Origin of the sequence: Lysinibacillus sp. NPDC097214, from assembly GCF_050277945.1 — a bacterium.
Classification (GTDB): Bacteria; Bacillota; Bacilli; order Bacillales_A; family Planococcaceae; genus Lysinibacillus; species Lysinibacillus xylanilyticus_B.
Map to the genome: position 1 here is coordinate 57,672 of NZ_JBNNSS010000001.1, position 461,373 is coordinate 519,044.

General features: G+C 37.1%; 433 protein-coding genes, 1 other RNA gene, 10 pseudogenes, 4 riboswitches and 6 other annotated features. Of the genes and pseudogenes, 88 read left to right on the plus strand and 356 right to left on the minus strand.

The features are described 5' to 3' along the window. Positions 1 to 293: 293 nt before the first annotated feature. The 15 genes from ACQKMI_RS00280 to ACQKMI_RS00350 all read right to left on the minus strand — a co-directional run bounded on the left by ACQKMI_RS00280 (position 294) and on the right by ACQKMI_RS00350 (position 9,746). The gene (locus tag ACQKMI_RS00280) at positions 294 to 878 is read right to left on the minus strand and encodes a tyrosine-type recombinase/integrase (protein ID WP_427486650.1); all 585 of its coding nucleotides are present in this window, start codon (positions 876 to 878) and stop codon (positions 294 to 296) included. Positions 879 to 1,204: 326 nt separating this feature from the next. Continuing rightward, entirely contained in the window at positions 1,205 to 1,639 is a 435-nt protein-coding gene (locus ACQKMI_RS00285) for a phBC6A51 family helix-turn-helix protein (RefSeq protein ID WP_427486651.1), read from the minus strand. Further along, complete coding sequence (locus ACQKMI_RS00290) at positions 1,636 to 2,106, minus strand: hypothetical protein (RefSeq protein WP_427486652.1); 471 nt, start codon at positions 2,104 to 2,106, stop codon at positions 1,636 to 1,638. Before ACQKMI_RS00290 ends, ACQKMI_RS00285 begins: the two co-directional genes overlap by 4 nt. 508 nt (positions 2,107 to 2,614) lie before the next feature. Further along, a complete protein-coding gene (locus ACQKMI_RS00295) occupies positions 2,615 to 4,348 on the minus strand; it encodes a hypothetical protein (RefSeq protein WP_427486653.1) in 1,734 nt (577 codons plus the stop codon). 548 nt (positions 4,349 to 4,896) lie between these two features. Further along, the gene (locus ACQKMI_RS00300) at positions 4,897 to 5,232 is read right to left on the minus strand and encodes a hypothetical protein (protein ID WP_427486654.1); all 336 of its coding nucleotides are present in this window, start codon (positions 5,230 to 5,232) and stop codon (positions 4,897 to 4,899) included. An 85-nt stretch (positions 5,233 to 5,317) separates the two neighbouring features. After that, positions 5,318 to 5,506: a hypothetical protein gene (locus ACQKMI_RS00305; protein ID WP_427486655.1), complete on the minus strand. Its 189-nt coding sequence runs from the start codon at positions 5,504 to 5,506 to the stop codon at positions 5,318 to 5,320. A 2-nt stretch (positions 5,507 to 5,508) separates the two neighbouring features. Continuing rightward, positions 5,509 to 6,186: a hypothetical protein gene (locus ACQKMI_RS00310; RefSeq protein ID WP_427486656.1), complete on the minus strand. Its 678-nt coding sequence runs from the start codon at positions 6,184 to 6,186 to the stop codon at positions 5,509 to 5,511. Beyond that, complete coding sequence (locus ACQKMI_RS00315) at positions 6,176 to 6,601, minus strand: hypothetical protein (protein WP_427486657.1); 426 nt, start codon at positions 6,599 to 6,601, stop codon at positions 6,176 to 6,178. Before ACQKMI_RS00315 ends, ACQKMI_RS00310 begins: the two co-directional genes overlap by 11 nt. After that, positions 6,602 to 6,775 (minus strand): hypothetical protein, encoded by a 174-nt coding sequence (locus ACQKMI_RS00320; protein WP_427486658.1) that lies wholly within the window; start codon positions 6,773 to 6,775, stop codon positions 6,602 to 6,604. Beyond that, a complete protein-coding gene (locus ACQKMI_RS00325; RefSeq protein ID WP_427486659.1) occupies positions 6,775 to 6,927 on the minus strand; it encodes a hypothetical protein in 153 nt (50 codons plus the stop codon). The genes ACQKMI_RS00320 and ACQKMI_RS00325 overlap by 1 nt, the downstream gene beginning before the upstream one ends. Before the next feature lie 101 nt (positions 6,928 to 7,028). Next, a complete protein-coding gene (locus ACQKMI_RS00330) occupies positions 7,029 to 7,235 on the minus strand; it encodes a hypothetical protein (protein WP_427486660.1) in 207 nt (68 codons plus the stop codon). Between the two features lie 116 nt (positions 7,236 to 7,351). Beyond that, positions 7,352 to 7,594, minus strand: a complete 243-nt coding sequence (locus ACQKMI_RS00335) for a helix-turn-helix domain-containing protein (RefSeq protein WP_427486661.1) — start codon at positions 7,592 to 7,594, stop codon at positions 7,352 to 7,354. Positions 7,595 to 7,651: 57 nt separating this feature from the next. After that, positions 7,652 to 8,614 carry a hypothetical protein gene (locus ACQKMI_RS00340; protein WP_427486662.1) on the minus strand — a complete coding sequence of 321 codons (963 nt, stop codon included), beginning with the start codon at positions 8,612 to 8,614 and terminating at the stop codon, positions 7,652 to 7,654. 219 nt (positions 8,615 to 8,833) lie between these two features. After that, positions 8,834 to 9,319 (minus strand): helix-turn-helix domain-containing protein, encoded by a 486-nt coding sequence (locus ACQKMI_RS00345; RefSeq protein ID WP_427486663.1) that lies wholly within the window; start codon positions 9,317 to 9,319, stop codon positions 8,834 to 8,836. A gap of 229 nt (positions 9,320 to 9,548) precedes the next feature. Then, positions 9,549 to 9,746, minus strand: a complete 198-nt coding sequence (locus ACQKMI_RS00350; RefSeq protein ID WP_427486664.1) for a hypothetical protein — start codon at positions 9,744 to 9,746, stop codon at positions 9,549 to 9,551. An 832-nt stretch (positions 9,747 to 10,578) separates the two neighbouring features. Here ACQKMI_RS00350 and ACQKMI_RS00355 point away from each other — a divergent pair. Next, positions 10,579 to 11,817 carry a potassium channel family protein gene (locus ACQKMI_RS00355; protein WP_427486665.1) on the plus strand — a complete coding sequence of 413 codons (1,239 nt, stop codon included), beginning with the start codon at positions 10,579 to 10,581 and terminating at the stop codon, positions 11,815 to 11,817. A gap of 182 nt (positions 11,818 to 11,999) precedes the next feature. Here ACQKMI_RS00355 and ACQKMI_RS00360 read toward each other — a convergent pair whose 3' ends face one another. Together ACQKMI_RS00360 and ACQKMI_RS00365 are read right to left on the minus strand one after the other, a co-directional pair. Then, a complete protein-coding gene (locus ACQKMI_RS00360; RefSeq protein WP_427486666.1) occupies positions 12,000 to 12,221 on the minus strand; it encodes a hypothetical protein in 222 nt (73 codons plus the stop codon). Further along, the gene (locus ACQKMI_RS00365; RefSeq protein WP_427486667.1) at positions 12,218 to 12,691 is read right to left on the minus strand and encodes a hypothetical protein; all 474 of its coding nucleotides are present in this window, start codon (positions 12,689 to 12,691) and stop codon (positions 12,218 to 12,220) included. The genes ACQKMI_RS00360 and ACQKMI_RS00365 overlap by 4 nt, the downstream gene beginning before the upstream one ends. A gap of 150 nt (positions 12,692 to 12,841) precedes the next feature. Here ACQKMI_RS00365 and ACQKMI_RS00370 point away from each other — a divergent pair, with 150 nt between their 5' ends. Beyond that, positions 12,842 to 13,063, plus strand: coding sequence for a helix-turn-helix domain-containing protein (locus ACQKMI_RS00370; RefSeq protein WP_427486668.1), 222 nt, complete (start codon positions 12,842 to 12,844; stop codon positions 13,061 to 13,063). Positions 13,064 to 13,087: 24 nt separating this feature from the next. On the opposite strand, the gene ACQKMI_RS00375 is transcribed toward ACQKMI_RS00370, so the two are convergent. The 15 genes from ACQKMI_RS00375 to nusB all read right to left on the minus strand — a co-directional run bounded on the left by ACQKMI_RS00375 (position 13,088) and on the right by nusB (position 28,724). Further along, entirely contained in the window at positions 13,088 to 13,501 is a 414-nt protein-coding gene (locus tag ACQKMI_RS00375) for a hypothetical protein (RefSeq protein WP_427486669.1), read from the minus strand. 217 nt (positions 13,502 to 13,718) lie between these two features. Next, positions 13,719 to 14,009 carry a hypothetical protein gene (locus tag ACQKMI_RS00380; protein WP_427486670.1) on the minus strand — a complete coding sequence of 97 codons (291 nt, stop codon included), beginning with the start codon at positions 14,007 to 14,009 and terminating at the stop codon, positions 13,719 to 13,721. Positions 14,010 to 14,818: 809 nt separating this feature from the next. Continuing rightward, on the minus strand, positions 14,819 to 15,790 hold the full coding sequence (locus ACQKMI_RS00385) for a tyrosine-type recombinase/integrase (RefSeq protein WP_427486672.1): 972 nt from the start codon (positions 15,788 to 15,790) through the stop codon (positions 14,819 to 14,821). A gap of 138 nt (positions 15,791 to 15,928) precedes the next feature. Further along, positions 15,929 to 16,720, minus strand: coding sequence for a sporulation transcription factor Spo0A (spo0A, locus tag ACQKMI_RS00390; protein ID WP_323647058.1), 792 nt, complete (start codon positions 16,718 to 16,720; stop codon positions 15,929 to 15,931). A 345-nt stretch (positions 16,721 to 17,065) separates the two neighbouring features. Beyond that, entirely contained in the window at positions 17,066 to 18,013 is a 948-nt protein-coding gene (locus tag ACQKMI_RS00395) for a SpoIVB peptidase S55 domain-containing protein (protein WP_427486673.1), read from the minus strand. A gap of 120 nt (positions 18,014 to 18,133) precedes the next feature. After that, positions 18,134 to 19,825 carry a DNA repair protein RecN gene (recN, locus tag ACQKMI_RS00400; RefSeq protein ID WP_427486674.1) on the minus strand — a complete coding sequence of 564 codons (1,692 nt, stop codon included), beginning with the start codon at positions 19,823 to 19,825 and terminating at the stop codon, positions 18,134 to 18,136. A 35-nt stretch (positions 19,826 to 19,860) separates the two neighbouring features. Continuing rightward, positions 19,861 to 20,310, minus strand: coding sequence for a transcriptional regulator AhrC/ArgR (gene ahrC / locus ACQKMI_RS00405; RefSeq protein WP_427486676.1), 450 nt, complete (start codon positions 20,308 to 20,310; stop codon positions 19,861 to 19,863). Between the two features lie 100 nt (positions 20,311 to 20,410). Continuing rightward, positions 20,411 to 21,229 carry a TlyA family RNA methyltransferase gene (locus tag ACQKMI_RS00410; protein WP_427486678.1) on the minus strand — a complete coding sequence of 273 codons (819 nt, stop codon included), beginning with the start codon at positions 21,227 to 21,229 and terminating at the stop codon, positions 20,411 to 20,413. Beyond that, positions 21,229 to 23,130, minus strand: a complete 1,902-nt coding sequence (gene dxs, locus ACQKMI_RS00415) for a 1-deoxy-D-xylulose-5-phosphate synthase (RefSeq protein WP_427486679.1) — start codon at positions 23,128 to 23,130, stop codon at positions 21,229 to 21,231. The genes ACQKMI_RS00410 and dxs overlap by 1 nt, the downstream gene beginning before the upstream one ends. Before the next feature lie 164 nt (positions 23,131 to 23,294). Beyond that, positions 23,295 to 24,176 carry a polyprenyl synthetase family protein gene (locus ACQKMI_RS00420; protein WP_427486680.1) on the minus strand — a complete coding sequence of 294 codons (882 nt, stop codon included), beginning with the start codon at positions 24,174 to 24,176 and terminating at the stop codon, positions 23,295 to 23,297. A 3-nt stretch (positions 24,177 to 24,179) separates the two neighbouring features. Continuing rightward, entirely contained in the window at positions 24,180 to 24,413 is a 234-nt protein-coding gene (xseB, locus tag ACQKMI_RS00425; protein WP_427486681.1) for an exodeoxyribonuclease VII small subunit, read from the minus strand. Positions 24,414 to 24,415: 2 nt separating this feature from the next. After that, positions 24,416 to 25,768 (minus strand): exodeoxyribonuclease VII large subunit, encoded by a 1,353-nt coding sequence (gene xseA / locus ACQKMI_RS00430; RefSeq protein ID WP_427486682.1) that lies wholly within the window; start codon positions 25,766 to 25,768, stop codon positions 24,416 to 24,418. 711 nt (positions 25,769 to 26,479) lie between these two features. Next, the gene (locus ACQKMI_RS00435; RefSeq protein ID WP_427486683.1) at positions 26,480 to 27,295 is read right to left on the minus strand and encodes an undecaprenyl-diphosphate phosphatase; all 816 of its coding nucleotides are present in this window, start codon (positions 27,293 to 27,295) and stop codon (positions 26,480 to 26,482) included. 148 nt (positions 27,296 to 27,443) lie between these two features. Continuing rightward, a complete protein-coding gene (gene folD / locus ACQKMI_RS00440) occupies positions 27,444 to 28,310 on the minus strand; it encodes a bifunctional methylenetetrahydrofolate dehydrogenase/methenyltetrahydrofolate cyclohydrolase FolD (RefSeq protein ID WP_323647073.1) in 867 nt (288 codons plus the stop codon). Positions 28,311 to 28,343: 33 nt separating this feature from the next. After that, positions 28,344 to 28,724, minus strand: a complete 381-nt coding sequence (gene nusB / locus ACQKMI_RS00445) for a transcription antitermination factor NusB (protein ID WP_053483714.1) — start codon at positions 28,722 to 28,724, stop codon at positions 28,344 to 28,346. A gap of 783 nt (positions 28,725 to 29,507) precedes the next feature. On the opposite strand from nusB, the gene ACQKMI_RS00450 reads away from it, so the two are divergent. Continuing rightward, positions 29,508 to 30,677, plus strand: coding sequence for an MFS transporter (locus tag ACQKMI_RS00450; protein WP_427486684.1), 1,170 nt, complete (start codon positions 29,508 to 29,510; stop codon positions 30,675 to 30,677). A gap of 84 nt (positions 30,678 to 30,761) precedes the next feature. Here the strand turns inward: ACQKMI_RS00450 and ACQKMI_RS00455 are convergent, their stop codons facing one another. Then, positions 30,762 to 31,172 (minus strand): Asp23/Gls24 family envelope stress response protein, encoded by a 411-nt coding sequence (locus ACQKMI_RS00455; RefSeq protein ID WP_323647078.1) that lies wholly within the window; start codon positions 31,170 to 31,172, stop codon positions 30,762 to 30,764. A gap of 103 nt (positions 31,173 to 31,275) precedes the next feature. Here ACQKMI_RS00455 and ACQKMI_RS00460 point away from each other — a divergent pair, with 103 nt between their 5' ends. Continuing rightward, complete coding sequence (locus tag ACQKMI_RS00460; RefSeq protein WP_427486685.1) at positions 31,276 to 31,611, plus strand: hypothetical protein; 336 nt, start codon at positions 31,276 to 31,278, stop codon at positions 31,609 to 31,611. A 287-nt stretch (positions 31,612 to 31,898) separates the two neighbouring features. On the opposite strand, the gene ACQKMI_RS00465 is transcribed toward ACQKMI_RS00460, so the two are convergent. The 27 genes and pseudogenes from ACQKMI_RS00465 to ACQKMI_RS00595 form a co-directional block, all read right to left on the minus strand. Continuing rightward, a complete protein-coding gene (locus ACQKMI_RS00465) occupies positions 31,899 to 32,099 on the minus strand; it encodes a hypothetical protein (protein WP_427486686.1) in 201 nt (66 codons plus the stop codon). Positions 32,100 to 32,185: 86 nt separating this feature from the next. Next, positions 32,186 to 32,533 (minus strand): hypothetical protein, encoded by a 348-nt coding sequence (locus tag ACQKMI_RS00470; protein ID WP_427486687.1) that lies wholly within the window; start codon positions 32,531 to 32,533, stop codon positions 32,186 to 32,188. Positions 32,534 to 32,993: 460 nt separating this feature from the next. Further along, the gene (locus ACQKMI_RS00475; protein ID WP_427486688.1) at positions 32,994 to 34,154 is read right to left on the minus strand and encodes a retropepsin-like aspartic protease; all 1,161 of its coding nucleotides are present in this window, start codon (positions 34,152 to 34,154) and stop codon (positions 32,994 to 32,996) included. A 371-nt stretch (positions 34,155 to 34,525) separates the two neighbouring features. Continuing rightward, the gene (locus tag ACQKMI_RS00480) at positions 34,526 to 34,684 is read right to left on the minus strand and encodes a hypothetical protein (RefSeq protein WP_427486689.1); all 159 of its coding nucleotides are present in this window, start codon (positions 34,682 to 34,684) and stop codon (positions 34,526 to 34,528) included. Between the two features lie 203 nt (positions 34,685 to 34,887). Continuing rightward, entirely contained in the window at positions 34,888 to 35,823 is a 936-nt protein-coding gene (locus ACQKMI_RS00485) for a hypothetical protein (RefSeq protein ID WP_427486690.1), read from the minus strand. Positions 35,824 to 36,152: 329 nt separating this feature from the next. Beyond that, entirely contained in the window at positions 36,153 to 36,392 is a 240-nt protein-coding gene (locus tag ACQKMI_RS00490) for a hypothetical protein (protein ID WP_427486691.1), read from the minus strand. Positions 36,393 to 36,883: 491 nt separating this feature from the next. Continuing rightward, a complete protein-coding gene (locus tag ACQKMI_RS00495) occupies positions 36,884 to 37,042 on the minus strand; it encodes a hypothetical protein (RefSeq protein ID WP_427487347.1) in 159 nt (52 codons plus the stop codon). A gap of 123 nt (positions 37,043 to 37,165) precedes the next feature. Next, positions 37,166 to 37,231, minus strand: a pseudogene (locus ACQKMI_RS00500) (hypothetical protein); the annotation flags it as partial. A gap of 311 nt (positions 37,232 to 37,542) precedes the next feature. After that, positions 37,543 to 37,734, minus strand: a complete 192-nt coding sequence (locus tag ACQKMI_RS00505; RefSeq protein ID WP_427486692.1) for a hypothetical protein — start codon at positions 37,732 to 37,734, stop codon at positions 37,543 to 37,545. A 319-nt stretch (positions 37,735 to 38,053) separates the two neighbouring features. Then, the gene (locus ACQKMI_RS00510) at positions 38,054 to 38,386 is read right to left on the minus strand and encodes a hypothetical protein (protein WP_427486693.1); all 333 of its coding nucleotides are present in this window, start codon (positions 38,384 to 38,386) and stop codon (positions 38,054 to 38,056) included. A gap of 326 nt (positions 38,387 to 38,712) precedes the next feature. Beyond that, the gene (locus ACQKMI_RS00515) at positions 38,713 to 39,009 is read right to left on the minus strand and encodes a hypothetical protein (protein ID WP_427486694.1); all 297 of its coding nucleotides are present in this window, start codon (positions 39,007 to 39,009) and stop codon (positions 38,713 to 38,715) included. Further along, positions 39,009 to 39,329 (minus strand): YbjQ family protein, encoded by a 321-nt coding sequence (locus ACQKMI_RS00520; protein ID WP_402758604.1) that lies wholly within the window; start codon positions 39,327 to 39,329, stop codon positions 39,009 to 39,011. Before ACQKMI_RS00520 ends, ACQKMI_RS00515 begins: the two co-directional genes overlap by 1 nt. 762 nt (positions 39,330 to 40,091) lie before the next feature. Further along, entirely contained in the window at positions 40,092 to 40,271 is a 180-nt protein-coding gene (locus tag ACQKMI_RS00525; RefSeq protein WP_427487320.1) for a DUF5345 family protein, read from the minus strand. A gap of 11 nt (positions 40,272 to 40,282) precedes the next feature. Next, entirely contained in the window at positions 40,283 to 40,591 is a 309-nt protein-coding gene (locus ACQKMI_RS00530) for a hypothetical protein (protein ID WP_427486696.1), read from the minus strand. A gap of 99 nt (positions 40,592 to 40,690) precedes the next feature. Further along, the gene (gene accC, locus ACQKMI_RS00535) at positions 40,691 to 42,049 is read right to left on the minus strand and encodes an acetyl-CoA carboxylase biotin carboxylase subunit (protein WP_323647086.1); all 1,359 of its coding nucleotides are present in this window, start codon (positions 42,047 to 42,049) and stop codon (positions 40,691 to 40,693) included. A gap of 13 nt (positions 42,050 to 42,062) precedes the next feature. Further along, the gene (gene accB, locus ACQKMI_RS00540) at positions 42,063 to 42,563 is read right to left on the minus strand and encodes an acetyl-CoA carboxylase biotin carboxyl carrier protein (protein ID WP_427486697.1); all 501 of its coding nucleotides are present in this window, start codon (positions 42,561 to 42,563) and stop codon (positions 42,063 to 42,065) included. Positions 42,564 to 42,764: 201 nt separating this feature from the next. Further along, positions 42,765 to 43,325: a SpoIIIAH-like family protein gene (locus ACQKMI_RS00545; RefSeq protein WP_427415216.1), complete on the minus strand. Its 561-nt coding sequence runs from the start codon at positions 43,323 to 43,325 to the stop codon at positions 42,765 to 42,767. Further along, positions 43,326 to 43,787 (minus strand): hypothetical protein, encoded by a 462-nt coding sequence (locus ACQKMI_RS00550; protein ID WP_427486698.1) that lies wholly within the window; start codon positions 43,785 to 43,787, stop codon positions 43,326 to 43,328. A gap of 22 nt (positions 43,788 to 43,809) precedes the next feature. Continuing rightward, entirely contained in the window at positions 43,810 to 43,953 is a 144-nt protein-coding gene (locus ACQKMI_RS00555) for a hypothetical protein (RefSeq protein ID WP_323647094.1), read from the minus strand. A 1-nt stretch (position 43,954) separates the two neighbouring features. Beyond that, on the minus strand, positions 43,955 to 44,866 hold the full coding sequence (locus tag ACQKMI_RS00560; protein ID WP_427486699.1) for a stage III sporulation protein AE: 912 nt from the start codon (positions 44,864 to 44,866) through the stop codon (positions 43,955 to 43,957). 12 nt (positions 44,867 to 44,878) lie between these two features. Continuing rightward, positions 44,879 to 45,256, minus strand: coding sequence for a hypothetical protein (locus ACQKMI_RS00565; RefSeq protein ID WP_079561815.1), 378 nt, complete (start codon positions 45,254 to 45,256; stop codon positions 44,879 to 44,881). Positions 45,257 to 45,260: 4 nt separating this feature from the next. Continuing rightward, positions 45,261 to 45,470 (minus strand): hypothetical protein, encoded by a 210-nt coding sequence (locus ACQKMI_RS00570; RefSeq protein ID WP_012295089.1) that lies wholly within the window; start codon positions 45,468 to 45,470, stop codon positions 45,261 to 45,263. Between the two features lie 224 nt (positions 45,471 to 45,694). Beyond that, a complete protein-coding gene (locus tag ACQKMI_RS00575) occupies positions 45,695 to 46,702 on the minus strand; it encodes an NAD(P)H-dependent flavin oxidoreductase (RefSeq protein WP_427486700.1) in 1,008 nt (335 codons plus the stop codon). 167 nt (positions 46,703 to 46,869) lie between these two features. Continuing rightward, entirely contained in the window at positions 46,870 to 47,427 is a 558-nt protein-coding gene (efp, locus tag ACQKMI_RS00580; protein ID WP_323647100.1) for an elongation factor P, read from the minus strand. 17 nt (positions 47,428 to 47,444) lie between these two features. Further along, positions 47,445 to 48,506 (minus strand): M24 family metallopeptidase, encoded by a 1,062-nt coding sequence (locus ACQKMI_RS00585; RefSeq protein WP_427486701.1) that lies wholly within the window; start codon positions 48,504 to 48,506, stop codon positions 47,445 to 47,447. Positions 48,507 to 48,508: 2 nt separating this feature from the next. Then, positions 48,509 to 48,943, minus strand: a complete 435-nt coding sequence (gene aroQ / locus ACQKMI_RS00590; RefSeq protein ID WP_323647102.1) for a type II 3-dehydroquinate dehydratase — start codon at positions 48,941 to 48,943, stop codon at positions 48,509 to 48,511. 60 nt (positions 48,944 to 49,003) lie between these two features. After that, positions 49,004 to 49,429, minus strand: coding sequence for a hypothetical protein (locus tag ACQKMI_RS00595; protein ID WP_427486702.1), 426 nt, complete (start codon positions 49,427 to 49,429; stop codon positions 49,004 to 49,006). A 131-nt stretch (positions 49,430 to 49,560) separates the two neighbouring features. Between ACQKMI_RS00595 and ACQKMI_RS00600 the strand changes: the two genes are divergently transcribed. Further along, positions 49,561 to 50,532 (plus strand): DUF1385 domain-containing protein, encoded by a 972-nt coding sequence (locus ACQKMI_RS00600; RefSeq protein WP_419150385.1) that lies wholly within the window; start codon positions 49,561 to 49,563, stop codon positions 50,530 to 50,532. A gap of 322 nt (positions 50,533 to 50,854) precedes the next feature. Here ACQKMI_RS00600 and ACQKMI_RS00605 read toward each other — a convergent pair whose 3' ends face one another. The 5 genes from ACQKMI_RS00605 to ACQKMI_RS00625 all read right to left on the minus strand — a co-directional run bounded on the left by ACQKMI_RS00605 (position 50,855) and on the right by ACQKMI_RS00625 (position 54,198). Continuing rightward, positions 50,855 to 51,766, minus strand: a complete 912-nt coding sequence (locus ACQKMI_RS00605) for an NAD(P)H-dependent flavin oxidoreductase (RefSeq protein WP_427486703.1) — start codon at positions 51,764 to 51,766, stop codon at positions 50,855 to 50,857. Between the two features lie 70 nt (positions 51,767 to 51,836). Next, positions 51,837 to 52,568: an ABC transporter permease gene (locus tag ACQKMI_RS00610; protein ID WP_427486704.1), complete on the minus strand. Its 732-nt coding sequence runs from the start codon at positions 52,566 to 52,568 to the stop codon at positions 51,837 to 51,839. Further along, on the minus strand, positions 52,565 to 53,290 hold the full coding sequence (locus ACQKMI_RS00615; RefSeq protein ID WP_427486705.1) for an ABC transporter ATP-binding protein: 726 nt from the start codon (positions 53,288 to 53,290) through the stop codon (positions 52,565 to 52,567). The genes ACQKMI_RS00610 and ACQKMI_RS00615 overlap by 4 nt, the downstream gene beginning before the upstream one ends. Beyond that, positions 53,280 to 53,747 (minus strand): DUF3021 domain-containing protein, encoded by a 468-nt coding sequence (locus ACQKMI_RS00620; RefSeq protein WP_427486706.1) that lies wholly within the window; start codon positions 53,745 to 53,747, stop codon positions 53,280 to 53,282. Before ACQKMI_RS00620 ends, ACQKMI_RS00615 begins: the two co-directional genes overlap by 11 nt. A 10-nt stretch (positions 53,748 to 53,757) precedes the next feature. Continuing rightward, positions 53,758 to 54,198 carry a LytTR family DNA-binding domain-containing protein gene (locus tag ACQKMI_RS00625; protein WP_427486707.1) on the minus strand — a complete coding sequence of 147 codons (441 nt, stop codon included), beginning with the start codon at positions 54,196 to 54,198 and terminating at the stop codon, positions 53,758 to 53,760. 540 nt (positions 54,199 to 54,738) lie between these two features. Between ACQKMI_RS00625 and ACQKMI_RS00630 the strand changes: the two are divergent. Both ACQKMI_RS00630 and ppsA read left to right on the plus strand, forming a co-directional pair. Further along, positions 54,739 to 55,119: pseudogene (locus ACQKMI_RS00630) on the plus strand (recombinase family protein); the annotation flags it as partial. Between the two features lie 240 nt (positions 55,120 to 55,359). Beyond that, entirely contained in the window at positions 55,360 to 57,960 is a 2,601-nt protein-coding gene (ppsA, locus tag ACQKMI_RS00635; protein WP_427486708.1) for a phosphoenolpyruvate synthase, read from the plus strand. A 459-nt stretch (positions 57,961 to 58,419) separates the two neighbouring features. Here the strand turns inward: ppsA and ACQKMI_RS00640 are convergent, their stop codons facing one another. The 7 genes and pseudogenes from ACQKMI_RS00640 to ACQKMI_RS00670 form a co-directional block, all read right to left on the minus strand. Beyond that, the gene (locus tag ACQKMI_RS00640) at positions 58,420 to 59,163 is read right to left on the minus strand and encodes a LytR/AlgR family response regulator transcription factor (RefSeq protein WP_427486709.1); all 744 of its coding nucleotides are present in this window, start codon (positions 59,161 to 59,163) and stop codon (positions 58,420 to 58,422) included. Between the two features lie 9 nt (positions 59,164 to 59,172). After that, positions 59,173 to 60,291 carry a sensor histidine kinase gene (locus ACQKMI_RS00645; RefSeq protein WP_427486710.1) on the minus strand — a complete coding sequence of 373 codons (1,119 nt, stop codon included), beginning with the start codon at positions 60,289 to 60,291 and terminating at the stop codon, positions 59,173 to 59,175. Between the two features lie 448 nt (positions 60,292 to 60,739). Further along, on the minus strand, positions 60,740 to 61,480 hold the full coding sequence (locus ACQKMI_RS00650; RefSeq protein ID WP_427486711.1) for an ABC transporter permease: 741 nt from the start codon (positions 61,478 to 61,480) through the stop codon (positions 60,740 to 60,742). A 12-nt stretch (positions 61,481 to 61,492) separates the two neighbouring features. After that, positions 61,493 to 62,218 carry an ABC transporter ATP-binding protein gene (locus ACQKMI_RS00655; RefSeq protein ID WP_427486712.1) on the minus strand — a complete coding sequence of 242 codons (726 nt, stop codon included), beginning with the start codon at positions 62,216 to 62,218 and terminating at the stop codon, positions 61,493 to 61,495. Between the two features lie 833 nt (positions 62,219 to 63,051). Continuing rightward, a complete protein-coding gene (locus tag ACQKMI_RS00660) occupies positions 63,052 to 64,887 on the minus strand; it encodes a vitamin B12-dependent ribonucleotide reductase (RefSeq protein ID WP_427486713.1) in 1,836 nt (611 codons plus the stop codon). A 298-nt stretch (positions 64,888 to 65,185) separates the two neighbouring features. Next, positions 65,186 to 65,974 (minus strand): annotated as a pseudogene (locus tag ACQKMI_RS00665) (ribonucleotide reductase N-terminal alpha domain-containing protein); the annotation flags it as partial. A gap of 201 nt (positions 65,975 to 66,175) precedes the next feature. Further along, positions 66,176 to 67,006 carry a lipoate--protein ligase family protein gene (locus tag ACQKMI_RS00670; RefSeq protein ID WP_323647118.1) on the minus strand — a complete coding sequence of 277 codons (831 nt, stop codon included), beginning with the start codon at positions 67,004 to 67,006 and terminating at the stop codon, positions 66,176 to 66,178. A gap of 285 nt (positions 67,007 to 67,291) precedes the next feature. Between ACQKMI_RS00670 and ACQKMI_RS00675 the strand changes: the two genes are divergently transcribed. Then, complete coding sequence (locus tag ACQKMI_RS00675) at positions 67,292 to 67,675, plus strand: rhodanese-like domain-containing protein (RefSeq protein WP_323647197.1); 384 nt, start codon at positions 67,292 to 67,294, stop codon at positions 67,673 to 67,675. Positions 67,676 to 68,237: 562 nt separating this feature from the next. Further along, a riboswitch (glycine riboswitch) is annotated at positions 68,238 to 68,314 on the plus strand. 162 nt (positions 68,315 to 68,476) lie between these two features. Continuing rightward, positions 68,477 to 69,829, plus strand: a complete 1,353-nt coding sequence (locus tag ACQKMI_RS00680; protein ID WP_427486717.1) for an amino acid permease — start codon at positions 68,477 to 68,479, stop codon at positions 69,827 to 69,829. Positions 69,830 to 69,987: 158 nt separating this feature from the next. Here the strand turns inward: ACQKMI_RS00680 and ACQKMI_RS00685 are convergent, their stop codons facing one another. The 5 genes from ACQKMI_RS00685 to ACQKMI_RS00705 all read right to left on the minus strand — a co-directional run bounded on the left by ACQKMI_RS00685 (position 69,988) and on the right by ACQKMI_RS00705 (position 79,090). Then, positions 69,988 to 70,959, minus strand: a complete 972-nt coding sequence (locus ACQKMI_RS00685; protein WP_427486719.1) for a glutaminase — start codon at positions 70,957 to 70,959, stop codon at positions 69,988 to 69,990. A 139-nt stretch (positions 70,960 to 71,098) separates the two neighbouring features. Next, the gene (locus ACQKMI_RS00690) at positions 71,099 to 72,514 is read right to left on the minus strand and encodes a M20 family metallopeptidase (RefSeq protein WP_427486720.1); all 1,416 of its coding nucleotides are present in this window, start codon (positions 72,512 to 72,514) and stop codon (positions 71,099 to 71,101) included. Positions 72,515 to 72,530: 16 nt separating this feature from the next. Beyond that, entirely contained in the window at positions 72,531 to 73,757 is a 1,227-nt protein-coding gene (locus tag ACQKMI_RS00695) for an MFS transporter (protein WP_427486721.1), read from the minus strand. A gap of 438 nt (positions 73,758 to 74,195) precedes the next feature. After that, the gene (locus tag ACQKMI_RS00700; protein WP_427486722.1) at positions 74,196 to 75,500 is read right to left on the minus strand and encodes a hypothetical protein; all 1,305 of its coding nucleotides are present in this window, start codon (positions 75,498 to 75,500) and stop codon (positions 74,196 to 74,198) included. A 725-nt stretch (positions 75,501 to 76,225) separates the two neighbouring features. Further along, positions 76,226 to 79,090 carry a hypothetical protein gene (locus tag ACQKMI_RS00705; RefSeq protein WP_427486723.1) on the minus strand — a complete coding sequence of 955 codons (2,865 nt, stop codon included), beginning with the start codon at positions 79,088 to 79,090 and terminating at the stop codon, positions 76,226 to 76,228. A 304-nt stretch (positions 79,091 to 79,394) separates the two neighbouring features. On the opposite strand from ACQKMI_RS00705, the gene ACQKMI_RS00710 reads away from it, so the two are divergent. Continuing rightward, a complete protein-coding gene (locus tag ACQKMI_RS00710; RefSeq protein WP_427486724.1) occupies positions 79,395 to 79,616 on the plus strand; it encodes a hypothetical protein in 222 nt (73 codons plus the stop codon). A 329-nt stretch (positions 79,617 to 79,945) separates the two neighbouring features. On the opposite strand, the gene ACQKMI_RS00715 is transcribed toward ACQKMI_RS00710, so the two are convergent. Both ACQKMI_RS00715 and comX read right to left on the minus strand, forming a co-directional pair. Beyond that, positions 79,946 to 82,180 carry an ATP-binding protein gene (locus ACQKMI_RS00715; protein WP_427486726.1) on the minus strand — a complete coding sequence of 745 codons (2,235 nt, stop codon included), beginning with the start codon at positions 82,178 to 82,180 and terminating at the stop codon, positions 79,946 to 79,948. Between the two features lie 92 nt (positions 82,181 to 82,272). Further along, entirely contained in the window at positions 82,273 to 82,434 is a 162-nt protein-coding gene (gene comX, locus ACQKMI_RS00720) for a competence pheromone ComX (protein ID WP_323647134.1), read from the minus strand. Between the two features lie 446 nt (positions 82,435 to 82,880). Here comX and ACQKMI_RS00725 point away from each other — a divergent pair, with 446 nt between their 5' ends. Next, positions 82,881 to 84,110 (plus strand): DUF418 domain-containing protein, encoded by a 1,230-nt coding sequence (locus ACQKMI_RS00725; protein WP_427486727.1) that lies wholly within the window; start codon positions 82,881 to 82,883, stop codon positions 84,108 to 84,110. Between the two features lie 135 nt (positions 84,111 to 84,245). On the opposite strand, the gene gcvPB is transcribed toward ACQKMI_RS00725, so the two are convergent. From gcvPB to ACQKMI_RS00805, 16 genes are all read right to left on the minus strand, one after another. After that, the gene (gene gcvPB, locus ACQKMI_RS00730; RefSeq protein ID WP_427486729.1) at positions 84,246 to 85,709 is read right to left on the minus strand and encodes an aminomethyl-transferring glycine dehydrogenase subunit GcvPB; all 1,464 of its coding nucleotides are present in this window, start codon (positions 85,707 to 85,709) and stop codon (positions 84,246 to 84,248) included. Further along, positions 85,702 to 87,048 (minus strand): aminomethyl-transferring glycine dehydrogenase subunit GcvPA, encoded by a 1,347-nt coding sequence (gene gcvPA / locus ACQKMI_RS00735; protein ID WP_427486730.1) that lies wholly within the window; start codon positions 87,046 to 87,048, stop codon positions 85,702 to 85,704. The genes gcvPB and gcvPA overlap by 8 nt, the downstream gene beginning before the upstream one ends. A gap of 24 nt (positions 87,049 to 87,072) precedes the next feature. Further along, positions 87,073 to 88,176, minus strand: coding sequence for a glycine cleavage system aminomethyltransferase GcvT (gene gcvT / locus ACQKMI_RS00740; RefSeq protein ID WP_427486731.1), 1,104 nt, complete (start codon positions 88,174 to 88,176; stop codon positions 87,073 to 87,075). Between the two features lie 278 nt (positions 88,177 to 88,454). Then, positions 88,455 to 88,547, minus strand: a riboswitch (glycine riboswitch). 144 nt (positions 88,548 to 88,691) lie between these two features. Next, positions 88,692 to 89,207: a shikimate kinase gene (locus tag ACQKMI_RS00745; RefSeq protein WP_427486732.1), complete on the minus strand. Its 516-nt coding sequence runs from the start codon at positions 89,205 to 89,207 to the stop codon at positions 88,692 to 88,694. 19 nt (positions 89,208 to 89,226) lie between these two features. Beyond that, the gene (locus tag ACQKMI_RS00750; protein WP_427486733.1) at positions 89,227 to 89,427 is read right to left on the minus strand and encodes a hypothetical protein; all 201 of its coding nucleotides are present in this window, start codon (positions 89,425 to 89,427) and stop codon (positions 89,227 to 89,229) included. Continuing rightward, positions 89,405 to 89,830 carry a competence type IV pilus minor pilin ComGF gene (comGF, locus tag ACQKMI_RS00755; protein ID WP_427486735.1) on the minus strand — a complete coding sequence of 142 codons (426 nt, stop codon included), beginning with the start codon at positions 89,828 to 89,830 and terminating at the stop codon, positions 89,405 to 89,407. The genes ACQKMI_RS00750 and comGF overlap by 23 nt, the downstream gene beginning before the upstream one ends. Beyond that, on the minus strand, positions 89,823 to 90,140 hold the full coding sequence (locus tag ACQKMI_RS00760) for a hypothetical protein (protein ID WP_427486736.1): 318 nt from the start codon (positions 90,138 to 90,140) through the stop codon (positions 89,823 to 89,825). Before ACQKMI_RS00760 ends, comGF begins: the two co-directional genes overlap by 8 nt. Continuing rightward, complete coding sequence (gene comGD, locus ACQKMI_RS00765) at positions 90,133 to 90,573, minus strand: competence type IV pilus minor pilin ComGD (protein WP_427486737.1); 441 nt, start codon at positions 90,571 to 90,573, stop codon at positions 90,133 to 90,135. Before comGD ends, ACQKMI_RS00760 begins: the two co-directional genes overlap by 8 nt. After that, positions 90,573 to 90,911 carry a competence type IV pilus major pilin ComGC gene (comGC, locus tag ACQKMI_RS00770; RefSeq protein ID WP_427486738.1) on the minus strand — a complete coding sequence of 113 codons (339 nt, stop codon included), beginning with the start codon at positions 90,909 to 90,911 and terminating at the stop codon, positions 90,573 to 90,575. Before comGC ends, comGD begins: the two co-directional genes overlap by 1 nt. Positions 90,912 to 90,921: 10 nt before the next feature. Then, positions 90,922 to 91,995: a competence type IV pilus assembly protein ComGB gene (comGB, locus tag ACQKMI_RS00775; RefSeq protein WP_427486739.1), complete on the minus strand. Its 1,074-nt coding sequence runs from the start codon at positions 91,993 to 91,995 to the stop codon at positions 90,922 to 90,924. Next, positions 91,973 to 92,992: a competence type IV pilus ATPase ComGA gene (gene comGA, locus ACQKMI_RS00780; protein ID WP_427486741.1), complete on the minus strand. Its 1,020-nt coding sequence runs from the start codon at positions 92,990 to 92,992 to the stop codon at positions 91,973 to 91,975. The genes comGB and comGA overlap by 23 nt, the downstream gene beginning before the upstream one ends. A gap of 459 nt (positions 92,993 to 93,451) precedes the next feature. Beyond that, positions 93,452 to 93,895 carry a hypothetical protein gene (locus ACQKMI_RS00785; protein ID WP_427486742.1) on the minus strand — a complete coding sequence of 148 codons (444 nt, stop codon included), beginning with the start codon at positions 93,893 to 93,895 and terminating at the stop codon, positions 93,452 to 93,454. A gap of 442 nt (positions 93,896 to 94,337) precedes the next feature. Continuing rightward, entirely contained in the window at positions 94,338 to 94,922 is a 585-nt protein-coding gene (locus ACQKMI_RS00790) for an ABC-2 transporter permease (RefSeq protein ID WP_427486743.1), read from the minus strand. Then, entirely contained in the window at positions 94,915 to 95,781 is an 867-nt protein-coding gene (locus tag ACQKMI_RS00795) for an ABC transporter ATP-binding protein (protein ID WP_427486744.1), read from the minus strand. Before ACQKMI_RS00795 ends, ACQKMI_RS00790 begins: the two co-directional genes overlap by 8 nt. Positions 95,782 to 95,785: 4 nt before the next feature. Continuing rightward, positions 95,786 to 96,157 (minus strand): GntR family transcriptional regulator, encoded by a 372-nt coding sequence (locus ACQKMI_RS00800; protein ID WP_323651503.1) that lies wholly within the window; start codon positions 96,155 to 96,157, stop codon positions 95,786 to 95,788. A 409-nt stretch (positions 96,158 to 96,566) separates the two neighbouring features. Continuing rightward, positions 96,567 to 96,779 carry a hypothetical protein gene (locus ACQKMI_RS00805; RefSeq protein ID WP_427486745.1) on the minus strand — a complete coding sequence of 71 codons (213 nt, stop codon included), beginning with the start codon at positions 96,777 to 96,779 and terminating at the stop codon, positions 96,567 to 96,569. Between the two features lie 432 nt (positions 96,780 to 97,211). Here ACQKMI_RS00805 and ACQKMI_RS00810 point away from each other — a divergent pair, with 432 nt between their 5' ends. Together ACQKMI_RS00810 and ACQKMI_RS00815 are read left to right on the plus strand one after the other, a co-directional pair. After that, positions 97,212 to 97,922 carry a helix-turn-helix transcriptional regulator gene (locus ACQKMI_RS00810; RefSeq protein ID WP_427415810.1) on the plus strand — a complete coding sequence of 237 codons (711 nt, stop codon included), beginning with the start codon at positions 97,212 to 97,214 and terminating at the stop codon, positions 97,920 to 97,922. 119 nt (positions 97,923 to 98,041) lie between these two features. Next, a complete protein-coding gene (locus tag ACQKMI_RS00815; protein ID WP_024361272.1) occupies positions 98,042 to 98,284 on the plus strand; it encodes a DUF2626 family protein in 243 nt (80 codons plus the stop codon). Positions 98,285 to 98,477: 193 nt separating this feature from the next. Here ACQKMI_RS00815 and ACQKMI_RS00820 read toward each other — a convergent pair whose 3' ends face one another. Continuing rightward, a complete protein-coding gene (locus tag ACQKMI_RS00820) occupies positions 98,478 to 99,122 on the minus strand; it encodes an MBL fold metallo-hydrolase (RefSeq protein ID WP_323651505.1) in 645 nt (214 codons plus the stop codon). 168 nt (positions 99,123 to 99,290) lie between these two features. Between ACQKMI_RS00820 and ACQKMI_RS00825 the strand changes: the two genes are divergently transcribed. Continuing rightward, complete coding sequence (locus tag ACQKMI_RS00825; RefSeq protein ID WP_427486746.1) at positions 99,291 to 99,470, plus strand: DUF2759 domain-containing protein; 180 nt, start codon at positions 99,291 to 99,293, stop codon at positions 99,468 to 99,470. A 290-nt stretch (positions 99,471 to 99,760) separates the two neighbouring features. On the opposite strand, the gene ACQKMI_RS00830 is transcribed toward ACQKMI_RS00825, so the two are convergent. The 4 genes from ACQKMI_RS00830 to rpmG form a co-directional block, all read right to left on the minus strand. Next, on the minus strand, positions 99,761 to 101,656 hold the full coding sequence (locus ACQKMI_RS00830) for an LTA synthase family protein (protein WP_427486747.1): 1,896 nt from the start codon (positions 101,654 to 101,656) through the stop codon (positions 99,761 to 99,763). Between the two features lie 271 nt (positions 101,657 to 101,927). Further along, positions 101,928 to 102,137: a YqgQ family protein gene (locus ACQKMI_RS00835; RefSeq protein WP_427486748.1), complete on the minus strand. Its 210-nt coding sequence runs from the start codon at positions 102,135 to 102,137 to the stop codon at positions 101,928 to 101,930. Between the two features lies 1 nt (position 102,138). Then, the gene (locus ACQKMI_RS00840) at positions 102,139 to 102,723 is read right to left on the minus strand and encodes a 5-formyltetrahydrofolate cyclo-ligase (RefSeq protein ID WP_427486749.1); all 585 of its coding nucleotides are present in this window, start codon (positions 102,721 to 102,723) and stop codon (positions 102,139 to 102,141) included. A gap of 411 nt (positions 102,724 to 103,134) precedes the next feature. Beyond that, positions 103,135 to 103,284 carry a 50S ribosomal protein L33 gene (gene rpmG, locus ACQKMI_RS00845; RefSeq protein WP_008408521.1) on the minus strand — a complete coding sequence of 50 codons (150 nt, stop codon included), beginning with the start codon at positions 103,282 to 103,284 and terminating at the stop codon, positions 103,135 to 103,137. A gap of 159 nt (positions 103,285 to 103,443) precedes the next feature. Between rpmG and ACQKMI_RS00850 the strand changes: the two genes are divergently transcribed. Then, positions 103,444 to 103,887, plus strand: coding sequence for a hypothetical protein (locus ACQKMI_RS00850; protein ID WP_427486750.1), 444 nt, complete (start codon positions 103,444 to 103,446; stop codon positions 103,885 to 103,887). Between the two features lie 3 nt (positions 103,888 to 103,890). Next, positions 103,891 to 104,385 (plus strand): hypothetical protein, encoded by a 495-nt coding sequence (locus ACQKMI_RS00855; protein ID WP_427486751.1) that lies wholly within the window; start codon positions 103,891 to 103,893, stop codon positions 104,383 to 104,385. An 80-nt stretch (positions 104,386 to 104,465) separates the two neighbouring features. Here the strand turns inward: ACQKMI_RS00855 and ACQKMI_RS00860 are convergent, their stop codons facing one another. The 9 genes from ACQKMI_RS00860 to ACQKMI_RS00900 all read right to left on the minus strand — a co-directional run bounded on the left by ACQKMI_RS00860 (position 104,466) and on the right by ACQKMI_RS00900 (position 113,786). Beyond that, positions 104,466 to 105,038: an anthranilate synthase component II gene (locus tag ACQKMI_RS00860; protein ID WP_427486752.1), complete on the minus strand. Its 573-nt coding sequence runs from the start codon at positions 105,036 to 105,038 to the stop codon at positions 104,466 to 104,468. Beyond that, complete coding sequence (gene trpE, locus ACQKMI_RS00865) at positions 105,035 to 106,420, minus strand: anthranilate synthase component I (RefSeq protein WP_427486754.1); 1,386 nt, start codon at positions 106,418 to 106,420, stop codon at positions 105,035 to 105,037. The genes ACQKMI_RS00860 and trpE overlap by 4 nt, the downstream gene beginning before the upstream one ends. A 164-nt stretch (positions 106,421 to 106,584) precedes the next feature. After that, positions 106,585 to 106,849 (minus strand) — a binding site (T-box leader). Positions 106,850 to 106,888: 39 nt separating this feature from the next. Further along, entirely contained in the window at positions 106,889 to 107,959 is a 1,071-nt protein-coding gene (locus ACQKMI_RS00870; RefSeq protein WP_427486755.1) for a mechanosensitive ion channel family protein, read from the minus strand. Between the two features lie 70 nt (positions 107,960 to 108,029). Next, positions 108,030 to 108,902, minus strand: a complete 873-nt coding sequence (locus ACQKMI_RS00875; protein ID WP_427486756.1) for a hypothetical protein — start codon at positions 108,900 to 108,902, stop codon at positions 108,030 to 108,032. 498 nt (positions 108,903 to 109,400) lie between these two features. Beyond that, positions 109,401 to 110,060 (minus strand): phosphate signaling complex protein PhoU, encoded by a 660-nt coding sequence (gene phoU / locus ACQKMI_RS00880; protein ID WP_427486757.1) that lies wholly within the window; start codon positions 110,058 to 110,060, stop codon positions 109,401 to 109,403. A gap of 13 nt (positions 110,061 to 110,073) precedes the next feature. Continuing rightward, positions 110,074 to 110,907: a phosphate ABC transporter ATP-binding protein PstB gene (gene pstB, locus ACQKMI_RS00885; protein WP_427486758.1), complete on the minus strand. Its 834-nt coding sequence runs from the start codon at positions 110,905 to 110,907 to the stop codon at positions 110,074 to 110,076. A gap of 12 nt (positions 110,908 to 110,919) precedes the next feature. Beyond that, entirely contained in the window at positions 110,920 to 111,798 is an 879-nt protein-coding gene (gene pstA / locus ACQKMI_RS00890; RefSeq protein WP_427486759.1) for a phosphate ABC transporter permease PstA, read from the minus strand. A 1-nt stretch (position 111,799) separates the two neighbouring features. Beyond that, positions 111,800 to 112,747 (minus strand): phosphate ABC transporter permease subunit PstC, encoded by a 948-nt coding sequence (gene pstC / locus ACQKMI_RS00895; protein ID WP_427486760.1) that lies wholly within the window; start codon positions 112,745 to 112,747, stop codon positions 111,800 to 111,802. 64 nt (positions 112,748 to 112,811) lie between these two features. Next, positions 112,812 to 113,786: a PstS family phosphate ABC transporter substrate-binding protein gene (locus tag ACQKMI_RS00900; RefSeq protein ID WP_427486761.1), complete on the minus strand. Its 975-nt coding sequence runs from the start codon at positions 113,784 to 113,786 to the stop codon at positions 112,812 to 112,814. Positions 113,787 to 114,169: 383 nt separating this feature from the next. On the opposite strand from ACQKMI_RS00900, the gene ACQKMI_RS00905 reads away from it, so the two are divergent. Then, on the plus strand, positions 114,170 to 114,367 hold the full coding sequence (locus ACQKMI_RS00905; RefSeq protein WP_427415825.1) for a hypothetical protein: 198 nt from the start codon (positions 114,170 to 114,172) through the stop codon (positions 114,365 to 114,367). 153 nt (positions 114,368 to 114,520) lie between these two features. Here ACQKMI_RS00905 and ACQKMI_RS00910 read toward each other — a convergent pair whose 3' ends face one another. The 6 genes from ACQKMI_RS00910 to ACQKMI_RS00935 form a co-directional block, all read right to left on the minus strand. Further along, complete coding sequence (locus ACQKMI_RS00910) at positions 114,521 to 116,725, minus strand: peptidoglycan D,D-transpeptidase FtsI family protein (protein WP_427486763.1); 2,205 nt, start codon at positions 116,723 to 116,725, stop codon at positions 114,521 to 114,523. Positions 116,726 to 117,730: 1,005 nt separating this feature from the next. Further along, positions 117,731 to 118,918 (minus strand): endonuclease NucS domain-containing protein, encoded by a 1,188-nt coding sequence (locus ACQKMI_RS00915; RefSeq protein ID WP_427486764.1) that lies wholly within the window; start codon positions 118,916 to 118,918, stop codon positions 117,731 to 117,733. A 12-nt stretch (positions 118,919 to 118,930) separates the two neighbouring features. After that, a complete protein-coding gene (locus ACQKMI_RS00920) occupies positions 118,931 to 119,794 on the minus strand; it encodes a hypothetical protein (protein WP_427486766.1) in 864 nt (287 codons plus the stop codon). A gap of 1,029 nt (positions 119,795 to 120,823) precedes the next feature. Next, the gene (locus tag ACQKMI_RS00925) at positions 120,824 to 121,429 is read right to left on the minus strand and encodes a superoxide dismutase (protein WP_427415827.1); all 606 of its coding nucleotides are present in this window, start codon (positions 121,427 to 121,429) and stop codon (positions 120,824 to 120,826) included. A gap of 168 nt (positions 121,430 to 121,597) precedes the next feature. Then, positions 121,598 to 122,077 (minus strand): DUF456 domain-containing protein, encoded by a 480-nt coding sequence (locus ACQKMI_RS00930; RefSeq protein WP_427486768.1) that lies wholly within the window; start codon positions 122,075 to 122,077, stop codon positions 121,598 to 121,600. A 202-nt stretch (positions 122,078 to 122,279) separates the two neighbouring features. Then, the gene (locus ACQKMI_RS00935; protein WP_427486770.1) at positions 122,280 to 123,911 is read right to left on the minus strand and encodes a Na/Pi cotransporter family protein; all 1,632 of its coding nucleotides are present in this window, start codon (positions 123,909 to 123,911) and stop codon (positions 122,280 to 122,282) included. A gap of 568 nt (positions 123,912 to 124,479) precedes the next feature. On the opposite strand from ACQKMI_RS00935, the gene ACQKMI_RS00940 reads away from it, so the two are divergent. The 4 genes from ACQKMI_RS00940 to ACQKMI_RS00955 all read left to right on the plus strand — a co-directional run bounded on the left by ACQKMI_RS00940 (position 124,480) and on the right by ACQKMI_RS00955 (position 127,191). After that, positions 124,480 to 124,998 carry a DUF1189 family protein gene (locus tag ACQKMI_RS00940; RefSeq protein WP_427486772.1) on the plus strand — a complete coding sequence of 173 codons (519 nt, stop codon included), beginning with the start codon at positions 124,480 to 124,482 and terminating at the stop codon, positions 124,996 to 124,998. A gap of 52 nt (positions 124,999 to 125,050) precedes the next feature. Then, entirely contained in the window at positions 125,051 to 125,395 is a 345-nt protein-coding gene (locus ACQKMI_RS00945) for a hypothetical protein (RefSeq protein ID WP_427486773.1), read from the plus strand. Positions 125,396 to 125,490: 95 nt separating this feature from the next. Further along, entirely contained in the window at positions 125,491 to 126,606 is a 1,116-nt protein-coding gene (ispG, locus tag ACQKMI_RS00950) for a flavodoxin-dependent (E)-4-hydroxy-3-methylbut-2-enyl-diphosphate synthase (protein ID WP_427486775.1), read from the plus strand. A gap of 12 nt (positions 126,607 to 126,618) precedes the next feature. After that, a complete protein-coding gene (locus ACQKMI_RS00955; RefSeq protein ID WP_323651530.1) occupies positions 126,619 to 127,191 on the plus strand; it encodes a 5' nucleotidase, NT5C type in 573 nt (190 codons plus the stop codon). A gap of 43 nt (positions 127,192 to 127,234) precedes the next feature. Here ACQKMI_RS00955 and ACQKMI_RS00960 read toward each other — a convergent pair whose 3' ends face one another. Then, positions 127,235 to 127,366, minus strand: a complete 132-nt coding sequence (locus ACQKMI_RS00960; RefSeq protein WP_323651540.1) for a hypothetical protein — start codon at positions 127,364 to 127,366, stop codon at positions 127,235 to 127,237. A 195-nt stretch (positions 127,367 to 127,561) separates the two neighbouring features. Between ACQKMI_RS00960 and ACQKMI_RS00965 the strand changes: the two genes are divergently transcribed. The 8 genes from ACQKMI_RS00965 (at position 127,562) to ACQKMI_RS01000 (ending at position 133,007) form a co-directional block, all read left to right on the plus strand. Beyond that, a complete protein-coding gene (locus tag ACQKMI_RS00965; RefSeq protein ID WP_427487322.1) occupies positions 127,562 to 128,047 on the plus strand; it encodes a hypothetical protein in 486 nt (161 codons plus the stop codon). Positions 128,048 to 128,148: 101 nt separating this feature from the next. Beyond that, positions 128,149 to 128,559 (plus strand): hypothetical protein, encoded by a 411-nt coding sequence (locus ACQKMI_RS00970; RefSeq protein ID WP_427486776.1) that lies wholly within the window; start codon positions 128,149 to 128,151, stop codon positions 128,557 to 128,559. 44 nt (positions 128,560 to 128,603) lie between these two features. Continuing rightward, on the plus strand, positions 128,604 to 128,945 hold the full coding sequence (locus tag ACQKMI_RS00975; RefSeq protein WP_427487324.1) for a MerR family transcriptional regulator: 342 nt from the start codon (positions 128,604 to 128,606) through the stop codon (positions 128,943 to 128,945). Between the two features lie 32 nt (positions 128,946 to 128,977). Beyond that, positions 128,978 to 130,306, plus strand: a complete 1,329-nt coding sequence (locus ACQKMI_RS00980) for a hemolysin family protein (protein ID WP_427486777.1) — start codon at positions 128,978 to 128,980, stop codon at positions 130,304 to 130,306. A 153-nt stretch (positions 130,307 to 130,459) separates the two neighbouring features. Beyond that, a complete protein-coding gene (locus tag ACQKMI_RS00985) occupies positions 130,460 to 130,864 on the plus strand; it encodes a hypothetical protein (RefSeq protein ID WP_427486778.1) in 405 nt (134 codons plus the stop codon). 155 nt (positions 130,865 to 131,019) lie between these two features. Further along, positions 131,020 to 131,469, plus strand: a complete 450-nt coding sequence (locus tag ACQKMI_RS00990; protein WP_427486779.1) for a helix-turn-helix transcriptional regulator — start codon at positions 131,020 to 131,022, stop codon at positions 131,467 to 131,469. Positions 131,470 to 131,607: 138 nt separating this feature from the next. Beyond that, a complete protein-coding gene (locus tag ACQKMI_RS00995) occupies positions 131,608 to 131,736 on the plus strand; it encodes a hypothetical protein (protein WP_427486780.1) in 129 nt (42 codons plus the stop codon). A gap of 563 nt (positions 131,737 to 132,299) precedes the next feature. Continuing rightward, positions 132,300 to 133,007: a metallophosphoesterase gene (locus ACQKMI_RS01000; RefSeq protein WP_427486781.1), complete on the plus strand. Its 708-nt coding sequence runs from the start codon at positions 132,300 to 132,302 to the stop codon at positions 133,005 to 133,007. A gap of 56 nt (positions 133,008 to 133,063) precedes the next feature. Here the strand turns inward: ACQKMI_RS01000 and cyoE are convergent, their stop codons facing one another. Continuing rightward, positions 133,064 to 134,014: a heme o synthase gene (cyoE, locus tag ACQKMI_RS01005; RefSeq protein WP_427487325.1), complete on the minus strand. Its 951-nt coding sequence runs from the start codon at positions 134,012 to 134,014 to the stop codon at positions 133,064 to 133,066. Positions 134,015 to 134,592: 578 nt separating this feature from the next. Between cyoE and proC the strand changes: the two genes are divergently transcribed. Next, positions 134,593 to 135,393: a pyrroline-5-carboxylate reductase gene (gene proC, locus ACQKMI_RS01010; protein ID WP_427486782.1), complete on the plus strand. Its 801-nt coding sequence runs from the start codon at positions 134,593 to 134,595 to the stop codon at positions 135,391 to 135,393. 622 nt (positions 135,394 to 136,015) lie between these two features. On the opposite strand, the gene ACQKMI_RS01015 is transcribed toward proC, so the two are convergent. The 5 genes from ACQKMI_RS01015 to ACQKMI_RS01035 all read right to left on the minus strand — a co-directional run bounded on the left by ACQKMI_RS01015 (position 136,016) and on the right by ACQKMI_RS01035 (position 141,610). Beyond that, on the minus strand, positions 136,016 to 136,669 hold the full coding sequence (locus tag ACQKMI_RS01015) for an alpha/beta hydrolase (protein WP_427486783.1): 654 nt from the start codon (positions 136,667 to 136,669) through the stop codon (positions 136,016 to 136,018). A gap of 233 nt (positions 136,670 to 136,902) precedes the next feature. Then, positions 136,903 to 137,457: a hypothetical protein gene (locus tag ACQKMI_RS01020; RefSeq protein WP_427486784.1), complete on the minus strand. Its 555-nt coding sequence runs from the start codon at positions 137,455 to 137,457 to the stop codon at positions 136,903 to 136,905. A gap of 105 nt (positions 137,458 to 137,562) precedes the next feature. Continuing rightward, complete coding sequence (locus tag ACQKMI_RS01025) at positions 137,563 to 139,740, minus strand: bifunctional diguanylate cyclase/phosphodiesterase (protein ID WP_427486786.1); 2,178 nt, start codon at positions 139,738 to 139,740, stop codon at positions 137,563 to 137,565. Between the two features lie 465 nt (positions 139,741 to 140,205). Beyond that, positions 140,206 to 140,907 (minus strand): tetratricopeptide repeat protein, encoded by a 702-nt coding sequence (locus ACQKMI_RS01030; protein ID WP_427486787.1) that lies wholly within the window; start codon positions 140,905 to 140,907, stop codon positions 140,206 to 140,208. A 223-nt stretch (positions 140,908 to 141,130) separates the two neighbouring features. Next, entirely contained in the window at positions 141,131 to 141,610 is a 480-nt protein-coding gene (locus ACQKMI_RS01035; RefSeq protein WP_427486788.1) for a thioredoxin family protein, read from the minus strand. A 196-nt stretch (positions 141,611 to 141,806) separates the two neighbouring features. Between ACQKMI_RS01035 and ACQKMI_RS01040 the strand changes: the two genes are divergently transcribed. After that, positions 141,807 to 144,119 carry a YhgE/Pip family protein gene (locus ACQKMI_RS01040; protein ID WP_427486789.1) on the plus strand — a complete coding sequence of 771 codons (2,313 nt, stop codon included), beginning with the start codon at positions 141,807 to 141,809 and terminating at the stop codon, positions 144,117 to 144,119. A 79-nt stretch (positions 144,120 to 144,198) separates the two neighbouring features. After that, positions 144,199 to 144,708, plus strand: a complete 510-nt coding sequence (locus tag ACQKMI_RS01045) for a PCYCGC motif-containing (lipo)protein (RefSeq protein WP_427486790.1) — start codon at positions 144,199 to 144,201, stop codon at positions 144,706 to 144,708. A 55-nt stretch (positions 144,709 to 144,763) separates the two neighbouring features. On the opposite strand, the pseudogene ACQKMI_RS01050 reads toward ACQKMI_RS01045, so the two are convergent. Both ACQKMI_RS01050 and ACQKMI_RS01055 read right to left on the minus strand, forming a co-directional pair. Then, positions 144,764 to 146,119: pseudogene (locus tag ACQKMI_RS01050) on the minus strand (IS3 family transposase). A 70-nt stretch (positions 146,120 to 146,189) separates the two neighbouring features. Beyond that, a complete protein-coding gene (locus ACQKMI_RS01055) occupies positions 146,190 to 146,729 on the minus strand; it encodes a hydrolase (RefSeq protein ID WP_427486791.1) in 540 nt (179 codons plus the stop codon). A 612-nt stretch (positions 146,730 to 147,341) separates the two neighbouring features. Between ACQKMI_RS01055 and serC the strand changes: the two genes are divergently transcribed. Beyond that, a complete protein-coding gene (gene serC, locus ACQKMI_RS01060; RefSeq protein WP_427486792.1) occupies positions 147,342 to 148,430 on the plus strand; it encodes a 3-phosphoserine/phosphohydroxythreonine transaminase in 1,089 nt (362 codons plus the stop codon). Positions 148,431 to 148,698: 268 nt separating this feature from the next. Here serC and ACQKMI_RS01065 read toward each other — a convergent pair whose 3' ends face one another. The 3 genes from ACQKMI_RS01065 to ACQKMI_RS01075 are packed head-to-tail and all read right to left on the minus strand — an operon-like array spanning position 148,699 to position 150,741. After that, a complete protein-coding gene (locus ACQKMI_RS01065) occupies positions 148,699 to 149,121 on the minus strand; it encodes a Fur family transcriptional regulator (protein ID WP_427486793.1) in 423 nt (140 codons plus the stop codon). Further along, entirely contained in the window at positions 149,118 to 149,981 is an 864-nt protein-coding gene (locus ACQKMI_RS01070; protein WP_427417238.1) for a metal ABC transporter permease, read from the minus strand. The genes ACQKMI_RS01065 and ACQKMI_RS01070 overlap by 4 nt, the downstream gene beginning before the upstream one ends. A 13-nt stretch (positions 149,982 to 149,994) precedes the next feature. After that, positions 149,995 to 150,741, minus strand: a complete 747-nt coding sequence (locus ACQKMI_RS01075; RefSeq protein ID WP_427486794.1) for a metal ABC transporter ATP-binding protein — start codon at positions 150,739 to 150,741, stop codon at positions 149,995 to 149,997. Between the two features lie 210 nt (positions 150,742 to 150,951). Between ACQKMI_RS01075 and ACQKMI_RS01080 the strand changes: the two genes are divergently transcribed. After that, positions 150,952 to 151,188 carry a Nif11 family protein gene (locus ACQKMI_RS01080; RefSeq protein WP_323651624.1) on the plus strand — a complete coding sequence of 79 codons (237 nt, stop codon included), beginning with the start codon at positions 150,952 to 150,954 and terminating at the stop codon, positions 151,186 to 151,188. A 121-nt stretch (positions 151,189 to 151,309) separates the two neighbouring features. Here the strand turns inward: ACQKMI_RS01080 and ACQKMI_RS01085 are convergent, their stop codons facing one another. Together ACQKMI_RS01085 and ACQKMI_RS01090 are read right to left on the minus strand one after the other, a co-directional pair. Then, positions 151,310 to 152,203, minus strand: coding sequence for a deoxyribonuclease IV (locus tag ACQKMI_RS01085; RefSeq protein WP_427417236.1), 894 nt, complete (start codon positions 152,201 to 152,203; stop codon positions 151,310 to 151,312). Positions 152,204 to 152,215: 12 nt separating this feature from the next. Continuing rightward, positions 152,216 to 153,517: a DEAD/DEAH box helicase gene (locus ACQKMI_RS01090; protein WP_427486795.1), complete on the minus strand. Its 1,302-nt coding sequence runs from the start codon at positions 153,515 to 153,517 to the stop codon at positions 152,216 to 152,218. 629 nt (positions 153,518 to 154,146) lie between these two features. Here ACQKMI_RS01090 and ACQKMI_RS01095 point away from each other — a divergent pair. After that, the gene (locus ACQKMI_RS01095; RefSeq protein ID WP_427486796.1) at positions 154,147 to 155,202 is read left to right on the plus strand and encodes a 2,3-butanediol dehydrogenase; all 1,056 of its coding nucleotides are present in this window, start codon (positions 154,147 to 154,149) and stop codon (positions 155,200 to 155,202) included. Between the two features lie 353 nt (positions 155,203 to 155,555). Here ACQKMI_RS01095 and kdpC read toward each other — a convergent pair whose 3' ends face one another. Genes kdpC through kdpA form a run of 3 tightly spaced genes read right to left on the minus strand, consistent with a single transcriptional unit; the run spans position 155,556 to position 159,993 of the window. Further along, positions 155,556 to 156,206 carry a K(+)-transporting ATPase subunit C gene (gene kdpC, locus ACQKMI_RS01100; RefSeq protein ID WP_427486797.1) on the minus strand — a complete coding sequence of 217 codons (651 nt, stop codon included), beginning with the start codon at positions 156,204 to 156,206 and terminating at the stop codon, positions 155,556 to 155,558. 12 nt (positions 156,207 to 156,218) lie between these two features. Further along, complete coding sequence (kdpB, locus tag ACQKMI_RS01105) at positions 156,219 to 158,282, minus strand: potassium-transporting ATPase subunit KdpB (protein ID WP_427486798.1); 2,064 nt, start codon at positions 158,280 to 158,282, stop codon at positions 156,219 to 156,221. 16 nt (positions 158,283 to 158,298) lie between these two features. Next, positions 158,299 to 159,993, minus strand: coding sequence for a potassium-transporting ATPase subunit KdpA (kdpA, locus tag ACQKMI_RS01110; RefSeq protein WP_427486799.1), 1,695 nt, complete (start codon positions 159,991 to 159,993; stop codon positions 158,299 to 158,301). 375 nt (positions 159,994 to 160,368) lie between these two features. Here kdpA and ACQKMI_RS01115 point away from each other — a divergent pair, with 375 nt between their 5' ends. The 7 genes from ACQKMI_RS01115 to ACQKMI_RS01145 all read left to right on the plus strand — a co-directional run bounded on the left by ACQKMI_RS01115 (position 160,369) and on the right by ACQKMI_RS01145 (position 168,802). Next, positions 160,369 to 163,086 carry a DUF4118 domain-containing protein gene (locus ACQKMI_RS01115; protein WP_427486801.1) on the plus strand — a complete coding sequence of 906 codons (2,718 nt, stop codon included), beginning with the start codon at positions 160,369 to 160,371 and terminating at the stop codon, positions 163,084 to 163,086. Positions 163,087 to 163,218: 132 nt separating this feature from the next. Next, positions 163,219 to 163,920, plus strand: coding sequence for a response regulator transcription factor (locus ACQKMI_RS01120; protein ID WP_427486802.1), 702 nt, complete (start codon positions 163,219 to 163,221; stop codon positions 163,918 to 163,920). Between the two features lie 121 nt (positions 163,921 to 164,041). Beyond that, on the plus strand, positions 164,042 to 164,269 hold the full coding sequence (locus ACQKMI_RS01125; protein ID WP_079563825.1) for a FeoA family protein: 228 nt from the start codon (positions 164,042 to 164,044) through the stop codon (positions 164,267 to 164,269). After that, complete coding sequence (gene feoB, locus ACQKMI_RS01130; protein WP_427486803.1) at positions 164,266 to 166,245, plus strand: ferrous iron transport protein B; 1,980 nt, start codon at positions 164,266 to 164,268, stop codon at positions 166,243 to 166,245. The genes ACQKMI_RS01125 and feoB overlap by 4 nt, the downstream gene beginning before the upstream one ends. A gap of 10 nt (positions 166,246 to 166,255) precedes the next feature. Continuing rightward, positions 166,256 to 166,435: a FeoB-associated Cys-rich membrane protein gene (locus ACQKMI_RS01135; RefSeq protein WP_427417155.1), complete on the plus strand. Its 180-nt coding sequence runs from the start codon at positions 166,256 to 166,258 to the stop codon at positions 166,433 to 166,435. Positions 166,436 to 167,217: 782 nt separating this feature from the next. After that, positions 167,218 to 167,760 carry a VrrA/YqfQ family protein gene (gene vrrA / locus ACQKMI_RS01140; protein ID WP_427486805.1) on the plus strand — a complete coding sequence of 181 codons (543 nt, stop codon included), beginning with the start codon at positions 167,218 to 167,220 and terminating at the stop codon, positions 167,758 to 167,760. Between the two features lie 73 nt (positions 167,761 to 167,833). Further along, positions 167,834 to 168,802, plus strand: a complete 969-nt coding sequence (locus tag ACQKMI_RS01145) for a 4-hydroxy-3-methylbut-2-enyl diphosphate reductase (RefSeq protein WP_323647209.1) — start codon at positions 167,834 to 167,836, stop codon at positions 168,800 to 168,802. 41 nt (positions 168,803 to 168,843) lie between these two features. Here ACQKMI_RS01145 and ACQKMI_RS01150 read toward each other — a convergent pair whose 3' ends face one another. Next, entirely contained in the window at positions 168,844 to 169,545 is a 702-nt protein-coding gene (locus tag ACQKMI_RS01150) for a response regulator (protein ID WP_427486806.1), read from the minus strand. A gap of 236 nt (positions 169,546 to 169,781) precedes the next feature. Beyond that, complete coding sequence (locus tag ACQKMI_RS01155; protein ID WP_427487327.1) at positions 169,782 to 171,362, minus strand: ATP-binding protein; 1,581 nt, start codon at positions 171,360 to 171,362, stop codon at positions 169,782 to 169,784. Positions 171,363 to 171,474: 112 nt separating this feature from the next. Between ACQKMI_RS01155 and ACQKMI_RS01160 the strand changes: the two genes are divergently transcribed. The 3 genes from ACQKMI_RS01160 (at position 171,475) to ACQKMI_RS01170 (ending at position 174,897) form a co-directional block, all read left to right on the plus strand. After that, a complete protein-coding gene (locus ACQKMI_RS01160; RefSeq protein ID WP_427486808.1) occupies positions 171,475 to 172,524 on the plus strand; it encodes a TRAP transporter substrate-binding protein in 1,050 nt (349 codons plus the stop codon). Between the two features lie 341 nt (positions 172,525 to 172,865). Then, a complete protein-coding gene (locus tag ACQKMI_RS01165) occupies positions 172,866 to 174,131 on the plus strand; it encodes a dicarboxylate/amino acid:cation symporter (RefSeq protein WP_427486809.1) in 1,266 nt (421 codons plus the stop codon). 229 nt (positions 174,132 to 174,360) lie between these two features. Beyond that, a complete protein-coding gene (locus tag ACQKMI_RS01170; protein ID WP_427486811.1) occupies positions 174,361 to 174,897 on the plus strand; it encodes a tubby C-terminal domain-like protein in 537 nt (178 codons plus the stop codon). Between the two features lie 204 nt (positions 174,898 to 175,101). Here ACQKMI_RS01170 and ACQKMI_RS01175 read toward each other — a convergent pair whose 3' ends face one another. After that, positions 175,102 to 175,794, minus strand: a complete 693-nt coding sequence (locus ACQKMI_RS01175; protein ID WP_427486812.1) for a stalk domain-containing protein — start codon at positions 175,792 to 175,794, stop codon at positions 175,102 to 175,104. A gap of 381 nt (positions 175,795 to 176,175) precedes the next feature. On the opposite strand from ACQKMI_RS01175, the gene ACQKMI_RS01180 reads away from it, so the two are divergent. Continuing rightward, positions 176,176 to 176,355, plus strand: a complete 180-nt coding sequence (locus ACQKMI_RS01180; RefSeq protein WP_049663817.1) for a hypothetical protein — start codon at positions 176,176 to 176,178, stop codon at positions 176,353 to 176,355. A gap of 65 nt (positions 176,356 to 176,420) precedes the next feature. Here ACQKMI_RS01180 and ACQKMI_RS01185 read toward each other — a convergent pair whose 3' ends face one another. Beyond that, positions 176,421 to 177,314 (minus strand): PhzF family phenazine biosynthesis isomerase, encoded by an 894-nt coding sequence (locus tag ACQKMI_RS01185; RefSeq protein WP_427486813.1) that lies wholly within the window; start codon positions 177,312 to 177,314, stop codon positions 176,421 to 176,423. A 659-nt stretch (positions 177,315 to 177,973) separates the two neighbouring features. Here ACQKMI_RS01185 and ACQKMI_RS01190 point away from each other — a divergent pair. Then, positions 177,974 to 178,165 carry a hypothetical protein gene (locus ACQKMI_RS01190; RefSeq protein WP_427486814.1) on the plus strand — a complete coding sequence of 64 codons (192 nt, stop codon included), beginning with the start codon at positions 177,974 to 177,976 and terminating at the stop codon, positions 178,163 to 178,165. Between the two features lie 155 nt (positions 178,166 to 178,320). Here ACQKMI_RS01190 and ACQKMI_RS01195 read toward each other — a convergent pair whose 3' ends face one another. Both ACQKMI_RS01195 and ACQKMI_RS01200 read right to left on the minus strand, forming a co-directional pair. Beyond that, positions 178,321 to 178,854: an NADPH-dependent FMN reductase gene (locus ACQKMI_RS01195; RefSeq protein WP_427486815.1), complete on the minus strand. Its 534-nt coding sequence runs from the start codon at positions 178,852 to 178,854 to the stop codon at positions 178,321 to 178,323. A 209-nt stretch (positions 178,855 to 179,063) separates the two neighbouring features. Continuing rightward, on the minus strand, positions 179,064 to 179,312 hold the full coding sequence (locus tag ACQKMI_RS01200) for a DUF2164 domain-containing protein (protein WP_427486816.1): 249 nt from the start codon (positions 179,310 to 179,312) through the stop codon (positions 179,064 to 179,066). Positions 179,313 to 180,205: 893 nt separating this feature from the next. Between ACQKMI_RS01200 and ACQKMI_RS01205 the strand changes: the two genes are divergently transcribed. Next, entirely contained in the window at positions 180,206 to 181,195 is a 990-nt protein-coding gene (locus tag ACQKMI_RS01205) for a ThiF family adenylyltransferase (RefSeq protein WP_427486817.1), read from the plus strand. Then, a complete protein-coding gene (locus ACQKMI_RS01210; RefSeq protein WP_427486819.1) occupies positions 181,176 to 182,387 on the plus strand; it encodes an MFS transporter in 1,212 nt (403 codons plus the stop codon). Before ACQKMI_RS01205 ends, ACQKMI_RS01210 begins: the two co-directional genes overlap by 20 nt. Before the next feature lie 320 nt (positions 182,388 to 182,707). Here the strand turns inward: ACQKMI_RS01210 and ACQKMI_RS01215 are convergent, their stop codons facing one another. The 9 genes from ACQKMI_RS01215 to ACQKMI_RS01255 all read right to left on the minus strand — a co-directional run bounded on the left by ACQKMI_RS01215 (position 182,708) and on the right by ACQKMI_RS01255 (position 191,206). Next, positions 182,708 to 182,932 (minus strand): hypothetical protein, encoded by a 225-nt coding sequence (locus ACQKMI_RS01215; RefSeq protein ID WP_427486820.1) that lies wholly within the window; start codon positions 182,930 to 182,932, stop codon positions 182,708 to 182,710. Positions 182,933 to 182,947: 15 nt separating this feature from the next. Further along, positions 182,948 to 184,069: a Nif3-like dinuclear metal center hexameric protein gene (locus ACQKMI_RS01220; protein ID WP_427486821.1), complete on the minus strand. Its 1,122-nt coding sequence runs from the start codon at positions 184,067 to 184,069 to the stop codon at positions 182,948 to 182,950. 1 nt (position 184,070) lies between these two features. Then, positions 184,071 to 184,763, minus strand: coding sequence for a tRNA (adenine(22)-N(1))-methyltransferase (locus ACQKMI_RS01225; RefSeq protein WP_427486822.1), 693 nt, complete (start codon positions 184,761 to 184,763; stop codon positions 184,071 to 184,073). Positions 184,764 to 184,944: 181 nt separating this feature from the next. Next, on the minus strand, positions 184,945 to 185,295 hold the full coding sequence (locus tag ACQKMI_RS01230; RefSeq protein WP_323647236.1) for a cytochrome c: 351 nt from the start codon (positions 185,293 to 185,295) through the stop codon (positions 184,945 to 184,947). A gap of 432 nt (positions 185,296 to 185,727) precedes the next feature. Then, positions 185,728 to 186,291 (minus strand): hypothetical protein, encoded by a 564-nt coding sequence (locus tag ACQKMI_RS01235; protein ID WP_427486823.1) that lies wholly within the window; start codon positions 186,289 to 186,291, stop codon positions 185,728 to 185,730. A gap of 250 nt (positions 186,292 to 186,541) precedes the next feature. Beyond that, positions 186,542 to 187,669, minus strand: a complete 1,128-nt coding sequence (gene rpoD / locus ACQKMI_RS01240; protein WP_053484645.1) for an RNA polymerase sigma factor RpoD — start codon at positions 187,667 to 187,669, stop codon at positions 186,542 to 186,544. A gap of 32 nt (positions 187,670 to 187,701) precedes the next feature. Beyond that, entirely contained in the window at positions 187,702 to 189,534 is a 1,833-nt protein-coding gene (dnaG, locus tag ACQKMI_RS01245) for a DNA primase (protein WP_427487328.1), read from the minus strand. 207 nt (positions 189,535 to 189,741) lie between these two features. Continuing rightward, positions 189,742 to 190,554 (minus strand): pyruvate, water dikinase regulatory protein, encoded by an 813-nt coding sequence (locus ACQKMI_RS01250; RefSeq protein WP_427486824.1) that lies wholly within the window; start codon positions 190,552 to 190,554, stop codon positions 189,742 to 189,744. Positions 190,555 to 190,573: 19 nt separating this feature from the next. Continuing rightward, on the minus strand, positions 190,574 to 191,206 hold the full coding sequence (locus tag ACQKMI_RS01255) for a helix-turn-helix transcriptional regulator (RefSeq protein ID WP_323647243.1): 633 nt from the start codon (positions 191,204 to 191,206) through the stop codon (positions 190,574 to 190,576). A 455-nt stretch (positions 191,207 to 191,661) separates the two neighbouring features. Here ACQKMI_RS01255 and ACQKMI_RS01260 point away from each other — a divergent pair, with 455 nt between their 5' ends. Then, positions 191,662 to 193,047 carry a glycine--tRNA ligase gene (locus ACQKMI_RS01260; RefSeq protein ID WP_427486825.1) on the plus strand — a complete coding sequence of 462 codons (1,386 nt, stop codon included), beginning with the start codon at positions 191,662 to 191,664 and terminating at the stop codon, positions 193,045 to 193,047. A 305-nt stretch (positions 193,048 to 193,352) separates the two neighbouring features. On the opposite strand, the gene ACQKMI_RS01265 is transcribed toward ACQKMI_RS01260, so the two are convergent. Beyond that, on the minus strand, positions 193,353 to 195,071 hold the full coding sequence (locus ACQKMI_RS01265; RefSeq protein ID WP_427486827.1) for an HD-GYP domain-containing protein: 1,719 nt from the start codon (positions 195,069 to 195,071) through the stop codon (positions 193,353 to 193,355). A 179-nt stretch (positions 195,072 to 195,250) separates the two neighbouring features. Here ACQKMI_RS01265 and ACQKMI_RS01270 point away from each other — a divergent pair, with 179 nt between their 5' ends. Beyond that, positions 195,251 to 195,472, plus strand: coding sequence for a hypothetical protein (locus tag ACQKMI_RS01270; protein ID WP_427486828.1), 222 nt, complete (start codon positions 195,251 to 195,253; stop codon positions 195,470 to 195,472). A 583-nt stretch (positions 195,473 to 196,055) separates the two neighbouring features. Here ACQKMI_RS01270 and recO read toward each other — a convergent pair. The 13 genes from recO to rpsU form a co-directional block, all read right to left on the minus strand. Continuing rightward, entirely contained in the window at positions 196,056 to 196,850 is a 795-nt protein-coding gene (recO, locus tag ACQKMI_RS01275; RefSeq protein ID WP_427486830.1) for a DNA repair protein RecO, read from the minus strand. Positions 196,851 to 197,065: 215 nt separating this feature from the next. After that, entirely contained in the window at positions 197,066 to 197,983 is a 918-nt protein-coding gene (gene era / locus ACQKMI_RS01280) for a GTPase Era (protein ID WP_323647252.1), read from the minus strand. After that, positions 197,970 to 198,383, minus strand: coding sequence for a cytidine deaminase (locus ACQKMI_RS01285; protein ID WP_142509859.1), 414 nt, complete (start codon positions 198,381 to 198,383; stop codon positions 197,970 to 197,972). Before ACQKMI_RS01285 ends, era begins: the two co-directional genes overlap by 14 nt. 76 nt (positions 198,384 to 198,459) lie before the next feature. Then, on the minus strand, positions 198,460 to 198,816 hold the full coding sequence (locus ACQKMI_RS01290) for a diacylglycerol kinase family protein (RefSeq protein WP_427486832.1): 357 nt from the start codon (positions 198,814 to 198,816) through the stop codon (positions 198,460 to 198,462). Continuing rightward, positions 198,817 to 199,290 (minus strand): rRNA maturation RNase YbeY, encoded by a 474-nt coding sequence (ybeY, locus tag ACQKMI_RS01295; RefSeq protein WP_427414989.1) that lies wholly within the window; start codon positions 199,288 to 199,290, stop codon positions 198,817 to 198,819. 8 nt (positions 199,291 to 199,298) lie between these two features. Next, positions 199,299 to 201,419 (minus strand): HD family phosphohydrolase, encoded by a 2,121-nt coding sequence (locus tag ACQKMI_RS01300; protein ID WP_427486833.1) that lies wholly within the window; start codon positions 201,417 to 201,419, stop codon positions 199,299 to 199,301. Positions 201,420 to 201,947: 528 nt separating this feature from the next. After that, positions 201,948 to 202,904 carry a PhoH family protein gene (locus ACQKMI_RS01305; RefSeq protein ID WP_427414991.1) on the minus strand — a complete coding sequence of 319 codons (957 nt, stop codon included), beginning with the start codon at positions 202,902 to 202,904 and terminating at the stop codon, positions 201,948 to 201,950. A 2-nt stretch (positions 202,905 to 202,906) separates the two neighbouring features. Further along, entirely contained in the window at positions 202,907 to 204,025 is a 1,119-nt protein-coding gene (locus tag ACQKMI_RS01310) for a sporulation protein YqfD (RefSeq protein ID WP_427486835.1), read from the minus strand. After that, positions 204,015 to 204,275, minus strand: a complete 261-nt coding sequence (locus tag ACQKMI_RS01315; protein ID WP_427486837.1) for a hypothetical protein — start codon at positions 204,273 to 204,275, stop codon at positions 204,015 to 204,017. The genes ACQKMI_RS01310 and ACQKMI_RS01315 overlap by 11 nt, the downstream gene beginning before the upstream one ends. Positions 204,276 to 204,330: 55 nt before the next feature. Continuing rightward, on the minus strand, positions 204,331 to 204,819 hold the full coding sequence (locus ACQKMI_RS01320; protein ID WP_427486838.1) for a hypothetical protein: 489 nt from the start codon (positions 204,817 to 204,819) through the stop codon (positions 204,331 to 204,333). A gap of 28 nt (positions 204,820 to 204,847) precedes the next feature. Then, positions 204,848 to 205,849 (minus strand): flotillin-like protein FloA, encoded by a 1,002-nt coding sequence (gene floA, locus ACQKMI_RS01325; protein WP_427486839.1) that lies wholly within the window; start codon positions 205,847 to 205,849, stop codon positions 204,848 to 204,850. Between the two features lie 3 nt (positions 205,850 to 205,852). Further along, positions 205,853 to 207,181 (minus strand): NfeD family protein, encoded by a 1,329-nt coding sequence (locus tag ACQKMI_RS01330; protein WP_427486840.1) that lies wholly within the window; start codon positions 207,179 to 207,181, stop codon positions 205,853 to 205,855. 331 nt (positions 207,182 to 207,512) lie between these two features. Further along, positions 207,513 to 207,686: a 30S ribosomal protein S21 gene (rpsU, locus tag ACQKMI_RS01335; protein WP_004227078.1), complete on the minus strand. Its 174-nt coding sequence runs from the start codon at positions 207,684 to 207,686 to the stop codon at positions 207,513 to 207,515. A gap of 222 nt (positions 207,687 to 207,908) precedes the next feature. Between rpsU and ACQKMI_RS01340 the strand changes: the two genes are divergently transcribed. Continuing rightward, the gene (locus tag ACQKMI_RS01340) at positions 207,909 to 209,246 is read left to right on the plus strand and encodes a TrkH family potassium uptake protein (protein WP_427486841.1); all 1,338 of its coding nucleotides are present in this window, start codon (positions 207,909 to 207,911) and stop codon (positions 209,244 to 209,246) included. 25 nt (positions 209,247 to 209,271) lie between these two features. Next, the gene (locus tag ACQKMI_RS01345) at positions 209,272 to 209,928 is read left to right on the plus strand and encodes a potassium channel family protein (protein WP_427486842.1); all 657 of its coding nucleotides are present in this window, start codon (positions 209,272 to 209,274) and stop codon (positions 209,926 to 209,928) included. 310 nt (positions 209,929 to 210,238) lie between these two features. Here the strand turns inward: ACQKMI_RS01345 and ACQKMI_RS01350 are convergent, their stop codons facing one another. The 4 genes from ACQKMI_RS01350 to ACQKMI_RS01365 all read right to left on the minus strand — a co-directional run bounded on the left by ACQKMI_RS01350 (position 210,239) and on the right by ACQKMI_RS01365 (position 212,219). Then, entirely contained in the window at positions 210,239 to 210,808 is a 570-nt protein-coding gene (locus ACQKMI_RS01350) for a manganese catalase family protein (protein WP_323647324.1), read from the minus strand. Between the two features lie 140 nt (positions 210,809 to 210,948). Continuing rightward, positions 210,949 to 211,212 carry a spore coat protein CotJB gene (locus ACQKMI_RS01355; RefSeq protein WP_427486843.1) on the minus strand — a complete coding sequence of 88 codons (264 nt, stop codon included), beginning with the start codon at positions 211,210 to 211,212 and terminating at the stop codon, positions 210,949 to 210,951. Then, positions 211,205 to 211,456, minus strand: coding sequence for a spore coat associated protein CotJA (locus ACQKMI_RS01360; RefSeq protein WP_427487329.1), 252 nt, complete (start codon positions 211,454 to 211,456; stop codon positions 211,205 to 211,207). Before ACQKMI_RS01360 ends, ACQKMI_RS01355 begins: the two co-directional genes overlap by 8 nt. Positions 211,457 to 211,733: 277 nt before the next feature. Continuing rightward, a complete protein-coding gene (locus ACQKMI_RS01365) occupies positions 211,734 to 212,219 on the minus strand; it encodes a DedA family protein (protein WP_427486844.1) in 486 nt (161 codons plus the stop codon). 377 nt (positions 212,220 to 212,596) lie between these two features. Here ACQKMI_RS01365 and ACQKMI_RS01370 point away from each other — a divergent pair, with 377 nt between their 5' ends. Next, positions 212,597 to 212,833 carry a hypothetical protein gene (locus ACQKMI_RS01370; RefSeq protein WP_427486845.1) on the plus strand — a complete coding sequence of 79 codons (237 nt, stop codon included), beginning with the start codon at positions 212,597 to 212,599 and terminating at the stop codon, positions 212,831 to 212,833. Here the strand turns inward: ACQKMI_RS01370 and deoC are convergent. The 10 genes from deoC to ACQKMI_RS01420 all read right to left on the minus strand — a co-directional run bounded on the left by deoC (position 212,823) and on the right by ACQKMI_RS01420 (position 226,587). Further along, a complete protein-coding gene (deoC, locus tag ACQKMI_RS01375) occupies positions 212,823 to 213,494 on the minus strand; it encodes a deoxyribose-phosphate aldolase (RefSeq protein ID WP_427486846.1) in 672 nt (223 codons plus the stop codon). The genes ACQKMI_RS01370 and deoC overlap by 11 nt on opposite strands. A 268-nt stretch (positions 213,495 to 213,762) precedes the next feature. Then, positions 213,763 to 214,956: a hypothetical protein gene (locus ACQKMI_RS01380; protein WP_427486847.1), complete on the minus strand. Its 1,194-nt coding sequence runs from the start codon at positions 214,954 to 214,956 to the stop codon at positions 213,763 to 213,765. Positions 214,957 to 214,984: 28 nt separating this feature from the next. Further along, positions 214,985 to 216,199 carry a M20 family metallopeptidase gene (locus ACQKMI_RS01385; RefSeq protein ID WP_427487330.1) on the minus strand — a complete coding sequence of 405 codons (1,215 nt, stop codon included), beginning with the start codon at positions 216,197 to 216,199 and terminating at the stop codon, positions 214,985 to 214,987. A gap of 176 nt (positions 216,200 to 216,375) precedes the next feature. Next, positions 216,376 to 217,674, minus strand: coding sequence for a hypothetical protein (locus ACQKMI_RS01390; protein ID WP_427486848.1), 1,299 nt, complete (start codon positions 217,672 to 217,674; stop codon positions 216,376 to 216,378). Between the two features lie 374 nt (positions 217,675 to 218,048). Beyond that, complete coding sequence (gene mtaB / locus ACQKMI_RS01395) at positions 218,049 to 219,398, minus strand: tRNA (N(6)-L-threonylcarbamoyladenosine(37)-C(2))-methylthiotransferase MtaB (protein WP_427486849.1); 1,350 nt, start codon at positions 219,396 to 219,398, stop codon at positions 218,049 to 218,051. A gap of 627 nt (positions 219,399 to 220,025) precedes the next feature. Continuing rightward, positions 220,026 to 220,814, minus strand: a complete 789-nt coding sequence (locus ACQKMI_RS01400) for a CsxC family protein (protein WP_427486850.1) — start codon at positions 220,812 to 220,814, stop codon at positions 220,026 to 220,028. Between the two features lie 442 nt (positions 220,815 to 221,256). Continuing rightward, a complete protein-coding gene (locus ACQKMI_RS01405; protein ID WP_427486851.1) occupies positions 221,257 to 223,002 on the minus strand; it encodes a BC_2427 family protein in 1,746 nt (581 codons plus the stop codon). Positions 223,003 to 223,739: 737 nt separating this feature from the next. Beyond that, the gene (locus ACQKMI_RS01410) at positions 223,740 to 224,543 is read right to left on the minus strand and encodes a CsxC family protein (RefSeq protein WP_427486852.1); all 804 of its coding nucleotides are present in this window, start codon (positions 224,541 to 224,543) and stop codon (positions 223,740 to 223,742) included. Between the two features lie 272 nt (positions 224,544 to 224,815). After that, positions 224,816 to 225,562, minus strand: coding sequence for a CsxC family protein (locus ACQKMI_RS01415; RefSeq protein WP_427486853.1), 747 nt, complete (start codon positions 225,560 to 225,562; stop codon positions 224,816 to 224,818). A gap of 278 nt (positions 225,563 to 225,840) precedes the next feature. Next, positions 225,841 to 226,587: a CsxC family protein gene (locus tag ACQKMI_RS01420; RefSeq protein WP_427486854.1), complete on the minus strand. Its 747-nt coding sequence runs from the start codon at positions 226,585 to 226,587 to the stop codon at positions 225,841 to 225,843. Positions 226,588 to 226,884: 297 nt separating this feature from the next. Here ACQKMI_RS01420 and ACQKMI_RS01425 point away from each other — a divergent pair, with 297 nt between their 5' ends. Then, on the plus strand, positions 226,885 to 227,016 hold the full coding sequence (locus tag ACQKMI_RS01425) for a hypothetical protein (protein WP_427486855.1): 132 nt from the start codon (positions 226,885 to 226,887) through the stop codon (positions 227,014 to 227,016). A 346-nt stretch (positions 227,017 to 227,362) separates the two neighbouring features. Here ACQKMI_RS01425 and ACQKMI_RS01430 read toward each other — a convergent pair whose 3' ends face one another. The 10 genes from ACQKMI_RS01430 to ACQKMI_RS01475 form a co-directional block, all read right to left on the minus strand. Beyond that, positions 227,363 to 228,100: a 16S rRNA (uracil(1498)-N(3))-methyltransferase gene (locus ACQKMI_RS01430; RefSeq protein WP_427486856.1), complete on the minus strand. Its 738-nt coding sequence runs from the start codon at positions 228,098 to 228,100 to the stop codon at positions 227,363 to 227,365. An 82-nt stretch (positions 228,101 to 228,182) separates the two neighbouring features. Next, positions 228,183 to 229,124 (minus strand): 50S ribosomal protein L11 methyltransferase, encoded by a 942-nt coding sequence (gene prmA, locus ACQKMI_RS01435; protein ID WP_427486858.1) that lies wholly within the window; start codon positions 229,122 to 229,124, stop codon positions 228,183 to 228,185. A 21-nt stretch (positions 229,125 to 229,145) separates the two neighbouring features. Next, positions 229,146 to 230,264 (minus strand): molecular chaperone DnaJ, encoded by a 1,119-nt coding sequence (gene dnaJ / locus ACQKMI_RS01440; RefSeq protein WP_427486859.1) that lies wholly within the window; start codon positions 230,262 to 230,264, stop codon positions 229,146 to 229,148. A 591-nt stretch (positions 230,265 to 230,855) separates the two neighbouring features. Next, positions 230,856 to 232,694, minus strand: coding sequence for a molecular chaperone DnaK (gene dnaK / locus ACQKMI_RS01445; RefSeq protein WP_376076501.1), 1,839 nt, complete (start codon positions 232,692 to 232,694; stop codon positions 230,856 to 230,858). 74 nt (positions 232,695 to 232,768) lie between these two features. Then, positions 232,769 to 233,341 carry a nucleotide exchange factor GrpE gene (gene grpE / locus ACQKMI_RS01450; protein ID WP_427486860.1) on the minus strand — a complete coding sequence of 191 codons (573 nt, stop codon included), beginning with the start codon at positions 233,339 to 233,341 and terminating at the stop codon, positions 232,769 to 232,771. A gap of 18 nt (positions 233,342 to 233,359) precedes the next feature. Further along, the gene (gene hrcA / locus ACQKMI_RS01455) at positions 233,360 to 234,388 is read right to left on the minus strand and encodes a heat-inducible transcriptional repressor HrcA (protein ID WP_427415014.1); all 1,029 of its coding nucleotides are present in this window, start codon (positions 234,386 to 234,388) and stop codon (positions 233,360 to 233,362) included. An 89-nt stretch (positions 234,389 to 234,477) separates the two neighbouring features. Beyond that, complete coding sequence (gene hemW / locus ACQKMI_RS01460; RefSeq protein ID WP_427487331.1) at positions 234,478 to 235,623, minus strand: radical SAM family heme chaperone HemW; 1,146 nt, start codon at positions 235,621 to 235,623, stop codon at positions 234,478 to 234,480. A 524-nt stretch (positions 235,624 to 236,147) separates the two neighbouring features. Further along, positions 236,148 to 237,317, minus strand: coding sequence for a chromate efflux transporter (chrA, locus tag ACQKMI_RS01465; protein ID WP_427486861.1), 1,170 nt, complete (start codon positions 237,315 to 237,317; stop codon positions 236,148 to 236,150). A 94-nt stretch (positions 237,318 to 237,411) separates the two neighbouring features. After that, positions 237,412 to 238,254 carry a DUF5643 domain-containing protein gene (locus tag ACQKMI_RS01470; protein WP_427486862.1) on the minus strand — a complete coding sequence of 281 codons (843 nt, stop codon included), beginning with the start codon at positions 238,252 to 238,254 and terminating at the stop codon, positions 237,412 to 237,414. Positions 238,255 to 238,947: 693 nt separating this feature from the next. Further along, complete coding sequence (locus ACQKMI_RS01475; protein ID WP_427486864.1) at positions 238,948 to 240,138, minus strand: DHH family phosphoesterase; 1,191 nt, start codon at positions 240,136 to 240,138, stop codon at positions 238,948 to 238,950. Positions 240,139 to 240,641: 503 nt separating this feature from the next. Here ACQKMI_RS01475 and ACQKMI_RS01480 point away from each other — a divergent pair. Continuing rightward, positions 240,642 to 242,291, plus strand: a complete 1,650-nt coding sequence (locus tag ACQKMI_RS01480; RefSeq protein WP_427486865.1) for a pyridoxal phosphate-dependent decarboxylase family protein — start codon at positions 240,642 to 240,644, stop codon at positions 242,289 to 242,291. Further along, positions 242,269 to 243,966 (plus strand): methyl-accepting chemotaxis protein, encoded by a 1,698-nt coding sequence (locus tag ACQKMI_RS01485; protein ID WP_427486867.1) that lies wholly within the window; start codon positions 242,269 to 242,271, stop codon positions 243,964 to 243,966. The genes ACQKMI_RS01480 and ACQKMI_RS01485 overlap by 23 nt, the downstream gene beginning before the upstream one ends. A gap of 83 nt (positions 243,967 to 244,049) precedes the next feature. Here the strand turns inward: ACQKMI_RS01485 and ACQKMI_RS01490 are convergent, their stop codons facing one another. The 5 genes from ACQKMI_RS01490 to ACQKMI_RS01510 all read right to left on the minus strand — a co-directional run bounded on the left by ACQKMI_RS01490 (position 244,050) and on the right by ACQKMI_RS01510 (position 247,675). Continuing rightward, positions 244,050 to 244,997, minus strand: coding sequence for an SDR family NAD(P)-dependent oxidoreductase (locus ACQKMI_RS01490; RefSeq protein WP_427486868.1), 948 nt, complete (start codon positions 244,995 to 244,997; stop codon positions 244,050 to 244,052). Positions 244,998 to 245,071: 74 nt separating this feature from the next. Continuing rightward, positions 245,072 to 245,650, minus strand: coding sequence for a TetR/AcrR family transcriptional regulator (locus ACQKMI_RS01495; protein ID WP_427486869.1), 579 nt, complete (start codon positions 245,648 to 245,650; stop codon positions 245,072 to 245,074). Positions 245,651 to 245,799: 149 nt separating this feature from the next. Next, positions 245,800 to 246,225, minus strand: coding sequence for a GatB/YqeY domain-containing protein (locus ACQKMI_RS01500; protein ID WP_427486871.1), 426 nt, complete (start codon positions 246,223 to 246,225; stop codon positions 245,800 to 245,802). Positions 246,226 to 246,328: 103 nt separating this feature from the next. Beyond that, positions 246,329 to 246,712 carry a hypothetical protein gene (locus tag ACQKMI_RS01505; RefSeq protein ID WP_427486872.1) on the minus strand — a complete coding sequence of 128 codons (384 nt, stop codon included), beginning with the start codon at positions 246,710 to 246,712 and terminating at the stop codon, positions 246,329 to 246,331. A 204-nt stretch (positions 246,713 to 246,916) separates the two neighbouring features. Continuing rightward, positions 246,917 to 247,675: a formate/nitrite transporter family protein gene (locus ACQKMI_RS01510; protein ID WP_427415026.1), complete on the minus strand. Its 759-nt coding sequence runs from the start codon at positions 247,673 to 247,675 to the stop codon at positions 246,917 to 246,919. A gap of 717 nt (positions 247,676 to 248,392) precedes the next feature. Here ACQKMI_RS01510 and ACQKMI_RS01515 point away from each other — a divergent pair. Continuing rightward, entirely contained in the window at positions 248,393 to 249,388 is a 996-nt protein-coding gene (locus ACQKMI_RS01515; RefSeq protein ID WP_427486873.1) for a PLP-dependent cysteine synthase family protein, read from the plus strand. A 251-nt stretch (positions 249,389 to 249,639) separates the two neighbouring features. Here ACQKMI_RS01515 and ACQKMI_RS01520 read toward each other — a convergent pair whose 3' ends face one another. The 3 genes and pseudogenes from ACQKMI_RS01520 to ACQKMI_RS01530 form a co-directional block, all read right to left on the minus strand. Further along, positions 249,640 to 250,656 (minus strand): zinc-dependent alcohol dehydrogenase family protein, encoded by a 1,017-nt coding sequence (locus ACQKMI_RS01520; RefSeq protein ID WP_427486874.1) that lies wholly within the window; start codon positions 250,654 to 250,656, stop codon positions 249,640 to 249,642. Between the two features lie 206 nt (positions 250,657 to 250,862). Continuing rightward, positions 250,863 to 251,546, minus strand: coding sequence for a VOC family protein (locus ACQKMI_RS01525; protein WP_427486875.1), 684 nt, complete (start codon positions 251,544 to 251,546; stop codon positions 250,863 to 250,865). 86 nt (positions 251,547 to 251,632) lie between these two features. Continuing rightward, a pseudogene (locus ACQKMI_RS01530) lies at positions 251,633 to 251,977 on the minus strand (cupin domain-containing protein). A 112-nt stretch (positions 251,978 to 252,089) separates the two neighbouring features. On the opposite strand from ACQKMI_RS01530, the gene ACQKMI_RS01535 reads away from it, so the two are divergent. Beyond that, positions 252,090 to 252,251 carry a hypothetical protein gene (locus tag ACQKMI_RS01535; protein WP_323647698.1) on the plus strand — a complete coding sequence of 54 codons (162 nt, stop codon included), beginning with the start codon at positions 252,090 to 252,092 and terminating at the stop codon, positions 252,249 to 252,251. Positions 252,252 to 252,260: 9 nt separating this feature from the next. Here ACQKMI_RS01535 and ACQKMI_RS01540 read toward each other — a convergent pair. Then, positions 252,261 to 253,018 (minus strand): annotated as a pseudogene (locus ACQKMI_RS01540) (GNAT family N-acetyltransferase). 462 nt (positions 253,019 to 253,480) lie between these two features. Between ACQKMI_RS01540 and ACQKMI_RS01545 the strand changes: the two are divergent. The 3 genes from ACQKMI_RS01545 (at position 253,481) to ACQKMI_RS01555 (ending at position 255,456) form a co-directional block, all read left to right on the plus strand. Beyond that, entirely contained in the window at positions 253,481 to 254,350 is an 870-nt protein-coding gene (locus tag ACQKMI_RS01545; protein WP_427486876.1) for a cation diffusion facilitator family transporter, read from the plus strand. A 98-nt stretch (positions 254,351 to 254,448) separates the two neighbouring features. Beyond that, positions 254,449 to 254,991: a GNAT family N-acetyltransferase gene (locus ACQKMI_RS01550; RefSeq protein ID WP_427486877.1), complete on the plus strand. Its 543-nt coding sequence runs from the start codon at positions 254,449 to 254,451 to the stop codon at positions 254,989 to 254,991. Between the two features lie 18 nt (positions 254,992 to 255,009). Continuing rightward, the gene (locus ACQKMI_RS01555) at positions 255,010 to 255,456 is read left to right on the plus strand and encodes a GNAT family N-acetyltransferase (RefSeq protein WP_427486878.1); all 447 of its coding nucleotides are present in this window, start codon (positions 255,010 to 255,012) and stop codon (positions 255,454 to 255,456) included. Between the two features lie 115 nt (positions 255,457 to 255,571). Here ACQKMI_RS01555 and ACQKMI_RS01560 read toward each other — a convergent pair whose 3' ends face one another. After that, entirely contained in the window at positions 255,572 to 256,060 is a 489-nt protein-coding gene (locus ACQKMI_RS01560; RefSeq protein ID WP_427487332.1) for a GNAT family N-acetyltransferase, read from the minus strand. 312 nt (positions 256,061 to 256,372) lie between these two features. Between ACQKMI_RS01560 and ACQKMI_RS01565 the strand changes: the two genes are divergently transcribed. After that, complete coding sequence (locus ACQKMI_RS01565; protein ID WP_427486879.1) at positions 256,373 to 256,897, plus strand: SpoIIIAH-like family protein; 525 nt, start codon at positions 256,373 to 256,375, stop codon at positions 256,895 to 256,897. A gap of 273 nt (positions 256,898 to 257,170) precedes the next feature. On the opposite strand, the gene ACQKMI_RS01570 is transcribed toward ACQKMI_RS01565, so the two are convergent. The 18 genes from ACQKMI_RS01570 to hpaI form a co-directional block, all read right to left on the minus strand. After that, positions 257,171 to 258,004: a class I SAM-dependent methyltransferase gene (locus ACQKMI_RS01570; RefSeq protein ID WP_427486880.1), complete on the minus strand. Its 834-nt coding sequence runs from the start codon at positions 258,002 to 258,004 to the stop codon at positions 257,171 to 257,173. An 869-nt stretch (positions 258,005 to 258,873) separates the two neighbouring features. After that, the gene (locus ACQKMI_RS01575) at positions 258,874 to 260,253 is read right to left on the minus strand and encodes an aspartate aminotransferase family protein (RefSeq protein WP_427486881.1); all 1,380 of its coding nucleotides are present in this window, start codon (positions 260,251 to 260,253) and stop codon (positions 258,874 to 258,876) included. A 50-nt stretch (positions 260,254 to 260,303) separates the two neighbouring features. Further along, on the minus strand, positions 260,304 to 261,695 hold the full coding sequence (locus ACQKMI_RS01580) for an APC family permease (protein WP_427486883.1): 1,392 nt from the start codon (positions 261,693 to 261,695) through the stop codon (positions 260,304 to 260,306). Positions 261,696 to 262,115: 420 nt separating this feature from the next. Beyond that, a complete protein-coding gene (locus tag ACQKMI_RS01585; protein WP_427486884.1) occupies positions 262,116 to 262,934 on the minus strand; it encodes a helix-turn-helix domain-containing protein in 819 nt (272 codons plus the stop codon). Positions 262,935 to 263,309: 375 nt separating this feature from the next. Next, entirely contained in the window at positions 263,310 to 263,573 is a 264-nt protein-coding gene (locus tag ACQKMI_RS01590; RefSeq protein WP_427486885.1) for a hypothetical protein, read from the minus strand. A gap of 298 nt (positions 263,574 to 263,871) precedes the next feature. Continuing rightward, positions 263,872 to 265,365 (minus strand): aldehyde dehydrogenase family protein, encoded by a 1,494-nt coding sequence (locus ACQKMI_RS01595; protein WP_427486886.1) that lies wholly within the window; start codon positions 265,363 to 265,365, stop codon positions 263,872 to 263,874. Between the two features lie 212 nt (positions 265,366 to 265,577). Continuing rightward, positions 265,578 to 265,964: a 5-carboxymethyl-2-hydroxymuconate Delta-isomerase gene (locus ACQKMI_RS01600; RefSeq protein WP_376073703.1), complete on the minus strand. Its 387-nt coding sequence runs from the start codon at positions 265,962 to 265,964 to the stop codon at positions 265,578 to 265,580. A 13-nt stretch (positions 265,965 to 265,977) separates the two neighbouring features. Further along, positions 265,978 to 266,766 (minus strand): fumarylacetoacetate hydrolase family protein, encoded by a 789-nt coding sequence (locus ACQKMI_RS01605; protein ID WP_427486887.1) that lies wholly within the window; start codon positions 266,764 to 266,766, stop codon positions 265,978 to 265,980. A gap of 34 nt (positions 266,767 to 266,800) precedes the next feature. Next, positions 266,801 to 267,559 (minus strand): fumarylacetoacetate hydrolase family protein, encoded by a 759-nt coding sequence (locus ACQKMI_RS01610; protein WP_427486888.1) that lies wholly within the window; start codon positions 267,557 to 267,559, stop codon positions 266,801 to 266,803. 75 nt (positions 267,560 to 267,634) lie between these two features. Further along, positions 267,635 to 269,191, minus strand: coding sequence for a solute symporter family protein (locus ACQKMI_RS01615; protein WP_427486889.1), 1,557 nt, complete (start codon positions 269,189 to 269,191; stop codon positions 267,635 to 267,637). Positions 269,192 to 269,195: 4 nt separating this feature from the next. Continuing rightward, positions 269,196 to 269,549, minus strand: coding sequence for a DUF485 domain-containing protein (locus tag ACQKMI_RS01620; protein ID WP_427486891.1), 354 nt, complete (start codon positions 269,547 to 269,549; stop codon positions 269,196 to 269,198). A 63-nt stretch (positions 269,550 to 269,612) separates the two neighbouring features. Then, on the minus strand, positions 269,613 to 271,055 hold the full coding sequence (locus ACQKMI_RS01625) for an aldehyde dehydrogenase family protein (protein WP_427486892.1): 1,443 nt from the start codon (positions 271,053 to 271,055) through the stop codon (positions 269,613 to 269,615). A gap of 33 nt (positions 271,056 to 271,088) precedes the next feature. Continuing rightward, positions 271,089 to 271,985, minus strand: coding sequence for a cytidyltransferase (locus tag ACQKMI_RS01630; protein WP_427486893.1), 897 nt, complete (start codon positions 271,983 to 271,985; stop codon positions 271,089 to 271,091). A 21-nt stretch (positions 271,986 to 272,006) separates the two neighbouring features. Continuing rightward, positions 272,007 to 272,480, minus strand: coding sequence for a flavin reductase family protein (locus tag ACQKMI_RS01635; protein ID WP_427486894.1), 474 nt, complete (start codon positions 272,478 to 272,480; stop codon positions 272,007 to 272,009). A 23-nt stretch (positions 272,481 to 272,503) separates the two neighbouring features. Continuing rightward, entirely contained in the window at positions 272,504 to 273,487 is a 984-nt protein-coding gene (gene hpaD, locus ACQKMI_RS01640; protein ID WP_323647390.1) for a 3,4-dihydroxyphenylacetate 2,3-dioxygenase, read from the minus strand. A 22-nt stretch (positions 273,488 to 273,509) separates the two neighbouring features. Continuing rightward, positions 273,510 to 274,982: a 4-hydroxyphenylacetate 3-monooxygenase, oxygenase component gene (gene hpaB, locus ACQKMI_RS01645; protein ID WP_323647391.1), complete on the minus strand. Its 1,473-nt coding sequence runs from the start codon at positions 274,980 to 274,982 to the stop codon at positions 273,510 to 273,512. A gap of 27 nt (positions 274,983 to 275,009) precedes the next feature. Next, positions 275,010 to 276,527, minus strand: coding sequence for a 5-carboxymethyl-2-hydroxymuconate semialdehyde dehydrogenase (gene hpaE, locus ACQKMI_RS01650; protein ID WP_427486895.1), 1,518 nt, complete (start codon positions 276,525 to 276,527; stop codon positions 275,010 to 275,012). A 70-nt stretch (positions 276,528 to 276,597) separates the two neighbouring features. Continuing rightward, positions 276,598 to 277,524, minus strand: coding sequence for a 2,4-dihydroxyhept-2-ene-1,7-dioic acid aldolase (hpaI, locus tag ACQKMI_RS01655; RefSeq protein WP_427486897.1), 927 nt, complete (start codon positions 277,522 to 277,524; stop codon positions 276,598 to 276,600). A gap of 132 nt (positions 277,525 to 277,656) precedes the next feature. On the opposite strand from hpaI, the gene ACQKMI_RS01660 reads away from it, so the two are divergent. Then, a complete protein-coding gene (locus ACQKMI_RS01660) occupies positions 277,657 to 278,562 on the plus strand; it encodes a LysR family transcriptional regulator (RefSeq protein ID WP_427486899.1) in 906 nt (301 codons plus the stop codon). Positions 278,563 to 278,852: 290 nt separating this feature from the next. Here ACQKMI_RS01660 and ACQKMI_RS01665 read toward each other — a convergent pair whose 3' ends face one another. Together ACQKMI_RS01665 and ACQKMI_RS01670 are read right to left on the minus strand one after the other, a co-directional pair. Further along, complete coding sequence (locus ACQKMI_RS01665) at positions 278,853 to 278,990, minus strand: hypothetical protein (protein ID WP_427486901.1); 138 nt, start codon at positions 278,988 to 278,990, stop codon at positions 278,853 to 278,855. Between the two features lie 17 nt (positions 278,991 to 279,007). Then, positions 279,008 to 279,154, minus strand: a complete 147-nt coding sequence (locus tag ACQKMI_RS01670) for a hypothetical protein (protein ID WP_427486902.1) — start codon at positions 279,152 to 279,154, stop codon at positions 279,008 to 279,010. Between the two features lie 585 nt (positions 279,155 to 279,739). Between ACQKMI_RS01670 and ACQKMI_RS01675 the strand changes: the two genes are divergently transcribed. Next, positions 279,740 to 280,543: a hypothetical protein gene (locus ACQKMI_RS01675; RefSeq protein WP_427486904.1), complete on the plus strand. Its 804-nt coding sequence runs from the start codon at positions 279,740 to 279,742 to the stop codon at positions 280,541 to 280,543. Positions 280,544 to 280,592: 49 nt separating this feature from the next. Here the strand turns inward: ACQKMI_RS01675 and ACQKMI_RS01680 are convergent, their stop codons facing one another. The 4 genes from ACQKMI_RS01680 to lepA all read right to left on the minus strand — a co-directional run bounded on the left by ACQKMI_RS01680 (position 280,593) and on the right by lepA (position 284,068). After that, complete coding sequence (locus tag ACQKMI_RS01680) at positions 280,593 to 280,943, minus strand: aconitate hydratase (protein ID WP_427486905.1); 351 nt, start codon at positions 280,941 to 280,943, stop codon at positions 280,593 to 280,595. Position 280,944: 1 nt separating this feature from the next. Beyond that, positions 280,945 to 281,163, minus strand: coding sequence for a transcriptional regulator (locus ACQKMI_RS01685; protein WP_427486906.1), 219 nt, complete (start codon positions 281,161 to 281,163; stop codon positions 280,945 to 280,947). A gap of 170 nt (positions 281,164 to 281,333) precedes the next feature. Further along, positions 281,334 to 281,906: a hypothetical protein gene (locus ACQKMI_RS01690; protein ID WP_427486908.1), complete on the minus strand. Its 573-nt coding sequence runs from the start codon at positions 281,904 to 281,906 to the stop codon at positions 281,334 to 281,336. Between the two features lie 335 nt (positions 281,907 to 282,241). Then, a complete protein-coding gene (gene lepA / locus ACQKMI_RS01695; protein WP_427486909.1) occupies positions 282,242 to 284,068 on the minus strand; it encodes a translation elongation factor 4 in 1,827 nt (608 codons plus the stop codon). 328 nt (positions 284,069 to 284,396) lie between these two features. On the opposite strand from lepA, the pseudogene ACQKMI_RS01700 reads away from it, so the two are divergent. Further along, positions 284,397 to 284,671, plus strand: a pseudogene (locus ACQKMI_RS01700) (GNAT family N-acetyltransferase); the annotation flags it as partial. A gap of 388 nt (positions 284,672 to 285,059) precedes the next feature. Here ACQKMI_RS01700 and ACQKMI_RS01705 read toward each other — a convergent pair. From ACQKMI_RS01705 to gpr, 5 genes are all read right to left on the minus strand, one after another. Further along, the gene (locus tag ACQKMI_RS01705; protein WP_427486910.1) at positions 285,060 to 285,329 is read right to left on the minus strand and encodes an FmdB family zinc ribbon protein; all 270 of its coding nucleotides are present in this window, start codon (positions 285,327 to 285,329) and stop codon (positions 285,060 to 285,062) included. 20 nt (positions 285,330 to 285,349) lie between these two features. Next, positions 285,350 to 286,528: a formamidase gene (fmdA, locus tag ACQKMI_RS01710; RefSeq protein WP_427486911.1), complete on the minus strand. Its 1,179-nt coding sequence runs from the start codon at positions 286,526 to 286,528 to the stop codon at positions 285,350 to 285,352. Between the two features lie 464 nt (positions 286,529 to 286,992). After that, the gene (locus ACQKMI_RS01715; protein ID WP_427486912.1) at positions 286,993 to 288,888 is read right to left on the minus strand and encodes an acyltransferase family protein; all 1,896 of its coding nucleotides are present in this window, start codon (positions 288,886 to 288,888) and stop codon (positions 286,993 to 286,995) included. Positions 288,889 to 289,394: 506 nt separating this feature from the next. Then, entirely contained in the window at positions 289,395 to 290,258 is an 864-nt protein-coding gene (spoIIP, locus tag ACQKMI_RS01720; protein ID WP_427486913.1) for a stage II sporulation protein P, read from the minus strand. Positions 290,259 to 290,310: 52 nt separating this feature from the next. After that, a complete protein-coding gene (gpr, locus tag ACQKMI_RS01725; protein WP_427486914.1) occupies positions 290,311 to 291,327 on the minus strand; it encodes a GPR endopeptidase in 1,017 nt (338 codons plus the stop codon). A gap of 163 nt (positions 291,328 to 291,490) precedes the next feature. Here gpr and rpsT point away from each other — a divergent pair, with 163 nt between their 5' ends. After that, the gene (rpsT, locus tag ACQKMI_RS01730) at positions 291,491 to 291,739 is read left to right on the plus strand and encodes a 30S ribosomal protein S20 (RefSeq protein ID WP_079562884.1); all 249 of its coding nucleotides are present in this window, start codon (positions 291,491 to 291,493) and stop codon (positions 291,737 to 291,739) included. A gap of 630 nt (positions 291,740 to 292,369) precedes the next feature. Here the strand turns inward: rpsT and holA are convergent. After that, the gene (holA, locus tag ACQKMI_RS01735) at positions 292,370 to 293,380 is read right to left on the minus strand and encodes a DNA polymerase III subunit delta (RefSeq protein ID WP_427486916.1); all 1,011 of its coding nucleotides are present in this window, start codon (positions 293,378 to 293,380) and stop codon (positions 292,370 to 292,372) included. A 165-nt stretch (positions 293,381 to 293,545) separates the two neighbouring features. Here holA and ACQKMI_RS01740 point away from each other — a divergent pair, with 165 nt between their 5' ends. After that, the gene (locus ACQKMI_RS01740; RefSeq protein ID WP_323647422.1) at positions 293,546 to 293,683 is read left to right on the plus strand and encodes a YqzM family protein; all 138 of its coding nucleotides are present in this window, start codon (positions 293,546 to 293,548) and stop codon (positions 293,681 to 293,683) included. Between the two features lie 31 nt (positions 293,684 to 293,714). Here ACQKMI_RS01740 and ACQKMI_RS01745 read toward each other — a convergent pair whose 3' ends face one another. From ACQKMI_RS01745 to ACQKMI_RS01810, 14 genes are all read right to left on the minus strand, one after another. Further along, positions 293,715 to 295,910, minus strand: a complete 2,196-nt coding sequence (locus ACQKMI_RS01745; RefSeq protein WP_427486917.1) for a DNA internalization-related competence protein ComEC/Rec2 — start codon at positions 295,908 to 295,910, stop codon at positions 293,715 to 293,717. Between the two features lie 92 nt (positions 295,911 to 296,002). Then, a complete protein-coding gene (locus ACQKMI_RS01750) occupies positions 296,003 to 296,572 on the minus strand; it encodes a ComE operon protein 2 (RefSeq protein WP_427486918.1) in 570 nt (189 codons plus the stop codon). Between the two features lie 512 nt (positions 296,573 to 297,084). After that, positions 297,085 to 297,732 carry a helix-hairpin-helix domain-containing protein gene (locus ACQKMI_RS01755; protein ID WP_427486919.1) on the minus strand — a complete coding sequence of 216 codons (648 nt, stop codon included), beginning with the start codon at positions 297,730 to 297,732 and terminating at the stop codon, positions 297,085 to 297,087. Between the two features lie 505 nt (positions 297,733 to 298,237). Then, on the minus strand, positions 298,238 to 299,413 hold the full coding sequence (locus ACQKMI_RS01760) for a DUF4085 family protein (RefSeq protein WP_427486921.1): 1,176 nt from the start codon (positions 299,411 to 299,413) through the stop codon (positions 298,238 to 298,240). Between the two features lie 237 nt (positions 299,414 to 299,650). Next, the gene (locus ACQKMI_RS01765; protein WP_427486922.1) at positions 299,651 to 299,833 is read right to left on the minus strand and encodes a hypothetical protein; all 183 of its coding nucleotides are present in this window, start codon (positions 299,831 to 299,833) and stop codon (positions 299,651 to 299,653) included. A 123-nt stretch (positions 299,834 to 299,956) separates the two neighbouring features. Continuing rightward, positions 299,957 to 300,697 carry a class I SAM-dependent DNA methyltransferase gene (locus tag ACQKMI_RS01770; RefSeq protein WP_427486923.1) on the minus strand — a complete coding sequence of 247 codons (741 nt, stop codon included), beginning with the start codon at positions 300,695 to 300,697 and terminating at the stop codon, positions 299,957 to 299,959. A gap of 2 nt (positions 300,698 to 300,699) precedes the next feature. Further along, positions 300,700 to 301,044 (minus strand): ribosome silencing factor, encoded by a 345-nt coding sequence (rsfS, locus tag ACQKMI_RS01775; RefSeq protein WP_197144980.1) that lies wholly within the window; start codon positions 301,042 to 301,044, stop codon positions 300,700 to 300,702. Further along, positions 301,041 to 301,613: a bis(5'-nucleosyl)-tetraphosphatase (symmetrical) YqeK gene (gene yqeK, locus ACQKMI_RS01780; RefSeq protein ID WP_427486924.1), complete on the minus strand. Its 573-nt coding sequence runs from the start codon at positions 301,611 to 301,613 to the stop codon at positions 301,041 to 301,043. The genes rsfS and yqeK overlap by 4 nt, the downstream gene beginning before the upstream one ends. Then, a complete protein-coding gene (locus ACQKMI_RS01785; RefSeq protein WP_323647437.1) occupies positions 301,582 to 302,172 on the minus strand; it encodes a nicotinate-nucleotide adenylyltransferase in 591 nt (196 codons plus the stop codon). The genes yqeK and ACQKMI_RS01785 overlap by 32 nt, the downstream gene beginning before the upstream one ends. A gap of 9 nt (positions 302,173 to 302,181) precedes the next feature. Beyond that, complete coding sequence (gene yhbY, locus ACQKMI_RS01790; protein WP_323647438.1) at positions 302,182 to 302,484, minus strand: ribosome assembly RNA-binding protein YhbY; 303 nt, start codon at positions 302,482 to 302,484, stop codon at positions 302,182 to 302,184. A gap of 5 nt (positions 302,485 to 302,489) precedes the next feature. Then, positions 302,490 to 303,320 carry a shikimate dehydrogenase gene (gene aroE / locus ACQKMI_RS01795; RefSeq protein ID WP_427486925.1) on the minus strand — a complete coding sequence of 277 codons (831 nt, stop codon included), beginning with the start codon at positions 303,318 to 303,320 and terminating at the stop codon, positions 302,490 to 302,492. Between the two features lie 30 nt (positions 303,321 to 303,350). After that, positions 303,351 to 304,454, minus strand: coding sequence for a ribosome biogenesis GTPase YqeH (gene yqeH, locus ACQKMI_RS01800; protein ID WP_427486926.1), 1,104 nt, complete (start codon positions 304,452 to 304,454; stop codon positions 303,351 to 303,353). Continuing rightward, on the minus strand, positions 304,451 to 304,972 hold the full coding sequence (locus ACQKMI_RS01805) for a YqeG family HAD IIIA-type phosphatase (RefSeq protein WP_323647442.1): 522 nt from the start codon (positions 304,970 to 304,972) through the stop codon (positions 304,451 to 304,453). Before ACQKMI_RS01805 ends, yqeH begins: the two co-directional genes overlap by 4 nt. Before the next feature lie 36 nt (positions 304,973 to 305,008). Further along, positions 305,009 to 305,791 (minus strand): phosphatidylserine decarboxylase, encoded by a 783-nt coding sequence (locus ACQKMI_RS01810; RefSeq protein WP_323647443.1) that lies wholly within the window; start codon positions 305,789 to 305,791, stop codon positions 305,009 to 305,011. 136 nt (positions 305,792 to 305,927) lie between these two features. Here ACQKMI_RS01810 and pssA point away from each other — a divergent pair, with 136 nt between their 5' ends. Together pssA and sigK are read left to right on the plus strand one after the other, a co-directional pair. Beyond that, positions 305,928 to 306,428: a CDP-diacylglycerol--serine O-phosphatidyltransferase gene (gene pssA, locus ACQKMI_RS01815; RefSeq protein ID WP_323647695.1), complete on the plus strand. Its 501-nt coding sequence runs from the start codon at positions 305,928 to 305,930 to the stop codon at positions 306,426 to 306,428. Between the two features lie 88 nt (positions 306,429 to 306,516). After that, positions 306,517 to 307,224 carry an RNA polymerase sporulation sigma factor SigK gene (gene sigK / locus ACQKMI_RS01820; protein WP_323647445.1) on the plus strand — a complete coding sequence of 236 codons (708 nt, stop codon included), beginning with the start codon at positions 306,517 to 306,519 and terminating at the stop codon, positions 307,222 to 307,224. 821 nt (positions 307,225 to 308,045) lie between these two features. Here the strand turns inward: sigK and mtnN are convergent. From mtnN to ACQKMI_RS01930, 22 genes are all read right to left on the minus strand, one after another. Next, positions 308,046 to 308,738, minus strand: coding sequence for a 5'-methylthioadenosine/S-adenosylhomocysteine nucleosidase (gene mtnN, locus ACQKMI_RS01825; protein ID WP_427486927.1), 693 nt, complete (start codon positions 308,736 to 308,738; stop codon positions 308,046 to 308,048). 177 nt (positions 308,739 to 308,915) lie between these two features. Beyond that, complete coding sequence (locus tag ACQKMI_RS01830; protein ID WP_427486929.1) at positions 308,916 to 309,563, minus strand: YrrS family protein; 648 nt, start codon at positions 309,561 to 309,563, stop codon at positions 308,916 to 308,918. Positions 309,564 to 310,103: 540 nt separating this feature from the next. Next, the gene (gene greA / locus ACQKMI_RS01835; RefSeq protein WP_427416982.1) at positions 310,104 to 310,592 is read right to left on the minus strand and encodes a transcription elongation factor GreA; all 489 of its coding nucleotides are present in this window, start codon (positions 310,590 to 310,592) and stop codon (positions 310,104 to 310,106) included. Between the two features lie 187 nt (positions 310,593 to 310,779). Next, the gene (udk, locus tag ACQKMI_RS01840; RefSeq protein WP_427486930.1) at positions 310,780 to 311,418 is read right to left on the minus strand and encodes a uridine kinase; all 639 of its coding nucleotides are present in this window, start codon (positions 311,416 to 311,418) and stop codon (positions 310,780 to 310,782) included. Continuing rightward, the gene (locus ACQKMI_RS01845) at positions 311,418 to 312,698 is read right to left on the minus strand and encodes a peptidase U32 family protein (protein WP_427486932.1); all 1,281 of its coding nucleotides are present in this window, start codon (positions 312,696 to 312,698) and stop codon (positions 311,418 to 311,420) included. The genes udk and ACQKMI_RS01845 overlap by 1 nt, the downstream gene beginning before the upstream one ends. 14 nt (positions 312,699 to 312,712) lie before the next feature. Further along, entirely contained in the window at positions 312,713 to 313,645 is a 933-nt protein-coding gene (locus tag ACQKMI_RS01850; protein WP_427486934.1) for a peptidase U32 family protein, read from the minus strand. A 5-nt stretch (positions 313,646 to 313,650) separates the two neighbouring features. Continuing rightward, positions 313,651 to 314,283 carry an O-methyltransferase gene (locus ACQKMI_RS01855; protein WP_323647455.1) on the minus strand — a complete coding sequence of 211 codons (633 nt, stop codon included), beginning with the start codon at positions 314,281 to 314,283 and terminating at the stop codon, positions 313,651 to 313,653. A gap of 650 nt (positions 314,284 to 314,933) precedes the next feature. Next, entirely contained in the window at positions 314,934 to 316,061 is a 1,128-nt protein-coding gene (mltG, locus tag ACQKMI_RS01860; protein ID WP_427486936.1) for an endolytic transglycosylase MltG, read from the minus strand. A 667-nt stretch (positions 316,062 to 316,728) separates the two neighbouring features. After that, a complete protein-coding gene (locus ACQKMI_RS01865) occupies positions 316,729 to 317,916 on the minus strand; it encodes an acyl-CoA dehydrogenase family protein (protein WP_427486937.1) in 1,188 nt (395 codons plus the stop codon). After that, positions 317,916 to 319,259: an LLM class flavin-dependent oxidoreductase gene (locus tag ACQKMI_RS01870; protein WP_427486939.1), complete on the minus strand. Its 1,344-nt coding sequence runs from the start codon at positions 319,257 to 319,259 to the stop codon at positions 317,916 to 317,918. Before ACQKMI_RS01870 ends, ACQKMI_RS01865 begins: the two co-directional genes overlap by 1 nt. A 79-nt stretch (positions 319,260 to 319,338) precedes the next feature. Next, the gene (locus ACQKMI_RS01875) at positions 319,339 to 320,175 is read right to left on the minus strand and encodes a MetQ/NlpA family ABC transporter substrate-binding protein (RefSeq protein WP_427486941.1); all 837 of its coding nucleotides are present in this window, start codon (positions 320,173 to 320,175) and stop codon (positions 319,339 to 319,341) included. A gap of 14 nt (positions 320,176 to 320,189) precedes the next feature. Beyond that, complete coding sequence (locus ACQKMI_RS01880) at positions 320,190 to 320,843, minus strand: methionine ABC transporter permease (RefSeq protein WP_323647464.1); 654 nt, start codon at positions 320,841 to 320,843, stop codon at positions 320,190 to 320,192. After that, a complete protein-coding gene (locus ACQKMI_RS01885; RefSeq protein WP_427486943.1) occupies positions 320,785 to 321,864 on the minus strand; it encodes a methionine ABC transporter ATP-binding protein in 1,080 nt (359 codons plus the stop codon). Before ACQKMI_RS01885 ends, ACQKMI_RS01880 begins: the two co-directional genes overlap by 59 nt. Positions 321,865 to 321,908: 44 nt before the next feature. Then, the gene (locus tag ACQKMI_RS01890) at positions 321,909 to 322,718 is read right to left on the minus strand and encodes a MetQ/NlpA family ABC transporter substrate-binding protein (RefSeq protein WP_427486944.1); all 810 of its coding nucleotides are present in this window, start codon (positions 322,716 to 322,718) and stop codon (positions 321,909 to 321,911) included. A 312-nt stretch (positions 322,719 to 323,030) separates the two neighbouring features. Next, positions 323,031 to 323,558, minus strand: coding sequence for a DUF1292 domain-containing protein (locus ACQKMI_RS01895; protein ID WP_427486945.1), 528 nt, complete (start codon positions 323,556 to 323,558; stop codon positions 323,031 to 323,033). Between the two features lie 511 nt (positions 323,559 to 324,069). Then, positions 324,070 to 324,378 (minus strand): DUF1292 domain-containing protein, encoded by a 309-nt coding sequence (locus tag ACQKMI_RS01900; protein ID WP_049667728.1) that lies wholly within the window; start codon positions 324,376 to 324,378, stop codon positions 324,070 to 324,072. A gap of 18 nt (positions 324,379 to 324,396) precedes the next feature. Further along, on the minus strand, positions 324,397 to 324,813 hold the full coding sequence (gene ruvX / locus ACQKMI_RS01905) for a Holliday junction resolvase RuvX (RefSeq protein WP_079562849.1): 417 nt from the start codon (positions 324,811 to 324,813) through the stop codon (positions 324,397 to 324,399). A 2-nt stretch (positions 324,814 to 324,815) separates the two neighbouring features. Further along, positions 324,816 to 325,082, minus strand: coding sequence for an IreB family regulatory phosphoprotein (locus ACQKMI_RS01910; RefSeq protein WP_004226839.1), 267 nt, complete (start codon positions 325,080 to 325,082; stop codon positions 324,816 to 324,818). Positions 325,083 to 325,347: 265 nt separating this feature from the next. Beyond that, on the minus strand, positions 325,348 to 328,008 hold the full coding sequence (gene alaS / locus ACQKMI_RS01915) for an alanine--tRNA ligase (protein WP_427486947.1): 2,661 nt from the start codon (positions 328,006 to 328,008) through the stop codon (positions 325,348 to 325,350). A gap of 126 nt (positions 328,009 to 328,134) precedes the next feature. Further along, positions 328,135 to 328,349, minus strand: a binding site (T-box leader). Positions 328,350 to 328,824: 475 nt separating this feature from the next. Then, positions 328,825 to 329,778 carry a magnesium transporter CorA family protein gene (locus ACQKMI_RS01920; RefSeq protein ID WP_427486949.1) on the minus strand — a complete coding sequence of 318 codons (954 nt, stop codon included), beginning with the start codon at positions 329,776 to 329,778 and terminating at the stop codon, positions 328,825 to 328,827. 39 nt (positions 329,779 to 329,817) lie between these two features. Then, entirely contained in the window at positions 329,818 to 330,768 is a 951-nt protein-coding gene (locus ACQKMI_RS01925; protein WP_427486951.1) for a magnesium transporter CorA family protein, read from the minus strand. A gap of 21 nt (positions 330,769 to 330,789) precedes the next feature. Further along, positions 330,790 to 331,719 carry a magnesium transporter CorA family protein gene (locus ACQKMI_RS01930; RefSeq protein WP_427486952.1) on the minus strand — a complete coding sequence of 310 codons (930 nt, stop codon included), beginning with the start codon at positions 331,717 to 331,719 and terminating at the stop codon, positions 330,790 to 330,792. Positions 331,720 to 331,970: 251 nt separating this feature from the next. Further along, a riboswitch (M-box (ykoK) riboswitch) is annotated at positions 331,971 to 332,146 on the minus strand. Between the two features lie 659 nt (positions 332,147 to 332,805). Further along, positions 332,806 to 332,979: riboswitch (M-box (ykoK) riboswitch) on the plus strand. A 359-nt stretch (positions 332,980 to 333,338) separates the two neighbouring features. On the opposite strand from ACQKMI_RS01930, the gene ACQKMI_RS01935 reads away from it, so the two are divergent. Both ACQKMI_RS01935 and ACQKMI_RS01940 read left to right on the plus strand, forming a co-directional pair. After that, positions 333,339 to 334,049, plus strand: coding sequence for an MgtC/SapB family protein (locus ACQKMI_RS01935; RefSeq protein WP_427487334.1), 711 nt, complete (start codon positions 333,339 to 333,341; stop codon positions 334,047 to 334,049). 18 nt (positions 334,050 to 334,067) lie between these two features. After that, a complete protein-coding gene (locus tag ACQKMI_RS01940; protein ID WP_427486954.1) occupies positions 334,068 to 334,841 on the plus strand; it encodes a magnesium transporter in 774 nt (257 codons plus the stop codon). Between the two features lie 88 nt (positions 334,842 to 334,929). Here ACQKMI_RS01940 and hpaB (ACQKMI_RS01945) read toward each other — a convergent pair whose 3' ends face one another. Continuing rightward, positions 334,930 to 336,366, minus strand: coding sequence for a 4-hydroxyphenylacetate 3-monooxygenase, oxygenase component (gene hpaB, locus ACQKMI_RS01945; protein ID WP_427486955.1), 1,437 nt, complete (start codon positions 336,364 to 336,366; stop codon positions 334,930 to 334,932). A gap of 343 nt (positions 336,367 to 336,709) precedes the next feature. On the opposite strand from hpaB (ACQKMI_RS01945), the gene ACQKMI_RS01950 reads away from it, so the two are divergent. Beyond that, the gene (locus ACQKMI_RS01950; RefSeq protein ID WP_323647495.1) at positions 336,710 to 336,898 is read left to right on the plus strand and encodes a hypothetical protein; all 189 of its coding nucleotides are present in this window, start codon (positions 336,710 to 336,712) and stop codon (positions 336,896 to 336,898) included. Positions 336,899 to 337,066: 168 nt separating this feature from the next. On the opposite strand, the gene recD2 is transcribed toward ACQKMI_RS01950, so the two are convergent. Next, complete coding sequence (recD2, locus tag ACQKMI_RS01955) at positions 337,067 to 339,499, minus strand: SF1B family DNA helicase RecD2 (RefSeq protein WP_427486956.1); 2,433 nt, start codon at positions 339,497 to 339,499, stop codon at positions 337,067 to 337,069. A gap of 488 nt (positions 339,500 to 339,987) precedes the next feature. Here recD2 and hisA point away from each other — a divergent pair, with 488 nt between their 5' ends. Beyond that, on the plus strand, positions 339,988 to 340,755 hold the full coding sequence (gene hisA / locus ACQKMI_RS01960) for a phosphoribosylformimino-5-aminoimidazole carboxamide ribotide isomerase (protein WP_427486957.1): 768 nt from the start codon (positions 339,988 to 339,990) through the stop codon (positions 340,753 to 340,755). A 238-nt stretch (positions 340,756 to 340,993) separates the two neighbouring features. After that, a complete protein-coding gene (locus tag ACQKMI_RS01965) occupies positions 340,994 to 341,737 on the plus strand; it encodes a GTP pyrophosphokinase (protein WP_427486958.1) in 744 nt (247 codons plus the stop codon). A gap of 133 nt (positions 341,738 to 341,870) precedes the next feature. On the opposite strand, the gene ACQKMI_RS01970 is transcribed toward ACQKMI_RS01965, so the two are convergent. The 4 genes from ACQKMI_RS01970 to cymR all read right to left on the minus strand — a co-directional run bounded on the left by ACQKMI_RS01970 (position 341,871) and on the right by cymR (position 345,481). Further along, positions 341,871 to 342,530: a tetratricopeptide repeat protein gene (locus ACQKMI_RS01970; protein WP_427486959.1), complete on the minus strand. Its 660-nt coding sequence runs from the start codon at positions 342,528 to 342,530 to the stop codon at positions 341,871 to 341,873. Positions 342,531 to 342,611: 81 nt separating this feature from the next. Next, entirely contained in the window at positions 342,612 to 343,736 is a 1,125-nt protein-coding gene (gene mnmA, locus ACQKMI_RS01975) for a tRNA 2-thiouridine(34) synthase MnmA (protein WP_427486960.1), read from the minus strand. 94 nt (positions 343,737 to 343,830) lie between these two features. Continuing rightward, on the minus strand, positions 343,831 to 344,979 hold the full coding sequence (locus tag ACQKMI_RS01980) for a cysteine desulfurase family protein (RefSeq protein ID WP_427486961.1): 1,149 nt from the start codon (positions 344,977 to 344,979) through the stop codon (positions 343,831 to 343,833). 82 nt (positions 344,980 to 345,061) lie between these two features. After that, positions 345,062 to 345,481: a cysteine metabolism transcriptional regulator CymR gene (cymR, locus tag ACQKMI_RS01985; protein ID WP_053484768.1), complete on the minus strand. Its 420-nt coding sequence runs from the start codon at positions 345,479 to 345,481 to the stop codon at positions 345,062 to 345,064. Between the two features lie 336 nt (positions 345,482 to 345,817). Here cymR and ACQKMI_RS01990 point away from each other — a divergent pair, with 336 nt between their 5' ends. Then, entirely contained in the window at positions 345,818 to 347,107 is a 1,290-nt protein-coding gene (locus tag ACQKMI_RS01990; RefSeq protein ID WP_427486962.1) for a replication-associated recombination protein A, read from the plus strand. 133 nt (positions 347,108 to 347,240) lie between these two features. On the opposite strand, the gene ACQKMI_RS01995 is transcribed toward ACQKMI_RS01990, so the two are convergent. From ACQKMI_RS01995 to hisS, 17 genes are all read right to left on the minus strand, one after another. Beyond that, the gene (locus ACQKMI_RS01995; protein WP_427486963.1) at positions 347,241 to 347,957 is read right to left on the minus strand and encodes a hypothetical protein; all 717 of its coding nucleotides are present in this window, start codon (positions 347,955 to 347,957) and stop codon (positions 347,241 to 347,243) included. 481 nt (positions 347,958 to 348,438) lie between these two features. Then, on the minus strand, positions 348,439 to 348,957 hold the full coding sequence (locus ACQKMI_RS02000) for a hypothetical protein (RefSeq protein ID WP_427486965.1): 519 nt from the start codon (positions 348,955 to 348,957) through the stop codon (positions 348,439 to 348,441). Positions 348,958 to 349,171: 214 nt separating this feature from the next. After that, positions 349,172 to 349,561: a hypothetical protein gene (locus ACQKMI_RS02005; RefSeq protein ID WP_323647512.1), complete on the minus strand. Its 390-nt coding sequence runs from the start codon at positions 349,559 to 349,561 to the stop codon at positions 349,172 to 349,174. Positions 349,562 to 349,931: 370 nt separating this feature from the next. After that, positions 349,932 to 350,693 (minus strand): tRNA threonylcarbamoyladenosine dehydratase, encoded by a 762-nt coding sequence (locus tag ACQKMI_RS02010; RefSeq protein WP_323647514.1) that lies wholly within the window; start codon positions 350,691 to 350,693, stop codon positions 349,932 to 349,934. Between the two features lie 374 nt (positions 350,694 to 351,067). Continuing rightward, positions 351,068 to 352,042, minus strand: a complete 975-nt coding sequence (locus ACQKMI_RS02015; RefSeq protein ID WP_427486966.1) for an N-acetylglucosamine kinase — start codon at positions 352,040 to 352,042, stop codon at positions 351,068 to 351,070. A gap of 506 nt (positions 352,043 to 352,548) precedes the next feature. Beyond that, positions 352,549 to 353,631 carry a DUF871 domain-containing protein gene (locus ACQKMI_RS02020; RefSeq protein ID WP_427486967.1) on the minus strand — a complete coding sequence of 361 codons (1,083 nt, stop codon included), beginning with the start codon at positions 353,629 to 353,631 and terminating at the stop codon, positions 352,549 to 352,551. Between the two features lie 27 nt (positions 353,632 to 353,658). After that, on the minus strand, positions 353,659 to 354,987 hold the full coding sequence (locus ACQKMI_RS02025) for a PTS sugar transporter subunit IIC (RefSeq protein ID WP_427486969.1): 1,329 nt from the start codon (positions 354,985 to 354,987) through the stop codon (positions 353,659 to 353,661). A 45-nt stretch (positions 354,988 to 355,032) separates the two neighbouring features. Continuing rightward, positions 355,033 to 355,353, minus strand: coding sequence for a PTS lactose/cellobiose transporter subunit IIA (locus tag ACQKMI_RS02030; protein ID WP_323647520.1), 321 nt, complete (start codon positions 355,351 to 355,353; stop codon positions 355,033 to 355,035). A gap of 13 nt (positions 355,354 to 355,366) precedes the next feature. Continuing rightward, the gene (locus ACQKMI_RS02035) at positions 355,367 to 355,675 is read right to left on the minus strand and encodes a PTS sugar transporter subunit IIB (RefSeq protein WP_323647521.1); all 309 of its coding nucleotides are present in this window, start codon (positions 355,673 to 355,675) and stop codon (positions 355,367 to 355,369) included. A 503-nt stretch (positions 355,676 to 356,178) separates the two neighbouring features. Further along, positions 356,179 to 357,354 carry a GNAT family N-acetyltransferase gene (locus ACQKMI_RS02040; RefSeq protein WP_427486970.1) on the minus strand — a complete coding sequence of 392 codons (1,176 nt, stop codon included), beginning with the start codon at positions 357,352 to 357,354 and terminating at the stop codon, positions 356,179 to 356,181. A gap of 110 nt (positions 357,355 to 357,464) precedes the next feature. Then, complete coding sequence (locus ACQKMI_RS02045; protein WP_323647523.1) at positions 357,465 to 357,734, minus strand: HPr family phosphocarrier protein; 270 nt, start codon at positions 357,732 to 357,734, stop codon at positions 357,465 to 357,467. A 17-nt stretch (positions 357,735 to 357,751) separates the two neighbouring features. Continuing rightward, positions 357,752 to 358,471 (minus strand): sugar isomerase domain-containing protein, encoded by a 720-nt coding sequence (locus ACQKMI_RS02050; RefSeq protein WP_427487335.1) that lies wholly within the window; start codon positions 358,469 to 358,471, stop codon positions 357,752 to 357,754. Positions 358,472 to 358,475: 4 nt separating this feature from the next. After that, positions 358,476 to 359,198, minus strand: coding sequence for a GntR family transcriptional regulator (locus ACQKMI_RS02055; protein ID WP_427414465.1), 723 nt, complete (start codon positions 359,196 to 359,198; stop codon positions 358,476 to 358,478). Between the two features lie 31 nt (positions 359,199 to 359,229). Then, positions 359,230 to 360,387, minus strand: coding sequence for an N-acetylglucosamine-6-phosphate deacetylase (gene nagA, locus ACQKMI_RS02060; protein WP_427486972.1), 1,158 nt, complete (start codon positions 360,385 to 360,387; stop codon positions 359,230 to 359,232). A 383-nt stretch (positions 360,388 to 360,770) separates the two neighbouring features. Beyond that, positions 360,771 to 360,970: non-coding RNA, 6S RNA (gene ssrS, locus ACQKMI_RS02065), on the minus strand. A 139-nt stretch (positions 360,971 to 361,109) separates the two neighbouring features. Next, on the minus strand, positions 361,110 to 362,879 hold the full coding sequence (aspS, locus tag ACQKMI_RS02070) for an aspartate--tRNA ligase (protein WP_427486974.1): 1,770 nt from the start codon (positions 362,877 to 362,879) through the stop codon (positions 361,110 to 361,112). 200 nt (positions 362,880 to 363,079) lie between these two features. Further along, positions 363,080 to 364,345, minus strand: coding sequence for a histidine--tRNA ligase (gene hisS / locus ACQKMI_RS02075; protein WP_427486975.1), 1,266 nt, complete (start codon positions 364,343 to 364,345; stop codon positions 363,080 to 363,082). Positions 364,346 to 364,461: 116 nt separating this feature from the next. After that, positions 364,462 to 364,703 (minus strand) — a binding site (T-box leader). Positions 364,704 to 364,866: 163 nt separating this feature from the next. Between hisS and ACQKMI_RS02080 the strand changes: the two genes are divergently transcribed. Then, positions 364,867 to 366,450, plus strand: a complete 1,584-nt coding sequence (locus ACQKMI_RS02080) for an SH3 domain-containing protein (protein WP_427486976.1) — start codon at positions 364,867 to 364,869, stop codon at positions 366,448 to 366,450. A gap of 72 nt (positions 366,451 to 366,522) precedes the next feature. Here ACQKMI_RS02080 and ACQKMI_RS02085 read toward each other — a convergent pair whose 3' ends face one another. From ACQKMI_RS02085 to ACQKMI_RS02115, 7 genes are all read right to left on the minus strand, one after another. Then, positions 366,523 to 367,929 (minus strand): YfcC family protein, encoded by a 1,407-nt coding sequence (locus ACQKMI_RS02085; protein ID WP_427487336.1) that lies wholly within the window; start codon positions 367,927 to 367,929, stop codon positions 366,523 to 366,525. A gap of 233 nt (positions 367,930 to 368,162) precedes the next feature. Next, entirely contained in the window at positions 368,163 to 369,470 is a 1,308-nt protein-coding gene (locus ACQKMI_RS02090) for a MarR family transcriptional regulator (RefSeq protein ID WP_427486977.1), read from the minus strand. Between the two features lie 255 nt (positions 369,471 to 369,725). Further along, positions 369,726 to 369,944 (minus strand): DUF2642 domain-containing protein, encoded by a 219-nt coding sequence (locus ACQKMI_RS02095; protein ID WP_427486978.1) that lies wholly within the window; start codon positions 369,942 to 369,944, stop codon positions 369,726 to 369,728. A gap of 70 nt (positions 369,945 to 370,014) precedes the next feature. Further along, positions 370,015 to 370,455: a D-aminoacyl-tRNA deacylase gene (gene dtd / locus ACQKMI_RS02100; RefSeq protein ID WP_079562820.1), complete on the minus strand. Its 441-nt coding sequence runs from the start codon at positions 370,453 to 370,455 to the stop codon at positions 370,015 to 370,017. Positions 370,456 to 370,556: 101 nt separating this feature from the next. After that, positions 370,557 to 372,752, minus strand: coding sequence for a RelA/SpoT family protein (locus tag ACQKMI_RS02105; protein ID WP_427486979.1), 2,196 nt, complete (start codon positions 372,750 to 372,752; stop codon positions 370,557 to 370,559). A gap of 211 nt (positions 372,753 to 372,963) precedes the next feature. Beyond that, complete coding sequence (locus ACQKMI_RS02110) at positions 372,964 to 373,878, minus strand: pseudouridine-5'-phosphate glycosidase (RefSeq protein ID WP_427486980.1); 915 nt, start codon at positions 373,876 to 373,878, stop codon at positions 372,964 to 372,966. A 4-nt stretch (positions 373,879 to 373,882) separates the two neighbouring features. Continuing rightward, positions 373,883 to 374,974, minus strand: coding sequence for a carbohydrate kinase (locus ACQKMI_RS02115; RefSeq protein WP_427486981.1), 1,092 nt, complete (start codon positions 374,972 to 374,974; stop codon positions 373,883 to 373,885). A 269-nt stretch (positions 374,975 to 375,243) separates the two neighbouring features. Here ACQKMI_RS02115 and ACQKMI_RS02120 point away from each other — a divergent pair. Then, positions 375,244 to 375,870 (plus strand): annotated as a pseudogene (locus tag ACQKMI_RS02120) (DUF3885 domain-containing protein). 213 nt (positions 375,871 to 376,083) lie between these two features. On the opposite strand, the gene ACQKMI_RS02125 reads toward ACQKMI_RS02120, so the two are convergent. Together ACQKMI_RS02125 and ACQKMI_RS02130 are read right to left on the minus strand one after the other, a co-directional pair. Next, entirely contained in the window at positions 376,084 to 376,785 is a 702-nt protein-coding gene (locus tag ACQKMI_RS02125) for a M23 family metallopeptidase (RefSeq protein ID WP_427486982.1), read from the minus strand. 145 nt (positions 376,786 to 376,930) lie between these two features. Then, positions 376,931 to 378,187, minus strand: a complete 1,257-nt coding sequence (locus ACQKMI_RS02130; RefSeq protein WP_427486983.1) for an MFS transporter — start codon at positions 378,185 to 378,187, stop codon at positions 376,931 to 376,933. Between the two features lie 241 nt (positions 378,188 to 378,428). On the opposite strand from ACQKMI_RS02130, the gene ACQKMI_RS02135 reads away from it, so the two are divergent. Beyond that, entirely contained in the window at positions 378,429 to 378,875 is a 447-nt protein-coding gene (locus tag ACQKMI_RS02135; RefSeq protein ID WP_427486984.1) for a MarR family winged helix-turn-helix transcriptional regulator, read from the plus strand. 342 nt (positions 378,876 to 379,217) lie between these two features. Here the strand turns inward: ACQKMI_RS02135 and fdhA are convergent, their stop codons facing one another. Continuing rightward, positions 379,218 to 380,432, minus strand: coding sequence for a formaldehyde dehydrogenase, glutathione-independent (fdhA, locus tag ACQKMI_RS02140; protein ID WP_427486985.1), 1,215 nt, complete (start codon positions 380,430 to 380,432; stop codon positions 379,218 to 379,220). A gap of 537 nt (positions 380,433 to 380,969) precedes the next feature. On the opposite strand from fdhA, the gene ACQKMI_RS02145 reads away from it, so the two are divergent. Further along, positions 380,970 to 381,155, plus strand: a complete 186-nt coding sequence (locus ACQKMI_RS02145; protein WP_427486986.1) for a hypothetical protein — start codon at positions 380,970 to 380,972, stop codon at positions 381,153 to 381,155. 79 nt (positions 381,156 to 381,234) lie between these two features. On the opposite strand, the gene ACQKMI_RS02150 is transcribed toward ACQKMI_RS02145, so the two are convergent. The 11 genes from ACQKMI_RS02150 to ACQKMI_RS02200 all read right to left on the minus strand — a co-directional run bounded on the left by ACQKMI_RS02150 (position 381,235) and on the right by ACQKMI_RS02200 (position 393,217). Continuing rightward, positions 381,235 to 382,224: an alpha/beta fold hydrolase gene (locus ACQKMI_RS02150; protein ID WP_427486987.1), complete on the minus strand. Its 990-nt coding sequence runs from the start codon at positions 382,222 to 382,224 to the stop codon at positions 381,235 to 381,237. Positions 382,225 to 382,893: 669 nt separating this feature from the next. After that, positions 382,894 to 383,238, minus strand: coding sequence for a YxlC family protein (locus ACQKMI_RS02155; RefSeq protein ID WP_427486988.1), 345 nt, complete (start codon positions 383,236 to 383,238; stop codon positions 382,894 to 382,896). Then, complete coding sequence (sigY, locus tag ACQKMI_RS02160; protein WP_427487337.1) at positions 383,225 to 383,755, minus strand: RNA polymerase sigma factor SigY; 531 nt, start codon at positions 383,753 to 383,755, stop codon at positions 383,225 to 383,227. Before sigY ends, ACQKMI_RS02155 begins: the two co-directional genes overlap by 14 nt. Positions 383,756 to 384,210: 455 nt before the next feature. Then, positions 384,211 to 384,723: an adenine phosphoribosyltransferase gene (locus ACQKMI_RS02165; protein WP_427486989.1), complete on the minus strand. Its 513-nt coding sequence runs from the start codon at positions 384,721 to 384,723 to the stop codon at positions 384,211 to 384,213. Between the two features lie 33 nt (positions 384,724 to 384,756). After that, positions 384,757 to 387,075, minus strand: a complete 2,319-nt coding sequence (recJ, locus tag ACQKMI_RS02170) for a single-stranded-DNA-specific exonuclease RecJ (RefSeq protein WP_427486990.1) — start codon at positions 387,073 to 387,075, stop codon at positions 384,757 to 384,759. A gap of 336 nt (positions 387,076 to 387,411) precedes the next feature. Then, positions 387,412 to 388,206, minus strand: coding sequence for a tryptophan synthase subunit alpha (gene trpA, locus ACQKMI_RS02175; RefSeq protein WP_427486991.1), 795 nt, complete (start codon positions 388,204 to 388,206; stop codon positions 387,412 to 387,414). Further along, positions 388,206 to 389,414 carry a tryptophan synthase subunit beta gene (gene trpB, locus ACQKMI_RS02180; protein ID WP_427486994.1) on the minus strand — a complete coding sequence of 403 codons (1,209 nt, stop codon included), beginning with the start codon at positions 389,412 to 389,414 and terminating at the stop codon, positions 388,206 to 388,208. The genes trpA and trpB overlap by 1 nt, the downstream gene beginning before the upstream one ends. Beyond that, positions 389,414 to 390,028 carry a phosphoribosylanthranilate isomerase gene (locus ACQKMI_RS02185; RefSeq protein WP_427486995.1) on the minus strand — a complete coding sequence of 205 codons (615 nt, stop codon included), beginning with the start codon at positions 390,026 to 390,028 and terminating at the stop codon, positions 389,414 to 389,416. Before ACQKMI_RS02185 ends, trpB begins: the two co-directional genes overlap by 1 nt. Beyond that, complete coding sequence (gene trpC / locus ACQKMI_RS02190; protein WP_427486996.1) at positions 390,025 to 390,816, minus strand: indole-3-glycerol phosphate synthase TrpC; 792 nt, start codon at positions 390,814 to 390,816, stop codon at positions 390,025 to 390,027. Before trpC ends, ACQKMI_RS02185 begins: the two co-directional genes overlap by 4 nt. Further along, a complete protein-coding gene (trpD, locus tag ACQKMI_RS02195) occupies positions 390,816 to 391,844 on the minus strand; it encodes an anthranilate phosphoribosyltransferase (RefSeq protein WP_427486997.1) in 1,029 nt (342 codons plus the stop codon). Before trpD ends, trpC begins: the two co-directional genes overlap by 1 nt. Next, positions 391,844 to 393,217 (minus strand): chorismate-binding protein, encoded by a 1,374-nt coding sequence (locus ACQKMI_RS02200; RefSeq protein WP_427486998.1) that lies wholly within the window; start codon positions 393,215 to 393,217, stop codon positions 391,844 to 391,846. Before ACQKMI_RS02200 ends, trpD begins: the two co-directional genes overlap by 1 nt. A 635-nt stretch (positions 393,218 to 393,852) precedes the next feature. After that, positions 393,853 to 394,214 (minus strand) — a binding site (T-box leader). 320 nt (positions 394,215 to 394,534) lie between these two features. Between ACQKMI_RS02200 and ACQKMI_RS02205 the strand changes: the two genes are divergently transcribed. Further along, a complete protein-coding gene (locus ACQKMI_RS02205) occupies positions 394,535 to 396,223 on the plus strand; it encodes a methyl-accepting chemotaxis protein (protein ID WP_427486999.1) in 1,689 nt (562 codons plus the stop codon). 61 nt (positions 396,224 to 396,284) lie between these two features. On the opposite strand, the gene secDF is transcribed toward ACQKMI_RS02205, so the two are convergent. Beyond that, positions 396,285 to 398,552: a protein translocase subunit SecDF gene (secDF, locus tag ACQKMI_RS02210; protein ID WP_427487000.1), complete on the minus strand. Its 2,268-nt coding sequence runs from the start codon at positions 398,550 to 398,552 to the stop codon at positions 396,285 to 396,287. A 349-nt stretch (positions 398,553 to 398,901) separates the two neighbouring features. Next, positions 398,902 to 399,210: a post-transcriptional regulator gene (locus ACQKMI_RS02215; RefSeq protein ID WP_427487001.1), complete on the minus strand. Its 309-nt coding sequence runs from the start codon at positions 399,208 to 399,210 to the stop codon at positions 398,902 to 398,904. 93 nt (positions 399,211 to 399,303) lie between these two features. Between ACQKMI_RS02215 and ACQKMI_RS02220 the strand changes: the two genes are divergently transcribed. Next, complete coding sequence (locus tag ACQKMI_RS02220) at positions 399,304 to 400,821, plus strand: putative polysaccharide biosynthesis protein (protein ID WP_427487002.1); 1,518 nt, start codon at positions 399,304 to 399,306, stop codon at positions 400,819 to 400,821. Here the strand turns inward: ACQKMI_RS02220 and ACQKMI_RS02225 are convergent. Further along, entirely contained in the window at positions 400,818 to 401,453 is a 636-nt protein-coding gene (locus ACQKMI_RS02225) for a DUF421 domain-containing protein (RefSeq protein ID WP_427487003.1), read from the minus strand. The genes ACQKMI_RS02220 and ACQKMI_RS02225 overlap by 4 nt on opposite strands. A gap of 665 nt (positions 401,454 to 402,118) precedes the next feature. Here ACQKMI_RS02225 and ACQKMI_RS02230 point away from each other — a divergent pair. Both ACQKMI_RS02230 and ACQKMI_RS02235 read left to right on the plus strand, forming a co-directional pair. Next, entirely contained in the window at positions 402,119 to 402,286 is a 168-nt protein-coding gene (locus ACQKMI_RS02230) for a hypothetical protein (RefSeq protein ID WP_427487004.1), read from the plus strand. Between the two features lie 90 nt (positions 402,287 to 402,376). Next, a complete protein-coding gene (locus ACQKMI_RS02235) occupies positions 402,377 to 403,231 on the plus strand; it encodes a polysaccharide deacetylase family protein (RefSeq protein WP_427487005.1) in 855 nt (284 codons plus the stop codon). Between the two features lie 49 nt (positions 403,232 to 403,280). On the opposite strand, the gene yajC is transcribed toward ACQKMI_RS02235, so the two are convergent. The 7 genes from yajC to ACQKMI_RS02270 form a co-directional block, all read right to left on the minus strand. Continuing rightward, positions 403,281 to 403,544, minus strand: a complete 264-nt coding sequence (yajC, locus tag ACQKMI_RS02240; protein ID WP_427487006.1) for a preprotein translocase subunit YajC — start codon at positions 403,542 to 403,544, stop codon at positions 403,281 to 403,283. A gap of 169 nt (positions 403,545 to 403,713) precedes the next feature. Then, positions 403,714 to 404,859, minus strand: a complete 1,146-nt coding sequence (tgt, locus tag ACQKMI_RS02245) for a tRNA guanosine(34) transglycosylase Tgt (protein WP_323647571.1) — start codon at positions 404,857 to 404,859, stop codon at positions 403,714 to 403,716. Positions 404,860 to 404,912: 53 nt separating this feature from the next. Continuing rightward, complete coding sequence (gene queA / locus ACQKMI_RS02250) at positions 404,913 to 405,956, minus strand: tRNA preQ1(34) S-adenosylmethionine ribosyltransferase-isomerase QueA (RefSeq protein WP_386845414.1); 1,044 nt, start codon at positions 405,954 to 405,956, stop codon at positions 404,913 to 404,915. Positions 405,957 to 405,973: 17 nt separating this feature from the next. Further along, positions 405,974 to 406,978, minus strand: a complete 1,005-nt coding sequence (gene ruvB / locus ACQKMI_RS02255; RefSeq protein ID WP_427487008.1) for a Holliday junction branch migration DNA helicase RuvB — start codon at positions 406,976 to 406,978, stop codon at positions 405,974 to 405,976. 18 nt (positions 406,979 to 406,996) lie between these two features. After that, positions 406,997 to 407,617, minus strand: coding sequence for a Holliday junction branch migration protein RuvA (gene ruvA, locus ACQKMI_RS02260; protein ID WP_323647576.1), 621 nt, complete (start codon positions 407,615 to 407,617; stop codon positions 406,997 to 406,999). 295 nt (positions 407,618 to 407,912) lie between these two features. Beyond that, positions 407,913 to 408,791, minus strand: a complete 879-nt coding sequence (locus ACQKMI_RS02265) for a phosphotransferase (protein WP_427487338.1) — start codon at positions 408,789 to 408,791, stop codon at positions 407,913 to 407,915. Continuing rightward, positions 408,781 to 409,749 (minus strand): LysM peptidoglycan-binding domain-containing protein, encoded by a 969-nt coding sequence (locus ACQKMI_RS02270; RefSeq protein ID WP_427487009.1) that lies wholly within the window; start codon positions 409,747 to 409,749, stop codon positions 408,781 to 408,783. Before ACQKMI_RS02270 ends, ACQKMI_RS02265 begins: the two co-directional genes overlap by 11 nt. A 142-nt stretch (positions 409,750 to 409,891) precedes the next feature. Between ACQKMI_RS02270 and ACQKMI_RS02275 the strand changes: the two genes are divergently transcribed. Next, complete coding sequence (locus ACQKMI_RS02275) at positions 409,892 to 410,425, plus strand: transcription repressor NadR (protein ID WP_427487011.1); 534 nt, start codon at positions 409,892 to 409,894, stop codon at positions 410,423 to 410,425. A gap of 353 nt (positions 410,426 to 410,778) precedes the next feature. Here the strand turns inward: ACQKMI_RS02275 and ACQKMI_RS02280 are convergent, their stop codons facing one another. The 31 genes and pseudogenes from ACQKMI_RS02280 to hemA form a co-directional block, all read right to left on the minus strand. Further along, on the minus strand, positions 410,779 to 411,168 hold the full coding sequence (locus ACQKMI_RS02280; protein ID WP_427487012.1) for a thiol-disulfide oxidoreductase DCC family protein: 390 nt from the start codon (positions 411,166 to 411,168) through the stop codon (positions 410,779 to 410,781). A gap of 30 nt (positions 411,169 to 411,198) precedes the next feature. Beyond that, entirely contained in the window at positions 411,199 to 412,074 is an 876-nt protein-coding gene (gene pheA / locus ACQKMI_RS02285; RefSeq protein WP_323647583.1) for a prephenate dehydratase, read from the minus strand. 557 nt (positions 412,075 to 412,631) lie between these two features. Next, entirely contained in the window at positions 412,632 to 413,087 is a 456-nt protein-coding gene (locus ACQKMI_RS02290; RefSeq protein WP_053484814.1) for an ACT domain-containing protein, read from the minus strand. A 24-nt stretch (positions 413,088 to 413,111) separates the two neighbouring features. Continuing rightward, the gene (gene obgE, locus ACQKMI_RS02295; RefSeq protein WP_427414369.1) at positions 413,112 to 414,401 is read right to left on the minus strand and encodes a GTPase ObgE; all 1,290 of its coding nucleotides are present in this window, start codon (positions 414,399 to 414,401) and stop codon (positions 413,112 to 413,114) included. Positions 414,402 to 414,406: 5 nt separating this feature from the next. Further along, positions 414,407 to 414,934, minus strand: a complete 528-nt coding sequence (locus ACQKMI_RS02300; RefSeq protein WP_323647586.1) for a Spo0B domain-containing protein — start codon at positions 414,932 to 414,934, stop codon at positions 414,407 to 414,409. Between the two features lie 659 nt (positions 414,935 to 415,593). After that, positions 415,594 to 415,893, minus strand: coding sequence for a 50S ribosomal protein L27 (rpmA, locus tag ACQKMI_RS02305; RefSeq protein WP_016991892.1), 300 nt, complete (start codon positions 415,891 to 415,893; stop codon positions 415,594 to 415,596). Next, the gene (locus tag ACQKMI_RS02310; protein ID WP_427487013.1) at positions 415,890 to 416,246 is read right to left on the minus strand and encodes a ribosomal-processing cysteine protease Prp; all 357 of its coding nucleotides are present in this window, start codon (positions 416,244 to 416,246) and stop codon (positions 415,890 to 415,892) included. Before ACQKMI_RS02310 ends, rpmA begins: the two co-directional genes overlap by 4 nt. 16 nt (positions 416,247 to 416,262) lie before the next feature. Next, complete coding sequence (gene rplU, locus ACQKMI_RS02315; RefSeq protein WP_323647589.1) at positions 416,263 to 416,571, minus strand: 50S ribosomal protein L21; 309 nt, start codon at positions 416,569 to 416,571, stop codon at positions 416,263 to 416,265. 14 nt (positions 416,572 to 416,585) lie between these two features. Beyond that, positions 416,586 to 416,661: a sequence feature (ribosomal protein L21 leader region), on the minus strand. A gap of 45 nt (positions 416,662 to 416,706) precedes the next feature. Continuing rightward, positions 416,707 to 417,318, minus strand: a complete 612-nt coding sequence (locus ACQKMI_RS02320) for a stage IV sporulation protein FB (RefSeq protein WP_427487014.1) — start codon at positions 417,316 to 417,318, stop codon at positions 416,707 to 416,709. After that, positions 417,308 to 417,862, minus strand: coding sequence for a peptidoglycan DD-metalloendopeptidase family protein (locus ACQKMI_RS02325; RefSeq protein ID WP_427414371.1), 555 nt, complete (start codon positions 417,860 to 417,862; stop codon positions 417,308 to 417,310). Before ACQKMI_RS02325 ends, ACQKMI_RS02320 begins: the two co-directional genes overlap by 11 nt. Before the next feature lie 94 nt (positions 417,863 to 417,956). After that, positions 417,957 to 418,754 (minus strand): septum site-determining protein MinD, encoded by a 798-nt coding sequence (gene minD / locus ACQKMI_RS02330; protein ID WP_323647594.1) that lies wholly within the window; start codon positions 418,752 to 418,754, stop codon positions 417,957 to 417,959. 1 nt (position 418,755) lies between these two features. Continuing rightward, positions 418,756 to 419,424, minus strand: coding sequence for a septum site-determining protein MinC (gene minC / locus ACQKMI_RS02335; protein WP_323647595.1), 669 nt, complete (start codon positions 419,422 to 419,424; stop codon positions 418,756 to 418,758). Between the two features lie 27 nt (positions 419,425 to 419,451). Next, the gene (gene mreD / locus ACQKMI_RS02340; RefSeq protein WP_427487015.1) at positions 419,452 to 419,976 is read right to left on the minus strand and encodes a rod shape-determining protein MreD; all 525 of its coding nucleotides are present in this window, start codon (positions 419,974 to 419,976) and stop codon (positions 419,452 to 419,454) included. Then, positions 419,976 to 420,887 carry a rod shape-determining protein MreC gene (gene mreC / locus ACQKMI_RS02345; RefSeq protein ID WP_427487016.1) on the minus strand — a complete coding sequence of 304 codons (912 nt, stop codon included), beginning with the start codon at positions 420,885 to 420,887 and terminating at the stop codon, positions 419,976 to 419,978. The genes mreD and mreC overlap by 1 nt, the downstream gene beginning before the upstream one ends. A 13-nt stretch (positions 420,888 to 420,900) precedes the next feature. Further along, on the minus strand, positions 420,901 to 421,920 hold the full coding sequence (locus ACQKMI_RS02350; protein ID WP_323647602.1) for a rod shape-determining protein: 1,020 nt from the start codon (positions 421,918 to 421,920) through the stop codon (positions 420,901 to 420,903). 626 nt (positions 421,921 to 422,546) lie between these two features. After that, positions 422,547 to 422,693 (minus strand): annotated as a pseudogene (locus tag ACQKMI_RS02355) (JAB domain-containing protein); the annotation flags it as partial. A 148-nt stretch (positions 422,694 to 422,841) separates the two neighbouring features. Then, on the minus strand, positions 422,842 to 424,725 hold the full coding sequence (gene ltrA, locus ACQKMI_RS02360) for a group II intron reverse transcriptase/maturase (protein WP_427487017.1): 1,884 nt from the start codon (positions 424,723 to 424,725) through the stop codon (positions 422,842 to 422,844). Positions 424,726 to 425,491: 766 nt separating this feature from the next. Beyond that, a pseudogene (gene radC / locus ACQKMI_RS02365) lies at positions 425,492 to 426,013 on the minus strand (RadC family protein); the annotation flags it as partial. Between the two features lie 34 nt (positions 426,014 to 426,047). After that, positions 426,048 to 426,641, minus strand: a complete 594-nt coding sequence (locus ACQKMI_RS02370) for a Maf family protein (protein WP_427487018.1) — start codon at positions 426,639 to 426,641, stop codon at positions 426,048 to 426,050. Between the two features lie 99 nt (positions 426,642 to 426,740). Continuing rightward, on the minus strand, positions 426,741 to 427,385 hold the full coding sequence (locus tag ACQKMI_RS02375; RefSeq protein ID WP_427487019.1) for a hypothetical protein: 645 nt from the start codon (positions 427,383 to 427,385) through the stop codon (positions 426,741 to 426,743). A gap of 549 nt (positions 427,386 to 427,934) precedes the next feature. Next, positions 427,935 to 429,188: a bifunctional folylpolyglutamate synthase/dihydrofolate synthase gene (locus tag ACQKMI_RS02380; protein ID WP_427487020.1), complete on the minus strand. Its 1,254-nt coding sequence runs from the start codon at positions 429,186 to 429,188 to the stop codon at positions 427,935 to 427,937. Beyond that, entirely contained in the window at positions 429,185 to 430,477 is a 1,293-nt protein-coding gene (locus ACQKMI_RS02385; RefSeq protein WP_427487021.1) for a bifunctional folylpolyglutamate synthase/dihydrofolate synthase, read from the minus strand. The genes ACQKMI_RS02380 and ACQKMI_RS02385 overlap by 4 nt, the downstream gene beginning before the upstream one ends. A gap of 146 nt (positions 430,478 to 430,623) precedes the next feature. After that, the gene (locus tag ACQKMI_RS02390) at positions 430,624 to 433,269 is read right to left on the minus strand and encodes a valine--tRNA ligase (protein WP_427487022.1); all 2,646 of its coding nucleotides are present in this window, start codon (positions 433,267 to 433,269) and stop codon (positions 430,624 to 430,626) included. 125 nt (positions 433,270 to 433,394) lie between these two features. Next, positions 433,395 to 433,682, minus strand: a binding site (T-box leader). Between the two features lie 269 nt (positions 433,683 to 433,951). Continuing rightward, positions 433,952 to 434,767, minus strand: a complete 816-nt coding sequence (locus tag ACQKMI_RS02395) for a valyl-tRNA synthetase (RefSeq protein ID WP_427487023.1) — start codon at positions 434,765 to 434,767, stop codon at positions 433,952 to 433,954. Positions 434,768 to 435,055: 288 nt separating this feature from the next. After that, entirely contained in the window at positions 435,056 to 435,502 is a 447-nt protein-coding gene (locus ACQKMI_RS02400) for a CoxG family protein (protein ID WP_427487024.1), read from the minus strand. Between the two features lie 241 nt (positions 435,503 to 435,743). Next, positions 435,744 to 437,036 carry a glutamate-1-semialdehyde 2,1-aminomutase gene (gene hemL / locus ACQKMI_RS02405; protein ID WP_427487025.1) on the minus strand — a complete coding sequence of 431 codons (1,293 nt, stop codon included), beginning with the start codon at positions 437,034 to 437,036 and terminating at the stop codon, positions 435,744 to 435,746. Continuing rightward, entirely contained in the window at positions 437,037 to 438,017 is a 981-nt protein-coding gene (gene hemB, locus ACQKMI_RS02410; RefSeq protein ID WP_323647622.1) for a porphobilinogen synthase, read from the minus strand. Beyond that, positions 438,014 to 438,775: a uroporphyrinogen-III synthase gene (locus ACQKMI_RS02415; RefSeq protein ID WP_427487027.1), complete on the minus strand. Its 762-nt coding sequence runs from the start codon at positions 438,773 to 438,775 to the stop codon at positions 438,014 to 438,016. Before ACQKMI_RS02415 ends, hemB begins: the two co-directional genes overlap by 4 nt. Next, the gene (hemC, locus tag ACQKMI_RS02420; protein WP_427487028.1) at positions 438,765 to 439,697 is read right to left on the minus strand and encodes a hydroxymethylbilane synthase; all 933 of its coding nucleotides are present in this window, start codon (positions 439,695 to 439,697) and stop codon (positions 438,765 to 438,767) included. Before hemC ends, ACQKMI_RS02415 begins: the two co-directional genes overlap by 11 nt. 18 nt (positions 439,698 to 439,715) lie before the next feature. After that, the gene (ccsA, locus tag ACQKMI_RS02425) at positions 439,716 to 440,543 is read right to left on the minus strand and encodes a cytochrome c biogenesis protein CcsA (RefSeq protein ID WP_427487029.1); all 828 of its coding nucleotides are present in this window, start codon (positions 440,541 to 440,543) and stop codon (positions 439,716 to 439,718) included. A gap of 191 nt (positions 440,544 to 440,734) precedes the next feature. Further along, positions 440,735 to 442,099 carry a glutamyl-tRNA reductase gene (hemA, locus tag ACQKMI_RS02430; RefSeq protein WP_427487031.1) on the minus strand — a complete coding sequence of 455 codons (1,365 nt, stop codon included), beginning with the start codon at positions 442,097 to 442,099 and terminating at the stop codon, positions 440,735 to 440,737. A 286-nt stretch (positions 442,100 to 442,385) separates the two neighbouring features. On the opposite strand from hemA, the gene ACQKMI_RS02435 reads away from it, so the two are divergent. Beyond that, entirely contained in the window at positions 442,386 to 442,652 is a 267-nt protein-coding gene (locus ACQKMI_RS02435) for a hypothetical protein (protein ID WP_427487032.1), read from the plus strand. Positions 442,653 to 442,927: 275 nt separating this feature from the next. Here ACQKMI_RS02435 and ACQKMI_RS02440 read toward each other — a convergent pair whose 3' ends face one another. From ACQKMI_RS02440 to ACQKMI_RS02485, 10 genes are all read right to left on the minus strand, one after another. Then, a complete protein-coding gene (locus ACQKMI_RS02440) occupies positions 442,928 to 443,461 on the minus strand; it encodes a hypothetical protein (RefSeq protein WP_427487033.1) in 534 nt (177 codons plus the stop codon). Between the two features lie 663 nt (positions 443,462 to 444,124). Continuing rightward, positions 444,125 to 447,028 (minus strand): vWA domain-containing protein, encoded by a 2,904-nt coding sequence (locus ACQKMI_RS02445; protein WP_427487034.1) that lies wholly within the window; start codon positions 447,026 to 447,028, stop codon positions 444,125 to 444,127. A gap of 19 nt (positions 447,029 to 447,047) precedes the next feature. Continuing rightward, positions 447,048 to 448,499: an S-layer homology domain-containing protein gene (locus ACQKMI_RS02450; protein WP_427487035.1), complete on the minus strand. Its 1,452-nt coding sequence runs from the start codon at positions 448,497 to 448,499 to the stop codon at positions 447,048 to 447,050. A gap of 803 nt (positions 448,500 to 449,302) precedes the next feature. Continuing rightward, entirely contained in the window at positions 449,303 to 450,961 is a 1,659-nt protein-coding gene (locus ACQKMI_RS02455; protein ID WP_427487036.1) for a hypothetical protein, read from the minus strand. Between the two features lie 163 nt (positions 450,962 to 451,124). Then, the gene (locus ACQKMI_RS02460) at positions 451,125 to 451,298 is read right to left on the minus strand and encodes a YjfB family protein (protein WP_427487037.1); all 174 of its coding nucleotides are present in this window, start codon (positions 451,296 to 451,298) and stop codon (positions 451,125 to 451,127) included. Between the two features lie 118 nt (positions 451,299 to 451,416). After that, positions 451,417 to 451,998, minus strand: a complete 582-nt coding sequence (gene yihA, locus ACQKMI_RS02465; RefSeq protein WP_249072773.1) for a ribosome biogenesis GTP-binding protein YihA/YsxC — start codon at positions 451,996 to 451,998, stop codon at positions 451,417 to 451,419. A gap of 4 nt (positions 451,999 to 452,002) precedes the next feature. Beyond that, positions 452,003 to 454,327 (minus strand): endopeptidase La, encoded by a 2,325-nt coding sequence (gene lon / locus ACQKMI_RS02470; protein WP_427487038.1) that lies wholly within the window; start codon positions 454,325 to 454,327, stop codon positions 452,003 to 452,005. A gap of 229 nt (positions 454,328 to 454,556) precedes the next feature. Then, positions 454,557 to 455,828, minus strand: coding sequence for an ATP-dependent protease ATP-binding subunit ClpX (gene clpX, locus ACQKMI_RS02475; RefSeq protein ID WP_323647644.1), 1,272 nt, complete (start codon positions 455,826 to 455,828; stop codon positions 454,557 to 454,559). Between the two features lie 824 nt (positions 455,829 to 456,652). Beyond that, positions 456,653 to 457,942, minus strand: a complete 1,290-nt coding sequence (gene tig, locus ACQKMI_RS02480) for a trigger factor (RefSeq protein ID WP_427487039.1) — start codon at positions 457,940 to 457,942, stop codon at positions 456,653 to 456,655. A 111-nt stretch (positions 457,943 to 458,053) separates the two neighbouring features. Then, complete coding sequence (locus ACQKMI_RS02485) at positions 458,054 to 459,043, minus strand: hypothetical protein (protein WP_427487040.1); 990 nt, start codon at positions 459,041 to 459,043, stop codon at positions 458,054 to 458,056. A gap of 525 nt (positions 459,044 to 459,568) precedes the next feature. Between ACQKMI_RS02485 and ACQKMI_RS02490 the strand changes: the two genes are divergently transcribed. Together ACQKMI_RS02490 and ACQKMI_RS02495 are read left to right on the plus strand one after the other, a co-directional pair. Beyond that, complete coding sequence (locus ACQKMI_RS02490) at positions 459,569 to 460,036, plus strand: hypothetical protein (RefSeq protein ID WP_427487041.1); 468 nt, start codon at positions 459,569 to 459,571, stop codon at positions 460,034 to 460,036. Between the two features lie 312 nt (positions 460,037 to 460,348). Beyond that, positions 460,349 to 461,191 (plus strand): DUF2785 domain-containing protein, encoded by an 843-nt coding sequence (locus ACQKMI_RS02495; RefSeq protein WP_427487042.1) that lies wholly within the window; start codon positions 460,349 to 460,351, stop codon positions 461,189 to 461,191. The last annotated feature ends 182 nt before the right edge of the window (positions 461,192 to 461,373 follow it).

Sequence of the window (461,373 nt, forward strand, 5' to 3'; positions counted from 1 at the left end):
AAACTATACATGACCGGTAAATATTAAGCAACCCTAAAAATCGCTTCGAACCCTTGATATGACTGCGTTAGAAGCGCGTCACCCTACTTTTAATATACTCATAATTCTATTGCGTCAGTTTTGCGTTATATGCCTTTTATATAGGAAGAAACTCGATTTTATTTTTACCCTGAGAAATAAAAAATATTGCGTACAAGTCGCGATCGTCAGATGAGCGGATTCCAGCGGACGGGCTTGGGCAAAAAAAGAACGACCAACATACGAATTGAATCGCTGTTGATCGCGTTGATTAATCAAAAGAATGAAACGTTTTTAATACTTTGTTTAATTCGTTCGTCAGTCATGCCGATGTAACGAAGCGTTGTCTTTTGCGAACTATGATTAAAGATTTCCATTAGCGTTGCTATGTCGTTAGTAGCGTTGTAATAAGTGTAACCGAACGTCTTGCGCATTGTGTGGGAACCAACGGAATGGTTACCGATTTGATCACCAGCAGCAATAATAATGCGATAAGCTTGCGTCGTGCTAATATGTGCGTCGCCTATACGTGATGGGAATAAGTACGTTGTGCCTGTTGGCAGAGTATCGATATAGTCTGCGATAGCTGCCATTAGCTGATCGAGGTGGACAGTGCGTTCCTTCTTCGTCTTGCCTTCTCGAATCTTAAACGACGACTTCCCTTTTACCTGTTCGACTCTAAGCGCAACTAAATCTCCGCAACGTAAGCCGGTAGATATGCCGAGCTTGAATAGTAGCTGATTGCGTAGACCAAATTCCTTCGTCCTGCCTAACGCTTCTAACATCTCGCTTATTTCTTCTTTCGACTTTAACGGCTGCACATCGATTAACATGCCTTTTTTCTCGTTATGATTAGCCATAATTACGCCCCTTTTGAATGTATCCTTTTATTCGGTATATCTAAAATAGCATACATTCGTTAGATACGCAATTATCAAACGTCTATTTATCAACGTTTTATATGTATCCTTTTCATAAAAAGCATACATTCGTAGATTCACGACTGTAAGCAATAACCCGAAGTACCTTTTACGTCGAAACAGCGTCATATTGAACCGTGGAGATTTCAGACACCCTCACGCGCCAGCCCTGTGTGCCCGATGTTTTCGTGATTATTCGTGATATTACGAACATAAAAAAAGACGGACACACCCAAAGGCATGCCCGTTAATATTGCGTCATTTATTTATACTGTACCGCGTAGTCGCTCAATTTCCGCTTTAATAGCATCTACGTCATGTACTTGCGTCTCTTGCGAAGTTTGTACGATTTCTCGTTTCTCCGTTAGCTTACCGATTAATTTATAGTACAACTCTAGCGCTTTAATCGAAGCGTTACCGTTGTTGGAAGTACCTTTCACTAGGTTCATTAGCTGTGCGTCTGCTGCGGCTCTAGCGCTGTCTAACTTTGTATCGCTGACTGTAGCTAAGTATCGTACGAAGTCGGCATTTTGGCGCCAATGATAAAGTGTACTCGTATCAATTCCGAGTTCTTCTGCAATTTCTGCGTAAGTTTTTTTCTCTCCTTTTGGCGCATATTCTTTTTCTAGTAGTAATTCCGCAGCTCTTAATTGATTCGCTGTTAGTTTCGCCTTTAATCCGTCTAGTGTTATTTTAGTCATTTTTTATATTCCTCCATTTTTTGCGTTAAATATGCGTCATAGTTACCATCGTAATCGAGACGCTCCATTTCATTTTCATGCGGACGATATGTTTCTTTTACGATTGATAAAATCGTAGCAGCGCTCGCAATAGCGGACCCTGTTCCGCCTTGAATCGCTTCCTTTAAGTAGTACGCAGTCATAACACATGTACAACCTAGTAATACGTCGTTACAATTTCCTGCTACCTCAAATGCGTCTATCCACTCACGTAGTTTATGTGTCTCCTCTACGTCAAAATAGCGTCCTGTTTTAACGAGAATGTTAGCGTAACCTAAAAGAAACTGATTCGCTTCACTCGCATATCTTTCGTATACCTCGTAAGCAAAGTAATCGCTAGTAGGTGGAGGAGGTTCGTATTCATCACCTAGTAATGCATCAAGTGCTGTAAGTTCTTCCGTCAATTGTGCGTCAGTTCTAAAAGCCATCTTATCCCTACTTTCCGTTTAATTAGAAAAGGCAAGCACCGATGTAATTTCGATGCCCGCCCATTGCCTGTCCTAACCTGTTTGAAGTCTTTCCTTTTCAATTAATTTCGCTAGACTAAACGCAATCTTATCGATGTCAGCTTCTTCACGAACGGTAAAGTTATTGCCAGAAATAACGACTCCTCTGCCTGAACTGTTACCGCCTTTATCCTTCGAATAGTTTCTATTCTCACGCGCAGTTAGAACGCGCTCTCCTTTGTGCAGTCGTGCCGAATACAGTTTGTTATCGTAAAGGCTTTTTATCCTCTACTTCTTACGGTTTCCCGCAAGCTCGGCGTACATTTTCACCTATACGGTGTCGGGCACTCTTGGAAGGATTATTGCTCTCATAACGCTCACCTTCTACGCTCTACGGTGGCGAGTGATGTTCTCGCTTACCTCGGTGTTAACGTAGCCTAGACCTTAGTCTCCACCGATTTTGCCCGATTTTCATTGACGAATTTCTCCGTCAAGCGGCTATACAATAACCGTCATATGGCACTGAATCTAATCCGCTATAGTGCGATTTCTTGCCGCCTTTGTCTCCTCCACCAAAGATATTTCCAACAAAGTTTACCCCTGCACTAATTCCGTTCGTAATCCAATCTGGTAATTTAGCTTTGCCGATAAATCCGATAAAGTCTTTTACATGACCGTAAGCAGTCGATACCCATCCGCTCAATGTTTCGAACCAACCTTGCACGATCTTTAAAGCTCCCGCGAAGTTATCGAACGCATTTTTTGCAGCTGTTGTGATGAAGTCGATGAACGGTACCAGGACGTTATCCCATAGACGCTTGACTATTGTCGAGAATAATTCGAATAATAGTCCCATACCCGTTAAAATCGGCTGTGCAATCGACCATAAAGTCGAGAATAGCTGAACTAAGAACGAAATGGCCGGCATAATCACGTTATTAAATACGATCATCGCAATGTCGCCGAGAACTTGCAGCATGTTCCAGAATCCGCTCAGATAAGGCTCGATAATCGAACATGCGTTTGTTAGTACGCTAACTATCGTGGACCATACTGTAGAGAAGATTTCTTTCAATCGATCGAATGTCGGAGAAAGTTGCGTTATCTTTTCGGCAATATACGCTTTTACTTCACTGAATTTAGATTTAACGTTAGTTATAAACTCGGATATTTTCGATACAATTCCGTTAATCTGGCCGTCTACTTTTGCTGCCGTTTCTGGCGAGAATCCTAGCGCAGTTAGTAGGTCTACTGTGCCGCCGCCCGTAATAATCGTACCTATGCCAGAAAATACGCCTTTTACCATATCGAACGCTGACTTTAGGCTGTATCCGAATTTGCGGATAAGAGCTACTTGTTCCTCCGAGAACCCTGCACTTTTTAGCACGTCTAAAGACGCTTTATGTTCGCCACCAAAAATGCTAGCTGTACTTTTAAAGACGGCTTTAACCTTGTCGTACGCATCTTTCAGCGAGTATCCGAACGTCATAATAGCTCTTATTTGCCCTTCACTAAAACCGGCATCTTCGAGTAAATTTCGGGCTGTTCCGTATCCCTTGAGTCCGTTTTTAAATATTTCCGATACGGATTTGAACGCGCTGCCAATACCGTTTATGGTGTTTCTGAGTGGTTCACTATTATCGTAAAGGGCTTTGAATCCTACTACTACTGCAGATATTCCAGCGGCTACTAGTGAGATCGGATTTGCCAACATTGATATAGCTCCTACAGCAATTAATGCGCCAGCAAATGTAGCGATTGCGCCTGCAGCATACATTATCGGCTCACGCCACTTCCAAACGAACTTGCCGAACGCGATTGCCTTATCAACGAGACTAGCAAGTTTCTCGTCTATTTTGGCAGCCAATGAATTTAAAGCACCCTCAGAATTGTCAAACATTTTAACGATGCTACCTAATGCAGCCCCTAACTTAGAGTTACCCATATTTCCGATTTGCCGCATGAACTTTCCGACTCGTTCGCCTATTTGTGCCCAATAACCGAGTGTTGTTTTACCCATTGCGTCTACCGTTTTCTGCGTGATTCCCATGCCGTCTAGCATTTTATTAATCTCTGCAATTTGTTGTGGGATAGCCATCTTCTTAATATCATTAAGTTTTTGCCTATCAAGCCCAAATCGCTCTACCATCGATTGAGCATCTCCCTGCCAAAGCTCCTTCAAACTAAAAGCTGCTCCGTCTGTGCCTTGCGTTGGGTCCAGCACCATGAGTCGTTCGATGATCGACCAGGCTTTTCCTAAGTCATCAACGTTTTTAGTCATTGAAACAAGCGATTTAGACGAGGCAAGCATGTCGGTAGAATTAAGCAACGGTGAATCTATCGCCATCTTATCAACCATCTTCATGTACGCACTGGACTTTTTGTCGTCGTTAAATATTGCTTTTACTGCGACTTCTGACTGTTGATACCTAGCTGCAGCGCCAATTGTCGCATCGAATGCTTTTGCTGCGCCTTGAGCACCTAGGTATGCCCCAGCTATTCCTACTAAACTACTTTGCATTCCCCGCAATGACGCACTAAGCCCGTTTGAACTTACGTGCAGTCGACTAACTTGTGTTGAAAATCCACCCATTCGGTTCGATGCGGATGATACTGCGCCCCCGAGCTTACTAGTTGCAGATTGCGCTCTTGACATACTATCGCTAGTGAGCCGACTAGTTCGGTTCATTTTATCCATCATCTGCGTGACTTTACGTATCTGCGAGGAACCTTCGTCCCTCATCTTAAAGACCGCTGTAAGATTTATCGCCATTAGATGCGATCAACTCTCTTTATCGCTATTTCCGCTAAACGATCGGCTTGTTCACTTGCTGTAATATATCGTTTGCGTGCGCTCATATCACCATTTGCATATTCGATTGCAGCCTTTAATGCCTCTAATCGTTTCCGAGCATGATTCGCTTGTACACGGTCACTCATTGCAATAGCTAAAAGCGGTACTTTTAAATCGTTTGCTTTTCTGATTTTTATTTTCGCAACTTTACCGTGAAGTCGCTCTACTTCAACTACAAACGTAGCAGCCGCTAGTATTACTTCGTTATCATCTAATATTTGCGCTACTTCCTGTATACGTTGTTTTATTTCCATTTCTCGCATCCCCCTTTGTTTTTGTGTATAAAAAAAGCACAACGTCGGTTAAAAACGTCATGCTTTTGCGTTAATATTGCGTTATTCAGTTTGTCGTTGATTCTTTTTCTTCATTTGCCTCAACTTGTCGTTTAATTTGTACATAAAGAACGCGAGCACTTTCGGAACCTAATGCACAAGCCATTTGCATTGCTGAAGAAATGTCATCACGATTAACCGTTCCTTCCGCCAATTTTTTTGTTAGTTCTGATCGCACGATATTGTAATTTGTCATAATTATTTCGCTCCTTTTGTCTTTGTTGGTACTTCTGCGATATATTCAAAATCATTCGGCTTATGTCCGTGGGTAAACAGACTAACCTGACTCATCACCTCACGAACTCCTTGTACTGCCCCTTGTCTCCGCATAACTTTCGCCACACTTGTCGGGTGATCTATTACCTCAATCCAGTCCGTTTTACCTTCTGAACGATTAGCTCTAGAGATTTCAGCCATTTCCTCACGTAAATGTCCGTAGGCATCTTCGCCTTCGCGGTGGTCAATGATACAACTTAATAATAAGTCTCTCGCCATTTTTAATTTTGCTTGTACAATCGGTTCATACTCTGCTCGAACATGAGGCACAAACACATTTTTATACTCGTTTACTACGTCGACGGATGAAATCGTCCCCTCCGGCATAGCTGCGTATGCCAACGTTAAATCACGCTCACGTCGTGCAATAACCTCTTTCTGTAATGCGATATCTCCATCAAGTTTATCAAGTTGAGTAGTTGCATCCGTACCATGCTTAACACTTTCCGTAAAGGTGTGCTCATATTCTGTCTGCAACTCGCTTAAACGTGCGCGCGCACTTTCTGCATCTTTTTGATACTGCGAGAGTCTTGCTGCTCGCTCAGCGCCTTCTTTTCTGTAATCTTGTAATAATTGAAATTCATGTACCTTAAATGTCATCTGATTTTATCCCCTTTGTTTTTAGTATTTGAATAAATTTTTCTAACTTGCCGATACACCATAATCGCCACTTCGGAATAACAGGCGTTGGCTGTTCGTCTTGCTTGTCCAACTCGAATAATTCAACTAACAGTTCCTCGTTACGAGTGATCTGCTCGCGTGTACCCGTTACTTCACGCCGGTAAATCACCGGAAACTGAGCGCTCATTAAGTCTCGATACAATTCCTGGCTATCCGTCTGCAGCTCGACCACTTCATACGCGTATAAATCGTCTAGCAAGCCGGTTACATCCTCGTAAGGCTTTGAGATTTCGCCAATTAAATTGGATATGCCTTGTTCGTCCGTTTGGTAGATTAATAGTGAAATGAACGAAACCTCTCGCAAATTGACGAGTGATAGTAAAGCAAAGCGCATTTAATCTTCGCCTTTCAACAGTTGCTGAATTACGTAATTAGCCGCATCTGATTGCACAAAATATCGCGCATCTAACGGAGCAACATCTTCCGGCAAGAATATCCGATGCTGGCGTTCCTCTTCGTCAATGTAAATACAATGTTCTCCGCGATCATTGCTATAATAAATCTGCATTAATAAAACACCGTCCCGTTTATAATTTTTGGTTTCGGATATCGCTGTCCGATGATTTCGATACCGTTTTTGTTGTACTGCTTTTTACGACGCTTCGGCTTAGCTCGATTGCCTTCGCCACGGTAGTTTGATGAATATTTTTTATGCTCCATATCGTTACTGACACCCCTTAAAATTTGATACGTATATTGACATAAAACCTTTAGAACGCCTTTAAATTAGGCGTTTAAATTTAAATCTAATAGTATTTATCCTAGCCACTTTCTTCGCGCCAAATTGAAGGCTCTATCGCAGAATCGTGTACACTATTGTTGATGCGTTTTTCAATGCGCTTCGCGCATCGATAGTCCGATTCTGGTACGCGCCACTGTAAGCCGACTACTTGTCCGCCTTTTTGATATGTCGCTGTAATATCCCAATCGCGTGATCGTTTAATGTTGCGGATTTCACGTTCATGCACCGCGTCTACATAGAGTGCGAACGTTGAATCTGTTTGTCTCCAAAGTTCTGCTGTGATAGCAATCGTTCCCCTTTGCTGTTTAGTTGCTGATTTTCAAAATGCTTTAATTTTGACTTTTAATGTGGTACAGTGAGATTATGGATTAATCTATTTAATTTTTGAGATTTTTCAACAAAAATAAATAAACCTTCGTCTAGCTGAATTTTTTGCACTATTTTAGCGCGAGTTAATAAACTCATTGTCCGGGCTCCACTCTCAATATTAGAGATTGTACTATAGCTCACACCTACCATCTCCGCAAACTCTCTCTGTGACACTACTAAGGCTTCGCGTAACTCTCGTAACTGTTCGCCTGTCATACCGTTCCCCTCCTTTTGTTATTGTTTGCTCACATAATACCTAAAAATAAATGCGGGCTATTGCCCTTCACTAATATAGGGGTTCGTCCGACGGATAATCTGACGATAAACGGCTATTTTATCAACTTTTTCAGCAATTATTTGGGCTTGTTTAGCTTCGGCCAACGTTTTATATTTGACCATTTCTCCATGCTTATAACTTTCATTTTTCAGTTTTGCTTTGAACATAGGCTTCTTCTTCATTATCTCCGTTTCAACCTTATAGGATGGCTGCGTTTCCTCACGAAGTCTAAACCGATCATCTATCGACTCACTATATAAAGGCAAATAATACTCAATCGGTAAATACGAGCCTGTTTTATCGAATCGTTTTTTCACATCATGTGAAGCCTTACGACATGTATCGCAACAAAATCGGCTATCGACTCGCTTTGATTTCGCATCACGTAAGTTATCGCCTTCAATAGCGAACATGTTCAGACAAAACATATACTTACATCTTCGAAACTTCTTACGCTGTTTAACGTAATACGAGTAATCCAGCACGGTAGAATAATACGATAGCGCATCGAATCCAAAAGTGTTAATCAACGCAATATACCGAAACAACGACCATTCAATCTTTGACATTAAATCGTTGTATAAATCCGTAATTGTAAATTCAGATCGTTCAACGTAAGCACGATCGTTAACAGGCGGATTTGCTTGAATACTCTTACGATCTAGGTGCTCCGATAATTTGCCGAACTCCCTGGCCATCCCCTCCAACGTTGTAACCTTCGCAGTTTTCAGTGGTACATCATCTACATTTGCAAACCGCTCAAGTATTGACGGACTTTTAGATTTCGGCATATCTTCGTTAGTCTTGACGTAATGGTACGCCTTGGTAATTTTATGCGTGTATATAGAACCGGGATAGACGTTCTCATACGTTACAGTGATTCCGTCAGCTTTTGCATATTCAATTAGTGCGAACGTCGTTTTACTGGCTCTCATTTTAGCTGCGACTGCTTTAGTCATTGGCTGAATCCCCCTTGTTTATTCTCATAGTCTAAAAATTAGACTGCGAGCCTTCTTTTGCTCTATCTCTCTTTTATATACAATCAATAATATAATTAGCGATATTACTAGCCCGTCTATTTGCGTCTTTTTGCAAATAGCGGAATATCTTTAAATCTTTATACATTAGGTCTTTATCGTTAAGTCTTTATATATACTAATAAACGAGATAGTCGAGGTCTAAAAATCAGACTGCGACAATTCAATGTCTTGACCACGTACCGGAATCAACTTATCAAAAGCAGCTTTTTTCGCACCGATACGCTCGACCTTAGCTAACTTCTTCTCGTAATTCGGAATCGCATCCGGGAATCGTGTGATAAACTCTACCTCGTCATCAATCAACGCATTGAATGTATAAGCATGGCTACCACGCGAACCACGCTTAAAAATATTAATCATACCTAAATCACATAACGTTTGAATGGCTGCAGATATAGTACCCCGACTTACATTTAAATCGATTTCCATCGAGTCAAACGAAGGCCAACTGTATCGTCGACCGATGTTATAGTTCTTTAACAAATACGCATAAACTAACAAAGTCGTTGTTTTAAAATCTGGGTGTAATGTGTAAACGGTTAAAACAGCATTTTGAACAGCTACCCAACCACCCTCATAATCGTAAGGTAAAGCCTTTTGTACATCTTTTTTAGCATCCGTCATAGAATCGTCTCCTTTAGCAGTTTAGTAGATTGGCTGCGGATCATTATCGTCTGCGCGCGTGTGTCAATATCGCTTGTAATGCCGGTGTATCCTCGAAGATAAACACTTGATAGCCAGGTAACTCCCGGCAAGGTTCTGTGCGTAATATGCGATGACCACTCGTGGCAAGCTCGTTGGCAAGCCGTAGTGATCGGATAGCTTTCGTTTTCATGCGTGTACCTCCGTTTTACTATAACTTTTCTCGCAATTCTTTTCTGCGCTCCTCTAATTCGAAATGACGCTCGATATGTTTAACTTTCTCGTCAGCATCTAACGTTTCTGAATTAATAGTTTTATAAGTCTGTATCGCTTCCTCAATTGTTTCGTTAAAATTCTCTGCCACTTGTAATGTTGTTACCTCGTTTGTCTTTGCTGTTTTTGTTGTCAATAAAATCTCTCCCTCTTTATAATTGTTGTTTGTGTTATATGTGAACGCCGATTGATCGACGGAATTGTCTCCTACTATGTAGTGCGCGGTAAAAACTGAATTTGATATCACTTTTCATAAAATAATTTTCTACTTTACATAGCAGAGTAAAACATCAAATTTGATATCACTTACTGTAAAATTCTCGCTCTACTATATACCGCACACTAAAACGTCCTATTTAGGGACAACTTTTCGTAAACTTTCTGAAAAACTTTCACCTACCATATACTGGTCTGTAAAATGTCATTCCGTTAACACTTTTAAAGAAAAACTTCTTCCTACTGACTTATATCCATAAAAATTCCGTTTGTCGCACTTTCGTTAAAAATAAATCTAGCAATGTTTATTAAACTCCTTACTAACCTCCTTACAGAACTTATATACACGAAAATGCAGATTCGCACACTTTCTTCGCAAAACGACCATAAATACCTACGAGCTATATCGTTACAATAAAAAAATAACGGTCCTCACGTTGCAGCATGAAGACCGTCATATATATAAGAAGCTAGTTCATCAATTCTCCTTTGTTTTAGGCGTTTCAGCCTTCGTATGATAATTACGTCGACTTGCGATTTAAAGCCGCTATTAGCCACGTTTATAAAGATGAAATGAAGGCACTAAACTCTACTACTATCTATACCCGAACGATATTCGGTTTTCGGACAAGGTATCCTCAATAGCTTTTAAAATATTTCCTTTGATGTCAAAAAAAATCTTAAACCGATAACTTCATTCTAAATATTTTGTATAATAAATAAAAATAAAAGTAGAAATCGAGTTGATTAAATTGCCAGCCTTAATTGAATTTGAATTATTATTTGAGAACGAGGAAAAAAAATATACTCCATTTGAAGGTAAATTCCAATTACCAACTACAGAAAATTCTTTAACTTTAACACCTGAGTTTTTACAACAAAAATTTTCAAACTACTTAGAAAGTGATAAAAAAATTATTGGGTTTAATGCACATATTGACTGCGATAAATTAATTTTAGTTATAAAAGATTTTTCATATTTCACTTTACAAAAATTTGGGTTATCAAGTGCTAATGTCTCTTTGTTAAAAGTTTTAGATATAAGTGATTTTTTTCGAATAAATGGATTTAGTGTTGAACGATTTGATATCGAACGTTCTAGTAACCTTATTGTAAATTGCGATATTCAAGAATTAAATCTTGGTATTGAAACTAACTATAATAATCTTAGAAATAGTTCACCCGAAAGTTTACAAGAGACTTGGACAGACATACGAGAAAGTAAAATAAATAAAGCACGTTTATTTGTTCCACAGACTAGGATAAATATACAGAACTCTACTTGTAAAAGATTTGTTTTTGAAGGCTCCGCAAAATCTATTGATGATTTACATATATGGGAAAATACTTTATTAGATACGCTTACGCTTTCAGGTCACTTCAAAAAAATAAAAATAAAACACTCTACTATAAATAAGGTTTTATTTTCCAATAATACGCAAATTAATGATATAGATATTGATTCTACAATAATTGAAAATATCCATAATGCTAATGAAAATACTTTTATTAATAAGACAATAGATAACTGGTCCCTCATTGCAGAATCAGCAAAAAGTAGTAATAATTCATCACTTTATTCAATGGCAAATTTTGAGTATCTAAAATTAGAGAGAAAATCGAATCCGAAAATCTTCCAAAAGCTATTAAATCTATCAATGGAGCTAACCAGCGGATACGGTTATAAGCCCTCAAGAACTGTAGGTACTTCACTATTAATTTGGGTATTATTCACAGGTTTATATTGGTTAATATCAAAATATACATATGGAGGTTTGAGGCTTCTTAATGGAGAAATAATTTCCGGATTAAAAGGATTAGGATATTCCGCTTACTTCTCCCTAATCACATTTACTACTACTTCTTTTGGAGATATAACTCCTGTCGGATTATGGGCAAAATTAACTGCCGGAATACAAACTCTTCTTGGTATATCATTTATGTCTTTATTTATATTTGCATTAACAAAAAGATATGGTAGTTTTAAATAATTTTGAATATAGGCATTCTATCTTTAAAAAACATTACTAAGAAAAACTAGGTGTTGGCGCACCTAGTTTTCATTGACCATTGTTGGCGCAAAACGGACGACTCGACTCATTGGCGCGAGTGAGTATTTATATTAAATGCGTAACAATTTGATGGATGAGTGTCTAATTCGGAATGTCGTTAATTACATCATTACATATATAAACAAAGCTATTGCGACAGAAAACGCTGTTGTACCGTAGTACCATACTCTAAGTTCACCGTCTTCGCCTTCTTCACCGAAAAAATATGCGTCTACCTGCTTCGCTGTATCGGCGACTGCTTTCGTTAGTAACTTAATGTACGCCTTCTTATATTCACGCTCAAACGACTGTACTGACGCTTTACGTGCAACTCCTTGTTTCATGCTGGAATCCCTCCAATTACTAACTCCTGACCGTCAACTATCAAGGCGCGATAGAAATCTGAACAAACTACATATATATGCTCTAGTATCGGTATTGTTTTAAGCGCTTTATTTGATAAACGCATTACAATCGTTCGCCAAGCACCTTTCTCCGTGGAAACTGCCTCGTAATTATTTAAGTAATCACTACTATCTGCGATAACAACTTCCGTTGCTTGATCGGCTACTTTTTTCGTATACTCTGCTACTAAACGCTTGCACTTACGAATAGTGTCATCAATCATTTCCTGTACGTATAGCGGAACTGGTGTCGTAGGAACTGTATAATCCCACCTACAGTTGCGTCGCTTTACAAACACTTGATAAGACGTTGAGAATACGCCTTCTTTTTCAAACGAAACAATCTGATACTCCACTGACCAAACTTCGTTGTCTGTTAACCATTTGCCTTCGTCTAACGTTGTAAACATTTCACATTCCGCCTTTCGTAGTGTCATTTTTGCACATCGTAGTGTGCTTTGTAGTTAATATGATATACACTACAGTGTGCATTGTCAACATTAAATTGAAGTTATATACACTACAGTGTAAAATGAAATTAAAAAGGATTGTGATTACATATGATTAAAGTACATTTATCTCGTTTATTAGGTGAGAAAAGAATGAAGATTTCTGAATTAGCGAAAGAAACTGGTTTACATAGAAATGGTCTTTCACGTTTGTATAACGAGGAAACTGATGGAATAAAGTTCGATACATTAGAGAAGGTTTGTAAAGCTTTAAATTGTGAAATTAGCGATCTCATTGAGATAGTAGACGAAGAAAAAGCGCATGCCGACTAAGTGGCTGCGCTCCTTTTCAAAACTTTATTTCAAAACTTGCATCCCCGATTTTTTACCTAATCCCTTGAATGCTTTTTCTAGTAGATTATTTAGTAATTCATCACTAAAGGATTCTCTCTTAGTTCCCCCGGAATATGTAAATATCATATCAGGGACGTATAATTGACCTAAAGAATCCATATAATCTTGCTCGGCATTGTAGAATTTAAATTGAATACTTGGGCTGCTACCATTTTTAACTACTATTTGATGGTTATATACTTTAAAAGTTATTTTATTATCTGATTTTTCCAGTTCAATATATTCATCCGCATTGTCTACTGCAAAAAAGTTTTCAAAGTATTTGTAGACGTAATCCATAACCTCATCTTCATTATCAAAGCTAGCAATAAATACATCTTGTTTTATTTTTTCTTCGATTAATTGTTTCCATTTCATTGTTTTATCACCTCCATATTTATACATAATTCTATAAAAAAGTATATTATCCTTTAAATTTATTAATATTTTATATTGACAATACTCCAAAGTTCGCCAATCATGAAGCCGAGATAAGGAAAACGGCTTGGCGCAGATTTATCAGCAGCATTTAAGTAGATAAAAAGCAATCGTTCCCAGTAATCACAACATAACGATTTGACAATGTTGCACTTTGTTAACTTTTTTTGTGTTTTTGATCATCTTGCAAAAGAGTAATCCACAACGCTAACACCCCACCAAAAAGCATCGGGCCAATGTTATTTGCGGATGTAGTTACGAGTGCCGTTATGTATAACCAAAGCAGTATAGAAGATACACCTGCTATACTTTTGTATTCTTTATACCCTTTCTCTTTAAAGCGCTTCATAAATATTTCAATAGAAAGAGCCAAAAATATTGCTGCAGATGCGATTAGAAAAACTGTTAATACCACTAAAGGATTATGATGTAAATAATATGCCTTCACAATGCTTCCACAAGCTTTATAGAAGGTATTACTTAGGTCGAAATATTCAAACATTTTCATTAAACATACTATATAAATAAAGCCCGATACTCCCAAAAAGAATTTCCTTATATATATAATAACCATCTCCCAAATATCATTTTTTCAATTATAATATATTTAAATCCATCTGCATAAATAGAGTTTGACAACCATACCCATTTGCTAGCAGAATGGCTGCTTGTTTAGGAAATCGGCGCAAAAGTCGTTACCTACTATCGCAAGAAACGTTAGAAACGAATCGAGCAACAATATGTAACGATCGCATTTGCTAGCGTCATGGTGACGTCCGAGGTTTCTCGTATGCTCCTGTTAAATCGGGATATTTCTATCCGTATGTACTCGTCTATTTATCGTCCTAGACGTGCGGTAGTCCTTAATTGAGCGTATTTGTACGCTGATTGTCCGCTTGTACATGCTTACCCTAGCCGTAACTAGCCGATAAACCATGCCGCGCCCTTAATGGTGGCGCTCACCAATTCATCGCAACCGTAACAGGAAACGGCTTGACCTGCGATATAGTCGAATTTACTGCGTTGGCTCGACGTAACCTGACGTGTTTTTTAATGACGCTTAACGGCTTCTCGTCAGTGAACGTTCCTAAAAAAGACAATAGGAAAGCAGACCTTTGCATTTTACGATTTTTCGAGGTAAAATGAAGGCATATCATCGCTCATATTAAGTTGTGAGTGAACACTATCGCTGGCAGGCAATTAGTGTAATCGTTTTAAGAGTCGTTAGTGCTGCGAACACTAGCGGCTTTTTTGTGTTTAAATATTTAAGTTCTCTAACGGACTATGTTGTCGATACTTCTTCATCACTTCCTTATCAGCAAAATCTAAATAAATTTGAGCAGTAATATCAACGCTGGCATGTCCTAGCAAACGAGATAACGTTGCTAAATCACCGCCATTTATTAAATATCTTTTGGCAAAATTATTTCTAAGTAGATGAGGAGTAATTTGCAAACCAACATCTTTACTACGCAGTCTAAATGAACGTTCGACTCCCTCAATCCGTAATTTAGTTCCTCTATTCGTCGGAAAGACATAAGAGCTATCTGAATATCGATCCTTGTATGCTATCCAAGCCCTAAGATGTTTGCGCGTCTTTTCTGAGTAGTAAACGAAACGTTGCTTGCTGTTTTTCGTCTTTCGCAATAACAACGCATTGCCTCGCAAATCTATATCAGATACTACAACTTCCAACAATTCTCCTATTCTAGCCCCAGTATCAAAGATTAATCGCGCAATTACCCAATCGCGATACTGATCGAATTTCGTAACGTCGAAAGAACGGAAAAACTGCTTTAGTTCATTATCTTCGAGCATAACTTTGACTTTTCGCTCCGGTTTAACATTCTTTAAATCCTTCAAAGGATTGCTGCGAATAAGTTGTTCCGAATATAAATGCGAATAAAACGCTTTTATGTTACGTACATAATTCGCAATTGTCGTTTTACTTACAGGCTTTCCAAAATCGCTTCGTCGTTCTGGGTAGTTTACAGGCGTTTCTGCAGCACTTATCTCGAACTTACCCCTTTCTTCTATAGAACGAATATAAGAGCGTATATGCTCTGCTTTGACGCTTTTAACGTCATCTACTTCAAAGTTATCCATGAGATACCTTGCGAATAGTCTAAGCGTTTGTTCATACGATTTTAGCGTTTTAGGCGAAAGACCTTTTGCGGAACAATCCAACATATAACGGTCAACTTCGATTAAAAACGGACTTATAGACATAAAAAATACGCCCCCTCAAACAGTCGGCGTAAACTGTCTAAAAAGGCGTTATAATTTTCGCTATATAAGCGTTATCTAATTTAGATTTACCGGTCATTCTCCGCTAAGCCAACCGTCACAAACCTTGATATACCGAGACTAACTAGCCATCATATCGATACGAATCTTGTCTGCAATCATAGCAATGAATTCACTATTTGTCGGCTTCGACTTCAAATGATGCACTGTGTACCCAAACATCGACGAAATCGATTCATAATTGCCACGATTCCATGCGACTTCAATGGCATGACGAATCGCACGTTCAACTCGTGATGGCGTTGTATTGAATTTTTTGGCAATTTCTGGATATAAAATTTTCGTCACAGAGCCCAATAACTCGATATCTTCGAATACCATTTGAATAGCTTCTCTCAAATAAGAGTAACCTTTAATATGAGCAGGAACGCCGATTTCTTTAATAATGGCTGTAATCGTGCTATCTAATTGATGTTGATTTAATTTTTGAGGTGCCGCCGGTTGTAAAACACTTGTCTTCTTAGGAAGTGTTGCCTTCTGTCCAGCACAATGTAAGATTTTTTGAACCAATTGATCAAATTCAAATGGCTTTAGCATAAAATAGGATGCTCCTAAGTCTACAGCCTGTTTCATCACATCTTCTTGACCAAATGCAGTTAACATTATAACTTGAATGGATGACATTTTTTCATTTTGATACATCGACTCTAAAACAGCTAACCCATCAAGATGTGGCATTATAATATCTAGCAATAAAATATCTGGTGTGAATTCCTCAAGCATTTGTAAACAAACTTTCCCATTTGAAGCAGTTGCAATGATTTCAATTTCAGGATGCCCTTGGAAATACTGCTCCATTGTTTTTAATAACTCACGATTATCATCTGCAATCGCTACTTTAACCTTTGTCATTTAAATTCCTCCTTCTGAACTGTGCTTCGAATATCACCTCAAAGCTTCCTACCCCAATGCTTTTTTTGCACACTGTGGAATTTTCGACATTTTTGTTTTAAAAACCTTTTCTATTTCCAAAAATGAGTATGTAGTCCGATACTTTCTTTCAATATCGACAAGTTATGATAAATAACTGACAAAGCTTCGAATGCTTATACCATTTATTTTAGTGAAAAAATGGAGATAAAACTACAGTTTTTTTTAAGTATCGCTAATCGCTTCATAAATAAAGGAAATACTTGGTGAACAATATATTTTCATGAAGGAATGAAGAAAGGAGCTACCTATTGGCAGCTCCTTCATTTAAGATGATTTTTTTAACATTTCCGCTACAGTAATAGCTGCTCCTTTTTTAGGCTCCTCCACAAACATATGCGTAACCGCACCTACAAAACGACCGTCTTGAATGATAGGACTGCCACTCATTCCCTGCAAAATACCACCTGTTTTTTCAATGAGCTTTTTGTCAGTAACTATAAATTCAAGGCGTTCATTTTCAACCTTTGTAATTTCAATTGAAAAAGTTTCCACCTTACTGCCCTCGATTGCCGTAGAGATTTCCGCTTTCCCTGCTTTTATATCCTTTTCATGCATAATTTCAATTGCTTTAGGTAAACTTTGTTGATAACCGTTTTCCCAACGGCCAAAAATTCCATAAACTGTATTTTTATCTATACTCCCTAATCGATCCTGATGTTTTTCAATGGAGGATATTTTATAGCCAGGTTGACCAGGTATACTTTTACGAATTTGTTGAATCGAAGCTAAAAAAATGGAGCCAGCATGGAAAATAGGGGCTTCTTGTAAGGTTGAATCAACGATTTGGTGGCCTAACGCACCGTAACTTTTTGTCTCTGGATCAATGTATGTCAATGTTCCTACTCCATCTGTTTCATCTTTTAGAAAGGAAATAACATGTTCAGCTTCTTGCTCCTGTAACTCAAGTGTCACTTCTTTTCCTTCATTTTTTATCGTCCATTTTTGTTGTCCTTGTCGAGCAACAGCTTTTTTGGCATCTGCAAGCGTTTTTACAGAAATATCATTTATTTTTTCAATAACAGCGCCTCCTTTCATCCATTGATTGGAAGCTAATAGTACATCATGCGCTACAAACACATGTGATAACTGAAGTTGAATTCCAATTGCTTCGCCCATCGGAATAAGCTTTTTTGCGGCAAAAACCTTTACGGGCATGAATAATAAAACAATGAGCATAGGCAAAATGACAAATTGACGCCAACGACGATACATACGACACCTCCTTTTTGTTTTTGTCTTTTTACTATGTGTTGTTGTGGCATTCTTATAAGCGGTAAATATTTGCGCAAAAAGAAAAAACCCAGAAACAACAATCTGTTTCTGGATTCTTTGCTATCTCATTTGTTTTTTTCGTTCATTCGCCATTTTTAAGAGCTCTGTCGCGTGCTGCAATGTTAAATCTGTAATTTCCGCTCCAGATATCATGCGACTGACTTCTTCGATACGAGCATTTGTATCTATTTCCAGCAATGACGTAAATGTTCGATCATGCTCGACTTCTTTTTTAATAAAATAATGATGATCGGCCATCGCAGCCACTTGTGGTAAATGCGAAATACATAATACTTGAGAGTTAATGGATACTGCTGCAATTTTTTCTGCGATTGCTTGCGCTACGCGACCACTTACACCTGTGTCGACCTCATCAAAAATAATAGATGTAATGCCATTTGAGGATGAGAAAATCGTCTTTAACGCAAGCATCATACGCGATAATTCTCCACCAGAAGCAATTTTCGGCAAAGATTTTGGCGGCTCGCCTACATTCGTAGAAATATAAAAAATTACTTGGTCTTTTCCGTTCGCATCAAAGAAAGGTAATTCATCAAAATTAACAATAAATTTTGCTTTTTCCATATGTAATTCACGCAGTTCAGCCATAATAGCTTCACTTAAATTATGTGCAGCTTCCTTTCGAACAGTAGAAAGTTCTGCAGCAAGCTCATCAAGTACCACTTCCATTTCCAGCACTTTTCGTTCTTTCACTTGCAAAATTTCGTCTCGATTTAAAAGCTCATTTAGCTCTGTTTTAATTTTATCGTAATACGCTAAAATCTCTTCAACTGTTGAGCCATATTTGCGCTTCAAATTTTGTAACAAAGCTAAACGTTGCTCAACCTCATTTAAACGAGCGGGATCAAATTCTAATTCGTCCAACACATTTTTGACCTGGTACGCTGCATCTTGTAACGCATAAAATGCAGTAGTGACAGATTCGGATGCCTCTTTAAATTGTTCGTCAACAGTGGCAGCATCCTCTAAGGCTCCCATGGCATTGCCAATCCAGTCAAGACCCTTTGATTCACCTTGAATTGCTTCATAAGCTGCACTGGAGCGTTCGAAAATCTTATTGAAATTCATTAGACGGCGACGTTCATCAAGAAGCTCATCTTCCTCGCCAAGCTTTAAATTGGCATCCTCCAGTTCTTTCATTTGGAATTGGTACAAATCAATACGTTGCGCCATTAACTGCTCATCAATCGAAATTGAAGCTAATTCTTTTTTTAGTGAACGATATTCATCATATTGAGAACTGTACGCCTCTTGAATTGGTGTAAGTTGTTCCTCGGCAAAATGATCAAGTAAATTGATATGCTGTTTCTCATCCATTAATTCTTGATTTTCATGCTGACCATGAATATCGATAAGGCTAGCACCAATATCACGTAAAACAGATAATGGCACAAGTTTACCGTTTACTCGACAAACACTTTTTCCAGAATCATTTAAATCACGGCGTAAAATAATGGTATCTTCTTCAATTTCAATGCCTGCCTCTTCAAGTTTCTTATGAACAGGATGCCCAGAACTTGAAATTTGGAATAAACCACCTAATTCAGCCTTCTTAGCTCCATGACGAATAAATTCGGTATTTCCTCGTCCGCCAGCAAGTAAATGCACTGCATCGATAATAATGGATTTTCCTGCCCCTGTTTCACCTGTTAAAACAGTTAAACCACCTGAAAAACTTACCGTTAAATCCTCAATGATGGCAAAGTTTCGTATACTAAGCTCTCTTAACACAAAATGTCACCTCTGTATCAAATTACCCTGCTATTTTATAGCATTTCTAATAAGCGATTTTTAGTATTTTCACGCTCATCTGCATCACGACAAATAATTAAAATAGTATCGTCTCCAGAAATAGTCCCTAAAATTTCAGGCCAATCTAAATGGTCAAGTAATGATGCAATAGCATTGGCATTACCAGGAAGAGCCTTCATAACTAAAAAGTGTGATGCACCGTCAATGCTGACAAAAGCATCAGCTAACGCACGATGTAATTTTTGTATAGGATTGAATCGTTGGTCTGCGGGTAAGCTATATTTATAGCGTCCATCCTGTAAAGGTACTTTAACAAGATGAAGTTCTTTAATATCACGTGATACTGTTGCTTGTGTCACATTATAGCCTGCATCTTTTAAAAAATCGACTAAATCATCTTGCGTTTCGATTTCATGATTGGCAATAATGTCCCGAATTCGTATATGTCGTTGTCCTTTATTCATCTCAGTCACCTCTTATAAATAGTTGAATATTTGTATATTTACACTACCATTTTAAACATAAAAGCACAAGAAAAAACACGGCTCTATAAACGAGCACGTGTTATTTTAGTGCACTATGCGCTTCTTCAACGAGTGTATTAAAAGCTGTATATGCAGAGACATCTTCATCACCAATAGGATTCACTAAATGGAATAAAAATTCAATATTCCCCTCGCCTCCTGTAATTGGCGAAAACGAAGCATCCTTAACGACAAAGCCAACCTCTGTCGCCATTGCAGCTGTCTTTTCTAAAACTTCTAAATGTACTTTTTTGTCGCGAACAATGCCTTTTTTACCGACATTCTCTTTCCCAGCTTCAAACTGAGGCTTTACCAGTGCCATTACATCGCCACCTGGCATTAACAACGTTTTTAAGACAGGTAAAATAAGTGATAATGAAATAAAGCTGACATCAATTGTTGCAAAGTCTGGTAAGCCCTCTGTTAAATCTGCTGCTGTCGTATAACGGAAATTTGTTTTTTCCATGACAGTTACACGTTCATCAGATCGGATCTTCCATGCTAGTTGGTTGGAACCAACATCCAATGCATAGCCATGTCTTGCACCGTGCTGTAATGCACAATCGGTAAATCCTCCTGTAGAGGAGCCAATATCTAGCATTAGCTTCCCCTCTACAGACATATCAAAAATTTGTAGCGCTTTTTCTAACTTCAAGCCGCCACGGCTAACATATTTTATATCCGAGCCTTTTACTTGTAGTGGTGCATCTATAGCGATTTTTTCCCCCGCCTTATCGATGCGTATTTCATTAGAAAAAACTAGCCCTGCCATAATAGAGCGCTTTGCTTTTTCTCGGGTTTCGCATAGCCCACGCTCTACAAGTAAAATGTCTACACGTTCTTTTGGAATTTTTGTCATTATTTATTCAAACCTACTTGCTGTTTTTGTTGAAGTAACACATGCAAACGTGCCACTGTATCTTCAGCCGTCATGTGAATTTCAGCGAGAAGCTGATCTACATTACCATGCTCAATAAAATGATCTGGTATACCCATACGATCGATCAGTGCACTTAAATAGCCATGGTCATGGGCAAATTCTAATACACCACTACCAAAACCACCTTGTAGAACTGCCTCTTCAATCGTTAAGATTGGTTTACCGCTTGATAATATACGATGAAGCATATCCTCATCCATTGGTTTAATGAAACGAGCATTGACTACTTCTATCTCTACACCTTGCTGTGCTAAAATACCGGCTGCTTCCATTGCCATTGGAATTGTCGTACCAAAGGTTAAGATCGTAGCATCCTTACCTTCTCGTAACACTTCCCAGCTACCAATTGGTAACGTCTTAAGCTCATCATCTAAAGGAACGCCTATACCGTTACCTCGTGGATAACGTAATGCAATTGGACCGCCATCATATTCAATGGCTGTTTTCACCATATGTTGACCTTCATTTTCATCTTTGGGCATCATAATTGTCATATTTGGGATATGACGAAGGAACGCAATATCAAATACCCCTTGATGTGTTTCACCGTCTGCGCCAACTAAGCCTGCACGGTCAATTCCTATAAAGACATTTAAGTTTGGACGTGCAATATCATGTAGTACTTGGTCATAAGCACGTTGAAGGAATGTTGAATATATGGCTAAAAATGGTTTCATTTTTTGTGTTGCTAGACCCGCTGCCATCGTGGCTGCATGTTGTTCAGCAATTCCCACATCAAAGAAACGCTCTGGGAAATCCTTTTGGATGCCTTGTAGTTTCGAGCCCACTGGCATTGCAGGAGTAATTGTGACAATTCGTTTATCCTCATGCGCAATTTTACGAACAGTCTCGGCAACCAAACTACTCCAAGCTGGACCTTTCGCCTCTGATTTTACAAAGGCACCGTTTTCAATTTTATAAGGACCTGTCCCATGCCAATTACCGATTGTATCATCTTCAGCAGGTTTATAACCTTTGCCTTTTTTCGTAATCACATGAACAAGCACTGGCCCTTTTACTTTTTTAGCTTGTGATAAAGTTGCCTCAAGAGCTTCGAAATCATGTCCATCAATTGGTCCTAGATATTTAAAGCCTAGCTCCTCAAAGAACACACCTGATACCACTAAATATTTTAAGCTATCTTTGACACGCTCAGCAGTTGAAGCAAGTTTACCGCCTAGCACAGGAATCTTATTCATGAGGGATTCCAGTTCTTCTTTTGCTTTTGAATATTCCTTGGCTGTACGAAGACGTCCCAATACATTGTGTAACGCTCCGACGTTTGGAGCGATTGACATTTCATTATCGTTTAAAATGACAATCATATTAGTTTCAGCATGACCGATATGGTTTAATGCCTCTAGTGCCATACCACCAGTTAAAGCTCCATCTCCAATAATTGGTATCACGAAGTTCTTTTCTTTTTTGATATCACGTGCTGCTGCCATACCCATAGCTGCTGACAAAGATGTCGAGCTATGACCTGTCTCCCACTCATCATGTTCACTCTCCACACGCTTTGGAAAACCACAAAGCCCTTTGAACTGACGTAATGTGTCAAATTGATTCGCACGACCTGTCAAAATTTTGTGCACGTAAGCTTGGTGGCCAACATCCCATAAAAACTTATCTTGTGGACTGTCAAACATTTTATGGAGCATAATCGTTAGCTCCACAACACCAAGGTTCGGTCCGATATGACCACCCGTGACAGAACATTTTTCGATTAAGAAGGCACGAATTTCTTGCGCAAGTCGCTCAAGCCCCTTCTTATCTAAGCTTTTTAAAAAGGCTGGACTAGCTATCTTATTTAAATCCACCTTTCTCACACACCTTTTCAATAAATTATTCACCGTAATTGTGTTTCCACCATTATAACAGTGTTATCAATATGCTAAAAGTACGAACTCTTTATTGTTTGCACATTGGCAAACGCCCTCACCTATTCTAGCATACTCTATGCCTTTAGCGCCTCGTTTTTCTCCTAGTTTTTACGATGAACAATATAGGCTGCAAAATCACGTAATAAGCTGGCATCTACTTGCAATTTATCTAATACGTTATTAGCATGTTGATAATGCTCTGCAAGCTTTTCTTTTGCCCCATCTAAAGTTAACAGAGCTGGGTATGTGCTTTTATCACTTGCTACATCTTTACCAGCAGTTTTTCCCAGTTCTTCTGTAGTTCCCTCAATATCTAAAATATCGTCTTGAATTTGGAAGGCGAGGCCGATATGATGCGCATATTCCTTTAAAGTTTCGCGATTTTCTTGCGTTACATCAGCTAACACCGCTCCCGCTTCAATACTAAATCGTAATAAAGCGCCCGTTTTATTGATATGGACATGCTCAAGCTCAGCTATGTTCAGCTGACGCTTTTCACCTTCTATATCGAGTACTTGCCCCCCAACCATACCTTCTGCACCAGCTGCTTCACTTAACAGATTGACAAGCTCAATACGTTTTTCAGCTGATACATCCATGCGTGCTAAAATGCCAAACGCAAGTGTATTCAATGCATCACCTGCAAGTGTCGCTAATGCCTCGCCATAAACTTTATGGTTTGTTGGCTTACCTCGACGGAAATCGTCATTATCCATACTTGGTAAATCATCATGGATTAACGAATACGTATGGATGATTTCAACGACTGATCCTACAGTTAAACCATCTTTTAAATTCTGATTGTATAGTTCAAGAACAGCTAATACAAAAAGAGGGCGAATACGTTTACCTCCAGCTTTTAATGAATAAAGCATTGATTCTTTTAAATTGGCTGGTGCGTCAATTTTCTCAACTAGCGCAAACATTTCAGCTTCAACTTGTGGTATGTTGCTTTCAATAAAATGCTTTAATTGCTCGTTCATTTCTTAGTTCTCTCCCTTTAGTGGATCAAATGCTGTAGTTTCACCTGTCTCTTGGACAATAGAAATTAACTGCTCTTCAGCATTTTGTAGCTTGCTATGGCAAAAATGTGAAAGCTCCATTCCTTGTTTATATAAATCAATCGCATTTTCTAGCGGCACATCACCTTGCTCTAGCTGACGGACAATCTCCTCAAGTGCCGTCATAGCATCTGCGAAAGTTTGTTGTTTCTCTGCCACAATTATTCCCCCTCATTTTTTGGCAAGATCTTTACCACATCAGCAATAACCTTTCCATCATGGAAGGAAAGTGTTAATTGATCCTGTGGCTTTACATCAGCTGATGATTTTAACATTTGATGATCTTTATAAGCTACCGTAAAGCCCCTTGTTAAAATGGCAAGCGGATTCAATGCTTCTAAAGTTCTGACGGTTGCCTCAAATTGTTGTTTTTGCTTCGTTACATAATGCGTTGTAGCACGATTTAATTGTTGGACATGTGCTTCTAGCTCTCGTTGATGGAAAGCTAAAGCCTTTTTCGGTGAGTGCTGCTCTACCGCACTACGTAATTGTTGAAACTGCGCTGTTTTCTTCATCAAATCGACCTGCATTGCTTTTTGCAATCCCGACTCAAGCTGTGCTAGCCTTTCCGTAAAAGGTCGATATAGACGTTCTGGCATTGACAACGGATAAGATTGTTGGAGCTTATTTAGACGTTGTCGTTCTGCCATAAGTTGCGCTCTTACTATTTGATGGAGTTGTGATTTTTGTGTAAGTACCCGCTGAAATAAATCCTGTTGATCAGGTACAGCCATTTCAGCCGCTGCCGTTGGTGTTGGTGCACGCAAATCAGCTACATAATCCGCTATAGTCGTATCCGTTTCATGACCTACCGCACTAATAATAGGGATACGGCTTCCAAAAATCGCTCTTGCGACAACTTCCTCATTAAATGCCCATAAATCCTCAATCGATCCACCGCCTCGCCCAACAATCAATACATCGCAACTTGCATCGATATTTGCGCGCTCAATATTGTGAACAATATTTGGCGCTGCTTGTGCTCCCTGTACAAGGGTAGGATAAATGAAAATTTCAGCAAGTGGATAGCGTCTCTTTAATGTTGTACAGATATCTCGAATGGCTGCTCCTGTTGTCGACGTTAAAACACCAATTTTCTCCGGAAACCTCGGAATTGGTTGTTTCCACTCAGGTTTAAAAAGCCCTTCTTTTTGTAACTGCTCTTTCAGCTGGTTAAAGGCAACAAACAAGCTACCGATTCCATCTGGTTGCATTTCCTGTACATATAATTGATATGTACCGTAGCCTTCGTACACGTTTACATCCCCACGGATAAATACTTGCATACCGTCCTTAGGTTCAAACGCCAACTTTCCGGCTGCTGATTTAAACATTGTAGCCGCAATTCGTGCTCCATCATCCTTTAATGTAAAGTAAATATGTCCTGATTGATGAATCTTGACATTGGATAACTCTCCCTTTACATAGACTTCACGTAAATGCGGATCAGCATCAAATTTCCGTTTAATATATTTTGTTAACGCTTTTACAGTTAAATAAGAAGCAGATGTCATTTTTCCGGCTCCTTTACTAAAATCAAGTTTTTCACAAAACTACACTTATCATACCATTTTTTATTGTGCCTGACGTGCCAAAATGCAGTTTTGCTTGAAAAAACGACTGTCTTTTATAGAAATGAAAACCTTTCTATAACATATCTTAAGATCTCGTATTAGGTAAAGTATGTCTTTTCGACAAAACGAGGGGTTGATTTCCGTTCCGACTGAGCGCTTTCTTGGGGGCGGATTGAACTGCCAAAGCGACGGATAGATTTGTCAAAGTGACGGTATGAAGACGAAGTGACGGATAGTGCAGCCTGAGCGACGGTAAGAAGACGAAGTGACGGATAGTGCAGCCTGAGCGACGGTAAGAACTGCCTGAACGACGGATTGAACTGCCAAAGCGACGGTATGAAGACGAAGTAACGGATAGTGCAGCCGAGGCGACGGATAAAACAGTCGAAGTGACGGATTGAACTGCCCAAGTGACGGATAGAATCAAACGCGACGGTAAGAGCAGCAACATATATGAAACGTAGCGGTAGAAACAGTAAAGGTACAATCATATCACTGTTATAAGTCTATTCTTTTCGATTATGGTGAGTAGCCTAGAACGGTAATCCTCCGCATCTAAACGCTACGACATTTACGAAGAATACCTACCATTCCAATTTTTCAACACATAAGAAAACCTCACAACTTAATAAAGTTACGAGGCTTTTAAAATTAATAAAATATTAATAAGAGCGTACCCACAAGGAAGCAATAATATGTAAAGTAGCTAAGCTTGCCACTTTTCATGATTCCCATAAACCAACGCATTGCAAAATAAGTCATAAATAATGTCGCAACAAATGTCGCAGCATAAGGAATTGCTAATGCACCTTTATTTGGCTCATCTAAAAAATCTGAAACCCCAAGGACAACCCCGCCAAGACTTACAGGAATATAAAGCATGAAGGAAAATCGCAAAGCAGTTTCCTGTTTCATACCTACAGCAATGGCCGAAATAATAGTTGCTCCTGAACGGCTAATACCAGGTGTTAATGCTACAGCTTGACCAAGACCTACGATGATGGCGTCTTTGGCAGTCAAATCCGCATCCTTTTTTGTACCACGCATATTACGGATTAGCCATAGGGCAATACCTGTCACAAATAGCATAAGCGCAATCGTTGTCATACTAACATTATCCGCAATAACATCGCTTAATAAAACACCTAAAATGCCCGCCGGAATAGAACCAATCACAATGAATATGGAAAAACGGAAATCCGCTTTATAACGATTCTCTCCTGTTTTAAGATAAAGGAAAAAATTTGTGATGAGTCGGACAATATCCTCTCGATAAATATAAACAATAGCCAATAAAGAAGCTGTGTTCGTTAAAATAGCAAAGGTAAAACCTTGCTCACCAAGACCAAGAATTTCACTTGCAATCATAACATGTCCGCTCGATGATACAGGAATTGGCTCTGTAAATCCTTGCACAAGACCGATAATAATATGTTTGATGATAAGTATTAAATCTATGTTTTCCATAAAAACCTCCCTCTTCATATGTATGACCCAAACGTTATATTAGACGTTATAAACAGCGCGAAAGTTCTCGAAATACTAAGAAAGTAAATCATAAAAAAAGCTACCTCAATAAAAATTGAGATAGCTTTTTATAAAGAGTCATTCAAAATTATAGCTTAACTATATGTGCAAGCTTATTTTCTGCTGCTTGAACTGTGTTGAATAGTAACATAGTAATTGTCATTGGTCCTACACCGCCTGGTACAGGTGTAATATGAGACGCAATTCCATCAACCTCATTGAAGTTTACGTCACCGCAAAGCTTGTTGTTTTCATCACGATTAATACCAACATCTATCACAACTGCGCCTTCTTTAACATGCTCCTTCGTAATAAAGTTTGCACGTCCAACGGCTGCAATTAATATATCTGCTTGTTTAGTGAATGAAGGTAAATTTGGTGTTTTGGAATGCGTATATGTAACGGTTGCATCCTTTTGTAATAGAAGTTGTCCCATTGGTTTCCCAACTATATGACTACGCCCCACGATGACCGCATGCTTTCCTGCTATTTCGATTCCTGAATATTCAAGAAGCTTCATTACGCCAAACGGTGTACAAGGCAAAAATGTTTCTTGGCCAAGCATCATTTTCCCAACACTTACCGGTGAGAAGCCATCAACGTCTTTTTCAACAGCAATTGTGGCAATAACAATATCCTCATCAATATGTTTTGGGAGTGGTAATTGTACTAAAATACCATGAATATCTTCACGATTATTTAATAATTCAATTTGTGCTAATAATGATTCTTGCGTAGTTTCTTCTGGTAGTTTAATTAGCTCAGAAAACATACCGATGGCTTCACAAGATTTTTGCTTATTTCTCACATATGTAGCCGAGGCTTGGTTGTCTCCTACTAAAACAACCGCTAAGCCTGGTGTTAATCCTTGCTCTTTTAAACGCGTTACTCGCTCTGCTACTGAATTACGAATTTCTTGACCAATTTCTTTACCATTAATAATTGCACTTGACATAGACCTTAGTTACTCCTTCCAATTCAACACATGTTATTGTTCTGTAAATTTAGAAAGTACGCCATTAACAAATTTCGACGAACCATCGTCTCCAAATGTTTTGCATAACTCGATTGCTTCATTAAGTACTACTCTTTTTGGTGTTTCTGGCATGTATAAAATCTCGTATACAGCTAGACGTAAAACCGTTCTTTCAATTTTAGGTAAACGGGCAAGCGACCACTTTTCAAGATGCTGTTCTAAAGCAGCATCGATTTCCTCCAAATGTTCAACTGTTCCAGTAACAATCTTTTCATAGAAGACATTTGTTGGTTGGCCTTTAATATGACCCATTGCTTCCTCTACTGTTAGATCGGTATTGTCTAGCTGAAACAAAACTTGCAACGCTTTTTCGCGTGCTTCATGTCGTTTCATGTAAAGCTCTCCTTCTTAAGTGGCATTAAGGTTTATAATAGCATAAATTCGTGAGAGAAACACGAATTCAGGCAAGTTTTAAATAATCTGATACCTTTTTCAAGCAACTTTTTGCTTATTTTAACACCCTGCAATTAACTTTACTAAGAAATATATTGAAATTAAAAATCAACCTTTATTGTTTAAATACCAAGAATGTAATAATTAAGGAAATTAAATATCATCTTTTGAGGTGTTCATTATGCAATATGAAGTTACATGTACAAGTTGTAAAAGAACTTTCAAGTTATATGAAGGCGAGGAACAATGTAAAGAACGCAAATCCTGCCTATTTTACTGCGATGATTGTAAACATAAAATTTCGTTTTGATGCGATACGAAACTTCTTTAGCTCTTACTAGCAAGGGCATTTTATGAATGAACGTAGCTGCTCCATTGACATCAAAGCATGAAAGAAATATATAACACTTTGTATAACCGCGAACGAATACTTCCACACTTATAAAAAGTAGAAAAAAAATCCGCCGGAGGCTTGCGCAATGTGAAACTGGTCACTCAGTCGTTCGTTGTTCTTGCTGTCGCTTCGCTTGCGCACAAATAAATTGCTACAGGGCGTTGAGCCCTTAGACTGAATTCCTCTATTTCAGCGGGTGTTTGAACACCCGCTGAAATAAGTTAAAACAAATCTTTTGACCCTATAGTTACTATAGGGTTTATTGTATTACTTGGAAATATTCTAGTAGATTTTGATTTATGTATCGTGAATGATTGAAGGAGAACAACATGAATAAGAAACAACTTTTAACCTTAAGTATTTTATTATCGAATTTATTCATTGCCTTTTTAGGTATTGGTTTAGTTATACCTGTGCTACCAACACTTATGAATGAGCTGAAAATTTCAGGCTCTGTCGTTGGTTATATGGTGGCCGCATTTGCTATCACTCAACTTATCGTCTCACCGATTTCTGGTAAAATGGTAGATACCATTGGCCGTAAAATCATGATCGTTGCGGGGCTTTTTATATTCGGTTTTTCAGAGCTATTATTCGGGCTTGGACGCACAGTTGAAATACTCTTTGTCTCACGTATGTTAGGTGGTATCAGTGCTGCTTTCATCATGCCTGCGGTAACTGCATATATCGCTGATATTACAACCTTGTCACAACGTCCAAAGGCATTGGGTTATATGAGTGCCGCGATTAGTACCGGCTTTATTATCGGACCTGGTATCGGTGGATTTTTGGCAGAATTCGGAACGCGCATACCGTTTTATGCTGCTGGTATACTTGGATTTTTAGCAGCGATCTTGTCATTTATTTTACTAAAAGAACCGACACGTGCTTCTAATGATGAACAGTCTGCATCATCAATTTCAGGCAGTGTGAAGCGTATTTTTAGCCCACTATACCTTATTCCATTCGTGCTTATTTTCGTACTATCATTTGGTTTAGCTGCATTTGAATCGTTATTTAGCCTATTTGTGGATCATAAATTCGCATTTACACCTTCAGATATCGCAATTATTATTACGGGAAGTGGAGTAGTCGGGGCTCTCGCTCAGCTAGTATTATTCGATTGGCTGACAAAGAAAATGGGCGAGATTAATCTTATCCGTTATTCACTCGTCCTATCTGCTGTTTTAACATTTGCTATGACATTTGTAAGCCATTATTTTGCAATATTATTTGTCACATTCTTTATTTTCGTCGGCTTCGATTTAATACGTCCTGCCGTTACCTCTTATTTATCAAAAATTGCTGGTAATGAACAAGGGTTCGTTGGTGGCATGAACTCCATGTTTACAAGTCTTGGTAATATATTTGGTCCTATTTTAGGTGGGGTATTGTTCGATATCAATTTGAACTATCCGTATTACTTTGCGACAATTGTTTTAACACTCGGCGTTATCCTTGCCTTATTCTGGAGAAAGCCAAAGCATATTGAAATATAATAAAGTAGCCATACTAATCACTGCTGAACAATTTCCGTGAACAACGTTAAAAAAGAAGGATTGCCCTGTAGGCAACCCTTCTTTTTATTCTTGTACAGCTACTTCTTCTTTTTCAAAGAGAATGCCAGTAATGTGAACATTCACTTCAGCTGTTTCAAGTGCTGTCATATTTAAAATTGCTTGGCGGATTTGAGTTTGTACTTCTTTCGCCACTTTCGGGATTGTATAGCCGTATTTTACAGAGCAAAATACATCAATGGCAATCTCACCAGTTTCAGTAACACCCGATTTAATGCCCTTATTATGAACTTTTTTACCGAAGCGTTCTACTACGCCTGTAGCTATATTACCGCGAGTTGCAGCAACCCCTTCTACCTCGTTCACTGCGATCCCAGCAACAACCTCGATTACTTCCGCTGCTACTTCAATTCTCCCAAGTTCTTCTTTACCAGAAGGCGTTGGTTGTACGAAAGATTGTCCTACTTTCTCTGCCATACAAATATCATCCTTTCCCTTACACATCACAAACAAATGCTGTACTTACGCTTATTATACTATAAAAAGGAAAGTTTGGCTTCGTAAAGTCGCTTTAATTTATTTGGATCAGGTTTATGTCGATAAATTTAAGAAATTGGGTGATAAATATAAAAAGTTGGGCGATAAATCCAAAACTTTATTCGATAAATCAACAATGCTTATCGATAAAAATGAAAAGCGAGGAAAAGGATTAAGTCCGTACAACTATGAACTCAATCCTTACAAGAAACTTTACAATTCTTTATTTTATTCCCCTATTGCTTTCAATTTCAAAATAAGAGCATTATATTTACTTAAGCTGAGTCTTTTTACCACAATTAATAAAAATAATGAAGTCAAACAAACTCCAACAGAAGTAAACATTATTAGTTTAAAAATATTTTGGTATGTTAAATAATCCGGAGTTAATAATAATACACCACTACTTGATACCATTATTAAAATCCACCCCGGTAAAATTTGTACCATGAAATCAGAACTTTTTTGTTTCATTAATTTCGTTAAAAGCCCAAAAATATAATTCATAAATCCAACATAAGCAATAACTATTAGAACACTAAGAAGAATATCCAAGTTAAATCATCCTAATAAATTTTTTTAATTCTTATCAATTAAGGTATGGCATTATATTTTGCTTTTGCATCTGAATAAATGCGAATATAAGTTTCTTCGTCATCTTAAACTTTATTTACGTTTCTTTTTAGAATAAATCACAAACCAGACAAAGTATAAGATAGTAACTAGTGATAAACCTAATGAAACATATCTTCTTTGCTCATAAGGCAAAACAATATCCAGGACAATAGTTAAAATAATTGCAGGTAATACCGTACAAAACCAAACACGTACTGCTTTGTTTTTAAATGAAAGTTCAAATCTTTCCATACAATCACCCTATTCATTATTTGTAAACTGCTCTGTTTTTGTGTGATGGCTTTGTTTTGAGTGTTGAAAAGTCATTAATAGCCTTCTTATATCCCTGTTACATTATCAATAGTTGTAGATTTACCATTGATGTGAATATCAATCGTATCCAGGTCTGGGTCTAAAGTTAATTTATAGACATGCTGTTCTGTTGCATTCTCTTGTTCATTCGTAACGTCTAACTTTATTATTAATGTATCACCTTGCGTTTCAAGGTCTGTTGTAACTGTACCTTTTGACCGAAAAACGACATAAGAAATATCTTTATGTACTACATTGATTATTTGAAGTGTATTTTTTTCATCAATTACCTTTTGCACTTTATCTGGAACCATCTCAATTTCATTAAAACTTAACGTTGATGAATTACATGCTGTTAAAATAAATATTGTCAAAAGCACTAAAAATATCTTTTTCACTGTCTTTTCACCCACCTCTCAAATGACTGAAAATTCTATCTATAAGATATTGTAACATAGAAAATCGTGAATTGGTGAAGGAATGAGAATTGCTCAACAAATGAGCTTGACTGTACCTACAGGTAACACGATAAGGTTAATCACTTTAACTTTGGGTTAGCTTATAACAACCGTAGCAAGCTCTTAGAAAAGACATTCTCTGTTCTCTTCTTATTTTTAGACATAAAAATACCTCCTAACAAATAAAAGTTAGAAGGTGATAAAATTGCGAACTTTGATAGGTTATCTATTCCCTAAATCCACAAGCTTGTCCCTAGAACATCACTCTCGACCTGTGACAGCACACTGAATACCATAGTTTGCAATTGAGCCCCCGAGTTTTTAAAATTTTTCAACATAAATTTTCGAAGGTTAAAGTAATTCTGATAAAAAAATATTAGGAAGCATCATTTGTAAACACAAGCTCGAACTTTCTATTCGTATAATCAATCACCATACGCCCATCTTTAGCAATATCACTACCAAAAACACCATCTAGCTTAAAAAAAGTAGCAAGATCTGTCAACATTTCTCTGACGTTGTGTAAGCTGATGGATTGGTGTTCATTCAGATAAACAATTAAATTTTCTACGCTGTCTAATTCTCTTTCTTTTACATCACCGAAGCCACCAGAAAGGATCATTCTTTTCTCTATTTTAAGATCATCGATTTTTGATAGGAGAGGTCGTCCAAAATGGCTCTTATTTGCACCAGTGTCTAAACCGAAATACAAAGGAACTTGATTCTTTCCTTTCACTTTCAAAATCGGATACCCACAGAAGAAAAGGTTGTTCTCCACACTATCTTTTTGTTTCGGTTTTTGAATTATGACCCGTTTTCGTCCATAGTCGATTTCCAGACAAATATGTTGTATGATATCCCATCCAATGATACCGTCTACCTTCATTATTTCTTCCGTTTTAGGATTTTGAATCATTAATAAATCATTCGCTAACACCAATGTAGGCTGGTGAAGAATCGTCAGATCCTGTATGACAATTGAATCGATGATAGCGAAATCAGTATTGAAATTTTGGTTTGTTGAATTTCCAACCTTTAATTCTTCATCTTTCACTATGTTAATATCACAGTCTTTCACTAAAGAATTTGAGATGACCGTCATCCCTGCTCCAGTATCTAACCAAAAGCATTTCTTATTTCCATTAATCATTACATCGATTTTTGGAGAGCCAGAGATACTTAGTTTCATCGGCATACATATTTGATCGTTTAAGAAGGAGAATGTTGTTTGTTCAGACTGGCTACAAGCTCTCGCAATTATACGATTGCTTTGATCAATGCTTTGATCATCAAGTAAGCCTAGCACCTCTAATTGTTTCCATTCGGATTTAGTAAAAAAAAGCTCAAATAAAATCTTGGCACAGCCACTTCGTAATGAAAGATCATGAGACTTACAATACAAATCCTTTAAAATTTCTGCACCCAAACATTCTTTACCTTCTGTAATTAACTTTAAAGCAGAGACAAACTCTTTTTGTTCATCATCCATTTCGAACGTTACAAAATCAAACTTCTCCATTTCTTCTATACCTTTCAATTTATCCCCTCCCACAAATAATTTATTTTTTTTTCGGTTACTCAGTCCCAATTGAATAACACGCTAGATAATTATTACTTCTATATACCCTTAACAATTCCTTCTTATTCCACTAAATCGCACCATTAGTAAAGTAGAAGCAATTTCACGCACAAAAAGCCATCAACTATGCCGTAACGCTAATTAATTTTAGACAAATAAAAAACCTCCTGACTAGTAAAGTCAGAAGGTATAAGTTATGACGCTATTACATAAGCCGATCTATAATCGACTTACAATTATTAAACACCCAAATAGTTGAATAAGCGAGAGTCTACATTACCACGCTTCTCGCTTTATTAACTTATATCAATTATTGTAAAAATGTAGTGTTACTGTCTCTTTTCAACAAATAACAAAATTAGTGTTGCAAATGGGCCTAATACAAGAGAAAGTAAAAACCAATTTAACCCTGTTCTATTCTTCCCTTGTGCAATGGCAGCATTTATCAACGCCAATGTACCCCAACCTACGAAATATTGGTTATCCATCATCCGCCCCCTTACATGCATCGTTAGTGTACATTTCTTCACAAATTTTATTATAACACATCCAAAAAACATGCTTCAGAAAGGTGTCTATACTGTTAAATTAAATAAGCCTGAAAAAAGCCCTAAATATACGGTAAATTCGGAAGCCCAAAAAATGACGAAAAAAACATACAATACTCTATAACATTAGTTCAAAAGGAAAATTACATATTTTCAATAAAGGCTATTAGCATTGCCTCCTCATCAAGAAACCATTTTTTCTTTAATTGCGGAGAATGATAAGGATTATCGCTATGGAGATGCGGTTGTGAAATAATGCTTTTAGCAACTGGTGCCACATAAATTTGATTGAGGATTTCCAAAGGCTCCGGATATTCAAAGTATAAATTTAATATAGGGTGTGGATTTTCATTTCTCCATTTTGCGAATCCTTGAGAAAAATTCTTGTGTTCTGGTATTTTTATCTGTTGAAATATCTCTGCGGGCAATAAGTTTTGTGCCAAGCAATAAAGACCATGTGCAGGCACACATAGCTGTTTCATCGCTTTACTGAAATCTGCACGCATATATCCCGAACACAAATTTTGTAAATGTTTCCCCATTGCCTCGACATCTTCTTTGTGTAATGAAAGCAGAAATGCAGCTCCCGAGCGCTCCCATTGTGGTCTCTTTGTGCCAACAAATTTTTCGGCAGCATAGAGCGCTTTTTGCAACAGTATTTCATCTCTATACCACATTGCCCTCAAGAGATTGCTCATCACAATATAAAACGGGTAACCATTTTTAGTTAAACCCAGTTCGGATGGAAGAATGCGCTCCATTGTTTCGTTATCCCCGCAAGCGAATGCCTCTAAAATATGTAAGGTATTTTGACTATGGTCATACCCTCCGCCACATCCCGGAAGTAATTGATAACGCATTTGCTGGAAAATTAAATTGTTCCACTTTTGCCAGTCTTGATGTAAAAAGCACTCATCTAACCATATATCGTAGTTAGTCTTTAACAGTCCAAATGACATCGATTTAGTAATTTCCTTTAATATTTCATTATCTTGTGCAGTTCCTTCTTTTGCGTTATTTATAATTTCCTCATAATTTATAATACAATGCTCAATGTATTGACTTTTATCTGTATCCATTAAACTTCACAACCCCATTTTTTTATTTTTTCGTTTCAAAGCAAGAATTATATAAACTTTCTTCTAATTCTATGAGTTCTCCCAAAGGTAATTACCATATTTTTCTCGTTTTCCTATTTCGTCTCATTATCTATATAAGGTCTACCACATGTCAACTTCGTACTTTTCTCACCCTATCAACTCCCCCCTAATAATGGAATGCCTATCTGTCAAAATGATGATAATTTAAAAAATGAGCATTATAAAGGAGATTAGAAATATGAATAGTAATCTAAAACTATATGGTGGAACTTCCCCGTGCTTATTATCTTCATAGCCTCCATTTCTTGCTATAACGATAGCATTAGCTCCATTTTAAAAGTATAAATATATTCGCTGATTGTCGCCTTACGAACGCCCGACAGACGCATTTGCTCTTTCACAATTAACAAAGCACTATTAATTTCTACACCTTTCTTACCCACATGTAATTCAGCTACATCAACCATTAGCTTTGCTGGAGTAATCAGTATCGTATCTTCCTCTTTAAACGTACCCTCAAAACTTGGTAGCTGTATAGCTTCTGCCACATCCTCTAAATCAAAAATCCCTGTACGCTGACCTTTTCTAGTTACATAAAAAACCTCCTAACAATTGAATGTTAGAAGGTAATTTTATTGCGATATATGGAATGCATTCTATTCCCAAAATCCATGAATTCAATTACTTGCTTGTCCCACGTTTTCTTCTAGGAACTTCGTATTGAATTGCGCTGATTTGAAAACGTCATTGTTCATTAGTGCTTGGTGGAACTGTTTCGTCATTAGCTGGCGCTCCTTTCTTTTTGTATCTCCGCTAATATGTTCAAATAATTCGATAGATATATACGAGTATTATCGTTATCTCTTATTTATTTGTATTACCGATATTCTTTTATATCGATATATCGTTATTTCAATAATGATAGACATTGGATTTTCGTTAGAAAATACAATAGAAGATTTAAGCGTTAGGATAAAGACACGTTAATTATTATGTCTATGACTTTTTAGAATTAAGTCTTTATACATCCTAAATAATCTTAGCCACAAGAGAAAAATACGGGTGTCATCCATTCAATTAGTTCTGCTTCTTCGCCTTGTCTCTTTTCCTCATCTGCTTTTCTCTGCGCCTCTTTACGCTTCTCCAATTTAACCTGGGTATCCAGAAAACGCCTTACGAACTCATCTTCGTCGGTCAACAACGGATTAAACGTATAGTAAAAACTGTAACGCCACGGGCCACCTAAACAATGAACGTTTATCATACCGAGCTTGCCCAGTGTTTTGATACACCTTCCGATTGTATCTTCATGTATTCCGAGCGTTCGCGACATATTCGCATATGATGGGAAACTGCGTCCTTCATGATGATTGTAGTTTTTCAGCAAGTATAGATAGAGGGTGTAATGTATAAATCGTTAGCGCTTCGTTTTGTACTGCTACCCATCCGTTACCCAAATCGTAAGGTAACGGTCTTTGTTTTTCTGTGTTTCCGTCATATCATCATCTCCTTTAGCTGTTTAATAGTTTTTTAGATTATATGTTAACGCCAATTGATCGACGGAATTGCCTGCTACTATTAAGTACCAATAAAAAGCTAAATTTGATATCACTTTTGATAAAATTTTCACTCTATTATATATAGCGCACTAAAACGTCCTATTTGGGGACAATTTTAGGAGAAATTTATTCCTTCTCATTAAATTGCGTTCATCATTAATTCCATTTCGGATACTGCGTAAATAACGTTATTCGCCGTTAAGACGTCTCCCATGAATACGAACAAAGCGCCTTGCCCTTCGCTGTAATATACGTCAGTTTTACGTCCAGTCTGCTCGAGCATCTTCCGTTGAATATTTACGATGCAAGCTTCAACATTCATTCCGTTCAATCCTCCTTATAATTCCGTTTGAATTAGCTTCTAAGCGCTTTTGATGATAATTACACCAACTTATGATTTAAAACCGTTTTTAGCAACGGCTATAAAGGCGAAATGAAGGCGCTATGCTTAACTCTTCCGAAATCCGGACGAGAACTTGTGATAAGGATATAATAGAAAAACGGCTACTCGGCAAAGTAACCATCTCCAATTGCAGTTGGCGCTACGATCAGTTATGATACTAGTCGCTTGTTGGCGCAAGCTCTAGCGTATATGCCGATTCTTTTTATCACACGTAATTTACTTTGCTTTGTAACGTCTTTTACATCACCTAACGATGAAATAAATCCGAAAATAACTGCGCTGTTATTTCGTCTAAATATTCCACATTCATAATCGTTAATAACCGCCTAAAAACGTAGTCGTATTCTTTAATCGTTTGTTTGCGTATGCCCGATAAGCGCATTTGTTCTTTAACGATGATTAGCGCCGAATACGCACTAATACGATTACCTTTTAAACGAACTGAATTAACGTCAATCATAATTGTTGGCGCTGTTATTAGTGGCTCATTATTTTCGTTTTTAGGATTAATCATTTTTAGTTCGATTGGATTCATATTTTCTAAATCGAAAATAAAGGCACGCTGACTATTTTTACGCACAAAAAAAGACCCCCTAACGAATCAGTTTCGTTAAAGGGTCTATAAATCGGATATTCCGTTTTGTTTTATTCCTAATTCTATTCCGCCAACTATTCTGCTGACAAATATTGCACAACTGTTGCGCAAGCTTCCCGACTATTAGCCGAGACGGTTAAACCGTTGATACGTCTTACTTGCTTGTCCCTAAAACATCGTTCTCTTCTAGGAACTTCGTATTGAATTGTGCTGATTTGAAAACATCATTGTAAAGCGCTCATATGGTAACGGGTTCTGTTTTGAAGTACAAAAAGCAAAATCGCAGGTTAAAAAGACAATTAATTAGCATATTAAAAGGTACTGCAATTCGCAGTACCTTTTTTGTACAACTTGGTTTGATATTTCGTGAAACTACTTTTCTTTTCTATAAAATCGTTCACCTGTTTCTGCATTATAATATACTCTTTTTTTTCACCCGTAACAGGGTCAAGATTCACCTCATTCGTTACCTCAAAACCTTTAGGAACTTCCTTTCCATGATTGCGTTTATATCGTTTGTCATATATAAAGTAACCAAGTAAGATACAAACGAGAGCAATACTAATTTGAAATATCAAATATATACCTATCCCCAAAAATGTCGTCATTATAGCTTTTCCACAACAACTGCCGTTCCGTATGCAACAATTTCACTCATGTTTTTACCCATTTCACCAGAATCATATCGCATCATGATAATAGCATTCGCTCCCATTTCGTTGGCATTCATAATCATACGGTCTATAGCTTCTTTTCTAGAATCTTCAAGCATGGCAGTATATTGCTTGATTTCCCCTCCTACTAATCCTTTTAAGCCCGCCATAATATCCCCGCCTAGCCCCCTACTTCTTACAATCAGACCAAATACAGAACCTTTTACTTCGACAACTTTATACCCTTCAATGTGTTCTGTTGTTACTACTAGCACATTCATCATCTCCTATGTTCTATTTATTATGTTAGACTCCGAAATCAATTATCATCTTTCATCTGAATTATAAACAACCATACAAATTATTCTACCGTCTATTTAAATAAGTTATTTGGAAATCAATTGTTTTCCGGAATTATCAAATTGAAAAATAGTCATTTGTCCATCAAATGTTTCCCTATTTATGGATATAATCCCCTAATTGTAAGACAAGAATTGGCGCAACCGCTCCCCATAGGATTCCATTTAACAGTTCATTCATTTTTCTCCCCCAAATTGTTTATTTACCCTTAATACGATTACGTTCGTCTAATCGTTCACTCACGAAAAAAAAAATCAATTACGCCTTGGCGTAATTGCGTCCGGATTTTGAATTGTGCCAGCACAATTCATCCCTTTGAAAATCCGTGACATCCGCCGGAGGCTTTTATCTTTATTCAGTAGTTGTTTGGACACCCACTGAAAAGGTACCAAAATCGCATTCATCTCACCACCTATAGAGGTGGGAGTCTTCTGCTGAATAAAGATAAAAAAAATCTCAGGAATTTGAACCTGAGACCTTTCTTTTAAATATTTTTCTTGCAAAAACAAGATAGATAATAAGATACGTTGGAAATTGAATAAGGCCTAAAATGCCCCATAGCCAAGCATTATATCCCCTCTTCCGTGCATCCCAAAACATCCATGAGCTCTGGCAAATCAGAATGAATGCAATCACGACGCATAACCAAAGCGGTGTGCTACTTAGTTCGTTTGAGATCATTCATTACTGACCTTCTTTCTAGTTTTGTTAAGAGCTAAGGGCAGTAAGATAATCCCCACAAGCTGAAAATAAAGAAAAAGAATTGGCTGACGATAAACGACAGCAATTCCAACCGAAAGCACAAATACTGCAACAGACATAAACGTGAGGAGGTCTTTCCATTGTTTTTTTCGTATTCTTTTTTTCTCTAATTCAACATTCTGTTGAAACCATTGTAAGTTGCATCTACTAAACGTTTAAAAGTATAAATATATTCACTGATTGTCGCTTTACGAACGCCCGACAGACGCATTTGCTCTTTCACAATTAACAAGGCACTATTAATTTCTACACTTTTCTTACCCTGATGTAATTCAGCTACATCAATCATTAGCTTTGGTGGAGTAATCAGTATCGTATCTTCCTCTTTAAATGTACCCTCAAAACTCGGTAGCTGTATAGCTTCTGTCACATCCTCTAAATCAAAAATCCCTGTACGCTGACCTTTTCTAGTCAAATAAAAAACCTCCTAACAATTGAATGTTAGAAGGTAATTTTATTGCGATATATGGAATGCATTCTATTCCCTATTCTATTCCCTAAATCCACAAATCAATTACTTGCTTGTCCCTAAAACATCGTTCTCTTCTAGGAACTTCGTATTGAATTGTGCTGATTTGAAAACATCATTGTTCATTAATGCTTGGTGGAATGGAATTGTTGTATTGATACCAGGACCAGATACTTCAAATTCGCTAAGCGCACGATTCATTTTCGCAATCGCTTCTTCACGAGTGTTTGCATGAACAATTAGTTTTGCAACCATAGAATCATAGTATGGTGGGATTGTATAACCAGCATACACTGCAGAGTCAATACGTACACCGTAGCCACCTGGAGTTACATAAGTATCTACAGTACCAGCTGATGGCATGAAGTTTTTATAAGCATTTTCTGCGTTAATACGGCATTCAATTGCCCATCCATTTAATTGAATATCATCTTGAGTGAAAGGAAGTTTTTCACCAGATGCAATTTTTAATTGTTGTTGTACAAGATCTACACCAGAAATCATTTCAGTTACTGGATGCTCTACTTGGATACGAGTATTCATTTCCATGAAGTAGAATTTATCTTCTTGATAGTCATAAATAAACTCGATTGTTCCAGCACCTTCATAGTTACAAGCTTGTGCAGCTTTAACGGCAGCCGCACCCATCTCTGCACGACGCTCTGAAGATAGCGCTGGAGATGGAGCTTCCTCTACTAATTTCTGCATACGACGTTGAACTGTACAGTCACGTTCACCTAAATGTACAACGTTACCATAGCCATCCGCTAATACTTGGATTTCACAATGACGGAAGTACTCGATGAATTTTTCTAAATATACGCCAGGGTTACCGAATGCTGCAGCAGCCTCTTTTTGCGTAATGTCAATACCTTTTACAAGGTCTTCTTCTGTACGAGCTACACGGATACCTTTACCGCCACCACCAGCAGTTGCTTTGATGATAACTGGGTACCCAATTTTAGCAGCCCATTCTTTACCTGTTTCGATATCTGGAACAATACCAGTACCCGGAACAAGTGGAACATTTGCTGCTTCCATTGTTGTACGTGCAACGTCTTTAATACCCATAATTTTAATTGAATCTGATGAAGGTCCAATGAACTTAATGCCTGCGTTTTCACAAGCTTCAGCGAAGTCAGCGTTTTCAGATACAAATCCGTAACCTGGGTGGATACCGTCCGCACCCGTTTTTTCTGCTACGCTAAGTAAAGCTGGGAAGCTAAGATATGAATCTTTTGATAGCTTTGGCCCGATGCAATATGCTTCGTCTGCTAATTTCACATGTAATGCGTCTGCGTCTGCTTCTGAATATACGGCAACAGATTGAATGCCTAACTCTTTACAAGCACGAATGATACGCACAGCGATTTCGCCGCGGTTTGCAATTAAAACTTTTTTCATAGTTGTGCACTCCCTACTCAGCTTTTACAAGGAATAATGGCTGTCCGTATTCTACTAATTCACCGTCTTTAACAAGTACTTCAACGATTTCCCCTTGAACTTCTGCTTCAATTTCGTTGAATAGTTTCATAGCTTCTACGATACATACAATTGTTTCATTACCAACTTTGTCCCCCACTTTAGCGTACGCTGGTGAATCTGGGTTTGGAGATTGATAAAAAGTACCGACCATCGGAGATACAATTTTATGTAACGATGGGTCGTTATTTACTGGTGCTGCAGCAGGTGCTTCTTCAGCTTTTGCTGGAGCAGCTGGTGCTACAGGAGCTGCTGCTGGTGCAGATTGTTGTACAACAGGTGCCGCTACTTCTTTTTTAGGTGCTACAGTTTCAGTAACAACAACACCATTCTTTTTTAATTTAACTTTTGCCCCATCTACTTCATAAACGAACTCGTCAATTGAAGAAGAATCTACCAATTTAATGATTTCACGAATTTCTTGAATTTTGAACATTTTCCTAACTCTCCTTATGAAAAAAAATCTACTACAAGCACTATTCTATATTTTTTTCGAACAATTTGAAATACTTTAATGAAAATTAAGTAAATATGAACAAAACAAAAGGCTTTCTTTTACTAAACGAAAGCCTTTTCATGATACTGATATATAACAACATTATCAAGTAAACAGAATATTAATATTTTTCCCTATTTTTTAATAGTTATTATTTGCACTAAATTTTACTTGGACGTCATTTGCGCCTTCCATCTCTGTTCTTACCAAATAAATAATTTCATTTGCTTGAGCTTTTGATAGCTCCTCCGCCATAACATCTACCTGTACTTTATCACCGTCTGCTCGTACAAATGCATCGGAGTAGCCTAAAGATTTAATTAGCATTTCTAACATTGCTTCTGCAGATTCTTGTTTTATGAGGCTATCCATCTCATTATAAGCCTTACTTTTATCTTCTGCTGAGTAATCTTGTGAACCGATTTTCTGCTCTAATTGCGAACGAAGCTGGCTTCTTTCATCACTAACTTGCATGCGCATTTCTTCAAATAAATGACTTGGAGAAGATACTTCCTTCGTCTCTCCCCCTTTCGTTGCTTCTTGATCAGTTACACCAGTTACCGCAGTTTGCTGTAATGCGTCATCTGTGAAAATAGTTAGTCCATTAAATTGTTTTGCTGGATCAACCAAATAATACACTGAAATAACCGCTACTAGACTTAATAATGTCATAAACCAAACTGTTCTTCTACGTACGCGCATTTACTTTTCCTCCTTATTTTCCATTGGAACAATAATAATTCGATGAATCGGTAATTGCATTACTTGACTAACAACCGCACGAATTTCATTTTTAACAAAGATATCTGATGCTCCTTCTGAAACAATTAGCATCCCTGTCACTTCTTTCGTTCCTTGTTCAGTTCCTCGAAAATATTGACTGAATAGTTGATTGTCATCCTTCTTATCTGTCATATCTCCGTAATAAAAATAGACCTTTACCTCCCCAACACCTTTCATAGCCTTCAATGTCTGCTCAAGTTTTTCTTCATTGGTTATCGGTGCTACTTGCCCATTCGTTGTATTCGTTTGATACATTGGTAAAATGATGAAAATTCCCACGGAGGCAGCGATAAGCATTAAGACTATAAATGACGTTGTTTTTTTTCGTTTCTTTTCCACATCACTTGTACATTGCCTCCTTTCATCTCTTCTCTTTTTCAAGTGTATGTACGCTTGTTTCCTCCTATGAATTGATAAATGGAATCTTTAATAGCAATTGCAAAAATACTAACGTAATGACAAGCTTTGTAAGTGAAATTATCTCTTTATCTTCTGTTAGAAATACAAATATCTGACAGATAAAGAGAATTGCTAATAAAAGAATCAATTTATCTCCCCCCAGCCATAACTTGCACAAAAACGATGAGGAATAAACAAGAAAACATAAATGAAAAAGCAATTAGAAATGATACAGCACATAATGTAAATAGAGATTTACTAACATGATCTAGTAATCTACAAATATCATCAAAGGCGATTGGCTCTAAAATAGCAGCTAACATTTTCAACGAATAGGCACTGACAACAAGCTGCACTGTAGGAATGAACGACACGGTAATAACCGCTATAAACGCAGTAATACTACTTATAGAAGATGCAAATTGTGACATGTGCTGGAACATTGAAAAACTATCTACTATAAAGGAACCAACAACTGGGATATTTTCCTCTATTAATTTTTTCACAGGCTCTGCAACAGCTGCATTTACACTAAAAGCCGCAACACCACTCGCCGACATTAAAATGATGTAACAAATAACTGATGCAGAGACGATGCTCATAATGGTAAAACGAATCAATTCTGCAATTCTTGTAAACGAAATCTCTTTAACAATGACACTGCAAACATCAAAAACAATGGCAAAAAGCACTCCCGGAATAAGCCATTTACTACTAATAATCGTTAATACTTGTACAAAAAAAAGTAAAAAAGGCTGCCAAGAAGTAATCGCTGTAATACTGCTTGATAAAAGAAAGCTTGAAGTAAGAATGGGATAAAATGCAGTAAATATATGAGCAAGTCCCTGTGCGATTTCGTCTATTAATTTAAATGAATTCACAACGACAGGTCCTATTGTTGCAAGGACTATAAGAAAAAAAAGTATCCTTGTCCCTTTTTCAAATTCTGGTATTATCATATTGACAATCAAAATAATAATGACGTAGCCACATAAAATAAGCGTCATCTTCAGCAATAGAAAGAATGGATCCGTTAAAAACGAAAATATTTGCTCTAGCAATGTCTTCGCCCCTTAGTTTAGCCGTTGTAAAATGGCCGACACCTCCTGTAAAACAGCCAAAAATTCCTTAAACCAGTACAACAAAATTACAATTTTAACCCCATCATAGACGATGTGTCCGAGTACTTTATAATTTTGTTCTACCAGTAACATCGACACCCATTGCCCGATATAAAAAAGGCTAGCACTTACTACAATGGCTTTTGCATAAGGCAAAAAAGCTAACGTCTCAAGTAATTGCTTGATGAATGGCAATAAGAGTGTCGAAAACAACATACCGAATAGCAAAAACGAAAACATTACACTAATTAGCGCATGGAGTGGCTGTATGACTTCTTTTATAAGCAATAATAAAAGCAGCATGACAACAGCAACGATGACAATTTCCATTTACCTACCCTGATGAGGTCAGCCATTGAAAGAATGTAAGGATCTCATTAAAAAAGAGACGTAAAAATCGCAGTAATTCCGCTGTCATATATAAATAGGCAATGAAAAATAGGAAAAATGAAAATTCTTTTTTTCCTGTTTGATCAAAGAAGACATGAAGAAGCGCAACTACTAGTCCCACTCCCGCGACTCTTAATACGTCTTGTAATTCCATTTCATACGCCCCCTCGTGTACAGCAATATATGTTGCTTCCACAAAAAAAAGACCTCCATACATACACGTATAGAGATCTTCGTATTTTTATGAAATTAATGATGCCTCAGCATAATTGCATCCGGATGCTTAACTTCTTTCAGCAAATGTTAGACACCTTTGAAAAGTAACTTAAACCCACATTCTCTCTCCACATATAGAGGGAGGAGATTTGCCGAAAGAAGTTACAGTAACTTTTCAATGATGCTTTTGACGGTACCTGGTTGTTTCACTAAATAGCTCTTTTCGCCCATCCACATCGATAAATATTCGGCTTTGCCTTGTTTTGCGCCTTCTTTGCGAATAGTTGTAGTTAGATCATTTTGCAATGGATAAGGGGCTACAATAGCATCCTTCATACGTTCCGTAAAACCATTTGCTAAGCCTCTTGCTGGTTTACCAGAAAAAGCACGAGTAATCGTTGTCTGTTGTGCTTCCGATTGAAGCAAGGCATTTTTATAAAGAGGTGAAATTTCACACTCATCGGCTACTAGTAAAGCTGTACCAATTTGAACCGCTTGTGCACCCATTGCTAGTGCTTTACTTACATCTTCCTTTGTGACAATGCCTCCAGCAGCAATAATCGGTATGGGAATTTGCCCCACCACTTGCTGAAGTAAATCATGCAAATCAATTAATTGCATCGGTTCAGTAAAGGATCCACGATGACCACCAGCTTCACCACCCTGAAGAACAACAGCTTGCATCCCCGCTTGTTCTACACGCTTTGCTTCCTCTAATGTAGTTGCTGTACCAATAACATACACATTTTTGTCCTTTAAACGATGAATGACATCTGCTGAAGGTATACCAAATGTAAAGGAACAAATGGCTACATTTTCATCAAGAACAGCTTGTACTTGTTCTTCAAATACTTCCTTGGACATGACACTTTGTACAGGTGATAGTCCAAGTTCATCATAAAACGGTTGTAAAGCCATTCGAGCCTTTTGAAGAACATCGACATCAATACGTGGTTCTTCTTGTACAAATAAATTAATCGCAAATGGCTTTTTCGTTAGCTTTTTAACTTCCTGAATAAAGCTTTTTGTTTGCTCCCCATCTAAATAGCCCGCTCCAATCGAGCCTAAAATACCTTGCTCTGAACAGGCAGCCACAAATTTTGGCGTAGTTACACCAGCCATTGGTGCCTGTATGATTGGATATGGTATGTCAAAATTTGTTTGTAGCATAGCATTCACTCCTTACTATTATTGTAAACAAATCTTCCAATTATGACCACATATTAAATGATAGAAACTAATTTTTCTAATAGTAAAAAAGGAGCTATCTCTACTTTATATGTATAAATAAAAACCTACCCTTTTGTAAAAAAGAGTAGGTCGGATATTTTTATTCATTACCCACGAGAAACGTAAGAACCTTCTTCAGTATTGATAATTAACTTGTCACCTTGGTTTACGAAGAATGGCACTTGTACAATAAGACCTGTTTCAAGAGTTGCAGGTTTTGTACCACCTGAAGCTGTATCACCTTTAATGCCAGGCTCTGTTTCTGTTACTTCTAGCGTTACAGTGTTTGGTAATTCAACACCTAACATTTCACTTTGGTATGATTGAATATGAACTTCCATGTTTTCTTTTAGGAATTTTAATTCATATTCAATGGCAGCTGAAGCAAGTTCAGTTTGCTCATATGATTCTAAGTCCATGAAAACATGCTCGTCACCTTGTGCATAAAGGTATTGCATTTTACGGTTATCGATTTGTGCTTTTTCAACTTTCTCACCAGCACGGAAAGTTTTTTCATTTACTGAACCGTTACGTAGGTTACGTAATTTAGAACGTACGAACGCAGCACCTTTACCTGGTTTAACGTGTTGGAAATCTAACACGCGATATAATTGGCCATCTACAATAATTGTTAGACCTGTACGGAAATCGTTTACTGAAATCATTTGTGTTCCTCCATAGTTTACAAAATAATAAGTTCTTTTGACGAATGAGTTAGCAGTTCATTACCTGTCTCTGTGATTAAAATATCGTCCTCGATACGAACACCACCGATTCCTGGTAAATACACTCCTGGTTCAATCGTTACGGCCATACCTGGCTCTAAAATCGCTTCTGAACGCATCGATAAGCCAGGGCCTTCATGTACTTCAAGACCAATCCCATGTCCTAATGAATGACCAAATGCCTCGCCATAGCCTTTTTCTGTTAAGTAGTTACGTGCAATCGCATCTGCTTGGATCCCTGTTAAGCCAGGGCCAACCTTTTCAAGTGCTAAAAGCTGGGAAGCAAGTACTGCGTTGTACATATCCACTAATTTTTCAGATGGCTCGCCAACTGCCACAGTACGTGTAATATCCGAGATATAGCCATTGTACAGTGCTCCATAATCTAAAGTAACAAAGTCGCCTTTTTCAATCACTTTATTCGTTGCAACGCCATGTGGTAACGCTGAGCGAATACCAGACGCAACAATTGTATCAAACGAGGACTGAGTTGCTCCTTGTTTACGCATGAAAAATTCTAATTCATTCGAAACTTCAAGCTCTGTTTTACCTGGCTTGATGAAGTTTAAGATATGTGTATATGCGTGATCAGCAATTTCACACGCAACCTTAATAATATTAATCTCTTGTTGCGTCTTAATCAAGCGAATTTTTTCAATTAGCCCAGAAATCGGTACTAAATCAGCTTGAATTTTATTTTTATATAGCTCATATGTGCCATAGCTAACAGTATCTTTCTCAAAGCCCAATAATTTGATACCCATGTTTTTTACTTGCGTTGCAATTTCTTCAATGATCGTCGCCTCATGCTTGACAATTCTGAAATCTTGAACTTGAGCAGCTGCTTGCTCTGTGTAACGAAAATCCGTGATAAACACAGCATCATTTTGAGACACGATTGCTACGCCCGCTGTCCCTGTAAAACCAGTCATATAACGACGGTTGTATCCGTTCGTAATTAAAATGCCATCGAGATTTTGTTCCTGAAGTGTCTTACGTAGCTTTTGTAATTTCAACATAATCAATTCTCCCTCTCAATAAATGTGCGTAGTGCCAGTTCATAGCCTTTCGTACCTAGTCCAGAGATTTGACCAAGGCATGCCGGAGCGAGATAAGAATGATGACGGAAAGCCTCACGTTTATGGATATTTGAAATATGTACTTCTATAACCGGCACAGAAATCCCTGCAATTGCATCATGTAAAGCTATGCTTGTATGGGTATATGCACCGGGATTAAAGATAATACCATCATATTTTTCGTCCTCTGCCTCATGTACCCAATCAACAAGAACCCCTTCATGATTAGATTGACGAAACTCGACAGTGGCACCGAAAGACGCCGCAAGATTCTGAACATTGTTTTTCACATCTTCTAATGTCTCATAACCATAAATATGTGGCTCTCGTTTACCTAGTCGATTTAAGTTTGGTCCATTCAAACATAATAACTTCACGCATATTCGCCTCTTTCTATGTACTTGCCATTATTTTATCATACAAGGAGCATACAGCAACTAATTTCCTTTTTGCGCTGTATGCTCCTTTTGATGAAAATTTGCAGTTTCAAGCAAGAAACGTAATAGACAAATAACTATGACCATAAAAGGAATCGACAGTTTTTTAAAAGAAGAAGATTGTAAAGGCAAATCAAGAACAAACCATTCTAATGTGATTGACACAAAAAGGCCAAGTAAAAAAGAAGATAGCACAGCTGGGATAATATAAACATATCTCAACGTAATGTATAACAAAAACCCAATCATGAATAAGACTAGGATGAAAAAGCTCCATTGAAATAGTTTTGAGCTGCCTTCGAATATATCCCACTTCTTATAAAAACCTATTGGATTCCATTTAATGAGATGAAAGTAATGAAGCCCCTTTAAACATAATGCAAAAACAAGTGCACCGACGAGCGATGTTATACTAGCTACTCTCAAGTAAAATCCTCCTAACTTGTACCACGAGTTTATTTTCAAACGTTAATCATTTCCTAAACTGTACGATTAGTGTAACCATATAGAAATTTTACTATGCGTAACTCTAGAGGTTTTTCACTAAATTTAGTACAATGGTACAGTTGAAATATATAAAGAGAGTGGTGTTAGCCTTGAGCAATTCACCTGTATACGGGGGACAAGCACAATTAGAAGGTGTAATGTTCGGAGGAAAGGAACATACGATTACTGCCATTCGCCGTAACGATGATTCCATCGATTATTATCATTTTAAAAAAGTTCAAAACCCTATTTTACAAAAGCTTAAAAAAATTCCATTGGTACGAGGCGTAGTAGCGCTGATTGAATCAGCTGGTTTAGGCTCTCGCCATATGCAATTTTCAGGGGACCGTTACGACGTTACACCTGGTGAAGAAGAAGAACATAAAGAGGAAGGCTCAAGACTGCAAATGATTTTAGGGGTTGCAGTTGTAGGTATCCTTTCCTTTTTATTTGGTAAGTTTGCCTTTACATTAATTCCAGTATTTATTGCGGATTTTTTCTCTAAATGGATTGAGGGCAAAACTGGCCAAATTTTACTTGAAAGTGGCATTAAACTATTTTTACTACTTACCTATTTATATTTTATATCTTTAACACCACTTATTAAACGAGTATTCCAATATCATGGTGCAGAACATAAAGTTATCAATTGCTATGAAGCTGGTATGGATATAACAGTGGAAAATGTACAAGCACAATCACGCTTACACTATCGTTGCGGTAGTAGTTTTATGCTGTTCACTGTGTTTGTCGGCATGTTTTTATATTTCTTCGTGCCAACTGATCCGCTTTGGTTACGCATTGTGGACCGTATTTTATTAATTCCAGTTGTTCTTGGGATATCATTTGAAGTACTACAAGCTACTAATGCATGCCGTAATATGCCAGTGTTACGCTTCCTTGGCTATCCAGGCTTATGGCTACAATTACTAACAACACGTGAGCCGAAAGACGATCAAGTAGAAGTAGCTATTGCATCCTTCAATATGCTGCTTCAAGTTGAGCAACAACCAGAAATCGCAGCTACTTTGAATCATGATTAACAAATCAATTATGCCTCGGCATAATTGCGTCTGGAATCAGCTTTGTGCTTAGGCCTGCAGGATGCAGGTCAGTTAGCCGTTATCGCATGGATGCGATGATTTTAGGCTAACATCCTATGTGAACTCCTTCCCGATTCCGTGACATCCGCCGGAGGCTTTGGGCCAACGTGATGTTGGTCACTCAGTCGTTGCCACAGGACGTGGCGTTCTTAGACTGAGTTCCTCTATTTCAGCGGATGTTTGAACAACCGCTGAAATAAGTTAAAGGGCGAGTCCAACAGATACTTTTGGTTGGACTTGCCCTTTTTATGTTAGAGATTAGTTATGATAATGGCTGTACAGAAATTATTTGTTGCTTTGCTTTCTCGTACTCTGTTTCCAATGTTATGAGTATTTCACGAACGGACTCTCGTTTATCAATATTGGTGATGCCATGTCCGGCTGACCAAATATCTCGCCATGCCTTGACATTAACAAGATGTGTTAAATCAATATCTTCTCTTGGCTTCAATGTCGCTGGATCAATACCCTCCTTTAATAAGGATGGAATTAACACATTAACATGGACACCGCTAAAAGCATCGGTATATAAAATATCAGAAGTACAACTTTCAATTACCATATTTTTGTACTCATCAGGTGCATTTCCTTCATCACAAGCTAAAAATCGAGTACCCATATAGGCATAGTCTGCTCCCATTATTTGAGCAGCTAGTACGTCTGCACCGCTAGAGATGGAACCTGATAAAATGATCGTCCCCGTAAAGAATTTCTTAACAGCAGATACAAAGCCAAATGGATTCAGTTGCCCGCCATGCCCACCAGCACCTGCACAAACAAGAATCAATCCGTCTACACCAGTTGCAGCAGATTTTTCGGCATGCTTAACGTTCGCAACATCTGCATAGACCTTCCCTCCATAGCCTTGTACAATGTCCAAAACTCTCTTTGGATTGCCTAGTGAAGTAATAACAATTGGTGGCTGAAATTGTTCGATTAACTGTAAATCTTCTTCAAAACGTGTATTCGCTACAGGATGACAAATAAAGTTAACTGCCCATTGCTCAGAAGGTAGCGCCCTTTTTATTTCTCCAAGCCACTCAGCACAAGCTGAAGCCGGTCTGGCATTTAATAACGGAAATGAACCAATAGCCCCTGCTCTACTAGCCTCAATAACCATCTTAGGATTAGAAACTAAAAACATCGGAGCAACTATAATTGGTAAACTAGACATACTCTCTCCCCCTTTATACTTATAACATTTCGAGAGATTTTCTGAAAATCCTACTAAATAAATTCAAATTTTAATTCTGCCCCCGCATCTTCCATTGAAATAACAGGGTAGCGATCATAAAAATAAAGACCGTGTACCCTAAAACGATAGCGAGTGGAACGAAAACATCTGAATAAGCTCCACTTAGAACTGCACGTGCCGCATGAACAGCATGGACAAATGGCAAAAATTGTGTGATAGATTGAAATGTACCACCTATCATGTCAGGTTCAAACCATATACTACTAAACCAAGTTGATAAATTGACAAATATCGCGAAGATACCCCCTACCTGTTTGTCCGTAAAAATTGTGCCAAGTAATAAACCAAAACCAATATATAATAAGGAAATTACAATAAGTACACCTACCATTAAAAGGACAGTTATATTGAAGGTTAATCCTAAAAATACAGCTGTGAGTAAACAGAAAATAATTTGCAATAATGCAATTGGTAGTAGAGGTAGGACATAGCCCAAAATATAATCGCGTGCTAACATAGGAGAAGCAAAAATTCGCATTAAAAAGGAAGAGCTCTTATCCTTGCTGAGTAACATACCGGAAAAAAGAGTAAGAAATGAGAAGCTAAAAACAATAACACCTGGTGTGAGATTACTAATTTCATATAATGCAAATGGCATATTTTTTTGCATGACAGAAAATAGCCACATAAGAAGCATTGGTAAGCCCATGCCAAAAATGAGTGTTAAGGGATCGCGTACTATTTCCTTATGATTTCTTGTTGCAAATACACTTGCTTTCATAGTGACTCCTCCTCTGTAAGCTCTAAAAATACATCTTCTAAAGAACCCTTTTTTGTTTCTTGCATTAATTCCTGAATTGTACCAAGAGCACGTAATTTCCCTCGATGCATAATGCCTACACGATCCGCCAGCATCTCGACCTCTTCTAAATAGTGAGTCGTTAAGACAATCGTTACCTGACCTTTTAACTGATTAAGTATTTTCCATAAATCGCGACGTGCACGTACATCCATACCTAATGTTGGTTCATCTAAGAAAAGTATTGTTGGATTAGACATCATAGCCATCGCAACACTTAAGCGACGCATATAGCCGCCCGATAACGTTTTAGCCTTACTGGACTGATGAGGAGTCAAGCCAAATACCTTCATTTGTGTGCTTGCTCTTTTCTGCGCCTCTGTTTTTGAGCATCCATAAATTCGGCCCATTAATAGCAGATTCTCTACTACTGTTAAATTCGGTGCAACTGCTGTTTCCTGCGGGGAAATATTTAATTTCTTTTTAGCAGCGACTTGATGATGAACAATACTTTCACCATCTAAAAGAGCATCTCCAGCTGTTGGTGATAAAAGTCCACAAAGCATTTTAATCGTTGTCGTCTTCCCAGCTGCATTTTGCCCGAGAAGTGCAAAGAATTCCCCACTTTTTATAGTTAAAGATAACTGATCCACTACTACATGTTCCTTATACTGCTTTGTTAAGCTCTTAATTTCAATTGTCATGAGACTCACCTCTCTCTATTAGCATGGCATTAATTTTTTCTATATCACGCTTTGACAGCTTATATTGAAATAACCATGTCACGACATATGTTCCTAAGAAACTTACTAATAAGGAACAAACATTGGCCATCGTTTTCGGCATCCATAAAATCATCACAATGGGTATCCAAATAATTGCCGTTACAAAAAAATGTACAATAAATTGCTTCAGCATTCCCCATCTAGCCATTTCAAAAAATAGTGCAGCTAAAGCGAAAGTTATCCCAATCAAACCAGTCAACAAAACTTGAGTGATTATTGCGATTATTCCATTTGTAAATAATGCTCGAAATTCGGGAACTACCCAAGCGTAACTTCCTTGCGCGATCCCAATTGATATAAAGAATTGCACCACCTGCCCTAGTACAGCACCAATGACAAATCCACCTATAATACGAATTAGTAAGTCTTTTCGCACGTTTTTCACCTCATAGTCCTAATTGCTTCTTAATTTTCGTTACATAGCGCCTTGAAGCGTATGTATTAATCCCACCTTTTAGCTCAACTCCGATTGTTCCAGTTTTGCTAATGTCCATATGTATAATCATATTTCGATTGACAATTTCAGCATTTGAAATTCGTAAAAATAGCTGTGTATTAAGCTTTTCTTCAAGTTCATACAAGCGAAAACGTACATTGTAAATACTAACCATCGTTTGAACGAAAACTTTCTTTTGTTCCGTATAAATGCGCACAATGTCCTCACAGTTAATAAATTCAACACCTCTATGTGATAAAACCGATAACGTATTCATTTCAGCGGAAGCGATACACTGCATGAGATTTTCTATTTCATCGGTCATCTTATCTGTGTGAATAGTCACTTTAGGTTCTTTGCATGCCGGGTCAATCGACACTTCTACCTTCATATCATCACAGTCCTTTCATTCGTTTTCACTATAAAATGTTTATGTAGTTATGTAAATGGATTTTCGACGACTGGTCGTTTTTACGGGATAAGTGGTTTTGACACCCATCTCCCCCTCTCAAAGGAGGCTGGAGTTTGTCTAAATGACGATAAAAAAGTGCCTATCCGTTTTATTGACAAGATAGATGTGCTTTGAAATAAAGTTTTGATCAAAATACCCCACAACCAGTATTTTACAATAAATAAAAAGAATCCATTTTGAAAAAAAGATTGATCAAAATGGATTTTTATCCAGAAGATTTAAATATCGGTTTTATAAAAAAGTTTGATTTATCTACTCTTGTCCTTCACAATCGCGCCATTTAATGGAATATCACATCATTTTTATTATGTGGTTTTGTTGAAGATTATTGCTTAAATCTAATTCAAATTAAGCACCCGTTTACGGAACGAGATAATCATATTTCTTTTTGTGACTGTTTAGCATAATTCAGGATTATCAGTAGTCATTCTCTGATTGTTTATAAAGACAAGATTCTAGGACATTATCTTTGAAGAGAAACTGTCTGGAGCGACGCAAGATCGACCAGAGTTGCAAAAAAATGATAGAAACCCTTCAACAAAGGGACATCATTTTTGTTACGGACCTTACTCGAATCACTCACAGCACAAGAGATCTATTTGAATTAGTAGATTACATTAAACAAAAGAAGGCAAGCTTAAAGTCCTTGAAAAACACATGGATAGACCAATTGGAAGATAATCCCTATAACCAATTTTTAACGACGGTCATGGGTGGAGTAAATTCGTTAAAGCGTGATCTAATTCGCATGCGTCAAAGCGAAAGAATTGATTTAGCGAAAAAGGAAGGGAGATACCTCGAAAGAGTCACCATAAGCATGCCCGGATTAACTATGCAGTGACGGAGTCGGCTTAAATCAGGATTTTGATGTGATTAGCGGTAGTGGAAAAACAAGAAAAAACCTGGATAGTTTTACCAGGTTCTTTAATATTGCACAAAGACAGACACGAAGATATAATTATATTACAACTAATATCGGTCTAGTTCGCAAAGTTATCCTATTTTATATTTTAATAATATCATACCGGTATGCACTTGTCAAATTTTTTTGCTCAATATTATGGTTAGGAGAGATGTAGAATGAGTTCTTTGGTTCTTGGCTTTCAGGAAATGAATAAAACACAGCTTTTGCTCGTTGGTGGAAAAGGGTTAAATTTAGGGGAATTATCAAAAATTGAAGGACTACAAGTACCAGAAGGATTTTGTGTTACAACAGTGGGTTATCAAAAAGCTATCGAACAAGACAAAACGATTCAAGCATTGTTGGACCAACTATCAACGCTAAAAGTAGAGGATCGAGATCAAATTGGTGAAATCAGCAGGAAGATTCGACAAATCATTACGGAAGTAGAAATTCCTTCCGATGTTGTAAAAGCAGTTGCTCACAAACTCTCTCAGCTTGGTGGTGGCCACGCTTACGCAGTGCGTTCTAGTGCGACTGCTGAAGATTTACCTCATGCCTCTTTTGCTGGTCAACAAGACACCTATTTAAATATCATCGGCAAAGAAGCCATCTTGCAGCATATTCGCAAATGTTGGGCTTCCCTATTTACAGATCGCGCGGTAATCTACCGTATGCAAAATGGATTTGACCACAGTCAAGTGTATATATCCGTTATCATACAACGGATGGTTTTCCCACAGGCATCAGGGATTTTATTTACCGCTGATCCGATTACTTCTAACCGAAAGCTGCTATCAATCAATGCCAGTTTCGGACTCGGAGAAGCACTGGTCTCTGGCTTGGTCTCTGCCGATTGTTATAAAGTACAGGAAGATAAAATCGTCGAAAAGATGATAGCGAACAAGAAATTGGCTATCTATGGACTAAAAGGAGGAGGAACAGAGACACAACAGATCAATCCGGATCAGCAAAAAACACAAACACTTACTGATCAACAGATTATACAACTAGCACGCATTGGAAGACAGATCGAAGCTTATTTTGGTTGCCCACAAGATATCGAATGGTGTTTGGTTGATGATACATTTTATATTGTCCAGAGTCGCCCAATCACGACTCTTTTCCCCATCCCTAAAGCGAATGATCAAGAAAACCACGTCTATCTATCTGTTGGTCATCAACAAATGATGACCGATGCCATGAAACCATTGGGATTGTCTTTTTTCCTGTTAACCACTTCTGCACCCATGCGTAAAGCAGGTGGAAGGTTGTTTGTTGATGTTACACATCAACTGGAATCACTTGCTAGTAGAAACAATCTATTAAATACTATGGGACAACACGATCCGCTTAGCAAAGATGCACTTATGACCATCATTGAGCGTGGAGATTTTATAAAATCGTTACCAAATGATAATAAAGCACCAAGTCCCAACAGAGGCAATACAGATATGCTAGCACAAATCGAAATCAATCCATCCATCGTTTCTGAATTGATTAAACGTAATCAAACATCCATAGAAGAGTTAAAACAAAACATCCAAACGAAATCAGGAATAGATTTATTTGATTTTATTCTAGAAGATCTTCAGGAATTAAAGAAAATTTTATTTGACCCACAAAGTTCAAATGTATTTATGACTGCAATAAATGCTTCAATATGGATCAATGAAAAAATGAGCGAGTGGTTAGGTGAAAAAAACGTAGCAGACACGCTTTCTCAATCTGTACCAAACAATATTACATCGGAAATGGGTCTAGCATTATTGGATGTCGCAGATGTGATTCGCCCTTATCCAGAAGCAATTGAATATTTACAACATACAAAAGATAATAACTTTTTAGATGAACTGGTTAAGTTTGATGGTGGACAGAAAGCTAGAGACGCTTTCTATGTTTTTCTCAACAAATACGGAATGCGATGTGCCGGAGAAATTGATATTACGAAAACTCGTTGGAGTGAAAAACCAATTACACTCGTTCCCACGATTCTAAATAATATCAAAAACTTGCAGCCTAATGCCAGCAATCGAAAATTTGAGCAAGGGCGACGGAAAGCTTTGGAAAAAGAACAAGAGTTATTAGAGCGCTTGAAGCAATTACCGGATGGTGAACAAAAAGCCAAAGAAACAAAACGAATGATCGATCTAATCCGAAATTTCATCGGTTATCGTGAATATCCAAAATACGGCATGATTAATCGCTACTTCGTTTATAAGCAGGCTTTACTGAACGAAGCAGAACAACTTGTACAAACCAACGTTATTCATGAAAAAGAAGATATATACTATCTCTCTTTTGAAGAACTTCGCGAAATCGTACAAACAAATAAACTAGATTACCAGATTATCAACAAACGGAAAGACGAGTACAAATTATATAAAAAACTTACTCCCCCACGTGTTATCACGTCTGATGGTGAAATCATTGTAGGTGAATACAAACGGGAAAATACCCCAGCCGAAGCTCTTATAGGGCTACCTGTTTCTTCCGGAGTTATAGAGGGGCGGGCTCGTGTCATCTTAAACATGGAAGATGCTGATTTAGAAGATGGAGATATACTAGTAACCTCCTTTACTGACCCTAGCTGGACATCACTGTTTGTATCCATCAAAGGTCTAGTCACTGAAGTTGGCGGATTGATGACCCATGGAGCAGTTATCGCACGTGAATATGGCTTACCCGCAGTTGTTGGGGTGGAAAATGCCATCAAACTGATAAAAGACGGGCAACGAATTCGCGTTCACGGAACAGAAGGTTATATTGAAATATTGTAATAACTGAATACGTCAAGAAAGAGCCTCTGTTATAATGAACGGCATTAAATGTAACCTATCATAGATAAAAGTCAGATGCGCTTACAAAAAACCTTGAGGAAATATTTGAGATTATCAATGGGTTTTAATATTGAGCTTATCTCGAATAAGATTTAGGCTTTGACCTTCAACAACAAGACCCTTTTATGTAGTAACGAAAAGAGGCCAATTTCTCGATTTTAACGCCGAGGAATTGGCCTTTTTATATTAGAATTTCCTTAACGTTGTAAATCCTCATTTCTCTGACGCTACCCCTCATCGCAAAACAGATTGATCAAAGTTAAATACAAAATGTTGATATAACAGTATTTCCTTGATTTTGATACGCTCAAAACGGTGCGACTTTATTTCAAACAGTACAACTTTACTTCCTTTTTCGATACATTTTAAACACTTGGAAATACAAGGGAGAGCATACTCTTATTCGATTAGATTCATTTCTAATTTTTTCTGTACAGCTTTAATCATTCGAGCAGATCCATAGCAAGTTTCGCCATTTTCCATTAGAATTTCTTTCTTTTTTAAGTCCATTTCCTGAATATTGTCGATATTCACTACGAAAGAATTATGGCAACGAATGAAGCCTTCATACTCTTTTTCTATGTCTTTCAGCTTCCCATAAAACTCCACTTGACGATTATCCAAATGTAAAACAACTTTATGTAATGGGGAGGATTCAAAAAACATGATATCATCATAGTTGACACTAATAATTTTATCTGCAATTCTTTGAACGAATTTTTTATTGGATGTTTTGTTCATTACTTGCTTTCTTTCATTTGTCACCTTCAAGCAGCTAACAATCTTGCTCTGTACAGAATCGACATCATCTTTAATAATAAAATCCATCGCGGCTACTTTATAAATGAAATTTAAATAAGTAAGTTCTGAGTGGGTTGTGATAAAAACAATATCACCTATTGGATCAATTTTTCTGATTTCCGCGCCAAGTGTGATACCATTCATCTCATGACTCAAGTCGATATCAAGAAAATATAAACCAGGTCGATTACTCTCCTTTATGTAGGCTAATATTTCTTCTGGATCTGCGGTTGTTAGTACCAGTTGCATATCAAGGTTTTCAATCATTATGTAATTTGAAACATACCTGGCTATCTTTTCTCTTTGTTCCTTTTGATCTTCACAAATAAAAACATCAATCATCTCAATCCCTCACTTTAAAATTACAATTTCCTGCTTAAAAAATTCATCCTCTATAAATGTATCCAACTGTGTGTTATTTTCTTGATCAACCATTTTCTTCAGGCTAGTCAGCCCCAATCCTCGATTTTCTCCTTTTGTTGAGAAACCTTTTTCGAAATATTGAAAGAGCTTATGTCCAGTATCTTTGAACGTATTCCAAACTACAAAGGACACGGATTGTTCAAACTCCACAAACCCCACTCGAACCGTACCCTTTTCTACTTCTTCTGCTGCTTCAATGGCATTGTCTAAAATAATTCCGATACAGCGGCACAACAGTACACTATCCATATTCAGATGATGAATTTCGTTAGGACATTCAAAAACTACATCTATCCCCTTTTCCTGTGCTGTAATCAGTTTGGAAGATATCAAACCTTTAACTTCTGGGATTTTAATTTGAGACAATCCCCTCATTTTAAAATCATTATCACGAATCTTTTGACTGACGCGCATAATATTGTCATTAAAATAGCTTTCTAAAGCAGTCATATCTCGATTGGTGATGTATTCTGACATAGAAGACAGGATATTGATGTAATCATGGCGGAAAGTTCGCATTTCATTATAGTTTTTTTCCAGCTGTTCAGTGTACATTTGTAGACTGTTTAGCTCAATTTCCTTTTCCCTCATCTCAAACTGCTTTCTAAAGGTATATACTAGAAACGACAAACTAACAGCAAAAATAACAAAATAGATAAATAAGTACATCGTATTCATCAATACCAGCTTATTTTGATTTCCTGTTAATCGTACATAAACAATCATTGTAAAATAAATTGCATATGTAAAAAGACCCAAGAAAGCTGCAATTCGCGTTAAATTCCTATCATCTGCATCTTTCTCAAAAATTCGGACGGTAATTTTTTTCCAAAAGACTATAAATATAAAGCCAATACTCATTGTAATAAATTGATGAAGTAATGTCGCTGAAAAAATGATTTCATTTGTTTCTAAAAAGGTAGTACTAATCCCAAAGATTTTTACCATAATGAAAGTTGTTATATGATCAATTAGAATCATAGCAATCATTATTGTTGATGTGTAGTACAATGCAGGTATCCACTTTAGATATGTATATTTAAACATAGCAAGAACAAACGCAAATATTAATAACGAACCAAAAATATCTAAATACGAATATAGCCCAGCCATAATTAAACTAAACAATATGGCCGCAATAATATTTTCCTTTCGAAAAAAACGTTTGCCTATAATGAAACTTACCAAAATACAATAAAATAAAACCTGAATGAATGCTAATATAGCCACTCACTGACCCTCATTTCTATATAGTAAACTCCACTATATAGTATACTATATATATAAATAAAAGGAATCAGGGAAGGCGTGTTAGCGGAGGTTAGGAAATTAAAAGAAAGACAAAACCTGACCAGAATTCAAGCTTATATTCCAGCTCTTAAAGCCATCACTTTTACAAAGCTCTTTCAAAAAATTCATTTAAAACAACAGCTCATTATCAAATGGCGTAGAAGACAATGTCTACTTATAACAATTCTCACCAAATCGTTGGAACTCATTTAAATCTTTTTTTGAGCTTAATAACAACTAATGAAATAATTAGAAGAAACGATGTGTACCCGATTGAAATCAACATATCTTGATCGAATTCAAATGTCTGATTCCAAATTGAAATATACATTTTATTTAAATGATAGAACGGATTCACATAAGATACATATTTCACAAAATTCGGAAGACTCTCCACAGGAACAGAAAAGCCGCCAGTGAACATAACAATTTGAAACAAAACAATAGACATAATTAGTGCTGTTTTTACTTCCTTGAAGTTTGAATAAATCGCATGAGAATAGACCAACATTATCGCATTAATAAGCAACAAACTTAGATATGAAACTATGAAATTAACAATAGAAAGTTGCAAATCATAAATAAGTATGCCAATCAATGTTATTAAGACAAATCCTGCAGTTGCAATAATAAATGACTTGGCAATACTGGACATCAGAAGAATTTTATCCGTTATAGGCGTAATGAAAAGTCTTTTTTCAATTCCTTCTGCTCGATTCATTACCTGATCAAAACCAAAGGCAAAAAATACTACTGAAAAACTAATTAGGACAATAAACGATGGTGTATACATTTGAACATAGTTCATTCCTCCGCTATAGGTTGCATTACTGAACATTTGTCCCATTAAAATATATGTTACTGGCGGTACAACAACTGTGAAGACTAAATAAAATAACTCTCTAAAAAACATGATTAAGTCATATTTAATTTGTGTTAATAACATCTTCCCTCCCCCTTATTTGGAAATTTTATCAAGATAAAAGCTATTAATAGACTTATAACCTGATTTCAGTATATTTTCTGGAGTATCATATACTTCGGTTACACCGTCGTTAATGAATAGAACTTTATCACAATAGAGTTCGATTTCGTCCATGTAATGAGTCGATAAAATCACTGTACTATCATTTTTTTTTATATATCCTGTGATGCTTTCCCATAATATGTTCCGCATATGAGGATCCAGACCGGTAGTCGGTTCATCCAAAATAATCAAACGCGGTTTTGAAGAAAAAGCAATTGCCAGGCTAACCTTTTGCTTCCAGCCTCCAGATAAATTATCAAAAAACGTATTTAGATGCTCCTGCAATTCAAACTCTTCGATAATTTCATTTAAATCTACTTTGCTACCATAATAGGCACGAAAAAGATCTAGTAATTCTTTTACTTTTAATTTTTTATAAAACTGTGTAGGCTGAAGTACAGCAGATATATTACTTTTGATTTCTTCCAGCTGAGCTTGATCAATTTCCTTTAAGTTATTACCCAAAACAGCTACCTTACCGTCATTATAATCTTTAATCGTCATTAAAATTTCCAAGAATGTCGATTTCCCAGCACCATTTTTACCGATAACACCAATAATTTCACCTTTTTTAGCAGTAAAGTCTATTCCTTTCAGAACAGCTTTTTTCCCATAGTTCTTTGTTAAATTTTCTACCTTTACATTGTAATCCTGCATGGTTCACCCTCCTAATTTACATACATACTATAACTCGAGAATTCTACTGTTTTTCATTCCATGCATACAAGCTGCTCCTCTATACTTAGATGTCCAAAGTATCTGATTTAGGTGTTCTATTTTCATTCATAACTGTCAACAAGGTTCCCTGTGACAACACTTATTTTACAAGTTCAGCTGATTTGAACAGACAGACTGCTTCATGATTAGCACAAATTACCTTCTCCTTTAGATGTTCTATGAAACTCTAATAGACCACCTACTGTTCACCAAGTAGGTTATAAAGGGATACTTCACGTTTCTGTCAGACCTCCCCAGCTAAGCACATACACTTTCACACCATCTATCCACCTTATTTACTCGATATGGTCTTCGAAAGAAAGCGCTTTGTTTTATTGAGCAAACTCAATCGGATCTAGCCTTATATGTAGTTGTGTTCCTCGGGCAGGTGTGTTGCTTTCTTCGGAGATTGGGACTTGCACCCTAGAGTTCATGAGCAAGCTGAGTACACCACAAAAAAAAGCACCAGCAAGATGCTGATACTTTAGGTCTGTTAAATAGATAATCAAATGGTTTTTTATTAAATTGATAGAAATTCATGCTGTCTATTTATTTTAATACCTTTTATCTTCCTAACGATGAAACATCCAGAAAGTTTAACTACGCCATATAATCCGCAGCCACTCCAGAGCCACGACCTTCTTTAATCCATTTTTACACTTGCGATGTTCTGGTTCTTTTGGACAAAAAAACCCTCCTTTAGATAATCATATCCAAAGGAGGGAAACAGTTAAACTTTATTTAAAATCTACAATAGACACTTTTTCAATATTTTATAGGCCACATTTTAACTGTGCAGCACAGTTTGTACATGTATTACAGCCACCGATTTCTTCTACAGTTCCTTTGCGGCATACTGGACAAGTATTCCCTACATCCGAACCAATAACTGTTGTCGATTCTAATGCTTGAATCGTATCTATTAATACAACAGGACGCTTCGTTGGTACTTCTACTAATTCTTCTTCAAATGATAGTTGATCCATATCATTTTCTTCAGCCTTAAGTGTCAGTACTTGTGAATCACGGCTACCATCTACATAAACCGTACCACCTTTAGCGCCACCTTTATATAAGCGCTCGTATACTTTTTCAACTTGTTGTACTGAATAACCTTTTGGTGCGTTTACAGTTTTTGAAATAGATGAATCAATCCATTTTTGGATGATACATTGTACATCAGCATGTGCCTCTGGTTTTAACTCCATCGCCGTAACGAACCACTCAGGAAGGTTATTCTCATCTACTTCCGGATGACGTTCTAAATATTCTTGAACGATTTCTGCTTTTACCTCGATGAATTTACCCAGGCGACCAGAACGGTAGTATGTGAATGAGAAGTATGGCTCAAGACCAGTTGCCACACCAACCATCGTACCAGTTGAACCAGTTGGAGCTACTGTTAGTAAATGCGAGTTGCGAATACCTGTTGCTAAAATTTGCTCTTTAATGTGTGCAGGCATTTTTTGCATAAAGCCTGTTTCAGTAAATGCTTTACGTAAACGTGCTGTTTCTTCCTCTGTTGCTCCTACAAGGAATGGGAAGCTGCCGCGTTCTTTTGCAAGCTCTGTTGACGCCTCATAAGCTGTCTCAGCAATCGTTTTAAAGATTTCATCAACTAGCTCATTACCCGCTTCTGAGCCATATTCTTTCTCACAATAAATTAATAAGTCCGCTAAGCCCATTACACCTAAGCCAACACGACGCTCTCCAAGAGCTTGTACACGGTTTTCTTCTAGGAAGTATGGTGTAGCATCAATAACATTATCTTGCATACGAACACCAACACGAACTGTTTCACGTAGTGCTTCGTAATCAATTGTTTGATCTTCTTTATTCGCAAACTGTGCTAAGTTCACAGCTGCTAAGTTACACACAGAATATGGTGCAAGTGGTTGTTCCCCACATGGGTTTGTCGCTACAACGCTTTGACCATAAGCTTTTGCGTTTGTCATGTCATTGGCGTTGTCGATGAAGAAAATACCTGGCTCTGCAGAGTACGTTGCACAAACGTTGATTAAATTCCATAATTCCTGCGCTTTAATCGTACGGTATGTACGTACTTTATAGCCCATTTTCTCCCATTCGCGCACGTCGCCAACTTTATGCCACTCACTGTTGTAAATAGCCATTTCTTCTTTTGTATATTCTTCAACAGCTGGGAAACGAAGCTCGAATTCAGCGTCATTTTCAACTGCTTCCATAAATTCTTTTGTTAATGTTACAGAAATATTTGCACCAGTTAAAAATTCTGAATTGTGAACAGTATAAGTACCGCCATCGCGTAGTTTGTTTTCCGCTTCACGAATAATAGCCGTATCAAAACCGCCTAAGCCTTCGATACCTTTATAGTTAACAATACCTTGGTACATAGCTTCCTCTTGAGATGAAAGAGGTTTAAAGTTTAATTTTTCTTTTGCTAGACGAATAATTGTTTTATCCGTTGTATTTTCGATTAGGTATCGTAGAATACGTGGATTTTGCATTTTTGAAATAATAAATTCCACGATATCAGGATGCCAATCTGCCAGCATAATCATTTGTGCCCCACGCTTCTTGTTACAAAAAAGTATTTTAAAACACTTTTTAGATGTGGTCATTTCTGCCACATTCTTATGCTTTCACATAAGATCAGACTATATCATCAAAGAATACTGTTCTTTGTCTCGCGCCTCATAAGAGCGTCACCGCCTCATATGATTTACTTCTTTCATACTTTGTCAAGCTTAGAAAGGTTCAATAGTCGTTGAACGTTCATCTACGTTTCCATAGATGCTTCGCTGCTGATTGCCCAATCTTTTCTTTTTTTAAGCATTCACGCCTAACTTCACAGTTTACGTTGTAGCAAGAAAAGCTCTCAGGGTGTTCCAGCAATTCACGAGATTTTAATCCCGCCGTTTTCGGTTAACGGGAACCACCTTGTTCAACAAGATGAGTCAGTTTCGCAATATCATCTAACCATGATACAGAACCAGATGATTTACCATTTACACCACGTGCTAAAGTGTTACGCGGACGCAATGTTGAACCATTTGTCCCTACACCACCACCGCGGCTCATAATTTCCATCACTTGCTTACGGTGATCACTTATTCCTTCACGTGAATCTGCTACAAATGGCATTACGTAACAGTTGAAGAAAGTTACATCTGTTTCAGATCCAGCTCCGTAAATAACTCGTCCAGCTGGAATGAATTTTAATGAAACTAGCTGCTCATAAAACTTCTCAAACCATTCTTGGCGCTTCTCTTGTGTTTTTTCAACAGCAGCAAGCCCTGTTGCATTTCGTTTTGCGATTTGTTCATAAAATATTTCAAGAGGCTTTTCTAGCACGTCAATTGAACGCGTAATCACACCCGTTTCTTGCTCTTTCGGATCATCTATAGCACTACGGTAATCTTCCTCAATCAAAATTTCCGCTGTTTTAGTAGACATATCAAGCTTTTGGATTGTCCCTAGACCACGTGCAGGGAATTTTGGATCTGCCTTCACTGTTAAGACGACGAAATCACCGGCTTTTAACGTTTTCTTCTCCGTATCCTTAAACGAGTAGCGATCGATCATCACAAGTCTTGATACACCTTTATGCGTAATGTGCATATCAGGTGTTACAGGATGAACCTGTGGAAATTGTTCAATATCTTTGTTTAACTGTTCAAATTTGTTTACTTCGGGTTGATGATTTGTGAGTACCATCGTTTTGCCTCCCTTATTTTCTTCATAAAAAATATAAATACACAATATCATGTGCGTTAAACACTACATATTGTGTATATGTCTTAAAAAAAGATACTATATATAGTTTTTTAATTCAACTCTTGCAATTTCGAACAGAATGCGAACTGCTTGTTATCACAAGGGTTGAACGATAAAAAAATATTTTTCTTATACCATTTTTTATTTTTTGAAGTTCCAATCATCACATGCATATTTTTTTTCTTCTAGTGCATGTACATATTCTAATTGCTCCTCAGAAAGTGTAAATGGTTTTAAATCAATTTGCAACGATTTTGCAAAACCATCTCTAAAAGCTGTCACACATTGTTCAATAGTCACGGGTTCTTTAACAAGGTTATTGATAGCAACCGCTTTCTCAGGCATCTTTCTACGCATACGTGCCTTCGCCTCTTCACTTGAAAAATTGAAGACAGACAATAATTTTTCTTGATCTAAATCAAGTAAAATAGCTCCGTGCTGTAAAATAACACCTTTCTGACGAGTTTGTGCACTACCTGCTACTTTTTTACCTTCTACTACAAGCTCATACCAACTTGGCGCATCAAAGCAAACTGCACTTTTAGGTTTCTTTAAGTCCGCTCTTTGTTCTTCGGTATTAGGCACACTAAAATACGCATCCATACCTAGATTATGAAAACCTTGCAATATCCCTTCGCTTAACACTCTATATGCCTCTGTCACTGATTCAGGCATATCTGGATAGCTTTCTGAAACAATGACGCTATATGTCAACTCATGTTCATGTAAAACGGCTCTACCACCTGTTGGTCGACGAACAAAGCCTAAACCTTGTTCTTGTACAGCTTCGAAATTAATATCTCTTTTCGCCTGCTGAAAATAGCCAATCGAAAGTGTTGCTGGCTCCCACTCATAAAAACGAATAACCGGTGGAATTAAACCTTCACTATGCCAATCGAGTAATGCTTCGTCTAATGCCATATTGAAAGATGGGCTACATTTCCCTGAATTTAGAAAATACCAAGTTGTCATATTTTCATCTCCTACGAATATTAAATTAACCTTTCCGAACGTGACAAAAAATAATGCTTCACAAAATTTTGACACCCTAGGTTTAGTTCTATTCTTTATTGAAGTAATCACCCACCCAATTCTAAGAATGGAGTGGAATGATTCTGTGACCTTTCACTAATAACATCCATACATATAGATAGATTAATTCTAGCCACAATCTAATTAATTTTATCAAACTCATTGGACTATCGCTAGCGCATCTTTTATAATAATAAAGAAGATAGAAAGGGGTAAGAAATTTTGTTGAACATACTTATCACAATCGGTGTTATTTTAGTAGTTGTAATTGCATATATCGGCATCAATGCACTACGACTAAAAAAAGCCGTAACAAACCTAACACAAGAACAATTTATTGAAGGCTATCGTAGAGCACAGCTTATCGATGTACGTGAGCAAAAAGAATTTGATGCAGGTCACATTCTTGGTGCACGAAATGTTCCTTCAACAACTCTACGTCAACGTCACAAAGAAATTCGCCCAGATTTACCAGTATATTTATACTGTCAAAATACAGGCCGTAGCGCACGTGCTGCTCTATTTCTTAAAAAACGTGGCTACAACCAAATTTACCAACTTCAAGGCGGCTTCCGTACTTGGACAGGTAAAATAAAGTCCAAAAAATAATTTTTAAAAATCGTTAAGGCATTAGTGACTGCTATAAATAAGTTTACTCACGGAAACTAAGTAAATTTATTTATATATACCTATCTCACTTTGTTTTAAACAAAAAAACCATCTCAAATGACTATGAGATGGTTTCTTTTTTGCAAAAAATTCTGAGTTTCTACTATATTATATTTATTGTTTAACGTCTGACAACTTATTTCTTGCTCACCAAGTTCTTGATCGTACTTAGGCCAGAAAAAAGTAGAGCAACAACGTGAGGCAATATAATACTCACATTCAACTTCCTGTACCCAAATTCTAGCTGCTTCCCTCACACGTTCCTCGCCTCTTTTAACCCTTCATACCAAACACTAACTATTATCCATATTTTAACGTATGTCTAAAAATACTATTTTTCGTAAAATATTTACCTAGACGAACTCCAATCTTCTTTTTTTCAGAAAATGACTGAAATTTACCCTTGAATAATTATGGTAGCACTGATAGGATGTATAATATCTTAAAATAATGTCATAAGACATACAATACAAGCTATGAATGCTATGGATAAAACTATAGCAGGAGCAGTTCTGGAGAGAGCGCATTTTGCGTCGCCGAAGGGTTCACTATCTCAGGCAAAAGGACAGAGGAGTAATATCAACTTTCATCATGAAAGCTATACCACACGAATGTTTTCTTTTTTTGCATACAACATTCGCAATTGGTATTTGTTATTCTGTCGTTTACGAGACTAGTGTCACTACTAGTCTCTTTTTTATTTCCAGTCATAGTTTTTACGTATCTTTGAGGGGGAGCAACGTGGAACAACAACAACAATTAAAACGTGATTTAAAAAATCGCCATGTGCAGCTCATTGCGATTGGCGGAACAATCGGTACTGGTTTATTTTTAGGCTCTGGTAAAGCCATTGCTTTAGCAGGACCTTCCATCATCTTTGCCTATCTAATTGTAGGAACCGCCTTATTTTTCGTCATGCGGGCGTTAGGTGAACTTTTATTATCAAATGCTGGCTATACATCATTTACTGATTTCGCATCCGAATACATAGGTCCTTGGGCAGGTTACATCACCGGCTGGACATACTGGTTCTGCTGGATTATGACCGCTATGGCAGATATTATTGCTGTCGGCGTTTATGTACAATATTGGTTTGATATACCACAATGGGTGCCTGCAATTGGCTGTTTAGTACTGTTATTAATGTTGAATTTATTAACTGTAAAACTATTTGGCGAACTAGAATTTTGGTTTGCACTTATAAAAATCATTACAATTGTTGCACTGATTGTGATTGGACTATTCATGTTATTTACAGGTTTTCAAACAAGCTCTGGTACAGTTTCTGTTGAAAATCTTTGGGCACATGGCGGGTTATTCCCGAATGGCCTACACGGATTCCTAATGGCATTCCAAATGGTTGTTTTCGCTTTTGTTGGCGTCGAGTTAGTAGGGGTTTCTGCTGCTGAAACGGCCAATCCAAAAAAAAATATTCCTTCTGCCATTAACAAAATTCCATTACGCATTTTATTATTCTACGTAGGGGCGTTATTTGTTATTTTATGCATTAATCCTTGGAATGAAATGTCTGCCTCTAGTAGTCCATTTGTACAAGTATTTACACTAGTTGGTATCCCAATTGCTGCAGGCATTATAAATTTTGTCGTTCTAACATCTGCTGCTTCGGCTGGTAATAGTGGTTTATTTTCTACAAGCCGCATGCTTTTTAATCTTGGAAACAACAAGCAAGCTTCGCCAACGTTTGCAAAGCTCAATAAAAACAGTGTACCGAGTAACGCACTTGTTGTGTCTACAATTGTTGTATCCGCTGGTGCATTACTAAGTAAATTAATGCCTGAAAACGCCTTTAGTGTTGTGACAACAATTAGTGCCATTTGCTTTATCTGGGTGTGGAGTATTATTTTAATCTCTCATATCATCTATAAACGTAAAAATCGTGCACTTCATGAAGCATCAATTTTCAAGGCACCTTTCACTCCGTTCGTGAACTATTTAGTACTTGCCTTCTTTGCATTTCTATTAGTAGTGATGTTCATTTCAGAGGCAACACGTACAGCATTACTATTGACACCAATTTGGTTTATTTTGCTGCTGATTATTTATAAGATGAAAAGAAAGAAAGCAATACGCTAAGTTGTATTGCCCTGGATAGTGACACTTTAAGCAATGTGAAGCTATTCAGGGCTTTTTTATTGCAAATTAACGGTATAATATTGGCGGATGTTTAAAAATCCGCTGAAAGAAGTAAAAAAAGATGACTCCATATACTGAAGTCATCTTTCTTTCATTGGTTAAAAAATATTCATATTCCACTCGGTAGCGATATGCTTAAGTAAATTCACTCCTGCTACGCTGTTCCCGATGTCATCAATTGCTGGTCCATAGATGCCAATACCGCACCCAGCAGGAAAAGGTGAATCTAAGCCTGCATGACTTGGCACAGCCGCCAAAATCGCTCCAGAAACGCCACTTTTAGCGGGTAACCCGATAAATGCAGCAAATTTACCAGAAGCATTATACATACCGCAAGTAACCATCAATGCCTTTGCTAATTTTGCTACTTGCTTAGGAAAAAGCTGTGTTTTTGATAGAGGATGATAGCCATCATTGGCGATTACTAATCCAATCATCGCTAAATCCGAAACATTTACTTCAATCGCACATTGTTTCAAATAAACCTCCAATGCCTCCTCTACAGGACAGTCTAAAAAGCCAGAATCCATTAAATAATAGGCTAATGAACGATTTCGATTTGCAGTTTGCCACTCAGATTGATAAACCTCTTCATTAACCTTTAATTCCTTGCCAACCATTTGTTCTAAAAATTGGAGAATTTTCGAAACCTTCTCTTGCGGTGAATTTCCGGAAAGCATAGAGGATACTGTAATAGCCCCTGCATTAATCATTGGATTAAAAGGTTTTCCAGGCTGATGGCTTTCAAGACGAATGATGGAATTAAAGGTATCTCCTGTAGGTTCAACATCTACTCGCTCTAAAACGTACGGTAACCCCCGATCCATACACGCTAAAATAAATGTAACGACCTTTGAAACACTTTGCAGCGTAAATAGTTCCGTTGTCTCTCCGGCTTTCATTTCGTCATTATTAGTACCGATAATCGAAATCGCTAATTGATTCGGATCTTTTTCAGCTAAAGCAGGAATATAACTTGCGCATTGTCCCTCTTTAGCAAAAGAACGAAACTGTTCCACCCATTCTGCCGCAAGGTGATTATTATTGTGATTGATATGTTCTGTCGGCATTTTGTGATCTCCTTTCAAAAAACGGCATATTACGCCATAACTACTCAATAAGTACACTTAACTAAGAAAAAACTTAATAATAGGCAAAAACAGAGTCTCCATAGTTTACCCTACGAAGACTCTTTTTGGTATAACTTTTTTAAAGTTTTGGAGGCTTAGTATCTTCTGGAATTAGCGAAATATAAGTCTCCCCATCTAGACGTTCTTTCCATTCTTTTTTAGCCTCTTCAATAAGTGATGGATTATCAATTAGATCCACAGCAGTGCAAGCCATAATTTTTGCTGCTTGTAACATCCCTTTATGTGCTATTGGCATAACACCCTGTGAGACAACCTGCCAAGTATGAAGTGGTGTACCTAGTGCCATACATACAGTTGTACATTGAACAGTTGGGACATTCCAGCTTACATCTCCAACGTCCGTTGATCCACCCAATATAAATTCTGGTAGGACACTTGGGATGTGATTCGCAATAACTTTACCTTGTAGTTGAACAACATCTTCTTTTTTTAGACCCACTAACGATGATGCCTGAATTTCAGGCGTAAATGTATTAAAAATAGCTTGGGCATGTTGTTCATCTTCACTTGTATATGTGGGCATTCCTAAATCCATTATTTGTTTTTGCATCGCATCATATAGTGTTTTATTTGGAATAAGGTTTGACGCAGCTCCCTCAAAGGCGATTTCTAACGATGTTTCAGTCATTAACGTTGCACCTTTAGCAATATTTTCAACACGTTGATAAATCTCTTGTACTTGATGCTTTTTAGGCGCTCTTATTAAGTATGTCACCTCTGCATATGGTTGAACGACATTTGGAGATGTTCCTCCTGTGTTTGTAACCGCATAATGCACGCGCGCTTCTGGAATGATATGTTCACGTAAATAGTTTACCCCAACATTCATGAGTTCAACTGCATCTAATGCACTCCGTCCCAAATGTGGCGCTGCTGCTGCATGTGCACTTTTTCCCGTAAACTTAAACGTAACAGCGTAGTTTGCTAGAGAGCTGCAAGTCATCACAGTTGTAAATGTACCAGGATGCCAAGATATTGCAATATCGACATCATCAAAAATACCAGCCTTCGCCATATAAGCTTTACCTGATCCATTCTCCTCTGCTGGACAACCGTAGAAACGAATTGTCGCTGATTGATTGTTTTGCTCTAAGTAATCTTTCACCGCAACAGCAGCAGAGAATGCTCCTGTACCTAATAAGTTATGCCCACAACCATGGCCACTTTTTCCGTCCTCTAATGGTTCGAAATGAGTAGCCCCTCCTTTTTGACTCAAACCAGGGAGTGCATCATATTCACCGAGAAAGGCAATAACCGGCTTTCCAGATCCATACGTTCCTACTAGTGCTGTATCAAGACCTGCAATTCCAAGTTCTGTTGCAAAGCCCTCTTTTTCTAAAGCTGCCTTCATATATTGAACAGATTTCTTTTCTTGAAAATGAAGTTCGGGTACTGCCCAGATAGCATCACTTAATTGAATACTAGCATCCCTTTTTGACTCGACTAATGACGAAATTTTTTCATGTACACTCATATTTTTATACCCCCTATTATGAATTCAAAAGACTTCCTTTTTGATCATTTAACGTTAAAAGTGAAATAATACAAATGCCTGCAAATCCAATTAACATCCAAAATGCTGCATCGAAGGAACCGTTAAAAGCATCTACCATAAAGCCGATTGCCATCGGCGTTACAAATCCAGCTAATTGCCCGCCTGTATTAGCAACCCCCATTGCGGAACCTGTAATAGAAGAAGGTAGTTTCTTTAACACAATGGCAGGTAGTAATGTAATGACAAATGCAATAAATAAAGTAACGACCGTTTGATAACCAATAAACATCGTTACCGACTTCGCTGTAAACATGAAGTACAATAAAATACCAATAACTCCACATGAAATCGAGCCTAAAATCTTGTCCATTCCTCGTGGCAGCTTATCAATGAGATAACCGCTACCATAAATACCGATAATAGTAGTGATGGCTGGAATTGTTTGCGCCCAACCAATCGACATTAAATCGAGTCCACGATTTTTTTGGAGGTACGTTGGAATCCATGAAACTAACCCCCAGTTCACCGCATAAATACAGAAATAAGCAATCATTAAATTCCACATTAGCGGTGTCTTAAAGAGTTCCTTAAAGTTAACTTTCGCAGAAGCGTTTTCTTTACTATTACCACTTTCCACTACTTCCTCATGTGGAAGTTTGATATATTTCCAATATAAAAATGCAATAATGGCACCAATCGCACCAATTACAACAAACATCGTACGCCAACCAATTGTTCCTAACAAATAAGCTGCGAGTAAAGGTACGATTAACGAAACGATGCCTCCAGAGGAAAGCATAATTGACATCGCTCGTCCTCGTTCTTCTCTCGGGAAAATCGTCGCAATAATTTTAGCGCTAGATGGTTGGAACCCACCTTCCCCAATACCAAATAAAAATCGAATGATAACCATTGCAACTAAAGACCAAGCTAGTGCTGTTAAACCTGTAAATATCGACCACATAATTACTGAAAAAAGTAAGATTTTTTTAGCACCAAACTTATCAGCCAGCCAGCCACCAGGGATTTGCATAATTGCATAGCCTAAAAAGAAAGCACTTAAAATAATTCCAGTAGAAGAAGCATCTAAATTTAAATCACCAGTAATCGATACTACTGCATAGTTCATGATGTAACGATCTAGATTTCCTAATGACCATCCTAAAAATAAGAGTACAAGGATTAGATTTCTGGATTTTTTTGTTATTTCATTCGTTGTCATTACTATCCCTCCCATTGTTTAAACTGCGTCGCTGCAATTTATAAAAGCTCTCTAGTTACCGAATATTGCGACAACCAAAACTCTTATTCTTCCATTCCGATATCCTTTGCGACCTTTATATACTATTTCTCATCTCTCCCTATTTAAGAAAATTTGCCCCATTTATATAGCGACATTTTCGTTATATATTCGTATAATAATCGACTTTTTATAAATTGACAATATTATTTTGAAAATTTTTAATAGATAGTCGCATAAAAAATGGTGTCTATCCTACGTTATAAAAACTGGGAAACCGTTGATTTATCTACACTTTTTAAACATTCGTCGAAAACGAACAATAACTAAAAATTTTCTGTAACTTTCTATTTCCTCCAAACAAAAAATGCCCTAAAAACCATTCATTGGTTTAGGACATTTTATATTCCAAGTGCTTGACTACATCACAAGCTGATATATTTTTATTGGTCTACCACGTGTATGCTGTAATTCTTCTCCACAAATTTCCGCTAAACCTACACTACATAAATCAACCACGATGCGCTGTGCATTTCGTTCACTCATTTGAAGCTGTGCGGCTAAATCCTTTGTCGTAAAATGCTTCCAGCTCATTTTTTGAACTAGCGCTTGTATTCTTGTAAAGTTTTTAATGCTAACACTGCCCTTTTTTAATTTTTCAAGGATAGTGGGATCCTCAGCTCGATAAGAATACGTTAGCTCCTCGCTATTACCGACAGATTCAATCATTGTGCCATCATCTTGAATCATGACAATATCAATCGATTCATGTTCCTTCGTTTGACGCAAAGCTCTATGCGCATTTAATTCGGCATTAAATACCGTTTGCGCAAAACCTATTCCTGCTGTGACCTTTGCCTCCATTTCAATGGACAGCTGGTACATTTTTTCCTTGATGAATTGAATCTGCCCTTCAATTGCACCCCTAGTACTGAAAATTGTATATCTCCCATTTCCTTCTTCGATTAAGGAGCCATCAATCTGTTCGCATACTTGCAGTAAGTTTTCCTTCACGCGCAATTCTAAATATTGAATACGATATCCTTGCTTCATTCTTTCCTTCAATGAATCGAATTCTTTTATTTCGAGCATGACAGCACCAATTTGCGTTTCTTTATAATACGACGTTTTAATTTTTTCGGTAAATAGCTGTACAGTATGGTAAATTTCTGTTCTTGTAGGCGATACCCAATAGGAGGGAACGCCCCTCTTTTTCAGCTCTTCATCGACTGACGGGTAACATGTTATCGCAAAATCGATTTTCCCTTTCAGCCATAGGTCATAATGGAAATCAAATAATTCTTTCGGATCAATGGCCACATCAAATTCCTTTAAATACATGTTCCTTACATTTTTCTCTATCTCCGCCAACCCTTCTGACGCCTTTTGTGCAGGTGATGAGATAATATCAATACTGACATTCTCAATAACTTTCCCCATTTTATAGGATTGCTCAAAAAAGCCTTTGTAAATGGCCGCTTCAGAAAAGATAATATGTGCTAGCTTATCCTGTGATACGCTTGTCTGACTAGCAATTTTATAAGGTATGTATCCCGAAAATAGCCAAAAATCAACATCTTGATTATAGGTTTCCACAAGATGTTTCGTTTCTGTAGCAATCGAATAAATATATGGAATAAACTCCATATCCTGTTCGATTTCATGTGCTAACTCGATAATTTTTTCTACGGATTTTATTGGGCCAACAACACCTATTTTATACATCTTTAGTTCCTACCTTCTATGTCAAACTACTTTTGTTTTGACAAACAATTCTCAATTATTATACAGATTAACTATAAATAGTATATCGAAGAATTGATATTCTACACAAATAAAAAAAGATAAATTTAACAAAAGGGCTTTTTCTACTGAAAAATAATGGCATCAATGAAATTAAGGGTGTCATATTAAATAAAGTATAGCTTTTGCGCAAAACGAGTAGGTTGATTTCCGTTCCGACTGGGCGCTTTGTTGCTGACGCTTCGCTTTCGCACAGATAAAACATTTGCCGCTGACGCTTCGCTTTCGCGCAGAGCAGAGCTTCCTGGGGGCGTCCGATGAGCCGCTTTTGTTGTTGCTGTCGCTTCGCTTTCGCACAGTTAAAACATTTGCTGCCGCTACGTTAACACTACGCTTTCGCACAGAAAACATCCGCTGCGCTCCAGGGTCTCGGGCCAACACGATGTTGGTCACGAAGGCGTTATCACAGGATGTGATGGTTTTAGCCTTCGTTCCTCTATTGCTGATCCCCAAGGAGTCGCCCAGTCTCCACTCCAATCAACTTATCCAAATAATTTTTAACATAATGTCATCCAACTTTAGAATTTTATCGATAAACTTTCACGTTTTATCACCCAACTTTTAATTTTTATCGACATCCTCATACCAGGCGCGCACATTAAAACCCCGAATAATTTCGTTATCCGGGGTTTGGGCTTTAAACAATTTTATAAATCGTTTACATACATTTTCTTATATAAAATTTCTAATTTTTTTGAGAGCTTACCATAGGCAGTTTGCCAAGCTTTACGAGCTGCTGCATTATCGTCTGTCAAAGGTACATAAAGAGCATGTACATCAGCTACCTTTTTTAAATCACTCTCGGCCTGTGTTAGCTTAGAATAATTTTTTACGACGCTCTTTTCTGAAGCACTAAGGCCATCATATGTTGTACGGATTTCTTTTACTTTAGTTTCCAAATCATCAATATATTCACCATTTACTTGCAGTGAATTAATTGATTCAACTAATTTCAAAGCACTTTCATTAGACTGTTGTTGACCTTTATCCTTATCGATAATGGATTGTCGTATTTCTGGACTGACTAAACTCATTTGTTTTGATGTTAGCTTATTAAAAGCTTTAATGACAGTTGTTGGGTTACTCGTAAATGATTTTTCATACGTCTTCATAAATGATTCTACTTTTTTCACATCAGAAACCGCTGTTGTTAAGATCGACGCATTCGTAATACGTTTTTTATCACTAGAGCTCAGCTTATTATAGTAGGTTGAAAGCTCTTTAATTTTTTCTATTGAAACTGTATACGTATCATTTGAGACAATATTTGCAATTTCATTATTTAATGTTGTGATATCTGGTGTATTCCCATCTCCAGGGCGATTATTAAGCAAATCTTCATATTGCTGTTTTGCTAAATACTGTTGATTTGCAGGTAGCTTAGCATATGCAGTTTGTACTGTTTGAATTTTTTTCGCTTGTTTCGCTGCATCGGTTTCTTCTCTGGCAGTTTGCACTTTTTTATGGAATGACTTAACACCAGAAAGATCTTTACTCGCAGCTGTTAATAAATAATAGTTTGTTACGTATTTGCGTCCACCTGAAGATAGGTTTTTATATTTTGTTGTTGCTGCATTTACAGCACTTTCGAATTGCGCAAATGTATATTTCGTTACATTAGCAAGCTTCTCAACTTCGGTTTTTAAAGCCAATGCAGCCGCTTTATCAGCAGGTTCCTTACCATTTACGTTAACTGTAATAGTCGGTGTATTTAATAAAAAATCGTTTGCATTATAAACAAGTGATTGTTGTAAACTAGTTAACTTATTATAAGCTTTCAGTACATTCGTATAGTTCGTTTTTAACTTACTTTCAGCTACCCCTGGCGTTTCTGAAAGCTTTTGATAAGCGTCCATGTCCTTAATCATTTTTTCAGCTGTTTTAAAATCCTTTTGTAAAGTTACCAAGCTATCATAACCGACAATTTTCGCCGCTGAATTTTTCGTTAAACCCTTATATTCATTAATAATACGGTTTACATTATTGACATGTCCTTGCCAAGAATCTTTTGATGGATCTATAGGGTAACTGTCATCCACATCTCCGACATAACTGTCAATCTCTCTATTTAAGTTGTCTATTTGATTGTTTTCTGCGTTTTCACCTTGAAGTAATGTATTCATATAATTTGTTGGTACTAGTTGTAGTTGTTTATATGTTAGTTTTTCATAAGCCGTACGTATTGATTTTGCTGTAGTCACCTGTTTGCTAGGTGTATCTTTAGGTGACAGCTTATCGAAAAGTTTAATAAATTGTTCAATTTTTTTGATGTCCGACTTAGCATCACTTAAAATTGCTTGATTTTGAACAGTTGCTCGGTAATTTTGAGATAATTTTGCTATATCCTTTTCAATTGTTTCTACTGCTGATTTTAAAGATTCGATGCTAGTAGGTACATACGTAACAAAAGAATTTTTATAGTCTAATAATGCAACAATTGCCTGATTTAGTCTTCTAACTTCTTTAAAGTCTTCGATATCTGACGTATCTTTCAAAATGTTTTTAATGCTATTGTATAAGGCATCGTTTAGGTCTAAGCTACGTTGTAATAAATCCAACTTATCATAGGCCTCTTCAATTTCTTTTAAATATTTTGACAGATCTTTTTCATTCACTTCATTAACCTTATCTACTTTCTCATTTAACTTGCTTATTAAATCTACATCTACAACCGCTCTCTTTAATACATCATAATTTTTCACATTCGCTTTTGCTGCAGCCGATAGTGCTTGATATTTACTTTCTAATGCCGTTACTTCCGCCTTAAAAGATTCTAGACTTGTTACATTATATTTGTTGTCATTTACTAATAAAGTTTTAATTTCTTCAATCATTGAATCAGATGGTTCATTAGATACTGTTACCACATCAGAAACAACAGATTCTACCAAAGATGTTCCTACCTTTGCCTGTACTTTAACCATAATATCTGTGATGCCATCAGTTAAAGCATTAGTAGGAATTCTGTATGTGTCGTTAGTAGCTCCATCAATTATTGTGAAGGATTCACCAACTTTATAAAACCATTGATAGCTGTATTTAATTTGATTGCTTTGTAACTTTGCCCCAGCATCATCGGTTACAATTGCCCCTCCTACTTGTACCAATTCACCAGGTACTGCATAGTTTGAACTACTTTCAATTCTTGGCGCAGTTATTGAAAGTTTTAATTCATTAATCGAACGGGGTTCACTCTTATACTTATCGCCATTTGTTGTAGTCGCTTCCACGAAAACTGCTTTGCCTGCCGCTTCTACTGGTATTATAAATGACGCTGCTGTGGCACCAGAGATTGGTTTATTCTTTGAATCATTGGAACCATCTACATAGTACCATTGATAACCTTTAACAATTGAGTTTGCTGGTAAGTTTTCGATAGAAGCTTTTAACGTTTCATTTACTGTATTTTTCCCTGTGACTGTAACTGTATCAGCTCCCACAGCCCCTGCGACTGTTGGTACAAATAGAGCTGCTGGAATAGCTGCTGCTGTGAAAAGTAACTTTTTATTCAAATTTCCATACCTCCTCTATCATCTATTGAATTATATCGGCTACTTTCTTAAGAATTCTCTTCATTTTATAGAAAAGTTCTAAAAAGCATACTTCCTCCCTATTCCAAAACATAAAATAATACTATTTTGATTTCACTCGGATTTTCATACTATTTATTCCCCCTCTATGTTTTTACATAAAATGATGCTCACTTGAATTAATGAGCTCCAAAACGACTAAAGAAAAAGACATCATCGAATATTGATGAGGATTAAGGAGCCTAATAGCATAGACGTGTTTCTAGTTTTAAGAAATATATGTATAATGCAACTATTAATAGGAAACAAGAAGCTTGGTGGAATTATGGAAAATCTTTACGAACCTAGTTTAACAAGCAAAGATGTAGATTGGACAAGAAGCTACGAGATTAGTCATCTATTTTTCGTTGCTTTGTTTGGTGGTATTTTAGCCATTGCCGCATTATGTATACAAAACGCGAAATGGCTCAAAATCAAAAAAACACATACAGTTATTAACGATTATTAGTATTGTACTTATTATTGCGAAGCTTGCAGTCGTTAACGCAATCGGGCAACAAATACTAGACATAGATAAAAAGTATATCAAATTTGTTGGCCGACGGTTCGGGGCCGTTTGTTTTTTCATCTTCTTACCCCACTACTTCTTCTGTTGGATCAGTATTAAAACGAAGCTAATCGCCTTCACTATTTTCAGCAATTGGAATCCATTTTTCATGCAAAAGCGTATTAGAACACAAAGTAACCTCCCAATCCATACATGTACTATACATTCTGCACAGTACAAAAAGATTAGGAGGTGTGAACATGGTTCATCTCTTTCTTTCTATTCATCGATTATCCTCTACTATGAGCTGGTCTTCTATTATAAGTATCGTAGTCGTAGGCATAGGCATGGGTATGATTCCTTTCATTTACTTTAATTCGAATGGACATTCCTTCTCCTACATGGGTGTTGATAGAAAACTGTCCATGAAAGGCCTGTACCCTATCTTGCATTCCTCTGATCCCCATTGAATCAGCAAGAATGATTTCATCTATTTTACATCCTACACCATCATCAGAATAATTAATTTCAAAACCATCTTCTGTTTCTAATAGATGAATTTCGACAGTATTGGCGTGTGAATGCTTCAAGGCATTGTTCATTAACTCTTGGAACAGCCGATAAATCATCAAGTTTAAACGCTCATCCTCTAAATATAGCCGATCAATTGTGTAAATTAAAACAAAATCAGCACGCTTATGCACTTTTTGTATAAGCTTCTCAAGCGCAGCATTTAATCCTAATGTATCTAATAATGGCGGCTTCAAATTTTCACAGTAACCTCTTAAATCCTTTAAAGATGTAATCATGTGTTCATGAATCTTTGGAAGACCCGATTGAATATCCGTCTTTTTCTTTGCATGGATAAATACATTCATTTCCCTAGCAATATGGAGTTGCTCCTGTAATATCGTATCATGAAGCTCTTGAGCTAATTGATATTTTTCTTGTTCAAATCGAAGCCAAAGCAACTTATTGAGCCATGGTAGCTGACTTTTATCAGCCTCTTTCATATGCTTTAACTGCTCTAATAAATCTTCCACCATTTTCGTATTTTCTATAAAATTATTTACATATAAAAGCAATAATTCAAGCCATAATAATTCCTCATCCTTTAGATGAATAGATTTATTATGGTCTATGATTAGTAGTCTTTTATAATTTACATCTTGGTGAATAAAGGCAATATAAAAATGCTCTGTCTTCTTTATATCTCCCAAGCGGAGTTGCTCAAGCTGTATTTCGTTCAATTGATTTTGAGTATATTCTTTGGATGTGACTGTGGAAGTAATTTGATGTGTTTGCAAATCGTAGGTTAATACGTAAACATGTTTAATCTCAAGATGTAACGCAATTTCTAGAACAAATCTCTCAAGCAAGTCTTCAATCTTTACGACCCTTCCAATACTATCAACAGTCGTATACAATCGATGGATATAATCCCCTTTAGTTGAAAAAAGAATTTTTCGCTTATGATAATCTATTTTCTCTTTAATGTAGAAAAGTGCTATTAATGAAAAGAACGTAAACAAGAAAATTTCTGTCATACTTGAAATAGATAAATCAGTAAGCCAATAAAGGCCCAATAACAGCCAACTAGTAAAAACAAATGAAAAATTAAAATAATGGCGTAAACGAGTAATAAAGTATTCCATATCAAATATACGTTCAGTGAGCTGTGTGCATATAAAGCCGTATGGGATAAGAATCAAGAATAAAGAGCATACTTCACCGGAGAGTAGGTGCATTCGGAAAATAATTTCTGGTATAGCAAATAAAAAAAGAAATGGTAAGAAAGGGATAATAATGCTTAATAAAAACACTTTCAATTGAGGGGTTTTATATTTTAAATACCCTATCCCTAAAACACTAAAAATTATTATTAATAAAATAAAAAATAACCATAGAGTAAAATTAGAAAATAAAGGATTCATAGACGGATAGACAATACTAAAAAAGCTAAGAACAGCTATCACTAAAGGTACTACATATATTATTTTAATGTTGTAAATTAATAGCCATTTTAAATGGAAAAATAAAAAATAATTTCTTAAAAAGTGAATCAATAGAACAAGACAAAGAATCATGCTACTTCGATTTACGACAGTTCCAACACTATCTAACCTTCCAGATGCACCAATACTAACATAAGCCAAAGATACTGTAAGAATAAACAAAATAAGTAAATTTATCAAACTCGAATTCTTTTGCTTATAATATAAGAAGATAGAAATAATTAGACTTAATAAGTAAAAACATGCCGGTAGAATCAATATATACAAAAGTTGTTCAGGAATGGCCAATGCGTCTATTTGTATATGAATTAACTGTCTATCTTCCTTCACCAACGTTAACTCTTTAGCGACCCTAATAATAGGATCATATTTTATATTTTCATTAATATTTTCGCCATCAACTTCTAATATAATATCTCCTGTTGAAATTCCATGCGAATCTGCCCATCCCTTAGAATATGGTTCAATTACTAACCATTGTCCATTCTCTTCTTTTAACTTAATTCCCAAAAAAGGCGTGCTATAAGTAACATAAAGTAAATAGCATCCCAATATGAGATAAGTACTTATAGCAAGCCAAAGCCAGTTTTTTTTAAAAGCTTTTAGAACCAAAAGCCTGTACTTTCTAATCGTACCTCTTCATCAAAGGATGTAATGATCGCATTTAGTTCAAGTTCTGTAACACCAAGTAGAGAAGCCTTTTTTTCTTTTAACAAAGTTATCAACGACGGATTTTGCTCTAAATATTGAATCATGTTAATCATAATATCTCCTCATTTCATTAATTTTTTTATAGTTACACTTCCCGAAATATAATTAACAATTATTTACAAGGAATTAATAACCATAAATGTAACTACACCTCCATTATACTACCGTTTTACTTTTAATCAACAATATTTTCTACATTTCGCTAAATAAATAATAGATTAAGTAGCAATTCTACATATTGTACTAATTTTCAAAATGTTTAGCTTTGATACTATTATAAACTTCCATAACTTTTATATAAAAAAACATATTCTATCTTCTTATTTTATTTATTGATAAATCCCTCTTCCCATCTAACTCTTCGTTTCACAAATTACAATCCTTCAATTTCCTTATAAAATCTTGATAATTATCATTTAAAGTTTCATTAACAAAGGTTTTTTCAACAGGAACCACTTGTTAAATGAACAAAATATTAATCAAAAGGATGGATGATTATATGAAGCAAAAGCTTTTACCTATATCTTCCAAAGAGCGGATTGAAACACTCGATGTTTTAAGGGGGTTCGCATTATTAGGAATCATATTAGCCAATATTGTTTGGTTCCTTTACCCTGCCTACATGCAGGAAGATTTAAGTTTTAAAAATGAATGGACTTCTTTTTGGATTCAAGCCGATTATACCGTTCATACTATTCTTACTATGTTTGTCGATGGAAAATTTGTCATGTTGTTTTCTATGTTGTTCGGTTTTGGAATGGTTATTATGCAGGAAAGAGCCGCCGCAAAGCAACTAAACTTTTGGGGAATTTATTCTAGACGACTTATTGCGTTATTTATTTTTGGTTGTATCCATGCTTATTTCATTTGGTTCGGAGATATTTTAACAGACTATGCAATCTTGGGGTTATTACTCCTTTTCATGCATAAGTTAAAACCTAATGCTATGTTAATCATTAGCGTAACTTTATATAGCTTATATTTTGGATTATATACGTTAGGAGCTCTATCCTCCGATTCTACGATGATGTCAATGACAATGTCAGTGGAAAGTCGTCAGCTTATGCAATTTACGATAGATGCCCATCAAAATGGAAGTATTCAAGAATTAATGAATGCTAATTTTATGGAAAGAACTTATTATACAATGCGTAATGGATTATATGTTCTTTCTCTAGGCAACCCTATACTTTATTTATTTACAAATCTTCCGTACTTACTAATGTTCTTATTCGGAGCAGCTGTTGCGAAGAAAAAATGGCTTCACCGTTTTGAAGAATATCGAAAAGGCTATTTCATTACGTGGTTGCTTACATTTATTTTTGGTGGAACATTGTGCTGGATCTTGCCTTTCCTTTTAGAAAATTTTTCAGGTGTTCAATATATTAGCTCACCACTCCTAACAATCTTTTATGCCATTAGTTTAATCTTTATTTATCACACCGTGAAAGGGAAGAAAGTTTTACAGTGGTTAGCGTTCCCTGGAAGAATGGCATTCACAAACTATATCGGCCAATCTATTATATGTACATTTTTATTTGGACCATTTGCATTCGGCGTATACGGAAAACTCCACTTAACGACAGCTATCATCATTGCCATTGTCATTTTTGTGTTCCAAGTGATTTTTAGTAAGCTATGGTTATCCAAATTCCGCTTCGGGCCGTTAGAATATGTTTGGAGGTCATTCACTTATTTAAGTATTAAAAAGGAATCTAAAGATGTATAGCTTATGTGAAGATCAACTGTAAGTTTTCGATATTCCCATTCTGTCTCATTGATCTGGCTATTTTGCCTTTAAAATTCCTAAAAAAAAGCGTCCAACAAGTATCTAAATACTTATTGGACGCCTTATGGCAGTTAATTATGCTTTTTGATAGCGAAGCACAGGTGTACGAGCAGCGCGTGTTTCGTCTAAACGAGATACGACTGTTGTATGTGGTGCTTCTTGTACGATTGATGGGTTTTCTTCTGTTTCTTTTGCAATTTGGATCATTATATCGCAGAATGCATCTAATGTTTCTTTAGATTCTGTTTCTGTTGGCTCAATCATTAATGCCTCTTCCACATTTAATGGGAAGTAAGTTGTTGGTGGATGGTAGCCAAAGTCTAACAGACGTTTTGCGATATCTAAAGTACGAACGCCAAGTTTCTTTTGACGACGACCTGATAATACAAATTCATGCTTACAATGACGGTTATATGGTAGATCGTAGAATGGCTCTAAGCGACGCATCATATAGTTTGCGTTTAGTACTGCATATTCTGTTACAGCTTTTAAGCCATCTGGACCCATTGTACGGATATAAGTGTATGCACGTACGTTGATACCAAAGTTACCGTAGTAAGGTTTAACACGTCCGATTGATTGTGGACGGTCGTAATCGTAGTGATACGTTCCTTCCTCTGTTCTTACTAAAACTGGTTTTGGAAGGAATGGAATTAAATCTGCTTTTACACCTACTGGACCTGAACCAGGACCACCGCCACCGTGAGGACCTGTAAATGTTTTGTGTAAATTTAAGTGTACACAGTCAAAGCCCATATCACCAGGACGCGCTTTACTCATAACTGCGTTTAAGTTTGCACCATCATAGTATACTTTACCGCCAACAGAGTGAATAAGCTCTGCCATTTCGATAATGTTTTCTTCAAATAGACCAAGTGTATTTGGGTTTGTTAGCATTAATGCAGCTGTATCAGAACCAACTACTTTGCGCAAATCTTCAATATCTACTAAGCCATTTTCATCTGATTTTACAGTGATAGTTTCAAAGCCTGCAACAGTTGCCGATGCTGGGTTAGTACCGTGAGCAGAGTCAGGAACGATAACTTTATTACGATGGCCTTCACCGTTTGCTTCGTGGAAGGCACGAATCATCATTAATGCTGTCCATTCACCATGTGCACCCGCCGCTGGTTGTAATGTCACTTCATCCATACCTGTAATTTCTACTAATGAAGTTTGTAGATCGTAAAGAAGCTCCATTGCACCTTGAGCTGTTGATTCATCCTGTAATGGGTGCACATTAGCAAAGCCAGAAATTCGTGCAACAGCCTCATTAATTTTAGGATTATATTTCATCGTACAAGAACCAAGAGGATAGAAGCCAGAGTCTACACCGTGGTTTCGACGAGATAGTGCTGTATAGTGACGCATAATATCAAGTTCAGATACTTCTGGTAATTCCGCTGCTTCCGCACGTACTAAGTTTGCAGGAAGTAAATCTGCAAGATCAACCTCTGGTACATCAAGTGCTTCTAAGCTGTAGCCTACGCGACCTTCTTTGGAAATTTCAAAAATGAGTGATTGTTTTTCGTTATGCATTAAGAGCCCCCATTTCTGCAACAAGTGCATCAATTTCTTCCTTCGTGCGTAATTCTGTTACAGCGATTAGCACGTGATTTTTAAGAGAGTCATATGTTTGACCTAAAGGATAACCACCGATGATACCTTTTTCAATTAAGCCTTTATTAATTTCTTTCACACATTTATTTGACTTCACAACTATTTCGTTAAAGTGTGCACCTTGGAATGCTACTGTGAAGCCTGCCGCTTCAAAGGCATTTTTAGCATAGCGAGTTTTCGCGATATTTTGCATAGCCATTTCACGAACGCCTTCTTTACCTAGAGCAGTCATTGCTACAGAAGCAGCAAGTGCAAGAAGCGCTTGGTTCGAACAAATATTAGACGTTGCTTTATCACGACGGATATGTTGTTCACGTGCTTGTAATGTTAAAACATAACCACGACGGCCTTCACCATCTACTGTTTCACCAACAAGACGACCAGGAACTTTACGCATTAGCTTCGTTGTTACTGCAAAGAAACCACAGTGTGGGCCACCGAATGCTTCAGAAATACCGAAGACCTGTGCATCCCCTACACAAATATCAGCACCTAGCTTACCAGGTGGTGTTAAAATTCCTAGTGCAAGCGGATTTGAAGAGACAACAAATAAACTTTTTGCCTCATGCGCAATATCGCCAATTACTTGTAAGTCCTCTATTTGACCAAAGAAGTTAGGATATTGTGAAATAACAGCTGCCGTATTATCATCAATTAATTCCTTTAAAGCTTCTACATCTGTCACACCATCTTTTTGTGGAACCGTAACAATTTCAATGGATTGACCGTATGCATATGTAGCAACGACATCACGATACTCGGGATGAACCGTTTCAGATACTAAAATTTTCTTACGGCGTGTATGGCCAGCTGCAAGCATACCAGCTTCAGCTAATGCCGTTCCTCCATCATACATAGAAGAGTTTGCTAGATCCATACCTGTAAGCTCTGCAATCATCGTTTGGAATTCAAAAATTGCTTGTAATTCCCCTTGAGAAATTTCTGGCTGATAAGGAGTATACGCTGTGTAAAACTCTGAACGAGAAATAACATGGTCCACGATAACCGGTTTATAGTGGTTGTATACGCCTGCACCTAAAAACGATACGTTAGCATTTGTATCTTTATTTTTCGCAGCCATTGCCGTTAATTCTTTTAATAAAGCTGATTCAGATTTTGCTTCTTTAATATCATATAGGCCTTTAAAACGTACTTTTTCTGGGATATCCTCAAATAACTCATCAACTGAGGATACACCGATTACGTCTAACATTTCTTGTTTATCTTGCTCCGTCATTGGTAAATAACGATGTTTCATAAATGTAGGTCCCTCTTTTCAATATTATTTTGAACGCTTGTAAAACGGTGTTTCAACTGTTACTACTTTTAAGTGCTTACCACGAATTTCGATTTCTAATTCAGTTCCGATAGTTGCGAATTGACTGTCAATTAATGCGTGACCAACATTACGTTTAGAAGAAGGAAGCTGTGTACCTGTTGTCACTTCACCGATTTCCTTACCATCCTTAAACACTTTGTAGCCATGACGAGGAATTCCTTTATCAATCATTTCAATGCCCACAATTTTACGTGACAGCCCATTTTCTTTTTGCGCCACTAATGCATCATGACCATTAAAGTCCTCTTTATTTAACTTCACAGCAAAACCAATACCAGCCTCAAGAGGTGAAATTGTTGCTGATAGCTCTTGCCCGTATAATGGAAGACCTGCTTCAAAACGAAGTGTATCACGGCAGCCTAAACCTGCAGGAACTACACCTTTGTCTTTTCCAGCCTCTAAGATTTTACTCCATAATGCTTTAATATCTTCTGGAGAGCCGTATAGTTCAAAACCATCTTCTCCTGTGTAACCGCTACGAGATACTAATGCTTGATGACCAGCAACTTCAACATCTGCTTGGAAACGGAAATATTTAATCGTTTGTAAATCAGTCTCTGTTAATGTTTGAAGAAGCTCTTCTGCTAATGGACCTTGAAGGGCAATTTGTGCATAAGCCTCTGATTGGTTGTCGATCGTCACATCATATTGATGTTGATTTTCCATCATCCAATCATAATCTTTTTCAATATTTGATGCGTTCACGCATAATAAATAATGATTGTCTGCTAATTTATACGTTAATAAATCATCGACAACACCACCATCTTCATAGCACATTGCATTATATTGCGCTTGACCTACTGCAATTTTGGAAATATCATTTGTCAAAAGATTTTGTAAAAAATCTAGTGAATTAGGTCCAGTTACTAAAATCTCACCCATATGTGATACATCAAATAAGCCAGCACGATTACGTACTGCATCATGCTCTTCTTTAATAGAAGAGAATTGCACTGGTAATTCCCATCCACCGAAGTCAATTGTTTTACCGCCATGTTTTGCATATTCTTCAAATAGAGGTGTACGTTTTAATTCGTTCGTCATTGTTTTTGCCCCCTTATTGTTCGTTACATTTTTACTTGTAGTAGTTCGTCTGTTTTTTTAGTTGTACAGTCATGCTTTCCCTGTTTGTTCATCCAAATAAAGAGGAACTAACAACATTAGGTAAAACATTTAGACATAAAAAAAGACAGACGAACCCCTTTTCGGGATTCTCTGTCCTTGCACCTGAAAGTTACACCAGACTGGCTCGCATTGCTACAATGCCAATCAGCCGGCTTTCCCCTTTGGTGGCTGTTGTAATACAGCTCTCTCCAGAGTTGCGTCTTATACGAGTCCTTTTACCTGAGAGATTCATAACACTTTGTTACTTGCTCCTTCGGTGACGTCTACACGTGCTCTCCCCGTATAATCATCCGCCCAAGTTTCAACTTGGTACTATTTAGTATTCAATGAACATTAAGTAACTTATTTGTCTATATCCTAACATTAATTGCATTGAAAAGGCAATCATTTTTTAATTTATATTAAAACACGAACATTAAAATAAACATAATGTATCATAGTTCGCTTTTTAGCCTTTTAACTTGGAATACTAAATACTCAAGAATTTGGCGGATTGTTCTCCCCTCCGTTAACACTTGTATATGCCCTACTTCACGATAGAACTTTCTTCTGTAATGATACAGCTGCTCTAAATCCTCTTTCGTCGAGCTCTGTACAATCGGTCTGTTCGGATCATGCTGTATTCGTTTGTAAATATCTTCGAATGTCGCATCTAAAAAAAATACGAGTCCACTACGTCTCATTATTTTTCGATTTTCAGCATTGATTGCCACTCCACCGCCTGTTGAAATAATACAAGCTTCGTCTCGGAAGTTTTTCAAAAATTCTGTTTCTATTTCTCGAAAACGCGCTTCTCCGTATTTTTCAAATATCTGCGGAATTGTCATACCCTGCTGTCTAACAATCTCACGATCCATATCGTAATAAGGCATCTTTAACAAATAGCTTAAACGTCTTCCTAACGCACTTTTTCCGGAGCCCATAAAGCCAACTAAATATATTTTTCGCATTCGAATCACCTTCTTATAACTACGATTCTACACTGTCTGACAAAATTTGTCCTAATAAATTTATCGTAGCTCGAACATTCAGCTTTTCTAGGCCTTCATATGTTCGAAACTGAATCTCATAAGACGTACAATACGTAAGGACAAAAGTAGTTACAAAAAATAATAATGCAATCGCAATTAAAAAAATAGCCCCTTTGTCATTTTTCAATAACTGGAACATAGAAAGTTCGCTCCTTTTTACTACCACTTGGAAGTTCAACAGCTACTGTTAACATATTTTCTTCATATTTGAACTGGCATTTATTAATACCAATCAGCATCGGTACATGACCACCATTTACTTGATCACGAATAATATTGTTGTAACAATCAATATTATGAATGGTATCTGCTACTTGGAAGGTTATTCTCTTTTGATCTTTTCGAATCGTAAATGAAGAAATATCATTTATATACATATTCAAATCATAAACAAAAAGCTCCCACTTTGATTGTTCATCAGATAGCACCGTTGTTTTCATTTCAGCAAACCAAAGCATAATGAACACAACAAGATGCGCAATAAGCACAAATACAACTAATTGAAACAATGCTTCTAATAATGTATAGCCTCTCTCATTCATCGACTTCACCTGTCAGTTGTATACATTTTTTACGTAATTCTCGCGTATTTTGAAAGCTTACGCATATCCCTTGCCCATTCATAAACCACTGAAATTCTATATTTTCAACTGTTTTAGTGCCTTCCGTTTGCTTTAGATAGCGATAATGCTTTAAGCCTTCGTAGGCCGTTTCAGCTGCGATAACCTCCAACTTCTTATTATAAAGAGTCGTTTTCATCGTATAGCTAACTGGTATTAATGTCGTGCATATTAACATGACAATGACTACTGATAATATTGTTTCCACAAATGAATAACCAGATTCATTCAACCCTTGATCTCCCTCGTCCTAATGTAATCACAACCTTTTTATTGCCTTGAGGCGTTTTAAAATAAACAGTCCCCGGCGTCATAACGTTCCCATTATAGTTGTATATAATCGTGTAAATTGAACTCGATGCAGGCATAAACTCAACCCCTTCCGGAAAAGGACGTTCATATAATTCTGTAAAAATATTCTTTTTAATAATGTATCTCTTTGATGAATTCTCAAACTTCATCGAGATATATTCCCTTTGATGCATACTATAAGTTTGTATATATTGGATATCTAATTGAATTTGTGTAAAAAATTGCTCAAGCTCCCTAGTCTCCGCTGCTTTTAGCGAATACTTGACGACAATCGCCGACAAACACATAACGATAAACAATACAATTAGCATTTCAACAAACGTATAGCCACGCTCGCCTTTAATAACATCCATCAGTTACTAGAACCAGTATCGGTAGAGGTTTTCGCCAATCGTACCTCCCCATCCTTAGTTATCATAATCTCTTCTTTATTAGGGCAGGTCGTTTCATTCTTCTTCAAATAGCCTTTCGCTACCAAATCTTGAATTGTTGGATAAGCCATAAAATCTACTCGATAGGCCTCTACCTGCCCTTGTACCATGCTCACATACGCTTTACAGCCCTTCTCATCGACGGTAGCAAAATGTTTTGTAACATTAGGGATTGTAATTAAAATTAATATGGAAATAATTAGAAGAACAATTAACATTTCAATCAAGGTAAAACCTGCTTGCTGCTTTATACGTTTCATTATTATCCTCCTATACTAGTTCAATCATGTGATATATTGGCAATAATAAACTTACATATGCGGCAACTATACACATCGCAATAATGATAAAGAAGGTTGGCTGCACAAACGCAAGGATTTTATGCAATAGTTGCTCTTGCTTTTCTGTCAATAATTCGCTGTACAGTACTAGCTCTTTTCCTAAATAGCCACTTTGCTCTCCATGTTCGACAAATGTCGAGAAATCCTTCTGCCATATCGTCATCAAATTAACTGCTTGTGTTAGCGTATCACCTAAAATAACACGATCCTTTATACATCGCGCTAGATATTGTAGAAACGGTTGAAGTCGCTGCTCCTCTAAAATTCGTAGGCTTGCCTGTAAAGAAAACCCACTTTGTAGCAGACTCCCTAAATAAGCAGCGAATTGTCTCGTCAAAGACATTCGTATATAAATCCGAATCAAAGGAGTTTTAAGGTTAATATTTAATTGGCGAGCAATCGGACGTCGTTTGAGATAAAGATAAAAAATCAAAACGCTACAAAATACTGCTATGCCCGCGAACATTAATACATCAGGAAAATGCAATAGTGCTTTTGACAAAGCAATGCTTGTCTCCTCAGTGCCGGACGTTCGACTAGTCACCATTTTTTCGATATTAGGAAAGAATATGGTGCGAAACACTATAAACAACAGCAACATAAATAAAATAAGTACTACTGGATATAGGAGTAGCTTCATTAATTTTTTCTTCATCGTTTCACTCAAAGTCATTTGCTTCGCCACGCCTTTTAACGTCTCTACCATATGTCCATTGTTTTCTGCAACTGTAATGGCTACTAAATGGTGTTTTGGAAGTTGTAATGCTTCAAACACTCCTGAAACACCGACTCCTTGTCTTAGCTTTTCATTGATTAGCTTTTGTATGTCTTCATGTGCTTCAATATGATGAGGTAAAAGAATAGAAATAGCCTGCGGAAATAAATAACCTTCCTGCATTAACACGCTTAATCGACTAAAAAAATGGGCTTGCTCCTTTACGCGCCATTTTGTTGCCTTATTGTAAGCCAAGTGAATTCTTTCAATAAACTTTCGTATTCGCATAGTGATGACTCTCTATCATTTCTTTTTGACCTGCAAGTGTTAAATCATGTGGTAGCTCATAGCTAGTTTTTTGCATAATTGCTTGGATGGCCATTTGAAGATGAACATCGCTTAATATTTCAAACAATGCACGGCGTTCTTCTTGCATTATGGGAGATTGAAAAAGTGTTTGAGCTACTATACCTACCACAGTTTGACGGAGTTCTTCAACTGAAATACCTAAGTCAATAAATCGATAAAGGCAGTTTACCGAATCCTTAGCATGAATGGTCGAGACCACTAAATGGCCTGTTAACGAAGCTTCGACCGCGATTTTTGCAGTCTCTTTATCACGTATTTCACCAATCATAATAACGTCCGGTGAGTGGCGTAAAATTGCCTTTAAGCCTGCAGCATATGTAACGCCAGCTCGTTCGTTTACTTGAATCTGCAAAAGATTAGCTTGATTATTTTCTACAGGGTCTTCTAAAGAAATGACATGACGATTTAACTCTGTCGAACAGTAATGGATAAGAGAATACAAGGATGTTGATTTACCAGAGCCTGTTGCACCTGTGAAACATAAAAGTCCTTGTTGATGTTTCACTAGTTCCATCAACATGTTTGCTGCATATTTGGAATAAGATAAGGAAGTAAGTGGGAATGTATGATTTTGTAGAAGTAGACGGATAATTAGGCTTTCTTTTAAAAATACGGAGGGAAGTGTCGAGACACGACAGGCATATTGATCTTGTTCCATAGCTTTTTGGAAGGAGCCGCTTTGGGGTTTTCGCCGCTCGCTAATATCTAATGCCGCTGAAAATTTATAAAAGGAAATCATTCGTTCCGCAAGATCGTTTGGTAACTCACCTGCTTGGAGTAGCTTATCATATTTGCGAAAATAAATACGATATCGCTCACTTTCCGGAACTAATAGTAAATCTGATGCACCGAAATGATAGGCTTTTAGTAAAAGTTGCTCACATTTTCGTTCAACAACCGTTTCAAAATTCTGCATATTCGCACCCCTCTTCTGGTTTATTCGAATCTGACCGCTCTATTCGTTATGTCATAGTATAGATAGGAACCTGTAGCAAGAAAAGCCCTTTTCTTAAAATAAAAATTTGCTTTAAAATTTCCTATCAAACATGTTTTTTGCTATAAAAATGTGGATAACGTGCTAATTTCCACTAAATGTACTACGGTTCGTTCAAGGTTGTTAGCATTATGCTCATATTTGAAATTATACAATTCTGCTGTATTCGATAAATGAAAGAGGCTACCAAAAATAATATGGCAGCCTCTTTATTCTTCTAATCACTTATTTAAATCTCTTTTATTAAGGTAAATATGATAATAGACAATTCCCCTACTAGAAAGATAACCGTTTTTTCATATTAACTATTATTTTGCAGCCAATCATCAATGGATTTTTCCAAGGTTTTTTCTTGGTTCATCTGAAGGATCTAACTCCAATTTATATATACAGTAATTTCCCCCCCTCTACAGTACCAGTATTTTTTGGCACATCTAAAATACCACCGTAATAAAATTCCCACACGTTTTCACTTACATGATAAGCTGTTACTGCATGAATGATATCATTATTATCATTATATCTAGTAAAATGACAATGATTGTGTAGAAACATAGTATATTCAGATAGTTCATAATCAAATTGATTCAAAACTTTTGATGCTAACTCTTCATAAATATCCGTTTCCATATGGACAAGGTAACTAATTTCACCTTCAGTAATCTGAGTAGACACATCCTTAATGGACTTCATCTTTAGATATTCTTCAATATATTCTTGAATTCGTATAATGTTTACAGAGGAAAATCTCTCTACCAAATAAATATTATAATGTAACTTCAATACTAATATTTCCCCTCCTAATTCTTGTGATTTTTGAAACATTATCTATTATAGTCAGGCAATCACTGGTAGGACGGTGCTAAATTGTTCATTTTTTATAGCACTTTTTGGATATAATCAATCGAAAAGACTTAAGATACCCACTACAAATAATATAGTCTTTTTAATATAAATACATTTCTAACATATTAAGTATTGAGACCTATATAACGAAGCGAACACTATACTAATATAAAAACCATTAAGGAAAGTAACTCCTTAATGGTCCTAAAATCTAACTATTCATTTGAACGCGTCCATTCTACCTTTAGTTATACAAGTTTCGAATGGGCTAGATATGGTTCATATTCTTTATTCTTTTCAAAATCATAAATAACAGAAACAAAGGCAAAAAAATTCATTTTAGGTTATTTTAGGTTTCCCTTTCATTACGAAAACACCCGCTGAAAGGAGTTAAAAAAATGTTTAATAGTAAAAACTACATTTAGAATATTTTTCGCTGATAAATAACTGTAGTAATTCCCCATGAAATAGCATAGATTGTGATTATAGTAATTACCGCGCTCATATATAAAATTTGTAAAGGTATATTAACAATAAAATCACTTATAAATGGCACAATAGGTTCTGTTACTTTAGTTAGAATAATAAAGCTAATGAGAACTACTAATGTAAGGTAGCCTGACTTGAATATTTGGAATAACGGAAAAGTAAAAGCAACAAACAATAAAAATAATCCGCTACTGATTACAATATCAGTAATTGTAAAAGGTTTATCAAAAACAAACAGGGTTAAACTTGTTACTACAATAGTTAAAAACATATATACAATAGCACCTATGTAACGTGATGAGATAATTTCTTTACGAGTGTACGGTAAGGAGTTTAATAGAATATTCGTTTCTGCTTTCTCATCGTAAGCACACGTATTAAAGGGGATATAAATACTAGCAACGAGAAATACCAAAACTGGTGATGTGTCAAAAATAACAAAGACTAAAATAAAGGGGATAAAAACCACCAAATACTTTTTCTGCAATATAACATCACGTCTGATCAAATTAAGCATGGTTCAACTCCTCCTTAAAGTAGTACATTATATCTTCTAAAGAGGCACGTTCAATTACAACACTGTCTCCGAAAACTTCATTTACAGAACTTCTATCTTTCGTTAAAGCTTCAAATCCCGTTGATGCACGATGAACATGCACAAATGCTTTTTCAGTGTCTCTATCTAGAAGATCTAGCCCTCCTTTCACTAGTGCATAATTTTCAGCTAACTCATGACCCGAATGATTAAATGTTAATTTCCCATTCTGCATAAAAGCTATATAATCTGCAATACGGTCTAAATCAGTTGTAATATGTGTAGAGATAAAGATAGTACGACTACCATCAAGCATTAACTCTTGTAATAAATTTATGAACTCTCGTCTAAAGATTGGATCTAAACCTGCTGTTGGCTCATCCATAATAATTAACTCTGCATGGTGTGACAAAGCTATCGCTAATGATACCTTCATTTGCATGCCTTTTGAGAAAGTTTTTATAGGTTTATTTAATGGTAAATCGAATTTTTTTACATATTGATAAAACAATGTATCATCCCAGCTTTTATAGGCCGGACCAACAATTAACCTTATATCCTTTAAGTTCAACCCTTCAAAAAATACATTTTCATCATATACAAACCCAATACGCTCTTTAATCTCTTTTTCATGTGTTTTGTAGTCCAACCCAAAAAGTTTAACCTCCCCAGTATCTGGCTTCAATAAATTCATTATCATTTTTATTGTTGTCGTTTTTCCGGCACCATTTGCCCCGACAAATCCTGTTATGTAACCTTTCTTCACTTGTAAGTTAAGATTCTCAATAGAAAAACCTTTGAATTTTTTGCTTATATTACTTATTTCAATGACATTTTCCATTGCTTCACTCCTCATTTAAAATGCTCAATAATTCTTGCAATTCATTAAGTGACATCCCTATTTCTCTGCTGTTTTTGATGACTGCACTCAACTGCTCTTCAATAACTTTTAGTTTTTTCTCTTTGATTACCTCTAAATTTTGCTCCGCGACAAAAGAGCCCTTACCTACAATGGAATAAATAAAACCAGCCTTCTCTAATTCTTCATAAGCACGCTTGGTTGTGATCACGCTAATCTGTAAATCCTTTGCTAATTGACGCATAGAGGGTAATGCTGTCCCTTCCAAGAGGTCACCTGTTAAAATCAACGACTTAATTTGATTTGTAATTTGTTCATAGATTGGTTCCTTTGAACTATTTGAAATAATGATTTGCATGCTAATCCCTCTTCTTCATTTGTTGATTGAGAAATAATAGAAAACCCCTCAATATAACACAATATATATACACTTTATACACATTTTACACATTGCTAAATACATTGCAACTATTTTATTTAATAAGAGTAGTTGAGCTAATTATTTTCAAGATCAAGGAGTAAAGGGCAGTGCAATTGTTAGTTTTTTTCAATCGATATAACTGAATCAAAATGATTATTTACATTTCAAATCTGTACAGGGTCCTCTAATGAAATGGCATGTCGATTTAGCTCTGTCGAACAAAGTTGAATAAAAGTATATTTCTATTTAAACTATAAGTAAAAAACCTTACATCGTATTAGGTGCTATTGCAGATCCAAGTCCAAATAAAGGTAAAAGCTCTTATAGTTTCTATTAGCTTTTAAGTTTATTTTTTTGAGTTTTTGAATGTAAAGTAATATCTTGAGACTGTATAGATAAATACTATTTCAATTATCAACCACCACTGAAAACCAAACCCAGTATTTTCCTCATCAAAAACATCAAAAATTCCCCAAATTAATAAAGTTGCGAGTACAAAAGCGAGCGTACATCTTGAAGCTTCTGGAATGTTATCATTGTTTTTATCTTTATTATTCATATCTAGCCCCATCCCCCATAATTCAAATATATTTCTATATCCCTTGAAAGACTGGAACAATGGCAAAAGTTGATCGTATTTTTTATTTTTATCTCAAAATTCAGTAAATTAAATCCCCTCTTCTAGTTCATTCGAATTTGACCGCTCTATTCGTTATTTCCTAGTAAAGATAGGAACCAATCACGAAAAAAGCCCTTTTCTTAAAATAAAAATTTGCTATAAAATTTCCTATCAAACATGTTTTTTGCTATAAAAATTTGAATAAAGTGCAAATTTCCACTAAAAATGAACAATATCTTAGGAAAAAGTTAATATTTATGCCTAAAGGAACTGTATCTTTTTCAATAATACAATATAATAGAATCAACATGGTTTTTTTTCTAAGACTTGGTAAAAGAAATAACATTCAAAAATTACATAGAGGTGAAGTAAATGATCCATCCATTAAAAATTACTGGTACATTAGCCGATGAAACTAGATACTCTATTTATGAGTACATCCTAAAAGAGAAGAAAACTGTAACGGTCCAAAACATCGCTGATAAATTCGGCATACATCCAAACGTTGCACGTCTACACTTAACAAAGCTATCAGAAATCAATATCATCACAGCTGATTTTGCTAAAACTGGGAAAGGCGGCAGACCTGGTCGTGTTTATAAGGCCTCAGATAAAGGTGTATCATTAACGTTCCCGAGACGTGATGAGGATCGACTATTAAAATGGGCAATCCAATTAATTCAAGAATTCGGACCATCTGCACTAGAAAGATGCAAGGACATTAGCTACCAAGACGGTTATCAACAAATGAAGAATTATGTAAATGCTGAATTACAATTAAATAATACCCTTTCCTTCGAACAAAAGCTTCAACTATTAACTGACAATGCTGCATTAATTGGCTATATTCCGCAAGTTCAACAAACAGAACACGCCAAAAAAGTAACGTTCTCCATTTTTAATTGTCCATTCCAGGGGCAGCTTACTACTCATTCAGAAATTGTTTGTTCTTTACATGAATCTTATTTAAAGGGACAGGTAGATGCGCTATTTTCGGGCAATGATTTTCTACAAATTGATAGCATGATACATAATTGCGATTTATGTAAATATGAAATAAACGTGACAGAAATCGATAACTAACTTTTAAAATCCAATGGTTTGTCACAAAGAAGAAGAAGTTCCAGTTTACAGATACCTTTCATATCATTTATAATGAGTAAGAGATTATTGTGTCGTGGGCAAAAGGAGGGGAAATCTTCATGGATAATATGTATAAAGTTATGGCATTCTGGACAGGTATTTTTGCAGTTATGTTCTACCTTGGTGGTATGAACGAAGTATCGCTATTATTCGTAGGTAATACAGGTTTATTCTTATTATTAGGCTTCTTAAACCTTTCAGAACGTATGTACATGTACATTTTCGGAGCATATTTAACTGTATTCTTTGCTGGCTTCACGTACTATACAACATTCATTCACGTACCTGGTGGCGGTCATTAATACAAAGAAAAACGCGTGTCTCATCTAATATGAGACATGCTTTTTTTATGTAAATTTATTCACCAGATACAGAAAATATAGATGATTATAGATCAAAGCATAGTAAAATCCCCCTTTGCAATATGAAATGCCAGGGGGATTTTATAGTATAAATTCTCCAAGTTCATCACCAAAAGTTTTGGGATGTCATTTATTAAAAACCATTCAAAAAAGGATTTGTCTCCATTTCTGCACCGACTGTTGTATAACTACCATGACCGGGGTAGATAATAGTATCTTCAGGTAAAGTCAATAGCTTATCATGAATGGAAGCAAGTAATGTTTTTGTTGAGCCTCCAAGTAAATCCGTACGACCTACACCTTGCTCAAAGAGTGTATCTCCAACAATAGCAAAGCCATCATTTTCAAATATATATGAAATACTACCTGGTGAATGTCCTGGCGTAAAAATTGCTTTAAAGCCAAAATCGCTGATTTCAAATAGTTGTTCTTTTTTAATTATATTTTCTTCAGCTGGAGCGCCGACAATATAATCTGGTAATGCTGCGTATTTACTAGAGCCATTTTTTGTTGGATCTCCTAACCAGCTTACTTCTTTTTCATGAATCCATAATGGCACATTAAAAGCTTCGCGGACAGCATCTACGGCTCCGATATGATCGAAATGCGCATGTGTTAAAAAAATGGCCAATGGTTTTAAGCCGTTACTACGTATTGCCTTGATAATTCGATCGGCTTCTTCTCCTGGATCAAAAATTATGCATTCCTTATTTTTATTCGATACGATATAACAATTCGTTTGGACAGGTCCAAGTGAATAACTTCGTACGTTCATCATTGCTATCACCTCATTTTCAATTATACAGCCTTTACCACAATTTGACGATAAATGTTCATAGTTTAAGCTATTTTAGTTCTCGACAAAAACAGGTAGAACGTTTACAATTAAGGAGGAATATTGTTGACGACATTCATTTTCTGATGTCGAAAGGAGTGTCAATTTTTAATGAACTTATTAATGGTTATTTTTGGTCTAGTAGCAATTTTAGCTGTAGTTGGTACATTCCAAGCACTTAAAGAAAAAAACCTTTTAAGCGTTGGTTTCAACTTATTAAGTGCGGTAGTATTCGGTTGGTTCGTAATTATGACTGTAATTCATAGCGGATACCCACCAACATTACACTAAAATTCAGACAAAAAAAAGAGCAGTCTCTATCATGAGACTGCTCTTTTTTCTATCCTTTTTATAGTTATTTCCTATTTGAGCTGTTCTTTTTGACCTTTCGAACAGTCACAATTAATTCTCCACCTTTTCTAACACGATACCTTAAGCTGTTTATTTGGCTTCCCATACGCTCTCATTTAAGTGTTAAAAGATATATGTAATATGTACGTCACTTCTGCTGAAAACAGGCTAATGAACGCTGATTGAACAACAAAAAAGAGATCTCACTAAACATGAGATCTCTTTTTTATTTACTTAACTGCCCCTTGCTTCAAATTACCTGTCTTTTGGTCATAGAAGCGGAGTAAATCACCGTTAATGATGGCATCAGAACTTTCTAGTTCTTTCGTAGCTCGATCAGCGTATGGCTGACATGGCTCACCTTCAATTTCTTCACCAGTTGCTTTGTCATAGCAAGCTTCACCAGCATATACATATTTATCTGTTACAAAACGACCGTCACGGAAAACAACGAAATCTTCATGCTCTGGAGAGAATAGGTCTGCACCAAGTTGCATATCCTTTGAAGTTTCAACGCCAAGAAGGTGTAAAATTGTTGGACGTAAATCCATTTGTCCAGCAACTTCTGTCATTTCTTTACCATCACCTGATCCAGGGATATGGATGAATAATGGTACTTCTTGTAACATTGCATTATTAAATGGTGTAATGCTTTCTTTTCCTAAATATTGAGCCATCGCTTTGTTATGATTTTCTGAAATACCATAATGGTCACCATACATTACAATAATAGAGTTATCATATACACCTTGATCTTTTAAGCTTTGGAAGAAGTCTTTAAGTGCTTCATCCATATAACGAACTGTTTGGAAATAACGATTTAATGTACCTGAGTTTGACGTATATTCAGGAATCATTACATCATCTGGGTCCAATGTGAATGGATAGTGGTTCGTTAAAGTAATTAGTCGAGAATAGAATGGCTGTGGCATATCTTTCATTAATGCTGCAGATTGCTCTAAGAATGGGACATCTTTCATACCCCAGTTAACAGCTTGCCCTTCGCCAATCTTATATGAATCTATGTCATAAAATTTATTAATGTGTAATGATTGATACATCATGTCACGATTCCAGAATGATTTATTATTCGGGTGCATGACATTTGTAAAATAGCCATTATCTCCAAGGCGCTCAGCCATTGAGTTATACGTATTTCCACCATGCGTGAAGAATACTGCACCACGGCCTAAGCCGAACAATGAGTTTTCTGTAATAAACTCTGAGTCAGAAGTTTTTCCTAATCCAGTTTGGTGATAGAAGTTACTGAAATAATACGTATCTTTATCTTTTGATAAAGAGTTTAAGAATGGTGTAATTTCATGACCATCCATTTGATTATTAATCACAAAGTTTTGTAAAGACTCCATCGAAACAAGGATCAAATTACGCCCCTTGTATTTACCAAACATTTCAGGGTTGATCGCTGCTTGATTAGAACGAATATAGTTGTTCACTTCTACTAATTCACTGCCATCTGCTAATGCGCGTTGAGCAGAAGATTTTGATTGAATATAAATATCATACAAATGGTAGTTATACGTACCAATGTTTTTCACAAGTAATTCACGGTCAAAGCTACGTGTTAACAATTGTGGACGCTCTGTTTCAGCTAACCCTAAGTTTAAGAACGATACAGCAATCGCTAATACGAAGTACGCGCGACGGAATTCCACATTGACTTTTACTGCGTCTTTCATTTTAGGTAAATATTTATTCGCTAATATTAGAATAAGTACGTCTACGAAATATAATAAATCCCAAGGGCTGACAATCGCTGCTACTGAAGTTCCTAGATCACCAAAGTTACTCGTTTGGAATAATACCGGTATCGTAATAAAGTCGTTGTAGAAACGATAGAACGCCACATTTCCGTATAAGACAATCGATAAAATAACACTAATCGTAATTATATAACGACTTTTAACTTTTGGCGATTTAAAGAATAACGATATACCATAAGCAAATAGCACGAAGCTCAATGGATTAATAAACAAAATAAATTGTTGCATCGCATTCTCGAGTTTCATCTCAAAGCTTGTGTGATAAACAATGACCGTTTTTATCCAAGTTGCTACAATTGCTAGTATCATAAACGAATGTTTAGGCCACTTTATTGATTTCATTCCTAACATCCTCCTTACTTTCTTACAAAAAAAATAATAATTTTTTACAATTTGTTACTGAAACAAAATATATCTTAATCCTTTTTTTACAGATAATCAATAGATATATTTATGGAAAACTGTTCTCCTTGTTCGCGCAGGACAATAATATATACGTTTTTATTTGTAAAAAGTTTCACAAATCACAAAAACAGTGGAAAACCACTGTTTTAGAATATTACATACATGTTACATTATTTTTACAATACCCCAAATGAATTATTTTAAAACATTACTGGCTATTTTCTTTCATACGAAGTTTTGTTGTTTCTTGTCGAATTAGTAACAATGCCATTTGGTAATCTTTAATATCTAGTACATTCGCTTTATACAACTCGCGAACTTCATCCTCCATTAACATCAATTCACCAATCGGATCACGTGTGTAAATATAAGTGCCATATGTTTTTAGTAATTCATAAATATCTAACATTTTGTCCATTTTAGTTCGCTCCTCGTTGTGTTACACAGTCAAGACGTTTTGTCGGTGTCACAATGATATCTACTGGGCAATCGTGCGCTTCTCTAGGTACATGTTCATATAGTTGTTCGTTAAATAACAGAGACATGAGCTTACCCTTTTTATAGTTTAATACATAGCGATCATAATAACCACCGCCGTAGCCTATTCGATAGCCGAACTGATCAAAAACAACTCCTGGGACAAGGATCACATCCATTTCATTTGCGTCAACAAACTCACACTTTTCTGGAATTGGCTCACGCAAATGCATATATACAGTTTCAAGCTGGTCAAACGATTCGATGGCATAAAATGACATTTCTCTTGTTTTTGGATTACATTTAGGTACAGCCACTTTTTTATCAAGTTGCCACAGTTCTTCTATTAATTGAATTGTGTCGACTTCTGGCTTATTGGAAATGGTGATGCCGATTGTAGTTGCTTCTATTATATATGGTTCCTGTATCACTTTTTTTAATACAGCAAATGATTGATCGTGGTAAGATACTTCGCTCATTTCGGCAAGAGCTTCCCTTACCTCGTTCCGTAAAGTTGTTTTATCCATGTTAAGCTATCTCCTAATCAATTTCGCCTTGGCGTAATTGCGTCCGGATTTTGAATTGTGCTCAGGCCTGCACGAGGGCCGACACGATGTCGGTCATTTCGGTAATGCCACAGGACGTGGCGTTTTTACCGATGCAGGTCAGTTAGCCGATTTCGCAGGATGCGAAGGTTTTAGGCTAACATCCTTTATTCATTCCTTTGAAATTCCGTGACATCCGCCGGAGGCTTTATCTTCATTCAGTTGGTGGTATGGATACCCATTGAAAAGAAACTTTATCTTCATTCATCTCTCCACCTTCAGAGGTGGCAGTCTACTGTAGCTGACGCTTTGCTTTCGCTACAGAAAACATTTGCTGAATGAAGATAAAATGTAGAAAGCCAAAACCACATGTGGTTTTGGCTTAATGAGCGATTACTTAGTTTCACGGTGAAGAGTGTATTTCTTCTCGCGAGAGCAATATTTTTTAAGTTCAAGACGCTCTGGATTGTTACGCTTGTTCTTTTTAGAAATGTAGTTACGTTCGCCGCAATCTGTGCAAGCTAAAGTAATGTTTACGCGCATTATTAACCCTCCCACTCTATATCAAGAATTTAAATTTTGAGCATGATTTATACGACTAACCTATTATAACATAAACTGAAAAAAAATCTACCTTCATTTCATATTAAGTTTGCATATGGTAAAATACCTTATAATTACATACTTAATGAGGTGAAACTAGTGGATTTATCCATCATACTTATGATTGTGGGAATTCTCTTAATTATTGCGTCGTTCTTTTTCAAAAATAACGCGAAAAAAGTCGAACAAGATGTAGAGGAATTATCCATCTCTATTTTTCAAGAAACAAATAATTTAAAACGTCGTCTGAAAATTGTTGAGGAGGAGCTGTTATTAGAGCCAGAGTTTCAGGTTAAATCACCGTCAGCACAAAATAACACGGTACCAAATCCGAACATCCAACAGGTCATGCAAACTGTTCAGCAGGCTGCCCAAACATCGAAAACAGGACAAGCTGCTCCAAAAACGAAACCTATACATCAAATTATTATAAGTCAGGTACTTGAACTAAATAAGCAAGGTCTTTCTGTAGCCGATATAAGTATTCGTTCCAATTTAACAGAAGAGCAAGTCCGCCAAGTGATTGCAAACGGAGGTCGGTAATCTATGAATAAGTCCGCTATCCGCGCATTTGGCATTGCACTTTTTCTTGTCGGAGCTTTGCTAGCTTTAGCAGTTCGTTTTGATTTCAATATCGGTCTTCCAACTAAAGCTTCCAAAAACGCCGAACATGTAGAGGAGCTGCAAGAAAAACTCGATCAGGCAAATAAAGAAATTGCATTGTTAAAGGAGCAAGTTAAGCAAGCGCCGAAGGAAAACACGCAGAAGACAGATGTACCTAAAACAACGGCTAAAGACAAAGATGAATCGCCATCCCAAGGAAACCTTGCGACTATGACACTCCAAATTTATAGTGGTATGGAACCATATACTGTTGCGAAAAAGCTTGAAGATGGTGGCGTCATCGAAAATAGTGTTGAAATGGAACTTTTACTTGCTAATCCTAAATACGCTCGAAGCTTACAAATTGGTGCCTACGAGCTCAATTCTTCAATGTCCTTAGAGGACATTGCAAAATTGATTACAGGGAAAAAGCAATAATATTACTCTCCTATTTGTAAAAACGGCTGTCATCCAAAATCACAACTACTGATTTTGGATGACAGCCTATTTTGTTTCGTTTATGAAATTTGTTCTATGAAAGTTCGCATCATTACGCTGCCCTCTTGTGTCCCAATAGATTCTGGATGAAATTGTAGCCCAAAAAGTGGGTACTCCTTATGTTGAATCGCCATTATTTCCCCATCATCATTGGACTTTGCTAAAATATTAAACTCCTCATGTAACGTGCTTGGCTCAATGACGAGGGAATGATAGCGCATAACTTCAATTTTACCGTCTAACTGAGCAAATAAGCCTGTTTTTTCGTATTGAATCGTAGATAATTTTCCATGCATTATATGTTTAGCTTGAACGATGTTCCCCCCAAAAGCTTGCCCTATCGATTGATGCCCAAGACAAATGCCCAAAATCGGAAATTCCGTATAAAGCTCTTTGACAACATCCACTGTTATTCCAGCATCAATTGGCGTACCTGGACCGGGCGATAAAATAATCGCTTCTGGTTGCATTTGCTTAATTTCATCGATTGTCATTTCGTCATTACGTATTACTTTTACATCTTTTCCAAGCATACATATTTGCTGAAATAAATTATATGTGAATGAATCATAGTTATCGATCAATAAAATCATTGTTTTACCTCCAATAACGCGCGAGCTTTATTTAGTGTTTCCTCGTATTCTGACAAAGGTACTGAATCGTACACAATACCGGCCCCTGCCTGAACATGGGCACGATAATCCTTGATGATCATTGTCCGAATGGCTAGAGCTAAATCCATATCTCCTGTAGTAGAAATATAGCCTACTGCGCCAGCGTAGACACCACGCTTCACAGGCTCTAGCTCATTGATTAGCTGCATAGCGCGAATTTTCGGCGCACCCGAAACAGTACCGGCAGGCAAGCAAGCTCGGAGAACATCCAAAACATGTACATCCTCATGTAATTCACCGATAACCTCCGATACAATATGCATAACATGTTTATAACGCTCAATATTCATATATTTTATAAGCTTCACTGAACCCACTTTAGCAATGCGACCAAGATCATTTCGACCTAAATCCACGAGCATACGATGTTCCGCGATTTCTTTTTCATCATTTAATAGTTCTTCCGCAGTCGCATTATCCTGCTCCGTGGTTTTACCTCTAGGCTTCGTTCCTGCTATCGGATTTGTCGTGACCTTTCGATCCTTCACCTTGACGAGGCTTTCAGGAGATGTTCCTAAAATCGTATACGTACCAAAATCCATATAGAACATATATGGTGAGGGATTAGAAGTACGTAACTGACGATATAAAGCAAAAGGATTACCTGTATATGGTGAAGTGAAACGTTGTGATAAGACTATCTGGAAAATATCACCCTTACGAATATGCTGCTTCGCGCGATCGACCATTGCTACAAAATTTTCCTTAGAAATCATTGGTCTGAAATTTAGCTCTCCAAACGTCATGGCGTCAAATGTAGTTCCAGCATGAAGCTGCTTCTTCATCGTAGAAATAGCCAATTCCATTGCTTCAAGAGAACGCCCTTCATGAAATAAATCAATCGCCGCTAAAGTAATCTCTTGCTTTAAATGATCAAAAACAATAAATGTATCATAGAAAAAGATATGGACATCCGGCATTTCTAAATCATCCTGCAAGTATTCACCTATTTTTTCTGTATAAAACGCTGTTTCGTAACCAAAGAACCCGATTGCTCCTCCAAAAAAGGCGAAAGGATACTGTGTCTTATGAAATGGCATAACTTGCTGTAATTTTGTTAATACATTGTCATTCGATTTTTCTGTTTCTCCATCTTTGATAAAAGAATAACCATTCCTATCCCCAATTAGTTCTGCAATTGGGTTAACGGCAATAAACGAGTAACGCCCACTTTCTTCATGCTTGGCAGACGATTCGAAAAGCATTTTATGCTTCCCTTCCAGTGATTGATAAACGGAAATTGGTGTCATCATATCACCCTGTAATACCTTCATGGCAAACTTTCTAAGCTCAACTGTCATACTCTTTCTCTCCTTCTCTATGCTCTGCTCTTCTACACCAAAATCTATCAATTATGCAATGGCATTTTTGACGCTCTGTCATTTGTATAAACATTGCGTCCGGATTTTGAACTGTTAAACATTGTTCAGTCCAGCCAAAAACATATAAAAAGGCCTTTCCATCACAAAAGGACGGAAAAGCCGTGGTGCCACCTTCATTGGTCTTTATTAATTATGCCCAGCATAATTGCATTCAGCTAATGTTTGGATATCCGCTGAAAGAGTTAAAAGACCCTCTCTATGCCCTATAACGTGGGCAGACGCTAATCCATACTTTATTCAAGATTAGAGCTCCGAAGTCCATTCGCCATGTTTTTGTACTAGTTCCCACCAGCCACTAGCTCTCTAAAACAAATAATAATGGCTACTACTCTTCATCAAAGCTGATTGCATGTATTCATTGTAAAACAAGGAAACTAACAATTCAAATTATTTTTTAGTACTAACCCATTCATCTTCAGCCGGATTGGCTACTATAATATTTAGTTCTTGAAAGATTTGACGAATAGCAAACAAAATATCCTGTCGCACATTTAGCATCACTGCCGTATCATTTGTTGCCACAAAGAAACGTACAAGGACTCGATAGGAGGTTGGATAAAACTCATCTATACATACATGAATCATTTCTTTTTCTGTTTGAGCATGCAAATAAATTTCCTTATGAATGGCACTTAAAGCACTGCGTAATGTTTCTTCTTCATTTTCAGCAGCAACAAATAAAAAATGCTCACATTTTCGTTTTTCTCTTTTGGATAAATTATAAATTGGTCGATTTACCAAATATGAGTTAGGTACATAAACAAGCCCTTTATCCCCCGTTTGAATTAATGTACTTCGAAGATTAATATCTTCAATGGTTCCTTCAATTTTTTGGTCCTCTGTTGCTATCCAATCGCCAATTTGAAACGGGTTATCTAATGCGACTGACATCCCACCAAAAACATGCGCTAGTGTATCTCGAATACCGAAGGCAATCGCCACACCCGTTAAACCAATCCCCGTTAAAAAGCCATTCAAGTTAAAATCCCAGAATGAAGCAATCGTAAACATTGCCAATAACATGATTAGCACTTTTCCTATACGAAGAAAAAACGGTAAGAGGACGTTTGGTTCTTCTTCACTATTCAGCTGCAAAGGCTGTTTCGTATAAAAATGTAAAACATCATATACACCTTTAAAGGGGAAAAAAACAATAATGGACAAAACAAAATTCTTTGTCACTGCATTTGTAAATAAGTTTTCTTTTAATAAAATGGTTAAGCTGAGTACAATCACCGCAAACATGAATGCATAGCGTATCGCTTTATTAAATTGTGCGAGCACTGTTGACTGAAAGTTGCGCTGATGGTTTGTCAAAAATGTAACCGTACGATTAATTATTTTCTTTATAACAAAATGCTGAAAAAGCCAACCAACGACAAAAAGAGCGATGGCAATAATAACGTCCATCCATGTCGGTGCTGACATATTTGGTAATAACCATTTTAATGAATTCATATCATTCTCCTCTAACTACTATGTATATTCACAAAAAAGGAGCCAATCAACAATAAGATCAGCTTCCTTTTTATTGAATAGCGTCATCCGCAAAAAAAGCCTTATTAGCGAACCAAAATTGCTGCTCATTAAAATTATGTTCATGCATAGCGATAACCGAAAATTCAGCATGATACTTACGCTTCATTTCCTCAAGTACTGCCTTCGCTTGCTTTCCAACGAGATGCTGTCCATCAATCGGAGCACCTTCTGTAAAAATGATAATATCCGCTTCTGTACAATGCTGATTTTCTTGGAGCAAGCCTTTTACAAAATGAAGTACAGGCAGAATTGCAGCTTCTCCCTTTGCCTTATATTCAATAAAACCCTTAAAATCAGATAAATTTAAATGACCATTTTCGAATCGATAATGCACATGAATTTGACAGTCATATGGAACGATATATAAATCTCGACGTTCACGGTGCGCGTTCATAAATAACGGTAAAATTATGCTTTTACAAAGTTCAGAATATGCAGCCATACCAGTTGTTTGTTCAAGACAGATAATAATTGGACCTGTTTCTTTTTTATATTCATCAAACGGAACATATAGGATATTTCCTTTTTTTATTGTTTGACGACTTAGCTTTTGACGCCTAGCTATCTGCCACTTTCGCTCATTATACAAGCGCTGTTCTTTTCCATTGGTCAATCTTTCGGCTTGCTCGATAGCTGGTATAAGTTCGCGAATTTCACGCATGATGTCTGCCAATTCAAGTGCAAATGCTGCCATATTTCGTAATGTTTCACTCTTGTAAAAATAGTCAATAAAAAAATGTTGTTCCTTGTCACTTAATTCCTCAAGATGTAAGTTTTCATATAGAAAACGTAAAAAGTCTCGTTGTTCTGGCGTGAATTCCAGATCAAATTTCTCTATGAGTGATTCTACAGCGTCTTTCACGAAGCAGCACCCCCTCAGCGCATTTTTTCGGATAATGTCTATAGTATAACCAAAATAATTTTTTGACAATACAATAACACTTGCAGTATTTTGACGCTATTTTTATTAATAATGTTGCTGTTATTTAGCATTAACAAAATATGGCTCTTTGGCAGAACGTGTGGTTGATTTCCATTCCGGCTGGGCGCTTTCCTGGGGGCGTCCAGCCGGAACGGAAATCGACTATCTCACTTAGTATGTATCTTCTTCCATGACACTAATTTATAGTGATAAAACAAAACTTCAGCAATGTTTTTATGTGCGAAAATGAAGCGTCAAAAGCATTGATTACTTGTGCAAAAACGGAGTGTTAACAAAGTGGCTCGACACTTGCCCACAGGAAAGTTAGTAGTATGGAATCACCCTTATTTATATCGACCACCATATTCACAAAAATCCCTTTAACTGTTTGTATTCCACCACCATGAAAAAAAGAGCCTATACTTGGCTCTTCCATTACTAATTATTTAATTCATAATGTTTACCTTTAACTAAGTAGAATAAATGTTCAGCAATATTTGTTGCATGGTCAGCAGAGCGCTCTAAATAGCGGCAAACAAATGTTAAGTGTGTGATTTGAGAAATATGTGCTGGATTTTCAGCTCCGGCGCGTAGCAATAGCGTTACTGTCGCTCCATATAAATCATCGACGTAATCATCTAGCTCAGCAATTTCCTTGGCATGAGTAGTATCTTCCTCTGTAAAAGCTTTAATAATACTTTCTAGCATTTCTACAGTCTTATTACACATCGTTTGCAAATTTGTTGTAGGAAAGACTAGTGGCTCTTTGCCAATACGAATCGTTTCTTTCGCAATATTAACCGCATAGTCCCCTACTCTTTCCATATCAGATGCCGCTTTGACAAGCACCATGAGACGGCGTAAATCTGTAGCTACAGGCTGCTGCTTCGCAATCATTAAAATAACATGATCATTGATTTCTTCTTCAAGACGATTGATGATTAAATCGTCCTCAAGAATTTTTAATGATGTCTCTAAATCCTGATTTAACAATGCTTCAAATGCTAATTTAAGTGCGTTAACACTTTTATTAGCAATTTCAATAAATTGTTCTTGGACTTCTTTTAATTCCTGTTCAAAACGTTCACGTACTACCATTTACTGCTCCTCCTTAGCCGAATCGACCTGAAATATAATCTTCAGTACGTTGATCCGCTGGTGTTTGGAAGATAACGTCTGTTTTATCGTATTCAACAACCTCTCCACTTAGGAAAAATGCTGTACGATCGGAAATACGCGCCGCTTGTTGCATATTATGTGTCACAATAATAATGGAATAATCTTTTTTCAGCTCTTGTACAAGCTCCTCGACTTTTAATGTAGAAATCGGATCAAGTGCGGATGTTGGCTCATCCATTAAAATAACATCTGGTTCAATTGCTAAACAACGGGCAATACAAATTCGTTGTTGCTGACCACCTGATAGGCCATATGCATTTTGATTTAAGCGGTCCTTTACTTCATCCCAAATGGCCGCACCTCGTAAAGACTTTTCGACAATCTCATCAAGAATCTTCTTATTTTTAATGCCATGAATACGCGGACCATATGCAATATTATCGTAGATAGACTTCGGGAATGGGTTTGGCTTCTGGAATACCATACCTACTCGAGTGCGTAATTCCTCGACAGTATAGTTTTTATCTAAAATATTGCGCTCACGATAGACTATTTCTCCTGATGTTCGAACACTCGGTACAAGCTCTACCATTCGATTTAGAGTTTTTAAATAAGTGGATTTCCCACAACCAGAAGGACCAATTATAGCTGTGACTTCATTTTCATAGATGCTTAAATTAATATCTTTTAAACCGTGATGATCGCCGTACCATAAATTTAAATTACGTGTATCATATACTACTTTTTTGGCAACGTCAGCAGAAGACTTTGTAGCCGTATGAATCGGTTTGACAATAGATTTTTCCTCTTTAATACCTAGTACCATAAGGTCACCCCATTAATATCGTTTTTGGAATTTATTTCGAATAAAGATGGCTATAGAGTTCATCAGTAAAAGCACTGTCATAAGTACTAAAATACCGGCTGCCGCTACATATTGAAATGCCTCTTGCGGACGTTTTGCCCAATCGTATATTTGCATTGGTAGAGCTGTAAATTGACTTAATAATCCGTTAGGTAAAAACTGTAAAATAACTGGAATACCTATAACAACTAGTGGTGCTGTTTCACCAATCGCACGAGACATCGCTAATATGCTTCCTGTTAAAATCCCAGGAATGGCTGCTGGTAGAACAACATGCAATATCGTTTGCCATTTTGTCGCACCCATACCATAAGAAGCTTCCCGTTGTTCATTCGGTACTGCACGAATAGCCTCCTGCGCCGCTACAATGATCACTGGTAAAATTAATAAACTCATTGTTAATCCTGCTGCTAGAACACTTTTTCCTAGTCCCATCATTCGAACAAAAATTGTTAACCCAAGTAAACCAAAAACAATGGAAGGAACACCTGCTAAGTTCGAGATATTCATACGAATAAAATCATTTAATCTATTTTTCTTTGCATACTCCTCTAAATAAATTGCAGTCCCTACACCTAATAAAATCGATACTGGAGCAACAACTGCCATCAGCCAAAGTGAGCCTATTAAAGCTGCCTTAATACCCGCTTTATCTGCAAAACGTGAAGCAAAATTTGTTAAAAAATCAATTGTTAAATAATCGGCACCTTGTGTTACTATACGGTAAAGCAATATAGCGAGTGACACTAATGCAAAGGTTGTTGCTATGAAGAAAAATGACTTCCAAACTTTATTGAATGTAATACGCTTTGTCATTCGTTTCATGACGACCGTGTCATTCATATAGCGCATGCTAGTAAACCTCCCTGAAGCGTTTCGAAATATAGTGGGCTAGTAAATTCATCACTAAAGTAAAGATAAATAATGTGAATCCTACTGAATAAATCGAATAGTAAATTGTCGTACCATAACCAGCGTCGCCTGTTGCAACTTGTACAATATACGCAGTCATCGTTTGAATCGAGTCTGTCACATCTAAATCGAATTTAGGCGTAGATCCGCCTGCAAGCGATACGATCATAGTTTCACCTATTGCCCGGGAAATGGCGAGAACAACTGAAGCGACAATACCAGATAAGGCAGCTGGTAATACTACTTTTATAGCTACTTCAAACTTTGTTGCTCCAAGAGCTAAAGCTCCTTCCCGCATACTATTTGGGACCGATGACATCGCATCCTCAGAAAGTGACGTAATCATTGGTAAAATCATAACCCCAATAACAATCCCTGGACTAAGTGCATTAAAAAGTTTTAACCCTGGAACAATTTGCTGTAACATCGGCGTTACAAATGTTAATGCAAAGAAGCCATAAACGATTGTTGGTACACCCGCTAATACTTCTAAAATAGGCTTAACTGTACGTCTTATTTTTTCACTTGCATATTCACTTAAATAAATGGCTGAAGCTATGCCAAACGGAACTGCTACGACAACTGCAATTAGCGTAACTTTCAATGTGCCAGCTATTAAAGGTAAAATCCCAAATAACGGTTCCTTCCCTGAAAACGGTAGCCACTGTGTACCAAATAGGAAATCCGTAATCGAAACACGTTTAAAGAATTCAAACGTTTCAAAAATAAGGGTGAAAACAATGCCAAATGTCGTCAATATTGAGATAAGAGCTGCAGAAAATAATAGTGCTGGCATTGCTTTTTCCACTATTTTCTTCGTTTTTTGATTGCGCGAATTTGCAATTAATTGCTGCACAGATGATGTCTTGTTTTCTTTTTGAGAAACCATTGGATGCTCCTTTCAAATAAGAGAGGGAAAGAGCATACATCTCTTTCCCTCTATGCATGTCTACTTATTTTAAGCCTTCTAATGTTTTTAAAGCTTCGCTATATTTATCTTCAGGTAGACTGACATAACCTACTGCTTCTGCCATATCTCCTGCGTTTTCAAGTGTAAATTTGATGAAATCATATGCTGCTTCGTTATCTTTCATTGCACTATTTTTCACATATGTGAATAATGGACGTGAAAGTGGCGAATATTCACCAGCTTCGATTGTTTCATTAGTTGGCTCAACGCCATTTACTTTTACAATGCTTAATTTATCTTTATTTTCTAAGTAATAAGCGTAGCCGAAGAAGCCGATTGCGTTTTTGTCACCTGCTACACCTTGAACTAGCATATTATCATCCTCTGATAATGTTGCTGAGCTTGCTAGATCAGCGCCGTCTAAGATAACTTCATCAAAGTAATCATACGTACCTGAGTCAGTACCTGGAGAGTAGTAGACAATTTTTTCGTCTGGCCACGATGGATCGATATCAGACCATTTTTTCTCTTTACCATCCTCAACCCAAATTTTCTTTAATTGTTCTACTGTTAAATCCTTTGCCCAATCATTTTCAGGATTCACGACTACTGATAAACCATCATATGCTATAGGAAGCTCTGTAAAAGCAATTCCAGCTTGATCTAATTTTTCTTTCTCTTCATCTTTTATATTACGAGATGCATTAGAAAAGTCTGTCTCACCTGCGATGAATTTTTCAAAGCCACCACCAGTACCTGAAACACCTACCGATACTTTGACATTCGGTTGAGTCCCTGCATACTCTTCAACTACTGCTTCAATAATTGGTGCGACTGTTGATGAACCATCTCCAGCTACAGCTCCTTGCAGTTTTTTGTCAGCAGCATCTTGTCCTGAGCTAGATGGTTCATTTGTTTCTGCATTGTTACCTTTTTGTGCAGAGTCGCTACCACATGCTCCAAGCATTAATGCTGACCCCATTACCGCTGTCATCGTTAAGTACTTCCACTTTTTCATCTCATTTGCCTCCGTCACTAACATTTTATAGTTGTTTGTCTTACAATCTTTACTATAATGACTAATTGTTGAAGTCGTATAAACGGTTCGTAAAAGAGACGTAAAGGAATGTAATGCTTTGTAAACGATTGTAAAGATGGATTTACAATTGACGTATTAATACTGTCGCTAAAGATAAATTGCCACAGGACTGACGTACTAGACAGAATCCCTCTATTTCAGTAGGTGTTTTAGGAAACCCACTGAAAAGGACCACATCTGTATGGAATCACTACCTTCAGAGGTAGGAACCTTCTTATGAGTGAGGATACACTTGCTTCCTAATGGAAAGATGCTATAATTAGCAATTGTGCCAGGAAATAATATAAGAGGAGTTTGACTTTGTGATTAAACATGCAAAAGTACAAAATGCCAATTACTTTAAAACATATTTAACACTTATTATGGATCATCGGGAATATACTCTACAGGAAGCCGTTGATTATATGGTAGAGTCTTATTTTTGTAATAATATAGAGCTTTATGGGATAAAACCGAAACAACAATTTGAAATAGCTATTCAACAATTATCTGTACAATAAGTCTTCTATTGGAGAATAAATAAACCACGGTATGAAAATTATGATTTTTTCATACCGTGGTTTTTTCGCGCCGTAGTTTTTTCGCGGGTATTCAATAATACTCTGAAACTGTAAAAAAACCGCTAGGCATTAAAATGCACTAGCGGTTTTCTATTATTTTTGCTCATCTTCACCAATTTTGTCTTGTGTAATAGCTGGTAAAATTGGTTGTTTTACATTACTATCTGTCACTTTTTCGGCATTATATTTTGCTTTTAACTCAAAATATTTGTCTACAGCTTCGCGAGCAATAACGTTATTATTTGACAAATGCTGATTTAAATTTGTTGTTGCCCATGGAATCACAACTGCATAGGCAATTTCAGGATTATCATACGGTGCAAAGCCAACATGAGTTAAGTTAATCGTATTTGTACCATTAAATTGTTTTAAAGGCCCGTAGTAAACTACCTCGGCAGTCCCTGTTTTCCCTGCCGCTGTATACGGTGTATTTCCAAATTGTCTTTTTGCTGTACCTTGCGAACCTGTATAAACTCGTTGTAACCCTTTTTTTACATAATCAATTTCTTCTACAGGATTATCAATACGATTTAAAATTGTTGGTCCTATTTCAGTCACTAATTGACCTAATTGTTGTCCATCAGTTGATGGATCATGTACCTCTTTCACAACATGTGGCTGAATACGATAGCCGCCATTTGCGATTGTCGAGATATACTGTGTCAATTGTAAAGGCGTATACGTATCATATTGTCCAATTGCTAAGTCGAGTGTTTTACCACCCATCGTTGGACCAGATGGACCCTCGACACCACTAAATTCATTTGGCAAGTCAATTCCTGTTTTTACACCTAAGCCAAATTGCGCAAAATTACTACGCATTTTAGAGAATGTATCTTCCTTTAAGCGAAGTGGCATCCCATAGCTATACGGTGTGCTATTAATAAGCATAGCAATTTTAAACATATAAACATTTGACGAACGTTCTAAAGCCGTTAAGTCATTCAGCGTAATGTAACCACTTCGATTAAAAATTGAAGACTTTGTAGGTGTCCCAGCTAATACAATAGGTTCATCTCCCATTGAAGTACCCATTGAAATAACTCCTTGATTATAACCAGTAAGAACAGTAGCAGCCTTAACTGAAGAGCCAGATTCATAAGCTGTTGTAAAGGTACCATACGAATAATCGACGACTTCATCTTTCCCTGTTTCAGGATTTTTCTCAATCTTCATACCAACATTTGCTAAAATATCGCCTGTATTTGGGTCCATCATGACTAAAAAGGCACGATCAAGTAAATGTGAACCCCCTTGTGATTTTAATTGAAGCAATTCGCGCTTGACAATTTTTTCTGTTTCTAATTGTAACTCACTATCAAGTGTAAGTTTTAAATCTTTACCAGGCTCACCTTCATAGGTCGTAACGGTATCGACTACCTGCCCTTTTTTATTCGTAATATTTTTAACAACTGTTTTTTGTCCTTGCAGTAAATCTTCATATTGCGCTTCAATATAACTTTCACCAACACGGTCATTTCGTGAATAATCACGAGCTAAATAATAATTCAGCTTTTCTTTCGGAATCCCTTTTGCTGGTACGGTTGTGCGTCCTAAAATAGCAAGTGATGATAATTTCAAACGCTTCCAGTCCGTTGTTGTGTTAACGCCTGGTAGTTCAGTTAAACGCTCAGAGACAAGTGCAAATTCATTAGCTGATACATTTTCACTCTTAATAATTTGTGGTGATAAATTGTAGCCTGATACCATCTCTCGGTAGATTGCTAATATTTCCATGTCCTTGTCTTTCAATTGCAATAATTCTTCGTTTGTAATTCGTTCACGAACAAGTTTATCTATCTGTCCATTGATTTGACTTGTCGTCATATTTTCTTGGGTACTAATTTTCTTTTTTTCTGCCTCTGTTACTTTTGCATAGGCAGCGTCTTGATTTTTAATAATCCAAAAATCCTGCTTATCACGTAAAGTGACACGGTTTGTTGGCTGTTCAATCAATTGTGCCAGCTTTTCCGCTATTTCCAGCATTTCTTCTCTTGTCGTCGTTGGCATTTTCGTATACGTAATAGCATTTTCTGGTTGGTTATCCACTAAAATACGTCCGTATCGATCATACATACGTCCCCTTGGCACACTTGTATTGACAGGTACCTCTTCTTTACGCTCTAAATCGCGTACATAATCTTCCCCTTTTACAATCTGCATATAGCCAAGCCTAAAAATTAGCATCGAAAATACGATAAATATAGCAAAGAAAAGGACATTCATACGAAATGTTAAATTAGAGTGATGTTTTGCTTTAACATTCGTCGCGCGGTTTTTTCCCGGTACTTTGCGCATATGTATTCCCCTCCTCATCTAATTACAATTTAAATACACGATACTTAGTATACCATTCGAAGGTACGTCAGGAAAGCATGTACTTGTGAATTTATGTTTGAAAACATCATTTATTTGACGGCACTTTAAGATGAAAAGTTTCTGTTTTTAACGATTACTTGAAAATTATTTTTATATCCGCGGGAGGCTTTATGGCAACAAATATTTTTTGTGTGAAAGCGTAGTGCAACGTAGCGGCAGCAACAAATGTTTTTTTGCGAAAACGAAGCATTAGCAGTAAGAAGTTAATATTGGAGGGTGAGGCGCACTATAAAACTTCTCCAAACAGTCCGGCGAGCGCCTCTTTCTATTCACCGACTGACTGTAATTTTTTGCAGGTGTGTTGGAACATTCACCTCTACCTTGTATTGCTTCGAAGAGTTAAGACCTAAAAAAGTCAGCAAAAAAGGCTATGCTTCGGTGATTAATCACCTTTGACATAGCCTTCAAATCCACCGGAGGCTTCCCCCCACTTTCTACGTTTCACATCCAAAGTACTTTTGCTAAGCCTAAGCCTTATCACCATTTACTTACTATGGATATTATATATTTTTAATATGACGATTAAGAAAAACACTTGAAAAAGTAAATGTGATCTGATTTTGTGTTAACTATTCTATTAAGATATTTTTCAACTCTGTTTTACTAATGTTTATTATTTCATTTAAATTATTAAATGAAATACCATTAAAATCCGATGATTTAGAATAAGACACGAAAATTTCAAGTGAAATATTTCCCAAAAACACTTCTCTTTCCAGTTACCTCACTCCATTAGACTTTTAAATACAGATTCCTAACCTATTCTAATTACTCCGCTTAAAATTTACTTACCAAACAATTAATTATTAGATAAGGATGAAAAAATTATTCTTTACTCGTTGATAGATTGGAATAATAAATTGTTTGGTGCCTTGAAGAAACTTTAGAAAATTGTTTCTGACCTTTCAATACTTTATCCCCCCTCTATTTTTCAAATAGACTTGAAAGAAAGTCAAAAGATATACCTTTATCCTCTTTTTTATAATGTGCTTTTACAATGGTAGTTGCAAATAATGATTCAATAAGATTTCCAACTTGCAAATCCGAGTCCTCTTTTCCAAGTTCAATATCACCAATCCAAAGCAATTTTGATCTATTATCCTCCGAATCACGAATGAAGTAACCAAAATATTCAAGTGAATAAAATATTTTCTCCCAATTTATTTTTGGAATACCGACAGCATTAAACTTTAATTCATAAAATGGATAAAGAGCTTTAACCTCTGTTCTTAAATGCTTGTGAAATCCGTATTGAGTGGATGCCTTCTGCTTTCCTTTCCCAATATCTAAGACTATGAATCTTGATTTGCCATCTTTAAATGTTGGTTTATTTCCTCTATAACCAATTGTACCCAAGTATAACTCACAAGGAATAGGTTGTTGATCATCTTTTATATATAATAAATAATCCAATATATACCCTTGCCAAGCACCGTCTTTAGTTTTAACACACCACCTAGCTTCAGAATCTGGTCTCCGAATAACCCTAACATTTCCATCAAACATCGTTCTATCAAATTGTAACTTTAATATCATATCCTTAAACTGATCCGCAACTAGTTGATTGGCTTCGTTATCATTGCTTAGTTCAGGACTTGCATCAATCGGCTTGAAAAATTGGTAAGATGTATACGGAACTCCAAATGGGGAGGTTTCATTTAGATAATCTTGAAAGTCCATTGCTTTAACTTCTTTTGCTTTTTTATGTAACTTTTCATAAAAGAAAACTTGATTCTGTAAGTCACTATTATTCTTTTGCAAATATAAATATATATCTTCGACCACTATTTCTTTCCATTCAATATTCTTTTGGATACAGAGTAATTGTATTGAGGGTGATATTACTTGTCCAATCAACATTCCCCTTAATTCACCAACAAACGATTTTTTCAACTTATGAATATAATCTTCTATTTGATCCACATGCTCTTCCAAAACAATATTTTTCTTCAATTCGACTAATAAAAGTCTGCCCATATTGTCTTTAAAAGTTATATCAGTTCTACGATTCTCTAATTGTTCTTGTCTCCCTAAAAGAGTAAGACCGTTTTCTATCAATTCTGGATGAAGCACTAAAATATCTTCAATCTCCTTTTCAGATAAAATCTGCAATTCATTCCCTCCTTAAAAAGTTATAGGTTTTAAATCATCAAAACTTTCATTTCCAAAATCGCTCCAATTTGAAACAACTTTATCATTCGCCAGATCGGAATGAAACCAGAATAAATCATTGCATCTTCCTGGCGTGAACAAACTCTGCATTCCTGTAAAATTATCACGAACAATAAATTTGGATTCTGTTCCATATTCGCCATTCCATTTAAGTAATGTATATCTTTTTTGGTCTTCAAGATTAGCGACAAACTTCTTTGTATAAATTGCAACCAGATCTTCAACCATCAAAGGTCTTTGGGTTGGAATCAAAGGACATGGGTGATAATAATCATTTTTCTTTGCATGCCTTTTTCCGAATGTAGGAATCTTTGATTCTAATATCAACTCACTCCATTTATCCTTAATATATTGAAGGTTTTTCCATCGTTTTTCCTGTTTGACTCCCCATCCCAGCAGAATCCATGGATGTGATACTAAATCATTTGTAGTCACTAACGACTCGCTAATGTCGTACTCACCAGATGAAAAAAGCTCTTCAAATTGGTCAATTGCATTTACAGACTTAGTATTTTGAAGATTGAATAAATTATAGATATGTAATCTTCCTGAAATTAGCTGATTCTTTTCATGAATTTTTTCAATGAAAGAGATTAATTGCTCCATCGTCGGATCTTCTGTTTTTATCCAACCACTGGCTGAACCTAACGTATCAAGTGAATAAATTAACTCATTATCAAGTGTTGCTGAACCTGGATTAAGTAGGAGGCAAGCACCGATAGATTTCTCTGAGTCTCCCCACTGAATGTAAGCTGATGTTCGATAAATGTTGCTCCCTCTTTTTATGAAAGTCCCATAAGCCTTTGGTTTACTCATTTTTCAACAGTCACTCCTCAACATATTCATAGTAAATTACTTAAATATCTAATTAGATTTAATCATCATAATCATACTGACAAGACATTTCCATTCAAATTTCCCCATAGAGCTTCTAATATCTTTTAAGGTTTCTGATTCTCCTCTATAGGAAACCTTAAAGGATTCTTTATAATCCTTTCTAAAAAATGAGCCATCAAAGCTGTACTCTGGAAAACCAAATTGTCCCAATCAGTAATTTCAATAGTAAACTTTTTCCCTATTTCGTCTTCAATTAATTTTGTCCACGTACAAACATACCAATCATTGTGGCTTTTCGATTCCTTCACCTCTCTGATATTTTATTTCTTTTTAGTGAACTCTCAGTTACTCTCATAACATCCTCCTGACTCCTTTCTCTGAATGTTTTTCCCATGATATTATAAGGATCAATTTTATTCTTTAGCTTTGAAACAAGTAATGACATAATCCCTCTGCTAATTACCATCATACTATGAATATGATCATGTCTATTAGTTCTCCAATTTAAGTAAATTTTACCATATTATAAAACTCCAATCATTTAGTTTCAATATATTTACCATTCTCAATCATCCATTTTGATGATTTAAAGGATAAGGACACCTAAAACCTACTACATTAACCTCTACTATGTATTTCTGTTTTTAAGTTCTTCCCATTTTGCCCCTTTCAGGCTCTTTTTCAGGCTTTTAATCGAACTTAAAATGTAATGAAGTTGGAATAATGGGGATAAGGTTTAAGGGGAAAGAGATAGTTCTCAGGCGTTTTCCCAGGCTCTTCTTCCCGCTTTTTTCTCAGGCTTGAAAGGCGGACAAGCTATCGTGTTATCAGCTTCTTTAGGCATATAAAAAGAACCAGAGTGGCGTACTAACGGTACGCTTCTCTGATTCCATTTCGAGCTATTTTATTCTTCTGCTCCTTCTTTTCTTCCTACTCTAAGTACCAACTTAATATCAGCAAGTACGAACTATGTTACATAAGGAAGAACTTAAAAACTGGAAGACATCATTATTTTGCAGCTTGGAATTTAGCTTCCACTACATCCCAGTTTACTACGTTCCAGAATGCGCCGATGTAATCTGGACGACGGTTTTGGTAGTTTAAGTAGTAAGCATGCTCCCAAACGTCTAAACCTAGGACTGGCTTTTTACCTTCCATAACTGGAGAGTCTTGGTTTGGAGTAGATGTAACAGCAACTGAGTCACCATCAACGATTAACCAAGCCCAACCTGAACCGAAGCGAGTTGTAGCAGCTTTAGCAAATTCTTCTTTGAATGCATCGAAAGAACCGAATTTAGCATCGATTGCTTTTGCTACTTCGCCAACTGGAGTGTTTGAACCGCCTGGAGCGATTACTTCCCAGAATAATGTATGGTTAGCATGTCCGCCACCGTTGTTACGAACAGCAGTTTGTTTGTCAGCTGGAAGAGCATCAATGTTTGCGATAAGATCATTAATATCTTTTTCAGCAAATTCAGTGCCTTCTACTGCTGCGTTTAAGTTTGTTACATAAGTATTGTGGTGTTTTGAATGGTGAATTTCCATTGTTTTTGCATCGATATGTGGTTCTAATGCGTCATAAGCGTAAGTTAATTGTGGTAATACATAAGCCATTGTTAAGTTCCTCCTAAAGTAAAGAAATAATTAGTACATTCTTAGATTATCAAAATTGGTCAAACCATTCAACGAAAAATACTTCAAATGAAAGATTTCAGCCTTTTGACTGAACAGCCAATACGATTACTATCCTAACCTGTTTCTTTAATTGTTAAACGTGAAAAATCATATTGCTATAAAGAACACAACAATCATCACGATTTGAATCACTGCTTTCGCAAGTGTTGATGTTAAGAAACCAACAAGAGAGCCAACACCGCTTTTCACAGCCTCTCCAAATGTACGACGCTCTACAATTAGCTCTGCAATTACCGCTCCTAAAAATGGACCTGCTATTATTCCTACAACCGGAATGACGAACGGGCCAATTAATAATCCAATGGTACTGCCCCACATGCCTGCATTGGAACCACCGAATTTTTTTATACCAAAGGCATTTGCTACAGAATCAGCAACAAATAATATGACAACAAATATTATTTCACTCGCCCAGAACAACCAGCTTAACTCTGCAAATGAAAAAAATAATCCATATACTAAAAAACCACCAAGTAAAAAAAGCACACCTGGAATGATCGGGTATACCAATCCAACAAATGAAATGATAAAGCAGGCAATCACTAAGATCCAGCCAACAACTTCCATAAAAATCCTCTCCTTTTGTCGTGCATCAGGTTAGTTAATTAGAAGTTCTAATTTCCTTTATTGACGAGAGTTGAGCTGTTTCAACCTAGCTAAAAGGTATAGATAGCTCATTCTCAACAAAGAAATCCCAATAACCCTATTTAACCTGTCTGATCGCGCAGTGCCTTTCATACGGATTTACAAAGCTGAAGGTTTCATTTCCTTAATTTCTAATTCCTAAAATAGAGTCAGCTATATTTACAGCATGATCTCCTATACGCTCTAAATTGCTAACGATATCCGTGTAGACAATTCCCGCCGCTCCATTACATTCATTTGTATTTAAGCGCGCAATATGCTTTTGTCTAAGCTTATCTTCCATATCATCTATCAAGCTTTCGAGTTCAGTTACTTCCTGCGCCAAGCTCAAACTAGCTGTATCAAGAGCCGCAATGCTCTTTCGTACAGCTTCAATCGCTAAGCTAAACATGCCTATTAAATCTTGTCGTGCTGACTTACTTAAACTTACTTCATGATGATCTTTATATTGTAAAAGCTCTAAAATATTTTCAAAATGATCACCAATACGCTCTATGTCTCGTACATTTGTTAGAAGTGTATGGTGTCTTACTGAGTCTGCGCGAGAAAGCGGCTGCTTAGACACCATTACTAAATAATTCGTGATTTCCTTGTCTAAATGATTGAGCGCAGCTTCTAATTGTAAAACTGTAGGAATATGGGCAGCCTCACCTGTTTTCATATATAAAAATGTTTCTTCTAAACCATGAAGCGCATGTTCTCCCATTCGTAGCACTTCCTCCTTTGCTTGCCCAAGTGCAATCGCTGGAGAGGAATCTATGAATGATGGATCTAAATGTTTCGTTGTCACATCAATATTTCCATCACGCCCAGGCACTAGCTTCGTAACAAGTGCTGCCAATCCTCCGATAAATGGCAGCTGAATCATCATATTAATGATGTTAAATGAGCCATGCGCTATCGCTATTTGCATTTTCGGTTCTAAATGGAATAGCCCGCTAATCCATAGAACATACTGCATAAATGGTGTAAAGAACACCATAAAAATAATCGTACCTATAATATTAAATAACACATGTGCCGCTGCCGCACGTTTAGCATATATAGAAGCTCCGAGCGAGGCCAATACTGCTGTAAGAGTCGTTCCTATATTTTCACCAAATAAAATAGGTAGAGCACTATCTAAGCCAATTAAATGCTCGGCGTATAAGCCTTGGAGTACACCAACAGTCGCTGTTGAGCTTTGAACAAGCAATGTAAAAACTGCCCCTAGAAAAATTCCTACAACGGGCAGATTGCTCAGATGAAGCGTTAATGATTCAAAATCAGCTAATTGATGTAGTGACTGCATGCTTGCACTCATTAACTCTAATCCTAAAAATAATCCCCCGAAGCCGAATACTATTTGTCCGATATACTGATAGGTCGCTTTCTTAAAGAAAAATAACAACCCTGCACCAATCGCTAGTAACGGATAAAAATAAATGCCGATATTTATACCAATAATAAATGCGGTTATTGTCGTTCCAATATTCGCTCCCATGATGACACCGATTGCTTGTCGTAATGTTAAAAACCCTGCACTCACTAGCCCAACCGTAATCACTGTCGTTGCAGAGCTCGACTGGATACAAATCGTTACAACTATACCCACTAACACGCCCATTAAAGGATTTGTTGTAAAACGATTCAACCATTCGCGCAGTCGATCATCTGCCGATTTTTGGAGCCCATCCCCCATAAATTTAATGGAAAATAAAAAGACTCCTAAACCGCCTAAAAATTGAAACAGTATGCTTTGCCAATCTATTGTCAATTGTATTCGCTCCAATTCCTACGTCTCTACTACTCTATTCCTAATCTTTAAATGATAATAATGAAAAAGTAAAGATAACCTTTAACTTCTTTACACAATATTAACATTTCATTGGATCATCACCAAAACGTGTGGTTGATTTCCGTTCCGACTGGGCGCTTTGTAGCTGCCGCTTTGCTTTCGCTACAGAAAAACATTTGTTGCTGACGCTTCGCTTTCGCACAGATAAAACATTTGTTGCTGACGCTTCGCTTTCGCACAGATAAAACATTTGCCGCTGACGCTTCGCTTTCGCGCAGAGCAGAGCTTCCTGGGGGCGTCGGGGCTGGTCACGAAGGCGTTATCACAGGATGTGATGCTTTTAGCCTTCGTTCCTCTATCGCTGATCCCCAATGAGTCGCCCAGTCGTAACGAAGATCAACTTATTCACATAATATACGTTTTAACAAAAGTCATCCACAACATTTGGCGATGAACCATTTCATTATCGTATTCTCAGTTATTATTTCTTATTTCATATCTTGTCAAAGTTGAACATGGTAAAATAACGATTGGAGGAGATATGTTTATGAAACACTCACAACTATTTATCGATAGCTTAATTCATCCAAAAAAACTTGCTGCCTATCGTTTGTTACCTATCGGGAAAGTCATTCAATATACCTTTCTGCTAATTACTGTTGTTACAGTTTTCTCTTTTGGTCGTTTTACGGCTGGCATGTCTGTTGATACATTTGATATGAATAGTTTAAATGGAATAACTGAATACATAGAAGGCGTTAAATGGCTTTTGTATCCCGTGACATTCATTATGCTTTTTGTTTTTACAACGATGCTTATTTTTGCACAAATTGCTCTCTACGCCCTTGCTGGTCTGCTTATTTTAAACGTCATGAAGCGTCGCGGAGAATACCGTCACATTTGGCGTACTACAACATTTGCCATGACTTGGGCAATTCTAATAAGTATGCTATCAGATTATCTACCGATTAGCAGTACAGTTATCTCTGTTTTTTCTGCACTTTTAACAGTGACTCTACTAATCGTAGCCATCACAAAATATCCAATTCAACCAATTACAAAATAATGTGCATGATTCCCCTCTCTTCTAAATATAGTGTAGAAAAGGAGGGGATTTTTTGCGTGCTTTAGTGTTAACAGCTATCATTATTATTTTTGCTTTTGTTATAAAAGTAGATTTAACAGAAGGATCATTACATCTTGCTGCCTTTTATCCGAAAAATACAGAAAACACCCTATGTGAGAAGGAGCGAGAGCCAAATTATATCACTGTTCAGACTATTCAAGGCGATACCATTCACAGTTTATTTGCACTTCATCCCGCAAAAGTACCCATGACCTTTCCTGAACGTTTACAGCTTTTTTATGAATTGAATCCGCACTTACAATTACAGGCTCTAGTTCCTAGTGAAAATATTAAGCTTCCGCTGTCATTTGACTTTGAAAACAAATGCGGAAAATGAAAAGTTAGCGTTTCTTCCTTGTCCTTATTTTCTTACACTGCTAAAATAAATGTCAGTGACGGTCGAAAGTATGACCCGAAAAGGAGAGAAAGTTAATGAGTGAGATTTGTCACCGTACAAATACACGTCCTGTGCGTGTCGGTAACTTAACAATAGGTGGTAGTAATGAATTATTCATTCAAAGTATGTGTACAACAAAAACACATGATGTTGAAGCAACAGTAGCGGAAATTCTTCGTCTTGAGGAAGCAGGCTGTCAAATTGTTCGTGTCGCAGTACCAGATGAGCGTGCAGCTGATGCGATTGCAGAAATTAAAAAACGTATCCATATTCCATTAGTAGCTGATATTCACTTTGACTATAAATTAGCATTAAAAGCAATTGAAAATGGTATCGATAAAGTTCGTATTAACCCAGGTAATATTGGGCGTAAGGAAAAGGTAGAGGCTGTTGTTAATGCAGCAAAGGCAAAAGGTATTCCAATCCGCATTGGGGTAAACGCTGGTTCATTAGAGCGTCATATTTTAGAAAAATACGGTTACCCTACTGCAGACGGTATGGTAGAATCTGCCCTTCACCATATTAAAATTTTGGAAGACTTGGACTTCCACGATATTATCGTATCTATGAAGGCATCAGACGTAAATCTAGCGATTGAAGCCTACGAGAAAGCGTCTAAAGCCTTTGATTATCCTTTACACTTAGGAATTACTGAATCAGGTACATTATTTGCTGGTACAGTAAAATCAGCAGCTGGCCTTGGTGCAATTCTATCAAAGGGTATTGGTAATACATTACGTATTTCACTATCTGCAGACCCTGTTGAAGAAATAAAAGTAGCACGTGAGCTATTAAAATCATTTGGTCTTGCTTCTAATATGGCAACCCTTATTTCTTGTCCAACATGTGGTCGTATCGAAATTGATTTAATTTCAATTGCCAATGAAGTAGAAGACTATATTTCTAAACTTAGTGTACCGTTAAAAGTAGCGGTGCTTGGTTGTGCGGTAAACGGTCCTGGTGAAGCACGCGAAGCCGACATCGGTATTGCTGGTGCTCGTGGTGAAGGTTTACTATTTATGAAGGGTAAAACAGTTCGTAAAGTGCCTGAAGAAACAATGGTAGAAGAGTTGAAAAAAGAAATCGATAAATTAGCCGCTGAAATGGCAGAAAAACGCGCGGCTGAAGAAGCAGCTAAAGCGAACGCCTAAGGAGGTGCTAGCATGAAAAAGCCACGCTTTGGGATTGATATCGATGGAACAGTGACATGTCCTAGTACACTCATCCCACATATCAATAAACAATACAATGTAAATATTACGCTTGACGATGTGTGCGAGTATGATTTTTTATCAGCATTTCCCCACCCTGTTGATCGCGTAGCATTTAATACATGGTTTAAAGAAAATGAGCCGTATATGTACGAAGTATCTGAAGCAGCTAAAGATGCAAAAGATATTTTAAATACGTGGATAGAAAACTACGAACTTTATTACATCTCTGCTCGTGGTGAGAATGTATCAGATGTGACTGTAAATTGGTTTAAATCACAGTCTATTCCATACGATCATATCGAACTCATCGGTAGTCACGATAAAATTTCCGCAGCAAAAAAGTATGGTGTTCAGGCATTTTTTGAGGATAAGCATGATAATGCGGTCATGCTTGCGGAAGAATTAAAAATACCGGTCGTATTATTTGACACTCCATATAACCGTCTTGCTGTTCCGGACAATGTCGTACGAGTTTATAATTGGCAAGAAGCCAACCAATTTATCACTAACTATTTTAAGTAAACAGAAGAGTCGTGTTCCATGCATGAACACGACTCTTCTTCTTTTATATTTCAAGTATCCCCCGTAACCAACGCTCTACAAAATTTTCAAAGGTAATGCCATAATTTTCATAAACAGCATGGTACACGAAATAAGTTCCTAATCGCTCAAGTAATTCATCATTAATCTTCATCACAAACCGCTCCCCTTCTTTGATTTATTAACCGAATTTTCAGATATTTAAACTTCCAATTTCTCGCACATTCTAGTGGCGGTTGCATCGTTGCAAAACCGTCACAATCTGCCGCTTTCATGCCCTTTTTTCATAGTTTTCTTTTCGTTAATATAGTAGTATCAACTTGCAATACTGGAGGGACTACATGTGAGATGGATGACAAAGGTAACTTGTATAACATGTCTTTGCGCGCTGCTAGCTGGCTGTGGTGATCGATTATCTGCAATGAAAGAAGCGGTTTCAGGCATAAATTCAGCGGCAGAAACTGCAGCCAGTGCAGTTGGTCGTGATGTACATGCTATACGAGCAAGTGCCATTGACTATAAAGATACATCCTTTACGGTTAATGACCTATTTAAAACTATTTTACGTGACGTGCGCTGGGATTATGACGCTGAAAAAAGTGAGCTTCATGTGAGAGGCACATGGCAAGCACCACTATTTTCTGAGCAACCGTGGGATGATACGATGAAAAAACAACTAGCAGAAACAGGTGTAGTAAAGGTTACGTGCACTATTAAGAACGATAAAATTGATAGCGCTCTCACAAATGTAACACTTATTTTCAATGACAAAATAATTTTAGAAACGACTGGTGAAGATGCACTTCATCACCTATATGATACATATTTACAGAAATAAACTTCGTAGCTTTTCTATTATTAAAATTTATATAGTATGCCTCTTCTGCAAAACGAGGGGTTGATTTCCGTTCCGACTAGGTGCTTTCCTGGGGGCGTCCGATGAGCCGCTTCGCGGCGGAAGCGGAGGAAGCGGCTCGGCGCTCGCCCACAGGAAGCCTTGCTCTGTGCGAAAGCGAAGCGTCAGCAATTGTTTTATCTGTGCGAAAGCGAAGCGACAGCAACAGCAAAGCGAGTAGCCTGGAACGGAAATCAACCCTCGCACTGCCGAAGAGCCGTATTTTGTTTAACATGACAACTTCATTAAGTTTTTCAAAAATATATAGCTTTTCTAACATTCAGTTGTTAGAAAAGCTATTTTTATGTTCATTCAGCATATTAGCCCCTCCATTAAAAGGAATCTTACAATTTAGAAATGTTAGGCTCTTCTATTTGAAAACAACTAAACCATCAAGTTATAATAAAGTATCACGTGATGGTTTGGAGGTGTTTGCATTGGGACAGAGAAATTAAAAATTGGCGAGTTTGCAGAAAAAACAGGCATTACAAAAAGAACAATCGATTATTATACAAACATTGGCTTATTGGAGGCAGAACGTTCTGCATCCAATTATCGCTACTATGCCCCTGCAATGATTGAACGACTTCAATATATTGAACAACGCAAACAGCAAGGTCTTTCACTCATAGAAATACAACATGAACTAAACATCACTCCGTACGAAGAGATCGATGTACAAATGCTACGTGTAAAAATGCAGGACTTAGAGCAGGATGTTGCTACTCTGCTTGAACAAATAAACAAACAAGACAATAAAGATATCGAAAAGATTAAAAAAAATGTTTCACCCGAAAGCGTTGCACTCATGCAATCTTTGCTTTTACTTATTCATAATTAGGAGGTGACGTTCTGTTCATTCAGAACGACTATTTGGAGACCATACTCAACTTATCGATTTTTATCATTTTATTAGCTTTAACTGGCTTTTTCGTGGCAACAGAATTTGCCATTGTAAAAGTTCGTTCCTCAAGACTTGACCAATTGATTGTAGAGGGCAATAAAAGAGCCGTTTCTGCAAAGCATGTTGTTAATCATCTAGACGAATACCTATCTGCCTGTCAGCTTGGTATTACTGTTACAGCACTTGGTATCGGGATGGTTGGTGAAAAAACTTTTGAATTTATGCTTCACCCACTGTTTGATTTCATCAGCATTCCAGATAAATATATGACGTTTTTCACAATTGGTGGCGCTTTTGCCATTGCAACATTTTTACACGTTGTTGTAGGTGAGTTAGCTCCCAAAACTGCTGCGATTCAAAAGGCTGAAACAATTACACTTCGTTTTGCCAAACCTATTATGTTGTTCTATAAAGCAATGTATCCATTTATCTGGTTCTTGAACGGCTCTGCTCGAGTATTAGTTGGTATATTCGGTATGAAACCCGCTTCTGAGCATGAGTTATCACATACAGAGGAAGAATTACGATTACTGCTATCAGAAAGCTTTAAAAGTGGTGAAATCAATAAAACTGAGCTAAAGTTTGTGAATAATGTCTTTGAATTTGATGAACGTATTGCTCGAGAAATTATGGTTCCTCGAACAGAAATTGTTGGTATTGAAATAAATGAATCTTTTACAAAAATGATTCATTTTATCGCTGCTGAAAAATATACTCGTTATCCTGTTTATAATGGTGATCGTGATAATATTTTAGGCTTCATCAACGCCAAGGAATTGTTTACACACGGTTTGCTTGAGCAACTCACAGACGATTCTTTAGTCCTTGAAGATTTTATTAATCCTGTCATTCGAGTAATTGAAACGATTCCAATTCAAGAATTACTTGTGCGTATGCAAAAAGAGCGCATTCATATGGCCATTTTAATGGATGAATATGGTGGGACATCAGGGCTAGTAACAGTCGAGGATATTTTAGAAGAAATCGTAGGTGAGATTCGCGATGAATTTGACGATGATGAAATTGCAGAAATCCGAAAAGTAAGTGACGATCATTATATTTTAAATGCAAAAATACTCATTGAAGATGTTGAAAATCTATTAAATATAACACTTGATGTAGAGGAAGTCGAAACACTAGGCGGTTGGTTCCTATCAGTGAATAATGGCATTAAAGCAACAAAAAACATTGAGCTAGCGCCATATGTATTTAGCATCCATGAGCAGCACGGCCATCAGATTCATTACATCGAGGTTCGCCCTCTTCGCCAAACTATACCTGCTGTAGCAGAAGCATAATACAACCAGTACAATTTTCGTACTTTTAGCTTAATAATTATCATTCAAATAACATTTTCTAGTTTTTCAAATACTTTCGCCTTATTCCATTAATAGGTATATCAATATATAATGAAATTATGTATATGATTCTATTTTCAGGGGGCATCTCAAATGAAATTGTTTAAGCTATATCATTCGGACGGTATTCATATCATTACCGACGTCAAAAAACACAAAACAAACATTGAATTAAAAACAATTACAGGTGAAGTATTATATATTATCGTAGTAACAGATGAAAACTACACAGTGTATGATGATCGCTTTGCAGGTGCTTCAAAGCAATTAAATTCTGTGGAGGCATTTGATATTGACGGAAACTTCCGTAGCCTAGATTTTGATAATATGCGTGCACTCTTCAAAGAGGCATTTACGAAGCTATTACAAGAGATTGCAGAATGTGTCAATGATAATGATGAGTTAGTAGATATTGATACACTCCGTCATAAAGTAAGTGCTCAAATTAAAGGTATCCATTTCCGCGTTATTTCTGACACGAAAAAATACGAGATTTAAATATTTTACAGACTGTCCAATTAGATTACGGGACAGTCTGTTTTTTTATATTTCTATTATTATTTATTACTTAACTCACCAGCAAACAAAAAACATCTCTTACTACTTTCATGTATAATAGTATTTAACTATCTGAAAGAAAGGGTGTTTTGGATTTGAATCGTGAACAATTAATCACACTTATTTCAGAAAAACTGAAATTAATCCGTACCGAAAAAGATTTAACACAGGATCAGATGAGTGATTTACTTGGACTTTCCAAAAAAACGCTTGTTCAAATTGAAAAAGGCCGTATTCAAACTGGCTGGACTACAGCGATTGCGGTTTGTGCATTATGCCGAGATAGCACGATCTTACAGCATGAGCTTGGCGGAGATCCACTTGAAGTTGTCGATTTAATCGCTAATAACGGAACCTTACAACCTAAGGAAAAAACGATGGGGGGATACATATGGTGGAAAAATCTTAGCGAGTACAATGGTTATTGTCTACAACAAAACGTCATTAGTCAGCATTTTCGAATTTTAAATACAGACAACTATCGACTACTATCAACATTCGACGAGTCGATAGCCAAACAAGCATGGGAAAATCTTCAAGAATAAATCAATTATGCTTCGGCATAATTGCGTCCGGAATCGGCTTTGTGCTTAGGCCAGCAGATGTTTTTTGTGCGAAAGCGCAGTGCTAACGTAGCGTCAGCAAAAGGTTTTGTCTGTGCGAAAGCGTAGCGGCAGCAACAGATGTTTTTTGCGCGAAAGCGTAGTGCTAACGTAGCGTCAGCAAAAGGTTTTATTTGTGCGAAAGCGAAGCGTCAGCAACAGCATGATGTTGGTCACTCAGTCGTTGCCACAGGAACGTGGCGTTCTTAGACTGAGTTCCTCTATTTCAGCAAATGTTTTATGTAGCGAAAGCAAAGCGTCAGCTACAAAAAACACTTGCTGAAATAAGTTAAATATTGTACTCGCGCATACATTCCAAATACACCTACGTTATGCGCGAGGAGTATAAAGGTTGCAGAACGAGTGTTTATGCTGCTGTACTTGCGCTACTAACCTTCTCGATTCGCTCTTTTTCTTCATTTGTATATTCCCCTTGCATTTGTTATATCACTTTCTTTAATGACTTCCCACTCACCTCTTCTAGCGCTGTTGATACAAAATAAATGCACGTGAAAATGACAGCCCTATATTTTTTCATATACGTATTGAACTGACTATAGCTAACACTCTCCCCTCGCTATTCCTACACTATAGACGAATGAATAAGATAATGGAATCACTTCGTCATATGATAAAAGGAAACTAGAAAACGATCATGCAAAGTGATATCTTTACAATCAATCTTTTGGTTAAAAGTTACATTAGTCGAAATTTGTAAAACTATTCTCTATACTTTAAAATAGCTTCTCTAATACTGGAAAGGATGCTTTTTAATGGAACGAATACTAGCAATTAGTGATATACATGGGGAATTAGAACTTTTGGAAGAATTATTAATGAAAGCTAATTATGATACAATGGAAGATCGGTTATTTTTACTTGGTGACTATATTGACCGAGGACCTGCCTCTTGTGGTGTTTTAAACTTAGTGGCGGAATTACAGGCAAAAGGTGCACGTGTTCTTTTAGGAAATCATGAAGCCATTATGCTAAAAGCCTGTCGCTCTGGCCATCCTAAGCCGTGGAATCATTGGGTGGGACTTTGCGGTGGCGATGCAACACTCGCAAGCTACGGTTATCAATTAGACGATTTTAAGGAAGCCCTTGAAAACGATACATTACCTAGCTTTATTCAAACCTTACCAAAGCTCGAAGAACATTTACAACTTATTGAAACCTTTGATATTTACATCGAATTAGAGGACACCATTTTTGTACATGGCGGTGTAGTACCTGGAGTAGCTATGGCAGAGACAGATCCTATGGAGTTTTTATGGATACGTGAAGAATTTCATAGAGGTTATCAAGGCGAAAAAACGGTGATTTTTGGTCATACACCTACCTATAGACTTCACCAAAATCCAACAGATTATAGTGTCTATTTTGGTGAAAATAATATAATTGGTATTGATGGCGGAGCTGTTTTTGGGGGGCAATTACATGCATTAGAATGGCCAAGTCGTCAAATAATTTCGGTGTAAAAGGAAAAGCCAACAAGATAGAAAAATCTGTTGGCTTTTCGTGCTAAAGTAAAGCTTTAATATAATTTAAAAATAACACCTACTAAAGAGTACACAATAACAGTTGTAAATAAAATTGTCATATGGATAAGTGAGAAAACAAACATTTTTGTCGCCCACTTTGTTTGATCTTTATTACTACGATAACCGTAAATACTCATAACAAGCCATGCAATGCTTAGCAATAGTGCAACAAGCATAATGCCCACACTTAAAGTGCCGAATAAGAAGCTTGATAAAATCAATAAGATTAAATAAAAGTTCGTTTGATAATAAGTACGTCGCATACCTTTTGCAACAGGAAGCATTGGAACGTTGGCCGCTTCGTAATCAGCATGCTTACGAATAGCGATGGCATAGAAATGAGGCATCTGCCAAATGACCATCACTAAAAACAGGCCAAGGATCGCAGGGTGTGTAATATCAGTAGAAACAGCAGCCCAACCAATAAATGGCGGAATCGCCCCTCCTATACTCCCAATTTCCGTATTATAAATCGTACGTCGTTTTGTCCACATTGTATAGGGTACTACATATAAAAATACCCCTAAGAGACCGAAGGCTGCAGCTAGTGGTGAAGCAAGTGCCAAAACAGCTGCCCCGATAATGAGCATGGCAAAAGCTAACGCTAATGCTGATTTAGCTGACATTTCACCCGTTACAGTCGGTCGACTTTGTGTACGAGGCATGATTGCGTCAATGTCGCGATCATACACATTATTAAATGCTCCTGCAGCACCAATCACAAGTGCAGAGCCAATCGTCGAGAAAATAATTTCAGGTATATTTTCTACGAAAGTCATTTTATTTTTGTACATACCTAGCGTTAATCCAGCCCACATAGGAATTAAATTAGATTTAATGATTCCCGTTTTCACTGTCTGCGCTAAAATAGTAGAACGTGTGGACTTCTCCAATGACTTCTTGGAAGATTGTAGTTTAGGCTCCGTTTTTAGATTATGTTCCATTGATCTTAATTCCTTTTCTCTCTTAATTTCTACACGCTTTACCATAGAAAGCAACAAATTATTAAATCAATTATGCCTCGGCATAATTGCTCCGAAGGCTTTAAGCCAATTGATGTTGGTCACTTAGGCGTTTCCATAGGATCTGAAGTTCTTAGCCTAAGTTCCTCTATTTCAGCCGATGCCTAACATCCAATGCAAAGAAACTTAAAACCGCATTCATCTCACCACCTCGAGGTAGGAGATTTCTAGCAGGCGCTTTGCTTTCGCTACAAAAAACATTTGTAACTGCCGTTGCACTTTCGTTACGAAAACATTGCTGAAAGAAGTAAGCATATCAAAATATTATTCTACCTCTTTTAGATAAAGTCTGTCTCAATGTTCACATAAAGTACATGATTTTCTTTACTCTTTATATTCTACATAGAGATATACGTTCATTCACAGCATCTTCTATGATACCACCGACTGACGTGAATTTGAACCTAATCGGCTTGATTCATTGCATATTACTATTCAAGCAAAACAATCTACTCTATACTAAGGTGTATGTTTTAACTATATGAAGGAGTGTCTAACACGTGAAATACGGATTTATCGGCCTTGGAAATATGACTACAGCTATTATTAAAGGAATGTGTAAAAGCGGAGATTTTGATCCTACTTTAATTTATGGCTATAATCGTACCAAAGCAAAAACAACAAAATTAACAACCACTTACGGTATTCAAGCCGCAAGCTCTATTGAAGATATTATGTCAAAATGTGACGTCATTATCCTCGGTGTCAAACCCCAAATGTTACCAGATGTTTTACCAGAGATGAAAAAGCATTTACAAAATAACCATGTTATTGTTTCCATCGCTGCAGGTAAAAATATAACATATTTACAAGGTTACCTATCTGAAGTTACCCCTATTATTCGTGTAATGCCAAATATTAATGCACTTATCGGTGCTTCAACAAGCTGCTTTACAGCGAGTGAACAAGTATCGGATGTGCAGCTTCAGCTTGTCAATTCCCTATTTGAAACAGTTGGCACGATTATCGAGGTGCCTGAACATTTATTTTCTATATTTACAACGATTGGTGGTGCTTCACCAGCATTCACCTATATGTATATTGACGCTTTAGCACGCGCTGCTGTACGTGAAGGGATGCCCAAAAACATGGCCCTTGATATTGCGGCAAATGCAGTACTCGGCAGTGCCAAAATGATTTTACAATCACAAGAACATCCTTGGGCACTTGTAGATCAAGTATGTTCTCCAGGTGGGACAACTATCCAAGGTGTATCTTCATTACAAAGCAATCATTTTGAAACAACGATTCACGATGCAGTAACTGCCGTGACTGACAAAGATCGAAGCTTATCAAAATAATATTGGGCTATTATACAAAATGAAACCGAGACATCATACACTGTCTCGGTTTTTAAGTAGTTGTAAACAATATTATCTAGAAAATTTTGTAATCTCGTGACTTTTCAAGAAGGTGTGTACCGTTCCAGATATCCTGTGAGTAAACATCGAACCGCTACGTTGCTACTCTTGTAACTGAATTTTTGTTTTATCACTATTAATTAGAATAAAACACTAGAAATCACTTGTTGTCCAAAGAGGTTGATTGGAGTGGAGACTGAGCGACTCCTTTTGGATCAGCAATAGAGGAACGAAGGCTAAAAGCATCACATCCTGTGATAGCGCCTTCGTGACCAACATCGGTGCTGCTGCCGCTTCGTTGCACTACGCTTTCGCGCAGAAAACATCTGTTGGCCCGAGACCCTGGAACGAGCAACGCAGTGAAGCGGCTCATCGGACGCCCCCAGGAAGCTCTGCTCTGTGCGAAAGCGAAGCGGCAGCGACAAAGCGCTCAGTCGGAACGGAAATCACCCCCTCGCTTTGCCGAAGAGCTATATTTTTTTATATAACAACTTAAATTCATTGACAAAATAGGTTTCGATAACATGAAAGCCGAGACATCCTTCGTGTCTCGGCTTCAGTATTATTGAATATTATCTTGTAATTCCTGTGCTAAAAATGCAGTTAGATCACGTAAATTTTCTGGTGTCACACCGTGACCATCTGGATATTGTTTAAATGTCACAGTAGCACCAAATTGCTCAAACTTTTCTTTACTTTCTACGCCCCATTGTGACGGGATGACATAATCATAATCACCGTGGGAAATAAATGCATGTAAATGATTGACTGGACGAATTGCATATTCCTCTGTTACGAATTTTGGCGTGTAGCCACTTAATGCTACTATTCCTGTAATTAAATTCCCCATTGCAAAAGCAAGTGTCTGTGCCAAAACTGCCCCTTGACTGAATCCAAGAACATACACTTTATGTGGATCAATTTGATATTCATCAATAGCCTCTAGAACAAATCGTTGTAGAGCCACTAATACTTTATCGAAAATTTCGCGGTCTGGTTTACCGACCTCCTGGATTGTGAAAAAAGCATAGCCAGGCTTTTGCGCAATAGGTCCACGTAAGCTAAAAACATGGCATTGCTCTTTAAAACCCTGTACTAATTGTGGTAAATCGTCTTCATTGCTCCCCATTCCATGTAATAAAAAAATCGCTGGATATTTTTTATTTGGGTCCATATTCGTTGGTTGTGTATGTTTAAATGTAAATGGTGTATTCATTATAAAATTCCTTTCAGGTGAACTTAGTGTCACCATATTATACTGCAAAATATATCTAGACAATAACAGAATTGCTCCGTTATCCTAAATAGCTTTTTCTATAGACTTATCACCATAACGATTGATTGATCTCTTTCCAATCCGGCGCTTTCCCAAGTAATACGGTAAGTCACTTGGAACACGATGTTTTTATGTACGAAAACTCAACGCAAGATGATGGTCACGAATGCATTTTAAAGTTTCACTTTATTAATAATCCCATCCGTGTGATAAGCAATATAGCCGTTAATTATGCGAATCGTTTCTTGTGGATCTGCGTTAAATAGCACTTTTGATTGCTCTGGTGTTGAGACAAGTACTGTTAATAAATCTACGCGCATGGAATGTCCAGCAGAGCTATACGCATAATCGTAAACAATATCTTCCTCTGTCACATTTTCTGTCACATACTGTTGATGAAACAATTCTTTAGCGGCATCCATTTGTTCCGCGACCTGCTGACGAATACGCATTTGATGCATCAATAGCTCTTCCTCAAGTACAGTGGTCTTTAACCACTCTTTCTTTTCGAGCATCTTCAAAAATTCTTTTTCCCAAACTTGCTCATTTTCAGTAAAATACAGCATATTCATCATTAACATATCCCAAAAATCAACTTGAGATTGTGCTGATTTACGCTGCAGCTCTATTGCCGCTTTAAAGTGCTCCTCAACCTTCGTAATATTCATATTGCGCACTAAATGATTACATACATTTTCAATAAATTTATTTGCCGCTTCTTGTGCCATCAAAAAACCCGTCCTTTATATCTACAAATCATTTCAACACTATCATACCATGATTGTAGAATATAAAGAAACGGGTAACGTTTAGGTCTGCAATGTATGCTCACCTTATACTTTAGATGCAATAATTGAATCCAAAATATACTTTGCTTCATTATGAAGCGTTTGATAGTTCTCCTGTAATGTTCTTGGAGATACTGGTTTACTAAATAAGAAGCCCTGTACGGTATCACATTGGCTTGCTACTAGATATGATAACTGTTCTATCTCTTCTATTCCTTCTGCGACTACCTTTAACTGTAGATGCTTTGCCATAGAGAGAATCATATCTACCAATGCTTTATCTGTAGAGTTCGATTGTATTTTCTGAACGAAAGACCGATCAATTTTTAAGCAATCTATAGGGAAATCCTTTAAATATGACAATGATGAATAGCCCGTCCCAAAATCATCTACCGCAATCGTAACCCCAAGTGCCTTCAATTTGTGTAAGATCGTCGTCATATGATCGATATTGATCGTCATACTTTCTGTTATTTCTAGTTGCAAATATTTAGGCTCTAATTGTGCTTTCTCAAGAACATTATGAATTATTTCAACTAAATTTTGCTGGAAAAGTTGACCTAATGACAGATTGACCGCTACTTTAATTGGTGGCAATCCAGCCGCTTCCCATCTCTTTACTTGTTGACAGGCTGTTTCTAGTACCCATTGTCCGATAGGAATAATTAATCCCGATTCCTCTGCAATTGGAATAAAGACTCCCGGCGAAATCCAACCCTTCTTTGGATGCTGCCATCTGACTAAGGCCTCTACCGACTTAATTTGACCCGTATGTAAATCAAGTTGCGGTTGATATTCTAAAAAAAGCTCTTGATTAGCTAAAGCATCATGTAAATCATTTTCTAATAAAAGTCGTTCAGTCGTTTCTTTAGATATTGAAGACTCATAAAACCGTATACGTGTTGGCGTTTTCTGTGCTTCATGCATAGCATAAAGTGCAAATCTAATGAGTTCCTCTTCCCTATAAGAATCTGTTGGAAATAAAGCAATACCAATATTTAATTGACTATTTAAAGAAAAATGTTGTATTTGGAATGATTCTTCCATGACCAATTGAAGCTGTTGACTTAGCTGGGTCAATTGATGGGTATTGCTCACCTCATCAATATACACGACAAAATAGTCTTCTCTCAGCATGCATAGTAAATGCTTCTCCGATAAAACATTTTTCAATCTTTGCGCGATTAGGCCTATCATTTGGTCTGCATATGTACTACCTAAAGACGCTTTAATAGCAGAAATTCTCTCTATACCGATAGCAAGTATTGCCTTTTGTGATTTAGATATGTATAAATCTTTTTTTAAAGTTTCCATTAAAAAACGTTCATTTGGCAAATTTGTAATCTCATTATGGTAAGCCATGTAATGCATCTTTTCACGAGATTTTTCTAAATGCTCTTGTGTATCAATTAACTGCTTAAACGGTTTTTCAATCGATGAAAAATAAATAGCTCTAAATAAAAAATAATATGCACCTAACTCAAAAATATGTCCAATGAAGTTTTTAATATCATAAACATCTTGATAAATTGTAAAAAGATAATCGCTCATTATTAAATAAATCGAACTACCTACTAGTAAAAATATTATTTTTGGTGCTTTCTTAAAATTTTTACACAGTAGGCCTATAATTACCAATTGAAGTGCTACAGCCGTATATTGTAGAGTATTTTTTAAAACAGTAGGACCTTCACCTTCTATCATAAGGGATGGCAAAATAGGTGTTTGGGCATAGAGGACGCAAAAACAACCAATGATTACGACAAATGGCAAACTATAAATGAACCAGCGATAAATTAATTTAATTTCCTTCTCCTTGATAAAAAATATTAAAAGAGAACCCATCGATAATAGTAATCGACCAAGTATATAAAACCAAGTTGCCACATACGGTGTATTATCAGTTATAAAGAACGGCATTCCTTTATAGCTGAGTGTATGCGCCATTTCTATGAAACTAATTGTTAAAAACAATGCGCCAACATAGAGGCCTCTATTAGATAAAATATACGGTGATATTAACCATGTCTGAATTGAGATAGACATCGTCACTACAATGATGAAAATTTCCATCATCAAATGAATCGTAACATAGTTCTCCTTACCAAATACTCCATAAAATTCATCACCACCTAATCCGATTGCGGTTACGAAAATCATTGAGAATATGATGAATTGAATACCGTGTCTCACATATGAAAAATCCTCATTATATTTCCACATTCAACTACCCTCCTTTGACCTGATAAATTTTCACAAATATACTGTTAACTCTATTTACTACCAAATCGAAAACTGATTTCACTCAGCTATTAGTTCTTCTAATCATAAATAACAAAAATTTCCGGAATAATTATACCATAGTATTACCACGAAATATAAACTTTTCCATTAAAACTCAAAGCCGAATGAAAATAGGCATAAATAACAAAGAAACAGGCTTTTTATTTTAAAATTTGTTTAATTACGTTTGACTGAGCGTTATCATGTAGACATCTAATGAGCCACTTGAAGTAACAACTGCACAGCGGAGCGACAGTGCGCATGCGCAGTGTAACGGAGCGACAGCAACAACAGGTGATGGATTTAAGATATTTTTTACAGGACATGATACTTTTTGCCTCGTTCCTCAGGTCAGATTTCAGCACAAAAAAAGATGCCTCAACTCATTGAGACATCTAATATATATTATGAAAATACATAACTATCCATATTATCTATTGTATTTTGAATAGCATCTTTCAATGACCGCTGGTGCTCGCCACAAACTGCTAGTGACTCTTCCAATGTCATCGCAGCATTTGCCATAAACGGTGCCATCTGCAAATCCTTCGCTAATTGTATAAGAACAAGTGCTTTATTCCATTTCCAACGTGCATTATTTGGATCTAAGTTAATAGCTTGCTCTAAGTAGCCAAGCGCATCGAATGGCATCCATCCAAAACGGTGCATCGTTTGACCTGTGATCCCCCAATATAACGCCTTGTTAGGGTTTTCTTTTACTGCTTGTCTAAAACAATGAACACTCTCGTTGTAATGATGTGCAAACAAAAACAGTTCACCCTGTGTAAAAAATGCAAGTGCCTTTTCATTTGGAGTGCCTGTTATTGCTACTTCCTCGAGTTCTTTAATACGATTGAAAAACTCTGCTTCATCTTTTATCGCACGAATTTCGACGACGGCATCCGATTCAGGATAACTTTCATCTGCTCGTTCTGCATGTTGGGTTTCCACAGTCAGCGTAGGTTTTGGATAACTCGAAAAATCATACTCTTCTAATAATTTAATATATTTAGTAGCTACCACTTTCTCATTTTCATCTGTAACTTGCTTAGCCGCCTCATAGCATTTCATTAGCTCTCCATTATAAAAATAATCATCCATTGTCATTCAATATTCCCCCAATGTATAACTCTTCAGTATATTTAGTATACACTACAAAAATCAATTATGCCTCGGCATAGTTGCGTCCGGGATTGGCAGAGGCTTTAACTTCTTTCAGCTATAGAATTGGAAGACTTTTGTCGCTACGCTTTCGGTACGAAAAACATCTGTTTAAAGAAGTTAAAAAAAGACTGATCAAAAATAATTTTTGATACAGTCTCAACTTTGCTTATTTTTTTAATACTTCTTTATTAAAAAATGCACGTAAATCTTTTTCCGGTAATGCACCTACAAAACGACTAACTTCTTTACCACCTTCAAAGCGAATAAAAGTTGGTGTCTGTTTAAAATTGTATTTATTCCATAATTCATCGTACTCATATACATTTAATTGTGCAATTTCAACACCAAGCTCCTTAGCAATTGGCATTAACTCCGGTGTAAAAGCTTGACAGTGCACACAAATTGGACTGAAGAAATAAGCATTTACATCTTCACCAGCTTTTAATTTTTTTTCAAGCTCGTCTGGTAGCATAATATTTTGGTAATTTTCATCATCCAATTGATCAATTGTTTCTTGTTTTAGTTCTTTGTCGCCATAAAGTTTCTCTGCGTTTGCTAATTTGCTATTGTTCGAGACCTTTGTTAGCACAATAATTGCTGCAAATAACAAAACAATTACTGATCCAATAATTAGTAGTTTTTTCACGAGAATGTATTCCTCCCTTTCCACACTAAAAAACCCTATTTTTAGTGTATTCGCGATTGATTATAAATGGTTTTTAAATCCTAGTAAACTAATTAGTCTTTAAATATGAGTTTTTTCATAATTCAAACATAATTCGGCCCATATTTGGAAACATACATATACAATGCTCAATACGAATGTGGAGTGGTTAAATGAAATGAAACACACTATCCGAAATATTTTTCAAATCTATAAAGGTGATATCCATAATATCTTAACAAACTGGGTAGTTGCTGTCATTATTGGTGGGCTCATTTTTTTACCTTCTCTTTATGCGTGGCTTAATATCTACGCCTCTATGGATCCCTATGCCCATACTGCCAACATGAAAATTGCTGTTGTCAATGAAGACACAGGCGCGAATGTTAGGGGCGAGGATATTAATGTTGGTAACGAGGTAGTAGACAATTTAAGTACCAATCAAAGCTTTACTTGGGAATTTACTTCTCATGAACAAGCTATAAATAGTTTAAAAAATGGGAACTATTTTGCGGTTATTATTGTCCCTAGTGATTTTTCACAAAAATTGACCTCCATACTGTCAAATGTGCCTACAAAAGCGCATATCGATTATTTTGTAAATGAAAAAATCAATCCAATCGCACCCAAAATCACAAGTAAAGGTGCAAGCGGCCTGACGCAACAAGTCTCTAATGAGTTTATCTCAACTGTCAACGGAACACTTTTCTCTATTTTTAATACGGTCGGTGTTGAGATGGAGCGGGAAATTCCCGACTTTAGAAAATTTGAAAATTATATTTTCACAATCGAACATCATCTCCCAGATATCGAAACATATTTGGCGCAAACTGCTAAAGGTGGAAAAGAAGCTGAGACATTACTGAACCACACAATTACCCAAGTTCCCGAAGTTGAAAAATTAACGAATGATGGTCTAACAACGATCAATCAAGGTTTAAAATTGATCAATGAAGCTGATACATTGTTCACTCAGCTATCCCCTATCATCAAAAAGGATCTAGAAGCAGTACAAAATATTGCTCAACGATTTACCGATATAATAGGGAAGCTTCAAAATGCGAATGTGGATTCAGCTACCATTGCACAAATAAAAGATACAATTAAAAACCAGTTAGATGCATCTCGTGAGAAAGTAACTACTAGCATCCAAACAATTGAAGCGCTTCAAAAATTAACACAAGCTGATGCTTCGACTCGTAAACAGCTTGAAAACAAGATTCAAAACATCCAGACGTTACTACAGCAAAGCAATTCTGAAGAAGTGAATACTTTACTAACTAACAATAAAATAATTGAACAACTTGAAGCTATACGTGGAGATTTACAGGCAAATCCTAGTTTTACTGATTATGCTTTTAGCTCTCTAACCGCTTTAAATCAACTGAATACATTACTAACGGACATCTCAAGTAAAGTACAGCAGTTAAATACGATAGATGTCGAAACGATAAAAAAAGACCTTGCTGATGTTCAAAGCGTTGCGCAAAATGTTTCTACCAATCTCCAGCAATTCCTTACTCATTATAACGATCAGTTAGAGCCACAAATTCATACGACGTTAGCTTCTGCCAAAAACACATTAACAAATGCATCAACTATGCTTACGAATGTAAAAGGTTTTCTGCCTCAAGCAACAGATCGTTTAACAAATGCTAAAAATATGTTAGCCACAGCTAATAAGACAATTGGTACAGTACAAACAAATTTCCCTGCTTTAAGTACAAAAATTAAAGCCCTTGCAGACAAACTGAGAACATTAGAAAGTGAAGCTGATATTTCTGAAATCGTTCAATTATTGAAAAACGACGTCAACGCTGAGCGGGATTTCTTTGAGGAGCCTATAAAGCTTCAGGAACATAGAATGTTTCCAATTGCTAATTATGGAACAGCTATGACACCATTTTACACTGTACTTTCCATCTGGGTTGGTTGTTTATTATTAATTTCTCTTTTATCTGTAAATATTCACAATAATGATCAATACAGTATTCGCCAAGTATACTTTGGACGTTTATTAACATTTGCAACTTTTTCATTTATTCAAACGCTCATTATTACAATAGGAGATATTGTTATTTTAGATGGGTCCATTAGTGCTCCTTCCTTCTTTATTCCATTTGGGCTATTTATTAGCTTAGTGTTCGTTACGATTGTCTATACGCTCGTATCCGTATTCGGAAATGTTGGCAAGGCGTTAGCCATTGTCATGTTAGTGCTACAAATTGCAGGTTCTGGTGGCACATATCCAGTAGAATTACTACCTCGATTTTTCCAAATGATAAATCCATTTCTTCCTTTCACTTATGCAATTGGAATGATGCGCGAAGCAGTTGGTGGTATTATTTGGTCAAAGGTATGGGTTGATCTAGCCTTTTTATCTTTCTTCTGGCTCATTTTCATTTTATTTGGTTTCTTCTTGAAAAAATTACTGAGTGAGAAAATGGAACATTTCATGAACAAAACACGCGGATCAGATATATTTCATTGATTTTCACTTGCCTCCTTGTAAGGTTTTTAGCGAACAATGTTATAATGGAAGTATTGTAAACATGTAGGAGGCGCTTTTGATGAAAAAAATTCTATCTATTTTTGCCTTGTCGTTATTAGTGTTAAGTGCTTGTGGTGTAGATAAACAAGTTGTTGAAAAAAATCAGCATGAAACACAAAAAGAAGCTTCACATGAAGAACATGCACATGCTTCTGGAGATATTCAGGAGGAGACTGCATCAGCTGATGTTTTACCATCATTTTTAAATAATAAATCAGAAGATATTCGCTTAGTGTATCAAATCGCTGGACAATCTACAGAAATTTTAGAGTGGATGCCCTGCTATTGTGGATGTGGCGAATCAGTTGGACATAAAAGCAATTTAAACTGCTTTATTGAAGAAAAACGAGAGGATGGAACAATTGTCTGGGATGATCACGGTACCCGTTGTCTCGTTTGCCTAGAAATTGCTGTACAGTCTGCAAAAATGCATAAAGACGGTATGGACCTCAAAGAAATTCGTCAAAAAATTGATGACACATATAAAGAAGGCTACGCAAAACCAACACCAACTGAAATGCCTGCTTAATAAAAAAAACTCATCATTTTGAAGTGACCCCTAAAAGTTAGACACGGTTATTTCATTAGGCAGCTTGGGTAAAATGAGTTCGGTATTGCACCGGACTCGTTTTTAGTTTTGCCTTGATCCGTTTCGTATTATAGTAATTGATATATCTTTCTAACTCTATTTTAAAATGCTCTTTACTTTCAAATTCCCTTTATGTAAAGGAATTCAGATTTCATAATTCCAAAGAAATTCTCCATGACTGAGTTGTCGTAACAGTTTCCTTTACGAGACATACTTTGAACAATCCCTCTTTTTTCTAGGGCGCGACGATATTTTTCCATTTGATAATGCCAACCTTGATCGGAATGTATGAGTAACTGGTTGTGCTCAGGTAAACGTTCGAACGCTTTGTCCAACATGTCTGAAACAAGTGAATAGGTTGGTCTAGAGCCAATTGTATACGTGATAATTTCCCCGTTAAATAAATCTAACACTGGCGATAAATAAAGCTTCTCACCGAATAGTTTAAATTCCGTAATATCTGTTACCCACTTTTCATTTGGGGCAGCTGCTTTAAAATTGCGGTCTAAAATATTTGGCGCAATTTTACCAACTTTGCCTTTATACGATTTATACTTTTTCATACGTACTAAACATTTTAAACCTAACTCTTTCATGATACGCTGCACTTTTTTATGATTTACTTTTTGCCCACGATTCGCAAGCTCGTCACGAATACGGCGATAGCCATAACGCCCTTCATGTTCTTCATATATCGCCTTTATTCCTGCTTTTAAATCGGCATCTGGATCTGGTCGATTCATACGTTTTACTAAATCATAGTACGTACTTCTTGGAATGCCAGCGAGTTTTACAAGTGCTCTCACCGAATATTTATGCCTTAACTCATAGACTACTTGTGCTTTGTCCTGTTTGGTGATTTTTCCTTGTTTTGAACTAAGACATTCAACTTTTTTAAATACTCATTTTCCATTTCTAGTTGTTTAATACGTGCTTCAAGTGCTTCGGTAGAGCCTTCAACTGGTGCTTGTTTCGGCTGTTTATTGAATTCTTTTTTCATGGATGGACGCCCCTTTTTCTTTGATTGAAAGGCACCTAATCCTTGTGTTTCATATTGCTTTCTCCAAACACTAATTGTTGAAGGGGCAGGTATCTTAAAAATCGCTGCCGTTTCGTTTAAGGACGTACCATTTTCAATCATAAAATTTAGTACATCCATTTTAAACGTTGGTGTGTAATTTGTATATGGTTGAATAAAAGCTTCAACACCATTGTATTCATATTGTTTAACCCATTTAAAAATTGCCATTTTATCAGTCCCGAAAGATTTAGCTATTTTATTAGCACTTTCATTTCCATTTAAGTAACGCTCAACTGCTTGTAATTTTTCTTCTACAGTATATTTAGCCATAGAAAAACTGCACCTCCAATTGTTAGATGTGTCTAACAATTGGGGCGCAGTTCAATTTGATGAGTTTTTTTTATTTAACGAGTTGTAACACTGTTTTAAAATGTGGATGATCTGCACGTTGTAGTAACTCGTATAAAATCATTTCCACGCTTGTTGGTAAAATTCCAAGTGCTTTCATCTTCTCAAGCCCAACCTCTTTATTGACCTTTGTACGAGACGACACTGCATCTGCAACCACTTCAACCTCAAATCCTTGCTCTTTTAGCTGTCGAGCAGTTTGGTAGACACAAATATGTGTTTCGATACCCGTCACAATAAATTGCGAACGACCACTTGCCTTCAATGCATCTACAAAATCTTGTTCTTGGCACGCACTAAAAGATATTTTAGCGATTGGTTGTTGCCCCTTAAAATGCTGAGCAATCTCTAACGCTGTCCCACCTAAACGACTAGGATTTTGTTCAAGCCATAAAATTGGTATCTCCAATGCTTCCATAGCTTGTACCAGCTTGGCCACATTTTCAATCACCGCTTCACTTTCATCAACAATTGTCGCTAACTTCCCTTGTACATCAACTACAACTAAACATACCTCTTCTATTGTAAACATTAAAACACCCCTTAAATCCGTATTCACAGTTCATTATACCGAAAGTTAATTGGTTTTGTGAAAGGTTAGAAAAATATCGTCCAATATATAATCTTCCCTTCACGATATTTAATACGCACCCTCTCCGGGCACAGACCTACCCACGGAATGTGTCCTTCTGAAGAGGAATATGTAGGCGAGTACATATTTGGGAAGAAGTCATTCCACATATAAACAAACACGAACATTTTATAATACCATCGGTTAAGCACTGTATTAAATCACGAAGTATTAACCCGCATAAACACATCTATGCATCTATTTGTTCGTGTTTAAACTTCAACAGCTATTATAAATTTAACTCAATTGTGTACATTTTGTTGCTAGCCTGTCACTATTCTGCTCGAATAGTGAGAATTTTATTTTTTCTCTTGAAAATTGAGTTATAATCCAGTAAAGTGCTTTTATCCCCTTTTACGGTCAGTAAATACTTCTCAATCTTAAATGAAAAAGTTTGCTAGATGATTTTGAACTGACAGTAATAGCATGATAGATTCAATAACTAATTAGTAGGAAATAAATAACCTATGAATAAGGTTTAACCTTATAAAAACAAACAAGGAGTGTACCACTTTGACACAACGAGCATACAATTTTAACGCAGGCCCATCTGCACTACCACTAGAAGTATTAGAAAAAGCCCAACAACAATTAGTAAATTTCCGTGACTCAGGCATGTCTATTATGGAAATGAGCCACCGTAGTGCCATTTTCGATGAAGTACATAATGAAGCAATTGCATTATTGAAAAAGCTTTATGCTATCCCAGAAAACTATGAAGTCCTTTTCCTACAAGGTGGAGCTAGTCTTCAATTTACGATGATTCCAATGAACTTCCTACAGGCAGATCAAAAAGCAAGTTACGTATTATCAGGCTCATGGTCTGAAAAAGCAATCAAAGAGGCTAAATTATTTGGTACGCCTGTAGAAGCTGCGAGTACAAAAGAAAACCAATACCGTAATATCCCAGCTTTAGGAGATATTCAATTCACTGAAGAGGATGCATATGTGCATATCACTTCAAACAATACGATTTACGGTACACAGTGGAAAGAGTTCCCTGAAACAGGAAATGTACCGTTAATTGCAGATATGTCTAGTGATATTCTTTCTAAACCAGTTGATGTAAGTAAATTCGGTCTTATTTATGCAGGGGCTCAAAAAAATCTTGGTCCATCTGGTGTAACAGTAGTCATTATTCGCAAAGATTTGTTAGAGAAAGCGAATAAAAACATTCCTACAATATTAAAATATTCAACGCATGCTGATAGCAACTCTTTATACAATACACCACCAACTTTCGGTATCTATATGTTAGGTGAAGTATTAAAATGGGTAGAATCAAAAGGCGGCGTTGCAGAAATTGAGAAGCATAATGAGTTAAAGGCAAAAGTCATTTATGATGCCATTGACAATAGCAACGGATTTTATAAAGGTCATGCAACACCAGAAAGCCGTTCTTTAATGAACATCACTTTCCGTGTTGCTGATGAGGAACTTGAAAAACAATTCCTTGCTGAAGCAAAAACAGCAGGATTCGTTGGACTTAATGGACACCGTTCTGTAGGAGGCTGCCGTGCTTCTACTTATAATGCTGTACCGTTAGAGGCTTGTGAAGCATTACGTGACTTTATGGTAGAATTCCAACAAAAACATCAATAATATAAAGAAGACGAATGATTTTTAGTAATCATTCGTCTTTTTTATTATTTGCGAAAGAAGGCAAATTCCCATGATAAATCTTTTCAAATGACTAGCGGATATACTACCATCTCCTTTCACACAACAATCATAGATTATTAGGATAAGAACAATAATAGTCGGTGAATTGAAGCTTCTAGTAGAACAACATAATTACGATAAAAGGGGTAATCCTTTAGTGAAACCTCACTTGGAATTACCCCTTTCTTTAAATATAACATCATAAATTTTAAAAAGTTTCAGGCCTACACTCTGGACATTTACCGTAGATCTCAAATTTATGATTTTCAATTTCATAGTCTGGCAGCTTTTCTCCAAGCATCTCCATAGGGCAGAGGTTTAGCTCCTTAACATTGCCACAATCCATACAAATAAAATGATGGTGATGATGTTCAGACTCACAATGCATACGGAAATTACGCTCCCCAGATAACTCAGTTTCATCCAGTATTCCTAGCTTCACAAACGTTGCAAGGTTGCGATAAATCGTATCGAAACTCATACCTGGAAAATCTTTTTTCAAAACACCTAATAAATCTCGAGCAGTTAAATATTTGTCTGTTGCTGCAAACATATCTAATATTAACTCCCGCTTATCTGTTTTTTTATAGCCGTTTTCTTTTAAAATTTCCCACGCTTTAGAAACGTTCACTGCGCTACCTCCTCCCGTTTTGTAGCCATTTTAAATACTATTTTCTTCACTAGTATAACAAGTAACAAAATTAAGATAGAAGTAACGACAATTGTACCACCAGGTGCTAAATCTAAATAAAATGCACTAACTAAGCCGATTAACACAGCCGCTTCGCCAAAGACAATTGCATAGATAATTGTTTGCTTAAAGCCCTTTGCAAGTCGCATTGCAGCAGCCACTGGTAATGTCATAAGTGATGATACAAGTAAAATGCCGACGATGCGCATACTTGCAGCAATAACAAGCGCTGTAACAATCATAAATAAGAGATGAATCCAACGTGCAGGTAGACCACTTGCTTTTGCATATTCTTCGTCAAAAGATAAAACAAAAAGTTCTTTAAAAAATATAAACAAAAAGACAATGACAACAACAGCAATCCCTACTACTACCCATAAATCCTGTCGTGATACAGCTGACACCGAACCAAATAAATAGCTCATTAAATCAGTGCTAAAGCCGCTTGCAAGCGAGATAAAGATAGCACTAATACCAATCCCACCTGACATAATAATAGGAATAGCAAGCTCTTCATAGTGCTTATATAAACGTCTAAGACGCTCAATTAAAATCGAACCGCTGACAGAGGCCAATATGCCTAAGTAAATTGGATTTAGCATTGCCAACGCTGTAACAGATTGACTGATATATAAGCTTCCCGCTATACCTGCCAGTGTCACATGTGACAAGGCATCAGCAATAAGCGAGAGCCTTCGAACGACAATAAAAACACCTAGCAGCGGCGCCAATATGCCAATTAATAGCCCAGAGAAAAAGGCATTTTGTAAAAATTCATAGTTAAATATTGCTTCAATCATTTGCCTTCTCCTTCTAGTGAATCTTTCTCACAGAATGGCCATACCAAGCATTAAGCGCATCGTGAGAAATTGTATCAAATTCATTTTTGTAACCGTGGAAATGTATGGTTTGATTTAAACATGCCACATGACTGATACGATTCGACACTGTATCAACATCGTGTGTAACAAGAATCATTGTAATTCCCTGTTCCCGATTCAATTCCGCCAGCATATCATAAAAGGACTGCACATTCTCATGATCAATGCCGACAGTTGGTTCATCTAATATTAATAACCTCGGTTCACTAACTAATGCCCTTGCAATAAAGACACGTTGCTGTTGCCCACCAGATAACTCACCAATATTACGATTCATAAATGCTTCCATGCCAACAGCTTTTAATGCTTCTAACACTTTTTCCTTTGCATCTCGTCCAGGTCTTTTAAATAATCCTAATTTTTTGGATAATCCACTCTTCACGACTTCTTGTACGGTTGCTGGAAACCCTGAATTGAAGGCATTCGATTTTTGGGACACATACCCTATCCATTCACGATGCTTAAAAGTTGAACTTGGTTCACCAAATAGCTTTATTTCTCCAGACATTGGTTTTAGTAACCCTAAAATAATTTTTAATAATGTAGATTTCCCTGAACCATTCGGACCAAGAAGTGCTAAAAAATCGCCCTCTTCCACACGGAAAGAGATATTTTTTAATACTTGCGTATAGTCATATTGAAATGACACGTTTTCAATGTCAATTAATGGTTTTTTCATGTATGTTCTCTTCTTTCTAATTCAAAATCATTACGATTTAACAAGTTGTAAGTATAAATGAAAGTACAGTATTTGTAAAGAAAATAAGATTGCTATTCTACTGTTTTCATTGATTTTGATCTTTAATGTGAAGGATTTTTATAGCTGTCATGACTTTCACAAGATTGATTTTGTTCAAAAGATTAAACAACTTTAAAAGGAGGATTAGCTTTGAGTATTCAATTTTTACAGCAATTAACACAAAGTAATGATAAGGAAATTGTTGCGATTGCACGTTCTGAAGGATTTGAAATTACTACTTCTGAAGTAAAAAAACTCCGGCCTTATTTGGAGCAATTCTCATTTTCATGGCTCTTTTTAGGTATTCCAAAAGATATTCTTGTAGAGGTTGAAGCTGTTTTAGGTAGAAAGCGTTCCAGACAACTAATTGCATTGTTTACGAAATAATCAATTTCGCCTTAGCTAAATTGTAGCTGTCGCTGCTCTTTCGCTACAATTACATTTACTGAATGAAGATAAAAGAAGCCCGAAAATCAGTCTTATGCAGCTGATTTCGGGCTGTTTTATTTTATCCTCTTAGAGCGTCGATTAACTCTGGTTTAAACTCTCCATTATGAAGCATTTCAATTTCATGTTTATAAGGAGCCGATTTTGATTTGGCATCACTATTTAATGCGACAAATGGTGTTTCTAGGATTTTAGGAATCTCCATTAATTGTGGATGATGGACAACATACTTTAATGCATCAAAGCCAATATGACCAAAGCCAATATTTTCGTGACGGTCTTTTCCTGCACCACGAACATTTTTTGAATCATTAATATGCAGGACTTTGATACGATCAACACCTATTAATTTATCAAACTCATTTAAGACACCGTCAAAATCTTCTACAATATTATAACCAGCGTCATGCGTATGGCACGTATCAAAGCATACTGAAAGACGTTCATTATGTGTTACGCCATCTATAATTTTAGCAAGTTCTTCAAAAGAACGACCACATTCAGTTCCCTTTCCCGCCATTGTCTCTAATGCGATTTGTACAGGGTAATCCTGTGACAGTACTTCATTCAAACCTTCAATAATCTTGGCAATCCCTGCGTCTGCTCCCGCACCGACATGGGCACCAGGATGCAACACAATTTGTGTTGCTTCCAACGCCGCTGTTCGTTCGATTTCAGTCTGTAAAAAATCTACACCTAGACGGAAAGTTTCAGGTTTTTCTGTGTTCGCAATATTAATAATGTATGGAGCATGGACAACAATATTTGTCATGCCATGCTCTTTCATGTGTAGTAAACCATTCATAATATTAAGATCAGCAATTGCCTTACGACGAGTGTTTTGCGGTGCTCCTGTATAAATCATAAAGGTATTTGCCCCATAAGAAAGTGCCTCTTTACTTGATCCGAGCAGCATTTCTTTTCCACTCATTGAAACATGAGATCCAAGTAGCATTTGAATGCCTCCTTATTTTTTACCGCGAGCTTTTATACGACGTTCACGTTTTTTAATTTTATCCATTTCCCATTTCATATTACGCTTGTAGCCTGGTTTTACTTTTTTCGGTTTACGCACTAATGCTTTAGCCTTCGCATCGATTTCATTTTCATGCTTCACACGATTTTTACGTGCATGGCGATCTTTTAGTTCAGACCATTCGCCATCTTTTACGTCTTTTTGAACAAATGGAATGCCCATCTTCTCAACACGTACTACTGCATCCTCATCTGATGGCTCAAACAAAGTGATAGCAGTTCCTTTATTACCTGCACGCGCTGTACGTCCCACACGATGAACAAAGAATTCTAAGTCCTCTGGAATTTCGTAGTTAATGACATGTGAAATTCCTTGAATATCGATACCACGCGCTGCAAGATCTGTTGCAACGATATATTGATAGTCCAATTCTCGAATTTGCTTCATCATCTTCTTACGATCACGTGGACTTAAATCACCATGTATTTGACCACAGCGAATCCCATTTTCATTTAAGTAGCCAGCAACGTGCTCTGCTGTTTTACGAGTGTTGGTGAAAATTACCGCTAAAAATGGATTGATTCCTTCAATAACTTCCAACAAACGTTTATTACGTGATTTAGATCGCACTGGTACAAGCACAAAGTCAATTCCTTCTGCGACCGGGCGTTTATCGTTCATATGGATATGAACAGGAGCTTCCATATATTTCTTTAAGAAAGGCTGAAGCTTTTCTGGAATTGTTGCTGAGAATACAAACATTTCAAGCTTTTCTGGCATTTGGGAAGCAAAACCATCGATTTCCTCTATAAAGCCCATATCGAAGGCTAAATCTGCCTCGTCGACAACTAACATTTGTGCCGTATGCACAAATAACGCTTGCGCTGCAACTAGATCACGAATACGTCCTGGCGTCCCGACAACAATTTGTGGTTGCGTTTTTAATTTATCAATGGAGCGTTGTTTGTCCGTACCTCCAATAAATAGTTTCGCTTGAATCGTTGTTCCTTCTATTAATTGATTTAACGCATCAAAAATTTGTTGTGCAAGCTCACGTGTAGGTGACGTAATAACAGCTTGTACTTCCTGATTGTCAGCATTAATTCGTTGCACAATCGGAATTAAAAAACTATGTGTTTTTCCCGTCCCTGTATGCGCTTGTCCGATTGCACTCTTTCCTTTTAATATGAGCGGAATGATTTCCTTTTGAATCGGCGTTGGTTCTGTAAAGCCAAGTTTTGCAATTGCGTCCTGCAAAAATGGCTGAAAATTATAATCAGTATATTTTGACATAATTCGTTCCTCCTAACATCTTTCACATTGTATCATGATTCGAACTCCAGGTATATTAACGTCCTATTATCTCAAGCATGAACATAATTTTATATTTTTATCATGGCTGTAGCGAAGCCCTTATCAAAGTTACTCGAAATACTGTGAATATGCAATAAAAAAAAGCCTCAGACCTGTAGAGAAAAGCCCTATTTTGTGGGGAGTTTCGAAACTGTCTCTCTATGGTGAGCTTCTATCATAATTTAGTCTGAATTTTTTCAGTAGTTAAACATAATTTTAATACTATTTTGATTCGAGCTAATTTTATTAACGGTGAGGGACCATTAATTTCCATTATCATTTAATATTTCCTTATTTTTCCGTACGAAAGCGAAGCGTCACCAACAAAGCGAGTAGCCCGTAGCGGAAGTCAGCCTCCTCGAATTAATTGAATGTATAAAAATGGTTAGTCAGCACACCTGACATTTTATTTGATGTTTATTATTTTTCCGACAAGTAAAATACTATAATGTTGTTGGGAAGAAGCTAAGAATTAGTATTTTTTATGTCAATTCATTGCAAACTAATGAATTGAAGAATTACCATATGTTACGATAAAAATGTAAGAAACTAGAGGAGGTTGACTTATTATGAAAGCAGCAAGATGGTATAAAGCAAAAGACATCCGTGTAGAAAACATTGAAGAACCAGTAATTTCATCTGGGAAAGTAAAAATCAAAGTACATTGGACAGGGATTTGCGGTAGTGATTTACATGAATACGCAGCTGGCCCAATATTCATTCCAGTGGAACAACCTCACTATGTAAGTAAAGATATTGCGCCAATCGTTATGGGACATGAGTTCTCTGGTGAAGTAGTAGAAATTGGCGAAGGTGTTACTAAGGTACAAGTTGGAGATCCTGTCGTTGTAGAACCTATTCTTGCGTGTGGCGAATGTGCCGCTTGTAAAAAAGGGAAATACAATATTTGTAAGCATTTAGGATTCCACGGTCTTTCTGGCGGTGGCGGAGGTTTCTCTGAATATACAATGGTAGATGAAAAAATGGTACATAAAATGCCAGAGGGTCTTTCCTTTGAACAAGGTGCACTTGTTGAACCAGCAGCAGTAGCATTACATGCAGTTCGTCAAAGCAAACTAAAAGCTGGCGATACAGCTGCTGTCTTTGGTACTGGGCCAATCGGTCTTCTTGTTATCGAGGCATTGCGTGCAGCTGGAGCAGCCGAAATTTATGCGGTAGAACTTTCGGCAGAGCGTGCTGCTAAAGCATTAGAGCTAGGCGCTACAGCAGTTATAAATCCTAAAGATGAGGATGCAGTAGCTCGTCTACATGAATTAACAAATGGTGGCGTAGATGTTGCATTCGAAGTAACAGGTGTTCCTGTAGTATTACAGCAAGCGATTGATTCAACAACATTTGAAGGTGAAACAATTATCGTTTCAATTTGGGAAAATGCAGCTTCTATTCTTCCTAACAATATCGTACTAACAGAGCGTTCTGTAAAAGGTATTATTGCTTATCGCGATATTTTCCCAGCAGTTATGGAATTAATGAAACAAGGCTACTTCCCTGCTGAAAAACTTGTGACAAAACGAATTGCTCTTGAGGAAGTCGTAACAGAAGGCTTCGAAGCATTAATGAAAGAGCGAAACCATATTAAAATCCTTGTAAATTCACAAGCATAATTTATTTATATAGAGACAGGTAGAGAAAATAGTTTCTCTACCTGTTTTTGATTTGTTAAATTGTTTCCCTCTCTATTGCTCATTCTCATAACGTAGGGCTGATTTCCTGGGGGCGTCCGATGAACCGCTTGGGGCAACGAATGTTTTCTGTGCGAAAGCGTAGTGCTAACGTAGTGGCAGCGACAGGATGTTGGTCACGATGGCGTTATCACAGGACGTGATGCTCTTAGCCTTTGTTCCCCTTCTTGCTCGCTCCAGGGACTCATCTGTAACACTGAACTCCGAGGAGTCGCTCAGTCTCCACTCCAATCAACTTTTCATGGCATACGTTTTAACATAAGTCATCCCAAATTTTATTGATGAGCCTCTTTTCCCTCCATTCTTTTCATAATATCTAGATTGGCCATAAGGAAGTTCACCTTATTTTCCCCAAAAATCCCTAACGTACGTTTTTCCGTATTTGCTTCTATAATTTTTTCAATCTCATCCTCTGAAAGCCCATTTGCTTGAGCAATTCGTTTAACTTGTATTTCTGCAGCCTTCACACTGATGTGTGGATCCAATCCTGAACCTGAAGCAGTCATTAAATCTGCAGGTATATCTTGTCTTTTTACGGATGGGTTTGCCAGCAAAAACTTCTCGATATCTGCTTCTATCCGTTTCTTCAATTCTGGATTTGATGGTGCATAGTTAAACGTTCCAGAGCTAACACCGCCATAGTTCACCCGACCCTTTTCGTCTGGTATCGTATCCTCTTTCATATAAACATTATAGTTAACAGATGAAACACGACCCCAAAAATATTCTGGAGCAGTAAAAGCTTGACCGATTAATTCTGAGCCAACTGCTTCACCATCCGTCTCTATTAAACTGCCATTTGCTTTGTGATGAAACAACCCTTGAGCTAATGCAGTCACTGTAAACGGATATATAAAACCACATAAAACGAACATTGACATTGTAATAAGTAATGCCTGTTTTGAGTTCTCAAAAAATTTTCGCATGTAGCTTCCTCCTTATAACCCAAACGTATGGAATAGTGGCCCAACTAATAAATCAATCAACTTAATACCAATAAAGGGAGCAATAATACCGCCTACGCCATAAACTAGTAAATTTTTATTTAATAATTTTTCAGCACTCATCGGCTTATACTGTACCCCCTTCATTGCAATAGGTATTAATAGTGGTATGATCACTGCGTTAAAAATTAAAGCAGAAATAATCGCACTTGAAGGAGAATTGAGATTCATAATGTTTAATGCACCCATCTCTGGTACAGCGACCATCAACATAGCTGGGATAATTGCAAAATATTTTGCAATATCATTCGCAATACTGAATGTTGTTAACGCACCTCGCGTCATCAGTAGCTGCTTCCCTATTTCTACAACTTCAATAATTTTAGTTGGATTTGAATCTAAATCGACCATATTAGCAGCTTCCTTCGCTGCATTCGTTCCTGAATTCATGGCAAGACCTACATTCGCCTGTGCCAGTGCTGGCGCATCATTCGTACCGTCACCAGTCATAGCTACAACTTTCCCTTGTGCCTGCTCATCTTTAATAACTTGAATTTTATCTTCTGGCTTGCTTTCTGCAATAAAGCTATCTACTCCAGCTTCCTTTGCGATAGCTGCTGCAGTTAGTGGATTATCTCCTGTACACATGATCGTTTTAATGCCCATTGCACGAAGCTGATCAAAGCGTTCCTTGAGTCCAGTCTTTACGACATCCTTTAAGTAAATAACACCTAAAATTTTATCGTTTAACGCTACTACAAGTGGTGTCCCCCCGACAGAAGATACTTGCTGAATCAGCTGTTCTAAATTTTTAGGAATGCTATGACCTTCTTTAATGCTTTCTTTTTTTATCGTATCATAGGCTCCTTTTCGAATTTTTGTGCCATCCTTCATATCCAAACCACTCACGCGTGTCTGTGCGGTAAATGGAATATGCTCACTTGACTTGATAATGTTTGCTTCATCGTCTTTATTTACACCTAATTCGCAAGCAAGTGTCAAAATTGATTTTCCTTCAGGCGTATCATCTGTTAAAGAACTAAGCCATGCAGCTTGCATCAAATCTTTACTTTCCACCCCTTTTACTGGGAGAAATTCAGCTGCCATACGATTGCCATAAGTAATAGTTCCTGTTTTATCTAAGATTAATGTATCTACATCTCCACACGCCTCTACGGCTCTTCCAGACATCGCAATAACATTAAACTGAGTCACTCTATCCATTCCTGCAATACCGATTGCCGATAATAACCCCCCAATGGTTGTGGGAATTAAACACACTGTAAGTGCAATCAATGTAGCGATAGAAATCGGTACATGTAAATAAGTTGTCATTGGATAGAGTGTCACAACAACTAATAAGAAAATAATCGTTAAGCTTACTAAAAGTGTATTGAGTGCTATCTCATTTGGCGTTTTTTTACGACTGGCTCCTTCGATGAGCATAATCATTTTATCTAAAAATGATTCCCCAGGCATGGAGGTAATTTCGATCATTAGCCAATCACTCGTAACTGTTGTACCACCTGTCACTGATGAAAAATCACCACCTCGTTCCTTTACAACAGGAGCAGATTCACCCGTTATTGCCGATTCATCTACGGTAGCAATCCCATCAATGACTTCCCCGTCATTCGGAATAACCTCCCCTGCCTGAACTAAAACGATGTCGCCTTTTTTTAACTCATGTGCCTGTTTAAGTATTTCAGAACCATCACTCAGCAAAACACGAGCCTGTGTCACTGTTTTCGTCTTTTTTAAAGTTTGAACCTGCGCCTTCCCTCGTCCTTCCGCAATTGACTCAGCAAAATTAGCAAATAGAATAGTAACAAAAAGAATGACAGCGACGATTGCATTATACAATCGGTCATGTTCTCCTACTCCGCTACCAAACATATTCGGAAAGAGGGTTAATAGCAGCACAAACATAAACCCTACTTCTACTACAAACATAACTGGATTTTTCAGCATATATAGTGGACTAAATTTCTTTAAAGCGTCTATAATTGAGCTTTTTAGCATATTGCCCGTAAGCAAACCTTTTCTTGCTGTTTCCATACGTGTCTCTCCTTATTTATAAATAAAGTTGTAAGTGCTCTGTAATTGGCCCAAGAGCTAATGCTGGTAAAAATGTAAGGGCACCAATCATTAAAACGATAGCAACAAGCAAAAATGTAAAAATAGTATTATCCGTTTTCAATGTTCCCAACGAATCGCTATGAAACATTTTTTTAGCAAGTAGAGACGCTATAGCTAGTTGAATAATGATCGTCAAATAACGTCCGAAGAACATGGCAAGCCCTGTCGTCACATTCCAAAATGTTGAGTTGTCGGCTAATCCTTCAAAACCTGAGCCGTTGTTTGCAGAGGCAGATGCAAATTCATATAAAACTTGCGATAAACCATGTGCACCTGGATTTGTTATGCCCGCTACCCCTGCTGTTGTTGTAACTGCAAGTGCTGAAAATAGTAGAATAATAGCAGGGTGGATTAAGATACAAAGAGCAATTAATTTCATTTCCTTTTCCTCAATTTTCTTACCTAAAAACTGAGGTGTTCGACCAATCATTAAGCAGGCGATGAAAATCGTCAGTAGCACATACATCATCATGTTCATCAGGCCGACTCCTTTGCCTCCGAACACAACATTCAGCATCATATTAAACATTGGGATAAGACCACCAAGCGGTGTTAATGTATCATGCATATTGTTAACAGATCCCGTTGTAAAAGCAGTAGTCACTGTTGTAAACAACGCTGATTGCGCTACCCCAAAGCGCATCTCTTTTCCTTCCATACTTCCAAGCTCCTGCGAAATTCCGAGCTCACTAATGATTGGATTACCCGCTCTCTCAGCCACATACACAGTCAACAATCCGACTAGAAACAGCACACTCATCGCCACAAAAATGGATAGACCTTGTTTGCCAAATATCGTTTTCTCTTTTCTATGTGCGACCATTAAACTAAATGCAACTACACAAGCACCAGGTAATAACATCATAGATAGCATTTCCACAATATTAGAAATGACCGTTGGATTTTCAAAAGGCGTCGTTGAATTCGCTCCATTAAAACCACCACCGTTAGTGCCTATATGCTTAATGGATTCAAGAGAAGCTACAGGCCCAAGTGCAATATCTTGAACTTTACCTTCTATTGTTTGAACAGTTTGATTCGCACTTAAGGTTTGCGGAGAACCTTGAGATACTAAAATAATGGCAACAACAATAGATAAAGGCATTAACACACGTGTAATAACACGAACAAAATCTACAAAGAAATTCCCTATAGTATCAGTTTTAGCAACAAGGCGACGGCAGAACGCCATACAAGCGGCATATCCAGTAGCTGCAGATGTAAACATCATAAAGATAATGATTAACATTTGTGATAAATAGCTAAGTCCTGATTCGCCACTATAATGTTGAAGATTCGTATTCGTCATAAATGAAATAATAGTATTAAACGAAAGTGTTGCTTCCATATTGTCAATATTATTCGGATTTAAAAACAGCATCGCTTGAATGCGTAATAGAATATATCCAATAAACACCATAAAGGCATTCGACAAAATTAATGAAAGTACATACTGCTTTCCAGTCATATCCACTTGCTTAATGCCACTTAATTTATAAATAACGGCATCCAATCTATCCATTATTGGATCAAGCCATGTTTTTTGTTGCATTGTCACCCGAAATAGATAGTGCCCAGTTAAAATAACGATCGGTAAATAAATAATTAATACGATGGCAATTTGCCACATACCGCAATACCTCCTACAAGCCTATTAATAGTTTTCAGGATAAAGTAATGCATACCCTAGATAACCGAAAAGGAACACAAGTACAATCCCCATAATAATCCACATTTTTATTCCCCCTTACTTCTCTTCGACTAGCTTAAAGCACCATGCGGTTAACGCATAAAGACATACAAAGCTTATGATGAGTAAGCCAGTCATATAAAAGTCCATCAATTCGAAACACCCCTTCTCTCTTTTGGATGCTCTCATCATACTGACTTTCAAATTAATGTAGTGTTAGGAAATCGTTTTTTCTATTAAGAAACTATAAAGAGGGAAAATCTTAATACTTTCTTAATGGAAGATAGCGCTATAATACAATTGAGGTGAAAGAGGATGGAAAATACACGTCCAACTCCAGAGACGTTTTTAGCGAGGCTTCAACAGGAAGAACAATTTGTAGGGAAGTTAAAAATCTTTCTTGGTTATGCTGCTGGAGTAGGTAAAACTTATGCAATGCTAGATGCAGCACATCAAGCACAAAAACTTGGTAAAGATGTGGTAGTTGGCTATGTAGAACCACATCCTCGTCCAGATACGTTAGCTTTACTTGAGGGACTTGAGCAAATCCCTACGAAAAAAATAATTTATAAGGGTAAACCTTTTCAGGAATTAGATATTGATGAAGTACTGAAGCGTAAACCGGAAATTGTCCTTATTGATGAATTGGCACACACTAATGTTCCAACGATGCGTCACAAGAAACGTTTTGGAGATGTAGAGGAATTACTTGCAAAGGGCATTCATGTCTATACAACAGTAAACATTCAACATATTGAAAGTCTACACGATATTGTAGAGGAAATAACCGGAATAAAAGTACGGGAGCGTATTCCAGATTATTTAATTGATCAAGCTGCACAAATAAAAATTGTCGATATTGAACCAGATGAGTTAATTCAGCGCCTACAAGAAGGTAAAATTTATGTAAAACAACAAGCTGAAAAAGCATTGCAATCTTTTTTTCGTAAACAGAATTTAGTATCACTTCGAGAAATTGCACTACGAAGAGCAGCAGATACGATTAACTATAAGCAGGTAAACAGCAGTGAATCTATGAAAAATCCTGTACAAATCGAAGAGCATTTACTTGTTGGTATTAGTAGCTCTCCCACTAATGCTAAGGTTATTCGAACTGCTGCTCGACTTGCACAGGCATTACATGGAAAATTCACCGCTCTTTATGTACAAAACGTACAGGAGCATAATAAAAATAACGCAAATTCAGAACGACTTCAGCAGCATCTGAAACTTGTTGAACAGCTTGGCGGCCATGTCGTAATAGTTCAAGAAGATGATGTAGCTGCTGCCCTTGCCAACTATGCACAAATTAGTGGTGTCACCAAATTAGTCATCGGTAGAACTAGTATGAGAAAAAAATGGTGGCGACCAAGTACAAAAATTAGTGATCGACTCAATGAATTTGTACCGAATTTAGCAATTCACATAGTGCCTGATCAGGAAAACGAACAATTCTACTTCCCTACTGTAAAAAATAAGTTGTCATTTGAATGGCTTGACTTATTAAAAATGGCTATAGTATTTGGCATCGTATCAGTTGTTGGGCTATATTTTTACAAAATTGGTGTAAGCGACTCGAACATCATCACTATCTACATTTTAGGTGTCTTAATTCTTGCCATTTGGTCATCAGGATGGATGATGAGCATTATTAGCTCCATCATAGCCGTACTGCTTTTTAATTACTTTTTTACAGAACCACGTTTTTCATTTAACGCCTATCATCGCGACTATCCGATGACCTTTGTTATCATGTTCCTTTCAGGGGTGATTACAAGTAGCTTAACAAAAAAAATAAAGGAGCAAACCATTGTAGCTGTTCGTAAATCTTACCGAATGGAAGTGCTCCTTGATACGAATCGCAGGCTTCAACATGCTAAATCGATAGAAGAAATTATTACGGAAGGCATGTCACAAATCGTTAAGTTAGTAGAAAGACCCGTACAATTTTTTGAAATAGAAAATAATTTAATTGAGAACTCAATTTTTTTCCGAACTGAGAGCATATCTAGTATTGAAAATAATAAAATAGCTTCCTTCTTTGAGAATCCGAATGAACATGGTGTAGTAAGCTGGGTTATAAATAATAAGCATGTAGCAGGTGTGTCCACTGATATATTTCCTGAAGTGAATGCCTACTATGTACCGGTTATTTCAAACGGGCGTGTTAAGGGCGTGATTGGTATTGCACTGTCAAAGCAATCACCGTTACCTGCATTTGAACGAAATATTTTGCATGCCATTATCAATGATTTTTCATTCGCACTTGATAAATGGTATTTACAAAAACTCAATGAAGAAGTAGCTAGAGAAGCTGAGATGGAACAAATTCGAGCAAACCTTTTGCGTGCAGTTTCTCATGATTTAAGAACACCGCTAACTGCTATTTCTGGTAATGCAGATATATTACTATCAAATGCATCCCAAATTCGAGAGGATGAAAAAAGCAGAATATATGAGGATATTTATAAAAATTCCAAATGGCTTGTACAAATGGTTGAAAACTTACTTGCTGTGTCTAAGTTAGAAGATGGACAATTTGCTTTAGAGTTACAAATGGAACTAGTAGAAGAAATTATTCAAGAGGCACTAACACATGTCGTTCGTCTAAATAATACCCATGAAATAACCTATCAAATTGAACCTGAATTTGTATTTGCTTTAATGGATGCGCGACTGATTATTCAAGTTCTCATTAATATTATTGATAATGCATTGACCTATACACCATCAGGTAGTGTTATTACTATACAGGTAAAAGAATCTGAACATTTAGTACACTTCCGCATTTCTGATGATGGACCTGGCATTGATGATGCTATAAAAGGAAGCCTTTTTGAGCCATTTACAACTGGAAAAGTACAGCGTAGTGATAGTCGAAGAGGCCTGGGTTTAGGCTTGGCTCTATGTCAAACTATTTTAAAATTACATGGGAGCGAAATAACAGTTTCAGATAATAAACCAAACGGAACGATTTTTAATTTTTCACTGAAAAAAAGCTCTTTACCAAAAGTTAAGGATGACATTTATTAAATTGGGCGACTTCTTGGGATCAACGTCATAGGCGGGATTCTGATCAGCCCTTCTTTGTAATCGCCCATTAGGAACAGAAATAACTCCCATCCGCGTTATGGGAAAGAGCCGAAAAAGGAGTAATGAAATTCGATGAATAAACGAATTCTAGTAGTAGAAGACGATGTAGCCATTGGCAATTTAATTAAAATGACATTAGCTACTCAGCAGTATGAATTCGATATTGCACGAGATGGTAATAGTGCTCTACAAAAGGCTCTTGCCATGAACCCAGACGTATTTATATTGGATTTAGGACTACCGGACATAGACGGTGTAGAGCTCATAACGAAAATTAGAAGCTGGACTCAAACACCTATTATCGTAGTTAGTGCACGTGGCGAAGAGCACGATAAAATCAATGCTTTAGATGCTGGAGCAGACGATTATGTTACAAAGCCTTTCAGCGTTGAAGAGCTTTTAGCCCGAATTCGAGTAGCTTTGAGAAGAATGTCGTTCGAGCATCAGCTAGAAAACGAACCCTCTGTCTTTGTAAATGGTCATTTACAAATAAACTACGCGGCAAATACTGTGTTTGTAAATGGTAAAGAAGTGCATTTGACGCCTATTGAGTATAAGCTCTTGGTTGTTTTATCAAAGCATGTCGGCAAAGTATTAACACATAATTTTATTTTAAAGGAAATTTGGCACAATGCACTTCAATCGGACGTTCCCAGTCTAAGAGTTTTTATGGCCACTCTTCGAAAGAAAATAGAGGACAATCCAGCTAACCCGAAGTTAATCCAGACACATGTCCGCGTTGGGTACAGAATGCTGCGTTGTCATGAAGAATAAAAGTCTTTAACTTTGCTAAATAGTATTGTTTTATATAGTAAACTTATTATTGATAGACTCGCCAAAAAGTGATAAGATTTTTCCGATAATGATTATCACTACAAGAAAGTAGGTAGATCTCATGAACCTTCATGCGGTTCAATTGGGTGAAAAAGTTAAAGTGAAAGATCTTCAGCAAATTGACACTCTTTTATGTAAACGATTAAATGCATTCGGTATAAAGGAAGGCTGTCAAGTTTGTATGGTCCAAAAAGGATGGTTTTCTGGCGCTTGTATTTTAGAATGTCAAGGACAGAAAATCGGGCTTAGAAAAAAAGATTTAATGGATATAAAGGTCGAACAATTATGAGTAGATTAGCTTTAATAGGAAACCCCAATATCGGTAAAACATCATTGTTCAATACGATGACAAATTCATATGAATATGTCGGCAATTGGAGTGGTGTAACCGTTGAAAAAAAAGTAGGACAAGTAAAAAAACTACAAAAGGAAATTATTGATTTACCTGGTGTCTATACGCTTAACCCGATTTCAAAAGATGAAAGTGTTGTGACTTCATTTTTACTTGAAGATCAAGTAGATGGAATTTTAAATATTATTGATGCCTCTAATTTCGAACGAAATATGCAATTAACTGTAGATATACTTGAACTTAGAAAGCCTGTTTACATTTGTTTAAATATGATAGACGTTGCGAAAAAGAAAGGCATTTCAATTGATGTCGAGAAATTACAGCGTTCTTTAGGAGTACCTGTTATTCCAATAAGCGCTCGAACTGGTAAAGGTGTCGAAGGTATTTATACTGCTATTCAAGCCTCCGAACATACTCAACAACGTTTTACATTAACCTATGATGACCTAATTGAAGAAGGCATCTCAAAAATTGAAGCATTGTTACAGCATATTCCTGAAGAGCAAAGAAGATGGTGTACTATTCAATTTTTAATAGGAAATGACGCTGTTGACGCTTATTTGAAAGTCAAGGAATACTTTGAACAGCTAGTTGCAGTGCGTGATGCTTTAGAGAAGCAAATAGGTGAACCATTAAATAAAGCTATTGCTAAAAAACGTGATTTATATATTTCCAACATCTATAGCGAAGTAATTATACAAGAGAAAAGTGAAACACAATGGACAGAGAAAGTTGATAAAATTCTAACACATCCGATTTTAGGTATTCCGATTTTCTTAGCGCTTATGTTTTTAATGTTTCAAGCAACGTTTGCATGGATTGGTACCCCGCTATCTGATTATTTGGATGGCATTGTAGGCGGCCCTCTAACAGATACTGTTACGCAAGGCTTAGAAGCTATTGGTGCGGCCCCTTTTATTATTAATTTAATATGTGATGGGATCATTGCAGGGGTTGGTGGCGTCTTAGTTTTCATTCCACAAATCTTTGTACTGTTTTTCTTTATTTCACTATTAGAAGATTCCGGGTATATGGCGAGAATTGCTGTTGTTATGGATCGCCTTATGGAATTTTTCGGCTTAAACGGCAAGGCCTTCATTCCGATGATTGTAAGCTTTGGATGTAATGTTCCTGGTGTAATGGCTGCAAGAACAATTGAACAGCCAAGAGAACGACTATTAACTATTCTTGTTGCTCCATTTATGAGCTGTTCAGCAAGGTTACCTGTATATGCTTTATTTGGTGCCGCATTCTTTACTGCACATCAATCTTTAGTGGTATTCTCCCTGTATATAATGGGTATAGTGATGGCTCTTATTGTGACAAAAATATTATCAATGACGCTTTTGAAAAATGAAACATCCGTTTTTATTGTTGAATTACCAGCTTATCATGTACCGCAGCTAAAAACACTTTGGCGTTCCACTTGGGAAAAAGGAAAAGGATTTTTCCGCAAAGCTGGTACTATAATATTTGCAGGCTCCGTGATTATTTGGCTTCTTTCTTATTTAGGACCACATGGCGCTAATGTCAATATGGATGATAGCTTTTTGGCAATTATTGGAGGCGCTTTTGGTGTGTTGTTTATCCCACTTGGCTTTGGAACATGGCAAGCCGGAGCATCCCTTATTGCTGGTTTCCTGGCAAAAGAAGTGATTGTTTCAACAATGGCGATTATTTATGGAGTAAGTGAAGGTGTCTTATCGTCTACAATGACAACTCATTTTACAGCTTTAAGTGCTTATACATTCTTGGCCTTTGTTTTACTGTACATGCCTTGTTTAGCTACAGTAGGTGCAATAAAAAGAGAAACACAGTCTGTGAAATGGACATTATTCGCAACCATTTATCCATTTGTTGTAGCGTATCTTATTGCACTTATGATTTATGGTATTGGGAATTTATTGATGTGAGGTGTATAGAATGTCTTTATTGATTAATATCTTAATCGGTAGTATTATATTTGGCTATGCTGGTATTACCTTATATAAGAGCATTAAGAAGCAAAAGAAGGGCAAATGCGCATCGTGCTCATTACAGAAAAGTTGCTCCTCTAACGCTTGTGTCCCCCCTTCTCAACTGAAAGATTTTACTACTAAATAAATAGAGCGAGGTATTTCCAAACTGTTAATTTGTTGGAGATTACCTCGCTTTTTTGTGCACTTTTAGAGATGGAGGGCAGGAATTTTGAAATGACATTTTGCTAAAACGTATACCATGTGAATAAGTTGATTGGAATGGAGGCTAAAAGCATCACATCCTGTGATAACGCCTTCGTGACCAACATCATGTTGGCCCGAGACCCTGGAGCGAGCACATAGGGGAACGAAGGCTAAAAGCATCACGTCCTGTAATAACGCCTTCGTGACCAACATCGTGTTGGCCCAAGCGGCTCATCGGACGCCCCCAAGAAGCTTTGCTCTGTGCGAAAGCGTAGCGACAGCAACAACAAATGTTTTATCTGCGCGAAAGCGTAGCGGCAGCGACAAAGCGCCCAGCCGGAACGGAAATCAACCACTCACTTTGCCTATGCGCCTCTTAAATTTTAAATTTATTCATTTCTCCTTCACGGACACCGCTTCTTCACTTAATGCCTTTGCAACAGCGTTAATTTCTAGAATAGTCGCAGATTGTTTTGCATGATTTACCAACAAAACATTATACCTTTCTTATCGACCGAAAAAGTGAAAAAATGTGTAGTTTTCAAGAATTTTTTACCACTTATTGACTATGAAATAAGAAAACCTGACAGGATATAGTGAGACACATTTACAATCGCCCTAGTTATTTATTTAAGCGTGTCGAACGCTAACTTACCCATCTGCATATCATATTTATAATCAGGTATGTCATCAATGATAAATCACTATCGAAAGGAGATCGTTATGGTATTTAGACCACAGTTCCCAATGTATCCTGGTGGCATGAGAATGCCCATGCAAATGCCGATGCAAATGCCAATGCAAATGCCAATGCAAATGCCAACACCTCCGCAGATGTCACCGCAGTCCTTTTTCCCGCCTGGAGGCTTCCCAACTCCACGAATGCCGGGTGGCTTTCCAATGTCTAGTGGAATAGGATCATTTGGAGGACAAATGCCAATGCCTTCCATGCAGGAACCTTCAAAAATCGGTTCATTTTTGCAGCAGGCGAATAACTTATTTAACTCAGCGAAAACATATACGCCTTACATTCAGCAAGCAATGCCAATGGTGAAAAATATTCCGTCACTTTTAAAATTGTATAAAGGATTTCAAGGTCTTCCTGCTGCAGGAGCTGCCGCGGGGGCTGGAGCAGTAGCAGCTGAAGCAGCGGCTAGCGGAGGAGCAGGTTCTACTAAAAGTCGAAAAGCGTCTCGACAAAATGCATCATTAACTCCTGCTGACCCACTTCCATCTAAGCCCCGTATATTCCAGCCGCCTATGTAGATGAAGGTTTCTTTGTATTCGCCGTTCCTGTCCGTTATAATGTAGATAGGTAAGCTTGAAAGGAGTCACAACCATGCAAGTATTAAAAATTAATCCACGTGGCTATTGCTACGGTGTAGTTGATGCGATGGTCATCGCTCGAAACGCCGCACTCGATAAAACATTACCAAGACCTATCTACATTTTAGGTATGATTGTGCATAATAAACATGTCACGGATGCCTTTGAAGCAGATGGCATCATCACATTAGATGGCGAGAATCGTTTAGAAATTATTGAACAAGTTGAAACTGGCACTGTTATTTTCACAGCGCATGGTGTTTCACCTGAAATTCGTGAAATTGCGAAGCGAAAAGGCTTAGTATCCATTGATGCTACATGTCCTGACGTAACAGTTACACACGATTTAATTCGTGAAAAATCATCAAATGGCTATGATATTATTTATATTGGTAAAAAAGGCCATCCCGAGCCAGAGGGAGCAATTGGCGTTGCACCAGATCATGTGCATTTAGTGCAATCATCCACTGATATTGATGCATTAAATTTAACGAATGATAAATTACTAGTAACGAATCAAACGACGATGAGTCAATGGGATGTCGCTCATTTAATTGATAGTTTAAAAGAGAAATTCCCACATATTGAGGTGCATAAGGAGATTTGTTTGGCAACCCAGGTTCGTCAAGAGGCAGTTGCACAGCAAGCGGGGGTAGCAGATTTACTTATTGTTGTTGGTGACCCAAAATCCAATAACTCAAATCGTTTAACACAAGTGTCTGTTGAAATAGCAGATACGCCATCATATCGAATTGCAGACGTTTCTGAGCTAAAAATTGAATGGTTAAAAGGAATTAATTCCGTCGCTGTCACTGCAGGGGCTTCAACGCCAACACCAATTGTAAAAGAGGTTATTTCATTCCTTGAACAATTCGATGAAAATGATGAATCAACACACAGCATTAAGCGTACAATTACATTAGATAAAATTCTACCTAAAATTAAAACGCCAAAGCCTGTTGATAAAATTATGCCTTACTAACTGAAAAACCCTGATTGTCTGTTTTGACAATCAGGATTTTTTTATTTACTAAAATAATAGTTAACCGGACGACCAATGCCACCATAATGCACATCCATCGTAATTTCCTCTTGCTTCTCTAAATAATCTAAGTAACGTCTTGCTGTTACACGTGCAATACCTATACCACTGGCAACTTCTTCGGCCGATGCCCCTTCTACAGATTGCAAATAGTGCACAACTTTCTCAAGTGTTGCACGATTAAAACCCTTAGGTAGACTTTTTTCCGACCTTACGAAATTTGTTTGCTGAACCTCATTATGCCCATCATGATAATGGAATAATTGATCGAGCTCCCCCTGTGTTAACTCACGCTCTGTTTGTATTTGCTTTTTGAAGCGCAAATAATTTTCAAGGGTGCCTTGCACTCGTTCAAATGAAAAAGGTTTCATAATATAATCAAAGACGCCAAGATGCAGGACCTGTTTGACAGTTTCCATATCATTAGCAGCGGTTACCGTAATTACATCTACCGGTAATTCAAGTTCACGAATTTTTCGTAAGCTTGTCACTCCATCCTGTTCTGGCATGAAAATATCCATAAATACTAATTCTGGTTTAAGTGTTCGAATTTGAGCAATCCCCTCTACTCCGTTTGAGGCTTGCCCAATTACTTCAAATCCAGCTATCTTTTCTATAAATTGGCGATTAACTTCTCGCACCATTGGATCGTCCTCTATTAATAAAACCTTTGTTTGTATCACTGTTAGCCCTCCATACACTCTGTTCTATCTCTATATGTGTAAATTTTCACTTAAGGAAGCTATCTAAGAGAGCGTCACATTGTTCCCATAGAATTTCTCGCTTCTACTTCAACTATAAATACTTAAATCCCTTAAATTTCCACTACCTAGAATGGCAAATGAACTCCAAGTAGTCGCCCAGTCTTTACTCTAATCAAAAAAACAAATGTTACCCTCAGCCTTTGGTGATACGCCTATTAAGTATGGTAAAAAGTTATTAAAAAGCTTGTTCCCTTATTCGCTTCACTTATGACTTCAATTTCTCCCTTTCCTTTCTGTACAATTTCTTTTATTAAATAAAGTCCAATGCCTCGACCTTTTTTCTCTTTTGTTGAATAACCGTTATCAAAAATATGTGATTTCACTTCATTTGTCATGCCTATACCATTATCTGTTACTAAGATTGCCAGCACATCCTCATCTTCATCAACAGAAACATGGATCATTTTTTCTGCAATTTGTACATCCCTTAGTGCATCAAAAGCATTTTCGATTAAGTTTCCAAATAAAATAACGAAATCATGATGGTCTAAATTGTTGGGAAATGTTGTCAAACGGCTTTCTCTGTCAATCTCCAGTATGATCCCCTGTTCTTTCGCATAAGAAATTTTACTAAGCAATAGCCCTGAAATATTTTCATTTTTAATTCGTTCATTTAAAAAGTTTGTAATTTCATCGTGTTCTTCTTTTACTTGCGTTAAGTATGATAGTGCTTGTTTATGATGTCCAAGTTGCAAAAGACCCGCAATTGTGTGCAATTTATTTTTATGCTCATGTGTTTGTACGCGTAATGCTTGTACAAATGCCTTCACACCGGTTAATTCCTCTGCAAGCTTTTTCACTTCTGTACGATCCTTAAACATAGCCACAGCGCCAACCGTTTTTCCATTAACTTGTATAGGAATACGATTACTCATAATACTGTGATCATTAATATAGAGCTCACGATTGAAAATAGGTTGATCTAACTCCAAAATTTCCGGTAATCGTGTATCAGGTAATACATCAAAAATCTTCTTCCCAATTAATGTTGATGGTTGTTTATGTACACCTAATATTTCAGATGCTTTTTCATTAAATATTGTGATGGTCAATTCATTATCTATTGCAATAATTCCTTCATGCATCGCGTTAAAGGTTTCTGTTCGTTCTACATACATTTTAGCAATTTCATGAGGCTCAAGACCAAACATTTGCTTTTTCATATGAAGGCCTAACGTATGAGCCCCCCATGCACTAAAGAAAAGAGACAATAAAATAGTAATCATTAATTCTGTTTGAATCGATTGTAGTAACTCTGCAACAGTTAAAACACTATAGCCTGCTACTACTACACCTATTTGCCTTCCTTCCTTACTCATAATCGGGACGAATGCCCGTAGCATATCTCCATGTTGACCATGTGCGATGGATGTATAATAATGCTCTGAGAACGCTGCGTTTAGATCACCTGATTGCGAGACTTGCCCAATCTCTTCTGCATTTGGATGTGAGTACTTGCGCCTTTGCATATCAAGGACAACAATATATTCTGCACCATTTATATCACGTATTTCTTCCACTACAGGATTAATGTGTTTCGTAGCCTTATTAAAATTATTATTTGCAATGTACGTTTTCAGCTCAGGAAGCTGTGATACGGTTTTTGCCACGAGTACAGCCTGATTTCCAAGCTTGTCCTTTTGTTCATTCATGACATACCCTAGCAAAAATGTACCACCTATACTAAAAGAGAGCATGAGAATAAAAAAAGTCAAAGACATAATTTTTCTCTTCATCGATAATTTTTGAAATTTCAAGATGTCCGCCTCCCTCTTACTATATTTTAGCTTACTCCATATGTTAGAATAACAAAAACATCAGAAAATACGAAAAAATTGGGTGTAATAGATGAAAAAATTTATTATTGGAACAATAGTAACCGTTTTACTATTAACGATAGCGATTGGTGTTCAACAGGGCTTACTATTCTCCAAACCTCTTCCCTATGACGATGAGCAAAAAGGCTTGGATACACAAATTACGATTCATTTAAGTCATGTGGTAGCTGAGAATACTCCAAAAGGACAAGCGGCAAGTAAATTCGCCGAGCTTGTTGAGAAAAAAACAAATGGTGAAGTGAAGGTACACGTCTACCCAAACTCTTCCTTGTTTAATGATGAAAATGAGTTTCAGGCTTTGCAAAATGGAGAAGTAGAAATGATTATCCCTACTTTTTCAAAGATGACATCCTATGTACCAAATTGGCAGGTTCTTGATTTACCTTACCTTTTTAATACGGATGATGAAGTCCACGAAGTTCTTACAGGTTCGATTGGTGAACAGTTGTTAAATGAGCTTGAACCTTTTCATATAAAAGGACTGGGCTTTTGGCATAATGGCTTTAAGCATTTAACCACTGTCAATCACCCTATTCATACATTTGAAGACTTAAAAGGCTTACGAGTCCGTACAATGCCAAGTAAAACTCTTGAAAAGCAATTCGAGGCTGTTGGGGCTACACCAACTCCAATTTCCTTTAGTGAGGTTTTTACTGATTTAGAATCGAATACCATTGATGCTCAGGAAAACACAGCGTCAAATATTTATTCTAAAGGTTTCTATAAAGTGCAGAAGCATATGACTTTAACTAAGCATGGCATTTTAGGATACGCTGTTTTAATTAATGATAAGTTTTGGGAATCTCTACCTCCGAAAATTCAAAAACAAATTATGGAGGCTATGAAAGAAACAACAGACTGGCAATTTAAACAGGCTGTAGAAATGAACGAAGAAGATCTGCAAAAACTTGAGCAGCAAGATAACTTTGAGATTTATACGATGAGCGATAAGGAACGGCAACGCTTTAAAGAAAAACTAGCACCTGTTTATGATTTTTATAGAAACAATGTACAAAATAACGATGCTTTATCGGAAATTGAAAAAATTGTTTCCCCTTAGAGTAAAACTTTAACTTCTATATGCCGAGGCATACTTGATTCAGAAGCGTTTTCTTCACTACCCGTTTAATGCGGGAATACTTTTGTTCATTAATGATGAAATCCTCACTTACGTGGGGATTTTTTTCTTTTGTATTATAATAGATTCTAAAATTACAAAACTACTATAAAACAGCTTCAAACCCTTACTATCACTAGTTTTATCGACTCCCCAACTAAAAATGAACAAAATGAACAATAGAAACATTACGGTCATAAAAGCTATTGTCGGAAAATTTCAGCTATGATAACCACATGAAAGCGTTCACATAATATTCATAAGTAGTGTAAGGGGAGAACTTTATGCGTATAAATTTTAAAAACTTAACTGTACAAGTACTAATTGCCATTGTGCTAGGTATTATTGTAGGTGCTACGTTTCCAGAGTTCGGAGCGCAGTTAAAAATATTAGCAGATATTTTTATTAAATTAATTAAGATGTTAATAGCTCCTATCATTTTCTTAACAGTTGTTATTGGAATAGGTAGTATGGGCGATGTAAAAAAAGTTGGTAAAATTGGCGGGAAAGCATTAATTTATTTTGAGATTGTCTCTACTTTCGCACTAGCGATCGGCTTAATCGTTGTCAATATTGTACAACCTGGTAAAGGATTTAATACTGAAGCTGCCAACGGTGCAGATGTTTCTCAATATACAGAGGCGGCAGCCGCTACAGAACATGGTATTGGTGCATTTATTATGCAAATTATACCTGATAATGTTGTCGGCGCACTTGCAAATGGAGAGTTATTACCTGTTTTATTCTCAGCTGTATTATTTGGTATAGCTGCAGCTGCTATTGGTGAACAAGCTAAACCAGTTATTACATTTTTCGAACGAGTAGCAGATATCTTCTTTAAAATTGTTAATATGGTCATGAAGGTTTCCCCGATTGGCGCATTTGGCGCTATGAGCTACACAATCGGAAACTTCGGTCTTAAATCACTTGGAAACTTAGGATTTTTAATGTTATCCGTGTATATTACAATGTTTATTTTTATCGTAGTGATCATTGGTCTTATTTCACGTTACTTCGGGTTTAGTATTTTTAAGTTTATAAAATATATTAAAGATGAAATTTTTATCGTTATTGGGACATCATCCTCAGAATCTGCACTGCCTTCGATGATGCGCAAATTAGAAAACTATGGTTGCTCGAAACAGGTCGTTGGTCTTGTCATTCCAACGGGGTACTCCTTTAACCTTGATGGTACGTCCATTTACTTATCCATGGCGGCTATTTTTATCGCACAGGCTTATGGAGTTGATTTAGATGTTTGGCATCAAATTACATTGCTTGCTATTTTAATGCTAACATCTAAAGGTGCAGCCGGTGTAACAGGCTCAGGCTTTATTACGCTCGCAGCAACATTAGCAGCATTCCCTATGATTCCAGTAGAAGGGATTGCACTTTTAATCGGGGTCGACCGCTTTATGTCAGAGGCTCGCGCCGTAACAAACTTAATTGGTAACGGTGTAGCAACTGTTGTCGTTTCAAAAATGGAAAAAGAATTCGATCCAGAACAAGAAAAACGTGCTCTTGCAGGAGAAGTCACAACTCAATCATAAAAATGAAGGCTGACCGAACGTGAAAAATTTCACATGTTCGGTCAGCCTTTTTTATTGTTAAACTGCCTATCTTATTGATTCCTTTTCAATTACTATATATATTTTTGAGTTTTACGGGGATTTTTTTGATTCATTGTGATTCCCCTCTCTCACTGTCTATCAAAATTTTGTTGAAGGTGAAACCTGGCGTTAAGCTTCCCCGTATAGTAAGTAGATTGGAGGCTTTTTTATGACTACATTTACCCTTACCTACCCAAAAGCTTTCGAAAGCTTTGCAAATATCCCTATTGTGAATGAACAAAATGAAACTGTTTGTGTGCTACAAAAGGTTGAACGTTCATCTGTTGGAAAAGTAATCAACGCTGTCATGCTCGTTGCTGCACAACAAACATCGCCACATCGCTATGCAACATGTACTACTTTAGGGGCACCACTTTTTCAAGTGCAATTTACACCATTAACAAAGGGTGTTAGCCATCAACTTATTATGCCAGATGGATTCATTTTACCGATACAACGGAAGACGGTTCAATTACTTGAATCCTCCTACTCCTTTACAATGGATGGACTCGCTTTTCGCTTTGAAAAGGATTTTACTTCAACCGCCTATTTATATTGTAATGATGAAAAGATCGCAAGCGCTAGTACTATTGAAACTGAACTTGTGCGAACTGGAATATCTTTTAAACTTTTTAACTCTGACGATACGCTCTTTGTTGCTTTGCTAGCAACTCTGTATCAGGCTTTATTCTCAATGAGTAATTAGTAGGCTCGCACTTTACTACAATAAATGTTGAGGAAAAGGTCATTGTCTTGTTAGGTTGAAATGACGTTCGATTAAAATAAACCACTATAACTTGATCTGCGAGAAAAGAAGAATCTGTTTTTGAAAAAAGTTCAATCGTATAAAGGAACTCCCTTATAAAAACTTCTTTTAAGTTTCAGATTCTTCTATATTTACTTTGTTAAATTATTGAATAAATTTAGGATTTAATATACCTAAACCACTGCCCTCAATTTCAAACTTCACTTTTGAAGCTCCTTCTAAATTAACATTAACCTTTACCTTGTCTTTTATCGATCCACTATCATAGATCAATTTATTATCTGCGTAAATTTTCATAGACCCTATGCCGAAAGAGCCCGCCACTAACTTTTTAACTGGTGCTAAATACGTTTCAAATCCTTTATATTTTCCATTAGCTAAGTATTCAACTGTATGATCTTGTACAGCCCCTCCACCATGATATCCACCAAGTTGATAGGATTGTTCAAACTTTTCTCCGGTACTAATCACAATAGAGCTTGGGTTATGGAAGAAGTGGTCTTCATCACTCCCAATAGGTTTTACATCTTTTAAAGAGATGAATTTTGGAACATCACCAATATAAACGGATTTTGATTTTCCATCCCATGTCACTTTTTTCCCTAAAGATTCAGCAACAAAACGCATTGGAACATAAGTAGTACCTTCATATATAAAGCCAGATTGACCCTCTTTTGGTTTTTTTTCAACCTTGTCTACATAGTAATTGATTGTATCTTGAAATACGCTAATCTTTTTCAGATTGCTTGCTGCTTCCGTTGTTGAGAGGTACGTAAAGGTTAAACCTCCTAATATAAAAAAGCCTAAATAACTTGTTACTATAAGTAGTTTTTTCATATAATCACTCCTTAATATATATAGTTATATGTAATTATACCAAAAATTACATACTATCTTTCAAATTATTAATCAACTATTGACTATAGTGGTATAAGTAGAAATTCTGCTTATCCTCACAGGATTATTAAGTAATCTATATTCTACATATTAGATTTCAAAGACTATTCAACAGTATGATGTATGACTTCGAACCCTTTTCAATGACGATTGATATGATTCATAAAGCTAGTGATTATATGTCTTCCATTACTGCTAGAATCATTCAATATATTCCGGGACACGAAATAAATTCGCTTTGTTTTGACCATTTTATGCCGTCCTTCTAAAAAAGGAGTACACTAAAGAGGTAGAAATACTATATTTTCGGAGGCATTCAAAATGGATACAAAAGCAGCAGACATTAAAAATTTAATGACGCTAGATCTACTTGTTCAAATTCTAGAGGAACGCGGTATTATGACAGATAGGGAATTAAAAGAACGTCTCACTAATAACGTTAAACTTTCCTCTATGGATGCAGATTTAAAAGAAAAAGTCATTGAAGAAATAAAACATTAATGGCATGGATGCATATCAAAAAGGGCCGCTTCCTCAGCAATAAAAATACTATAAGCGGTACCTTTTTAAATATGCACTTGTAGTTCCCTCACATGTACAGCCGTTCCTGTAATCGAAATATTCAATTTCCCCGCATCTTTTTTTACATGTACATGTACACGCCCATCCTTCCCAAGTTCCTGACCCTGTTCTACAGTAAGTGTTTTTGGCAATTGGGTTTCCCGATCGATATAATTTGCAAAATATGCCCCCATAACACCTGAGGCAGTACCTGTAGTTATATCTTCAATTGTTCCAGAATAAGGCGATGAAAAGTGTCTTGCGTGCATATCAACATTCTTATCAATTGCCTCTAAACAAAAAGGATGCAAGGATGCTTTTGGCATTTCATCTAGAATAGCTGGAAAATCTGCAGATTGCGGCTTCATTTTGTCAAAGTATGATAAATTTTTAATAGGGATTAGCAATGTCCAAATCCCTGTGCTTCCATAAACTATCGGTAATTCAGGATGTATCGCTTCCTCTGTTAGTCCAATTGATTGGGCAAGTTTAGATTTTGAACCGTTAAAGGCTTCAAACTGAGGTGTTGCATGTTGCATGGTGATGTAAATTCGTCCTGCTTTTTGTTCTTTTATCTCAATTGCGAGAATTCCTGCCTTCGTCTCAATAGTTAGCTTTGATTTATCTTCTAGTAATCCTTTTGTTTTTAGTGCATATATCGTTGCCATTGTTGCATGTCCACATAAATTCATCTCATGCCCTGGTGTGAAATAACGTATACGTAAATCAGCTTTATCCGATTTTAGCGCAAAAGCAGTTTCGTTAAAGCCTACTTGCTTAGCAATAGCCTGCATTTCTATTTCACTATACTGATCTCCCTCAACGACGACACCTGCTGGATTCCCCATATTAGGGATCGTGCTAAACGCATCATAATGATGGACAGTAACCATTTTCATATACTTTTCCTTCCTTTATTTAAGTTTTGGCAGTCTTAGTTTGTTTTTGTGTCACACTACACTCCAACCCTTCTTCTTTAATATCCAATTCACTTACATTAATGGATACGAATTCCCCGTAGAAAAGTTCCATTATTCTTAAAATGATAAAGCGATTCTAAAATATCCCCTTTAAAATGGATTAGCACAGAGGCATTTATCGCAAAGCTAAACTGCCATAAAACTGCATAAAAAACGAAACAAACGCAACAATACCATTAAGAAAAATGGTAGCACAATAAAGTTTTGGGAATATTTATAGAATGATAATATATAATGAAAGAACAGTATTACTAAAAAGTTGGGGAATACATTTGAAAAAAATTTTATTAATATTAAGTTTGTTATTATTGGTTATGTTCAATTGATGAAGTTAAATATGATGGAGCACCTTTAAAAATTGCTGTCGTTGGTGATATTCCTGAATTAAATAATGAAAAAGTTCAGTTCGAACCAATTTCATTAGATGAATTTAGTGAAGATACATTGACTATTTCAACAAATTTTGATGCTGTAATGATAACACCAGTGATGTTTGAAGAAGCATCAGGTGATAAAGTTGTTAAAGTTTATAAAAATTCTAAAATGCCTATTATTTTTTTGATTCACCAAAACGTAATTTGCCATTTACAAACGAAGGGATTACCTATGAAACAGCTGATTGGGAAACATTAAATAATGGTTCTCATACGACAATTTATTTATCTAATATCGATGCAAATCGCGAAGATGCTTGGTACTTCTATTTAAAAGGTGAAAAAGAGTTAAATATCCTTTACAAAGAGATTTTTCAAAAGATTGAAACATTATAAAGGTAGGTAGCTTTATATGTATTTGCTACTCGAAAACCTGCGTATTCGAAAATTCTTGAATACGCTTTTTTATTTGAGAAAAACAACAATCGATTTAAACAGAGCCAAATAAAAAAAGCAATATGCACTCCTTACTGTACATATTGCTTTAGCCTTTATCGAATTGTTTTTAATGCTGTTGCCCAAGGGATAAGTTGATCCAGCATTTGATTGACTGAATCTACTTGCATATCCTTTGGTTTAAATACTGTACCATTTTCGAAATCTGTAAATAAAGATAAAGCAGGATGTACGCGAACATCCGCTACTAATAATTCACCAAGAATTCCACGCAAATGTTCAGCTGCTCTTGCACCACCAACAGAGCCGTAAGAAACAATACCTGCGGCCTTATTATTCCATTCCACGCGTAAGTAATCTAATGCATTTTTTAGTGCACCCGTAATGGAATGGTTATATTCTGCAACGATAAAAACAAAACCATCACATGCAGCGACTTTTTGTGACCATGTAGCTACACCTGAAGCATCTCCACCAGGCTCGCCTAGAAGAGGTAATTTAAAATCCGCGATATCAATAATTTCATACTCTGCATCACCACGTTTTCCAGCTACTTCCTTAACCCATTCGCCCACTTGTGGACTTAAACGACCTTCACGCGTACTCCCTAAAATAACCCCAATTTTCATCACATTATTCCTCCTTCATTCATCCCTCAAATTGTGACCGAATCATTCATTTGAACTAAAAACGGTTCTCTTAGCCATGTTGTACAGGAATGCATTTCTTTATTCAATACAAAGATGGTTAATTAAACTATTGTTTTTTACTTCGAATTAAATTATCTTCAATCCAAGATAAAAGTATCATATATTTATGGAAATTTCCAATTATTTGATTAATTTATTTTAATAGGTCTTTCTAATGCCGCAAGCTCATCCTCAATCGATGCATATTGTCTTTCTACAACATATTTTGTATCCGATATAGCTGCATTATAAATATGTGGAGCAATATTCTCCTTTATAAAATCAAATACTCTTTCTGCTTCAAATTCTGAAATATCCTCATCTCGATTATTGTAGAAAAATCGTTGAATATCAGCTATTATTGTTTCCTGTTGTTCTTTTGTTAAACGAATAAACATTTAATAACTCTCCTCTCATTACAATTTATACTCACCTATCATAACACTCTAAAATTAATCCATGCATATACAAAAAGGCTGAATTATCTTTAATACTTTAATTCAGTCTTCATATTCTCTTTTACGTCAATTAATTAAAGAATCACAATAAATTATGTTAGGCTCTTCGGCAAAACGAGGGGTTGATTTCCGTTCCGGCTTGGCGCTTTGTTGTTGCTGTCGCTACGCTTTCGCACAGATAAAACAATTGCTGCCGCTTCGCTTTCGCACAGTTAAAACATTTGCCGCTGACGCTTCGCTTTCGCGCAGAGCAGAGCCTCCTGGGGGCGTCCGATAGATATGTTTGTCAAAAGAGAAAATTAATATAATTTTAAAAGCCATCGCTAAATATTGAACTTTATCAAGTTTTGTTCAATTAATAACAAAACTTGATAATAGACCGGTGGCATAGGATTCTCTAAAGAATTTATGAGTACTTAATTGTTCAAAACATTTTAAGTTTGTTCTAGCAACAGTTCTTTATTGCGATTTCGAAGTGAAAACAGTGAATAATTTTCTGAATTTTATCATTTTTTTGTTCATTTAATGACAAAAGTTGATTTTTAAATATTTATAGCTAATGATATGCTATTTATCATACCCGGGTAAAAGTAAGAGGTTGAATGATGCGCACAATACTCAGAAAATTCATACTATTTCAAAGAACAGCGTTAATCAGTAATGGAGGTGATTTAAATGAAACCACATTTCCGTAATGGCGATCGCTAATATAGCGTGCTAGAACACTAAAAATATTGCAAAAATCCCTTATATAAAAACAAAACAGAAGGAATCTACATTCTTTCTGTTTTGTTTCAATTCAAAAATTAGGTTTTAATTGGAGGAATATTTCTATGACCGAATTAAAGATAAAAAAGACTTTGCAGCCTTTGATTGTAGGAGAAAAAATAATCTTTGGATTAGGCCAAGATGGAATCGAAAGATCAATAGAAAAAAGTGAAATGAACATTGATATTTTAAAAGTATTAAATGGTGAGAATGAACGTTCAGAATTAAAAATAAGCGAAGAAAAATTTAATAATAAAATTAATGTTCTAAAGAATTTAGGTCTACTTACTACAAATGAATATGATAAAAAATATAAATATTCACGTAATATAAACTTTTTCGAATGGATGGATGTCTCGAATAATACAAACCCTTCCATTTATCAACAAAAATTAAATGAAGCACATGTTTTAATAGTTGGTTTAGGCGGAATTGGTTCGAATGTATGCGAAATCTTAACTAGATTGGGTATTAAAACATTCACTATCATTGACAATGATGTTATAGACGAATCAAATTTAACTAGACAGGGTACATATTTCAAAGAAGATTTAGGAAAAAATAAAGCTGATATAGTTGATAAATATATAAAAAAAATAGATCCAAATGTAAATGTAAATAAAATTAATAAATACATATCTACCAAAGATGACTTAAAAGATATTTTCAAAGAATATAATTTTGATATTTCAATATGTTGTGCCGATACTCCAAAGTACAAAATTGACGTTTGGTTTGATGAATTGTCTATAGAATTTAATAAACCTTTTATTTCAGGATCATATGCTTCTACAGTTATAAATACATTTTGTATGAACCCAAATATAACAATTACAAGCTCTGAACTATATGGAGAACAAGGTGCTTCAAGAGAACAGCTCTTGGAAAACATATCATTCCCGACAAGTGTTATAGCTCCGATTACTTATATGGCTGCAGGATTAATTTCTTATCAAGCTCAAAGTGTCATTACACAACTAAATTATAAACCAGAGGCAATTCAAATCGACTTATTTGACTGGAACATATATAAATATGACCTTAGCAAAAAATAAAAACTTCATTTATTTAATTTCTGGAAGGATAGCAACAAATTTCGGAGATAGCTTATATACAGTTGTTTTAACCTATATAACAATATCTATTTACAACTTTGGTGCCAGTGCTTTAGCTATCTTCGGATTAATAGCTTTTTTACCATCCTTAATGAATTTTGCCTTTGGAACTTTAATAGACAACTTTAAAAACAAAAAAAAATTATTAATTAGTTTCGAAATTATACAATTAATATCTATAACTGGGATATTATTAACTGTGTACTTTAGATCAGATATAATATTAATTTTTTTATTGCATTTCATATTTTCATTTGCAAATACAATGATTTATCCAGCTCAATCAAGTTTTGTTCCAGAAATATTACAAAACAAAAAGAAAGATATTGAAAATTCCGTTTATATAATGAATGTCACTAATAATACAGTTGATATAATATCAAACTTCCTCTCAGCAATTATTCTTATATATATGTCCGTAATAAGTATACTTGTACTTGATATATTTACTTTTGTATTATGTATAGCATTATTCTTAAAAATTTCGTATAAAAACATTGATAATACATCAATTAATGACAATCACTCTCAACAAAATCTTAATTACAAAGATAGCATTTTGTACTCATTTAAATATTTTTGGAAAGAAAAAACACCTTCAAGAATTGTTGTAATGGAAGGTATTTTAAGTGGCCTTACAACCATGGTTATGCGAATTGTTGGTGTTTATCTAGTAATAATAAATATTGGAGTTGAATATTTAGGTATTCTTTTAGCTATCCAAAGGGGATCTGAGTTAATTGGAGTATTTCTCTCAAACCATATTAAGATGCCTTTTAAAAACTTTTTCATGATAGATTATTTGATTTCTGGTACAGCTATAACATTGATTGTCTTTACAGATAACATAGCCATAAAAACAGTTCTCTTTTCTTTAACATTTTTTTTAATTGGTATGTCAGGAACAGTTTATGGAAAAATGATCTATCATTTTTATGATTATAAACATATAGGTAAAGTTTCATCTGTAATAAATACAGTTTCTTCATCTGCCATTGTTGCATGTATGCTTATCCCTATGATCTATGACGATGTAGAAAAATTAATATTTATCACAGGAGTTATCACTATAGTATTTGGTTTATATCTTTTATTTTTTAACAAATCTAAAGATTCATTAGAAGACGTTTAAACAATGGCTCTAGTCTAGAAAAAGTTAGAAAGAGCATAAGGAAAAACTAATAGCACTTTAACGCCAGGCAAAGCCTCGTTAAAGTGCTATCACAATTTTAAAAAAAGACACACAATGGCCCCCTTGCAGCATCAGCTCGCCCACAGGAAGCCTTGCTCTGCGCGAAAGCGAAGCGACAGCAACAACAAAGCGAGTAGCCTGGAACGGAAATTACCCTCATTTTTAGAGCACAACATTCACAAAGTTTCCTTTAGCATTTTGTTCTCAACAACACAAAAAGGCTGAATTATATTACATACTATAATTCAGCCTTTTTATTATTACTGGTTACATTTAAACGAATAGTTTGTTGATAGAAACTTCTTTTCTTTTGAGACGATGGCTTCGCCGCCATCTTTTTCACATTGCTCGGTCATTGCATCAATTTTTTTGGCATTCATCGTATTTGTCATAAATGTCATGCCTACACCAAACACAGCAATTAGCAAACCAATCATGATCCATAACTTGCCGCCTTTATTGCCAGCAGGTCTTTCATTCGCCACTGATATTCCCCTCTCTTACACGAATAAAAACGGTTCTGTATGAATAGTAGATTGTACAAATTCAACAGAATATTTTTTATCCTCACACATTCTTGCCATCTTTTTAGCTACTCCGGCAATCATCACCTTCTCCACATGATGACCTGGATCTACAATTTGCAGTCCAATTGCTTGAGCGTCCTGGGCAGTATGGAAATACATATCTCCTGTTAAAAATACATCTGCTCCAGCACGTTTCGCAGAATAGATATATTTATTGCCGTCGCCGCCGACAAGCGCAACTTTTTTCACCGTTGACTGTAAATCGCCAACAACTCGTACAGCAGGCACGTCTAGCTGCTTCTTGACAAATTGTGTGAATTCGTGAAGAGTCATTTCTTGTGGTAAATAACCAACCCGCCCTAAGCCCATTACATTTGTTTGCTTGTCTAGACGAATAAGATCATAAGCAGGTTCTTCATATGGATGTGCGTTTAACATGGCCTTTAGCACACGATTTTTTACGGATTCCGGAAATACTACTTCTACCTTCACTTCTTCTTCAACGTGTAATTCACCAATAGAACCTACATGTGGATTTGCACCTTCTAGCGCACGGAAACGCCCTTCTCCCATTGTCGTATAGCTACACGCTTCATAATCTCCAATACGACCCGCTCCTGCCTTTGCTAATGCCTCACGTAAATCAGTGGCATTGTTAGTCGGTATAAAAACTGCCAACTTCAACATATTTTCCGCATAAGTTTCTTCTAGAATAAAACGGTTTTCAAGCTGTAGCGCATCTGCTAGTAAATCGTTGACACCACCTTCAGCCACATCTAAATTCGTATGTGCTGCATAAACAGCAATATCATTTTTAATAAGTTTTTCATATAAACGCCCAGTTGGATTGTCAGTACGAATATTCGAAAGTCGTCTAAAAATCGGTGGATGATGTGCAATTATTAGTTCGCATCCTTGAGCAATAGCCTCATCGGCTACTTCTTCATTCACATCTAATGTGACTAATACTTTACTTACAGGTTTGTTTAATGTGCCAATCGCAAGACCAATTGGGTCATTTTCCATACAGGCTAGCTTTTTAGGCGACCATGATTCAAACAATTGAATAATTTCCTGACCGTTTACTGTTTTCATGTCACAGAACCCCTTCCACTAAATTGAGTAGAGCCACTAACTCTGCACGTTTTTCTTCAATTTCAGGTGTTTGATCTGCCCCTTCAATAGACTGTAATACACGCTGCCAATTTTCTTTTTCACGCGACCATTTTTTAATAAATGCTGGTGATTTTCGTTGCATTAATCTCGGACCAAATATAATTTCCGGTTCCGATAACGTCATTGAGCTTCTTTGCAATACAAGAATTTCATAAATTTTTTCGTCTTCCTCTAAAATCTCTTCGTCCTGGATTGCCCAATTATGTGCTAATGCCCATTCGCGAATCACTTTAGCATGAATATTTGGCTGCAAAATAAGCCTTGTTACCCCATTTAACTTTTCAGGATGCTTCTCTAAAATGGAGACAATCAAAGGACCGCCCATTCCAGCAATAGTAACCGTATCAACATGGTCCGCTTCTTCCACTGCCGCTAAACCACTCGCAAGTCGTACTGTAATTTTTTCTGTTAAGCCTTCCTTTTGCACTTGTCCAACTGCTGATTCAAATGGCCCTTTCACTACTTCTCCTGCTATTGCATAAGAAGCAATACCTTTATGAATTAAGTAGCATGGTAAATATGCATGGTCGCTCCCAATATCAGCTACAACCGCACCTGAGGGAACAAAGCTTGCTACTGTTTCTAATCGTTTTGATAATTTTTGTGCATTCATTTTTTTTACCGCCTGTCTTCAATAGTGTCCATTCTTAGTATGTATGATGTCGAGAAAAAAAACAAATGGAGTTGCCTCAAATTTTTGAGCAACTCCATTTTCCATTAAACAATGAAAATAAATAAATTATAGCTGTACTAATAACGATTAAACGCTTTTTAGTACAGCTACTTTTTTAGAACTATTTTAGAGTTGAAATGTACTTAGCGATTTCTTTTGCTTCCGCTTCAGTTTTCATTCCAGGTTGCATTGGAGTTCCTTCGATACCCTTAGTTAAGACTTCAACGATACGAGCCTCATCTAAGCCATGTAAGTTTGGACCTACAGAACCAGTTAAGTCAGCAGCGTGACAGCCGATACAAGATTGTACTAAAGCTGAGCCGTCATCAGTAGCTTCTGTCTTTTCGCCACCGCCCTCTTTTTCAGCAGCAATTTCTTTTTTGTTCTCTGCACCTGTTAAAGACATGAAGAAAATAAGACCAATACCAAATGCAAGAATTAAGATGTAAGGAACGACTGGATTGTTTTTCATATGTTTCCCCTCCTCATTGTAAATCTACTTCTATTATAATATAGAATCAGTCAACATCTAATATTGTACTTCATTAACCATAAAACGAAAAGACCATTCGCTAAGTTTTCCTTTGTTTGTAACAAATTCGACATTTCTGTATCTATTGGATAAAATATGTCTTGAAATCACCAATATTTGGACTATCTATACTCTATTTAGCATTAAACTTTTGCTTCATTACATGTTGTTATCTTTCCTCTCTTTACGCATCATATACCAAGAAAATCAAAATATTTTATTAACATTTGCTAACAATAAAATGGTTTTTATTGTTAATCTTCCCCAATAAGGCTTTTACGTAGGATCATGACGCAAAAAAAGAATCCGTATGCTAATGAAAGCAAACAGATTCTTGTGGTTTGTCAGCGAACTAATTTACAAAATGAGTTCTTACAATAAGTTTATGATATAATAGCTAATCAGTGCTAGTAACCCTAGGACACCTGATACCGTGAAATAAAGTAGCTTCATTTTTAAACCTGACCAAAGCCAAACCCCACAGTTCGCTGCAATCAAGCAAAACAATGCCATATTATTTCCGTTAAAATATGTAGTGTAAATTCGAATAGACATACTAAACAATAAAACAGCGGCCAACAAATGGAAAACAGGCGCTAATAAATCATTTTTTTGTGCCATTCGAAATGCCGTCAGAAATAATGCTAAAGCAGCTATTCCAACGACAACCGTTAAAATGATCATGTAGGAGGTTATTGTAAAATAAATAGATAACAGAGCAATCATCGCAATACATATACCTGCAATTATAAGTAACAGCCTTCTCTTTTCTGAAGGCAATATAGCTTGTTTATGATGTACTGGTTCTAACTCCTCTAAATCTTCCCCCTCTGCATAAAGAGCCGTTAAAAAGTCACAGTAATGCTCTGGTAATAGCTTATTTTGCTTCCAAAACAAAATCTCATTCAAAATTATTTTTTTTCGAGGATTGGTCATAGTTTTTGCTCCAAACATTGCTTTATATGGTTGTTATTCCAATTTTATCTCAAAACATTGCAAAACACATCTATATAAAGTAGCAAAAATATTAAGTTTGTCACATTCTAGTACATAATATAAACTTTTTCGAAACAATATTTTCTTTTGATAGACTTCACTTATACGAGTATTCTCCTGATTCAATAGTAGCATAAAAAGGGCTATCCAATTAGTCATCACTAATTGGATAGCCCTAACCTGTATAGCTCTATTCTAAGAAATCTTTTAAACGTTTACTACGAGAAGGGTGGCGTAGCTTTCTAAGCGCCTTCGCCTCAATTTGACGAATACGTTCACGTGTTACACCAAATACTTTCCCTACCTCTTCTAATGTACGTGTGCGACCATCATCTAGACCGAAACGTAAGCGAAGGACATTTTCTTCACGGTCAGTTAATGTATCTAACACGTCCTCTAATTGTTCTTTTAACAATTCATATGCTGCATGGTCAGATGGAGATTGAGCTTCAGAATCCTCAATAAAGTCCCCTAAATGTGAATCATCTTCTTCTCCAATTGGTGTTTCAAGAGATACTGGTTCTTGCGCAATTTTTAAAATTTCACGTACTTTTTCAGGTGTTAAATCCATTTCTTCCCCAATTTCTTCTGGAGATGGTTCGCGACCTAAGTCTTGTAGTAATTGGCGTTGTACACGAATTAATTTATTAATTGTTTCGACCATATGCACTGGAATACGAATTGTACGTGCTTGGTCCGCAATAGCACGTGTAATCGCTTGGCGAATCCACCATGTTGCATAAGTGGAGAATTTAAAGCCTTTACGGTAGTCAAATTTCTCAACAGCCTTGATAAGCCCCATATTCCCCTCTTGAATTAAATCAAGGAATAGCATTCCACGGCCAACATAACGCTTAGCAATCGATACAACAAGACGTAAGTTCGCTTCTGCTAGACGTTTACGCGCTTCTTCGTCACCTTGCTCAATACGCTCAGCTAGAGCGATTTCTTGCTCGGCAGAAAGTAAATCAACTCGACCAATTTCTTTTAAATACATACGTACAGGGTCATTTATTTTAACACCCGGTGGTACACTCAAATCATTTAAATCGAAAGTCTCTTCGCTCGCTTCTTCTTTCATTAAGCTTTCTTCTTCAAACTCTTCTTTTCCAATGATTTGAATGTCTTTTGCCTTTTCAAGATCCTCAGCAAAGTGGAAAATCTCTTCGTTCTCCAATTCATAAGGCGCAAGTTTCTCTGAAATTTCTTTCATTGAAATTTCACCTTCTGTTTTTGCTTTTTCTTGTAGTATCTTTTTTGCTTCATCTAATGTAATTTCTACTTCTACCTCTTTTGAACGTTCTGACTTGTCCGCCATAAACCTTCCTCCTTCTAAACAACCGAATCGGGTTAAATCGCCGATAACGATTTTCTTAAATGAATAATCTGTTGGGCGATTTCAAGTGCACGCGCATACTCGTGCATCTTCTCCGCTTCCTTTGACTCATGCATCTTTTGTTGAATTTCTTGCTCAATTCTATATTTTTGCAGCTGACGTATTGAGTCTGTGACCTCTGCCTCTGCTTGGTCGGGATCCCGCTCCGTTAAAGCCGCTTCCATTACTATCTTGCGTAATTCAGAGTCATCTAATATCTCAACAAAACGCTGATAATCAGGATGACCATATTCCTCATAAAATCCTACTAAGCGAACAAAAACTGCCAAATAGGCATCTCGTACAAACGGTTCTTTTTGCTCACTACGTAATACCCTGTCCACTACATCTATATTATGAAGCATATGAGCCAGTAATAAACGTTCGGCACGTTCAGCTGCGTCCATAGGCTTATGTTGCTGCGTGACCGGCATCGAAGGCGTTTGAACAGGCATCTCTACTTTTGTAGAACGTACCTGATTTGCCTCTAGCTTTCGGAATTGAGCATAAATCGCTTCTTCCGAGATATTTGTCTCATTCGATAGCTGTCTTATATACAAATCTCGCTCAACCGGTGACGATCTACCTACCAGTTGCTCAAGAACTTCTTGAATATATTGAAGCGTATCATTTTCAAACTGAAAGTTCTTATTTCGTCTAGCATGCATCATCATAAAAGCAATATACGCATGAGGGTTTTCCAAAATTTGTTCTTTAAATGCTTGTCCACCTAAACTACGAATGTATTCATCGGGATCTAGCTTATCTGGTAACACCGCAATATTGACTTTCATACGTTCCGTTTGAAGTAACTGTGCCGCTCTTTTTGCCGCATCAAAACCTGCATTATCACCATCATAGCAAACCGTAACCTGCTCTACTAAGCGCTTTAGCTTTGTGATATGCTGATTCGTAAGCGAAGTGCCCATTGTTGCTACAGCATTCGTTACACCAACAGAAGTTGCTGCTAAAACATCCATAAACCCTTCCATCAATACTACTTGACGATTTTTTCTAATGGAGGTTCGTGCTTTATCTAGGTTATATAGCACTTCACTCTTTTGAAAAATCGGTGATTCTGGACTATTTAAATATTTTGCCTCTTCACCAGTCGATGCAAGAATTCGTCCAGAAAATGCTATAATCTTACCGTTCTCATCACGGATGGGAAACATAATACGCCCTCTAAAACGATCAAAATAGCGTTCTTCCCCTTCACGCTTAATTACTAAACCACTTTCCGCGATTTCTTGTAAGTTATAACCTTTTCTTTCAAGCAATATCGTTAATGCATCAAAGCTTGGAAGAGACCATCCAATGCTATTAGATTCTATAAGTTCCCTTGTAAATCCTCTTTCTAGCAAATAATTTAAAGGTTCTTCTCCATCTTCTGTATTTAACAGTAAATGTTGAAAAAAATCTGCTGCAAAAGCGTGGGCTTCTTTCATCCTTTCTTCTGCTTTAGATACCTTTTTCGTTACTTCAGGTAAACTAGGCCCTACATCTAAATGTATGCCAACACGTTCACCAAGTTTCACAACAGCGTCAGGAAAAGAAATACCTTCTATATCCATGACAAAAGTAATAGCATTACCACCTGCACCACAACCAAAGCAACGGAAAATTTGTTTGTCTGATGACACAGAAAAAGATGGCGTTTGTTCTCCATGAAAAGGACAGAGGCCAAACCAATTGCGCCCACGCTTAGTAAGCTGCATGTATTCGCTTATGACATCAATAATATCCGATTGTGTGCGAATCTGTTCAATCACTTCTTCAGGAATCTTCCCTGCCAAATCAATCACCATCTTTAAATTACGTTCTAAAACACAATTCGCTATCCGATTTAAAAATCCTTTATTTCTCGACAAAAAAATAGGATTTTTCTCTTAATAAATATTTTTACCACAATTTTATTATTATAAAACAAAAATTAGTTTTTATCTATACTATTTTCAAACCCGACTCAAAAAAACCGCCTCTTATAATCGAGGTGGTTTATCATCATTCGTTTCTTATTTACTGTTCAAAATATGCTCAATAATGACGTTTGCTGTTTCTTCAACAGCTTTGTTTGTCACATCAATAACCTTACAGCCAATTTTAGCAACAATTTTTTCAAAATGCTGGATTTCTTCTAATATTCGATTATGCTTTGCATAGATAGCATCATCATTCAATCCTAGAGACATTAATCTCTCTTTTCTAATTGAATTTAATTTATCAGGAGAAATAATTAAACCAAAACATTTTTTGGGATCAATTTTTAAAAGTTCTTCAGGTGGCTCCACTTCTGGTACTAAGGGTACGTTCGCCACCTTATAGCGTTTATGTGCTAAATATTGTGATAGCGGTGTTTTAGAAGTACGGGAAACACCAACTAGCACAATATCAGCCTGTAATAGACCACGTGGATCTCTACCATCATCATATTTTACAGCAAATTCAATAGCCTCAATTTTTTTAAAATAATCATCATCTAGCTGGTGAACAATTCCTGGTGCTTCTAATGGGAATTCTTCCACAAAGGTTGCCATTGTTTTTAAAGCAGGCCCTAAAATATCGACGGCATATACCTTTTCTTGCTCACACAGGTCATGCAATAACGATCGCATCTCCTGTCGAACAAGCGTATACACAATAAATGCCTTCTGTTTTGCTGCAAGGCATACAATTTTTCGAATGAGCTCCTCAGATTGTATATGAGGAAAACGACGAATTATCGTGTTTTCCAAACCAGGTCGAAACTGGCTAATAACCGCTTTCGCTACTTGGTCACCAGTTTCACCGACTGAATCAGATACAACAAAAACTCGTAGTCTTTTCATGCTGCTCTCCTTCAACTATTTAGTCATTCTGTGCAAGTGATAAGAAAGCTCGTGTTATCGTCGTTTTTGTAAGACGACCAACGATTGTCAATCCACCTTCTTGTGGCTCAACTACTGGTAGCGAATCCACTTCTCGTTCAATTAGTTTATTCGCTGCGACAACTAAAGAATCTGATCTCTCGCAGTACGAAATATTTGGCATGCGTGTCATAATTATATGTACAGGAATTTTGTTTAAATCCTGCGTGCCAATACTTGTTCGTAGTAAATCCTTACGAGAAAGCACTCCTGTCAAAAATTCATTCTTATCTACGACAAAGAGTGTTCCAACATCCTCTGAAAACATGAAGCAAATCGCATCATAAACAGTCATTGTTTCTGGCACAACAACAGGGCCTGAATGAAAATCTTTCACCTTTAAATTGTTAATACTATCCGTCAATGTAACGGATGTTTTTTTACCTGAATAGAAATAGCCAACACGAGGTCTAGCATCTAAAAAGCCTGCCATTGTGAGTATTGCTAAATCTGGTCTTAAAGTTGCTCTTGTCAGATTGAGACGTTCTGCAATATGTTCGCCTGTGATTGGGCCGTTTTCTTTCACAATTTGTAAAATGTCTTCCTGACGTTTATTGAGTTCGATTGGACTCACCGCCTCAAATCTAATAGTGTTATACTTATGCTCAATTATTATATACTATTTTAATAATTATTGCGAAGAAAAGAACTACATGCTACAATATTGACACATACGCTTGCTCTCGATGTATTTTCGAGTGATTTGCGTTATATAAGCGATGACGGGAAAAAAGTATCTGTTCCATTTTAAAGCGAGTAGAAGATGGTGAAAGTCTACACAGTAACAGAGAAAAGGCACTCCTTGAGCTACCTTTTTAAAAAGAGGTTTTAAACATCTCGTTTAAAACAATCAGGGTGGAACCGCGGGTTTTAGCACTCGTCCCTGGGCATTTATTGTGCCCGGAGACGGGTGCTATTTTTAATTTAGTCCTACCTAAATTAAAAATATCTAGCGAATTTATCAATCGTATAAATGCGCTAACCAAAATCAAAGTTCACTCTTTGAAAACTATAAAGGAGGCTATTTTTATGGCTAACAAATCAATGGAAACAATTGTATCATTAGCGAAGCATCGCGGCTTTGTCTTCCCAGGTTCTGAAATCTACGGGGGCTTAGCAAACACTTGGGATTACGGTCCACTAGGTGTTGAATTAAAAAACAATGTAAAAAAAGCATGGTGGCAAAAATTTGTCCAAGAATCAGAGCACAATGTTGGGATAGATGCTGCAATTTTAATGAATCCAAAAGCTTGGGTTGCTTCTGGTCACGTTGGTAACTTTAATGATCCAATGGTCGATTGTAAGGCATGTAAAGCACGCCATCGTGCTGATAAAATCATCGAGGATGCTGCGCTAGCTAAAGGCGATGAAATCATTGTCGATGGTATGACATTTGACCAAATGAAAGAAACGATGATTAAGTATGACGTAGTGTGCCCGGATTGCGGTAAAGCTGATTTTACAGATATTCGTCAATTTAATTTAATGTTTAAAACATTCCAAGGTGTAACAGAATCTTCTACTAACGAAATTTATTTACGCCCAGAAACAGCACAAGGTATTTTCGTGAACTTTAAAAATGTACAACGTTCTATGCGTAAACGTACACCATTCGGTATTGCACAAATTGGTAAGTCATTCCGTAACGAAATTACTCCAGGTAACTTCACTTTCCGTACACGTGAATTTGAACAAATGGAACTTGAATTTTTCTGTAAGCCAGGAGAAGACCTTGAATGGCACGCATACTGGAAAGAATTTTGTAAAAATTGGTTATTAAATTTAGGCATGAACGAAGAGTCTATGCGTCTTCGCGACCACGAAGACGACGAATTGTCTCACTACTCAAACGCTACAACTGATATTGAATTTAAATTCCCATTCGGTTGGGGCGAGCTTTGGGGCGTAGCGGATCGTACAGATTACGATTTAAAACAGCATATGGAGCATTCTGGTGAAGATTTTACTTACATTGATCCAGTATCAAACGAACGTTACGTTCCATATTGCATCGAGCCATCTTTAGGTGCAGACCGTGTGACATTAGCATTCCTTTGCGATGCTTATGACGAGGAAGAGCTTGAAGGCGATGATAAACGTACAGTTTTACGCTTCCACCCTGCTCTAGCGCCATTTAAAGCTGCAGTTCTACCACTTTCTAAAAAGCTTTCAGATGAGGCTACTAATGTATGGGCAGAGCTTCGCAAAGCATTCCCAGTTGACTTTGACGAGTCACAATCAATCGGTAAACGTTACCGTCGTCAAGATGAAATTGGTACACCATTCTGTATCACTTACGACTTTGACTCAAAAGAAGATGGTCAAGTAACAGTGCGTCATCGCGATTCAATGTCTCAAGTTCGTATGCCAATTACGGATGTTAAAGCATACATCGAAAAACATCTTCAATTCTAAATTCATAAGTATATAAAGAGGGAGTCGCATTTTAAGCGACTCCCTTTAGACTATAAACAAACGCTACTCCTGATCGCTGTATGGTGATTTAATCGTTAGAGCCCGACGTTCCCATTTAGTGCGGAGCCTTGAAACCGTCTCGTATGGTGCGGCTTTCTTAGATAAAAAATGCCTACTCAGACTTATGATGAGGAACCGTTGATTTTCCACTGAGCATGGTGATTCCCGCGGGATGAACTTGCGCGGAAAGCGCCCACTCGGAGTGAAAATCAACCTTGTTTTAGGATACACAATTTATTCTTTTGTTAGGTCTTTAATGATGAAAACAAGCGCTCTTGCATCTTCTCCTCAAATGAAAACCTTTTCATACTCATACCTACTAAGCTTATTAGGATTTCCTCGATATCTACAAGCGTATAATATAGAAATGTTCCTTCTCGCATTGGACGAACCCTTTTCTCAATTGTTAGTTGATCCTCAATAAAGTAAGCTACATTTACATTACAATGTTCCATCAATTGTGAAATGCGTTGGTCATCATCTGGATTAATAAAAAACGGCACAATTTTGTCAATATACAAAATACTTTGCACAAGTTTTATGAAGAAATTTTCACGAAGGGAAGTTTCCACAACAAATACAGCTGTTTTCTCATGCTGATAATCCATATACAATATATTTATTTGTTCTTCTAATAACTTTTTTAGAATATTAATAGAATTTCTATACTTTGTCATATCCGTTTGGATTTCTCTTGTTAATAAACGTAGAATTCGAAAGGCAGGTAAAAATATTTTTAAAACAATTTCTTTAGGATGTAAATGATCTATTAATTTTTTAAAGTAGACTCTTAAGCTGTTTTCGTCACAGCGAATTAATTGTTCTATAAATAGGTTAAAAATTTCTTCAAAGCTGTTAGCACGATAATCTATCATTTTCGAAATTTTCACACTATAATTCAAAGGTAAAATCATAGACTTTTGCTCATCTAATAACTTAACTTTAGGTAATGTCGGGAATAAATCATAGACAAGTTCAACTTGCGCACTTCGATTATCAGATAATTGCACGACTGAGTTGACAGGATAAATCCCTAAACACTCTACAAATTTATGCATAAATTTCTCGTTATATAAATGTCGATCACGATATAAAACAGCTAATGCATCTGTTGCAGCATATCCCGAATGATATACACGCTTCGATGTCATCGCTGAATAAACATCAATAATCTGCAGCATTTGAACTCCCTCACACATATCATCCTCACAAAGCTGATTCGGATAACCTTGACCAGCAATGCGCTCATGATGATCACGTGCTAAATAGGCGATATCCTCTTCCCCATTTTCAATGAGTAGCTCATAACCTTTAGTCGTATGAGTTTTGACAATATCAAACTCATCTTCCGATAATTTTCGTTTTAAATTTAATATTTCTTGCGGAATAAATACCTTCCCAATATCGTGGAACAAATAGCCTCTTGCTAACGTTTCAATATCCATTAAACCTAAATAACGAGCAAAGATTGTACCTAAAACAAAAACATCAAATGAATGAACAAAAGAATATTCATCCCATTCTTTTAATCGCATGAGTAATTCATAGCGATGTTTTTTTTCTAAAACTCTTTCAAAAACATCTCGTACATAAGCAGTGTCTTGGATGCTTTTTAAAATTTTACCATAGCGTAATTCATGCACAACATTCTCTAATGTAGTCATAAAAAGTTGCTTTACTGTTTCTTTATACTCATCTGCCTCATCCTTTTTATCCATTAGCGGCGCAAATACATCCTCGTAATCCTTGGAACGCTGAACACTTAAATCATGAACAATTCGGACTGAATCAGTTGGTAGATAAACAGATAATTCATCAACTTTTCTAAGTTTAAGTAAAGCAATAATTCGTTCCGTTAACACTAGATCTTTTTTAGCTAATAAACGATAATCAGAAAAAATATCTTCAGCTAAAACATCATTTGCTTCAACTTCATCAATACTTAACGTCACTTTTCTTAGCATATTTTCTGCCACATACGCAATGTTTAAGCATTATGTGACTCCCTCCTTCTTCCGTAAGACTGCGTTGTGCGTTGTTCATCAATTATGCCTCGGCATAATTGATCCAGAATCGGCTTTGTGCTGAAGCCTGCAGATGTTTTTTGTGCGAAAGCGCAGTGCTAACGTAGCGACAGCAACAGATGTATTTTGTGCGAAAGCGCAGTGCTAACGTAGCGACAGCACATGTTTTTGTCTGTGCGAAAGCGAAGCGACAGCAACACAGTTTTATCTGTGCGAAAGCGAAGCGACAGCAACACAGTTTTATCTGTGCGAAAGCGAAGCGACAGCAACAACAACAACATGAGGGCCGACACGATGTCGGTATTTCGATAATCGCACAGATAAATTACCACAGGACGTAGCGATCTTAGACTGAGTTCCTTTATTCCAAGGGGGTTGGACCCCCGCTGAAAAGTAGCTTAAATCCGCATTCATCTCACCTTCTTTAGAGGTGGGACGCTTCTGTGCCTGACACTTTGCTTCCGCTACAGAGAATAATTGTTGAAAGAAGGTAAATATCATCATCTATATTAATTACAATATCATAGAGTAAAATGCCTTTTCAACTATTATATGGAATTAGAATGAATAGTTTCTACTATGTTTATATTAAAAACTATACCAAAATTAATATTTTAGACCTAAAACAATTATTTCATAACAGCTATTAAGTCGAATCAAAAAGTACATAAAGTCCTATAAAACAGAAAATAAAAGTTTGTTTTTATAAGTTATAATTAAATTTCTCTCATAAACAAAATTTCTGTAAATGATACAGGATTAATCAATTTGACCTAATGCGATTTGCAAAAAAATCGATGCCACTATAAAAATAACATTTTGACAAAATAACCGCCTAGCATTCGGATGGGAAACATTAGGAGTCCGCCTTTTCCTTGTATTTTCAAGACGAATTAAAAAAGAAAAAACGCCAGAAGATCATTGTTAATGGTCTTCTGGCGTTTTTTCTTGTTCTGTATTTGTTCTTAACTGAAATTCAGGCGTTCGCTCTAGCTGTTCAATAAATTTTTTAGTCTTAAAACGAATTCCTGTTTGTTCCTCGTAAATGGTTGTAATTATTTTTTTTATAAAATATTTTGTTTCCTTTTTCAAATCTAGTTTCCCAATCTGGTCAATGGGTACAGTATAGAACATCCGAATAAGCTTAAGCTGGGTCGGTGTTAATCGAATGATATAAGGATCATGCTGATAACAACGATGACACAAAAAACCTCCCTGCGCAAAAGAAAATGCAAATTCACCGTCTACGGCACCACAAGCAGCACAAGCATGTAATATAGGCTGCACACCTGTATAGGGTAGCATTTTCCATTCTACAAACAATGTAATGGCCTCCGGGTCATAACCTTCCTCAATTGCTTGTAATGCTTGAAGGAGCACATCAAATGCATATGGCTCAGGTTTCCCCTCTTCTACTACTCGCTCGACAAGTTCCATTATATAACTTGCATATGCTGTTGCCATAATATCCTCACGAATATGGCGCATTGAATTGAGATGCTCACCTTGTTGCAATGTCCCCATACCAGTATGATGCTGCACCATAAACATGCCATAGGTAAACGGCTGTGTCACAGATGCTAATCTGCTAGAAGGCTTCTTCGCTCCTCGAGCCATCGTTGCAACCTTTCCCGCTTCTCTAGTTAGTAATATTACAATTTTATTTGATTCTCCATAGGCACGTACCTTTAGGACAATCCCTTCCCATTTATGAAGCATCGATCCCCCTCCTTTCTACAAGCCACGCATGAAAATGGAGCTGTCCAATAAATTTATTGGACAGCTCCATATCAATTATGCCTCGGCATAATTGCGTCCGGAATCGGCTTTGGGCCAACGTGATGTTGGTCACTCAGTCATTGCCACTGGACGTGGCGTTCTAAGACGGAGTTCCTCTATTTCAGCGGATGTTTGGACACCCGTTGAGATAGAAGTTAATATTCATCATCACGGAAACCGAAGTCACGTAAATGTGTTGATTTATTTCGCCAATCCTTTTGCACCTTTACCCACAGCTCTAAATACACTTTTGAACCAAGAAGCATCTCAATATCTTTTCTTGCACGTATCCCTACTTCTTTTAGTAGCGCGCCACGTTTACCAATGACAATCCCTTTTTGCGAATCTCTTTCCACGATAATCGTAGCTGCTACACGAATTTTATCTTCATTTTCTTCATCACGGCGAATTTTATCAATTACAACAGCAATGGAATGAGGTATTTCTTCACGCGTTAAATGTAACACTTTTTCACGAATTAACTCTGAAATAATAAAACGCTCAGGATGATCTGTTACTTGATCTGCTGGATAATATTGTGGACCCTCTGGTAAATATTTCGATAATGTCGCTAATAAATCTTCTACATTATTCCCTTGTAATGCGGAAATCGGTACTATTTCCGCAAAGTCATAACGCTCTTTGTAGCTTTCAATAATCCCTATTAATTCATCAGGATGAATTTGATCGATTTTATTTATTACCAGGAAGACAGGCGTTGGATTACCTGCCAGCATTTCAAGGATGAATTCGTCACCCTTTCCAAGTTTCTGTTCTGCATTAACCATGAACATAATAACATCCACTTCACGCAAAGTATTTTTAGAAACCTTTAGCATAAAATCCCCTAGCTTATGTTTCGGCTTGTGGATTCCTGGTGTATCTATAAAAATCATTTGGCTATCATTTGATGTTAGTACACCTTGTACTTTATTTCGTGTTGTTTGTGGTTTATCACTCATAATCGCAATTTTTTGACCAATAACACGGTTTAAAAACGTTGATTTCCCAACATTTGGTCGACCGATTATGGAGATAAAACCTGACTTATAGCCATTATTATTTTCCAGCATTCTCTAAATCCTCCGTTGTAAATGCAAACGGTAGTAATTCGCCTACAGACGTTACCGTGACATCACCTTTTAAATTTGTTAAATATACAGGCATAGACGGCTTGCAAAACTCCATCATCACTTGACGACAAGCTCCGCATGGCGCACATGGTCCATCCGTATCAGCTACAATAGCAATCGCCTCAAAATCATAAATACCTTCTGACACAGCTTTGAAAAATGCTGTACGCTCAGCACAATTCGTCATACTATAGCCTGCATTTTCAATATTGCAGCCATGAATGACCTCTCCATTTTTCGTTAAAATCGCCGCGCCAACTTTAAATTTTGAATAAGGTACATAAGCCTTTTCACGCGCTTTTTTTGATTCTTCTAGTAATGCATGCATATCAATTGTCATCATGTTCTCCTCTACATCATCAATTTCGCCTTGGCGTAATTGCCTCGGTCGCTTTCTCCAGCAAACTTGCTACTACTTAATGACCGAACCATTTCGGTATAAATATGAGTAATCCGATTATAGCACTGAATATCGCAAATACAAGTACTGCACCTGCTGCAAGATCTTTAGCCTGCTTAGCAAGCGGATGGATAGTAGGTGAAGCTAAATCCACTACTCGTTCAATTGCTGTATTAATCATTTCAAGTGCAAACATTAGAGCAATTAATAACAATACAATATACCATTCTATACGTGATAAATCCGTAAAATAGCCAGCAATCAAAACAATTCCTGCACTTAGTAAGTGGGATTTAAAATTTTGCTCCGCACAGGCTGTAATAATACCTTTAAAGGCATACCCAAAAGAGCGTACAAATTTGCGAACATTCATCTATTCTCGTCCTAAGCCGAAAGATTGTAAAATCTCATCCTGCTTACTGAACATCACCTTTTCATCTTCTGGTACCATATGATCATAGCCAAGTAAATGTAAGAAACCGTGGACCGCTAAAAAGCCTAATTCTCGCTCAAATGTATGTCCATATTCCTCTGCTTGCTCTTTTGTACGATCCGTTGAAATAATAATATCTCCTAAGATACGAGGCATCCCTTCAAATGTTACTTCCATTTCTCCCTCACCTAATTCCTCCAGGGCAAACGAGATCACATCTGTCGGTTGATCCTTGTCACGATATTCTCGGTTTATTTCTTGAATCGCTTCATTTGTAACGAATGTCACCGACACTTCCGTTTCCGGCTCAATATTCTCAAGTTTAGCTGCCTGCTGCAAAAGCTTTTCAACAAGCTCCATATGTTCAGTAGCCACTTCATTTGTTTCATCTGTAAAATCAATTGTTAAAATCATAGATCCTCCTACTTATCTGCCTTTGGATATTCAATTCGCGAGTGGAAAATTCCATTCAACGTTTCACAAAGTACTCTCTCTATACATTTTAACTCTTTTATTGAAATATCGCATTCATCAAACTGACTGTCTTGTACTCGATCGTCAATAATTGCTCGTACCAACTTTTGAATTTTCTCTGCATTCGGCTCCTTCATGGATCGAACCGCTGCCTCAACGCTATCTGCAACGCTAATAACTGCCGCTTCCTTCGTTTGTGGTTTCGGACCTGGATATCTGTATGTTGTATCATCTAAGCACTTTCCTTCTTCCTTCGCTTTAAAGTAGAAGTATTTTAACAGACTAGATCCGTGATGCTGCAAGGCAATATCAATAATTTCCTGTGGCATCTTATATCGTTTTAGCATTTCAGCCCCATCAGTAGTATGCGCAATTATAATTTCCGCGCTTTTTTCCGGAGACAATGAATCATGTGGATTAATACCAGACATTTGATTCTCGATGAAAAAGGCAGGACGCTTCGTTTTGCCAATATCATGATAATAGCAGCCTACACGAGCTAGTAATCCATCTGCTCCAATTTCCTCACATGCAGCCTCCGCTAAGTTCGCCACCATAACACTATGATGATATGTTCCCGGAGCCTCCATTAGTAATTTTTTCAGCAATGGATGGTTTGGGTTCGACAATTCAATTAAACGCAACGACGACAATAAACTAAAAGCTGATTCAAAGAATGGTAAGAGACCCATTGTAAGGGCCCCTGATAGTAGAGCCGATATCATTGCCGCGATAAAGTAAAACACTAACTCTGACAAACCGTATGAAGATTGTGTCATCAGTAAATAAAATGCAATAAATAACATATTTACTAGCCCTATGACACCTACAGTATGTAAAATATGCGAACGTTTTTCCATACTTTGTAAAAAGAATAAGCTCGCAAATCCTCCAAAAATTATATACAGTGTAATTTCCATCTGCATGACAGATGAATAACCCTCTTGGAAAATAACACCCGCAGATGCTGCTGTCATAACCGTAATAAGAACTGCAGCACGGTCATCCGCTAATAACCGTACTAGCATTGTTGCCAATGCCGTTGGGAAAAGGAAGGCAACAGTAACATCAAAGCCACCTGAGACTAGGCTAATAAATTTCATCAGCAGGATCGATAAACTATACACAATTACTGTTACCAACAGGGCATTACGTTTCTTGCGCTCATCTATATCCCAGCGTTCGAATAAAACAAACATGAACATCATTTCAAGAAGTATTAAAATAATCAGCCCTGCAATCGGTTTCATCGATGCCTTATTACTTACCATACCTAGAAGCTCTAATTGACGGAACGCCTCATTATCAATAATTTGACCTTCCTGTACAATGATTTGACCTTGAAGAATTCGAGTTGGTTCAACTGATTCCTTCACTTGTTCCTTTCGAATTTTCGTTTGTTCCTCGTTTATCGTCTCGTTTTCGATAATACTTGTACGTCCAATTAAAACTACCGTATTAAATATTTTATCAGGATAGCCTCGTTGTCCACGAATTTTTGCCTCAAAATCATTTTGAGACGCAAACACATTTTCAGATCGAATGGATTTTTGTAAATAGTCCTGCACGAGTTTTGATAGTTGCGTACTTGTTCTTTTTAAATCTGCTTCACTTTGTACTAACAAACCTTCTAGCTGTGAATCAGTGAAGATAATTGGCATTTGATCTGAATCTATAGATTCAAGTTTTTTACGAAGCTGCGCCACTTGGTCGACTACAGGAATAGGCTCTTTGTTACTCTCAACATCCGCCTTTACGTCAAGAACATAGTCGAATAAAGACGTTACAATCGCAGCTCGCTGTTTAGCAACATCGGCAGAAAATTGATAGACTGGTGCAACCGAATCTGTTGCTTTTTCTCGTTCCTGTTGCGTTTTATAAGTATCTTCTATCGTTTTAGTAGATCGTACTGTTTCAGGCGCTAGCTGTAATGGTTTAAAATCATATGTAACACCTTTAACATTGCCATACATAAAAGTAAATTGTAGGGCTCCTGTTAAGATGAGAACGACAATTAAAAAGTAGCGAAAGCCAATAAGTTCTGTAATTTTTTTTAATTGTTTCTCCATCTTGCACCTCCTCTATCTACCTACTATCATACCAATTCAAAAAACATTTTTCCTGAAAAATGTATAAGAAAGTAAAAAAACAGCTATACACATCGTATAGCTGTCACAATTTTTTCCATTTTCATGGTTATTAGTTTTGAATCATCACCAAAACGTGTGGTTGATTTCCGTTCCGACTGGGCGCTTTGCCGCTGACGCTTCGCTTTCGCGCAGAGCAGAGCTTCCTGGGGGCGTCCGATGAGCCACTTCACTCGCGTTGCTCGCTCCAGGTCTCGGGCCAACACGATGTTGGTCACGAAGGCGTTATCACAGGATGTGATGATTTTAGCCTTCGTTCCCCTATCGCTAATCCCCAAGGAGTCGCCCAGTCTCCACTCCAATCAACTTATTTACATAGTAGACGTTTAACAAAAAGTCATCCACAACTTTTGATGATGAACCTAAGTTTTGTATATCGTGTTACTTCGGTCTTTTAAACCTGCCGTTACACTTTCGGTGCAGACTTTAATATGACCGCTAGCGGTCATATTAAAGTTGCTGTTCTTCGTATGCTTGGATGATTTTTGCTACGATTGGGTGGCGTACTACATCGCCTTGCTCCAAAATTTGGAAATGTATAGATTTTACATACTTTAATGTTCGTTCTGCTACGATTAATCCAGAATCCGTATTTTTTGGTAGGTCAATTTGTGTTTTGTCGCCGGTAATGACCATTTTTGAGCCAAATCCTAGTCGCGTTAAAAACATTTTCATCTGCTGATGTGTCGTATTTTGAGCTTCATCTAAAATAACAAAGGCATCGTCTAATGTACGTCCACGCATATACGCTAAAGGTGCAATTTCGATTGTGCCTCGTTCAATCAGTCTTTGGGTTTGTTCAGTCCCATAAATATCGTTTAGAGCGTCATACAGGGGGCGTAAGTACGGATCTACCTTTTCCTTCAAATCCCCCGGAAGAAAGCCTAGAGACTCGCCTGCCTCTACTGCAGGGCGTGTTAAAATAATACGCTTAACGTGCCCATTTTTTAGCGCCTGTGTTGCCATGACTACCGCTAAATACGTTTTCCCAGTACCGGCTGGTCCGATACCAAAAACAACGTCCTTATGACGGATTGCTTGTATGTATTCTCGTTGACCTATTGTTTTTGCACGAATAGGCTTCCCTTTCGTCGTGCGAGCTATTTCTTCATCATAAAGTTCTGCAAAGTATTCAATCGTTCCTTTTTGTGTCATTTCAATAGCTGTTGCTACATCACGCTGATCAATATTAATTCCTTTACGAATGACCTTTAAAAGAGCATGTAAAAGGAATCTTGCTTGTTCTTTTGCATCCTCTTCACCAGCAAGCTGAATTTGTTCACCACGTGTAATAATGTGAACTTTTAGAGCCTCTTCGATTAATTTCATATTGGCATCGGATATTCCGAGTAGCATAACCGCTTCGTTTGGATTATCCACTTGTAATACAGTTAAATGTTCTGACATAATCATTCTCCTTGTAGGCCTTGTATTGGACTGGCAATGTTTTCATTGATTAAAAATAGAACTTTCCCTTCAACTGTACCATCCCCCCACTTTACCTGTAAAAGGTTTTCTTTTTTAATAACCGTTTTCGCAGGTAATGAACGTAGTACTTTTTCATGAAGCAATGGTATGAGCAATGAATCTATTTTGGACTCATTAAGCTCTACTTGAATTTTTTTTGTGTACTGCTCCTCAACAATTGAAACATATGGATTGAGCCAATTAGGTAAATCTTTCTTTTGAACATAGTCAACTTTTTCTTTTTCTTCATGAATGCCTTTCACTAATACACGCCACTGCTTTTGTTGTAGCGTTTCCATCGTTAGTTTTGTTGGAATTTTAAATGAGCATTCAAGCCAATAATCAGCGTATACCTCTCCCTTTGCTCCAACAAACACTTGATCTTCACCACTTTCAATTACGCCACTTACGAGAACATCACCTTCGTAGGCAGTATCGTTAACTGAAATTTTTCGTTCTCCATTTTGAATATTAAAGTGAGTAATAACACCACTTTTTGTTGCTACTAAATGCGTCGCTAGCTTTTCATTCGTTTGTTTAGTTTGTTTCGGGGACTCCTGAGGTCGTAAAATTACACGTCCACCATGCTTTTCAATATGCACCCATGAAAGATCTCGATGCCCTTCTAATAGCTTCTGACGAATGACAGCATCTGAGGGTAAGACTTTTTTAGAAATGGGTGTTTCTAATTGAAAGGTATCTTGAAATGTCTCTCCTAGACGTTCCTCTAACTCAGGTGTTGCCGCTTTAATATCGATCCGCCAAATAACCTGTGCACATAGTAATGGTATTAATATCATCAACGCTAGGCCAAGCAAAGTCCAAAGCTGTGCTCGAAAAACTTGAAGTTCATCTGCATAATAGATAGCCGTTTTAAGTCGGTAACGCCTACGCACACGGCGAATCTTTGGTAGATAATGCATAGTTGTTTCAAAGGCAACCTCTTGCTCACGAAACACAACACGCTTTAATGGCACATGTTGTGCATGCAATGCTTGAATAAAAGGATGAACATTTTCATGGCGCTTTATACGTATGATAATTGGCCGATTATTCCACATTATCGCTCACACCCATATCCTTTGTCATTTCCAAATGAAGCTCCTGCAAATCCTCTACAGAAAGATGTAGCATTTCTTCTTTAAGAGCATTAATTTCCACTGATTTTCCACGCACAGTAATATGATAATCTGCATAGATAAATGAGCACGATGTAGCATCAGCATGTAGAAAACGATATGGGCCAATGATTTTTAATGTTTCATATTGTAATAATTCAAGTAGTGGCGTTAATTGAAATAGTTTTCTCATAAAAAAATGCCTCCTTCTTCGGCAATATATGCATCGAAAAAGGAGGACATGCTAGTTATTTTCTTTTTGCTTTTGGAGGGCCTAAAACTTCTGCCATTACAACAGCTTGCATAAGTGATTTTTTTGATGTCGGTAATTGAAAAGCCGATTGTGATTCAGCTACTCTCTCGACTTTTTTCCCAGCAGCTAAACGCTCCATACTTTCTCTATTCGTAGGACGACTCACTTTCTCAGTCGGGATTAAGGATGGTGCTACATAGCTTGGTACTTTCTCATTTACTGTTTCTTCGACAATTTTTTTCGGCTCTTCAAATTTAGGCTGTTCATTTTCCCATTCACCTAAAAATCCACGTGCAAAATCCTCAAAGCTCTGTGGTTTAGAACGTTGCTGTGGATTCACCTCTGCTTTTTTTATAACAGGAGGCTCAACATGTGAATCCTTATTATTAAAAGTTGGCATTGGTTTTTGTTCTTTTTTATTTTTTGATTTACCGAAAATAGAGCTGACTATGGCAATTATCACAAATATAATTAATTGTTCCATTTATTAGTACCGCTCCTTTCAGTTTTTATTAGTTAGGTTCATTTGTTTCTGATTTATCTGAGCTTACTTTAGAAATGGAGTCTCGCATCGCTGTATCTGCTTGAATGTTGCGGTAGTTCATGTAATCCATAATACCAAGATTACCCGAACGTAGAGCTTCTGCCATTGCCTGTGGTACTTCAGCTTCTGCTTCTACTACTTTCGCTTTCATCTCTTGTACGCGTGCAATCATTTCTTGCTCGTTCGCTACAGCCATCGCACGACGTTCTTCAGCCTTCGCTTGGGCAATGTTTTTATCTGCCTGTGCTTGTTCAATTTGTAATTCAGCACCGATGTTTTTGCCGATATCAACATCAGCAATATCGATCGATAAGATTTCAAATGCTGTACCAGAATCTAAGCCCTTTGCTAATACAGTTTGAGAAATCATATCAGGATTTTCAAGAACTGTCGTATGACTAGAAGCGCTACCAATTGTAGAAACGATCCCCTCACCTACACGGGCAATAACCGTTTCTTCACCAGCACCACCGACTAAACGTTCAATGTTTGCGCGCACTGTAATACGTGCCTTCGCTTTTACTTCAATCCCGTTCATCGCAACACCTGCAATAAATGGTGTTTCAATGACTTTCGGGTTAACAGACATTTGTACAGCTTCTAATACATCACGACCCGCTAAATCAATTGCCGCACAACGTTCAAATGTTAACTCGATATTTGCACGATGAGCCGCGATTAGCGCATTTACTACACGGTCAACATTACCACCTGCTAAATAGTGACTTTCAAGTTGATTGATTGTAACAGGTAATCCTGCTTTATGTGCTTTAATTAATGGGTTCACAATTCGTGATGGGATTACACGACGTAATCGCATACCGATTAATGTAAATATACTAACGCGGACACCTGCAGCAAGTGCAGAAATCCACAGCGCCACTGGTACAAAGGTAAAGAATACCGCGACAACAATGAATAATAAAACTAGCCCTACAATTGGACCTATTAAAGCTAAATCAAAACCCATTTGCTATTCCTCCATCTCTTTTTCTGTTTGTCTCACAACAATACGTGAGCCCTCTACCTTAATAACTTCTACATGTTCCCCAACATCAACATAGCCACCTTCCGATACTACGTCAATGCGCTCACTTCCAAATAATATTGTACCCGCCGGACGAAGTGGTGTAATCGCTTTACCCACTTTTCCAAGCAGCTCTGTGCGATTCACGTTAGATACATAACCCTCTTCCGTCGTTGTCGCATCCATCAAGACTAGCTTGTTTAAAACATGCAATTTTTTACCAAAAAATTTCATCAGAATCACCATTCCTATTATCGCTACAAGAAGCGCAATGAAAATCGCTATAATCATTTGCATCATGTTTGCACCTGCCAGTATTAGACTTAGTAATATTAGCGCACCACCTAAAATACCAACAATACCTCCGGGGACAAAAAACTCCGCTATAATAAGCGCTAAGCCTACAATAAATAAAAGTAAGGTTTCATAACCTGCCAAGCCCGCCACCATATGACCGAAGAAAAACAATCCAAGTGCTGACAATCCCATTATACCTGGAACACCAAAACCTGGCGAATAAAGCTCAACTACAAGTCCCAAGCTTGCAATCGACAATAAAATCGGAACTATAATTGGATTCGTAATAAAACGAGCAAGCTTTTCAGCAAAAGTAGGTTCAATTGAAACGATATCACGCTCATCTAATTGCGTTGCTTTTAAAAGGTCCTGGAAATTTGAAACCGTTTCATTTGAATAACCAACTTTTTTTGCCTCCGAAGCCGATAAAGTTAATAAATTCCCTTTTCCTGCTCGAAATTCCGGTAAATCAACAGATACATCAGCCATTGCTCGTGCATATATTGGATTGCGATTTTTTGATTCTGCAGCTGCCTCCATTTGAGCAACCCATGCACTATGAGCCTTTAAATCTGCTGCATTTCCTGCTGAATCAATAACTGCAGCCGCCCCGATCGTTCCATTTGGCACCATATAGATTTCATCCGCATGTAAGGCTAAAAAGGCACCTGCAGAATGAGCGTCTTTGTTAATATACGCAATCGTACGTATATCCGTAGCATCCATAAGCATAGCTATATCACCTGCTGCATTCACAAAACCGCCGGGCGTATGAATGTCTAAAATAATCGCCTCTGCATTGTTTTCTTCCGCCTCTTTAAAAGCTCGTTCTAAAAATGCGTGAAGTCCTCTTTCTACTTCATTATGAATTGGTATATGGTAGACCTTATTACTTGCAAAAGCAGACGTTAATGGAAACGCTAACAAAAATGTCATCCAAATAACTATTAAATAGCTGAGGATTCTTCGTCTTCGCATCTTTTTCCCTCCCTTCTAACATGCTTCTCTCCTGTATATACGACTGACTATGCAAAAAGTTTCATAAATCTTAATAATTTTATTATATAGTGAATCATTAACTTAACTGGCCTTAATAACCGTAAATAATTTATACAATAAGTATATAACATAAAAGCCGAATGAATCACAGGGATCACATTCGGCTTCTCCAATATGTACGTAAATTTGAGCTTAATGTAAAATACCTGAAATTAATCGACATGCGATTAATTTCAGGTATATTTTTGTCTGCTCAGTGAATCATACAATTGCGTGTTATGAACGTAGGGATTTTTAATGGGAAATTAAATTACCACTTACGTTTACGTGCAGCTTCTGATTTCTTTTTACGTTTAACGCTAGGTTTTTCGTAGAACTCGCGCTTTCTAACTTCTTGAATTGTACCACTTTTTGATACAGTACGTTTGAAGCGGCGAAGAGCATCTTCAAGCGATTCGTTTTTGCGAACGACAGTTTTTGACATCTCTCTTTCCCTCCCTCCGAACACACGTCAATACACAAATAGGCTAATAACCATCTGCTGTGTACTAAAGAATTATAACGTATTGTCTAAAAATGGTCAATAGAAAGTGTACGAATTAATCTGGTGAATTTTTTGTTTTATTTCCATAAGAATTTTCAACTTACTTTTGGACAACAATAAACGTACATATTTATTAATTAAAGGTTCAATGAGGAGAATAAAATGAAAACATTTATAAATAAATTAAATCCTCCAAAAGTGCTAGTTCTGGGCTTCGCCATCATCATTTTAATTGGAGCATTTTTCTTAACGCTCCCCATCGCAACGGTTGATGCTAATGGTCTTTCATTTTTAGATGCTCTATTTACCGCTACCTCTGCTACCTGTGTAACAGGCTTGGTTGTTGTAGATACTGGTGATACATTTTCTATATTTGGAGAATTAGTTATTCTTTTTCTTATTCAAATTGGCGGATTAGGCTTTATGACATTCGCGACGTTTTTATTTTTGTTATTAGGAAAAAAGATTTCTTTAAAAGAACGACTTTTGTTAAAAGAGGCATTTAATAACGTAACAATTGCTGGTCTAGTTAAATTAGTTAAAAGGATTCTGTTATTTACGGCACTAATTGAATTAATAGGTGGTTTCATTTTATCTATTCGTTTTTCGTTCGATATGCCTGTAGGAAAAGCCTTCTATTTTGGATTTTTTCACGCCATTTCAAATTTTAATAATGCTGGATTTGATTTAATGGGTGACTTTAAGAGCTTAACAGCGTACGTAGATGATCCTTTCGTCGTAATCACTATTTGTGCACTTATTACGATTGGGGGCTTAGGATTTATTGTTATCAATGAACTATATGAATACCGCGGAACGAAACGACTTTCAGTGCATAGCAAAATTGTTTTAACTACAACATTTATTTTAACCGTCGGCTCGACGCTTTTAATTTTCTTATTTGAATACGGAAATAGTAAAACTCTTGGACCACTATCTGAATGGGGCAAAATTCTTGGTTCTTTATACCAAGCAGTTACACCAAGAACTGCTGGCTCTAATACCCTTCCTATTGGTGATTTAACACATTCAACATTATTTTTAATCATTTGGTTAATGTTCATCGGAGGAGGTTCTGGATCAACTGCTGGAGGTATTAAAATAACGACTTTCGCAGTTTTAGTTGCTACGATGTGGTGTCAAATAAAAGGGAAAGAAGATGTAGTACTTTTCAGACGTAGAATTGTTAATGAAACGATTTTAAAAGCTCTAACAGTCACAATGTGTGGGATGATGATTGTCGTACTTGTAACCATTGTATTAAGTCTTATTGAACAACGCCATAGTTTTATGATGTATTTATTTGAAGCTACCTCTGCATTTGGAACAGCTGGACTTACAATGGGGTTAACTCCCGAACTATCAACTGGCGGTCGTCTTCTTATCATATTAACAATGTTTGCAGGAAGATTAGGCCCCTTAACAATTGCTTTTGCCATTACAAATCGTCGGAAAAGGGAGGCTTTCCGTCATCCAAAAGGAAAGATTATGATCGGATAACCATGATAAAGGAGCGATGCATACAATGACGATCAAACAATATGCTGTAATAGGTCTTGGTAGGTTTGGTGTAAGCGTAGCCCGCAAATTATATGAAGCTGGGAATGAAGTTTTAGGAATTGATATTAATGAGGAAAGAGTCGAAGATGCAGAATCTTATGTTACACATGCAGTAGTTGCTGATACGACAGAAGAAAAAGCACTTACCTCCATAGGGATCAGAAATTTCGATTGTGTCATTGTCGCTATTGGAATAGATATGCAATCAAGTATTTTAACGGTCTCATTGTTAAAGGAGATAGGAATTAAAAAAATAATTGCAAAGGCTCTTGGAAAAAGACATGGACAGGTTTTAGAAAAGGTTGGTGCAGATTGGATTATTTACCCTGAACGGGATATGGGAGAGCGCGTAGCCAATCAGCTTCTTTCACCAAATATGCTAAATTATATTGAATTATCAAAGGAATACAGTATAGAGGAAATTATGATTCCTTCTAAAATGGCCGGACAAAATTTACGGAATTTAGACATTCGAGCGAAATATAATGTCAGTGTTATTGCCATAGTTCGGGACGGCAATATTACTATTTTACCTTCTCCTGATCAGATTATTGAAGAAAACGATATATTAGTTATGATTGGCCATAGAAAGGATCTTACTTTATTTTCAAATGTTGAATAGAAAAAAAGCTAAAATCAATTATGCCTCGGCATAATTGCGTCAGGAATCGGCTTTGTGTTTAGGCCTGCACGATGTTGGTCACTCAGGCGTTTTCACAGGATGTGAAGGTCTTAGCCTGAGTTCCTCTTTTTCAGCGGATGTTTGAACACCCACTGAAAATAGCTTAATTCCGCATTTATCTCAACGCCTATTGAGGTGGGAGCCTACTGTAACTGCCGTTTCAATTTCGCTACGAAAACACTTGCTGAAAGAAGTTAAAATAGGCTGTGTTCAAAGGTGATTTCCCCCTTGAAACAGCCTTCGATATTTTTCAAAAGATTTTCTTGCTATCCCTATCGTCTTTTAAAATCTCTACAGCTTCTCTGAAACGTAGAGAATGGACAATTTCTCGTTCACGTAAAAACTTCAAACTATCATTCAAATCAGTGTCATCTGATAAATCAATAATCCACTGATAAGTCGCTCGTGCTTTTTCTTCGGCTGCGATATCCTCATACAAATCAGCGATTGGATCCCCTTTAGCCTGAATATAAGTTGCCGTGAACGGTGATCCAGCTGCATTCTGATAAAATAATGCCCTGTCATGGTTGGCATAGTGTTCTCCAAGACCAGCTTCTTTTAGCATCTCTGGAGTAGCATCCTTCGTTAGTTTATAAATCATCGTGGCAATCATTTCTAAGTGCGAAAATTCCTCTGTTGCTATATCGGTTAACAATCCGACCACTTTGTCGGGAATCGTATACCGCTGATTCATATACCGAAGTGCTGCTGCTAATTCCCCGTCTGCACCACCATATTGCTCAATTAAATACTTAGCGAGCATAGGGTTACATGTACTCACCCTCACTGGATACTGGAGCTTCTTTTCATAATACCACAAAAAAAATTCCTCCTAATTACTTATTAATCACTTATACCTCGGCATAATTGCGTCCAGAATCGGCTTTGTGCTTGCACAAAAAAACTAAACATCTGTAGCTGACGTTTCACTTTCGCCACTAAAATATTTGATAAAAAAAGTTAGACTTGCCATGGCCAAGGTGTATCTATCCAAGTAAAAGGATAATTTGAATAACTTCTCCCAAAATTCATAAGTGGACCAAATTTCTGTTCAAATTCAACCTTAAGTCGCATACTGATTTCAGTGTTTTCGTTAAATTGCTGAATAGCATCAAAATCGTGAGGATGAGTATCTAAATAAAGATTCAATTCCACTATGACAAAATCAATGGCTTGGATTTCTTCAAGTAGCTTATAAAATTCGGGTGGCATCTCTTTACTCATTCTTCATCCCTCCTTTTTGGGGATTTGGATAGGGACTAAATAATTGAGGCCATAACGTGCCAGATCTGAGAGCTTCTCTAGGAGTTGGATATTGCGGTAGCCCGGGCGGTTGAAAACCCATATATAATTGAGGCGGTGTAGAAAAACTTTTAACCCTTATAGGTGGACATGGATCGTATTGGCTAATAAAAGGCTTCCAGTATTTATATTGTGAAAACATTGTATCCTCCCTTCTATAATCCATTTCATCAGTGGAGTATATGAGGTAGATAAAATTATTATTCTGACTAGAGTTGCTGCTATCTGATGGAAAATCACCTAACCAGAGTGCCAATAAACTTGTTTTCGAATGAGTTGTAAAACCTCATTACTTAGACGATTGTATATCGTAGGGAATAACTCCCGCACTAAGCATCTATCGTATACATAAAACAGCTCGCATTTCGAAAAACGCGAGCTGTATTTCTATTAAGCATTTTTAGTTCCATTGAAGCTTTATATAAAAAGTGCATTGTATATCCTTATAAAGTTATACCAAGAAAATATCCTATAGAAATAAAAATAATTACCCATACCATAGCCCCAAAACAAGCAAAAGCCAGATAAGTACTAAACTTCATTTGTGTTATTCCAGACATGTAACTTGTAACATGTCTAATACCCGGAACAAAATATCCGATAATTATTGTCCACGGTCCAAAACGATGAAACCACCGTTCAACTTTAGTAAACCGCCTATTATTGAGTCCAAACCACTTTCCATATTTTAATATTAATGGTTTCCCTAATTTATTTCCAATTGCATAGCTAAATACCATACCAATGGATGCGCCTAAAAGGCTTAAGCAAATACTCAATAGAAAGTTTAAATGCCCCTCTTGACACAAAAATCCCACAAACGTCATCAAGATCTCATCGGGAATGGGTAAGCCAATTATTCCTAAAGATAAGATTAAAAATATAGCTAGATATCCATATTGACTTATAAAACTGCTTATGAATTCCACGAATAGTTTCTCCTTTTTTAATACAAATCGTTACCTATATCATCAAACATCATATATTCCCCCATTTTTTCACTTAAACACTGGAAGGATTATTAAAAACCGAGAGGCAATTAAGATTAAATAATAGTAGTTGATTGACCTGTTAATTCTACACATTCAAACTTAAATACCCTATGTTTCGATGTTACTAAGTTATGTAAGAATTCAGTGCATAACTATACAAAGTTCTTGTAAAATGATCCAATCATCAAGATTTTTATATTTATAAAATTATTGATGATAACCCAATAAAAATGATAATATTCCTCTCTGTACATTTTTACAAGTACTCTTCATAATACATCATCTACTATGAGTTAAAAAGAGGCGGATTGTGGATGAAACAACTACAATCAATCAATAGGTTAAATTTTGATAATAACCATATAAATATTAAGGGAATTTTTCAACTTGCACAAATTGGAATTTCACTCATTTCAGGAAATGAATATTTTCCATTGATTAGACTACCAGAAAAGGCATTTATAAAATTTCCAATAAAAACGGGGCTAGTTCATAAAGAACAGCCCCGTAACACTTACTATATAAGGATTTTCATTACTATTAATAATTAGAATCTGCAATTAATCCGTTCATAATAGCAACACCAGAGCTTGCTCCAATACGAGTGGCTCCAGCCTCAACCATCTTTTTCATATCCTCTAAGCTTCGTACACCGCCAGATGCTTTTACACCTAAATCTGGACCTACTGTTTTACGCATTAAAGCAATATCTTCTGCAGTTGCGCCTCCAGTAGAAAAACCTGTTGATGTTTTTACGTAGTCAGTACCTGCTGCCACAGCTAGCTCACATGCTTTTACTTTTTCTTCATCAGTTAGAAGGCAAGATTCAATAATTACTTTTACAAGTGCGCTACCTTTTGCCGCTTCAACAACTGCAGCAATATCTGCTTGCACAAGGTCATAGTTTTTATCCTTTAATGCACCGATATTGATAACCATATCTACCTCTTTTGCACCGTTAGCAATCGCATCTTTCGCTTCGAACGCTTTAACAGCTGGCGTGTTAGCACCTAGAGGGAAGCCAATTACAGTACAAACTAAAACTTCCGAGCCTTGTAAAAGCTCGCTGCTATATTTCACCCAAGTTGGATTTACACAAACAGAAGCGAAGTTAAATTGTTTTGCCTCTGCACAGAGTTTTTCGATTTGCTCTTTTGTAGCTTCAGCCTTTAATAATGTGTGATCAATCATTCGTGCGAAATTTTGTTCCATTTTTATTAGACTCTCCTTCTATCAACAAGTTGTACGTACCTCTCTGGAATCATAACATTTTTTAACGTTTCCGTCTAATTTTGAATGAAATTAGATGATTTCTAATTATTTTTGAAACCAGTAAACTTGTATCTAATGATAAAGGAAAATCAACTATAGTTGCAATTATTTACAATCTGATTGCGTATGCTCACAAATTGGCCGAGATATAAACAATTATTTCTAACTAAACGTTTACATTAGAGCTTCATTTATTAATATAACGTGTCTACAATGTTTTGATTAAGATACTAGCAATAACGACTGATCCAATTGTTACAGTTGTAAATCCGCCTATTAACATTGGCGTTAATATTTCATTTAATATTTTTTCTTCTTCCTCTTTATTTCTACCTACACTTCGACTAATTTCCTCACAAACAAGATAATCACCTGGGAATCCCACTGTGGCTGTTAGTGCTACAGGAAGAGCTTTTAAAGGATCCCATTTAAATAGTTTTGATCCTAAAAATCCTCCTATCAAAATACCAAAAATTCCGACAATCATAACTAGAAAAGTTTCTGGAAGTCGACTAATAAACATACTAAATGTTACGTCATTCATTGTGGCAAGAATCAAAAATACGAGTCCAGCCATCCCAACTATAAAGGCATTAGCTCGCTCCATTGCACGATCTGGATATAGACCAATTAATCTTCCACCAATGCCAAGCGCCAAAGCCCACAAACTATACGGAATGCCAGTTACTCGATCTAAAGCCATAGCAATAGCACCACCGACAAATAGTAAGAAAAGAAGAATCAGATTTGTTTGATATTTCTCAGGAATCCAAGTCCTCTTTCGCACCTCTACTTTTTCTTCATCAATAACATCTACTACCCTCACATCCATTGTAGCAGCTACATACGTTCCGGAATCTATCGTATCCCTAAACTTTAATGCATATCGACGTAATAAATTTGCTGAAAGTGGCATACCAATCAGTGATTGTAATGATAATATTAAAGCTGAAATTGTCACAAGGCTTGTCAAACCCATCTCTTTTAGCCCCTGCGAGGTTACAAGAAAAGCAATTACTCCACCAGTTAATGGACCTGTTCCTGCAACAGCTGTTTCATAGTCGAACAGCATTGGAATCAAGAGAAGGATTAAACCAGCACCAACAATAATACCCATCAAAGAAATAGCTACTGCCTTCCATTGACTGCGAATAGTATTAAGAGGTATTAGCGTTCCCATATGAATGATTATCGGAGCAGTTCCTAATACAACACCAATTTCAATAAATTTAGAATCACCGATAAGACTCTTCGGTATAATTCCTGTCCAAATTAACACAAGATAACCAACTATAGCGACTAGAAACATAGAAACCCTAGCCCTTGTAAAAATAGAAATAATTTCTCCCAATGCGACTAGCGAGAAGATAATCATAGTTGCAATAACAGGTTCATGTATCATTTTTCCATCCCCTTTGTTTATCTATTTTTCAATGAAAGTAGATTGATTTTTCATTCATCTTTTTTGTACTCTCTATCCCTAATAATTTAAAAGATGATTGAACAAACAGTTCCACACCAATCTTTAGTGCATCTTCATCAAATGTAAAGCGTGGATGATGGTGCGGATGAATAATCCCCTTATTTTGATTTCCTGCACCAACAAAGATGAAGCAACCTGGTCGTTCATCTGAAAATGCTGAAAAATCTTCACCGCTCATCAATGCGGGTAGTCTTAGTAAATAATCCATTCCCCATACCTCATCTATCGTTTCTTCTATCAACTCTCTTACCCTATCGTTATTGATTACTGAACTGTAGCCAAAATGATAATCAACCTCAAATGACGCATTATGTGCTTCTGTAACTCCCTTAGCGACTTTTTTTATTAAACATGGAACTTGTTGACGGATGTCAGGATTAAGGCTTCGCACCGATCCGCCAATAATAGCAGTGTCAGGAATGACATTGTAAGCACTTCCGCTATGAAACTTCGTTACAGATACTACCAATTTTTCAAGTGGATTAAGATTTCTTGAGACAATATGTTGCAGATTGTTGATTACTTGTGCCCCAATTGCAATTGGATCAACCGTTAAATGAGGTTCTGAAGAATGACCTCCTCTTCCTTTAATTTTTAAATCAAAGGTATCGCTTCCTGATGTAGCTGGCCCATCACAAATCCCAATTTTACCAATCTCAACAGTGGACGCAAGATGAATTCCGATTACTTCATCCACCCCCTCTAACACACCTACTTTTACCATTTCTTGTGCGCCGCCTGGGAATAACTCTTCAGCATGTTGAAATAAAAAGCGTACCTCGCCCTCAATTAGATCTTTTAACTGTGTAAGAATCTTTGCTGCACCGAGTAGCATAGCTGTATGTCCGTCATGTCCACAAGCATGCATCACGCCTGGATGCTTTGATACAAAGTCAAAGTCGTTTTCTTCTTCAATTGGAAGCGCATCCATATCTGCCCGTAGTGCAATAACTTTTCCTGGTTTTGAACCAATTAAACGGGCCATAACACTTGTTTTAGTTGGACGTGAAATTTCCAAATTTCCAAATGTCTGTAGTGTTTCATAAACAAATTGTGCTGTTTTATCTTCTTGAAAAGATAACTCGGGATATTTATGTAAATACCTTCGCCATTCAATTACCTCATCCTTAGTAATTTCAACTAATTCTTGAATCAACGTCATTAAAGTCAAATTTCCCAGCCCCTTTTAAATTTTTCTTTTAAGGATTATTTAAAGAAAAAATTCCTTAAATGGAGTATAAGAGTTTAATTGTTTAATTTCAAGACTTTTCTGAAAAATACAAATCAAATTTCCGGTATACTAAAGTGGAACAAAATAAAAAGCACCCCAATAGGTGCTTATAACAATCGATAAATTTTAGTTGGTCTTCCACGAGTAGCATACGTCTCCTGACCAATGCATCGTGCCAAATCAACTTTGCACATATCTGTAACTATACGTCTAACATTACGCTCTGTCATCTCAAGGTGTGTCGCTAAGTCCTTTGTTGTAAAATCCGACCACCCCATCTTTTGTATGAGTGCTACTATTTTTTTATATGTTTTCACACTGATGTTACCTTGTTTTAACTTTTCAATAAGAAGTTCATTTTGTGTACGGCTTGAATAATGTAGTTCCCCTTTTTTCCCTGGAGACTCTACGATTAGTCCATCTTCTTGAACAATGACAATTTCACGCTTCTTCATTGCTTTTGAATGTTGAATAGCACGAAAAGCGTTTATTTCTGCCGAATAAGCCGTTTCTCCAAATCCAATACCAACCGCAACAGTAGTATCTGCTTCAAACGCTAATCTTTGAACTGTATCTTCAAGTGTTCCGATTTCCCGCTCAATAGCACCACGGGAACTAAAAATCATATATCTCCCGTTTCCCTTATCAGAAAAAGAGCCATTTATTTTCTCACCAAGTTGAATTAACATTTCTTTTAGTCGAAGTTCTAAATACTGTAGATTATAGGGTGTTTTCATTTCCTCCGCTACTTTGTTAAAATATTCAACTTCAATGATCTCAACTCCTATTTGAGTATCTTTAAAATAGGAGGTCTTTACTTTTTCTGACAGCGCCCGAAGCGATTGTTGTATTTCCATCGTACTCATTGACATTTTGTATGCTGGAATTCCCTGTTCTCTTAGTGCCACACACACAGATGGAAAACAAGTGAGAGCACCTTCTGTCTTTCCCTCACCCCATAAGTTCAAGTGGAAATTTAACAATTCATTTGTATCTACATCTAAATCAAACATTTTCGTATAAATTTTCGGGATATTCATCGTTAACTTTGACATAGCTTCTTTACTAATATTATTTGCAGTCATCGTATCTATACTTAGCTTCTCAATAATTTGACCCTGTTCATAAATCATCTCTAAGATAGCTTTATAAAGACCTGATTCTGTAGCAGGAACATGCACCATTATTTTATCTGTACCTAATTTTCTTTTGGCAATTTCATACGGAATGGGACCAGAAAAAAACCAAGCGTGCACATGCCATTCATGTTCCACTATAATTTTCTCAATTTCATTAATTTCTTCATAAGGAAGAGATATAAATTCTAACTCATGTTTATATTCATCTGCTAAGTCCACTATTTGATCGATAGAAGCTTTTAGTCCAACTAATCCAATTTTATACATGCTATTTACCAACTTTCTTTATCAGTTGACATATGTTCAGGCATTATACCTCAGCATAATTGCGTCCAGAGGCTTTAGCTTCTTTTAACGGGTGTTTAGACACCTGCTGAAAGAAGTTAAATAAACATTTATAGTAATCTAATTACACTTATATACTATTTTAGCATGATATTTGTAGGAAAAATACGTGATAACTTTTAATCAATGATGCCTCGGCATAATTGCATCCGGAATCGATTTTGTGTTTGCACATTCGACTCCGCTTCCGCGGGTATTCGCACCACTTCCGTGGGTATTTAGACAGAAATAGATTAAAATATAGCAAAACACCGTTCAAAGTTTGAACGGTGTTTCTATTCATAGGTACTCTATTGTTATTTTACAGTTTCTAATACACGAACAAATTGTCCTTTAGAATGAGGATATCCAGCTTGCGTAATTTTCACTTTCACAAGCTGACCGATTAGGCTTTCAGGACCTTCAAAGACTACTTTTAAGTAATTATCAGTATATCCTGTTAAAAGCCCTGTCTCATCGCTTCCATCATGTACGAATTCTTCAGGGATTACCTCTAGCACTTGATCTTCAAAGCGAGAAGCATATTCCTTCGCTAATTGGTCATTTAAAGCGATTAAACGGTGAACACGTTCGTTTTTAATGTTCTCGTCAATTTGGTCCTCCATACGCGCGGCTGGTGTACCTGTACGTGGAGAGAATGGGAATACGTGTAATTCAGAAAACTTATGATCACGAATAAAGTTATATGTTTCCATGAACTCTTCCTCAGTTTCTCCTGGGAAACCTACGATTACGTCAGAAGTGACAGCCAAGTCTGGTAAAGCTTCATGTAGTTTTGTTAAGCGTTCACCGAAGAACTCCATTGTATACTTACGACGCATACGTTTTAAAACTGTATCAGAGCCCGATTGGATTGGAATGTGTAAGTGGTTAACAACAATTTTTGATTCACGTAAAACTTCAATCACTTCATCTGTTAATTGACTTGCCTCAATTGAAGAAATACGAAGACGTTTTAAGCCTTTCACATTTGCCTCTAAATCACGTAGTAGCTGGGCTAAATTGTAATCTTTTAAGTCTTGTCCATAGCCACCTGTATGAATACCCGTTAGAACAATTTCAAGATACCCCGCATCCACTAGTTGTTGGGCTTGGCTCAATACTTCTTGAGGATCTCGAGAGCGCATTAACCCACGTGCCCATGGAATAATACAAAACGTACAGAAGTTATTACAGCCTTCTTGTATTTTTAAAGATGCGCGTGTACGGTCTGTAAATGCAGGCACGTCTAATTCCTCATACACACGATTTTTCATAATGTTGCGTACAGCATTAATTGGTTGGCGTTCAGTAAGATATTGGTCTATGTAGCCAAGTAATTTTGTACGGTCTTGTGTTCCTACAACAATGTCAACACCAGGAATCGCCATAATTTCAGCTGGAGATGTTTGAGCGTAACATCCTGTAACACAAATGACAGCGTCTGGATTTTGACGAATAGCTCGACGGATAACTTGACGTGATTTTTTATCCCCTGTATTTGTTACTGTACAAGTATTAATGACATAGACGTCTGCTTGACGATCAAACTCCGTACGATCATAGCCTTCTTCTTTAAATAACTGCCAAATTGCTTCTGTTTCATAATGATTTACTTTACAACCTAGAGTATGGAAACTCACGATTTTTGGTCGCTCGTTACTCATAATATATATCATCCTTTCAAGAGTACACTACAATAAATTAATTTATCAACGTGTCTTATAATAGCACAAATAAAGATAATGAGCCTAGCTTTTTGGCTAGTCTTATTTTTTAGCATAATAAAACAGGCACCATAATATTGAGTACCTGCTTGTTATTAGCTGTTCCACTAAAACCAAAAACGGCCATTTTATCATTCTTGCTCCATTTATAGCAATTATACCTCGGCATGTTTGCGTCTGGCATCAGCTTTGTGCTTAGGACTGATGAGGGATTTTGGGCCAACGTGGGTGCTATTAAAATATGTAGAGTCAATTGCTATGAACATATCTTAATGAATAATTCGTTTTTTAATTGCACTTTCTCTAGATGTAATTTGATCGAAATATTTTTTATTAACTGTTAAAAAAACCTTCGCAACCCCCTAGCTCCTCCGAATACCCCTGGGAAGAAATCTATTCCGTTAGTTATTAAATTGCAAAAAGGCAGTTAAAAATTAGATTCAACTGCCTACTCAAATGTAGGATTTTTATCAGTGCCCATTAAATATTACATGTGTATTTTCAGTTTACATTTTTTTGCAAAGAAATGCTTTTTTATTTGTTTTGCTCCTCTAAAAACTAGAGTTATTATTGACTCATAGGAGGAGTAAGCCCGAAAAGATTAGGAGTTATTACATTAGTACCCGATCCAAGGCGGATTTGTTGAACTTGCAGTACTTTTACAGTAAGCTCTAGCACAATTTTTTCACGTAATGTGCTGAAAGTACCTTCTGGTGCTGCCATAATTGGTGAAAAATCAAGTTCAAAGAAGTTTGCAGCTACTAATTCACCAAATGGTTGTTCATTGTATTTAACGAGATTTTGGAAGAAAGCCTTATCCAATCGAGCATCCATTTGCGTTTTATCATTAAGGAAGTTCGCTTCAGCAAACTCGGATATTCCTAAAATCGGAGTAGGACCTCCAGGTGTTTGTGGGAAAGTAAGGTCTGTAAAACCCGAAAACTGAACATCAGCAATTCTATCTCTGAGTGCCCCATTACATGCTGATGAAGCATATTCTATATTTTTGCGAATATGTCCCGCTACAAATAATTTTGCTCTTGTCACCTTAAAAAAGTCAGTGCCATCAATACGTATAAAAGCAACTGGTACCAGTTTCACTTGATTTAGGAATACATTTTTTTTCACTCTTTTGATTTCAGTTGCTGCAGGAGTAAGCGTAATATCTGACTCCACAACTATTTGAAGTGTTGGTTCTGAAAGTACAACTGGAACTTTAATTGTTGGAGTCACAAGCGGTGAAGCAACTACTGGAGTAGTCTCACTATTTAATGGCATTTGTTCAGTTGATGCTACTGGACAAGGTTCCTTATGACCGCCATGACTAACTAATTGATTATCTAATTGTTCACTCAAAAAAATCCCTCTTTTCATTTTTTTTAACTTTCATATCGCTAGAATATGTAGCCATTTAACCTATACATGGACGTATATACTAGTTTTTATGTTTTTTGTGCGAAAGCGTAGTGGCTAACGCAGTGACAGCAACAGATGTTTTTTCCGCGAAAGAGAAGCGTTAGCGGCAGATGCTTTTTGTGTGAAAGCACAGTGCTAACGTAGCGACAGCAACATGATGTCGCTTTCGCACAGATAAATTGCACAGGACGTGGCGTTCTTAGACTGAGTTCTTCTATTTCAGCGGATGTTTGTACACCCGCTGAAAAGTAACTTAAACTCGCATTCATCACACCACCTTTAGAGAGAATTCTGTACATGTCGTTACGCATCCAATACAAAAACTTTTCTAAAAAGGTGAAAAAAGGGATTTTTAAGAAAAGGGATAAGTTTCAAGTATCCTCTAGATCCTTGGCACTCGAATTTTCTGTGCTTGTAGCATATGAATGATTAATTCTAATACTATGTTCTGACACATTTGATTTGAATGATTAAATGACTCATTTTGTGCAGGTACTGCATTATCAGTGTGAGGTGCAGTATACTCAATACTCTGATAAATATAACCTTCAATATATAATTTCCCCTTAAATGCCGAACATGTCCCATTACCTAATGATTGAGAAAACTTAGGAACAAATCTGCAATCGGTTAATACTACCTCATTCGAGATATCTTTAACTCCCACAATTCCTTTTTCAAACACGATATTCTCTTCAAGGCATATTTCTATTTTATATTCCCCTACTACAACTGGAGCTCTAATGTGTATAAAGTCATCGGAACTGTAAGAGTGATTATTCGTTTCTCCTTGTTTAATTGATCGTTTGTTATGTAAGGGAATTCCAACTGATTTAGATGGATAACTCTTCTGATTATTCTTATCATAAGTATTAGTTCTCTTTAAAAATATAATTTCATTAAATTTTGAGCGGACCAAACGACATTCAGGCAGTTCAGGATAATCTGTTGTAGTATTAAATAATTTCGTTTCAAATTGAGGAGTAAGGTGATTGTCTAGATCAAGAAAATCAAATGTATTTTTAACAATCTCACCACATATAGGAGCATGAAGAAAATCATCAATTTCCACGTGAGTAGAAATTAGAATTTTTTTCGTTTTAGAACATACTGTTCCTTGCATTGACCCAGCAGATGCACTTTCATGACCTGTAGGATTGGTTTTCTCCAACTCTTCAGTATCAATAGGACTCATAATTTTATCATCCCCGTTGTATTTAGAAGGACTTAAAAATTCACGATTAGAGTCTAGTTGAAATGCAAAATCCTGTTCTTCCACAAGATTGGTTCCTTCTACCTCGTCTATATCAAGCGGGTCATTCATTTTATCCTCACCATCAATTTCAGATGGGATAAGTAGCTCACAATTGGAACCTAGATGCGCTGCAAGCTCCTGTTCCTCTACAGGATTGATTTCTTCATCTTCTGTATCACAGAGATTATTCATCCCTTTCTCTACATAAGTTTCGGAATTAATGAGTAGTTCACGATTAGGATCTAGATGAGCTGTAGAATCCTGTTCTTCTACAGGATTGGTTTCATCCGCCTCTTCTATATCAAGGAGATTATTCTTTTCATCCTCAATATCAAATTCAGATGGGATCAGTAGCCCACAATCGGAGTCTAGATGTGCTACAAACTCCTGTTCCTCTACAAAATTAGTTTCATCCGCCTCTTCTTTATCAAGGAGATTATTCTTTTCATTCTCAACATCAATTTCAGAAGGGATCAGTAGCCCACAATCGGAGTCTAAATGCGCTACGAGTTCCTGTTCCTCTACAGAATTGGTTTCATCCGCCTCTTCTTTATCAAGGAGATTATTCTTTTCATCCTCAACATCAATTTCAGAAGGGATCAGTAGCCCACAATCGGAGTCTAGATGCGCTACATGTTCCTTCTCCTCTACAGAATTGGTTTCATCCGCTTCTTCTATATCAAGGAGATCATTCATTTCATCCTCAGCATCAACTTCAGAAGGAATGAGTAACTCACGATTGGGATCTAGATGTGCTGTAGGGCTAGTTTCATCTTCTTTTTCTATAGTAAGGAGGTTATTACAATAGACAAATACTTTTTGCTTGGAACTTATTTCTTTCATCTCTCTATAATTAATCCATGGAGTTTTCATTAGTTCACTCCCAAATAATGTTTTGACAAATAAAGTGCAACAGTTAATCAGTAAAAATTCTTACGCATTTTTCCAGCCAAGAAGTCTTTTTGGTGATTTATTTTTTGATAAAATTTTATGAATTCTTTTAGAGAGACTTGTTCAAAATCCGTTTTCTTCAGGGAAAACTCACGAAGTAACCCGTTTTTCATTTTTTATTACTTCCACTTACCTTAATGAATAGATTGGTTAAAAAACAGCGATTTCCTTTTCCTTTTCCTTTTCCTTTTCCTTTTCCTTTTCCTTTTCCTTTTCTAATATCTGATAACAGCTAAAATACTTTTGCTTTTGATGGATGTGTATAACTTAAAATGAATACCTTTTTTTATAAATAAAATTCAAACGATATCATTTTGAGTTACTTTTATTTTGATCTAGGTGTTGCACCTATAATTACAATCCATTTTATGCATTACTTTTACTTTTGTCACAGAGTACTTTCAAAAATCTCAGTAGCAATTAAGATACTAATGCGCTTGAGAGACGATTGTTTAGTCAAAACTAAAATTTTATCTTTACATTATTTTTTTCAATTCGATTATTTTGATCGCATCTATTAGTGCATTTACGATCGATATTATTATAGAAAAAATGCAGTTGAAAATTCGATTCAATCGAACTTTCAACTGCAAGCTTAAATATTGGATTTTTTCAGTACCCTCAAATGTTCTTTTATATCTTATTTCCTCCTCTAAAAATTAGCAAGATTCAGATTCAGTAGGATGAATAACAGGAGGATCTACAGGACCAACTGGAGGAGTAAGCCCCGTTAGATTAGGAGTTATTACATTAGTGCCTGTTCCAAGACGGATTTGTTGAACTTGCAGTACTTTTACAGTAAGCTCTAGTACGATTTTTTCACGTATTGTGTCGAAAGTGCCTTCTGGATCTGCCATAACTGGTGAAAAATCAAGTTCAAAGAAGTTCGCAGCTACTAATTCGCCAAATGGTTGTTCATTGTATTTAACGAGATTTTGGAAGAAAGCCTTATCCAATCGAGCATCCATTTGCGTAGTTTCATTAAGGAAGTTCGCTTCGGCAAACTCAGAAATTCCTAAAATCGGAGTAGGACCTCCAAGTATTTGTGGGAAAGTAAGGTCTGTAAAGCCAGAAAACGGAACATCGGCAATTCTATCTTGGAGCGCACCGTTACATTCTGCTGAAGCATATTCTATATTTTTGCGAATGTGTCCTGCTACAAATAATTTTGCTCTTGTTACCCTAAAAAAGTCAGTGCCATCAATACGTGCAAAAGCAACCGGTACCAATTTCACTTGATTTAGGAATACATGTTTTTTCACTCTTTTGATTTCAGTTGCTGCAGGAGCAAGAGGAATATCTGCCTCCACAACTATTTGAAGTGTTGGTTCTGCAAGTACAACTGGAACTTTAATAGTTGGAGTTACCGGTGTAGCGACTAGTGGAGTAGGTTCAGTAGTTAATGGTATTTGTTCTGTTGATGTTACTGGACAAGATTGGATTGGATCTAATTGATTACTCAAAAAATTTCCCTCGTTTCATTTTGTAGTATTTGAGAGCTCTACATATAGAATATGTAGCAACTAAATCTATGAATGGACGTGTATACTAGTTTTTTTACTAATTATTTTAGAAAAATGGCAGTTGAAAATTGATTTATCAACTGCCAACTCAAATATTAGATTTTTTTCAGTACCCTCAAATGTCCTTTTATAGCTAATTTCCTTCTCTAAAAATTAGAGATTAACAAGATTTAAGATTTAGTAGGATTTATAACAGAAGGATCTATTTTGGACTAAAACCCGAAAAGATTAGGAGTTATTACATTAGTGCCTGTTCCAAGACGGATTTGTTGAACTTGCAGTACTTTTACAGTAAGCTCTAGTACGATTTTTTCACGTATTGTGTCGAAAGTACCTTCTGGATCTGCCATAACTGGTGAAAAATCAAGTTCAAAGAAGTTCGCAGCTACTAATTCGCCAAATGGTTGTTCATTGTATTTAACGAGATTTTGGAAGAAAGCCTTATCCAATCGAGCATCCATTTGCGTAGTTTCATTAAGGAAGTTCGCTTCGGCAAACTCAGAAATTCCTAAAATCGGGGAAGGACCTCCTGTTGTTTGTGGGAAAGCAAGGTCTGTAAAACCAGAAAACGGAACATCGGCAATTCTATCTTGGAGCGCACCGTTACATTCTGCTGAAGCATATTCTATATTTTTGCGAATGTGTCCTGCTACAAATAATTTTGCTCTTGTTACCCTAAAAAAGTCAGTGCCATCAATACGTGCAAAAGCAACCGGTACCAGTTTCACTTGATTTAGGAATACATGTTTTTTCACTCTTTTGATTTCAGTTGCTGCAGGAGCAAGAGGAATATCTGCCTCGACAACTATTTGAAGTGTTGGTTCTGCAAGTACAACTGGAACTTTAATAGTTGGAGCCGTTACCGGTGTAGCGACTAGTGGAGTAGTATCAGTAGTTAATGGTATTTGTTCTGTTGATGTTACTGGACAAGATTGGATTGGATCTAATTGATTACTCAAAAAATTTCCCTCGTTTCATTTTGTAGTATTTGAGAGCTCTCCATATAGAATATGTAGCAATTAAATCTATGAATGGACGTGTATACTAGTTTTTTTACTGATTATTATTTATAGAAAAAATGGCAGTTGAAAATTCGATTTTTCAACTGCCATTTCAAATATTAGATTTTTTTCAGTACCCTCAAATGTCCTTTTATAGCTAATTTCTTCCTCTAAAAATTAGAGATTAACAAGATTTAAGATTTAGTAGGATTTATAACAGGAGGATCTATTTTGGACTAAAACCCGAAAAGATTAGGAGTTATTACATTAGTGCCTGTTCCAAGACGGATTTGTTGAACTTGCAGTACTTTTACAGTAAGCTCTAGTACGATTTTTTCACGTATTGTGTCGAAAGTGCCTTCTGGATCTGCCATAACTGGTGAAAAATCAAGTTCAAAGAAGTTCGCAGCTACTAATTCGCCAAATGGTTGTTCATTGTATTTAACGAGATTTTGGAAGAAAGCCTTATCCAATCGAGCATCCATTTGCGTAGTTTCATTAAGGAAGTTCGCTTCGGCAAACTCAGAAATTCCTAAAATTGGGGAAGGACCTCCTGTTGTTTGTGGGAAAGCAAGGTCTGTAAAACCAGAAAACGGAATATCAGCAATTCTATCTTGGAGCGCCCCGTTACATTCTGCTGAAGCATATTCTAAATTTTTGCGAATATGTCCTGCTACAAATAATTTTGCTCTTGTTACCCTAAAAAAGTCAGTGCCATCAATACGCGCAAAAGCAACCGGTACCAGTTTCACTTGATTTAGGAATACATGTTTTTTCACTCTTTTGATTTCAGTTGCTGCAGGAGCAAGAGGAATATCTGCCTCGACAACTATTTGAAGTGTTGGTTCTGCAAGTACAACTGGAACTTTAATAGTTGGAGCCGTTACCGGTGTAGCGACTAGTGGAGTAGTTTCAGTAGTTAATGGTATTTGTTCTGTTGATGTTACTGGACAAGATTGGATTGGATCTAATTGATTACTCAAAAAATTTCCCTCGTTTCATTTTGTAGTATTTGAGAGCTCTCCATATAGAATATGTAGTAATTAAATCTATGAATAGACGTGTATACTAGTTTTTTTACTGATATTAAAAAATGGGATTTTGAGCTGAGCGAGAGTAAAAATGAACACAAAATGTCAGGTACTCTTTTTACCTTTGTTTTATTTTTCAAAGCTTTCCAATACTTGATTCTTGCTTGAATGCTGGGATAATTAGATAACTGAATTACTCGCTTATCTTTTCCCAATTTACGTTTTTACTTATTTTCCCGTAAGTGTAAAATGCCGAATCCGGCCACAATACTAAAAGCTAATATTGAAATTGGTATTTTACCTATTTCAAGTAAACGAATATTAAATAATTTAGGAAATGAAACAGTATATAAACCTGTTGCTATTAAAGTAGCACAATAGATCATCAGCAATTACAAAAAAGTTAATGAGAAAATTAATTTATTCATTTGCTTCCCCGTCCAAAATTTAATTATTCTGTTTTCCACAATCTGAATTATATAAAAGGAAGCTTAGAATAACATATTTTCACAGTTGGGCTGTCATATCACGGCACGTTATGGGGATGAGCATGTAGTAAAGCCGATTCAAAATTTTTTGAATCGGCTTCTTTTTTTGATAGGATTAATAATAACAACAGTCATTAAGCGTAGTTTTTGCCTACTCTCTCAAACCTTGCCACGACTGCATTAAACACACGAACTTCAGGTGTATGAAAAACCTCTTTTGACAAGTCTAAACGCCTATTTCATTCAAATTCATAAGATATTGCAGATAGTGCATAGAGTGGCGCTGTTTCTGCTCGTAAAATTCGGGGGCCTAGAGACATCGTTTGTGCACCTGCTTGAAGCAATGCATCCGCTTCTTTTCGTGCAATGCCGCCTTCAGGGCCAAAGATAATAAGAATGGATTTCGACTTCTTGTCATACACGCTTTTTAGCTTCTCTGCAAATCTTGTGCGTTTTTCTGCTTTTGCATCCTCTTCATCGGCTATAAAAACGGCGTCGAAATGGCCTACTTGTTCTACTAGCTGTTTAAAAGAGATTGGTTCATAAATTTCTGGGATATGTGTACGATGGGATTGCTCAGCTGCTTCTTTTGCAATTTTTTGTAGACGCTCTTGCTTTTTGGCACCCTTCTTTTTATCCCATTTAACGATGGAACGCTCCGCTTCAAATGGCAACAAGGCATACATTCCAAGCTCTGTCGCCTTTTGTGTAATCAGTTCCAACTTATCGCCCTTCGGCAAACCACATGCTACTGTTACATGAACAGCTAACTCTGGTGAAGGAACGATTTCACCCGTAGTTTGAACGTGTACCTCATCTCCTTCAAAAGCTGCAATTTCGCAAATATGAGCAGTGTTTTGTGCGACAACTACGATTTTGTCGCCCTCTTTCATACGCATTACTCGTTCAATATGTCGGGCATCTTCCCCGCTAATACGCGCTTCCTCTATGGCTGTCTCAATAAAATATCGTTGCATTTGACCGTACTCCTTTCTAGCAAGAAGAGAAAACGCCAAATCACAAGCACTCGGCTCCCGATTTGGCGCTTCCTCAGTCCAATTATTGTGGTCGACGGGCAATGATAGCTACCCAATCTTCCATTAGTAATACTTCTTCGATTTCAAAGCCCGAAGCTTCTAGTGCTGCTTTTACATCATCACGTTTTGCGGCAATGATGCCTGAAGTGACATATAATCCACCCGGTTTAACAATTGAAAATGCATCGTCAGTAAAGGACATAATAATTTCTGCTAAAATATTAGCAACAACGACATCAGCTGGTTCCTTTACAGTATCCAATAAGTTACCATGGAATACTGATACTTTATCATCCACTTTATTTAACACAACATTTTCTTGTGCTGAACGTACAGCTACTTCGTCTAAATCAAGTGCATGTACGCTCTTAGCTCCTAGTAAGGCTGCACCAATTGATAGAACGCCTGAACCCGTTCCGATATCGATAACCATATCTTCCTCTTTTACAACCTTCTCAAGCCCCTGTAAACACATAACAGTTGTAGGGTGTGTTCCTGTACCAAAAGCCATACCGGGATCTAATTCAATAATTAGCTCATCTGTTGATACTGGTACATATTCTTCCCATGTTGGTACGATTGTAAAGCGTTCAGAAATTTTTACAGGATGATAGTATTGCTTCCATGCTGTTGCCCAATCTTCCTCGTTAACTTCCACAATCGAAACAACATTTTCACCAATATCGATGTTGAAGTTCGTTAGATTTGTTATAGCCGCCTTAATTTCTTCGACTGTTTCATTTAAAAAACTAGACTCCGATAAGTAAGCCTTAACAATCACACCATCTTTCGGAAAATCTGCTTCATTTAGCGCATAAATTTCCCCATACTGATCTTCTCGTGGCTTCGCAAATTCTGCAGAATCCTCAATAACCACACCACTTGCCCCTGCTTCATGCAAAATATTCGAAATTGCTTCTACCGCTTCATTTTTTGTATGAATGGATAATTCTGACCACTTCACGTAGCTCTTCAGCTCCTCTAATTATTCACCTTGGAATTTTTTCTTAATTTTATCGAATAGTGTACTTCCTTGCTCTTCAGGAATATCACCACTGATTTCCGCAAATTCACGTAGTAATTGCTTTTGTTTTTCTGTTAATTTTTCTGGCGTTACAACTTTTACTGTTACATATTGGTTCCCTGTGCCATAGCCATGTACGTTTTTGACACCTTTGTCTTTTAGACGGAATTGTGCACCTGACTGTGTTCCCGCTGGAATACGTAGTTTTACTTTCCCATGAACAGTCGGAACCTCAATTTCATCACCAAGAGCTGCTTGTGGGAATGTCAGTTTAAGTTCGAAATAAATGTCATCGCCATCACGCTCAAATTCTTTATGTCCTTGAACGCGGAACATAATATATAAATCCCCCGCAGGTCCTCCATTTATACCTGGCTCACCTTGACCAGACACACGAATTTGCTGACCATCGTCAACACCTGCTGGAATGTTCACTTTGATTTTCTTACGTTGTTGAACTTTTCCTTCACCACGACAAGTAGAACATTTTTCTTTTATGATTTTACCTGCACCTTGACATGTAGAACAAGCACGACGATTCATCATACGGCCGAAAGGTGTATCTACAGCTTGATTTACTTGACCTGCACCTTGACATGTTGAACATGTTTCAGGATTTGTACCTGGTTTTGCACCTGAACCATGGCATGTATCACATTCTTCATCTTTAGGAATTTCGATTTCTGTTTCTTTGCCGAAAATCGCTTCCTCAAACGTAATATTCATACGATATTGAAGGTCATCACCTTTGCGTGGTGCATTCGGGTCCTGACGGCGACCGCCACCACCAAAGAATGAGCTGAAAATATCCTCGAAGCCGCCAAAGCCGCCGCCTCCGAAGCCACCACCAAAGCCTGCATTTGGATCCTCGTGGCCAAATTGATCATAGCGTGCTTTTTTCTGATCGTCACTTAATACTTCATAAGCTTCAGCGATTTCTTTGAATTTTTCATCTGCACCTGGCTCTTTATTAAGGTCAGGATGGTATTGCTTTGATAATTTACGGTATGCTTTTTTAATTTCATCTTTAGAAGCTGACTTCGTTAAACCAAGCACCTCGTAGTAATCGCGTTTCTCCATGATTCACACTCCGCTCTTTTTGCATAAAATCTATTGTATCACGCAGTTAAAAAAACTGCCTCTATTTTATTATTAAATATACATTACAATTGTTGTACCAAGCGTGTTGATTAACCATTTTTATCTACTCAAATTAATTAGAAGGCTCTGATTTCCGCTACGGGCTACTCGCTTTGTCGCTGACGCTTCGCTTTCGCGCAGAGCAAAGCTTCCTGCGGGCGAGCGTCGAGCCGCTTCCTCCGCTAAAGGAACGAAGGCTAAATGCGTCACGTCCTGTGACAATGCCTTCGTGACCAACATCATGTTGGCCTCAGGGTCTCGTCTGTCTCGCTTTCCCGCGGGAGTCGAGTAGCCCTACGCTACAATCAGTTAAAATGGACATACATTAGCAAAATATCAACAAAAGAATCCTTTTATCAGCCAATCATAAACCTATATTTTCCTAATCAACACGCCTGTTGTTGTACACATATTTTTTCACTGTTCTCGCAAATAATCTAGCAAATGTACATAGGATATAGCAGTACATAAAGAGAAAAGCCAAAGCCGCAAGCGGTCTTTGGCTTCTTCACTTAACTGTGTTACTTACTATTATTTATCGTCTTTTACTTCTTCAAAGTCAGCGTCTACGATGTCGTCTTTTTTACCATCGCCAGCTTCTGCACCTGCTTCGCCACCTTGAGCTGCTTGAGCAGCTGCTGCAGCTTGTTCATATACTTTCATTACTAATGGTTGTAATACACCATCTAGTTTTTCTTTAGCAGATTTAATGCCTTCTAATTCGCCAGCTTCAAGCGCTTTTTTCAGTTCATCACGAGCATCTTCTACAGATTTTTTCTCGTCTTCTGTAATTTGTTCGCCTAAGTCAGCAATTGTTTTGTCAACTTGGAACACTAATTGGTCCGCTTCGTTGCGAAGATCTGCTTCCTCTTTACGTTTAGTATCCGCCTCAGCATTTGCCTCAGCATCTTTTACCATACGTTCGATTTCTTCCTCAGATAAACCAGAATCAGATTGGATAACAATTGTTTGTTCTTTGTTTGTACCAAGGTCTTTCGCTTTAACAGATACGATACCATTTTTATCAATATCGAATGTTACTTCGATTTGTGGTACGCCACGTGGAGCTGGTGGAATATCTGATAATTGGAAGCGACCTAATGTTTTGTTGTCTGCTGCCATTGAACGTTCACCTTGTAGAACGTGAATATCTACTGCTGGTTGGTTGTCAGCTGCAGTTGAGAATACTTGTGATTTAGATGTTGGGATCGTCGTATTACGGTCAATTAATTTTGTGAAAACGCCACCCATAGTTTCGATACCTAATGAAAGTGGAGTTACGTCAAGAAGAACTACGTCTTTCACATCACCAGTTAATACGCCACCTTGAACTGCAGCACCCATTGCTACAACTTCGTCAGGGTTTACACCACGGTGTGGCTCTTTAGCAGTTTCTTTACGTACAGCTTCTTGTACAGCTGGAATACGAGTAGAACCACCAACTAAGATTACTTGGTCAATTTCAGATGTTGAAAGACCAGCATCAGATAATGCTTGACGTACTGGACCTACTGTACGGTTTACTAATGGTAATGTAATTTCGTCAAATTTTGCACGAGTTAAAGAAATTTCTAAGTGTAATGGACCCGCTTCACCAGCAGTGATGAATGGTAAAGAAATTTGAGTAGATGTTACACCTGATAAGTCTTTTTTCGCTTTTTCAGCTGCATCTTTTAGACGTTGCATAGCCATTTTATCTTTTGAAAGGTCAATGCCGTTTTCTTTTTTGAATTCTGCTACAAGATACTCGATAATAGCGTCGTCGAAATCGTCTCCACCTAGTTTGTTATCACCAGCTGTTGCTAATACTTCAAATACACCGTCACCTAATTCAAGAATAGATACGTCAAATGTACCGCCACCAAGGTCAAATACTAATACTTTTTGATCTGTATCTTGTTTGTCTAAACCATAAGCAAGTGCAGCAGCTGTTGGTTCGTTGATAATACGCTCTACTTCTAAACCAGCGATTTTACCAGCATCTTTTGTAGCTTGACGTTGAGCATCGTTGAAGTAAGCAGGTACAGTAATAACTGCTTTTGTTACTTTTTCACCTAAGTAGTCTTCAGCATAGCCTTTTAAGTATTGAAGAATCATTGCAGAAACTTCTTGTGGCGTATATTCTTTATCTTCCACTTGAACTTTTTCAGATGTACCCATTTTAGATTTAATAGAAATAATTGTGTTAGGGTTTGTAACTGATTGACGTTTCGCTACTTCACCAACTTGACGTTCGCCGCCTTTAAATGCAACAACAGATGGAGTTGTACGGTTTCCTTCTGGATTTGGAATTACTTTTGGTTCTCCGCCTTCAAGTACAGAGACACATGAGTTTGTTGTTCCTAAGTCAATACCGATAATTTTGCTCATAAAAATTTCCTCCTATTTTTAAACGCAAATGATGCGTTTTCTAACTAATTGTATTTAACTAAATAGTACTAAGTCTATTCGTTCACAGATACCATCGTTGGGCGTAATACGCGATCCTTTAACATATAGCCTTTTTGAAGCTCACGTAAAACAACACCCGTCTCTTTTTCACTATCTTGCTCCTGCATGACAGCTTGGTGAACATTCGGATCAAATTGCTCACCTTCAGCTTTAATAATTTGTAAGCCTTCCTTCTCAGTTGCTTCTATCAGAGAACGGTACACCATTTCAATACCTTTTACGATAGAAGCAGTTTCTTCTGAAGTCGCTTCAACTTGTAAGGCACGCTCAAAATTATCGAGGACTGGCAGTAAATCTGACAGTAAGGTTTGAGCGCGATACTTTTCAGCAGCCTCACGATCAAGTTGGTTGCGACGGCGAATATTATCGAAGTCAGCACGTAAGCGTAGATGACGGCTTTCCTCATCGTCTAACTTTGCTTGTAACTCAGCTAGCTTTGCTTCGTACTGTTCTTCAATTGTTAATTCAACTTCTTGTTCTTCTACTTTAACTTCTGTTTCTTCTACTACATTTTCAGCATGTACATCTTCTTGTACAAGGTCTTTGTTTTCAGTTGTTTCTGTCACTTGAAATCCTCCTCATTATCAATCACTACGATTCTTCGTAAAGGCTTGTGATAAATCCATGCGCATTACGTCTAGTAAAGCAACAACACGTTTATAATCCATTCGTGTTGGGCCAATAATTGCTATTGCCCCTTGCTGATCTTCACCAATAGAATAAGTGGTCGTAATGACACTACAGTTTTCCATTTCTAGTTGTTTGTTTTCCGAGCCAATACGAATATGAATGCCCGATTCATTAGGATGGAAGAGCGACTGCACCTGGCTAGTCGTTTCCATTAAGTCCAAAATCATACGAACTTTATTTAAATCGTGGAATTCCGGTTGGTTGAACATATTTGTTTTACCACCATAAAAAATTTTACTTTCCGAATTATGCATCGTCGCTGAAACGAGAGCGTGAATAAAATCATCCGCTGATCGAACATGCTGTTGTAATACTGTTAGCACTTCAGCTTCGAGTTTTTTATGAATATCCTCTAATGACACACCAACTAGGCGTTCATTTAAGACATTAACCATTTTCTCTAAATCAGAAGCGGTAAAATTCGGAGGTAAACTAAACATGCGATTTTCAACATGTCCGTTATTCGTTACGATAATCGCCACTGCTGTATCGCTAGAGAGTGGCACAATTGAAAATCGTTTAACACGATGTCTTTGAACATCTGGTCCTAAAAGAATCGATGTATACGATGTCAGCTCCGATAATATATTGGCTGACTTTCGGATAATATGTTCTACTTCTACTAAGCGATCGTTGAAAATTGATTGGATTTGCTGAATATCCCTTGAATTAATGCCTTGTGGGTTCAACAAATGATCTACATAAAATCTATAACCCTTTTCCGAAGGCACTCGACCAGAGGAAGTGTGCGTTTTTTCTAAGAAGCCTAATTCCTCTAAATCCGCCATCTCATTTCGAATTGTGGCAGGACTAAATGTAATCTCTTGCTTTTTGGAGATTTGGCGAGAACCTACCGGCTGTGCAAACATAATAAAGTCATCTACAATAGCTTGCAATATTTGTAATTGCCGATTTGTTAGCATGATTATCACCTCTGTTAGCACTCAACCAAGAGGAGTGCTAATACTATTATTAAGTTATCAAATCCTACATTTTATGTCAACGATATCGCTCAATCTTCTAGTAAAAATTGTTGAAATACTTCATTACCTACAAAACGACCTTTTCGCGTAAGCCGAATTCCTTTAGTATCATGTTCCAAAAGACCTTCTGAAACTAACTCTTCAATAACATGTGAGTAATTACTATGCATCGATTCTTTAAATTTTTCTTCATATATAGTGTGTGTAATTCCTTCCGTTTTACGCAGACCTAAAAACATTTGCTCTTCACGTTTCTCTTTCTCTGTTACAACATGTTCATATACAATTGGTAGTTCTCCTGCATTTACTGCATCCATATACTTTTTCAATGGTCCATGATTTGAATATCGCATACCAGTTAGATATCCATGAGCACCCGCACCAAAGCCTGCATATTCATCGTTTTCCCAGTATATTTTGTTATGTCTAGAACTGAAACCAGATTGAGCAAAGTTACTAATTTCGTATTGTCGAAGTCCATGTGCCTCCATCTGGTTCATTAACACCTCGTACATATCCGCCTCAAGATCTTCAGTTGGTAAATGAAGCTTACCTTTTGTGTATTGATTATAAAAAATCGTTTTCGGCTCTACGATTAGTGAGTATGCAGAATAATGTGGTATATCCAGCGCGAACGCTTTTTCTAATGTATCCGTCCATTGTGCCATCGTTTGTCCCGGCAAACCGTACATTAAATCCAGACTAATATTTCTGAAACCTACCTTTTTCGCCAAGGCAATTGTTTCATAGACATGATTGTTGCTATGTGTACGGCCAATTTTCTTTAACAACTCTTGATCAAAGGATTGCACACCCATACTTATGCGATTTACACCGCCAACAAATAATGCCTGTAATTTTGCTTCTGATAGCTCGTCCGGATTGGCCTCTGACGTAAATTCCGTCACGCTGTCCATTGGAATATACGTACGAATAAGCTCAAGAAGTCTCCCTATTTGTTGAGGCGTTAATGCTGTTGGTGTACCGCCACCAAGAAATATCGTTTCGATTTTTTTAAAACTTTCGGGATATTTTTTAGTTGCAAGCTCCATCTCCTTGCCAAGCATTTCTATATATTCATCAACTGGTTGATTTTTAAAATAAAATTTATTGAAATCGCAATAGTTGCAAATTTGATGACAAAAAGGAATATGAATGTAAACACCCCGTGCCATAGCTATCCCTTCTTTCTCGTTAGTCTTTTTCCATTTCCTCATTATAAACAATCAAGACAGGGAACGCCATGAATCCAACCAGTAAAAATAACTAAATCAAAACTATAGGGTATTCACATTATTTATCTTAACAATTGCATGACATAAATAAACATTTTATAGAAGGATCCTGTCTACTAGATATGTTTTAAAAGGGGGAAATTGTAAAAAAAGCTGTACGCACTTTATGTAAGTAGCCCATTTCACAAAAAAATCAAACCCTCTGCAACAAGTGGGTTTGATTCATCGAGAAAGGAATAAATATAAATTAATGTTTATCAATAAAAATGATGATTTTCATCCCGAGTGAAAGCTTTCCACGGATTCAAGATTAGTCAACAAGCGGCTATGATTAAAAGGACGCGAACTAGCCTCATCATATAGACCTCACAGTTTCGTCGCTCCTTACAAAGCACTATGTAGATGAATACCCCAAGTGAAATCACCATACGAATCAAAATCACGGCAATAATTTTTTTGTGTACTTAATAACATACAATTCCTACACAAACACCCATTAGCACAAGTAAATAAGGTTGAATTTTCCAACGCATCAAGCACCATAAAAAAACGGCTGCAATTACTATGTCTAAACCATTTTGAATTGTCTTTGTAACAATTGGATGAATAAAAGCTGCAGCTAATATTCCAACAACTGCTGCATTTGCACCAACCATCGCCCCTCTTAACCCAGCAAAACGATTAAGAGTTAGCCAAAAAGGCATTGCCCCTACCATTAGCAAAAATGCCGGTAAAAAAATCGCTATCGTCGCAATAATAGCCCCAGGTACTCCAGCAATGACCATACCTATATAGGAAGCAAACGTAAATAATGGACCAGGGACTGCCTGCGTCATTCCGTATCCTGCTAAAAAATCAGAAGAACTCATTAATCCACTTTGGACAAACTGTGCTTCTAGTAAAGGCAATACGACATGGCCTCCGCCAAACACTAATGCACCTGATAAATAAAACTTTTCAATCATCGTAAACCATTTATTTTGAATTAGCGAGCTAACAATTGGTAATCCAACAAGCAGTATAACAAACAGCGCTAAAAAGCATATACCAGTCGTTTTTGAAATAGGGACCATCGTTTCTTTTGGGTCATCTCTTTGATTTGTCATCTTAAAAAAGAGGTAGCCTATAAAAGAAGCAACAAGAATAGTCGTTACCTGAGCAAGTGGATGCACCCATAAAAGCACTACTACAAGAGCCAATAAAGTGATTATAAAATGGCGTAAACTAGGGATTAATTTTTTTGACATATCAAAAATAGCTTGCGCAACAATCGCAACAGCCACCAATTTCAAGCCATGAATCCAGCCCATATCCATCCCTATATGTGCAGAAAAATACGCAAATGCCATAAGTAGTAAAACAGATGGTAATGTAAAACCAAGAAATGACACAATACTCCCCAATAAACCGCCTCTTAATAAGCCAATACCCATCCCTACCTGGCTCGATGCTGGCCCAGGTAAAAATTGACTGAGCCCAACTAGTTGACTGTATTCATTATCAGATAACCATTTACGCTTCTGAACATATTCATTTTGAAAATATCCTAAATGTGCAGCGGGACCCCCAAAGGATGTGCACCCTAATTTAAGCGAAACTAAAAAAATTCCCCATAACCTTCGCAATATCTTCAACTACTTTCCATTCCATATATATTCATATTACACGGGGGAACCATCCTTGTTGTTTAAGATATTGTAAAGTTTTTACTGTAAAAATCTAGTTTCGTTATTCACCTCCAATTTTAATAGCAGAACCAAGCTCACTTCCATTAGCAGCAATCGGAATCAGCTCATAGCTCTCCTCCGTTAAATATAAGGCATCGAGGCGGACCCCCCACTTCGTATAATCTTCATTTAAAGGATACGCTAAGTTAAAGGGCCAAGATTCCCCTGTTGATGATTGGATTTTAAAATGAAATGCTTCATTTAACAGGCTTTTCTCAGAATCAAAGTAAATCGTTGTTGATATTGGAGTAGAAACAACCTTTTCTATTGTTATTTCCTGACCATCTAACAGCTGTACTTTTTTCTCAACAGGGAAAACCTTTCTATCATCTTGTAATTGCTTTTGTGAAGCTTCCACTTGAAATTCCCATGGCTCGTCAATCTTTTTTTCCCCGTTCCAGTCGTTATAACGAATATCTAAATTCAATGTTTTATCCGCTGGTAGTTCACTTAATTTCACACTACTATAGATTGTATAGGTTTTATCGGATTGTTGGATTGTTTGTCCTCCATTTCTAACCGTGAACTCATTTCCATTCACAAAAACCTGTGGAAAGAAAAAAATTTGCTGGTCGAAATTTATGCCCTTTACCGGCTTAAAGGTAGCATTCAATAATATTTGGTTATCGTCAATTATTATTTCATTTAACGTTAAACGCCCTAGACTATTTTCAGTAGTTTTACCGACCGTTGTTTTGTAGGCTTCAAAATTCAAATCCTTATTAAACAAAAAATAAAAAACAATGGCACAAGTAACTACCAATAAAAGCAATACTACAACAAACCATATTTTGCGTGCTCGATTTCCCTTTGGCTGATTCTCAACTAGAAGCATATCGGACATCATGTACACCTCATTTTAAGAAATTATGTCTGCACAAAAGCTTTTTATTTATTGTAGTTTTCAGTTGAACATTATATAACCTCTAACGTTGTCTTGATTTGGCTGATTTCGCTATGTATCTAAAGGAATAATGTATATTCCTTTAATTTATCTGAATGAACATAGTGCTTCTGCAAAACGAGGGGTTGATTTCCGTTCCGACTGGGCGCTTTGTTGCTGACGCTTCGCTTTCGCACAGAGCAAAGCTTCCTGGGGGCGTCGGGGCAACAGATGTTTTTTGTGCGAAAGCGTAGTGCAACGTAGCGGCAGCGACACGATGTTGGTCACGAAGGCGTTATCACAGGACGTGATGCTTTTAGCCTTCGTTCCCCTCCCGCTTCGCTGCAGGGTCTCGGGCCAACATGATGTTGGTCACGAAGGCGTTATCACAGGATGTGATGGTCTTAGCCTTCGTTCCTCTATCGCTGATCCCCGAGGAGTAGTCCAATCTCCACTCCAATCAACCACTTCTCATTACATATATCATCGGCATAACTTCAAAAAGATATGTTTTTGTGCGAAAGTGAAGCAGTTCGACACTTGCCCACTAGAAAGTAAGTCCTGAAAAGGAAATCCCCCTATTTAAGGCTTTACACAATCTCAAAGATTCCCTCGACCATTTTTTCATACCATTTTATGAATAGTCTATATCCCTTACTCTAGATGACGAACCTTTTTTGCCTCTTCCATTAAATAATCTACAAACAACTCATCTTTCACTAACCATGCTTGATAATTTCTTTTTAAAAACCATTCTGCTTCATAAAAACTTGTAAAGATCTGATCTATTGGAAGTTTATTTTTTTCAATTACCCAATCAAAATCACTTATTGAATATAGGAGGAAATTTTCTTCATTCAGGTTTTTATACATGGTCCCAAAAGAAGAAAACCTTAAATTATAGCGATTTCGTTTTGCGTCTTCTGGTATTGGTGCTATATGAAATGTTTGGGTCACATACTGCTCATAAGCATCATCTGTTAAAGAGCAACCAGCTGCTTTTTGATGCCCTCCCCCTCCGAATTCTGCTGCAATAGCCGAAACATCTACGTGGTCATGAATCGTACGAAAGGAAATTCTTTTGCCACCCATATTTAATATAGCTATAAAATCAAGGTGTACATTTTCTTTCCCCAACTCATTCCCAAGCTCTGAATGATAAGATTCTGCATACACCACACCTGTAAAGTAATCTCCTATCGATGTTTGTACTAGCTCCCTTTTTTTTCGGCGGATGTACCGTTCTATTTTCTCTTCTTCCATAGTCAAAATTTTCTTTTCAAATTCATCAAAGTCAAAGTGTTCGCTTGTCTTTAAACGTTCAAGCATTTTTTCTTCAAATTCATCGATTGATACTAAAAAAAAGAGAGTGTTTAGCCGACGTGCTTGTTGATTATCATTCTTTTCCCATTCCCATGTATCGTACTGCCTTACTAATTCTACAAATTCTGTGACGGAATTTGTTTGTTCTAAAAATCCATGTGATACAAGGTACTGATAAAATAAAGACGTTGCTGATGTTAAATATCCATTTTCATCTTCTATTAATACTTTACCCCATTCATAATCGTTCAAATGATAGGCTGTTTTATGATGATCAAGAAGTTGAACATTGCCAGTGGCGGTATAATAATCATTTAATCTTTTTTCATTTTCCTCGTTTGGCGATAAGTCTGTAATAAATAAAAATGTACCTTGTTCGTTCGTGTCTAAAAAATACTCAATTTCGCGATCCAGCGATGAAATCGAATTGTACCTTACCTTCACTTGATCTTGAAAGGCAAGTTTGGCTAAAATTCCGCAACCAATTCCATCTAAATCATTATGCGATAGCAATTTATACATTTTTTCACCTCTCGATTAGTATGGTTTATGATTGAAAAAATTATCGGTATTGTTAGGAGTGTTTCTGCTGAAAATGAAAATTACTTTGCAGATTCCTTTTTGATAAAACGTAGGTCAATATTTATATATCACCCCATCAATAGTTACAAAGTATTAAAAAAATTCACACTTTTTTGTTTAAGTCAAAATTATTATTTTAATAGTATTTCCATAAAAAGTCCCATCTCCTCATAGCACTTCTCCGTCACTAACTTTGCAATAATTCATAAATAAAGAGTCTCAAAAACCCTTTAAAATCAACTTTTTCAAAATAATCTACTATAATTTTCTTTTAATTATTTCGCCCCTCGAAATAAGTTCGACTATTTAGAAATGTCAAAATTAATTTTCTGGTAAAATATAAATTCATTTTTTGTTATAATATGTTATCATAACTTTAGTAAAACGACCTATTTTTGTTAATTTAAAAATAGAGGAAAAACGAACTAAAAAGGACGATGCATATGAAAAAAATCCAGCAATTATTCCAAAGTGAAGATGGTAATATCGAACAAAGAGAGAATTTTTTATCCCTCTTAGAGAAAATTGTTTCATCATTAGATGAGTTAAAAAACCCAAACGCAACGACTCTTGGACCAATGAAAGAACGCTCAGACAATTTCTATAAAGAGTTAATGCAAGAAAATCAAGTTCCAACTTCAGGTGTCGGACTTGATCAAGTTGTGAATGAATTGACAAAATTGATGCAAGGACACCCTTACCATACACGCAACTTTGTAACAAATGTTTTGCCAATGGCGAGTATTCCCGGTATTCTAGGCCAATTTACGAATGCTCTACTTAACGGTAACAATCTATGGGATGTATACGGACCTGCTGCCGCAGAATGTGAGGTAAAGGTAGTAGCAATGATGTCGAAGTTAGTTGGCTATGACTATACACAAAGTTTTGGTTACACAACTTGGGGTGGACAAGGGGCTGTTTTCAGTGGGCTACGTCTTGCGATTGCTAAACAATTCCCGAACGCAAAGGAAGATGGCGTACCAAATAATTTATATTGCTTCGCTTCTGAAAATGCACATTACAGCTTATTAAAATCAATTGAAGCAGTCGGCATCGGTAGCAAACATTTAATTCGTGTTAAAGCTGGAAAAGACCATTCAATGGATATCGAAGACTTACGTTTACGTATGACTGAGGTTATCGAAAATGGTGGCATTCCAGTGTATGTAGTTGCTACAACAGGCGCTACAGATCAATTTGCCATTGACGATGTACAAGCAATCAAAAATGTTACAACTGAGCTAGAACAAAAACATTCATTAAAACCTATACATATTCATGCTGATTCAGCTTTAGGTGGTTTTTACGCATTTTTCAACGATTATGATTTTAAGGCGAACCCACTTCAGTTCGAGACTGATGTTTTACAAGGTCTTGAACAAATTAGAGACCGTATGCAATATCTTCCTATTGCAGATAGCCTTTGCTTTGACTTCCAAAAGCTTGGTCAAACACCGTATTTAACAAGCTTATTCTTAATAAAAGAAGGAAAACATTTGCAACTATTAGATATTGAGGACTTCGACACACCTTATGTTGGTAATCGAGGCTATGGTTCTTATCATACAGGCTATACATTAGAGTGCTCTCGTATGGGTAGTTCAATTGCTATTTATGCTGCATTACAAGCGTTTGGTAAAGAAGGCTACCAACAAATATTGGCTAATTATGTGCGTGTAAATTTAGCGTTCCGTGCGCAGTTAGCTGAGAAAACGCCAATGTTACAAGTAGTCAATGAGTCTAATATTGGACCAGTCACAGCATTTCGTTTGTATCCAGAAGGCTTGAATTGGAAATCTGAACAGACAGGTAGCTATACACAAGATCAGATTGAATATATTAATGGCCTTAACGCTTCTTTATTTGAAATTATAGGAGAAGGTCGCGACGAAGTATTTTTCGGTGATACAACACGTGTTTGCACTGTCAATACTAGCGATACAAAACAACAAATTCCAGTCGCTGCTGCAAAATTCTTTTCAATTTCTCCTTATACCGAGACAGAACATGTTAGTGATATGGTTCAGTTCTTACAACAAAAGGTGAAAGTAATGGAGGCTGCTAAAGTTGAGTATAGTCAAAAAATTTAAAAGCTCTTTACTCTATAAATATATTGCAAGTTTCACTATTCCAATTGCTATTATTTCAGTAATTTTTAGTATCGTCTTATTTATTACATCTTATCGGATCATCGATAATTTTGTTATTACTCAATTTGAGTCATCATTAGACGTAATATCAAATACAATTTTTGATGATCTAGACGAAAATGACGTCAAAGCTGCAGATGACGGCGATAAGGATAAATATGATGACATATTAAAAGAATTAAATGACACTCTTAAAGAGTATGATATTCAAAATGCCTACGTTCTTTCCCGTGCAAATGGTAAAGAACATATCGTGGCATTAAGCGATAAAGATGATTATCAAGCAGACTATGTTTTTAGCCAGGAAATGAAGGATGCACTAGATACTGAAACCGTTCAATCCAGTGATATTTATGAAGATGAATACGGAATTCATAAATCGATTTTTTTACCATTTAAAGATACTGATATTCTTTTTGGTTTAGATATGGACGCTTCCTTTATTTCTAAACTTCAAACAGAGACTCTTTGGATTTGTATCATCATGACTGTGATGTTTTTGTTATTCGGTATTATTGTGGCTTATTTCATTAGTAAAGGCATTATAAAACCAATTAAAAATATGACTAGTTATGTTGGTAAAGTGGCACAAGGAGACTTAGCTGTTGAATCACTTAACATACAGGGTTCTAATGAAATTGCACAGCTTTCAGGTGGCATTGAAAATATGACAGAAGACTTACGCTCACTTATTCAGCAAATTGCTGAAAATGCAGAGCAAGTAGCTGCTATGTCCGAAGAGTTATCGGCAGGCTCTGAGCAAACAAGTGCATCGATTCAACAAATAACATCTTCCATGCAAGAAGTAGCTGCAGGATCAGATAAACAAACTTCCTCTATTGAAGAAGTAGAAAGTCATATTACGACAATCTCCACAAAGATGTCAGAAGTTGTATCGAGCGTAAATGATGTCACTACTAAAGCATCTAATGCATCTTCTATTTCAGAAAAAGGCAATACGACGATTCAAAGTGCTACAGAAAAAATGGCCTTAACATCTAATGCTATTCAAGATACTTCAGAGGTTGTGAAACGTTTAAGCACTTATTCAAATGAGATCGGCGACATTGTAACTTTAATTAACGAGATTACTGATCAAACTAATTTACTCGCTTTAAATGCATCTATTGAAGCGGCACGTGCTGGTGAGCACGGTAAAGGATTCGCGGTTGTAGCCGAAGAAGTACGTAAACTTGCCGACCAATCACTAGCAGCAACAAATAGTATTCGAACACGTATTGAAACCATTAAGGAAGAGTCTGTGCAAGCTGTAAAGTCCATGGAAATTAGCAGTAGTAATCTTGCAGAAAGCTCTACTAGCTTTAATGAATCAGGTGAAGCCTTTAAAGAAATATATTCGAATATTACTTCATTAACCCAAGAAATGGATTATGTCAATAATATCATTTCAAACATTAATGACGGGGTTAACAACATTGCATTTTCTGTAGAGGAAGTTAATGTAATAGCCGTTCAAGCATCTGGAAACATTCAAAATGTGGCTGCTGCTTCTGAGGAACAATCAGCTAGTATTGAAGAGATTACAGCGTCTTCAAATAATTTAGCTGAGATGGCACAGGAACTTCGTAATATCATACAAAAATTTAAGCTGTAAGAAATACTAATAAAAAAATCCGCTATGCTTTCTGTAGGTGAGTTTCTACCAACAGAAGTTTATGCGGATTTTTTCATTGACTCTTAAAAGGTTTTTAATGCCCTCTTGTTCATCCATGCAAGCGTTTCTTCTAGCCCTACTGTATATGAAGTACTTGGTAAAGCACCTATATCCTTTTCAAATTTTTCCCCACTTAAAATGACCGGTTCTTCTGTTAAATACAAGATTTCAACTACTTCTTTCATAGAAGGAGCAAATATTCCAATCAGTCGGATCATGCCTTTAGAAACTGTACGAATACCCTTTTTGTAGCCAGTAATGTCACGTAAAATTTTCACTAGTTCTTCCCCTGCAATTGGGTGAACAGCCGGCACATTCCAGTTCTGATTATATGTGTCGTCTCGTAAAGCAAGCTCAACCATAGCCATTGCACCATCAACTGTATAAAGAAATTCTCTCTTCACTTGCATATTCCCTACAAAATTAGCTTTTTTATCTTGTGCAACACTTTTTAATGTTTCATAGAGTATTGTATTCTCTGCATTTGGTCCATACAAATCAGGGAAATGTACAATTAACGAGGGTACCTTACTGTTTTTCAATTTATTTTCCATCGTTAAACGAATTTTCCCTTTTTTCGTCTGTGGTTCCTTTCTCGCTTGCTCTATTACAGGGTTTATCGATTGTCTTCCATATGCATAAATATTATCTACAAGTGCAATCTTCGCTCCTCGCCTTTCGGCTATGTTAATCACCATATCTAAGCATCGCAAATGGAGCTTTTCCCAATCCTGATACGGAAAACTAATAGCATGAAAAATAATATCCACACCGTTTGAAGCTCTCATTATATCTTGTTCATTAAATACATCACCCGAAATGATTTCGACATTTTTGTGCTGCCGAAAAAGTGCAACTAACTTTTTTTCATTTCTAGCAAATGCCTTCACCTGTATATTTCGACTAACTAGTTCATTTACTAGCGCATAACCCATACCACCAGATGCCCCAATAACTAATGCTTTTCGCAAACTTTATTCCCCCCTCATTAATTAACCACTGGTCAAATAACTGTTAAAAGAATGCTCTAGATTTTTTACTAGAGCTACTCTCTTAATGTTAAAGCCTTGATAAGAAATTTTGCATGTACATCCACTGCTTCTTTCGCTTCCTCATAATTTTTTACATAATGACGATAATGTGCAACAAATCCATGAAGAGCAATGAATGTAGAATGTATATCTGAAATCAACAGTTCTGCCTGTGATAAGGACTGTACAGATTGTGCAAATTTTTCATAACTATGGTTCGCTGCCTCTTGCGATAGCCCATCAATTTCGCTATCCCTCATGATAAACATTAATTCATACTGACTTTGATTATTTAAACCAAACGCCATATAGCCTACAAAAACATTCAGCAGTTTAGTGGTCTGATCATCAGGACCGTTCATATTTTCATCTAAAGTATTATTTAGTTCAGTGAAATAGTCACTTAATATTGCATAAAATATTTCTGCTTTATTTTTAAAATGATAGTAAATAGCCCCATGACTACAACCAAGCTCTTTAGCAATACTTCGCATTGATATTTGCTGAAAATCCTTCGTGATAAATTGCTTATGAGCCTCATTTATAATCATTTCTTTCGTCAAATCTTTTGTTGACGGCTTACGTGGCGACATAGTATCCTCCTTGTTGACCAGTGGTTAATAATGAGTATATAGGTGTTTTCATTTTTTGGCAATAGTGACACAAACTTGGCACAAAAAATAAAGTAGCCCAAAAAAACAACCCCTTACTACATAGGAGTAGGAGGCTGTTTCTATCGATATTAAATAAGGCCCTTTACAACTTTTGAAATAACAGCGCCTTCAGCCTGACCAGTTAGTAAAGGTTTTGCAATTTTCATCGCTTCCCCCATGTTCATCCCTTTTACAACACCAGCTGCCAAAAGTTTTTCTGTAATTTCTTCTTCAGTTAATTGCTCTGGTAAAAATGATTTTAGAAGAACTAATTTCGCTTCCTCTTTTTCAATTAAGTCTGCGCGCCCTGCATTTTGAGCACCCTCTAGAGCCTGATTTGTTTGCTTTACTTCACGATTTATAATAGTGATTTCCTCTTCAGGCGTTAAAGCTTCTCCCTTTTCTTTTTCAGTTAAATCTAGAGCAGATTTCAAAAGCGATAATACGCCTTTTGCTAATACATCCTTTTCTTTCATTGCCTTTTTTAATTGTTCAAATACCTCTGTTTTTAACAATGTTTTCACTCCTTCGTGACATTTATTATACCATAAAAAAATACCGTACCCTTAAGGAATACGGTAGCGTGTGTCATGGAATGATGTCGAGGCATAATTAATACTATTTTACTTGTTTAAGCATAGATACTTCAGCTTTTGTCGTTATTACATCTGATGATAAAATATCAAACTTTGCATCTACAAGGTCAATTTTTCGACTTAAATTTTGTTCAACTTTATCTAATCTTTTTTCCAACGCTTCGTTTTTTTCTTCTAATCTCTTCTCAACTGCTTCGATTTGTTGTTGAAGATCCGATTTCATGTCTTGCATTTGCTTTGAAAGCTCTAAAATTGCTTGAAGAATCGTATGTTGGTTGACTTCTTGTTCCATTTTTGAGTTCCTCCGCTCTTTTATATTCATAACATTATCTATTAATTTCATAGCATTAATCACATTGACAGAAATAAAAATAGGTAGAGTTACATAAGCAACTCTACCTGTCATTCTATCTACGATTTATCTAAAAGTCAAAGTATATTAAGAGATGGAATTTGTCAAGTATTCATCCGTTAATTTCACTTGATATAATCGTATCGCTTTATATTCCTGTATATGTAAACAGATCCTTACAATCACTTCTCAAATTGCCATGGCAAGCAGTATTTTACTCCAATTAAACTGACTGCATTAGCAATACCTAGTGATTTGTCAATCTCTGCCATTCATCCAATAGACAAAACCAATAACGGCTCCACCAATAATATTACCTAGTGTTACAGGTAATAGATTTGAAATGGCTCCACCAAACGATACTAGTTCACCATGAGGTATGAGGAGTGCAAGGGAAAACAATGTCATATTTGCTATACAGTGCTCAAATCCAATTGTGACAAAAGGGAAAATACAGCAGAAGATCATTACTAATTTTCCAGTCTCTGTTTTTAATTTATAGGTACACCATACGGCCAAGCATACAAGCAAGTTACATAAAATTCCTCGCAATAAAAGTTCAACGAAACTAGCATTCATTTTAGCTGTAGCCAGTTTTTCAATGTAAGCGGCTGTGTCTCCAACTGCTAACCCCGAGTAAAAAAATAATGCGGCTGCTAAAAGAGAACCAAAGAAATTTCCTATGTAACTAAACGACCAAATGCCCAACATCTCAAATGGTGATGATTTTTTTGATAGTGTACTAACCGTTAAAACTAGATTATCACCAGTAAATAAATTTGCCCCAGCCATCATGACCATACTAAGTGCCACACCAAATGCTAATCCTTGTAAGATTTTCATACTTGGTACCTCAGTTGGACTTAATAAGCCGCCAATAGTAGTGATGAGCAAAATTCCAAATCCGATAAAAAGTCCGCCAAAAATAGCTAACAATAAATAATTAGCAGACTTATGCTTCATCATGTTAATTTTTGTTTCAGCAGTTATACAAACTGAAGAAATTGTTTCTTTCATACTTTCATCTCCCAAACTACATCAAGCTATTTAATAGCTCATTTTTAACGTTGATCTCAAGTAGTCACCAAGTTTCCACTTCAGCCAACTTTTATACAAGGCTACATTTTAACAAATATTATTCCAAAATATCATTAATTAGCAAATTTAAAGTAAATTCCTCCAAATAAACATATATTTATGCACTTTAAAGATTACTTTTATGTTTTCTATTAGTTCATTTGGATTAAAAAGGAATAGTTAATCAGCTACAATGCAGATATTTCTTTCTGAAAAGACGTTAATTTGTGTTACATGCTACTCGCTTTCGCATAGAAGCAATATCAATAATAATCCAGACTTCTCTCATTACACATAGGAAAAATTAATTTGTAGATTGGATTCATTATTTTTTTCTATCATTAGATTCAATCATTCTATCAGGCATTTTATTGCTTATAAGGATTTATCATGATACGATTCCACTAATTCCTACAAAACAAGTAAGTTAAGTAGGAACAATTATGCCTCGGCATAATTGCGTCAGGAATCGGCTTTGTGCTTAGGCCTGCAGATGTTTTTTGCGCGAAAGCGTAGCGGCAGCAACAACACAAGGGCCTATACGATGTTGGTTACTCAGGCGTTTTCACAGGATGTGAAGTTATTAGCCTGAGTTCCTCTATTTCAGCGGGTGTTTGGACCCCACTGAAATAAGTTAAATTGAAGGGGTTGATTGGGATGGGTCAAATTGTAACGAAGAAGATCAAACAATCTATTACAGAATTAATCGGACATACACCACTATTAGCATTAAATCAGTATGTAAAAGAGCAACAGTTAGAAGCCGAAATTATCGTAAAGCTAGAGTATTTTAATCCTGCTAATAGTGTGAAGGACCGTGTTGCTAAAGCGATGATTGAGGATGCTGAAGCTCGTGGTATATTAACAAAGGATAAAACAATAATTGAAACAACAAGTGGCAATACCGGTATTGGTCTAGCCGCAATTGCAGCTGCAAAAGGCTATAAGCTTCGAATTTACATGCAGGATGGTGTAAGTGAAGAGCGTACAAAAGTTGTAAAGGCATACGGAACGGAGGTTGTCCCTTTTTCAGATGTCCCAGAAATGGTAGCTGCTTTTGAGGAAACAGAGGGTGATTTTGTTGAAACGAATAAAGTATTTCGAGAAACAGTCGTTGAACAAGAAGAAAATGTTGTGTTTTTAAATCAGCTTAATAATGATGCCAACCCAAATATTCATAAGTTAACCACTGGCCCTGAGATTTGGGAGGATACAGACGGACAAATTGATATCTTTGTGGCAGCAATCGGCACAGGTGGTACGATAAGTGGTGCTGGCGCATACTTAAAATCAAAAAATCCAGCTATTCAGATCATTGGAGTAGAGCCTGCTGTTAATTCCATTGCAACAGTTGATAATCCAGATATCCATGAAATCACAGGCGTTCACCGCTTCTCTGATGCCGACGAGGCTCGTGTACCATCGAATGTTCATTTAGAAATAATTGATGAAGTGCTTGAGGTAGAAACTGCACAAGCTTATGAGGCTGCACGCGCAGTTGCGAAATCAGATGGTATATTAGTAGGTACTTCATCAGGTGCTGCTATATTTGCCGCCACAGCTCTTGCAAAACGTACAGAGAACAGAGGAAAACGAATTGTCGTTATTTTACCTGATACTGGTCTGCGTTATTTATCAACTGATTTATTTTAGGATCGTAATAATCTTAGATTTTTTAAGCTGGCATAAAAAAACGAAGGGTAAAAATAATACCCTTCATTTTTATTTACAACTTGATCAATTATGCCATGCATAATTGCGTCCGGAATCGGAAAGGAGTGCTTTAGGCCAACAATATGTCTTTTGTGCGAAAGCGTAGTGCCAACGCAGCGTCAGCAGCAGGTGTCTTTTGTGCGAAAGCGCAGATAAATTGCCACAGGACGTGGCGTTCTTAGACTGAGTTCCTATATTTCAGCGGGTGAACATTCGCTGAAAGAAGTTAAAAAAATCTTTCCTTTAGTAGTTTTAGATGATTCAACAGCCGTTATCGCGTTTTTAATGTCTAACAAATCATAATGAGCATCAACCGTCATCATTTTTAAATTACCACTATTAACTAGTTGAATTAAATGATGAAATGTATCTTGCCATCTTTCTACCGATACTTGCTTATTCCAATGACGCAAATGGAACATATTTGCATTTACATTTGCCTCTTTAACGATTCTCTGCCAATTCACTTGCACACCTGATAAAAGACCAATAGCTAAAAAGTTCCCTCCAGATTTCAGACAGAAAGCAAGATCATTGCCTGCTGCCCCTCCAATAGAATCAATAGCAGCATTAGCACCCCTACCATTTGTTAGTTCCATTACTGTCTCATAGAGCGGTGCTTTTGAAGTATCTATTACATAGGAAGCGCCAAGCTGAATTAAATCGTCCGTATGTCGATTATTTCTCGTTACTGCGATTAATTGAAAACCTAATAATTTTGCTAGCTGAGCAAATATGTGTCCAATTGCGGACCCACAAGCATTCACTAATAAAACATCATTTGGCCTCAATTGTAATATGTCCGTACAAGTCACCCAAGCTGTCATTGGGTTGATATACATTTGCGCTGCAGTAAAATCATCGATAGAATCTGGAATGGGCACTGCGAATTCTGCGCTTGTTTTTACAATTTCCTGCCAAGTCCCTTCCCCTCGTAAAGGTAATACACGCTTTCCGATAAGATTCTGAGAAACATACGGACCTACATCTTCTACAATACCGACCCCTTCATAGCCAGGAATAGTTGGTAAAGAAATTCGATGAGCATAACTCCCCCATATTGGTATTAAATCTGAAGGATTAATAGGTCGAGCCAGCATTCGAACAAGAATTTCTTGTTCTTGAGGGGGCTGAATCGTTTTATTTTCAAACTTCAAAACCTCCCGAGGGCTTCCAAATTCATATAATTTAATGCTTTTTGCTTTCAATAAAATAACTCCTTTATGATTGATTATTAGCATTTTTATTGCACTACTTCTAAATGAAACCTTCAGGGGGGGTTACTTTATCCCCACCGATTATTAGTCTTCACCAACGGGATTTTATGAGCAGTTTTTCTCCCGAATATTCCCCTAATCCCTTTTCGTTTTATTCAATGGCAATTATAAGGAGATTTTATGGTCTGATAGTGTTTTTAAAGCTGCGAAATGGTGAAATCACCGTCTTCGGTCATGCATAGTTGCAAGTTTTTATTGATTTCTATCTTAATAGGACTAACAATTGCTTTTTTATTAGAAAAATACCAAATACGTTCACTTGGTCCTAAAAGTAAATTTGCTCCATCTTCATAATTCCCCATAAACGTGAGAGCATTTGAGCGAATTTCGTTATGATTCATTGGCGTTATACCGTATTCTTTTAAACTATCGGCTACTGAATAAATAGCATCCGTCGTTAAATTCATTTCGGCAATATTTAGTATTTGCTCGGGTGAAAAAGACTCTACATCCTGTTTTGGATTTACATCCTGTCTTGAAATGAGCTCAATAATATTTCCTTCTGGATCATAAAAATAACAAGAAAGAGCCTTTAATGTATCAAAGTATACTTCATCCTGTCCCTCTGAAAATAATAATTCTGCATATTCTTTTACCCAGCTTTTCGCTTGTTTAAATAGATTACATGGAATATTTAACGCAAAATGATATTGTTTTTTAACCAAATACGGTATTTTTTCAAAAGTGATAATACTTTCACCAACAGCTATATCAAAAAAGTTATCCGTATTCTGAATTAATGTAAATCCTAAATGATTGCAGTAAAATTCCTTCATTTTATGTAGATCATGGACATATAGTTTCACCTTCGTAATCTTCATTCGTAAAACATCTCCTTTGCAATTGTTAACATTTACTATACTTACTAAAATAAATACATTCCTCATGCAAAAGAATGAAAATTACTTTATAGTTGGATACGAACACGATCTCCTCTACTATTTGCTTGTGAAATGACCAAAAACTCTACCTCTTCCCCTGAATCATTACGCATCTGGTGCGGTTTAATGGGTAGCACTTCAATTCCTTCATTTTTTTGTAACACAATTCGTTCTCCGTCAATATCGATCGTTGCTGTTCCATATAGCACAAAGAAAAATTGTTGTGCATGCTGATGATAATGATTAACCTCAACTGTTTTAGCAGCCATTCACTCATAAATAATACTGAGATCTTTATTCTTCACTAAATGCCAGCCATCACATGGATCTCCCCATATAAAATGTTCTGCATACTGTTTGCTAATTTTCAAAGCTGATGTCTACCTCACTTCTTAATTCCCATGGATATTTGTCTGATAATTCTATAAAATGTAAATAAGGGGGATAAATTTTAAAAATCCTACGCAATAAGGAGTGAGAACGTTGAATATCAAAAAACAATTGTTAGGCACTGTTCTCGGCTATATGCTTGCAATCGTAATTGCATACATCTTTTACGATTATTTTTCTTGGTCGTTTACTCTAGGTTCTTTTATAGGTATTTGTTTATTTGCTCTAATTTTAAAGTTCATAAAAGGGGGATAAATTCCCTACTCATAATGTATTTAATAATTTTTCGAACTTGTTTGCACTCATAATTTCATGTGAAATAAACTGAACATTGTAAGATAGCCCAAAGGTTGTCCATATGATAGGTGCATTCTGTGCTTCATCTTTCGTCATTAGTTGATATGCATGAAAAGGAATGCCCCTTTTCTCTGCTTTATTTTTCAAATCATTTATAACACCTACTGCAAACGGACATCGGGCAGTGAAATATATCACAATACCTCTGTTATTAGATAAAGGATTTTTCTTCTGTAGTTTAAAGGAAGGATACTCGGCACAATCGTTAAATTTATAGACAACTAGCTACTAGCTGAAAATAAGGTGCTGCTTGATCTACAACTTTAAACCCCAACTGTTCAAAATAACGCTTATCACTTAGAAATGGAAACATTCCCCCCCCTATTATATGTACGTTACCATCCATACCTTGCGCTAGTGCATCTTCCTTACACTTTTCAAGCAGTTGTCGCATGATTCTGATTTTTATACTTACCTGAAACCCAAAGGCAATTAATATACATATAATTCGGTGCATCTATAGGAACCCAAGCTTGTTTTGCAGGTAAATATTCAATAAACACCTTTGCCTGATCATTTAAACGATAAAAAACTAACCCCTCATCCATACGGTTCATTAGCCATTCTTTCTTTTCCTTTACCGCTTGTTCGTATTGCTTCGCCCCAAGTGCACAACATAAATGCTCCTGTTCAATATTGCTCCTAGTAATTTGAATATAATTCACTTTACCATCCGCCTCTTTACCGACCAAATTAATTTGAAACCACTATTTTATTGATATACGTTTTAACAAATGCATCTCAAACTTTGTGTGATGACCCTATCTTATTTTATCGAAGGTAGAAAATGGATATCAATTCCTTTTCTTTTTTCTGTTGTCTAATTTTACAGTTAATGTGAACAATAGAAAACGGTGATAGATATTAAATCCTAGATATTCTTTAGGCTACACATACTATAATTTTATTCTTCTCTCGCTTAATTAGCATATTATCTTAATCCAAAGACCATAGCTAATACCTTAATGTATTGTATAAATATTTATTAACTATGGTTATGCATCTTTCCTTTATACAACTTTTTTTCACACTCATTATTTAATAGGAATTAGGAAAAAACGTTGCTATAGACCCACACAAAGTTTACTTGGTATCATAAGTCTAAATGTATCAGGAGGTGATTTAAGGTGAATTCATCAAAAATTGCATTTTTATCAGTTATTAGTAATTCTACTGTTGTCCTTTTAAAAATTATTGTTGGATTGTTCACTGGATCGGTAGCAATTTTGTCTGAAGCAATCCATTCTTTTTTAGACTTACTCGCTTCTTTAATTGCCTTTTTCTCCGTACGAATCTCCGGTAAACCAGCTGATAAAGAGCATCCCTACGGACACGGGAAGGTTGAAAATATTTCTGGAACGATTGAAACACTGTTAATTTTTGTTGCTGGGATTTGGATTATTTACGAATGTATTCATAAAATTATTACTCCCACACCAATCAAACTCCCAGTTCTAGGAATACTGGTCATGTTATTTGGCGCCTTGATTAATTTTGTTGTATCAAGGATTGTTTATAGAACTGCAAAGAATACCAACTCTGTTGCCATGAAATCAAATGCACTCCACCTACTTACAGATGTCTATACATCATTAGGCGTTGCCCTAAGTTTATTGATTGTCCATTTAACTGGTTGGTATATATTAGACCCAATTATCGGTATTCTATTAGCCTGTTATATTATGGTGGAAGCTTTCAAACTCATGAAAGAAGCATTTCCTCCATTATTAGATGCGCGTTTATCAAAAGAAGAGGAAGAACAAATTATCCAAATTATTGAATCATTTAAAGATGAATACATCGAGTATCATGATTTTCGAACTAGACGTTCCGGCGCTGAAGAATATATCGATTTCCATTTAGTTGTAGCATCCAATAAAAGCATTGAAACCGTTCATGATTTATGTGATCGTATTGAAGAAAAGATAAATAACCTCTTTCATCAAGCCAATATTCTTATTCACTTAGAACCAGAGAATGAAAAAATGAATGAATGATTTGCAAAATGACCAGGTCTTTACTTTTTAAGTACCTGGTTATTTGTCTAATGCTATATATACTTATCTTTTTTATTTTATAATTAGGAGGATGCTATTTGGATAAAATTAACATAAGACGTCCCCAACCAACAGATACTAAAGAGTTGCATGAGTTTTTTCTCCTTGTGATTACCGATACTTTTGAAAAAGAAGGTCTTGCAGGGCTACATGATGATCAAAAAGAAGAATGGGAACTAAAAAAACATTATTTACAATGGGATTTGGATAGCCAAGGAGAGAAAAGATTTTTCTGGATAGCAGTTGATGAAGAAACTAAGAATATTATGGGTACAATCGAATACGGAGTAGCGAATGAATTGATTCAAAAAACGATAAAGGACGATCTAATAGAATTTCCTGAGATTGGGACGGTTTTTGTTCACCCCCACTATCAAAATCGTGGAATAGGATCGATGTTACTTCAAAAAATGTTCACCACGCTAGAGAGTAAAAATGTGCGAGGTTTTTGTTTAGATAGTGGCTACAAACAGGCTCAAACTTTTTGGCAGAAAAAATTGGGGAAGCAAAACTTTTTACTAGAACATTATTGGAGTGAAAATAGCCATCATATGATTTGGAAGCGAAATTTCCCATTATAAAAGAGGAGGAAAAAATTTATGCAATACAACATCTCACAAGAGCAAAATGATCGTAAAAAATCTTTAATTAATAATAAGCTGTATGAATACAATTTGAAACATTTCCCAAAAGATTTAAGAGGTAGATATCAAGATATCAACCTCTTCCTTACAGATGAAAATGGTCAAATCTGTGGTGGTATACTGGGGGAAATTTGTTGGAATTGGTTAGAGATCCATACACTTATGATCGATGAGGAAATTCGTGGTTCAGGCTATGGCTCTCAATTATTAGTAGAAATCGAACAAATTGCTTTACATAACAACTGTGATTTCATAAAAGTGGATACTTTAAGTTTTCAAGCTTTAGATTTTTATGAAAATCACGGATATCAAGTATACGGTACATTGGACAATGTAGGAAGAGATTATAAGCACTACTATTTAAAAAAGGATCTTTCAAAAATTCCTGTAACAAAAAAATAGATAAGAACTTCCAATCTAACTATAATATATTGTACTTAATTTTCTATCAATAATTCTCTATACAAAATATCAAAAAGTTGCAATTGCAATCACTTAATTACAATTGCAACTTATTCTATTGTAATGAATATATAGCATGAATTTTATTAAAAATAAACGACTCCTTTTCCTTCATAAAACCATTTTTTTCAGCCACACGAATGGATGGTCCATTTTTTGGATCAATAATACTTATTAATTTTTCTTGTCCTAAATGTGTAAATCCATATTCCACACAACCTTTAGCTGCTTCAGTTGCATATCCTTTAGACCAATATTTTTTATGAATATGGTAACCCACTTCAACTTCAGTTTTTCCATCAACTATTTGTTTAACGAGGCCACAATCTCCAATTAATTCTTTCGATTCTTTTAAACAGACAGCCCATAAACCATAACCATCTTCTCGATATCTTTGTTTATTTTTGTCAATCCAATTTTTAGTTTGTTGTAAATTAAATGGAGACGGATAATATTTCATTGTTTCTGCATCTGAAAAAATTGTGTGAAGGACAGAAATATCCTCATCATTAAATTCTCGTAATTCTAACCTTTCTGTTTCCATAATTATCAAAATTGTTCCCTCCTTAAATGTGTAAATCGTTTTTCCTTATTCTCAGTTTATAACAATCTATTCCAGACTTGCTAGAGTTTGAGGACGTAATTTATTTTTAAGTTTTATGTAAGAATTAGGTTTCTTAGGAATATATTTAAGGCAAGTAAGACTCATGCTCTATTAACTCTCAAGTGAGGGCTCATTAATTACGCATTTCTTGCCATTAACATAATAAACGATACTGCTCCATAAATTTCTCATTGAACAGACATTGAAAAAATGCTTAGTATTTCACAAAATTTATTGATGGAGGGACAGTGAATGCACCTACAAAGTAAATCGTCTTGGTTACTTGCATTATTAACCCTAGTAGCGGTTATTTCCGTCTATTCTTTGATGGATTCACCAAAACAATCAAAAGAGGAGATTACATTTAGAGAAGATGCAGATCAAAAAGAAACTTTACAGAATGTAACAAAGGAAGTATCCTCTTCAAGCACTTTATTTGAAGAAACGCGCCTACAAGTTAGTAACGAGAGAAACCAACTTCGCCAAAAGTTAACACAACAAATTACGTCAGATCAGTATTTTGCTGAAGAAAAAAATAAGGCGTCTATAGAAATTGATACTCTCAATAAAGAAGAATCTACAGAAACCATACTCGAGATGCAAATCAAGACACTAGGCTACCCCGATGCTTTAGTACGAATAGAAGGAGAAAAAGTTTCTGTAACAGTGATGGCAAAGGAACTACCAAAATATCAAGCAAATGAAATTATCTACCTGGTAAAAAAAGAATACGAGGATGCAAATGTGCAAGTTAAATTCGGCGCAAATAATTATTAAAGAATAAAGAAAAAGGGTTTTCAATAAAAAAAACTTGCAGAAGATCGTTTACTCAAGCAGAGCTATTTTTGATAGCATGCACCCCATCGCCATCAACCTAAGATTTTAAAGTACCCCCAAACGAAAATTTTGTGTTTTTTATAGCACCGAAGTTTATTTTTATCGTTTTGGGGACAGTCTGTTCCATTAGGTTGATAGGCATATGGCGGGACCCCTAATTAAGCTTTTTCATTGCTCCATTATAATGAAGCAATGAAAAAGAAAAAAATCAATTTACCCTTGTTTTTCTAACAATAAGGCGATAGTTTCACTTCCTCCGGTTCCTGTTTTACCAGAAACATCATCATAAATTTCTTTTACAATAAACCCTACAGCGGTTACCTCTTTGATGAAGAATTCCTTTGTGAAGAATTGATACCAAATGTTGTAAGTTTCTATTTTATCATCGGTTACCACTGTTGTTTGCTCTAATGTTACTCTATCAAGATATTTAAGATTTCTACCGATAGCTACATAGCAATCCTTTGACCAGAAACCACCATCTTCATTAGTACTCCAATATTGTTCTTCTTTGAATTGATCAAATTTATTTTGAGAGAAAACATCTAATAACAACTTTCCACCATTCTTCAAACTGTTCCAAATGTTGAAAAGTAATTTCCTGCGATCTTCAGGTGCAAGAGCACCATAATCACAATATATTAATAGGGCCAGGTCATAGATATTTGAATCATTTAATTCCAAATAATTCTCATAGCGATATTCAATATCATAATCTAGTTTTTTTGCTTGTTCTTTAGCATAACGAATTGAGTTTTCAGAGAAGTCTATCCCTGTTACCGTATAACCTTTTTTGGCTAATCGCTCACTATAAAGTCCTGGACCACAACCTAAGTCTAGTACTTTTTGATAAGATTTTTTGGGAGCTATTTGTTGAATAAAATCAATAGATTTATCAATAAACGGAAAACTCCTACTAGCTCCTTCAATATCAGAGTTTAAATGAGCTTCTAATAATTGTTTGGCAATATAAGGATCCTGCCAAAAAATATTATCAGTCTGTTCAAATCGTGAAGGTACCTGTAATTGGTTTAATAAATTATTCATAAAAACTTCCTCCTAAAAATTTTAAAACACAAAAAACCGCAGAGCTTTACTCTGCGGTTAAAAAAGAGAATCAGTCCGTAGAGTAAAAAATCAAATGGGCATACCAAATAAACACATAAAAATGCTTATTTCAGTTTGCTTCAAATTGATTTTTTTACTCTTTTCCAGTCATAACAAAGTTCGCGAAAATCAAACTTCTGCTATGCCGAACTTCTTCACCTATCCTTTTAGTGTTTCTGAAAATATAACAGACAATAAACCACGGGGTCAACTACTAAATTTAAACCATTTTTAAGATTAACCCTACAATGGAATAAGGTATGATTATTTGTTCCCTTTCGAAGCTTTCTATATAAGCAGTACCAGTAGCTGCAGGTGATCGTTTATTAATGGTATTTTATATTTCATCGTTACCAGGAGAAACTGCAGTTGACATTATTCTTGGTAATGCGACTGCAGGAATTAATATTGTTTAAAACAGGTTCTCATCCATTATTGATACTTGTAGAATTGCTTTTTTCAGATCAATCTATATTTTTATTTAGCCGGTGAACCTTTACTTATTAGGGTTTATAGGTTGTTTTTCATTTAATTTTATTCAGGGATATTTTGATTTTATCGAGCTTTAATTTTCTACATATGGTGGAGATTTGATGAACAAAATAAAGACCTTCCATCATGGATTGGTCTTTATATAGTGTATTTAAATCAATTATTCCTCGGCTTAATCCTCTGTAAAAAATTTAGACCGTATGATGAATAAACGCAAAAAGACCAGGTACTCATATGTTATGAGCACCTGGTCAGCAGTCGTTTATTAGATAAAGTACTGTACTATCAATAGTCTTAATAGATTTTGCTAGCGTGAATTAAATTTGTTTTTCGAACCTTTTAAAAGCGTCAGACATTCTGTTAATAATCTCGTCAACCTGTTGGCTTGTAATAATAAGCGGTGGAGCAAGAGCAACCGTATTTGTTCCCTTCCAATCGAAGTAACGCAATTGCAGCCCTAAGTCCATGCATATATCTGTATACAGAGCTGCGGCGTGTACCGACTGATCAAATGAGATGCCATTTTCAGGATCTTTAACTAGCTCAATACCGGCAAGTAGACCAAGACCTCTTACATTCGTTATATGTTTGTGATTGCTTTCGAGATACTTAAGTCCTTTTAATAATTCTTCACCGCGAAGTCTACTATTCTCCACAATTTGATCTCTTTCTAATATCTCAAGTGTCTTCAAGCCAACCGCGCAAGCCATTGGATGTCCACTATATGTGAATCCATGGAACATCATTTCATCTGATTGAATAAATGCTTCTCTTACATGCTCTCTCATAATTACGGCACCAAGGTGTGCGTAGCCACTTGAGATTCCTTTTGCAACACATAGTAGGTCCGGAACAATGTTCCAATTATCAACACCAAAGGTCTTTCCGGTTCTTCCAAACCCACAAATCACCTCATCTGCAATAAGCAAAATGTTGTGTTCGTCGCAAAGTTTGCGAACAGCTTGAAGGTATCCATCAGGAGGGAACCTTACCCCGCCTGCGCCTTGGATTGGCTCCAGAATGACAGCGGCTATGTTGTCGGATCCTTCTGATTCAATTATCCCACGAATAGAACGCGCGTAATTTGGATCAGTTTTGTCACCAAGTTCTGCATTTAAAACATGGGCTGCAGCAGTAAGGAAGTTCGGAGCATTAGAAGTCGTAAATTTGTTGAATCCCTCGATTCCGGTAGCACTTGTGGCTCCTACTGTAACCCCATGGAATGATTGTTCAAGAGAAATAATTTTAGTTTTCTCTGGCTGACCTTTTACTTTCCAATAAAAACGGGCTAGTTTAAATGCAGTATCATTAGATTCCGAGCCTCCCGATGTGAAGAAGCAAACATTTAAATCACCAGGTGCTAATGAGGCCACTTTCTGTGCTAAAAGGATAGCAGGCTCATTGGATTGTCCGCTGAATGAAGAGCTGTAAGAAAGTTTTAACATCTGCTGTTTTGCTACCTCAGCAAGCTCTTCATTCCCATAGCCAAGGTTAACATTCCAAAGCATCGAAACCCCATCAATACGCTCCTTCCCCTCTATGTCTTTCAGATAAATTCCTTTTCCTTCTGTAAAGATTGTTGAAGGCCCTGATAAATAATGGGCTCTTGGTGGTGTGGTTGGATGTAAATAATGTTTTTTATCAAGTTCTGATAATTCCAATTTACTTAGGTTTTCCCTCTTTGTAACGAATTGCATATTTTATTCCTCCTTTAATAGACAAATATTATTAAGCATTGTTCGTTTATTTAACTAATATTCTGCCCTTCTATATCTGTTAAGAGTCTCTTTGATTCTTTTGAATACAAGGATCGAATCACGAAATAACAAACACCAATTCCCATCCAGGTAAATCCAACTATTTTTCCGGTTGTTGAAAGCCCCCATAAGATATAAAGACAAACCAACATCCCTATTAATGGTATAATCAAATATTTAACGATATTTTTTTGCTTATTTTTTAAATAGTAATGATTAATTACACAAACATTCACGAAAGCAAATCCTAATAATCCACCAAATGCAACTAAGTCGGATACAATTTGCAGATTCAAAGATACTGCACCTATAATTCCGATGATTGACATTAATAAAATATTATTAACCGGTGTTTTATACTTTGGATGGATATAGCTAAAAAATTTTCGAGGGATGACATTGTCACGCCCCATCCCTAAGAGCAGACGACTTGAAGCTGATTGGCTAGCTAAGGCGCTTGCAATTCCAGATGCGATAATCGTAAGTGTAATATAAGTCTGAAGAAACCCGCCCCCTATAGTCTCTAAAACGTTGAAGAAGGCTGTGTCGGGATTATCAATAGCTAAATAGTTTCCCACAAGAATCACTGCTAAATAAGTGACGGAAACATAAAATACTGTTTGAATGACACAGGTAAACAAAATGGCCAAACCAATTTTATTCCCTCCTACGTTCGTCTCTTCAGCCAAGGTTGTTATAGCATCAAAACCTAGGTAAGCGACAATCACAATAGCTGCCCCACCAATCACCGCTCCTACTGAAAATGAATCACCATCATAAATTGCCTTATAGTTTATTAGAGCTAAATCGCCCGTTATAATAAAGTGACTTGCGCTTAAAACAAAGGCAATCACCGCGATAATCATGAGGAGCACTAAAACTAAGTTCAACTTAGCTGCTATATCAATTCCAATCATATTTACAATCGTGATTGGGATAGCAAAAATGAGCACCCAACCCCAAATCGGAATGCTTGGTACAAGGGCGTTTGCAAAACTTGCACTGATCAAAAAAGTTAGCATGGGGATTAACAGATAATCAAGGAGCATTCCCCATCCAGCTATAAATCCTATTTTAGGGTGTAGCGCTTTATGGGCGTAGGTATAGGTTGAGCCCGCAACTGGGTAAGCTTCAACCATTTTACCGAAACTGTACGCCGTAAATAACATTGCAACAAAACCAAGAACATATGAGAGGACAGAATGGCCCTGAGATACCAATGTGATAATTCCAAACATTGACATCGCTGCAACTGGTGCCATAAAGCCAAGGCCAAAAATAACTAAATCTCGCATCTTTAAACTTCTTTTTAGACTTTGCCCATCTGATAAAATTTGAATGTTCTCTACTGATTTTTGTGTCTCTATAATCCCTACCCCCATTGGTGTTATTATAATTTTGTTATTTATACAAAGCGTTACCCTCCATATTCAAAACTTTTTCATTCAAGTCAACCCAGGCATGCTTTGTCTAACTGTACATTTCCGGTTCTGAGGTTAATAGACTCAAACGTTGCCTGGCATAGCCTCAACCCAATTACCATTAATAAACAGTTGGTATTTCGTCATTCATCTGACTCCCCTCTTTTGTTTTGTTGATTGCCCATTTTTCCTTTGAACTGTAGTAGGAACAATAAGCATTCTTTATATTAATTACAGATTATCAGATGAAGATAATTTGATATTGTAAAAATCGGAACATTCTAAATTTTCACCCAAAAATTCTTCCAATATGCGCATGCCAGTCGCACGTAAAAAAGCAATTACTTAAATAAGTAATTGCTTTAGCTAAACAAACGTTATTTAGCTAGTTTTCAGGCAGCTTTTTTGCCCAGTTAGTTGATAAGGTGTCACGCATCCAAAATTCCGAAACTCATGGATCAAATGGGCTTGGTCATAATAACCATTCTCATAAATAACATCATTTAACGTAAAGTGGGTTGTCCTTAGAAGCATATTTAGTGACGATTGAAATCTTACTATTTGGCTAAATAATTTTGGGGAAATGCCAATATGGTCTTCAAATTGTTTTCTTAAATATCTAGTTGAATATCCTATTTCTTCTGCAAGTTGAGTTATCGTAATATTACCTCTCGTCGCGTATATATTATATAATGCTTGTTTTATTAGTTTTGTTGATATATCAATCTCAAAAATTTGACTTCCCAATGTTTCAATGAATATATTGACTCTTTCCATGAAACTTTCGTCAGTTACTACCCTTTCTAAAATATTCGTATTTACAGGAAACATTTCATTTAAGCAAATTTCTTTATCTGTAAGGTCTTTAATACCGAATTTTATTTTCTTAATATCTAGGCATGGCAGAAAACGAATACCAAAGTATGTATTGTTTGGGAGAAGATTAATCACTCTACTTTTAGTAACGCTTCCACAAATATTACCGTAATGCTGATCACAATTAATAAGAATATCGATACACCCGTCCGGAATAACAGAAATTTGACTACTAACCCCTCCCATTTTAAATTGGTAAAACAGAATAGATGGTTGATTTGGTTTAATTCTAACTTTATGTTCAATATAGTAATCTGTCTGAAATTCAAAGTCAGGCTGAGACGGCAAGTAACTAATTGTTTTCGAATTCAAAGGACTAATCAACTTTATACCCCCCGTAATACAAATTAGTAAACGCTTACAAATCGATGCTTAATATGTGATTATTTCCTCGTTTAATCGAATAACAGCTAAATCAACAGTTTATTACTTTTCTTACACAAGTAAGTTTAAGATATTTCGCAATTATTCAGGGTTGATCCTCCTCTACGTCTACTCTCTGGCTTTCTGTTTTCAAGGAGATAAGATATGATGAACTTCTATCTTAATGCCTGTTTTTGACATAAAAATAGCCACCTTCATTTCAAGAAGTAGCTATTCTTCATTTAGAAATACCATGCCAGAAGATGTTCCAAGACAGATCAAGCCTTAAATCAAATTTCTCTATACTTGAGTAAATCAACTCAACTAACATGCCATCTAAAAATTTAAAAATGAAATTGTTCTTTCATCTACACCAACACGAAGATTCTCAGCTCTTAGTAAAGATAATTCCACAAAATTTTCAAGCTCACTATAATAGGAATTAAAGTGCTCTTTTACAATGTCAGTTAAAGAAGTACTCTCGTATCCTTTCTCCACAAATTGAGCCAAAGTACTTGTCTTAATAAGTAGAGCTTTCATATTCCACCCGATTACTAACGTTCGTAAAATAAGTGTAATTAAAAAAGGAAAAATAATCAATATAACTTTTAGAAAATTTCGATAATTAACCACCTTCCCTCAGTGTCTCTGATTTTTTATTTGATGAAGATGGTTATTTCTTTATTGTAAATTGGAAAAAAGATGTGGTCATTAGAGGTAGACTCAATATATATCCAAGGGAAATTGAAGAAGTTTACATTTGACTCCATATAAAATTCCTACATATTAAGAGCGCTTTCCCACTCATAATTACTATCGGTATCTAAGTTAAAAGCCTGTATCCCTTGTTAACTCAAGGTTACAGGCTTTTTTAACAACTGTGAATTTCGCTCCAATCCTAAAACGGATAATCTAATTTACTCGTTTGTACAGATACCCATTTCGCAACAGTAAACTCATCTACAATCCATTCATATCCAAAACGCCCAATTCCACTTTGTTTCACTCCACCAAATGGAACATTTCCTTCTAGCACTGCAGGCATATCATTTATATGTGTTGTACCAGATTCGATCTCAAGGGCTAATCTTTCCCCTCTTTCTAAGTCACTAGTCATAATGGCAGAGGATAATCCATATTCCGTGTCATTAGCAAAACGAATAGCCTCTTCATCACTTTCAGCCGGAATAATTTGTGCAACAGGACCGAAAATTTCACAAGATGCAAGACTTGAATCATTCGGTACATCAACAAATACAAATGGAGAAATAACATTCCCTGTACGGTCACCTTCTACGGCAACTTTTAATCCATTTTCCTTTGCTTTATTAACTAAATCCATGATTTTATCAGCTTGTTTTTCATTTATAACAGGACCAATAATTGTGTTAGGGTCCTTGGGGTCTCCTACTGTTAATCCCTTTACTTTTTCTACGTATCTAGCAACAAATTCATCATAAATGTCTCTATTAACAATAATTCGGTTTGTAATCGCACAGATTTGGCCACTATGCAAAAATTTCCCGAAGATGGCGACTTTCACTGCTTGTTCTACGTCGGCATCGCTTAAAACTACTAAAGGATTATTGCCTCCAAGTTCTAATGCCATTTGTTTTAATGTTCCGCCTGTTACTTTATTAATGTGTTTTCCTACTGCAGTTGATCCTGTAAAACTGATAAACGAAGAATTCGTATTTAACAGGAATTCATCTCCTGCTTCTTGAAGATCAGTTAAAATTGAATTAAACACTCCAGCAGGAAGTCCTGCTTCTTCGAAAGCCTTTGCAAAAACTTGTCCACCAACTATTCCAACTTGGAGATCTGGTTTATGAACAACACTGTTCCCGAGAGCAATGGCAGGGAAAATTGTTCTTGTCGCCATGTTAAATGGGAAGTTAAAAGGTGTGATGGACGTAATAACACCTAAAGGTAATCGATATACACGACTAACTTTTCCTGGTGTACTAGATGCATAATTTTTGGGTGAGAATATTTCATCAACCATATTAATAGAATCTTTTATGTCGCTAACCCCAAAGCCAAACTCAACATGAGCTTTAAGTAGTGTTCCACCTGTTTCTCGTGTAAGTAATTCCAAAATATGCTCTTTATTTTTCTCTAAATAGTCTAATGCTTTCGTTAAAACCTCTCTTCTTTGTTCTGGGGTAGATTTAGCCCATTCCTTTTGTGCTGCTTTTGCTTTGTGATAAGCGTCTTTTATTTGCTCTACATTCGCTAAATCTACAGTTGTAATAGTTGACTGATCATATGGATCCTTTATTGAATAAGTTCTTTTACTACCACCCTCTACCCATTGACCTCCAATATAACTTTTGTTTATTTTACTTGCCCATTCAATGCAGTTCATGTCTAAAGCTTGATTCTTTGTCATTTAAAGTCCCCTTCCTGAAATGAAAATCTAACCTTAACGCGATGTAACCTAAATTGTAAGCGGCATCAATTGTTTTTTATTGTAAAAAGCGGAACTACTCTTACAAACAGATTCAACTATGTTGTCTTGATATAAAGGCTCATAACCTCTGAAAAATGGAGGTTATGAGCCTTCAATAAAAAACAACAGTAATGAAGATATTAGATTCCTTCTTACTTTTTAAAACGCTTATGAATATTGTTATACTTGTAAGTACCTTCCTCACTGAATTCAATCAATTCCATCGATAATGCCAGATATCTCCTAGTAAATAGATCAGCAAAATGATCCTTGATTACTTCGAATAGTTCGTCACAAGTTTCTTTCTTATTTTCAGCCGATCTTCCCGCCCCAATTTTTAATATAGCATGAACAAATGCATCATCTTCTGCTCCATCTGCTACTCGGTAATCTTGAAGTTCAACTGCTCTTGATCGAATTCCTCCAGTCGGAAAAAGATTACTACGGCTAATCAAAACATCATTCACTTTTTTAAGCAAATTCGGAATGTCTGCTTCTTTCTTTATGTTATCGGTATACTCAACTATAAAATGCGGCATGTTTTCATCCCTCTCACTGGCTAAAAATGGCGTTATCACTTTTAGTTCTTAAGAAATGCTTTTCACTAATAATGGTATTTACTAGTCGTCCCACTCCTTCAATTTCAGTAATGACTTCATCCCCTACCTTTGTATCAACTAAGCCCTCAGGCGTACCAGTAAGGATAATGTCGTTTTTATTTAATGTCATAAAACTACTTAAATACTCAATTAATTGCGGAATACTAAAAATCATATCTTTCGTTGTGCCTTCCTGCGTAACTTTTCCATTTACATAAGTACGCAATGTAAGATTCATAGGATCTTCAATATCTTTTGCATCGACTAGCCATGGACCGATTGGTGTACAAGTATCTCTATTCTTTACTTTTAAGTTCGGACGATAATAGTTTTCTAAATAATCACGGATGGCATAGTCATTTGCAACGGTATATCCTGCTACATAATCATAAGCATCTTCTCGTTTAATGTTAGACCCTGAACGCCCAATGACAACTGCAAGTTCACATTCATAATGCATATTGGTAGCATCAGCCGGTCGGTAAGTCTGACCTCGATGACCAATAAAAGTATTAGGACCTTTTAGAAAAACTAAAGGTTCTGTTGGTGCTTGAAAAGCAAGTTCCTTTGCATGATCTGCATAATTGAGGCCTAAAGCAAAAACGGTTCTAGGTTGGACAGGCGGTAGCCAGTCCACTTCCTCCTCAGAAACAATTTGTCCATTATCAAGTTTAAGATGACCATCATCTGTTTCAATTGCGTGATGAATGATCTCCTGAAATACTACACGTGCATGTTTCATAATAATCGCGCTCCTTTACAAAACAATGAGATTCTCATTTAACTGTATTTTCTAAATAACCGATTCCATCGATTTCAATTCGTACTCGATCTCCCTTTTTAACAAGCGGAGGATTTTCAGGTACCCCAACCAGTAAAACATCTCCCTCATACAGCGTCATAAATTCCGAAATTTCAGAAATCAGTCGTGATACAGGACGAATTAAATTGGCCGTTGTATTCTTTTGTTTTAATTCATCGTTAACGAATACTGTAATCGTCAACTTATTAGGGTCAGCGATTGCATCTCGTTCAATAATCCATGGACCTACAGGGCAAAAGTTATCTCTTGCTTTTTGTTTAATAGCTGGTCGATAAAAACTCTCATGTGGAATACTCACATCATTTACAATGGTATATCCTAATACATAATCTAAAGCTTTTTCTTCTGTTACACGAGTAGCATTTTTCCCAATGACAATGCCTAATGAGGCACCTACTTGCAGATGAGATGTATCCTCGGGTAATGGAATTGAAGATTTAAATCCAGTAATGGTGTTCACCGGTTTAATATATAAGACAGGCGCCTTGGGAGGCTGTTTATAAGGTTCTTTAGTTAAAGATGAACTTATTGCCTTAAGCTCGCCACTATAATTTAATAAAGCCCCATATACTGTACCCGAAATTGGCGCCTCCAAAGAGGACTGCTCTACTGTTAAATTTCTATCACCGAGAATAATTGTATTGCTTTGAGGATCTACTTCCACTTCTTTTGTGTGAAGGGTTTCACTAAATTTAATAATTGCCTTACTCATAACTATTCACTCCTCTCATAAACTCGTAAATTCTTCTGATGCTTCCTTAATCTTATTGAGCTTGTAAAACTATCACTAATGATTAACTACACCTTTAACATCATGTCCTATATTTGACTTAACGATAATTTCTGAAAAATTATCCTCTACATTTTTTGACTTACGGGCCCCTATTAATGTACCAATAAAGCAGCCTAAGAAACCTAACGGTATAGAAAGAATTCCTGGTGATGCAAGAGGGAAAATAGGATTACCAGTAAATAAGGCTACACCTGGTTCTGGATTCCAAACATTTGGGCTTAACATAACTAGACCAATCGTGCTAATTAATCCTATAAGCATCCCAAAGATTGCTCCAGTTTTGTTGAATTTCCTCCAAAAAATAGTTAATAATATAACTGGTAAATTCGAACTCGCTGCTAATGTTAGAGCGATTGATGCTACAAAGGCAACATTAAAATTTTGAAGAAATAGTGATAAGGCAATGGCGATAGCAGTGATGACAATCGATGCAAGACGTACCATAAACATTTGCTGTTTTTCGGTTGCTTTCCCGTCTTTTAAAATTTCGTTATAAAAGTCATGGGAAAATGCTGTTGCTCCCGTAACCACAATTCCAGCAACAACTGCAAGAATAGTAGCAAAAGAAACCGCAGAAATGAAAGCAAACATAAAATCTCCGCCAATATACTTTGCTAATAATGGCGCTGCCATATTCCCTGCTGGGTTAGCCTCTATAATATTCGAAGTTCCAACTAGCTTTGCTGCTCCAAACCCAAGGAAAATGACCATAATATGGAATAGTCCCATGATCCACATAAGCCAAACAACTGACTTTCTGGCAACCTTAGCATTAGGTACAGTTAAAAAGCGAACTAATACATGGGGTAGACCCGCTGTCCCAAGAATGAGCCCAAGTGTTAAAGAAGCTGCATCCCAACCGTTTTTATATTTCAAACCAGGATTTAAGAAATCAATTCCAAAAGGAGTGGCTGTTTTCATATCAGTAAAAATGCCAATAAAATTAAAATTAAATTTCCACATAACCATTACAAACATAATAAAGGTTCCACCTACTAAAAGAACGGCTTTAATAATTTGAACCCAGCTTGTTGCGGTCATTCCTCCAAACAAAACAAAAGCTAACATAGCAACACCAACAATAAGGACTGAAGTATTATATGGAATACCTAATAATAATTTAAATAAAGCTCCTGCAGCAACAAGCTGTGCAAGCATATAAAAAACCGAGATGATTATTGTATTGAAGGCAGTTACACCTCGTACTTGTTTAAACTTAAATCGAGCAGTAATCATATCACCTAATGTATATTTCCCAAGATTCCTTAATGGTTCTGCAACTAAAAATAAAATGACAAGAAAAGAAACTAGGGCACCGTACATGAGGAAAAATCCGTCATATCCCGTTAAAGAAAAGGCTCCAATTAACCCTAAAAAGGTAGATGCAGACATAAAGTCTCCAGCTAAAGCAAGTCCATTTTGCCTAGCAGTCAGACCACCTCCAGCTGTATAAAAAGAACCTGCCGTTTTTGTTTTTTTGGAAGCATAGTACGTAATGAAAAGTACCCCTATTGACATGAGTACAAAAAGAAGAATAATATCCCATCCCATATGTCTACAGCCCCTCCTTTACTATGATTTGCTTTACTTTTTCGTCAAATTCAGCAGACTTCTTTACATATACACTGCATACCCCAAATGACATAAAGATAATTGAAATACCGTAAATCCACGCCAACGTAATGTCTCCTATTACTTGGACGTTTAATATATTTGTAAACAAGGCTAGGAATGGTAAAGCCAGTGAATAAGCCAAATAAAAAATTGTGTATGAAATAATAAACTTTTTCTTATTTAAAAGTAGTTGTTTAAAATCCTCCGAAGTAGAAATTTTGTCATAATCTATTTGTTTGTTGTCTTGTTGTTCGATGTCTTTTTTTACATTACTCTGTTCTTTTACTAGCTCCAAATTGATAGCACCTCTTTCCTAATAATTCTATAGGGTTCTTAAATGCTTCTAATTCTTCGATTTTTAATTTCTATTAAAAACTACTAGTTTTAGCTCTGTCATTTCCTCTACAGCATATTTTATTCCTTCTCTTCCAACTCCACTTTCCTTCACACCTCCATAAGGCATGTTATCTACACGAAATGTGGGAATGTCATTAATCATTACGCCTCCAACATGAAGGTTTTCAGCTGCAGTTAACGCTGTATGAACATTATCTGTGTAGATTCCCGCTTGGAGACCATATCGCGAATCATTTACTTGCTCAATTGCCTCCTCTACCGTTTGAACTTTATTGATGATTACAATTGGAGCAAACACTTCTTGACACGAAACTTTTAAAGAAGACTCTGCATTTAATAATACCGTTGGCAATAGAATATTCCCTTTCGCGATTCCCCCAGTTGCTACTTCTGCTCCATGTTGTTTCGCCTCATGAATCCAATCTAAAGTACGTTCCACATCTCCTTTTGAAATAAGCGCTGAAACATCCGTACTTGGATCTAAAGGGTCACCCATTTTGAGTTGTTGCGTTGCTTCAACGAATTTTTGCACAAATGTTTCGTACAAACTTTCATGAATATAAATTCGTTGTAATGATATACATACTTGACCTTGGAAAGAAAAAGCTCCCTTCACACAACGATTAATAATTGAATCTATATCGATCCCTTTATCAATAATAACGGCTGCATTTGAACCCAGTTCTAATGTCACGCGCTTCAGTCCTGCTTTGTTTCGAATGCCAATCCCAACAGCTGGGCTTCCGGTAAATGTAATAGCTGCAATTCTATCATCGGTCACGATTTTATCCCCCACGACTCTTCCGCTTCCAGTAATTACATTAAGAGCTCCATTAGGTAAACCCGCCTCTTGTAACAACTCTGCTAAAAAGAAAGAAGATAGTGGCGTTTGAGATGCTGGTTTTAATACAATTGTATTGCCTGTGGCAATGGCAGGACCTACTTTATGGGCAACTAAATTCATCGGGAAATTAAATGGCGTAATCGCTCCAATAACCCCAATCGGTTCACGCACCGTATATGCTATTCGTTTTTCTCCACCCGGCGCAGCATCCAATGGCAGTGTTTCTCCATGAATTCGCTTTGCTTCTTCAGCTGCAAACTTATACGTTTGTATTGTCCGTTTCACTTCTTCGATTGCAGTAGCAATTGGTTTAGCTGCCTCTAAAGCGATAATTTCTGCAGCTTCATCTAAACGCTTCTCAAACAAAGCTACCAAACGTTCCAAAATAGCTGCACGTTCGTGAGCTGGCATTTTCGCCATTACTGTTTTTGCACGACATGCAGCTTCAATTGCCTCATTCACTTCTTTTTCATTAGCCTTAGGAATATATGCAATAACATCTCCAGAGTATGGAGATGTTAGGGATGCATGTTCAGTGGCTTCTTGCCATTGACCATCAATGTATAAGTTTTTCTTTCTTGCTTGCACTTTTAAATTCATATTCTACTCCTTTCTGTAATAGCCTACCTTTAATTAGATCACTAGCTCATCTTTATTCATGTATTCATTCATTCCGTATGACTCATTCTGCTTGCCATATTTATAATCTAGCCATTTTACATTAATCCGCTTCTTGTATGGGTATACAGAACAATCTTTTAATTGGATTAATAATGAAGGGTGTTGCTCATTTATAGATATTTGGTGGCAGGTCCCATCATAATAATTACCATCTATTTCAACTTGAATATGGTAAATACCAGGTTTAGGCATTCGGTATCTCTTTTTTACTATTAATTTAAGAAACTGATGATTTTTGTAAAAAAGGGAACTTTGATTTACTTCTCCATTAATCTCATAAAAATCGCCAAGGTACATAGGAATCTTTTGCACATGACCTTCATCTAGCAATTTTCGGATTGCTGTTGAACTAATTTTTTCATCAGAATGTTGGATCTTTGGAACAGTCGTTACTTCCAAACATCCGGGACGATACTCTGATAACGTTTTCATATTACCGAGTCCTTTATAGCCATAATGATAATCAAAGCCTGCTACAACATGTATGCATCCAAGTCCTATAATGTATTGTTCAACAAAATCGTTAGGAGAAAGACGGGCAAACTCAGGGCTAAACTCAACAACAAATAACTTCTCAACACCCAGCTTTTCAAATCTATCTTCTTTTAAAGGAAGCGGAGTTAAATAAGTCATTGGCTCCATATGAGGAAAGAGTATATCTTTTGGGTGCGGATAAAACGTCATAACACCAAAGGCGCATTGTTTTTGCACAGCAATTTGTTTTGCTGTTTCAAGAATTCTTTGATGACCGATGTGAACGCCATCAAAAAAACCAAGGGCCAAAACACAAGCTTCCATTTCAGTGAACTTTGATTTATCAGTTGAACTTTTGATATAAATTGTCTCCATCGTTCGCCCTCCCCTTTTATGTTAAGTTAACTGCGGTGCAGTGATCTGGCCATATTTTCCTGCAAAGAATGTCAGAGGATTTCCTTCACGAAGGACAATATCTTCTACCTCTCCAATGAACAGCGTATGGTCACCAGCTACTTGCTTTCCATATACATTGCAGACAATATTTGCTAGCGCATCCTTTACTACCGAGATTTCGTTTAGGCGGTCAAATTCTGGTTCACGCTTTTCTTTGATCTGACCAGCGAATAACATAGAAACTTCTTGCTGGTCTTCGGATAAAATATTTACCGCAAATTTACCGGAGCGGTTAATTTTATCTAGCATTTTTGCATTTTCTTTAATCGATATTAGTACGAGTTTTGGGTTTAGCGACACTGACATGAAGGCATTTGCTGTCATGCCATGAGGCTCTCCATCAATGTCCGTTGTAATAACTGTTACGCCGGTTGCAAATTTACCCATCGCATCTCGAAATGTACGATCATCCATTGAAATTCCTCCATTCTTTTTATTTATATAGCTAATTCTGGTTTGCGCTGTGCAAGGTTTGGTGCCGTCGATTGAATTTGTTCGTTGGTTTCAATATCTAAAAACGGAGATGTTTCATTAAACCAGCTGTCCGGTGCTTTTGCACCCCATAACGTTTGACGACGTGGGTCATTTAAATCCCATCGAATTGGCTCAAAGTCATTGTCACTTGTTAAGTAATCTCCGTTATACAGCTCAATGCGGTATCCATCTGGATCTCTTAAATACAAGAAGAACGCATTGGATAAGCCGTGGCGTGCTGGACCTCTTTCAATGTTCTCTGAATAGCCAAGAGAAGCTAAAACATCACAGCAGTGAATTAGAGCAAGTGGATCCGGTAGCCAGTAAGCAAAGTGATGAAGACGCGGACCATCTCCGTTCATAAAGGCTTGATCATGCACGGTCTGTTTTCGGTGGAGCCACGCAGCCCAGATACTTCCATCTTCTATAGTTGTATATTCAGAACATGCAAAGCCTAGCTCGTTGATAAAGAAGTTGTAAGCTTTTTCTACATCCGGTACAGCACAATTTACGTGGTCAATTCGCTGAATTCGGGCACCTCTGTATAAGTCGTAGCGCTGAAGTAAGCGCTCTGCTTTTTCAATCTTGCAGAAAAACTCAAGAGGCATCCCTGAAATATCATGTACATGCAGTGCGCGCCCAAGAGCATGCTGAGTTCCTTCCTTAAGCCACTTTGTTTTTAAGCCTTTTGATTGAAAGAATTCAGCCAGACGGTCAAGATCTTCTTCTTTTTCTACTTTGTAACCGAGTGCGTGTACCCCTAACGTCTCGGACTTTTTAAGAACCAAGCTGTGGTGTGTGTGTTCTTCAAGCCCTCTCAAATAAACACAGTCGTCCTTTGTTTCCGTTTCAATCATGCCGAGCGCTTTTACATAAAAATCTTTTGAACGGTCTAAATCCTTCACATTTATAACAGTTCTGGCAATACGAATGATATTGAAATCCATACTCCTCATCTCCCTTAGCCGTTTATTTATTTTTAACTAACGCTTCTGATCGATTCAAAAATTCTTTTACACGATCAACATATTCCTGTTTGTCATACCCGTTATAAAGCGTACTTGCCATTCTAACTGGATCACCGAAGAAGAAGCGCTCATAAAGTGTTTGTCGAGTACCGAATGAACTTATACATACATCCCATGCCAAACGATAAAGTTTCACACGATCATAAGCATCTCCAGTGGCTGATTGTAAATACTTATCAAGATCCGGACGAATTTCAGAATTGAAGTCTGATTCTGATGGGATCGCCATTAAGCCACTTGCACCCATTAATTGCATAATTTCTGTAAAGCGAGGGTAAATTTTCGGGAAGTAATGACGTGCTACATTTAACGGTGCAAAATCTGGTGTCATAGTTCCCCATCTATCCACTTTTGCATTTGCTTCGGCAGCAACGACATATGCTTTCATCGTTTCAAGTGCAATAATTACCTCAGAGATTTTCTCCTGTATATGTTGGTATTGGCCAATATTAATTGTCTCTGCCATTAATTGAAGAATACCAAGTACAAACTCTGTTTTCGCGATATTTTTTGATACAACTTGATGTGTCATATGAACAACCGCATTACTTTCATTGTAGGCCTGGTTGCACACATTAACATCACCAAGGGCAAAAACTCGATTCCACGGAACGACAACATCATCAAACACAACAATGGTATCCATTTCTTCAAAGCGAGATCCTAGCGGATGGTCGAAATGAGACTTACCATAATCAAAAGATTCTCGACAAATAAATTTTAAGCCCGGAGTGTTATTAGGAATAGAAAATGCAAATGCATATGGATTTTCTTCAGCTGATTGTTTTAACAAAGTAGATGGGAATACCATGATTTCATCGGTAATACCACCTTGAGTAGCAAGTAATCTTGCCCCTTTAATAACGACCCCTTCAGATGTTTTCTCTTTAATCCGCGCTGCAATATACGGATCTGGAAGCTGTGCTGAGTTTACTCCTCTATTGACTTGAGGCTGAATCAACGTATGTGTTAAAGATAAATCATTTTCACGGCAATACTCGTAGTAGTTAGTCATGTTTTCGGCATAGATGGAGTCCTGTTTTCCAAACATTTCTGCAGCTGAACCATACGCCATCATCCCGACATTAATGTAATCAGGAGTACGTCCCATCATGCCACCATTATATTTCGCCCATTCTTGCATCATTTTGCGACGTGTCACCAAATCTTCTTTTGTTTTTGGCTGAATAAAAGATGTACCCACCCGTTCACCAGTTGTCGGAGATTCATATGTCATGTAATCCTTTTTGTCTGGATCATGTTGCAAATCGTAAAGTTCTGCCTGAGTTTTCATAACTCCTTTAAAAGCTGGATGTTCAGAAATCTTCCCTTCTACTCGTTTGCCATCAATCCATATATTTGCCTGTGCATTATCAACTCGTTCAATATATTGCTTCCCTGTTTTTGCTGGCATTATTGTTTCCCCCTTAAAAAATAGTGTTTACTTCCCAAATTGCGGAATATGATGGTCACCTATAGCAACATGGATTACCTTTGGTTCTGTATAGAATTCAAACATTGCGTAATGACCACCCTCTCTTCCAATTCCACTATCTTTCATACCACCAAATGGAATTCGAAGATCTCGTACGTTTTGAGCGTTAATCCAAAGCATACCTGCTTCAATAGCATCCGCCATACGATGTGCTCGTTTTAAATCTTTTGTCCATACAAAACCAGCTAGCCCGTAAGATACGTCATTTGCCATATGAAGTACTTCTTCATCTGTTTCAAATTCGATTACGGCCATAACGGGACCAAAGATTTCTTCCTGACATACTCTCATGTCATTTTTTGCATTTAATAAAAGTGTCGGTGGTACAAAATTACCTGCCTTTACCTTCTCCGGAACCACTCCCTGAACTACTTCACAACCTTCTTCTTTAGCGATTTCTATATATTTTTTTACTTTGTTGTAGTGACCTTTTTCAATTAGCGGACCAAGCTCAGTTGATGAATCCATTGGGTCACCGATTTTAATGTTTGCAACACGTGCTTTTAATTTTTCAACAAATTGATCTTTAATATTTTTATGCAAGAATACTCGAGAATTGGATGTGCAACGTTCCCCATTAAAAGAGAAAATCCCCCATATTGCTGCATCTAGAGCTCGTTCAAGATCTGCATCATCAAATACAATTAAAGGTGATTTCCCACCAAGCTCCATCGATGTTTTCTTTAAAGTATCCGCAGAGTTTTTAATAATAGTAGAACCTGTAGTCGTTTCACCTGTAAATGAAATCGCTTTCACATTTGGGTGAGCAACAAGAGCAGCCCCTGCTGTTTCTCCAAAGCCATGAACGACATTAAAGACTCCATCCGGAACTTTAGCTTTATGAATAATTTCAGCTAATTTATTGGCAGTCAAAGGTGAAAGTTCAGCTGGTTTTAGAACAACAGTATTTCCAGTTGCTAATGCAGGCGCTACTTTCCAAGTCTCTAACATGAATGGGGCATTCCATGGAGTAATTAACCCTATAACTCCTAATGGTTTATAAACTGTATAATTAACGAATTCATCATCCATTGGATAAGATTCGCCATGCAATTTTGTCTCAACCATTCGTGCGTAGAAACGGAAATTCTCTGCAGCACGTGCGGTTTGATTTCTTGTTTGGCTAATTGGCAGACCTGTATCTAATGATTCTAAGAAAGCAATTTCTTCAATCTCCTCATCGATGAGATCTGCAATTCTATTAATATATTTCATTCTTTCTTTCAATTTCATCTTGCCCCACGGACCATTCTCAAACGCTTCTTTTGCTGAGAGAACAGCTTGATCTATATCCGCTTCACGTCCCTCAGCAATATAGTTGTTTATTTCATTTGTAAATGGATTTTTATTTTCAAAAGAAGCACCTGACTTACTGTCGACAAACTGTCCATTAATATAGAGTTTTATATTTTCTACTTGCATGTGTTCGTGATTTTTTTGAGTCTCAGTTACTTGAACTTGCATGTGATTACACTCCTCATTCTTCTCTTACTCCTATAACAAGGAGTAAGAGAATTTTTTTGATGTTGAATGATTATTTAGTTACAATCTCATTTGATAAAATGCCATATTGATTTAAAACTTCACGAATTTCGTTTTGAAGTGCCTCAGATGGTAAATCCATTGGCTTGCGTAAAACTGGCGTAATTTTACCCATCATGCCCAGCGCTGCTTTTACTGGTCCAGGGTTAGTTTCTTTGAATAACACATCATTTAATGTCATTAATTCATAATGAAGATTTAACGCTTTTTCAGCGTCGCCTTCCTCCCAAGCATTGTGCATTTCTGCTACTTTCGCTGGTGCAACGTTTGCTGTGGCACTAATAGAACCTTTTCCACCGATTGTTAACATTGGGTAGCAAAGAAGTTCAATTCCCGAGAATAGACTAAAATCTCTACCACAATTTAATAGCACCCGATTGACATGTTCAAAATCTTTATTTGACTCTTTGGCACCAATAATGTTCGGGCAATCTTCAACAAGTCGAGCCATTGTCGTTACTTCCATATTCACCCCTGTTCTTCCAGGAATGTTATATATAATAATTGGAATATCCACGGCATCGGAGATAGCTTTATAGTGTTTATATAACGCTTGCTGGGAAGGCTTGTTATAATATGGAACGATGACCATCGCAGCATCTGCTCCCATTTCTTGAGCAGCCTTTGTTAGTCGAAGCGCTTCATTATGATTAACTGATCCCGTTGCTGGTATAAATGGAACTCGTCCGTTAATCGTTTTACTTGCTGTTTCCATCACAAGCTCTCTCTCTTCGATTGTTAGAGAACTAGGCTCCCCAGAAGTCCCAGTTACCGAAATACCATGGCTCCCACTTTCTATTTGCCAGTTAATTAAATTTTTAAATGTCTGTAAATCTAAACTTTCATCTTCCTTGAATGGTGTAATAACTGGTGCAATCGAACCTTTTATACTTTCTTTAGCTTTTTGAATTCTAGACATTTTATCTTCTCCTTTTCTACCTTTTCATGGAATCATTTTCAAGATTAATGTATCATTAAGTTTAAAATATTTAAAATATTTAAAATGTTTGTAATGCATATAAAATAAATATGCTTTCTAAGGAGGAATTTCATGGATATAAGACAATTGCGATACTTTACCACTATTGTTGAAGAAGGCCAAATCACTAGAGCAGCAAAGAAATTACATATGGCCCAACCCCCCCTTAGTCAACAGCTAAAAGCGCTGGAGGAAGAACTTAGTACTCTTTTGATAGTACGAAATGGAAAGAATATAGAACTAACAGCAGCAGGAAAAGTTTTGTATAAGAGGGCTACCAATCTTTTAAGTCAGATTGATGAAATAATTATGGAAGTGAAAGAAGTAGGAGAAGGTCTTAAGGGTACCTTATCAATTGGAACTGTAAAAACATGCTTTTCTTACTTACCTGAACGCATTCGTTTTTTCCGAGAAAAGTATTCAAATGTTACATTTCGTTTATACGAAGGGGATACCTATCGATTATTACAAGATTTAAGAAATAGGCATATTGAAGTTGCAATAGTCCGGTTACCTTTAGAAGCAGAATCAGATGACTTATCCTCACTGCCATTACCTCCGGACCATTTTGTAGCCGTTATCCCTGAGACGTGGAATTATGAAAATACAATAAGACTAGATGAACTTTCAAGTATGCCACTAATGTTGCTACAACGTTTTAAGGGTGTTGGTCAATACGAACTGGTTATAGAAGCTTGTAGAAAATATCACTATGAACCAAATATTGTCTGTCAATGTTCAGACGCTGCTATGATTATGTCCCTAGTTAGAGAAGGTGTCGGTGCTTCCTTACTTCCAAGGTCTGTCTTACATTCATTTTCTATGAATGGCCTGAAAATATTGGAGCTTGAAGAACTTAGTATTCAATCAGATTCCGCCGTTATCTGGTTGAAGGACCGTTACCTTTCAAAAAGTGCTATTAAATTTATTGAAACGTTTAAGAGGGACTACACTTTAAATATTTCACAAGTAGAATGACGCAAATAATTTCATGATTGTATAAATCATATGTGTTGAATCCGTTTTAAAGATTTTAATTACTCTCCCGTTACTCGAACCTGTATAGTTATATGAAATATATATTAGAGCTTACAAAGAAATTTAAATTTCCTTTGTAAGCATAAATTTTGTCAATTTAATTCTAATTCATTTTTATCATCTAATTTCTTATATACGGATTTGTATAATCGATTAATATTAGGTACATTTCTACCAAAGTAAAAAATACCCGCCTAAGATTCCTCTTAGACGGGTACCATATAAAATTTTTATCTCCGTACAATATACCCTACTACACGAGGCACTATTACGCTCTTATTATCAATAGCTTTATTGACATCCGTGGAAGGTTTTTTAATTGGTTGTTCTATAAAATCATACATAGTAATTTGTTTTTGTTCTTTCATATTTTATATTCCCCTCTCTACCATTCCAGCCAATTCTCAATGTTTGGTCTGCTGTTTATTTGTGTACGCTCATCACGTTCATTAAGCCAGTTAAAAAATGGCACTTGACGTTTCCTATTCACTGTCTCTTCTATATATGATGATTTATCCGATTTATTACTCAATCGCTATACAACCTTACTATATGCACCTACAAATACAGCTCTTAATGTACTAGCAACCGTCAGTACAACTTCTTTAATATCCGTAGATTTTGAATAGTACGTTCTTAGCTTTTATAAATTCATCCACAGAATTTATTTGTGAAGTTAAAACACATTTATGTGATACATCTTTTAAGTTGTCTGCTAAGGGCAAACTATTCATGAAATCAAATAGCATTACCTGGTACTCGTTCATGTATTTCTTACAAGCTTCCTTTTCAGCGGGAGCGTTATTATATATATCTTGTAAATTGCTTGTTTTAAAAGAAGAAAGACTAAAAGACTTAGATGTTAGGTTTTCTGTAAAAATCTAGGAATCATGTCATTTCTGACTTCATCGATTGTCTCTCGTTGGGACACGCTCGACGGGACATAAGGTAAAATGCAATATAGCCCCTTTTATACCGTTCAAAATACGAGGCCCACTTTGTATCACTCAGTTCAGAAAAGCAGATAACTAGGCACAGTTGTCTGTTATTTTATATGTACTTTTTCCTTCAAATTTCCTAGAATGGTAATTGAAAATGTAAAGGGAGGATTTTGTAAATGAAAAAATTATTCTACATAGGAGTCATGTCTGCATTATTACTTGCTGCATGTGGTGAAGAAGAAACTGCTACAGTTACTCCAGATGAGTTTAAAAAGTTGGAAAACGGTATGAGCCCTGATGAGGTAAAAGAAATTGTAGGTGGCATATCGAAAAATCCAGATGCAAAAGAAGATGACAACTTATTATTAGAATTAGACTATGATGGAGAAAATGGAGTAGATAAAGAATCTTCTGTATCGCTTATTTTCAAAGATGGAAAATTAAATTCTATTATAGAAGATGGTTTAATAACGGAGAAAGTAGAGTTGACTAAGGAGCAAAAAGAAAAAATTTCCGAAGACGTATCAAATTCCATGAATAAAGTTTCAAATGATTTGATTGATAAATACGAAACTACATTAAAACAAATCATTACCAAAACTAAGAGTAATTCTAATATCAGTATGAAAGACAAGGAATTAATTGAAGCCGGAAGATATAGCATTGAATTAACAAGTGATATTTTTATCTTTATAGATATGAATAAAGAAAATCACGTTGAAAAAATTAGTGCTGCTGTCTCATCGAATGCTCTTGCAACACAAAATAAAGAAGTGAAAATTGCATTCGAAGCATTATTACAAAGCGTAGATGATACTTTAAGTATTCAGCAACAATCAGCTATTCTGGAGAAACTTGGATTTACAGGTGATGGGAAATTAGTTGATCACACTAAATCACATAGTCATAATCCTTTTATGTATACATACCACAGTAGTATTGAAAATGATTCTGCAATATTGCAAGCTAAACTAGAATAAGTCGCTCAAATGAGTGGCTTTTTTCATTGCATAAAAAATAGGCACTATACTAATCAGTGCCTTTGTTTATATGGCTTAAAAGTAATTCCTCAACTCGTTTTTTTACTGTCTGATTGGCATACCTTAATACTTGGTCCTGCCCAGGTGTTGTAACAGTTAAGTCACTGAAATGCTCACTTATCTTTTCCCATCTAACGATTTTTATTTTATCCTTCGCTAAATCTCTTTTAATGTTGTAGTGATCTCTAGTTATTGCCTTTAATAGCTTTTCAATCATTGCTATATAAACATTACACATTTTTAGATTTTCAATGACCGAAAAATCACGCTGTAATGATTGAATTGCTAAATCCAGTATCACAAATTTGTGTAATAGCCTTTGTTGTTCAAATTTAATCATACTACCTCACGCTCTCTTTGAGTGATTGGAACAACTGCCAATCGCTATCAATAATAAATGTACGTTTTGCCTGTCTATTGAAACAATAAGCTTGAAATGAATCTCCAAAAACTTTAATAATCTTGATACGTCTTTTTGTTACTTCACCAGATTTAGCTAAGTACATCATATTTAAAAATTGATTACGCTGCATTGCTTTAATCAATTGTTCTTTCATCATTCCACACACTCCTTCAAATAAGAATGTTTGTTTGCATCTATATTAGAACGTTTGTTTGTATTTTGGAAAGTGAAAATTTATGAAATAAAAAAAGACCAAGCTCAAAATTATTGATTGCCTAGCCCTTCTCATTTGTTTATATGATTACTAAGTAGTTCACCTTTCCTATTTCATATGAAAATAGTTCGTTGAAACTGGCGATGTAACACTGTATTTCCTTCTTGTGGTATACCTAAATTGTTAATACCCCAAGTATTTATAATACATGGATCACCTGGAGTGATAGGGTCATTAGGTAGGAAAATATTAGTAGGAATGATCGGATCATTTGGCAGTGTCACCAGTACTTCATAACATGGATCAACTGGTTGCCAAGCATTTTGCGGAGTTGCATTAACAACAAGTAGTTTTTTTGCTGGGATTGTAAAAGTAAGAGGAGTTGATGTTCCATCAAAAAGTGAAGGTTGAGATTCTCCACATAAGAATGCATCTTTTGGCATCTCTTCTTGGGCACAATTTTGCCAATCTAATACCGAAACTGTTACTGTTTTGGATGCGTCTGTTTTATTTAAAAGAGTGACAACAATCGTCTCTGTAGCTGGATTTCTCCAAATTGCTCCTGTCGTAAAAGTATTTGGAACTGAAGGCTGAGCAAAATTCCCACGACAAATAGGACATGAAGAAACTTTATTTAAACGAACTACATTTTTTGTGCAATCACAATTACAACAAGGTTCCATCATCGCATTACCCCTTTTTAAATTTCAGCTTGATAATATTAGTTTATGATAAATGATTCATAAAGTTTAGATTATTTGCAATGTAACAATTTATTAATTTAGGAACAATAACATTGCATATGATATAACTTAAATAATTTTCCCCTTACAGTAAATACAGACCATATGATGATTAAACACAAAAAAGCCCAGGCTCAAAATTAATTGAATACCTAGGCTTTACACTTATCGTTGTGCAATTCCAAAAGACTTATAAATTGCTGGCATAATTTTAAAGCGGTGGCAATCTCCACCCTACTGATATAAAAACACTCAATTCAAACGTTGTTATATCAATGTTACTTCGAATCATCCATCTTCAGAACAGCCATGAATGCTTCTTGTGGTACTTCGACTGAACCTACTTGTTTCATACGTTTTTTACCTTCTTTTTGTTTATCAAGAAGTTTTCGTTTACGAGAAATATCCCCACCGTAACATTTTGCTAAAACGTTTTTACGCATCGCTTTAATTGTTGAACGAGCGACAATTTTTTGTCCAACTGCTGCTTGAATTGGCACTTCAAATTGTTGGCGTGGGATTAATTCTTTTAATTTTTCAACGATGACTTTACCGCGCTCATACGCAAAGTCACGGTGTACGATAAAGCTTAGTGCATCGACTTGCTCAGCATTTAATAAGATATCCATCTTCACTAGTTTTGAAGTCTGATAACCAATGAGTTCATAGTCAAATGACGCATAGCCCTTCGTATTTGACTTTAAATAATCAAAGAAATCATAAACGATTTCTGATAACGGCATTTCATAAATAATGCTGACACGTGTTGTATCAATATAATCCATTGTCATGAAGTTACCGCGCTTTAATTGACACAGCTCCATAACAGCTCCTACATAATCGTTCGGTACCATGATTGTAGCTTTTACATATGGTTCTTCCACTCGTTCAATTTTTTGAGGATCCGGCATAAATGACGGGTTGTCAACCTTAACTGTAGATCCATCTGTCATTTGAACATTGTAAATTACTGAAGGTGCTGTTGTAATTAAATCAATGTTAAATTCACGCTCGATACGCTCTTGAATGATTTCCATGTGTAAAAGCCCTAAGAAGCCACATCGGAAACCAAATCCTAGTGCTTGCGATGTCTCTGGCTCATATTGAAGTGCAGAGTCATTGAGCTCTAACTTTTCTAACGCTTCACGTAAGTCATTATATCTCGCTGTATCGATTGGATATAATCCGCAGTATACCATTGGATTTAATCGACGATAACCTGCTAATGGCTCAGTTGCTGGGCGATTAGCAAATGTAACTGTATCCCCCACACGAGTATCACCTACATTTTTAATGGAGGCTGTTAAATAGCCTACGTCACCAACTGTTAATTCAGACTGTGCTACAACTTTCGGTGTGTGTACACCAACTTCAATAACTTCAAATTCTGCTCCAGTAGCCATCATACGAATTTTATCGCCAGGTTTTACTGTACCATTCATGATTCGAATGGAAATAATAACACCTTTATAAGCATCATAAACAGAGTCAAAAATAAGGGCTTGTAACGGTGCATCTGGATCACCCGTTGGTGCAGGCACTTTCTCTACAATTTGTTCTAAAATATCTTCAATCCCGATACCTGCTTTAGCAGAAGCCAAAACCGCTTCAGAAGCATCTAACCCGATTACGTCTTCAACTTCTTGACGAACACGTTCTGGGTCTGCAGCTGGTAAATCGATTTTATTGATAACTGGTAAAATTTCTAGGTCATTATCAAGAGCTAAATATACATTTGCTAGTGTTTGTGCTTCAATACCTTGTGCTGCGTCTACAACTAAAATAGCACCTTCACAAGCAGCTAAACTACGTGATACTTCATAAGTGAAATCGACATGCCCTGGTGTGTCGATTAAATGGAATGTATACACTTCGCCATCTTTCGCTTCGTACTTTAATTGTACCGCATTTAATTTAATCGTAATGCCTCGCTCACGTTCTAAATCCATTGAGTCAAGGAGCTGTGCCTTCATTTCACGAGATGTTAAAGATTTCGTTTGCTCTAAAATACGGTCAGCAAGCGTTGATTTCCCGTGGTCAATATGTGCAATAATAGAGAAATTTCGTATATTCTCTTGTCTTTTTAAACGTGCTTCTCGGTTCATCTTTTCCACTCCTAATTAAACTATAATGAATTATACTATGAAAGATATGCAAAGTACAACAACAACTAGTCTAGAAAGCCTGTTACATCAATACTTGTAAGTGTTTTATGCGGTTTTTAGATTTTGCAGGTTAATGTATATTACAGCATGATTTCGGGGCTATTTGGGCTAGATTGGGACTAATAAGGCGAGCGTGTGTACAGGAATGCGTGAGTAAGAAAAATTGAGGCTAATTGCTTCGATCTTTTTTTGTTGGTAAATTATAAGAATATCTCACTTACTTAAAAAATAGCACTGTACATATTTGTCCAAGGAATATGTTCAGAACATCTTTCTAAAAAGACATGCCATTGTTTATCCGATTAATAATAAACTTTACGAGTATAATTCAAAACATTTCCCGAAGATTTACGAGGCAGATATTAAGAAATCAACCGCTTCCTCACAGATGAAAATGATCAAATCCTCGGCGCCATATTAGGAGAAATTTGTTGGAATTGGTTAGAGATCCATACACTGATGATTGATGAAGATATTCGCGGATTATGTTACGGTTCTAACTTATTATTAGAAATCGAACAAATTACTTTAAATAACAAATGTTATGCCTCACCGTTTGTCAGAATTGTGTCTAAGTTATGGCCAGGCCAGCTGTTAAACCGCTTTGCGCTTTAATAATGCAATTCAAGACTCCACAAAAAGCTGATTGGCCATTTTACAACGGGCAATCAGCTTTTTTGTAGTTTAGAGATGATTAATATACGTTGAATTGAAAACTACTCGCCACTTTGCTAACGCTTGAAGCGGGAGTCTTCTGTCGGGATCTGATAAAAAATCCTACAAACAACGCTCGGCGCTTGGGGATACCACCCGCAATAAACTAGACAGAAAACTACTGTCAGTCTTATTATTTCCGCCTATCACTGTAGGCGCCTTCTCTGAATGATAGAATAGCATCTTTATCCAATATACCCAGTAAAGCAATAGGTGCTTACCCGAATTGCCACGGACGATTTGCGCCCGCCTTTTTCCTTGGCTTATTGGTCCCTAATTCTTCTCGACTCATTATTCGCGGTTCCATTCCCTTTTCGATTTGCGAACTAATTGCTCTCGAAAGTGTATACACATTCGGTGCAAAATAGACCCGATTTGACTCTAATTGGCAAATAGGACAAGTTGATTTGTCTTTATTCCCTGCCATTGATTTAAAAAATAGCGTAAAATCTCCACAATCATTGCAACGAAATGTGTAACTAGGCAAGTATAAACCTCCTTATCCTATCATTTTGGCATAATATTTTTATCGAATATTTTTGTAGGGATTGCAATGGTACAACAAGCATTTGGAACATCGACTATGCCATTGATTCGACTTTCAACTGGTGCTGTACTCAGTAACATATAAGCTTGTTCACCTGTATAACCCAGCGTTTTTAAATACTCAATGGCATTCAAGCATGCCCGACGAAACGCAAGAGTAGCATCTAAATAATGTTGTTTCCCATCCTTATTATCTACTGAAATCCCTTGGAAAACGAGGAAATCATTATAGTTTGGATCTACTGGGCCCGGTTGGAATACAGGATTCTCGTAAATTTTATAGGTTTCCATGCCACCTTTAATGACATCCACCTTTAGATCAATCCATCCTGCCATCTCGATACCACCACAAAATGTGATTTCTCCATCCCCTTGTGAAAAGTGAAGATCTCCTACCGATAACTTCGCCCCCTCCACAAATACTGGGAAGAAGATTTTCGACCCTTTAGAAAGATTTTTAATATCACAGTTCCCGCCATTTTCCCTTGGTGGTACTGTTCGAGCTCCTTCCTTAGCTACACGATCAAACTCAGCCCCTTTTAATGTGCCGAGCACTGCCCTCTCCGGAGTCGGCGCATTGGCCAACGTTGGAACCCGGTCCGGGTTGGTCATGATGAGTTCTTTTTCTCTTTCATTCCATTTTTGCAATAGTTCCATAGAGGGAGCAACGCCTATTAAGCCAGGATGGATAATCCCAGCAAACTTCACACCAGGTACATGTCTCGAAGTCGTATAAATGCCTTCAAAATCCCAGATTGATTTAGCTGCTTCTGGAAATTCGTCAACTAAGAAACTTCCCCCATTCTCTCTTGCGAAAATGCCATTAAACCCCCACGCCGAATCTTGAAAAGTACCAATATCTAAAATATCTACGACAAGTAAATCTCCAGGTTCAACGCCGTTCACATAGACCGGTCCACTCAACACATGAACACGTGCAAGATTCACATCCCGAATATCATTTGGACTATCATCATTTTTAATTTGCCCATCTGTCCAGTCTTTACATTCCATCCTAAAAGAAGTGCCTGGATCTACTGAAAAAGCTGCTGGTATGTCTGGGTGCCATCGATTGTGACCAGGATGCGCCTGTTCTTCCATTGATTTGCTTAAATCTAGTTTGTACAGAGTTTTCGCCATTTGATTTACTACCCCCAGTTTCTATGTAAGTGATGTATGCGTTTTCATATTATCAAAGATAAATAGTAACGTCAAATTATTTTGAATATTCTATCTTTAGATTAATAAACAAACTAGAATGCATTGAGGGCAGCCAAATGTATTATTTCTTATTTAAAAACCTCACACATTCAGTATCCCCCTTCAACCTATTATCTAAATTGCGAATGTTCTGATTTTTTATCAGAAAAATAGATGCTAACAACTATTTATATAAAGTTGGATTATTTAATTTCTTTGTCATTTATTGTGCATCTAAAAATGGTTTGTAACTAGACTCATTAATCTTTTTTTATGCAAATATGTATCGACAATAAAGTACAGTATATTGGAACGCCAATGTAGAATGAAAATCTGCGTCTATATTTTCCTACAAAAAAATATCCAGCTACACTTACGTGCACTCTGGATATTTTATTACTAAATTATATATTTACGGATTGTTGAATTAGGCTCGTTAACGTATTAACACCTTTTTGTTCTAAATGTACGCCATCTGGAGCAAAGAATTCTGGATGATTGATGGCAGTCGAATGCCAATCAATCAATGTAATATTATCATGCTCTTGAGCTTTTTGTTGTAATGAATAATTCACTTTACCTTCCCAAGTACGAGGTACCCGAGTATTCACTAAATAAATATCGGCATTGGAGAAAGCTTCAAGTAGTGCATCTATCTGATCATTCGAAAAGAAACCATTTGTGCCAAGTTGAATAATAACAGCTTTATTTGGCTGATTAAAACTAGCATAATTGGGTGCCAGTTGGATCGCTTGTGAAACTTGGCGACCAATTTTTGCATCAATCGTAATGTTTGGATAGATGTTATGTAAGCTTGAAGCAATATCTATCATTAAAGAATCTCCAATTGCTAATATTCCATTATAGGATTCTTTTTCAGGGTTCGCAGTTGTATCATTTTCTCCTTGCTTAGGTTCTTCTTTGTCAGGAGGGCTAGCTTCAGCTTTTTCATTCTCAACATTCGCTGAGCCGCTTTCTGGTGTTTCTTTTTCCGCTACGGCATCCTGTTGCTTCGAAGGTTGTTCTCCACCGCTTATTTTAATTTCGGTTGGTTGAGACTCTTTTGAGTCCGTTTTTTCTTCACCTACAACACCCGTCATCCCAGTAAAAAATACTAAAAGGAATAGTGGAACGAGCACCGTTGAAATTTTTCTAGCAAACGTAAGGCTGCTCCATTTATTTTTATTAATTACTAAATGCTGTCGATAATAGGAGCGGAAGCCTTCCTTACGTATTGGCATTTCGATATAACGATATGATAATTCAGCAATCATCAAAATAAGAACTAATTGTAATGCAACTCGCCAGTACACAGGATTACCTATTTCATGGACTGGAGTACCCAATACCATAATCGGATAATGCCATAGATAAATTCCATATGATCTTGAACCTATCCAACGTAGAGGCTTTAAAGAAAGTATTTTTCCTAAAATGCTAATTGGATGACAAACACATGCTATTAATATAGCTGCATTCAAACAAAATAGGAACATACCTCCTCTATATAAGAAAGTTTGATATTCATCTACAAAAATAATACTTAAAATGAAAATACTAAAAGCAACTAAGCTTATTACATTTAGTTTATTGACATGGTCAGTAGATAATTTTTGAGAAGATAGTCTTTTCATTGGCCAAACGAGCGCTAGCCAGCAGCCTATAAGTAATTCAAAAGAACGCGTATCTGTCCCGTAATATACTCGACTTGGATCCGCTCCTGGCTCATACAGTATGCCCATTAACACAGCTGAGCATAATGCACCGATAAAGATATAAATGGCTAATTTAGCAGGCTTTTTAACAAGATAAAGCCCTAGCATTAATAGAATTGGCCAAATAAGATAAAATTGTTCCTCAATGGCTAAAGACCATAAATTTTTTATAGGTGAAGGGGATCCAAAACTATCAAAATAAGAGAGTTTATGAAAAATGAACCACCAATTACTTGAATAAAAAATAGAGGATATTGCATCTCCACGCAATGTATTTAGAAGATCCTTATGAAATAAGGTAGCCCAAGCGAATGAAGTAATAATCATTACGTATGCAGCAGGTAGTAGGCGTCGAAATCGCCCCATCCAAAATTTTCCTAAACCTACTGTTAACTGATTTCCTTTTAAGGGTAAAACAGTAGAAGTAATTAAGTAACCCGATAAAACAAAAAAGATATCAACTCCTAGGAACCCACCACTGGCCCATTTGAAGTTAAAATGATAAGCTATCACAGCTAGTACTGCTAAAGCTCGAATCCCATCTAACCCAGGGATATAACGATGATTGACTGCCTTGCCTGACATAATATTCCGACCTCTTCTTCCGATAATCCATAAATCTTTGCCGCATTTTTTATAGTGTAAACGTTAGTTTTAAGTTAAATATCGTCCCCTTTTAACTAGTGAATCAGTGCAATCACTTATATAAATGACGGATGAGTAATTATAAAAGTTTAAATTTTATCATAAACAACACGAAATTCTTCTCATATGTATAGTTGCCCCTTTATCCTTTTTAGAATAAAGGTTTATTTTATCCATCAAAAAAGCATCTCCAAAAATGGTAGATGCTTCAAAAGCGTATTCCGCCTATTGCATATGCCGCAAAACTTTTACAATTCAAAGTCAAATCTTTATGTGCTGACTCGAAAATTATAAGGCAAGAAACGAATAAATAAAAGGCTTAACTTCTATTTTTTCTAAAAAAATTCCTATCATTTTTGCTAACAATTATTCTTTTAAAAAAATAGTAAAAACAACGCCTAATTGGCAAAAAGAGAGACTATTTTGACAATCTCTAATATATTGTTTTACTCTTGTTTTTCTGTAACGAAGGATTTTGCTATAGCTTTTCCTATTACAGCAATTGTACGATTCAATTCTTCTTCTGTATTGTCAATTCCACCTATTTCGATTAAGATCATTTCTTTTGTTAAATCTTGATTATAACGACCATCCACATTGTCACCACTTTTTGATATAACACCTCTGGAAATTTTCGGCACAATTTCATTCATAGTAGCTGATAGACTTTCTGCATAAGCAGTATTCCATCTATAATTCTTATGCTCTGCACCAATGACAATGGCAATCCGTGCATATGATTCGTTATTATGGGTTATCGTTGTTGCATTTTTCTTAGCAGAATCTCGATGCAAATCAATCACTAAATCGTAGGATTGCTCTTGTAAACGTTTTGCTAAATAAGGACGTACAACGTTGTAAGCAGCCGGAAAAGTTTTTTTCTGACGTTTTAATTCCTTCATCACATCAACGTCTAAAACGTCCGTTTGTATACCGTTCATACTAAAATGCTTAGAAATCGTATCTTTTAAATTAAAAATATTTGTTTTTTCATCATAAACGGCCGCTTTCCCGCTAACAGCTTGCACCATTGGTTGATATGATTCCTGTGAATGTGTAAATACTAACAATACTTTAAATGGATCTTTTGTTACCTCTTTTGTTACCTCTTCTGGTGTTTCCTCTTTTGTCTGCTCAAGGACACTTTGTTCAGGTAAATTAGTAGCGGCAAACACGACTGGTTTATCCTCTGGCTCTTTAATCGGAGTCGATGCTTGCTTGTTGAACGGAAGTTGCCCAGCAATGACAGGTAATACGAAGAAGAACAATAATAAACCAAATGACCACTGTAGTTTTTTTAGCAAAGTCACACCCTCCTCCCCTTATCGTATGGAGAGGGTGTGCCTTTTAGAACGGAAAAAATTATAGATTATTTGCCCATTTCATAAGCATAGATGATACGAGTTTTGCATAATTATCTATCCAATAATCGGCTTCCTTTGGAGTGACCATCAGCTGTGTATGCGAGCCTGCGAAAGTCTCTTCAAACAATTGCTGACGCTCTTCTTTAGACCATGTAGCCCATTCACCAAAAATCGGCTGTACTAAAGACATATCTAGTTCTTTATTGATATCTGGTTGCCAAGACGACAATGACAATTTTGATGAAGGTTTACTCCGTTCTGACACTCGTGCAGCTATTGAACGTAGCATTACCTCTACAGCATCGGCAATTAGTACAGGTGCATCGACTACTGTTGGGATACCAATTGCGGTAACAGGAATGCCAAGCATCTCATATGAGATTTCCTTACGCTTATTTCCTACGCCTGAACCAGGGTGTATTCCTGTATCCGTTAATTGAATTGTTTTACATAAGCGATTACTCGCTCTAGTTGCAAGTGCGTCTACAACAATAATTAATTTGGGCTTTAGACGTTCTGCCAACGCCGCTACAAATTCACCAGTTTCATATCCTGTTTGCCCCGTTACACCAGGCGCATACATGACGAATTTTTCATCAATTACATCTAAACTATGCAAATGATCAATAAGATATGGTCCTATAGCATCTGGTGTAATTGTACGATTACCTAGACCAATAATTAAAATTTTGTCATCTTCTTGCCATGACATGGATTCATGCATTTTTTTAAAATTCACAAGCAATTCTTTCTCAAGCTGCTCAAATCCATCTCGATCTTCTAGCGTCAAAGTAGGCACAGATAGTGTAATGTACTGCCCTTTCTTCTTCCCAATTTGTTGCTCGCCTTCTGCATTCACAAGTACATCTGTAATTTTTACCCGACCAGCATTCCGATCTTCAATTTGAATACCACTTGATTCTTCAAGCGTTTCTTTTTGTTCTTTCGTTTGATGTAAAACAACCTCTTCAGATTCATCAATTAAATCTGTACGTTGCCAATTAAAGTTTTGCATACAGTTCACCTCAACTGTAGTTTGTTCAAACTGTCAAGTAAATATTCTTTGCATTTATCTATTGCAATTTGGCCAAGCGTTTGTTAAAATGATTTTTGTTGTATTGACACAAGAAATCAAATGAGAAGATATCATCTCGTACCTATTTTAGGAGGTGAAACATATGCCAAACATTAAATCTGCGATTAAACGCGTAAAAGTTAACGAAAAAGCTAACGCTGCTAACACTAAAGCTAAATCTGCAATGCGTACTACAGTGAAAAAAGCTGAAAACGCTGTTGCTGCTAAAGCTGAAAACACACAAGAACTTTTACAAGCAGCTTACAAATCATTAGATAAAGCAGCTTCAAAAGGACTTATCCACAAAAACGCGGCGGCTCGTAAAAAGTCTCGCCTTGCTAAAAAAGCGTAATTGTTGTAAAGGATCAGTATACTCTATTAAGAGTTACTGATCTTTTTATTTATAGGAAAAATCAATTACCCCTAATCGTAATTGTAACTATAGCTGTCACTTCATTTTCCTACTATGATACTTACTCAAGCGTGTTGTTATTTTTATCCACTATAATTAATTAGAGGGCTCTGATTTCGTTATGGGCTACTCGCTTTGTTGCTGCCGCTACGCTTTCGCACAGATAAAACATTTGTTGCTGCCGCTACGCTTTCGCACAGATAAAACATTTGTCGCTGACGCTTCGCTTTCGCGCAGAGCAAGGCTTCCTGCGGGCTAGCGTCGAGCCGCTTCCTTCGCTAAAGGAACGAAGGCTAAATGCGTCACGTCCTGTGACAATGCCTTCGTGACCAACATCATGTTGGCCTCAGGGTCTCGTCTGTCTCGCTTTCCCGCGGGAGTCGAGTAGCCCTACGCTACAATCAGACATTAGCAAAATATCAACAAAAAAAAATCCTTTTATCAGCCAATTATAAACCTATATGTTCCTAATCAACACGCCTGATACTTACTGAACGAAAATAAAGAGCTGCCCATATTGCTTCGGACAGCTCATCAATAGATATATTTCATTCTAAACAATCGTTACATTTAGAGTCGGCGCAGTAAAAAGAGTTCTAAATAACGCTCACGATTGCCTCCTGTTGATTTCAGTTGTAAATCGACCTCTGCTAACTGATATAAAGCCTTCAATAAGCTTTCCTCTGATGGACGATTACGCTGCTCAACCATCAGCTTGACACGATAAGGATGTATTTTTAAATTTTTTGCGATTTGCTGTGGATGATAGCCCTTTTTTAATAAATAAAATACATTGGACATCGTACGTACATTTGATGCAAGCAATCCAACAAGCATGATAGGCTCTTGCTTTTGACGTAGTAAATCGTGATAAATAGACAATGCCCCTACAGAATCGTTCGCAAAATAAGCATTTAACATTTTAAAGGCATCCTGCTCTAACGTTTTTGCTACTAAATCCTCGACTAACGTAGCAGTTATTTCACCGCCATTTCCTACATAAAGAGTCAGCTTCTCAATTTCCATTTGCAACTGTAGCATATTCGGTCCAACCATTGCGACAAGCTGCTCAAGTGCATTTTGTGTGATGCTATTGCCCTCGGCTTTGACTCTACTTTGTATCCACACGGCTAAGTCCTGCTCCTTTGGTGTTTCAGCTTGGACTAATAACGCATGCTCCTTCATCATCTTTGTCACTTTTTTACGTTCATCCAATTTTTCATATGGTGCGATAAAAACTGTTACTGAAAAATCAGAAGGGTTAGCAAGCCATGCTTCTAAGCGTTTTATATCATGGTCAATTTTTTCTTTTCCTTTTTCGGTTGCCTTTAAAAAGGATGCGTTTTTGGCAATGATCAGCTTTCGCTCAGAGAAAAAAGGAATTGTATCTGCTTCATCCATAACGACATCCACTGGCATTTCTTCCAAATCAAATGTTGACATCTCGATCTCTTCTTCGTGCCCTATCGCTTCTTTTAATCGTTTAACTGTTTCGTCTATAAAATAGCTTTCTTCACCAACGAGTAAATAAACTGGTGAGAGCTCTCCCTTTTTGATATTATTCCAAACCGTTGAAATCATAATTTTCCCTCCATGTAGCAATACTACTAGTATACATTATTTATATTCCTTTGTGACTTTGACAAAAATTGTGTCGATTCCTTGCCATTTGGCAGATTCTCCTTTTCGATATAGCTTTTATGAAATTGTTGTCTTATAATAAATAACAGAATTGGAGGGATAACAATGAATCCATTTGAAGGAAAAAACATACAATGTAGCCGTAACGATGCAACTGATTCAGGAGTTGGTTTCGGTGTATCATTCGGAATGTTTTCACTTATGTTTATCATCGCAATAGTAGTAGAAGTAGCATCTAGATAATTGAATGTAATTTACGAGGAAAAAGACCGGCTCATTGGACAAGGTCTTTTTCCTTTTGCACAAACCAACTATTCTCTAGAATTCTTACTTCAATCGTCCCATCTATTCCAGTTGTTAACGTAGATAAATTTCGACTTGTAAAACGCTCCACAATCTCTTCATGTGGATGACGGTAACGATTATTGAGCCCAGCACTGAAAATGGTTAGTTCAGGCCGTAGCAGCTCTACAAATGGCTCAATACTTGATGTTTTACTGCCATGGTGTCCAGCCTTCAACAATGTCATATCCGCTAATTGTTTGTTATAAAGATGAATAAGCTCCTGTTCACCATGTTCCTCTAAGTCACCAGTTAACAATGCTCGAAATGACCCCTGTTGCATATATAAAACGATTGAATCATCATTGCCCTCATAAAGAGTGTCACGGGGCCATAAATAATGAAAAGTAGTTTTTCCTATACGCCAAGCTGTTCCCTGCATTTTTTCTTTTACAGGAACTTTTTTCTTTTTGGCTTCCATCAGTAAATCCCGCATTACAGGCTTGTCCATTGAACCAGGAGTGAGGTGAATTTCATGCATGTTAATCTCCTGCAATATCTCTTCAGCGCCCTCTACGTGATCAGCATCCGCATGAGTGGCGATAAAAATATCAATGTCTCGTATCCCTTTGCCTTTCAAAAACGGGACAACAACTTGCCTCCCGACCTCATATGGGCTGTCTGACGTCTTCCATACGTCCTGCTCAAAGCGTAGTAAGCCACCTGAATCAATAACATACACAGCCCTTCTAAACGGTAATTCAATAACTGTACAATCACCTTGACCAACATTTAAAAATGTAAGTTTAGTTTCGCTAAACAGCATCGGAAAAAAATGAATACATAATGCAGGAATAAAGATCACAACTGCAAATTTACAATACTGTTTTATCTCGATAAAATAGAAGCCTGCTAATACACTTATCAACGCCACGCAAAGAAGCCATATAGCGGGCTTCCCTGGCGACCACAGCTGAAACGGCAATTCTTGAAGATATAAAATAAACTTTGTAAGCCAAACACGGAGCGGCTCGTACACTTCAAATAAAGCTTTTGCTACTGGCATTGATAGTATTGTTATAACAAACATGACCATATTAAAAGGTAGAATAACAAAGGAAAACAGTGGTACAAAAATAATATTTGCTAAAAATGAAGAAATAGAAATTTCATAAAAATGATGGAGCAATAATGGATATACAAGAAGCTGGCACACAAATGTAATGAAAAATGAGCGGATTAACCAGTTCGCGAATAGTCTAAAAATGACAGCTGAATAGACGAGACTAACCGTTGCTAAATATGACAATTGAAAGCCAATCTGATAAATGACACCTGGTTCAAGTAGGACAAAGCAAATAAAGCTAATGGCTAGAGCATCATCCATAGATATGTGCCATCTAGCGTAACGCATCAACATGATTAATTCTACGACAGATACTGCGCGCCATACGGAAGGCGCACCACCAGCTATCACCCCATATATAGGTAAGATGATGAGTAACACTAAGGTCGCCATTTCCTTTCGTATACCTATACGTAGAAGACCTTCAAAAAACAACCATGAGACAAGTGCCACATGTAAACCAGAGATAGCAAATATATGTGTGATGCCAAGCTTTTGATAGGCTCTTTGAAGCTCATGGTCGACTTGATCCTGTAATCCTATTAGAAGTGCTTGTGCCTCTGCAACTAGTGACTTAGGGAATGTTGTTTCAATATGTTTTTTCATATAGTGTCTCTGTTTAGCAAGAAACGAACGAATGGATGTTTTCTCTTCTATAAAGGTCCAGTTTGAAACTTCAAATATTCCCCTAGCACCTTTACTGATTAAATATTTTTCCATCGAAAACGCATACGCATGTGCGGGTGGAAGGGGTGCTATAAGTTCTCCTTGAACTAGATAGGTCCTACCTGTCAATGAAGTAGTTTCATAAAAGCTTTTCTCTTCTTCTGACGAAAAAGTATATACGACATACAGCTTCTCATCTGTTTCAGTTTTTACAAAGCCTCTGAGTTTTTGACCATTTATTTTATATTCGCTCGACCAAGTTATTGGGAATGTTGACGGTAGAGGGGAAGAGTCCGTCAGTTGAAATGTAACGATGAAGAAATAGGAAAGAAATCCAAAGACGATCACAAGAGCTGAAATTAAACGTGTTTCACCTTTCCATTTAAGCCCTAACACGAAAAGCAGAAGAACGGCGAGTAGCCAAGCTGACTTGTGTGCCGCTATTGAAGCAACAAGTACAGCTAGTGCTACGTAAATCCATTTATGCTTTAAAGCTTTTTGCCAAATAATGCACTCACCTTCTGTTCAAATGGGAGCAGTTTTTCTGCAGGCATACCACTCTCACGAAGCTCGTTTAGCATGTCTATATACAAGGCTAATTTTTCGTCGCTTAAGAAGTCGATTTTACGTTCGTCGAACGGAACGTGTACCACCTCTACACCTGCTTTTTCAAATAACTCTTGTGCATAAGGATTATTTTTATAATCCGTCGCGTAATACACACGTTCAATACCTGCTTGAATAATAGATTTCGTACATGGTAGACATGGGAAATGTGTAACATATAAGTCTGCACCTTTTGTAGGCGTCCCGTATTTAGCACATTGTAGTAGTGCATTCATCTCAGCATGCACTGTGCGCACACAATGGTTATCAACAACATAGCAACCATTTTCAATACAATGTTCATCACCTGTAATTGAGCCATTATAGCCACCAGCAATAATTCGCTTATCTCTTACAACAGTTGCTCCTACTGCAAGCCTTGTACATGTACTACGTAATGCGAGTAAATGGCTTTGCGCCATGAAAAATTGATCCCAAGTAATTCGCTCCATATGACTACCTCCAAAATTTTACATACATTGAATTAACAAGGCTCATCACCCTAACGTGTGGTTGATTTCCGTTCCGACTGGGCGCTTTGTTGTTGCTGTCGCTACGCTTTCGCACAGATAAAACAATTGCTGACGCTTCGCTTTCGCACAGAGCAGAGCTTCCTGGGGGCGTCCGATGAGCCGCTTCGCTTCGCTGCAGGGTCTCGGGCCAACAGATGTTTTCTGCGCGAAAGCGTAGTGTTAACGTAGCGGCAGCAGCACCGATGTTGGTCACGAAGGCGTTGTCACAGGATGTGATGCTTTTAGCCTTCGTTCCTCTATCGCTGATCCCCAAGGAGTCGCCCAGTCGTAACGAAGATCAACTTATTTACAAGGCATACGTCTTATCAAATTTCATCCACAACTTTTGGTAATGAGCCATTAACAAACTGTGCTTTTACTGCAACAGTCACTATGCTTTATAGTGTAGCCCTTTTCGAAAAGAGTCGTCAATATCTCAAAACTTACTGCCATTACTTAACAGTAATGAAATCCTTCAGCTTCTCATACGTTTTTTCACCAATACCACTCACTTTTTTTAAATCCTCAATGGTTTTAAAGCCACCATTCTCCTCACGGTACGAAATAATGCTTTGAGCCTTTGATGGACCAATACCTGATAATGTCGTAAGCATTGCTTCATCTGCTTTATTTAAATTGACCTTTTGATCTTTCACACCGTTGTCACCTTGTGAAGTTCCGCTAGTAGGCATCGTTAAAATAGATGAGGTAATTTCGTCTTGCTTCTCACCCTTTTGAGGAATGTAAATAACCATCTCATCCTCAACTTTTTGCGCATGATTAATGAGTTGTGTATCAGCATCCTGAGTATAGCCACCAGCAAGCTGTACGGCATCTATAATGCGTTTGTCGGGCTGTAGCTCATAGACACCGGGATACATAACAGCACCCTTTATATCAACAAATACCTGCTGTATGACCGCTTCATCAACAGATTCTTTTATTTCATGTTGTTCAATAGGTTGGATTGTTTCGATGAGCTCTTCTTGGGGAGGTGAAGAGTCAGAACTCGAAAAAAAGAAGTAACAAAATCCACTGATAACTAGTATGCCGGGGATCAACATACTTTTTTTATACTTTTGCCAAAAAGATTGGATCATCAACTAACATCCTTTCCTTTGCAAAAGGTAATCATATGGAGTCTATTTCATCTTACAATATCATTCATGCGTTGAAAAGATAAATTATCTATTAAGACAAAAACAAAGGTATCCCTACCCTTTGCTTATGATGGCATGCATAATAATGTGAAATCATGTTATTATGTCAGCCATCATAAAGGCTCACCACCAAAACGTGTGGTTGATTTCCGTTCCGGCTGGGCGCTTTCCTGGGGGCGTCCGATGAGCCGCTTCACTCGCGTTGCTCGCTCCAGGGTCTCGGGCCAACACGAGGTTGGTCACGTAGGCGTTATCACAGGATGTGATGCTTTTAGCCTCCGTTCCTCTATCGCTGATCCCCAAGGAGTCGCCCAGCCTCCACTCCAATCAACTAAATCACTTCAATGATTCAATCCATCACTTTTATTTCTATCAATCAATGTAAAAAGAACCACAATGCATTTTAGTGCAAAGTAGCTCTTTTAAGCAATAATTTTTAAAAAGCTTAGTCTTCTAATAAATCCTTAAATTTCGCTTGTAGCTCAGACGTTAAGATTCCCTCACTGTTAAAATGGCGAATAAACACATTTTGCATCATCTCATCTTCATGAGCAGAGATCATCTGCATTAAAATATCATTAATCTTCTCCGCGAGCTGGACTGGATTGGCATACATCGTATTCCATGCGCGAACCTTTAACTCTATATCTGTACCAAGTGCCGCTGCCTCCAAGTCCTGTATTGGTACTGGCTCACTGAAATGTGCATACGGGTCTTCATATGTATCTGTATGTATAAAATGAATACAATCATCTAACTTGTCTGCCACACGTATTGTATCCACAAAAACGCCTTGATCATTTTCATATAGAAAGCTATTTTCTAAAATTATAAACGGTGCGTGTTGCTGAATCCCGATTACTCGCTGTTTTAATTGAGGTGTAATAAAGGTTAAGCCATGCTCTAGCTTCAATGTTTGAACGTAGTTAGAAAAATTACCGTTTTCAGCAAAATCACTATATGTTTTTGGACGATAATAAAATTCAGCGTCCAACTCCTCTGCTTCAATCGTCCATTCTACCTCTGGACAATCAAAAATAACACGTAGTGCCATTCCATTCGCTGTTTTTCTGAGCTCGTCATAAATATAAAACTGCTCCGGTTCTACTTGACCTACCTCACTTATAATATTGGTGAACGTTAGAGAAATGATTGATTTTGCAGTAAAGCCTCCTGCCATATCAAATGTTAATTCCACTTGAGTAGCATTACGGTGAATACTAACTATTGTTGCATCATGAAGACTTTGCTCAAAGACCTCTCTCTCCTTCGATTCCATATAAGCCAACGTTTTCTGTTTTTCCTCATATGCTGCTTCGAGAATATTTTCAAATAGCTGCTCCTGTTCATTTCTCCATCCTAAAAAGTCTACCCGTACATGTTTAGGAACATCTGGTGTATTCAACGTACCATCTATAACATATGTATGGAATCGCAGTGGTAAATAGTTCATTAAACTATCGCGTATTTCATCTAATTCCTTCTTCTTTTCCTTATATGGATCAATATCATTTTCCTTTGCATAGGCGATGTATTGTGTCCACTCCTCATCAGATTCGTAAATAAATAGTTTCATCGCATTTTCATACGCTTTTTTCTCTTGCAATGTTAAGTGCCACATAATTTCAGCTCCTTTAATTGGGTAGTATAAATAAAAGAAAAATTACTCTTACAATTATTTCGTTTATTCAGTTCCTGCAAGTTATTCTGAATCGAAAATGAATTATCTCTATCCACATCATTTTTGCGTATGTTAGCAAACAATCCGCCTTTCTTGCGAAATATTGAATAGAAAATCACACAATTAAGCTTGTTCTTTCATATCTAACGAGATAATAATGGTGCATAATCAGTTAAATTAAGCATAAGTACCTTTCTTAGCCTGTAATTGCTTTAATAAAGCATTTTTCTGCACTATATACCCCTGCCAATCAAAAACGTCTACAGCTTCATCTAATCCGTCAATTAGGCTATCACTTTTATTTCCATACAGATGTTCAAACCTACGATTTGTCTGAAAATAATTTGCGCTAATAAACATTCTTTTCTTCTTTATTCACCACTTCAAAATCGATACTGTACAATTTTTGTTTTCTTAGCAAAGAGAACTTATTCACAAAGTAAAAAAACAGCTCGCTGGGCAATTTACCAGCAAGCTGTTCTTCTATTTCACCGCACGGATAAAAATGCGTTCACTTTCATATTCAGGACCTTCATCTGTAAAATCGGCTGTTACTTCTACATGTTTAAAGCCAATTTCCTGAAGCCACGCCACATATTGCTCAATTGAGAATGTGCGCTGGTTATGCTCCTCGTCGAAGCGTTCATACAGATTACTCTCAGCATCACGCACATAAAACGTCATTTGGTGGACAACGGAATGTTCAAAATCGCCAGGCTCCGTATGCCATACATAGCTAATATCTCCATCGTCATACGTAAACGGTCCGTCTAAAAATATATCATTCATTTTAAATAACGAATGCACGTCAAAAAACAGCTGGCCGCCATCTCGTAAAGCACCATAAATACGTTCTAATGTTGAATAAACTGCTTTTTCTTCCACTACATAATTCAGCGAATCAATAGCAACTGTTACAACGTCAAGCGCCTCAAAGCCCTCTAATTCATCCATCGACATACAATAAAGAGGTACACGTAATCCTGCATCAGCAAAGCGCTCTGCGGCAATTGAGAGCATATCTTCAGATAAGTCAATCCCACTCACCTTGTAACCTGCTTGCGCAAACTGTAGGCCAAGCACACCTGTACCACAGCCGATATCTAAAAGATTCGGGCATTGACTGCTCGGTGCATGCTGCAAAACCCATCCCACATAACGTTCATAAGGGATATCCGTTTGCAGTTCGTCATACACGTGCGCAAATCGTTCGTAGCTACTCACACTTAAGCCTCTGGCATGTCTAGTTGCGGTGCATCGCCCCATAGACGTTCTAAATTATAATAAGCACGTTCATCTTTATGGAATACATGTGCTACAACATCTCCAAGATCCACAAGAACCCAGCGTGCTCCATCGAAGCCTTCTACACGACGAATTTCATAGCCCTCTTTTACTGCTACCTCTTGTAGTTCACGTGCGATTGCTTGCACTTGGCGATCAGAATTACCATGAGTAATAATAAAGTAATCTGCTAAAAGTGAAATGCCTTCCATATTTAAAACGACAATATCCTCACCATGTTTGTCGTCAATTGCTTTGTAAGCTGATTGTAATAAAGTTGAAGTCATCCTTCACTGTCCTCTCTTTTCATCATATCGTTGTAACATTCTATTGATAATGGATAAATGGGTTGTTTTGTGTCGATTAAAAATGCCAATGTATGGCGTACACAAGCGCTCATCACTTTATCCAAATTTTTCTTTGCTTTTTTTCGCAGACGATCAACACCATCAAATTTACGATTGGGTTCAATCATATCTGCAACAAAAATAATTTTTTCTAAACGGCTCATGCCCACGCGTCCTGTTGTATGAAAACGAATAGCATTTAACATATCCTCATCGATAATGCCAAATTCGCTTTCTGCAATATAAGCACCTACTGGACCATGTAGTAATTCACTACCCCAGCCAAGAAGGCGAGCATCTAATTTTTCATCTAGGACGATTTGCTCCATCCATTCAATATCTGCATATTTCGCAATATCATGAAGGATAGCTGCTATCTCAGCCTTCTTTTCATCCTCACCATAAAATTTTGCTAGCCGGGTGGCCGTTTCCATTACACCAATGGTATGAATATAGCGCTTCTCAGGCATGCGTGGCTTAATCGCCGCTAAGTACTGTTCGCGTTCCATAAAGACCTTCCTCTCGTATGAACGTCTCTACCGCTTCTGGCAGTAAAAAAGTAACCGTTCCTCCAGTGGCAAGGCGTTCACGAAGCAGTGTGGACGATAAATCGATTTGGGGAGCTTCCACCATTATTATAGGATACTCTGTTGTGGCCTCTGTTCCTGGACGCTTTACTCCTACAAATTGCACAAGCTTCACTAATTCATCAATACAGTACCATGTATGAAGCGAATCAATCATGTCGCCGCCAATGATAAAGTAAAATTTCACATTAGGCTCTCTTATACACATCGCAGAAAGTGTCTTATATGAATAGGATACGCCACCCTTATCCACCTCATACGACTCCACAGAAAAATACGGATATGGACTTATTGCACGCCTTACCATTTCAAGGCGCTCCACATCACTAGCATCATGACGTGCAAACTTATGTGGTGGTAACGCATTGGGCATAAAACGAACTTCATCAAGATCTAAAGCATGAAGTACTTCATTAGCCATCATTAAATGTCCATTATGTGGTGGATTAAATGTACCTCCCAGTAAACCGACCTTTTTCATCGTCTCACCTTATTTCGATGCTTTTGGTAATGCAATCTTTTTTTGATTGCGTGATTCTTTATATAAAACAACTGTAAGTCCAATTAATTGTACAAGCTCTGCATGAGCACCTTTAGCAAGTGCTTCTGCCACTTCATGCTTGTCCTCTTCACAGTTATCTAAAATACGTACCTTAATCAACTCTCTTACTTCTAATGCTTCACGAATTTGCTTTGTCATTTCGTCATTAACGCCTGCTTTTCCTACTTGGAAAATTGGTGTTAAATGATGTGCTTCTGCACGTAAAAAACGTTTTTGTTTACCTGTTAACATAAAAATTAATATCCTCCTAATTGCACCTTTAGTTGGGCAATCATTGAATTTGTATTCGGGTATTCATCAAGCCAATGCTCAAAAGCAATAGCCCCTTGATGAACAAACATTCCAAGACCCGTAACGACGGTTGCTCCCTTTTCCTCAGCCGCTTTTAAAAAAGGCGTCATTAATGGATTATACACAATATCGGCCACAATTGCGCCTTCTACAAGTCGTTCTAGTGAAAATGGCATTGAAAAATTGCCCGTAGCAAGCCCAGCCGATGTCATTTGCACTAAAATGCCGAAATCAGCTAGTGATTCTTCAGCCTCTGCTAAAGAAATAGCATTACCTATACCCATTTCATCGACAATTGCCTTTGCATTTGCCACTGTGCGATTGGCAATGGTTAAATTCGTATAGCCTTGCTGCTGCATAGCAAAAGCAATACCACGAGCTGCACCGCCTGCACCAATCAGAAGAACTGGTTTGTCTTTATGTGACTTACCAACCGCTTCCTCTAGCGAGCGCACAAAACCAACACCGTCAGTATTGTATCCCTTGAATTTTCCTTCTTTTGTTCGGACAACCGTATTGACAGCTCCCATTTTTTCTGCCAACTCATCTAGCTCATCTAAATAAGGAATGATTGCTGTTTTATGTGGAATTGTAATGTTCCAACCACTTGCACCTAATGTTTTTAGACCAGCAACCGCTGACTCCAAATTTTCAGAAGATACATGCACTGGAATATACGCCGCATCTATCGACAGGTCCTCGAACCAAGCATTATGCATTGCTGGGGATTTTGAATGCTCAATCGGATCACCAATAACTGCAAACCATTTCTTCATTTCCTAGTCCCTCTTCTCTACTTGTACAGCCTAAATTAGTGATGGGCGAATTGAAACTTGTACACCTTTTGGCGCATAAGCTGCTACAACTACATCAGCATGCTGCACAGTAATCCATCCAAGACCCGAGAATACAACATCTGTTTTCGCTTCTTTAATCGAAAACTCATGACGCACTAATGGCGGTAGCTGTTCTATAAATTCGGCAGTTGGTGGTGCCAGTAATTCACCCTTATGCTCTGCATACAATGTATCTGCCTTCTCAAGCTTTGTACGGTGGATTGGTAAGTCATTTGCCACGTGAACCGTAAATGCCGAACGATCTCCTTGAATAAAGTCAAAACGGGCAAGGGCACCGATAAATAAAGTTTGTCCTGCATTTTGTTGATACACTTTTGGCTTTATTTCTTTTTTAGGCATAATATATTTTAATTCGCTAGCGTCAATATGGTGTGCCATCTGATGATGATTAATAATTCCTGGTGTATCATATAATGCACTACCATCATCTAGTGGAATTTCAATCATATCTAAAGTGGTACCTGGGAAATGAGAAGTCGTAATAACTTCACCCTCACCAGTTGCCTGCTTGATAATGCGATTAATGAACGTGGATTTCCCAACATTTGTACAGCCTACAACGTAAACATTTTGTCCATTACGATACTCATCAATGGCTTCCATCGCTTCAGCCATCCCTATCCCTTTATGAGCACTCACTAAAAGTACATCGACAGGTTGTAGACCTAGAGCCTTTGCTTCGCGTTTTAGCCAATTAATCACTTTTTTCGGTTTCACAGATTTCGGTAATAGATCGGCTTTATTGGCGATTAATAACACAGGATTTTTACCAACGAAGCGGTGAAGTCCTGGTAGCCAGCTCCCATTGAAGTCAAATATATCAACAATTTTTACGATTAAGCCTTGCTGAGTTCCAAGACCGTTTAATATACGTAAAAAGTCGTCATCTGTTAATGACACTGGTTGAATTTCATTATAATTTTTCAAACGGAAGCAACGTTGGCAAATGACCACGTCTTTTTCTAATGATGATGGGGGTGCATACCCAACTGCTGTTTTTTCTTCTGTTTGAATTGTTGTACCACAGCCAATACAATTTGGCATTTCGTTCATTCTTTTTCCTCCCAAGTACTGATTCCTTTTCGTTTTAAATTATTGAACACACGGCGTTCAATAAATCGATTGAATTTTGTTACGAGCCCATCTGATTGTGCAACCGGTTTTACTAGTACCGTATGCAAGCCTAGACGATTTGCGCCCATTACATCTGTTAGTAATTGGTCTCCTACCATTACTACTTCCTGAGGTCGTAGCCCCAATTGAATAATGGCACTATAAAAGGCATTACGAAGTGGCTTTCTCGCCTTATGAATATAAGGAATACCTAATGGCTCAGCAAACTGTTTAACACGTGCTTCTTTATTATTCGACGCAATAATAACACGAATGCCAGATTCTTTCATAATGCGAAGCCAAATAATAAGCTCTTCCGTTGCATCAGCACGGTCCCATTCCACAAGCGTATTATCTAAATCCGTAATTATCCCTTTAATACCTAAGTCTTGAAGCTTTTCCGGTGTAATTTCATAAATACTCGTGACAAATTCATCTGGTAATAAAAAATTATACAAAATAGCGACCCCTAATCTAAACGTATTATTCGACCATTATAGCATATTTGCGAAGGCTTCACCCACTTGAATTGGGCTTCCTTGTACAACATTTTCCGTAAATTCTATTGCATCCTTTTCAAACAGCATAACTACTGTTGAGCCGAATGAAAAATATCCGACTTCTTCACCCTTACGCCACTGCGTTGTTGTATTAGTAAGTACGATAGAATTTACAAAGGTAGCACCCACTTTAATAAACGCTACCTGCTGATTATTAGTGACTTTCAGCTCCGTTACTGAACGGTAATTGTGTGAAATTGGTTTTTTACCGTATGTAAGACCGGCCTGATTAACGGGATAGGATTTTTGACCAAGTGTATATTGCCTTAGCACTTGCCCATCAATCGGGCTATGAATACGGTGATAATCTGCAGGACTCAAGTAAAACACGATAAAATGTCCATCTGCATATTGTGAAGCACGCTCTGTATTGCCAAGTAGATCTTGTAATGCATAAGGCTTACCCTTTACAAGAAACGTCATATCCCATTCGATACGTCCAAATGATTCAACCTTCGCATCCACCGGACTTGCAAAGGTAGTGGGATTTTGCTCAATTGGCCGTGCATCTTCTAAAAGCTCTCTTGTAAAAAAATCATGTAAACTTGAAAAATGTTGTTGTTGTTTTGAAACCTCTTCAAGCTTAATGTCGTATACCTTCATGTAACTAGGAATAATACGTTTACTCCACTTTGCTTTTGCAATAGATTGCAGAAGCTGGGAGGATTGCTTACCATTTGTTAATTCAATCAAGCGTTGATATATTTTTTCTTTCATAAAACAAAACCCCTATCGATTAATTTAGACTGTCAATTTTTTCGCATTCGAAGTATAATGGTACAATATCTTAAGTGCAAAGGAGTGATCCCCCTTGTTTTTTTATCACAAGTTGGTGGATACCACGGTTAAGAAAATGAAATCGCAAGCAGCAAATTTTATCACAATCAGTAATATGTCTTTCGGCGGCGCAGCCATAATGGCTACACTACATGAATACTATAGCTACAGTGTCTTGTTTATCTTTATCGCAGCTCTTCTTGATCGCTATGACGGGAAGGTAGCTAGAGCACTTGGACAAGTGTCTGATTTAGGTAAACAATTAGATTCTATGAGTGATATTATATCATTTGGTGTGGCGCCTGCATTATTAATGTATAAAGTTGTCTTAGTCGACTTTGGTTTTGTCGGCATGACAATGACAGTATTGTATATCATCTGCGGTGCGATGCGATTAGCTCGCTTCAATATTACAGAAGCAAACGGCTATTTTACAGGGTTACCAATTACAGCGGCAGGTACGGTCTTAACTTTAACGTATTTCGCATCTAATACGTTCCACCCAGTATTTTATCTTTTCCTTTTCCCAATACTAGCATTACTAATGATTAGTACAATCACGTTAAAAAAAGTGTAACAGCGCATTTGCTGTTGCACTTTTTTTTCATTTAACACAGTTTTATAACATATACTGTCGAAAAATGGGGAAAGGATGAAATCATTCAATGAGCGGAATTTTTACATCTATGTTGCAGTTATGGCTTGAGATCCCAGCATTACTTGGCTATTTAAAGGGGCAAACTTTCCATAAACCCTTTTCAAAAGAAGAGGAAGCTGCTTGTATTGAACGATTTTTAGGCGGTGATGAGCAAGCGCGACTTGACCTAATCGAACGCAATATGAGACTTGTCGCACACGTTGTGAAAAAATTCCACCCAAAGCATGAGCAACTTGATGATTATATTTCCATCGGTACTATTGGTCTGATGAAAGCCGTAGAAAGTTATACGCCTGACAAAAAAACTCGGCTTGCTACTTATGCCGCCCGCTGTATCGAAAATGAAATTTTAATGCATTTACGTACACAGAAAAAAGTGCAAAAAGATGTTTCCTTATTTGAGCCAATTGGTACAGATAAAGATGGTAATGCCCTACAAATCCGAGATCTCTTACAATGCGATGAAGAGAGTGCAACAGAAAAACTTGAACATAAAGAGCATGTTGCACAACTGTATCATTATTTGTATATGCTCGACGAACGTGAGCTCGAAATCGTTACACTTCGCTATGGTCTTAACCAGCAGGATGCACTCACACAAAAGGAAATTGCTGCACGTTTAAATATTTCTCGTAGTTATGTATCTCGCATTGAAAAGCGAGCACTTATTAAACTCTATCAGTTATATAAACGAGATCAAAAGATTATTGAGTAATATATTGTAAATTGATAATTATAAAATTTCAACAAACCCATTACATTATTCTGCAATTAATCTTGTATTTTTTGTTACAAAGGTAATACTTTGGCTCATCACTATATCGTGAGTTGATTTCCGATCCGACTAGGTCTTCTCCTAGGAGCATCGGGGCAACATTGTTTTTCTGTGCGAAAGCTCAGTGCTAACGTAGCGGCAGTAGCAGATGTTTTTTGCGCGAAAGCGTAGCGACAGCAGCACAGATGTTTTTTGCGCGAAAGCGTAGCGACAGCAGCACAGATGTTTTTTGCGCGAAAGCGTAGCGACAGCAACACCGATGTTGGTCACTCAGGCGTTTTCACAGGATGTGAAGTCTTAGCCAGAGTTCCTCTATTTCAGCGGGTGTATGGACACCCGCCTGCTGAAGAGGATGCTTTGCTTTAGCTACGAAAACATTTGTAGCTGACGTTTCACTTTCGCTACGAAAACATGTGCTGAAAGAAGCTAAACTATAAAGAAAGCCCCCTTGCGTCATTAAATGTCGCAAGAGAGCTTTTCTCTTAATGAATTTCAACAGATTCTGAAAGTTCTACTGAAATAAGTGTACCGAGTAACATCGTTAAAATGACTACACCTGCTGTTAAAAATAGCATTATGCCTGCCTCCCATCTGAATATGAAGAGATTTAATTAACAACAGTTTAGCATTCGTGCGACTTTTAAACTGTGATTTTTCTCACACTAAAAGGCACTCATTTTGACTTTTTTGTGTAGTTTATCCCGCGGATTGGTGATAACTAATAATCAGCGGGATAAATAAAGCCCTGCTGATTATAGACTTTATAACGATTCGATAGCTTTAAGTACTATTTGTGTTGAATGCTTTGCAGCGACTGGTAAAAACTCATCGAAGCTAATATTCGATTCTTTTCCAGCAATATCTGATAAAGCACGAATAACAACAAACGGAGTACCAAATTGATAGCATACTTGTGCAACAGCTGCTGCTTCCATCTCTACTGCCTTCATTTGCGGGAAGTGACGACGAACAGCTTCTACACGAACAGGATCATTCATAAAAGCATCACCTGAGCAAATTAAACCAATACCATATTGGTGCTCTCCAACAGCCTCTACTGCCTCTTCAGCCACTTTCATAAGCTTTTCATCTGATTTATAAGCTGCTGGCATGCCTGCCATTTGACCCATTTCATAACCGAAAATTGTTACATCTACATCATGATGACGGACTTCATCTGAAATAACGATTGCGCCTACTTCAAGCTTTTCATCATAGCCTCCGGCAGAGCCCGTATTAATGACTACATCAGGCTTGAATTCATGTAATAGAATAGTAGTTGACATTGCAGCATTTACTTTACCAATACCACTTTTTAACAAAACTACCTCGTTCCCTTTGTAAGTTCCTGTTGTATATTCACTACCTGCAATTGTTGTGCTTTTTGCCTGCTCTATAGATGCTCGTAAAAGCTCTACTTCCTCTTCCATTGCGCCGATTACTGCAATTTTCATGTCTACGTTACTTCCCTTCTTTATTCACTTCAAATCAATTATGCCTCGGCATAATTGCCGCTGTCGCGCAGATAAATTGCCACAGGACGTGGCGTTCTTAGACTGAGTTCCTCTATATCAGCGGATGTTTGTACATCGGCTGATATAAGTTAAAAATAATAAAACGAGTTACTTTCGTCAATAGGCGCCATTTAATGTATTTAGTTGCTCAAGTTTCACCGGTAACCAGCCTTCGTTGTCGACCCATTCCATGCTGACACGGTACATTTGTGTCTTATCATTCGTTGAAACTGTTGCAATAGCCGAATTAGCGCCACCATTATTTTGTAAACGCCAGATAATCATGTTGTCCTTTTCGATACCTGTAGCGGTTGTAACTGCGGCCACCTTTTCAGCCCAGTCTACAGATTTATCATCGTAAGAAGATACATGCTGACCTGTTTGTGTTGTAGGTGTAGGCTTCCAACTTTTATTTGTTACGACCTTATCAACAATTGGGTTGTCTGACGTGGTTTCAATAGTAGCATCCTGTTCAGATGTTTGAGTTTCATCTGTAGGCTCTTCCTCTGTTTCCTTTTGAGCTGTTCCATCATTATTTTTCTCTTTAGAAGGCTCTTCCTTCACGTCTTCTTTATCGTTCTTCTGCTCCTGTATGGGCTCGTCTTTCTCAGTTTCCCCTGCATCATCCTGCCATTTAAACACAAATGTGGCTACTATAATAATCAGTATCACGACAATACCAATTAAAACATTCAATAGTTTATCTAGCTTTTTATTTTGAGATGGCTGCAAATGACGACTGCTTCGAGTTTGTCGTTCACTCATGAAGTCTCCCCCTCTCTAGCCAATATTTTATCAAGTTCAACAGCACTTGCAAAATAATTGTGCTCATATATTTTTTCATAGAGAAAAATAAAGATATCTCGACGTATTTTCCAATGGATTTTTGGATCATCACCAAAACGTGTGGTTGATTTCCGCTCCGACTGGGCGCTTTCCTGGGGGCGTCCGATGAGCCGCTTCACTCGCGATGCTCGCTCCAGGGTCTCGGGCCAACACGATGTTGGTCACGAAGGCGTTATCACAGGATGTGATGGTTTTAGCCTTCGTTCCTCTATTGCTAATCCCCAAGGAGTCGCCCAGCCTCCACTCCAATCAACCTATTTACATAGTATACGTTTTAGCAAATGTCATCCACAACTTCCTGTGACTAACCATTTTTTATCATTTATGTAAAAATTTACAATAGATTCAAGAATCAATTTCTCCTTGGCATTGCTGTCGTTACAACTTACATTCTGCTAAATGAAGATAAAAGCAGCTAGCTCTCTTTTACAAAGATAAGCTAACTGCTTGTACAAAAAATTATTTTATTGAAATAATTTTTACTTTCATTTCACCACCAGGTGTTTGTACGACAACCTCTTCGCCTTCAGCACGACCTAGCAAGCCTTTAGCAATTGGTGATTCATTTGAAATACGGAATTCCATGGGATCTGCCTCAGCCGAACCAACAATTGTGTACGATTCCTGATCTGTTGTTGGTTTTCCATTAATAATTTCCACAAATGTAACCGTTTTCCCTAATGATACTACACTGTTGTCTGATTCGTCCTCAGAAATAATAACTGCGTTACGAATCATTGATTTTAATGTAGAAATTCGACCTTCCAGAAAGGCTTGCTCTTCTTTTGCAGAATCATACTCAGCATTTTCAGAAAGATCCCCGAAATCACGAGCGATTTTAATACGTTCTACGATTTCCTTACGTGTTTCTGTTTCTAATTTCACTAATTCTTCTTCTAATTTTCTTTTACCTTCAGCTGTCATTGGGTACTGTTTTTCGTTTGCCAAAGTTCTTCACTCCTTGTTTTCGTCAATATAAAAACATAAAACTCGATTAAGTGCCTAGTAGGATTCACTTAATCGAATTTTATTATTTTTAAACGGTTTCAAATTACTCTTTGACCTAATAGTATGCATGCCTTTCTGAAATATGTACAGATATGCATGTAAATATTGTCAATACCACTCTATCTTATTACAATACGTTGTCGGTTTCAAGGATAGTTTTAATCTTAGTTACCAATAAATCAATCGCAACCTCATTATCCCCGCCTTCAGGAATAATAATATCAGCATAACGTTTCGTCGGCTCAATAAATAAATTGTGCATTGGACGCACTGCCGATAAATATTGCTCGATTACAGAATCTGTTGTACGTCCACGCTCTTTTATATCACGCATTATACGACGAATAATACGTAAATCTGAGTCCGTATCTACAAATAATTTAATGTCCATTAAATCACGTAAATCTGCATCTTCTAACACTAAAATACCTTCTAGTATTATAACATCTACAGGCTCTACCTGAATAACTTCTTTTGCTCTAGTATGCTGCACATAATCATACACAGGCTTTTCGATTGGCTGACGGACCAATAATTTTTTTATATGCTCAATTAACAAATCATTATCAAACGCTAACGGATGGTCATAGTTTGTACCTAAACGCTCCTCAAACGTTAAATGACTTTGATCTTTATAATAAAAATCTTGTTCAATTACAACTACTGAATGATCACGGAAAACATCATAAATAGCACGGGTCACACTCGTTTTTCCTGAGCATGAGCCACCAGCGATTCCTATGACGACTGGACGCTTCGCTGCCATTAATTATTCTCCTTTCGCATCATGTTATGTGGTTTTAATGGTGTGTCGCATTTAAATTTAACAATTTGTAGTGGATGACGAGCAGCGTCTAAGCTATTGCCATCTTCATCCCAAATTTCACCCATTGTAATACGGAAATTTTCGATTTCTGGTCCAAAGAACTCTACCTCATCGCCAGGTTTAAAATAGTTACGTTGTTGCATTGTTACCATTTTCGTTTCTGGGTCATGCTCTAAAATTAAACCAGCAAACTCATAAGTCGTTTTACGGCCATGAACACCAAACATTTGCTCTTCGTGACCAGGGGCATCGTGGAAGAATGCTTCTGCAGTATCACGGTTAGCACATTTGTCTAATTCCTCAAGCCATTCACGTTTAATTTTAAAATTGTCAGGGTCCGCACAATAAGCGTCAATCACTTTGCGGTACACTGAAACAACTGTAGCAACATAGTGAATTGATTTCATGCGACCTTCTACTTTTAATGAATCAATACCAAGCTCAATCATATGTGGAATTGCTTCAATCAGCTTTAAGTCTTTCGGACTCATCGCAAAAGGTGCGTGATTCTCATCGAAAAGTGCCTTTTCTTCGCCATCCTCTAGCTCATATAAATCATAGTCCCAGCGACAAGATTGACAGCAACCACCACGGTTAGAGTCACGGGCAGTCATATGATTTGAAAGTACACAGCGACCAGAATAGGCGATACACATCGCTCCATGAACGAATGCCTCAATTTCAATATCGACTTTTTCCTTCATCAGCTTCATCTCTTCGCCGCCTACTTCACGTGCTAATACTACACGATGTAAGCCTTCTTCTTTCCAATACTGGACTGCCTTCCAGTTTGATAAAGATTGCTGTGTAGAAAGATGAATTTCAAGCTTTGGTGCAGCTGTACGGCATGTTTCAATGATAAGTGGATCCGCTACAATAATGCCTGTAACACCTGCAGATTCAATATCTTTTAAATACTGCTCTAAGCCGTCCATATTTTCATTATGGGCGAAAATATTTGTAGTAACATAGATTTTCGCACCATATTTATTGGCGAATTCAACACCTTCGCGCATTTCTTCAATTGAGAAGTTATCTGCGTTTGAACGTAAACCGAACTCTTGTCCACCGATAAATACTGCATCCGCTCCATAATGAACTGCTACTTTTAATTTTTCTAAACTACCTGCAGGGGCAAGTAGCTCTGGTTTTTTTGTAATGACACGTTTTCCGTCTACAATCTCACGAATTTTGTCATTTTGTTCTAATACTAATGCCATGTTCTTGCCACCTCCTAGTAAACTGTTTCCTTGAAGATAAAGCCAGTATCAAGAGGTCTGATGGCAGGCTGAATTTCTTCAATTTTAGCTAATAAATCATCTTTAATATCTTCATACGCATCTTCTGATTCGTCAAAATATGTGTCAATTGCTTGACGATAAGCTTCTGTTACTGTGACTACATATTCTGGTGTTTGAAGAACACCTTCAATTTTTAATGCATCCATGCCACCTTCGAATAATTCGCCAAGCTCATCAATAATGCACATATCGTTCGGACTGAAAATATGCGTACCGTTAGCATCCTCATAAATTGGATATTTATTATTACGTTCATCATCATGAATGAACATATTGCGATTTTCCTTACGATTTTCAATTTCCATTACTTTATCTTGATATAAGAAATAATGGCCTAGTAATGGACGTTTTGATTGGAACATACATGTCATTCCATGTACTTGAACCTCAATCTCTACTTCTACATTTTCTTTAATTTCTAGCACTTCATCTAAAGAAAGTTCACGTGAAAGTACTGCGCGAGTTGCTCCGCGTTTTCCCCAATAATTTGCCGTAAACCAGTTTGTTGCAGTCGTTTCTGGATTCCAGTGTAGCGGTATTGTAACACCCTGATCACGACGGATGATTAATACTGCTGGATCACCATAAATTAAACGGTCAACACCAATACGTTGCATTTCTTTTAAATATTCGGCAAGCGCATCCAATTTTTCATTATGGAATAGCGCATTTACTGCAACATAAACCTTTTTACCTGCTGCATGAATCAACTTTGTAGCTTCTTCCACTTCACTAACAGAAAATTCTCCTGCTAGACGAAGGCCAAATTGTTGTTCACCAATGACAAAAGCATCTGCTCCAGCCTGTAAAAGTGCTTTTACATGGTCCACTGATTGCGGTGTAACAAGCAATTCAGGTTTTTTCATAATAGTCACCTCTTCAAACATAGTAATAAACCATCACCGACCGGTAAAAATGCACTAGTATAATCAGGGTGGTGCATAATCCAATCGGTGAAGTTTTTTAAATTGCGAATCATTGTACGCTTGCGACGCGGTACATCTTTTAAATCCAAATCTGATAAGCCATGCATATACATATTATCGATATATAGAACACCGCCAGATTTTACAAGAGGCGCATACTTTTCAAAAAAGCGTTGATATTGTCCCTTTGCAGCATCGATAAAAACTGCATCGAAGGTCGTATGAATTGCTTCATCGTTCACCTCTAAGGCGTCACCTTCAATGACCGTAATACGATCTGAAACTGTAGAACGTTCAATATACGCCTTTGCTCTCGCAACACGCTCTGTATCACGCTCAATTGTAACGATATGCACATTTGGTAAAGCGTCTGCCATTCTTATTGCAGAATAACCAATTGCTGTACCAATCTCTAAAATTTTCGACGGATTTTGAATACGTAACAGTTGATTTAGTGCATCAATACCAGCAAGCTGCATAATCGGTACATGATTCTCCTCCGCAAATGCTTCCATTTCTAAAAGCAATTCATTACGTGGTTGAATAAATGATTGAATATATGCATCTGATAATTCCATTTTTAAGTTCACCCTCATATCAATTATGCCTCGGCATAATTGCGTCTGGAATCGGCTTTGTGCTTAGGCCTGAGGCCGACACGATGTCGGTCATTTCGGTAATGCTACAGGACGTGGCGTTTTTACCGATGCAGGTCAGTTAGCCTTATCGCATGAATGCGATGGTTTTTTCCGATTTTCATGACATCCGCCAGAGGCTTTAACTTCTTTCAATGGATGTTTGTACACCAGCAGAAAGAAGTTAATAGGCAACGAGCAATCCTCGTTGTCTGTACTTCATCATTTAGCAACAAAAAGAAAAAGACCAAACGTGATGTCTTGGTACTTCGTCATACAAAAATGAGCAATTGTTTTTATAAGCTTTAAACAATTGCCACCACGTATATTATTCCGCATTAACGGACTGATTGAATTTTTCCCATGCGGATAGATTAAAAATCACAATTTATAATAGCACGAAAATAGAAGGAAAGCTATTTTTCTTTCCTTCTATCCACATTATTGCTATTTATTTTTTAATAATATCAATTATGCCTCGGCATAATTGTGTTTTCAGCAGATGTATGGACACCTGCTGAAAAGTAACTCTTCTATACCTGTCGCTTTGCTTTCGGTACTATAAAAACATTGCTGAAAAAAGTTAACAGAAATTACTCTGCCTTACGCAAATATTCTTGTTCTTTCTGCAAATGTTCTTCATATGTTTTCGAGAAGTGATTGACACCCTGTTTATCCGCTAAGAAGAAGAGATATTCTGTTTTACTTGGATTAAGCACTGCTTCAATTGAAGTTTTTCCAGCACCCGCAATAGGACCTGGTGGTAAGCCTTTATTTTTGTAGGTATTATAGGCATTATCTACTTCTAAATCTTTATAAAGTACACGATCTTTATGAGATCCTAGTGCATATAAAACAGTTGGATCTGTTTGTAGCGGCATCCCTCGATTGATACGGTTATAGAATACGCTCGCAATTGTTTCTCGATCTGTTTGGGCAGTAGCTTCTTCTTCCAATAATGAAGCAAATGTTAATAATTGATGTACTGACATTTGCTTTTCAGTAAGAACATCGCTGTAATTTTTCACAACCTTATCCATTGCCCCTACCATTTCGTCTACAATCGATTCCAATGTTGGTTTTTCTTCAAAATAAGAATACGTTGCAGGGAATAAATAGCCCTCTAAATCATAACGAACATTATCGGCTAAAACCGCATCCGTCACAAGCTCAGGATATTTAGCCTTCATTTGTTGAACAAATGTATCGCTTGTTACTAAGTCCATAAATTCCTTTTGAGTATACGGTGTTTTCTTTTCCATAATATTACCGATTTGTTCAAGTGTTAAGCCTTCAGGAATGGTCATTGTAAAGACTGGCGTACGGTAGACCTTTCCGGTTTTTAAACTTTTGATTAGTTCATCTAAAGTCATTGACTGTGTTAAATCATATGTTCCTGCTTGGAACTGGGATTCATTTTTAAATTTAGCATAGTATTTAAAAACACGAGCATCCTTAATTAACCCTTTTTCCTCTAGTAGAGTCGAAATAGAGCTTAAACCTGAACCAATTGGTACTTCAACTGCTATTGTTTTAGTCGCATCTGGATCTACTGGCTTTAATGCACTCTTCACATAATTATAGCCAATTAAACCGACTATCCCTATTATTAGGACCAAAGCAATTGCAACAATAGCAACGATTTTTCTCACAATTTTTACCTCGGATTTTCTTTCTTGCATTTTTGAAAACATTTCTTGTTTTTTTGAACCGTTATTCACGGGTTTCCCCCCTATCACTCCATTATCATACTAGAAATCAACTTTCACGACAAACAGAAATAGAAAATTCAGTAGAAATAGCACACATCAATTATGCCTCGGCATAATTGTGTCCGGAATCGACTTTGTGCTTAGGCCTGCACGAGGGCCGACACGATGTCGGTCATTTCGGTAATGCCACAGGACGTGGCGTTTTTACCGATGCAGGTCAGTTAGCCGTTATCGCATGGATGCGATGGTTTTAGGCTAACATCCTTTTTAAGAACTCCTTTCCGATTCCGTGACATCCGCCGGAGGCTTTGGGCCAACGTGATGTTGGTCACTCAGTCGTTGCCACAGGACGTGGCGTTCTTAGACTGAGTTCATTTATTTCAGCGGGTGTTTGGACAGCCGCTGAAAGAAGTTAAAAATAGCTTGCGACAATAGAATGACTATAATAAATTAGAGTTGATTTCCTAGAATTAGTCAAAAAACTGAATCAAAAATAGTTTTAAGTCATTAATAACATACTAGAGAAAACTAGATAGATTATAATGGGGTCGTTTTGATTATTGGGATGGGAAGCCCCTTCATGGAGATAAACAAAAATCTGCCAACTATATTGTTAGCAGATTCAATATTATTTTCAACACAATAACGGTTGGAAAATTTCAAGATGGAATGACACCTATAATTGGAAAGCTTCTTGTTTGACATTGACTAATAATCCCTTTGCAAGCTGTGTTATAACTACATCATCTGCTGGAGGATTAAAACGGCTACATTGAACATCTCGAAATAGTCGCTGTAATTTACTAGTTTTAGACAGACTCCGTCCACCAACAACTTGCATTGCTTTTGTTACGATATCAATGGCATTGTTACTAATGACATACTTTGCAATACTAACATCTTCAGAAAGTTGATCCTTTATCGCAGGATTTTGCTCTACTTGCGCTGCGATACTATATAATGTTCGACGTGCCGTTTGATAAAGTATTTCTATTTCACCAATTTTTTGTTGGACATGACTTGCGTGTGCGATTGTATTTTCTAAGCTGTATGAATAGGTATTTTTAGCAAAATCTATTGCATAATCCCTAGCAGCACCTGCAACTCCTAAGTAAACAGCTGGAATTTCTAACGAATAGACACGACCATCAGCTAAAAAACGATTTAGTTCATTTGGACGATGCGTGTATAATAATGCTTCCTCTGGTACAAATGTGTTATGAAAAATAATATCATGACTACCTGTTGCACGCATCCCCATCGCATCCCAAGTATTAATAACCTCTACCTGATCATTTTTAGTTATTAAAAATTCAGCTGTTAAATGCTCTTCTTCTATATAGGCAATAATCGTAAATTGTTTTAAAATTGGGGCTAAGGATGCAAAAGCCTTGTCACCTGTAATGATATAGCCTCCAGGCACTTTTTTTGCAATTGTACCAGGTAAACTTCCGCGGGAAATATTACCCTTCCCTCGCTCGCTATTTATAATATTTAATAGAGAGCCTTCTTCAACTGCTTTACGACTTAATTCCGCAAATATATGTTCAGGCCACGACTTCGCCTCACGAACGTTTAAAAAAGTTAATAGATGCCATCCAACAGACAATGCAGTAGAAGCATCACCTCTAGCTAATTGTTCCTGTACTAATAACATTTCATAAAGAGAAATTTCCTCGCCGCCGTATTTTTTTGGCACTGTTAATTTAAAATAGCCAGCATCCTCTAAGATTTTAAAGTGCTCAAACGGAAATTCTCCACTCTCATCATATTTACTAGCTGTCTTGTCAATTTGTTGTGCCAATTCACAAGCATATTGAACTAGCTTTTGCTCACGATCGTTACGAATATAAACATCACTCATCAATGAGTCACCTTACTTTTCGTAAATCTATTTTGCGGTTTTTTCAGCCCTAAATGTTCCCTTAGTGTTGAACCTGTATACTCTTTACGATAAATGCCACGCTCTTGTAAGATTGGCACAATCTTGTTCACAAAGTCTTCTAAATCGCGTGGCAATAATGGAAACTGTAACATAAAGCCATCTGCCGCTTCCTCTGTAATCCAACGCTCCATCTCATCAGCAATTTGTGTGGGTGTTCCAACAAAGGCATCGCGTTTCGCAGGACCAAAGAGGCGCGCATATAATTCGCCAACCTTTAAATTTTCTTTTTTGATAATCTCTAAATGCTCATAGAAATGACTTTGAATACTGTTGACCTTAGGAAAATCCACTTCGATTGCAGGTGTATCTAACGAGTATTTAGTAAAATCCACATTTCCCATATAGCCCGAAACAAATTTTAAACTCTCATATGGGTCAATCAACGCCTGTATTTCATTATACTTACGGATAGCCTCTTCCTCAGTATCCCCCACAATTGGCGATATCCCTTGGAACACAAGAAGCTCCTCCTCGGTGCGTCCAAATGGAGCAAGCTGGGCCTTTAAATGGCGATAATGCTCCTTGGACTTTTCAATTTCATCCCAATGAACAAAAACGACCTCCGCTGTTCGTGCTGCTAATTTTTGCCCAGGTTTTGAGGCACCAGCCTGAATAATAACAGGCTGCCCCTGAACGGAACGTGCAATATTCAACGGACCTTTCACTGATAAATATTTGCCTTTAAAAGCGGTCTCATGTACTTTATTACGATCATAAAAAATATTATTATCACGGTCATAGACAAAAGCATCGTCCTCCCATGAATCCCATAATGACTGAACTACATCGATAAATTCCTCCGCCCGTTCGTAACGATGATCGTGCTCCCAATGCTTGTCACGGCTAAAGTTTAAAGCCGTCTCTCCTGTGGCATCTGCTGTTGTCACTAGATTCCATCCGACTCTACCATCACTAATATGGTCTACGGACATTAGCTGTCGCGCTAATACATATGGCTCACTATATGTGGTTGATGCAGTTGCACCTAGTCCAATTTTTGTTGTCGCAGCTGCCAAAGCTGTAATCTGTATAAGAGGATCAAAGCGATTTAAAATATGTGGATGTGATTCATGATTGATCGCTAAACTATCCGCAACAAAGGCAATATCAAACTTACCCTTTTCAGCAATTTGTGCCACCTTTTGCAAAGCTTTAATATCGATGCTTGCATTAACTTTTGCTGAAGGATGTTTCCAAGCCGCAACATGCATACCTGCCCCAATTAAATATAATGCAAGCTTTAACTCCTTTTTCTTAGTCATTTTCTCGTCATCTCCCTTAAAAATGAATCAATTTCACTATCCACATATAAACAAATGCATTAGGCCAATACAGTGTGGGTCAATGAAGATAAAATTCTTTCCATGTAGCTAATTCATCTAAAGGCATTTTTACAGGAATATAATTGCCATTAGATACCTCTTTAATGAAATTAGCAGTTTCTTCACGCTGATAGATGTCAACAATTTTTTTCAATGTCTCATTGTCCTTATCTTCAGGCCTTGCCACAATGACATTAATAAATGGCTTCGCCGTTTCATTCTCATGAATAATGGCATCTTTCAATAGAAGGCCTGCTTCGACAGCAACCCCATTATTAATGATCGCAAAATCGGCATCCTCCATAACCCTCGGTGTCGTCGCACCATCTACTGGTAAAATGTTCAATTTTTTCGGATTATCTTTAATCCGATCCTCTCCACCGTTGCCATCAAAATTATCCGTAACCGTCAACAAGCCGTATTCTTGTAGCAGCAGTAAAGCTCTACCCCAGTTAGAAGGATCATTTGGTACAGCAATTTTGGCGCCCTCTTTCATATCATCCAAGGATTTATATTTGTTAGAATATAAGCCTATTGGAGCCATGATCGTTGTGCCAATTGCCTGTAAATCTGTCTCGTTATTCGTATTAAATAAATTTAAGTAAGCGACATGCTGAAACGCATTCATATCAACCTCCCCCTCCGCCAATGCTTGGTTCGGGTCATATTGTGCTGAGAATGTCACTAAATCGAGATTTACATCTTCCTTAGCAGCCTGTTCTTTTATATACTCCCATGTTTTCAATTCCGAGCTACGGATACCAACCTTCACAGTATCTTTTTCATCTGCTTTTGCACATGCAACTAGTAGGAATAGTAATGCCATTAATCCTAAAAAATAATTAAATTTCCTCATATTAAAATTCTCCTTTATGACACTCTGCGTAATTTTCGTTCAAGACTATTTCCAATACTTTGAATGATTTGTACAAGTACTACTAGTATCACCACTGTGACTAAAATCGTGACATTGTCAAAGCGTTGATAGCCGTAAGTAATGGCTACATCACCAAGGCCACCTCCCCCAACAGCCCCGGCCATTGCAGTCGCCCCAATAAGCCCAATTGTTGCAGTCGTGACACTTAATATTAAAGAGGGGAAGGCTTCAGGTAGTAAAAACTTTTGAATAATTTGAAGTGGAGAGGCACCCATTGCCTTCGCTGCTTCAATAATGCCCTCATCCACTTCTAATAATGAATTTTCTATTAATCTAGATATATATGGCCCTATATGCAAGACGAGTGGCACAATGGCAGCTGTCGTACCTATCGCTGTTCCAACGAGCAAGCGTGTAAATGGAATGATAGCAACAAGCAAAATAATGAACGGAATAGAGCGCAGGGTATTAACGATAGGATTGATGATGGAGAAAATGATTTTATTTTCAAGAATATGCCCTTTTCTCGTCACAACTAAAGTAACCCCTAAAATAAAGCCTAAAATGGCACCAAAAAATAACGAAATACTAACCATGTAAAGCGTGTCTAGCACTGCGTCGATAATGATTTGTGAGCTCACCTTCATGTGCAATAACCTCCTCTATTTGAATATCTTTCGTTCGAATAAATTGATGTGCCTTTTCTATTTCTTTGTCTATGCCAACTAGTTCAACGATTAAATTACCAAAGGGAATCCCTTGTAGCTCTGTAATATTGCCAAACAGTACATTTACATCAACATCAAACTTTTTTGCTACTTGAGAGACAACAGGTTGCCCAACGTCTACACCTATAAATTTCAGGTTATAAATTTTTTTAGAATGATCTATCGTTTTAAGTTGCTCGTAAACAGATTGTGGAATTTCATCTCGAACGACCGATTGTACAAAGTTTTTAGTCGTCTCCTCTTGCGGTGCAGAAAAAATTTCAAGTACATTGCCTGTTTCAATTACTTTTCCGCTTTCCATAACAGCCACACGATTGCAAATATCCCTTATGACTTCCATTTCATGTGTAATCATTAAAATAGTAATGCCATACTCGATATTGACTCGCTTTAGTAGCGTCAAAATAGATTTAGTCGTTTGCGGGTCAAGAGCAGAGGTCGCCTCATCACACAATAGAATTGTTGGCTTTGTGACAAGTGCACGAGCAATGCCCACTCTCTGCTTTTGTCCACCTGACAGCTCATCGATATAGCGCTCTGCTTTGTCCTGTAAACCGACAAATGCCAAAACCTCTCTTACTTGACCTTCAATTTTTGATTTTTTAACGCCACTTAATACTAAAGGCATCGCAACATTTTCAAAGACAGTTTTAGAACGGAGAAGATTGAAGTGTTGAAAAATCATACCAATGTTTTTCTTTTCCTCGCGAAGCTGCTTTTTACTTAATGTTGTCAGCTCTTTACCATTCACAAGAACGCGACCAGACGTTGGTTCCTCCAGTAAGTTCACTGTCCGTATTAATGTACTTTTGCCAGCACCGCTAAAGCCGATAACACCAAAAACATCACCCTTTTGAATCGTTAAATTAATATGATTTAATGCCGTTACAACGGTTGTTCCTACCTGAAATTCCTTTGTCGTTTCGATAAATTCAATCATTTCACGTCTACCTCCTTAGCTATTTTGACGCCCTCTAGTTTAAGTTAAAATGCTGGAACGACAGCCCCCTTATACTGATCTTCAAAAAAGGTGCGCGCCTTTTCGCTTGTCAGCCATTTAACGACTGTTTGAATTGCTGGATTATTTTGCTTTTCTTTTGTCGTCGCAATAATATTGACATATGGCGATTCTGGACCTTCTATAATAAGAGCATCCTTCATAGGGTTGTAGCCCCCTTCTAAGGCATAGTTCGTATTAATAGCCGAAGCGTCGACATCATCTAATGAACGAGTTAATAACTGAGAATCCACACCGATAAATTGAATATTTTTTTCGTTTTTTGTAATATCCTCGATCGTATAATCATTTTCCTTTGCTTTATTCAATTCAATTAGTCCATTATTCTGAAATAGTAGTAAAGCCCGAGAAAAATTGACGACATCATTCGGAACGGAAACTTTTGCGTTTTTCGGTAAATCATTTATATTTTTAATCTTTTTAGAGTACACACCAAATGGTTCAATATGAATTCCTTTTATACTCACTAAATCTAAATGGCTTTCTTTATTCGTTTGTTCTAAAAACGGAATGTGTTGAAAGTAATTGAAATCTAGTTCACCATCTGCCGTTTGCTGATTTGTTTGAACAGCATCTTTTAAAATGGTAATGTCTAATTTCACGCCATCTTTTTCAAGATCCTTTGCTAAATACTCTAGTACTTCCGCATGTGGCACATTGGCTGCCCCTACTTTTAACGTTACTGTTTCATCTTTACTCGCTTCTCCTTTGTTTGTGCAACCTACCAACAAACCTACCATTAATACACCGACTAGTAGTCCCCATATTGTCCTCATTCTCGATTTCCCCCTTTGTAAATCAACTTACTTGGTTTAATGTAAAACAAATCTTATCTGTTTACTTATGATTGGTCAACGTTCGATATCTCGTTTCATCAATAAATATTTAAAAATTCAGATAAAATAATTCACAAAAAATTCAATTTACCCTCGAATAACAATCAAATTTACTCGAAAATACATAAATTCTATTTACAGATAGAATATTTTTACATAGGAGATAGAAATTTTCTATTAATACTCCGCAAGCACGCCTTCATTTAATCATTAAAAAAACTCTGAGTAGCAAGTTACCACTCAGAGTTCTAATTACAATTCATTTAATACATCTTCAACAAATGCCCATTCTTCATCTGTTTCAATCGGTAATAAATCTTCGATCGTTCCATCATTTCCAGATAAGTATTGAGAAGCAAAAATATCTCGTTCCTCTATTGGCTCGTCCGTTGCCAGAACATAAAGTACATAGGATTTTCCAAATTGTTCTGATGAAAATGTATGAATAACCTCACATACCTGATCTGCCCCATGCTCATCTGTTATTGTAAATTGCTGTGGCTCTTCATCAAATTCGTCTAGAAGTGTCAGGACTACTTCATTAATCATTTCCCATTCTGCCTCTGTTTCGACAGGCTGTAAATTTGTCATTTCTCCATTGTTATCATCATAATCAAATGTCATAGCAGAAATGTCACCAGGAATTTCATTACCATCTTCGTCGATTAACGAAAACAATACATATGATTTTTCTTCTGCATCGAAGGTGAAAACAACACGACACTTTTGCTCTTTGCCATTCTCTCCAATGATCAGAAATTCTTGTGTTTCTTCGTTCATTTAATTTCCTCCTTAATCAAGCTAAATTATGTTTCTGATATGTGCCATTTTTGGTGTGGTACAAAAATTTCACCTTTAATTCATTGGATTCGCCATAGTCTCACATAACTTCACAGTTTATGGCTCATCACCATATCGTGTGGTTGATTTTCGTTCCGGCTTGTCGCTTTGTTGCTGACGCTTCGCTTTCGCACAGATAAAACATTTGCCGCTGACGCTTTGCTTTCGCGCAGAGCAGAGCTTCCTGGGGGCGTCCGATGAGCCGCTTGGGGCAACAGGATGTTGGTCACGAAGGCGTTATCACAGGATGTGATGGTTTTAGCCTTCGTTCCTCTATTGCTAATCCCCAAGGAGTCGCCCAGTCGTAACGAAGATCAACTAATATACAGAGCGTACGTTCTAAAAATATCATCCATAACTTTTAGGAATGGGCAACTTCATTCTTCCTAAAGTAAAAAAGGAACAAGGAGTGCTTGTTGCCATCCTTGTTCCACACTTTTAAAGATTACGATTATTCCTCGTTTTCATCCTCTAAAGCGTTTAATACGTCTTCTACCATATCCCACTCTGCTTCAGTTTCGATTGGTGTTAACTCACCATCTTCGCCGTTTTCAGATGGAACAAATGAAGATACGAAGATTTCTACAGAGCCATCTTCATCTTCTTCTGCGCCTACCATAGAGTAAAACACGTATGATTTGCCAAATTCAGCTGATTCATGTACGTGAATTACTTCACAAAGCTGTTCATTTCCGTTCTCGTCAATTACTGTAATGTGTTGTACATGTAGTTCTTCTTCATGGTTATGCTCTTGTGCCATGGCTTGTCACCTCATCAATTAATTTTTGCTATCTAAGTAGCCTTGTAAAATCATCACAGCAGCCATTTTATCAATGACTTGCTTACGTTTTTTGCGACTCACGTCTGCTTCGATTAGCATACGCTCAGCAGCCATCGTTGTTAAACGCTCATCCCAAAGTTTGACCGGTAGTGAAAATGTTTCTTCTAAAAGCTTTTTATAGTTTTCAGAAGCCTCTCCACGCGGTCCAACCGTATTATTCATGTTTTTCGGGTATCCTACAACAAATTCTGTTATAGCGTACTCCTTCACTAGCTCGGCTATTCGCTCAATGCCGAACTCACCGTTAGCTTCATCAATTTTTACGGTTTCAATACCTTGAGCCGTCCACCCTAAAGCATCACTTGCAGCAACGCCAACGGTTTTTGACCCAACGTCTAATCCCATAATTCTCATTTCTAGTCCTCGTTATTCTTTTTAATATAAAACTTAACAAGCTCTTCTAGAATTTCGTCACGCTCAAGCTTGCGAATTAAATTACGAGCATCCTGATGGCGAGGAATATACGCCGGATCACCAGAAAGTAAATAACCGACAATCTGATTGATAGGGTTATATCCCTTTTCCTCTAATGAAGAATGTACCTTCAACATTACCTGCTTGACTTCCTGTTCCATTGATTCTTCTGGAAAATTAAATTTCATAGTTTGATCAAATGAACTCATGACCAGCACCTCGCTTTCAGAAATAAGGAGATGTGCAATAAAAGCCATCTCCAATTTCTCTTTATTATAACATGTTTTGGCGTATTATCAATTATGCCTCGGCATAATTGCGTCCGGAAATCGGCTTTGAGTTTAGGCCTGTGTGATGCAGGTCAGTTAGCCGTTATCGCATGGATGCGATGATTTTAGGCTAACATCCTATGCGAACTCCTTTCCGATTCCGTGACATCCGCCGGAGGCTTTAACTTCTTTTCGCTAAAAGAAGTTAAATGGATTTAACATAATCATACACAGAAAGTAGTGCTTCATCAAGTTTTGATGCTTCTTTTGCACCTGCCATCGCCATATCTGGACGACCGCCACCTTTACCACCACATGCTTCTGCTACCATTTTTACGATATTTCCGGCATGGTAATTGCCACCAACTAAATCTTTAGTTACTCCAGCACATAGCATAACCTTTTCGCCATCGACAGCACCTAGAACGATGACAGCTTTAGGCATTTTAGCTTTCAAGTCATCCATCATTTGACGCAGTTGATTGTTGTCCTTCGCCTCAACTTTAGTAGATAAAACAGTTACATCTCCAAAAGTTTGCGCTGCGTCCACAATAGCTCCTGCTTGTGCATTGGCGATTTTTTGTGATAATGCTTCATTTTCGCGTTGTAAATCTTTGTAATCAGCTTGCAAAGCTTGTACTTTTGTCACAAGATCTTTTGGATTTGCTTTTAATAATGCTGCCGCTTCGTTTAATAAAGCTTCTTCCTCTTTCACTGCTTCATAAGCAACTTTACCTGTCACAGCCTCGATACGACGAGTACCTGCACCGATACCACCTTCTGAAACAATTTTGAAGAAACCAATTTCAGAAGAGCGTTTCACGTGAATACCACCGCAAAGCTCAATAGAGTAATCACCAATTGCAACAACGCGAACGATATCGCCATACTTCTCACCGAATAGCGCCATTGCTCCCATAGCTTTCGCTTCATCGATACCTTTTTCTTCAATAACAACCTCTATATCATCCCACACTTTTTCATTTACAATACGTTCAATTTGTTGTAATTCCTCTTTTGTCACTTGTCCAAAGTGAGAGAAGTCAAAGCGTAAGCGATCAGGTCCTACATATGATCCGGCTTGGCTAACATGGTCACCTAGTACATCTTTTAATGCACGTTGCATAATATGTGTTGCTGTATGGTTTTTAATAATTAAATTACGTTCATCTCGGTTAACTACTGCTTTTACAGCATCTTCAACATGCATTTCACCAGTTTCTACGAGCACTGTATGAAGCGGCTGACCATTTGGAGCTTTTTGTACATCTTTTACAATGGCAGTAAAGCTATCGTTAGAAATAACACCGCTATCCGCAATTTGACCACCCATTTCAGCATAGAATGGTGTTTTAGCTAAAATAACTAGTGCTTCTTGCCCTTCAGATGCCACTTTTGATACTTGGCCGTTGACAATGATCGCTGCAACTTCTGTGTCTGTCGCTAATGTATCATAGCCTACAAATTCACTTGCAACCGTCAAGTTCGCTAGCACTTCATTTTGCACTTGCATAGAATCCACATCTTGACGAGCTGCACGTGCGCGTTCACGTTGTTCTTCCATTGCTGCTTCAAAGCCTTCATGATCTACCTTCATGCCTACTTCTTCCGCATACTCTTCTGTTAATTCGATTGGGAAACCGTAAGTATCATATAAACGGAATGCATCTGCACCTGGAATATAGTCGTGGCCCGCTGTTTTTTGAGCTTCTACAACTTCGTTAAAGATAGCAAGACCACCGTCTAATGTTTCATGGAAGCGAATTTCTTCATTTTTAATAACACGTTGGATAAATTCGCATTTTTCCGTTACCTCTGGGTAGAAATCATTCATAATTTCACCAACAGTTGGTACTAATTCAAACATAAATGGCTTTTCAATGCCGATTTGTTTTGCATAGCGCACGGCACGACGTAGTAAACGACGTAATACATATCCACGACCTTCATTTGAAGGAAGAGCACCATCACCAATAGCAAACGCCACTGTACGAATATGGTCCGCGATCACTTTAAATGGTGTATTAATATCTTCTTCTGAACCGAAGATTTCACTTAGTGCTACTTCACCTGGACGTTTGTATTTGCGATTTGCTAACTGCTCGATTTTTTCAATAATAGGCATGAATAAATCAGTATCAAAGTTCGTCGGAACATTTTGAACTACCGATACGATACGCTCTAGACCCATACCAGTATCAATATTTTGCTTTGGAAGTGGTGTGTAAGTGCCATCAGGATTATGGTTGAATTGAGAGAACACTAAGTTCCAAATTTCTAGATAGCGTTCATTTTCACCACCTGGATACATTTCTGGATCATTTTCATCTGAACCGTATTCTTCCCCACGGTCATAAAAAATTTCTGAGTTAGGACCAGATGGACCTTCACCGATATCCCAGAAGTTCCCCTCTAGTCGGATTAAACGCTCTTCAGGAATACCAATTTCGTTATGCCAAACGTCATACGCTTCTTGATCTTCAGGATGGATAGTAATAGATAAAAGCTCTGGATCAAAGCCCATCCATTTTTTATCCGTTAAGAATTCCCAAGCATAATGAATAGCTTCTTTTTTGAAGTAATCCCCAATTGAGAAGTTACCTAGCATTTCAAAAAACGTATGGTGTCGTGCCGTTTTACCTACGTTTTCAATATCATTTGTACGAATTGATTTTTGGGCATTTGTAATACGAGGATTTTCAGGGATGATACGACCATCGAAATATGGTTTAAGTGTTGCAACACCTGAGTTAATCCAAAGTAATGATGGGTCATTGATTGGCACAAGTGGTGCTGATGGCTCATGATGATGACCTTTTTCTTTAAAGAATTCTAAATACATGCGGCGAATTTCTACTGCTTTCATTTAAAAAGTTCCTCCCTATATGTTTTGTAAAATCACGAGATGAATCCGCAAGTCAATTTTGCCTTGGCATAATTGTTATTGTCGCTTCGCTTTCGCGCAGAAAACATAAAAAAGCCCCCATCCCCAAAAAGGGACGAGGACTTGTGATTTGTCTCGCGGTACCACCCTAGTTGTAAGTATAAGTATACTTACCTCTTTAGCACTTGTAACGTAAGTGAACGGCAGCGATTAACTGCACTCTGGAGTAGCTTTCGGTATTTGCTATTGTGAGGATTTTTTCAGCCAAGAAATCCCTTTCTTTTACACGCACAAATACGTACTTGTTCCATCATCGTTTTTTACTATTTTCTAACAAGAATTATAAAAAAAATATGTTCTTCTGTCAATTGGCACTATAATTGCTAATCATAAGGATCTTCACCAAAACGTGTAGTTGATTTCCGTTCCGACTGGGCGCTTTGTTGCTGTCGCTACGTTAGCACTACGCTTTCGCACAGAGCAAAGCTTCCTGGGGGCGTCCGATGAGCCGCTTCGTTGCTGTCGCTACGTTAACACTACGCTTTCGCACAGAAAACATCCGCTGCGCTGCAGGGTCTCGGGCCAACATGATGTTGGTCACGAAGGCGTTATCACAGGCTGTGATGCATTTAGCCTTCGTTCCTCTATTGCTGATCCCCAAGGAGTCGCCCGGTCTCCACTCCAATTAACTTATTTACCTAATATACGTTTCACCAAAAGTCATTCACAACTTTTGGTAATGAACCAATTATAACTAAGCTCAATTTTTTCCCAAGGTATCTCCCCTTCATACCGAGACTATCGAGAGAAATAATTTTTTTTGTAAAAAACAAAGGTAGACAATCCTGTTAACACGACCATTACGACGACCACTACCCAAAATGCATTAGATGCATTTTGATACGGTAGAGGCACATTCATCCCATAAACGCTGGCAATTAACATCGGCACCGATAATATAATAGTAAATGAAGCGAGTAATTTAAGTACTTGGCTTACGTTGTTTTGAATGACGTTACCATACGCATCCATAATATTATTTAAATTAGTTTGATTAATTTCCGTCACTTCATATGCTTGATCTATTTCAATCAGCACGTCGTCTAAAATATTTGCATCGTCCTCATCTAATTCGATATTGCTACCCTGTAATGTTTTTTGCATCGTAAATTTCATCTGTTTAAGTGATGTTACCATATATATAAGACTTTCATTTAAATATAGTAGTGTGTATAACTCACTATTACGATATGACTTGGCAAGTTCTTTTTCAGCTATATTGATTTCACGTTCAATTGTAGCTAAAAATCGAATATATGCTCGAGCCGTTGTACTTAATATATTTAAAGTGTTGCGCGTTTTCATATGTGTCTCAAAAAGAGTCATCCCATCATTAAAAAGATCTTTTATGAAAGGTAGCTCTTCTTTACAAATCGTAATCATATGATTTTCAGTATGAATAATCCCCATAGGTATCGTTCGATATTTCACGTTGTGAGAAGAACTCTCGACATTTAATTGATCGTACGGGACATGTATAACCATCAAGACCGCTCCATCGCGCTCTTCGATTCGCGGGCGTTCTTCTATATCAAGTGAATCAGTTAGAAAATCGCTTGGAACGGCAAGAGCTGTCGCTACACGTTCAATTTCACTGGATGTTGGCGCTTCAAGATGAAGCCAACTGTTATACCCAATATTTGATGTCTGCTCAAACTTACCTTCAGAATTACTTTTGTATATTAAAAGCATTTTGGTACACACCCTTTCTATATACGGTATAAAAATAGATCAAAAACGTAAAAATTTTGTTTTGTAAAATACGTAGACAAGACCTCCACTGATTCCTGCCATGAGCCCAAGAATGATGACAAACATGAATGGCTGATCTTCAAAAGGCAATGGAACGTTCATTGCGAAAATACTTCCCAAAATAGTGGGAATCATCAGGACAATCGTAATGGTAGTCAGTATTTTTAAAACGCTATTCAGGTTATTATGAGTAATTGCCGCGTACGCATCCATTAGATTACTTAAACTAAGACTACGCATTTCCGTTACTTCCGCTGCTTGTTCAAGATCTACTAGCGCATTATGTAGCATTTTCTCATCTTCATCATATAGTTTCATATCTTGACCTTTGGAAAGGTGTAAAAACACATTGCGCATCGCTCTCAAAGATGTTGAAAAATACACTAAACCTTTGTTGATATTAATCAAGCCGAATAGCTCGCGGTTGTTATGTGATTCCTTTAACTCTTGTTGTAATCGACCAACTTGGACTTTTATACGTTTGAGAAAATCGAGATACGACTGCGTAATTGCTTCAAATAGTAGCAATGTTATTCGAGTCTTCATATGCGTTTGAAATGTTCCGTACTTCCCTAAAAATATGTCATTACATAATGAATTATCTTTTTTTGTGACAATCACCAAATGATCTTTGACATGGATGATTCCGATTGGTATCGTCCGATAAGGAATTTCTTCGTACAACCGTTCCTCATTCATCGCCACAGGAGAATTGAGAATGATGACCATTGACGAATCATCTTTTTCAATCCGAGGTCGCTCATTGATATCTAAGGAATCACGAATAAAATTTTCCGGAATATTAAGTTTATTTGAAATTTGAGAAATTTCAGCATCTGTCGGATCTACAAGATAAAGCAACGTGTTGTGGACAATGTTAGATACCGTTTGTAATTGACCTGATGAATCACTTTGATATATCGTAAGCATCTTTTTCCCTCACCTTCTCTGCTAAAATAGCTTTGTTTTGTAAAATATCCATCCTGTCAACAAACTAATGACTGTAGAGAAGGACATAAGTACTGCTAATGCGTATACTTCATCCTGCTTGGGCAACGGGAAATTCATCCCGTATATCGTTGCGACCATCGTCGGAAACGTCAAGATAATCGTAAAAGCAGTTAAAACTTTCACGACGACACTAAGATTAATTTCAATCGCCGCAGAATATGCGTCCATTAAATTACTTAAATTTTCGTTGTAAATTTTAGATGTATCATGAGCTTGTTGCATCTCATTAAAAGTGGCTTGTAACCATTTTTCATCCTCTTCATTCATTTCTAACGCTCTTGACAACTTCTTCATCATCACAAGATTGACTTTTAGTGCCTTGGTAAAATAAACAAGACTTTTATTTATATTGAGTAAAGTATACACGTCATTGTTTTTTATCGATTTTTGTATTATTTTTTCAGATACAATAACTTTTTGATCAACATCATCTAGACAACGTAAATAGTAACTGGCGGAAACAAGCAATAACTGCAAAATAAAAGATACATTTATATTGTTATTAAAATTCTTATCGAGAATTTTGCTAAATTCCTGTAAAATCGGATGATCATTACTACGACAAATGATGACAATTACTTCACTTGTTTGAATAATACCAATCGGAATTGTCCTATATGGTATAGTTTCACCATTTGGCATTTTTAAGGGTACATTGACAATTAGCAATAAATCATTTCCGCTTTTTTCTATTCGTGATCGTTCGTCAATATCGAGGGAGTCGCTAATAAAGTCAGTTGGTATCCCAAAGCGATTAGCAACGTACTGTATATCCTCCTCTGTCGGTTCAGTGAGATAAACACAGCTACCCTGAACGATCTTAGGCTGTTCTTCCAGCGCTTCTCTGCCTCTTTTATAGATTTTAAGCATTGAATCGTCCTCCTAATCTGTTGAATTAAAACAGATCTACGTTTTTTACTCCTACTATCTCCATCGGTCATACTTGGACTCTCCATTTTGACCCCCTCCTTTCTAAAAATGAACTCTTATTCTTCTGCTAAAAGAGTTGAATCTAAATAGCAATGTGTAATAAGGCTCTTTATTTGGAAATAAAAAAATCCTCCAGGAGTCCCGGAGGTTTTAAAAAAGCGCATAAAAAATAAATACGTACAACAAGCACTTTCGATTCCCCCTAACTCGAGTTTTAGCACTATACACCGTAAAGAAATAAATACATCTCTTAGCCACCTTAAGAAAAGCCTTAATCCGGCAATTCCTGTTCTACCCATGGGCATCTTTCGATATTTCTGGGCAGTGGCCTATGTTTGTATAGGAGCCTCACCTAACGAGGTTTTATTTAATTTCCTCGCCATCGTAATCCGTATTTTTCATTTTGTCAAGAGTCTAATACTATTTTTTAAGTGCTTTTTATCACGAATTTCTGTTCAAAAATTTGAAATCTCACTAAAATTTTTCTATGCAGAAAAGATAAAGAGTTTTGCTTTATTCAACACGTTCTCCGTTCTTATAAGCTGTTTATTTCAAGCACAGAATTGATTAGAAACCTAGCTACTCACACATAGATATCCAAGAAACCATTATGAAAAGTGCTTAGATTGTTCCAGAATCTTTTAATTATCATAAATACAATATTAATTCATTTGATTTGAGTAGAAATACATGCCTTGAAAGTTTAAAAATAAGCCTCCCCAAAAGTTAGGGATGCTATTTTTTTAATGTATACCAAGTATAAAAGTTACTTGAATGGAGCTAGACAAACACCTGTAACGAGTAAGTAGAAAAACGAAGGCTACAGGAGATACGTCCTGTAATACGCTACGAGACCAATAGCTCATCCAGACACCCAAAAGCGAAACGCATAAACAGAACAGAAATCCCCTACACGATGATGATGAGCCAAAAATACACTTTTTCCCTAATACCGTTTTAAGATTTTTGCTTTTGGAACAGTTGTTGACAACAAAAATTATTCGGAGTACAATTCAGCTGAAAACAATAAGTCCTCGTTAGGTGAGGCTCCTATGCAAACATAGGCCACTGCCCAGAAATATCGAAAGATGCCCATGGGTAGAACAGGAATTGCCGAATTAAGGCTTTTCATAAGGTGGCTAAGAAATGATTTCATTTCTTTACGGTGTATAGTGCTAAAACTCGATCAAGGGGAATCGAACGTGCTTTTTTGTGCACTCTTCACCCCCTCTCTGAATCGAAAGAGGGGTTTTTATTTTATTTGACTAAAAAAGGGGGAAACATATGATGGATAGTTATTCGATATGGCATTTCATAGTTTTAAATAATTCGAATATGGCAAAAGGCAGCGTTTTAGCGTTCAGTCCACATATGTCCCTTTCTTCAATCATCCAATTCTGATTTTTTGCAATTTGGAAATATCAAGATAGGTTTATTTGATGTGTATGTCGAACAAGATACATTCTAAGCAAAAAGCTCCCTTTTTTTTATGGGAGCTTTTTTATTTTATTTTAAATGGCAATCTAAACAAAGAAATGAAAAGGTGATTAACGATGACGATGACAATGACAGTAGAAATGATAATCAAGCTAATCCTAGCTTTGCTATTCGGATTATTGATTGGGATTGACAGACAGATTAAACAAAAACAACTTGGCATAAGACCTAGTATGGTCATCTCTATTGCTAGCTGTTTATTAACAATTGTCTCAATAGAAGCATTCGGTAAATTTGGAGGTGCAAATCATCCGAATATGGATCCGATGCGACTTGCTGCGCAGATTGTAAGTGGAGTTGGTTTCATTGGTGCAGGCGTTATTTTACGAAGAAGTAACGAAGTTATTTCCGGCCTTACTTCCGCTGCGCTAATCTGGTCAGCTTCTGCCCTTGGAATTACGATTGGGGCGGGGTTTTATCTAGAAGCAAGTTGTGCTGTCATCCTCTTGATGGGAGCAGTCAACATTGTGCCTCTTCTCATTAAAACATTAGGCCTGTCAACACTTAACCGCCAGGAAATTTCATTAAAGATTATCGTGGAATCGAATTATCGTATGACAGAATTAATTAAAATGATTAAGTATAAAGGGCAAAATGAACTATCAAAAAAAGATGAATATAAAATTCGGCATTTCAAGCTCAAAGATATTGATAACGGCCACCAATTAATTGATTTAGTTCTTTCTGTACCGGAAGACCAGTATACGACTGAAATATATTATTATGTCAAAAAAATTGATCACGTTCTGAGTGTCGAAATTGAGAATTTGTAATAGAAAGGCGTGTCAAAAATGATTCGATTAAATCAATACAAATATAAAGAAGAGTACACATACTACATGTTGCACTCTTTAAAGTCTGAAAAAAAAGATTCTTTCCGAAAGGATTTCCTAGATTTACACCCTATGGATCAGGCAACATTTTTTATAGAGCTCAGCGAGGAAAGACGCTTTACAATTTATTCTTTTTTAGCTCCCTGCGCATTTGGAGATATTTTTAGCGAGCTAGAACCATCCATGCAGAAAAAATGTATTTTGGAGCTTGACCGTCCATTTGCAGTGGAGATGTTAAATGAATTACCTTCAGATGACGCTACCGATTTTTTGGGGCTACTATCATATAAAGAAGCTGATTATTATTTAGAGCAAATGGAAAAAGATGAAGCTGATGATATTAAGCAATTACTTCAATACGAAAAAGGGTCAGTGGGCGCCTTGATGACAAAAGACGTAGTAATAGTGGCAAAAGATGATTTAGTAATTGATGTGTTTGAACGCCTAAAGCAAAGCGAAGTAGATGCAGAAACTTTTTATTACTTATACGTTACAGATTCCAATAAACAATTGCTTGGAGTCGTATCATTACGAGAGCTTATCCTTTCCCCATCAGAGAGTCGATTGGGCGAAATTATGAACTCTGGAATCATTTCAGTGACTGCCAACACAAACCAATCTGAGGTCTTCCAAATCATACGCAAATATGGTCTTTTAGCAGTCCCCGTTGTAACAGAGAACTTTGAACTCCTTGGAATCGTTACTTTTGATGATGTGCTAACTTATCTATGAAGATATTGATAGTATGTATTTTTTACAGCAATTCATACCAAAGAGAAGTAACTGTTTAAATTAGTTTTAAACAGTTACTTCCTCGAAACTAATTATTATTTTTTAAAAAGCTCTCGACTCTATTCACTAATTCTTCCCTATTGTAAGAATTATAAAGCGCGCTAGCTAAACGGACAGGGTCTCCAAAGAAAAAGCGCTCATACAGTGTTTGTCGTGTACCAAAGCTACTCATCGTTAAATCCCAAGCCAAGCGGAATTTTTTGACGCGCTCCTCACCACCATCCTGAAAAGACTGTAAATAATGCTCAAGGTCGCCTTCATCCGCAGTAAATGCTTTTTCACTTGGAATGGACATCAATCCGCTTGCGCCAAGTAGCTGGATAATTTCTGTAAAGGTCGGATACACTTTAGGGAACACCTGAATAGCTACTTGTACTGTTGGAAGGTCAGGTCTTAGAAAACCAAAATCATCTTTTTTTGCTTCTATTTCGGACTTTAACAGTAAGGCCTTCATCGTTTCTAATGCCACGATGATATCAACAACCTTTTGCTGCACATGTTGGTATTCGCCGACATTTATCGTATTTACAATTGACTGTACAACACCTAAGACAAATTCTGTTTTGGTAATTTGACGTGTAAGAACTTGATGTAAACCATATGTTTGAAAACCACTTACATTCAAAAAGTTATTGGCAACTTCCACATTCTCATAATAAAAGACGCGTTCCCACGGTACTACAACATTATCAAATACAACGATTGCATCCATTTCCTCGTAACGACTACTTAATGGATAATCAAAAGCCGATTCCCCTCCGACAAATGATTGCCTACATAAAAACTTTAAACCTTTTGTATTACTTGGTATTGAGAAAGCAAAGCCTTTTCCTTCATCAAAACCATTTGTTGATATAACAAGGAGTTCATCTGTAATTCCTCCCTGTGTCGCTAGTAATCTCGCACCTTTAATTACTAACCCCTCGCCCGTTTTATCGACAATCTTAGCCGCAATTGTAACCTCCTCATCTTCAAAATAAAATTTTTGACGGTTTACTTGCGGCTCGATAAATGTATGTGTCATAGTCAAATCATTCTCACGAGCATACTCATAAAATTTTAACAAATGCTGTGGGAAACAATTTGGCTTATCTTTCAAATATTCTGCAACCGATGCTAGAGCCATTAATGTCGTATTCATGTAATCCGGACTTCTCCCCATAAGGCCATTATTGGATAATGCCCACTCTCGTATTGCATTACGTCTTTTCACGAGATCTTCGACTGTCACTGCCTGAAGGTAAGACATACCTACACGGTTATTACTCGTTGGCGAAACATATGTCATCTTCTCGAACAATTCCTCTTCATTTTGCAAATCAAAAAGTCTTGCCTGACTCTTCATTACTCCCTTAAATGCTGGATGCTCCGACACCTTCCCTGTGACAACTTTCCCATCAATCGAAATGTATGTTTGTAAAGCGTCAATACGGTCAATATATTGCTGTCCTGTAATTACTGGCATGCAGTCACCCCTAAACGTCACAAATGTTTTTATACTTATTTAGTATATGAAACTTCCTAATATAGGTTCCGCTTAAGCAATCTGTATTATAGCAGAACCCCTTATTTTATAAACTGTACCACTTTATAAATACAGTTAAAAACCCGCCTTTATTGCATGATTTTTCAGTCACTTTAGAGAAAAACGGTTTCAATCAGCACTTTTTAAACAAGTTCAATTTTGCGACACATTCACAAAAAAGTCTCCTTCGACTAGTACAGAATTGCTAGATTTTTTATTTAAGCAGGTGTAAGATAACTTCGAAACCAAAACGAAAACATCTTTTTTTAAAAGGAGCATATATATGAATAAACAAATCATCTCGTACGTAGCGCAAATGGAAGCTGCTTTAATGAACAAAATGGAGGATCATAATGAAGAGAATCTTTTATTAACGATTGCTTCAGATATGATTGCCAAAGAAAAAGATCAATTTAAAAATGTGTGCCAAGCATATGAAGTAGTTAAACATCACTTAGTTGGTATTCACTAATCAAAAATTTGTATAACAAAACCCGATCAATTCGAATTGATCGGGTTTTATTTTACTGTGCATATGGTAGGACCATTTTATGAAACTGGTCAAATGTTGTTGATTGATTGGTGGCATATACTTTTTCTGCAAAAGGTAATAGCAACGTAAATAGAAGCAATCAGCCTTTTACTCATCTAAATAATCATATGGCGAGATACCATCCATGCCTATCAATGGATGGATATATGATTCCGTTTCTACCGTTAGCTTAAAATCAATAGCTTGTTTTTCATTTTGTGAATCTTCGTTCAATGGCATCGTTTCTAATTCTATAATTTCCTCTGCAATATCCATTGGATTGAGCCTTGCACGTAGAGACGTAAAGCGTTGTAAATCATCCGTACGCTGTAAGCCATCTGCTAGCACATCAGGCTCACCACATAAAATTAAGAAATTTTTTGCACGCGTAATACCTGTATATAACAAATTACGACGCAGCATTTTAGAATATCCTCGTACAACCGGCATAATAACTGTTTGGAACTCAGAGCCTTGCGATTTATGAATAGAACAACAGTAGGCAAGTGTCAATTGATTGAGGTCACTACGTTGATAAGTTACTTCAATACCGTCGAATGATACAACAAGTAAATCTTGCTTCTCAATTGTTTCCTTTGCCTTGATAATACTGATTACCTCACCCATATCACCATTAAAAACATTGCTTTCTGGTTGATTAACAAGTTGTAAGACTTTATCCTTTATACGATATGTGACATCCCCAAAGACAAGCTCTTTTCTAGTACCAGTATCGTTTGGATTAATAAGCTCCTGAATCATTTTATTTAGATTGTCTATTCCTGCTGGACCTTTGTACATTGGTGCTAGCACTTGGATATTTCGAATTTCTTGACCTTTCGTAACCGCACTTTTCACAACCTGTGTGACAACATTTGCTACTTGATCTGATGAGGCTTTAATAAATGAACGATCAGACGTTTTTAACGTTAAGTCATTTGTGATATTACCACGTTTAATTTGGTGAGCAAGTTCAATAATAGTCGAGCCCTCTGCTTGTCGATAAACCTCTGTTAATTCCACAGTAGGTATTTGCCCAGAAGCCAACAAATCCTTTAATACCTGGCCTGGTCCTACTGGCGGAAGCTGATCTTGATCGCCAACAAATACGACTTGCACATCCTCATGCAAGGATTTTAATAATTGATGTGCGAGCCAAGTATCGACCATCGACATTTCGTCTACAATAATGAGTTTTCCTGTAACCTCACGCTCAGTTTCTTCCTCTTTTTCCTGACCAGTAAAGCCTAGCAATCGATGAATGGTCATTGCGGGAAGCTCTGTCGATTCCGATAAACGCTTGGCAGCACGTCCTGTTGGAGCACATAAAATAATCGGAAAGGGCTCTTCTTTTTGTGCATATTCCTTCGGGTTTAATGATAGTCCGTGTAGCTTTGCATACACTTCTACTACACCCCGAACAACCGTCGTTTTACCTGTACCAGGTCCACCAGTTAAAATCATAACGGCTGAGTTTAGCGCTTGTTGAATAGCACTCGCTTGTGTTTCAGCATATGAAACATTGAGTAGCTCTTCTGTTTCACCAATCGCTTTGCGTATTTCGTCCTTACTAAAATGTTCAGCCTTATTGTTACGTTCGATTAAAGCTACTATTTTTGATGCAATTCCTACTTCTGAGAAATATAAGGATGGCAAATAGAGTCTCGTTTCTTCCCCACAAATCTTACTTTCCTCACGCAAATCGATGCAAGCTTTTGAAATAATTTCAAAGGGAATTTCCTCTCGTTGGCTTTGCTCAAGCATATCTTTTACTAATGGTAAAACATTTTCTGCATCTAAATACACATGCCCATCCGATAATGCTGCATTATTGAGAGTATGTAGAATCGCCGCCTTAATACGGTCTGGATGATTACCGATAATACCCAATTTAGAACCTAGTTCATCAGCACGAAAGAAACCTACACCTTCTACATCTTCTATTAGGCGATATGGATTTTCATTTAATAATTCAATTGCTTCTGTGCGATATGTTTGGTAAATTTTCATGCCGAGCTGTGGTCCGAAACCCCATTCATTAAGTTGAATCATCACTCGTTCTAAGCCTAGATTTTGTTCAATCGTACGATGAATAACCTCTTTTTTTTCAGCAGATAAACGAGGTACAGCATCAAGCGCATTTGGGTCCTCTAAAATAAGACGTAACGCATTTGCGCCTAGTTTCTCTACGATTGTTTCAGCAGTTTTTCTTCCGATTCCAACAAACAAATCACTTGATAAGTAATGAATAATTCCTTGCTCTGTTGCTGGCACTTCCTTTGTAAATGTCTCAATCTGAAATTGAACACCATATTTTGGATGTTGTTTCAATAATCCTGTAAAACGATATTGTTCATCCATTTGTAACGGCGGAAAATATCCAACAACTATTATTTCCTTATCTTCATACTGTAAGTTGGTCTCTTGAATTTTCACACGAATTATCGAATACATATTTTGTGCATTATGGAAGATAGAGACGATTGGACGTCCGAGTATAAAAAATTTATTTAGTTCAAATAAATCAAGATTATCTGCCATTTTCGGTTCGTCCTTTCCCGTTCATTTCAATCATTATATTTTACCACACCGTAACTTGAAAAATCGTTTAAAAAGAGAATTCACTAAATTATTTCAGTAAATAATCAAGCATGTTGATTAACCACTTTTATCCACTCTAATGAATTAGAAGGCTCTGATTTCCGCTACGGGCTACTCGCTTTGCCGCTGACGCTTCGCTTTCGCGCAGAGCAAGGCTTCCTGCGGGCGAGCGTCGAGCCGCTTCCTCCGCTACGCTCCGTGTAGGGTCTCGTCTGTCTCGCTTTCCCGCAGGAGTCGAGTAGCCCTACACTACAATCAGTAAAAATGGACGTACAGTAGCAAAATATCAACAAAAATCCTTTTATCAGCCAATAATAAACCTATATTTTCCTAATCAACACGCCTGGTAAATAATATTTCACAGTTATTATCAACCTTTCCATGCTATGATATAGGTGAACTTATTGTACGGAAGGATTGTGAAGCTAATGGAATTTAGACCTTGTATCGATTTACACGATGGCAAAGTAAAACAAATTGTTGGCAGCACACTAGGTCATAAAGATCAAGAAGTGATTGAGAACTTTATTTCAAACCATGACTCTAGTTATTATGCAAAAATGTTTGCCAAGGATCAATTAACAGGTGGACATGTCATTATGCTAGGTGATGGAAACGAAGAGGCCGCATTAGCAGCATTAGCAGCATATCCTCGAGGATTGCAAGTTGGCGGCGGGATCACCGCAGATAATGCAAAAAAATATATTGATGCAGGAGCTACCCATGTTATTGTCACATCATTTATATTCTATGATGGTAAGCTCCATTTAGATCGACTCAAGCAATTAGTACAGAATGTTGGTAAAAAGCATCTTGTCATTGACTTAAGCTGCCGAATGCGCGATGGAAAATGGTTTGTTGTTACTGATAAATGGACAAAGTTTAGTGATTTTGAAGTAAATGCTGAGTCTATTGCATTTATCGAAGATTTCTGTGATGAACTACTTATTCACGCTGTTGATGTAGAAGGAAAAAAAGGCGGTATGCAGGAAAGCTTAGTGCATGATTTAGCCTCTTGGACAACGATTCCAACAACATATGCTGGTGGCGTTCGATCTTTAGACGACTTAAAGAAATTTGAAAATATCTCAAATGGTAAGCTTCACGTTACAATTGGTAGCGCTCTTTCAATTTTTGGTGGAAATTTACCTTATTCAGACGTGGTGGATTATTGCAAACAAGACGGGGTTATATGAGGTTAATATAATTTGGATTTTATTTCTCCTTTTTATGAAACTAAATGCTGAAAATATCGTTTGATTACTAAGGGGACTAAACACCCCTTTTTTTATTTTACAATGTAAATATATGAAGCAATAATGCTATAAGATTCAGAGTACTTATTTCAATATAGTAGCTAGTTTTGATGAACTAAAATTGAAAATATACTATTAATCGTGAGCATATTTATTAAAAGAAAGGATTTTATGAACCATGAAAAATGAACTTGAAGCAACTACTCTAAAAACATTACAAACAGAATTAACACGCTTCTTTTTAGTCTATAAATTCGCCTTGCAGGAAATAGAAACGAAAATAAATATTTTACAAGAAGAATTTCAGCTAATTCATGACTATAATCCGATAGAGCATTTATCAACTCGAGTAAAATCACCCAAAAGTATATTATTGAAAATGAAGAAAAATAACCTTGAGCCATCTATTGAAACGATTCGTGATAACATTCGTGATATTGCAGGTATCAGAATTACATGCTCCTTTGTAGAGGATATATATAAAGTGAGTGCGATGATACAGGCACAAAATGATATTGAAGTTGTAGAGGTAAAAGATTATATTGCATCGCCAAAGGGAAATGGTTATCAAAGCTTGCATCTTATAATAAAAATCCCCATTTTTATGTCTGATCGTATGGAGAAGGTATATGCCGAAATTCAAATTCGAACAATTGCAATGGACTTCTGGGCTAGCCTTGAACATAAAATCTATTACAAATACAACAAGGAAGTACCTGAGCATATCCGTTTTGAATTGAAGGAGGCTGCCATTCAAGTAGCTGCGCTGGATCGAAAGATGGAACGACTGAATAAAGAAATTAACATTTTAAAAGCAAACGAAGCAGAACCTTCATTGTTAGATGCTGCTCCAATTGCACATTTAGCACAATATATTTATCAACTACCATTTGATTATCCATCTGAGAATGATGAAGACTAAAATCAAAAAGGATGCTGAACTAGTTTCGGCATCCTTTTAGTTTGTCTACATGAAAATCAATATATAGCAACACAAAAGGATGCCAATGTAATTTTGGCATCCTTTCAGTATTTTTGAGAGCTTTTAAATTATATTAGTTAAATCGTTGCGCGATCATATCATAAAGATAACGTGCTTGGTCGTATTCTGGCTGTAACGTAAAGGCTTGTTTTAGGTGGTACATAGCATCTTCTGTTCGCTCAGTAGATACCGCATATAGTACACCTAAATTATAATGTGCATCTGCGTTATTCCAATCCTGTTCGATTAAATAGTCTAATTCCTTTTTGCCATCTTCAAACATTTCTAGCGCACATAGCACGATTGCATATGCTAGACGAATTTGTGTGTCTTCTGGTGCAAGCTCTGAAGCTCGTTGTAAATATGGCAGTGCAAGCTTCGGATTTTCCATTCGCTCAAAGCATTTACCCATCATATAATACACATCTGCGCCTTCAATTTTATGCTTTAGCGCTTGTTCATAAAGCTTTACTGCCTCTGCATATCGTTCAGCGTTATAATATAAATTTGCTAAACCATAATAAGCAGTTGCTGCCGTTTCATCGACAGTGATTGCTTTTTGAAAAAAACGTTCTGCACGTTCAGTATCCTCTAAGACCGCTAAGAGATTTCCAAAATTCACATAACCAATTGGGTTTCCTGGCTCTGCTTCAATTGCTTGTGTAAAAAGTTGTGCAGCATCCTCGTAGCGCTTTTCTTGAAACGCTTGAATGCCCTGCTCGTTAAAATTCATTGTTTTTCTTCACCTCTATGTAGCGAAAGACTGCTTAATTCTATACGCTTTAGAAAAAGTAGTAAGCAGTCTTTTCGCTAATTAACCTACATATGTTAGTTTTTCATTATTTTTAAAGACTTCGTCGATTGTACCGCCACCTAAACATTCTTCACCGTCGTATAGTACTACAGCTTGTCCAGGTGTAATCGCACGTACTGGCTCAGCAAACGTGATATGTGTACGTCCATCTTCTAAAATTTCCACTTCTACTGGTGTATCTGTTTGACGATAACGGAATTTTGCTGTGCATGAAAATTTCCCGGGCAATTTTTTTGTCGAAGTATAGCTCATTTTCACAGCAGTCAGCGAAGTAGAAAATAATGAATCATTATTGAAACCTTGCCCAACTAACAACACATTGCGCTCCAAATCTTTCCCTAACACGAACCAAGGTTCACCGTCGCCACCAATTCCAAGACCATGACGTTGACCAAGTGTATAGTACATTAATCCATCATGCTGGCCCATTACGACACCATCCATCGTCTCCATTTTACCAGGTTGAGCTGGTAAATATTGACTTAAGAATTCTTTGAAATTACGCTCTCCAATAAAGCAAATTCCTGTTGAATCTTTTTTCTTTGCTGTAGCTAACCCAGCTTCCTCCGCAATTTTACGGACTTCCTTTTTCTCAATATGTCCAATTGGGAACATTACATGCGACAATTGTTCCTGTGATAATTGGTTTAAGAAATACGTTTGATCTTTATTATTGTCTATGCCACGAAGCATTTTCACTTCGCCATCACCACTTCGATCAACTCGAGCATAGTGACCTGTCGCTAAATAATCAGCTCCAAGATCCATCGCGTGCTCTAAAAACGCTTTAAATTTAATTTCCTTATTACACATAACATCAGGATTTGGTGTACGCCCTGCTTTGTATTCTTCTAAAAAGTAGGTGAAAACCTTATCCCAATATTGCTTTTCAAAATTCACTGCATAGTAAGGAATCCCGATTTGATTACATACTTTAATAACATCATCATAGTCTTCTGTAGCTGTACAAACGCCATTTTCGTCTGTATCATCCCAGTTTTTCATAAATATCCCGATTACTTCATATCCTTGTTGTTTCAGTAAATATGCAGCAACCGAAGAATCTACCCCACCCGACATGCCGACAACAACACGAATTTGTGAGGGGTCACGTGTTTCTTTCATTATGGTCACCTTTTCTTTTATTTAAATTCCATTAAAATGGGGATATATTAGCGAAATAGCAACAAAAAAATCCTTTTATCGCTCAATAATAAACCTATTTTTTCGATAGTCTTTTCACAATCGCTGCTGTTTTTTCAGCCGCATGTTGTGCATCAGCTTCTGTTAAACCTTGACCGAAGCTAAAGCGAATCGAGTTACGTAATTCCTCTGTGTCTTGTCCAAACATCGCAACTAATACGTGTGATGGATCAATGGAGCCAGCAGTGCATGCAGAACCACTAGATACGCAAATACCTGCCATATCAAGATTTACAAGGAATGACTCTACTTCCATACCAGAAAAACTCACATTTAAAACGTGTGGGAGTGTATTTTCTAACTCGCCATTCACATGGAATGCTAGATTTTCCTTCGTGAAAACATCCAGCATAATTTGCTTAAAGCGATTGTATAGCACGCGCTTTTCTTCTCGCAACTCATTTGCAATTTGCACTGCAGTTGCAAAGCCAATCACTGCGGGCACATTTTCAGTGCCTGCACGACGTTTTTTCTCATGTGCGCCACCTAATGCATAGCTAGTGAATGGTGTTCCGGCTTTTTGGTATAGGAAACCAATACCTTTAGGCCCATTAATTTTATGTGCGGAAACACTTAGTAAATCAACATGTAAATCAGCAACATTAATTGACTCTAAACCATATGCTTGAACAGCATCTGTATGGAAAACAGCCTTATGCTCGCGTAGTAAATTACCAATTTCAGCAATCGGTTGAATTGTACCGACTTCATTATTACCGTACATAATCGTTACTAAAATTGTATCCTCACGCAATGCATTTCGTACGTCTTCTACAAAAACACGTCCATTTTCATCCACCGGTAAATATGTCACATCAAAGCCATCTCGCTCAAGCTTTTCACAAGTATGTAACACCGCGTGATGTTCAATTTGTGTGGTAATGATGTGCTTCCCTTCAGCAGCACGTGCATAAACAGTACCAAAAATAGCCGTATTATCCGCCTCTGTTCCACCACTTGTTATAATAATTTCCCCAGGTTGAGCACCAATAGATTCGGCAAGTATTTCACGTGCATCATCTAAATATTTGCGCGCCTCTCGACCTATCCCATGAATACTTGATGCATTCCCATAAACTTGTTGCATTGCTGTAGTCATAGCGTTTATTACTTTGTCATTCATTGGTGAAGACGCAGCATGATCGAGATAAATATATGAATTCATGTTGAAAACTCCTTTGTACGAAAAGCGCTAAAGATTCATCTCCATGCCATAGGGCAGGGAGATGTGCTTTAGCCTAGACATTTTAAATGTAGAACATATAGCCTTCCGCTACATTTTCCTCAGTGTATTGTGCTAAATCCTCAATTGTCGTTGTATCTAATACATTTTTCACAGCATCACGAATACGGAGCCATAATTCTCGCTGAGGCGCTTCTTCATTTTCAATACCTTCTACTGGTTGAATTGGACCCTCTAACACACTAATAACATTAGCCGCTGAAATTTCACTTGGTGGATTTGCTAGCATATATCCACCATATGCTCCGCGCACACTTTTCACTAAGCCTGAATTACGTAATGGTGAAACCAACTGCTCTAAGTATGCCTCAGAAAGCTCCTTTTCTGCAGCAATTTTGCGTAGTGGAATAGGCCCTTCTCCATAATGCTTTGCTAATTCAATCATAATCGTTAGACCATAACGGCCCTTTGTAGAAATTTTCATTTTATCACCCTCAAATAGTCTAGTCAAAAATACTACCAACAGTATAACATAATCTCCTCTCGCAGAACTCGGAAATACTCTCGGGAGGTTATGATATACTATTAATTGCGCCTTAGTATAGTTAGGCAAAATACTATGTAATGCTTCATTATAAGCACAAAAAAACATATAGCAAATCAATTATGCCTCGGCATAATTAGTGGCATGATGTTGGTCACTCAGGCGTTTTCACAGGATGTGAGTTTATTGCCTGATTTCCTCTATTTCAGAAAGTACTTGGACACCCGCTGAAAAAAGATAAAAATCAATAAAAACAGTTGAAAGGGGGAATTTTCAATGCATAATGAACCACTCGCTTATCGCATGCGTCCTTTAACCCTTGATGAGATTGTAGGACACCAAGATTTTATCGGTCCTACTACCGCTCTTTATAAAATGATTCAAAATGAGCATGTTCCATCCATGCTGCTATTTGGTGAGCCAGGTATCGGCAAAACGTCAATAGCGAATGCATTAGCAGGAAGCTCGAACCTTCCTTTTTTCGCGCTTAATGCTACTCGCGCTGGTAAAAAAGATGTCGAGGATATTGTACAGGAAGCTAGAATCTCAGGGAAAGTCCTTCTTTTTTTGGATGAAATTCATCGTTTTAATAAATTACAGCAGGATGCTTTGTTGCCGCATGTGGAAAACGGCTCAATCGTGTTAATTGGAGCTACAACGGAAAATCCATACCATGATGTAAATCCCGCTATCCGCTCACGATGCGGAGAAATATACCAACTACAACGTTTAACAAAAGAAAATATAATTGAACTTATAAAAAAAGCACTTTCTGATGATAAACGCGGGCTAGGTAAATATCATTTTGTCTTAACAGATAATCAAATTGAACAAATTGCTGAAGCAGCTAACGGTGACGCTCGGAAGGCATTAACTTTGCTTGAATCGCTTTATTATGCAAGTGATGAAGTGGACGGTCGAACAATTGCTGCTGATCATATTCTTAAGCATCTTATCGGCAGAATTGGTGTTTATGGTGATAAAAAAGGATCCCATTTTTATAATTTGCTATCTGCGTTGCAAAAATCTGTTCGTGGAAGTGATACGAATGCAGCATTGTTTTATTTAGCTCATTTATTGGAAATAGGTGATTTAGTAGCTGTTAGTCGACGCTTACTTGTTATGGCTTATGAAGATATAGGCCTTGCCAATCCTGATGTAGGGCCGCATATGCTTGCGGCTGTTCAATCGGCTGAGCGTTTAGGGCTACCCGAGGCACGTATTCCGCTTGCAAGTGCTGTTATTGAAATGTGCCTTGCATCCAAATCTAATTCTGCAATTGCAGCCATCGATGCCGCCATTGCTAGCATTCATGAAGGAAAAACTGGCGATATCCCGCATCATCTACGCGATGCTCATTATGAAGGAGCAAAAGATTTAGGTCATGTAGGCTATCAATATCCCCATAACAGCCCTATTGGCACATTTGGTGGCTGGGTCGACCAGCAATATTTACCTGATGAGCTTGTAAGTACAGAATTTTATAAACCTGTTATTGCAGGTGAAGAAAAACGAATGGCAGGAATCTACGAAAAGCTTAAATCTTTTCATAAGGATGAAAAGTAATATCGTTACTTGCTTAACTGAAAATCATAATATACTATTTTTTCATGAAAGTAGGGCACTTCATTCTGAACTAGAAGCGCCTTATTTTTTTATTCCATTACTTTCTGAAAAAAACAGGAAGAGTGCTAAGCAATCATCCTGTAAAGGTAACATTATTTGTTGTATAGCGCTTATTGTAAAATCGGTTCAATATATCTTCTACATTTCTCATTGAGGATAATTTAGTCGTTTCTTTCTGCTCTTTTTCTTTTTCGATTTCATGTAAATAATGAAGAAAATTGTAGGTTTGATAAAGTAGACTAGCAAATTCCTGAGAGTTCTCCCGTACTTCAAAGCGAATTGCTTTTACAGCAATCGCTTGACCGATTGATTGCTCCCTTGACGGAGAGGTTTGATCATCCACAGTATCATCTGTAGTTCTATATAATAATTTTAATGCCTCATTAACTTCCTTGTTATCACTAAATCGTTCCTTTATCCACCGTAAGACAAATTGTACTAGGACAATGGCATAAATAAGTGACAGACATTCATCTCCAAAAGATTTTTTTGATAAACGTTTAAAGTACTCAGCTTGTGTCACCAGTTCGAATATGATTAAACGAATTGGATAAAGGAGCGCATGTCCACTGTTGATATATAATTTTTCTTGACCTTTATATAATGCCAACCAAAAATCTCTAACTAATGAGATGGATTTTCTTGTCGAGAGAGCTAATTGGCATTGAATAAGCTCATGTTCAAGTGTTGGTTGTATAAGCCTTAGAAATAAAAATTCCTCATCCTCACTTACTAATAAGAGTGGTTTTTCTAATTTCGCCAAATCGATTTCGATACCGTTTATTAACATTGAACGGCCCCCTTCCAATCAATTATGCCTCGGCATAATTGATTCCGCCGGAGGCTTTAACTTCTTTCAGCATGTAATAAAACCTTAATCATCACCGTAATGTAGGGTTGATTTTTGTTGTGATTGGCACTCCAATCTACTTGTACATAGTATACGTTTTAACAAAACGATGTTGAGCCATAAACCTTACTCATAGATTTTCAATTTTTTAACTATATTTCGACAAAATTTTATAAATACCTTTTAAGAAAAAAGTCCTTTTTTTATTTTCGTACAACAAAATTTTAACATCTCTTTAGCGTTCTTCTTTCAATAATCTATTAACATTAACAAAAAAATCTGCAAAACTTTAAGAATCGGAAACCCAATCACCCCTCGCAAAGTAGAGTGCTGTAAGGATTGGTGGAATAACCGCAAAAAGTAAGCAGATTCTAAATCTGTTATTCTATTTTCTGAAAGTGATGATTAAATCACTCCTAAATTATTTCGTAAATTCATGATCAACAAATGTTTTAAATTGCTGCAAACATTGTTTGACTGCACCTTTTTGTTCGAGTACTGTATTTCGTAATGATACAGTTTTCTCTTCATCTTTTACGACTTCACTGTAAAGTGCGAAAATCGCTGATAATAATTGTTCATTCTCCTCCTGGTCAATACGAGGTAAAGAATAGGCTGCAATCGTTAATAATTGTTCAACTTTTTCAGGTGTTTTTTGTAACTCATTGGATGAATAATAAGTTGCTGCCGCTAAAAAGTAGCAAAGCTTTGCACTGCAATCTATAAACAAATGCCAATAGGTATTGGCACTTGGCAATTCCCCTGCTCTATTGTCTAAATACTCTTTATAAAATGTTGTAACTTGTGTATATAAAGGATTTAGTCCTCTCATAGCCTTTGGATAATTATTAGATGTATCCAAATAGTCAAATACAATATCATTCATTTTCTGCTGAAGTCTTACAATATCTAAATGATCACGAATTACTTGAATTTCCATTTTACCACTCTCCGATGTTCTCATTTGTTTTCTAAACGTCATTCCTACTTCCCTAAGCAGTCCTGTACATTCCAAACAAACTGATCTATTATCTATTGGAATTTATTCAAATTATAGCAATAAACCAAATAGAGAAGTGGTCACATGAAAAAAATAAGACAATTTCGTGAATTAATAGCATTTTGAGCACGTTAGGCGAACTATTTTGGTAAAATTATGTTCTTTGAACATAATCATCAAATAAAGATTGCTCTTTCGTTCGATCAATAATTTCTTTGATACTTCCTTGCGCATATTTTTTTATTCTTTTTTGCGGTATATAAAAATAGGCAGTGTTTGTAATTAACCACTCACTAAGTGTTAATTCATTACCAGGCTGTTGATTTGTCAATATACGTTTATGTCGGAGTATATCCGCCATTTTGTAAAAACCATCTGATAGCTCGTAAGCTGAAACATCAAAATTAAAAATAGGGCTAACAACTTGTCCAACATCAAAAATGTGTATTGTTTGCCCTTCTTCATCAATAGCTAATTCTACTGTGCTAATTTCATCGAATAGATTTAAGCCTCTATATTCCATTTGATAAATTTGCTCCATCATAAAATGCCTCCTTTTATAGGTTCTACAGCAAATATTGGAGGAGTCATAATGTGAAGCTGCCCTAACGTTCAGGCGACCGTCTCTCCCTCATTAATTACCTAACAAATATCTTAGACCTCTTTTTTACAACGCTCCTATTGTAACATATAAAAAGCAGCTGTCTTTAATGAGACAGCTGCTTCCATAAAATGGCTCATTGCCATAACTGACGGTGATTTTCGTTCCGTCTGGGCGCTTTCATGGTGGCGTCCGCTGATTCTTAAGGAGACGCCCTTTTTATTTTTATTGAGAAATTATTTAAGTTTATCGATAGATATTGTTAATTTATCGATAAAAATTTTGAATTTACCGCCCAACTAACAAAAGTGTATTAGCCTTGTACACGTGTAATTTTTATATCCTTTACGATTGCATTCACTACCCAGCTTGCTGCAATTAAGCCTGCCACTGAAGGAACGAAGGCATTGGAAGATGGAGGCATTTTTGCTTTACGGATAGCTGCATCCGGTTTTCCGACATGCTCCACAACATCTGGACGCACTACAATAGGACTCTCATCCGAGAACACAACCGTTACTCCTTTATGAATACCATCCTTCCGTAATTTCGTACGGATTATTTTAGCCAATGGGTCTGTATGCGTTTTGGAAATATCCGCAATTTTGAAACGAGTAGGATCCATTTTATTGGCCGCACCCATACTAGAAATAATCGGTATATTTCGCTTTAGACATTCTTTCATAAGATGAATTTTATACATCACTGTGTCACTTGCATCAATAACATAATCTATGCCTTGTGCGAAAAATTGCTCATATGTTTCCTCCGTGTAAAACATGTGCATATCAATTACTTCACATTCTGGATTAATATCAGCAATACGCTCTTTCATGACACCTGACTTAGATTTTCCGACCGTTGAAAGATAGGCAACTAATTGACGATTAACATTCGTAATATCTACATTATCCTTATCCACCAAAATAATGCGGCCAATACCACTTCGTGCACATGCCTCAGCAGCAAATGAACCTACACCGCCTACACCAAGAATGGCTACTGTTGTATTTTTTAATTTTTCGAGTCCCTCTGTTCCTATTGCGAGCTCATTACGTGAAAATTGATGTAACATCCTTACACTCTCCGTCTATTGAATTTTGATTCCGCTTTAATGGGCAGTCATTTATCTGTATATCTGACCATTTAAGCCTTATTAGTGAAAATGAATAATCAGCTGTAGATTAAGACCTTCCACTGATTACTTTATTAGTAAACCTAGTTATATACTAAGATAAAATCAAACTTATCTTACATTTTATTACGATATTCATCAAGTAAAAATTATAAATAAAAAAATTAAGTATTCCTAATCAAAATACTTACTAAGTATGTAAAGTTTGAATTGTGTCCATGAAAATCTATATGTTCACACTTTTCAAAGCTAGAAGTCGAAATTTCAGGGCAATTGAATAAAGCATAGTTCAATTGCCTTTCATCTCATTACTTTCATTCCTGTTCATAATTTTTGGAGAAAGATTCCACAAAATCTGTGCCGAGCTGAACGTTTATTTGCTTGAAGGCTGCAATTACTGCTCCACCAATTGGTTGTAAGATTGGCCCCATAAATTGCAATGGTATCCCGTCTGCTTGTGCAAATCGCTGTAACTCAGGTAAAAAATACGCTTCATTCTTAAAAACGCCTCCCACTAAAACGACAGGTACGTCCCCTTCCTTCCAAACCATATGGGCGTAACATGCTTTAATCGCCACATAATATTTCTTACAAGCATCCTCAATAATTTTAGCAGCGACACGATCTCCTTTTTCTGCCACGTTAAAAACATATTTACTTAACGGTGCAATCACTGTCCGAGGATGCTCCTCTCCATATATACACTCAATTAATTGTGGTACATTTTCCATAGAAAAATAACGCAATACAACATCTGTCAAAGCTGTTGGGTCTCCTCGTCCATCATAACTTTGAAAAATAGCCTTCAGTACTTGAACCCCTAAATCATAGCCACTGCCCTCATCATCAAAAAGATAACCCCAGCCCCCTACTCTATGAAAATGTTGCTCTCGATCGTAGCCCATTGTGATAGCGCCTGTCCCTGCAATTTGCACAATGCCAGCCTGCCCAAGTGTGCCTGCATAAAGTGCAATTAGAGCATCATTATCAACAAAAACAGGTGTTGTTTTAGGAACGTATTGGCGTACTATCGTTTCTACAACTTCTTCTGCCTGTAGCTCCTTGACCCCAGCCATGCCAGCAAAACAACTATCGATGGCTGCAAATACTTGCGGATTTTGTTGTTGTAAATTTTGCAGTATATCATGAATCGTTGACTGAAAATATTGTACATCCATTGCTGTAGGGTTACTCCGAGTCGTCACTACTTTTGCATAAATATTGCCTAGCTCATTACAAATCACTGCTGATGTTTTCGTTCCACCACCGTCAATCGCTAATACATACATTTCTTTGCTCCTTTCTTCTCTTTCAATTTCGCCCTGGCTTAATTGTAGTTGTAACTATCGAAAACATTGTTAATCAAAATAAAAAAGGATCACACCAAAACGTGTAGTTGATTTCCGTTCCGACTGGGCGCTTTGTTGCTGTCGCTACGTTAGCACTACGCTTTCGCACAGAGCAAAGCTTCCTGGGGGCGTCGGGGCAACAGGATGTTGGTCACGAAGGCGTTATCACAGGACGTGATGGTTTTAGCCTTCGTTCCCCTCCCGCTTCGCTTCGCTGCAGGGTCTCGGGCCAACACGAGGTTGGTCACGAAGGCGTTATCACAGGATGTGATGGTTTTAGCCTTCGTTCCTCTATTGCTAATCCCCAAGGAGTCGCCCAGTCGTAACGAAGATCAACTTATTTGCATAGTATATGTTTTAACAAATGTCATCCACACCCTTTGATGATGAACCATGAAAAAAGGATTAAGCACTGTTAACGAATGGCTTAATCCCTTCTTCTGTAATCATTTCGTAAAGCCAAATGATGCCCATGGCTGAATATGAGCTAATAAGAATTGTTCTTCTTCTACAACTCTTGCCACAACATTTGTTGACCCGGCATTCGGTATTTCCTTTAAAACAATTTGTAGCTCACCTTTATAACGAACATCTAAATTATTATCGATTGTCACGTCCCCCAATGTTAATGGGTGGCTATCATGTACAGGGAAGTCACCATTTTTATATTTAACACGGGATTGTGTACTACGGATCACATACTCTGAAACATCGCCACGATTAAAATGTGGCTCCTTATAAAGGATTGCTTCTTCTAAAATTGACGTTTCAACAGACTGTTCAACCTTCAGCTCTAGCTTATGGCGATTTAATTGGCCTAATGCACGTAATTCTTCCTCAGACGCATACATATTGCCGATAATACAGTCATCTATTAAACCAGTGTGCCATAAATCCTTAGCTTGCACAGTAATTGGCAGATGACGATGCTCTTCTAACGTTGGTAAGCCATGCTCGGTTTCTTCCCAAGGTCCAAAATTAGCATGCTGAGATGAAATCATTGCTGCTGTTCGAATATGATTCGTTTTAAATTGTTGAGATGTTTGTAAAAAATGTTGACGTGACAGACCTGTAAAACGTCTCGGATAAAAATTATGACAGCCAATAATATTAGCTTTATTCGCTTGATAGGATAATATATTGTCTACATATTTAGTACCGTTACTAATATTTAACTCTATTTTTAAATTGCTTGCATCGAGGGACATAAACGCTTCTTCCTGGCCTGAAAAACCCATATCTAAGCGCAATGCCGCTAAATGATAATGCTCTTTAAAGTACCCAATATCTTTATACGTTAAGCCTAAATCTTCAAAAACAGCTGGTGCAATATCAGCTGAAATTTCAAACCCAAGCTGCTGCGCAAATTTGTTTATCTGCTGTAATTTTTGTCGCTCCTGATCGTTATTTAACGACATAAGGCATGTAAATATTCGATCAAAACCATTATCATGAGCGAGCTGAACATACCTCTTCATATCTTCTAGTGTACTATGCTGAGGATATAGTGAAATCCCTAATCTTCTCAATTGCAAATACCTCCATTAGTTTCACAATTACACTTCTACTTTTTGATTTTCTAATTCTGTAACTTGCTGTTCGTTATGAGACTCTGATTCTGCGGCTCGTTGTTCATTCTGTTTTGCGATACGGTTTGCCATCGAAATAAACGGTAAATAAATACACACTGCGACGATCAGTAAAACAAGACTAAGTACAGCTCCTTGCCAAGATTGAGTCGCTAAGAATCCATTTATAATCGGTGGCGTTGTCCATGGTGGTGAAACTGTAGCTGCCGGCACAAAGCCCCACTTTGTTGCAAAGAAAGCAATTGTTACGTTAATCATTGGTGTCAAAATAAATGGTACAAATAACACTGGATTTAATACAATTGGAAGACCGAAAAGTAATGGTTCATTAATATTGAAAAGACCTGGTGCTGCCGACAATTTTCCAACGGTATTATATTGTTTATTCTTTCTAGCGATAATGAAAATAGCAATAATAAGTGCTATTGTCGTACCCGAACCACCCATATTGATGAAGGCATCAAAGAATGGTTTATTGACGATGTATGGCGCTACTTCCCCAGATGAAATTGCTTTTACATTCGCTTCAATTGCTGGTAAATTTATTGTTTGCATAAATGGTTCGATAATGTTAGCGCCGTGAACACCTAATGTCCATAAAAACGTAGGAATGAATGCTAAAGCTAATGCCGCAACCCATGTATTCGTTAAGCCCATAAACGGCTCTTGAATTGCTGAGTAGAATGAACCGACAATATCAGGAATATCAAAGCCTGCCGAAATAATTGTACGAACTAGAGCAAATAAACCAATTGTAATAATAGCAGGTAATAATGCAGCGAATGATTTTGAAACAGCTGGCGGTACACCATTCGGCATTTTTATCAGTAGCTTAGGATTGCCAGACAATCTACAAAATACTTCAGTTGACAGCAAAGCAACAATAATGGCTATAAACAAACCACCTGTACCTGTTGTTAATCCTGTTAATCCACCTTCAGCAAAGGTACCAAATGTCATATAACTGGAAAGGCTGATGACACCGGCTGAAAGTCCATCCTTGTCGTAGCTTTTTGCAAGATTGTAAGCAATTGTAAAGGCTAGTAATAGCGAGAGAATTCCAAACGTTGCTCCCCAAATATTGCCGCCCCACTGTGTCCAAGTTTCATGCTTCCAAATAGCATCAAGTGCATTTTGATAAAATTTGATAGGCAAACTATTAACAAGTACCGCAAGCGTTCCAACAATTGTCAATGGCATGATTGTAATAAAACCATCTCGTATGGCAACTAAATGACGCTGACTCCCTACCCTAGCTGCAACTGGCACAAATTTTTCTTCTAAAAAACGGAACATTTCACACACTCCCTTTACTTTTTATTGTGACATCAAAACTTGATGCTACTCCCCTTTGATTCGTTCATACAACTCAATCATTTCAGATGCTAGATCACGAAACGTAATGGCATTCATTAAATGATCCTGCGCATGAATTAACAGCATCGACACTTCTACTTTTTCTCCCCTTGCCTCTTGTGAAAGTAAAGCCGTCTGAGAATGATGCGCTTCAATCAATGAATCATTGGCTAGCTGTATTTTTCCTTTTGCTTCCTGAATCTGCCCCTTTTTTGCTAGCTGGATCGCCTCCATACACTCACTTTTTGTATTACCACTATGCACAATCAATCCCATAATGGATTCCATCAAAACTGTTTCTTCCATTGCCGTAGCCCCCTTAACCAATCAACTTTAACGCCTGCTTTAAAACATTTTCTCCATTCATCATGCCGTAATCCATCATGTTAATGACATCAATCGGGAAATTTTCCTTGTATTTTGTTTCAAATGTTCCTTTTAAGTAACGGACTTGCGGACCCAGTAGCAGCACGTCCGCCATTTTAGTAGCTAATATTTTGTCGACCTCACTTTCAGCAATCGCATAAATATCCGCCTCAATATTTTGTTCTTGTGCCGCTTTTTGCATTTTCGACACTAGCAAACTAGTACTCATTCCAGCTACACACACTAGCATAATGTTTTTCATCTAAACACTCCTTTTCGTGATTTGAGTTTGACTTTCTAGCGATTATATTTATCAATTATGCCTCGGCATAATTGCGTCCGGAATCGGCTTTGTGCTAGCACAAAGAACTCCTTTCCGATTCCGTGACATCCGTCGGAGGCTTGGGCCAACACGACGTTGGTCACTCAGTCGTGTGTTGCTGCCGCTTCGCTTTCGCACAGATAAATTGCCACAGGACGTGGCGTTCTTAGACTGAGCTCCTCTACTTCAGCGAATGTTTGGACATTTCCTGAAAGACGTATGAAATCGCTTTCTTAAGTTGAGAATAGCACCTATTGGTATATACCACAATATCCTTTTTACACTATTTTCTTCCTTAAGAAATGGTTTTGAAAATTGGGCTATATCGTTGTTACAGACTACTGAAAGGATTCATTTAAGTGGTATAGTCCAGAAAAAAGTTTAAAAAAATTTAAATTTTCAGAACTAACTGATCGATAGTTATTCATTCATGAACGCTTTTCTTAAAAGTATTCATAAAATGCTGGTTTATTAGAGGGTAATGCAAGCTGCCATCGACCAATCATGTCTTCAGTCAAATGTTTATTTGCATAGAAAACCGCATCCTTTACAGAAAAATAGCCAACCATCATCGCTGAAAAAAGATTAATTGGTAATGTTAACATATGCATTTCTGGGATAGAATTAGTCTCAATTATCGAGACATCCCCACTTTTATTTATTTGGTATACGTGTTCATTCCAACTACAAAACGCATCTTCAATTTGAATATATAACGGTTCCTGAATATCGCCCCACGGATAAAGTTGCATAAACCTCAAAGCGTCAACGATCCTTACCATCACATCTTGAACGACTTCTTTTTTAAACTGTGGTTCATTAAAATAAAAGCCAAATTGATGGTTGTTAGAAGTAACCCCCTTGATGTTACTTACACTCACCGCATGCGACGTTATAAAACGCCAAATCGCTTGTTCTGCAAGTAAATCCTCAGCTATAAAATCATGAATCTCAAACGTCCCATCCTTAATAGTATAACGAATATAACCCGCAATTTTATCATCCTTAAAATATGCCGCAAAATGACTATCAGGCATCCTTCGTTCTATTCTTTTCCACCACGCGTCATCGCGTAGCATACTTCCATTATTGAAAAGCGCCTGTGCATTATGAAAATCCTTAATCGCCTGAAAAAGATCACGCTCAGGCCATTCAAAGCTCATACGCTTTACGACGTCCAATTGCTTTCCGAAAGAAGGGAACATCAATTGCGGAATCGTGTAATATAGCTTCTCAAAAAATAATTCCCATCCAAAATAACGATAAAAGGATACAGAAAATGGTGCTAATACAGAAATGCTTTGCCCATTCTCGCGCATTTTCTTTAGTGCCTCTGTCATAAGCTTTTTGATAATACCTTGCTGCCGATACTCAGGATAGGTTGCAACAAAGCCAATCCCGCCCATATCATAATTTTCACCATGGATTGTTATATTAAGTGGCAATATTAATAGCTGTCCAACTACTTTATGTTCATCGTAAGCACCCAATGTTGTGCTTTGCTCAACCCAATAGTGAAAATCATCCCGTCGCGCACCAGTATACTTATTAGGAAAACAATAATCTCTTAATTGATGTACCTGTAAATAATCTTTTGGTGGAATTATTTTTATTTCCATAGACAAAATCACCCCTTCCAACACTGAATATTCCCGCAATTAAAGACAAACTTAAAAACTACCTTAAATCTTTATAGTTTGCCCCTGAGATACAACAATGCCTCTTATTTTTAGCATTCTTCTCCAATTCCTTTAGAAACAATTACTTCTGTTACTGTTTGAAAAAGCTTCTCAGCATCTGGCCCATCTGCTGAAATTTCTACAATGCTTCCTGGTGCTACTCCTTGTGCCATAACACCCATAATTGATTTTAAATTGACCGATTTCTCTTTATAGGTTAACTGCACGTCACACTCAAATGGTGTGACTGCAGTTACAAGTAAAGCTGCGGGTCTAGCATGTAGTCCCTCCGGCGCTGTTATTTTATATATTTTCTTCATAGATATCCCTCCGCTTGTCATTTAAAGTTAATTCGATGTTGATAATAGGCAATCATAGCCTCATTATGAGACGAATCCGAGTCAACATTATTGCTTTTAAATACTGGTAATACTTCGTCAGATAGGGCCATGATCTCAATGACTTCACTGAATAATGTATTTAAAATAATTGAACCAATAACTGTAGAGGATGGGGCATACTGTATGTCATTGTGATGCAGTAAACCATCTCCTATTGGTATATGCGTATTAACCACTATATCTACTACTTCCTCTAAGCGCTTGCCACTTTGATGACGGGCCCTTTGTTCGCAATAAGCAAGAGATTGCAGAGACATGACAAGTACTCCTGCTTCTTTCGCTAAAAATGCTACATCTATAGGTGCTTGATTTCTCCCGGATGTCGAAATAACAATGCAAACATCATTTTCATGAAAATCAAAATGATCTTTATACTGTTCAATGATCGTCGGGTCCTTTTCGTTTTTGGATGATGTCATTGCTCCTGCATGTAATGTTAAAGGTTCAATAATTATAGGACGAACAGGTACAAGCCCTCCCGCGCGATAAAATGTGTCCTGTGCTAAAAGGTGCGAATGGCCACAACCAAATAATTGGACAATTCCTCCGCGTTGAAGCCTTTGTACAATGAATTGTGCGGCTTCTTTTATTTGGGCATATTCTTGCTCCTTAACGACCTGCATTATCTCTTGAATTTCTCGAAAATATGCATCCATAAGATCACCTTTTAATTTCACTAATGAATTTGTATCGATCAGCTCGATAAGTACTTCGCACAAGTTCAAACGGAATTCCATCAGATAAATAACTTGTACGTTTAATAATTAACACCGGTGCAGTATGATTTATTTGCAAAAATTTACTATCTTCTTTTAGAACAATAGCCGCCTCCATTTGCTGAATAGCGTTTCCAATTTTTTGATGGAATTTCGCTTCAATTAACGCATATAATGACCCCATTATTTTCTTTTCATCTAATTCAGGATATATTTTTACTGGAATATATGTTCTTTCGATGGCCATTGGCTTGGAATCTGCACTACGAATTCGTACAACGTAGAATACCTCTTCGCTCGGCTCTAACATTAAATCTCTAGCAATATCAACTGGTGGAACGATTTTCTCAAAGCGTAAAACTTTACTGCTTGGTTCCATCCCTCTAGCCCGCATATCCTCTGTGAAACTTGTTAATCCTTTTAGCGGCTGTTCTAACTTTGGATTAGCGACATACGTACCTCTCCCTTTTTCACGATACAACAATCCGCTATTGACTAAATTTGTGATGGATTGACGCACAGTCATTCTACTAACATCAAACTGCGTAGAAAGCTCTCGCTCAGAAGGTATATTTTCACCAATTTTGTATTCTTCTAAATAAATACGTTGTTTAATGATCTCTTCTATTTGTATATAAATAGGTATATGAGAATTTTTATCTAACAAATCTTGTACCATCCTTATCGCCTCTTTACTTTCATTTCTCAAATACAACTTTACCCCGACAAATAGTTTTTTGTACATTTAAATTTTCATCTAGTAATACAAAATCTGCATCATAGCCTTCTGCAATACGACCTTTCGTTGCAAGTTGTAATTGCTTAGCAGCATTCGTAGAGGACATTGCGACAATTTCCTGAAATGAGCAATTGGTGATTGCTTTCATATTTTTTACTGCTTGCTCCATCGTTAGCACACTACCAGCTAAAGCCCCATTAGATAAATGGGCGCCATCCTTAGAGACATGAACGGTTTGACCACCTAAATCATAATCACCGTGATGTAAGCCTTTTGCCCGCATCGCATCGGTAATTAAGATAATGCCCTTCGCTCCTTTTATACGATACGCTAGCTTAACAGCTTGAGGATGGCTATGCACGAAATCTGCGATAATTTCAGTCTTTACTAGATCATCTAAAAGCACTGCACCAACGACACCTGGATTGCGATGGTGGAAAGGGCGCATTTGGTTATATAAATGTGTAGCCTGCCTTACTCCCAATGCTACTGCCCTATTCACCTCCTCAATTGATGCGTCAGAATGGCCAATGGAAGCAATAACATTTAACTCCTTTAACGATTCAATAAACGGAAAGCCTCCCTCTACCTCAGGGGCAATTGTGACTTGTTTAATACGTTGCTTACTTATTTTCTGCCAGGATGCAAATTGCTCCGTAGACGGTAAAATAATGTATTCTATTGGCTGTGCGCCTGCCCGTTTTTTTGATACATACGGCCCCTCTACATGTATACCTAATAAGCTTGCCTCATCCTCATTATTTTCAAATCGACCAACAGTTGCTAAAGCGCTTTCAATTGCTTCTATAGATTGTGTCATTGTAGTAGCAAGGAAGCCTGTCACGCCTTCCTGTACTAAAGAGCGTGCCATTTGATGTAGTGCTAATTGCGTAGCATCCATCACATCATGCCCGGCAGAGCCATGTATGTGCATATCTATATAGCCAGGTAACAGAAACCAACTTTTATCTTTGCCATCTATATAGTGCTCAGCCTTATCAGATAAGTTATTACTTATTTTGATAATCTTACCATTATTAATGTGTAGGTCGCCTTTAAACGGTGCTTCATCATGATTGACGATCGTAACATTGGAAATTAAAAGCGTATTCTTCAATAGATCACCCCCTAATCATATTCGAGGAGCTTTGCTGAAGTTAACAAGCTATCACTTAATTCGGTATAGTTGTCTATACCAATTATATGCCATTCCCATAAAAATAAAAAGTGTTTTTTGTATTTTCTAAATTTTTAACTAAAACATCATAATGTAGGGGTGATTTCCGTTCCTGCTAGGCATTTTCCTAGGGCGTCCCGATGCTCGTGAGGCTCGCTCCAAATATCATATGGTACGATTTTCACTTCATTCTTTTTTAAGCCAAGGATCATCGCCAGTCCTCCTCTATGATTTTTCAGTTCTGCTTCTAGCAGTTGTTTTTTGAATAACACTAAAAAAAGGAGCTATTTAAATGCTCCTTTTTTGCTTAAAAACTATGTATGACGAATCCCGATTGTGCCGTTATGCCAAGAAACATTCGTTTTGAACCCGCATTTCGCAGGGGGGTGCCCGCTTTGCAGCTTTAAACGTCCCGCTCCGCTTGGGGCTTGTTTGCGACTACAAAATGAAGGCTCCCGATTCTATAGTGTTCGGTCAAAACTGTTAAGTAGAGCTAGCAATTAGACAAACACATCAGGATTCGTATTACAGTTATAATAACACTATGTTTCTGATAATTCAAACTATTTTCTTTAAAAAAATCTAAATTCTTGCGAAAACGCAAAAAATACCTAGATTCCCAACAGTTTTTGCTAGGAAATCCAGGTATTTAGAAGTACAAATTATTTTCTGAACGGTTTGATTGCTAAATTTAACTCGCTTAATTGATCAGGAGACACATCACTAGGTGCGTTTGTCATTAAGCAACTAGCACTTGCCGTTTTCGGGAATGCAATTGTGTCACGTAAGTTAGTGCGGCCAGCAAGTAACATAACGAAGCGGTCAAGACCAAATGCAAGACCTCCATGTGGTGGTACACCGTATTCAAATGCTTCTAATAAGTAGCCAAATTGAGCTCTTGCTTCTTCTTCTGTGAAACCAAGTAAATTAAACATTTTTTCTTGTAATTCACGCTCATAAATACGTAATGAACCTCCACCAAGCTCATAGCCGTTTAATACGATATCGTATGCTTGTGCGCGGACAGCAGAAGGATCTGTTTCCATTAACTGAATATCTTCGTCAAATGGACGTGTGAATGGATGGTGTGCTGCTTTATAGCGACCATCTTCTTCAGAGTACTCTAATAATGGCCAATCTGTAATCCATAGGAATGCAAATTCTGATTCATCTATTAAGCCTAATTCTTGACCTAATTTTGTACGAAGTGCACCTAGAGATGCTGCTACAACAGGCGCTTTATCAGCTACAAATACTAAAATATCGCCCACTTCCGCTTTCATACGTTCGATTAAAGCAGCTGCTAATGCATCGTCAAAGAATTTTGCAATCGGTCCGTTTAAGCCTTCTTCTGTTACTTTTAACCAAGCAAGACCTTTTGCTCCATAAATCCCAACAAATTTTGTTAGCTCGTCCATGTCTTTACGAGAGTATTTATCTGCTGCACCTTTAATGTTGATACTCTTTACTTGCTTGCCTTGTGCCACTGTATCAGCAAATACCTTGAAATCGCAGCCATCAAAAATGTCATTTAAATCAACAAGCTCTAAACCAAAACGCACGTCCGGTTTATCAGAACCGTAACGATCCATTGCTTCTTGATATTTCATACGTTGGAACGGAGCAGGGATATCAATGCCTTTTACTTCTTTCATAACTGCTTGGATTAAGCGTTCGTTCATTTCTATAATTTCTTCTTGCGTTAAAAAGCTTGTTTCAATGTCAACTTGTGTAAACTCTGGTTGACGGTCAGCACGTAAGTCTTCATCACGGAAGCAACGTGCGATTTGGAAGTATTTTTCAAAACCAGATACCATTAATAATTGCTTAAATAGCTGTGGTGATTGTGGTAATGCATAAAATTCACCTTCATGAACACGTGATGGTACTAAATAGTCACGAGCTCCTTCTGGAGATGATTTTGTTAAAATTGGTGTCTCAACTTCTAAGAAGCCTTCGTTTTGTAGGAAGTTTCGAATTGTACGAGTAACGTCAGAACGCATTTTGAATGTATCAAACATAACAGGACGACGCAGGTCAAGATAACGATATTTCAAACGTAGATCTTCAGATACGTCTGTGCGATCTTCAATTTGGAATGGTGTTGTTTTTGCTGTATTAATGACGATTAATTTTGTTGCTTCTACCTCAATTTTACCGTTCGGTACATTTGGGTTGATTTGGTCTTCTGAACGAAGGATAACTGTTCCTTCTATTTCAATTACATATTCACTACGTACTTTATCAGCTAAAGCATGTGCTTCTGCTTCATCAGGGCTAAACACTACTTGTGTAATTCCAGTACGGTCACGTAAATCAATGAAAATTAAACCACCTAGGTCGCGGCGACGTTGTACCCAACCTTTTAATACGACTTTTTCGCCTTGTAATGCTTCTGAAAGCTCGTTACTAGCATGTGTTCTTGTTGCCATTTATTTAATTCCTCCAAAATAATTTATTTTACTTATGTAGCATACATTTCCTACTAAGTAGCGAATTGATGCCATGAAAAAATAGATATACGTTCATTGTTAGATGATTAACTGTCCAAAACGACGTAGATATTTGAATCATTTGGACAGTTAATCCTGTACTGATATAAACGATTTATGTTTAAACAGCTTATGTTCGTTTATTGTTTTAATAAGTAGTTCACTAATTCTGAGAACGCTACTTTTTGTTGTTCTCCTAATTCCATATGTTTAACAGTAGCTACTTGCTCTTCAAGCTCTGTTTCACCTAAAACAATCGTATATTTTGCACCTAAACGGTCTGCGGATTTCATTTGAGCTTTCATTTTGCGATCTAGATAATCCATCTCCGTAGAAATGCCCTTTGCACGGAAGGTACTTGTTAACTCTACCGCTTTTAACTTCGCTTCATCGCCCATAGCGATCATATAGACATCAAGTCCTGATGCTGTATCCAACTCAACACCCTCAGCTTCTAGCGCAAGCAATAAACGTTCAATACTTAATGCGAAACCGATACCTGGTACATCTGGTCCACCGATTTCTTGTACAAGGCCATTGTAGCGCCCCCCACCACAGAGTGTAGTAATTGCCCCAAAGCCAGAAGCTGTTGACATAATTTCAAAAGTCGTATGATTGTAATAATCTAGACCTCTTACAAGATTTGGATCGACCTCATACGAAATTCCTAGTGTATCTAAATACGTTTTAACTTGAGCGAAATATGCTGCTGACTCCTCTGTTAGGAAATCAGTTAATGCAGGTGCAGATTCCATTAACGGGTTCTCGCGGTCTACCTTACAGTCCAAAATACGCAGTGGATTTTTTTGCAAACGATTTTGGCAATCTGAACAAAACTCATGAATATGTGGTTCGAAGTGTTGAAGCAGTGCTGTACGGTGCGCATCACGTGTTTCTTTATCACCAAGAGAATTAATGACTAATTTTAAATCCTTTAAACCAGCTGATTCATAGACATCCATTGCTAGCGCGATTACTTCCGCATCAATAGCTGGGTCCGCTGAACCAATGGCTTCTACTCCAAATTGAACAAATTGACGGTAGCGCCCTGCTTGTTGACGTTCATAACGGAACATTGGTCCTAAATATGAAAGCTTTACTGGTTGGTCAGGTGCACCAAACATTTTATGTTCAACATAAGCACGAACTACACCAGCTGTATTCTCCGGACGTAATGTTAATGAACGGCCACCGCGATCTTCAAATGTATACATTTCCTTTTGAACAACATCTGTTGTTTCACCGACACCACGTGCAAATAAATCAGTTTGCTCAAAAATTGGTGTGCGAATTTCATTGTAGCGATAGACACGACAGATATCACGGATAACTGCTTCTATCTTCTGCCATTTTTCAGATTGACCAGGTAAAATATCTTGCGTCCCTCGTGGCACTTTAAAACTCATATAAATACCTCCTTTATAAATTGCTTATGAGCAAGCTGTCTTCTGGACTTCTATCATTTCAAGTATGGATTCCTTAAAATTTGTCCAATAAAAAAGCCCTCGTCTCCTTGCGTAATGCAAGGGACGAGAGCTGTACAAGCTTCCGCGGTTCCACCCTAGTTGACGCATCAAATACATGCGTCCTCCTCCTGATCGGATAACGGCCGATTCCGTTTTTTCCTACTAAGTATTACTTTTCAGAAAAAAGCCTCTCAAGTGTTATTCACGTTATACATTTTTGTAGGAAAGATTTCAGCCTAGGTCTTTCCCTCTCTTCTCCAATAGAGGTATACGCTACTTGCTTGGTCATAAGCGGTTAATCATTTTTTGATTACCCTTTATGTTAGTCACAACAAAAGGCAATGTCAACTGTTTTTGTTTTTTTTACATTACAATCGTTAAAATAACAATTTCCGTTACCTTTGTCCCACGAATTCTATTACAAAAGCATGGTAAAATAGAACAAGAATAGGAGGAATCTGATGAGGACAAAACTTTTACATATTCTAATCATCTTCGTACTAGTGCTAACGTTTACGTTTCCAAGTCACACTGTTCAAAGAGCACTAGCCGACTCCAGTGATTTAAAAGTAACTGGAACGATTCTTCATTTACGTGAGGGACCTGGACTGTCTTATCCAATCATTACGACATTAGATGAGGGTGACCCATTAACCTCTATTAGTCGTGAGGGCGATTGGATACAAGTAAAAGCAGGCAATTACGAAGGTTGGGTAGCATCCTGGCTAACAGCTTCGATAAACGATAAACAAACGGCAGATCAAACGTTGATTTCGCAAGTAGATCGTCTAAATATTCGTACTGAGCCTGACATATCTTCAGCAGTTCTTGGACAATTATCAATAGGCGACCAAGCTAATCTTATTGAAAAAAATGGCGAATGGGCGAAAATAGATTGGAACGGACTAGTTGGTTGGGTATCCACTGACTATGTTACGATCAATGACTTACCTGAAAAAAAGGCAAAGGCTGAGGCCGATGAACCTAAAGTTGAAGTATCCACAAAAAAAGTCAACAAAGATACAACATTTACAGTTTTAGTGGATGCACTTAATGTGCGCCAACAGCCAGACTTAAATACTAGCAAAATAGGAACTGTTTCAAATGGACAAGCCTTTAAGGTGCTTGCTCAAGAGCATAACTGGGTACAAATTCAATATAACGATAATAAAGCAGGTTGGGTTTATAGCTTTTATGGTACTTTTTCAAATATAGAAAAAAAGGCATCCAAATCTTCTTCTGCTTCCTCAGAGCTGGAAACTGTCACAATCATTTATAATGGTACAAACTTACGGACAGATGCATCAACAGCTGCTGATGTTGTTGAACGTGTAGATGCTGGTGAAACCTACCCTATTGTAGGCGCTAAAAATGATTTTTATGAAATACAAATAGATGACAAAACTGCTTTTGTGGCAAACTGGGTCGTTACGACTTCTTCGTCAAGCAAAGCTGTTACTGCGACTAAGAAGGAAAAATCGAAACCACGCAAGAAAGGCACTTTAAATGGGTTAACGATTATCGTAGATGCTGGACATGGTGGGAATGATCACGGTACTACCGGACAACGCGGAACAAATGAAAAGGAAATTACATTGAAAACGGCATCTCTTCTTGCTTCAAAGTTGAGTGCTGCTGGAGCAAATGTTGTCATGTCCAGAGAGTCAGATGAATATGTTGCGCTACGTAAACGCGTAGCAATTGCACACCAATATGAGGCAGATGCCTTTATCAGTATCCATTATGATGCAACAGACGATAGCTCCGTTAATGGTTTCACCTCATATTATATGAACAGTAATCAACAAGGTCTTGCAGAGGCAATAAATAATGGACTCTCAAATAAAATCGATTTAAAGAATCGTGGTACCCAACAAGGAAATTATTTAGTTCTACGAGAAAATCGTCAAAAAGCTGTCCTTATTGAGTTGGGCTACTTAAGTAATGTTAGTGAGGAACGTGCTATTACAACCGCTAAATTCCGGGAACAAGCTACTCTTGGCATCTACCAAGGCGTTTTAAATTACTTTGACGAAAATCAATAAATTTTCACTAAAATAAGCTGCGAAGGAAAGTAGAATTGTACTTCCCTCGCAGCTTTTTCACTTAAATTGCTATTAAGAGATTCCTAGAGTTACTGCAGCAATTAATGCAATACATGCAATTACTACCCATCCAAGAATCATTTTCCAGATAAATTTAATCCATTTCTCATAAGGAATACCCGCTACTGCTAAATACGCCATAAGTGCAGACGATGTAGGAATAATGGAGTTCGTTAAAGAATCACCGTATTGAAATGCTAGTACAGCAACTTGACGCTCTAATCCTAGTAAATCTGTAATTGGAATCATAATTGGCATTGTTGCTGCCGCTTGACCACTACCAGATGAAATGAATAAATTCAAAATTGCCTGAATAAACAACATTCCGATAGCACTAATCGCATGTGGCAAATGACCAATTGTTTCTGATGCAGCATAAACGATCGTATCAATAATTTTCCCTTGTTCAAGTACGACAGTAATAGCTCGTGCGAAACCAACAATTAATGCACCAAATGTAACAGCTTTTGCCCCTTCAATAAATGAATCGAACATGTTTCCAGGTTTTAAGCCACCAATTAGACCAGCAATTAACCCCATAATTAAAAAGGAAGCAGTTAATTGTGTTAAAAACCAACCCCAGTTGAAAACACCATAAATATTAAACCCAATACCGCAGGCCATAACAAGAAAAACTAATTTATGTTTACCTGTTAAGGCCGGTATACTAGCAATTGGTTGATTAGTTTTTGCCTTTTGTTCAATGTCATAAATCACACTTGCTTTTGGATCCTTCTTCACTTTAAAGGCATAGCGTGACACATAGAAAATTGCAAAACCTAGTACAAAAATATATACTACAGCACGGAAACCAATACCTGAAAATAAAGGTACCTCAGCTAAAGATTGTGCAACTCCAACTGTAAACGGATTTAACATACCTCCGAAAAATCCACTTGCCGCACCGAGCGTTATCATGGCTGTCCCCGTAACAGCATCAAATCCCATTGCACGTGCAATAGCTACTCCAATCGGTACAAAAATAATTGTTTCCTCTGCCATCCCCATCGTAAAACCACCAATAGAGAATAGAATCATAGACAATGGTATTAGTAATTTTTCTCGACCTTCTAATGCTTTAACCCCTTTATAAACACCTGCTTCAATAGCACCAGTAGAATGAATAATACCAAACACACCACTAACTAAAAAAATATAGAAAATTATTTGAGCCCCTTTTTCAAGACCCATAGGAATGGCTGTAAACATCTCGAAAAATGACACAGGATCACTTTCAATATGATGATAACTTTCATCTACAACAAGCATTCGCCCTTCTTTATCTTCTATACGCTCAAACTCACCCGCAGGAATAATATAGCTTGCAATACCTGCAAGAAAAATAATTGCAAAAATTATTGTATATGTATGAGGTACTTTAAGCCAATTCTTCTTTTTTCCAACTTGTTCATTTCCCATATATACACCCACTTTATCTAAGACTTCAGACACTAGCTCCCCCCAAAAATGTAAACATCTTTTTATCTTTATACCATTAATTAAATGATAATAAAGCGTTAAGAAATGGCTACAAATGCTCCTCCTCTCACATTAAAATATTCATCCTTTTTCAACATGTCGCTATATGTCGTTAATTGAAGTTAAATATACAACAGTTAGAATTCATTGTAAAGTGCTAATTTTCTATCAATTTAGATGTTAAACTGAGTCGTTGCCTTATATACTTTTCTAGGTCGCCCCTGATTGTAAGGTTGCTCCTCACCTGATAGTATTAAAAAATTATTATCTATTAATCGATTAATGATTCTTTCTGCGGATCTACGAGAAAGTTCCATGTACTCAGCTAATTCAACTGCTGAAAAAGGTCGATTATTATTTAATACGATAAACTGCTTGATTAGTTTTAAATTTTTGGCACTCATTTTTATTTCTTCAGCTATCTCTAAAATCTGCTTATCATTATTAAATAATGGGATATTTTTCTCATTTTTAAATATTGGACCGTGTAAACGACTTTCTTCATCTATAAGGCATAAAATTGATGTTTGATCATTATATTTATTTGTGAAAAATAAAGCTTGCGATGAATGCATCTCAGCCTCTTGTAACGAGTAGCCAATCCCTATTCCAATATTAAAAAATGTTTCAAACCGCTTTTCTAATGGTTGAATCAAGGAACTAAAATAGGCAATATTTTTTTTATTAATAACGCCTCGTGTGGAATAAATTATATATGGTTCCCTTTGTGATTGTGAAACCCTTGCATTAATAGTTTTACAAATCCCTTCTAAACTTTCTGAAAATAAAAGGTTGTTTACTATATTATTTTCTCTACTACGAATTGATACTACAGCTATTTGAGATGCGGACAATAATGAATATTTATAAGCATCAATTGCTTTTGATAACGTTGTAACAAATGTATGCTTACTTTCAACCATATAGCTTGAAGGAATTCCTAATTGATTTAAAGCAACAAAAACAGCATGTAAACTAGTAAGTGCCAACTTTGTCTTTCCTGACTCATATAATTCTTTGTGGAAGCGAATATAATCATCTATTTGAAAGTCCTCTATTTTTCGGTGTTGTTCGTACACCCAACAATAATCTATTAAATAACTCGAAGCAGGCTGAATACCCGCCTCCTCCATAACTTGATAAAAGCACTCTTCTTTCGGTAAATCGATTGAAATTTTAGACAATTCAATATTTTGATTGTGACTAATTGACAATAGTGAAAGTGATAACGTTAATTCATCAAATGGAATATATGTTGCTTGAATTTGTTTAGCTTGTATTTTTTCAAAACAATAATAATAAGGAATCGATCCAGCAAATAAAAGAATATCTGATTGAGATGCTGCCTCGTCTATTAAATCAATGCTTTGCTTAGGTGCAGTATAAGGAAAATGGATGAATTGTACTTGTGGAAACTTTGTAAAATTCACTTTAATATTATTCCAAAAAAACAAAGAACCAATAATAGCTACTGTTTGCATATTTTTCCCCTCGCTTATAGTTTGGTTAAAAAAAACTTTCCATGAATGTTACATGTGAAAGACCTAATGTTCAAGATAATATATCTTCTACACAGCCTAATACTTTATTCTGCTAGATTATGGTCAACATTTTTTCAAGAGAACATTTCCAACTTATCCGCGTAGATTTTTGCTATTGAGATTGGTGATTTAGAATCCGCTAAAAAAAAAGCGCCTCCCCACTCACATTACATGAAGAGGGAGATGCTTATGCACTCATTTTTTTCCTGTTGCCAATGTAGCCCATACAATTTCCTCCATACGAATGAAGAAAGGCTCACGGCTAATCTCTACAACGATATCATCAGGTAATACAGAAATTAATATTCCTTGATGAATATTTTCCTCTGTTTGCACTACTATTGCCTGATCAATCATCATGTTTAGCGTTTCGTATAAATATGGATTTGATATGCTTCCTCCCTGAGTCACCATTCACACACTTCCTTCCTACAAAACGAACCATACTATTAAATGTATGAAGGAATTATAGGAAATGTACCATTTATTTAGACTCAAGAAGTATTGTGATTGGGCCATCATTTGTAAGTGCCACGTCCATCATTGCACCAAATATTCCTGTTTCCACATGTAAACCGTGTTCGCGTAAGGCATTATTAAAAGCCTCCCATAACGGTTCCGCAACTTCTGGCCTTGCTGCATTTGTAAAACTTGGACGATTCCCTTTTTTTGCGTCCCCATACAATGTAAATTGTGAGACGGACAGAATAGCGCCTCCATGCTCTAAAATGGAATGATTCATTTTTCCATCAATATCTTCCCAGAGGCGGAGATTAGCTACTTTTTTTGCTAAATATTCAACATTCTCCTGCGTGTCCTCGTGTGTAATGCCCACTAGAAGAACATAGCCACTATCAATAGCTCCCGTTACTTTTCCGTCAACCGTAACAGAGGCTGCTTTACTACGTTGTAAAACTACTTTCATTCTTTAAAAACCTCAATTCTTCATTGTAAGCACCGGAAGTATCATTTTCAGTACATAACAAAGTTGCTACTGCCCAACCATTCATTTAGTAAAGAAATCAATTAGTTAATAACACGTTGTACTGAATAAATATCAGGTGTTTGCTTAATACGTTCCACTACTTTATGCAAATGCGAAATATTTGAAATCGATATCGTTAAATGAATCGTTGCCATTTTATCGCGATCTGCACGACCACTCACTGCTAAAATATTCGTTTTCGTTTCGCTAACAATTTGCATGATTTCATTTAAAATGCCTGGTCGATCGAAAGCTGAAACTTCAATATCGACAGGGTATTCTTTTCTCTCTGGAGTAAGTCCGTGTTCCCACTCTACTTCTATTAAACGCTCCTGCTCATCATCTACTTGAATATTTGGGCAGTCTGCACGGTGTACTGAAACACCTCTACCTTTTGTAATGAAGCCTACAATTTCATCTCCAGGAACTGGCGTACAACAACGTGAAAGTCGAATAAGCATATTGTCAATATCTTTTACGATAACACCCGATTCCGTATGTTTTTGTGGAATAGGGTTTTTCATTTTTTGTTCAATTTTTTCAAGTGCTTCTTCCTGTTCACGCTCTTTGCGGCGTTTTTCCGCTAGACGATTAGCAACTTGCTGAGCTGTAATTCCATTCATGCCGACAGCTGCATATAAATCTTCTTCATTTGTATAGTTAAATTTTTCGCATACACGCTTCAAATTTTCCGCTGACATTGTTTCTTTTACGTCAAAACCTTGTGCACGGATTTCCTTTTCTATCATCTCTTTGCCCTTGACGATATTTTCCTCACGAAGATGACGTTTGAAAAACTGCTTTATTTTATTTTTAGCCTGTGAGGATTGGGCTATTTTCAGCCAATCACGGCTCGGACCAAATGATTGCTTTGAAGTTAAAATTTCAATAATATCTCCCGTTTTTAACGGTGTATCAAGCGGCACCATTTTACCATTGATTTTTGCGCCAATTGTACGATTTCCAACTTCTGAATGCACACGGTATGCGAAGTCGATAGGTACAGAGCCTGCCGGTAATTCAATGACATCTCCTTCAGGTGTGAATACATAGACCATATCAGAGAATAAATCAAATTTTAAAGATTCCATAAATTCTTCAGCATTTGATGATTCGTTTTGGAATTCTAAAATTTCTCGGAACCACGTTAATTTTTGGTCGACATTTTGTTTTTCATTATCAACTTTTTTACCTTCCTTATATGCCCAATGCGCTGCAATCCCGTATTCTGCAATTTTATGCATTTCCTTCGTACGAATTTGTACTTCTAATGGATCACCATAAGGACCAATTACTGTCGTATGCAGTGATTGATATAGGTTTTGTTTTGGCATCGCAATATAATCTTTAAAGCGTCCAGGCATCGGCTTCCATAACGTATGCACAATCCCAAGTACGGCATAGCAATCTTTAATACTATCGACAAGTACACGAATGGCTAATAAATCATAAATCTCGTTGAATTGTTTCTTTTGTAACACCATCTTACGATAAATACTGTAAATATGCTTTGGGCGACCATAAACATCCGCTTCAATCTCAACGTCTGTAAGCTGTGACTTCATCTCAGTCATGACATTGTCTAAATACGCTTCACGCTCATCACGTTTTTTCTTCATAAGACTGACAATGCGATAATATTGCTGGGGGTTTAAATAACGAAGTGCTGTATCCTCAAGCTCCCATTTAACAGCCGAAATTCCAAGACGATGCGCAAGTGGTGCAAAAATTTCAAGTGTTTCTTTAGAAATACGGCGTTGTTTTTCTGCAGGTAAATGCTTTAACGTGCGCATATTATGTAGACGGTCTGCCAGTTTAATTAAAATGACACGAATATCCTGCGCCATCGCTACAAACATTTTTCGATGATTTTCTGCTTGTTGCGCTTCTTTAGATAAATATTTAATTTTTCCAAGCTTTGTTACACCGTCTACAAGTATCGCAACTTCTTCGCCGAATTCACGAACTAAATCGTCGCGCGTAAAATCCGTATCCTCGACAACATCATGTAAAAAACCAGCCGCAACTGTTTCAGGATCCATTTGTAATTCAGCTAGAATACCAGCTACTTGCACTGGGTGAATAATATACGGTTCACCTGAGCTTCGGAATTGCTCAATATGGGCATCCCTTGCTAATTCATATGCTTTTTTCACGAATGCGACATTTTCATCATTCATGTAGGATTTGACTAACTCAAAAACGTCCTCGGGAGTCAAAATTTGCTCTTTCGCCATAACATGTCCACCTTGCTCGTCAAATTTTTCAGATTAGATATAAACTTAATTGTATAAAATTTAATGGGCTATTGTAAAGTAACTGTGTCATTTAGTTTAGTTATTCTCGTGAACAATGTGAAAAATGGAAAAATATCCCCTAGAATGAATAAAAAGACCCTTTGCGAATTCTATATTTCGCAAAGGGTCTCTTTTCTCGTACTAAAGTTAATTAGCTAAATTTATTATATGCTACAGCAATTTTTGACCCAACTACTGCATTATTTTTTACTAATGCAATATTGGCATCAAGACTTTTACCTTCTGTTAATTCTTTCACTTTTCCAAGTAAGAATGGTGTCACGTTTTTACCGTTAATACCATTTTCTTCTGCTTCTACTAGCGCTTTTTCGATGATTCCTGTAATGAATGCATTTTCAAGTGCTTCAGACTCTGGGATTGGGTTAGCAATGACCGCTCCACCTTTTAAGCCTAATTGCCATTTTGCACGTAGCATTTCTGCCACTTCCTCTGGCGTATCAATCTTGAAGTTTACATCAAAACCACTTTGACGTGTGTAGAATGCTGGTAATTCATCTGTTCCGTATCCAACGACAGGTACACCTTTTGTTTCAAGATATTCTAAAGTTAAACCAATATCTAAAATGGACTTAGCACCCGCACAAATTACAGCAACATTTGTTTGTGCTAATTCTTCTAAGTCTGCTGAAATATCCATTGTTGTTTCAGCACCACGGTGTACGCCACCGATACCACCAGTTACAAAAATTTCAATACCAGCTAGCTCCGCACAGATCATTGTTGCAGCTACAGTTGTTGCGCCTATTTTTTTTGATGCTAAAAGATAGCCTAAGTCACGACGAGATGCTTTTGCTACACCTTGTGCATTACCGAACATTTCAAGTTCTTCATCCGATAAACCAATTTTGATTTTACCATCGATTAATGCGATAGTTGCTGGTACTGCACCATTATCACGAATAATTTGTTCTACTTCACGTGCTGTTTGTACATTTTGTGGATATGGCATTCCGTGAGAAATAATTGTTGATTCTAATGCTACGATTGGTAAACCTTTCGCTTGTCCTGCTTTTACTTCTTCTGATAATACGATGAATTCTTTCATGTTGTTATTCCTCCATTTCACTGTTTAACAAATCAACTGATAGCTCAGGTCTTACGGTATATGGCGATGCAAGCGTATTTTTGGCATTTGTTAAACCTGCATCAACACATGTTGCAAAGGATTGGCCAGTAAGCCAGCTATGGATTACTGCACTGACAAAGGCGTCTCCTGCACCTGTCACATCTTCAATTTTTTCTATGGCTTTAGCTGCGAAATGACTTGGCTTCGTTGTAGTGGAAGCTGCATACACTCCCTTACTACCAGCTGTAATAATGACATGCTCAGCACCTAATGTAAGAAGTTGCTGTAAGGCCTTTTCATAATGCGTTGAGTTTTCGATTGTATGATCCACAATCGTCTCCGCTTCATCTGTGTTACAAATAAACCATGTTACACCTTGCAACGTATCTGGTAATCGATTCATTTTTGGCGAAGATACCGGCACGATGACAAATGGAATCTCACGGGCAATCGACACCTGCTGAATGTAAGCCACTGTTTCCTTTGGACAGTTTAAATCCATAATAAAGCAGCCCGCATTCATCAGCATTGACTCATGTTTTTTTAGCAAACTTGGCAATAAAAGATCATATACTTCCATATTTGCTACCGCTAATGCTAGCTCGCCCTGCTCATCCATAACCGCAGTATAGGAACCAGTCGAAGCGTCAGGTAGCTGCTCCACATAACGTAAATTCATAAATGGCTCTGACGCTTCTTGGATCACTTGCCAATCAGCATCTTTGCCGGCAGTAGTCAGCAATGTTACTTGATGATTTAATCTACCTAAGTTTTCAGCAATGTTTCGTCCTACACCACCTACACTAAATGAAGAGCTAGCAGGATTGGACGTACCGAATTGGACATTCCCCTTTACATGAAATTTTCGGTCAAGATTGGCTCCACCGATACAAATAATTTCATTTTCCTCAGGCAAAATATATGCACGACCTACAATTTTCCCCTGCTTCGTTAAGCTCGACACTAAATTAGCAAGGACTGGTCGAGATAGCTTCATCTTATCTGCCATCTCTTGCTGAGACATAAACGGATTCTGGCGAATTAATGCAAGGACCGCCTGTTCTCTTTCATTCATAGCATCACCTTTTGTTATATTTGTTTACATTATAAACTTTTGTTCGATTTATGTCAAAAAATTTTTCCATTTTAAATTTAAAATGGACATTCAAGTCTATTTCAGATATAAGTTGTTAAAGATAGTTGCTATTCAACTAATGGTGCAGTTCAGTTGAATAAGAGGTTTGTAACATTATTGGATTGGGTTAAAATAGACAGGTTTGAAAGCTTAAATAAGGTGCGTTAGTGATCGAAATTTTACAGAATTTATAAAAGGGAGTAACTCCAATGAAGGAAAAAATATTGAAGTATATAGATAGCAACTTCCCTAACCTAACTAGTGAATTACATCTAAGGTTTGAACTCGGTGAACCATATGAAAATGGTACTGAAGATAGATTAAATCAAGTTGTTACAAGAGTTACTACTTTATTTGAAGAAGTGTTCAAGCCCGATGATTCTATTTATATTTATATAAATGATTGGGAAATTACCGAGGATATTATGTTTGGAAATACCACTCCGGAATATCTGTATGATCTATTATGTGACCAAAATATAGAAGAGGAAACATTATACGATATAGATGAGGATTATGATGAGGTCACGGGTCAAACAATAGAAGTTAAAAATGAATACAAAGTGAAATTTGTATACTCACAATTAAAATCTGTACCCTACTAGGAAATACTTAGAGGTATAGGGAATTATGAACAAGGAAGAGAACCTTCTATTGGACAATCTGTGTATTTTATAAGTATTGATAAGGACTTACTATTTCATATGTATGATGATAGAGGTTGTTTAATACATTCTAAGGATATTGAGAAATTGTTGCCTTTGTATCATACATATAATAATTGGCTAGTTGATTATTGGCGTGAATACTTTGATAGCATTTTCAAGAATGTATAATCTTTTTTATTCGACAAACGGAGAGTGATTGTTTAATTAGAGCAATCGCTTGATGTGCTAACGGTGCAGGATAGCTCAATAGTGGACTAGAAATAATTCTTGACTTTGCCGTGAGGGGGAACTTTATCTTAGGGGTACCGTTAGGAAAATGCGGATTTACAACGCTAAACCCATTTTCCTGACGGTACCCCTCTATGCTGTTTTAATTTATTCCTATTCATCAGATATTTGAAATCTTATTCTATCCTTATTTGTTGGAATCCCATTATTCACTTTTTCCCATTTGCCATTTTTAAACATTTCGTATTGTTCAAAAGCAAAAGGCAATCCATTTGCAGTAGCTATGTCACTACTATCCATAAGTTGAAAATGCAAATGCGGAGCAAAGGAGTTACCTGAATGACCAACTCTGCCAATAACTTCACCTTTTTTTACACGCTGACCAACTGAAACCTGAATTGACCCAGTTTGAAGATGGACTAATCCAGCATATACATTGTTGGCACATTCTATAATAATGTAGTTGCCAGCAACTGATTGTATGTCATCTTTCTTCGGGTCGAAATAATGAGCATTTTTATAAGCGTTAGACATATCTGAAAGCAATTTTGTACGTGTTCGTTCTTTATAACCATCCTCTGCTTGGACAATGATCCCGTCGCAAGGAGCATATACTTCTTGCCCCCAACAATAATATTCATCTAAGGGAACACCAAAAAGTAGATATTGCGCCAGACTAACGCGATAGGCGGGCCAGCCCTTTCTTTCCCAATCCACTTGAATAAAGTCATAAGCATATCTTGATCCTAATTGGTTTGTGCCGTGACTCGGAATTTTTGTCCCTGGAGTGTTAGGAGAGTGCCATTCTCCTCTCAAAGGAAACTCTACGATTATTGGCTCACGCGCATCAATCATCACATATCCCCCCTCCGTCGATTCTTTACCTACTTTATTAGTGCTATACCCAGTACGATTCTGATATATCACTGTTTAACAATACATTAATTTGTTAATTTTTTACGGAGTAATTACATTCAACTTTTAAATTGATTTTTGATTCTCAAACATTGGCTTGATGAGGTGTTTGTTTTTTCACGATGATAACAAATAAACTTGCCAATGCACAGAACATCCCAGCAAGGAAAAAGGCCCAAGTATATGAATTGAAAAACTTGTAGATAAGGCCTCCACCATAAGCAGCAACTGCGGCTCCTGCTTGATGAGATGCAAAAATCCACCCATAAATAACGCCACTTTTATTTGTACCAAAAATTTGTCTAGAAATACTAATCGTTGGAGGTACTGTGGCAATCCAATCTAATCCATAAAATATTGTAAAGATTGTCAGTAAAGTAAGTGAGCCTTGCATTAATGAATATGGGAGTAAAAGCAGCGATGCTCCTCTTAAAAGGTAATACCAAAACAATAACCATCGATTATCAAAACGGTCGGACAGCCATCCTGATAATGTGGTGCCTACGAGATTAAATACCCCCATAAAAGAAAGAAAAGATGCAGCGGTTACTAAAGGAACACCAAAGCTAATACAGTAAGAAACGAAATGAGTACCAATCAACCCATTAGTTGAAAGTCCACAAATAAAAAAGCTTCCCGCTAGTAACCAAAATTCTTTCCTCTTTATAGCCTCAAATAAACCGTTAAAAGCAATACTAACGGGATTTTTCTTTTGATTCTCTTGTTGTATTTCTAAGTCTTCTTCCATCCCATAAGGAAGAATTCCAATATCCTGTGGTTTATTTTTAATAAATATAGAAATAGTGATGAACATAATAATGCTTAATATGAGAATTAATACAATCGCCCATCGCCAAGAATAATGCTCAATTATAATCGCCAATATCGGGAGGAGAATTAACTGCCCTGTTGCAGTACTCGCAGTTAAAATCCCTACTGCTAGCCCTCTACTTTTCACGAACCAATGATTGGCTACATAAGGACTTAACACCGTTAAAAAGAGACTCGCTCCTAAGCCAATAATACCGCCCCATATCATGATTAACTGCCATGATTGTGTCATGAAAAGGGTAAGCGACATACCTATTAATAATGTAGCCATTGCTCCTTGCATCATTTTCTTTAAACCAGCTATTTCTAATAACGCCGCCATAAATGGACCTGAAAACCCATATATAAATAAACTCACTGCAAAAGCTAAAGCAATTAAAGATCGATCCCAATTAAATTCTTTTTCTAAAGAATCTATAAAAACTCCTGAAGAAGACATTGTAATTCCTGCAACAATAATTGAGGAAAAGGTTATAATTAAAATAATCCAGCTATAATGAATACGCTTCATCTTATCACCTTCATTTCTTGAAAGATTTTTAGATCTACTTTTTAATGAGGAAGAATTTACGGCCATTACATATGTATATGCATGTATTTTTGGAGTGAACACCTTCCCTAGATACATGTATATACATACAATTAATTTTAGGTACAACTTTTATTACTGTCAAGAAACATTTTCCAGCTTAACAAAATAAATCAATAAGGCTACTATAATAGTGAACCAACTCGAAAAGGAGTACTGAGCAATGAAGAATATAGAGTACACACAAATATGTGTATGCGCAAACCTTCGAAAAAAATCAAGAGTCGTGACACAATTGTATGATAAATTACTACAGCCCACTGGCTTAAAAATTACACAATACTCAATGTTAGCAAATATCAATCATCAACAATCAGTTTCCATAAGTCGACTAGGTGAAATTTTGCTGCTCGATCAAACAACAATTACACGCAATATAAATTTGTTAAAGCAAAATGGCTATGTGGATTTAACAAGAAATCCGCAAGATGCTCGAACAAAGGTCATTACACTAACTAAAAAAGGGATTGAAAAATTAAACGAGGCAGCTCCAATTTGGGAAGATATCCAAGAAAGAATTATCAATGATATTGGCATAGAGAAGTACGAGGATTTTTATGAAACATTGAAAACGATTCAAAAAATAATTCAATCTTATGATGAAGAATAAAGAAACGGACTTAATCAAAAGAATCCATTTTGAAAATGATTGCTCAAAATGGATTCTTTTTGCTGAAGTATGAAATTAAGGTGTCATATAAAGCTTTTTTGATAGCGTACAATGGTACGAATCCTTACAAAATTGGACAGGACAAGTTCGAAGTGGTTTCTTCATTCAAACACAACCTGAATACAAATATACTTGTGGTAAATAAGCAACGAAAAAAAGGAGACTTTGAGAAATGAAGTTCAAAGTCTCCTTAGAATATCAGCATGCTATCTAGTTCTTATTGAAAAGTAGCCAAAGGTTTGTCCTCTATGCTTATTTCAATTTAACCCCTGTAGAAATCTCTTACTTTACTAGACCGTGTGGGTCGATGACGAATTTTCTGGCAGCCCCTTTATCAAAATCTTGATATGCCTTTGGAGCTTCGTCTAATGATATTACTGTAGCATTAACAGCTTTCGCAATTTGGGCTCTTCCACTCAAAATTGCCGCCATTAAATCGCGATGATATTTCATAACAGGTGTTTGACCAGTTACAAAAGTATGTGCTTTAGCCCATCCTAAGCCAAGACGAATTTTTAACGTACCAATTTTTGCATCCTCATCAATTCCACCAGGGTCCCCGGTTACGTAAAGACCCGGTATACCTAAACGTCCTCCAGCACGTGTTATTTGCATAATAGAATTTAAAACAGTAGCAGGTGCTTCAACTACATTAGCTCCATGTGCAGATGCTTCAAATCCTACACAATCTACAGCACAATCTACTTCAGGTGCTCCAAGTATTTGGTCGATTTGCTCTCCTAGGTTTGAATGATTTCGTAAATTAACTGTTTCGCAACCAAAGCTTCTAGCTTGAGCTAACCTTTCTTCATTTAAATCTCCTACAATTACTACAGCGGCTCCTAGTAACTGAGCTGAATGAGCAGCAGCGAGACCAACTGGACCTGCACCTGCGATATACACAGTTGATCCCGGTTTCACACCTGCACTTACGGCACCATGATATCCAGTTGGAAATATATCTGAAAGCATTGTTAAATCTCTAATTTTCTCCATTGCTTGGTCTTTATCAGGAAATTTTAATAATTGGAAGTCGGCATATGGCACCATTACATACTCAGATTGACCTCCAACCCATCCTCCCATATCGACATAACCATATGCTGAACCAGGACGATCTGGATTTACATTCTCACAAATATGAGTATTCCGCTCCTTACAGCTACGGCACCGACCGCAAGCTATATTAAATGGAACAGAAACTAAATCACCTTTTTTAATAAATTCAACATCTCGGCCTACTTCAATCACTTCTCCTGTAATCTCGTGGCCTAGAACTAATCCTGTCGGAGCTGTAGTTCTCCCCCTCACCATATGCTGATCGCTTCCACAAATATTAGTTGTTACTACCTTTAAAATAACACCATGATCACATTTGCGTCCTACATTAAGTGGATTTACCCCTGGTCCATCTCGTAAAACCAAATCTGGAAAACCAATATCATGCACTTCTACTTTTCCGGAGCCCATATAGGCCACAGCTCTATTTCCAACCACTTGCAATTCCTCCCCTATATCATAAATTCATACAATCTATATATATAGCCACTTTGTCCTAATCATTCCTATGAAAAATAATATTCGTTCAAATTATTCATTTCTTGTTTAACGAAATGGCTCTATCTCTCACGTCTATTTCTCTACTTTACAATTGAATTCACCCATTTCAATTAAGTAGAGATTTTTTTCCTTGCAAACTGCATATGAACTAAAAGAAAAGAGTTAGTCCATAAAGAACTGACTCTCTTCTTTTAGTTCATACTATTAGGTCTATTTTTTCTATTTAATCAACGCTCCATTAAATGAATAGAATCTCACTTACTTATGGTACGGTTCTCCGAAACTAATATTAAATTCGTTATAAAAATAGATTTCCTTATTAGACTAACCTGCTTCGTTAGTTGAAGAACATCTTTTCACAATCTTTAATTTATTTCACCAGAGATTCCTCATCTTCCTTCGATAAAATTTCATTCCAACATCTTATTAGCAAGTGTTTTAACAATTGAATTAACAAAGGCATATAAATTTGCAATGGAGACATTTACTGAGTTTAGTCGTGATGGGAAAATTGATATTGATCTTTCTGAAATAAATCCAAATGATATTTCTGAACATTTATATGTAAAAAGAATTCAATCAAGCTTTAACAATCTTCGCTTTGCTTGTGACAAACTTAAACAATACAAAGACGTTGCACTAACATGGTGCGTTTGTTGAAGTACATTCATATTTAAAGATAAAAAGAGAGTTGAGATTATATTTCTAGCTCCCTTTAGTCTGTATTTGTAACAAGTCCTTAGTTGAGTTTTTTAAGGAAATTACTTGTGGCATCACTGATATCTGTAACATGAGTTTGAAAGAATCCATGAGAGCCATCAATAATTTGGGACTCAGCGTTTGCACCAAGTCGATTTAAGTGATTTTTTTGAATCTCTTCTCCATCTTTTAATTGTTTTTGAGAAACTGAGGATATTAGTTTCAATACAGGTATTTCTGAAGGGAAGACTACACTGTTTACCTCATTGACATTGTCATTTAAACTCGAAACCTGATTACTGATCGTATCGTTGACAACATGATAAGAAAATAATTTATTATCACTGATTTCATTTTCAGTATAGCCATTTTCAACTGTTTGATCAGAAGGTAACAATCTATTGGTGATTCGACTTAATCCAGTTTCTTGAAGTAACCTATTAAAGCCATATAGGATTTTTGCATTTCTAGGTTCCAATATGAAAGTTTGTATATTAGGTTCCATACTTACTGATGGAGTTGTGTCTAGCATAATAATCGCAGAAACTTCGTCAGGATATTTTGCTGCATAATATTCGCTGTAAATCCCGGACGCAGAATGAGGCATTAAGATATACGGTGGCTTCATACCAGCCATAGATAATGCTGTTCTGATTTCTTCCATATAATTTTCATTTGTTCGTGGTGTATCTGTCTCGTCACTGAACCCCATTCCAAAATATTCAACAGTAACTACAGTATATTCTTTCGAGAGTTCTCTCATTAATGGACCAAAATCTGCACTTGGCAAAGGCAACCCAAAACCCGGTAACAAAACAATGGTTTTCTCTCCCTGTCCCATTGAATATACATGCATTTTCTGATTGTTTACTTCTACCATTTCCCCGTAAGGCGAGATAGCTTCAAGCTCATTTGAAAAGAATATTTTGTTGATTGCAAATCCTATTACATTCAGACAAACAATTATTCCTAAGATCCATGCAAAAACATACATTATCTTTTTACCTTTTTTCTTTTTAATTTTACTCAATATGATTACTCCTTTTCTGTGAGGGAAGAGATTATTGAATTATGTATCTTTGTTTCTTTTGTTATATTAATTATTGTTTTCTTCTGCCTCAATATTATGGATATAATCCCCTAATTGTAAGACAAGAATTGGCGCAACCGCTCCCCATAGGATTCCATTTAACAGTTCATTCATTTTTCTCCCCCAAATTGTTTATTTACCCTTAATACGATTACGTTCGTCTAATCGTTCACTCACGAAAAAAAAATCAATTACGCCTTGGCGTAATTGCGTCCGGATTTTGAATTGTGCCAGCACAATTCATCCCTTTGAAAATCCGTGACATCCGCCGGAGGCTTTTATCTTTATTCAGTAGTTGTTTGGACACCCACTGAAAAGGTACCAAAATCGCATTATCTCACCACCTATAGAGGTGGGAGTCTTCTGCTGAATAAAGATAAAAAAAATCTCAGGAATTTGTTCCTGAGACCTTTCTTTTAAATACTTTTCTTGCAAAAATAAGATAGATAATAAGATACGTTGGAAATTGAATAAGACCTAAAATGCCCCATAGCCAAGCATTATATCCCCTCTTCCGTGCATCCCAAAACATCCATGAGCTCTGACAAATCAGAATGAATGCAATCACGACGCATAACCAAAGCGGTGTGCTACTTAGTTTGTTTGAGATCATTCATTACTGACCTTCTTTCTAGTTTTGTTAAGAGCTAAGGGCAGTAAGATAATCCCCACAAGCTGAAAATAAAGAAAAAGAATTGGCTGACGATAAACGACAGCAATTCCAACCGAAAGCGCAAATACTGCAACAGACATAAACGTGAGGAGGTCTTTCCATTGTTTTTTTCGTATTCTTTTTTTCTCTAATTCAACATTCTGTTGAAACCATTGTAAGTTTGGAGTAGATACTGGATTCCATTGATCCAGTTTTTCTAAACCATCTATTAATTGCTTAACCGTTAATTCATCTTCATCATCCAACATAGAATTACTATTTTTAGAATCATACTTCTTCAAGTTCAGCCAACTCCTTTCGTACACTTTTTAGACCATTTGAAACTCGAGATTTTACTGTTCCTTCTGCAATACCCATCATTTTTCCAATTTCCTCATATGAATATCCGTAATAATGCTTTAGCACGATTGGCATACGTATTTCTTCATTAATTTGAGCAAGTACATCAAGTACATCAGTCCATTCTTCGTTCATATTGGCTGCATTCCATTTCATTTTTCGGAGCGCTTGTTCCTGCTCTAGCCAGTTTTTCTCCCGCTTCTTTCTACGCTGTTGATCGATAAAAAGGTTCGTTGCGATTGTGATGAGCCATGAGGAAAACTTGGATTCACCATTATACAGTTGGATTTTTTCAATACACTTCATCATCGTCTCTTGTGTTAAATCTTCTGCGATTTGTGGATGAAGGGTAACTTTCATTAAATACTTTACGAGGAACGAATAATTCTGTTGTAGCAGTTTCGAAAGAGCCAATGTATCTCCTTTTTTCGCCTTTCGAATTAAATCCTTTTCATCCATGAAATCTACTCCATACAATAATGATTTATATGTAATACGACTAACTGGGAAAAATCGTTCATTTTCAAAATAAAGAATCACAACAAAAACGTTTAGCCACCTATTAGTATTTATTAAGTTTACTTGAAAGTTATATATTTGACCAAAAACCAAAGTATTGTTGCTCATTCAACGAGTTCAAAATAATTGTTTAATTAGTATTATCAAACTACTCATATGATTTGTTTAAGTATGTCTTCTTTAACTAACCTGCTCCGTTAGTAGAATAGCAACAATCTTTTCGAAAACGGCCTTATAAATAAAAAAACGCCACAAAAATGTGACGTTTTTCATATTATTGAATGACTCTTCTGCAATAGGAGAGGGTGATTTCCGTTCCGGACGAGCGATTTCCTGGGGCATCCTGTCACCGTTACTATCAACCAATTCATTTAGCTAGAGTATCCAATCATTTATTAATATTGAATAAGTGTTTTTATGTTAATGTCGCCAAGTTTTGCACGTCCGTTTAGCTCTGTTAACTCGATCAGAAATGCACAACCAACAACTTGACCACCTAATTGTTCAATTAAACGTACAGTCGCTTCAACTGTACCACCTGTCGCAAGTAAGTCATCACAGATTAATACTTTTTGACCTGGTTTAATTGCATCTTTGTGCATTGTTAACGTATCTTTACCGTACTCAAGGCCGTAGTCAGCACTGATCACTTCACGTGGTAATTTTCCTGGCTTACGAACAGGTGCAAATCCAATTTCAAGTGCATAAGCAACTGGGCATCCGATAATGAAGCCACGAGCCTCAGGACCTACAATAATTTCAGCCCCTAATTCTTTTGCATAACTTACGATTTGATCTGTTGCATATTTGTATGCCTGACCGTTATCCATAATTGTAGTAATATCTTTGAAGCTGATGCCCTCTTTCGGCCAGTTTTCAACCGTTGTTACATATTGCTTTAAATCCATGTTATTGTTCCTCCTACGAAACTTTTTCGTATATTAATGTAATCGTTCATCAAACCATTGTTTTAATTCTATATAAGGGGCATACACAAGCTTTTGCTCCATTTCAATCTGTTCTGAACGCTGTTTGTAAGACGGTGCCTCTGTAAGTGCCTTTTTCGGTGCATTCACGTTGACAGTCGTCAGTCCACTCTCCATTTTAACAAAATCAAGCTCAAAAAACACCTGTGTCATAAATTTTAATGCATCTATTGGCCAACCTGTATGCTTCGCCAATTCAGCCAAATGCATATTCAGTGGAAAAGCAGGGCGATTTTTTAGAAACTTATAATACCAGGAGAATTGCTCACGTGTAGGCAATCCACTGAAATACTGAGAATCAGGCATGTAAAAATGTGCATAAATTCGGGAAGGCGCTGTTTTTCGCAAGACATCTTCTAACATTTGAACATTTTGCGGCAAATCTAGTAGCACGATATAATTGGTTTGTTCTACATTTGAAAGCGTGGGATCCACAGCTAGGATTGGAACACCAATTAGAGATTGGTAATAGGTCACCGTCTCTGGACGGAAGGCGATAAATGTTGCCTCCTCTTTTGGGACCGTATTTAACCAGCGTGAAGTTTGCCGAATACCACGAATATCAAATAATTGCCATTCAGTCGTTTGGACATCCTCTATCATAAATTGTGCTTTTTTACGTCCTTGCCATTCGTTTATTTGTAAATCCCCAGTAAATGATACTTTTATTCCATAGGTTAACTCGTCGTGTAAATGTCCCTTATTGAAACCGACACTATCCAATTTTTCGTAGCCATCGGTCAATTCCATTTTTATATGATTTTCTGCTGCTCCAATTTTCCTCATGGAGGATATCTCCACATCTTCGAGCACATAAACAGGCTTCGGAAAATCCGTACCATATGGACCGAGCGTTGAAATTTCTTCAATGGCATCTGCTGAAATTTCATCCATTTTTAGTGGTATATCAATATTGAGTACAGGTGTTAATTGCTCTTCTGATAAACATGCTCTTGCTTGAGTATCTAAGCGTGATCTTAATTCATCAACATGCTCAATGGATAACGTCATCCCTGCTGCCATAGGATGCCCACCAAAATGAGGTAATATATCTCGATTCTTCGCTAGTTCATTAAATAAATGGAATCCTTCAATACTACGAGCTGAGCCTTTAGCTGTTCCTTTTTCATAGTCTAGTGACAGTACAATGGTTGGACGATAGTAAAGCTCTACAAGACGAGACGCGACAATCCCTACTACTCCAGCATTCCAGCCTTCTCCAGCAATCACTAAAACGAGTGAATCCCCGATTTTTTTATCGGATTCAATGAGAGCAATAGCCTCATCTGTAATACTCTTTACAATATCTTTGCGCTCACTATTACATGTATTAAGCTGTTTCGCCAATGCTGTTGCTTTAGCATTATCCTCGGCCATTAATAGCTGAACACCTGGTGCCGCTTCTCCAAGTCGACCAACTGCATTTAAGCGTGGCCCAAAATAAAAACCGATTGTTTCTTCACTGATTTTACCTTGTTCTGCACTGGCTACTTCACACATTGCTTGTACCCAAGGGCTGAGTGAACGACGCATTTCTTCTATTCCGCGCTTTACTAGGTAGCGGTTTTCATCAACTAATGGTACTAAATCCGCTACTGTTCCAACAGCGACATATTCAATCAAATGCGTTGGCAGTTCCCCATATAGAGCATGTGCTAACTTAAACGCTACACCCACACCTGCAAGCTCGCCAAATGGATAATGTCCTCCTGGTATACGAGGATGTAAAATAATATCAGCAGGTGGTAATTCATCGCCTGGTTCATGGTGATCTGTAACGATAACATCCATACCTAGTTCCTTTGCGACACGAATCGGTTCAATGCCTGAAATACCATTATCAACTGTAATAATTAGCTGAACACCCTCTTCATGTGCTTCACGAAATAGCGCCTCATTCGGTCCATAGCCGTGAATAAAACGATTCGGTATTTTAAACGAAACATCGGCACCGAGATCAAGTAACACATTCAGCATTACTGTCGTGCTAGTGACACCATCCGCGTCATAATCGCCATATACTAAGATTTTCTCTCCGTTTTCAAGCGCTTGCTCTATACGCGCCACTGCTTCTGCCATGCCGTGCATTAATAACGGGTCATGGATACTTGCTTCTGTCATATTTAATAAGCTCTCTGCGTCAGCAGTTGTTTCGCAACCTCGTGCTGCTAAAATTTTTGCTGCAATCGCAGAAAGTTGTAGGTCATTTTGTAATGTTTGGACAAGCGTAGCGTCTGGGCGCTCTACCTGCCATCTCTTTTTCGATAGAATCATCTTTTCACTTCCTCACGAAAGCTATTATACCGAAAATCTAGCCTATCCGCACTATCCTTGAGAATGATAGTTTTACCTGTAAAGTTGTGGCAGTCCGTCGTCTTTTTACTTATACCTAACAATCTCAAAAGAAAAAAAGCCCACTCCGTTAAAGAGTAGGCTTCTTAAACATATCTTTTCAATTATGCCTCGGCATAATTGCGTCCGGAATCGGCTTTGTGCTTGCACAAAGAACTCCTTTCCGATTCCGTGACATCCGCCGGAGGCTTTAACTTCTTTCAGCGGATTTTTGGACACCCGCTGAAAAGTAGTTTAAATCCGCATTCATCTCACCACCTATAGAGGTGGGAGTCTTCTGCTGAAAGAAGTTGAAGCAGATACTAATGCCTCAATCTTCTCCAAATTACCTTCATGTAATGCTGTCACTATCGCACTACCAACGATTACACCATCACTAAGTGCCCCCATGCTTACCACCTGTTCGGGAGTTGAAATTCCAAAGCCCGCTAGTACTGGTATTTGGCTTGCTTCACGTAAGCGTGCAAAATGATTATTTAAATCATTCGCAAAACTTGTACGGGCTCCGGTGATTCCATTGACAGTTACAGCATAGACAAAGCCTTGACTGGCAGCCGCGATACGTGCAATTCGCTCTGGCGGACTTGTTAACGATACAAGCTGTACGATGTCGACCCCATGTGGATTTAATGTGTCACGTAAGATTGCACTTTCTTCAAGCGGTACATCAGGAACGATTAACCCTTTAACGCCCCCTGCCACACAAGCCTTAGCAAAAGCCTCTAACCCAAAAGCTAAAACAGGATTAAAATACGTCATGACAACTAATGGAACCTCAATTTCTTCTTTACATAAAGCTAATGCATCTAGCACTTTACGTAATGTCACACCTTCTGCTAAAGCACGTTCACCTGCTTGCTCTATCGTCGGTCCATCTGCTACAGGATCTGTAAATGGTATACCAACTTCAATTGCCGTTACACCCATTTGCTGTAGCTTCAGAATTGTTGGCTTCAAAGTTTCCAGACCCCCATCACCCGCCATAATATAGGGTACAAATGCTTTATTACCAGCGATTTTCGTTTGTTCAATTGCCTGCTGTAGTGTCGTCATTACACATCTCCTCCTAATGCTTTTCGGACAGTATGAACATCCTTATCTCCTCGGCCGGATAAGCACACAACAATGATGTCATCTGTAGACATTGTCTTCGCGAGTTTTGCTGTATAAGCAATAGCATGAGAGCTTTCTAGTGCAGGTAGTATACCTTCTGTTCTACACAGTAACTGCATGCCCTCAAGAGCTTCACTATCTGTAATCGAATCAAATTGAACACGCCCAATATCATGTAAATAACAATGCTCTGGACCTTTCCCTGGATAATCTAGACCAGCTGAAATAGAATGTGCTTCTTGCACAAAGCCATTTTCATCTTGTAATAAATACATGTATGCACCGTGTAAAACGCCTAGCTGTCCACCGGCAATTGCTGCTGCATGCTTACCTGTCTCAATGCCACTGCCCGCAGCCTCTACTCCGTATAGCGCTACAGTGTTGTCATCGACAAAAGGATGGAACATACCAATTGCATTACTACCGCCGCCTATACAAGCAACGACTGCATCTGGTAAACGACCTTCCTTATTTAAAATTTGCTCTCTAGTTTCAACACCAATTACACGCTGGAAATCCCTTACGATTTTTGGGAATGGATGTGGCCCTAAAGCCGAGCCTAAAATATAATGAGTATCCTCAACATTTGTCACCCAGTAGCGCAGTGCTGCATTAACAGCATCTTTCAATGTTTTTGAACCTGTTTCTACAGATTCCACTTTTGTACCGAGTAACTCCATGCGAAACACATTCAACTGTTGGCGTTTGATATCCTCTGCCCCCATAAACACAACACAGTCAAGATTCAATAAAGCGCATGCAGTTGCCGTTGCCACTCCATGTTGCCCTGCACCCGTTTCTGCTACTATTTTCTTTTTACCCATTCGTTTTGCAAGAAGCGCTTGACCAATTGCATTATTAATCTTATGGGCTCCAGTATGATTCAAATCTTCACGCTTTAAATAAACCTTCGCGCCCCCTAGCTCTTTTGTTAAATTTTCTGCGTAATACAACGGCGTTTCACGACCAACATATTGTTGTAAATAATAAGTTAATTCCTCAGTAAACGCTTGATCATTCATTGCCTCATCATAGGCCGTCTCTAATTCCAACAATGCTGTCATTAATGTTTCCGGAACAAATTGTCCTCCAAATTTTCCGTAACGTCCTTCCTTTGTAGGTACACTATTTGCAATTGAATTCGCCATTATGCTCTCCCCTTCTTTACTGCCTTTATAAATGCGGTTATTTTTGCTATGTCTTTTACTCCGTTTGTCTCCACACCGCTTGATACATCTACTATAAATGGCGATACAAGCGACACTGCTTCTTCAATATTTTCAGCTTGCAAACCACCTGCTAAAATTAACTTTTCACGCGGAATCCCTACCGTCTCTAGGAGGGTCCAATCAAACGTGTGACCACTGCCTCCTTTAAAATCTGTCCCTGGTGCATCAAATAAGTAGTAGTCTACATCGTAGTTAGCAGCCATCTGAACATCTTCAGCACCTCTCACGGACAAAGCTTTGATTGCTGGATAGCCTTGCCGACGAATAAATTCAGGAGATTCTTCCCCGTGGTATTGCACATAATCTAATGGTACACTTTCTTTTGCTACGCGTAATTCCTCTGCGCTTGGATTGACAAAAACACCGATTTTCAAAACGCCCTCTGGCACATGTTTGGCTAATTGCTGTGCCTGTTCAACCGTCACTTGTCGTTTACTTGGTGCAAAGACAAAACCAATGGCATCCGCTCCTGCCTCTACTGCTGCCAGCACATGCTGTTGTTCCTTCAGTCCACAAATTTTCACCTTCGTCATACAGATGCCCCCACCTTATTGACCTGTAAACTTTTTAGAGCAGAACCTGCATCACCACTGCGCATTAATGACTCACCTACAAGAACGCCACTAGCTCCCATGGCCGCCACCGCTTTAGCGTCTTCTTGTGTCCAAATTCCACTTTCACTTATTAATACTTTCTCTTCTTCGAACGGAAAAGCTTCAGCAATTTCACGTGTTCGGTCTAAGCTCACTTCAAACGTACGTAAGTCTCGATTATTGACGCCAATTAGTTTGGCACCAACTGCAATAGCCCGCTCAAGCTCTTCGAGATCATGCACCTCCACTAATACCTCTAAATTTAAACCTGTTGCATAGCTATACAGATCACGTAATGCCTCATCTGTTAACGCAGCCACAATTAGTAAAATAATTGATGCACCTGATGCCTTCGCAAATCGAATTTGCACACGATCAATCATAAAATCCTTACATAGAAGTGGTGTTTGGACAGCATTTGCAACTGCAGCCAAATCATCAAAGGAACCTTTAAAAAACGTTTTATCTGTTAAAACAGAAATGGCCGCTGCCCCTGCTTCTGCATAAATTTCTGCTTGTGCCACTGGATCTGCCCCTTCTGCGATTAACCCCTTTGAGGGGGAAGCACGCTTCATTTCAGAAATAACCTGTAATGTTTCAGCTTTTCGCAATCGCTCAAATAATGATGGACGCGGTTTTTCTGTAAAATTCGCTAATGGGTCGGACTGTTCAAGTAAAGCACCAACTTCCATCTTTTTTTGTTCGAGAATTTTATTTAAAATATTCATTATTGGACCTCCACTCTTTTAATATGCTCACTATAAGTAACGACTGCCTCTAATTTTTGCAGGGCACGCCCGCTATAAATACTATCCTTCGCTATTTCTACACCTTCTTTAACGGTTTCAGCAATGCCATAGCTGAACAACCCAATACCAGCATTCAATAAAACGGTGTCAAAATAAGCACTTTGTTCACCAGCTAATAATTTACGCATAATAGCAGCATTTTCATCTGCATTACCTCCACGAATGGCCTCTATTGGTGCATAGTTGAGACCCGCTTCTTCTGCAGTTAATGAAAATGGAATTAAGTCTCCCTTATCTACTAAGACAAACGTATTTTGACCAGCTAATGACGCCTCATCTAAACCTAGTGGCCCAGAAACGACCATTGCACGTTCTCGCCCTAACATTTGTAATACGGAAGCATACTCCATGACAAAATTAGGACGGTTAATGCCTGTAAATTGCGTCGATAAAGGCACTGGGTTCGTAAGAGGACCGACAAGATTAAAAATAGTTGGCTTGCCAAGTGCACGACGAACCTCCCCAATTCGCTTTAATTTCGGATGGACATTTGGAGCATATAAAAAGGCAATTCCTTCTTTCTCTAACAGATCAACAGTTTGTTCAATGGAAATATTCGTATGAATCCCAAGTGCTTCCAAAACATCAGAGCTTCCTGATGCCGAAGAAATTTTGCGATTACCGTGCTTCGCCATTTTGACACCAGCCCCCGCTAATACAAAGGCGCAAGTTGTACTGATATTGAATGTATTAAGACCATCGCCACCAGTACCGCAATTATCCATATAGACCCCTTCGTTTGCTGGTACGTCTAATGCAAACGAACGCATAGTTGTAGCTAATGCCGCTACTTCATGTGCAGTTTCACCTTTGACCGATAATGCCGTTAAAAAACTTGCAATTTGTTCCTTAGGTGTGTCATCTTGAAACATCCATTTTGCTGCCTGTAGCATTTCCTCATACATTAAATGCTCTTGTTGTTGTACTTTTTGACGAATACCTTTCATTAATGTTGACCCCCTTCTTTTTCAAGTAGCTGTAAAAATTCCTGTTCGTCCTTTTCTACTTGTTTTAAAACTTCCTCAACATTTGTGTATTTGGTCACCATTACAGTCGATTGCATTTGCATCGTTTCATTTTCTATGACAATGGATTTCCCTGTTAAGGCAAAATCAAGATGACCGTTAAAACCAATAAATCCAAGAGCTCCTCTAAATATCCCGGTAGCTTGATCAGGTTTTTCTAAATGATCTATTGCCTGACCCTTTGGAACATCTGCTGATGCAAAGGATGGTAATGTTGTAGCTAATACATCAAGTGCATGAAGCATCGGTAATAGTTGTCCCTCGACTCTCGATGTCATGTGTAATGCATGCTTGGAACGCTCAATTTTCATCGCCTCAATGACTTGAATAGAATCTCGGAAGCACACAGGCTGTAGCTCTTGTTGCACGGCAGAAACAAGTACAGCATGTGACTCCCTAATATTTGTGTTTTCATTTAGCTTGCGTTCCTGCTCTAAATCTTCACCTTTTGTGGAACCTCTAGGAAATGTCCCATCTGTTGGTGTTGCAATCACACGCTCACCCTTTACTCGAATTAAACTTTCAGGAGATGTCCCTAAGACAACATGATCGTCAAATTCTACATAATACATATAAGGAGCAGGATGTTTTTTACGCAATTGACGATATAAAGCGAAAGCATCTCCTTGTAGATTTGCTAAAAAATACTTTGATAACATAACCCTAGTAATATCTTCATCTAAAGTAGCTTTGATCGATGTAAGGGATGTAGCAAACTGTTCATTCGTAGTCGATTCAAAAGGTTCAAAGCTACATGCCGTCTCCTCAATCTCTCTACCTTTTAAAAGCTGCTCTGCCAACTCTTCTAAATTTGGTTCTTTTTTTTCCGCATCAATATTCGTATGAATCAAAGTAACCTCATCTGTTACATGATCAAACACAATAACTGTCTCATACACATGGAAATGCACATCTGGTAGCTCTACTTTATCCTGTGCAGTCGATAATATTGTTGTTGTACCATGGCCAACATAGCCAACAGCACCGCCTGAAAATGGGAATTGTGTCGTATTGGATATACGTGGCATTAACCTTTTCAATAAAACAATCATGTCGCCCTTATGTGTATAGGTGTTTCCAGTCTTATATGAATATTCCTGAATCTCATCTCCAAAGCCTTTATACGTTTTTCTTGGATTAGCACCAATAAAAGAAAAGCGTCCTGCTCCTTCATGCTGTGCTGAACTCTCCAGCAGAAATTTATGTTCCCCTTGAAGGCGTCTAAAAATTAAAATCGGTGTTAAAGAATCAGCATTAATGGTTTTCATTTTCGTTCTTGAATTCGTCGATAGCATAATTACCAATCTCCTTTTTTAAATTTCTCCGGTAAGACTCTTATAAAGGTTTAGTTGCTGAATCAGCTCTTGTTGAAAAAAGGATCATCATAGCGTAGGGTTGATTTCCGTTCCAGCTGGGCGCTTTGTTGTTGCTGTCGCTACGCTTTCGCACAGATAAAACATTTGCCGCTGACGCTTCGCTTTCGCGCAGAGCAGAGCTTCCTGGGGGCGTCCGATGAGCCGCTTGGGGCAACAGATGTTTTTTGTGCGAAAGCGCAGTGCAACGTAGCGGCAGCAACAGGATGTTGGTCACGAAGGCGTTATCACAGGATGTGATGGTTTTAGCCTTCGCTCCTCTATTGCTGATCCCCGAGGAGTCGCCCAGTCGTAACGAAGATCAACTTATATGCATGGCGTACGTTTTAACAAATGTTGTTTCTAACTTTTGGAGGTAAGCCATTAAAAAAGCAATCCTTCAAATGTTCGGGTGATGCATCGTTTTACTCTCCTAAAACGTTCCAGTGAATGTCCCTCTTTTTTGACATAGCTCCCGTCAATCAATTACCTATTTTCGGTAGTTGCATTGAAGCATTCATCCCCTGCGAATTAAAAACAACAAAAAAAGTCCCCTGCAAAAAGGATTTTTCCTAATTGCAGAGGACGATCATGACCGCGTTGCCACCTCATATTAGAGCATACTTGCTCTCTCTTAAGTGCTCAGCTTAGTTCGCCAGATCAATTATGCTGAGGCATAATTGCGTCCGGAGGCTTTAACTTCTTTCAGCGGATGATTGGACACCCGCTGAAAGAAGTTAAATCGACATATCTTTTCAGTTAATGACGAAAAGATTTGTTTTATCTAAGTCAAAGCACCCCCTTTAACGTGGGGAATCCGTTCGCTATTATAATTAGCGACTCTCATAAGTCCATTCACATAAGCTACAAACCAGTTTGCACCAACCACTGACTCTCTAAATTGCACACTTATGCTACTACTCTTATTCAACAATTTCTCAGCTATTCTCATCTAAACTCAGCTCATCTGTTCTAAGGCTGGCCTCGCTCCCGAGACCAACTACCTTGTACCGAACAAAAAAGTTAGCCTCATTTTATGCCAAACTATAAAAATTGTCAATCAATTCAGAGAAAAAGGAAAATGTTGAAAGGACTTTTGAAATTATATTATAGGAAAAATCACCTTCTTTACGCACCAATAAAAGGGAATTAAAATGCCTACTTTTGAGAATTTATCAAGTATTGACCTTGTAAAAATATCAAGTTATAGTAAATTCAAACCATTGATTCTCTAATACATTAAAGAAGGTAGGAACGAATATGTCCGTTCGAAAAAAACTAAATTTAGGTTTTATTTCACTCATTTGTTTACTCTTATTATCAAGTGTTATTGCATTTTTTCAATTTAAGTCGGTTGAGGGAGACATAGTAGAGGTACTTGATCACAGAATCGTGCAAATTCAATCAACAGAGGAAATACAGCAGCAGCTTGCCTCACAGGGGCTTTTTTTACGTTCCTATATTCTAAATAGTAAGGATGAGACGACAAAATCAAATTTAGAACGTTATGAAAAACTATTACCAGAAACTATTCAAGAACTTTCAGGTATTGTTCGTTCCGATTACACAAAAAATATTTTGAAGCAAGTAACCGATTTACAACAAGATTTACTAACAAGTTCTGATAAAGCAGTGCAAGCATTTAATAGTGGAAATACAGATTTAGCCTTATCATACATAAATGGAGAAGTTACAAAAAGCAACAAAGAAATTTATACACTGACAAATGATTTATTAAATTATCATGACGAACAGCTGCAAAAGGTTAAAAGTAGTGTTGTCCAAACAGTTACTCGAGCTATTATTATTTCAATTGTCTTACTTGTTATAAGTGCAATTGTTGGTTTATATTTTATGTATTTTGTAAAACGCTCCATCATTCAACCGCTTCGTAAAGTGATTAATGCAGCCGATACATTAGCACACGGTGACTTAACGATTGCTCAGCTTGAACATAACTCAAAAGATGAGATTGGTACACTTGCCACAGCAGTGAATGCGTTAAAACAGAATTTATCTGTACTACTAAAAAATGTTCAGGACAACGCTACACAATTATCTGCCGCTTCTGAAGAGCTTTCCGCTAGCACTGTGGAAGTGACAACAACTTCAAGCGACATCTCACATCGAGTACAAGACACGTCAAACCATCTAGCTTCATCTGCTAGTGCCTCTCAACAAAGTGCTCTAGCTATGGATGAAACAGCTACTGGTGTACAACGAATTGCTGAGGCTACTCAAAATTTGCATCATAATGCTATAAATATGACACAGCTTGCTAATACCGGAGGAAAAACTATTACTACCGCCAAAGAGCAGATGGATACAATTTCTGAGGCAACTACACGAGTTGCCGATTTAACGCAAAAGCTAAGTAAGCAATCTGAAGAAATCGGGCAAATTACAAAAGTAATTACCGCTATTACTGAACAAACCAATTTACTGGCACTCAATGCTGCCATCGAAGCAGCACGAGCTGGTGAGCACGGCAAAGGCTTCGCCGTTGTAGCGGATGAAGTACGAAAGCTTGCTGAAGAATCCAATCAATCTGCTGGCCAAATTATTGCCCTTACAACTGAAATTCAAACGGATACAAGAAATGTTGCCGCTGCTGTGCATGAAGGATTAGCATCTGTCCAGGATGGAGTAGCAAAAATTCATGAGGCTGGTGATGCATTTGATTCTATTACAGAGTCTGTGCAAACATTTACTGATCAAATTGAAGATATTTCAGCTACTTCGGAACAAATCTCGGCGAGTGCTGAAGAGGTCGCTGCCTCTGTAACAGAAATTGCAAATAGTGCGAGTATTTCAGCGGGTAACTCACAAATCATTGCTGAAGCAGTAGAAGAACAAGCTGCAACAATGCAGCAGGTGAATGAGGTAGCTGAGGAATTAAGCAACAACGCTCAGCAACTCCAAACATTACTACTGAAATTTAAACTTTAAACGTAACAAAAAGAATCTGCTGCTTTCAAAAGAAAGCAAGCAGATTCTTTTTTTCAAGAAATTAAACAGTAGGCTCGTCAGTACCCCATTGTTTTTTCTCTTTTTTGTGTATTTGACCATCTGATTTTTTCATTTCACGAACTTTAAGTGAATACCAGATTTGTGCAGCAATACAAATTGAAGAATACATACCTGTGATTAAACCAACTAATAACGCGATCGAGAAGTTTTGAATCGATGGTGCACCTAAAATAAGAAGTGACACTGTAACGATAATAACCGTTAACACTGTGTTAACAGATCGACCCATTGTTTGACGTAGTGATTTGTTTACGATATCCGCTAACACTTCACGGTCTTTAATCGTATCATATCGATCTAAGTTTTCACGCATACGGTCAAATGTAACGATCGTATCATTAATAGAATAACCGACAATTGTCAGTACAGCTGCAATGAACGTAATATCAACTTCTAAGCGCATAAAACTAAATACAGCAACAATTAAGAATACGTCATGTAGTAACGAAACAATTGCCCCAACACCCATGCGCCATTCGAAACGAACCGCTACATAGATAATGATACCGACAGCCGCAAGAGATAATGCTTTAATCGCATTTTTCACAAGCTCTTTACCAACGGTTGGAGACACTGTACTTACTCCAGGTTCATGACCATATTTTTTGCCTGCTTCTTTTTTGAATTTTAAAATTTCTGCTTGCGTTAGGTCATGTTTATAACGGATAACCGCTCCGTTGCTCTTTTCACCTGTTAAAACGATATCTTCTGAAGAGAAGTCGATACTATCTAAGTATTTAGATACCTCTTCTTTAGTTAAAGTTTGATCCGCTTCAATTTGAACACGAGTACCACTTGAGAAATCAATACCTAGGTTTAGACGGAATATACCAAGTACCACTACACCAGCTACTAAAATAGCTAATGAGAATGTATAGAATTTCTTACGGTTGTGTACAAAGTCAAAACGATCAAATTTCGTTGATAAATCTAATGTTCCGATATTTTCATCCAGGCTATGCTGTTTAGATTTCGAAATACCAAACCATGCTGGATTGTTGAAGTAGCCACTATTTACAAGTAATCCTTGTAATACACGAGAGCCCCAAACAGCTGTTACAAAGCTTAGTAAAATACTAATAATTAATGTTGTGGCAAACCCTTTAACAGAGCTTGTACCCCATTGGAATAATACAGCAGCTGCTAATAATGTAGTTAGCTGTGCATCGACAATTGCTGATAAAGACTCCTTCGAGCCAATTTGGAATGCTTGTTTAACCGAATAACCGACACGTAATTCCTCACGAATACGTTCTGCGGCAAGAATATTTGCATCTACCGCCATCCCTATACCAAGCACGATAGCTGCGATACCAGGAAGTGTTAACACCGCATTAATCCAATCGAATACAACAAGTACTAGGAAAGTGAAAATAGCAAGTGTAATGATGGAAATAAAGCCAGGCAAACGGTAGTAGAATAGCATAAATAAGAAAATTATTACTACGCCCACAATACCAGCGAAAATTGTACTTTTCAGTGCTTGGTCACCAAATTGTGCACCAACTGAAGTAGAATAAATTTCATTAAGCTTAACAGGAAGTGCCCCAGCATCTAAAATACCCGCTAGATTTTTCGTTTCTTCAACTGTGAAGTTCCCGCTAATCATAACATCTGTTGTATCTAATCTTTGGTTAACTGTTGCAGCAGATGCATAGCGAGGCTTCGCTTTTTGTGATTCAGCTTTATATGAATCAACACCTTCTTCAAAGTCTAACCATACAACGAGTAAGTTTTGGCCTGCTGGTTTAGCGGCAATTTTACTTGTGACATCAGCAAACTTTTTCGCATCCTTTAATGTTAGTGAAACAATTGGACGATTTTGCTGGTCAAAGGAACCTTTAGCGCCACCTGGCTTTAAGTCATTACCATCCAGCAATAAATTATCATCGACATCACGGAATGTTAAATTTGCAGAAGTAGACAATAATTCACGTGCTGATTCTTGGTCTTCGACACCTGCTAATTGCACACGAATGCGGTTTTTGTCTTCAACCTGAATGCTCGGTTCACTTACCCCGATAGCATTTACACGTTCACCAAGAGCTGTTGCTGTTGACGCTACAACTTCAGGTGTAATTTTTTGTCCCTCTTTTAATTCTTTAACCTCATAAAGAACCTCAAACCCGCCCTGTAAGTCAAGGCCTAGCTTAATGTCCTTTAAGACGTCGCCTACAGTCGTACCGATGGTTGCTACAAAAATAACCATTAATAGTACGAATGCAACTATACGACTTTTAAGTTTCATTTATAAATCCTCCTCGAATTGGTGTAAGGCAAGTCCTTACACTACAAACAAGTATAATAGCAAGTCCTTTTGAAACGTTTATTCCTCCTTTTCCTTTAGAATAATGTTGCCTGTGCTTCAAAAAGATTGCTCTACTTATTTCAATCGTTCATAACGCGCAAATTTATCCCAGTATTTGAATAGGTGTTTTTCCTCCAAATTTGGAAAAGATCTATTAGGAGGTTTTTGGTGAATATACTTATACAAATAAAAAAAAGCGCAACACACTCATTATGAAACACGTTGCGCTTGGTGTCAATTCAACACTTTTAGTATTCTTTTATAATTTGACAAATTTCACACATTCTTCTTAAGTTTTTACCAGACCAAGCAACATTTTTAACTCTTCCGTATTCACTTCTGTAAACCAATCATTACTTTGTAAGAATTCTACTTGATTAAAAGATACGATATCAGATGGTGATACTGCAAAAATAGTGGCGATAATTTCATGTATGCGTAGTTGTTCAATATTTTTTCTGCGCCATTTTTTTTCTACACAATAGCGCCATAGTTCTTCTGCTGTAATCGCATTGTATTGATAATATTTAAACTCTTCCATCTTACTATCAATTGCAGGACGGATTTTTTCAAATAGTTGCTCATGCTGCATACTCATTTTGAATCATCTCCAATCAAAGTCGTATCGTGAGACAAGTTTGCATACAAATAGTGTAAATGAATTTTTGTGGCTTGAGAAGGGACGGATGGCATGAGTTCTTTTGTACGTGGAACACTATTTTTAATGTTCGTGATTTTTTTATCGAAACTCTTTGGCTTCTTTTATAGAATGCAATTTATGCGTATCGCTGGTGAAGAGGCGGTCGGCATTTATATGACCGTCTATCCGGCGTTCATTTTCTTCATCTCACTCATTCAACTTGGACTACCTATCGCTGTGGCAAAAATTGTAGCAGAGTTATTAGCAAAAAACAAACGCGAAGGCATCTATGGTGTTATGCGTACGGCTATCCTTTGGTCATTTATTGGAATGATCGTCTTTATGCCGATTGTTGCACTAACTATACCATATATATCGACTACGCTTTTACATAATGAACAAACTACAGTTACACTTTGGATTGCACTCTTTGCTGTACCAGTGTCAGTTGGCTCTGGATTATTACGCGCTTATTTACAGGGTATTGCCAAAATCACACCAACAGCTTGGGCTCAAATGATTGAACAAATTATCCGTATTAGCTTCATCACTTTAACGCTGCCTTATGTGGCTGCCTATAATAATGCTGCCGTTACAGCAGCCTCTGCTATGGGTATTACGCTTCTAGCTGAAGTCGTTGCTTTCTTATATTTGTGGATGCATTATATAGTCTCAAAGAAAAAATTATTGACACGAAAAAACAAAATAGAGGCATATCCTGCCTCCCCGATGTTACGAATTGCTCTTCCTTCTGCAGGAAGCAAACTGTTCGGATCTTTTACTTGGTTTTTAGAACCTATCATTTTTTTAAAGGCGTTAACTATGGCTGGTTTGACAGCCTCCGCTGCAACAATTTTATATGGGGTTATTTCGGGTGTACTAGTCCCCCTATTATTATTCCCGGCTTTTGTGTCTGCAGCACTTTCAATTGTTCTTATACCGGCTGTTAGTGACGCGATTGCCCGTCAGCATATACCGCTCGTACAGGAACGTATTTCTGTATCATTACGACTATCTTCATTAGTGGGCTGTGTTGCTGCTACGTACTTTTTCGTTCATGGTGACGAAATAGCTATGAAGCTCTTTCATTTACAAGAAAATCGAGGTTATGTGAAAATATTAGCTCCCATTTTTTACTTTTATTATATTCAAAGTCCTTTGCATTCGATTTTACAAGCAATTGGTGAGGCCCGTGCTGCGATGATGAACTCCATTTACGGTGGTCTTGGTAAGCTATTTGTCATGTTCGTGCTCGCCTCTCAGCCTGGTATTCAGGAAAAAGGTGCCGTTGTGGCAATTGGTTTTGGCGTCTTACTAACTTCATTTTTGCATATTGCAACAGTGAGACAACGTAAAAATTTACGTGCGGGTTTTAGAATGTTTGTTGTTCCATATAGCTGTTTTATCGCGGTTTGTGTTACCCAGTATTTTCTGATGCAAATAATGCCATTGCCATTAATTTTAAGTAGCTGTGTAACCTTGTTTTTACTATTTACATTCTTACTAGTTTCCAATCAATTACGCATAACTGATTTGCGCTATCTTCGTAAGTTGGCAAAAAAAGTTTAAGATTCTTTCAGCTGGATATGTAGCCGATCTTCCTCCCAAACACAAAAAAATACAGTGTTACTATCCGTAATATTATTTTTAGCAAGCTCTGCCATTAACCAATCGGCATCCTTATGCAATACCTTTAAATGCCTATCCTGAATATCACCGTCGATAATCAGTGGGTAAACAAATGCCTTTTCATCTTTTTGGTATACGGACAGATTGCCAGATGGCTCTAAATAAGCATAAGCGATATCTGTAACGGAAGCATTTCCGTTTTCACGTAATTGTTGACACAAATCATCTAGATTATAGCGTTGCTTGCGCATTTCACTTTCTAAAATAACACCGTCTCTTATAAGCAATACTGGATCACCATCAACCAGATCACGGAATTTTTTATTTTTGAGTGAAATATATGCTGTTGTTATTTGAATGAAAAACAATATGATGATTGGGAAAATCACTTTAAATAAAGGACTTTCGAAATCATCAAGTGCAAACGCAGCAACCTCAGCCATTAAAATGGATACGACTAAATCAATTACAGATAATTCGCCGACTTCACGTTTACCCATTAAACGAAAAATTATTAGGATAAACACATATAAAAAGCATGTTCTAAAAATAATAGTTAAATATTCTTCCATATAGTCACCCCCATACTATTCAAGGTGACCTTACTCATCGTTTTTTATACAGGATGATGTTATACCTTTACTTTGATTTTTTAACACTTATCGTCTTCGAAAATTTTTCTTATGCTTGATTTTATTTTGCATGCTAATCTTTAAGCAAACCGAGTTTTCAATTAAGTCACAACCTAAAAAATGCACGAACAACTTTAACAAAATAACACTCTTTTGCTTATAATAGGGAAATGATGCTGTGAACTTTCGTAAATCAAAAGAATAAACCTTAGTTGTTTGTATACAATAAAAGGAGCTATAATTCCTGCTTTTCAAAATGGCAAAAAAAATTCGGACAATTATCAAGGACATTTCATGATGCTCACCCAACAATAATGTAGTTATTGTATCAATTATGCCTCGGCATAATTGCGTCCGGAAATCGGCTTTGTACTTAGGCCTGCACGACGGCCGACACGATGTCGGTCATTTCGGTAATGCCACAGGACGTAGCGTTTTTACCGATGCAGGTCAGCTAGCCGTTATCGCATGGATGCGATGATCTTAGGCTAACATCCCCTAAGAACTCCTTTCCGATTCCGTGACATCCGCCGGAGGCTTTGGGCCAACAGATGTTTTTTGCGCGAAACGTAGTGCTAACGTAGCGGCAGCAGAGGGTTTTGTTTGTGCGAAAGCGCAGCAACAGCACCGATGTTGGTCACTCAGTCGTTGCCACAGGACGTGGCGTTTTTAGACTGAGTTCCTCTATTTCAGCGGGTGTTTGGACATCCGCTGAAAAGCAGCTTAAATCCGTATTCATCTCATCACTTATAGAGGTGGGAGACTTCTGCTGAAAGAAGTTAAAGGTCATCTCTTATACTTCCGCATTTAGTAAATAATCCACTATTCCCCAATTCAAGAAAACATGAAAACAAGGTGAGAAAATGAAAAGGATAGTAATTTTTCTAGTTACTGTTGTTATTGTTGCTTCTAGTATATTGCTCATTAAACCTTATCCTATTTATGGATATAAAAATGAGAAGATTCCAGTTCTAATGTACCACCATTTGGATAAAAACATAAATAATAATACAGTCATTTCCCCAGAGAATTTCGAAAAACAAATTAAAACGCTTAAAGAGAATGGGTACAATTCGATTACAGCCCAAGAATTATATAATTACTTAAACGGTAAAGCAGAATTGCCTAAAAATCCGGTGTTAATAACTTTTGACGATGGTTATTTAAGTAACTATGAAAAAGCTTATCCAATTTTAAAAAAATACAAAATGCATGCAGAAATCTTTGTTATCGCCAGTCATATATTAGAAAAAGGCGGAAAGAATGAATATCCAAACGAAATTCCCAAAATGAATTGGGATCAATTAAAAGAAATGAAAGATTATATTACCATTCAAAGCCATACTTGGAATTCGCATTATAAATTACAGTCATTCAACGGTGGAATGAAAGGTGCCATATATGGTCGTAGTTACATTAATGGAAAACTAGAAAAACAAGAAGAGTACGAAGAAAGAGTTAAAAAAGATTTTATTCTTTCCAGGAAAATTATCGAAGAAAAGTTAGGTTATGAACCAATTGCTCTTAGCTATCCCTTCGGAACAAATTCTGAAGATGCAATGAAATTAGCGAAAAATGTTGGATTTAAAATGGCTTTTGTTATTAAAAATAAAGGTGTTACTATTGGCGATAATGTATTTGCTTTAAGCAGAATAACGGTAAATGGCAATGAAACGGGAGCAGAATTAATGAAGAAATTAAAAAACGGTGGCATTTGATGTTAAAAAAAAAGACTTACAACTAATGTAAGTCTTTTTCTCATTATTTTTATTGGTCGCCATTTACTCGTCCAATTGCTTGACGGTCAAACTTAACGCGCACATTGTCTGCAATTTTTAATGTCACAGCTGTATCCTCAATTGAGTCAATCTCACCATGTAAGCCACCGATTGTAATCACTTTATCTCCACGTTGCAAATTACCTTGCATATTTTGTGTTGCCTGCTGTCTCTTTTTAGCAGGGCGGATTAAAATAAACCACATTGCAACGAACATTAATAATATTGGTGCTAATCCTAATAGTTGGTCCATGATTCTTGCCCCCTTTCCAATTCTTTATTAGTATAGACTATTCCACCATAAAAAAGCGATGGACAAGCCCAAAATTTTTCTATATTACTAATATTTTTTCTAAGATAGACATATTTTTGCTAGAAATATTCAAATTCCACACAAATCCACATGATTTTTTTCCTAAATATTAGAAGTTCTTTGCATTTGGTCCATTAAAGCCATATTTCTCGAAAAATTCTTCTCGGAAATCACCAAGACGGTCTTCTCGGATTGCTTCACGCACTTGTTCCATTAGCTTCAATAGGAAGTGTAAGTTATGGTAAGTTGTTAAACGAATACCAAACGTTTCTTCCGTACGAATTAGATGACGAATATAAGCGCGTGAATAGTTTTTACATGTATAGCAATCGCAGTTTGGATCAATTGGTCCGAAATCACGTGCATATTTTGCATTTTTAACAACTAAACGACCTTCAGATGTCATTAATGTGCCATTACGGGCAATACGTGTCGGTAATACGCAGTCAAACATATCAATGCCTCGAATAGCACCATCAATCAATGAATCGGGTGAACCTACACCCATTAAGTAACGTGGTTTATTTGTTGGCATTAGTGGTGTTGTAAACTCTAATACTCGGTTCATTATATCCTTAGGCTCACCAACAGATAGCCCTCCAATTGCATAACCTGGGAAATCTAGCTCTACTAATGCTTCTGCAGAACGACGGCGTAATTCCTCGTATTCTCCCCCTTGAATAATACCGAATAGACCTTGTTCTTCTGGACGTTTATGTGCCTCTTTACAACGTTTAGCCCAACGTGTTGTACGGTCTACTGATTGCAGCATATAGTCATATGTCGCAGGGAAAGGTGGACATTCATCAAAAGCCATCATAATATCCGAACCTAAATCATTTTGAATTTCCATCGCCTTTTCTGGACTTAAAAACAATTTGTCCCCATTCAAATGATTGCGGAAATGAACCCCTTCTTCTTCGATTTTACGGAATTGACTAAGTGAGAACACTTGGAAACCACCTGAATCTGTTAAAATCGGGCGATCCCAGTTCATAAATTTATGCAAGCCCCCTGCTTCCTTAACAATATCATTACCAGGTCGTAGCCATAAATGATACGTATTTGACAGAATAATGCCTGCATTCATTTCCTTTAATTCCTCAGGCGACATTGTTTTAACAGTTGCTTGTGTACCAACAGGCATAAATGCTGGCGTCTCGAAAGAGCCATGTGGTGTATGCACGATGCCAAGTCGTGCTCCAGTTTGTTTACAAGTATGAAGTAGCTCATACCGAATTGCTGGTTGTGTCATATTATAAAAATTCCTCTCTTATCTAAAGTAAAAACAGTACTCCGATTTTTTCTTTATTCGCCTTTTGGGCGAATAAACATAGCATCACCAAAGCTAAAGAAACGATATTTTTCTTCAACAGCTTGTTGATATGCACTTAAAATTGTTTCTTTTGTTGCAAGCGTACTAACAAGCATGACAAGAGTAGACTTTGGTAAATGGAAGTTTGTGATTAAACCATCCACAACAGTAAATTCATATCCCGGATAAATGAAAATAGACGTCCAACCTTGTTCCGCTCGTACTTCGCCTCCATATTTAGAGCCGATAGTTTCTAAAGTACGTGTAGAGGTTGTACCAACTGCAATCACTTTTCCACCATTACTCTTTACTCGGTTTATGATAGATGCGGTTTCTTCCGTTACACTATAAAATTCAGAATGCATTTCGTGATTTTCAATTGAATCTACACTTACAGGACGGAAAGTTCCAAGTCCCACATGTAAAGTGATAAATACAACTTCGACCCCTTTTGCTTTCACCTGCTCTAGTAATTCTTCTGTAAAATGCAGGCCTGCGGTTGGTGCTGCTGCTGAGCCGCGCTCTTTTGCATAAACAGTTTGGTAGCGATCTTTGTCCTCTAATTTTTCGCGAATATATGGAGGTAGTGGCATCTCACCAAGTTGCTCTAAAATTTCATAAAAAATTCCGTTATATTTAAACTCAAATGTACGTCCACCATGATCAAGCTCTCCTGTACAAGTAGCTGTCAGTAAGCCATCTCCAAATGTTACAACTGTGCCGACTTTTACACGCTTAGCTGGTTTAACAAGTGTTTCCCATTCATCCGTACCTGCCATTTGCTTTAATAGCAGTACCTCTATATGAGCACCCGTTTCCTCTTTTACACCCATTAAACGCGCTGGTAATACCCTAGTATCATTTAACACAAGACAGTCTCCAGCTTGTAGCTCATCTAAAATATGAGCAAAATGGTGATGCTCGACATTTGTTGAGCCTGGCGTCACTACCATTAATCGACTAGCTGTACGGTCTAAAAGTGGTGTTTGTGCAATAAGTTCTTCTGGCAATTCAAAATCAAAATCTTCTACACGCATGAAAATACTTCCTTCTTCTAGGTTTGTTGGGGATATTCATATCCAAAATGTTCGTAGGCTAAATGTGTTGCCACACGTCCACGTGGCGTCCGTTGGATAAAGCCGATTTGCATCAAATATGGCTCGTACACATCCTCAATCGTAACGCGTTCTTCGCCTATAGATGCTGCCAACGTATCTAAGCCTACTGGGCCACCGCGGAAGCGCTCAATCATATTGGTCACGAGTTTATGGTCAATATGGTCAAGCCCTCTAGGATCGACTTGTAATAGCTCAAGCGCTTGCTTAGCAAGTCCCTCCGTTATCATACCATCTCCAAGCACCTGTGCATAATCTCGTACTCGTTTTAGCAGACGGTTAGCAATACGGGGTGTACCACGCGAGCGCGTTGCCATTTCCAATGCTGCTATTTGTTCAATATCAACATCAAATAAATGCGCACTACGTACAACAATTTCTGCAAGTGAAGTATGATCATAATACTCCAATCTTAATAATACGCCAAAGCGATCCCTTAAAGGTGCTGATAATGCACCTGCTCTTGTTGTTGCACCAACTAGTGTAAATGGTGGTAAATCAAGTCGCACAGAACGCGCTTCAGGGCCTTTACCAACGACAATATCTAAACAAAAATCCTCCATGGCAGGATAAAGCACCTCTTCAATTGCACGAGGCAGGCGATGTATTTCATCGATAAATAGCACATCCCCTGGCTCCAGTGAGCTTAAAATAGCTGCTAAATCGCCAGGACGTTCGATTGCAGGGCCGCTAGTCATGCGCACATTGACATTCATTTCATTAGCAATGACAGCAGCTAATGTAGTTTTCCCAAGTCCGGGTGGTCCATATAACAGCACATGATCTAAACTTTCCTGACGAAGCTTTGCCGCTTCAATGAAAATTTGTAAATTCTCCTTTACCTTATGTTGACCAATGTATTGTGCTAATCTTTGTGGGCGTAAAGATAATTCAAAATGTTCATCATAGCTACCTGACTCACTAGCCATCATACGTTCAGACATGTACTTTCCCCCCTTTCACTATTTTAACTTTAATAGCAATTGTAAAGCTTGTTTCATAAATGCATCTGTTGTTTCAAGCTTGTCGTTATCTTCGAGCTGTGGACGTATTTTTTCTAGTTCTTTTTCAGAATAACCAAGTGCCATTAAGGCAAGAATAGCTTCTTCAAGCTCATGTTTATATGGATTCACACCAAATAACGGTAGCTCATCTTCTGTACTTGGTAGCTCAATAGATTCTAACAATCCGCCAAGTTTACCTTTTAAATCTAGAATCATTTGACGTGCCGTTTTCTTACCCACACCAGGAAACTTTACTAAAAACGATTCATCCTCTCGTTCAATGGCACTGATAACCTGTTGCGGATTCCCAGTAGCTAAAATAGCAAGTGCACCCTTTGGTCCAATTCCTGATACTAAAATAAGTTTACGAAACAGCTCTCGTTGGTCTAAATTTGGAAAGCCATATAACACTTGTGCGTCCTCACGTACATGCAAATGTACATATATTTGCTGTTCAAGAGCTGATGTCCTGAACACAAATGGATTAGGTGTATTCAGCTGCCAACCTATTCCTTGTTGTTCAAGGACGATATACTCAGGAGTTATACGCTTTATTTGTCCTTTTAAATAATCATACATTCTATAATCCCTCACAATCATCGTCTTCGATTATAGCATATTGCGAACGAATGCTCGACTATAACAAATGCGCTAAAGCGCTCGTTTACATCCGACAAGCGCTGGAGAGCCCGAAGCAAAAGTAAGCGCTCCACCACTTTTGCCCGAGGGATCGAAGCGACCTCGAGGATGTAGCGCTTTAGCCTAGACGAAAACTACGCTTCAGGTTATCCACAATTAAAAACCTATCATTTTCTTAACATTTAGAAATAGCACAAGTAGTCGTTCACAGACAAAAATGACCGCCGAAAGACGGTCATTTCTTTATCATTTTATCAATATCGTACCACAGTTTTGGCCAATATGTGAGAGCTCGTTTTGTAAATGGCACTAAATAATCTATAAATACCAGCTGTTGATCTAATGGTAAATCTACTGCAAAAAGCCATTCACGTAATAGCTCATTTGGATATTTTAAACGATGTAGCTTTCTTTTATCTAATCGTTTCATCTCTGGTAGCTCTGCAAATATTTTACCAAGGTCATAATTTACAGCTGGCAGTACACGATGCAACCATAAAATATATTCATCATCCGCTTCTCCAAGGTGAGCCAAATCAAAATCGATTAAACGTAATTCTCCATCTGAGCACCATAAAAAATTATGATGTACGACATCTCCATGTAAAAGTGTAATTTCTTTTTCAGGTACATCTTCCTGCGCGATTAGCTGTAACGATTTCTCACTATAATGTAAAATTTGATCGATTTCTTCTTTTGTTAAAAATGCACGAAACTCTTTCCGTCTGCTTTTAAAACGCATATGACGCATTTGCCATTTTAAAAGCTGTGAATAGGTGTGCAAGCCTGGCACACGCTGCCAAGCAATTTTTTTATGTGTATCATGTAACATATTTAATAACTTCAGTGATTCTTTCCGATCTTTTTTACGAGCAAAATTAGCACTATGACTTCCCTCTTGCCAATCTTGCACGATTAAAAACTCGTCGTCACTTTTCATGACAGGTAAGATCAACGAGGGTTCTAGATATCCAAGCTGTCGATGAATAACCCTCACCTTTTCTGCTATTTCTATCTGCTTTGCCCGTTTTACAAAATAATTATTGGATTGATATTTATACTTCCAAATATTCGGCTTTACTTCTTCAATGATAAACGCTTTTTCACCATCGATAAGGCGTCATCCCGCCTGGGTAAAAGTGCGGTGACATCCATGGCATATGGCAATGTGATGGACATGGCATTGGGCATGGTGGCGGACATGGTGGTGGACAGAAACATTGGTCCATTTGCCAATTTGGCATCATGGCTGGCTGTGCATTACAACCACAGGGCTGTTCCGGCATAGCCTCATATTCAGGTTTCATAGGGAAGAATGGAGATGTACTAGATTCTAAGAAATCCCCCATCCCAGCAACTTTTTCGCATCCCATATCACATGATGTTGGTTGCTCCGGCATTGTATATTGCGGCTCCATTTGTGGCTCCATTGGCATATGCATCGGCATTGGCCAATACATATGATGATGCACTGGTTGATGGCAGCTTGCACAATGTGGTACTGCTGGCATTTGTGGCATGATAAAAATCGGCTGCGGCATTGGCATTGGTGCTGGCGCCGGTTGGGCTATAGGTTGTGGTTGTGGTTGAATTTGAATTGGTGATACAGTTTGCTCTACACTTGGCATGACAACGTTTTGATTCCAGCTAAGCTCAACAGGCGCTGGCTGAGGCATCGGCATTGGCATTGGATAAGGAATTGGAATCATCTGTGGTTCAGGCATTGGCGGTGGTGGTACAATAATTGGTGGTGGCATTGGTCTCTGAACCTCTTTTTCTTTAACATGCCTTGTAGGTGACTCCTTATGCATATGTTCCTTGTGCCCCTCTTTATGTGGTTCCCTATGTCCGTCTCTATGCATTCCCCAATCTGTTTCCCGATGATGTTCTCTATGTGGTTCTCTATGTGGTTCTTTGTTTATTTTCTCAGGTAGGATAATTTCCATGCCCGGTACAATATAATCTGGGTTAGCGAGATGGGCATTAAGCCGCTTTAAATCTTCAAACGAAACTCCGTACTCTTTCGCAATCTTCCACAACGTGTCTCCCTTTTGGACAATATGAATACGCAATTTTTTCCTCCCTTCCTCTCTCCGTATCATATGTTCAATGTTTCATTTGGATACAAAAAATTCACCCATGTTAGAAAGGCTTCATGGTACACTAGTTTTTAAGGAAAACTGCTTCCTTTATTACAAGCAGAGGTGATCTCTTATGAAAAAAATGTTAGGCGAAGAACGCCGACTGCAACTTCTAGCACAACTAAAAAACAGCCCAGCACCTATAACAGGGACGGACTTAGCTAAATTCGCTAATGTTTCTAGACAAGTCATTGTCAATGATATGACATTATTAAAGGCTAGAAATGAGCCTATTATTGCTACTAGCCAAGGATATCTTTATATGCATCAGGAACAAATACAGCAAACTGTTGAACGTACAATTCCTTGCTTCCATACTGCAGAGAATGCAGAAGATGAACTGATAACTATAGTTGATTGCGGTGGTACAGTAAAAAATGTTATTGTTGAACATCCTATTTATGGAGATATTACTGCATCCATAATGGTCTCTAACCGTCATGAGGTAAAAAAATTTATTGAACGTGTTAACGAAACACAGGCAAGTTATTTATCCGAACTAACAGGTGGTACACATCTTCATGTTATTTCTGCGCCTTCTGTTGAAATTTTAGATTTAATTGAGCTTACTTTACAAAAAAAAGGCTATTTAGTTGTAGATCAATAATTCAACAAATCCAACTTCTATAATATGTAAAATCAAATAATTGGATTAATAGCTGCTAGCCTTCACGGAGACTAGCAGCTTTCTGTTCATTTATGCGGTATTTAAAGACATCCTCTAGAGGCTTTAACTTCTTTTTAAACATTGCCGCTTTCGCACAAAAAATATCTGTTGCTGTCGCTACGTTGCACTTTGCTTTCGCACAAAAAATATCTGTTGCCCAATCGGCTCATCGCACGCCCCCAGCACCAGTCAGAACAGAAATCACCCCTACGTTATGATCTTATGCATGTGAATTAGCTTTTTCAATTTTCTCTAAAAAAAGAGCTATCCATTTAAATTGGATAGCTTCAGAATTAGAGAAATCTTCTTCGTTGTGATGGTGTTGGCAATAAACATTTTTCTTTTCGTCCAAAAAGGCGATATCTATTTTTAGCAAATAGTCGATACATTATATTTCGTATAGATGGAGGAATAAGAATGAAAACATAGCAGACAGGCCAAAAACTATTTAATCTCCTACAGATTTTAAGTGCTGCTGTAGACTCAAAATATACCTTCCCATGCTCAATTAAAATGACACTATCTATATTTTCTGGTATTTCGTATTGTGCAAGTAACGCCTGCCCTGCATCACTCTGTATAGATGCAAATTGGAAATATGCTACCTGATCATATTTGATAATAAATTGCACACTGCTATCACAAAAATTGCACACGCCATCAAATAAAATAACGCCGCCCATATTGATTCCTCCTAGCCAAGACGACATTGATTACTCGTCTGCTGTTCGATAAGTAAAGTATGTACCAAGTGACTTCACCTTGCAACCAAGTGCAGCTAGTTCTTCCATAGCCCCACGCATCATAGGCTCCTTTTCATCCGCTAAAACATCAATCATAAAGAAATAATCACCTAAGCCCGTTTTTAATGGACGTGATTCGATTTTACTTAAATTTAGCTGTCGCCATGCGAATACTGATAATACTTGATGTAACGCACCTGAACGATCTGTTGGCAATGTAATCATGAAAGTTGTCTTTGCCTGTCCATCTGATAATTCTTGCGGTAAGCGCTTATTTTGCTTAGATAATACGAAGAAGCGTGTATGGTTAAAATGAAAATCATGAATATTAGATTGAACGATTTCTAAGCCATATTTATCCGCTGCTGCTTCATTTCCAACTGCAGCAATGCACTCGTTAGGATTTTCAGATACAAATTTTGCCGCTGCTGCTGTTGATGTCGTTTGATGTAACGGAGCATGACTGAAACGATAAAATAAATATTTATGGCATTGGGCTAGAGCGTGTGGATGTGAGTAAACTCCTATTATTGACTCCCAATTGTCCTTCTGCGCTTTATTGACCATTAAATGCTGCTGTATTTTTAACTGAAGCTCACCTGTAACATATAAGGTCGCCTCATGAAATAAATAATCAAGCGTTAACGATACAGATCCTTCTAATGCATTTTCCAGTGGTACAACTGCTAAATCTACCTTCCCCTTTGCTACCGCCTCAATACATTCTGGAATTGTAGAACAAGGGACAAGCCACTCATTCGGAAAGGTTGCCTTTGTTGCTAAGTATGTAAATGATGCCTCAGGTCCTAAATATCCTATTCGTTTTTCCCATTGTTGCTCTGTCATTACATTTCCTCCTGTTCATAGTTTTATCTAATTGGCTCACCACCGTAACGTGGGGGTGATTTCCGTTCCGACTGGGCGCTTTCCTGGGGGCGTCCGATGAGCCGCTTCACTCGCGGTGCTCGCTCCAGGGTCTCGGGCCAACACGATGTTGGTCACGAAGGCGTTATCACAGGATGTGATGGTTTTAGCCTTCGAGCCTCTACCGCTGATCCCCAAGGAGTCGCCCAGTCTCCACTCCAATCAACTTATATACATGACATACGTTTTAACAAATGTAATCCCTAACTTTTGGCGATGAGCCTCTTAAATTTCACTAATGTAAAAATTCGGAATTTTCCAGTTACCAAAACCCCTTTTATTCTACAATAAATGTTGAGGTAAGGCATCTAATGAAGCCTCCCAAAACCTCTTAATGACGTTCTATCCATTACTTTTCTTTCTATGTATTTCCGATATAGAATAAGGAGCTGTCCCATGAAGTGATCATTACATCACATGGGACTGCTCCTTTTGAGCTTATTTACATTTTGTCAAAAATTCAAACTTGCTGACACTCATTACAATGCACCAGAACTAATTACTTCCGCTGACTCTACAAAATCTAAACGCTTAAGTTGCTGTATTAAATCATCAAGTTCACATGTCATACTAGTGACATCTAATGACAATGTAACATTAGCACGTCCTTGAATCGGTATTGTTTGATGGATAGTCAGTACATTGCAATGCGTAATTGTCACTGTTTCTAAAAGCTTTGCAAGTGTTCCTTTACGGTCCTGAAGCTGTAAAAAGACTGTTAAAATGCGTTCCTGCACAATTGAGTGAAAAGGAAATACAGCATCACGATATTTGTAAAACGCACTACGCGATAAATCCACCTGCTTTACCGCATCCCAAATGGAAGATACCGAACCACTTGAAAGCAAGTGTTTCGCCTCCAAAGTTTTTTGCATAGCATCCGTTAAAACATCTTCACGAACTAAATAATATCGCTGATTCGCAACATTCTTCATACGCTTCCCCCTAAAACTCTTGTCTTAATCGACAAATTCAAATTCAAACTCTTGCAGACGAACTATGTCGCCATCTTGAGCACCGCGTTCACGTAGAGCTTCATCCACACCCATTGCACGTAATTGACGAGCAAAACGACGAATACCATCTTCACGGCTAAAGTCAGTCATTTTAAATAGGCGTTCAATTGCGTAACCACTAATGATAAATGTACCATCATCATCACGAGTAATTTCGAAATCTTCACCTTTTGCTTCGTGTTTATACATTACCGTTGCTTCGGATTCTTCCTCTGTATCTTCATATAGTAGGAATTCAGGCGTTACTTCAAGTAAATCGGCAATAGCAAATAGTAACTCTTTTAAACCTTGACGTGAAACAGCCGATATCGGGAAAATTTGAACGTCTTCTCCCACTTTTTTGCGGAATTCCTCTAAGTTTTCTTCTGCATCAGGCATATCCATTTTATTGGCAACAATAATTTGTGGACGCTCTGTTAAACGAAGATTATATTGCTTTAGCTCTTCATTAATCGTTAAATAATCCTCGTACGGATCGCGGCCTTCCATTCCTGACATATCAATAACATGGACGATAACACGTGTACGTTCGATATGTCGTAAAAACTGATGACCTAACCCTACCCCTTGGTGTGCGCCTTCAATAAGACCAGGTAAATCTGCCATAGCGAAACTTCGATGATCGTCTGTTTCAATCATCCCTAAATTCGGGACAATTGTTGTAAAATGATATGCACCAATTTTTGGTTTCGCAGCAGAAACAACAGATAAAAGTGTTGATTTACCAACACTTGGGAAACCAACTAGTCCCACATCTGCTAAAACTTTTAACTCTAATATAACATTTAATTCTTGTCCTGGCTCACCTTTTTCAGAAAGTTCTGGCGCTGGGTTTGCAGGTGTTGCAAAGCGTGAATTCCCACGTCCGCCACGGCCAGATTTTGCGATAATCGCTTGTTGACCATGCTCGACTAAATCGGCAATAACAGCACCTGTTTCTTCGTTCATTACGACTGTACCTGGTGGTACTTTAACGATTAAATCGTCTGCACGTTTACCATGCATTCCTTTACTCATACCGTGCTCACCACGGTCAGCCTTGAAGTTGCGTTTGTAGCGGAAATCCATTAATGTTCGTAAGCCCTCTTCAACTTCAAACACTACGTTACCACCATGTCCGCCATCACCACCAGCTGGACCACCATTCGGTACATATTTTTCTCGGCGGAAGGCAACCATTCCGTCCCCGCCGTCGCCACCTTTTACATAAATCTTAACGTGATCGACAAACATTTAGTTCACTCCCTATTTGCTTTCAACACATATTGCCAGCACGTATTCGTCTGTTCAATTGTTTGAATGTCTAATTGTTTCAAACCTTTTTCGGTGAATGCATCAGCACTCCATAGCCCATTTAGCGTGAATGTCACGGCAAATGTATGATCGTCAACACGTACATCGAGCGCTAAGCTCTGCTCTGTAAATGGATCTAATGTATCATAAACATGCATAACTGTTTTGTTTAAGTAATCTACAACTTCCGAATCAATCGTATTTGTGACAGACATTTTTATGTCACCACTAAGCTTCATTGGTAATGAAGGATAGCGCCAACCTGCTGTTTGCAGCCATTCGATTGTTTGCGGTAATTGTATTCGATTAAAGATAGAAAGTATTTGTAACTGTTCTGAATAATTTTGAATAAGTTTTTTTGATTCATCAATTCTACCTAAATCTAAATTCATGCGAATAAGTTGAAGCTGATTCACATAATCATGATTTGCAAAACGTATTACTTCACTAATGGTTAGTGATTGATTGTTCATCCCATTCACTCCAATAAAGTTATCCTTACTAGTATAACAAGTTTTGCTGTATTTTTCCCTTAATTCTTTAATCAATTATGCCTCGGCATAATTGTAGCTGACGCTTTGCTTTCGCGCAGATAAACAATGTGTCCGGAATCGGCTTTGTGCCTAGGCCTGCACGAGGGACGACACGATGTCGGTCATTTCGGTAATGCCACAGGACGTGGCGTTTTTACCGATGCAGGTCAGTTAGCCGTTATCGCATGGATGCGATGATTTTAGGCTAACATCCTATATTGAACTCCTTTCCGATTCCGTGACATCCGCCGGAGGCTTTGGGCCAACTCGACGTTGGTCACTCAGTCGTTGCCTCAGGACGTGGCGTTCTTAAACTGAGTTCCTCTCTTTCAGCAAGTGTTTTTTTGTACCGAAAGCGTAGCGACAGGTACAGATGTTTGAACACCCACTGGAAAGTAAAAGTGACTTAAAACCGCATTCATCACACCACATAGAAGTGGGAGACTTCTGTAACTGCCGTTTCACTTACGTTACATAAAACACTTGTAGCTGACGCTTTGCTTTCGCTACCAAAAACATCTGCTGAAAGAAGTTGAAATTTAGCCAAAAAAAGGACTGCAATAAATGCAGTCCTCCGCTTTATGTTATCTTATAAAAGATTAAGCTTCTTGTGTTGTTGGGTATACAGATACTTGTTTGCGATCGCGACCTAAGCGTTCGAATTTAACAACGCCGTCAACTTTAGCAAATAGTGTATCGTCACCACCACGACCTACGTTTGTACCTGGGTAAATTTTTGTACCGCGTTGACGGTAAAGAATTGATCCACCAGTTACGAATTGGCCATCAGCACGTTTAGCACCAAGACGTTTTGACTCAGAGTCACGTCCGTTTTTAGTAGAACCTACACCTTTTTTAGATGCGAAAAGTTGAAGGTCTAATGCTAATAATAATTTCATTGTGTTCCACCTCCTACTTGGTTGTAGTTGATTTGGATATATTGTCCGTAATTTTGCACCATGGAATATACCTGGGCAGTCATTACTTGGACAATTAACTGTAGTTTCGCATCAATATCAGGCTCTATATCTGATGGTAAATCTACCTTAAGATAGCCTCCACCTTCAGCAGCTTGTTCGACTTCTGGCTGTAATTGTAATAGCGCATAAATAGCATTCACAGTACCTATGGCAATTGTAGATGCTCCTGCACATACTAAATCCTTACCAGATTCATCGTATTCAGCATGTCCTGAAAATTCGAATGCTGACACATGTCTATTTTCATCGTGATGAATCGTAACCTGTATCATTCGCTACACCTCACAATTAAGCGTTGATAGCTTCAACAACTAATTTTGTATAAGGTTGACGGTGACCTTGTTTACGACGGTAGTTCTTTTTAGCTTTCAATTTGAAAACAACGATTTTTTTCGCACGGCCTTCTTTAACAACTTTAGCTGTTACAGTAGCGCCTTCTACGAATGGAGCTCCAACTTTAACGTTTTCGCCACCAACGAATAAAACTTTATCGAAAGTTACAACCTCGTCAGCTTCTACACCTAATTTTTCAATATAGATTTCTTGACCAGCTTCTACTTTGATTTGTTTACCACCAGTTTCAATAATTGCGTACATTTTACTGCACCTCCTCTTAGACTAAGACTCGCCTGTACATAAAGGTGATCATACGATACTTAAACCTTTCCAGTGCGGTTGTAGTAGCACGGGTGCTACAAACAATAACATTAAAATATTACCACACAATTTTTTTCAAGTCAATCTATTCATTACATATTTCTCAAATGCTAAACGATATTTTCGATAGTTCCATTCTTTTAACGCTTGAAGCCATATAAATAAACATAAAATTGCTATAAAAATAGATTGTGGGAGGTAACATAAAGTTATCACGAATAGTATAAAGGCAATTATAAGAGAAAACCAGTAATAATATTCAAACGCACGAACATTTGGATAAAGTAAAAATAAACACGCTAAAAATATTCTGCCACCGTCCAAAGGAATAATCGGTAATACATTGATGACTAATAGCACAAGTTGCACATTAATTAGCTTAGTAGCAAGAAGTTCCGGCATAAAAAAAGCGAGACCAATCCCTAATAGTGTAGCGATTGGTCCCCCTAAGGCAATCCAAAGGAGTGACGTTGCTGGCACAACCGCTGGATTTTCAAATTCTATTTCCCCTCCGTAAGGTGTAATAATGCATGATTTTACGTTAACGCCACAAAGCATCGCCATCAACATATGACCTGCTTCATGCCATAATAGCGAAGATAAAATAATAGCGTAATAAGCAATTTGACCGGTGAAAATCATTAAAAATACGAGAGGAATACATAGAAGATGCAGTTTAATTTTCATTGGACTCCGCTGTTTCAAGCCACTGTACAATCTGTTCTAAGCTATATTGTGCCTTGTCTTTCTCAATCGAGATATAGAGTTGCCCGTTCTCTTTCATGCCGATTAAATCGTTTGCCTGCACTGTTGTGTATGGAAGTTGTGCTAAGCTATCCAGCATACCATAGGATACAGTTGTACCATCATCATAGCTTATCGTCATTGTTTTACCAGTATATTTTGTATGGCCGGTGAAAACGACAAGACCATTCTTTCCAGCATAAACCGGTAGGCCCATGTCATATTGCAATAAAAAACCTTCCTTAAAGACTTCTGCATTGGCAAATGATAATAGTTCAGTTTGTCCAACATCACTCGATACTAAAATTGTTGCATCATCTTTATTTAGCCAGCTTTGTCCGAGCTCGCTTAAATAGGTTAAATCCGCTGATGTTGTAACAAGTTTTCGCACCGGTGTTTCCAATACGCCTTGATCCTCTAAACGAATTACTAGCATAATTGCAGCCACAAGCAATATCGTGACCAACCATTTCCATTTTTTAAACAAGCCCTCATCCTTTTTTCACACTATATGAGCTTGCATGTCCATTCATGCACACAGAAAAAAACCTTCTCGTACAAATGCACGAAAAGGTTAATGTTTATCTTGAAAATAACGATTTTAGTTTTGAAAATACACCTTTATGTTCATCTTCAATGGCCATAAGTGGTACAGACTCTCCTAGTATTCTTCGGGCAATATTACGGTAGCCAAGAGATGCTTTATTAGCAGGATCCATTACTACTGGTTCACCTTTATTGGATGATGAAATAACCCCTTCATTATCTACAATGATTCCTAATAAATCAATAGACAAATGTGTTGTAATTTCATTAACATCCAAAGTATCACCGCTTTTCATCATGTGCTGGCGAATGCGGTTAATAATTAGTTTAGGTGCAGTAATTTCTTCCTGTTCAAGTAAGCCAATAATTCGATCTGCATCACGCACAGCAGAGATTTCTGGCGTTGTTACTACAATTGCATGATCAGCACCAGCAACAGCATTACGATAGCCTTGTTCAATGCCCGCTGGACAATCTATTAAAACATAATCATAATCTCTTTTTAATTCTTCTACTAGGCTCTTCATTTGCTCAGGCTTAACAGCATTTTTATCTGTCGTTTGAGCAGCAGGTAATAAAAATAGTTTTTCATCTACACGTTTATCTTTTATTAGCGCTTGATGAATTTTACAGCGCCCTTCAACAACATCTACTAAGTCATAAATAATTCGATTCTCAAGACCTAAAATCACGTCCAAATTACGTAAGCCAATATCTGTATCTACTAAACAAACTTTTTTACCTTGTAGCGCCAATGCAGTCCCAAGGTTAGCCGTTGTCGTCGTTTTTCCGACACCGCCTTTACCTGAAGTTATGACGATCGCTTCTCCCACACTAGCTTCCTCCCTTAGACACATTTAACAATGGTCGAATATTTTTTAACGCGTGAATTTGATCGTACGTAATGCGCCCATCATAGCCAATAAATGCACAAGCCATCTCTTCCTGATTAATCGTTTTTACATGTTCGTCTGACATTGCCTGAACCTGATCAGCAATCATGATATGTGTGGCTTCAAAACAAGATGCTGCAATGATTGCTTCCTTATTACCATGAACACCTGCATGTGCAATTCCTTTGAGTTTACCTAGGACATACACATTGCCGGCTGCTTCTACACGTCCGTTCGGATTGACATTTCCTACGATAATAATATCTCCTGGCGAACGTAGAACTTGCCCCGATCTGACCACACCTAAATATGTATCTTGTTGACTTTCAATCCTTTTCTGGTTGCTCTCATGGACAGTCAGTACTTCACTTTGCACCTTTGAAACGATTAGTTGCTCTGTTTCCTGAACACTTTTAATAAGCTCTTTGATTTGTTCATCAGAACAGTATCGATAGCCCAAATATAATTGTACATCTACTTTACTATCGATACCGCTCTCTGAAACTTTCTTTTTAAGCTCTTCTACTAAATCGACATACGCACATTGATCGTCTAAATGAAGAATAAATCCATCCTTTGTTCCCTTCATATTAACTAACTGTTTTTTCATGAATGCCTCACCCCACGTTGCTCTTTGTTAAGAAACTTCACGTGCTCTCTGTAAGACACGCGCATTAATCAGATACTTGAAGGCCCAACCAAGAATCATTAAAAATAGTGCATTAGCAATGATCGTTGGCAGTAGTCGTGAACGTAAGAAATCCGAAAATGGAATCGTTGTAAAGTCGATAAGATAGAAGAATTGATAGAGTATAAATTCTAAAATTGCTACTAAAACAACTGAAATCGTCGTTGTCACAACTAAGTGCTGATGAATAACCTTCACAATTGACCCTGCTAAAAAACATATAAGCGGAAACAGTACTGAATATAATCCAATAATATCAATGTAAAACACATCATACAAGACACCAAAAAAAAGTCCATACATTACCGCTCGTTGACGGCTGTAATAGATGGAAATAAATATTAAATATAAGATTAAAAATCTAGGAACTAAATAATAGATTTGCCCTTTCACTTCAATCGGTGAAAGCATAGCAAACTCCGGTTCTAGTAAAAATAGTAACACTGCCACAAAGGGGATGAGAAATCGAACCATTATTCCGCCTCCTCTTTATCCTTTGGTGGATGTGTTAAATCTCCGTTCGATGCATTACCATCAGATCCATCTATCACAGTAGAGGAACGTTTAGCAATAACAACATAGTCTAAAATTGAAAAATCAGCAGATGGTTTTACATAAGCCATTTTTGTTAAGCCATGATCATCTGTACTTACTTCAGTTATTTCTCCGATTGGCACATTTTTTGGGAAAACACCGCCAAGTCCTGATGAAACTACTTGTTGGCCTTTTTTCACTGTTGATCTTGAATCGATTCGCTTCATAATGAGTTCATTACGCTCTTTATCATAGCCCTCGATTAAACCGTATGCTTGTTTATCTCCTTGAACCATCGCAGAAACACGATAGTTTGGATTATTTGTATATAAAAGCTCTACTTCAGATGTGAAAGGCGTCACTAAAGTAACTTTACCGACTAACCCTTTCGCTGTCATAACTGCCATATTTTTTTCTACACCGTGTGAAGATCCTTTATCTAAAATAATTTTTTCTTCCCACTGGTCAGGATTTCTAGCAATAACTGTGGCATGAATCGGATCATATGCTTTTAAGCTTTCCGATTTGTCCATAAGCTCTTGAAACTTTTTAATATCAGATTTCAAGTCCGCTGCCTCAGCTTGTACAGCAACAAATTCATCTAAGCGTGCTTTTAAACGTTTATTTTCTTCGTACGTGTTTAAGAGGGAATCAATACTATCAAAAACACCAGCAATATAATTCGCCGGCTTCGCAACAATGGATTGTGCGACGCCGACAGTGTCTTTAATAATTTGCTCTGGTAAAGTTGCATTCGTCCGTTCACGTAATGAGAAGCTAATCAATGCCACAAGAAAAACCATGCCCACGAGCAGCAAAATTAATTTCTTATTGAAAAAAAAATGTGGCATTGCCTAAACCTCCTTACCCTTTAACTTGTTGTTGACGAATTAAATCAATATGATCTAGAGCCTGACCCGTACCAATAGCAACACAGTCTAGTGGATCTTCTGCGATAAATACTGGCATATTAGTTTCTTGGCTAATAACTTTGTCTAAGTTTGCTAATAGCGCACCACCACCTGTTAGTACAATTCCGCGTTCCATTACGTCTGCAGATAATTCAGGAGGTGTTTGCTCAAGCGTTTTTCGAACACCATCAATAATAGATGCTACCGCTTCACGTAAAGATTCAGAAATTTCCTGTGAAGAAATTTCGATCGTTTTAGGTAAACCTGTTAAAAGATCGCGTCCTCTAATGTCCATTTTTTCTCCTGGACCCTCAGCCAACGCTGTACCTATTTCCATTTTCACTGCTTCCGCAGTACGTTCACCGATTGTTAAGTTATATGTTTTACGAATATACGAAATGATGGATTGGTCCATTGCATCCCCGCCGACACGTACAGATTCACTAGTTACAATACCACCTAATGAAATTACCGCTACCTCTGTTGTACCACCACCGATATCAACGACCATTGACCCTGTAGGATCCCATACTGGTAAGTTTGAACCGATTGCTGCTGCAAATGGCTCTTCAATTGTAAATGCATCTTTGGCACCTGCTTGACGAGCAGCGTCAATAACCGCACGTTGTTCAACCGATGTAATACCATAAGGCACACAAATCATAACATTCGGCTTTTTCCAATTACCACCAGAATTTTTACAAGCTTCTTTTAAATAGTATTCTATCATTGCTGTCGTAATATCAAAATCAGCAATAACGCCATCTTTCATAGGACGGATTGCTACGATTGAGCCAGGTGTACGACCAATCATATTTTTTGCATCGTTACCAACTGCAACGATATCTCCAGTTTTTGTATTTTTCGCTACGACTGAAGGTTCGCGTAAAACGATTCCCTTCCCTTTAATAAACACTAATGTATTCGCTGTGCCAAGGTCAATCCCGACATCTTTACTTCCTAATCCAAACAATTTGTGTACTCCCTTTCTATTTAAGCCATACTTTCGTTGACATCAACTTACACCTCGGCGCGTTTACACCCCGAGGATTTATCTTCATTCACTCGGTGTTAGACACCTACTGAAAAAAAACTACACACTCAATTATCTCACACCTGTTGGAATGAGAGTCTTTTTCTGAATAAAAATAAAATCATACCTTTCATTATAACGGAAAAACGCAAGAATTTGTAGTACCACATACCTCTTCTCGCGGAAAAGATACTATTTTAATTCCCTCCTAAACAAAAACAGTACGTATAGATTAGCATATAATTTTTATTCTTGTAAGACAACGTGTAATAGGCTACCAATTTTTGTGAATATTATAGACATTTCTACGAATACAATAACGTTTTCTATAAAAAAAGGTTCGCTTTCATTTTTAGCTTTCCGCAAAAAAATACAAAAATTTTTATTTTTAATATAATGAAGCGATTTGATTCTTCATCAAATGTTAAAATCAGAAACCAAATGTGTTTCCCGAAACGATTCGGTGACTCCCCTACAGTCTTAATTACTTACCTCAACAAATCTTATTGAGCTAGAGATTTTCATCTTTAAACTAAATTAAAAAACTCTGCATTATGCATGCAGAGTTAAAAATATCCTTTTTCTTTCAAGCTAATAAACTGATGATCACCGATGATGAGATGATCTATCAAATCAATGCCTATAATATAACCAGCCTCTAAAATTCTTCTCGTCACTTCAATATCCTCATCACTGGGTGTTGGTACGCCACTAGATAGCAATAGGTAAGGCTTTGAAATTATCGCCACCTTTTCCCCTGCTCCACACCGTGCATGCAACTTTCATCGCACACGGCGTTCCATCGTTCGTTACGTTCTTTCATTTTTCTCAAACCACGATTCGTTCATTATTCCTTACGTGTTAAATTGCTTCGTTTCCAACCATTTTTCTTAATTGATTGATTTTGTTTCGTTGTTCGTCATTTGGCTTCATTATATCTGTATATTTTCGAATGGTTTCGTCGGATGTCGCATGAATGAGTCTGTGTACATCTCTTGATAACAAGACCAAGTTCACATATCGGTCATCCTTCGTTTCATACCATAATGTTTTATGATGACAATCCATTTCGGTTAAAATTAATTCATCACCCATGACAGCGCATTTCCCATTTTGTGCGACAAATAGGGATATACGGTTATCATTTAATTCAATGGTTGCACGTTCACTTGTGATGGGGTGTTCCCGTAACCATTGAAGCTGCCATTCAGGTACACTACGTTGATTTCGGTGAATCAACGCACGACCTTCAGGGGTAAATTTACAAACGCCATTTTTCGGCATCAATGCCGTTCTGGTTCGAATAAAGCCAATGGGAATAATGGGGTAATCATTGATATACCTCGTCATTTCTGACTTTAAGTACGGTCGAATGCCTTTATCAGTGATACGGTATCCTTTTGAGCGTTTCTTTAAGGACAAATGTTTAAAGCGGTGTCGCTCTACTTGTGTCAATTGATATTGAATCGGTATCAAACTCGCATTGACTTGCGTGGCGATTTGATAGTAATTATGAATACCAATGACCATACTGTTGTAGATTTGAAGTTGCTTTATAAGTTCTGTCCCATTAGGTGCTCGTTGGATGGCATTGATTTGATTTTTCAATTGGTCTTTAATACGCTTTCTCGCCTTTTCGGTGATGTGCGATTGACAAACAAATTTCTTGTTTCCAACACGGTCATAGCCTTTTCGTTCCATCTTCAAGTCAAACCCTAAAAATTCACTGCTTTTCTTTTTCAAGTTTGTAATCTGTGATTTTTCTTCCGAAATAGAAAGTCCTAATCGTTCTTCTAACCACATTTTACTTGCGGTGAAAATCTTCTTCGCATCTGCGCGTGACGTAGTAAAGATTTTAAAATCGTCTGCGTAGCGCACAATATACATTTCTTTTAGCGTTGATGTCTTTCGAAGTCGTCGGTAACGATATTGATGGCTATATAGACCTGTTTTCTTATTAAGATAGTCGTTAATGGAATGGCACTTCTTACTTTCCCACTGATTCGCAATCCACCAATCAAATTCATTTAAATTGATATTTGCAAGTAACGGTGAAAGTATACCTCCTTGGGGTGTACCTTTTGTCGGATACGTAATGTCGCCATTCGGTAAAACAACAGGTGCTTTTAGCATTTTCCGTAAAATCACGAGTAACTGCTTATCTTGAATACCCATTGTCCAAATTTGACGCATTAATTTTGTATGTTTCACTTCATCAAAGAAACCTTTAATATCAATATCTACAACGTATTGCATCTGATTATTATTGATGCGACTAGCCGCTATTGAAATGGCATTTTCAGCGGATTTCGTTGGGCGAAACCCGAAACTATATTTATAAAATTTCGCTTCACATATCGGCTCTAATACTTGTAGGATACATTGTTGGGCAATACGGTCCCACATCGATGGAATACCAAGTGGTCTCGTTTTCCCGTTCGGCTTTGGAATTTCCACGCATTTTACACTTCGTGGATGGTAATGACAAAAGCGTTTATTAACCGTTTTGATAAATTCATCCGTACTCAACTTTTCAATATCATAAATTGTCACACCATCAACACCCGCTGTTGCACTCCCATTATTGCGTTTGATATTGCGATAAGCGAGTAAAACATTATCATCAGATGTGATTATCGACATTAAATTTTTAAATGGTTGGTTCTCTTTACTTTGTGCATACAATGCATCCAATGTTTCGGTCATGCCATAATATTCGGCATGGCGAAGTCTTGTGTTTTTCATTCTAGGAATCTTTTTGAAGTTTTCGCTCAAGGTGCATCACGCTCCATTTGTTGGCTCGTGACCTTTTTAGTCATACGAGAATCCTTGAAGGTTTGAGTTAAAATCACGTGAACAAACGACTTGAGGCTATCGCTCCATTTCCATTACAGAAACTTCAACGCTCATGCCTCTACTCTCACTACCATAAAAGAAAGTTATAGAGAAGCCTCTTTTCCTTTCCACCACTTCATTGCGTGTGTCTGCTCCATGTTGGTAGCTTTCCACGTTCCCTTCACTCTATCTATGTCCTAACTTAGGTGCTAGCTCTTACCTGGCGTCCTCTCCACCGCCTATAACGGTGCATGGAGCTTTCGAAACCACCATACTTACTCGCCCACGGAACGCGCTTGTCTCTTTCAACAAGCTCACTCATTTCTAAGTGCTCGCCACTCACAGATAGTACATTCGCTAGTTCGTCAGTGTTTTACCACATTCTCACCATATTAGGTTTTTAGCGACTCCCGACCTATCCGCTACAGCACCTACCTCTAGGTGCATTTCGGTTACAAAGATTTCTAGTACTACGGTAGCGTTCAGCCGACTTCACCGAGCTTCACACTCTATTCAATGACACCTTTGAATAACGCATGTCGGAGTATTAGAGTAGGCGTTTTGAGACGTTACCCTCTCATTCCACCTATCGAGCGAAGAGTTCACGACTCTCTTACTTGTCTTTGCGACGTTCGGACAGCGTGCATAACCTTTTCAGTTATGAACGTGTCGCACGATGATTATGTGAACAAATAATAGAAGCTGCAGATCTTTTTACAGCTTCACGGAAAATTTCCCGAGGATGGACAATCGAAGCATTTAGACTGCCTATAAAAATCGTCTGTCTATGAATAATTTGATTCTTCACATTTAGAAAAAGAACTACAAAATGCTCCTGGTTCAGTGAGGTCATATCAGGCATTAAATAGGCAGCGGCATCCTGCGGTGAACGAATCGTATATTTTTCATCGCTTTGTTTCTGCGCGAGACGTCTACCGAGTTCAATTGCCGCTAATAACTGAATGGCTTTAACCTCACCAATCCCTCTAATAGCAACCATTTCTTCTATTGTTGCATGTTTCAAATGATGTAAACGCTCAAAAACGCTTAGTACGCGATTTGCAAGTACAAGGACAGACTCTTCTTTAGTGCCTGTCCTTAGTAAAATAGCCAGTAGCTCCTGATTCGATAAACTCATAGCTCCTTGTCTACGTAGTCTTTCACGGGGGCGATCCTCTATATGAACGTCTCGTATCATCGTCCTTGGTAAAACATCATTCGTCAAAAAAGCCTCACTCCTTCGCAAATTGGATAATATTGCGTGCCACCAATTGCGTAAACAACGCTGCAAGTGGTAAGCCGACAACATTGTTATAATCTCCTTCGATGCGTTTCACTAGAAGGGTTCCAGCAGTTTGAATGCCATAACCACCTGCTTTATCAAATGGATCTCCAGATTCTACATATGCTTCGATGAGCTCCTGCGATAAATGATGAAAGACTACATTTGTCTCTTCGACAAATGTTGTTTCATTACCGTTAGGCTCAATAATGGCAACAGCTGTCATGACCGCATGACACTTACCTGATAAGCGTAATAAGTGAGAAATTGCCTCCTCACGATTTTTTGGTTTATGAAGAAGCTCATCATTATAAACAACAATCGTATCCGCTCCAATAATCGTTGCATTTGGAGCTTTTTTTGCCACATCACGTGTTTTCAAAAGAGCTACACCTTTTACATAATCTTGCATTGTAGTTGCCTGTACGCTTGTCTCTTCTACTTCACTAGTTATTATGTCGAAAGGAAGCGATAGCATAGTAAGTAATTCCTTTCGTCGTGGTGAAGCAGAAGCAAGCACTATCTTGTTATTGGTTTTAAACATTATCTGACCATTCCTCCTTATTAGTTATCATAACGGAGAATTTGGGATTTGAAAATTTTCTAAAAATCAAGATAATGCTTATTTCACTATCTTTTATGCTTAAAATTTCACTTGAAGGCAAGCATTTTTTGATTTGTAATGAGCCAAAACTTGTAAGCGAATGATGCTAGCATCGGTTGAAATAGACGAAGCTGCCGCTCCAATAGATTGCCAATCAGCAGGTAGCGTAGAATCTTTGGATTTTTCCTTAAAATTTAATTTTGTTGCATTTTTGTCAGCTAACACAGATGGAAGCTCTGCAATCGTTGCCTCCTTACAACTGTCACCACTCAAAGTGAATGCTTTTTTAAATGTTGCAGGATCTTTTAAAAAGACAAGTTGATTTTCATCTGTTACCACACTTGTCCAAATATAAAACTTCCCATCCACCTCGACAATGGCACTTTCTTTTAATGAAGGATGTTCAGATACAAATGCGCTTGCACTTTCATAATTTGAATAGACCCCTGCTTGACTTGCAAAAAGCATGGGTCCGTTCGTTGCCCCTCCTGCTGTCGGAATTGTTTCTCCAGAGGAATTACCATCATTACTTTTAGTGGCTACCTCAGTGCTATCACTTGAAGAAAATTTAGTACTTGCTTGAAGAATACCTAAAAAAATGCCTACACCAAAAAGTCCTACTATTCCTCCAATAATCATCGCTCGAAATATTTGTTTTCTCATCACATGACTGACAATTTTCATTCGACCTTCACCTCTTTCTTTAACGTATCAAAGTAAATTTAGAAAAGACCAATTTGATATATAAGTATATGTATAAAAAGATGTGTAAATGCGAATTTACTACATTTTGATTTACTAGTTATTTCGAAGTTTTACTGCAAAATTAACTATTTTTGCAACGAAAGTTTTACTATAAACAAAAAAGATCAAACGTGTTGATTAACCATTTTTATCCACTCTAATTAATTAGAAGGCTCTGATTTCCGCTACGGGCTACTCGCTTTCCTGCGGGCGAGCGTCGAGCCGCTTCCTCCGCTACGCTCCGTCCAGGGTCTCGCCTGTCTCGCTTTCCCGCGGGAGTCGAGTAGCCCTACGCTACAATCAGTTAAAATGGACCTATATTAGCAAAATATCAACAAAAAAATCCATTTTATCAGCAAATAATAAAAACCTATATTTTCAACAATTTTACTGAAATAATCCATCGTATAAATTATTTTTCACACTAAAAAAATCAGGACTCATTTTTTATGAGTACCTGATCTTTACTGTTGTTCGCTCAACTAGATGTTAACTATTTTTTAATCTACTACGTACTTCTGTTAATAAATACAACGAACCCGATACAATAGTCCTCGATTTGTTTACTGACTGTCGTGTTAAAAATTGCACATAATCTTCTAAAACTGCTTTACGAGAGGCGTTGGACAGCTCAAGCATGTTCTGAGCAGCCATCGCACGGGGGTTATCAAAATCAACAAAGTAAAAACAATCACTTACTTGCTCAAATTGTTGCAAAATCTCTTTTACAGCCTTATCGGCCAGAATTCCAATTACGAAAATAATCTGCTCATCCGGGAACTCATGCTTAATCGTTTCAATTAATTTCTCAGCACTCGCTGGATTATGCGCACCGTCTAAGATAATATAAGGCATAATCTCTTCAAACCGTCCTAAAATGGTTGCATTTTTCACGGCTTTTTGTATTGCTTCTTTACTAACTTGTAACTCCAATGCGGTCGCCAATTCAATAAAGGCTGTAATAGCAAGTGCCATATTATTCGCCTGATGTGCTCCCTTTATAGTGCGTGCAAGCTTTGTAATACAAAGGCCATTGTCATTATGCTCATAACTCTCTCCATCATTCTCTTGTTCCACATAAAATTGGTGATTTAGCTCAAGAACGGATGCATGTTTTTTGTTAGCTTCCTGATAGACTATATTCTTCGCTTCTAACGGTAAATCTCCGATAATAACTGGACGATACGGCTTAATAATTCCTGCTTTATGGTTGGCAATACTTTCAATCGTATCTCCTAAAAAATTCGTATGCTCTAATGCAATGCTCGGTATGATAGAGACAATCGGTGTGACCACATTCGTACTATCAAGTAATCCCCCCATACCAGCTTCAATTAGGGCAACATCTACATTACTAGCAACAAAATGTAAAAACGTTGCAACCGTTAAAAGTTCAAAATCTGTTAGTTTCCCACTAAGACCGGCTGCCTGCATTTGTTGGAAAACATGATTCATTTCAGCTTCTGTAATAGCTTGACCTTCTACTTGAATTTGGTCATGCACGTCCAAAATACAAGGAGACATAAATTTACCAACACGTAAGCCATGTTCCTTGGCGATTGATTCTAAAAATGTAAGTGTCGACCCTTTACCGTTAGTCCCTGCTAAATGCACGACTTGCAATTTGTTTTCTGGATTACCTACTCGTGCTAACGCTTCTTCAATCGCAGTTAGACCAGGTTTAATAACATCATCACTTTGAACATTCCACTTTTCCTTGAAGCTATTCAATTTTGGGATCATCGTTGTTCCCCCTGTAGCCATTGTCGAACTTCAGCTATAAAATACAAGGAGCCCGTAATGACGATAAGATCCTCATCACTTCTTTGATGTAGGATCGTTTGAACCATTTCACACCAATTCGCATTATATATTTTGTTAGTATTTGTAGATAATGCAGCTAATCGCTCAGCGGGCATAGCATTCGGAAGCTCAATTTGCGTAAATGCAATTGATGTAGCAACACTATCCATTAAAGCAATACTTTTCGCATGATCTTTATCCGATAATGCTGCGTATATAAATCGATAGTTTTGGTGCGGATAAACCGTTTTAAGTGTTTGAATTAGTGCAGCAGTTCCTTCTGAATTATGAGCCCCATCTAATATAATATTGTCAGGTAATTGCTCAAAACGTCCTGCCCACTGAGCTTTTGCCAAAGCTTGACGGACTGATACATCAGAAATATCAATAGCTCCATTCTCTCTTAACGTTAGGATCGCCGTAATCGCAAGGCTTGCATTATTTATTTGATGCGACCCAGCCATTTTTAATGGGACAGCTTCCATCTCCACATTGGCTTTACAGTAATTAAAATGTTGCATATCCGTACTTTTCTCCGTATTTTCAACCGTAAAATCCTTCCCTAAAACAAGGCATGGGGCATGGCGATCATTTGCTACCTCACTAATAACAGAAAGTGCCTCCTCACTTTTAACACCCACTACAACAGGTACACTTTCTTTAATAATTCCCGCTTTCTCAAACGCTACTTTTGCTAACGTATCTCCTAAAAACGCAGTATGTTCTAATGAAATCGTTGTAATAATTGAAATTAGGGGCGTAACGACATTCGTAGCATCTAAACGTCCACCAAGTCCCGTTTCGATCAGTGCAAATTCCACTTCTTCATCGGCAAAATATTGAAACATAATAAGTGTTACCACTTCAAAAAAGCTCGGAAATTCACCTTCATAATGTGTCTCAATAATCTCAGCAACGTTGTTCATATAGTGTAAAAATTGCGCATCATTAATTTGCATTCCATTAATAGTCATACGTTCATTAACACGCTCTAAATGAGGTGAAGTAAAGGCGCCTACTTTGTAGCCAGCATGTTGTAACATTTCTCTTAGCGCATTCACTGTTGACCCCTTTCCATTTGAACCTGCTAAATGGATAACACGTAGCTTGTCCTGTGGGTTATTAAGAAGCGCTAATACCTCTCGCATCAATACGAGCGGTGCACGTTTATGATCAACTGCCTTCAATGTAAAAATAAAATCTGTACATTCTTTCATCGTTTTGAACAAAAGAAACACTCCCTCTTACTACAATATCTCTATTTTAGTACAAGTAGCGCCCAATACACATACTTTTCGTAAAAAACTGTTGTTTACTTACACTTCAATGAAAGATAAAAAACAGCGGATGACATTTGCCATCCGCTGTCTCAATCTTACATATTTTTTAGTTCTTCTAAACGTTTTAATACAACCGCATGTTTACTTTCGTAATCGGCTAATTTTTCACGCTCCGCATTAACTAATGCTTCCGGCGCTTTAGATACGAATTTTTCATTCGATAACTTACCATTAACTAGCTTCACTTCTTTTGCCCATTTTTCTAATTCTTTTTCAAGACGAGCAATTTCTTCTTCTAGATTAATAAGTCCAACAAGTGGTAGGAATAGCTCAGCTCCAGTTACTACTGCTGTCATTGACTGACCAGGAGCTTCTAAGTTTTCTCCAATTGTTAGTGACTCTGGATTACAGAATTTTTCTAAATATGCTTTATTTGCTTCAAGTACTGTAACTGTTGTAGCATCCTTCGCTGAAATATATAGTGGCACTTTTTTGCTCATTGGTGTATTAACTTCCGCACGAATATTACGTACTGAACGTATAATATCCATTAGGAGCTTCATATTGTCTGCTTCCTCTGCAAAATGAAGATCCGCACGTACAGTTGGCCATGCTGCCACTGTGATTGATTCGCCTTCATGAGGTAAGTGCTGCCAGATTTCTTCTGTAATGAAAGGCATGAATGGATGTAATAGACGCATAGTTTGATCTAAAACGTAAGCTAAAATAGAACGAGTCGTTTTCTTAGCTACTTCGTCATCGCCATATAGCGGTAATTTAGCCATTTCAATATACCAAGAACAGAAATCATCCCAAATGAAGTTATACAGCTCACGGCCAACTTCACCAAATTCATAACGTTCTGCAAGAGATGTTACACGTTCAATTGTTTCATTTAAGCGAGTAAGAATCCATTTGTCGGCAACTGATTTTTCACCAGTTAAGTCGATTTCATCATATGTCATACCTTCCATATTCATTAAAGCAAAACGAGAGGCATTCCAAATCTTATTTGCAAAGTTCCATACTGATTCTACTTTTTCAGTTGTATAGCGTAAATCTTGACCAGGTGAAGACCCAGTAGCTAAGAAATAACGTAATGAATCGGCACCATACTGATCAATAACGTCCATAGGATCTACACCATTGCCAAGTGATTTACTCATCTTGCGTCCTTCACCATCACGTACTAAACCGTGTATTAATACATCTTTGAATGGGCGCTGACCTGTAAATTCAAGACCTTGGAAGATCATTCGAGAAACCCAGAAGAAAATAATATCATAACCAGTTACAAGTGTGCTTGTTGGATAGTAACGTTTATATTCTTCATTTGTCTCATCTGGCCAACCCATTGTAGAAAATGGCCATAGAGCTGACGAGAACCATGTATCTAATACGTCTTCATCTTGTGTCCAATTTTCTGCATCTGCTGGTGCTTCTTTGCCTACGTAAACTTCACCTGTTTCATTGTGATACCAAGCAGGAATTTGATGACCCCACCATAACTGACGAGAGATACACCAGTCACGAATGTTTTCCATCCAGCGAGAATATGTGTTTTCAAAACGAGATGGTACGAAGTTTACTTGCCCTTCTTCATCTTGTTGAAGAGTAAGTGAAGCATCAGCAAGTGGTTGCATTTTTACGAACCATTGCGCAGAAAGATATGGCTCTACAACAGCACCGGAACGTTCAGAGTGACCTACTGAATGTGTATGCTCTTCAATACGGATAAGCACGCCTGCTTCTTGTAAATCAGCTACAATTTGCTTACGGCATTCAAAGCGATCCAACCCGTTATACTTGCCAGCAAGCTCGTTCATAGTACCATCTTCATTCATAACTAGAATGCGTTCTAAGTTGTGGCGGTTACCAACCTCAAAGTCATTAGGATCGTGTGCTGGTGTCATTTTTACAACCCCAGTACCAAATTCCATATCTACGTAGTCATCTGCTACGATTGGAATTTCACGACCTACGATTGGTAAAATAACTGGTTTACCGATTAAGTGTTGATAGCGCTCATCTTTAGGGTGAACGGCTACCCCAGTGTCACCTAGCATTGTTTCAGGACGTGTAGTTGCTACTTCCACATATCCTGAGCCATCAGCTAATGGGTACTTCATATGATAGAATGCACCTTGAACATCTTTATAGATAACTTCAATATCTGATAATGCTGTTTTTGCAGCAGGGTCCCAGTTAATAATGCGTTCGCCACGATAGATTAAGCCTTTTTCATATAATTGAATGAAAACAGTTTTTACTGCATCAGAAAGACCTTCATCAAGTGTGAAACGCTCGCGAGAATAATCTAATCCAAGACCAAGCTTCGCCCATTGATCACGAATATGCCCAGCATATTCTTCTTTCCATTCCCATGTTTTTTCAAGGAATTTTTCACGGCCTAAATCATAACGTGTAATATTATCTTCTCGTAGTTTGGCTTCTACTTTTGCTTGTGTCGCAATACCTGCATGGTCCATTCCTGGTAACCAAAGTGCATCATAACCTTGCATGCGCTTCATACGAATTAAAATATCTTGTAATGTTGTATCCCAAGCATGACCAAGATGTAGTCTACCTGTTACATTCGGTGGTGGAATAACGATAGAATAAGGCTCCTTTTCACTTGTAGGCTGCGCCTCAAAAAATTTCCCTTGTAACCACCATTCATAACGACCCGCTTCAATGGACTGCGGATCATATTTTGTAGGCATTGAAATGTTTTCTGTCATTTTGACTCCTCCTGTTAACTAATAATTTTGCGGTGTGAGATAGTACCAATCATTCTGTTTTTATGTCTCATGCTGAGGCACATTTACCAGAAGATTTAAAGAAAATAAAAAAAACTCCTAACGTCTAAAAGGACGAAGGAGTTTAAATTCGCGGTACCACCTTTAATTCCAGCAGAGGCGAGTTAAGCGGTCACTATACACACATTTCATCAAGAAATAGAATACACTACTTGCTTAAGCCTTTTACTACTGGCTCTCAATTCGGTAACGGTGTTTAACCGGCTTTAACTACTGTTAGTTCACTAAAGCTGCTCGAGGGCTACATTCAATTAGGTACATATAGAAACTTTTCAGCTACCGTTTCCTCTCTTTAAATGCACTACTAATTTACTCTTCCCTGTCATAACATCTATATTCGACTTTTTCACATTGTACCCCAGAATCATGCAATTTTTCAAGTGATTTAGTCATTTTTTAGGAAGCACTACTAGAAAAGGAAGTGAAAATTCAAATGCGACGACGTAAGTATAATCCTTGGCATTTACCACCATGGCTACGACAATTTCGTTTTTATTGCAAAACGATCATTGTACCAATTTGTGTTTTTCAGTTTATACGTGTCATCATAATTCCAACATCTGGGGATTTCATCATCTTATTGCTCCTGTTACTTCTATGCTATTTACTTTTGAATGAAATCATTTGAAACACGAACCTTTAGCGGTGTATAGTCTTCAGTTAAATCCCAGATCATCGACGGAACTTCATGCCAGGAGCTGGATTCACGGACTACAATATGACTTGAGGATTCCCTCAACATTGTTTTTTGCTCAACTGGTGCACGCTTTTCTTTTTTGTCTGAAGCTACTATTGCTTCAGACTTTTCCTTTTGAGCTGCAAAAGATACAGTCTGTGATTTTTCCTCTTGTGCTGAAGCTACTACTGCAATAGACTTTTCTTCTTGTGCCGAAGCTGCTACAGCTACAGTTATTTTTTCTTGATTCGAAGCTACTACAGTTGCAGGTTGTTTTACCTGTGCCGTTTCTTTTGTAAGGTCCCCCTTCTCTATTTGAGCTGAGGCATTGACAGACTGATTTTCAAAAATATGAGCTTTTTCTAATGCTAGCTCTGGCTCATTAAAAACACTAGTAACCGTCCATTCAAGCTGGCACATCTGATTCGTCAAAACAGGTCGAATATCCTTAACCATTAAATCTTCAATAGCTGCATCCTTTGGTAAATCTACATTTAAAGGGACTGCATACTCAAAATAACCAGTATCCCCTTGAATATCTAGCGTGTCGATTTGCACTAATTCATCATCACCCATGTAAGCTTGCATATCTTGAAAATCAAAGCGAACATGTGCTGTGATATGATAAATACCCATTAATCGTAGAGAATCTTCTAACTGCGTTGTCTGCCACCGTGGCTTAATTTGTACAGCTGCTATTTCTGTTGGGCAGCCATATCCAGGAAAACAAAAAGTTTCACTCATATTCCAAGTTTTGTGTTCGATAATAATCCCTCCTCTTGCATCATATGAAGCTCCGAGGGATAGTATGCTATAGGATGATTAATTCATTTCGACTTGGCGTAATTGTGTAGCTGTTTCTTTGCTTTCGCGCAGATAAACAATGCGTTCGGATTTTGTCTTGCACCGCTCATCGAAACGCCTCTTGGACAAGAGCCCGGCAGTAACGGAAATCCCCCCAATGATGAGCCTAAAAAAGGCATACTAGAAAACTTCTTCTAGCATGCCTTTTTACTGTTGGTTCAACTGTAGTTATACATTCACCAATTTAATTTTATTTGCTACACGGTCTGTTAACATTTGTGTTGCTTTTGGTACGATTGGCTTAAAAATTGGATTTAAAACAGGACCAGCTAATCCTCCTGCTGTTACTTCCAAGAAGCCTGTCATTTTTGTATTTTCTGCATCAATACTCTCAGCTAGGAAATAACCGTTTCCTGAAAAGTTATCAGAAATTCCTTTTAATTCGAATGTTACTTTAGAAGGCGCTGCCCATTCTAAAATAGCAATCTCTACTTGTACTGTTTTTTTCAAAACACCAACATTGCCTTTAAACGTCCATGTTGAATTTTTTTCATCAATCATTTCATGTGCATTATAACCTGGGACAAGCTTTGCCCATTTTTCCATATCACTGACGAAATCCCATACATTTTCAATTCCTACAGGTACTTCGACCATATGTGTGCCAGTTGCCATATCAATTCACTACTTTCTTTTACGAATAGCTCTATTATATACGATTTTGCCCACAATTTGGCTATGCTGAAAGTTATAATTTTAATGAAAATTTTTTCAAGTAGATAACGATTATTTCCCTTCAATGAACTTTTTAAGGGCAAAAATTAAAAATATTACAGAGAAAGGTATATTGCATTACTTTAACACAAAAAATAGCATGCCAGGAAATACTCCTAGCATGCTATTTTGTAACAACCTATTATCTTGCTAATTGTGCAAATACTTTATGGAAAGCATCAACTGTTTTTGCGATATGCTCTTCCGTATGTGCAGTAGAAATAAATAAACCTTCAAATTGAGATGGCGGTAAGAAAATACCTTCTTCTGCCATTAGACGGAAGTATTCAGCAAACAATTGCAAATCCGACGTTTTTGCTGAATCAAAATCAATAACATCTTCGTTCGTAAAGAAGAAACCTATCATTGAACCAGCACGATTTACAGTATGCGGAATATTGTATTTCGTTGCTGCTTCACGGAAACCAGCCTCTAATTGATCTCCTAGCTTCTTGAAGTATTCATAAGAGCTATTATCTAGGCGAGTTAATGTTTCATAGCCAGCTGTCATCGCTAATGGATTCCCTGACAATGTCCCAGCTTGATAGATTGGACCAGCTGGTGCCACCTGCTCCATAATTTCCTTTTTCCCTGCAAATGCCCCAACAGGAAGTCCACCACCAATAACTTTACCTAATGTTGTCATATCCGGTGTTACATCAAAATAACCTTGTGCACAGCCATAATCAACACGGAAGCCTGTCATAACTTCATCAAAAATTAACAATGTTCCATGTTCCTTTGTTAATTCGCGTAAGCCTTGAAGGAAGCCTGGTTGCGGAGGAACAACGCCCATATTTCCTGCAACTGGCTCAACAATTACTGCCGCTAGCTCTGAACCAAACTTTTCGAAAATTAGTTTCGCCCCTTCTAAGTCATTGTACGCTACTGTTAATGTATTACGTGCAATATCCGCTGGGACACCAGGGCTGTCAGGTAAGCCTAATGTAGCTACCCCAGAGCCAGCCTTAATTAGCAAGGAATCTCCATGACCGTGATATGAGCCCTCAAATTTTAAAATTTTATCGCGACCTGTAACACCACGAGCTACGCGTAAAGCAGACATCGTAGCCTCTGTCCCAGAAGAAACAAAACGAATCATTTCCATACCAGGTAGTCGATCTAACACTAATTTAGCTAATCGATTTTCCGTGTAGCTTGGTGCTCCAAACGAGGAGCCTTTCGCTGCTGTTTCTGCAATTGCTTGTACAACTTCTGGATGAGTATGACCTAAAATAAGAGGTCCCCATGATAATACATAATCAATATATTCATTGCCATCAATGTCTTTAATAATAGCACCGTGACCAGATTCCATGAAGATTGGATCCATATTTACGGATTTGAATGCACGTACTGGGCTACTAACACCACCTGGCATTAAGTTAATTGCTTCAGCATATGCTTGTTTTGATTTTTCGTAAGAACGTGTCATTTATTTCTCCTCCAACCAACGTGCAACATCTTTTGCATGATACGTAATGATTAAATCTGAGCCTGCACGTTTCATGCTAAGTAACGTTTCAAGCACTACATTTTTCTCTTCAATCCAGCCATTAATAGCCGCTGCTTTAATCATTGCATATTCACCAGAAACGTTGTATGCAACAATCGGTAATGTATAATTATTTTTTACATCACGAATAATGTCTAAATAACTTAGAGCTGGTTTAACGATTAAGAAATCTGCACCTTCTTCAATATCTGATTCCGCTTCACGGAATGCCTCCATACGGTTCGATGGATCCATTTGGTATGATTTACGATCACCAAATTGAGGTGCACCATCAGCTGCATCTCGGAATGGACCGTAATAGCTAGACGCATATTTTACGGCGTATGACATGATCGGAACATTTTCAAAGCCTGCTTCATCAAGACCCGCACGAATGGCTGCCACAAATCCATCCATCATATTAGATGGAGCGATGATATCCGCCCCTGCTTTCGCTTGTGATACTGCTGTACGTGCTAAAACATCTAAAGAAGGATCGTTTAAAATTTGATCGCCTTCAATTAAGCCACAATGACCATGATCTGTAAATTCACATAAGCATGTATCTGCAATGATTAAAAGCTCTGGGTGACGAGCTTTAATAAGTCGTGTTGCTTCTTGTACAATACCATGATCATGGAATGCACCAGTTCCAACTGCATCTTTTTCTGCAGGTAAGCCAAATAAAATAACCGCAGGAATTCCTAAAGCAACAACTTCATCAATCTCAGCTTCAAGTTTATCTAATGAAAATTGAAAAACTCCTGGCATAGAAGGTACTTCATTTTTAATATTTTCGCCTTCCATAACGAAAATTGGATAAATTAAGTCTTCTTTGTGTAAGTATGTTTCTTTTACCATTGATCGTATAGCAGCATTTGCACGCAAACGACGATGTCTTTGAAATTGTAATTTTGTCATTTTCTTTCTCCTACTTTCGTTATTTCCTCGATGACTGCTTGCATTGTATATACGCTCGGCATAACATCTACAATAGCACCGTGATTTAAAATAGCTGCTTCTGTAATATGACCGATTACTGCTACATGTACTGCCCCCCAACCAATTACCGAAGCTATATCCTTTGCGTAGACATCAACAGCAGAAGGACTAGCAAAAATTACTGTGACATCGCTATTCGTACGGATACATTCAATCATTAATTGTTTTTGATCATGTCGCTCAATCGTTTCATAAACTGTCCATTCCTTCAATGTAAAGGGCAGACCATCCTTTAATGTCTTTTTCGCTTTTTCCCCACGAATAAATAGACACGTAGGATTGCTACCTGCTACATTAGGAAATTCTTGAACAAATACATCTGCACTAAATATAGAAGGCATAAAGCTCACATGGAATCCTAGATTTTCTAAGGCTATAGTAGTTTTAGTACCGATAGAAGCAATTTTCCCTTGAAAATACGCTGCACTTACATGAAAGCGTTGCATCTTGTTGGCAAAAGCTTCTACCGCATTTTGACTCGTAAAAATGAGCCATTCAAATTGACGTGCAAACTCTAAATTCACATCATCGTTTTTATCGATCAGCTCGCAAGTTTCAATCAAAGGGGCAATTACTGCATGGCCACCTAAAGCTGTAATGTCATCTATTATCGTTGTCGTCTTAGATGTACCTGTCAAAATAATAGTTTTACCTTGTAAAGGTAAATTATTTTGCATCTTGCTCTGCCTTTACTCGTTGAATTAAGTCAAAAGCACCTTGCTTCGTTAAAATCTCAGCAAGCTCTTTCCCAATTACTTCCGCATCAGTTCCCACAACCGTTTCCTTATAAACAACTGAAGCATCTGGTGCAGCAACAAGGCCAGTTAATGTAATTTCTTCCCCGTTAGACTTTGCGTATCCTGCGATAGGTACTTGACAGCCGCCATCCATAGCCGCTAGGAAAGCACGTTCTGCATGCGCTTCTTGCCATGTAATGCTATCTGTTAACTTGCCTAATTGCGTTAATAGTTCTGTATCGTCTCCACGGCATTCAATACCTAGAGAGCCCTGTGCTACTGCTGGTAGACAATCCTCAACAGGTAAAAACTCAGTAACTACATCATCGCTCCAGCCAAGGCGTTTTAGTCCTGCTGCTGCTAAAATAATAGCATCGTATTCTTCAGTTTCAAGTTTAGCTAAGCGCGTATCTACATTTCCACGAATCCATTTAATTTCTATATCTGGACGGACTGTTAAAAGTTGAGCACTGCGACGAAGAGAACTTGTCCCAACAACAGCTCCTGCTGGAAGATCGGCAAATTTCACATGTCCTTTTGAAATAAAAGCATCACGCGCATCTTCACGTGGTGGAATACAGCCAATAACTAATCCTTCAGGCAATACTGCAGGCATATCCTTCATAGAATGGACAGCAAAATCAATTTCTTTGTCGTAAAGTGCTTGTTCAATTTCTTTTACGAAAAGCCCTTTACCACCTACTTTAGATAGTTGCACGTCTAAAATTTGGTCACCTTTCGTGACAATTTCTTTCACTTCAAATTCAAATGGTACACCAGCTGCTTTTAACTCATTGATAAACCAATTTGTTTGTGTTAAAGCTAGCTTACTTCTCCTAGAACCTACAATAATTTTTCTCAACAGTCTCCAACCTCTCTTCTAATACCATAAATGGAATCGTGATAAACTGCTTCCTAAAAAGAAGTTAACAACAACTAATAGGTAAGCGTATATATGTACCCACGCATAAGTTGTCCCAGTCAGCTTACCTTTACGATTCACATACAATATAAAGCAATACAAAATTAAAATAATAAAGGACCCAATGATCTTCGCATCAAAAATCGAAAGACTCTCTAGCGTTAGTAGTGCCCATTCAAACCCTAAAACTAAACTTATAAATAGCACTGGAATAGCAATAAAAAACGAAACATTCATCCAGTTGCTCGTTTGCTGTAGTGAAGGTAACCTTGTCCATAAATGTGACCATTTTTTCTTTTTAAGCAAACGATATAATACTAAATACAATATCGCAAAAACAAATGTTACGGAAAACACTGCGTACGATAATATTGCAAATGATATATGAATAAAAAGCAATTCCGAAATTAAAGTATCACTAACTACTCCTGTTGACCGTTTGGGCATAAAAGTAAAGATACTGGCAAATAAAAATCCTAGTATATTAATAATAAATACCGGTAGATCAACTCGTGCAATACAATGTAAAATAATAGATAGTGTCACGAGCAGCCAGGAATAAAAGAGGATCCCTTCTGACAAGGATAAAATCGGAAAACGCTTCGTTTCCACAAAAGTTAATAATATAATGGCACTTTGAATTACCCATACGAATGAAACAAGCCAAAAAGCAATTCGCCTTGCTCGTATTTGCTTATAAAAGTAATCAGTAAAGTAAAATACTAGACTGATCGCATACAAGACGATCATTACTTCATAGAGCCTTGTCATTGTCAAATCAGCCAATAGACATCCCTTCTTTGTATCAAAAGTACTAAAGCAGTGTACTTTAGCCTAGAAAAAAAAACGTTTTCGTATCCTTAGTTTACCATACAGATACGAAAACGCCTCATTTAAAAATCAGTAGAAAATCTCGTTCGCGGGAAAAGCTCGAAGGACAACTTTTCTAAAGTTGCACCGCGAACACATAGACATCTTTAGAAAGAATACTTTGGTTCAGTGGAAGATTGTGACGACTGTAAACGTTCTTTGCGTTCAAGCTCTTGTTCTGTCATCGCAGTAACTTCAGCTTCCACAGCATCCTCAATACCGAAAATCTGTTGGAATAAACGTAACTGTTCATTTGCTTTTGGTGAATTTGCCATTTCCTTAGCTTGTAGAATTGGTTCTTTTAACAATTGATTAATAATAGACTTTGTATGCTTACTTAAAATTTTACGTTCTCGATCCGTTAAATCAGGCATTTTATTCTCGATACTAATCATTGTCTCTTCTTGAATATGATTCGCTTTTTTACGTAAAGCCGAGATGACAGGGACAACGCCAAGAGTCGCAACCCAATCTTTAAATTGCACAACCTCTGTGCCAATCATTGAAGAAATATCAGCCGCAGCACGTTCACGTTCTGCCAGGTTTGCTTCGACGATGCCTTGTAAATCATCTATATCATATAAGAAAACATTTGGTAAATCTCCAACACGTGGATCAATATCACGCGGAACTGCAATATCTACCATAAATAATGGTTTACCTTTACGTAAACGTTCAACAAATTGCATCAATTCATAGTCAATAACAAAATCTGTTGCACCTGTAGAAGTAATTAAAATATCCGCTTCCAGTAACGAACATTGTAGTTCCTTCATTGATTTTGCTTCACCGTCAAATTTAGCTGCTAAACTTTCTGCTTTTTCGAACGTACGGTTAATAACAGTTACTTTTCCTACACCGCTACCGTAAAGGTTCTCAATAGCAAGTTCCCCCATTTTCCCTGCACCTAAAATTGCTACATGTTTACGTTGTAAAGATCCAAATATTTTCTTTGCTAGTTCAACTGCTGCATAAGAGACAGATACCGCATTCTCACCGATAGCCGTTTCATTATGTGCACGCTTCGCAAATGTCACTGCCTGCTTAAATAGCTGATTGTATACCGTTCCAGTAGTTCCAATCTCTTGTCCACTTAAGAAGCTTTTTCTTACTTGTCCTAAAATTTGAGTTTCGCCAAGCACCATCGAATCAATTCCAGCTGTTACTTTGAATAAATGCTCGATAGCTTGATCTTCCTCACGAATTGTTAAATAAGAAGAAAATGTCTCCACAGGCAGGTCGAACCATTTTGCTAAAAATTGCTTCACAAAATGACGTCCAGTATGCAATTGATCAACTACTGCATAAATTTCTGTGCGGTTACATGTCGAAACAATAACATTTTCTAATATACTTTTTTGTTGTTGTAGCGCTTCCATTGCCTGTGGTAGTTCATTCTCTATGAATGATAACTTTTCACGAATTTCAACAGGCGCTGTTTTATAATTCAAGCCTACTACGATGGTATGCATGAATAACACCTCTCACGTTCTAATTGACAAATCTCATTATAGCACAGTTCGACAAGAGTTCATCAATAATTTGTGAACATGTCATGAAGAACTGAAATTCGTCATCTACATTAGAATTATTATAAACTAAGTGTAACAAAATATACTTCCTATTTCAAATTTAATGTTTGTCCAGAACATTGTCTTTTAATGGCTCATTACCAAAACGTGGGGTTGATTTCCGTTCCGACCGGGGCGCTTTCCTGGGGGCGTCCGAAGAGCCGCTTAGGGCAACAGGATGTTGGTCATGAAGGCGTTATCACAGGACGTGATGCTCTTAGCCATCGTTCCCCTATTTGCTCGCTCCAGGGTCTCGGGCCAACACGATGTTGGTCACGAAGGCGTTATCACAGGATGTGATGCTTTTAACCTTCGTTCCTCTATATCGCTGATCCCCAAGGAGTCGCCCGGTCTCCACTCCAATCAACTTATTCACATGATATACGTTTTATTAAAAGTCCTCCTAACTTTCGATGATGAACAAGTAAAGGTAATTGATATTGAAGATTCCTAAAGGCAATTCCCTAATTTTAGCTAAAAATAATTTAGTACGTACATACTATTATTTTTACGTTCGAATAAGGATAATTAATTATTAGTTTATTTAGGGCAAATATGTCTTCCGGAATAAACAATAGAGGTAAACCAAATCTGGACAACTCTATTGTTCTTTTAATTATTATTAAGGTATAAAATATAGCCTTTGTCGAATTTCAATTTTTAACAAGGCTAACTTTACTATTTCAACAAACGTTCCCGTAAGTTGCACATCAAAATTTTCAGTTTCATTTAATAATCAATAGAATTGGCTATGTCTATTAAAGTTTCAGGCGTAACTTTATTTGAAACTCGTTTATCAATACTTAGCATATACTGAAAATTGTCTCTCTCGAAAACAAGCACATTAAAACCTGAAATGGTCATATATGTGGCCACAATCCCATTTTTTAATTCATAAGTTTTTACTACATATTTCTCTCTAAGAGGCAATTTATACTTACGTGGGCGAATATCAATTTTATAGTGATTTTCGGATAATTGGTCATTGATATATGTCACTTCAAGTGCGTCATTACCTTCATACTTTGAATCGGTAAATCGTCCAAAATGATGTGTAAAGCTTATAGGGGGTACTCTAAGAGGTAGCTTTAATTTTTGGTTAAAGTGTTGTTCAAAATCATTTACTGCTTCTTCTACCGATTTATATCCTATTTCAGGATATATTTCTTCATAAGGACTTGGTTTATCATTTGCAGATGCATGTAATGATAATAAAAAAAACGTACAAAATGAAAATAAGAAAAGATAAACAGTTCTGTTCATTTGTCTTCACCTCAAAGTATCTTTAGGTGTACTATTGCCAAATTTAATAAATTTATTAAATTATACAGTTCGATTCTGAAAGTTAGGATAAAAATTTGTCAAAAAATATAATTGAGGATAAGTTGATTGGAGTGGAGGCTGGGCGACTCCTCGGGGATCAGCGGTAGAGAATCGAAGGCTAAAACCATCACATCCTGTGATAACGCCTTCGTGACCAACATCGGTGCTGTTGCTGTCGCTGCGCTTTCGCACAAACAAAACCCTCTGCTGCCGCTACGTTAGCACTACGCTTTCGCGCAGAAAACATCTGTTGGCCCGAGACCCTGCAGCGAGCATCGCGAGTGAAGCGGGAGGGGAACGAAGGCTAAAAGCATCACGTCCTGTGATAAAGCCTTCGTGACCAACATCCTGTTGCCCCGACGCACCCAGGAAGCTCTGCTCTGCGCGAAAGCGTAGCGTCAGCGGCAAATGTTTTAACTGTGCGAAAGCGAAGCGGCAGCAACAAATGTTTTATCTGTGCGAAAGCGTAGCGTCAGCAACAAAGCGCCCAGCCGGAACGAAAATCAACCACACGTTATGGTAAATGCTATAAAATAAATATCTAAAATCTAAAAAGCTGAACTAATTGTTAGAATTAGTTCAGCTTAAAATGACTTTTAACTATTAATTTGTGATTGTCACAGTTTTAGTAGCTATAATTTTACCGTCTTTATCATAAGCTACAAATTCAATCTCATTATTAACTTTGAAGTCCTGCATTGTTTGCACTGTTTTTGTTAGCATGTAGACATTATCACTACGCTTATTCAATTCAAATTGCACATCTCCACTTAAAGAAGGGAATCGTACATTAACCTTTGCAACATTTGAACAATTACCATCAATCCTTGCATTCATTGTAATATTGCCTTTGCGTAGGGTTACTGTCGCTTCTTCAAATAAATCTTCAGGATTCACACAACTTGAAGGCGAAGTTTTACATAAAATTGAATCAATAATTTTTTGGAAAACTTGATGTAATTGTAAGTTATCGATTGCGTGGTAATAAATACCACCAGTTTCAGCAGCCAATTGCGTTAAAATTGCATCATTGACTTGTGATTTTTTACCCATACTTACAGTGTAAACCTTAACCCCTTTATTTTTCGCATCGTTCAACACTTTTGTCATCTTAGATTTACTTGTTTTACCATCTGATATGACAATGATAGATTTCGACGTTTTTGAGTCATTTGAGAATTTAGACAGTGCGAGTTCAATACCTGCAAAAATATCTGTGGCACCTTTCTCTTTCGATGCTTTATACAGATCTTTTTTCAACACATTGTCTGTAGTGCCCTCTCCAAGAACAGTAGCTTTTGTATTTGTTTCAATTACAATATTATTTTTTGCCTTAATTTGATCGATGACTTCCATCATTTTTTTACCACGGTAATTTGATTGGTCAGAAGCTTTCATCGAAGCAGAGTAATCAACTACATAAGCGACTTCTGTTGCTAAAGAACAAGAATTTTTACTAAAGTAAGGATTTGTAAAAATTTCTTTTGTAAATGTTTTATCTTTTAGATCCTTCAATATTGTTGCATAACGAGGATCTATTTTATTTACTAATGTTGCTTCAGCTTTTGATTTCCCATAAATAACGGAGTCAAAGTACGCAACGGCCGTCCCTGGGCTTCCTGTATTATTCAAGTAATCCGAAGTATTCGTAACAAATGAAGCTGTTTTCTCAACACCATCAAATTTAATTTTTACTGTTCCTTGATAGTCAGTAATAATTTCTCCACCTGGTCTCACTAATGTAACCATTACTTTTGTATAACGATCTTTACCAGATGGTCTCGATGCCGCTTCTGCACTTTCCTTTAATGCTTCCACTCGTTTTTTATAGGCTTCTACTTGACCTAGTAATTTACCACCTTGGTATTTTAATAATACTGTTCGATCGTAGTTACTCAAGCCTGTGAAAATAGCATAAATTTTCATGACACTATCATAATGCTCGAGCGTCAGTTTTTTTTCATCTGGCAAATAACCCATAAGTTGAATAATAGCACCGACTGGGTTAATGTTCTCAACCTGCGAGGCAATCGCATCATCAATTCCTTGAATACGATAAATTGGACGCCCATCATCTGAAATCATATACATAATTTCAATCGTATCATTAACCGAATCCTTCAAGCGTTTTTCAATAATTTCTTCGAACAGCCAAACTGAGATATTATAGTTTTCAAACTGTAAAATGGCATTTTCATAGCCTAATGCAGGGTATTTTTTATCACTGCCACCATATTGTAAGTACTTATTTTCAACATTTCCTAGAGCATTTGTTACATTTGTTTGCTGTCCAATACTAAATAGCTTTTCTTCTCTCTCAATCCAATGGACGTCCACAATATTTTCTGTAAAGAACTCTGGTAATTTTTCATACGGTACATATGGAGGTGTTACATTTCCATTTTCATCATCCGTATTTGTTGGATCATACACTTGATAATCAATGCGCATCTCCGGCTGAGGTGAGTAACGGACATGTGCATTCAGTTTTTCACCTACAAGACATTTCATACCAGGATCTGTGTTGTTAATAAGCTCAAATGAAATTGTATCACGGACAGATTTTGTTAATTTTGGTGCTATAACAATTGCAGAGACAGTAGAACCATCTGATTGTACATTTCGAACAGCTTCACCAGATGTGTCAACGATTTTTGCACCATATGATGAGGTTACACGGAATGTATAAGATTTATCATCAGGTATTGGATCACCATTACAAGCTTTTAAAGATACAGTAATGAGCGTTGAATCTTGGTCATTTGCGATTAAATCTGGTTTTTCAACATCAATACTTTGTAGAGCATTATTAACATACTCTGGTCCAGTAAAATCGTTGTTATTATCCTTTGGTTCTTCAAATTCTGTGTTGCTTGAGCCCATGAAGCCCGGAGGTAATGTAATTTTGTCGTTATCACGGCCTGCTGCCGTACGTTTTAATCCTAGTACAGCAAAGTTGCCGTTTTGTACACTGCGGTATAATAATTCAGCACTATCTCCACGAGTTAGTTTTGTAGAAGGTTGGAAATCAGCAAATGTCTTTTTACCAGTGCCTCCTGTTGAAATATCATTCGTGTATAAATACTGAACCGCCTGAGGCTCATCTAAATCTAAACCTCTAAAGGCAGCATATATACGTGCAAATTGTCCACGTGTAATAGCTTTTGAACGATTGGCTGTTGTATAGGTACCATTAAACGGTAAATAAAAATCACTATAGAAGTTATAAGCTACACTGTCGTCATATGTTAATGCATAGTTTCGATCAAGTTTTGCAAACATGACAACAAGCTCTCGCTCAGTTAACTGTTCATTAGGTAAAAAGTTATTAGCGCTATTTAATGAGAGTAAGTCATTATCGACTGCCCATGAAATAGCTTTGAATTTACTATTATTAGTTGGTACATCCTTAATTGTCGTAGCTGCCTGAGTTACAGCTGGAGTTGCTGTCATCAGGACTAGTACGATACATAGTAGGGATAGAAATGCTTTTTTAGCATACGTCATTTATTGTTCAGTCCTTTCTTTAATTAAAGAACAATATGTCATCTCGATAGTTTTGTTTTAAGTCACCTTCTAAATAATTCAAAAAACGTTCTAACACTACTGATGCTTCTGCACGCGTTAATGGTTGATTTGGATTAAATCGACCTGCAGGGTCACCCGTCATTAAACCTAACTCATTTACAATGTAAATACCGTCTCTTGCGTAAGTTGGAATTTGCGCATCATCCTTAAACTTTGTTATATAGCCCGGATCTGGCGCCTTATTCTCAAGCCCTAAGGCACGCACATAAATCGTTGCGGCTTGTGCTCTTGTAATTGGATTATCAGGTTTGAAATACTCTGGTGATACACCTTTAATAATTCCTTTATGAACCGCAGACTCAATATAGGCATAATCTTTTACTGTACGCTTTATATCTTTAAAAATACTTGTAGTAGTTTGCGGTTTTTTCGTTTTCGGTTCTGCCATAACACGTAAGTCAACTGCCTTACCAATCGATGTTGAAAAGTCAATACGCTTCATAGGGGTATTTGGTGAGAAGAAATTACTTGCATCAGAGTAAATACCTAAAGAGTATAATTTTTCAATAGCTTGTTTCGCATAATGATTTGATAAATCACGGAACTTAGGAATGATTAAACGTTCAATTGTCGGCATGTATTCTGTATCTAAGTCAAGAATACCTTTTTGTCCAGAGGCTAAATCATACGTATATTCAGAAATAACATCCTTTTCACTTACTACCGCATATCCACCATCAAAGCTCCCTAAAGTCCCTAGGTTTTCTTCATAGTTCAGTACACGTGATTTACTTGTAGATAAACGATTTTTCACATGGCTTGTCTTACCATCGCTATAAGTATAAACAGCTTCTGTAATTTGTGTTTCTGTCGCTCCCCAGAAATTTTCATAGCCAGCATGACGACTATCAGTATCAATAGTCACGGTATTTTGGACTGCATTTTTTCCAGTCCCAGATTGATAAGAATACGTTTTTCTCGAAATCACATTTCCTGAGAAATAATCAGAGGCTACACGATTGTCCGTTACAGTCCCTTGTGAAAATTGATAATCAACCAATGTATAAGTAGTTTTCCCAACTACAATTTTCTCTGTATACTTTTTCACAACACCATTCGATGTTTTTTGACCAATCGTAGCATAATCTACAACATCTGATTCATAGGCAATATTTCGTGTCAATGTAGCACCGTTACTTGCTGTTAGCTTCATACTATATGTTTCAGTTAATTTTCCTTTAGATTCTTTTTGTGTAATTTTAATGTCTCTACTTGTGCCTTTAAATATAATAGGTGTTCCTGTAATGAAAACAGCTTCCTCGTATGTATATTCATTTTTTACAGCACCCGTTGTTTCTAATGAAGAAGCTGATGCATTTTCCGGGATAGTAGCTCCAATAATACATACAGCAAGAACCACTAACATTATTTTAGATAAATGTTTTCGCATTCTTTTTCTGTTCCTCTCTTTCATTCCATGCATATCCGCATTTGGAGCTATCAATTATTTCTTTAAGATTACAAAATAAGCAGGCGTGTTGATGTAAGCAAAGTGATAGGAACACTCGTAACAAATAATGCCAATTTTTCCTACTTAACCGATCATCACCAAAAGGTGTGTTGATTTCCGGTCCAGCTAGGCGCTTCGCTTTCGCACAGTTAAAACATTTGTTGCTGACGCTTCGCTTTCGCACAGTTAAAACATTTGTTGCTGACGCTTCGCTTTCGCACAGTTAAAGCATTTGTTGCTGTCGCTTCGCTTTCGCACAGTTAAAACATTTGTTGCTGACGCTTCGCTTTCGCACAGTTAAAGCATTTGTTGCTGTCGCTTCGCTTTCGCACAGATAAAACATTTGTTGCTGTCGCTTCGCTTTCGCACAGTTAAAGCATTTGCCGCTGACGCTTCGCTTTCGCGCAGAGCAGAGCTTCCTGGGGGCGTCGGGGCAACAGGATGTTGGTCACGAAGGCGTTATCACAGGACGTGATACTTTTAGCCTTCGTTCCTCTATTGCTAATCCCCAAGGGTCACCCAGCCGTAACGAAGATCAACTTATTTACATAGGAGACGTTTAACAAAAGTCATCCACAACTTTTGGTGATGAACCTAATCAACACACCTAAAGATTTCAAGGTTAACACCCAATCGCCTTCTACTCATATAGGGACAAAGTTTTTCATCATAAGTAAGCGCTAAAGATTCACTTAAGCTGAATACCTTCATCGTAAATATACTCGCAGAAGACTCTCATTTTATTAATCAACTAATATTAAATGAGCTTTGACAAAACGATCGGATAATACTACTAAACGATCAGAAGGTTGTAAATCAGATGCTTGAATAACTTTACCTGCTTTAATAATTGTTGCTTGGTCAATATTCATATCAATCATTTCACCAGCTTCATACCAACGCCCATTTTGCCATTGGCTAACACTCTTCACATTGATTACAGCTGGGAATTTCGATTTAACTGACTGTAGTTTACCTGTTAACATTAATGGTGCAACAGGCTTCGCTTTATGAAGAATATGAAGGGCCTGTACATGTCCATCCTTCACATAGAAGTATCCATATTGACCTTCATATAAATGAAGTTCAATATCAGGAATGACACTGTATGTTTTGTTACCATCATCTACTATTGCTTTCGTTGAATTACTAACAGATAGTACAGTACGCTCAGTTTTCTTGAAGACATTTGACTCAATCTTCATCGCATCATCAATTTCGATTAAATAGCCATCTGCTTGTGATAAGCGTCCATAATATAACTCATGATCTGCTAAGTTTGGTGACATAAAACTATCACTTGTTACTTGCACAACTTGGGCATAATGATCACGTGCAGCACCGTCCGAAATAACAAAAGCTGTACCATAAGCTAATAGGCCAGTAGGTTCGATTAAACGACCATTTCGAATTAAGATAGTTCCATCGTGGAAATATATTGTCCCTGCAGATTTAAGTTTTAATAATTGATATTTAGTATCCACAGAAAGCATAGGCTCATAATAAGTTCGCTCGTTGTTTTTCAATACAACAATCTTTTCAATCACTTCTTTGCCAAATTGTTTAACTGTTGCATAATATGCTTCACTGCCAACGTAATTTTTCAACTGATCTTTATTAATTTTTGTGTTTCCAACATATACCGGAACCTTCGATGAAAAATCCATCGTTGATAAAGCCTTTGTTGTATCAGAACCAAATTGCCAATTGATAAAAGCATGTTGGTTTTTTACAGTTAATTTATTTGCATTGGCATTAACCGTTTGTATCTCACCTTTATATAGGTTTTCAACTAATGTACCTGTGTCACTAATTTCGATTTTCGTGACAATGGATGTGTTTCGATTTTTAAGGCTAAGCTTAACACGATCCCCTACATATAGTGCGCTAATATCGACTGCAGAGGAGTTTTTTTGATAGCTTGTATCTTTATTTATATAGTAGGTTGTTTCTTTTCCAAAATCCGACTTCAGCATAATGAATAGTCCATTTGGATCGATACTAGTCACTACACCGGCAAGTGTTTTAGTATTTTGGGCAACCGTTGGAGATTCTGTTTCTTTTATAGAATTAGAAGTACCTCGAAGCTCAACAACACTTCGAAGGGAAATGTCCGCTTCTACTTTCATCCCCATCTTAAAGCCTTCGATTGTAGTCTCTGTATTATTAATATACAGGCGGGCATTATTATTTATATTGTATGTAATTTGACGTCCGCTATCATTTTCCAAAGTAATTTTATTAAGCTTTTTTTCTATTACTCCATTTGAATTTTCATATTCTGAATATGTTACATCCACAAAAGTTCCAGTCACCATTTGGGCAGCATGTGCCGTTTGATTTGATGAAAACCCGAGAACCGCTAGTAACAAAATCATTAGTATGTATGGAATCTTCTTCAACAAATCCCACCTCCTAGAAAAATTTTATTAATATATAGTATATCGTACTATTGGTAGTTTTTCCTATTCAAAAAGATACATTTTAGTGCTTTTAATTCCTTTTTAAATCTACCACTAGACACAAAGATAGAGGTAGCTTCTAATTTCAAGCTACCTTCCTTCATCAAACTTGAACGTCAATTGTATGTCCAGCTGTTGGATGTGGAGCATCTAACATGTCAACTAATTGTTCTGTATTTTGCTGTTGCATCTCCATTGCCTGTTTCGTTACAGCTAGAGATACATTTTGCATTAAAGTTGCTTGATTCATTGCCATAGATAAAGCTGCGATATCCATTTAGTCCACCTCCTATTTAATTTATCGGTCAGTTGTTTCATTCATCAAGCAATTCCATCCATTTTAATAAAAAAAACATCTACTGTCCTAAGTATTAGACGCAATAGATGTTTTCTTATTACATTTTATTTTCGATAGTACGCCAAGCTTCTTCAAAGCCAATTCCTTTTTCTGAAGAAAAGACAATAAGAGGATCATTTTTTTCCATATCCAGCGTTTCTTTCACAACTTTTTTATGCTTATCCCATTTACCTTTTGGGATTTTATCTGCCTTTGTTGCAATGACAATACAAGGAATATTGTAATGCTTTAAAAAATCATACATCATGCGGTCATCAGCTGTAGGAGGATGACGTAAATCAACAATTTGTACGACTGCCTTTAATTCATTGCGCCCTGTGATGTAACGCTCAATCATTTTCCCCCATGCTTCACGCTCAGTTTTTGAAACCTTTGCATAACCATAACCAGGAACATCTACAAAAAACAATTGCTCTTCAATTTTGTAAAAATTAAGCGTTTGTGTTTTTCCGGGCTTAGAAGATATACGTGCTAAAGCTTTACGACCGATCATTCGGTTAATAAATGAGGATTTCCCCACATTTGAACGACCGGCTAGTGCAAATTCTGGCAGTCCATCTTCTGGATATTGGTCTGGTCTTACAGCACTTATGACCATTTCGACGTTATGGACTTTCATTTTCTTAAATACCTCCGTCCAGTGCAATGGCTAATACTTCATCAGCCGATGACACTAGTTTAAATGTTAGTTGTTCGCGTACACTTTCAGGAATATCCTCAATATCACGCTCATTATCTTTCGGACAAATAATTGTCGTTAAGCCTGCTCGATGCGCACTGAGTGTTTTTTCCTTTAAGCCCCCAATTGGCAGTACACGTCCACGTAAAGTAATTTCACCCGTCATGCCGACCTCACGGCGTATTGGACGGTGTAAAATTGCGGAAACAATTGCGGTTGCCATTGTAATACCTGCGGAAGGTCCATCTTTCGGCACTGCTCCTTCAGGAACGTGAATATGAATATCATGTGTTTCAAAGTATTCTGCATCCACTTTTAGCTCTTCCATTTTTGAGCGGACATACGATAAGGCGGTTTGGGCAGATTCCTTCATGACATCTCCTAACTTCCCAGTTAGCTGCAATTTTCCTTTACCAGGTGTTAATGATACCTCAATTTGTAATGTATCACCACCCACAGTTGTATAAGCAAGCCCAGTAGCTACACCGATTTGATTTTCCTCTTCGGCTTGTCCATATCGGAAACGATGTTTACCGAGTAATTCCTCTAACGATTTCGAGCTTACTGTTACCCGTTTTTTCTCACCAGAAACAATAATCTTAGCGATTTTACGACACAGGGTTGCGATTTGACGCTCTAGTCCGCGAACACCTGCTTCACGAGTATAATAACGGATGATATCCATTACTGCTTCGTCTTTAATAATAACTTGTGTTTTTTTCAAGCCATGCTCTTTTAACTGTTTTGGTATTAAATGATTTTTCGTAATTTGCTCTTTTTCAATTTCTGTATAGCCAGCAATCGAAATTACTTCCATACGATCTAGTAACGGTCCAGGAATTGCACTTAAATCATTGGCAGTTGCTATAAATAATACATTTGATAAATCATAAGATTCTTCGATGTAATGATCACTAAATGTATTATTTTGAGCCGGATCTAAAACTTCAAGCATCGCTGCTGCCGGATCTCCCCTGAAGTCATTAGACATTTTATCAATTTCATCTAGAAGGAACACAGGATTAATTGTCCCTGCCTTTTTCATCCCTTGAATAATACGCCCTGGCATTGCCCCAACATACGTACGACGATGACCACGAATTTCTGATTCATCACGTACCCCACCTAATGAAATACGGATAAATTTGCGATCCAAGCTTTCTGCAATAGATCGTGCTAATGAAGTTTTACCTACACCTGGAGGTCCGGCCAAACATAATATGGGTCCACGTAATGATTCTTTCAATTGACGTACAGCTAAATATTCTAATATACGTTCTTTCACTTTTTCTAATCCATCATGATCACGATTTAAAATATCCTCTGCATGTGCGATATTCATGCGATCTTCAGTCGCATTCGTCCATGGTAGTGCTACAATCCAATCAATATAGTTTCGGATGACGCCACTCTCCGCACTAGCTGCTGGTAGCTTCTCATAGCGATCCAACTCTTTAAGCACTACTTCTTTCGTGGATTCAGGCATTCCTGTTTCGTCAATACGTTTACGTAATTCAGCGACTTCGCCAGTTTTCCCCTCACGGTCCCCTAGCTCAGTTTGAATAGCTTTCATTTGTTCACGTAAATAATATTCTTTTTGAGTACGCTCCATGGATTGCTTAACTTTTGTATTAATTTTCTTCTCAAGATCAAGTACTTCTTGTTCGTCATGCAAACGAATAATTAAATGGTCTAAACGCTTTTTTACACTGAGCATTTCCAATACTTCTTGTTTATCTGCAATCTTGAATGGCAAGTGTGAAGCAATAATGTCCGCTAAACGACTTGGCTCTTCAATGTCTGCCACAGTACTAATGGTTTCAGATGTAATCTTATTGGAGGCTTTCGCGTATCTTTCAAAATGCGTTAACAACGTACGCATTAAAGCCTGTGTTTCAATATCCTTATCGATTGTTTCCTCTTTAACATCGATGTCAACAACCGTATATTTTTCTAACGCCTGATAGTTAGACCATGTTGCACGCTCTACACCTTCTACTAAAACACGCAGTGTTCCATTTGGTAATTTAAGCATCTGTTTGACATATGCCATCGTCCCAATTGCATAGAGATCTTGCTCATCAGGCTGTTCATCATGCATTTCTTTTTGTGTTACTAATAATATTAGTTGGTCCTCTAACATCGCTTGTTCTAGCGCCGCTACAGAACGATTTCTACCCACATCAATATGTAACACCATCGACGGGTATACTAAAAGTCCACGTAAAGGCAATAATGGTACATTTGTTGTTTTTTGTATTGTCACCATGCGGGTATTCACCTCCGTCAAAATTTTCTTATTCACTCCCACGCTACTAGTATGTGTCTAAAAAGCTGATTCACACTAGTTAATCAATTGAGCCAAAAATTTCATCTAATTACAGTTGGCTTTATGTATGAATGAATAAAAAGCTGACTGTCGAATGTGCGAATATTGCACAATCGAAGTCAGCTAAATTACTCTTTATCTCATAACAATAGACAGCCACGTCTGTTCGTTATGCTGAAGTTTTTGTGTCGCTACCTTCATCGAGTTCAGTGCCATCTTCAAGAAGCAATTTCGGTTTTTCTTTATCCGTAATTGTTTTTGCCGTAATGATACATTTTTTCACGTCTTCACGTGAAGGTAGTTCGTACATTACATCAAGCATCGTTGACTCAATAATTGAACGAAGACCACGTGCACCTGTTTTCCGCTCAATTGCTTCTTTTGCAATTTCAGAAAGGGCACCTTCATCAAACTCAAGCTCAACACCATCTAATTCAAGCATTTTTTGATATTGCTTAGCTAGTGCATTTTTTGGCTCTGTTAAAATTTGTACAAGCGCAGCCTCGTTTAATTGCTCTAGGCTTGCAAGTACTGGTAATCGACCGATGAATTCTGGAATTAAACCAAATTTCAATAAATCCTCAGGAATCAGCTTTGCCATAATTGAGCCTTCATCCATATCAATTTTGTTAGGATCTGAACCGAAGCCAATTACTTTTTCACCCTGACGACGTTTAATAATGGATTCTATTCCATCAAACGCTCCACCCACAATAAATAAGATGTTTGTAGTATCGATTTGTAAGAACTCCTGGTGAGGATGCTTACGACCACCCTGTGGTGGGACACTCGCTACTGTGCCTTCTAAAATTTTAAGAAGTGCTTGTTGTACACCTTCACCAGATACATCACGTGTAATGGATGGATTCTCAGATTTACGTGCAACTTTATCGATTTCATCAATATAGATGATCCCTTTTTCAGCACGCTCAATATCGTAATCTGCTGATTGAATTAATTTTAATAAGATATTCTCAACGTCCTCACCAACATAGCCAGCTTCAGTTAGTGAAGTAGCATCCGCAATAGCAAAAGGAACGTTTAATATACGTGCCAATGTTTGGGCCAATAAAGTTTTACCGCTACCAGTTGGGCCGATTAACACAATGTTCGATTTCGCTAATTCTACATCATCAATCTTACTATTTGTATTAATGCGTTTGTAGTGATTGTAAACCGCAACTGCTAAAGCTTTTTTAGCACGATCTTGTCCTATTACATATTCATCTAAAATCGTTAAGATTTCTTTCGGTTTCGGAATATCTTGGAATTCGATTTCTTCTTCAACGCCCAGTTCCTCTACAACGATTTCTGAACAAAGTTCGATACATTCATCACAAATATAAACACCAGGACCCGCAACTAGTTTACGTACCTGTTCTTGTGGTTTCCCACAGAATGAGCATTTTAAATTGCCTTTTTCATCATTAAATTTGAACAATATGTTTCACCCCTATTCAAGCAACAATCTTACAAGATTATTGAATCATTATCAAATAAATTGTCTGCATCCATTTACACCACGGCGTTTATAGTTCAAGATTTTTGACATTCATTGTACAAAAAACATGAATATTTGCCACAAAGCTTCCATTTCATTAACTTAATAAATCCCAACTCATCACCATAGCGTGTGGTTGATTTCCATTTCGACTTATATAAATGGCATACATTTTAACAAATGTTACCCACAACTTTTGGGATGAGCCGGAATCCCGCTAATCATACCTTTTATTACCACAATGTGTAACTGACTGATTCTTCAGAAAGCTCTAGCGACTAGAGACCTTACGTTTAGTCAAGCTCCCTGACCCTTGTCAGCTGGTATTGACTCGTGATCTTACTTTTTATACTCGGTAGTACAAGTTAAAGTTACAGATTCTTTTTAAAATCTATTACATTCGCCAGAGGCTTAACTTCATTCAGTAGAGGATGTATTTCGTTGTTCCTCATTTGGAAGAATTGAGACATCAATCAATTAAGCCTTATCTCTGCTGAATAAAGTAAAATTTTAGCATCGTGTGAAAAGTCAAACAATACTATGTATTAGAGAAATGTAAAGGCTTTGCCTATCCCCTCTTCAAAAAAGCACTTCTTTTTGGAGGATACTTTTGCGGTGAAAGTAGTCGTATTATTAATACTATAATTAACTAAACTAAACTAACGAGGAATCTAGCTACACCTAAACACAAAATATGTGATAAAACAAGGCACGGTTTTATGCCGTACCTTGTTTTCATTTTTCTATCCAGTTACAAAAAAATCTTATTCAGTAATTTTAGCGTTTTCTACTAAAAATTCAACTGTTTTTTGAATTTTAATGTCGTTTTCAAGAACTGCTGTGCCACCTAAAGCACCTGTAATTTGCTCTTTTGTCATGTTAAATTGAGCAGCCATTTTTTCTAATTCAGCATCGATATCAGCTTCAGTTGCTTCAACTTTTTCAGCTTCAGCAATTGCTTCAAGTGTTAAAGATACACGTACACGGCTTTCTGCTTCTTCTTTCATTTGTCCACGTAAATCTTCTTCTGATTGACCTGAGAATTGATAGTAAAGGTCTAAGTTCATTCCTTGCGTTTGTAAACGTTGACCAAATTCTTGTAACATACGATCAGTTTCAGAGTTAATCATACCAGCAGGTACTTCAAAATCAGCATTTTCAGCTGCTTTTTCAACTAATTCGTCACGAAGTGCTGCATTTGATTCAGCTTGTTTTTGTTCAGCAGTTTGCTCTTTGATTTTAGCGCGTAAAGCTTCAACACCCTCAACTTCTGGGTCTAATTCTTTAGCGAATTCATCATTTAATTCTGGAAGAACTTTTGTTTTAACTTCTTTTACAGTTACTTTGAAAGTAGCTTCTTTACCAGCTAATTCAGCTGCATGGTATTCTTCTGGGAAAGTAACAACTACGTCTTTAGATTCACCAGTTTTAATACCTACAAGTTGCTCTTCAAAGCCAGGGATGAATGAACCTGAACCGATTTCTAGTGGGTAGTCTTCACCTTTGCCACCTTCAAACGCTTCTTCACCTACGAAACCTTCAAAGTCGATAACAGCTGTATCGCCTTCTACGATTGCTTCGTCTTCTTTAATTTCAAGCTCTGCTTTACGAGCTAATTGCTCTTGAATTTGTGCTTCTACTTCTTCATCAGTAACTTCTACTGGAAGTTTCGTAACTTCTAAACCTTTGTAATCACCAAGTTTTGGCTCTGGTTTCACTGTTACTTGAGCAGTAAATGTGAAATCTTTACCATGTGCGAAGTTTTCTGTACCAGAAATTTCTGGGTAATCTACTGGCATAATACCAGCTTCATCGATAGCTTTTGAATAAGACTCAGGAACGATGATTTCTAATGCATCTTGGTATAAAGATTCGATACCAAAGCGTTGTTCAAACATATTACGAGGCATTTTCCCTTTACGGAAACCTGGTACGTTAATTTGTTTTACAACTTTTTTGAACGCTTGGTCCATTGCTGCGTCTACTTCTGCAGCAGGTACTTCGATTGTAAGAGTACCGATATTACCTTCTTGTTTTTCCCATTTTGCTGACATGTATAAATACCTCCAAATAAATAATCAAGTTTATTGTTAGACAATTCATTCGTAACTACGATTTTGACAACCATTTTAGTATAACATAGATGCGTATAGTTTCAACTTATTTCATACTTCATGTAGTTCCGTCAATTTTTCTAACATTTGTAAAAAGTCAATGATTTCATAGTTCATTTCCTGTACTTTTCCGAGCATAGATTGTACAAAGTCAATATAACTATAGGCAATATCATCAGCTTCATACGGGTGCCATTCAAACGGATACGTCACAATGGCATGCTTCGCCATTAAATATTGTACCATTTCCAACGTCGATGGGTCTTGCTCTAATTCATTTTCGACTATTTTTTTTACTTCCCTATACTGAGGCAACTGATTTGGTAAGACTAAATTGATAGGGTTAATAATTTTTGTTCCATTAAATTTTGAGACAGTAATCTCAATTGACACTTCTTGTTCCACTAATAGGATTAATGCTAAGCTCTGAACAAACGGATGGATTGTTGGACATTCAATAATAGCTTTCAGCTCTGTCTTTAGTTGCCTTACATTCGTCTCCATTAAGCGATGCAGTCGAATAGATTGTTCGTTTGCCGTTAAAGCACTAAATTGCGAAAGTTCATACTCTTGCTCTTCTAACAATCGTTTTGCATCCTCTTTTTTTTGGAGATTCCTTGCAACCTCTTGATTCAAGCTTCTTAAGCGTTCAAATTTCTCAAGTTGATCTTCCGGAAGTACATTTTCTTCAATTAATGTCGAAATTAACGACTCTACTTGATGGTATTCCTTTAACTGCATACATACAGTAACATACAGTTCCATTACTTCCACATACATTGTCGTACCCATAGCAAACAATTGCTCACAAACATTTTTTACTTTATCGTATGCTTTTAATTCATATAAAGCATACGCATAGGTACTTAATGCCATTTCGTCTCCATCTTCATATAAAAATGCTTTTTCAAAACTGGCCACTGCCTCTTCATATTGATAATTTTCCGCATACATATGTCCTTCACGTATTAATGTCTGAACAGCACCAGGAAAAACAACAATATTGTCATGTTTTATAACATGTCGTTTTCGCTTTGTCATTTTTCTCACCTCTTTACGACTATTTTACTTATTAGTTCCTATATAAATCATCTTCATATCATAGAGTTGATTTCCGTATTTGACCGAGGGCTTTACCACGAGTTTCGATGAGAAACTTGGGATTGGTCACAAAAGCTTTATCACAGAACTTTGTGCATTCCTCTACTAAAGGGCTCATCTATAACGCTCCCCTCTTTTACTCCAAACATCCTCATTAGAGGGTATACGTTTTAACAGATATCATTTTCAACTTTCAACGATGACAATATTTATTTACTCCCTACTTATTTTTTAAAAATTCATCGCTATAGCATTTCATATTTTGTAATAAATTGTATTATAATTAATAATATCTTTCATATATTACAGTTTACAGGTATTCAGGTAACGACTAACTTACCTGCGTGCAGGCCTTAGCACAAAGCTGATTTCGGACGCATTGTTTATCTGCGCGAAAGCGTAGCGACAGCGGCAATTATGCCGTGGCATAATTGCTAAAAAAGTTCTTCACAAGGAGTGGAACACATGCAATTAATGAATACAGTTAATGAATTTGGTAGTAGCATCTCTCCTATGTTTGAGGCACTATCAATTAAAGTTATTTCGTTTTCTACAGCAGACAATCCTCATCAGAAGGATTACCCTATTGAATTTGAAATACTCACACGGACAAAGATTGATTTATACACGCAAGAAGCAATTACACATATTATAAGTATCCAAGGTTACATTCCTGGCTCCATATCAATTGGACACCAACATGAGTCATTCTTTATTATTCCCCAAAGTGTACACATAGAATGCAACTATAAACTTCTAAGTATCGACAAAAAAGATATGCAACGAATCTTACAGCACGCCCAACCGAATCTTTATTATAGTGAATGGCTAATCGAAGCCATTCACAATGCAAATATTCTTGTAGAATTAAAAACCAATCAAAATACCTTCACCGAATGGCCGCTCGGTATAAAATCAGCCGTTATAGTGTAACTAGGATGAGACATACTTAAATAGGTATGTCTTTTATTGTGCTCCTATAATAAGTCTTTCCCTTTTTGTTGCTTGTCTATCATATCAACTTTCTCTTGTTTCTGGAATTCCCATTGCGAATGTACATCTATATCACTAGAAAACTTCACTAATCAACAAATTTATAGTTGAGGCGTTATAATAAAAAGACCTAGCTCCATAAAAGCATTTTCACTAGATCTCTGCATTAAAAAACAAAGCCAGTGATCCTCAAGGAACACTTGAAAAAGAATGCTCTTACAGAGAATTAACTTAATTTCGGGGGAATTACAGATGAATATCAAAAATGCATTACAATCATTTTCAACCATGACACCTTCAGAACGACAAGAATTTATGTTACAAAAGGGCGATTGGTTATTACAAGAAATGTTAACGTACATCGGTTCACCAGATGCTGAATTACGAGACAAATTAATTTATCGTACTTTTATTGATATACTAAGCGACAATTTACTGAGCACTGAACAGCTACAATATTTATTTGATACAGTAATAGACGACGATTACTTATATTTAAACATAGGTGAAGAAATGACAGATAGTGTCTTCACACGTTCGTTTTCTGCTTTACTTGTAGCAAGTATTCTTGCAAAAGATGCTGAACTACTGATTTTAAATGATGATCGTCTACAAATTTTCTTTCAAAAGATCGGCCGCTTTTTATTATTGGAAAAAGACACAAGAGGTTATGTTCAAGATAAAGGGTGGGCGCACAGCATTGCACATGGTGCAGATCTAGCAGCAATGACAATTAAACACCCCAATTTCGATTTACAGCATGCACCTTTAATCTTGCACGCCTTGAAACTTGTTACTTGGAAAGATACTGTCTTTGTCAACGATGAAGAGGAACGCTTAGTTAACATAATTGAAGCGTTACTAGCTCGTGACTACTCCGAAGAAGCATTAATAGAATTTGTCGAACAGGTATTTGATAAATTTGAAATGCATTTAGTGACACAAGGTTATAACGAAGCCTTTTTTAGCGGACGTACATGTACATTAAATTTAATGAAAACATTATATTTTGCCTTAAAGATGCATAATCTAGCACCAAAACTTCAAAATACTATCTATGGACAAGTCGCAAAATGGCTAAAACTTGGCGCATAAAATGTCTGGCATAATTCGGCGAACCAAGATGAATTCCACTTTCTCTCTGCTTCAAACATTTATTTTCGTTCCCATACCAAATTTAGCAAACTAAGGATTCCCTTAGTTTGCATTTTTTACTTTTCGGATAAAATATCGAGAATACAATATATGGAAGAGAGTAATTATATTAACATAATTTA

Coding starts and splice junctions, on each gene's coding strand:
- ACQKMI_RS02090 (WP_427486977.1), bottom strand. CDS start 369,470: ATGCAAACAGTAGCTATTATTGGTTCTTTGTTTTTTTGGAATAATATT.
- hisS (WP_427486975.1), bottom strand. CDS start 364,345: ATGAGTTTTAAAGTGCCACGAGGGACGCAAGATATTTTACCTGGTCAA.
- ACQKMI_RS00370 (WP_427486668.1), top strand. CDS start 12,842: ATGATTAAAGTACATTTATCTCGTTTATTAGGTGAGAAAAGAATGAAG.
- ACQKMI_RS02165 (WP_427486989.1), bottom strand. CDS start 384,723: ATGGATTTAAAGCAATATGTAACAACGGTTGAAAACTGGCCGAAAGAG.
- fmdA (WP_427486911.1), bottom strand. CDS start 286,528: ATGGCGAAAACTCTGTACAAACTAGATTTAAGCAAATCAATGGAAGAA.
- ACQKMI_RS00855 (WP_427486751.1), top strand. CDS start 103,891: ATGAATAAGTCCGCTATCCGCGCATTTGGCATTGCACTTTTTCTTGTC.
- ACQKMI_RS01740 (WP_323647422.1), top strand. CDS start 293,546: ATGAATCCATTTGAAGGAAAAAACATACAATGTAGCCGTAACGATGCA.
- ACQKMI_RS00420 (WP_427486680.1), bottom strand. CDS start 24,176: ATGAACGAGCAATTAAAGCATTTTATTGAAAGCAACATACCACAAGTT.
- ACQKMI_RS01175 (WP_427486812.1), bottom strand. CDS start 175,794: ATGAAAAAACTACTTATAGTAACAAGTTATTTAGGCTTTTTTATATTA.
- ACQKMI_RS01285 (WP_142509859.1), bottom strand. CDS start 198,383: ATGACAATTGATATGCATGCATTACTAGAAGAATCAAAAAAAGCGCGT.
- ACQKMI_RS02030 (WP_323647520.1), bottom strand. CDS start 355,353: ATGGAAGAAACAGTTTTGATGGAATCCATTATGGGATTGATTGTGCAT.
- ACQKMI_RS00965 (WP_427487322.1), top strand. CDS start 127,562: ATGACAAAGGTAACTTGTATAACATGTCTTTGCGCGCTGCTAGCTGGC.
- comX (WP_323647134.1), bottom strand. CDS start 82,434: ATGATTAACATGATTCAATATTTAGAGCAAAATCCGTCGTTGATAACT.
- vrrA (WP_427486805.1), top strand. CDS start 167,218: ATGGTATTTAGACCACAGTTCCCAATGTATCCTGGTGGCATGAGAATG.
- ACQKMI_RS00480 (WP_427486689.1), bottom strand. CDS start 34,684: ATGGATAACCAATATTTCGTAGGTTGGGGTACATTGGCGTTGATAAAT.
- pssA (WP_323647695.1), top strand. CDS start 305,928: ATGAAATCGCAAGCAGCAAATTTTATCACAATCAGTAATATGTCTTTC.
- ACQKMI_RS00515 (WP_427486694.1), bottom strand. CDS start 39,009: ATGACGACATTTTTGGGGATAGGTATATATTTGATATTTCAAATTAGT.
- ACQKMI_RS00940 (WP_427486772.1), top strand. CDS start 124,480: ATGAAACACTCACAACTATTTATCGATAGCTTAATTCATCCAAAAAAA.
- ACQKMI_RS01580 (WP_427486883.1), bottom strand. CDS start 261,695: ATGGGGGTAGGGATTATAGAGACACAAAAATCAGTAGAGAACATTCAA.
- rsfS (WP_197144980.1), bottom strand. CDS start 301,044: ATGACTTCAACTTTATTACAATCAGCTTACAAAGCAATTGACGACAAA.
- ACQKMI_RS02400 (WP_427487024.1), bottom strand. CDS start 435,502: ATGGCAACTGGCACACATATGGTCGAAGTACCTGTAGGAATTGAAAAT.
- ACQKMI_RS01090 (WP_427486795.1), bottom strand. CDS start 153,517: ATGTCAAAATATACTGATTATAATTTTCAGCCATTTTTGCAGGACGCA.
- ACQKMI_RS00570 (WP_012295089.1), bottom strand. CDS start 45,470: ATGGAATTACAAGACGTATTAAGAGTCGCGGGAGTGGGACTAGTAGTT.
- ACQKMI_RS00360 (WP_427486666.1), bottom strand. CDS start 12,221: ATGAAACAAGGAGTTGCACGTAAAGCGTCAGTACAGTCGTTTGAGCGT.
- ACQKMI_RS01900 (WP_049667728.1), bottom strand. CDS start 324,378: ATGGCACAAGAGCATAACCATGAAGAAGAACTACATGTACAACACATT.
- ACQKMI_RS01850 (WP_427486934.1), bottom strand. CDS start 313,645: ATGAAAAAACCTGAATTGCTTGTTACACCGCAATCAGTGGACCATGTA.
- hemL (WP_427487025.1), bottom strand. CDS start 437,036: ATGACACGTTCTTACGAAAAATCAAAACAAGCATATGCTGAAGCAATT.
- ACQKMI_RS02300 (WP_323647586.1), bottom strand. CDS start 414,934: ATGAACAATCAATCACTAACCATTAGTGAAGTAATACGTTTTGCAAAT.
- ACQKMI_RS01120 (WP_427486802.1), top strand. CDS start 163,219: ATGAATAAACGAATTCTAGTAGTAGAAGACGATGTAGCCATTGGCAAT.
- recO (WP_427486830.1), bottom strand. CDS start 196,850: ATGCTTCATAAATGGGAAGGGATTGTCCTAAAGGTACGTGCCTATGGA.
- ppsA (WP_427486708.1), top strand. CDS start 55,360: ATGAGTTCTTTGGTTCTTGGCTTTCAGGAAATGAATAAAACACAGCTT.
- mtnN (WP_427486927.1), bottom strand. CDS start 308,738: ATGAAAATTGCAGTAATCGGCGCAATGGAAGAGGAAGTAGAGCTTTTA.
- gpr (WP_427486914.1), bottom strand. CDS start 291,327: ATGCAAAACTTTAATTGGCAACGTACAGATTTAATTGATGAATCTGAA.
- accB (WP_427486697.1), bottom strand. CDS start 42,563: ATGTTCAAAATTCAAGAAATTCGTGAAATCATTAAATTGGTAGATTCT.
- rpmA (WP_016991892.1), bottom strand. CDS start 415,893: ATGAAATTATTATTAGCATTAGACCTTCAACTTTTCGCATCTAAAAAA.
- ACQKMI_RS00925 (WP_427415827.1), bottom strand. CDS start 121,429: ATGGCTTATGTATTACCACAATTAACTTACGCTTATGACGCATTAGAA.
- ACQKMI_RS00655 (WP_427486712.1), bottom strand. CDS start 62,218: ATGCAGGATTACAATGTAAAGGTAGAAAATTTAACAAAGAACTATGGG.
- ACQKMI_RS02375 (WP_427487019.1), bottom strand. CDS start 427,385: ATGAAAATTGTCAGTCATGTGATGAGAAAACAAATATTTCGAGCGATG.
- ACQKMI_RS00810 (WP_427415810.1), top strand. CDS start 97,212: ATGATCCATCCATTAAAAATTACTGGTACATTAGCCGATGAAACTAGA.
- efp (WP_323647100.1), bottom strand. CDS start 47,427: ATGATTTCAGTAAACGATTTCCGTACAGGTCTAACAATTATTGTAGAT.
- trpC (WP_427486996.1), bottom strand. CDS start 390,816: ATGAATATTTTAAATAAAATTCTCGAACAAAAAAAGATGGAAGTTGGT.
- ACQKMI_RS02040 (WP_427486970.1), bottom strand. CDS start 357,354: ATGGAAATAAAAATAATTCCACCAAAAGATTATTTACAGGTACATCAA.
- ACQKMI_RS01020 (WP_427486784.1), bottom strand. CDS start 137,457: ATGGCACAAGAAGCGGCAAATAAATTTATTGAAAATGTATGTAATCAT.
- ACQKMI_RS00900 (WP_427486761.1), bottom strand. CDS start 113,786: ATGAAAAAGTGGAAGTACTTAACGATGACAGCGGTAATGGGGTCAGCA.
- ACQKMI_RS00820 (WP_323651505.1), bottom strand. CDS start 99,122: ATGATGAACGTACGAAGTTATTCACTTGGACCTGTCCAAACGAATTGT.
- ACQKMI_RS01385 (WP_427487330.1), bottom strand. CDS start 216,199: ATGACGTTGATTCAAGAATTAGTTGAAATTACTAAGGATGAGGTAATT.
- ACQKMI_RS01690 (WP_427486908.1), bottom strand. CDS start 281,906: ATGATGGAACCTTGTTGTAATTGTGATTGCACAAAAAATGTAGTTCGT.
- ACQKMI_RS00695 (WP_427486721.1), bottom strand. CDS start 73,757: ATGACAACGAATGAAATAACAAAAAAATCCAGAAATCTAATCCTTGTA.
- ACQKMI_RS01660 (WP_427486899.1), top strand. CDS start 277,657: ATGGATATAAGACAATTGCGATACTTTACCACTATTGTTGAAGAAGGC.
- ACQKMI_RS01220 (WP_427486821.1), bottom strand. CDS start 184,069: ATGAAAACAGTAAACGGTCAGGAAATTATTCAATTGTTTGAATCATGG.
- ACQKMI_RS00650 (WP_427486711.1), bottom strand. CDS start 61,480: ATGTTATTAACACAAATTAAATATGACTTAATCATGTTTTTTAGAGAG.
- kdpA (WP_427486799.1), bottom strand. CDS start 159,993: ATGTGGCAAATTGCCATCGTATTAATTATTTATTTACCGATCGTTATT.
- ACQKMI_RS01370 (WP_427486845.1), top strand. CDS start 212,597: ATGAAACAACTACAATCAATCAATAGGTTAAATTTTGATAATAACCAT.
- ACQKMI_RS01195 (WP_427486815.1), bottom strand. CDS start 178,854: ATGAAAATTGGGGTTATTTTAGGGAGTACGCGTGAAGGTCGTTTAAGT.
- ACQKMI_RS01875 (WP_427486941.1), bottom strand. CDS start 320,175: ATGAGGAAATTTAATTATTTTTTAGGATTAATGGCATTACTATTCCTA.
- ACQKMI_RS00340 (WP_427486662.1), bottom strand. CDS start 8,614: ATGACTAAAGCAGTCGCAGCTAAAATGAGAGCCAGTAAAACGACGTTC.
- hemA (WP_427487031.1), bottom strand. CDS start 442,099: ATGCATACCATCGTAGTAGGCTTGAATTATAAAACAGCGCCTGTTGAA.
- sigK (WP_323647445.1), top strand. CDS start 306,517: ATGAGCGGAATTTTTACATCTATGTTGCAGTTATGGCTTGAGATCCCA.
- ACQKMI_RS00830 (WP_427486747.1), bottom strand. CDS start 101,656: ATGAAATCAATAAAGTGGCCTAAACATTCGTTTATGATACTAGCAATT.
- holA (WP_427486916.1), bottom strand. CDS start 293,380: ATGATTTCAACGGTTTGGAATAATATCAAAAAGGGAGAGCTCTCACCA.
- ACQKMI_RS00375 (WP_427486669.1), bottom strand. CDS start 13,501: ATGAAATGGAAACAATTAATCGAAGAAAAAATAAAACAAGATGTATTT.
- ACQKMI_RS01225 (WP_427486822.1), bottom strand. CDS start 184,763: ATGAATGCACAAAAATTATCAAAACGATTAGAAACAGTAGCAAGCTTT.
- ACQKMI_RS01755 (WP_427486919.1), bottom strand. CDS start 297,732: ATGATCCAATCTTTTTGGCAAAAGTATAAAAAAAGTATGTTGATCCCC.
- ACQKMI_RS01880 (WP_323647464.1), bottom strand. CDS start 320,843: ATGAAGGTGAGCTCACAAATCATTATCGACGCAGTGCTAGACACGCTT.
- ACQKMI_RS00795 (WP_427486744.1), bottom strand. CDS start 95,781: ATGGAAAATGTCATTGAAATAAGTAATATAAGCAAAAAATTCAAAGGT.
- ACQKMI_RS02235 (WP_427487005.1), top strand. CDS start 402,377: ATGAAAAGGATAGTAATTTTTCTAGTTACTGTTGTTATTGTTGCTTCT.
- alaS (WP_427486947.1), bottom strand. CDS start 328,008: ATGAAAGCAGTAGAAATTCGCCGCATGTATTTAGAATTCTTTAAAGAA.
- queA (WP_386845414.1), bottom strand. CDS start 405,956: ATGCGTGTAGAAGATTTTGATTTTGAATTGCCAGAAGAACTTATTGCA.
- ACQKMI_RS01890 (WP_427486944.1), bottom strand. CDS start 322,718: ATGAGGACAATATGGGGACTACTAGTCGGTGTATTAATGGTAGGTTTG.
- tgt (WP_323647571.1), bottom strand. CDS start 404,859: ATGACACAACCAGCAATTCGGTATGAGCTACTTCATACTTGTAAACAA.
- ACQKMI_RS01425 (WP_427486855.1), top strand. CDS start 226,885: ATGCCGAATCCGGCCACAATACTAAAAGCTAATATTGAAATTGGTATT.
- hrcA (WP_427415014.1), bottom strand. CDS start 234,388: ATGCTAACAAATCGGCAATTACAAATATTGCAAGCTATTGTAGATGAC.
- ACQKMI_RS00785 (WP_427486742.1), bottom strand. CDS start 93,895: ATGTTTCAAAAATCACAAGAATTAGGAGGGGAAATATTAGTATTGAAG.
- ACQKMI_RS00985 (WP_427486778.1), top strand. CDS start 130,460: ATGAAATTGTTTAAGCTATATCATTCGGACGGTATTCATATCATTACC.
- hpaE (WP_427486895.1), bottom strand. CDS start 276,527: ATGCAAGTTCAAGTAACTGAGACTCAAAAAAATCACGAACACATGCAA.
- ACQKMI_RS02000 (WP_427486965.1), bottom strand. CDS start 348,957: ATGGAAATTCAAGTAATTCGTGATCATTTAGATATTGTAAGACTTCAG.
- ACQKMI_RS00930 (WP_427486768.1), bottom strand. CDS start 122,077: ATGGAAGTTGTTGGCTGGATCTTAGTGATTGCCTGCTTTATCATTTCA.
- udk (WP_427486930.1), bottom strand. CDS start 311,418: ATGGCAGCGAAGCGTCCAGTCGTCATAGGAATCGCTGGTGGCTCATGC.
- gcvPA (WP_427486730.1), bottom strand. CDS start 87,048: ATGAAACATCGTTATTTACCAATGACGGAGCAAGATAAACAAGAAATG.
- trpB (WP_427486994.1), bottom strand. CDS start 389,414: ATGGCGAATTCAATTGCAAATAGTGTACCTACAAAGGAAGGACGTTAC.
- ACQKMI_RS01320 (WP_427486838.1), bottom strand. CDS start 204,819: ATGGAACAATTAATTATATTTGTGATAATTGCCATAGTCAGCTCTATT.
- ACQKMI_RS00670 (WP_323647118.1), bottom strand. CDS start 67,006: ATGACAACTTGGTATTTTCTAAATTCAGGGAAATGTAGCCCATCTTTC.
- recD2 (WP_427486956.1), bottom strand. CDS start 339,499: ATGGCAGATAATCTTGATTTATTTGAACTAAATAAATTTTTTATACTC.
- ACQKMI_RS01185 (WP_427486813.1), bottom strand. CDS start 177,314: ATGAAAATGGTTACTGTCCATCATTATGATGCGTTTAGCACGATCCCT.
- ACQKMI_RS01855 (WP_323647455.1), bottom strand. CDS start 314,283: ATGGAATTATCAGATGCATATATTCAATCATTTATTCAACCACGTAAT.
- ACQKMI_RS01250 (WP_427486824.1), bottom strand. CDS start 190,554: ATGAAAAGACTACGAGTTTTTGTTGTATCTGATTCAGTCGGTGAAACT.
- ACQKMI_RS01155 (WP_427487327.1), bottom strand. CDS start 171,362: ATGAAGAGAAAAATTATGTCTTTGACTTTTTTTATTCTCATGCTCTCT.
- ACQKMI_RS01610 (WP_427486888.1), bottom strand. CDS start 267,559: ATGAGTAAGGCAATTATTAAATTTAGTGAAACCCTTCACACAAAAGAA.
- accC (WP_323647086.1), bottom strand. CDS start 42,049: ATGAAAAAAGTTTTAATTGCAAACCGCGGCGAAATCGCTGTGCGTATC.
- ACQKMI_RS02025 (WP_427486969.1), bottom strand. CDS start 354,987: ATGTTCCGTTTTTTAGAAGAAAAATTTGTGCCAGTTGCAGCTAGGGTA.
- ACQKMI_RS01685 (WP_427486906.1), bottom strand. CDS start 281,163: ATGATGAAAGAACAATTGATTAAAGCAATGCAGCGTAATCAATTTTTA.
- ACQKMI_RS00860 (WP_427486752.1), bottom strand. CDS start 105,038: ATGATTTTATTGATCGATAACTATGATTCATTCACATATAATTTATTT.
- cyoE (WP_427487325.1), bottom strand. CDS start 134,014: ATGGAACATAATCTAAAAACGGAGCCTAAACTACAATCTTCCAAGAAG.
- era (WP_323647252.1), bottom strand. CDS start 197,983: ATGCTGGAAAATAATAATGGCTATAAGTCAGGTTTTATCTCCATAATC.
- ACQKMI_RS01715 (WP_427486912.1), bottom strand. CDS start 288,888: ATGTCAGGCAAGGCAGTCAATCATCGTTATATCCCTGGGTTAGATGGG.
- ACQKMI_RS00725 (WP_427486727.1), top strand. CDS start 82,881: ATGAAGCAAAAGCTTTTACCTATATCTTCCAAAGAGCGGATTGAAACA.
- sigY (WP_427487337.1), bottom strand. CDS start 383,755: ATGGATGAAAAGGATTTAATTCGAAAGGCGAAAAAAGGAGATACATTG.
- ACQKMI_RS01355 (WP_427486843.1), bottom strand. CDS start 211,212: ATGAGTAAAGAGATGCCACCCGAATTTTATAAGCTACTTGAAGAAATC.
- folD (WP_323647073.1), bottom strand. CDS start 28,310: ATGTCAAGTGCAATTATTAATGGTAAAGAAATTGGTCAAGAAATTCGT.
- ACQKMI_RS02440 (WP_427487033.1), bottom strand. CDS start 443,461: ATGAACAGAACTGTTTATCTTTTCTTATTTTCATTTTGTACGTTTTTT.
- ACQKMI_RS01600 (WP_376073703.1), bottom strand. CDS start 265,964: ATGCCGCATTTTATAGTTGAGTATACCGATAACATAAAGAAAGAAGCA.
- ACQKMI_RS01315 (WP_427486837.1), bottom strand. CDS start 204,275: ATGAGAAAACTATTTCAATTAACGCCACTACTTGAATTATTACAATAT.
- ACQKMI_RS00995 (WP_427486780.1), top strand. CDS start 131,608: ATGTTTTTTGCGCGAAAGCGTAGTGCTAACGTAGCGTCAGCAAAAGGT.
- comGC (WP_427486738.1), bottom strand. CDS start 90,911: ATGAAACGTATAAAGCAGCAAGCAGGTTTTACCTTGATTGAAATGTTA.
- ACQKMI_RS02130 (WP_427486983.1), bottom strand. CDS start 378,187: ATGAAGCGTATTCATTATAGCTGGATTATTTTAATTATAACCTTTTCC.
- xseA (WP_427486682.1), bottom strand. CDS start 25,768: ATGACATCTGCTTCTTATTTAACTGTAAAAGCGTTAACAAAATATATT.
- dnaK (WP_376076501.1), bottom strand. CDS start 232,694: ATGAGCAAAATTATCGGTATTGACTTAGGAACAACAAACTCATGTGTC.
- recJ (WP_427486990.1), bottom strand. CDS start 387,075: ATGATTCTATCGAAAAAGAGATGGCAGGTAGAGCGCCCAGACGCTACG.
- ACQKMI_RS00870 (WP_427486755.1), bottom strand. CDS start 107,959: ATGAATTCATTAAAATGGTTATTACCAAATATGTCAGCACCGACATGG.
- ACQKMI_RS01970 (WP_427486959.1), bottom strand. CDS start 342,530: ATGAATTTTAACGAGCAGGGCATTCAAGCGTTTCAAGAAAAGCGCTAC.
- ACQKMI_RS01480 (WP_427486865.1), top strand. CDS start 240,642: ATGAAAAAAATCCAGCAATTATTCCAAAGTGAAGATGGTAATATCGAA.
- hpaB (WP_427486955.1), bottom strand. CDS start 336,366: ATGCCAGTAATTACAGGACAGCAATATATTGACCGTATTGACGCTTTA.
- ACQKMI_RS00685 (WP_427486719.1), bottom strand. CDS start 70,959: ATGCCGACAGAACATATCAATCACAATAATAATCACCTTGCGGCAGAA.
- ACQKMI_RS01810 (WP_323647443.1), bottom strand. CDS start 305,791: ATGAAAGAAAAAATATATCAACGCTTGATTGAATTAACAAATGGTAAG.
- ACQKMI_RS00920 (WP_427486766.1), bottom strand. CDS start 119,794: ATGAGTAAACCAAAGGCTTATGGGACTTTCATAAAAAGAGGGAGCAAC.
- ACQKMI_RS00955 (WP_323651530.1), top strand. CDS start 126,619: ATGAAAAAGCCACGCTTTGGGATTGATATCGATGGAACAGTGACATGT.
- tig (WP_427487039.1), bottom strand. CDS start 457,942: ATGTCAGCAAAATGGGAAAAACAAGAAGGTAATATCGGTACTCTTACA.
- ACQKMI_RS01995 (WP_427486963.1), bottom strand. CDS start 347,957: ATGTTAATAAACGGTATCGAAATCGATTTGGCGAAATTAGAAAAACCA.
- ACQKMI_RS02200 (WP_427486998.1), bottom strand. CDS start 393,217: ATGCTATCGACGAATTCAAGAACGAAAATGAAAACCATTAATGCTGAT.
- ACQKMI_RS02220 (WP_427487002.1), top strand. CDS start 399,304: ATGAGTTCTTTTGTACGTGGAACACTATTTTTAATGTTCGTGATTTTT.
- ACQKMI_RS02445 (WP_427487034.1), bottom strand. CDS start 447,028: ATGACGTATGCTAAAAAAGCATTTCTATCCCTACTATGTATCGTACTA.
- ACQKMI_RS00615 (WP_427486705.1), bottom strand. CDS start 53,290: ATGACAATTGAAATTAAGAGCTTAACAAAGCAGTATAAGGAACATGTA.
- comGA (WP_427486741.1), bottom strand. CDS start 92,992: ATGCAGAATTTTGAAACGGTTGTTGAACGAAAATGTGAGCAACTTTTA.
- ACQKMI_RS01845 (WP_427486932.1), bottom strand. CDS start 312,698: ATGGCATTAGTATTAGAACAAAATGACAAAATTCGTGAGATTGTAGAC.
- ACQKMI_RS01210 (WP_427486819.1), top strand. CDS start 181,176: ATGACCTTAGCAAAAAATAAAAACTTCATTTATTTAATTTCTGGAAGG.
- ACQKMI_RS00970 (WP_427486776.1), top strand. CDS start 128,149: ATGAGCCGCTTCGCGGCGGAAGCGGAGGAAGCGGCTCGGCGCTCGCCC.
- ACQKMI_RS00745 (WP_427486732.1), bottom strand. CDS start 89,207: ATGCGAAAAATATATTTAGTTGGCTTTATGGGCTCCGGAAAAAGTGCG.
- obgE (WP_427414369.1), bottom strand. CDS start 414,401: ATGTTTGTCGATCACGTTAAGATTTATGTAAAAGGTGGCGACGGCGGG.
- ACQKMI_RS01470 (WP_427486862.1), bottom strand. CDS start 238,254: ATGTCCGATATGCTTCTAGTTGAGAATCAGCCAAAGGGAAATCGAGCA.
- yqeH (WP_427486926.1), bottom strand. CDS start 304,454: ATGAACGAAATGCCAAATTGTATTGGCTGTGGTACAACAATTCAAACA.
- ACQKMI_RS01160 (WP_427486808.1), top strand. CDS start 171,475: ATGAAAAAATTTATTATTGGAACAATAGTAACCGTTTTACTATTAACG.
- ACQKMI_RS01475 (WP_427486864.1), bottom strand. CDS start 240,138: ATGTATAAATTGCTATCGCATAATGATTTAGATGGAATTGGTTGCGGA.
- ACQKMI_RS02495 (WP_427487042.1), top strand. CDS start 460,349: ATGAATATCAAAAATGCATTACAATCATTTTCAACCATGACACCTTCA.
- ACQKMI_RS01265 (WP_427486827.1), bottom strand. CDS start 195,071: ATGCTAAGAAAAGTGACGTTAAGTATTGATGAAGTTGAAGCAAATGAT.
- ACQKMI_RS01300 (WP_427486833.1), bottom strand. CDS start 201,419: ATGGAGAAACAATTAAAAAAAATTACAGAACTTATTGGCTTTCGCTAC.
- hpaB (WP_323647391.1), bottom strand. CDS start 274,982: ATGCCAGCAAAAACAGGGAAGCAATATATTGAACGAGTTGATAATGCA.
- ACQKMI_RS01495 (WP_427486869.1), bottom strand. CDS start 245,650: ATGTCGCCACGTAAGCCGTCAACAAAAGATTTGACGAAAGAAATGATT.
- ACQKMI_RS01340 (WP_427486841.1), top strand. CDS start 207,909: ATGAAAACATTTATAAATAAATTAAATCCTCCAAAAGTGCTAGTTCTG.
- ACQKMI_RS01830 (WP_427486929.1), bottom strand. CDS start 309,563: ATGAGTGAACGACAAACTCGAAGCAGTCGTCATTTGCAGCCATCTCAA.
- ACQKMI_RS02105 (WP_427486979.1), bottom strand. CDS start 372,752: ATGGCGAAAGAGCAAATTTTGACTCCCGAGGACGTTTTTGAGTTAGTC.
- rplU (WP_323647589.1), bottom strand. CDS start 416,571: ATGTACGCAATTATTGAAACTGGTGGTAAACAAATCAAAGTAGAAGCT.
- mreC (WP_427487016.1), bottom strand. CDS start 420,887: ATGCCACATTTTTTTTTCAATAAGAAATTAATTTTGCTGCTCGTGGGC.
- ACQKMI_RS01555 (WP_427486878.1), top strand. CDS start 255,010: ATGCAATACAACATCTCACAAGAGCAAAATGATCGTAAAAAATCTTTA.
- ruvX (WP_079562849.1), bottom strand. CDS start 324,813: ATGAGAATTATGGGATTAGACGTTGGGTCAAAAACCGTTGGCGTTGCT.
- ACQKMI_RS01015 (WP_427486783.1), bottom strand. CDS start 136,669: ATGAATACACCATTTACATTTAAACATACACAACCAACGAATATGGAC.
- yqeK (WP_427486924.1), bottom strand. CDS start 301,613: ATGGAACGCGAACAGTACTTAGCGGCGATTAAGCCACGCATGCCTGAG.
- ACQKMI_RS02015 (WP_427486966.1), bottom strand. CDS start 352,042: ATGTATGTATTAGCGATTGACGGTGGTGGAACGAAAACATCAGCAGTG.
- gcvT (WP_427486731.1), bottom strand. CDS start 88,176: ATGACGAACGAATTAAAACGTACACCTCTATTTGAAGAATATGCAAAA.
- nusB (WP_053483714.1), bottom strand. CDS start 28,724: ATGAAACGACATGAAGCACGCGAAAAAGCGTTGCAAGTTTTGTTTCAG.
- ACQKMI_RS00585 (WP_427486701.1), bottom strand. CDS start 48,506: ATGTTGAAATTACAAAAGCTACGTAAGACACTTCAGGAACAAAATCTC.
- ACQKMI_RS01330 (WP_427486840.1), bottom strand. CDS start 207,181: ATGCGAAGACGAAGAATCCTCAGCTATTTAATAGTTATTTGGATGACA.
- deoC (WP_427486846.1), bottom strand. CDS start 213,494: ATGGAACAAAATTTCGCACGAATGATTGATCACACATTATTAAAGGCT.
- ACQKMI_RS02005 (WP_323647512.1), bottom strand. CDS start 349,561: ATGATGGAGCAAATTTATCAAATGGAATATAGAGGCTTAAATCTATTC.
- comGB (WP_427486739.1), bottom strand. CDS start 91,995: ATGCGAATACGAAAGTTTATTGAAAGAATTCACTTGGCTTACAATAAG.
- ACQKMI_RS01885 (WP_427486943.1), bottom strand. CDS start 321,864: ATGATTGAATTTATCGAAACGACAAAGGAATTTCAGGTAGGAACAACC.
- ACQKMI_RS01360 (WP_427487329.1), bottom strand. CDS start 211,456: ATGGATTATAGAAGGGAGGATACAATGTTTTCACAATATAAATACTGG.
- ybeY (WP_427414989.1), bottom strand. CDS start 199,290: ATGATTTTAACAATTGATTTTACAGATGAAACAAATGAAGTGGCTACT.
- secDF (WP_427487000.1), bottom strand. CDS start 398,552: ATGAAACTTAAAAGTCGTATAGTTGCATTCGTACTATTAATGGTTATT.
- ACQKMI_RS00280 (WP_427486650.1), bottom strand. CDS start 878: ATGGCTAATCATAACGAGAAAAAAGGCATGTTAATCGATGTGCAGCCG.
- ACQKMI_RS00815 (WP_024361272.1), top strand. CDS start 98,042: ATGGATAATATGTATAAAGTTATGGCATTCTGGACAGGTATTTTTGCA.
- ACQKMI_RS01000 (WP_427486781.1), top strand. CDS start 132,300: ATGGAACGAATACTAGCAATTAGTGATATACATGGGGAATTAGAACTT.
- dnaG (WP_427487328.1), bottom strand. CDS start 189,534: ATGGTGATTGATTTGGCAGGGAAGATTCCTGAAGAAGTGATTGAACAG.
- ACQKMI_RS02290 (WP_053484814.1), bottom strand. CDS start 413,087: ATGAAGAATGTTGCGAATCAGCGATATTATTTAGTTCGTGAAGATGTT.
- trpA (WP_427486991.1), bottom strand. CDS start 388,206: ATGACGACACTACAGCAGGCAATTGAACAAACGAAAATCGCTGGTAAT.
- ACQKMI_RS02045 (WP_323647523.1), bottom strand. CDS start 357,734: ATGAAGAAAATATATAAAATAACAGCGCCGGAGGGACTACATGCTAGA.
- yhbY (WP_323647438.1), bottom strand. CDS start 302,484: ATGTTAACAGGTAAACAAAAACGTTTTTTACGTGCAGAAGCACATCAT.
- ACQKMI_RS00625 (WP_427486707.1), bottom strand. CDS start 54,198: ATGAAGGTAGAAGTGTCGATTGACCCGGCATGCAAAGAACCTAAAGTG.
- ACQKMI_RS02080 (WP_427486976.1), top strand. CDS start 364,867: ATGAGGACAAAACTTTTACATATTCTAATCATCTTCGTACTAGTGCTA.
- hpaD (WP_323647390.1), bottom strand. CDS start 273,487: ATGGATTTCAATATCATTCGTATTGCCAGAACTGTTATAAATGTGAAG.
- ACQKMI_RS00825 (WP_427486746.1), top strand. CDS start 99,291: ATGAACTTATTAATGGTTATTTTTGGTCTAGTAGCAATTTTAGCTGTA.
- ACQKMI_RS02310 (WP_427487013.1), bottom strand. CDS start 416,246: ATGATACAGGTTACGATTCATCACGATGAAAATAGACATGTGTCAGCA.
- ACQKMI_RS02125 (WP_427486982.1), bottom strand. CDS start 376,785: ATGATTGATGCGCGTGAGCCAATAATCGTAGAGTTTCCTTTGAGAGGA.
- ACQKMI_RS00600 (WP_419150385.1), top strand. CDS start 49,561: ATGGTACAGTTGAAATATATAAAGAGAGTGGTGTTAGCCTTGAGCAAT.
- ACQKMI_RS01895 (WP_427486945.1), bottom strand. CDS start 323,558: ATGAACGAAGAAACACAAGAATTTCTGATCATTGGAGAGAATGGCAAA.
- lepA (WP_427486909.1), bottom strand. CDS start 284,068: ATGAACCGAGAAGCACGTTTAAAAAGACAAGAGAATATACGAAATTTC.
- ACQKMI_RS01930 (WP_427486952.1), bottom strand. CDS start 331,719: ATGCTTAAAATCTATAAAAGAGGCAGAGAAGCGCTGGAAGAACAGCCT.
- ACQKMI_RS01765 (WP_427486922.1), bottom strand. CDS start 299,833: ATGTTTATTAGCGCAAATTATTTTCAGACAAATCGTAGGTTTGAACAT.
- ACQKMI_RS00320 (WP_427486658.1), bottom strand. CDS start 6,775: ATGCAGATTTATTATAGCAATGATCGCGGAGAACATTGTATTTACATT.
- gcvPB (WP_427486729.1), bottom strand. CDS start 85,709: ATGCATAACGAAAAACAATCACTCATTTTTGAAATTTCCAAAGAAGGT.
- ACQKMI_RS02215 (WP_427487001.1), bottom strand. CDS start 399,210: ATGAGTATGCAGCATGAGCAACTATTTGAAAAAATCCGTCCTGCAATT.
- minC (WP_323647595.1), bottom strand. CDS start 419,424: ATGAAAAAACAGTTAGTTAATATGAAGGGAACAAAGGATGGATTTATT.
- ACQKMI_RS01115 (WP_427486801.1), top strand. CDS start 160,369: ATGGAAAATACACGTCCAACTCCAGAGACGTTTTTAGCGAGGCTTCAA.
- ACQKMI_RS00565 (WP_079561815.1), bottom strand. CDS start 45,256: ATGGAAATTGTCATCGTTGCTGTTGTCATGCTGCTTTTATTATTGCTT.
- lon (WP_427487038.1), bottom strand. CDS start 454,327: ATGGTGACAATACAAAAAACAACAAATGTACCATTATTGCCTTTACGT.
- ACQKMI_RS01125 (WP_079563825.1), top strand. CDS start 164,042: ATGAACCTTCATGCGGTTCAATTGGGTGAAAAAGTTAAAGTGAAAGAT.
- ACQKMI_RS00285 (WP_427486651.1), bottom strand. CDS start 1,639: ATGACTAAAATAACACTAGACGGATTAAAGGCGAAACTAACAGCGAAT.
- ACQKMI_RS01095 (WP_427486796.1), top strand. CDS start 154,147: ATGAAAGCAGCAAGATGGTATAAAGCAAAAGACATCCGTGTAGAAAAC.
- ispG (WP_427486775.1), top strand. CDS start 125,491: ATGAGTGAGATTTGTCACCGTACAAATACACGTCCTGTGCGTGTCGGT.
- ACQKMI_RS01750 (WP_427486918.1), bottom strand. CDS start 296,572: ATGGAGCGAATTACTTGGGATCAATTTTTCATGGCGCAAAGCCATTTA.
- hpaI (WP_427486897.1), bottom strand. CDS start 277,524: ATGTCTAGAATTCAAAAAGCTAAAGAAAGTATAAAAGGTTCGATTGCA.
- ACQKMI_RS01390 (WP_427486848.1), bottom strand. CDS start 217,674: ATGTATAAAATTGGATTAGTTGGACTAAAAGCTTCTATCGATCAAATA.
- ACQKMI_RS01145 (WP_323647209.1), top strand. CDS start 167,834: ATGCAAGTATTAAAAATTAATCCACGTGGCTATTGCTACGGTGTAGTT.
- ACQKMI_RS00365 (WP_427486667.1), bottom strand. CDS start 12,691: ATGTTTACAACGTTAGACGAAGGCAAATGGTTAACAGACAACGAAGTT.
- ACQKMI_RS00455 (WP_323647078.1), bottom strand. CDS start 31,172: ATGGCAGAGAAAGTAGGACAATCTTTCGTACAACCAACGCCTTCTGGT.
- ACQKMI_RS02435 (WP_427487032.1), top strand. CDS start 442,386: ATGAAGGCGTTATCACAGGACGTGATGCTCTTAGCCATCGTTCCCCTA.
- ACQKMI_RS01575 (WP_427486881.1), bottom strand. CDS start 260,253: ATGCAATTCGTTACAAAGAGGGAAAACCTAAGTAAATTGGAATTATCA.
- ACQKMI_RS02485 (WP_427487040.1), bottom strand. CDS start 459,043: ATGACAAAGCGAAAACGACATGTTATAAAACATGACAATATTGTTGTT.
- ACQKMI_RS01380 (WP_427486847.1), bottom strand. CDS start 214,956: ATGATACATGAACCTGTTATTGCAACTATGATTATCTTCTCGCTAGTC.
- pheA (WP_323647583.1), bottom strand. CDS start 412,074: ATGACAGAGCAACAATGGGAAAAACGAATAGGATATTTAGGACCTGAG.
- mnmA (WP_427486960.1), bottom strand. CDS start 343,736: ATGAAAGAAACACGTGACCCCTCACAAATTCGTGTTGTTGTCGGCATG.
- ACQKMI_RS01515 (WP_427486873.1), top strand. CDS start 248,393: ATGGGTCAAATTGTAACGAAGAAGATCAAACAATCTATTACAGAATTA.
- ACQKMI_RS00290 (WP_427486652.1), bottom strand. CDS start 2,106: ATGGCTTTTAGAACTGACGCACAATTGACGGAAGAACTTACAGCACTT.
- ACQKMI_RS02275 (WP_427487011.1), top strand. CDS start 409,892: ATGAAAAAAATGTTAGGCGAAGAACGCCGACTGCAACTTCTAGCACAA.
- feoB (WP_427486803.1), top strand. CDS start 164,266: ATGAGTAGATTAGCTTTAATAGGAAACCCCAATATCGGTAAAACATCA.
- ACQKMI_RS00690 (WP_427486720.1), bottom strand. CDS start 72,514: ATGAGTGTACATGAAAAAATTTCGTCATTAGTCGAGTCAAAAAGGGAT.
- ACQKMI_RS02370 (WP_427487018.1), bottom strand. CDS start 426,641: ATGTTTAAAACCAATAACAAGATAGTGCTTGCTTCTGCTTCACCACGA.
- ACQKMI_RS02460 (WP_427487037.1), bottom strand. CDS start 451,298: ATGGATATCGCAGCTTTATCTATGGCAATGAATCAAGCAACTTTAATG.
- ACQKMI_RS00545 (WP_427415216.1), bottom strand. CDS start 43,325: ATGCGCGTACGTAGAAGAACAGTTTGGTTTATGACATTATTAAGTCTA.
- mtaB (WP_427486849.1), bottom strand. CDS start 219,398: ATGAGTAACGAGCGACCAAAAATCGTGAGTTTCCATACTCTAGGTTGT.
- ACQKMI_RS00435 (WP_427486683.1), bottom strand. CDS start 27,295: ATGGAAAACATAGATTTAATACTTATCATCAAACATATTATTATCGGT.
- ACQKMI_RS02225 (WP_427487003.1), bottom strand. CDS start 401,453: ATGGAAGAATATTTAACTATTATTTTTAGAACATGCTTTTTATATGTG.
- ACQKMI_RS02050 (WP_427487335.1), bottom strand. CDS start 358,471: ATGGATGCATATTTTCGAGAAATTCAAGAGATAATGCAGGTCGTTAAG.
- ACQKMI_RS01170 (WP_427486811.1), top strand. CDS start 174,361: ATGACTACATTTACCCTTACCTACCCAAAAGCTTTCGAAAGCTTTGCA.
- ACQKMI_RS01135 (WP_427417155.1), top strand. CDS start 166,256: ATGTCTTTATTGATTAATATCTTAATCGGTAGTATTATATTTGGCTAT.
- ACQKMI_RS01510 (WP_427415026.1), bottom strand. CDS start 247,675: ATGAAAGAAACAATTTCTTCAGTTTGTATAACTGCTGAAACAAAAATT.
- ACQKMI_RS02185 (WP_427486995.1), bottom strand. CDS start 390,028: ATGACGAAGGTGAAAATTTGTGGACTGAAGGAACAACAGCATGTGCTG.
- yihA (WP_249072773.1), bottom strand. CDS start 451,998: ATGAAAGTCCATAACGTCGAAATGGTCATAAGTGCTGTAAGACCAGAC.
- ACQKMI_RS01260 (WP_427486825.1), top strand. CDS start 191,662: ATGGCTAACAAATCAATGGAAACAATTGTATCATTAGCGAAGCATCGC.
- ACQKMI_RS02320 (WP_427487014.1), bottom strand. CDS start 417,318: ATGAAAATTAAACTGCATCTTCTATGTATTCCTCTCGTATTTTTAATG.
- ACQKMI_RS00840 (WP_427486749.1), bottom strand. CDS start 102,723: ATGGATAAAACAACTTTACGGAACGAGGTAAGGGAAGCTCTTGCCGAA.
- ACQKMI_RS01165 (WP_427486809.1), top strand. CDS start 172,866: ATGCGTATAAATTTTAAAAACTTAACTGTACAAGTACTAATTGCCATT.
- ACQKMI_RS02095 (WP_427486978.1), bottom strand. CDS start 369,944: ATGGTGACTCAGGGAGGAAGCATATCAAATCCATATTTATACGAAACG.
- ACQKMI_RS00605 (WP_427486703.1), bottom strand. CDS start 51,766: ATGTCTAGTTTACCAATTATAGTTGCTCCGATGTTTTTAGTTTCTAAT.
- ACQKMI_RS00325 (WP_427486659.1), bottom strand. CDS start 6,927: ATGGAGCATAAAAAATATTCATCAAACTACCGTGGCGAAGGCAATCGA.
- ACQKMI_RS01980 (WP_427486961.1), bottom strand. CDS start 344,979: ATGAATTCATATATTTATCTCGATCATGCTGCGTCTTCACCAATGAAT.
- kdpC (WP_427486797.1), bottom strand. CDS start 156,206: ATGCGAAAATTTTTTGAGAACTCAAAACAGGCATTACTTATTACAATG.
- ACQKMI_RS01630 (WP_427486893.1), bottom strand. CDS start 271,985: ATGGAGACAATTTATATCAAAAGTTCAACTGATAAATCAAAGTTCACT.
- ACQKMI_RS01565 (WP_427486879.1), top strand. CDS start 256,373: ATGCACCTACAAAGTAAATCGTCTTGGTTACTTGCATTATTAACCCTA.
- ACQKMI_RS01270 (WP_427486828.1), top strand. CDS start 195,251: ATGTATTTTGTGCGAAAGCGCAGTGCTAACGTAGCGACAGCACATGTT.
- ACQKMI_RS01595 (WP_427486886.1), bottom strand. CDS start 265,365: ATGACAAAGAATCAAGCTTTAGACATGAACTGCATTGAATGGGCAAGT.
- ACQKMI_RS01570 (WP_427486880.1), bottom strand. CDS start 258,004: ATGAATAATTTATTAAACCAATTACAGGTACCTTCACGATTTGAACAG.
- ACQKMI_RS01990 (WP_427486962.1), top strand. CDS start 345,818: ATGCATAATGAACCACTCGCTTATCGCATGCGTCCTTTAACCCTTGAT.
- ACQKMI_RS00395 (WP_427486673.1), bottom strand. CDS start 18,013: ATGTATCGTCGTTGGCGTCAATTTGTCATTTTGCCTATGCTCATTGTT.
- ACQKMI_RS01070 (WP_427417238.1), bottom strand. CDS start 149,981: ATGATTGAAGCAATATTTAACTATGAATTTTTACAAAATGCCTTTTTC.
- ACQKMI_RS02490 (WP_427487041.1), top strand. CDS start 459,569: ATGCAATTAATGAATACAGTTAATGAATTTGGTAGTAGCATCTCTCCT.
- ACQKMI_RS02380 (WP_427487020.1), bottom strand. CDS start 429,188: ATGATCCCAAAATTGAATAGCTTCAAGGAAAAGTGGAATGTTCAAAGT.
- comGD (WP_427486737.1), bottom strand. CDS start 90,573: ATGGATGTTATTAAAGGCGAGCGTGGCTATACGTTTGTTGAAATGCTA.
- ACQKMI_RS00300 (WP_427486654.1), bottom strand. CDS start 5,232: ATGGAAATAAAACAACGTATACAGGAAGTAGCGCAAATATTAGATGAT.
- ACQKMI_RS01785 (WP_323647437.1), bottom strand. CDS start 302,172: ATGAAAAAGGTCGGTTTACTGGGAGGTACATTTAATCCACCACATAAT.
- ACQKMI_RS01920 (WP_427486949.1), bottom strand. CDS start 329,778: ATGCTTTTAATATACAAAAGTAATTCTGAAGGTAAGTTTGAGCAGACA.
- ACQKMI_RS00310 (WP_427486656.1), bottom strand. CDS start 6,186: ATGACATTTAAGGTACATGAATTTCAATTATTACAAGATTACAGAAAA.
- floA (WP_427486839.1), bottom strand. CDS start 205,849: ATGGGTTTTGATTTAGCTTTAATAGGTCCAATTGTAGGGCTAGTTTTA.
- aroE (WP_427486925.1), bottom strand. CDS start 303,320: ATGAAGAAATGGTTTGCAGTTATTGGTGATCCGATTGAGCATTCAAAA.
- ACQKMI_RS02145 (WP_427486986.1), top strand. CDS start 380,970: ATGGAGACATTTACTGAGTTTAGTCGTGATGGGAAAATTGATATTGAT.
- ACQKMI_RS01865 (WP_427486937.1), bottom strand. CDS start 317,916: ATGAGTGATGTTTATATTCGTAACGATCGTGAGCAAAAGCTAGTTCAA.
- mreD (WP_427487015.1), bottom strand. CDS start 419,976: ATGGTTCGATTTCTCATCCCCTTTGTGGCAGTGTTACTATTTTTACTA.
- ACQKMI_RS00385 (WP_427486672.1), bottom strand. CDS start 15,790: ATGTCTATAAGTCCGTTTTTAATCGAAGTTGACCGTTATATGTTGGAT.
- rpsU (WP_004227078.1), bottom strand. CDS start 207,686: ATGTCAAAAACTGTCGTTCGCAAAAACGAATCGCTTGAAGATGCTCTT.
- rpmG (WP_008408521.1), bottom strand. CDS start 103,284: ATGCGCGTAAACATTACTTTAGCTTGCACAGATTGCGGCGAACGTAAC.
- ACQKMI_RS02205 (WP_427486999.1), top strand. CDS start 394,535: ATGTCCGTTCGAAAAAAACTAAATTTAGGTTTTATTTCACTCATTTGT.
- ACQKMI_RS00610 (WP_427486704.1), bottom strand. CDS start 52,568: ATGAAAGCAAGTGTATTTGCAACAAGAAATCATAAGGAAATAGTACGC.
- ACQKMI_RS02390 (WP_427487022.1), bottom strand. CDS start 433,269: ATGACAGAAAACATTTCAATGCCTACAAAATATGATCCGCAGTCCATT.
- phoU (WP_427486757.1), bottom strand. CDS start 110,060: ATGGTAGTACGTGAACGTTTTGAACAGGAATTAAAAGAAGTCCAAGAA.
- trpE (WP_427486754.1), bottom strand. CDS start 106,420: ATGACAGTTGAGCTTAGAAAGTTTGCCATGAAGGTATTACAGGGTGAT.
- ACQKMI_RS00710 (WP_427486724.1), top strand. CDS start 79,395: ATGCAACTATTAATAGGAAACAAGAAGCTTGGTGGAATTATGGAAAAT.
- ahrC (WP_427486676.1), bottom strand. CDS start 20,310: ATGAATAAAGGACAACGACATATACGAATTCGGGACATTATTGCCAAT.
- ACQKMI_RS01680 (WP_427486905.1), bottom strand. CDS start 280,943: ATGATTAAATTTGAACAACAAAGGCTATTACACAAATTTGTGATACTG.
- ACQKMI_RS01205 (WP_427486817.1), top strand. CDS start 180,206: ATGACCGAATTAAAGATAAAAAAGACTTTGCAGCCTTTGATTGTAGGA.
- hisA (WP_427486957.1), top strand. CDS start 339,988: ATGGAATTTAGACCTTGTATCGATTTACACGATGGCAAAGTAAAACAA.
- comGF (WP_427486735.1), bottom strand. CDS start 89,830: ATGAATGAGAGAGGCTATACATTATTAGAAGCATTGTTTCAATTAGTT.
- ACQKMI_RS01200 (WP_427486816.1), bottom strand. CDS start 179,312: ATGTTTATTCGTTTAACAAAAGAACAACAGGAAACAATAATAGCTGAT.
- ACQKMI_RS01055 (WP_427486791.1), bottom strand. CDS start 146,729: ATGTTTACAATAGAAGAGGTATGTTTAGTTGTAGTTGATGTACAAGGG.
- ACQKMI_RS01940 (WP_427486954.1), top strand. CDS start 334,068: ATGATTCGATTAAATCAATACAAATATAAAGAAGAGTACACATACTAC.
- ACQKMI_RS00335 (WP_427486661.1), bottom strand. CDS start 7,594: ATGACAGGCGAACAGTTACGAGAGTTACGCGAAGCCTTAGTAGTGTCA.
- ACQKMI_RS01525 (WP_427486875.1), bottom strand. CDS start 251,546: ATGAAGATTACGAAGGTGAAACTATATGTCCATGATCTACATAAAATG.
- ACQKMI_RS01910 (WP_004226839.1), bottom strand. CDS start 325,082: ATGAGTTCATTTGATCAAACTATGAAATTTAATTTTCCAGAAGAATCA.
- rpsT (WP_079562884.1), top strand. CDS start 291,491: ATGCCAAACATTAAATCTGCGATTAAACGCGTAAAAGTTAACGAAAAA.
- yajC (WP_427487006.1), bottom strand. CDS start 403,544: ATGGACCAACTATTAGGATTAGCACCAATATTATTAATGTTCGTTGCA.
- ACQKMI_RS01305 (WP_427414991.1), bottom strand. CDS start 202,904: ATGTCAGAACATTTAACTGTATTACAAGTGGATAATCCAAACGAAGCG.
- ACQKMI_RS00640 (WP_427486709.1), bottom strand. CDS start 59,163: ATGATTGATGTTTTTATTTGTGAAGATCAAAAGGAACAAAGAGAAAAG.
- ACQKMI_RS01235 (WP_427486823.1), bottom strand. CDS start 186,291: ATGACCAATCCTCGAAAAAAAATAATTTTGAATGAGATTTTGTTTTGG.
- ACQKMI_RS01965 (WP_427486958.1), top strand. CDS start 340,994: ATGAAAAATGAACTTGAAGCAACTACTCTAAAAACATTACAAACAGAA.
- pstC (WP_427486760.1), bottom strand. CDS start 112,747: ATGGTTTCTCAAAAAGAAAACAAGACATCATCTGTGCAGCAATTAATT.
- ACQKMI_RS00410 (WP_427486678.1), bottom strand. CDS start 21,229: ATGACAAAAATTCCAAAAGAACGTGTAGACATTTTACTTGTAGAGCGT.
- ACQKMI_RS01675 (WP_427486904.1), top strand. CDS start 279,740: ATGAAAAAATTATTCTACATAGGAGTCATGTCTGCATTATTACTTGCT.
- ACQKMI_RS01560 (WP_427487332.1), bottom strand. CDS start 256,060: ATGGAAACAGAAAGGTTAGAATTACGAGAATTTAATGATGAGGATATT.
- rpoD (WP_053484645.1), bottom strand. CDS start 187,669: ATGGCGGACAAGTCAGAACGTTCAAAAGAGGTAGAAGTAGAAATTACA.
- ACQKMI_RS02395 (WP_427487023.1), bottom strand. CDS start 434,767: ATGAGTGAAACTTTTTGTTTTCCTGGATATGGCTGCCCAACAGAAATA.
- ACQKMI_RS00645 (WP_427486710.1), bottom strand. CDS start 60,291: ATGTTTAAATATACATATCTAAAGTGGATACCTGCATTGTACTACACA.
- ACQKMI_RS02115 (WP_427486981.1), bottom strand. CDS start 374,974: ATGAATGAAAGAGAACAGGCGGTCCTTGCATTAATTCGCCAGAATCCG.
- hemW (WP_427487331.1), bottom strand. CDS start 235,623: ATGGCACGGGGTGTTTACATTCATATTCCTTTTTGTCATCAAATTTGC.
- dnaJ (WP_427486859.1), bottom strand. CDS start 230,264: ATGGAGAAACGCGATTACTACGAGGTGCTTGGTTTAACGAAGTCAGCT.
- ACQKMI_RS01935 (WP_427487334.1), top strand. CDS start 333,339: ATGACAATGACAGTAGAAATGATAATCAAGCTAATCCTAGCTTTGCTA.
- ACQKMI_RS00700 (WP_427486722.1), bottom strand. CDS start 75,500: ATGTATAAAATAGGTGTTGTTGGCCCAATAAAATCCGTAGAAAAAATT.
- ACQKMI_RS00835 (WP_427486748.1), bottom strand. CDS start 102,137: ATGGACAAAATGTTAGATATTTATGAATTACTAAAAACATATGGCACT.
- ACQKMI_RS01925 (WP_427486951.1), bottom strand. CDS start 330,768: ATGCTTACGATATATCAAAGTGATTCATCAGGTCAATTACAAACGGTA.
- ACQKMI_RS01615 (WP_427486889.1), bottom strand. CDS start 269,191: ATGGGATGGGATATTATTCTTCTTTTTGTACTCATGTCAATAGGGGTA.
- ACQKMI_RS01310 (WP_427486835.1), bottom strand. CDS start 204,025: ATGTGGAATAATCGGCCAATTATCATACGTATAAAGCGCCATGAAAAT.
- ACQKMI_RS01030 (WP_427486787.1), bottom strand. CDS start 140,907: ATGACAATGGATGATTATTTTTATAATGGAGAGCTAATGAAATGCTAT.
- ltrA (WP_427487017.1), bottom strand. CDS start 424,725: ATGAAAAACACAAGACTTCGCCATGCCGAATATTATGGCATGACCGAA.
- ACQKMI_RS01290 (WP_427486832.1), bottom strand. CDS start 198,816: ATGAATGTTCGCAAATTTGTACGCTCTTTTGGGTATGCCTTTAAAGGT.
- ACQKMI_RS00465 (WP_427486686.1), bottom strand. CDS start 32,099: ATGGAAAGATTTGAACTTTCATTTAAAAACAAAGCAGTACGTGTTTGG.
- ACQKMI_RS02085 (WP_427487336.1), bottom strand. CDS start 367,929: ATGGGAAATGAACAAGTTGGAAAAAAGAAGAATTGGCTTAAAGTACCT.
- spo0A (WP_323647058.1), bottom strand. CDS start 16,720: ATGACAAAGGTTAAAGTAGCGATTGCAGATGATAATCGTGAGTTATTA.
- ACQKMI_RS00575 (WP_427486700.1), bottom strand. CDS start 46,702: ATGCTACAAACAAATTTTGACATACCATATCCAATCATACAGGCACCA.
- ACQKMI_RS00485 (WP_427486690.1), bottom strand. CDS start 35,823: ATGGATACAGATAAAAGTCAATACATTGAGCATTGTATTATAAATTAT.
- ACQKMI_RS02010 (WP_323647514.1), bottom strand. CDS start 350,693: ATGTTACATCAATTTTCACGTAATGAGCTCGCAATAGGAACAGAGGGA.
- ACQKMI_RS01180 (WP_049663817.1), top strand. CDS start 176,176: ATGGATACAAAAGCAGCAGACATTAAAAATTTAATGACGCTAGATCTA.
- ACQKMI_RS01075 (WP_427486794.1), bottom strand. CDS start 150,741: ATGAAAAAACCATTAATTGACATTGAAAACGTGTCATTTCAATATGAC.
- ACQKMI_RS00790 (WP_427486743.1), bottom strand. CDS start 94,922: ATGCTTAATTTGATCAGACGTGATGTTATATTGCAGAAAAAGTATTTG.
- ACQKMI_RS00800 (WP_323651503.1), bottom strand. CDS start 96,157: ATGCAAATCATTATTTCAAATAGTTCAAAGGAACCAATCTATGAACAA.
- ACQKMI_RS02110 (WP_427486980.1), bottom strand. CDS start 373,878: ATGAAAGAATTCATCGTATTATCAGAAGAAGTAAAAGCAGGACAAGCG.
- ACQKMI_RS02280 (WP_427487012.1), bottom strand. CDS start 411,168: ATGGGCGGCGTTATTTTATTTGATGGCGTGTGCAATTTTTGTGATAGC.
- ACQKMI_RS00805 (WP_427486745.1), bottom strand. CDS start 96,779: ATGAATAATAAAGATAAAAACAATGATAACATTCCAGAAGCTTCAAGA.
- ACQKMI_RS02415 (WP_427487027.1), bottom strand. CDS start 438,775: ATGCAAAATAATTTACCTTTACAAGGTAAAACTATTATTTTGACAGGT.
- cymR (WP_053484768.1), bottom strand. CDS start 345,481: ATGAAAATTTCTACAAAGGGCCGTTATGGTCTAACGATTATGATTGAA.
- pstA (WP_427486759.1), bottom strand. CDS start 111,798: ATGCGCTATATGAATGACACGGTCGTCATGAAACGAATGACAAAGCGT.
- ruvB (WP_427487008.1), bottom strand. CDS start 406,978: ATGTCTGAACGTATGATGGCTAGTGAGTCAGGTAGCTATGATGAACAT.
- ACQKMI_RS01045 (WP_427486790.1), top strand. CDS start 144,199: ATGAAAAAAATTCTATCTATTTTTGCCTTGTCGTTATTAGTGTTAAGT.
- ACQKMI_RS01405 (WP_427486851.1), bottom strand. CDS start 223,002: ATGAAAACTCCATGGATTAATTATAGAGAGATGAAAGAAATAAGTTCC.
- ACQKMI_RS01950 (WP_323647495.1), top strand. CDS start 336,710: ATGAATAAACAAATCATCTCGTACGTAGCGCAAATGGAAGCTGCTTTA.
- ACQKMI_RS00910 (WP_427486763.1), bottom strand. CDS start 116,725: ATGCGCAAAGTACCGGGAAAAAACCGCGCGACGAATGTTAAAGCAAAA.
- ACQKMI_RS00315 (WP_427486657.1), bottom strand. CDS start 6,601: ATGCGCTTTGCTTTACTATCACTCGTCAATTTGCGAGAGGTTTCGTTC.
- ACQKMI_RS01760 (WP_427486921.1), bottom strand. CDS start 299,413: ATGTGGCACTTAACATTGCAAGAGAAAAAAGCGTATGAAAATGCGATG.
- ACQKMI_RS02135 (WP_427486984.1), top strand. CDS start 378,429: ATGAAGAATATAGAGTACACACAAATATGTGTATGCGCAAACCTTCGA.
- aspS (WP_427486974.1), bottom strand. CDS start 362,879: ATGGCAACAAGAACACATGCTAGTAACGAGCTTTCAGAAGCATTACAA.
- ACQKMI_RS01085 (WP_427417236.1), bottom strand. CDS start 152,203: ATGCTACTTGGATCTCATGTTTCAATGAGTGGAAAAGAAATGCTGCTC.
- kdpB (WP_427486798.1), bottom strand. CDS start 158,282: ATGGAAACAGCAAGAAAAGGTTTGCTTACGGGCAATATGCTAAAAAGC.
- ACQKMI_RS02035 (WP_323647521.1), bottom strand. CDS start 355,675: ATGAAAAACATTATGCTAGTGTGTGTAGCTGGAATGAGTACTAGTTTG.
- hemB (WP_323647622.1), bottom strand. CDS start 438,017: ATGACAAAATTACAATTTCAAAGACATCGTCGTTTGCGTGCAAATGCT.
- ACQKMI_RS01230 (WP_323647236.1), bottom strand. CDS start 185,295: ATGAAAAACAATCCAGTCGTTCCTTACATCTTAATTCTTGCATTTGGT.
- pstB (WP_427486758.1), bottom strand. CDS start 110,907: ATGGTACTAGGTATTAAAGAGGAAAAATCTATTGTCAAACCGATTCAT.
- ACQKMI_RS01665 (WP_427486901.1), bottom strand. CDS start 278,990: ATGAAAGAACAAAAACAAATTACTATGTATGATTTTATAGAACAACCA.
- ACQKMI_RS01505 (WP_427486872.1), bottom strand. CDS start 246,712: ATGACAGGTAGAGTTGCTTATGTAACTCTACCTATTTTTATTTCTGTC.
- trpD (WP_427486997.1), bottom strand. CDS start 391,844: ATGAAAGGTATTCGTCAAAAAGTACAACAACAAGAGCATTTAATGTAT.
- ruvA (WP_323647576.1), bottom strand. CDS start 407,617: ATGTATGATTATTTAAAAGGACAAATAAAGCGTATAACTCCTGAGTAT.
- ACQKMI_RS01025 (WP_427486786.1), bottom strand. CDS start 139,740: ATGTGGAAATATAATGAGGATTTTTCATATGTGAGACACGGTATTCAA.
- ACQKMI_RS00345 (WP_427486663.1), bottom strand. CDS start 9,319: ATGACGGATGCTAAAAAAGATGTACAAAAGGCTTTACCTTACGATTAT.
- ACQKMI_RS01870 (WP_427486939.1), bottom strand. CDS start 319,259: ATGACTAAGAAAAAGGAGTTAAAGCTTGCATTATATTTAATTGGGGCA.
- ACQKMI_RS00750 (WP_427486733.1), bottom strand. CDS start 89,427: ATGTTCCAGTTATTGAAAAATGACAAAGGGGCTATTTTTTTAATTGCG.
- ACQKMI_RS02450 (WP_427487035.1), bottom strand. CDS start 448,499: ATGCGAAAACATTTATCTAAAATAATGTTAGTGGTTCTTGCTGTATGT.
- ACQKMI_RS01625 (WP_427486892.1), bottom strand. CDS start 271,055: ATGAATTTAAAAGTGCAAGCAAGAAAGAAAAACTTATACATTGATGGT.
- ACQKMI_RS01345 (WP_427486842.1), top strand. CDS start 209,272: ATGACGATCAAACAATATGCTGTAATAGGTCTTGGTAGGTTTGGTGTA.
- ACQKMI_RS00450 (WP_427486684.1), top strand. CDS start 29,508: ATGAATAAGAAACAACTTTTAACCTTAAGTATTTTATTATCGAATTTA.
- dtd (WP_079562820.1), bottom strand. CDS start 370,455: ATGAAAGTAGTTTTACAACGTAGTAAAGCAGCCTCTGTTACGGTTGAC.
- ACQKMI_RS00305 (WP_427486655.1), bottom strand. CDS start 5,506: ATGACAAATTACAATATCGTGCGATCAGAACTAACAAAAAAATTGGCG.
- ACQKMI_RS01040 (WP_427486789.1), top strand. CDS start 141,807: ATGAAACACACTATCCGAAATATTTTTCAAATCTATAAAGGTGATATC.
- ACQKMI_RS01635 (WP_427486894.1), bottom strand. CDS start 272,480: ATGGATGATCGTACATTTCGAGATGCGATGGGTAAATTTGCAACCGGC.
- ACQKMI_RS01605 (WP_427486887.1), bottom strand. CDS start 266,766: ATGAAACATGCACGTGTAGTATTTCAGGAGATCATTCATCACGCAATT.
- ACQKMI_RS01430 (WP_427486856.1), bottom strand. CDS start 228,100: ATGCAACGATATTTTATTGAGACAGCCATAGAGGAAGCGCGTATTAGC.